General features: G+C 67.7%; 430 protein-coding genes, 2 tRNA genes, 4 pseudogenes and 1 riboswitch (2 of these 437 cut by a window edge). Of the genes and pseudogenes, 189 read left to right on the forward strand and 247 right to left on the reverse strand.

The features are described from left to right. Positions 1 to 37, forward strand: partial view of a heavy metal translocating P-type ATPase gene (locus LX13_RS01890; RefSeq protein WP_301300458.1) — the final stretch only. Its footprint begins 2102 nt before the window's first position; only the last 37 of its 2139 coding nucleotides appear in the window; its start codon lies beyond the left edge, outside the window; the stop codon is at positions 35 to 37. A 9-nt stretch (positions 38 to 46) separates the two neighbouring features. Here the strand turns inward: LX13_RS01890 and LX13_RS01895 are convergent, their stop codons facing one another. The 6 genes from LX13_RS01895 to LX13_RS01920 form a co-directional block, all read right to left on the reverse strand. Beyond that, complete coding sequence (locus LX13_RS01895) at positions 47 to 505, reverse strand: NUDIX hydrolase (RefSeq protein WP_253659617.1); 459 nt, start codon at positions 503 to 505, stop codon at positions 47 to 49. Positions 506 to 550: 45 nt separating this feature from the next. Beyond that, the gene (locus LX13_RS01900; RefSeq protein WP_253659618.1) at positions 551 to 751 is read right to left on the reverse strand and encodes a hypothetical protein; all 201 of its coding nucleotides are present in this window, start codon (positions 749 to 751) and stop codon (positions 551 to 553) included. Between the two features lie 114 nt (positions 752 to 865). Further along, on the reverse strand, positions 866 to 1810 hold the full coding sequence (locus LX13_RS01905; RefSeq protein WP_253659619.1) for a ribokinase: 945 nt from the start codon (positions 1808 to 1810) through the stop codon (positions 866 to 868). Positions 1811 to 1858: 48 nt separating this feature from the next. Next, positions 1859 to 3592 carry a DUF3556 domain-containing protein gene (locus LX13_RS01910; RefSeq protein ID WP_253659620.1) on the reverse strand — a complete coding sequence of 578 codons (1734 nt, stop codon included), beginning with the start codon at positions 3590 to 3592 and terminating at the stop codon, positions 1859 to 1861. Between the two features lie 78 nt (positions 3593 to 3670). Beyond that, complete coding sequence (locus LX13_RS01915; protein WP_253659621.1) at positions 3671 to 4234, reverse strand: LemA family protein; 564 nt, start codon at positions 4232 to 4234, stop codon at positions 3671 to 3673. 40 nt (positions 4235 to 4274) lie between these two features. Continuing rightward, on the reverse strand, positions 4275 to 6029 hold the full coding sequence (locus tag LX13_RS01920) for a DUF2207 domain-containing protein (protein ID WP_253659622.1): 1755 nt from the start codon (positions 6027 to 6029) through the stop codon (positions 4275 to 4277). 127 nt (positions 6030 to 6156) lie between these two features. On the opposite strand from LX13_RS01920, the gene LX13_RS01925 reads away from it, so the two are divergent. Next, a tRNA-Ala gene (locus LX13_RS01925) sits at positions 6157 to 6232 on the forward strand. Between the two features lie 107 nt (positions 6233 to 6339). On the opposite strand, the gene LX13_RS01930 is transcribed toward LX13_RS01925, so the two are convergent. The 5 genes from LX13_RS01930 to LX13_RS01950 form a co-directional block, all read right to left on the reverse strand. Further along, positions 6340 to 6672 carry a hypothetical protein gene (locus tag LX13_RS01930; RefSeq protein WP_253659623.1) on the reverse strand — a complete coding sequence of 111 codons (333 nt, stop codon included), beginning with the start codon at positions 6670 to 6672 and terminating at the stop codon, positions 6340 to 6342. Positions 6673 to 6680: 8 nt separating this feature from the next. Then, positions 6681 to 7673: a divisome protein SepX/GlpR gene (sepX, locus tag LX13_RS01935; protein ID WP_253659624.1), complete on the reverse strand. Its 993-nt coding sequence runs from the start codon at positions 7671 to 7673 to the stop codon at positions 6681 to 6683. 158 nt (positions 7674 to 7831) lie between these two features. After that, positions 7832 to 8494, reverse strand: a complete 663-nt coding sequence (locus tag LX13_RS01940) for a GNAT family N-acetyltransferase (RefSeq protein WP_253659625.1) — start codon at positions 8492 to 8494, stop codon at positions 7832 to 7834. A 37-nt stretch (positions 8495 to 8531) separates the two neighbouring features. Then, positions 8532 to 9800 (reverse strand): molybdotransferase-like divisome protein Glp, encoded by a 1269-nt coding sequence (gene glp, locus LX13_RS01945; protein WP_253659626.1) that lies wholly within the window; start codon positions 9798 to 9800, stop codon positions 8532 to 8534. Positions 9801 to 9899: 99 nt separating this feature from the next. After that, positions 9900 to 10865, reverse strand: coding sequence for a UTP--glucose-1-phosphate uridylyltransferase (locus tag LX13_RS01950; protein ID WP_188490945.1), 966 nt, complete (start codon positions 10863 to 10865; stop codon positions 9900 to 9902). Between the two features lie 152 nt (positions 10866 to 11017). On the opposite strand from LX13_RS01950, the gene LX13_RS01955 reads away from it, so the two are divergent. From LX13_RS01955 to mscL, 4 genes are all read left to right on the forward strand, one after another. Continuing rightward, complete coding sequence (locus tag LX13_RS01955) at positions 11018 to 11623, forward strand: 5-formyltetrahydrofolate cyclo-ligase (protein ID WP_301300459.1); 606 nt, start codon at positions 11018 to 11020, stop codon at positions 11621 to 11623. Between the two features lie 147 nt (positions 11624 to 11770). Beyond that, the gene (locus LX13_RS01960; RefSeq protein WP_253659627.1) at positions 11771 to 12148 is read left to right on the forward strand and encodes an FmdB family zinc ribbon protein; all 378 of its coding nucleotides are present in this window, start codon (positions 11771 to 11773) and stop codon (positions 12146 to 12148) included. A gap of 119 nt (positions 12149 to 12267) precedes the next feature. Beyond that, a complete protein-coding gene (locus LX13_RS01965; RefSeq protein WP_253659628.1) occupies positions 12268 to 13002 on the forward strand; it encodes an SAF domain-containing protein in 735 nt (244 codons plus the stop codon). A gap of 176 nt (positions 13003 to 13178) precedes the next feature. After that, positions 13179 to 14006: a large conductance mechanosensitive channel protein MscL gene (gene mscL / locus LX13_RS01970; RefSeq protein ID WP_253659629.1), complete on the forward strand. Its 828-nt coding sequence runs from the start codon at positions 13179 to 13181 to the stop codon at positions 14004 to 14006. A gap of 144 nt (positions 14007 to 14150) precedes the next feature. Here mscL and LX13_RS01975 read toward each other — a convergent pair whose 3' ends face one another. The 9 genes from LX13_RS01975 to LX13_RS02015 form a co-directional block, all read right to left on the reverse strand. Beyond that, on the reverse strand, positions 14151 to 15392 hold the full coding sequence (locus LX13_RS01975) for an MFS transporter (protein WP_253659630.1): 1242 nt from the start codon (positions 15390 to 15392) through the stop codon (positions 14151 to 14153). After that, entirely contained in the window at positions 15385 to 16878 is a 1494-nt protein-coding gene (locus tag LX13_RS01980) for an FAD/NAD(P)-binding protein (protein WP_253659631.1), read from the reverse strand. Before LX13_RS01980 ends, LX13_RS01975 begins: the two co-directional genes overlap by 8 nt. Before the next feature lie 215 nt (positions 16879 to 17093). After that, entirely contained in the window at positions 17094 to 18701 is a 1608-nt protein-coding gene (locus LX13_RS01985) for a monocarboxylic acid transporter (RefSeq protein WP_253659632.1), read from the reverse strand. Further along, positions 18698 to 19054 carry a DUF485 domain-containing protein gene (locus tag LX13_RS01990; protein ID WP_253659633.1) on the reverse strand — a complete coding sequence of 119 codons (357 nt, stop codon included), beginning with the start codon at positions 19052 to 19054 and terminating at the stop codon, positions 18698 to 18700. The genes LX13_RS01985 and LX13_RS01990 overlap by 4 nt, the downstream gene beginning before the upstream one ends. Positions 19055 to 19216: 162 nt before the next feature. Further along, on the reverse strand, positions 19217 to 20971 hold the full coding sequence (locus LX13_RS01995; protein ID WP_253660530.1) for a sodium/solute symporter: 1755 nt from the start codon (positions 20969 to 20971) through the stop codon (positions 19217 to 19219). Positions 20972 to 21002: 31 nt separating this feature from the next. After that, entirely contained in the window at positions 21003 to 21377 is a 375-nt protein-coding gene (locus LX13_RS02000) for a DUF485 domain-containing protein (RefSeq protein ID WP_253659634.1), read from the reverse strand. After that, complete coding sequence (locus LX13_RS02005) at positions 21374 to 22213, reverse strand: LytR/AlgR family response regulator transcription factor (RefSeq protein ID WP_253660531.1); 840 nt, start codon at positions 22211 to 22213, stop codon at positions 21374 to 21376. The genes LX13_RS02000 and LX13_RS02005 overlap by 4 nt, the downstream gene beginning before the upstream one ends. Before the next feature lie 41 nt (positions 22214 to 22254). After that, entirely contained in the window at positions 22255 to 23457 is a 1203-nt protein-coding gene (locus tag LX13_RS02010; RefSeq protein WP_253659635.1) for a GAF domain-containing sensor histidine kinase, read from the reverse strand. A gap of 39 nt (positions 23458 to 23496) precedes the next feature. Continuing rightward, positions 23497 to 23793, reverse strand: coding sequence for a hypothetical protein (locus LX13_RS02015; protein ID WP_253659636.1), 297 nt, complete (start codon positions 23791 to 23793; stop codon positions 23497 to 23499). Between the two features lie 230 nt (positions 23794 to 24023). Between LX13_RS02015 and LX13_RS23370 the strand changes: the two genes are divergently transcribed. Together LX13_RS23370 and LX13_RS02030 are read left to right on the forward strand one after the other, a co-directional pair. Then, positions 24024 to 24962, forward strand: a complete 939-nt coding sequence (locus LX13_RS23370) for a mycothiol transferase (RefSeq protein WP_308214696.1) — start codon at positions 24024 to 24026, stop codon at positions 24960 to 24962. A gap of 141 nt (positions 24963 to 25103) precedes the next feature. Continuing rightward, positions 25104 to 25562: a flavodoxin family protein gene (locus LX13_RS02030; protein WP_253659637.1), complete on the forward strand. Its 459-nt coding sequence runs from the start codon at positions 25104 to 25106 to the stop codon at positions 25560 to 25562. Positions 25563 to 25564: 2 nt separating this feature from the next. On the opposite strand, the gene LX13_RS02035 is transcribed toward LX13_RS02030, so the two are convergent. Next, positions 25565 to 25906, reverse strand: a complete 342-nt coding sequence (locus LX13_RS02035; RefSeq protein ID WP_253659638.1) for a DUF3291 domain-containing protein — start codon at positions 25904 to 25906, stop codon at positions 25565 to 25567. Positions 25907 to 26198: 292 nt separating this feature from the next. Between LX13_RS02035 and LX13_RS02040 the strand changes: the two genes are divergently transcribed. The 9 genes and pseudogenes from LX13_RS02040 (at position 26199) to LX13_RS02075 (ending at position 37471) form a co-directional block, all read left to right on the forward strand. After that, on the forward strand, positions 26199 to 27926 hold the full coding sequence (locus LX13_RS02040) for an HNH endonuclease (RefSeq protein WP_253659639.1): 1728 nt from the start codon (positions 26199 to 26201) through the stop codon (positions 27924 to 27926). Positions 27927 to 27946: 20 nt separating this feature from the next. Continuing rightward, entirely contained in the window at positions 27947 to 28546 is a 600-nt protein-coding gene (locus LX13_RS02045; RefSeq protein WP_253659640.1) for an AAA family ATPase, read from the forward strand. Between the two features lie 337 nt (positions 28547 to 28883). After that, the gene (locus LX13_RS02050; RefSeq protein ID WP_253659641.1) at positions 28884 to 30512 is read left to right on the forward strand and encodes a DUF6777 domain-containing protein; all 1629 of its coding nucleotides are present in this window, start codon (positions 28884 to 28886) and stop codon (positions 30510 to 30512) included. After that, positions 30502 to 31221, forward strand: a complete 720-nt coding sequence (locus LX13_RS02055; RefSeq protein WP_253659642.1) for an RDD family protein — start codon at positions 30502 to 30504, stop codon at positions 31219 to 31221. Before LX13_RS02050 ends, LX13_RS02055 begins: the two co-directional genes overlap by 11 nt. A 322-nt stretch (positions 31222 to 31543) precedes the next feature. Further along, positions 31544 to 31807, forward strand: a pseudogene (locus LX13_RS23575) (FHA domain-containing protein); the annotation flags it as partial. 594 nt (positions 31808 to 32401) lie between these two features. Beyond that, a complete protein-coding gene (locus LX13_RS02060) occupies positions 32402 to 35692 on the forward strand; it encodes an FtsK/SpoIIIE domain-containing protein (protein WP_372499850.1) in 3291 nt (1096 codons plus the stop codon). A gap of 48 nt (positions 35693 to 35740) precedes the next feature. Beyond that, a complete protein-coding gene (locus LX13_RS02065) occupies positions 35741 to 36004 on the forward strand; it encodes a WXG100 family type VII secretion target (RefSeq protein WP_253659644.1) in 264 nt (87 codons plus the stop codon). Between the two features lie 37 nt (positions 36005 to 36041). Further along, positions 36042 to 36815 carry a WXG100 family type VII secretion target gene (locus LX13_RS02070; protein ID WP_253659645.1) on the forward strand — a complete coding sequence of 258 codons (774 nt, stop codon included), beginning with the start codon at positions 36042 to 36044 and terminating at the stop codon, positions 36813 to 36815. Then, the gene (locus tag LX13_RS02075; protein WP_253659646.1) at positions 36812 to 37471 is read left to right on the forward strand and encodes a hypothetical protein; all 660 of its coding nucleotides are present in this window, start codon (positions 36812 to 36814) and stop codon (positions 37469 to 37471) included. The genes LX13_RS02070 and LX13_RS02075 overlap by 4 nt, the downstream gene beginning before the upstream one ends. Before the next feature lie 18 nt (positions 37472 to 37489). Here LX13_RS02075 and LX13_RS02080 read toward each other — a convergent pair whose 3' ends face one another. The 14 genes from LX13_RS02080 to mrf all read right to left on the reverse strand — a co-directional run bounded on the left by LX13_RS02080 (position 37490) and on the right by mrf (position 49752). Further along, positions 37490 to 37915: a PRC-barrel domain-containing protein gene (locus tag LX13_RS02080; RefSeq protein ID WP_253659647.1), complete on the reverse strand. Its 426-nt coding sequence runs from the start codon at positions 37913 to 37915 to the stop codon at positions 37490 to 37492. Then, positions 37915 to 38511 carry a PRC-barrel domain-containing protein gene (locus tag LX13_RS02085; protein ID WP_253659648.1) on the reverse strand — a complete coding sequence of 199 codons (597 nt, stop codon included), beginning with the start codon at positions 38509 to 38511 and terminating at the stop codon, positions 37915 to 37917. Before LX13_RS02085 ends, LX13_RS02080 begins: the two co-directional genes overlap by 1 nt. Continuing rightward, positions 38508 to 38657, reverse strand: coding sequence for a hypothetical protein (locus LX13_RS02090; RefSeq protein ID WP_253659649.1), 150 nt, complete (start codon positions 38655 to 38657; stop codon positions 38508 to 38510). Before LX13_RS02090 ends, LX13_RS02085 begins: the two co-directional genes overlap by 4 nt. 459 nt (positions 38658 to 39116) lie before the next feature. Further along, positions 39117 to 39377 carry a hypothetical protein gene (locus LX13_RS02095; RefSeq protein ID WP_253659650.1) on the reverse strand — a complete coding sequence of 87 codons (261 nt, stop codon included), beginning with the start codon at positions 39375 to 39377 and terminating at the stop codon, positions 39117 to 39119. Between the two features lie 359 nt (positions 39378 to 39736). Further along, positions 39737 to 40411, reverse strand: coding sequence for an MspA family porin (locus LX13_RS02100; RefSeq protein WP_253659651.1), 675 nt, complete (start codon positions 40409 to 40411; stop codon positions 39737 to 39739). A gap of 73 nt (positions 40412 to 40484) precedes the next feature. Continuing rightward, a complete protein-coding gene (locus LX13_RS02105; protein WP_253659652.1) occupies positions 40485 to 41093 on the reverse strand; it encodes an MspA family porin in 609 nt (202 codons plus the stop codon). Between the two features lie 654 nt (positions 41094 to 41747). Then, complete coding sequence (locus tag LX13_RS02110; protein ID WP_253659653.1) at positions 41748 to 42425, reverse strand: MogA/MoaB family molybdenum cofactor biosynthesis protein; 678 nt, start codon at positions 42423 to 42425, stop codon at positions 41748 to 41750. After that, positions 42425 to 44092, reverse strand: a complete 1668-nt coding sequence (locus LX13_RS02115; protein WP_253659654.1) for a trypsin-like peptidase domain-containing protein — start codon at positions 44090 to 44092, stop codon at positions 42425 to 42427. Before LX13_RS02115 ends, LX13_RS02110 begins: the two co-directional genes overlap by 1 nt. A 190-nt stretch (positions 44093 to 44282) precedes the next feature. Further along, a complete protein-coding gene (locus tag LX13_RS02120; RefSeq protein ID WP_372499851.1) occupies positions 44283 to 45737 on the reverse strand; it encodes a sensor histidine kinase in 1455 nt (484 codons plus the stop codon). A gap of 137 nt (positions 45738 to 45874) precedes the next feature. Continuing rightward, complete coding sequence (locus tag LX13_RS02125) at positions 45875 to 46558, reverse strand: response regulator transcription factor (RefSeq protein WP_253659655.1); 684 nt, start codon at positions 46556 to 46558, stop codon at positions 45875 to 45877. A 192-nt stretch (positions 46559 to 46750) separates the two neighbouring features. Beyond that, on the reverse strand, positions 46751 to 47686 hold the full coding sequence (locus tag LX13_RS02130) for a hypothetical protein (RefSeq protein ID WP_253659656.1): 936 nt from the start codon (positions 47684 to 47686) through the stop codon (positions 46751 to 46753). Between the two features lie 284 nt (positions 47687 to 47970). Next, positions 47971 to 48144 (reverse strand): 50S ribosomal protein L32, encoded by a 174-nt coding sequence (gene rpmF, locus LX13_RS02135; RefSeq protein ID WP_188490980.1) that lies wholly within the window; start codon positions 48142 to 48144, stop codon positions 47971 to 47973. Positions 48145 to 48167: 23 nt separating this feature from the next. Beyond that, a complete protein-coding gene (locus LX13_RS02140; RefSeq protein ID WP_188490981.1) occupies positions 48168 to 48431 on the reverse strand; it encodes a type B 50S ribosomal protein L31 in 264 nt (87 codons plus the stop codon). A gap of 25 nt (positions 48432 to 48456) precedes the next feature. Then, positions 48457 to 49752, reverse strand: a complete 1296-nt coding sequence (mrf, locus tag LX13_RS02145; protein WP_253659657.1) for a ribosome hibernation factor-recruiting GTPase MRF — start codon at positions 49750 to 49752, stop codon at positions 48457 to 48459. Between the two features lie 88 nt (positions 49753 to 49840). On the opposite strand from mrf, the gene rpmB reads away from it, so the two are divergent. From rpmB to LX13_RS02170, 5 genes are all read left to right on the forward strand, one after another. Then, complete coding sequence (gene rpmB / locus LX13_RS02150; RefSeq protein WP_253659658.1) at positions 49841 to 50077, forward strand: 50S ribosomal protein L28; 237 nt, start codon at positions 49841 to 49843, stop codon at positions 50075 to 50077. Next, positions 50077 to 50247 carry a 50S ribosomal protein L33 gene (gene rpmG / locus LX13_RS02155; RefSeq protein ID WP_253659659.1) on the forward strand — a complete coding sequence of 57 codons (171 nt, stop codon included), beginning with the start codon at positions 50077 to 50079 and terminating at the stop codon, positions 50245 to 50247. Before rpmB ends, rpmG begins: the two co-directional genes overlap by 1 nt. A gap of 3 nt (positions 50248 to 50250) precedes the next feature. Continuing rightward, a complete protein-coding gene (rpsN, locus tag LX13_RS02160) occupies positions 50251 to 50556 on the forward strand; it encodes a 30S ribosomal protein S14 (RefSeq protein WP_253659660.1) in 306 nt (101 codons plus the stop codon). A gap of 112 nt (positions 50557 to 50668) precedes the next feature. Next, positions 50669 to 50926 (forward strand): 30S ribosomal protein S18, encoded by a 258-nt coding sequence (rpsR, locus tag LX13_RS02165; protein WP_188490986.1) that lies wholly within the window; start codon positions 50669 to 50671, stop codon positions 50924 to 50926. Between the two features lie 95 nt (positions 50927 to 51021). Next, positions 51022 to 51795, forward strand: a complete 774-nt coding sequence (locus tag LX13_RS02170; protein ID WP_253659661.1) for an acyl-CoA thioesterase — start codon at positions 51022 to 51024, stop codon at positions 51793 to 51795. Between the two features lies 1 nt (position 51796). On the opposite strand, the gene LX13_RS02175 is transcribed toward LX13_RS02170, so the two are convergent. After that, the gene (locus tag LX13_RS02175) at positions 51797 to 52816 is read right to left on the reverse strand and encodes an acyl-CoA dehydrogenase family protein (protein ID WP_253659662.1); all 1020 of its coding nucleotides are present in this window, start codon (positions 52814 to 52816) and stop codon (positions 51797 to 51799) included. Then, a complete protein-coding gene (locus LX13_RS02180; RefSeq protein ID WP_253659663.1) occupies positions 52813 to 54066 on the reverse strand; it encodes an acyl-CoA dehydrogenase family protein in 1254 nt (417 codons plus the stop codon). Before LX13_RS02180 ends, LX13_RS02175 begins: the two co-directional genes overlap by 4 nt. Before the next feature lie 127 nt (positions 54067 to 54193). On the opposite strand from LX13_RS02180, the gene LX13_RS02185 reads away from it, so the two are divergent. Together LX13_RS02185 and LX13_RS02190 are read left to right on the forward strand one after the other, a co-directional pair. Continuing rightward, the gene (locus tag LX13_RS02185; protein ID WP_253659664.1) at positions 54194 to 55129 is read left to right on the forward strand and encodes an AEC family transporter; all 936 of its coding nucleotides are present in this window, start codon (positions 54194 to 54196) and stop codon (positions 55127 to 55129) included. Between the two features lie 66 nt (positions 55130 to 55195). After that, positions 55196 to 55888: a DUF1707 SHOCT-like domain-containing protein gene (locus LX13_RS02190; protein WP_372499785.1), complete on the forward strand. Its 693-nt coding sequence runs from the start codon at positions 55196 to 55198 to the stop codon at positions 55886 to 55888. A 1-nt stretch (position 55889) separates the two neighbouring features. Here LX13_RS02190 and LX13_RS02195 read toward each other — a convergent pair whose 3' ends face one another. The 13 genes from LX13_RS02195 to LX13_RS02255 all read right to left on the reverse strand — a co-directional run bounded on the left by LX13_RS02195 (position 55890) and on the right by LX13_RS02255 (position 69925). After that, entirely contained in the window at positions 55890 to 56705 is an 816-nt protein-coding gene (locus LX13_RS02195) for a DUF72 domain-containing protein (protein ID WP_253659665.1), read from the reverse strand. Next, the gene (locus LX13_RS02200) at positions 56705 to 58705 is read right to left on the reverse strand and encodes a vWA domain-containing protein (protein WP_253659666.1); all 2001 of its coding nucleotides are present in this window, start codon (positions 58703 to 58705) and stop codon (positions 56705 to 56707) included. The genes LX13_RS02195 and LX13_RS02200 overlap by 1 nt, the downstream gene beginning before the upstream one ends. A 51-nt stretch (positions 58706 to 58756) precedes the next feature. Continuing rightward, complete coding sequence (locus LX13_RS02205; RefSeq protein WP_372499786.1) at positions 58757 to 60172, reverse strand: sigma 54-interacting transcriptional regulator; 1416 nt, start codon at positions 60170 to 60172, stop codon at positions 58757 to 58759. Positions 60173 to 60393: 221 nt separating this feature from the next. Further along, positions 60394 to 61110, reverse strand: a complete 717-nt coding sequence (locus LX13_RS02210) for a sulfite exporter TauE/SafE family protein (RefSeq protein WP_253660535.1) — start codon at positions 61108 to 61110, stop codon at positions 60394 to 60396. 64 nt (positions 61111 to 61174) lie between these two features. Then, positions 61175 to 61903, reverse strand: a complete 729-nt coding sequence (locus LX13_RS02215) for a hypothetical protein (RefSeq protein WP_253659668.1) — start codon at positions 61901 to 61903, stop codon at positions 61175 to 61177. Positions 61904 to 61968: 65 nt separating this feature from the next. Continuing rightward, positions 61969 to 62904: an MlaD family protein gene (locus LX13_RS02220; protein WP_253659669.1), complete on the reverse strand. Its 936-nt coding sequence runs from the start codon at positions 62902 to 62904 to the stop codon at positions 61969 to 61971. A gap of 8 nt (positions 62905 to 62912) precedes the next feature. After that, positions 62913 to 63962: an MlaD family protein gene (locus tag LX13_RS02225; RefSeq protein ID WP_253659670.1), complete on the reverse strand. Its 1050-nt coding sequence runs from the start codon at positions 63960 to 63962 to the stop codon at positions 62913 to 62915. 17 nt (positions 63963 to 63979) lie between these two features. Then, a complete protein-coding gene (locus LX13_RS02230) occupies positions 63980 to 65116 on the reverse strand; it encodes an MlaD family protein (RefSeq protein ID WP_253659671.1) in 1137 nt (378 codons plus the stop codon). Position 65117: 1 nt separating this feature from the next. Continuing rightward, positions 65118 to 66137 (reverse strand): MlaD family protein, encoded by a 1020-nt coding sequence (locus LX13_RS02235; RefSeq protein WP_253659672.1) that lies wholly within the window; start codon positions 66135 to 66137, stop codon positions 65118 to 65120. Continuing rightward, positions 66134 to 67123, reverse strand: coding sequence for an MlaD family protein (locus LX13_RS02240; RefSeq protein WP_253659673.1), 990 nt, complete (start codon positions 67121 to 67123; stop codon positions 66134 to 66136). The genes LX13_RS02235 and LX13_RS02240 overlap by 4 nt, the downstream gene beginning before the upstream one ends. An 11-nt stretch (positions 67124 to 67134) precedes the next feature. Then, positions 67135 to 68226, reverse strand: a complete 1092-nt coding sequence (locus LX13_RS02245; protein WP_253659674.1) for an MlaD family protein — start codon at positions 68224 to 68226, stop codon at positions 67135 to 67137. Next, complete coding sequence (locus tag LX13_RS02250; protein ID WP_253659675.1) at positions 68226 to 69092, reverse strand: ABC transporter permease; 867 nt, start codon at positions 69090 to 69092, stop codon at positions 68226 to 68228. Before LX13_RS02250 ends, LX13_RS02245 begins: the two co-directional genes overlap by 1 nt. Then, positions 69092 to 69925: an MlaE family ABC transporter permease gene (locus tag LX13_RS02255; RefSeq protein WP_372499787.1), complete on the reverse strand. Its 834-nt coding sequence runs from the start codon at positions 69923 to 69925 to the stop codon at positions 69092 to 69094. The genes LX13_RS02250 and LX13_RS02255 overlap by 1 nt, the downstream gene beginning before the upstream one ends. Before the next feature lie 204 nt (positions 69926 to 70129). On the opposite strand from LX13_RS02255, the gene LX13_RS02260 reads away from it, so the two are divergent. From LX13_RS02260 to LX13_RS02285, 6 genes are all read left to right on the forward strand, one after another. Next, the gene (locus LX13_RS02260) at positions 70130 to 71371 is read left to right on the forward strand and encodes a CaiB/BaiF CoA transferase family protein (RefSeq protein ID WP_253659676.1); all 1242 of its coding nucleotides are present in this window, start codon (positions 70130 to 70132) and stop codon (positions 71369 to 71371) included. Positions 71372 to 71449: 78 nt separating this feature from the next. Then, the gene (locus LX13_RS02265) at positions 71450 to 72133 is read left to right on the forward strand and encodes a TetR/AcrR family transcriptional regulator (protein WP_372499788.1); all 684 of its coding nucleotides are present in this window, start codon (positions 71450 to 71452) and stop codon (positions 72131 to 72133) included. A 198-nt stretch (positions 72134 to 72331) separates the two neighbouring features. Next, positions 72332 to 75913, forward strand: coding sequence for a WD40 repeat domain-containing protein (locus LX13_RS02270; RefSeq protein ID WP_253659677.1), 3582 nt, complete (start codon positions 72332 to 72334; stop codon positions 75911 to 75913). A gap of 128 nt (positions 75914 to 76041) precedes the next feature. Beyond that, positions 76042 to 77046 carry a methionine ABC transporter ATP-binding protein gene (locus tag LX13_RS02275; protein WP_253659678.1) on the forward strand — a complete coding sequence of 335 codons (1005 nt, stop codon included), beginning with the start codon at positions 76042 to 76044 and terminating at the stop codon, positions 77044 to 77046. Next, positions 77043 to 77768 (forward strand): methionine ABC transporter permease, encoded by a 726-nt coding sequence (locus LX13_RS02280; RefSeq protein WP_253659679.1) that lies wholly within the window; start codon positions 77043 to 77045, stop codon positions 77766 to 77768. The genes LX13_RS02275 and LX13_RS02280 overlap by 4 nt, the downstream gene beginning before the upstream one ends. 88 nt (positions 77769 to 77856) lie before the next feature. After that, complete coding sequence (locus LX13_RS02285; protein ID WP_253659680.1) at positions 77857 to 78771, forward strand: MetQ/NlpA family ABC transporter substrate-binding protein; 915 nt, start codon at positions 77857 to 77859, stop codon at positions 78769 to 78771. A 309-nt stretch (positions 78772 to 79080) separates the two neighbouring features. Here the strand turns inward: LX13_RS02285 and LX13_RS02290 are convergent, their stop codons facing one another. From LX13_RS02290 to LX13_RS02300, 3 genes are all read right to left on the reverse strand, one after another. Next, the gene (locus LX13_RS02290) at positions 79081 to 79296 is read right to left on the reverse strand and encodes a hypothetical protein (protein WP_253659681.1); all 216 of its coding nucleotides are present in this window, start codon (positions 79294 to 79296) and stop codon (positions 79081 to 79083) included. A gap of 172 nt (positions 79297 to 79468) precedes the next feature. Beyond that, positions 79469 to 80986, reverse strand: coding sequence for a glycerol kinase GlpK (gene glpK, locus LX13_RS02295; RefSeq protein ID WP_253659682.1), 1518 nt, complete (start codon positions 80984 to 80986; stop codon positions 79469 to 79471). Between the two features lie 28 nt (positions 80987 to 81014). Then, positions 81015 to 81785, reverse strand: coding sequence for an IclR family transcriptional regulator (locus tag LX13_RS02300; RefSeq protein ID WP_253659683.1), 771 nt, complete (start codon positions 81783 to 81785; stop codon positions 81015 to 81017). Positions 81786 to 81927: 142 nt separating this feature from the next. Here LX13_RS02300 and glpK (LX13_RS02305) point away from each other — a divergent pair, with 142 nt between their 5' ends. The 6 genes from glpK (LX13_RS02305) (at position 81928) to LX13_RS02330 (ending at position 89773) form a co-directional block, all read left to right on the forward strand. Next, positions 81928 to 83442 carry a glycerol kinase GlpK gene (gene glpK / locus LX13_RS02305; protein ID WP_253659684.1) on the forward strand — a complete coding sequence of 505 codons (1515 nt, stop codon included), beginning with the start codon at positions 81928 to 81930 and terminating at the stop codon, positions 83440 to 83442. A gap of 70 nt (positions 83443 to 83512) precedes the next feature. Further along, a complete protein-coding gene (locus tag LX13_RS02310; RefSeq protein WP_253659685.1) occupies positions 83513 to 85249 on the forward strand; it encodes a glycerol-3-phosphate dehydrogenase/oxidase in 1737 nt (578 codons plus the stop codon). A gap of 5 nt (positions 85250 to 85254) precedes the next feature. Further along, positions 85255 to 85995 carry an MIP/aquaporin family protein gene (locus tag LX13_RS02315; RefSeq protein ID WP_372499852.1) on the forward strand — a complete coding sequence of 247 codons (741 nt, stop codon included), beginning with the start codon at positions 85255 to 85257 and terminating at the stop codon, positions 85993 to 85995. A gap of 26 nt (positions 85996 to 86021) precedes the next feature. After that, the gene (locus LX13_RS02320; protein ID WP_253659687.1) at positions 86022 to 87164 is read left to right on the forward strand and encodes an NAD(P)/FAD-dependent oxidoreductase; all 1143 of its coding nucleotides are present in this window, start codon (positions 86022 to 86024) and stop codon (positions 87162 to 87164) included. 107 nt (positions 87165 to 87271) lie between these two features. Continuing rightward, positions 87272 to 87604, forward strand: a complete 333-nt coding sequence (locus LX13_RS02325) for a hypothetical protein (protein ID WP_253659688.1) — start codon at positions 87272 to 87274, stop codon at positions 87602 to 87604. A gap of 63 nt (positions 87605 to 87667) precedes the next feature. After that, on the forward strand, positions 87668 to 89773 hold the full coding sequence (locus LX13_RS02330; RefSeq protein ID WP_253659689.1) for an ArnT family glycosyltransferase: 2106 nt from the start codon (positions 87668 to 87670) through the stop codon (positions 89771 to 89773). Between the two features lie 108 nt (positions 89774 to 89881). Here the strand turns inward: LX13_RS02330 and purH are convergent, their stop codons facing one another. From purH to LX13_RS02365, 7 genes are all read right to left on the reverse strand, one after another. Next, positions 89882 to 91435 (reverse strand): bifunctional phosphoribosylaminoimidazolecarboxamide formyltransferase/IMP cyclohydrolase, encoded by a 1554-nt coding sequence (gene purH / locus LX13_RS02335; RefSeq protein ID WP_253659690.1) that lies wholly within the window; start codon positions 91433 to 91435, stop codon positions 89882 to 89884. After that, complete coding sequence (purN, locus tag LX13_RS02340) at positions 91432 to 92055, reverse strand: phosphoribosylglycinamide formyltransferase (RefSeq protein ID WP_253660538.1); 624 nt, start codon at positions 92053 to 92055, stop codon at positions 91432 to 91434. The genes purH and purN overlap by 4 nt, the downstream gene beginning before the upstream one ends. Before the next feature lie 80 nt (positions 92056 to 92135). Continuing rightward, positions 92136 to 93656 carry a cell division protein PerM gene (locus LX13_RS02345; RefSeq protein WP_253659691.1) on the reverse strand — a complete coding sequence of 507 codons (1521 nt, stop codon included), beginning with the start codon at positions 93654 to 93656 and terminating at the stop codon, positions 92136 to 92138. A 133-nt stretch (positions 93657 to 93789) separates the two neighbouring features. Next, positions 93790 to 95187, reverse strand: coding sequence for a DUF5336 domain-containing protein (locus LX13_RS02350; RefSeq protein ID WP_253659692.1), 1398 nt, complete (start codon positions 95185 to 95187; stop codon positions 93790 to 93792). A gap of 148 nt (positions 95188 to 95335) precedes the next feature. Beyond that, on the reverse strand, positions 95336 to 96568 hold the full coding sequence (locus tag LX13_RS02355; RefSeq protein ID WP_253659693.1) for an acyl-CoA dehydrogenase family protein: 1233 nt from the start codon (positions 96566 to 96568) through the stop codon (positions 95336 to 95338). A 77-nt stretch (positions 96569 to 96645) separates the two neighbouring features. Continuing rightward, positions 96646 to 98652, reverse strand: a complete 2007-nt coding sequence (locus LX13_RS02360) for an acetoacetate--CoA ligase (protein ID WP_301300463.1) — start codon at positions 98650 to 98652, stop codon at positions 96646 to 96648. Beyond that, the gene (locus LX13_RS02365; protein ID WP_253659694.1) at positions 98653 to 100284 is read right to left on the reverse strand and encodes an AMP-binding protein; all 1632 of its coding nucleotides are present in this window, start codon (positions 100282 to 100284) and stop codon (positions 98653 to 98655) included. A gap of 225 nt (positions 100285 to 100509) precedes the next feature. Here LX13_RS02365 and LX13_RS02370 point away from each other — a divergent pair, with 225 nt between their 5' ends. The 4 genes from LX13_RS02370 (at position 100510) to LX13_RS02385 (ending at position 107925) form a co-directional block, all read left to right on the forward strand. Beyond that, complete coding sequence (locus tag LX13_RS02370) at positions 100510 to 104085, forward strand: indolepyruvate ferredoxin oxidoreductase family protein (protein ID WP_253659695.1); 3576 nt, start codon at positions 100510 to 100512, stop codon at positions 104083 to 104085. Between the two features lie 99 nt (positions 104086 to 104184). Next, positions 104185 to 104793 (forward strand): TetR/AcrR family transcriptional regulator, encoded by a 609-nt coding sequence (locus LX13_RS02375; protein ID WP_253659696.1) that lies wholly within the window; start codon positions 104185 to 104187, stop codon positions 104791 to 104793. Positions 104794 to 104795: 2 nt separating this feature from the next. Then, positions 104796 to 106397, forward strand: coding sequence for a carboxylesterase/lipase family protein (locus LX13_RS02380; protein ID WP_253659697.1), 1602 nt, complete (start codon positions 104796 to 104798; stop codon positions 106395 to 106397). Between the two features lie 106 nt (positions 106398 to 106503). After that, positions 106504 to 107925 (forward strand): ABC transporter permease, encoded by a 1422-nt coding sequence (locus LX13_RS02385; protein ID WP_253659698.1) that lies wholly within the window; start codon positions 106504 to 106506, stop codon positions 107923 to 107925. A gap of 194 nt (positions 107926 to 108119) precedes the next feature. Here LX13_RS02385 and sucD read toward each other — a convergent pair whose 3' ends face one another. Then, the gene (gene sucD / locus LX13_RS02390; protein WP_253659699.1) at positions 108120 to 109010 is read right to left on the reverse strand and encodes a succinate--CoA ligase subunit alpha; all 891 of its coding nucleotides are present in this window, start codon (positions 109008 to 109010) and stop codon (positions 108120 to 108122) included. A gap of 11 nt (positions 109011 to 109021) precedes the next feature. Further along, positions 109022 to 110185 (reverse strand): ADP-forming succinate--CoA ligase subunit beta, encoded by a 1164-nt coding sequence (gene sucC, locus LX13_RS02395; RefSeq protein ID WP_253659700.1) that lies wholly within the window; start codon positions 110183 to 110185, stop codon positions 109022 to 109024. A 406-nt stretch (positions 110186 to 110591) separates the two neighbouring features. Between sucC and LX13_RS02400 the strand changes: the two genes are divergently transcribed. After that, on the forward strand, positions 110592 to 111635 hold the full coding sequence (locus tag LX13_RS02400) for a M23 family metallopeptidase (RefSeq protein WP_253659701.1): 1044 nt from the start codon (positions 110592 to 110594) through the stop codon (positions 111633 to 111635). 11 nt (positions 111636 to 111646) lie between these two features. Here LX13_RS02400 and LX13_RS02405 read toward each other — a convergent pair whose 3' ends face one another. Continuing rightward, entirely contained in the window at positions 111647 to 114130 is a 2484-nt protein-coding gene (locus LX13_RS02405) for a UvrD-helicase domain-containing protein (protein WP_253659702.1), read from the reverse strand. Between the two features lie 128 nt (positions 114131 to 114258). Between LX13_RS02405 and LX13_RS02410 the strand changes: the two genes are divergently transcribed. Then, positions 114259 to 115797: a Tox-REase-5 domain-containing protein gene (locus tag LX13_RS02410; protein ID WP_253659703.1), complete on the forward strand. Its 1539-nt coding sequence runs from the start codon at positions 114259 to 114261 to the stop codon at positions 115795 to 115797. Positions 115798 to 115828: 31 nt separating this feature from the next. Here the strand turns inward: LX13_RS02410 and LX13_RS02415 are convergent, their stop codons facing one another. After that, positions 115829 to 117730: a hypothetical protein gene (locus LX13_RS02415; protein ID WP_253659704.1), complete on the reverse strand. Its 1902-nt coding sequence runs from the start codon at positions 117728 to 117730 to the stop codon at positions 115829 to 115831. Positions 117731 to 117808: 78 nt separating this feature from the next. Here LX13_RS02415 and LX13_RS02420 point away from each other — a divergent pair, with 78 nt between their 5' ends. Both LX13_RS02420 and LX13_RS02425 read left to right on the forward strand, forming a co-directional pair. Further along, a complete protein-coding gene (locus tag LX13_RS02420; protein ID WP_253659705.1) occupies positions 117809 to 118123 on the forward strand; it encodes a chorismate mutase in 315 nt (104 codons plus the stop codon). Beyond that, positions 118120 to 119526, forward strand: a pseudogene (locus LX13_RS02425) (sulfatase family protein). Before LX13_RS02420 ends, LX13_RS02425 begins: the two are co-directional and overlap by 4 nt. A gap of 554 nt (positions 119527 to 120080) precedes the next feature. Here the strand turns inward: LX13_RS02425 and LX13_RS02430 are convergent. Both LX13_RS02430 and LX13_RS02435 read right to left on the reverse strand, forming a co-directional pair. Then, positions 120081 to 121046 carry a formylglycine-generating enzyme family protein gene (locus LX13_RS02430; RefSeq protein ID WP_301300464.1) on the reverse strand — a complete coding sequence of 322 codons (966 nt, stop codon included), beginning with the start codon at positions 121044 to 121046 and terminating at the stop codon, positions 120081 to 120083. A gap of 7 nt (positions 121047 to 121053) precedes the next feature. Continuing rightward, a complete protein-coding gene (locus LX13_RS02435; RefSeq protein WP_253659706.1) occupies positions 121054 to 121896 on the reverse strand; it encodes a Stf0 family sulfotransferase in 843 nt (280 codons plus the stop codon). A 152-nt stretch (positions 121897 to 122048) separates the two neighbouring features. Between LX13_RS02435 and pgi the strand changes: the two genes are divergently transcribed. The 4 genes from pgi to LX13_RS02455 all read left to right on the forward strand — a co-directional run bounded on the left by pgi (position 122049) and on the right by LX13_RS02455 (position 126849). Next, a complete protein-coding gene (gene pgi, locus LX13_RS02440; RefSeq protein WP_253659707.1) occupies positions 122049 to 123758 on the forward strand; it encodes a glucose-6-phosphate isomerase in 1710 nt (569 codons plus the stop codon). A gap of 8 nt (positions 123759 to 123766) precedes the next feature. Next, on the forward strand, positions 123767 to 125095 hold the full coding sequence (locus LX13_RS02445) for a hypothetical protein (protein WP_253659708.1): 1329 nt from the start codon (positions 123767 to 123769) through the stop codon (positions 125093 to 125095). Between the two features lie 75 nt (positions 125096 to 125170). After that, positions 125171 to 126115: a mechanosensitive ion channel family protein gene (locus tag LX13_RS02450; RefSeq protein WP_253659709.1), complete on the forward strand. Its 945-nt coding sequence runs from the start codon at positions 125171 to 125173 to the stop codon at positions 126113 to 126115. Positions 126116 to 126150: 35 nt separating this feature from the next. Continuing rightward, the gene (locus tag LX13_RS02455) at positions 126151 to 126849 is read left to right on the forward strand and encodes a hypothetical protein (protein ID WP_253659710.1); all 699 of its coding nucleotides are present in this window, start codon (positions 126151 to 126153) and stop codon (positions 126847 to 126849) included. Position 126850: 1 nt separating this feature from the next. Here the strand turns inward: LX13_RS02455 and LX13_RS23375 are convergent, their stop codons facing one another. The 4 genes from LX13_RS23375 to LX13_RS02475 all read right to left on the reverse strand — a co-directional run bounded on the left by LX13_RS23375 (position 126851) and on the right by LX13_RS02475 (position 131034). Next, positions 126851 to 127972, reverse strand: a complete 1122-nt coding sequence (locus LX13_RS23375) for a GGDEF domain-containing protein (protein WP_253659711.1) — start codon at positions 127970 to 127972, stop codon at positions 126851 to 126853. A gap of 125 nt (positions 127973 to 128097) precedes the next feature. Continuing rightward, positions 128098 to 128838 (reverse strand): SDR family oxidoreductase, encoded by a 741-nt coding sequence (locus LX13_RS02465; RefSeq protein WP_308214698.1) that lies wholly within the window; start codon positions 128836 to 128838, stop codon positions 128098 to 128100. Positions 128839 to 128872: 34 nt separating this feature from the next. Next, entirely contained in the window at positions 128873 to 130018 is a 1146-nt protein-coding gene (locus tag LX13_RS02470; protein WP_253659712.1) for a Ca2+-dependent phosphoinositide-specific phospholipase C, read from the reverse strand. Between the two features lie 119 nt (positions 130019 to 130137). Further along, positions 130138 to 131034 (reverse strand): DNA-formamidopyrimidine glycosylase family protein, encoded by an 897-nt coding sequence (locus LX13_RS02475; RefSeq protein ID WP_253659713.1) that lies wholly within the window; start codon positions 131032 to 131034, stop codon positions 130138 to 130140. Between the two features lie 47 nt (positions 131035 to 131081). Here LX13_RS02475 and LX13_RS02480 point away from each other — a divergent pair, with 47 nt between their 5' ends. Continuing rightward, entirely contained in the window at positions 131082 to 131858 is a 777-nt protein-coding gene (locus LX13_RS02480; protein ID WP_253659714.1) for a 3'(2'),5'-bisphosphate nucleotidase CysQ, read from the forward strand. 95 nt (positions 131859 to 131953) lie between these two features. On the opposite strand, the gene LX13_RS02485 is transcribed toward LX13_RS02480, so the two are convergent. Together LX13_RS02485 and LX13_RS02490 are read right to left on the reverse strand one after the other, a co-directional pair. Continuing rightward, positions 131954 to 133174: a DUF222 domain-containing protein gene (locus LX13_RS02485; protein ID WP_253659715.1), complete on the reverse strand. Its 1221-nt coding sequence runs from the start codon at positions 133172 to 133174 to the stop codon at positions 131954 to 131956. 157 nt (positions 133175 to 133331) lie between these two features. Continuing rightward, on the reverse strand, positions 133332 to 133706 hold the full coding sequence (locus LX13_RS02490; protein ID WP_253659716.1) for a MerR family transcriptional regulator: 375 nt from the start codon (positions 133704 to 133706) through the stop codon (positions 133332 to 133334). A gap of 74 nt (positions 133707 to 133780) precedes the next feature. Between LX13_RS02490 and LX13_RS02495 the strand changes: the two genes are divergently transcribed. Beyond that, on the forward strand, positions 133781 to 134500 hold the full coding sequence (locus LX13_RS02495; RefSeq protein ID WP_253659717.1) for an SDR family oxidoreductase: 720 nt from the start codon (positions 133781 to 133783) through the stop codon (positions 134498 to 134500). 31 nt (positions 134501 to 134531) lie between these two features. On the opposite strand, the gene cobF is transcribed toward LX13_RS02495, so the two are convergent. Both cobF and LX13_RS02505 read right to left on the reverse strand, forming a co-directional pair. After that, the gene (gene cobF, locus LX13_RS02500; RefSeq protein ID WP_253659718.1) at positions 134532 to 135314 is read right to left on the reverse strand and encodes a precorrin-6A synthase (deacetylating); all 783 of its coding nucleotides are present in this window, start codon (positions 135312 to 135314) and stop codon (positions 134532 to 134534) included. After that, positions 135311 to 136162 carry an SDR family oxidoreductase gene (locus LX13_RS02505; RefSeq protein ID WP_253659719.1) on the reverse strand — a complete coding sequence of 284 codons (852 nt, stop codon included), beginning with the start codon at positions 136160 to 136162 and terminating at the stop codon, positions 135311 to 135313. The genes cobF and LX13_RS02505 overlap by 4 nt, the downstream gene beginning before the upstream one ends. A 128-nt stretch (positions 136163 to 136290) precedes the next feature. On the opposite strand from LX13_RS02505, the gene LX13_RS02510 reads away from it, so the two are divergent. Genes LX13_RS02510 through LX13_RS02520 form a run of 3 tightly spaced genes read left to right on the forward strand, consistent with a single transcriptional unit; the run spans position 136291 to position 138124 of the window. Next, positions 136291 to 137256, forward strand: coding sequence for a DMT family transporter (locus LX13_RS02510; protein ID WP_253659720.1), 966 nt, complete (start codon positions 136291 to 136293; stop codon positions 137254 to 137256). 55 nt (positions 137257 to 137311) lie between these two features. Beyond that, complete coding sequence (locus tag LX13_RS02515) at positions 137312 to 137788, forward strand: glutathione peroxidase (RefSeq protein ID WP_253659721.1); 477 nt, start codon at positions 137312 to 137314, stop codon at positions 137786 to 137788. 42 nt (positions 137789 to 137830) lie between these two features. Further along, positions 137831 to 138124, forward strand: coding sequence for a hypothetical protein (locus LX13_RS02520; RefSeq protein WP_253659722.1), 294 nt, complete (start codon positions 137831 to 137833; stop codon positions 138122 to 138124). Positions 138125 to 138154: 30 nt separating this feature from the next. Here LX13_RS02520 and LX13_RS02525 read toward each other — a convergent pair whose 3' ends face one another. The 3 genes from LX13_RS02525 to LX13_RS02535 form a co-directional block, all read right to left on the reverse strand. Further along, positions 138155 to 139768: a cellulase family glycosylhydrolase gene (locus LX13_RS02525; protein ID WP_253659723.1), complete on the reverse strand. Its 1614-nt coding sequence runs from the start codon at positions 139766 to 139768 to the stop codon at positions 138155 to 138157. A 208-nt stretch (positions 139769 to 139976) separates the two neighbouring features. Beyond that, a tRNA-Arg gene (locus LX13_RS02530) sits at positions 139977 to 140049 on the reverse strand. 50 nt (positions 140050 to 140099) lie between these two features. Then, entirely contained in the window at positions 140100 to 141275 is a 1176-nt protein-coding gene (locus LX13_RS02535) for a YbfB/YjiJ family MFS transporter (protein ID WP_253659724.1), read from the reverse strand. Positions 141276 to 141344: 69 nt separating this feature from the next. On the opposite strand from LX13_RS02535, the gene LX13_RS02540 reads away from it, so the two are divergent. Together LX13_RS02540 and LX13_RS02545 are read left to right on the forward strand one after the other, a co-directional pair. Beyond that, positions 141345 to 142193 carry a LysR family transcriptional regulator gene (locus LX13_RS02540; protein ID WP_253659725.1) on the forward strand — a complete coding sequence of 283 codons (849 nt, stop codon included), beginning with the start codon at positions 141345 to 141347 and terminating at the stop codon, positions 142191 to 142193. A gap of 227 nt (positions 142194 to 142420) precedes the next feature. Continuing rightward, positions 142421 to 144595 carry a glutamine synthetase III family protein gene (locus tag LX13_RS02545; RefSeq protein ID WP_253659726.1) on the forward strand — a complete coding sequence of 725 codons (2175 nt, stop codon included), beginning with the start codon at positions 142421 to 142423 and terminating at the stop codon, positions 144593 to 144595. A 102-nt stretch (positions 144596 to 144697) separates the two neighbouring features. On the opposite strand, the gene LX13_RS02550 is transcribed toward LX13_RS02545, so the two are convergent. The 8 genes from LX13_RS02550 to LX13_RS02585 all read right to left on the reverse strand — a co-directional run bounded on the left by LX13_RS02550 (position 144698) and on the right by LX13_RS02585 (position 156127). Then, positions 144698 to 148231: an AMP-binding protein gene (locus LX13_RS02550; protein ID WP_253659727.1), complete on the reverse strand. Its 3534-nt coding sequence runs from the start codon at positions 148229 to 148231 to the stop codon at positions 144698 to 144700. Between the two features lie 124 nt (positions 148232 to 148355). After that, positions 148356 to 150044, reverse strand: a complete 1689-nt coding sequence (locus LX13_RS02555; RefSeq protein ID WP_253659728.1) for a substrate-binding domain-containing protein — start codon at positions 150042 to 150044, stop codon at positions 148356 to 148358. A gap of 65 nt (positions 150045 to 150109) precedes the next feature. Continuing rightward, on the reverse strand, positions 150110 to 150550 hold the full coding sequence (locus tag LX13_RS02560) for a type II toxin-antitoxin system Rv0910 family toxin (protein ID WP_253659729.1): 441 nt from the start codon (positions 150548 to 150550) through the stop codon (positions 150110 to 150112). A 46-nt stretch (positions 150551 to 150596) separates the two neighbouring features. Further along, positions 150597 to 151526 (reverse strand): 3-hydroxyacyl-CoA dehydrogenase NAD-binding domain-containing protein, encoded by a 930-nt coding sequence (locus LX13_RS02565; protein ID WP_253659730.1) that lies wholly within the window; start codon positions 151524 to 151526, stop codon positions 150597 to 150599. Continuing rightward, positions 151523 to 152434 carry a hypothetical protein gene (locus LX13_RS02570; RefSeq protein WP_253659731.1) on the reverse strand — a complete coding sequence of 304 codons (912 nt, stop codon included), beginning with the start codon at positions 152432 to 152434 and terminating at the stop codon, positions 151523 to 151525. The genes LX13_RS02565 and LX13_RS02570 overlap by 4 nt, the downstream gene beginning before the upstream one ends. Positions 152435 to 152446: 12 nt before the next feature. After that, a complete protein-coding gene (locus LX13_RS02575; protein ID WP_253659732.1) occupies positions 152447 to 153634 on the reverse strand; it encodes an acyl-CoA dehydrogenase family protein in 1188 nt (395 codons plus the stop codon). 67 nt (positions 153635 to 153701) lie between these two features. After that, the gene (locus LX13_RS02580) at positions 153702 to 154874 is read right to left on the reverse strand and encodes an acyl-CoA dehydrogenase family protein (RefSeq protein WP_253659733.1); all 1173 of its coding nucleotides are present in this window, start codon (positions 154872 to 154874) and stop codon (positions 153702 to 153704) included. Between the two features lie 44 nt (positions 154875 to 154918). Further along, on the reverse strand, positions 154919 to 156127 hold the full coding sequence (locus LX13_RS02585) for a CaiB/BaiF CoA transferase family protein (RefSeq protein WP_253659734.1): 1209 nt from the start codon (positions 156125 to 156127) through the stop codon (positions 154919 to 154921). 103 nt (positions 156128 to 156230) lie between these two features. On the opposite strand from LX13_RS02585, the gene LX13_RS02590 reads away from it, so the two are divergent. Beyond that, on the forward strand, positions 156231 to 157121 hold the full coding sequence (locus LX13_RS02590; RefSeq protein WP_253660542.1) for a LysR family transcriptional regulator: 891 nt from the start codon (positions 156231 to 156233) through the stop codon (positions 157119 to 157121). A 142-nt stretch (positions 157122 to 157263) separates the two neighbouring features. On the opposite strand, the gene LX13_RS02595 is transcribed toward LX13_RS02590, so the two are convergent. The 3 genes from LX13_RS02595 to LX13_RS02605 form a co-directional block, all read right to left on the reverse strand. After that, positions 157264 to 158499, reverse strand: coding sequence for a lipase family protein (locus LX13_RS02595; RefSeq protein ID WP_253659735.1), 1236 nt, complete (start codon positions 158497 to 158499; stop codon positions 157264 to 157266). A 56-nt stretch (positions 158500 to 158555) separates the two neighbouring features. Further along, positions 158556 to 158735, reverse strand: a complete 180-nt coding sequence (locus LX13_RS02600; RefSeq protein WP_253659736.1) for an antitoxin — start codon at positions 158733 to 158735, stop codon at positions 158556 to 158558. 91 nt (positions 158736 to 158826) lie between these two features. Further along, complete coding sequence (locus tag LX13_RS02605) at positions 158827 to 159957, reverse strand: MBL fold metallo-hydrolase (RefSeq protein WP_253659737.1); 1131 nt, start codon at positions 159955 to 159957, stop codon at positions 158827 to 158829. A gap of 122 nt (positions 159958 to 160079) precedes the next feature. On the opposite strand from LX13_RS02605, the gene LX13_RS02610 reads away from it, so the two are divergent. Next, the gene (locus LX13_RS02610) at positions 160080 to 161264 is read left to right on the forward strand and encodes a thiolase family protein (protein WP_253659738.1); all 1185 of its coding nucleotides are present in this window, start codon (positions 160080 to 160082) and stop codon (positions 161262 to 161264) included. Here the strand turns inward: LX13_RS02610 and LX13_RS02615 are convergent. Beyond that, positions 161261 to 161914, reverse strand: a complete 654-nt coding sequence (locus LX13_RS02615; protein WP_253659739.1) for an SDR family oxidoreductase — start codon at positions 161912 to 161914, stop codon at positions 161261 to 161263. The two genes, LX13_RS02610 and LX13_RS02615, sit on opposite strands and share 4 nt — an antisense overlap. A 189-nt stretch (positions 161915 to 162103) precedes the next feature. Here LX13_RS02615 and LX13_RS02620 point away from each other — a divergent pair, with 189 nt between their 5' ends. The 4 genes from LX13_RS02620 (at position 162104) to LX13_RS02635 (ending at position 165569) form a co-directional block, all read left to right on the forward strand. Further along, positions 162104 to 162994, forward strand: coding sequence for an SGNH/GDSL hydrolase family protein (locus tag LX13_RS02620; RefSeq protein WP_253659740.1), 891 nt, complete (start codon positions 162104 to 162106; stop codon positions 162992 to 162994). A 122-nt stretch (positions 162995 to 163116) separates the two neighbouring features. Then, positions 163117 to 164313 carry a cytochrome P450 gene (locus tag LX13_RS02625; protein WP_253659741.1) on the forward strand — a complete coding sequence of 399 codons (1197 nt, stop codon included), beginning with the start codon at positions 163117 to 163119 and terminating at the stop codon, positions 164311 to 164313. Next, entirely contained in the window at positions 164307 to 164564 is a 258-nt protein-coding gene (locus tag LX13_RS02630; RefSeq protein ID WP_253659742.1) for a ferredoxin, read from the forward strand. Before LX13_RS02625 ends, LX13_RS02630 begins: the two co-directional genes overlap by 7 nt. 108 nt (positions 164565 to 164672) lie before the next feature. Beyond that, complete coding sequence (locus LX13_RS02635) at positions 164673 to 165569, forward strand: SGNH/GDSL hydrolase family protein (RefSeq protein ID WP_253659743.1); 897 nt, start codon at positions 164673 to 164675, stop codon at positions 165567 to 165569. A gap of 35 nt (positions 165570 to 165604) precedes the next feature. Here LX13_RS02635 and LX13_RS02640 read toward each other — a convergent pair whose 3' ends face one another. From LX13_RS02640 to lysX, 6 genes are all read right to left on the reverse strand, one after another. Then, positions 165605 to 167812 carry an FUSC family protein gene (locus LX13_RS02640; protein WP_253659744.1) on the reverse strand — a complete coding sequence of 736 codons (2208 nt, stop codon included), beginning with the start codon at positions 167810 to 167812 and terminating at the stop codon, positions 165605 to 165607. 40 nt (positions 167813 to 167852) lie between these two features. Continuing rightward, entirely contained in the window at positions 167853 to 169568 is a 1716-nt protein-coding gene (locus LX13_RS02645) for a metallophosphoesterase (protein WP_253659745.1), read from the reverse strand. Positions 169569 to 169707: 139 nt separating this feature from the next. Then, complete coding sequence (locus LX13_RS02650) at positions 169708 to 170502, reverse strand: DUF1295 domain-containing protein (RefSeq protein ID WP_253659746.1); 795 nt, start codon at positions 170500 to 170502, stop codon at positions 169708 to 169710. Next, on the reverse strand, positions 170499 to 171806 hold the full coding sequence (locus LX13_RS02655) for an SAM-dependent methyltransferase (protein WP_253659747.1): 1308 nt from the start codon (positions 171804 to 171806) through the stop codon (positions 170499 to 170501). The genes LX13_RS02650 and LX13_RS02655 overlap by 4 nt, the downstream gene beginning before the upstream one ends. Then, positions 171803 to 172489, reverse strand: a complete 687-nt coding sequence (locus LX13_RS02660; protein ID WP_253659748.1) for an alpha/beta hydrolase — start codon at positions 172487 to 172489, stop codon at positions 171803 to 171805. Before LX13_RS02660 ends, LX13_RS02655 begins: the two co-directional genes overlap by 4 nt. A 336-nt stretch (positions 172490 to 172825) precedes the next feature. Beyond that, positions 172826 to 176155: a bifunctional lysylphosphatidylglycerol synthetase/lysine--tRNA ligase LysX gene (lysX, locus tag LX13_RS02665; protein ID WP_253659749.1), complete on the reverse strand. Its 3330-nt coding sequence runs from the start codon at positions 176153 to 176155 to the stop codon at positions 172826 to 172828. 457 nt (positions 176156 to 176612) lie between these two features. On the opposite strand from lysX, the gene LX13_RS02670 reads away from it, so the two are divergent. Further along, entirely contained in the window at positions 176613 to 178937 is a 2325-nt protein-coding gene (locus tag LX13_RS02670; protein ID WP_253660543.1) for an APC family permease, read from the forward strand. Between the two features lie 246 nt (positions 178938 to 179183). On the opposite strand, the gene LX13_RS02675 is transcribed toward LX13_RS02670, so the two are convergent. From LX13_RS02675 to LX13_RS02685, 3 genes are read right to left on the reverse strand one after another with little or no spacing between them, the layout of a single operon-like run. After that, entirely contained in the window at positions 179184 to 180494 is a 1311-nt protein-coding gene (locus tag LX13_RS02675; protein ID WP_253659750.1) for an NAD(P)/FAD-dependent oxidoreductase, read from the reverse strand. A 41-nt stretch (positions 180495 to 180535) separates the two neighbouring features. Then, a complete protein-coding gene (locus LX13_RS02680; RefSeq protein WP_253659751.1) occupies positions 180536 to 181045 on the reverse strand; it encodes an O-acetyl-ADP-ribose deacetylase in 510 nt (169 codons plus the stop codon). 16 nt (positions 181046 to 181061) lie between these two features. Further along, positions 181062 to 181970, reverse strand: coding sequence for an ADP-ribosylglycohydrolase family protein (locus tag LX13_RS02685; RefSeq protein WP_253659752.1), 909 nt, complete (start codon positions 181968 to 181970; stop codon positions 181062 to 181064). 85 nt (positions 181971 to 182055) lie between these two features. On the opposite strand from LX13_RS02685, the gene LX13_RS02690 reads away from it, so the two are divergent. The 3 genes from LX13_RS02690 to LX13_RS02700 all read left to right on the forward strand — a co-directional run bounded on the left by LX13_RS02690 (position 182056) and on the right by LX13_RS02700 (position 186273). Next, on the forward strand, positions 182056 to 182697 hold the full coding sequence (locus LX13_RS02690; RefSeq protein WP_253659753.1) for an NUDIX hydrolase: 642 nt from the start codon (positions 182056 to 182058) through the stop codon (positions 182695 to 182697). 131 nt (positions 182698 to 182828) lie between these two features. Further along, on the forward strand, positions 182829 to 184760 hold the full coding sequence (locus LX13_RS02695; protein WP_253659754.1) for an MFS transporter: 1932 nt from the start codon (positions 182829 to 182831) through the stop codon (positions 184758 to 184760). A gap of 10 nt (positions 184761 to 184770) precedes the next feature. Beyond that, the gene (locus tag LX13_RS02700; RefSeq protein ID WP_253659755.1) at positions 184771 to 186273 is read left to right on the forward strand and encodes an amino acid permease; all 1503 of its coding nucleotides are present in this window, start codon (positions 184771 to 184773) and stop codon (positions 186271 to 186273) included. A 9-nt stretch (positions 186274 to 186282) separates the two neighbouring features. Here the strand turns inward: LX13_RS02700 and LX13_RS02705 are convergent, their stop codons facing one another. After that, entirely contained in the window at positions 186283 to 187758 is a 1476-nt protein-coding gene (locus tag LX13_RS02705) for a glycoside hydrolase family 183 protein (protein WP_253659756.1), read from the reverse strand. Positions 187759 to 187946: 188 nt separating this feature from the next. Here LX13_RS02705 and LX13_RS02710 point away from each other — a divergent pair, with 188 nt between their 5' ends. Next, on the forward strand, positions 187947 to 188156 hold the full coding sequence (locus LX13_RS02710; RefSeq protein WP_253659757.1) for a DUF2510 domain-containing protein: 210 nt from the start codon (positions 187947 to 187949) through the stop codon (positions 188154 to 188156). Between the two features lie 9 nt (positions 188157 to 188165). Here the strand turns inward: LX13_RS02710 and LX13_RS02715 are convergent, their stop codons facing one another. Next, on the reverse strand, positions 188166 to 189449 hold the full coding sequence (locus tag LX13_RS02715) for a lipase family alpha/beta hydrolase (protein WP_253659758.1): 1284 nt from the start codon (positions 189447 to 189449) through the stop codon (positions 188166 to 188168). Positions 189450 to 189518: 69 nt separating this feature from the next. On the opposite strand from LX13_RS02715, the gene LX13_RS02720 reads away from it, so the two are divergent. Then, positions 189519 to 189929 (forward strand): DoxX family protein, encoded by a 411-nt coding sequence (locus tag LX13_RS02720; protein WP_253659759.1) that lies wholly within the window; start codon positions 189519 to 189521, stop codon positions 189927 to 189929. A gap of 131 nt (positions 189930 to 190060) precedes the next feature. On the opposite strand, the gene LX13_RS02725 is transcribed toward LX13_RS02720, so the two are convergent. Then, entirely contained in the window at positions 190061 to 190999 is a 939-nt protein-coding gene (locus tag LX13_RS02725; RefSeq protein WP_253659760.1) for a dienelactone hydrolase family protein, read from the reverse strand. A 259-nt stretch (positions 191000 to 191258) separates the two neighbouring features. On the opposite strand from LX13_RS02725, the gene LX13_RS02730 reads away from it, so the two are divergent. Continuing rightward, entirely contained in the window at positions 191259 to 191537 is a 279-nt protein-coding gene (locus LX13_RS02730) for a GlsB/YeaQ/YmgE family stress response membrane protein (protein WP_253659761.1), read from the forward strand. 61 nt (positions 191538 to 191598) lie between these two features. Here the strand turns inward: LX13_RS02730 and LX13_RS02735 are convergent, their stop codons facing one another. Then, positions 191599 to 192078: a VOC family protein gene (locus LX13_RS02735; protein ID WP_253659762.1), complete on the reverse strand. Its 480-nt coding sequence runs from the start codon at positions 192076 to 192078 to the stop codon at positions 191599 to 191601. Beyond that, complete coding sequence (locus LX13_RS02740; RefSeq protein WP_253659763.1) at positions 192078 to 193376, reverse strand: glycosyltransferase 87 family protein; 1299 nt, start codon at positions 193374 to 193376, stop codon at positions 192078 to 192080. The genes LX13_RS02735 and LX13_RS02740 overlap by 1 nt, the downstream gene beginning before the upstream one ends. 222 nt (positions 193377 to 193598) lie before the next feature. Between LX13_RS02740 and LX13_RS02745 the strand changes: the two genes are divergently transcribed. Further along, positions 193599 to 194885 (forward strand): bifunctional glycosyltransferase family 2/GtrA family protein, encoded by a 1287-nt coding sequence (locus LX13_RS02745; RefSeq protein ID WP_253659764.1) that lies wholly within the window; start codon positions 193599 to 193601, stop codon positions 194883 to 194885. Further along, entirely contained in the window at positions 194882 to 196903 is a 2022-nt protein-coding gene (locus LX13_RS02750) for an ArnT family glycosyltransferase (protein ID WP_253659765.1), read from the forward strand. The genes LX13_RS02745 and LX13_RS02750 overlap by 4 nt, the downstream gene beginning before the upstream one ends. 24 nt (positions 196904 to 196927) lie before the next feature. Here the strand turns inward: LX13_RS02750 and LX13_RS02755 are convergent, their stop codons facing one another. Then, positions 196928 to 197395, reverse strand: a complete 468-nt coding sequence (locus LX13_RS02755; protein WP_253659766.1) for a MarR family winged helix-turn-helix transcriptional regulator — start codon at positions 197393 to 197395, stop codon at positions 196928 to 196930. A gap of 144 nt (positions 197396 to 197539) precedes the next feature. On the opposite strand from LX13_RS02755, the gene LX13_RS02760 reads away from it, so the two are divergent. Continuing rightward, a complete protein-coding gene (locus LX13_RS02760) occupies positions 197540 to 198838 on the forward strand; it encodes an MFS transporter (RefSeq protein WP_253660544.1) in 1299 nt (432 codons plus the stop codon). Between the two features lie 15 nt (positions 198839 to 198853). Further along, on the forward strand, positions 198854 to 199279 hold the full coding sequence (locus tag LX13_RS02765) for a universal stress protein (RefSeq protein WP_253659767.1): 426 nt from the start codon (positions 198854 to 198856) through the stop codon (positions 199277 to 199279). A gap of 27 nt (positions 199280 to 199306) precedes the next feature. On the opposite strand, the gene LX13_RS02770 is transcribed toward LX13_RS02765, so the two are convergent. Beyond that, entirely contained in the window at positions 199307 to 199780 is a 474-nt protein-coding gene (locus LX13_RS02770; RefSeq protein ID WP_253659768.1) for a MarR family winged helix-turn-helix transcriptional regulator, read from the reverse strand. A 131-nt stretch (positions 199781 to 199911) separates the two neighbouring features. Here LX13_RS02770 and LX13_RS02775 point away from each other — a divergent pair, with 131 nt between their 5' ends. Beyond that, positions 199912 to 201102, forward strand: coding sequence for an FAD-dependent monooxygenase (locus LX13_RS02775; protein ID WP_253659769.1), 1191 nt, complete (start codon positions 199912 to 199914; stop codon positions 201100 to 201102). Positions 201103 to 201179: 77 nt separating this feature from the next. On the opposite strand, the gene LX13_RS02780 is transcribed toward LX13_RS02775, so the two are convergent. Next, the gene (locus LX13_RS02780; protein ID WP_253659770.1) at positions 201180 to 202547 is read right to left on the reverse strand and encodes a uracil-xanthine permease family protein; all 1368 of its coding nucleotides are present in this window, start codon (positions 202545 to 202547) and stop codon (positions 201180 to 201182) included. Between the two features lie 251 nt (positions 202548 to 202798). Here LX13_RS02780 and LX13_RS02785 point away from each other — a divergent pair, with 251 nt between their 5' ends. From LX13_RS02785 to katG, 5 genes are all read left to right on the forward strand, one after another. Further along, on the forward strand, positions 202799 to 203002 hold the full coding sequence (locus tag LX13_RS02785; RefSeq protein WP_253659771.1) for a hypothetical protein: 204 nt from the start codon (positions 202799 to 202801) through the stop codon (positions 203000 to 203002). Positions 203003 to 203100: 98 nt separating this feature from the next. Further along, positions 203101 to 204390, forward strand: a complete 1290-nt coding sequence (locus LX13_RS02790; protein ID WP_253659772.1) for a hypothetical protein — start codon at positions 203101 to 203103, stop codon at positions 204388 to 204390. 106 nt (positions 204391 to 204496) lie between these two features. Then, on the forward strand, positions 204497 to 205228 hold the full coding sequence (locus LX13_RS02795) for a hypothetical protein (RefSeq protein WP_253659773.1): 732 nt from the start codon (positions 204497 to 204499) through the stop codon (positions 205226 to 205228). A gap of 61 nt (positions 205229 to 205289) precedes the next feature. Further along, complete coding sequence (locus tag LX13_RS02800) at positions 205290 to 205733, forward strand: Fur family transcriptional regulator (protein ID WP_372499796.1); 444 nt, start codon at positions 205290 to 205292, stop codon at positions 205731 to 205733. 70 nt (positions 205734 to 205803) lie between these two features. Further along, entirely contained in the window at positions 205804 to 208011 is a 2208-nt protein-coding gene (gene katG, locus LX13_RS02805) for a catalase/peroxidase HPI (RefSeq protein WP_253660546.1), read from the forward strand. 164 nt (positions 208012 to 208175) lie between these two features. Here katG and LX13_RS02810 read toward each other — a convergent pair whose 3' ends face one another. The 4 genes from LX13_RS02810 to LX13_RS02825 form a co-directional block, all read right to left on the reverse strand. Continuing rightward, positions 208176 to 208913: a hypothetical protein gene (locus tag LX13_RS02810; RefSeq protein ID WP_253659774.1), complete on the reverse strand. Its 738-nt coding sequence runs from the start codon at positions 208911 to 208913 to the stop codon at positions 208176 to 208178. Between the two features lie 103 nt (positions 208914 to 209016). After that, on the reverse strand, positions 209017 to 209508 hold the full coding sequence (locus tag LX13_RS02815) for a hypothetical protein (protein ID WP_253659775.1): 492 nt from the start codon (positions 209506 to 209508) through the stop codon (positions 209017 to 209019). 127 nt (positions 209509 to 209635) lie between these two features. Beyond that, positions 209636 to 210328, reverse strand: coding sequence for an HAD family hydrolase (locus LX13_RS23380; protein WP_253659776.1), 693 nt, complete (start codon positions 210326 to 210328; stop codon positions 209636 to 209638). Next, positions 210325 to 211107: an acyl-CoA thioesterase domain-containing protein gene (locus LX13_RS02825; RefSeq protein WP_253659777.1), complete on the reverse strand. Its 783-nt coding sequence runs from the start codon at positions 211105 to 211107 to the stop codon at positions 210325 to 210327. Before LX13_RS02825 ends, LX13_RS23380 begins: the two co-directional genes overlap by 4 nt. 99 nt (positions 211108 to 211206) lie before the next feature. On the opposite strand from LX13_RS02825, the gene LX13_RS02830 reads away from it, so the two are divergent. Next, positions 211207 to 211755 (forward strand): hypothetical protein, encoded by a 549-nt coding sequence (locus LX13_RS02830; RefSeq protein ID WP_253659778.1) that lies wholly within the window; start codon positions 211207 to 211209, stop codon positions 211753 to 211755. 16 nt (positions 211756 to 211771) lie between these two features. Here the strand turns inward: LX13_RS02830 and LX13_RS02835 are convergent, their stop codons facing one another. The 3 genes from LX13_RS02835 to LX13_RS02845 all read right to left on the reverse strand — a co-directional run bounded on the left by LX13_RS02835 (position 211772) and on the right by LX13_RS02845 (position 213997). Then, positions 211772 to 212248 (reverse strand): hypothetical protein, encoded by a 477-nt coding sequence (locus tag LX13_RS02835; protein WP_253659779.1) that lies wholly within the window; start codon positions 212246 to 212248, stop codon positions 211772 to 211774. A 44-nt stretch (positions 212249 to 212292) separates the two neighbouring features. Further along, positions 212293 to 212991, reverse strand: coding sequence for a hypothetical protein (locus LX13_RS02840; RefSeq protein WP_253659780.1), 699 nt, complete (start codon positions 212989 to 212991; stop codon positions 212293 to 212295). Positions 212992 to 213058: 67 nt separating this feature from the next. After that, complete coding sequence (locus LX13_RS02845) at positions 213059 to 213997, reverse strand: Rv0964c family protein (protein WP_253659781.1); 939 nt, start codon at positions 213995 to 213997, stop codon at positions 213059 to 213061. 96 nt (positions 213998 to 214093) lie between these two features. Between LX13_RS02845 and LX13_RS02850 the strand changes: the two genes are divergently transcribed. After that, the gene (locus tag LX13_RS02850) at positions 214094 to 214432 is read left to right on the forward strand and encodes a WXG100 family type VII secretion target (RefSeq protein ID WP_253659782.1); all 339 of its coding nucleotides are present in this window, start codon (positions 214094 to 214096) and stop codon (positions 214430 to 214432) included. Here LX13_RS02850 and LX13_RS02855 read toward each other — a convergent pair whose 3' ends face one another. Then, positions 214433 to 214966, reverse strand: a complete 534-nt coding sequence (locus tag LX13_RS02855; RefSeq protein ID WP_253659783.1) for an NADPH-dependent FMN reductase — start codon at positions 214964 to 214966, stop codon at positions 214433 to 214435. It lies immediately after the preceding gene. A gap of 6 nt (positions 214967 to 214972) precedes the next feature. Further along, on the reverse strand, positions 214973 to 216259 hold the full coding sequence (locus LX13_RS02860) for a hypothetical protein (RefSeq protein ID WP_253659784.1): 1287 nt from the start codon (positions 216257 to 216259) through the stop codon (positions 214973 to 214975). A gap of 171 nt (positions 216260 to 216430) precedes the next feature. Between LX13_RS02860 and LX13_RS02865 the strand changes: the two genes are divergently transcribed. After that, positions 216431 to 217525 (forward strand): alkene reductase, encoded by a 1095-nt coding sequence (locus LX13_RS02865; RefSeq protein WP_253659785.1) that lies wholly within the window; start codon positions 216431 to 216433, stop codon positions 217523 to 217525. A 329-nt stretch (positions 217526 to 217854) separates the two neighbouring features. Here LX13_RS02865 and LX13_RS02870 read toward each other — a convergent pair whose 3' ends face one another. The 9 genes from LX13_RS02870 to LX13_RS02910 all read right to left on the reverse strand — a co-directional run bounded on the left by LX13_RS02870 (position 217855) and on the right by LX13_RS02910 (position 223286). Then, entirely contained in the window at positions 217855 to 218256 is a 402-nt protein-coding gene (locus LX13_RS02870; RefSeq protein WP_253659786.1) for a hypothetical protein, read from the reverse strand. Between the two features lie 233 nt (positions 218257 to 218489). Continuing rightward, entirely contained in the window at positions 218490 to 218966 is a 477-nt protein-coding gene (locus LX13_RS02875) for a hypothetical protein (RefSeq protein WP_253659787.1), read from the reverse strand. An 83-nt stretch (positions 218967 to 219049) separates the two neighbouring features. Then, positions 219050 to 220375: a hypothetical protein gene (locus tag LX13_RS02880; protein WP_253659788.1), complete on the reverse strand. Its 1326-nt coding sequence runs from the start codon at positions 220373 to 220375 to the stop codon at positions 219050 to 219052. After that, on the reverse strand, positions 220372 to 220677 hold the full coding sequence (locus LX13_RS02885) for a DUF6317 family protein (protein ID WP_253659789.1): 306 nt from the start codon (positions 220675 to 220677) through the stop codon (positions 220372 to 220374). The genes LX13_RS02880 and LX13_RS02885 overlap by 4 nt, the downstream gene beginning before the upstream one ends. Further along, entirely contained in the window at positions 220670 to 221140 is a 471-nt protein-coding gene (locus LX13_RS02890; RefSeq protein WP_253659790.1) for an SAV_915 family protein, read from the reverse strand. The genes LX13_RS02885 and LX13_RS02890 overlap by 8 nt, the downstream gene beginning before the upstream one ends. A 190-nt stretch (positions 221141 to 221330) precedes the next feature. Continuing rightward, positions 221331 to 221879 (reverse strand): peptide-methionine (S)-S-oxide reductase MsrA, encoded by a 549-nt coding sequence (gene msrA, locus LX13_RS02895; protein WP_253659791.1) that lies wholly within the window; start codon positions 221877 to 221879, stop codon positions 221331 to 221333. Then, complete coding sequence (gene msrB, locus LX13_RS02900) at positions 221876 to 222367, reverse strand: peptide-methionine (R)-S-oxide reductase MsrB (protein WP_253659792.1); 492 nt, start codon at positions 222365 to 222367, stop codon at positions 221876 to 221878. The genes msrA and msrB overlap by 4 nt, the downstream gene beginning before the upstream one ends. 80 nt (positions 222368 to 222447) lie before the next feature. Continuing rightward, on the reverse strand, positions 222448 to 222786 hold the full coding sequence (locus LX13_RS02905; RefSeq protein ID WP_253659793.1) for a DUF1801 domain-containing protein: 339 nt from the start codon (positions 222784 to 222786) through the stop codon (positions 222448 to 222450). Between the two features lie 53 nt (positions 222787 to 222839). Continuing rightward, entirely contained in the window at positions 222840 to 223286 is a 447-nt protein-coding gene (locus LX13_RS02910) for a helix-turn-helix domain-containing protein (protein WP_253659794.1), read from the reverse strand. A 205-nt stretch (positions 223287 to 223491) separates the two neighbouring features. On the opposite strand from LX13_RS02910, the gene LX13_RS02915 reads away from it, so the two are divergent. The 3 genes from LX13_RS02915 to LX13_RS02925 all read left to right on the forward strand — a co-directional run bounded on the left by LX13_RS02915 (position 223492) and on the right by LX13_RS02925 (position 226038). After that, positions 223492 to 223956 carry a hypothetical protein gene (locus LX13_RS02915; RefSeq protein WP_253659795.1) on the forward strand — a complete coding sequence of 155 codons (465 nt, stop codon included), beginning with the start codon at positions 223492 to 223494 and terminating at the stop codon, positions 223954 to 223956. Positions 223957 to 224054: 98 nt separating this feature from the next. Further along, positions 224055 to 225272, forward strand: coding sequence for a TY-Chap domain-containing protein (locus LX13_RS02920; protein ID WP_253659796.1), 1218 nt, complete (start codon positions 224055 to 224057; stop codon positions 225270 to 225272). Next, a complete protein-coding gene (locus LX13_RS02925) occupies positions 225262 to 226038 on the forward strand; it encodes a hypothetical protein (RefSeq protein WP_253659797.1) in 777 nt (258 codons plus the stop codon). Before LX13_RS02920 ends, LX13_RS02925 begins: the two co-directional genes overlap by 11 nt. A gap of 4 nt (positions 226039 to 226042) precedes the next feature. Here the strand turns inward: LX13_RS02925 and LX13_RS02930 are convergent, their stop codons facing one another. Continuing rightward, positions 226043 to 226678 (reverse strand): GNAT family N-acetyltransferase, encoded by a 636-nt coding sequence (locus LX13_RS02930; protein WP_253660547.1) that lies wholly within the window; start codon positions 226676 to 226678, stop codon positions 226043 to 226045. Between the two features lie 78 nt (positions 226679 to 226756). Here LX13_RS02930 and LX13_RS02935 point away from each other — a divergent pair, with 78 nt between their 5' ends. The 6 genes from LX13_RS02935 to LX13_RS02960 all read left to right on the forward strand — a co-directional run bounded on the left by LX13_RS02935 (position 226757) and on the right by LX13_RS02960 (position 231223). Next, positions 226757 to 227779 carry a GAF domain-containing protein gene (locus LX13_RS02935; protein ID WP_253659798.1) on the forward strand — a complete coding sequence of 341 codons (1023 nt, stop codon included), beginning with the start codon at positions 226757 to 226759 and terminating at the stop codon, positions 227777 to 227779. Between the two features lie 153 nt (positions 227780 to 227932). Continuing rightward, the gene (locus tag LX13_RS02940) at positions 227933 to 228085 is read left to right on the forward strand and encodes a hypothetical protein (protein ID WP_253659799.1); all 153 of its coding nucleotides are present in this window, start codon (positions 227933 to 227935) and stop codon (positions 228083 to 228085) included. Between the two features lie 180 nt (positions 228086 to 228265). Then, a complete protein-coding gene (locus tag LX13_RS02945; protein ID WP_253659800.1) occupies positions 228266 to 228586 on the forward strand; it encodes a WXG100 family type VII secretion target in 321 nt (106 codons plus the stop codon). Between the two features lie 3 nt (positions 228587 to 228589). Next, positions 228590 to 228880: a WXG100 family type VII secretion target gene (locus tag LX13_RS02950; RefSeq protein WP_253659801.1), complete on the forward strand. Its 291-nt coding sequence runs from the start codon at positions 228590 to 228592 to the stop codon at positions 228878 to 228880. Next, a complete protein-coding gene (locus tag LX13_RS02955; RefSeq protein WP_253659802.1) occupies positions 228881 to 230416 on the forward strand; it encodes a WXG100-like domain-containing protein in 1536 nt (511 codons plus the stop codon). Between the two features lie 57 nt (positions 230417 to 230473). Beyond that, complete coding sequence (locus LX13_RS02960) at positions 230474 to 231223, forward strand: hypothetical protein (RefSeq protein WP_253659803.1); 750 nt, start codon at positions 230474 to 230476, stop codon at positions 231221 to 231223. A gap of 93 nt (positions 231224 to 231316) precedes the next feature. Here the strand turns inward: LX13_RS02960 and LX13_RS02965 are convergent, their stop codons facing one another. Then, positions 231317 to 232816: a DEAD/DEAH box helicase gene (locus LX13_RS02965; protein ID WP_253659804.1), complete on the reverse strand. Its 1500-nt coding sequence runs from the start codon at positions 232814 to 232816 to the stop codon at positions 231317 to 231319. A gap of 270 nt (positions 232817 to 233086) precedes the next feature. On the opposite strand from LX13_RS02965, the gene LX13_RS02970 reads away from it, so the two are divergent. From LX13_RS02970 to LX13_RS02985, 4 genes are read left to right on the forward strand one after another with little or no spacing between them, the layout of a single operon-like run. Continuing rightward, positions 233087 to 233566 carry a hypothetical protein gene (locus tag LX13_RS02970; RefSeq protein ID WP_253659805.1) on the forward strand — a complete coding sequence of 160 codons (480 nt, stop codon included), beginning with the start codon at positions 233087 to 233089 and terminating at the stop codon, positions 233564 to 233566. Then, positions 233559 to 233864, forward strand: a complete 306-nt coding sequence (locus LX13_RS02975; RefSeq protein WP_253659806.1) for a DUF6317 family protein — start codon at positions 233559 to 233561, stop codon at positions 233862 to 233864. Before LX13_RS02970 ends, LX13_RS02975 begins: the two co-directional genes overlap by 8 nt. Next, positions 233861 to 235162 (forward strand): hypothetical protein, encoded by a 1302-nt coding sequence (locus tag LX13_RS02980; protein WP_253659807.1) that lies wholly within the window; start codon positions 233861 to 233863, stop codon positions 235160 to 235162. The genes LX13_RS02975 and LX13_RS02980 overlap by 4 nt, the downstream gene beginning before the upstream one ends. Beyond that, a complete protein-coding gene (locus LX13_RS02985; protein WP_253659808.1) occupies positions 235159 to 235707 on the forward strand; it encodes a hypothetical protein in 549 nt (182 codons plus the stop codon). Before LX13_RS02980 ends, LX13_RS02985 begins: the two co-directional genes overlap by 4 nt. Before the next feature lie 119 nt (positions 235708 to 235826). Here LX13_RS02985 and LX13_RS02990 read toward each other — a convergent pair whose 3' ends face one another. From LX13_RS02990 to LX13_RS03025, 8 genes are all read right to left on the reverse strand, one after another. After that, positions 235827 to 236099, reverse strand: coding sequence for a hypothetical protein (locus tag LX13_RS02990; protein WP_253659809.1), 273 nt, complete (start codon positions 236097 to 236099; stop codon positions 235827 to 235829). 78 nt (positions 236100 to 236177) lie between these two features. Then, entirely contained in the window at positions 236178 to 237476 is a 1299-nt protein-coding gene (locus LX13_RS02995; protein WP_253659810.1) for a Shedu immune nuclease family protein, read from the reverse strand. Then, positions 237476 to 239608: a BREX system Lon protease-like protein BrxL gene (brxL, locus tag LX13_RS03000; protein WP_253659811.1), complete on the reverse strand. Its 2133-nt coding sequence runs from the start codon at positions 239606 to 239608 to the stop codon at positions 237476 to 237478. The genes LX13_RS02995 and brxL overlap by 1 nt, the downstream gene beginning before the upstream one ends. Positions 239609 to 239620: 12 nt before the next feature. Next, a complete protein-coding gene (pglZ, locus tag LX13_RS03005) occupies positions 239621 to 242113 on the reverse strand; it encodes a BREX-1 system phosphatase PglZ type A (protein ID WP_253659812.1) in 2493 nt (830 codons plus the stop codon). Beyond that, positions 242106 to 245540 carry a BREX-1 system adenine-specific DNA-methyltransferase PglX gene (pglX, locus tag LX13_RS03010; protein WP_253659813.1) on the reverse strand — a complete coding sequence of 1145 codons (3435 nt, stop codon included), beginning with the start codon at positions 245538 to 245540 and terminating at the stop codon, positions 242106 to 242108. Before pglX ends, pglZ begins: the two co-directional genes overlap by 8 nt. After that, positions 245540 to 249010 (reverse strand): BREX system P-loop protein BrxC, encoded by a 3471-nt coding sequence (brxC, locus tag LX13_RS03015; protein ID WP_253659814.1) that lies wholly within the window; start codon positions 249008 to 249010, stop codon positions 245540 to 245542. The genes pglX and brxC overlap by 1 nt, the downstream gene beginning before the upstream one ends. 4 nt (positions 249011 to 249014) lie before the next feature. Next, positions 249015 to 249626, reverse strand: coding sequence for a DUF1788 domain-containing protein (locus tag LX13_RS03020; protein WP_253659815.1), 612 nt, complete (start codon positions 249624 to 249626; stop codon positions 249015 to 249017). Further along, a complete protein-coding gene (locus LX13_RS03025) occupies positions 249626 to 250255 on the reverse strand; it encodes a DUF1819 family protein (protein ID WP_253660548.1) in 630 nt (209 codons plus the stop codon). Before LX13_RS03025 ends, LX13_RS03020 begins: the two co-directional genes overlap by 1 nt. 401 nt (positions 250256 to 250656) lie before the next feature. On the opposite strand from LX13_RS03025, the gene LX13_RS03030 reads away from it, so the two are divergent. The 3 genes from LX13_RS03030 (at position 250657) to LX13_RS03040 (ending at position 253161) form a co-directional block, all read left to right on the forward strand. Then, positions 250657 to 251115, forward strand: a complete 459-nt coding sequence (locus LX13_RS03030; RefSeq protein ID WP_253659816.1) for a DUF8548 family protein — start codon at positions 250657 to 250659, stop codon at positions 251113 to 251115. Between the two features lie 91 nt (positions 251116 to 251206). Then, complete coding sequence (locus LX13_RS03035; protein WP_253659817.1) at positions 251207 to 251374, forward strand: hypothetical protein; 168 nt, start codon at positions 251207 to 251209, stop codon at positions 251372 to 251374. A 938-nt stretch (positions 251375 to 252312) separates the two neighbouring features. Then, entirely contained in the window at positions 252313 to 253161 is an 849-nt protein-coding gene (locus tag LX13_RS03040) for a protein NO VEIN domain-containing protein (RefSeq protein ID WP_253659818.1), read from the forward strand. Positions 253162 to 254446: 1285 nt separating this feature from the next. Here LX13_RS03040 and LX13_RS03045 read toward each other — a convergent pair. The 3 genes from LX13_RS03045 to LX13_RS03055 form a co-directional block, all read right to left on the reverse strand. Next, a complete protein-coding gene (locus tag LX13_RS03045) occupies positions 254447 to 260521 on the reverse strand; it encodes a putative T7SS-secreted protein (RefSeq protein WP_253659819.1) in 6075 nt (2024 codons plus the stop codon). Positions 260522 to 260530: 9 nt separating this feature from the next. Next, entirely contained in the window at positions 260531 to 261040 is a 510-nt protein-coding gene (locus LX13_RS03050) for a hypothetical protein (RefSeq protein WP_253659820.1), read from the reverse strand. Positions 261041 to 261120: 80 nt separating this feature from the next. After that, the gene (locus LX13_RS03055) at positions 261121 to 261483 is read right to left on the reverse strand and encodes an SseB family protein (RefSeq protein WP_253659821.1); all 363 of its coding nucleotides are present in this window, start codon (positions 261481 to 261483) and stop codon (positions 261121 to 261123) included. Positions 261484 to 261657: 174 nt separating this feature from the next. On the opposite strand from LX13_RS03055, the gene LX13_RS03060 reads away from it, so the two are divergent. Together LX13_RS03060 and LX13_RS03065 are read left to right on the forward strand one after the other, a co-directional pair. Next, complete coding sequence (locus tag LX13_RS03060) at positions 261658 to 261915, forward strand: type II toxin-antitoxin system Phd/YefM family antitoxin (RefSeq protein ID WP_253659822.1); 258 nt, start codon at positions 261658 to 261660, stop codon at positions 261913 to 261915. Further along, entirely contained in the window at positions 261912 to 262316 is a 405-nt protein-coding gene (locus LX13_RS03065; protein WP_253659823.1) for a PIN domain-containing protein, read from the forward strand. The genes LX13_RS03060 and LX13_RS03065 overlap by 4 nt, the downstream gene beginning before the upstream one ends. A gap of 8 nt (positions 262317 to 262324) precedes the next feature. On the opposite strand, the gene LX13_RS03070 is transcribed toward LX13_RS03065, so the two are convergent. Further along, positions 262325 to 263083, reverse strand: a complete 759-nt coding sequence (locus tag LX13_RS03070; RefSeq protein ID WP_301300481.1) for an SIR2 family NAD-dependent protein deacylase — start codon at positions 263081 to 263083, stop codon at positions 262325 to 262327. Positions 263084 to 263170: 87 nt separating this feature from the next. Here LX13_RS03070 and LX13_RS03075 point away from each other — a divergent pair, with 87 nt between their 5' ends. Then, positions 263171 to 263509 carry a hypothetical protein gene (locus LX13_RS03075; RefSeq protein ID WP_253659824.1) on the forward strand — a complete coding sequence of 113 codons (339 nt, stop codon included), beginning with the start codon at positions 263171 to 263173 and terminating at the stop codon, positions 263507 to 263509. Positions 263510 to 263573: 64 nt separating this feature from the next. Here LX13_RS03075 and LX13_RS03080 read toward each other — a convergent pair whose 3' ends face one another. Further along, positions 263574 to 263810, reverse strand: coding sequence for a hypothetical protein (locus LX13_RS03080; protein ID WP_253659825.1), 237 nt, complete (start codon positions 263808 to 263810; stop codon positions 263574 to 263576). A gap of 7 nt (positions 263811 to 263817) precedes the next feature. Here LX13_RS03080 and LX13_RS23385 point away from each other — a divergent pair, with 7 nt between their 5' ends. Next, the gene (locus LX13_RS23385) at positions 263818 to 264378 is read left to right on the forward strand and encodes an RsiV family protein (protein ID WP_253659826.1); all 561 of its coding nucleotides are present in this window, start codon (positions 263818 to 263820) and stop codon (positions 264376 to 264378) included. A gap of 48 nt (positions 264379 to 264426) precedes the next feature. Then, positions 264427 to 264753: a hypothetical protein gene (locus LX13_RS03090; protein WP_253659827.1), complete on the forward strand. Its 327-nt coding sequence runs from the start codon at positions 264427 to 264429 to the stop codon at positions 264751 to 264753. A gap of 20 nt (positions 264754 to 264773) precedes the next feature. Here the strand turns inward: LX13_RS03090 and LX13_RS03095 are convergent, their stop codons facing one another. Both LX13_RS03095 and LX13_RS03100 read right to left on the reverse strand, forming a co-directional pair. Then, on the reverse strand, positions 264774 to 265223 hold the full coding sequence (locus LX13_RS03095) for an HD domain-containing protein (RefSeq protein ID WP_253659828.1): 450 nt from the start codon (positions 265221 to 265223) through the stop codon (positions 264774 to 264776). A gap of 13 nt (positions 265224 to 265236) precedes the next feature. Then, a complete protein-coding gene (locus tag LX13_RS03100) occupies positions 265237 to 265710 on the reverse strand; it encodes a hypothetical protein (RefSeq protein ID WP_253659829.1) in 474 nt (157 codons plus the stop codon). A 122-nt stretch (positions 265711 to 265832) separates the two neighbouring features. On the opposite strand from LX13_RS03100, the gene pnuC reads away from it, so the two are divergent. The 3 genes from pnuC to LX13_RS03115 are packed head-to-tail and all read left to right on the forward strand — an operon-like array spanning position 265833 to position 268254. Further along, positions 265833 to 266471 (forward strand): nicotinamide riboside transporter PnuC, encoded by a 639-nt coding sequence (pnuC, locus tag LX13_RS03105; RefSeq protein ID WP_253659830.1) that lies wholly within the window; start codon positions 265833 to 265835, stop codon positions 266469 to 266471. A gap of 2 nt (positions 266472 to 266473) precedes the next feature. After that, positions 266474 to 267562 (forward strand): AAA family ATPase, encoded by a 1089-nt coding sequence (locus tag LX13_RS03110; RefSeq protein ID WP_253659831.1) that lies wholly within the window; start codon positions 266474 to 266476, stop codon positions 267560 to 267562. Beyond that, positions 267559 to 268254, forward strand: a complete 696-nt coding sequence (locus tag LX13_RS03115; RefSeq protein WP_253659832.1) for an NUDIX hydrolase — start codon at positions 267559 to 267561, stop codon at positions 268252 to 268254. The genes LX13_RS03110 and LX13_RS03115 overlap by 4 nt, the downstream gene beginning before the upstream one ends. 12 nt (positions 268255 to 268266) lie before the next feature. Here LX13_RS03115 and LX13_RS03120 read toward each other — a convergent pair whose 3' ends face one another. Continuing rightward, positions 268267 to 268548, reverse strand: a complete 282-nt coding sequence (locus LX13_RS03120) for a hypothetical protein (RefSeq protein WP_253659833.1) — start codon at positions 268546 to 268548, stop codon at positions 268267 to 268269. Between the two features lie 172 nt (positions 268549 to 268720). Between LX13_RS03120 and LX13_RS03125 the strand changes: the two genes are divergently transcribed. Beyond that, positions 268721 to 269140, forward strand: a complete 420-nt coding sequence (locus LX13_RS03125) for a nitroreductase/quinone reductase family protein (protein ID WP_253659834.1) — start codon at positions 268721 to 268723, stop codon at positions 269138 to 269140. 9 nt (positions 269141 to 269149) lie between these two features. On the opposite strand, the gene LX13_RS03130 is transcribed toward LX13_RS03125, so the two are convergent. The 6 genes from LX13_RS03130 to LX13_RS03155 form a co-directional block, all read right to left on the reverse strand. Further along, the gene (locus LX13_RS03130; protein WP_253659835.1) at positions 269150 to 270616 is read right to left on the reverse strand and encodes a signal peptidase I; all 1467 of its coding nucleotides are present in this window, start codon (positions 270614 to 270616) and stop codon (positions 269150 to 269152) included. 1 nt (position 270617) lies between these two features. Beyond that, positions 270618 to 271190, reverse strand: a complete 573-nt coding sequence (locus tag LX13_RS03135) for a hypothetical protein (RefSeq protein WP_253659836.1) — start codon at positions 271188 to 271190, stop codon at positions 270618 to 270620. Next, complete coding sequence (locus LX13_RS03140) at positions 271187 to 271783, reverse strand: signal peptidase I (protein ID WP_253659837.1); 597 nt, start codon at positions 271781 to 271783, stop codon at positions 271187 to 271189. The genes LX13_RS03135 and LX13_RS03140 overlap by 4 nt, the downstream gene beginning before the upstream one ends. Further along, the gene (locus tag LX13_RS03145) at positions 271780 to 272346 is read right to left on the reverse strand and encodes a hypothetical protein (protein ID WP_253659838.1); all 567 of its coding nucleotides are present in this window, start codon (positions 272344 to 272346) and stop codon (positions 271780 to 271782) included. The genes LX13_RS03140 and LX13_RS03145 overlap by 4 nt, the downstream gene beginning before the upstream one ends. 2 nt (positions 272347 to 272348) lie before the next feature. Beyond that, positions 272349 to 272885, reverse strand: a complete 537-nt coding sequence (locus tag LX13_RS03150; protein ID WP_253659839.1) for an alternate-type signal peptide domain-containing protein — start codon at positions 272883 to 272885, stop codon at positions 272349 to 272351. Positions 272886 to 273290: 405 nt separating this feature from the next. Continuing rightward, positions 273291 to 274274 (reverse strand): NAD-dependent epimerase/dehydratase family protein, encoded by a 984-nt coding sequence (locus tag LX13_RS03155; protein WP_253659840.1) that lies wholly within the window; start codon positions 274272 to 274274, stop codon positions 273291 to 273293. Positions 274275 to 274339: 65 nt separating this feature from the next. Between LX13_RS03155 and LX13_RS03160 the strand changes: the two genes are divergently transcribed. Then, positions 274340 to 275089, forward strand: a complete 750-nt coding sequence (locus LX13_RS03160) for an alpha/beta hydrolase (protein WP_253659841.1) — start codon at positions 274340 to 274342, stop codon at positions 275087 to 275089. Here LX13_RS03160 and LX13_RS03165 read toward each other — a convergent pair. The 5 genes from LX13_RS03165 to LX13_RS03185 all read right to left on the reverse strand — a co-directional run bounded on the left by LX13_RS03165 (position 275069) and on the right by LX13_RS03185 (position 280103). Beyond that, a complete protein-coding gene (locus LX13_RS03165; protein ID WP_253659842.1) occupies positions 275069 to 276289 on the reverse strand; it encodes a kynureninase in 1221 nt (406 codons plus the stop codon). The genes LX13_RS03160 and LX13_RS03165 overlap by 21 nt on opposite strands. 95 nt (positions 276290 to 276384) lie before the next feature. Further along, on the reverse strand, positions 276385 to 277260 hold the full coding sequence (locus LX13_RS03170; protein WP_253659843.1) for a ParA family protein: 876 nt from the start codon (positions 277258 to 277260) through the stop codon (positions 276385 to 276387). A 63-nt stretch (positions 277261 to 277323) separates the two neighbouring features. Then, the gene (locus tag LX13_RS03175) at positions 277324 to 278577 is read right to left on the reverse strand and encodes an FAD-binding domain-containing protein (protein ID WP_253659844.1); all 1254 of its coding nucleotides are present in this window, start codon (positions 278575 to 278577) and stop codon (positions 277324 to 277326) included. Positions 278578 to 278579: 2 nt separating this feature from the next. Then, positions 278580 to 279095: a GNAT family N-acetyltransferase gene (locus LX13_RS03180; RefSeq protein WP_253659845.1), complete on the reverse strand. Its 516-nt coding sequence runs from the start codon at positions 279093 to 279095 to the stop codon at positions 278580 to 278582. 3 nt (positions 279096 to 279098) lie between these two features. Beyond that, positions 279099 to 280103, reverse strand: coding sequence for an aldo/keto reductase family protein (locus LX13_RS03185; RefSeq protein WP_253659846.1), 1005 nt, complete (start codon positions 280101 to 280103; stop codon positions 279099 to 279101). Positions 280104 to 280469: 366 nt separating this feature from the next. On the opposite strand from LX13_RS03185, the gene LX13_RS03190 reads away from it, so the two are divergent. Further along, positions 280470 to 280724: a WhiB family transcriptional regulator gene (locus tag LX13_RS03190; protein ID WP_253659847.1), complete on the forward strand. Its 255-nt coding sequence runs from the start codon at positions 280470 to 280472 to the stop codon at positions 280722 to 280724. Between the two features lie 9 nt (positions 280725 to 280733). Here the strand turns inward: LX13_RS03190 and LX13_RS03195 are convergent, their stop codons facing one another. From LX13_RS03195 to LX13_RS03215, 5 genes are all read right to left on the reverse strand, one after another. Beyond that, positions 280734 to 284129 carry a DEAD/DEAH box helicase gene (locus LX13_RS03195; RefSeq protein ID WP_308214703.1) on the reverse strand — a complete coding sequence of 1132 codons (3396 nt, stop codon included), beginning with the start codon at positions 284127 to 284129 and terminating at the stop codon, positions 280734 to 280736. Between the two features lie 207 nt (positions 284130 to 284336). Next, the gene (locus LX13_RS03200; protein WP_301300484.1) at positions 284337 to 286310 is read right to left on the reverse strand and encodes an ABC transporter ATP-binding protein; all 1974 of its coding nucleotides are present in this window, start codon (positions 286308 to 286310) and stop codon (positions 284337 to 284339) included. Next, complete coding sequence (locus LX13_RS03205) at positions 286307 to 288040, reverse strand: ABC transporter ATP-binding protein (protein WP_253659848.1); 1734 nt, start codon at positions 288038 to 288040, stop codon at positions 286307 to 286309. Before LX13_RS03205 ends, LX13_RS03200 begins: the two co-directional genes overlap by 4 nt. 110 nt (positions 288041 to 288150) lie before the next feature. Further along, complete coding sequence (locus LX13_RS03210) at positions 288151 to 288345, reverse strand: ferredoxin (protein ID WP_253659849.1); 195 nt, start codon at positions 288343 to 288345, stop codon at positions 288151 to 288153. Beyond that, a complete protein-coding gene (locus LX13_RS03215; protein WP_253659850.1) occupies positions 288342 to 289541 on the reverse strand; it encodes a cytochrome P450 in 1200 nt (399 codons plus the stop codon). The genes LX13_RS03210 and LX13_RS03215 overlap by 4 nt, the downstream gene beginning before the upstream one ends. 195 nt (positions 289542 to 289736) lie before the next feature. On the opposite strand from LX13_RS03215, the gene LX13_RS03220 reads away from it, so the two are divergent. Then, positions 289737 to 290300, forward strand: coding sequence for an LGFP repeat-containing protein (locus LX13_RS03220; protein ID WP_253659851.1), 564 nt, complete (start codon positions 289737 to 289739; stop codon positions 290298 to 290300). A gap of 106 nt (positions 290301 to 290406) precedes the next feature. Next, entirely contained in the window at positions 290407 to 290991 is a 585-nt protein-coding gene (locus LX13_RS03225) for an LGFP repeat-containing protein (RefSeq protein ID WP_253659852.1), read from the forward strand. 28 nt (positions 290992 to 291019) lie between these two features. Here the strand turns inward: LX13_RS03225 and LX13_RS03230 are convergent, their stop codons facing one another. Further along, the gene (locus tag LX13_RS03230) at positions 291020 to 292513 is read right to left on the reverse strand and encodes a carboxyl transferase domain-containing protein (protein ID WP_253659853.1); all 1494 of its coding nucleotides are present in this window, start codon (positions 292511 to 292513) and stop codon (positions 291020 to 291022) included. A gap of 81 nt (positions 292514 to 292594) precedes the next feature. Further along, complete coding sequence (locus tag LX13_RS03235; protein ID WP_253659854.1) at positions 292595 to 294289, reverse strand: purine-cytosine permease family protein; 1695 nt, start codon at positions 294287 to 294289, stop codon at positions 292595 to 292597. A gap of 151 nt (positions 294290 to 294440) precedes the next feature. On the opposite strand from LX13_RS03235, the gene LX13_RS03240 reads away from it, so the two are divergent. Next, positions 294441 to 294911 (forward strand): hypothetical protein, encoded by a 471-nt coding sequence (locus LX13_RS03240; protein WP_253659855.1) that lies wholly within the window; start codon positions 294441 to 294443, stop codon positions 294909 to 294911. Positions 294912 to 294920: 9 nt separating this feature from the next. Here LX13_RS03240 and LX13_RS03245 read toward each other — a convergent pair whose 3' ends face one another. Next, a complete protein-coding gene (locus LX13_RS03245) occupies positions 294921 to 295652 on the reverse strand; it encodes an enoyl-CoA hydratase (protein ID WP_253659856.1) in 732 nt (243 codons plus the stop codon). 41 nt (positions 295653 to 295693) lie between these two features. Between LX13_RS03245 and LX13_RS03250 the strand changes: the two genes are divergently transcribed. Continuing rightward, positions 295694 to 296836, forward strand: coding sequence for an NAD(P)-binding domain-containing protein (locus tag LX13_RS03250; protein ID WP_253659857.1), 1143 nt, complete (start codon positions 295694 to 295696; stop codon positions 296834 to 296836). A 4-nt stretch (positions 296837 to 296840) separates the two neighbouring features. On the opposite strand, the gene LX13_RS03255 is transcribed toward LX13_RS03250, so the two are convergent. Then, a complete protein-coding gene (locus LX13_RS03255; protein WP_253660552.1) occupies positions 296841 to 298223 on the reverse strand; it encodes a lipase family protein in 1383 nt (460 codons plus the stop codon). Between the two features lie 233 nt (positions 298224 to 298456). Between LX13_RS03255 and LX13_RS03260 the strand changes: the two genes are divergently transcribed. From LX13_RS03260 to LX13_RS03300, 9 genes are all read left to right on the forward strand, one after another. After that, entirely contained in the window at positions 298457 to 299083 is a 627-nt protein-coding gene (locus LX13_RS03260) for a TetR/AcrR family transcriptional regulator (RefSeq protein ID WP_253659858.1), read from the forward strand. A gap of 58 nt (positions 299084 to 299141) precedes the next feature. Then, positions 299142 to 299420: a helix-turn-helix transcriptional regulator gene (locus tag LX13_RS03265; protein ID WP_253659859.1), complete on the forward strand. Its 279-nt coding sequence runs from the start codon at positions 299142 to 299144 to the stop codon at positions 299418 to 299420. Next, a complete protein-coding gene (locus LX13_RS03270) occupies positions 299417 to 300103 on the forward strand; it encodes a hypothetical protein (protein WP_253659860.1) in 687 nt (228 codons plus the stop codon). The genes LX13_RS03265 and LX13_RS03270 overlap by 4 nt, the downstream gene beginning before the upstream one ends. 37 nt (positions 300104 to 300140) lie before the next feature. Further along, a complete protein-coding gene (locus LX13_RS03275) occupies positions 300141 to 301037 on the forward strand; it encodes an ABC transporter ATP-binding protein (RefSeq protein ID WP_253659861.1) in 897 nt (298 codons plus the stop codon). Continuing rightward, positions 301034 to 302299 carry an ABC transporter permease gene (locus LX13_RS03280; protein WP_253659862.1) on the forward strand — a complete coding sequence of 422 codons (1266 nt, stop codon included), beginning with the start codon at positions 301034 to 301036 and terminating at the stop codon, positions 302297 to 302299. Before LX13_RS03275 ends, LX13_RS03280 begins: the two co-directional genes overlap by 4 nt. Positions 302300 to 302364: 65 nt before the next feature. Beyond that, positions 302365 to 303201 carry an ABC transporter ATP-binding protein gene (locus LX13_RS03285; protein ID WP_253659863.1) on the forward strand — a complete coding sequence of 279 codons (837 nt, stop codon included), beginning with the start codon at positions 302365 to 302367 and terminating at the stop codon, positions 303199 to 303201. After that, complete coding sequence (locus LX13_RS03290) at positions 303198 to 303977, forward strand: ABC transporter permease (RefSeq protein ID WP_253659864.1); 780 nt, start codon at positions 303198 to 303200, stop codon at positions 303975 to 303977. Before LX13_RS03285 ends, LX13_RS03290 begins: the two co-directional genes overlap by 4 nt. Further along, positions 303974 to 304777, forward strand: a complete 804-nt coding sequence (locus LX13_RS03295; RefSeq protein ID WP_253659865.1) for an ABC transporter permease — start codon at positions 303974 to 303976, stop codon at positions 304775 to 304777. The genes LX13_RS03290 and LX13_RS03295 overlap by 4 nt, the downstream gene beginning before the upstream one ends. A 10-nt stretch (positions 304778 to 304787) precedes the next feature. Beyond that, positions 304788 to 305846: an ABC transporter substrate-binding protein gene (locus LX13_RS03300; RefSeq protein WP_253659866.1), complete on the forward strand. Its 1059-nt coding sequence runs from the start codon at positions 304788 to 304790 to the stop codon at positions 305844 to 305846. A 59-nt stretch (positions 305847 to 305905) separates the two neighbouring features. Here the strand turns inward: LX13_RS03300 and LX13_RS03305 are convergent, their stop codons facing one another. After that, positions 305906 to 307036, reverse strand: coding sequence for a hypothetical protein (locus LX13_RS03305; protein ID WP_253659867.1), 1131 nt, complete (start codon positions 307034 to 307036; stop codon positions 305906 to 305908). A gap of 183 nt (positions 307037 to 307219) precedes the next feature. Between LX13_RS03305 and LX13_RS03310 the strand changes: the two genes are divergently transcribed. Next, a complete protein-coding gene (locus tag LX13_RS03310) occupies positions 307220 to 308575 on the forward strand; it encodes an HNH endonuclease signature motif containing protein (RefSeq protein WP_253659868.1) in 1356 nt (451 codons plus the stop codon). Positions 308576 to 308589: 14 nt separating this feature from the next. Here LX13_RS03310 and LX13_RS03315 read toward each other — a convergent pair whose 3' ends face one another. The 3 genes from LX13_RS03315 to LX13_RS03325 all read right to left on the reverse strand — a co-directional run bounded on the left by LX13_RS03315 (position 308590) and on the right by LX13_RS03325 (position 312715). Continuing rightward, positions 308590 to 309840, reverse strand: a complete 1251-nt coding sequence (locus LX13_RS03315; protein WP_253659869.1) for an alpha-hydroxy acid oxidase — start codon at positions 309838 to 309840, stop codon at positions 308590 to 308592. Between the two features lie 115 nt (positions 309841 to 309955). Further along, entirely contained in the window at positions 309956 to 311221 is a 1266-nt protein-coding gene (locus tag LX13_RS03320) for an Nramp family divalent metal transporter (RefSeq protein WP_253659870.1), read from the reverse strand. Between the two features lie 81 nt (positions 311222 to 311302). After that, complete coding sequence (locus LX13_RS03325) at positions 311303 to 312715, reverse strand: cryptochrome/photolyase family protein (RefSeq protein WP_253659871.1); 1413 nt, start codon at positions 312713 to 312715, stop codon at positions 311303 to 311305. Between the two features lie 78 nt (positions 312716 to 312793). On the opposite strand from LX13_RS03325, the gene LX13_RS03330 reads away from it, so the two are divergent. The 3 genes from LX13_RS03330 to LX13_RS03340 all read left to right on the forward strand — a co-directional run bounded on the left by LX13_RS03330 (position 312794) and on the right by LX13_RS03340 (position 315362). Beyond that, positions 312794 to 313534 carry a response regulator transcription factor gene (locus LX13_RS03330; RefSeq protein WP_253659872.1) on the forward strand — a complete coding sequence of 247 codons (741 nt, stop codon included), beginning with the start codon at positions 312794 to 312796 and terminating at the stop codon, positions 313532 to 313534. A 13-nt stretch (positions 313535 to 313547) separates the two neighbouring features. Beyond that, positions 313548 to 314906 (forward strand): sensor histidine kinase, encoded by a 1359-nt coding sequence (locus LX13_RS23390; protein WP_253659873.1) that lies wholly within the window; start codon positions 313548 to 313550, stop codon positions 314904 to 314906. A gap of 102 nt (positions 314907 to 315008) precedes the next feature. Then, positions 315009 to 315362, forward strand: a complete 354-nt coding sequence (locus LX13_RS03340; protein WP_253659874.1) for a hemophore-related protein — start codon at positions 315009 to 315011, stop codon at positions 315360 to 315362. A gap of 9 nt (positions 315363 to 315371) precedes the next feature. Here the strand turns inward: LX13_RS03340 and LX13_RS03345 are convergent, their stop codons facing one another. From LX13_RS03345 to LX13_RS03365, 5 genes are all read right to left on the reverse strand, one after another. After that, entirely contained in the window at positions 315372 to 316316 is a 945-nt protein-coding gene (locus LX13_RS03345) for an ROK family protein (RefSeq protein WP_253659875.1), read from the reverse strand. Further along, on the reverse strand, positions 316306 to 316680 hold the full coding sequence (locus LX13_RS03350) for an FKBP-type peptidyl-prolyl cis-trans isomerase (RefSeq protein WP_253659876.1): 375 nt from the start codon (positions 316678 to 316680) through the stop codon (positions 316306 to 316308). The genes LX13_RS03345 and LX13_RS03350 overlap by 11 nt, the downstream gene beginning before the upstream one ends. A 1-nt stretch (position 316681) precedes the next feature. Continuing rightward, positions 316682 to 318001, reverse strand: coding sequence for a citrate synthase (locus LX13_RS03355; RefSeq protein WP_253659877.1), 1320 nt, complete (start codon positions 317999 to 318001; stop codon positions 316682 to 316684). Positions 318002 to 318075: 74 nt separating this feature from the next. Beyond that, positions 318076 to 319017, reverse strand: coding sequence for a carbohydrate kinase family protein (locus LX13_RS03360; protein ID WP_253659878.1), 942 nt, complete (start codon positions 319015 to 319017; stop codon positions 318076 to 318078). Beyond that, the gene (locus LX13_RS03365) at positions 319014 to 319958 is read right to left on the reverse strand and encodes an aldose 1-epimerase family protein (RefSeq protein ID WP_253659879.1); all 945 of its coding nucleotides are present in this window, start codon (positions 319956 to 319958) and stop codon (positions 319014 to 319016) included. The genes LX13_RS03360 and LX13_RS03365 overlap by 4 nt, the downstream gene beginning before the upstream one ends. A 52-nt stretch (positions 319959 to 320010) precedes the next feature. Here LX13_RS03365 and LX13_RS03370 point away from each other — a divergent pair, with 52 nt between their 5' ends. From LX13_RS03370 to LX13_RS03385, 4 genes are all read left to right on the forward strand, one after another. After that, positions 320011 to 320679, forward strand: a complete 669-nt coding sequence (locus LX13_RS03370; RefSeq protein WP_253659880.1) for a 5-oxoprolinase subunit B family protein — start codon at positions 320011 to 320013, stop codon at positions 320677 to 320679. Then, complete coding sequence (locus LX13_RS03375) at positions 320676 to 321584, forward strand: 5-oxoprolinase subunit C family protein (RefSeq protein ID WP_253659881.1); 909 nt, start codon at positions 320676 to 320678, stop codon at positions 321582 to 321584. Before LX13_RS03370 ends, LX13_RS03375 begins: the two co-directional genes overlap by 4 nt. A 47-nt stretch (positions 321585 to 321631) precedes the next feature. Continuing rightward, positions 321632 to 322573, forward strand: coding sequence for an oxygenase MpaB family protein (locus LX13_RS03380; RefSeq protein ID WP_253659882.1), 942 nt, complete (start codon positions 321632 to 321634; stop codon positions 322571 to 322573). A gap of 87 nt (positions 322574 to 322660) precedes the next feature. After that, entirely contained in the window at positions 322661 to 323245 is a 585-nt protein-coding gene (locus LX13_RS03385; RefSeq protein ID WP_253659883.1) for a TetR/AcrR family transcriptional regulator, read from the forward strand. Between the two features lie 9 nt (positions 323246 to 323254). Here the strand turns inward: LX13_RS03385 and LX13_RS03390 are convergent, their stop codons facing one another. The 4 genes from LX13_RS03390 to pdxH form a co-directional block, all read right to left on the reverse strand. Beyond that, positions 323255 to 326299 carry an MMPL family transporter gene (locus LX13_RS03390; protein WP_253659884.1) on the reverse strand — a complete coding sequence of 1015 codons (3045 nt, stop codon included), beginning with the start codon at positions 326297 to 326299 and terminating at the stop codon, positions 323255 to 323257. A gap of 328 nt (positions 326300 to 326627) precedes the next feature. Next, positions 326628 to 327413 (reverse strand): phosphatase PAP2 family protein, encoded by a 786-nt coding sequence (locus LX13_RS03395; protein WP_253660553.1) that lies wholly within the window; start codon positions 327411 to 327413, stop codon positions 326628 to 326630. Positions 327414 to 327476: 63 nt separating this feature from the next. Continuing rightward, complete coding sequence (locus tag LX13_RS03400; RefSeq protein ID WP_253659885.1) at positions 327477 to 328742, reverse strand: MFS transporter; 1266 nt, start codon at positions 328740 to 328742, stop codon at positions 327477 to 327479. Beyond that, positions 328742 to 329389 (reverse strand): pyridoxamine 5'-phosphate oxidase, encoded by a 648-nt coding sequence (gene pdxH, locus LX13_RS03405; protein WP_253660554.1) that lies wholly within the window; start codon positions 329387 to 329389, stop codon positions 328742 to 328744. The genes LX13_RS03400 and pdxH overlap by 1 nt, the downstream gene beginning before the upstream one ends. Positions 329390 to 329539: 150 nt before the next feature. Between pdxH and LX13_RS03410 the strand changes: the two genes are divergently transcribed. Beyond that, positions 329540 to 330676 carry a citrate synthase 2 gene (locus LX13_RS03410; RefSeq protein WP_253659886.1) on the forward strand — a complete coding sequence of 379 codons (1137 nt, stop codon included), beginning with the start codon at positions 329540 to 329542 and terminating at the stop codon, positions 330674 to 330676. 7 nt (positions 330677 to 330683) lie between these two features. On the opposite strand, the gene LX13_RS03415 is transcribed toward LX13_RS03410, so the two are convergent. Genes LX13_RS03415 through LX13_RS03430 form a run of 4 tightly spaced genes read right to left on the reverse strand, consistent with a single transcriptional unit; the run spans position 330684 to position 335084 of the window. After that, the gene (locus LX13_RS03415; RefSeq protein WP_253659887.1) at positions 330684 to 331865 is read right to left on the reverse strand and encodes a class I SAM-dependent methyltransferase; all 1182 of its coding nucleotides are present in this window, start codon (positions 331863 to 331865) and stop codon (positions 330684 to 330686) included. Between the two features lie 44 nt (positions 331866 to 331909). Then, the gene (locus tag LX13_RS03420; protein ID WP_253659888.1) at positions 331910 to 333517 is read right to left on the reverse strand and encodes an ABC transporter permease; all 1608 of its coding nucleotides are present in this window, start codon (positions 333515 to 333517) and stop codon (positions 331910 to 331912) included. After that, a complete protein-coding gene (locus tag LX13_RS03425) occupies positions 333514 to 334443 on the reverse strand; it encodes an ABC transporter ATP-binding protein (protein WP_253659889.1) in 930 nt (309 codons plus the stop codon). The genes LX13_RS03420 and LX13_RS03425 overlap by 4 nt, the downstream gene beginning before the upstream one ends. Continuing rightward, a complete protein-coding gene (locus tag LX13_RS03430) occupies positions 334440 to 335084 on the reverse strand; it encodes a TetR/AcrR family transcriptional regulator (RefSeq protein ID WP_253659890.1) in 645 nt (214 codons plus the stop codon). Before LX13_RS03430 ends, LX13_RS03425 begins: the two co-directional genes overlap by 4 nt. A 143-nt stretch (positions 335085 to 335227) precedes the next feature. On the opposite strand from LX13_RS03430, the gene serC reads away from it, so the two are divergent. The 3 genes from serC to LX13_RS03445 all read left to right on the forward strand — a co-directional run bounded on the left by serC (position 335228) and on the right by LX13_RS03445 (position 338368). Beyond that, positions 335228 to 336358, forward strand: coding sequence for a phosphoserine transaminase (serC, locus tag LX13_RS03435; RefSeq protein WP_253659891.1), 1131 nt, complete (start codon positions 335228 to 335230; stop codon positions 336356 to 336358). Positions 336359 to 336527: 169 nt separating this feature from the next. Continuing rightward, positions 336528 to 337556: a septation protein SepH gene (gene sepH / locus LX13_RS03440; protein ID WP_253659892.1), complete on the forward strand. Its 1029-nt coding sequence runs from the start codon at positions 336528 to 336530 to the stop codon at positions 337554 to 337556. 23 nt (positions 337557 to 337579) lie between these two features. Then, positions 337580 to 338368, forward strand: a complete 789-nt coding sequence (locus LX13_RS03445; RefSeq protein WP_253659893.1) for a DUF6928 family protein — start codon at positions 337580 to 337582, stop codon at positions 338366 to 338368. Between the two features lie 30 nt (positions 338369 to 338398). Here the strand turns inward: LX13_RS03445 and LX13_RS03450 are convergent, their stop codons facing one another. Continuing rightward, positions 338399 to 338701 carry a DUF2537 domain-containing protein gene (locus tag LX13_RS03450; protein ID WP_253660555.1) on the reverse strand — a complete coding sequence of 101 codons (303 nt, stop codon included), beginning with the start codon at positions 338699 to 338701 and terminating at the stop codon, positions 338399 to 338401. A 90-nt stretch (positions 338702 to 338791) separates the two neighbouring features. On the opposite strand from LX13_RS03450, the gene LX13_RS03455 reads away from it, so the two are divergent. After that, positions 338792 to 340210: a phytoene desaturase family protein gene (locus tag LX13_RS03455; protein ID WP_253659894.1), complete on the forward strand. Its 1419-nt coding sequence runs from the start codon at positions 338792 to 338794 to the stop codon at positions 340208 to 340210. On the opposite strand, the gene LX13_RS03460 is transcribed toward LX13_RS03455, so the two are convergent. Next, on the reverse strand, positions 340211 to 341080 hold the full coding sequence (locus tag LX13_RS03460) for a TrmH family RNA methyltransferase (RefSeq protein WP_253659895.1): 870 nt from the start codon (positions 341078 to 341080) through the stop codon (positions 340211 to 340213). Between the two features lie 4 nt (positions 341081 to 341084). Continuing rightward, positions 341085 to 342320, reverse strand: a complete 1236-nt coding sequence (locus LX13_RS03465) for an MFS transporter (RefSeq protein ID WP_253659896.1) — start codon at positions 342318 to 342320, stop codon at positions 341085 to 341087. 103 nt (positions 342321 to 342423) lie between these two features. On the opposite strand from LX13_RS03465, the gene LX13_RS03470 reads away from it, so the two are divergent. Next, a complete protein-coding gene (locus LX13_RS03470; protein ID WP_253660556.1) occupies positions 342424 to 343626 on the forward strand; it encodes a GNAT family N-acetyltransferase in 1203 nt (400 codons plus the stop codon). Here LX13_RS03470 and LX13_RS03475 read toward each other — a convergent pair. The 3 genes from LX13_RS03475 to LX13_RS03485 all read right to left on the reverse strand — a co-directional run bounded on the left by LX13_RS03475 (position 343623) and on the right by LX13_RS03485 (position 346946). After that, positions 343623 to 344882, reverse strand: coding sequence for an MFS transporter (locus tag LX13_RS03475; protein WP_253660557.1), 1260 nt, complete (start codon positions 344880 to 344882; stop codon positions 343623 to 343625). The two genes, LX13_RS03470 and LX13_RS03475, sit on opposite strands and share 4 nt — an antisense overlap. A 108-nt stretch (positions 344883 to 344990) precedes the next feature. Beyond that, the gene (locus LX13_RS03480) at positions 344991 to 345422 is read right to left on the reverse strand and encodes an Rv0880 family HTH-type transcriptional regulator (protein ID WP_253659897.1); all 432 of its coding nucleotides are present in this window, start codon (positions 345420 to 345422) and stop codon (positions 344991 to 344993) included. Positions 345423 to 345506: 84 nt separating this feature from the next. Beyond that, the gene (locus tag LX13_RS03485; RefSeq protein WP_253660558.1) at positions 345507 to 346946 is read right to left on the reverse strand and encodes an NCS2 family permease; all 1440 of its coding nucleotides are present in this window, start codon (positions 346944 to 346946) and stop codon (positions 345507 to 345509) included. A 208-nt stretch (positions 346947 to 347154) separates the two neighbouring features. Between LX13_RS03485 and LX13_RS23395 the strand changes: the two genes are divergently transcribed. Further along, positions 347155 to 347331, forward strand: coding sequence for a DUF2530 domain-containing protein (locus LX13_RS23395; RefSeq protein ID WP_308214714.1), 177 nt, complete (start codon positions 347155 to 347157; stop codon positions 347329 to 347331). An 18-nt stretch (positions 347332 to 347349) separates the two neighbouring features. Here LX13_RS23395 and LX13_RS23140 read toward each other — a convergent pair. The 3 genes and pseudogenes from LX13_RS23140 to LX13_RS03505 all read right to left on the reverse strand — a co-directional run. Next, positions 347350 to 347865: pseudogene (locus LX13_RS23140) on the reverse strand (phosphatase PAP2 family protein); the annotation flags it as partial. 11 nt (positions 347866 to 347876) lie between these two features. Continuing rightward, positions 347877 to 350645, reverse strand: a complete 2769-nt coding sequence (locus LX13_RS03500; protein ID WP_253659899.1) for a sacsin N-terminal ATP-binding-like domain-containing protein — start codon at positions 350643 to 350645, stop codon at positions 347877 to 347879. A gap of 11 nt (positions 350646 to 350656) precedes the next feature. After that, entirely contained in the window at positions 350657 to 351424 is a 768-nt protein-coding gene (locus LX13_RS03505) for a DUF3027 domain-containing protein (RefSeq protein WP_253660559.1), read from the reverse strand. A 226-nt stretch (positions 351425 to 351650) separates the two neighbouring features. On the opposite strand from LX13_RS03505, the gene LX13_RS03510 reads away from it, so the two are divergent. Next, entirely contained in the window at positions 351651 to 353378 is a 1728-nt protein-coding gene (locus tag LX13_RS03510; RefSeq protein WP_253659900.1) for an MFS transporter, read from the forward strand. A 7-nt stretch (positions 353379 to 353385) separates the two neighbouring features. Further along, the gene (locus tag LX13_RS03515) at positions 353386 to 353925 is read left to right on the forward strand and encodes a DUF2771 family protein (protein WP_253659901.1); all 540 of its coding nucleotides are present in this window, start codon (positions 353386 to 353388) and stop codon (positions 353923 to 353925) included. A 553-nt stretch (positions 353926 to 354478) separates the two neighbouring features. On the opposite strand, the gene LX13_RS23145 is transcribed toward LX13_RS03515, so the two are convergent. Next, positions 354479 to 354901, reverse strand: coding sequence for a cold-shock protein (locus tag LX13_RS23145; RefSeq protein ID WP_188491201.1), 423 nt, complete (start codon positions 354899 to 354901; stop codon positions 354479 to 354481). Positions 354902 to 355130: 229 nt separating this feature from the next. Between LX13_RS23145 and LX13_RS03525 the strand changes: the two genes are divergently transcribed. From LX13_RS03525 to LX13_RS03545, 5 genes are all read left to right on the forward strand, one after another. Next, positions 355131 to 355340 (forward strand): hypothetical protein, encoded by a 210-nt coding sequence (locus LX13_RS03525; protein WP_253659902.1) that lies wholly within the window; start codon positions 355131 to 355133, stop codon positions 355338 to 355340. Continuing rightward, positions 355337 to 355846 (forward strand): flavin reductase family protein, encoded by a 510-nt coding sequence (locus LX13_RS03530; RefSeq protein WP_253659903.1) that lies wholly within the window; start codon positions 355337 to 355339, stop codon positions 355844 to 355846. The genes LX13_RS03525 and LX13_RS03530 overlap by 4 nt, the downstream gene beginning before the upstream one ends. Positions 355847 to 355956: 110 nt before the next feature. Continuing rightward, positions 355957 to 356988: a GTP 3',8-cyclase MoaA gene (gene moaA, locus LX13_RS03535; protein WP_253660560.1), complete on the forward strand. Its 1032-nt coding sequence runs from the start codon at positions 355957 to 355959 to the stop codon at positions 356986 to 356988. A gap of 1 nt (position 356989) precedes the next feature. Then, complete coding sequence (locus LX13_RS03540) at positions 356990 to 357268, forward strand: MoaD/ThiS family protein (RefSeq protein ID WP_253659904.1); 279 nt, start codon at positions 356990 to 356992, stop codon at positions 357266 to 357268. Positions 357269 to 357577: 309 nt separating this feature from the next. Then, a riboswitch (cyclic di-AMP (ydaO/yuaA leader) is annotated at positions 357578 to 357759 on the forward strand. A gap of 6 nt (positions 357760 to 357765) precedes the next feature. Beyond that, on the forward strand, positions 357766 to 358377 hold the full coding sequence (locus tag LX13_RS03545; protein WP_253659905.1) for a transglycosylase family protein: 612 nt from the start codon (positions 357766 to 357768) through the stop codon (positions 358375 to 358377). 136 nt (positions 358378 to 358513) lie between these two features. Here LX13_RS03545 and LX13_RS03550 read toward each other — a convergent pair whose 3' ends face one another. From LX13_RS03550 to LX13_RS03565, 4 genes are read right to left on the reverse strand one after another with little or no spacing between them, the layout of a single operon-like run. Further along, on the reverse strand, positions 358514 to 358951 hold the full coding sequence (locus LX13_RS03550) for a molybdenum cofactor biosynthesis protein MoaE (protein ID WP_253659906.1): 438 nt from the start codon (positions 358949 to 358951) through the stop codon (positions 358514 to 358516). Continuing rightward, on the reverse strand, positions 358951 to 359430 hold the full coding sequence (locus tag LX13_RS03555) for a MogA/MoaB family molybdenum cofactor biosynthesis protein (RefSeq protein ID WP_253659907.1): 480 nt from the start codon (positions 359428 to 359430) through the stop codon (positions 358951 to 358953). Before LX13_RS03555 ends, LX13_RS03550 begins: the two co-directional genes overlap by 1 nt. After that, positions 359423 to 359932 carry a cyclic pyranopterin monophosphate synthase MoaC gene (gene moaC, locus LX13_RS03560; protein ID WP_308214704.1) on the reverse strand — a complete coding sequence of 170 codons (510 nt, stop codon included), beginning with the start codon at positions 359930 to 359932 and terminating at the stop codon, positions 359423 to 359425. The genes LX13_RS03555 and moaC overlap by 8 nt, the downstream gene beginning before the upstream one ends. A gap of 3 nt (positions 359933 to 359935) precedes the next feature. Next, positions 359936 to 360130: a hypothetical protein gene (locus LX13_RS03565; RefSeq protein ID WP_253659908.1), complete on the reverse strand. Its 195-nt coding sequence runs from the start codon at positions 360128 to 360130 to the stop codon at positions 359936 to 359938. Between the two features lie 51 nt (positions 360131 to 360181). Between LX13_RS03565 and LX13_RS03570 the strand changes: the two genes are divergently transcribed. Both LX13_RS03570 and LX13_RS03575 read left to right on the forward strand, forming a co-directional pair. Continuing rightward, the gene (locus LX13_RS03570; RefSeq protein ID WP_253659909.1) at positions 360182 to 362539 is read left to right on the forward strand and encodes a helicase-associated domain-containing protein; all 2358 of its coding nucleotides are present in this window, start codon (positions 360182 to 360184) and stop codon (positions 362537 to 362539) included. A gap of 49 nt (positions 362540 to 362588) precedes the next feature. After that, complete coding sequence (locus tag LX13_RS03575) at positions 362589 to 364241, forward strand: DNA repair helicase XPB (protein WP_253659910.1); 1653 nt, start codon at positions 362589 to 362591, stop codon at positions 364239 to 364241. 10 nt (positions 364242 to 364251) lie between these two features. On the opposite strand, the gene LX13_RS03580 is transcribed toward LX13_RS03575, so the two are convergent. The 3 genes from LX13_RS03580 to LX13_RS03590 form a co-directional block, all read right to left on the reverse strand. Further along, positions 364252 to 364737: a hypothetical protein gene (locus tag LX13_RS03580; protein ID WP_253659911.1), complete on the reverse strand. Its 486-nt coding sequence runs from the start codon at positions 364735 to 364737 to the stop codon at positions 364252 to 364254. Positions 364738 to 365141: 404 nt separating this feature from the next. Further along, the gene (locus LX13_RS03585) at positions 365142 to 365987 is read right to left on the reverse strand and encodes an LppU/SCO3897 family protein (protein WP_253659912.1); all 846 of its coding nucleotides are present in this window, start codon (positions 365985 to 365987) and stop codon (positions 365142 to 365144) included. Between the two features lie 100 nt (positions 365988 to 366087). Continuing rightward, a complete protein-coding gene (locus LX13_RS03590; protein ID WP_253659913.1) occupies positions 366088 to 366696 on the reverse strand; it encodes an LppU/SCO3897 family protein in 609 nt (202 codons plus the stop codon). Between the two features lie 71 nt (positions 366697 to 366767). Here LX13_RS03590 and LX13_RS03595 point away from each other — a divergent pair, with 71 nt between their 5' ends. Further along, positions 366768 to 367928 (forward strand): pyridoxal phosphate-dependent aminotransferase, encoded by a 1161-nt coding sequence (locus tag LX13_RS03595; RefSeq protein WP_253659914.1) that lies wholly within the window; start codon positions 366768 to 366770, stop codon positions 367926 to 367928. A gap of 93 nt (positions 367929 to 368021) precedes the next feature. Next, positions 368022 to 368654 carry an alpha-ketoglutarate-dependent dioxygenase AlkB gene (locus tag LX13_RS03600; RefSeq protein ID WP_253659915.1) on the forward strand — a complete coding sequence of 211 codons (633 nt, stop codon included), beginning with the start codon at positions 368022 to 368024 and terminating at the stop codon, positions 368652 to 368654. Positions 368655 to 368664: 10 nt separating this feature from the next. Here the strand turns inward: LX13_RS03600 and LX13_RS03605 are convergent, their stop codons facing one another. Next, positions 368665 to 369666, reverse strand: coding sequence for a type 2 periplasmic-binding domain-containing protein (locus tag LX13_RS03605; RefSeq protein WP_253659916.1), 1002 nt, complete (start codon positions 369664 to 369666; stop codon positions 368665 to 368667). Between the two features lie 113 nt (positions 369667 to 369779). Here LX13_RS03605 and LX13_RS03610 point away from each other — a divergent pair, with 113 nt between their 5' ends. Continuing rightward, entirely contained in the window at positions 369780 to 370628 is an 849-nt protein-coding gene (locus tag LX13_RS03610; protein ID WP_253659917.1) for a LysR family transcriptional regulator, read from the forward strand. 5 nt (positions 370629 to 370633) lie between these two features. On the opposite strand, the gene LX13_RS03615 is transcribed toward LX13_RS03610, so the two are convergent. Further along, complete coding sequence (locus LX13_RS03615; protein ID WP_253659918.1) at positions 370634 to 371506, reverse strand: oxidoreductase; 873 nt, start codon at positions 371504 to 371506, stop codon at positions 370634 to 370636. Between the two features lie 48 nt (positions 371507 to 371554). Between LX13_RS03615 and LX13_RS03620 the strand changes: the two genes are divergently transcribed. Both LX13_RS03620 and LX13_RS03625 read left to right on the forward strand, forming a co-directional pair. Further along, positions 371555 to 372514 (forward strand): threo-3-hydroxy-L-aspartate ammonia-lyase, encoded by a 960-nt coding sequence (locus tag LX13_RS03620; RefSeq protein ID WP_253659919.1) that lies wholly within the window; start codon positions 371555 to 371557, stop codon positions 372512 to 372514. 48 nt (positions 372515 to 372562) lie between these two features. Next, entirely contained in the window at positions 372563 to 373876 is a 1314-nt protein-coding gene (locus LX13_RS03625) for a DoxX family protein (RefSeq protein ID WP_253660562.1), read from the forward strand. Between the two features lie 13 nt (positions 373877 to 373889). On the opposite strand, the gene LX13_RS03630 is transcribed toward LX13_RS03625, so the two are convergent. Next, positions 373890 to 375722: an adenylate/guanylate cyclase domain-containing protein gene (locus LX13_RS03630; protein ID WP_253660563.1), complete on the reverse strand. Its 1833-nt coding sequence runs from the start codon at positions 375720 to 375722 to the stop codon at positions 373890 to 373892. Positions 375723 to 375862: 140 nt separating this feature from the next. Between LX13_RS03630 and LX13_RS03635 the strand changes: the two genes are divergently transcribed. Then, positions 375863 to 376441, forward strand: coding sequence for a TetR/AcrR family transcriptional regulator (locus LX13_RS03635; RefSeq protein WP_253659920.1), 579 nt, complete (start codon positions 375863 to 375865; stop codon positions 376439 to 376441). Between the two features lie 9 nt (positions 376442 to 376450). On the opposite strand, the gene LX13_RS03640 is transcribed toward LX13_RS03635, so the two are convergent. The 3 genes from LX13_RS03640 to LX13_RS03650 all read right to left on the reverse strand — a co-directional run bounded on the left by LX13_RS03640 (position 376451) and on the right by LX13_RS03650 (position 378102). After that, positions 376451 to 376642 carry a hypothetical protein gene (locus LX13_RS03640; protein WP_253659921.1) on the reverse strand — a complete coding sequence of 64 codons (192 nt, stop codon included), beginning with the start codon at positions 376640 to 376642 and terminating at the stop codon, positions 376451 to 376453. Positions 376643 to 376802: 160 nt separating this feature from the next. Further along, the gene (locus tag LX13_RS03645) at positions 376803 to 377351 is read right to left on the reverse strand and encodes a YceI family protein (protein ID WP_253659922.1); all 549 of its coding nucleotides are present in this window, start codon (positions 377349 to 377351) and stop codon (positions 376803 to 376805) included. 130 nt (positions 377352 to 377481) lie between these two features. Beyond that, positions 377482 to 378102, reverse strand: coding sequence for an NUDIX hydrolase (locus tag LX13_RS03650; protein WP_253659923.1), 621 nt, complete (start codon positions 378100 to 378102; stop codon positions 377482 to 377484). A 178-nt stretch (positions 378103 to 378280) separates the two neighbouring features. On the opposite strand from LX13_RS03650, the gene LX13_RS03655 reads away from it, so the two are divergent. The 4 genes from LX13_RS03655 to LX13_RS03670 all read left to right on the forward strand — a co-directional run bounded on the left by LX13_RS03655 (position 378281) and on the right by LX13_RS03670 (position 381817). After that, on the forward strand, positions 378281 to 379492 hold the full coding sequence (locus LX13_RS03655) for an acyl-CoA dehydrogenase family protein (protein ID WP_253659924.1): 1212 nt from the start codon (positions 378281 to 378283) through the stop codon (positions 379490 to 379492). Between the two features lie 70 nt (positions 379493 to 379562). Continuing rightward, positions 379563 to 380363: an SDR family NAD(P)-dependent oxidoreductase gene (locus tag LX13_RS03660; protein WP_253659925.1), complete on the forward strand. Its 801-nt coding sequence runs from the start codon at positions 379563 to 379565 to the stop codon at positions 380361 to 380363. A 30-nt stretch (positions 380364 to 380393) separates the two neighbouring features. Continuing rightward, a complete protein-coding gene (locus LX13_RS03665) occupies positions 380394 to 381059 on the forward strand; it encodes a 4a-hydroxytetrahydrobiopterin dehydratase (RefSeq protein ID WP_253659926.1) in 666 nt (221 codons plus the stop codon). Continuing rightward, a complete protein-coding gene (locus tag LX13_RS03670; RefSeq protein WP_253659927.1) occupies positions 381056 to 381817 on the forward strand; it encodes a crotonase/enoyl-CoA hydratase family protein in 762 nt (253 codons plus the stop codon). The genes LX13_RS03665 and LX13_RS03670 overlap by 4 nt, the downstream gene beginning before the upstream one ends. A gap of 72 nt (positions 381818 to 381889) precedes the next feature. On the opposite strand, the gene LX13_RS03675 is transcribed toward LX13_RS03670, so the two are convergent. Together LX13_RS03675 and LX13_RS03680 are read right to left on the reverse strand one after the other, a co-directional pair. After that, complete coding sequence (locus tag LX13_RS03675) at positions 381890 to 383026, reverse strand: esterase/lipase family protein (protein ID WP_253659928.1); 1137 nt, start codon at positions 383024 to 383026, stop codon at positions 381890 to 381892. A gap of 177 nt (positions 383027 to 383203) precedes the next feature. After that, entirely contained in the window at positions 383204 to 383725 is a 522-nt protein-coding gene (locus LX13_RS03680; RefSeq protein ID WP_253659929.1) for an Lrp/AsnC family transcriptional regulator, read from the reverse strand. Between the two features lie 123 nt (positions 383726 to 383848). Between LX13_RS03680 and LX13_RS03685 the strand changes: the two genes are divergently transcribed. Next, a complete protein-coding gene (locus tag LX13_RS03685) occupies positions 383849 to 386179 on the forward strand; it encodes a thiamine pyrophosphate-binding protein (protein WP_253659930.1) in 2331 nt (776 codons plus the stop codon). Positions 386180 to 386189: 10 nt separating this feature from the next. Here LX13_RS03685 and LX13_RS03690 read toward each other — a convergent pair whose 3' ends face one another. Continuing rightward, entirely contained in the window at positions 386190 to 386552 is a 363-nt protein-coding gene (locus tag LX13_RS03690; RefSeq protein ID WP_253659931.1) for a TraR/DksA family transcriptional regulator, read from the reverse strand. 119 nt (positions 386553 to 386671) lie between these two features. Here LX13_RS03690 and LX13_RS03695 point away from each other — a divergent pair, with 119 nt between their 5' ends. Continuing rightward, the gene (locus LX13_RS03695) at positions 386672 to 386875 is read left to right on the forward strand and encodes a hypothetical protein (protein ID WP_253659932.1); all 204 of its coding nucleotides are present in this window, start codon (positions 386672 to 386674) and stop codon (positions 386873 to 386875) included. Here the strand turns inward: LX13_RS03695 and LX13_RS03700 are convergent. Beyond that, a complete protein-coding gene (locus tag LX13_RS03700) occupies positions 386832 to 387725 on the reverse strand; it encodes a dioxygenase family protein (RefSeq protein WP_253659933.1) in 894 nt (297 codons plus the stop codon). The genes LX13_RS03695 and LX13_RS03700 overlap by 44 nt on opposite strands. A 71-nt stretch (positions 387726 to 387796) precedes the next feature. Between LX13_RS03700 and LX13_RS03705 the strand changes: the two genes are divergently transcribed. Next, positions 387797 to 388312, forward strand: coding sequence for a MarR family winged helix-turn-helix transcriptional regulator (locus tag LX13_RS03705; protein ID WP_253659934.1), 516 nt, complete (start codon positions 387797 to 387799; stop codon positions 388310 to 388312). A gap of 10 nt (positions 388313 to 388322) precedes the next feature. Here LX13_RS03705 and LX13_RS03710 read toward each other — a convergent pair whose 3' ends face one another. Then, entirely contained in the window at positions 388323 to 388784 is a 462-nt protein-coding gene (locus LX13_RS03710; RefSeq protein ID WP_253659935.1) for a DoxX family protein, read from the reverse strand. 128 nt (positions 388785 to 388912) lie between these two features. Continuing rightward, on the reverse strand, positions 388913 to 389158 hold the full coding sequence (locus LX13_RS03715; protein WP_253659936.1) for a DUF3263 domain-containing protein: 246 nt from the start codon (positions 389156 to 389158) through the stop codon (positions 388913 to 388915). 117 nt (positions 389159 to 389275) lie between these two features. On the opposite strand from LX13_RS03715, the gene LX13_RS03720 reads away from it, so the two are divergent. Continuing rightward, on the forward strand, positions 389276 to 389752 hold the full coding sequence (locus LX13_RS03720; RefSeq protein WP_253659937.1) for a DUF309 domain-containing protein: 477 nt from the start codon (positions 389276 to 389278) through the stop codon (positions 389750 to 389752). Between the two features lie 30 nt (positions 389753 to 389782). Here LX13_RS03720 and LX13_RS03725 read toward each other — a convergent pair whose 3' ends face one another. Further along, entirely contained in the window at positions 389783 to 390796 is a 1014-nt protein-coding gene (locus tag LX13_RS03725; RefSeq protein ID WP_253659938.1) for a ferritin-like domain-containing protein, read from the reverse strand. A gap of 218 nt (positions 390797 to 391014) precedes the next feature. On the opposite strand from LX13_RS03725, the pseudogene LX13_RS03730 reads away from it, so the two are divergent. Next, positions 391015 to 391894 (forward strand): annotated as a pseudogene (locus tag LX13_RS03730) (aldo/keto reductase). A gap of 70 nt (positions 391895 to 391964) precedes the next feature. Here the strand turns inward: LX13_RS03730 and LX13_RS03735 are convergent. Next, complete coding sequence (locus LX13_RS03735) at positions 391965 to 392618, reverse strand: GPR1/FUN34/YaaH family transporter (protein ID WP_253659939.1); 654 nt, start codon at positions 392616 to 392618, stop codon at positions 391965 to 391967. 139 nt (positions 392619 to 392757) lie between these two features. Between LX13_RS03735 and LX13_RS03740 the strand changes: the two genes are divergently transcribed. After that, the gene (locus LX13_RS03740; protein WP_253659940.1) at positions 392758 to 393243 is read left to right on the forward strand and encodes a MarR family winged helix-turn-helix transcriptional regulator; all 486 of its coding nucleotides are present in this window, start codon (positions 392758 to 392760) and stop codon (positions 393241 to 393243) included. Continuing rightward, positions 393240 to 393674 carry a DUF5313 family protein gene (locus LX13_RS03745; protein ID WP_253659941.1) on the forward strand — a complete coding sequence of 145 codons (435 nt, stop codon included), beginning with the start codon at positions 393240 to 393242 and terminating at the stop codon, positions 393672 to 393674. The genes LX13_RS03740 and LX13_RS03745 overlap by 4 nt, the downstream gene beginning before the upstream one ends. Positions 393675 to 393683: 9 nt before the next feature. On the opposite strand, the gene LX13_RS03750 is transcribed toward LX13_RS03745, so the two are convergent. The 5 genes from LX13_RS03750 to LX13_RS03770 all read right to left on the reverse strand — a co-directional run bounded on the left by LX13_RS03750 (position 393684) and on the right by LX13_RS03770 (position 398623). Next, the gene (locus tag LX13_RS03750; RefSeq protein WP_253659942.1) at positions 393684 to 395060 is read right to left on the reverse strand and encodes a CitMHS family transporter; all 1377 of its coding nucleotides are present in this window, start codon (positions 395058 to 395060) and stop codon (positions 393684 to 393686) included. 3 nt (positions 395061 to 395063) lie between these two features. Continuing rightward, entirely contained in the window at positions 395064 to 396215 is a 1152-nt protein-coding gene (locus LX13_RS03755; protein WP_253659943.1) for an isocitrate/isopropylmalate dehydrogenase family protein, read from the reverse strand. A gap of 126 nt (positions 396216 to 396341) precedes the next feature. After that, positions 396342 to 397247: a LysR family transcriptional regulator gene (locus LX13_RS03760; RefSeq protein ID WP_253659944.1), complete on the reverse strand. Its 906-nt coding sequence runs from the start codon at positions 397245 to 397247 to the stop codon at positions 396342 to 396344. An 84-nt stretch (positions 397248 to 397331) separates the two neighbouring features. Continuing rightward, complete coding sequence (locus LX13_RS03765; RefSeq protein WP_253659945.1) at positions 397332 to 398456, reverse strand: LLM class flavin-dependent oxidoreductase; 1125 nt, start codon at positions 398454 to 398456, stop codon at positions 397332 to 397334. Further along, positions 398453 to 398623 (reverse strand): hypothetical protein, encoded by a 171-nt coding sequence (locus LX13_RS03770; RefSeq protein WP_253659946.1) that lies wholly within the window; start codon positions 398621 to 398623, stop codon positions 398453 to 398455. The genes LX13_RS03765 and LX13_RS03770 overlap by 4 nt, the downstream gene beginning before the upstream one ends. Positions 398624 to 398770: 147 nt before the next feature. Here LX13_RS03770 and stf0 point away from each other — a divergent pair, with 147 nt between their 5' ends. The 3 genes from stf0 to cysC are packed head-to-tail and all read left to right on the forward strand — an operon-like array spanning position 398771 to position 402410. Beyond that, entirely contained in the window at positions 398771 to 399574 is an 804-nt protein-coding gene (gene stf0 / locus LX13_RS03775; protein WP_253659947.1) for a trehalose 2-sulfotransferase, read from the forward strand. Beyond that, positions 399571 to 400500 (forward strand): sulfate adenylyltransferase subunit CysD, encoded by a 930-nt coding sequence (cysD, locus tag LX13_RS03780; RefSeq protein ID WP_253659948.1) that lies wholly within the window; start codon positions 399571 to 399573, stop codon positions 400498 to 400500. Before stf0 ends, cysD begins: the two co-directional genes overlap by 4 nt. Next, positions 400500 to 402410 carry an adenylyl-sulfate kinase gene (gene cysC, locus LX13_RS03785; RefSeq protein ID WP_253659949.1) on the forward strand — a complete coding sequence of 637 codons (1911 nt, stop codon included), beginning with the start codon at positions 400500 to 400502 and terminating at the stop codon, positions 402408 to 402410. The genes cysD and cysC overlap by 1 nt, the downstream gene beginning before the upstream one ends. A gap of 6 nt (positions 402411 to 402416) precedes the next feature. Here the strand turns inward: cysC and LX13_RS03790 are convergent, their stop codons facing one another. Continuing rightward, entirely contained in the window at positions 402417 to 403205 is a 789-nt protein-coding gene (locus tag LX13_RS03790) for a crotonase/enoyl-CoA hydratase family protein (protein ID WP_253659950.1), read from the reverse strand. A 77-nt stretch (positions 403206 to 403282) separates the two neighbouring features. Between LX13_RS03790 and LX13_RS03795 the strand changes: the two genes are divergently transcribed. Further along, positions 403283 to 405025, forward strand: coding sequence for a nitroreductase family deazaflavin-dependent oxidoreductase (locus LX13_RS03795; RefSeq protein WP_253659951.1), 1743 nt, complete (start codon positions 403283 to 403285; stop codon positions 405023 to 405025). A 9-nt stretch (positions 405026 to 405034) separates the two neighbouring features. Here LX13_RS03795 and LX13_RS03800 read toward each other — a convergent pair whose 3' ends face one another. The 4 genes from LX13_RS03800 to LX13_RS03815 all read right to left on the reverse strand — a co-directional run bounded on the left by LX13_RS03800 (position 405035) and on the right by LX13_RS03815 (position 408022). Next, positions 405035 to 405820, reverse strand: a complete 786-nt coding sequence (locus tag LX13_RS03800; RefSeq protein ID WP_253659952.1) for an HpcH/HpaI aldolase family protein — start codon at positions 405818 to 405820, stop codon at positions 405035 to 405037. A 155-nt stretch (positions 405821 to 405975) separates the two neighbouring features. Continuing rightward, positions 405976 to 406719, reverse strand: a complete 744-nt coding sequence (locus tag LX13_RS03805) for an alpha/beta fold hydrolase (protein ID WP_253659953.1) — start codon at positions 406717 to 406719, stop codon at positions 405976 to 405978. A gap of 77 nt (positions 406720 to 406796) precedes the next feature. Beyond that, positions 406797 to 407009 carry a dodecin gene (locus LX13_RS03810; protein ID WP_253659954.1) on the reverse strand — a complete coding sequence of 71 codons (213 nt, stop codon included), beginning with the start codon at positions 407007 to 407009 and terminating at the stop codon, positions 406797 to 406799. Positions 407010 to 407182: 173 nt separating this feature from the next. Beyond that, a complete protein-coding gene (locus tag LX13_RS03815) occupies positions 407183 to 408022 on the reverse strand; it encodes a sulfurtransferase (protein ID WP_253659955.1) in 840 nt (279 codons plus the stop codon). 126 nt (positions 408023 to 408148) lie between these two features. Between LX13_RS03815 and LX13_RS03820 the strand changes: the two genes are divergently transcribed. From LX13_RS03820 to LX13_RS03840, 6 genes are all read left to right on the forward strand, one after another. After that, a complete protein-coding gene (locus LX13_RS03820; protein WP_253659956.1) occupies positions 408149 to 408916 on the forward strand; it encodes a DUF1684 domain-containing protein in 768 nt (255 codons plus the stop codon). A gap of 9 nt (positions 408917 to 408925) precedes the next feature. Beyond that, complete coding sequence (locus tag LX13_RS23155) at positions 408926 to 409057, forward strand: hypothetical protein (protein ID WP_301300489.1); 132 nt, start codon at positions 408926 to 408928, stop codon at positions 409055 to 409057. A gap of 96 nt (positions 409058 to 409153) precedes the next feature. Next, positions 409154 to 409342: a ferredoxin gene (locus LX13_RS03825; RefSeq protein ID WP_253659957.1), complete on the forward strand. Its 189-nt coding sequence runs from the start codon at positions 409154 to 409156 to the stop codon at positions 409340 to 409342. 84 nt (positions 409343 to 409426) lie between these two features. After that, complete coding sequence (locus LX13_RS03830) at positions 409427 to 410353, forward strand: TIGR03564 family F420-dependent LLM class oxidoreductase (protein WP_253659958.1); 927 nt, start codon at positions 409427 to 409429, stop codon at positions 410351 to 410353. Between the two features lie 166 nt (positions 410354 to 410519). After that, positions 410520 to 411821: an HNH endonuclease gene (locus LX13_RS03835; RefSeq protein ID WP_253659959.1), complete on the forward strand. Its 1302-nt coding sequence runs from the start codon at positions 410520 to 410522 to the stop codon at positions 411819 to 411821. A 119-nt stretch (positions 411822 to 411940) separates the two neighbouring features. Beyond that, entirely contained in the window at positions 411941 to 412516 is a 576-nt protein-coding gene (locus LX13_RS03840; protein WP_253659960.1) for a GNAT family N-acetyltransferase, read from the forward strand. Positions 412517 to 412548: 32 nt separating this feature from the next. Here the strand turns inward: LX13_RS03840 and LX13_RS03845 are convergent, their stop codons facing one another. From LX13_RS03845 to LX13_RS03875, 7 genes are all read right to left on the reverse strand, one after another. Then, positions 412549 to 414153, reverse strand: coding sequence for a dipeptide ABC transporter ATP-binding protein (locus tag LX13_RS03845; protein ID WP_253659961.1), 1605 nt, complete (start codon positions 414151 to 414153; stop codon positions 412549 to 412551). Then, complete coding sequence (locus LX13_RS03850) at positions 414150 to 415037, reverse strand: ABC transporter permease (protein WP_253659962.1); 888 nt, start codon at positions 415035 to 415037, stop codon at positions 414150 to 414152. The genes LX13_RS03845 and LX13_RS03850 overlap by 4 nt, the downstream gene beginning before the upstream one ends. Continuing rightward, complete coding sequence (locus LX13_RS03855) at positions 415030 to 416028, reverse strand: ABC transporter permease (RefSeq protein WP_253659963.1); 999 nt, start codon at positions 416026 to 416028, stop codon at positions 415030 to 415032. Before LX13_RS03855 ends, LX13_RS03850 begins: the two co-directional genes overlap by 8 nt. A gap of 4 nt (positions 416029 to 416032) precedes the next feature. Continuing rightward, positions 416033 to 417652 carry an ABC transporter substrate-binding protein gene (locus LX13_RS03860; protein ID WP_372499853.1) on the reverse strand — a complete coding sequence of 540 codons (1620 nt, stop codon included), beginning with the start codon at positions 417650 to 417652 and terminating at the stop codon, positions 416033 to 416035. Next, a complete protein-coding gene (locus LX13_RS03865) occupies positions 417652 to 418713 on the reverse strand; it encodes an LLM class flavin-dependent oxidoreductase (RefSeq protein WP_253659964.1) in 1062 nt (353 codons plus the stop codon). Before LX13_RS03865 ends, LX13_RS03860 begins: the two co-directional genes overlap by 1 nt. 137 nt (positions 418714 to 418850) lie before the next feature. Beyond that, positions 418851 to 419297, reverse strand: coding sequence for a TIGR03618 family F420-dependent PPOX class oxidoreductase (locus LX13_RS03870; protein ID WP_253659965.1), 447 nt, complete (start codon positions 419295 to 419297; stop codon positions 418851 to 418853). Beyond that, entirely contained in the window at positions 419294 to 420703 is a 1410-nt protein-coding gene (locus tag LX13_RS03875; protein ID WP_253659966.1) for an MFS transporter, read from the reverse strand. The genes LX13_RS03870 and LX13_RS03875 overlap by 4 nt, the downstream gene beginning before the upstream one ends. 129 nt (positions 420704 to 420832) lie before the next feature. Here LX13_RS03875 and LX13_RS03880 point away from each other — a divergent pair, with 129 nt between their 5' ends. Continuing rightward, positions 420833 to 421345, forward strand: coding sequence for a winged helix-turn-helix transcriptional regulator (locus LX13_RS03880; protein WP_253659967.1), 513 nt, complete (start codon positions 420833 to 420835; stop codon positions 421343 to 421345). Here LX13_RS03880 and LX13_RS03885 read toward each other — a convergent pair. The 5 genes from LX13_RS03885 to LX13_RS03905 form a co-directional block, all read right to left on the reverse strand. Then, positions 421338 to 422324: a glycine betaine ABC transporter substrate-binding protein gene (locus tag LX13_RS03885; protein ID WP_253659968.1), complete on the reverse strand. Its 987-nt coding sequence runs from the start codon at positions 422322 to 422324 to the stop codon at positions 421338 to 421340. The two genes, LX13_RS03880 and LX13_RS03885, sit on opposite strands and share 8 nt — an antisense overlap. After that, the gene (locus LX13_RS03890; RefSeq protein ID WP_253659969.1) at positions 422321 to 423058 is read right to left on the reverse strand and encodes an ABC transporter permease; all 738 of its coding nucleotides are present in this window, start codon (positions 423056 to 423058) and stop codon (positions 422321 to 422323) included. The genes LX13_RS03885 and LX13_RS03890 overlap by 4 nt, the downstream gene beginning before the upstream one ends. Next, entirely contained in the window at positions 423055 to 424317 is a 1263-nt protein-coding gene (locus tag LX13_RS03895) for an ABC transporter ATP-binding protein (RefSeq protein ID WP_253659970.1), read from the reverse strand. The genes LX13_RS03890 and LX13_RS03895 overlap by 4 nt, the downstream gene beginning before the upstream one ends. Beyond that, positions 424314 to 424958: an ABC transporter permease gene (locus tag LX13_RS03900; RefSeq protein WP_253659971.1), complete on the reverse strand. Its 645-nt coding sequence runs from the start codon at positions 424956 to 424958 to the stop codon at positions 424314 to 424316. Before LX13_RS03900 ends, LX13_RS03895 begins: the two co-directional genes overlap by 4 nt. A gap of 289 nt (positions 424959 to 425247) precedes the next feature. Continuing rightward, complete coding sequence (locus LX13_RS03905; protein WP_253659972.1) at positions 425248 to 426111, reverse strand: alpha/beta fold hydrolase; 864 nt, start codon at positions 426109 to 426111, stop codon at positions 425248 to 425250. A gap of 100 nt (positions 426112 to 426211) precedes the next feature. Between LX13_RS03905 and LX13_RS03910 the strand changes: the two genes are divergently transcribed. Next, positions 426212 to 426589, forward strand: coding sequence for a winged helix-turn-helix transcriptional regulator (locus LX13_RS03910; protein ID WP_253659973.1), 378 nt, complete (start codon positions 426212 to 426214; stop codon positions 426587 to 426589). A 7-nt stretch (positions 426590 to 426596) separates the two neighbouring features. On the opposite strand, the gene LX13_RS03915 is transcribed toward LX13_RS03910, so the two are convergent. Next, positions 426597 to 428417, reverse strand: coding sequence for a cellulase family glycosylhydrolase (locus tag LX13_RS03915; protein WP_253659974.1), 1821 nt, complete (start codon positions 428415 to 428417; stop codon positions 426597 to 426599). A gap of 348 nt (positions 428418 to 428765) precedes the next feature. Further along, the gene (locus LX13_RS03920; RefSeq protein WP_253659975.1) at positions 428766 to 429596 is read right to left on the reverse strand and encodes a UbiA family prenyltransferase; all 831 of its coding nucleotides are present in this window, start codon (positions 429594 to 429596) and stop codon (positions 428766 to 428768) included. A 117-nt stretch (positions 429597 to 429713) separates the two neighbouring features. On the opposite strand from LX13_RS03920, the gene LX13_RS03925 reads away from it, so the two are divergent. Both LX13_RS03925 and LX13_RS03930 read left to right on the forward strand, forming a co-directional pair. Continuing rightward, positions 429714 to 431231 carry a phytoene desaturase family protein gene (locus LX13_RS03925; RefSeq protein ID WP_253659976.1) on the forward strand — a complete coding sequence of 506 codons (1518 nt, stop codon included), beginning with the start codon at positions 429714 to 429716 and terminating at the stop codon, positions 431229 to 431231. A gap of 539 nt (positions 431232 to 431770) precedes the next feature. Further along, complete coding sequence (locus tag LX13_RS03930; protein ID WP_253659977.1) at positions 431771 to 432016, forward strand: DUF3072 domain-containing protein; 246 nt, start codon at positions 431771 to 431773, stop codon at positions 432014 to 432016. Between the two features lies 1 nt (position 432017). Here LX13_RS03930 and LX13_RS03935 read toward each other — a convergent pair whose 3' ends face one another. Together LX13_RS03935 and LX13_RS03940 are read right to left on the reverse strand one after the other, a co-directional pair. Further along, positions 432018 to 433106: an NAD(P)H-dependent amine dehydrogenase family protein gene (locus LX13_RS03935; protein WP_253659978.1), complete on the reverse strand. Its 1089-nt coding sequence runs from the start codon at positions 433104 to 433106 to the stop codon at positions 432018 to 432020. A gap of 11 nt (positions 433107 to 433117) precedes the next feature. After that, positions 433118 to 434131, reverse strand: a complete 1014-nt coding sequence (locus LX13_RS03940; RefSeq protein WP_253659979.1) for a Rieske 2Fe-2S domain-containing protein — start codon at positions 434129 to 434131, stop codon at positions 433118 to 433120. A 113-nt stretch (positions 434132 to 434244) separates the two neighbouring features. On the opposite strand from LX13_RS03940, the gene LX13_RS03945 reads away from it, so the two are divergent. Then, entirely contained in the window at positions 434245 to 434868 is a 624-nt protein-coding gene (locus tag LX13_RS03945; protein ID WP_253659980.1) for a TetR/AcrR family transcriptional regulator, read from the forward strand. A 72-nt stretch (positions 434869 to 434940) separates the two neighbouring features. Here the strand turns inward: LX13_RS03945 and car are convergent, their stop codons facing one another. Further along, entirely contained in the window at positions 434941 to 438468 is a 3528-nt protein-coding gene (gene car, locus LX13_RS03950) for a carboxylic acid reductase (protein WP_253659981.1), read from the reverse strand. Positions 438469 to 438887: 419 nt separating this feature from the next. Here car and LX13_RS03955 point away from each other — a divergent pair, with 419 nt between their 5' ends. From LX13_RS03955 to LX13_RS03990, 8 genes are all read left to right on the forward strand, one after another. Continuing rightward, positions 438888 to 440123, forward strand: a complete 1236-nt coding sequence (locus LX13_RS03955) for an SDR family oxidoreductase (RefSeq protein ID WP_253659982.1) — start codon at positions 438888 to 438890, stop codon at positions 440121 to 440123. Then, positions 440120 to 440323, forward strand: coding sequence for a hypothetical protein (locus LX13_RS03960; RefSeq protein ID WP_253659983.1), 204 nt, complete (start codon positions 440120 to 440122; stop codon positions 440321 to 440323). The genes LX13_RS03955 and LX13_RS03960 overlap by 4 nt, the downstream gene beginning before the upstream one ends. Further along, positions 440320 to 441102, forward strand: a complete 783-nt coding sequence (locus tag LX13_RS03965) for a phosphatidylserine decarboxylase (protein ID WP_253659984.1) — start codon at positions 440320 to 440322, stop codon at positions 441100 to 441102. Before LX13_RS03960 ends, LX13_RS03965 begins: the two co-directional genes overlap by 4 nt. After that, the gene (locus LX13_RS03970) at positions 441099 to 442259 is read left to right on the forward strand and encodes a hypothetical protein (protein WP_253659985.1); all 1161 of its coding nucleotides are present in this window, start codon (positions 441099 to 441101) and stop codon (positions 442257 to 442259) included. The genes LX13_RS03965 and LX13_RS03970 overlap by 4 nt, the downstream gene beginning before the upstream one ends. 5 nt (positions 442260 to 442264) lie before the next feature. Next, on the forward strand, positions 442265 to 444463 hold the full coding sequence (locus LX13_RS03975) for an MMPL family transporter (RefSeq protein WP_253659986.1): 2199 nt from the start codon (positions 442265 to 442267) through the stop codon (positions 444461 to 444463). Between the two features lie 66 nt (positions 444464 to 444529). After that, positions 444530 to 445753: an acyl-CoA dehydrogenase family protein gene (locus LX13_RS03980; protein ID WP_253659987.1), complete on the forward strand. Its 1224-nt coding sequence runs from the start codon at positions 444530 to 444532 to the stop codon at positions 445751 to 445753. Between the two features lie 439 nt (positions 445754 to 446192). Further along, a complete protein-coding gene (locus LX13_RS03985; RefSeq protein WP_253659988.1) occupies positions 446193 to 447143 on the forward strand; it encodes an SGNH/GDSL hydrolase family protein in 951 nt (316 codons plus the stop codon). A gap of 48 nt (positions 447144 to 447191) precedes the next feature. Beyond that, the gene (locus LX13_RS03990; protein WP_253659989.1) at positions 447192 to 448403 is read left to right on the forward strand and encodes an NAD(P)/FAD-dependent oxidoreductase; all 1212 of its coding nucleotides are present in this window, start codon (positions 447192 to 447194) and stop codon (positions 448401 to 448403) included. Here the strand turns inward: LX13_RS03990 and idi are convergent. Then, positions 448396 to 449007 (reverse strand): isopentenyl-diphosphate Delta-isomerase, encoded by a 612-nt coding sequence (gene idi / locus LX13_RS03995; RefSeq protein ID WP_253659990.1) that lies wholly within the window; start codon positions 449005 to 449007, stop codon positions 448396 to 448398. The two genes, LX13_RS03990 and idi, sit on opposite strands and share 8 nt — an antisense overlap. 106 nt (positions 449008 to 449113) lie before the next feature. Here idi and LX13_RS04000 point away from each other — a divergent pair, with 106 nt between their 5' ends. From LX13_RS04000 to LX13_RS04010, 3 genes are all read left to right on the forward strand, one after another. Continuing rightward, complete coding sequence (locus tag LX13_RS04000; RefSeq protein ID WP_253659991.1) at positions 449114 to 449716, forward strand: hypothetical protein; 603 nt, start codon at positions 449114 to 449116, stop codon at positions 449714 to 449716. A 119-nt stretch (positions 449717 to 449835) separates the two neighbouring features. Beyond that, positions 449836 to 450195 (forward strand): PLD nuclease N-terminal domain-containing protein, encoded by a 360-nt coding sequence (locus LX13_RS04005; RefSeq protein WP_253659992.1) that lies wholly within the window; start codon positions 449836 to 449838, stop codon positions 450193 to 450195. A gap of 203 nt (positions 450196 to 450398) precedes the next feature. Beyond that, positions 450399 to 452636 (forward strand): NADP-dependent isocitrate dehydrogenase, encoded by a 2238-nt coding sequence (locus LX13_RS04010; protein WP_253659993.1) that lies wholly within the window; start codon positions 450399 to 450401, stop codon positions 452634 to 452636. On the opposite strand, the gene LX13_RS04015 is transcribed toward LX13_RS04010, so the two are convergent. After that, positions 452605 to 454113: an aminotransferase class I/II-fold pyridoxal phosphate-dependent enzyme gene (locus tag LX13_RS04015; protein WP_253659994.1), complete on the reverse strand. Its 1509-nt coding sequence runs from the start codon at positions 454111 to 454113 to the stop codon at positions 452605 to 452607. The two genes, LX13_RS04010 and LX13_RS04015, sit on opposite strands and share 32 nt — an antisense overlap. A 181-nt stretch (positions 454114 to 454294) precedes the next feature. On the opposite strand from LX13_RS04015, the gene LX13_RS04020 reads away from it, so the two are divergent. Further along, entirely contained in the window at positions 454295 to 455785 is a 1491-nt protein-coding gene (locus LX13_RS04020) for an MFS transporter (RefSeq protein WP_253659995.1), read from the forward strand. A 20-nt stretch (positions 455786 to 455805) separates the two neighbouring features. On the opposite strand, the gene LX13_RS04025 is transcribed toward LX13_RS04020, so the two are convergent. The 8 genes from LX13_RS04025 to LX13_RS04060 all read right to left on the reverse strand — a co-directional run. Then, positions 455806 to 457473, reverse strand: coding sequence for a cation:proton antiporter (locus tag LX13_RS04025; RefSeq protein ID WP_253659996.1), 1668 nt, complete (start codon positions 457471 to 457473; stop codon positions 455806 to 455808). A gap of 75 nt (positions 457474 to 457548) precedes the next feature. Next, positions 457549 to 457839, reverse strand: coding sequence for a hypothetical protein (locus tag LX13_RS04030; RefSeq protein ID WP_253659997.1), 291 nt, complete (start codon positions 457837 to 457839; stop codon positions 457549 to 457551). 48 nt (positions 457840 to 457887) lie between these two features. Continuing rightward, positions 457888 to 458115, reverse strand: coding sequence for a hypothetical protein (locus LX13_RS04035; RefSeq protein WP_253659998.1), 228 nt, complete (start codon positions 458113 to 458115; stop codon positions 457888 to 457890). A 60-nt stretch (positions 458116 to 458175) separates the two neighbouring features. Further along, positions 458176 to 459474, reverse strand: coding sequence for a sensor domain-containing phosphodiesterase (locus LX13_RS04040; protein ID WP_253659999.1), 1299 nt, complete (start codon positions 459472 to 459474; stop codon positions 458176 to 458178). Between the two features lie 67 nt (positions 459475 to 459541). Next, positions 459542 to 459700 (reverse strand): hypothetical protein, encoded by a 159-nt coding sequence (locus LX13_RS04045; protein ID WP_253660000.1) that lies wholly within the window; start codon positions 459698 to 459700, stop codon positions 459542 to 459544. 263 nt (positions 459701 to 459963) lie between these two features. Further along, positions 459964 to 460248 (reverse strand): muconolactone Delta-isomerase, encoded by a 285-nt coding sequence (gene catC / locus LX13_RS04050; RefSeq protein ID WP_253660001.1) that lies wholly within the window; start codon positions 460246 to 460248, stop codon positions 459964 to 459966. A gap of 16 nt (positions 460249 to 460264) precedes the next feature. Next, entirely contained in the window at positions 460265 to 461125 is an 861-nt protein-coding gene (gene catA, locus LX13_RS04055) for a catechol 1,2-dioxygenase (RefSeq protein WP_253660002.1), read from the reverse strand. Between the two features lie 54 nt (positions 461126 to 461179). Next, positions 461180 to 461373: the final stretch of a mandelate racemase/muconate lactonizing enzyme family protein gene (locus LX13_RS04060; RefSeq protein WP_253660003.1), read on the reverse strand. Its footprint extends 910 nt past the window's final position; the window shows 194 of its 1104 coding nt (coding positions 911-1104); the start codon falls outside the window, past its right edge — the gene reads right to left on this strand; the stop codon is at positions 461180 to 461182.

The raw sequence follows: 461373 nt of genomic DNA on the forward strand, positions 1-461373 counted from the left end.
CAACAGCTCTCGCCTGATCCGGCACCGACTCGACTGAGCTGGGCGCTCACCCCTGGTCGGGCAACCGATCCAGGAACGGCTGCTGCGCGGCGAGGATCTTCTCCCGTGCGACGTCGAGGGGAAACCACTCGACACGGTCGACCTCGGGGAACGACTTCATGACCCCGGAGCGCGGTGGCCAGACCATCTCGAAGGTGTTGCTCACCGTGTCGGAGACGTCGAGGTCGGCCTCGATCGCGAACGCGGTGACGACCTTGCCGCCCTTCTGGGTGATCTCGCCCAGGTCGATCACGGTGCCGTCGGGAACCGGCATCCCGAGTTCCTCGGTGAACTCGCGCCGGGCCGCGTCGAGCGCAAGCTCGTCGGACTCGTACTCCCCCTTGGGGATCGACCAGGCGCCGGCGTCCTTCTTGGCCCAGAACGGTCCGCCCGGATGCGCGAGCACGACGTCCACGGATCCGGACACGCGACGGTAGATCAGCAGTCCGGCGCTACGTCTGGGCACGTGACAACACAGGTGGGCGCGTCGGACGGATGAGGGTCAGGCGGATCAGAACTGTGCGGGGATGAGCGACGGGGCTGACGGCATCTCCCTGACCGGGGCCTCGGGATGCGGCGCGCGGACGTCGATGCCATCCCCGCAACCGAGGTCGGCGTCGCGTCGCTCGACGGCAGCACCGATCAACAACGCAGCAGCGATCGACACCAGGCACCACCCTGCGCAAATGGTGAGCACGATCACAGTGAACATTGCTCCATCGTGTCTGTTCGCGCTCGGATACACAACTCCGGGGTCGGCGTTTCGCGAATCGGAAACGCGGTTAACCAGGGCTAATGATCGCAAATGGGACGAATCGGGCGTTTCTCACCCCGCCGATGGGCCGGGGAGGCCGGCGACCACGCCCGCGATGGAATCGGCATCTGGGTACGACGCCAGTGTGCCGATCCCCTGCACGGAGATCGACGCCGCGGCGGTGGCCCAGCGGACCGCGGCCGCGAGCTCGTCCCCCGTCGCCAGGCGGGCGGCCAGGGCGCCGACGAACTGATCGCCTGCGCCGGTGGAGTCGAGCACCTCGACCCGGGGCGAGGGTTGACGGCCGTGACCGTCGGCGTCCACCCAGATCGACCCGGCCGCGCCGAGCGTCGCGACGACACTGATCGCTCCCCTGGTCCGGAGTTCCCTGGCGGCGGCGAGCGCGGAATCCGGATCGTCGACCGAGAGGCCGGTGAGGTCGGCCAGTTCGTTCTCGTTGACGACCACCGGGTCGCAGCGACCGAGCACCGACTCCGGCACCGGACGCGCGGGAGCGGCGTTGAGGACGAACCGCCCGGTGGAACGCTCCGACGCGGCGGCGATCACGGCGTCGGGGATCTCGAGCTGGCAGACCACCACCGGCGCGGCCTCGATCGCCGAGCGCTCGTCGTCGGAGAACGCGCCCCACACGCTGTTCGCACCGGCCGCGACGACGATCGTGTTCTGCCCGTCGGCGACCGCGATGTAGGCCGCGCCGCTCGGCTCGTCGGTGACCACGGCGACGAGGTCGGTGGCGACACCTCTGCGGTCGAGCTCGGCGACGAGTGTGCGCCCGTCCGCGTCGTCGCCCACCCGTCCGATGAACGACACCGCGCCACAGGAGATCTGGGCCGCGACGGCCTGATTGGCCCCCTTGCCACCGACATTGCGCCGCACGGACCGCGCGATGAGGGTCTGACCCGCCCGTGGCAGATGGTCGAGTTCGGTGACGACGTCGAGGTTCACCGATCCGACGACGACCACGAGTGGCGCCCCGGTCGGAGTCGTGGAAGTCATCGTGTCAGTGTCGCGCAGCACCGGATCGCGCCTGCTCGCGACCGGGCCTCACCGTGTCGGGGAGGTCCCCGACTGCACCTGCACCGGGAGGTCGTCGGCCCACGGTTGGGCGTCGACCATGTCCGCGACGCGGATCGACCCGCGCTCGAACTCGCCGGTCGCGGGGTCGACCAGTCGGTACTGCTGCGTGCGCCGGTGAATCGGCTGGGCGTCGAGCAGGATGACCCGGACCTCGCCGGGATCGAAGGCGCAGCGTTCCTGCAGCGCCGCGATCAGGGTCTCGTTGTGCAGGTGGCCGTCGCCGAAGTTCCACCCGATGGCGGTGCTGCAGATCCGCTCGCCGTCGACGATGACGTACTCCGACTCGTCGGCGTCGGCGAGCGCGCGGTGCACGAGGGTGAACAGGGCGCGGCCGTGGGTGTTCATGGCGCGGAACGCATATCCGAGGTGTTGCTGGATGACCGCCTGCTCGGGACCGAACATCTTCTCCAGCTGGGCCTGCGGCATGATCGCGATCGTCTTGACCCCACCGGTGAGTTTCGCCGACGCCGACGGCTTCATGCACCACATTGTGGTGTCCCAGTTGCCCGCGTAGTAGCGCATGCCCGGCAGGAACGAGACCTTGTCCGGGAACAGGTTGCCGAGGACGACCACGGCCACCACGACCGCGAACAGACCGAACACCGGGATCGGTTGGGAGACATCGCCGAGGCCGGTCTCGGCGTGGCCGACGAACAGGATCCCGATCCCGATGATCATGAAGACGTTCCACTCCAGCGGTGCGCCCATCGGGATCGACGACAGGATGCCGAGGTGGAACGCGATCATCACGCCGGCGGCCGCGGTGGTGACGATCCCGCCGCCGGAGAAGAACAGGACCAGCGGTACCGCCATCTCGACCGCCGTGGCGGCGTGGGCGATCGACGCCGACAGACGCGACGGCCGCAGGTCGTCGGGATAGCTGCGGAAGAAACGCTTCTTGATCGCCGTCGGACGGATCGTGGGGCTGTTCGAGAGCATCGTCGACATCACGAACGGCAGGTGCGGGTTGACCTTCGAGGTGGCGGCGGCGACCCAGATGACCAGGAAGATCAGCTTGGCCGCGACGATCATGTCGACCGCGCCGAACAGGAACGTCACCGACAACGTCGCGTAGACCTCGCCGCGACAGGCCAGGAAGATCACCTTGTCGCGGAGACCGAGCACGAAAAGAACGCCGAGCATGACGGCGACGGGCGTGACCGGCAGGACGCCGACCGTCGTGTCGAGGGCGGTGACCGGGCCGGTCCCGTCGGAGAACAGCGCCCATACCGCGGCTCCGAGCAGCGCGGCGTAGAGGAGCACGTCGAACGGGGTGCGTGCTGTGCCCGCGGTCAGCGGGATCCGCGGCCACGGCGGCAGCCGGATGGTGCCCGGCCGCAGCCAGTACAGCGGCGACCCCATCGGCGGGAAGTACCGGTTGTTGAGCGGACCGAAGCCGCAGCCGAGTCCGAGGACCTCGAACAGCAGCGAGAACACGACGATCTTCTGGAAGACGATCGGCTCCGACCACCACGAGCCGATGGCGGTGAACCCGTCGACGCCGGTGGACGCGAGCGCGACACCGATCCCACCGAGCACGTACAGGACGATCTTGGTGACGTAGAAGACGTACAGGGCGTCCGGCACGCCGAATCCGCGACGCGCCAGATGCGCCGCGGCGGGGCGGATGCGCTCACTCCTGCTGCCCGCCGACCACTGCGACATGTCCCAGACGGGCAGGTCGGGGCGAAGGAATCCCATGGGAGAACAACCTAGCCCAAACGAGCGCTTGGTCGGGAGGGTTTCGGTACCGGCGGCCCCGGAATACCGACCGTGCGGTCAGAAGGTGACGGTCGGCGGCGCCTGCTGTCCCTCGGGCGCCTTGTAGAACTCCCGGGTCGAGACCTTTGCGAAGCCGGAGAAGAACATCCACGGGATGGTCTGCACCAGGGTGTTCAGGGTGGTGACGGCGTCGTTGTAGTACTGGCGGGCGAACGAGATCTGGTTCTCGGTGTCGGTCAGCTGCCGCTGCAGGTCGAGGAACTGCGTGTCGGCCTTCAGGTCGGGGTAGGCCTCCGCGACTGCCATGACGTTGACGAGCGCGTTGCTCAGTTCCGCGTCTGCCGCAGCCTTCTCCGGGACCGCGTCGCCCTCGGCGGCCTTGGCCACGCGCGACCGGGCCGCGGTGACGGCCTCGAACACGCCGGACTCGTGAGCGGCGTACCCCTTCACGGTGTTCACCAGGTTGGGGATCAGGTCGGCCCGTCGGGTCAGCTGGACGTCGATGCCGCCGAGTGCTTCCTGCGCGCCGATGTCGGCCTTGCGCAGCTTGTTGAACCCGACGACGCCGAAGCCCACCAGGGCGACGATGACCACCACGATCACGATCAGTGCGATCAGCATGCGGTATTCCCTTTCACGACACATTCATTGGTTTGCGATGTCACCACGAGCCGCCTCCGCCGCCGCCCCCGCCACCACCGCCGGAGAAGCCGCCCCCGCCACCGGACGACGACGACGTCGTCTGCGTGGCCTGATACGCCGAGATCGCGGACGAGACCGAGGAATTGAAGTCGGCGGAGAAGTTGCTCATCGACGCCAGTCCGTAGCCGGCAGCGTAGCCGTGGCCAACCCCGAAGTACGACGGGGTCGGCGGCTCCTCGCCCACCTCGATCCGGTACTTCGCGGCCCACACCTCGGCGACCCCGAACGCGACCGCCCACGGGATGTACTGCGTGTACAGCTCTCTGCGGCCGCTGAAGTCGAATCGCGCCTCACTCGAGGCGGTTCCCAGAACCCGTCGGAACCCGCCGATGTGCGACCACGCCTCGCGACCCTTCTTGGTGCGGAACGTCTTGGCCTCGGGCGCCGCCAACGGCAACGCGAACACCGCGAAGATCGCCAGCGGCAGCCCGATCAGCGACATGTGGAACGGGCTGAAGAAGAACAGGTAGCCGGCCCCGAGTGCGGCGCCGATGACGAGGAACGCGCCGATCGAGCCGATTCCTTTGACCTGCATCAGTCCCGTCGCCTGCGACCACGACGTGACCGACGAGTCGAATCGGGCCCGCGCGGCCTTGAGTGCCTTGCCGCCGTCGACGTCGCCCGGCTGCGCCGAGAAGCTCTGCCCGGGTGCGACCCCGAGCGTGGTCGCGGTCTGCGCGGTGACCGCGTCGAGGCGGGAGGCGTCGCCGTCCTTGCCGGTGATGGTCCACACGCCGTCGACGTTGGCGATGTCGGCGACGCCCTTCTCGCCGAGTTCGAGCATCGTCGCGGCGTACATGTCGTCGCTGATCTTCTCGGTCAGCACGTAGGCCCCCTGCGCCGGACCCATGCCCTCGGGCGGGCCGTACATCAATGGGTAGGCGGGCGGCGGTTCCCGGACGCTGCGCGCCAGCAGCCAACTCACCACGCCCGCGACCACGGCGAGGAGCGCGAAGACCATCGCCAGGGGAACCGACCGGCCGAACACGGGGTCGAAGGGAAGTGACCACGGGAGCGACTTCTGGCCGGGCGCCGCGGTGCTCAGCGCGGTCTGCACCGTGACCGGGGTGTTGGGTTCGAGCGATCCGGTGGTGACGGTCAGGGTGTTGCCCGACGCGCTCGCCTGACAGCCGGCGTCCGACCCGGCCCCGACCGCGCACCGGGTGTCCTGTGGCGGCGTCGGGGCGGTCGCACGCAGAGTGGCCTTGGTGATCGGCATCCGCCATCCGCCGGGGATGAGGTTCCAGTAGAACTGCGATCCGCGCGCCCCGTTGATCGGATCCGACAGCACGCCGTCGACGTCGTAGGTGATGACGTAGCGATGGTTCCCGCTAATCGAGACGTCCGCCTTGCCGATCTTGGCGACCACGTAGCGGCCACCACGCTCGGTACTCAGGTCGACGCCGTCCGACGATCCGTCCCGGGTCACCCGGATGTTCTTCGGCACATACCGGATGTGGGAGTCCGCGGGGTCGGCGATGTCGAAGAACCGGAAGATCCCGTGCTTGGAGAGGGGAAAGTCGACGTCGAGGGTCTCGGTGGCACTCAAGGTGCCGTCCGCGTCGACCTCGAAGTCGGCGGTGTAGTTCGTGATGACCGCGGTCTCGGCGGCGGCATCGGACTCGCTGTCGTCGAAGCTGCCGAACAGCGCAGGCAGGAGCATCGCCCCGATGACGATCAGGACCGCGAACACGCTGACGACCGCACGCCTCATGGCGCGGAGCCTACTGTGCGGATGCCCGAATCGGCGACCAACTGTGACCGACCGGGGCGCCGGGGACGACGACCTGCCCGAATATGGGATCAGGGCGAGGCTTTGCTACCGTTGTCGAGCAGTACCAGGGGCTATAGCGCAGTTGGTAGCGCGTCTCGTTCGCATCGAGAAGGTCAGGGGTTCGATTCCCCTTAGCTCCACCATCGGGACCCGTCTGACACGACGCCGCGTCTCACCTTCCCGCGACATCTCTCGACTGCCGCGACAGGGATTGCCGTCGCGGAAGTCGAGTCGTGTCGCGGGAAGCCTGTCAGCGGGCGTCGAGATCGCGGATCATGGTCTTCGTCGCACGGCGTCGCCACGCATCGGTGATCATCTCCGCGACGACGTCAGCGTCCGCGGCGGCCAGCGACACCGCGACCGCAGACAGCTTCGCACCCCAGTACACCTCGGTGCACCAGTCGAATTCGGCGACGGCCTCACGGATCTGCTCGTCGGACACCATGACTCGCAGGGTCTCGCCGTCGGGCATCGTGGCCAGGATGTTCTTGCGGAAGCGCAGCGCGGCCATGCCGTGATGGTCCGCGACCACCACCTCGGGCAACGTCAGAGCACGCGTGCTGACCTCGTCCCAGGTGGTCACGAGACGATCTACTCGCCTGCCGCCCTGCGGAACTCGGGCTCTTCGCGCATCACGCGACGCCGCTGGAACGGCGGCAGGTGGTCGAACACGGGGTGCTCGTCGTCGATCTCGAGCACGACCGCGCCCGGTCGGATGAGGTGCTCGGGGATCTCGTCGGCCAGCGGGCCCTCGTCCTCGATGCGGCGACGCTGCTGGGTCATACGGGCGGCACGCGCGGCGCGGACACTGCGCTGCCGTCGGATCCGCTCCTCGATGCGGACGGTGCGCCGCAGGTACGCCATGTAGGCGACGAGGAGGAACACCCCGACACCGGTGGCGGCCCAGCCGATCCCGCCCAGCAGCACACCGACACCGACCGATGCGATCGCGAGGATCGCGAACACGAGCAGGAGTCGCTGGCGACCGCGGTACCGGGTCTCGCTGCGACGTGTGTCGGCGGTGGGGTCGTATCCCCCGCGACCGCGTCGGGTCGGGCCCTCGGCGGTCAGCGGCTCGGAGACCACCTCGTAGTCGGAATCCTCGTCCTCGTCGAATTCTTCGTCGAACTCATCGTCCGCATCGAGTTCGTCGTCGGCGTCGAGATCGGCATCATCGGACTCGAGGAGTTCGGCGTCGTCTGCGTCGTCGTCGATCTCGGCGGATCCGGTTTCGTCGGTGTCGCGATCGTGATCGCCCGCGCCGGCGACGATCTCGTCGGACTCGTCGATGTCCTCCGGCTCGTCGGCGACCAGCACGTCCGAGTGGTCGTCGAGTTCGTTGATCAGCTCACCGGGCTTGCGGTACTCGCGTACCGGTGCGACCCAGTCGGCGTCGTGCGGATGACGTCCGCGCGCGACCTTGCTGCTCGCCTTCGACATCGCGCGACCGCCGCGGTTGATGACGCGGGTCGCGAGCGTGGCCTCGGTGCGCTTGCGCACCTCGGGACGACCCTTGATCACCATCGGCACCAGCACGAACAGCCAGATCGCCACCAGACACACCCACAACACAGAATTCGGCATGACCGCGGCTCTCCTCTCCGTCTCCGACCGACCCTGGTGATCACCCGAGCCTCATGAGTCACAAATGACTTCCCTCAGGCTAGGGGTGGGGGCGCCCCGGCCAGCGCAGACGCGCCGAGACGACGACGAAAGTTCTGATGACCGTCGACGGGGACCGATCAGCCGAGATACGACGCCCGGCCGCTGCGCACGAGGGCCTCGGCGGCGCTGCCGGCGACCTCCTCGGCGGTGAGGGCGAACAGGATGTGGTCGCGCCACCCGCGGTCGACGTCCATGTAGCGCTCGAGCAGGCCTTCCTTGCGGAACCCGACCTTGGTCAGCACCGCCTTGGACGCCTCGTTGCCGGGTTGGACGGTCGCCTCGAGTCGGTGGAGTCCGACCGCGCCGAAGCAGTGGTCGACGCCGAGCGCGACCGCGGCGGTCGCGACCCCCTGATTGGTCACCGCGCTGTCCAGCCAGTAGCCGATCCACGCGTTGCGCAGCGCACCGCGCTGGATGTTGCCGATCGTCAGCTGCCCGACGAACTCGCCGTCGACCTCGATGACCAGCGGCAGCATCGACCCGTTCTTGGCCTCACGCTTGAGCACCGAGTGCAGCGTGGGCCACGAGGTCATGTGATGACGGTCCACCCAGTTGCCCTGACCGGTCGGTTCCCACGGCATCAGGGTGTTCTGGTTGGCGATGCGCAACGAGCTCCACGCGCGGGCGTCGCGCAGGCGGACGCCGCGCAGCGTCACCGTTCCCGCTCTCGTCTGCAGCGGCCCCAACACCGTCGGCCAGCCGGGATGCCCGGCGCCGCTGCTCGCCCATCGTCCAAACACGATCGAAGACTATTACCCGTGTCCGACCGCGGTGGCGCTAACCACGCTGAGCCAGGAACGCGACGTCGACCTCTTCGCCGATGCGGAGCTCCTCCACCTCGGGCTCGACCATCACCAGGCAGTTCGCCTCGGCCAGTCCCGCGAGCAGATGCGACGATCCGCTCTCGGACGTGCCGATGACCTGCACGAGATATTCACCGGTCTGTTCGTCGCGCATCAGCTGGCCACGCAGGTAGCCCTTGCGACCGCGCACCGACGCGATCGGTCCGACGGTGCGTGCCCGGATGACACGGCGCATCGGCTTGCGCTTGCCCAGCGCGATGCGGATGAGGGGTCGGACCATCACCTCGAACGCGACGAGCGCGCTCACCGGGTTCGACGGCAGCAGGAAGGTCGGGACCTCGTCGCGCCCGAGCTGGCCGAATCCCTGGACCGAGGCGGGATGCATGGCGATGCGTTCGACGTCGATCTCGCCCAGCGGCGCCAAGGCGTCGCGGATGTTCTCCGAGGCGGTGCCGCCGAGTGGCGCGCAGATCACCACGATCTCCGACCGGATGAGCTGCCCTTCCACCACGTCCCGCAGTTGTGAGGCCTCACGGTCGGCGATGCCCACGCGGTTGACGTCGGCACCGGCGTCTCGCGCGGCGGCGGCCAACGAGTAGCTGTTGACGTCGAAAACCTGTCCCGCACCGGGGGTTCGGTCGATGTCGACCAGTTCCCCACCCACCGAGATGACCGACAGTCGGGGTCGTGGGTGGACGAGAACCCGGGTACGGCCCACCGCGGCAAGCAATCCCACCTGGGCGGCACCGATGATGGTCCCGGCGCGGACGGCGACATCGCCGGGCTGGACGTCGTCGCCCACGCGGCGGACGTAGTCGCCGGTCTCCACGGCGTGACCGATCTTGACCTTTGACACCCCGCCGTCGGTCCACCGCAGCGGCAGTACCGCGTCGGCGAGAGTCGGCAGCGGCGCACCGGTTTCGACCCGCACGGCCTGTCGGGGCTGGAGTCGGGTCGGGGTGCGCGATCCCGCTTCCACCTCGCCGACCACCGGCAACACCACCACGACGTGTTCGCCGGGGGCCTCGGAGTCGTCGGACGCGACGATGCCCGCCTCGGCGACGTCGACGCTGCGGACCGCGTAGCCGTCGATGGCGGCCTGGTCGAACCCGGGCAGCGGGTTCTCGGTCGTCACCTCCTCGGCACAGAGCAGACCCTGCGCCTCGGAGATGGCCACCCGCACCGGGCGTGGCGCGACCGCGGCCGCGGTCACCCGCGTCAATTGGTCCTCGACCGACCGCATCTCGCCTCCCGCCCAACAATTCGCACGTCAGTTCGCGCAGAATCCGACGTTAGCCGGTCGGCGGGCCGAACCGGTGACGCAACGCGGTGCGCGCGGCGATCAGGCCTGCTTGAGCCGCTCTTCGAGGAACTCGCGGAGATCAGGGCCGTAGTCGTCGCGGTCCAGGGCGAAGTCGACGCACGCCTTGAGGTAGCCGCCCGGGTTGCCGAGGTCGTGTCGGGTGCCGCGGTGGACCACCACGTGCACCGGGTGGCCCTCCTCGATGAGCAGGGCGATGGCGTCGGTGAGCTGCAGCTCGCCGCCGGCACCGGGCTTGATCCGACGCAGGGCGTCGAAGATGGCGCGGTCGAGGATGTAGCGACCGGCCGCGGCGTAGTTCGACGGGGCGTCGGCGGCGTCGGGCTTCTCGACCATCCCCTTGAGCCGCATGACGTTCGGGTTGTGCGCGTCCGGGAGCGGCTCGACGTCGAACACGCCGTACGCGGAGATCTTCTCGGTGGGCACCTCGATGGCGCAGAGCACGGTGCCGCCGCGACGCTGCCGGGTGCGGGCCATCACCTCGAGGACTCCGCCGGGCAACACGAGGTCGTCGGGCAGCAGGACCGCGATCGCGTCCTCGTCGTCGTCGAGCTGGGACTCCACGCAGCCGACCGCGTGGCCGAGTCCGAGGGGCTTCTCCTGGATGACCGACGAGACGTGCATCAGCGACGGCGCGTTGCGCACCTTCGCGAGCATCGCGTTCTTGCCCCGCTTCTCCAGCGTGTTCTCGAGCACCAGATCCTCGACGAAGTGGGCGACGACGCCGTCCTTGCCGGGCGAGGTGATGATCAGCAGTCGTTCGGCGCCCGCCGATTTCGCCTCCTCGGCGACCAGTTCGATGCCGGGGGTGTCGACGACCGGCAGCAACTCCTTGGGCACGGTCTTCGTCGCGGGAAGAAAGCGCGTGCCCAGTCCGGCTGCGGGGACGATCGCCGTCTTCGGGATCGGTGGTGTGTTGGGTACGAATTCGTACTCGGCTCCCGGCGACCCGTCGCCCTGATTTCCGACCGTCTGCGTTTCCGTCATGTTCCTCACCCTAGGACTCGACCCTGGACACCGACTGTGCGTTGCAGTGGATCGACGCCGGCTTGTGGCAACGTCGACCGCACACGCAATCTATCGGGTGGGCGCCGATCGCGAAGGGTGGAGACCATGGAGCCGACACAGTGGCCGATCCGATGAACGAGTCATCGGAGGATTCCGTCGCCGGGGAGAAGGCCGCGTTGCGCCACCGACTGATCGCCGCCCGCGCCGCCATGGACGCGACCGAGCGCGCGACGGCCGCCGAGGACCTCGCGGGCTGGATGTCGGTCGACGTCCCCTTTCGGCTCGAGGCCGATGTGACCGTGTGCTGCTACGCGAGCGTCGGGACCGAGCCGGGGACGGCGCAGATGCTCGACGCGCTGGTCGACCGCGGCGTGACCGTACTGCTCCCCATCACCCCCGACGGTCCTCCCACGGCCTTGGAGTGGGCGCGCTACACCGGGCGCCACGGGTTGCGCACCGGACGGTTCAGCCTGTCCGAGCCGACCGGCCGGCGGTTGTCGAACGCGGCCCTCGACACCGCCGATGTCGCACTGATCCCGGCGCTGGCGGTCGACCGTCGCGGTGTGCGTCTGGGCCGCGGGGCCGGGTACTACGACCGGTCCCTGGTCGCGACCGGCGCGGAACTGGTCGCCGTGGTGTACGACGACGAGGTGCTCGACGACATCCCCGCCGACGAGTACGACATCGCCGTGAGCTGGGCACTGACCCCCGGCGACGGGTTCACCCGACTGGGGTGACCACCTCACGGATCCTCCCATTGGCACTCGCGTGTCGTGAGTGCCAGAAACGGCGGTAGACTCGACGACGGTCCGTGATGCGGACCCCTGATCTCACCGCGCGACGACGTGACGACGCGCGGCCACTCACTCCCTCGGAGGTGCCCGGTGCCGACTTACTCGTACGCCTGCACGCAGTGCGACAACCGGTTCGACATCGTCCAGTCGTTCACCGACGATTCGCTCACCGAGTGCCCGAAATGCGGCGGCAAGCTGCGCAAACTGTTCAACTCGGTGGGCATCGTGTTCAAGGGCAGCGGCTTCTACCGCACCGACAGCCGCGCGGGGTCGACCGCGTCGGAGAGCGCGAGCAGCGACTCGTCCTCGTCGTCGGACTCCAAGTCGTCGTCCTCGTCCGACTCGGGTTCGTCGAGCAAGGACTCGTCCTCGTCCGACAAGTCCTCGAAGTCGTCGGACAAGTCGTCCGGGTCCTCGGGCTCCGGGTCCTCGGGATCGGGGTCCTCGACCCCCGCCGCCGCGTCCTGACCTCCTCGCCCGGGTCACCGCCCCGGCTCGTGTCGTTCCGCGATCCACAGTTCCGATCTGTCCACAGGGCGATCGGCTGATTTCTCGCGTTCCTCGGCGTCCGTTCCTACCGTGGCCACATGCCTGCCGACCGGTTCCGTCTCCAGCCGACGATCGTCGATCGGCTACGCGCCACCGCGCGCCCGGGATGGACGCGCGCCCTGGCGGTCCGCCGCACCCTCGCGGTCGCGTTGCTGGTGGCGTCGATCGTCGCGGCCGTCGTGGCGCATCGCGGAGAGCAGCAGGTCACGGTGATGATCGCCGCGCATGACCTGTCCCCCGGCACCGAGTTGTCGGCGACCGATCTGGCCGAACTGCGCATCGGCCCGGGCCTGCTCCCGCAGGGCGCGCTGCGGATGACCCGTGACGGCGTGGGGCGGACGGTCACCGGGCCCGTGCATCGGGGCGAGGTGCTCACCGACTGGCGTCTGCTCTCCCCTCGCCTTCCCACCCAGCTCATGGACGACCCGGACGCCCGACTCGTGCCGGTCCGGCTCGCCGACGACGCGGTGGTGCGTCTGTTGCGCTCCGGTGATGTCGTGGACGTGCTCACCGAGGCCCCGGATCCGGAGCGGTCGGCCTCCGGTGTGGATGGTGTTGCCGACGAACGGGATTCGCGAGCCGCGGCGACCTCGCCGACCGCGTCGGGACGAGTTCTGGTGCGCGGGGCGGTCGTCGCGGTGGTCGCGGCTCCGGAGTCCCGTGCCGCACGGGGATCGGCGGCGCCGGTCATCATGCTGGCCATGGGTGAACGCGAGGCGCACACCGTCGCCGGCGCCACCCTGGCCGCTCCGCTGACGGTTGTCTTTCACTGATCCGACAATGCATTTGGTTGACCCCGGCGGCATCGGTGCGGTTCAGGCCCGGTCGGCCAGGAATCGGGGCGCGCCGAGCGTGCCGAGAGTCCCTGCATGCCACACCGGGTCTGGTTACGATCGCTTCACCGGACGTGGCGGAACATCGCCGCGCCTCGATCGAACAGGACAGGCACATGCTCAAAGGATTCAAGGAATTCCTGCTCCGCGGCAATGTGATCGACCTCGCTGTCGCTGTCGTCGTCGGCGCTGCGTTCAGCGCCATCGTCACCGCGTTCACGGGCAGCATCATCCAGCCGCTGATCAACTCGCTCGGCGGCACGGACGCGGCCCAAGGGCTGGGTTTCACCATCCGTGACGGCAATCCCAGTACCTTCGTGGACTTCGGGACGCTGATCACCGCGGCGTTGAACTTCCTCATCATCGCCTCGGTCGTCTACTTCGTCATCGTGATGCCGTTCGAGAAGCTCAAGGCGTTGCGCGCCAAGGCCGGTGACGATGCCGCGGCGCTCACCGAGGCCGAGCTGCTCACCGAGATCCGCGATCTGTTGGCGGGCAAGGACCCGAAGGAGGCCAAGCAGAAGGCCGCCGACGAGTCGATGACCACGGCGTTCCCCGGCAGCCCCGCCGCAGGATCGTCGCAGGGTGAGAGCCCGCTGGATCGCAGCCCGAACATCTCCGGACAGTTCAGCGGCCAGGGTCCCGCCCCGCAGGCACAGCGGCCCCCGAACCCTGGTCCCCAGAGCCAGGGCCCGCAGAACGCCGGTCCGCAGAATCAGCCTCCCCAGCAGCCGTATCCGGGACAGAACCAGCCCGGCGGTCCGCCGCCGCAGTACGGCCAGCCCGAGTACGGCCAGCCCGGCCCGGGCGGATACCCCGGCCCGGACAACCGCGGTCAGTACGGACAGCAGTACGGACAGCCGGGTGGGCCCGGCGAATACCGCCAGGGTGACTACCCGCCTCCGGGATACCGTCCCGACGGACCGGGACGCCACGAGCAGTAGCGCGACCCACCACCGCCCAGCCGCCAGTTGGGCACGTAACACCGCCAGTTGGGCACCTAGACCCGCCAGTTGGGCACGTAGACCCGCCAGTTGGGCACGTAAACCCGCCAGTTGGGCACGTAGACCCGCCAGTTGGGCATCGGGTCAGCGGGCGGGCTGGGGTTCGCGGTGCACCGCGGCGTCCGGGACAGACGACGCAGTCCGTCGCCGATCCAGTCCCAGCCTGGTCAGGGTCACCGCGAGCAATGCCAGTGCGGGAGTGCCGATGGCGATCGCGATGGGGGCGATCGTCCGCAGGTGCAGTGCCTCGATGATCGAGCTGTAGAGCGCACCGCTTGCCATCTGCACGAAGAAGAACAGGCCCGCGCCGACTCCCTGCGCCGGGAGGTTCAGCGAGATCAGTCCGCTCTGCGCGTGCGGGATCGCCGCACCGACGCCGACGTAGGTCACGGCCAGCGGGATGACGAGCGCGAAGACCGAGTCGACCCCGGCGACGGCGAGTGCGATGACCACGGTCGCGCCGACCCCACCGACCGACGTCCCGAGCAGATACGCGCGGGCGTGCGAGCTCATCCGGCGGATCAGGACGCTGCCGCTGATGTAGCCGATCGCCGGGATCATCAGCAGCAGTCCGTACTCGATCCGCGACACCCGGTGGATCCCCTGCAGCAGGTAGGCCGACTGCTCGATGAACAGGAAGTAGCTCATCCAGGCCAGCGAGATCACCGCCGCGTGCCAGTAGAAACCGCTGCGTCGCAACGCCGCTCCGATACCGGCCGCAACCGAGGAGAACCGGACCGGGACCGGCGTGGTCGGGCGGGCCGACGGAACCAGGCGGGAGAACGCGAACGCCAGGACCAGGCCCACCGCGGCCAGCACCCCGAACAGCGAACGCCACGTGGTGATCTCGATGAGCGACGCCCCCACGAACGGCGACAGCGCCGGCGTGGCCGCGATGACGATCGACAGCGAGGTGAGGATCTGCATCCGTTCGGACTCGGGGTAGCGCCGTTGGATCACCAGTCGGCAGAGCACGGTCGCCGACGTACCGCCGATCGCCTGGACCACCCGGGCGGCCGCGAGCACTCCGACGTTCGGCGCTGTGGCGGCGAGCACCCCGCCGATCGCGAACAACACCAGTCCCCACACCTGCAGGGTGCGGGCGTCGAAACGATCGGCCAGCACCCCGGCGGCGAACATCGAGATCGCGTAGCCGGCCATGTATCCCGACAACGTCAGCTGAATCGCCGAGACCGACGTGCCGAGGTCGGCGGCCATGTCCGGGATCGACGGGTTGAGCAGACTCAGTCCCAGCTGCGGCACCATGACCGCGACGAGCAGCATCACGGTCGCATGCCGGCGGGGCAGCGAGATCAGTTCAGACATAGGTGGCCTCCGACCGGTTCGATGTCACCGATTCGTCGGCGATGTGGCGTGCCACCGACCGCGCGCGGCGACGGATCTTGCCCATGCTGCTGATGTAGTAGAGGTCGCCCGAGGCGATCTCGCCGATCACGTACATTCCGGGTACGGCGCCACCCGCGGCGTCGAGCAACGCGTTGGTGCCGACGTCCACGCGCAGTCCCCCGTAGGGATTGCGCTGTGCCAGTCCGCGATACAGCAGCGACGACACCAGGCTCGCGGCCGCCGGCGACGGCGCTCCGGCCGGGGTCCGCGTCGCGTTGACCGCGTGTTCGACCGAGCTTCGGGTGCCGTCGGCGAAGCGCATGCCGAAACCGGTTCGTCCCGGATCCACCTCGCGTACACCGGAGGCGATGCTGAGCTGCCCGTCGCTGAGCATCAGCCCGAGCCGCCGCGCGCTCTTGGCGGGCAACGGGTTCGACAGCGCCTGGAACGCGGCGTGCGTCGTGGTCAGGAACGTCGCCCGCGCCGAACGGGTCATGGCCGCCCAGATCTCGTTGACGTAGTGCTGGGCGATGCCGATGACCAGGCGTTGCACCGCGACGTCGACCGAGCCGGTGGCGACGGCCATCTCGGCCAGACGGTCGCCGGCCGGCTGCGAGATCGCACGGAACGCGGCCCGGACCTCCGACCGCCGGATCCCCTCGCCCAGGGCGAGGTAGTCGACGATGTGCAGCACGTCCTCCCACTCGAGACCGCCGCGTTTACGGGTGACCCGCAGGATGAGCGCGGAGATGTCGGGGTCGAAGTCCAGTGGCGAGACGATCGCCCGGGCGTCGGGCAGGATCCCGTGCCGCGACACCATCGTCAGGTGCCCGCGCCACCCACGCTGACGCACCGCGAGCGCGACGTCGACGGCACTCAGACCGGTGCCGATCACGGCGGCCGCCCGTGTGGCCGCCACGTCGTCGATCCAGCCACTCGTGGGGTACGGATCCGGGGTGTACGACGCCACCCCGTGCAGGTGGTAGGGGTCGGCGGGCGGGCTCGACCCGAGCGCCAGCACCACCACGTCGTGGGTGGCCTCCACGGGCAGGCCGTTCCCGGAGTCCACGGTCAGGCGCCACCGCCGCTCATGCGGGGCGACGTCGATGACGCGGCCGGAGACAAAGGTGAGTCGATCACCGAAGTGCGACGCCGCGGTGTCGGCGGAGTCGGTGAGATAGCGGCCGTAGAGGCTGCGGGGCACGAAGCTGTGTTCGTCCTCGTCGAGCCATTCCGGCGCGTGGGCCCGGACCCAGTCGTGGAACTCGTCGGGCCACGAGTCCGACACCGACATGGCGAACACCTGGCGGTTGAGGATCGCCGAATCGGCGTTCTCGCAGTACGCACGGCCCGGTCCGAGGGGCCGATCGGCGTACACGCAGACCTCGTGGGACTCCCCATAGGGCAGTTGCCGCAGCAGACTGACCGCCGCGGCGCCGCCACCCACGATTCCTATCGATGTCATGCAGCGCTCCACTTCCCTGGACAGTTAGTTAGCCAGGGTAGTTAAACACCGCGCGTCCGAATCGCACCAGATGGTCGGAAAGAGACGTTCGTTACGTTCACCGCCAAATGCATTAGCCTGCATGCATTTACGATCACCGTGACCGCACCGGGGAGTTTGCCGCACCGACACCCACCGGAAACCCCCACCCCGCTCGGGGTGGGGGCTCGGGGGAATCAGTGCGAGACGGCCTTCTCGACGCCGACACCGGTGAGCGAACGGACCTCCATCTCGGCCTGCTTGGCGGCGCTCTCCTGCTTGCGCCGTCCGATCCAGGTGCCGATCACCGCGAGCAGGAAGCCGGCGGGGATGGAGACGATGCCGGGGTTGGACATCGGGAAGATGTCGAAGTTCGCGTCCGGGAACATCGAGGTCGGCTTGCCCGACACCGCAGGCGAGATCACGATCAGTCCGATGCAGACGATCAGACCGCCGTAGATGCTGAACAGCGCGCCGGTGGTGTTGAACTTGCGCCAGAACAGCGAGAACAGCAGCGTCGGCAGGTTGGCCGAAGCGGCGACCGCGAAGGCCAGCGCCACGAGGAACGCGATGTTCTGGCCCATCGCGAGGATGCCCAGCACGATCGAGACGACACCGATCACGACCACGGTGATCCGTGAGACGCGCACCTGCTGCTCCTCGGATGCGTTGCCGCGCTTGATGACACTGGCGTACACGTCGTGGGCGAACGACGCCGACGCCGTGATGGCGAGGCCCGCGACGACGGCCAGGATGGTCGCGAAGGCGACCGCCGAGATCACCGCGAGGAAGATCGTGCCGCCGAGCTCGAACGCGAGCAGCGGCGCCGCGGCGTTCTCCTTGCCGGGTGCGGCGAGGATCTTCTCCGGGCCGACCATGCGGGCCGCGCCGTAGCCGAGCACCAGCGTGAACAGGTAGAACGCGCCGATCAGTCCGATGGCCCAGGTGACCGATCGACGGGCCTCCTTGGCGGTGGGCACGGTGTAGAAGCGCATCAGCACATGCGGCAGGCCGGCGGTGCCGAGGACGAGAGCGATGCCCAGCGAGATGAAGTCCAGCCGCGACATCGCGCTGATGCCGTACTTGGCGCCCGGCGCGAGGATGTCCTTGCTGGAGTTGGCCTGTGCGTCGGCGAGCAGCGTCGAGAAGTTGCCCTTCACGGCCAGCAGCACGAGGACGAACATGATGCCTGCGCCGAGGATCAGCAGCACGGCCTTCACCATCTGGACGTAGGTGGTGCCCTTCATCCCGCCGACGAGGACGTAGACGATCATCAGGACACCGACGACGGCGACCACGACGCCCTGGCCGAACTTGCCGTCGATGTTGAGCAGCAGCGCGACGAGTCCACCGGCACCGGCCATCTGGGCCAACAGGTAGAACAGCGACACCGTCAGCGTGGAGAGCGCCGCGGCCATGCGGACCGGGCGTTCCTTGAGCCGGAAGCTGAGCACGTCGGCCATCGTGAACCGGCCGGTGTTGCGCAGCAGTTCGGCGACGAGGAGCAGCGCGACCAACCACGCGACGAGGAAGCCGACGCTGTAGAGGAAGCCGTCGTAGCCGTAGACCGCGATGGCACCCGCGATGCCGAGGAAGGACGCGGCCGACAGGTAGTCGCCTGCGATCGCGAATCCGTTCTGCGGCCCGGAGAACTGGCCGCCGCCGGTGTAGAAGTCGGACGCCTTCTTGGTGGTGCGGCTGGCGCGGATGACGATCGTCATGGTGATGACGACGAACGCCACGAAGATGGCGATGTTGAGGATCGGGCTACCGACCGCCGTCGAGTCTGCGGCGAGAGTGGTCATGAGAGCGGGCCTTCCAGCTCGTCGCGGATGGCGGCGGCGCGCGGGTCGAGATCACGGTTGGCGAAGCGCACGTAGATCGCCGTGATCACGAACGTCGACACGAACTGACCGAGTCCGAGGATGATGCCGAGGTTGACGTTGCCGAAGACCTTGGTGGCCATGAAGTCCGTCGCGTAGGTCGCGAGCAGGACGTACAGGGCGTACCAGGCGAGGAAGAACCCGGTGAGCGGGAAGACGAAGCGACGCAGCCGACTGCGGAGTTCCTGGAACTCCGGCGACGCCTGCATGTCGATGAAGGCCTGCTCGTCCGGAGCCCTCCGCGCGGGAGACCGTTCCGGGCTCGATGTGGTCATGACAACTCCTGATGTGAGCGGGATTGCGAGTTGCCTGCAGACAGTAATGAGAGCCAGGTCACAAAAGGGTGTGGTGGCGCCGGTCACACGCCGAGCTGCGTGACTGTGCGACGAACGGTCGCTGTGGTGCGACGAGCGGCACGGCAGAACGAGGCGTTCGGTCTAGAGGTTGGCCTCGCGGTCGCGTCCGACACCGAGTCGTTCGGGCGCGTGGAGTCGGGTGAGCACCCGCGCGACGTCGGCCGGGATCCGATCCGAGGTCCACAGCGACACACCCACCATGACCGCGAAGGCCAACGGCACGCTGATCGCGGCGGGGTACCCGACCAGCACCGACGGCCATCCGCCCCAGAGGTCGTCGGAGAAGCCCCCGACCGCGGTGGTCAGGGCCGCTCCCCCGGCCACGACACCACCGACGATCAGTCCCGCGGCCGCACCGACCGCGGTCAGTCCGCGCCACCAGATGCCCAGCACCAGCAGCGGGCACAGCGTGGACGCGGCGACCGCGAAGACCAGACCGACGGTGCGCGACAGGTCGATCGAGGTGACGGCGACGGCCAACAGCACCGGGATCACCCCGGCGAGCAGCGATGCGAGGCGGAAGTCGCGTACCCGTCCCCGCAGGACGTCGGTGCTCAGGACCCCGGCCACGCTGACGAGCAATCCCGACGACGTCGCCAGGAACGCCGCGATGGCCCCGGCCGCGACGAGCGCGGCGAGAAGTTGTCCGCCGATGCCGGAGACCACCGAGCTCGGCAGCAGCAGCACCGCGGCGTCGGAGCCACCGGTGATCAGCAGCTGCGGCACCCACAGCCGGGCGAAGGCGCCGAGCAGCGTCGGGAACAGGTAGAACACCGACAGCAGTCCGACCACGGCGAGCGACGTCCGGCGCGCGGCCCGTCCGTCGGGGTTGGTGTAGAAGCGGACCAGCACGTGCGGTAATCCCATGGTGCCCAGAAAGATCCCGATGATCAGCGAATAGACCTGGTACATCGGGTGGTCGCCGCCGAACCCCCAGCCCGGTGTCGCCCACTGCTGGTGGGTGGCGGGCGCTCCGGCCACCACCGGCACCGACGACCCCGCCGCGAGCACCACCGACGTCCCCGACGTCAGCTCGTGGTCACCGGCGGTGAGTCGGATCGGACCCGAGACCGCCTGCCCGTCGATGGTCCCTCTCGCGGTGACCTCCAGCGGCGCGGCGACCTGGACGACGACGTCGGTGGTGACGTCGACGGTGGTCTGTTCGGTGACCGTCGGCGGCGCGCTCGACCCGAGATCGTGGTCGCCGCCGTAGAAGTGCAGCGCCAGGACGACGGCGGGTACGGCGATCGCGGTCAGCTTGAGCCAGTATTGGAACGCCTGCACGAACGTGATCGACCGCATGCCTCCGCCGATCACGTTGGCGATCACGATGAGCCCGACCACCACCGCTCCGACCCACGGCGGGATCCCCAGCAGGATGTTGAGCGTGAGACCGGCGCCCTGCAGCTGTGGGACCAGGTAGAGGATGCAGATGAGGACCACCACCGCGGTGGCGAGCTTGCGCAGTCGGGTCGATCCGAGGCGGAACTCGGCGAAGTCGGGGACGGTGTACGCCCCGGAGCGACGCAGTGGGGCCGCGACGAACAGCAGCAGGCCGACGTAGCCGGCGGTGAAGCCGATCGGGTACCAGAGCGCGTCGGCGCCATACTTCGCGATCAGACCGGCGACGCCGAGAAACGACGCGGCCGAGAGGTATTCGCCGGAGATGGCCGCGGCGTTCCAGTTCGACCCGACGCTGCGCGAGGCGACGAGGAAGTCCGAGGTGGTGCGGGCGAGGCGTACGCCGTAGGCGCCGATCGCCACCGTCGCGACGGCCGCGGCGACCAGCGCGATGACCGTCGGCACCGGCACCGAGGATCCGGTCAACCCGTTCATCATCGTCTGCTCATCGCGTGTTCGTGGGCCATCAGTCGTCGACGAGGTCGCCGAACTCCTGCTCGTTGCGGTCGGCGGAGCGGTTGTAGATCCAGCACACCGCGAGCAGCAGCGGGTACACCGCGAACCCGAGGACGATCCAGGACAGGCGGATACCCAGGACGGTCACCGCGCCGACGTCGGGGAACAGGGCCAGCAGGACCGGGATCGCGCACAGGACACCGAGGGTGATGCCGGCCAGCCTGAGCGCGAGTCCGAGCTGGGCGCGCATCAGTCCGCGGATCAACGCGTCGCCGACCTCGGTCTGCTCCTGCACCTCCACGCGGGTGCGGACCGTGCGCGCACCGCGTCGGGTGGCGAGGACGACCCGTTCGCGCCGGGGCGGGCCGTCCGACGGCGTGCTCATCGCGAGCCCCGGGTCGGGCGGGGGCTGGGCACGAGACGGTCCTTGAGTTCCCGGGTGTGTCGACGGCTGACCGGCAGCTCGACCGGTGCGCCGTCGCGCTGGGTCCGCAGCACCACGACCGTTCCCGAGCCGGCGGTCCGGATCCCGGTCACCAGCGGCAACGACACCAGGTAGGACCGATGGACACGCACGAAACCCGCCTGCGCCCAGCGGGTCTCGAGGGTCGAGATCGGGATACGGACCAGGTGCGAGTCGGTGGCGGTGTGCAGCCGGGCGTAGTCGCCGTCGGCCTCCACCCACTCCACCGAGGATCGGTGCACCAGTGTCGTCGCCCCACCCATCTCCACGCCGATGACCTCGTCGGCCGCGTCGTCGGCCGGTGGGGTCGACGCCGCGTCGGCCATGTCCCGACTCCCCCGCATGTCGACGACGCGGCGCACCGACTCGGCGAGTCGTTGCGCGCGAACGGGTTTGAGCAGGTAGTCGACGGCGCCGAGGTCGAAGGCACGCACCGCGCGGTCGTCGTGGGCGGTCACGAACACCACCGCGGGCGGGTTCGCGAACGCGGTCAACACGCCGGCGAGCTCGAGCCCGTCGAGTCCGGGCATGTTGATGTCGAGGAACACGGCGTCGATGGCGGATGGTCGCGCGTCGTTGATCAGGCGCAGAGCGGTGGTGGCGTCGGCGGCGGTGAGCACCTCGCCGACCTGGTCCTGGGCCCGCAGGAGGTAGGTGAGTTCGTCGAGGGCCGGCCACTCGTCGTCGACCGCGAGCACCGTCAGGGCGGCGCTCGGTGCGGCGGCGGTCGCGGGGGTGTCGGTCCCAGAAGTGTCGATCACAGTGGATCCATCGTGCCACCGGTCGGTGCGGTCGGTGCTCACACGGCGATACCGGGACGGAATTTCGGTACCCGCATGCTGACCTTCGTTCCCGCCCCCGGTGCGGTCTCGACGACCAGTCCGTAGTCGTTGCCGAAGGCGGCGCGGAGACGGTCGTCGACGTTGGCCAGACCGACGTGGGCGTTCTCCGACGCGCTCGGTCCCGAGGCACCGGAGGTGATGGCGTCGAGATCGCCCGAGCGCAACAGTTCGGGATCCATGCCGATGCCGTCGTCCTCGACACTGATGACGCAGTCGGTGCCCTCGTCGGCGGCGATGATCGTCACCGTGCCGCCGTTAGGTTTGCTGGAGATGCCATGGCGCACCGCGTTTTCCACCAGCGGTTGCAACGCGAGGAACGGGAGTACGACGTTGAGGACCTCCGGGGCGACCTGCAGACGCACCTCCAGCGCGCTGCCGAACCGGGCGCGTTCGAGCGTCAGGTAGCGGTCGATGTTGCGGAGTTCGTCGGCCAGCACGGTGTACTCACCTGCCGACCGGAACGAGTAACGGGTGAAGTCGGCGAACTCGAGGATCAGCTCGCGGGCCTGGTCGGGGTCGGTGCGGACAAAGGACGCGACGGTGCCGAGCGCGTTGTAGATGAAGTGCGGGCTGATCTGGGCCCGCAGTGCGCGGACCTCGGCGCGGTCGAGGCGGGCGCGGGACGCGTCGAGTTCGGCGAGCTCGATCTGGTTGCCTGCGTACCGGGCGACCTCGGTGATGGCCGAGAGCATGCCGGGGCCGGGTTGGACGCGGGTGACCACGCCCATGACGCCGACGGCCCGCGACTCGTCGAGCAGCGGCTGGACGATGAGGGCGCGCACCCCGGGCTCGTCGAGGTCGGCGCCGGTGATCAGGATGCGACGTCCCTCGTCCACGGCGCGGGCAGCGGCGTCGGCGAAGACCGGCGCCAGGCATTCGTAGGGACCGGTCCACGCGAGGACGGAGCCGTCCGCGTCGGCGAGCCCGAGTGCGTCAGCCGAGGTCAGGCCCCGCAGGTGCGGGGCGGCTTCGGCGGCCGAGGCCGCGTCGAGTCCCCGGCGCAGCGGGCGGGCGGCTAGTGATGCGGTGTGCAGCGTGGCGTGCACCGCGCGTTCGGCCGGGGTCGTCAGGGTGGGGCGGGTGCGCACACGGAGTGCGACGACAGCGACGGCGACGGCCACCACCGCGATCACGGCGATGACGATCGTGGCGCCGGACATCAGCTGCTCGTCACGGCGCTGTGCTCATCACAACTCGGGTCAGCGATCCGCGACCGCATAGGTGACGCCGGCGACCGCCGCGGTCACCGACAGCACCGACGGCCAGGCCCCGATCTTCTTGGCCAGTGGATGCGATCCGCCGAATGCGCCGAGGTAGCCGACCAGCAGCGCACCCGCAACGACCGGGCCCTGCGATCGAGACCATTCCCGGGTGGACCAGGCCCCGGCCGCACCGAGCACGACCCCGCCCAGCGGGCGGATGCCGCTGTAGCGAGCGGTGGCGAATCCGCCGATGAGACCGGCGGCGACAACGGGTGCGGTGGGTGTGGTGGTCACCGGGCGACTGTACCGTTGGTGTGACCGGCCGGTCCTTCACACGGGCCGACCGTGCGGCGCTCCTCGCCGCAGATCGATCTCCGCGCTGTTCACCGCGTACCTCAACCGCGGCAGTCATCAGCCCGAATCTCTCCACGTCCGACCGTGGTTCGCAGTACCAACTCACCCTGTATTCCCCGCTCGGCGTCTGCCGCTCGGGTCATCACTCGTCTACCAAAGGAGTTGATCGCATGCACACCCACCCATCATCGAACGACAACGAACGCGAGGTCATCGAGAACCGGCTCGACGTCAACCGGCGCGCTCTCATCGACACCGCACGCGGTCTGTCCGATGAAGATGCACGTCGACGAATGGTGTCCTCTCTGACCACGCCGATCTCTCTCATCAAACATGCTGCTGCGGCAGAACGGATCTGGTTTCAACGGTTCTGGGGCCGACGGGCCGAAGACGACTGCGATGGCTACTCCCGCCGCGATGAGGGAACCTTCACCGTCGACGACTCCGCCACGCTCCACGACGTCATCTCCGAGTACGAGCGGGCGATCGAGGTGTCGCGGGACATCGCCGCCGGGTTCGATCTGGATGCCGTACAGGTCGAACCACACGAGGGGCCCGTCAGCATGCGGTGGACCCTGCTGATGATGATCGCCGAGACAGCCAGGCACGCTGGGCACGGTGACATCCTGCGCGAGCAGATCACCGCTCCTCGTCCGCAGTCCGAAGTGCCATTCCTCGCAACGGGTCCCGACGAGGTCGAGCAGGAAATCATCGCCGCCTTCGAGAAAATGCGAACCACCATCCTCACCCGCAACCGGCACGAGCTGGTCGAACTGCACGACCCCGAATTCCTGGGCACGGAGCTCCCCGGGAACGTGATAACCGCCGACGAGCACATTGCCACGACCATGAATTCACGCGATCTCGAGATGGAGTTCTTCGACATACGAGTCAAGGCTTTTGGCGACATCGCGTTGTCCTGGGCACGGCAGACTCTCGCCGGTCATCTCGAACCCGATGACCCGGGAACGTCCCCGGAGGTGGCAGCTCGTGTCGAGAGCGAAGGGGTCCACTGGTCGATGCTTGTCGTGTGGCGCCACACGCGAGGCCGGTGGCGGATGCTGTCGTACCAGGTCACGCCCATCGCGGACGACCGATGGGAAGCGTGAATGGGCCCGCCGCCGACAGTCAGCGTCGAGCAGCACACCGGACACGGAGCCTTTGACCGATGGCCGACCACAGACCGTGTCACATATGGACGCGCAGCGGTGTCTTGAGGACGTGGTCATCATTCAACGAAAGGGACCGTCATGAAAACGCTCGTAGTCTGCGCATCGCGGTCATCGCATCAGAACACCCGCCGCATCGCCGACGCCCTGGGCGGCGCGCTCGATGCCGACGTCGTCACGCCTGATGAGGTGACGCCGGCCATGCTCGCCGAGGCCGACCGCATCGGCGTCGGTTCGGGTATCTACTGGATGAGCTTCGACCCACGCCTGATGGAGTGGGTTCGCGGCCTTACCGACATGTCCGGCCGCGACGCATTCATCTTCTCCACGAGCGGCCTACCGGAGACAGCCCTTCGTCGGTACACCAATACATTCGAACAACTTCTGCGACAACGAGGGTTTCGCTACCTCGGCGCCTTCGGCTGTCGCGGCCTGGACACCTGGGGACCGTTCGGGCTGATCGGCGGGGTGAGCCGAGGCCGACCCGACGCAGACGACCTCGCTGCCGCCCAGAGCTTTGCGGCGGGTCTGCGCCGTTGAGCTCAGCGGCTGCCCCTCCCCCGGGCGACCTCCAGACGCCGGTGGGCGTCGGTCCAGGTGGGTCGTTCGAACGACGGGATCGTCCAGAAGGTGAACGACGCATCGGCGGTGTGGTCGCGGAAGCCCGTCATCACCGACCTGTGCGGTTCGATGGTGATCATGGCGTCGATCGCGGCGCGATCACGCCAGGCGCTCAGCGTGTAGAACTCCCGGCGCAGCGGGTGGGCCACCAGCGCAACACCTATCGCACCATCCGCTCGTCGGACCTGACCGCGCACTCGAAGTGCCGCCACGAAGAACGGGAGAACCTGACGGAAGGTCCTGAGCTCGAATCGAGATGCCATCACGACGATTTCGTCATCGGTCGGGCTTGTCGCGGTGGGCCCTGCGGACCACGGCAGAGTCGGCATTGCTCTTCCTCTCTGTGTTGGCAGCGCCCGGTTGGTAGAACGCCGTTCTATAGAACAGTGTTCTACATGCATCGGGGTTCCGCAAGGCCCTCACGGCGCACGACCCTGACGCGTTGTCCACAACCCCGCGTGGCGCCTGTCCACCGATGATGCCCATGTGACGAACTTCGTTGCGCCTGTGCACAACTGATAGAAACTGTCGGACCCCCTCACTACAATCGGTCACATGTTCGAGGGGTGGAATCAGGTCGGGGACGCAGCCATGGGGTTGCTGCCCGACCGTGTCGGTGCGCCGGTCAACGACGTTCTCGGCGAGATGCGCTACGCCGCTGCCGGCCTCGGCTACCTCGAGTGGGTCACCTTTCGCGACGCTGCCGAACTGCACACCCAGCTCGTCGAGCCCGAGATGGTCACCGACGTCCGCATGCTCGACGCACTGACACGGTGCGCGACCCGGATCGCCACCCAGCTCAGCATCTCGCAGATATCCGGCGAGGGGTTGCTGCACCGCGCGATCGCTTTGCGCGACCGACTCCCCCAGGTCCTCGAGTGCCTGAAACTGGGACTGGTCGCTCCCCGCCACATCCGCACGATCGTCTCGCGCACCGAACTGGTCGACGGCGAGGAGTACGCCCCCGAGGTCGACGCCGCGATCGCAGAGTCGTTGCGCCGCAGAGGTTCCTGGTCAGACCACCGGATGCGCGACATGGTCGACCGAATCGTCTACCGCCACGACCCTGACGCCGTGCGCGAACGTCGTCGGCGCGCCCTCGACGACCGTGGCTGCTGGATCGAGCGCGGCGAGGACGGCATGGCCGAGATCGGTGCATCGATGTCGGCCGAGAACGCCCTCCTCGCCTACAAGAACGTGTGCGACCTGGCCGACAAGGTATGCGCCGATGACGGCCGCACGAAAGCGCAGCGACGCAGCGATGCCTCGTTCACGCTGCAGAGCGGTGCCGCCTGGGAATGCCTGTGCCCCAACGCCGACTGCAGCGTCGCGACCGCAGCCGGGCCTGATCCAGAACCCGAGCCGGACGACACCGAGGGGTTCGACCAGGCCGCGGGCGAGGAGCCGACGTCTGACGGTCCGCGAGTCGATGCCCCCTACGTGCCGAGGCCTACTCCGGCATCAACCCCGACACAGGCCGACCGTCGACACTGCAACGCGCCAACAGCGCCCAACCGTAAGCAGCGTCGAGCCGCGGGGACCCACGCGCAACTGCATGCGTACACCGATCCCGCGACCGCGAACGGCACCGCCGACCACCCCGGTTTCCTCGATGGGTACGGCGTCATCTCCGCCGACCACGTCCGCGATCTGCTCACCGATCCCGGTGTCCGGATGCACGTTCTGGGCAATCGGTACGACGCAGACGGGACGGTTCGGCCCCAGCCGTGCACGCAACCCGCAAATCCCTACCGTCCGTCGACCGCGCTGCGCACCTACGTCCGTGCGCGGGATCAGTACTGCATGTGGCCAGGCTGCAACCGAGCCGCATGCGACACCGACCTCGACCACACCGACGAATACGACCACCGCAACCCCGAACGCGGCGGACAGACCTCGCCCACCGGCCTGGTCGCGCTCTGTAGGTTCCATCACCTGATCAAGACGTTCACCACGTGGCTCACCGAACAGTTCATCGGTGCCGACGGCAGGATGCGGTTCACGGTCACCACACCGGAAGGTCTTACGCACGACGGACCGGCCCACACCGGCGAGGACGTCATCCCCGGGCTCACCGACATCGAGTTCGAGCACCCACCGGACGCACCGCCACCGCGCGGCCCCGACGCCGAAGCCACCGGCGAGCCCACCAGACGCCGCACACGCCTGGAGGACAAGCTCGCCCGCAGACGCACCGAACGCGAGCGCAACCGGGCGCGCCGCGAGGACGACGCGACCGAGCGACGACGAGCCGCCGACGATGACCCGCCGCCGCCGTTCTAGTCGGCCACTAGGCTGGCCGGATGCTGCTGTGGATCAACGGACCGTTCGGTGTCGGCAAGACGCAGACCGCCTTCGAGATCCACCGCCGTGCGCCGGGCAGCATCATCTGCGACCCCGAGCAGGTCGGATTCGGTCTGCACCGCATGATGCCGCGATCACTGCGCGGCGACTTCCAGGAACTGCGCGCCTGGCGACAGGGCGTCTACGAGGTCCTCGACCTCACCCTGGCCGAGCACGACGGCCCGGTCATCGCGCCGATGACACTGGTCAACTCCTACTACTTCGACCAGATCATCGGCCGACTCCGCGACCGCGGCCGCGAGGTCTGCCACGTCACGCTGATGGCCGAGCCGGACACCGTCCGCGGGCGCATCGGTCGCCGCGGTCTCGGACTGAAGGCGGATCCGTTCGCGGTGTCGAAGGTCGACTCATCCCTTGATGAACTCCGGCGCGACGAGTTCGCCACCCACATCGACACCGAAGACCTCAGCATCCCGCTGACCGCCGACCGGATCGGCGAGATCGCGGGGCTCACCCTCGAACCGAACACCGACGGGCCCGTCCGCAACGCGATCAACCAGGGACTGACCACCGCGCGTCACATCCGACTCGGCCTGTAGCGCACAGACCTGTCGGCGGGGAATCCACAAGCAAGAAAACGGGATTTGCTGACTGCACCTCGTCGGACCGCATCACGAACCGGCGGCTGTCAGTCGAACATACGAACTCCGAGCCCGCCGACCCATCGGCACGTCGGTGCATCCGACCGGAGGCGCCACTTTTGCGCCTCCAAAACCATTGGCGCACTGTGCGATAGGGAACCGTTGATCCGTTCGGCGGACACGTTTCTCGACAGCCGAACCGTTCGCTAGCTCACCTAACCGCTGTACTCCCAACGCAATCCGAGTGTTTAAGTGGCCTTCAGCAATTCACTCTGGAGGGGTTTTCACGATGTCGATGAGCACTGGTCCTATCGCGGCCGGTTGGCCGGATGAGTCGGCAGAGGCCGGCGCGGTCCGCCGCCGCCGCACGATCATCCTGGGAGTGATCGCGGCAGTGCTCGCGATCATCGTGGCGGTGGCGACCGTAATCGTCGTCGCCACACATGACTCCGGCCGTTCTGCTGATCTGTCACTGGTGGCCGAAACCTCGACGGGCGACGACCCGTTCAGCCCGTCGGTGAGTCTGACCAACAAGCCGTTGCGCAACGACGTCCGACTGGCCGGCACCACGGGCACCTATACCGGTCGCGGCGTGCGCGCGGTCGCCGGGAACACCACCGGCCTCTACGGCGGCACGGAGAACTCGACGTGCGATGTGGCCAAGCTGGCCAATTTCCTGTCCGAGAACCCCGACAAGGGACGCGCCTGGGCCGGGGTGTTCGGGATCAGCCGCTCGGAGATCCCCTACTACCTCGACAGTCTCACGCCGGTGGTCCTCACCTCCGACACGTGGGTGACCAACCACAGTTACGCCGGCGGCGAGGCCACCCCGTTCCAGGCCATCCTGCAGACCGGAACCGCGGTCCTCGTCGACGACGCAGGCGTGCCCCGCGTGCGTTGCTCTTGCGGCAACCCGCTCGCCCCGTCGGCGAGCGCACCGCTGTCGCGCTACAACGTGACCGGCAACCGATGGAAGGGGTACCAGCCCACCAACGTCGTCTACGTCAGCTACAACACGACCAACAACACCACCAACGTCGCGGCTCCTGCGGGCGTGGCCCCGACACCGGCCGCGCTGAGCCTGGTCAACACCGATACCGCCGGGACGTTGATGCGCACTGTCGGTGGGCTTCTCGACCTGGCCGGCCTCCCACCACTGGCCGCTCCGCTGCCCACCGCCGCGTCACTGAACGTGCCGTTCCGCTCCGACGACGCCGCGGTGCAGTCCGCGAACGGCGTCGGCTCCCGGGCCGTCGCCCTCGCCGAGTCGGCATCGCTCGAGGCCCCCGCTCCGGCGCCGGCGCAGGCTCGCTCGGAGGGAAGCGCCTCGAGTGAGGTCGCGCCGCCTGTCGCCGACCCGAACCTGGCCGCCCCTGTGCCCACCACGGCCGCGTCCTCCGGGGTTCCGGCACCGTCGAGCCCCGCCGCACCCGCACCGATCGCGCCGTCCGCCGGACCGCCTGTGCCGGAGACGATCCCGCCGACTCCGGCGGCCGCGCCCCCGTCACCGACCGGATTCACCGGTTCCGGCGCCTCGGTGGTCGCGTTGACCTTCGCCGCCGCCGACGGTGTCCCGGTCAGCTGCACCGTTCCCGAGCCGGTGGCCGAGACGACCGCGGTGGAGACCACCTCGCCGACCGAGGTACCGACCACCACCACGGAGACCTCGACCGAAGCACCCGTCGAGACGACGACCGCCGAGCCGACCGTCACCGAGGCGCCGACCGCGATCGTGGTCCCGTCGTCCATCGTCGAGGTGACGCTGAGCTGCAACTCGCCGGTGGTCTACACAGCGGACATCAGCGACCTGACGTCCGCGGCGGTAACCACCGCCACGGGCACCGACGGGATCTGGACCGCACCCCTGGAAGCCGACGGCGTTCGCGCAGCCACTCCGATAATGACCGCGACCTATGGCCGGTGACGCGGTGGTGGTCGACACCGACGAGACAACGCTCTGCTCCAACTGCTCCAGCGAACTGACCCCCGGGGCCGCGTTCTGCACCCGCTGCGGGTCGGGGGTCGCCGACCGTGCGGTGGCCCCGCCCTCGGACGCACCCGAAGCCGTCGTGACCGTCGCGGAACCGGCGGCTCCGTCGGTCGACGTGGACACGAGATGGGCCGGTCTTCGCCCGGTGGGCGTCGGCATCCGAGTGCTGAGCTTCCTGCTCGACCTGTCGGCGCTGCTGGTCGTGGGCTCGGCGACTGCAGCCCTGTCGATCGTCGTCGGGGTTCCTGCGATCGCGACCGTGATCGCCCCCCTCGCGGTGGTCGCGGTCTGGATCTGGAATCTGTCGTGGTTGATCGTGTCCGGCAACAGTTTCGGCAAGGCTGCGGTCGGTGTCCGTGCTGTCGGAGCCACCACGCTGGACACGCCGGCCGCCCTCCCCGCGGTGCTGCGCAGCGTGCTGTTCGGCGCCACGGCAGGGATCGTCTCGGTCACCGTGCTGGTCGATCGCACGCCGTGGAAACGCGGCTGGCACGACATCGCCTCGGGGATCATCCTGGTCGACGCCCTGAACGGCCGGAACCCGTTGGGCCCCCGCCCGGTGGCGTCCGTGCTGCGTCGGCCGGAGCGAGGACTGCAAACGGTGGCCGCTCCGATCCCGTTCTCGCCGACCACGCCGAACTGACCGCGCACCCATGAAGCTCAAACTGGCGGTCACCGAACCCGATGGGCCACCGCGGGCGGTGCTGATGACGGCAGATGCCAGCGTCACCGTCGGCGAAGTCGCTGTCGCGCTTCGTGATCGTGCGGTGGGAGCCGAGGACGGGTCGGCGGTGACCCTGGCCATCGACAGCCCGGCGTCGGAACCCGATCGCCAGGCTCGACCCCTCGACCCTGCCGAGACCGTGATCGAGTCCGGGGTTCGCTCCGGCACCGCGGTACGTGTCACACCTGTCGATTCCGCACCGTCGGGGGGAAACAGTCACAAGCGTGGCCGTTCGGTGGCCATGGTCCGGGTGCTCGGCGGACCCGACGCCGGCCGCGAGTTCCATCTACCCGAGGGGACCAGCACGATCGGTCGGTCCGAGACCGACCACGTGACCCTGGCGGATCCGACCGTGGGCGCCGCCCAGGCCGCCGTCGTGGTCGCCGACACGATCACGGTCGTCGATCACGGTGCATCGGGTGGCGTGCGCATCGGCACCACCTCCGTCCGGCGGGCGCTGGTCAACGCATCCGACGTCATCTCGCTGGGACAGACCGCGCTGGCGATCGTCCACACACAGCGTGCGGGCAGCACCGCCCGGGACAGTCCCGGCTTCGAGTTCAACCGCTCGCCACGGGTGATCGCGCGTTTCGAAGGCGACGTGGTCGAAGCCCCGGAGCCACCCGGTGCGCCCGAACCCACTCGGCTGCCCATCATCTCGATGCTCTCGCCGCTGGTGATGGGGGTCGTGCTCTTCGCGATCACCAGGAACATCCTGACCATCGCGTTCATCGCCCTGAGTCCGCTGTTGATGGTCGGCATGTACGCGGACGCGACGATGCAGTCGAAGAAGAAGGCGCGCATCGCGGCCGAGCGCTTCCACGCCGCACTGCGGGCGACCGCCGCCGAACTCGACACACTCGCCAATGTCGAGCGGGCCGTCCGACTCTCCGAGACCCCGTCGGCGACCGACGCCATCGATGCGATCCACCGACTCAGTGGGTTGCTCTGGACCCATCGCCCCGAACACTCGGGCTTCCTCACGCTCCGTCTCGGAGTCGGTGACGTCGCCTCCCGCACAACGGTGACGATGCCGACATCCGCCGACGCGAGCGCTGCCCACCGCGCTCGGTTGGTGGCCCTGCGGGATCAGTTCGCCATGGTGGCCGACGTCCCGGTGGTCGCCGACCTGCGCTCGGCAGGGTCGCTCGGTGTGTGCGGCCCCGGGCAGTTGGCGCACGGCGTGGCACGGGGACTCGTCGTCCAGTTGGCGGGACTCCACTCGCCCGCCGACGTCGCGCTGACCGCCATCGTCTCGACCGCCAGCCGTCCGTCCTGGGAATGGTTGAGGTGGCTACCCCACGTGGGCTCGGTGTACAGCCCACTCGTCGGCGACCATCTCGCGGACGACTCCGCAGGCGGATCTGTCCTGCTCGCTGCACTCGACGGGCTGGTACGCGAGCGCCGTGCCACCGAGACCGAGGCCGAACCACGCCTCGCGACCACCGGGATCAGCGACGGTCGACCCACGTTGGTCAAGTCGATCCCACGGTTGCCCGCGGTGGTGGTCATCGTCGAAGACGATGCGCCGGTTGACCGTTCCCGCATCACACGACTCGCCGAGATGGGCGCCGACGTCGGCGTGTACGTCATCTGGGTCGCCTCGTCGTTGGCCAACCTACCGGCGGTGTGCCGATCGTTCGTCCTGGTCGAGACCGAGTCGACCGGGTCGACCGCCGGTGAGGTGCGGTTGGGGCAACACACCTATCCGATCGCATGCGAGGCCGTCGCCGTTCCGGTGGCCGATCAAGTCGCGCGTCTGCTCTCCCCGATCGTCGACGTCGGCGTCTCGGTGGCGGACGAGACCGACCTGCCTACGTCGCTGCCGTTCCTCTCCCTCACCGGCGACGGGGTCGCGGTGCGGTCCGACAGCGTACTGGCCCGATGGCAGGCAACCGATTCCATCATCGACCGCGCCGCCGGCCGGACGGTGCGACGCCGGGTGGACGGAACTCTGCGCGCCCCGGTCGGCTCGACCGGCCCGGACACCTTCTGGCTCGATCTGCGCGAACACGGGCCGCACGCGCTCGTCGGTGGGACGACCGGCGCCGGCAAGAGCGAGTTCCTGCAGACCTGGATCCTGGGCATGGCCACCGAACACAGCCCGGATCGGGTGAACTTCCTGTTCGTCGACTACAAGGGTGGAACCGCGTTCGCCGACTGTGTCCGGTTGCCGCACAGCGTCGGTCTCGTCACCGACCTCTCCCCGCACCTCGTGACACGCGCCCTCACCTCGCTGCGCGCGGAGGTCCGTCGGCGTGAGGAGTTGTTGAACGCCAAGCACGCCAAGGATCTCGTGTCACTGGAGCGCAGCGGCGATCTCGACACCCCACCGAGCCTCGTGATCATCGTCGACGAGTTCGCCGCACTGGCCAAGGAGGTACCCGAGTTCGTCGACGGGGTCATCGACATCGCGCAGCGTGGACGGTCACTCGGTCTCCATCTGATCCTCGCGACGCAGCGACCCGCAGGCGTCATCAAGGAGAGCCTGCGGGCCAACACCAACCTGCGCATCGCCCTGCGCATGGCCGATGCGGACGACTCCACCGACATCCTGGGCTCACCGGACGCCGCGTTCTTTCCCCCGCAGGTGCCCGGTCGCGCTGCGGCGAAGATCGGTAACGCACGGACACAGGCGTTTCAGAGCGGGTACACCGGCGGGTGGACCGTCGGCCGTGAGGTGGTGACCTCGGTCGAGGTCGCCGACTTGGCGTTCGGCACGGGCACGGTGTGGGAGTCGTCCGAGGCCACCGCCGCACCCGACACCGAGCTCGGTGACCCCGACATCGTCCATGTCGTGTCGACGGTGTGCCGTGCGGCGGCCGACGCCGTCATCGCGACACCGCGTCGTCCATGGCTCCCCGAACTGCAGACTCACTACGACCTCGCGGAGCTGGTCACCGGCGAGGACCGACCGGCTGCCGGGGGCCACGTCTCCTACGTCCTGGGAGTCGCCGACGACCCGGAACGTCAGTCACAACCGGCAACTCACTTCTCACCCGACATCGACGGGAACCTGGTGGTCCTGGGCACCGGCGGGGCAGGCAAGTCCGCGTTGTTGCGCAGCATCGCCGCGGTTGCGTCGATGTCGGAGCCCGACACCGCCGTCGAGATCTTCGGAATCGACTGCGGGACGGGCGGCCTACGGATGCTCGAGGCTCTGCCGACCGTCGGTTCGATCGTCGCCGGCGACGACGACGAACGGGTGGGCCGGTTGCTGCGCCGGCTCGTCGCCGAGATCGGGGACCGCAGCGACTCGTTCGGACCGGCTGCATCCACACTGCCGCAGTACCGGGTCGCCGCCGACGCTCCCGGGACGTCGCGCATCATCCTGTTGCTCGACGGTCTCGCGGCCTTTCGCGAGATGTACGAGACCTCCGCCCTGTCGCCCTATCTCGAGATGGTGACCCGGATCGCCGGCGACGGACGCGCGGTGGGCGTCCACGTCTTGGTGAGCGCTGATCGACACACCGCCGTGCCCTCATCGCTCGGTGCACTGATCCAGAAGCGTCTGGTATTGCGACTCGCCGACGACACCGACTACCTCCTCGCCGGGGTTCCGACGGATGCGCTCTTCGGCTCGCCTCCCGGCCGCGGACACCTGGACGGTCGGGTGGTCCACGTCGGAACGCTCGGCGGTTCGCCCGACACCGCGGTGCAGGCAGCGGCGATGTCGGCCCTCGGTGACCGGTTGCGCGAGAGCGGCGTCGAGCAGGCAGCTCCCGTCGCCGCGCTGCCCGAGCAGATCTCGCTCGCGGACATGCCCGATCGCGTCCGCACCCTGCCCGTCATCGGGCTGCGTGACGTCGATCTGGGTCCGTGCACGGTGGTCCCACGCGGGACGCTGATGGTGACCGGCCCACCGGGCAGCGGGCGCAGCGGCGCCCTGGCGACGCTGGTGACCGCGGTGAAGCGAGCGCAACCGGACATCCGGACGCTGTTGCTCACACCCCGGCGCTCGACACTCGCCGACCTGCCGACCTGGGACGCGCTCGCGGTCGGGACAGACGATGTGCAGACCCGCATCGCGGACGTCTCGGGATTCGTCGAGACCGCCGAGCCGGGATCCCTGATGGTGGTGATCGAATCGGTGACCTCGTTCACCGGCATGATCGAATCGGAACTGTTGGGTCTCGTGAAGGCCTGCACCCAGGCCGACCAGATGGTGGTGGCAGAAGCCGAGATCTCGACCTGGAGTGGCGCTTTCACCATCGCGCAGGCGTTCAAGGCTGCGCGTCGGGGAATCCTCCTCCATCCCGGCGATCTCGACACCGAGACCTATTTCCAGACGCCCACCGAGCGCCGACGCAGATCGCCGCTCATCCCGGGCCGCGGGTACTTCATCGAGCGCGGGACGGCGGTGAGAGTCCAACTGGCGCAAACACACTGACCCATCCGACCGACTCGATCCACACCCGAACACAGACAGCAGGAGATCATGGCATTCACCGGACTCGATTCCGACCAGGTACGACAGCTCGCCGCACAGCTCAACAACAAGGCCGGTGAGATCGAGAACATCCTCACCCAGTTGACCTCGCAGCTCAACGGGGTGAATTGGATCGGCGGTGACGCCGAACGGTTCAAAGGTGAGTGGTCCGGAACCCACACCGCCCAGCTCAAGCAGGTCATCAGCGCGCTGCACCAGGCATCTCAGACGGCCACGCAGAACGCTCAGGAGCAGGAGACGGCCAGCCGCTGAGCGGTCGGTCGGACACGAGCGAAGGGCAGGACTCGTCATGACAACGATCCTCGGCGCGGACGCAGATCAACTCCGGACACTGTCGACAGCCATGACCACCGCGGCCGGCCGGCTCGAGCAGTCGGTGACGACGGTCGGCACACGGGCCGCCGACGCGTCGGTGTGGCGGGGAGCCGATGCGGAGCGGTTTCGTTCGGAGTGGTCGTCGTCGATCGTCCCTGCCCTTCGCTCGGTGGCGGCGGGTCTACGTGAGGCATCGGGTCGGCTCACCCGGGAGGCGGCCGAACAGGACGCTGCGAGTTCAGCCGCCGGCCCCGGCGCCACCGGGTCACCCGCGCATCATCCGCCGGGCGCCTCCACTCCCACCGCCGGCTCACCCGGTTCGGGCTTCTCGATGTCGCCGGAAGCGATGCGTGACCTCGCTCTGTTCGCGGCCGGAAAACTCGATCCCGACATCGCGACCGCCTCGATGATCGCCGACTACGGCGGGCGACTCGACGAACTGGTCACAAACATCAACTCCGGCGACGGCCTGAACACCGCGAACTCGCTCATCGGGCTGGCCGGTGGCGTGCTGCGCGACGTGCCGCTGGGACCCGTCGGGGAACTGTCCGGTTCGGCCATCGGTCTGGCTCAATTCATCGGCGAACACGCGGCAGAGGCCGACTTCTCGGCCGAGGGCATCAACACGGTGACCTCGTTCATCGCCGACGACCCGATGGGTGCCCTCCAGGGTGCCGGCGAGGGCATCGCCGACAACGCCGCCGAGATTCTGGGTCTCGTCCCCTGGATCCCCGGGGTACACCGATGATCGGCACCGGCCCGCTCCCCTCGGCCGCCACCGACGGCCTGCGTCTGACCGAGGACGAGGTGATGGCGGTGATCGGTGTTCGGCGTCGTTCGTGGCCGACGACGTTCCTCACCGTGGCCGAGCAATCCGGGCACCGGGTCGACGACACGCAGGGACGCCGAATGGTGGAACGCGGCGGTTACTCGCTCGTCGCCCGAGGACTGGCACGGGTCATCGACGGGCGTTTCGTCCTGTCCGGTGCGGTGACCCGCCTGCTGGATCCGCTGGACTCCCCCGCCCACACAGTGGTCTTCGGCGGCGCGACGGGGTCACCGTCCGATCCGCTCGCCCCCGTGATCCGATTCTGCCGCCACGGAACGAGCACCTTCGTCGATTCGGCGTCCGCATCAGGGATACGCACGCTGCGAATCGCCTCCGACGACGAGTGCACCCGCGAACTGGAGGCTTCGGTGGCCGCAGTTTTCGACGGTCTGGTCCAGGATTCGACTGCCGCCGTCCACGTCCTCCACCCTGAGATCGACAGTGCTGTGGTGACGACGGTGACCAGGGGCCGTGTCACGGTCGGCCAGATGACGAGTGACGGCCACTGGTCGCAGCGGACCCAATCGCCGTTCCTCGCCGTGTCCGACCTGCTGGCCGGGTTCGTCCGGGACTGACCTAGTCGGTCAGTTGCTTCAGTCGATGACGACGGCGTAGGACCCGACACCGATGAGCCGGTTGCCCGGCGCGGTCTCGGAGTCGAGCACGATGCCGGTGATCGTGCCGGACGCCTCGTCGAACTCGACGTCCTTGACCGACCCGAGTTCCGCACCGGCGGTGCTCAGCACCCGCTTGCCGAGCACGGTGTGGTGCTTGTCGGCGAGCACGGCGACGTCACCGACGGCCTCGGTGATCTTCTCGTCGGACTCGACCGTGACCGCGTCATCGCCGAAGCCCTTGACGTCACCCCACAGGACCACGTCGCCGTCCTTGGTCTTCTTGACCTCGACGGCCACGACCGACCGCGACGCGGGGTCGACGACGAAGCCGGCCACCTTCGCGATGGTCTCGGCGGTGGTGGTGCTGACGACCTTGCGGCCCTTGGCATCTGAGAACAGCATCAGTGGGAGCCCTTCAGGTGAGCGCGGAAGTCGTCGACGGCGGCACCGAATCCGGCGAGGTCGTCACGAACGAAGTCGACGGTGCCGGCGGGCACCATCAGGTGCTCGGCCGACGCGGCGAGGGTGTCGGGCAGCGGGATGAGGACCTTGGTGCTGTTGGTCTTCAGCGCCTCCGACGCCTCGATCTCGTAACCGACGACGTCGCACTGACCGCCGTTGGCGCCGCTGACCTCGATGATGACGTCGATGACCTTGCCCAGGTCGGTGCCCGAGTCGGTCAGGACCCGCGACCCGAGGACATCGCCGTGCCCGGAACCCGAGCCCGACCCGGAGACCCCGGCGAACGCCTCGTCCGGTGAGACCAGGACGTCCTCGCGCAGGATCATGACCGCGTCCGGCCCCAGTGCGGCAACCGACTTCCACGCCAGGACCTCTTTGCGCGGACCGGAGAACAGGCCGCGACCGGCGAGCGTGAAGCCGGCGACCTCGCCGCCGCCCGGCGCGTAGACGATGTCCTTGATCTGTGCGACGTCCTCGCCCTGCATCGTGACGACGGGACGCTTGGCGACCTCACCGGCGCGCATCAACATGCTCATGCGGACTTGTCCCGGGGTGTCGTGTCACCGAACGAGTCGCTGATGATGACCCCGCCCGACCGGCGCCGGGCCTGGATGGCGAGAACCGCCCCCACGATGACGGCGATCACCACCACGATGATGATCAACCAGGTCCACCACTGCATAACAACTCCCGAGTCTCGCAGACCGGCACGCGACGGGGCGTCGATGACGACAAGGGTCTGAGGACACCAACATACCCGGGACCGTTGAACGCGAACCCGCGCCGCGCGACCGTGGCGGAGCCGAAGCGACCACCGGCCCGCGATCCCGGCATCCGTTGCCCGACAGTCGGCACCGCGACGACCGGGTCGTGCTGGGCCGCCCGCGTCAGCGAGGCGAACGCCACGGTGGAGAGGATCGTGGGCGACCGGAGACCGTCGGAGTGCGGCCGACCGTAGCCGGCGCTACGTCCATCGATCCGTTCGTCAGTCCGTCGACCTGCGGACCGGTGCGCTTCTCGCGCAGTGAGACAACGACTTTCGGGTGCCGCTCATTGATCCTGATCAGGGTCGCCGGCAGCACATGCTGGTCGAACACCCGGGTGCCCTCATCGTGTCGAGATGGGGCAGGCGAGAAAGGGATCAGCTCGCGCGGGCCAACCACAGACGCTTGCGGCACACCGCCTTCATCTGTTCCACGACGTGGACGGGCATCGAGCCGTCGGCCGACTCGTCGAGGCGCGACCGGAGCCGGGTGAAGAACTCGACGTCGCCGAGGCCGAACTGCTCGCGGATCTTCTCGGCGGGGCCGCCGCCGTGCTGGAACCATCCGAGCTCGAAGCCGATGAGATCATCGTCGATCATCCGATGGCCGCCTTGCCCCAGTCCGCTGTCCACGCTCATCTGCCTCACCTCATCCGATTCGTCCCGTGCCGCTCGCCGCCGCTTGACGACGTCACCATTGTGCACTCGGTCACGTAACCACGCCACCATTTTCGTCTGCATGGAGATTACGTTATCGAGGCTAAATTACGGCGAGAAAAACGTTCCGTACCAGTCGGTTACGGACATTTCGGTGAGTTCCCACGTCGGCGACGGTTCCCGTCAGTGAGAGGTCCCAAGGGCTCGGGCGATGCGGCACCAGGTGTTCACGCGAGCATCGTGTCGGATATGTGCGGTGCGCGGAGAAAGATGCTCCGGACACGCAAATGGGGAGCGACCCGAAGGTCGCTCCCCATCTGGAGAACTGTCAGTTCACACGATCAGCCGAGGCTGAACGGCTTGCCGTACAGGGTGACGTAGCCGTCGACCGCGTCGGTCGAGACCTTCACCGTGATGGCGGCCTTGGCCGAGGCGTAGCCCGCGCAGCCGTTGACCTGGAAGGTCTCCTGGCTGTAGGCGATGCCGCCGCGCTTGCCCGCGAACGAGAAGCTGCTGTCGGCGGTCTCGGAGTCGTTGTACTTGCCGACGCCGCTGTCGAGGACCGGCACGAACTTGGCAACACCCGGGGCGATGGTCACCGAGCCGTTGATACCGGCATCCGTGTCACCCGCAGCGGTGGCCGGGTCGTTGGCCACCGAGAAGTTGCCGCTGCCGCCGCCACTGCCGCCGGCGCTGAAGTCGACCTGGCAACCGACGAGGTAGCCGGCGTTGACGCCGCCACCGGTCGCGCCCGAGCCGCCGACGGTGACGAGCACCTTGCCGGAGACCCACACATTGCGGGTGGTGGCGTTGGCCGCACCCGAACGGGCGCGGGTGACGAACTCGTCCTTGAGCTGGACCGACACCGAGGTGCCGTCGGCCAGCTTCTGGGTGATGAAGCCGCCGGGCAGCTTGCCCGCGGCGGCGTTACCGGCACCCAGGCTGGCCAGAGCCACGGCCGAGACGCTGGCGATGGCCGCGGCTGCTGCCACGGAACGCATCTTGTTGTTCTTCATGATTCCCCTTACGGAATTCAGTCTGCTTGCGGCAGATAAAGTTTCGAGAGTATGGAGTGTTTTATCTGCTGCGTCAGTTCAGGCTGAACGGAGCGCCGTACAGGGTCGACTTGATGTAGTAGTCGCCCTTGACGACGACCTGCGAGTACGCGCGCGCCGTGGCGTAGCCACCGCACTGCTGGGTGTCGATCTGCAGGCGCTTGTACTGGATGATCGCCTGCCCACCCTTGATCGTCTTCGCGTCAGCGACTGGGAAGAACGACGCCTTACCGGGAGACAGCGGCAGCGAGAAGGTGCCGCCGAGGATTCCCTCGGGCGCCAAGTTGAAGGTGCCCGAAAGGCCCAGCGAGAGGCCGCCGACGTTGATCTGGCAGCCGACGATGTAGCCGGAGACCAGGGTGGCCTCGCTGCCCTTGGGGGCGGTCGCGACGATGGTGCCGCTGACCTCGGCCGCGCGGCCGAAGGTGTTGTTGGCCTGCGAGGGAACCGGGTACGCGCTCTCACCGGCGCGCTTGATGGTGACCTTGGCGCCATCGACACCGATGGTGGTCTTGGAGCCATTCGGAAGAGGGCCCGCGGCGGCAGTGCCTGCGCCCAAGGAGGCCATACCGACCGCGGCAGCCGCGGCGATGGCGGCCGCGCCGGCCAGGCGGCGAAGGCCGGAGTTGCTCATCTTGCTCATTCGTTCCCTCTCACGGAAGTGCGTTATCCAGACGACATCGGAATGTTAGCCCGGAGTGACCTGACGGTTCTGCGAAATACTGACCTGGGTGATTGACGAGCACATTGCGCGCTGTTACCGCGAAGTTAATTCCCGGCCACTGCTCTGGTGCCCCCAACGCCGGGAGTGTTCTGCAGGACTCGGCACCACCGCGGTGTGTGGTGCGTCATCACGGCGAACGTTAGCGGTATGCAACCGCCTGAACAACACAAAGACGTGCCGTGTCGCAAAAGCCCAGCACATTGATCGCAAATCGCGCATTCACTGGTGCGCAATACGTGCGACTTAGATCGCCGAGGTGATATGTCCGATGTGACCGTTGTGACGTGGGGTTACTCGTGATGCGGTGGTCGGTTGGTGAGAAGCCACTCGTCGGCACTCGAACCCCGATCCGCGTGATCCTTGTCACTGTTGGTGAGGCTAGCCTCATCTGACGTCACGGCGGGCATGTCGTCGCCGAAGATCTCCGCCAGACGCCGCCGTTCGTCCCAACTCGTGCGATCGGTCATCACCCCATTGTCCACCCGCCGGGACTGTCTCGAGAAAACCGAGAACCCGGACCTCCGCTGGGCGGTGATCCGGGTTCGTCGGTGTGGTTCGTGAGTCGGCGCGGGGTCAGAACTCGCTGATCGACTCGATGACGTGCTTGGCCAGCGGCGTCACCGTGGCCATGCCATCACGCACCGCGGCGCGTGAGCTGGCGAGATTGACCACCAGGGTCTGTCCGGACATGCCGGCGACACCACGGGAGAGACCGGCGTCGGCCGCACCCGCGGCCAGACCCGAACTCCGCACGGCCTCCTCGATCCCGCGCAGGTTGCGGTCGAGCAGTCCGGTGGTCGCCTCCGGGGTGACGTCGCGGGGCCGGACCCCGACACCGCCGACCGAGATGACCAGGTCGACACCGCCGATGACCGCGGTGTTGAGAGCGTTGCGGATCTCCACCTCGTCGGCCGCGACGGCGACCATGGCGTCGACGTGGAACCCGGCCTCGGTGAGCAACTCCCCCACCAGCGGTCCGATCAGGGTCTGGTCCTCGCCGTGGGCGGCGCGGTCGTCGACCACCACCACCAGGGCGCGACCGAGATCCTGCGATTCGAGACTGACCGACATCTTCTGTCCCTCTCCGGTGCCCGCGGCCAGACGCTCGGCCGCGATCTCCGCCGCGACGAGGTCGTGCTGGGTGACGCCAGTGTCGTGAGCGAACTCCTGTTCGCTGTCCGCGATCACACTATCGGTGGTGATCGGGGGCAGGATCCGCAGGATTCCGGTGCGGTCGTCGGTGGTGGACATCAATTTCCCCCGGTGTTCAGAGTGTCGAGCGTGACCTGGACGGTTCGGGTCGAACCGTTGGCCGAGAAGGTGATCGAGACGGTGTCGCCGGGCGCGTTCGATCGGATCGCGGCGACGAGTGCGTCACCCGAGCTGATGACGCGGTCGTTGACCTTGGTGATGAGCGCGCCCGCGGGGATGCCCGCGCGTGCCGCCGCGCCACCCGCGGTGACGTCGGAGATCTGTGCGCCGGGGGTGGTGGCCGCGGTGCCGGCCGAGCGCACCGAGACACCGAGTCCGGCCTGGGTGGCCTTGCCGGTCTGCTGCAGCTCCTTGGCCACGCGCATCGCCTGGTCGATCGGGATCGCGAAACCGAGGCCGATGCTGCCGCTCTGGCCGCCGCCCTCGCTGCTCGACCCGCTCGACAGGCTGGCGATGGCGGTGTTGATGCCGATCAGCGCGCCGTTGGCGTTGACGAGCGCGCCGCCGGAGTTACCCGGGTTGATCGCCGCGTCGGTCTGGATCGCGTCGATCACCGAGGCGGTGCTGTTGTCCTCGCCGGCCGTCGACACCGGGCGGTTCAGCGAGGAGATGATGCCGGTGGTGACGGTGCCCGCGAGACCCAGGGGCGAGCCGACCGCGATGACGTTCTGGCCCACCGCGAGGTTGCCGGACGTGCCGACGGTGATCGGGGTGAGACCGGTCTTGTCGGCCTTGATGACGGCGATGTCGGAGATGGGGTCGGTGCCGAGGACGCGTGCGCCCGACGTGCTGCCGTCGCTGTAGTTGACGGTGAGCTGGCCCGTGCCGCCGGTCTCGGCGGTGACCACGTGGTTGTTGGTGAGGATGACGCCGTCCGCGCTGAGCACCACGCCGGAGCCCTCGCCCTCACGGTTGCCCACCCGCACGTCGATGGAGACCACCGACGGCAGGACCTTGGCCGCCACGGCCTGCGTCGAACCGGCCGGGGCCGCGACGGGCTGGGCGGTGTCGCGGTCGCCGGCGATGGTGGAGCCGGTGAGCGACGAGGAGTTGCTGTCGTTGTCGACGCTCGCGCCGACGACCCCGCCGATACCGCCCGCGAGCGCACACGCGGCGATCACGGCGACGGCGAGACCCGCCTTGGAACCGCCGGAACGCTTCGCGGTCTGCGTCGACCCGGGGCCGCCCGCCGATCCGCCGGGGAAGTACGCCGGGCCCGCGCCGTACGGCGACTGACCGAACGACGATGTCGGGCCGGTCGGTGCCGACTGGCCGTACTGGGCGCTCTGGCCGTACGGGGAGGTCTGGCCGTAGGCGCCGGATTGTCCGTACCCGCCCTGGCCGTAGTTGCCCGCCGGCGGGAACTGGCTGGTCTCGGCGGACTCGTGCGCGCCGCCCTGCGTCGCGCCGAACTGGCCGGTCCCGTACTGACCCGAGCCGTACTGGGACGACCCGTACTGGCCGGAGCCGTACTGGCCCGCGGTGCCCTGGTCGGAGCCGTACTGACCCGGCTGCGCGCCGTAGCCGTACTGGTTCGCGCTGTAGGGGTTGGTGGTCGACGACTGGTCCGACTGATCACCGGACGGTTGGCCGTGAGCCCCGGAAGCGGACGACGGGGTCGCACCGGTCTCGCCGGTCGACTCGCCGTGCTCGGATCCCGACTCACGCTGGTTGTCAGAACCCGGCCCGTATTGGCTGTCGGTCATGGAGAAGTGCCCTTCGACGTGGCGGTGACCCTCGCGGTCACGCATGGAGGTGATCAATGAGGTTAACCGTGCTCTATCGCCCTGAGAGGGGACTGAGATCAGCCCGCGTTTTTTCATGAGCGTTCGAGATGCCGGGCCCCGGCGCGGTCGATGTCCGGTTCTGTCGGGGGCAGAGCGGCGTTGTCGCTGCTCAGCCGTCGATCATGGGGGGCTGTGGCTCCATCGGCGTGGGCCGGCCGGGTAGTTCGATGCGGATCAGCGCGCCGCCGAGATCCGACTCGCCCGCGGAGACGAGACCGCCGTGTTTGACCACGACCTGCCGCACGATCGCCAGGCCGAGCCCGGAGCCGGGCATCGATCGGGCCGCCGTCGAGCGGTAGAAGCGGTCGAAGACCAGGGCGCGGTCCTCGAACGGGATGCCCGGCCCGGCGTCGCCGACGGTGAGCTCGGCCCGCTCGGTCGAGATCTGACGGAGCGCCACCGCGACCGGTTGGCCCGGTGGACTCCACTTGGCGGCATTGTCGAGGACGTTGAGCACCGCACGCGAGAGCCCGTTGGACTCACCGAAGACGAACCACGGCGCCATCTGCACCGCGAACTCGACGTCGCTGCGACGGCGTCGGACACGCTCGAGCGCGCGGTCGACCACCTCCGAGAGGTCGACCTCCTCGTGCACCACCTGCGGCGCGTCGTCGCGGGCGAGGTCGACGAGGTCGCCGACGAGGGTCGAGAGCTCCTCGATCTGCGCCATCACGTCGTGTCGCAGATCGGCCATGTCGGACTCCGGGATGGGCGGTGCCCCGGGCGCGCTGGTCGCGATGAGCAGCTCGAGGTTCGTGCGCATCGACGTCAGCGGCGTGCGGAGCTCGTGACCGGCGTCGGCCACGAGCCGCGATTGTCGGTCGCGCGACTCGGCCAGCGCGCGCAGCATCAGGTTGAAGCTCTGGGTCAGACGGGCGAGTTCGTCGTTGCCGGTCACCGGGATCGGGTTGAGGTCGTCGGTGCGGGCGATGCGTTCGGACGCCTGGGTGAGTCGGGCCACGGGTCTCAGACCGGCCCGGGCCACCGTCGTACCCGCGACGGCGGCCAGGATCACCCCGCAGCCGCCGACGATCGCGAGCACCCAGGCGAGTCGGCCGAGGACCTTGTCGGTGGGGTCGAGGCTCTGGGCCATGATCAAGGTGTTGCCGTCCACCAGTTTTCGCGCCAGGACGCGCTGGTTGTCGACGGTGCGCAGGCTCGACGCGGACGCCGTGGTCGCGCCCCCGGCCATCACGACCGACCGCTCGGCGGCGCCGTAGGGCACGTCGCCGATCTGGAAGGCGCGACCGCTCGGCATCACCAGCGCGACGGAGATGTCGGTGGAGAAGACGGTTCCGGCGACGAGGTTCTCGGGAGCGTCGTCGAGGACGCCGTAGCGCGCTAGCTGCGTCATGCCCTCGGCGCGGTTCTCGAGTTGGGCGTCGACGTCGGCGTACATGGCGCGGTAGACCACGGCGTAGGCGCTGACGGCCATCACGGCCACCGCGATGCCCACCACCGTCGCCGCGAGCAGGGTGACGCGCAGTCGCAACGAGATCGAGCGCGTCAGCAGGGAGGCGTCGCGCATCTTGCCGTGCGACCGGGTGTCGGTGGGCGCGGTCAGTGGGGGCTGGGCGGCGGGGTCGGCGAAGGGGTCGTGCGACACCGGCGTCCAGCCCGGAGGTGCCTGGGAAGGATCTGGCTCCATCTGTCCGGGATCGGCCTGCCCTGCGATGTCCCTGGGTGTCGGGCCCGGTGCGGTCACGGCGGCGTTTCGCGCAGTACGTACCCGATGCCGCGGACGGTGTGGATCAGCCGGATCTCGCCCTCGGCCTCGGTCTTGCGGCGCAGGTAGCCGACGTAGACCTCGAGAGCGTTGCCCGACGTCGGGAAGTCGTAGCCCCAGACCTCCTCGAGGATGCGACTGCGGGTGAGCACGCGACGCGGGTTGGCCATCAGCATCTCCAACAGCGCGAACTCGGTGCGGGTCAGGCTGATGGGGCGCTCGCCGCGGCTGACGTCGCGGGTGACGGGATCCATCGTCAGGTCGGCGAAGGTCATCGTCTCGGAGTCGGCGGCGACGTCGGTGGCGCGACGCATCAGCGCGCGCAGGCGGGCGAGGAGTTCCTCGAGGGCGAACGGTTTGGGCAGGTAGTCGTCGGCGCCGGCGTCGAGACCGGAGACCCGCTCGGAGACGCTGTCGCGCGCGGTGAGGACCAGGATCGGCAGGTCATCGCCGGTGCTGCGGAGTCGGCGACAGACCTCGAGGCCGTCCAGGCGCGGCATCATGACGTCGAGCACGACGGCGTCGGGACGCGAGGAGACGATCTGTTCGAGGGCCTCCACACCGTCCGACGCCGTCTCGACGGTGTAACCGTTGAACGACAGGGACCGTCGGAGCGACTCTCGAACCGCACGGTCGTCGTCTACAACCAGGATGCGCATGCGGTCCAGTGTGACGCGAACGTCTGAGAGCCGACTAAGACATGCCGGGCATCGCGCCGTTCACCCGCTCGATCCGCTCCACTTTCAACAATCCGCTCCGGGTGCAGGACCAGCGCTCCACTTTCCGTCAGCCGCTCCCGTGTCCGGCGGTGAGTCGCGGCAAAACCGGAGCGTGTTCCTCCGAACCGTTCGTCAGAGGAGTCCGGCGCGGCGCAGACCGCGGATCAGAATCGCGCGAAACCGCTCGGGATGGCGCAAGTCGTCCCAGATCCACCGGATCACGATGAGACCGAGGTCCCGAAGCTGATCTTCGCGAACCTTCTCGCGCCAGACTGCGTCGGCCGCGTCACCGTGCGCTGTGTACTTCTTCCGGCCATCGAACTCACCCACCAGCCTACCGACCCAGTCGAAGTCGACGCGCGCGATTTTCTCCCCTGACGGGGTCGAGTACTCCCGCTGCAGTTCGGGCAGAGGGATATCGGTGAAACCGAGCATGAGCGCCCGACTGAACGACTCTCCGACGCTCTCCGAGTCACCGTCGGCACGTGCCAGAGCCCGTCGCGCCGTTGTCGCACCGTGGCGTCGGCCGCCTCGCAGCACGATCTCGGTCAGCTCCTCGGAGGAGACGCCGCGGCGCAGTGTGGCGTCGAAGACAGCCAAGGCCTGGGCGAACGAACCCGACCGCGCAACATCCACAGCCGTCCTTGCCAGTGACGTCGTCAACACGCCCGCGAGTTCGACCGTCTCGTCGGCCTCCCACGTCGCAGCGTGTAGAACGCATGCGCGGTCCTGACGACGTCCACCCGATGGCCGGTTCGCGGTGAAGTGCACGTCGTCGAGGTCGGCATCGAGTAGCGGGATCCCGTGTAGCGCAGCGGCGGATTGATGACTCACCGCCTTGGTGCCCTCGCCCTTCCCTGCCGCGGCGAGGACCTTCCGGCGATAGTGCAGTTCCCGTTGGGCCATCGACGACAGCGAGCCAGGCGGTGGCACGTATACGCCGCTGTAGATGCGGTCGAGCGCGCCATCGCGAACAGCTGTGCGGAGGAGGTGGTCGTCAGCGACACCGGCCTCCACCACCTTCTGTCTGCGGATGAGCCCGTCGGCGTCGAAGATGTGATCGTCCATGCCGCCCAGTGGACGTCACCGGGTTGCGGTCACCGGCGGACAACTCGCTTGCCGCCGGCCGTTCTGTGGAGTGCAAGAAATCTGTGGATCGGGGTTCTCGTCGAGATCCCGCGCTCCGCTTTCTTCGCGACACACCGCCGGACATGGGTGCGTCTACCCGAAAGCGGAGCGACGAACTCTCCGATCGGAGCGGGCCGCGGAAACGGAACGATCAGCTGCAGACACAACAACGGGCCGGTCGTCGCGGTGTGCGACAACCAGCCCGTTGCGAAAGTGCTTAGTGCCTAGCGGCGGTCGAGATCGACCAGGCCGAGCTTGACGGCCTTGACGAGACGACGAGGGATGCGCTGGCTGACGCCACCGACCTTCACCTCTTGCAAGGCCGGGTTGTCGGCCTTCCACTGCGAACGACGACTGCGGGTGTTGGACCGCGACATCCTGCGCTTCGGTACAGCCATGATTGAGCCCTTCTATCTATTGCTTAAGCCTGTGATGGACGTGCTCGGCGCCCATACCGGCGCTCGAACTTCTCCACTCGTCCTGCCGTGTCCATCACGCGGGTCGCACCTGTCCAGAACGGGTGCGAGTCGGACGTGACATCGACAACCACAAGAGGGTACCGGTTCCCGTCCTCCCACTCCAAAAGCACGTCGGAGGTGACGGTCGAGCGGGTGAGGAACGTCTTACCCGTGGACGAGTCCTGGAACAGGACGTGATGGTAGTCGGGGTGCATGCCTGGCTTCATGGTCGGAGGCCTCTCGGGTTGATGGTCATTGCAGGTCAGGGTGTGTCGACGACGCGCCGGCGTCGGCGTCGTCGGCAACGACCTCGCCGTCGACGCAGGGGTCGCGGTGGAAGCTGCCGAACGGGTCGTCGAACATCGCCCACCCGGCCGGCCCGGCTGCCATCTCCGCGTCGGTGAGGCACGCGCCGCGCAGGGTGTCCTGGATGAACGACGCGTCGGCCCGCAGGCTGAGCACGACGATGCTGGTGTCGCGATCACCGAATTCGGGATGCCACCGCAGCGCCGCCATCGACACCCGCTCGGGGTCGCACGCGTCGACCTCGTCGTCCGACATCGCCGCCAACCACGGTCCGCCGGTCGCGACGCGCAGTCCGCCGCCCGCGCTCTCGATCCACAACGCCTCGTCGGGCTGGGTCGCGAGCCAGAGCCGTCCGCGCGAGCACACGACGCCTTCGAGCAGGCAGTCGATGGCCTCGTGCAGTCGGCCGGGATGCAGCGGCCGGTCGGAATGGAACTCGACCAGGCGCACACCGCAGTCGGCGTCGAGGGGCGGCTGACCGGGGAGCAGCGGATCGTGGGCGCCGGTCATGGCGCCGCGCCGCGCGGTGTCGGGGACGGCGGCGAGCAGCGTCCCCACGACCGCCTCGGTGATGGGCCGCTCCGGCAACGCGAGCAGCACGGGCGCGATCGGGGCGAGTCGGGCGAGGACCGCCATCAGCAACGCCGCCTGCCACCCGTCCTCGGCGACACCGTGTACGACGAGGGCATCGGCGTGTCCGACGTGCCCGACCGCGAGCTGCGCGACGGTCCGTTCGTCGGTGTAGTCCGGCACGAGACCCACCTCCGACAACGTCGTGTCACCGGTGGCGTCGGTGAGCCAGGTCCCGGCGTCGACGCAGCCCACGACGGCCTCGATGCGCACATCACGGCCCGCGGGCCCGTCGATCGCACCCGGCACGTCGGCGACGACCACCTCGTCGATCGCCCAGCACAGCGGTTCCGGCTCGATGAGCGGATCGAGCTGCAGGACGATCCGTGCGACCCCCTCGCGACGATGCAGTGCCCGCAACAGCGGGAGCAGATCCTCGCGCAGCGCGCACGAGACACAGCCGTGGTCGAGATCGATGCGGGTGACCCGCGCCCCGACCACGCCGTCGGCATCGAGGCTGCGGACCGTGCGCGTGATGATGCCCAGCGACAGTTCGACCAGGTCGTGATGCACGACGACCGTGCCCGGCGTCTGCGCCGAGCGGGCCACCGAATCGACGGCGACCGCATCGAAGCCGGTGACGACGACCACGGGGGTGCGACGCGAACTCACAAAGACGTCCTCTCAGTTGAAAACGATTGTCGTTTGCGTGTTAGCGTAACGCACTATCGACAATCGTTTCCAACTAGGAGGAGGGCACATGTCGGCCCACTGCCAGGTGACCGGACGCAAACCCGGCTTCGGCAAGCAGGTGTCGCACTCACACGTGCGCACCAATCGACGCTGGGACCCCAACATCCAGCGCCGCCGCTACTGGGTGCCCAGCGAGGGGCGGACGGTCACGCTGACCCTGTCCACCAAGGGCATCAAGACCATCGACCGCGACGGCATCGACGCCGTGGTCGCCCGCATCAAGGCCCGAGAAGAGAAGCTCTGATGGCGTCGAAGAGCACCGATGTCCGACCGATCGTCAAGCTCAAGTCCACGGCCGGCACGGGGTACACGTACGTCACCCGCAAGAACCGTCGCAACGACCCGGACCGCCTGGTGCTGAAGAAGTACGACCCCAAGATCCGCAAGCACGTCGATTTCCGCGAGGAGCGCTGAACCGTGGCGAAGAAGTCCAAGATCAACCGCAACGACCATCGGCGAGTCGTCGTGGAGCGCTGGGCCGACCGACGTGCGGAGCTCAAGGAGATCGTCCGCAAGCCCTCGTCGAGCGACGACGAACGCGCCGCGGCCCAGCTCGCGCTGCAGCGACTCCCCCGCGACGCGAGCCCCACGCGGCTGCGCAACCGCGATGCGGTCGACGGCAGGCCCCGTGGTTTCGTGGGCAAGGCGGGCATCTCCCGCATCCGCTTCCGCGAGATGGCGCACAACGGCGAACTGCCCGGGATCACCAAATCCAGCTGGTGAAACGGGCTGGTTTTGGGTTCGAGCCCTTCCATGCCGCACAATGTTGGTTTGCGCCCCGTGTGAACGGCGGCTCAACGCAACGTTGCAGACGATTACCACGAAGGAACTGATGATGGCCTCCAAGCCCACCCGGCGCCGCTCCGAGAAGCCGACCAAGGTCGCCGCGAAGCGCAACATCCTGCGCGAACGGAAGATCTCGCACATCGACTACAAGGATGTCGCCCTGCTGCGCACCTTCCTGTCGGACCGCGGCAAGATCCGCAGCCGTCGCGTCACCGGCCTGAACCCGCAGCAGCAGCGACAGGTCGCCACCGCCATCCGCAACGCGCGTGAGATGGCCCTGCTGCCCTTCACCACCTCCGGACGGTAATTCGCGTCTCCGCGCACACCGAGCTGACCGAACTCGTCGGTCTGCTCGACCTGGCCGACGCCGGACACGATCGCTTCACCGCACGCCACTCGAAGTTGGCCGTCGCGAGCGAGCACGTGTTCGGCGGCCTCGTGCTCGCCCAGGCGGTCGTGGCCGCCGGGCGTTCGGTCGACTCCGATCGCTCGATCAACTCCCTGCACGCGTACTTCCTGCGTGCGGGTGATCCGTCGATCCCGCTGACCATCGTCGTCGAGCGGATCCGGGACGGGCGATCGTTCAGTCACCGCAAGGTCGAGGTGCTCCAGGGCGACCGGTGCATCGCCGAGATGCTGTGTTCGTTCGCCGTCTCCCGACCCGGCGTGTCCCACCAGACCGCGATGCCGACTGTGCCGGCCGCCGACGACCTCCTCGACGACGCCATCACGCTCGGGGATCTCGACGACCCGCGGCTGTCCGTCACGCGCATGGGGCCGTTCGAGTTCCGCGCCGCCGAGACGCACTCCCGCATCGCCCGCGACCGCGGCGAGAAGACCGATCGTTCTCGGATGTGGTTGCGGGCGAAGGGATCAGCCCCCGCCGACGCACTCCTACAGACCGCGCTGCTGGTCTACGCCAGCGACATGACGGTCCTGGACCCGACGGCCCGCCCGCACGCGCTGGCGCTGTCGGCCGGCGATCTCTGGCCCACCAGCCTCGACCACGCCGTGTGGTTCCACCAGCCGGTGGCCGTCGACTCGTGGTTCCTGCTCGACCTCGACTCGCCCTGGGCGGGCGACGGCCGCGGCCTGGCCCGTGGGCGGGTGTTCACCGCCGACGGGATCCTGGTGGCCGAGATCGCGCAGGAAGGCCTGCTGCGCGCGGGTTCGTGACCTACGAGGCCGCACCCGCCATCGCCAACCGCGCCACCTCGTCGAATGCGGCGACGTCGTCACCGAGCAGGAACCGGTCGACCTTCGCGCGACGCCAGTACAGATGCGCGTCGTGTTCCCAGGTGAACCCGATGCCGCCGTGGACCTGGATCAATGTCTCGGCGGCCAGCTGTGACGCCATCGCCGCGACACCCTTGGCCGACGCGGACGCCATCGGCAGCTCGTCGGGGGCGTTGTCGGCCGCCCACGCACTCCACCACACCAGCGACCGCAGTTCCTCGACCGCTACGTAGGCGTCGACGAGCGCGTGCTTGACGGCCTGATACGACCCGATGGCACGACCGAACGCCTGACGCTCCTTCGCGTACGCCACCCCGATCTCCACCGAGCGGGCGGCCGCACCGAGACTCTCGGCTGCGAGGATGACGCGACCGATCTGCAGCGCACGGTCCCAGCGGGCCTGGGCGTCGGTACCGTCACCGCTACCGTCGACGACCTCGACGTCCCCGAGGGTGACCCGTCCGAGTCCGCGGGTGGGGTCGATGGGATCAGGCAGATCCACTGTTCCCCCATCACTTTCGACACTGCCGATCACGATGCGACCGTCGCGCAGGGCCAGGAACTGCTCGGCGCCGAGCGCGTCGAGCACCGGACCGTCGCCATCGATGACCGCGACCTTCAGTTCACCGGAGGCGAGCGCCCGCAGACGGTCGGTGTCGCCGGCGAGCAGCACCGCCGCGCGCGCGTAGGTGATCAGCGACGGCCCCGCGAGCACCCGACCGGCCTGCTCGGCGACCACGGCGAGGTCGAGGACCGTCCCGCCGCCGCCGTCGACCTCCTCGGGCAGGGTGATCGTCGCGAATCCACTGCTGAGCAACTGATCTCGGCCCGGCCGCACGGCGATGTCGGTGGCGGCTGCGTCCAACGCGGCGCGCACATCCGACAACGAGGTGGACGAGGCGAGGAAATCGCCTGCGGCGGAGGCCAGGTCGCGCTGCTGGTCGTCGAGGTCGAAGTTCATGCCGTGGCCTCCTTGGCTGCGGATTCCGAGCCGCCCGTGGCGACCGCGATGGTCTCCCGGAACGGGACGTTCTTGTCGGCGCGCGGTTCGGCGGGCAGGCCCAGGACCCGTTCGCCGATGACGTTGCGCAGCACCTCGTTGGTGCCGCCGGCGATCGCCAACCCCGGCAGCGACGCCTGCGAGTCCTGCCAGGTGCTGTCACCGCCCGAGTCGCGGGCGAACACCGCGTCGGAGTCGAGCAGGCGCACCGACAGGTCGGCGAGATCGCGGGCGACGCGGGTGCCGGCCAACTTGCCCGCCGACGCCTCCGGGCCGGGCATCTCGCCGCGACTGATGGCCGAGAGTTGTCGGTAGCCGGTGTAGCGGATGGCCAACGATTCGGCGTAGGCCCGTCCGAACTGTTGTCGGGTGACGGCCGCGCGGTCGTCGGGCAGGTCGGCGATGCGTGCGGCGACGTGATCGGCGACCGCGCCCACGCCCACGCCGATGTCGGTGCCACCGCCGCCGAGCGACATTCGTTCGCTCATCAGGGTGGTGAGCGCCACGCCCCAGCCGTTGCCGACCTCGCCGAGGCGCTCGTCGTCGCTGATCTCGACGTCGTCGAAGAACACCTCGTTGAAGTCCGACCCGCCGCTCATCTGCCGCAACGACCGGACGCTGACGCCGGGCGCCTTCATGTCGACCACGAACATCGTCAACCCGCGGTGCTTGGCGACGTCGGGGTCGGTGCGGGTGAGCAGGATGCCGTAGTCGGAGACGTGGGCCAGGGTGGTCCACACCTTCTGGCCGCTGATCCGCCACGTGCCGTCGTCGGTGCGAACGGCCTTGGTGCGCAACGCGGCGAGGTCGCTACCCGACCCCGGCTCGCTGAACAGCTGACACCACAGGTCGTCGGCGCGCAGCAGGCGCTTGAGGTAGCGCTCCTTCTGCGATTCCGACCCGTGCGCGATGACCGTCGGCCCGCACATGCCGATACCGATCAGGTTGACCAGACCCGGCACCTCGGCGCGCGAGAGTTCCTGGTCGACGATGGCCTGCTGCATCGGTGTGCCGCCCTGCCCGCCGGCCTCCTTCGACCACGTGACCCCGACCAGACCGTTGTCGTAGAGCAACGCCTGACGGTCCCGCGCCGCCGGGTCGTCGTACCCGCGACCCGCACCTCGACGCCCGAGCGCCTCACGGTTGTCGGCGATGATCGAACGCACCGTGGACCGCCACGATGCCTCCTCCGGGGTGTCGTCGAAGTCCATTCCAGTCCTTTCGCCGAGCGAGTGTTCGGTCTCTCCTTTGCACCCTACTGTTACCGCCGTCACGGTGTTCTCGGCGGTCGTCGCGCGCTGGTCAGGCGGCCCGACGACGGGCCTCTAGACTCCACGGGTGTCCGGAGTCGTCCAGGGATTCACCGTCATCTTCATCGTGATCGCGGTGGGGTATGCGTTGGGACGCACCGGTGTCCTCGGACCCGAAGCCCAGCAGGTGCTCTCGCGGCTGGTGTTCTTCGTCCTCACCCCGGCGCTGCTGTTCAACTCGTTGGCCACCACCGACCTGTCGGTGATCTTCTCGCCGACGCTCGTCATCGCCGGCGGCTCCGCGCTGCTGGTGGGGTTGATCTATTTCGTGCTGGCGCGCACCGTCCTGCACCGCGAGATCCCGGAGGCGACGATCGGGGCGCTGTCGTCGTCCTACGTCAACAGCGCCAATCTCGGGATCCCGATCGCGATCTTCGTCCTCGACGACGCGTCGTTCGTCGCGCCCCTGCTGCTGTTCCAGATCATGATCTACTCGCCGCTGGCGCTGACCGCGCTCGATCTCACCGCGCTCCGCGGCGGGAAGGGGCGGATCACGCTGCGCGACACGGTCGTCGCACCGTCGACCAATCCGATCGTGCTCGGTGGGGTGGCCGGGCTGATCCTGTCGGTGACCGGCGTGACGCTCCCGCATGCGGTGCTCGAGCCGATCTCGATGCTCGGCGACGCGTCGGTCCCGGGTGCGCTGCTCGCGTTCGGGTTGTCGCTGACCGGGGTGACCGTGCTGCGCAAGGGCGAGAGTCCGCGGCGCGACGTCGCGCTGGCGTCGGTGTTGAAGATGGTGGTGCAGCCACTGCTCGTCTTCGCGCTCGCCTACTTCGTGTTCGACGAGCGGGGGCACAGCCTGTTCGCGCAGGTCGTCATCGCCGCACTCCCCACCGCCCAGAACGTGCTGGTCTACGCGTCGCGGTACCAACGCGGCGTGGTGCTCGCCCGCGACACCGCGCTGGTGACCACCGTCGCGTCGATCCCCGCGATCGCGCTCATCGCCCTGCTGCTGGCCTGATCGCTCACCACGACTCATGACATTTGTCGTGGCGGTGCGGTGTCGAAGTTCGTTACCGTCGGTCACATGAGCGATTCGCCCGCACCCATGTCCGACGACGGCTCCCATCTGCCCGCCGAGCCCGTGAACGTCGACAAGCGTTCACGGCTGCGCGCCTCGGACGCGGATCGCTCGCTGGTGCACGACATCCTCGCCGCCGCGATGTCGCAGGGGCACCTCTCCCCCACCGAGTACGAGACCCGGGCATCGAGTGCCGTGGCCGCGTCGACCTTCGGCGAACTCGATGCCCTCACCGACGATCTGCCGGTGACCGACATCGCCCGCGCGGGCGGACCGTCGCCGGATCAGGTGGTGCCGGGGGTCGCGACGCCGGGATACTCGGTGTCGACGGGTAGCGGTCGGACCCCGGTGACCACCCGGGTCGCGGTGATGAGCGGCACCGAACTGACCGGAACCGTCCCCGTCGGCGACGGGTTGCAGGTCGTCGCCGTGATGGGTGGCGCCGAGATCGATCTGCGCAGAGTCGAGTTCACCGCGCCGACCCTCACCGTGCGCGCCTACGCGGTGATGGGCGGCGTCGAGATCGTGGTCCCCGAGGACGCGACGGTGCAGATCAACGGGATCGGTGTGATGGGCGGGTTCTCGCACGACGCCGCGGGTCGCGGGCGTCCCGGTGCGCCGACGATCATCGTGAGCGGGGTGGCGTTGATGGGCGGTGTCGAGGTGGCGCGTAAGCCGCTGTCGTTCCAGAAGAAGTAGGTCAGCTCACGCGGTCGAGAAGCCCACGGGCGTCGACCGGCGCACGGACCTTGGCGTCGTTGTCGAAGTACACATAGACGTCGCCGGTCTTCGCGCGCTCTCGGAAGCGCGCTGCCCAGGTGTCCAGTGCGTCGTCGGTGTAACCGCTGACGTAGAGCTCGGCGTCACCGTGGAGTCGGGCGTAGGCGAAGTCGGTGGTCACCTCGTCGATGACCGGGAACTTGCCGGCCGAATCGGCCAGCACCAGTGCGACATCCGCGTCACGCAACACGTCGGCGACGCCGGAGTCGACGAAGCTCGGATGGCGTACCTCCAGAGCGTGTCGCAGCGGGCGGTCGGTGTCGGTGGCGGTCAGCGACCGGCCGTCGAGACGGGCGTCGTGGTGAGTCGCCATCGTCGCCGCGTCGGTGGTGCTGCGCGGTAACTGCGCCAGGAACCGTTGCAGCACATCGGGATCGAACGGCATGGTCGGTGGGAGCTGCCACAGCACCGGGCCGAGCTTGTGTTCCAGCGCGAGGATGCCCGAGGCGAAGAAGTTGGCCAACGGTGTCTCGACGTCGACCAACTTCTTCATGTGCGTGATGAAGCGCGGCCCCTTGACCGAGAACTCGAAGTCGTCCGGCGTCTGACCGAACCATTTTCGGAACGAGTCCGGCTTCTGCAACGCGTAGAACGACCCGTTGATCTCCACCGAGTTCAACGTCGACGACAGGTGTTCGAGTTCGCGACGCTGCGGCAGCTTCGGCGGATAGAACGTTCCGCGCCAGGGCGGGTAGACCCACCCCGAGGTGCCGACCCGGATCCTCCTGCCGGTCACTACCGCCGACGACCCCGTCGCGAGCTGAGGTAGTCGCCGACCACGGCCGCGCCGAGTCCGTCGAGGTCCGGTGCGACGACCCGCCCGCCGATCCGGCGTGCGATCTGGTCGACGAACCGCTCCAGGCTCGGGTCGTCGCCGAGCCGGAAGATGGTCACCTGAGCGCCCATTCGCGCGACGTTGTCGAGCTCGCGCACCGTCATCGCCAGCGTCGCCGGGTGCGGCGGGTAGTAGAAGAACGCCTCACCGTCGGGCTCGAGGTGCGCGGTCGGCTCGCCGTCGGTGACGATGAGGACGACCGGCTGCGCATTGGGGTGTTTGCGCAGATGCTTGCCCGCCAACAGCAGCGCGTGGTGCAGGTTGGTGCCCTGTTCCATACGCGGCTCGAGGCCGGTCAGCTCGGCGATGTCGATGCTGCGGGCATGCCGACCGAAGGCGATGAGCTTGAGTTCGTCGCTGCGGAAGCGCGTGCTGATCAGATGGTTCAGCGCGACGGCCGTGCGCTTCATCGGCGTCCACCGACCCTCCATCTCCATCGAGAAGGAGGTGTCGACGAGCAGGACCACGGCGGCCTGTGTCCGCGCCTCGGTCTCGGAGACCTCGACGTCGCGAACGTCGATCCGGACGCCGTTGCGTGCGAGATCGCCGGTGGCGGTGGCCGTGTCGGGGCTCTCGGTGATCGTGCGGCGCACGGCGTTGCCGACGGTCGCGGTGACGTCCCACGGCTCGGTGTCGCCGAACTCCCACTCGCGGGTCGATCCGGTGGCCTCGCCGGTGGCGCCGTTGCGACGGGTCTGTCGGTCGCCGCCGCGACCGGACAACTGATCGGCGATGTCGCGGAAGATCGACTGGCCGAGTTGGCGCATCGCCTTGGGCGACAGGCGCAGTGCGCCGTCGGAGTCGCGGTTGAACAGGCCCTGTTCGTTGAGCGCCTTCTCCAGTTCGGCGAGCGTGCGCGCGTCGACGGCGGCCTCGTTGCCGAGCTGACGGGCCAATGCCTCGAGGTCGATGTCCTCCATCTGCGAGCCGTTGTACTGCTGGGACAGCTGCTCGGACAACGACTCCAGTTCGGCGAGATCCTGCAGGGCGCCGACACCCTCGCCCATACCCATGCCCTCTTGACCCTCGAACTGTTGGGATTCACCCCAGCCGAGATCGGGACGGGCCTCGCGCAGTTGGGAATCCATCTGCCCGAGCTGGTTCATCAGATCCGGGGAACCGAACGCCTGCTGCGAGAGCTGGTCGAGTTCGGCCCGTTGCTCCGGCGAGAGCGAGTTGTAGAACGCCTGCGCGGCCGCCGCCCGCTTCGCCAGCGAGTCGATCAGTTCCTCGGTGGACTGCGGGTTGTCGGGGAAGTGCTGACCGTGCTTGCCCATGAACTCGTCGAACTTCTCGGTGGTGTCCTCACCCCGATTGTGCGCGGCGAGTAGCTCGTTGAGGTCGGCGAGCATGTCGGTGATGGCCTGCCGGTCCTCGTCGGTGGCGCCTTCGAGGGCCTGCTTCATCCCCTCGAACCGCTGGTCGAGCATCTCGCGACCGAGCAGATCCTTGATCTTGTCGTAGTCGGCCTTGGCCTCGGGGCTGCGGAACTCGTAGTTCGCGAGTTCCTGCACGGCCTGTGCGGTCGACGGCGACAGGTTCTCGATCTGCATCTCGGCGAAACGGGCGTCGTCGTCGAGGTCGCGTGCGAGCTGTTTGCGTTCGGCGAGAACGGCTTTGTCGAGCAACTCCTTCACCTCGGCGAACGTGCCGTCGAGGTTGCGCTTCTTCAGCAGTTCCTGACGTTTGCGGTTGATCTCCTCGCGCAACTTGTCGAGGCCACGCATGTCCTTGGTGCCGCGCCGCAGGTATTCACGCATGGCGCGCTGCGGCGAGACCCCGGCCATCACGTCGGCGCCGATCTCGTCGAGCGCCTCCCGGAGGTCTACCGGGGGCGCCAACGGGTCAGGACCGCCGGTGTACCGGCGATACCGCGAGCGGTGGAACTTGTTGCGGGCCATCAGACCCCCCGTCCGTCGAGATTCACTGCGATGATTGTGTGCCGGACACGGTCAGCCGTAGATGGTCTGACCGGAGTCATCGGCCTCCTTGCCGATGCGGCGGGCCAGGAACAGCCCCTCCAACGCGAGTTCCAGTGCGCTGGCCCGTTCTCCGTCGTCGGTGGCCTCGAGGCGCTCGGCGATGGCGTCGACCACCGGTCCGGTGACATCCGGCGACGGGATCGAGGTGAGCAGTTCCTTGGCGGTGACGCGGTCACCGGTGACGATGGGCTCGCCGGACTCGAGAGCGGAGACCAACGCGGCCATGTCGATGCCCGCGAGGTGCGCGCGGACGGTGTCGGCGGTGGCCTTGCGCAGCAGGTGCTCGAGGATTTCCATCTCGCGCCCCTCCTCGCCGGACTCGAACTCGACCTTGCCGCGGAGGACCTCGATCACCGACTCGAGGTCGACGACGCGGGCGACGGCCGACTCCTCACCGACGATGGCGGCCCGGTGCAGCGCGGCCGCGGCGACGGTCTCGGCGCCGGCGATCGCGAAACGTGCCGAGACACCGGAGCGTTGGTCGATCGACGGGTGGTCGCGGACGTAGCGGGTGAACCGCGCCAGGATCTCGACGATGAAGGTGGGCACGGTCGCCACCAGGTCGGCCTCCTGCTCGATGACGGCGGTCTCGTCGTCGAGTTCGAGCGGGTAGTGCGTGCGGATCTCGGCGCCGAAGCGGTCCTTGAGCGGGGTGATGATGCGGCCGCGGTTGGTGTAGTCCTCGGGGTTGGCGCTGGCCATCAGCATCACGTCGAGCGGGAGTCGCAGCGAGTAGCCACGGACCTGGATGTCGCGCTCCTCCATCACGTTGAGCATCGACACCTGGATGCGCTCGGCGAGGTCGGGGAGCTCGTTGATGGCGACGATGCCGCGGTGGGCGCGCGGGATGAGTCCGAAGTGGATGGTCTCCGGATCGCCCAGGCTGCGGCCCTCGGCCACCTTCATGGGGTCGACGTCGCCGACGAGGTCGCCGACGGAGGTGTCGGGGGTGGCCAGCTTCTCGGCGTAGCGCTCCGAGCGGTGCTTCCACTCGATCGGCAGGTCGTCGAGCGAGGCCGCGGCCCGGCGGATCGAGGCCGGGGTGATGGGCTCGTACGGGTGCTCGTTGAGCTCGGCGCCCTCGATCACCGGCGTCCACTCGTCGAGCAGGCCGACGAGCGTGCGCAGCAGGCGGGTCTTGCCCTGTCCGCGCTCACCGAGCATGACCACGTCGTGGCCGGCCAGCAGAGCGCGTTCGAGCTGGGGGATCACCGTCGTCTCGAAGCCGACGATGCCCGGCCAGGGGTTGGTGCCCGACCGCAGTGCGGTGAGCAGGTTGTTACGGATCTCGTCCTTGATGGAGCGTTGAACGTGGCCCGATGCGCGCAGTTCACCAAGGGTGCGGGCTGCGGGATGGGCGGTCTGAGGAGACGTCACGTACTCCACGCTACGAGGGTTTGCGATGGTGCGCACTCAAGGGTGCTCGAGACCCCCTGATCTCCTGCCCGTTCCCGCCCGCCAGTTGGGCACGTAAGACCATCGGTTGGGCACACGCGTCATCAGGCGACCAGGTGTGTTGTCCGCGGCCGCCCAGTCGACGGGTGTGGGTGCCCAACTGATGGCTTTAGATGCCCAACTGGCGGTCCTAGATGCCCAACTGGCGGGGGTCAGCGAATGGCCAACCACACGGCCAGGCCCAGGCCTGCGATGCCGATGACGATGCGCAGCGGCGTGGGCGGGAGACGCCGGACGATCGGCGGACCGAACCAGCCACCGGCCAGACACCCGATGCCCATGGCGAGCGCGGCGGTCCAGTGCACCGGCCCCGACACCGCGAAGATCAGCGCCGCGACCAGGTTGCTGATCCCGAGCAGCGCGGACTTGAGCAGGGATGCCCGCCAGAGCGGGTTGGCCGTCAACACCAACGACAACGCCAGGAAGATCACGCCGGCGCCCGCGCCGAAGTAGCCGCCGTAGATCGACACCGCGAAGATCCCGACCTCGAAGCTCCGGGGCATCTCGCGGTGACCGGCGAGACGCCGCAGGAACGGCTGGGCCAGGACCGCGACGGAGGCGAACGCGACCAGGTACGGGACGACCACCTCGAACGACTCGGCCGGCGACACCAGCAGGATCGCCGCCCCGACCACCCCGCCGAGTGCCGAGAGGATGCCGAGCCGGACGAGGCTGCGCTTGTCGGTGAGCAGCGCCTTGCCCGACTGCGCGCTGCTGCCGATCCCCACGGGGACCAGCGCGACGGTGTTGGTGACGTTGGCCTGCAGCGGGCTCAACCCGGCGAACAGCAGCGCGGGATAGCTGACGATCGACGCCAGACCGGTCACGTACCCGACCAGTCCCGAGGCGAACCCCGCGACGATGAGCATCACGAAGGCTGCGGCGGTCACCGCGTCATTGTGCCCGGCCCCCGCGCACGTCCCGACGGCGCGATCACTTGGTCGCCAGTGGCGCGACCCCTCCGCTGATGTCGGTGATGGCCCAGTTCTTGTTCTTGTCGACGGTGATCGGGTACAGGGCAGTGGTTTTGACACCACCGGGCGACTGGACGTTCGTCACCTGGACGTCGACGAAGACCTGCACCACGTACTTGCCGTCGTTCTGCGACTTGATGTCGCTGCCCACGAGAGTCCCCTTCGACACCCACTGCAACTGACCCAACAGCTGGCGCAACACCGGTTCGGTGTCGGTGAACTGCTTGACCATGGCGTCGTCGACACCGGTCTTCAACGCCGTGAACCACGGGTCGAAGTTCCGGTGGTCGATCTCGGCCGCCTTGACCGCGTAATCGCTCGCAACGTCTTTCGCCCGCTGCGCCGACGCGTTCTGCGACTGCAGGTCCCGGTAGTCGTCGCGGTAACCCAGGGCCGAGAACACCGCCACACCCGTCGCGACCGCGAGGACGACCACGAGCACCGCGGCCGTGATCAGCCACCCCCGTCGCGACGTCGACCCGGCCGTGTCGGCCGATGCGGGCGGGGTCGCGGTCGCCGCAGGCTTTACGGTCGGGGCCGGCTTCTCGGCCGGCTCGGGCGTCTGAGCGGGCTCGGACTTCGCGGCCGGCTCGGGTGTCGCCACCGGCTCGGACTCGTCGGCCGGTGTGCTGCGCGGTCGGCCGTCGAGTCCGGAGAACTCCGTGCCCGCGCTGTCCTCATCCGACATCGGTCGTCATCTCCTCGAACTCATCTCTCGAACACGATCGCACTCCGCCGATCCGCGGAGTGACCCTACTTGGTGGCCACACGGAATCGGACGACTCCGTTCTCGTCGACGACCTGTAGGCCGCGCTGGACGAACGACGCGATGTCGATCTGGGTGACCGGGGCGATCTGGCGGATCAGGGGCAGCAGCACGGCCAGCGGTGGCGTCACCTTCGGCAGGATCCGCTGCAGGTAGTCGCTGAGCTTGGTGACGAACGGGTTGATCACCTGACTCCACGCGACCGCACCGTTCGTCGCCCGCGCCAGCCCCGGGAAGAGCGCGAACAGCTCGGTGAACGATTTCTGTCCCGCGGCCAGCTCCCTCGATCCGGCCGACAGCTTCGGTCCGATGCCGTCGGCCTTGCGCACGAACTCCTGTGCGGTGTCGAACAGATCGGAGAACTCGGTGCGCTGCGTGGTGACGGTGCGCGAGAACCGGTTCGAGAACTCGCCGAGCTTCGTGATGTCGTCGTCGCGACCCAGCCACCCGGCGTTGACCGTGTTGGCGATGCTGGTGAGTCGCTGCGGATCGATCTGCCCCACCAGCCGCTGCAGGTTGGTCAGCGTCTCCCCGACGGTCGCCTGCGTCACCACGTTGCGGCTCAACACCGCACCGTCACGGATGTACGGCCCACCTGCCTGCGTCGAACTGAAGTCGAGGTACTGCTCGCCGACGAGTGAGAGGTTCGCCACGGTCACCTGCGCGGTGGCCGGGATGTCGTACTCCGACTCGATCGACAGCGTCGCCCGTAGCCCCTCCGGCCGCACCGCGATGTCGGTGACGTGACCGACCTCGATCCCGTTGTACAACACTCGCGACCGCGGCAGCAGCCCACCCGAGGACGCCAGTTCGACGGTCACGGTGTCGGTGGCCGCGAACGGTTTCAGCTTCAGGATGCCGACGCCGAGGTAGGCGGCCAACGCCACCGACACCACCACGAGCAACACCAGCGAGGTGCGCACTCCGATCCTCATCGCATGGCCCCGATCATCCGCAGGGTTGATGCGACGGTGCGGATCTGATCGTTCGACGCCGCCGGCGTCGACAACCCGCGCGGTGAGGTGATGTCGACGATGTTCACCGACGGGCTCGCCAGCAGCGGCAGGATCTTGTTGCTCACCAGGTCGTCGAGCCGGGCGATGTCCGACGGCGCCGACGCGTCCAGCGAGACGGCGAGATCGACCAACGGGTTCGCCGTGGTGATCAATCCGACCAGCTGCTTGTACCGCGGGCCGAACAGGTCCGACACCTTGGTCAGCTGAAATCCCAACGACGTCAACACCTGAGCGAAACCGACGAACGACACCAGTGCCCCGCCGATGCGTTCGGGGCCCACGTCGAGCGCGAAACCGAGATCCTTGCCCTGTGTCTGTACCGAGCGCCCCAGGATCCCGAGCGAGTCGATGACCTGACCGACCGACGACGAGTTCTCGGCGATCCGGGCGATCAGCTCGCGCGAGGTCTCGATGCCCTTGTCACGATCGGCCCGGTTCTGCGGGAAGGCGGTGTTGGCCTTGTCGACGGTCCGCTGGATCTTCTCCAGGGTCCCGCCGTTGGCCAGGGCCGCGATACCACCGAGCAGATCCTCGACGGCCGGTGTCACCGTGGTCTGTGCCAACGGGATGGTGGCGCCGTCACCCAGGCGCCCGCCACCACCGGTACCGGACGGGGTCAGCGAGATGTAGATGTCGCCGAGCAGGGTCGACTGTTCGAGCGCGGCCCGGGTGCCCTGCGGCACCACGACATCGCTCTCGAGGTCGACGGTCGCCACCGCCACCGGGGACGCCGCCGACCCGCCGATACCCACCGACCGCAGCACCCCGACCTTCGTGCCGTTCAACAGCACCTTGCTGCGGGCGGGCAGGTTCAACACGTTGCTGAACTCGATTCTCAGCGAACGACTCTCGCCCGACACGCGCGTGCCGGGCAGCGGCAGGTCGGTGACCTGGATCCCGCACGCCGCCGACAACCAGGCGACCAACAACATCGCGAGCACCACCACCGCGCGACGTACGCGCACTCCACGTCCACCCGCGATCATCGGATACCTCCCGATCCCAGGATCATCTGCAGCAGCTTCGTGTCCACGGATCCGGCCGCACCCGGTGTGGGCCTGCACGATCCGGACAGCACGCGGTTGAGGACGGCGCAGGTGGCGCCGGCCGACGCCACGGGCACGCGCACCCGCGGCGGGGCGACCTTGATCGCGAGGCCGGCCTGCTTGTCCTGCGCCATCGCCTGCAACCCGGACATCACCGGCGGCAACGACTCGAGCAGGGCGACGATCTGATCGGTCGGCAGCAGCTCCACCAGCGGGGTGATGAGGCCGAGGAGGGTGAACAGGATGGGGTCGAACCGCTGCAGGTTCGCCGCGAGCTTCGGCACCACCGAGGTCAGTCGGACCAGAGCCGGGTTCAGCTCGGTGGTCAGCTGGCCGAGCGCCTGGGCGAACTTGCCCAGGTTGTCCACCGCGAGTTGCACATCCGGCCACCGCTGGACGAAGAAGTCGGCGAGCTGTTGACCGTTGGAGATCAGTGACCGCAGCTGGGTGTCGCGCAGTTGCGGGTCCCCCAGCGCCGCACCGAGGCCGCGGACGGCGCGGTTGAAGTCCTCGGCGGTGCCCTTGAGGCTGTCGTCGACCGAGGCCAGTGCCGTGCGCACGGCCTGCTGCTGTTCGGGTGAGCGGCCGCCGACATCGGTCAGCTGCCCGGAGAGCTTGTCGAAGGCGGAGAACGCCTCGCTCAGGCTCTTGGGTGTGCGGGTGCGCTCCAACGGGATGCAGTTCGCGGTGTCGAAGGTGGCGCCACCGACGTAACTGGTCGGGATCTCCAGACGTCGATCGGTGACGATGGAGTCCGACGTGGTCACCGCCGACACGTTCGCCGGGAGCGTCACGTCGGAGTCCATCGAGAAGTTGACGCGGACATGCCCATCCGAGGGGGCCACGCCGGTCACCGTGCCGATGGTGACGCCGAGCAACGTGAGGTTGCTGCCCGCGTACAGGCCGATGGAGTCGGACATGATGGCGCACCCGGAACGGCTCGACGAGTCGTCGGAGGCACGGACCGCGGCCACGGTCGCGACGATGACCGCGATGACGGCGGCGATGATCACGGTGCGCGTGGCCCAACGGCGCCATCCGGAACTCGCAGGCGCGGTCGACGGGGTAGTCATGTCAGCACCGCCGATCCGGCGTCGGGATGCACAGGGCGGGTGCGTCGACGACCGTCTTCGACAGATCGAGGGTCGGTGTGGATCCCGACACCCCCAGCGCCGAACCCAGCTGGTTCGCGATCTGGGTCAGTTTGTCCAGGACGGGGCCGGAACCGGTCAGCGTCGTCCGCAGCCGGTCGACGATGGCCTGCACCTTGTCGATCTGCGGGTCGATGGTGCCCGAGAGCGCCTCCACCGGCGGCTGCAGGAACGCGAAGAGTGCGTCGACACCGCGCACGGTGTCGAGGCCCTGCTCACGGAACTCGTAGAAGCGATAGCCGATCACGCCCACCAACCGCAGCAGGTTCAGCAGCTTCGCGCGACCGTCGTTCAGTGCGCCGACGTATTCCTCGGTGACGGCGATCGCGCGATCGAGGTCGTCGTCACGGTCACCGAGCGTGGTGGTCACCTGGGCGACCTGGGAGATGATGTCGCGCACCGAGTCCGAACGTCCCCGCAGCGCGAGGTTCACCTGCGCGAAGGTCTCGCGAGCGGTCTGGGCATCGACCTTGTCGACCACGTCGCCCGAGTCGGTGATGACGTCGGTCAGTTCATAGGGGGTGGAGGTACGGTCGCGCGGGATGGGCCCGTCGAGTGCTCGCGTGCCCTGCGGGGTGACGGCCAGGTAGTGACCACCGATCGCGGTGGACAGCCGGATGTCGGCGCTGGTCTGATCGCGCAGGTTCACCGAGTCGTCGACGTCGAAGGTGATCTCCACGTGGTCGCCGACGACCTCCACCGACTGCACCGACCCGACTGCGATGCCCGCCACCCGAACCTCGTCACCGGATCGGATCTGGCCGCTGGAGGTGAATTCCGCGGTCACGTCGGTGGATCCGAACGGCACGACGTAGAGCAGACCGGCCACCACGGCGACGACCACGATGACCACCACACCGCCGAGACCGAACAGCACCTGGCGCCGGCGCACTGCGACCGCGTCGCGTCGGACCGCCACACGTCGGGCGAACACGGTTCTCATCGGCAGATCACCACCGGTGCGCCGGCGAGCAGCACGGAGGTGATCGGTCCTGGCACCGACTGCCCGCGACCGCAGCTGTAGGAGGCCTTCGTGGCCGAGTTCACCGACGCCAGCAGGGAATCGAGTACGCCCGGGATGCGCGCAAGGAGCTCGGACCCGTCGTTCGTCGCCGGGATGTACTTGCGCAGCAGCCGGTCGATGTCGGCGTAGTTGCCGTAGTAGACGTCGTTGAGGCTCGACAGCACCAGCCGTAGCGGCGTGAGCGCCTTGGCCGCGATGGTCAGCGACTGTTCGGTCTTGTCGAGATCGGTGGCCAACGCGCCCAACGCATCCCCGGTTCGACTGATCAGTTCGTTGAGGCGCGGTGACTTGTACTCGATCTCCTTGGCCACCGAGCCCAATCCGGTGACGAAGGCCGCGACCATCTCCGAACGGTCGGCGACCAGTGCGGTGGCCTGGTTCAGTTTGTCGAGGATGGAACCGAGATCGGGGCCGCGGCCCTGCACGACGGCGAGGATGTTCTCGGTGAACTCGTTGATCTCGGCCGGATCGAGCACCTTGAACACCGGTCGGAGTCCATTGAACAGTGCGGTGATGTCGAACGACGGGATGGTCCGAGACCGTGGGATGACCGCCGAGGTGTCCTCACGTCCGCTGCCCGGGCCGTCGGTGAACACGTCGAGGTAGCGCTCCCCCACCAGGTTCAGGTATCGGATCGCGATGTCGGTGTTGTCGAACATCGGCACCGAGCGCTGCATCCGGAAGGTCACCCGGGCGACGTCGTCGTGGAGTTCCACCGACGACACCCGGCCCACGCGCACGCCCATCTGTCGCACGTCGTTGCCCGGCGACAGCCCCGACGCGTCCGAGAAATCTGCGGTCACGGTCCGTTGATCGCCGGAGACCGACGGCGCCAAGGCCTGCACGATGACCCACGTCGCGCCGATCATCACCACGACGAACAGCGCCAACCACACGATCGACATGCGACGCAGCCTCATCGTCCACCCGCCTTCGGGGCGCCTGCTCGTGGTGCGCGCGGCGCCGGCGGAGCCAACGACTGCAGGAACGGCGCCAACTGGGGCATCTGCGCGATCGCGACACCCACCTGCAGGGTGACCTTCCCGTTCTGGGTCGGCATCGACTTCTCCAACCGGCCCAACAGCTCCCGTGCGTCGGTGACCGCGGGCGGGATGGACCGGAGGGTCTGTCCGAGCGGCGATCCGGTGACGGTGAGGAAGTCGAGGAGGGTGGCCAGCCCGTCGTAGTTGTCGCCCACCAGTCCGCCGAGACCGCCGACCGTGTCGATCAGCCCCGACAACGAGTCCTTGACGCCGGTGACCACCCGCGGATCGGTGTACTCGGCGGTCGAGCGGGTGAGGTTGATGAGCACCGAGTCGAACGGGCCCTCGAGGTCGGCCACGCCACGGCTGGCCGGGCCGAGGATGCGGAAGAACTCGGCCAGTGGCATCTGCTGCCGCGACGCGGCGAGGGTCAACAGGTCGAGTCCGGAACGTACGAGCGGTTGCACCGCGTCGACCACCTTGTCGGCGATGTCGATGGTGCGGGTGAACTCGTCGCCGGTGATGGTCGTCGAGATCTCGCCCACCTGGCGGAGCAGGTCGGCCACCGACACGTTCGTCGAATCCGACCCGATGGTGATCTTCTCGCCGTCGCGCAGTCCGTCGCCGGGTGTGCCCGAACCCGACGTCGAGCCGGCCGCCTGCAGTTCGATCCCGGTCACGCCCAACAGGTTCGACGGCGCATACGCCGCCGACACCTGATCGGGGATGGCCGCGGCCTGATCGGCGTCGATCGACATGGTGATCTCCTGGCGGCCGTCATCGGCCACCGTCACCCCGTCGACCCGTCCCACGATCAGCCCCCGGTACTTCACATCGCCACCCGCGGCCAGCCCGTCCCCGACCGAATCGGCAACCGCGGACACGGTGACGGTGGTGTCGAAGTCGCCACGGGCGTAGAGGGTGAGCGGGATGGCCAGCACCAGCGCGACGACGACGGTCGCCGCACCGAGGCCGAGGAGCGCCACACGCGAGGGTCCGCGTCCGGACGGGTCGTGATACGCCATCAGCCGGAGAACCTGAAGCCGACGTCGGAACCCCAGAAGATCAGCGTGAGAAGCATGTCGAGCACCACGATGATGACGAAGCTGTTCTTGATCGCACGCCCCGAGGCGACCCCGACCCCCTCGGGACCACCGCTGGCGTAGAAGCCCTGATAGCAGTGGATGAGAATGACCGCGACCACGAAGATCACGGCCTTGATCATCGAGAACAGCATGTCGACCGGGGCGAGGAACGCGTTGAAGTAGTGGTAGTAGGTGCCCGACGACTGACCGTTGACGGTGTTGACGACGAACGCGCACGACAGGTAGCTGAGGATCAGCGTGATCAGGAAGAGCGGGATGATCGTGACGATCCCCGCGATCACCCGGGTGCTGACGACGAACGGGATGGGCCGGATCGCCTGCGCCTCCAACGCGTCGATCTCCTCGGAGATCCGCATCGACCCGATCTCGGCGGTCATGCGACACCCGGCCTGCGCGGCGAATCCGATGGCCACCACGATCGGTCCCAGCTCACGGGTGTTGACGTAGGCCGACAGGAACCCGGTCAACGGACCGATGCCGAACAGCTTCAACGTCGCGAACGACTCGATGCCGATGGATCCGCCCACCGACAGCCCCAGCACCACCAGTACGACGACCGATCCGCCGCCCACGATCAGCCCACCCGATCCCCACATGAGATCGGAGAGCACCGCGCCGGTCTGCCTGCGGTAGACGCGCAGCGCGTGCGGGATCGATCGCAGGACGTCGAAGACGAAGTGCACCTGATGGCCGATGCGTTCGACGGCCGACACCGGCACCTCGGCGGCGCGACCGAGACTCGTCGTCCACCGGCGGGACCGGGCGTAGGTCTGCAGACCGACCATCAGCCCGCCCTGCCGACGAACATGGTGACGAGCTGGGTGACGACGAGGTTGAGCAGGAACGAGGCCACGACACCCAGGACCACAGCGGCGTTGACGGCGTCCGCGACACCGCGGGGTCCGCCGCGGGCCTCGAGCCCGCGCTGGCAGGCGATGGCGACGACCACGACACCGAACAGAATCGACTTGCCGACCGCGATGACCAGGTCGCCGACCCCGGCGAACTGGCCGAAGCCGCCCAGGTAGCTGCCGGGCGCACCGCCCTGGAACGACACGTTGATGAAGTAGCCGGCGGTCACGCCGACGAAGATGATCTCGATGCACACCAGCGGTGCGACGAGGACGACCGCGAGCAGCCGGGGTGCCACCACCCGACGGGCCGGGTCGATGCCCATCGTGCGCATCGCGTCGATCTCGTCGCGCACGGTGCGGGCGCCGAGGTCGGCGGCGATCGCCGAACCGACCGCGCCACCGATGAGCAACGCCGAGGCGATGGGTGCGCCCTGCTGCAGGATGCCGAGCGCGCCGGCCGCGCCCGCCAACGACGAGGCGCCGAGCTGCTGGGTGAGGCTGCCGACCTGGACCGAGAGGATGACACCGAACGGGATCGCGACCAGCACCGCCGGAATGCCCGCGACACCTGAGAAGAAGATGGTCTGGGACAGGGTCTCGCGCCAGGGATGTCGCAGCGTGACGATGTCGCGGACCAGGTGGACCAGGGACGTGACGGTCAGCTCGATGAGTCGGCCCAGCGTCGCGATCGACGACACCACCGCGTCGAGCGTCCGAGCGAGCGTCGACGATCCGCGTGTGGAGACACCCACCGATCCCGCCATCACACCGCTTTCTTGATGCTGCCCGCGCCTGCTCGCGACACCTCTGTCGCCATGATCGAGGTCACTGTAATGGCTCAGATGTGACCTGTGACGCTTTTGGCCGGGAACACTGGACGTCTGACCGTCTGCATCGGATTCGATGGTGACGACACCCCAACGGCGCGTGCGAGGAGACCTCGGGCACGGCGGTGGCACCCTTGCACCATGACCGATGCCGCACCCCACGACCCGACGTCGACACCCGCACCGACCGGAGCTCTCGACGGCATCCGGGTGCTGGAACTGGGCAGTCTGATCGCCGGCCCGTTCGGAGCCCGACTGCTCGGCGACATGGGCGCCGACGTCATCAAGATCGAGGCGCCGGGCCGGCCCGACCCGCTGCGGACCTGGGGACAGGCCGAGCGGGACGGCCACCGGTTCCTGTGGACGGTCTACGCGCGCAACAAGCGTGCGGTGACGTTGAACCTGCGCGACCCGCGGGGTCGGGAGCTGTTCCTCGAACTCGTCGACACCGCCGACATCATCGTCGAGAACTTCCGGCCGGGCACCCTCGAGAAGCTGGACCTCGGGTACGAGACGCTGCGCGATCGGAACCGCGGGATCATCCTGGTCCGGGTCTCGGGATACGGCCAGACCGGACCCGACGCGACCAAGGCCGGTTACGCGTCGGTCGCCGAGGCGGTCAGCGGACTCCGCCACCTCAACGGATATCCCGACCAACCGCCACCGCGGTTGGCGCTCTCGCTCGGCGACACCCTGGCGGGCATGTTCGCCGCCCAGGGCGCCCTGGCCGCGTTGTACCGACGCAGCGTCACCGGCGAGGGGCAGGTCGTCGACACCGCTCTCAACGAGGCGTGCGTCGCCATCCAGGAGTCGACCATCCCCGACTACGACATGGGCGGCGTCGTGCGGGGGCCGTCGGGCACCCGGTTGGCGGGCATCGCACCGTCCAACATCTACCCGACCGTCGACGGATCGATGGTCGTGATCGGCGCCAATCAGGACACCGTGTTCGGCCGACTCTGCGCCGTGATGGGTCGCCCCGAGCTCGCGACCGATCCCCGCTACGCCACTCACGGCGCACGCGGGGACAACCAGGACGAGCTCGACGACCTCATCGCCGACTGGACCCGAACCCGCGACCGTGACGAACTGATCGCGGACCTGTCCGCGGCGGGTGTGGTGGTCGGGCCGATCAACACCGTCGCCGAGATGATCACCGATCCCCAGCTCATCGCCCGCGGCATGATCGTCGACCACCACGACGAGCGCATCGGCGGACCGGTCAAGGGGCCCGGCATCGTGCCCCTGATGTGCGGCACCCCGGGCTCGGTCCGCAGCGCGGGACCCGCCGTACCCGGTCAGCACAACCACGAGATCTACACCGATCTCCTCGGCCACGACGCCGGGTCGACGGAGCAGCTCCGTCGCGACGGAGTGGTCTGAGCCGCGCCGCGGCTCGCGCATGTGCAAAGCTGATACGCGCGTCAGTGATCAGTCGGAGCAGGGTCGGGAGGTGCGGTGGTGGGAGCGGAGAACACATCGGCGGACACCCCGGCAGGTACGGCCGCGTCCGTCGTCACCACCCCGTCGACCATCGCGACCCCGAAGGGCCGGCGAACGGAGAAGGCGTTCCTGGAGGCGGCCCGTACGGTGTTCGCGGACAAGGGATTCCTCAACGCCAAGATCTCCGACATCGCCGAGACGGCCGGGCGGTCGACGGGATCGTTCTACAACTACTACGACAACAAACAGCAGCTGCTCGAGGCACTGCTCGACGATTTCACCGCGCAGATCCTGGAACGGACCCGCCGCAACCTGACCCCGGACCCGGGCAGCAACATCGAGCAGGCCGTGCGTGCGTACTGGGCCACCTACCGGGACTACCTGCCGGAGATGATCGGCGCGTTCCAGCTGTCGATGACCGACCGACAGTTCGCCCAGTGGTGGCGCAACCGGCGGCAGGACGGCATCCGCGCGGTCAACGACGTGTTCCGATCGGTCGAACGCAGCGGCGTCGACATCGGCCTGGACAAGAACCTGTTCGCGTCGGCGATCGTGTCGATGCTCGAATCGTTCTGCTGGACATGGTTCGTCGCGGGCAAGGACGAGAACGTCGTCGGCCGCGACGACGAGGCGGCGATCATCACGCTCACCGAGATCTGGCGGCGCGGACTGTCCACGTCCGCCCCGTCCATCACGCGCTGACCAATTCTCGATCGACAATTCGCAGTTCAATTATCGAAATCAGTTCCGCACAAGCCTGTTTCGTGAGCTACGCGTAGCAAATGACCCATTGGACAAACGCAATCGCGTTTTGCACAATGCACGCAGGGGAAGATCGTCAGCCGTCCGGCTGACCGATACAGGGGGCGGTTCATGTCGCCCCCGAGGGGGAATTCGTGCATGCACGACACCGTGGTCTCGCGTGCCGCATCGCGGTCACACCGTCCGATCGCTGAGCTGCCTCCGCAGCAGCTCGGCACCGACGAAACATACACGCCCACAGACGATTCTGACAGCGAGACCGTTGTCGGGACGCGTGCGACGGCGTCCGGTGGTCCGTACCGACCACTGACACCGTACCTGCGCAGCGACGCCGAGCTGTTCTCCGGCCGCACCGAGCTCTGGCGGCGTCTGCACGTGCGTGCGATCCCCGGCAACGGGCCGGTCACGGTGCTGGGCCCGTGCGGCTCGGGCAAGACCTCGCTGCTGCACGCGGGTCTGATCCCCGCGGTGGAGCGGATGGGATTGCGCCTCAACGACACCCGCGTCCCGGCCGTCGTCGCCACGATGACCCCCGGACCGACTCCACTGGCTGCCCTGGCCGACACGTTCGGCGCCGACCCGGAACTGCTCGACGCCGAACCGGACGCGTGGGTCGACGCCGTCGCCGGACGGGCCGACGCGGCCGGCCACGCATCGCTGTTGGTGATCGACCAGGCCGAGGAACTGTTCACCCTGTGTGACCGCGCCACCCGGACGTCGTTCCTGCGCGTCGTCGACGCCCTCGCCGCCGACAGCCGAATCGCCGTCGTACTGGGCCTGCAGGCCGAGTTCTACCCCGACGCCGCGGCCGATCCGGTGCTCGTCCGCACCCTCGAGGACCGCGCCGTCGTCGTGCGAATGATGATCGAGGACGAGATCGTCGACGCGATCGAACTCCCTGCCCGCATCCGCGGTGCCACAGTCGAATCCGGTCTCGCCGCCGAGATCGCCCACGACCTGTCGAGGGTCGAGTCGACCACACCGCCGCTGATAGCGCTGGGTGTCCTCATGGACCACCTGTGGCGCACGCGGGGCGACTCCGGGGTCACCCGCCAGGCCTACCGCGCCTCGGATCCGGTCGCCGACATCGTCGGGGTCGCGGCCGACCGTGCCATCAGCCGGCTCTCGGCCACCGACCGCGTCACCGCGCGTCTCGTCCTGCTCGCGACCGTGCGGTTCACCGAGGCGGGCCACCTCGTCGGCACCGGCGTCACCGCGGCAGGTCTGGAATCGGTGCTGTCGGCGAGACCGCGGACCGGTCGGGTCCTGGCCCATCTCGTCGACGCCGGCGTCCTCACCGTGGACACGAACGGTGGGGTGCGGCTCGCCCACGAATCCCTGGTCGGGGCTTGGCCGCGGCTCGCCGGCTGGATCGACGAGCGACGCACCGACGCGCCGGTTCTCGCGGCACTGCAGACCGACGCCGCGGGGTGGGAGGCCGACCACCGTCCGGATTCGTCGCTCTACGGCGGCGACCGCCTCCGTGCGGCGACCCGCGCGGTGCAGGAGATCGACTCGCTCTCCCCCGACGCCGCGTACTTCCTGTCCCGATCGCGGGAACGCGCCGCGCTGCGCACATCACGTCGTCGCGTCCTGCTCGGTCTGCTCGTCATCGTCGCGGTCGTCGCCTCGGTGCTGGCGATCACGCAGTTCGTGCGGGGCGGCGACGCCTCCACCGGGCGCGACGCCGCCCGACTCGACGCGACCCTGGCTCGGGTCGCCGCGACGACGGTCACCGACCCCTCCGCGGCCGCCACCCTGGCCCTCGCGGCCTACCGCGAGGCACCACAGGATCCGCGGACCCGGTCCGCCCTCCTGGCCACGCAGTCCTCCCCCGTCGCACGGACCATCGGCACCCCGGACCCGTCGGTCGCGGTCGCCGCATCCGGCGACGGCCGTCGCGTCGCACTCACCGGCGCCGACGGCGTCGTACGCATCCTGTCCACCGCGACTCCGACCGGGCAGGATCCCACCCCGGCGGCGGTCACCGTGCCTGCACCGTCCACCCCGGTCGTGGGTGCATCGGCCGCGCTCAACGCCGACGGCTCCGTGCTCGCGCGACGTGGTGAGACCGGGTCGCTCGAGTTGTGGCGTATCGCCGGCAACACGCCCACCCGCGTCTCGACCATCGCTCAGACGGCCACCGATCGCGCGTCCGGACCGCAGACGGTGTCGTTCTCCGCCGTGCGCCCGTGGCTGGCCGCGACCGACGCCACCGGAACGGTGCGCATCTGGGACGTCTCCGACGCCGCCGCGCCCGCCGTCGTCGGTACCGTCGCCGGAGCACCGACCACCGTCCTGGCCTGGAACCCGCGACGTCCGCAACTGCTCGCCGGGTCCGCGCAGGGCGCCACCCTCTGGGACCTCACCGACCCGAGCGCACCTCGATCGGTGTCGAGCGTCGACACCGCAGGACGCGTCGACTCCATCGCCCTCGACGCCGACGGACGGCGCGTCGCCGTCGGCGACACCAGCGGCAGCGCAGCGTTGTTCGACCTCGGCGCCAACGGTCTTCTCGCCCGCGGACCGGGCGTGGCGGCCTCATCCGGCGGCGTCGAGTCCCTGTCGTTCGCGCCCGGCGGCACCCGGCTGGCGCTCACATCGGCCGACGGCACCGCGCAGGTCTGGGACGTCACCCACCCCGATGCGCCCCGCCGCGCGCTGCCCGCGCTGCGCTCGCAGACCTCGGCGCTCGCGTCGACGGTGTTCACCGACGAATCGACCCTCATCAGCGCGGGAACGTCCGCGCCGATTGCGTGGTCACTACCGACCGGCCTGCTCGACGGCGGCTTCGGTGGGGCGCTGCCGCCGGCGTGCTCGGTGACGCGCAACGCCTGCGTGACCTCGTTCGCCCGCGGGCCGGTGCAGGTGTGGGACGCGTCCGATCCCACGGCACCGCGCGCCATCGCCGCCATCGACGGTCCCGGACACTTCAACGGCGCCACCATGAGCCCCGACGGGCTGTGGATGATGACCTCGGACAGCAGGCATCTCGCCCAGCTGTGGGATGTGCGCGACATCCGGAAGCCGGTCGCCGTGGGGGCACCGCTCGCGCTCGGACGCGAGGACGTCGACCACATGGTCTTCAGCCCGTCGTCATCACAGCTGGCCACCAGCACCGCAGGCGGGACCCAGGTGCAGATCTGGGACGTCAGCCTCCGCGGACTCGCACCCCTGGCCACCGTCGGACTCGGCGGTGTCGATGTCGATGCCGTTGCGTTCGGGGCGGATTCGGGCTCGATCGCACTCGGCGGTGCCGACGGCGCGGTGCGTCGCTGGGCGGTGTCGCAGACCGGTGCCTCGCCGGTGTCCGGGGTGTTCGCCACCCGCGGGCCGGTCACGGCGATCACCGCCGCCGGGACCACGTTCCTCGCCGGCGACGCCACCGGGAGCCTCACCCGGTGGGATGAGCGGTCCGGCAGGCAGATCGGCGCGGGGGTCGTCGTCGGTTCGAGCGCGATCACCTCGATCGCGACCACGGGCGCGAGCACAGTCGTGGCCGGTGCCGACGGGCGACTGCACCGCCTCGACGCCGACGGCACGGTCCTCGACGCGGGCAGCCTCTTCGGTCCGAACGACAAGGGCGACAGTGCGATCACCACGATCACACCGACCACCGTCGTCGCATCGGGTGCCACCGGGCGTCAACAGTTCTGGACGATCGACCCGACAACGGTCGCGCGGCAGATCTGTGCGCGCACGGCCGCCGGTAACTGCTGATAGCACCCCGGTGAGCGATCACCGCATCCCAGAATCACGCTGACCCCAACAGTGGTCGACATCGGGGGAGATCCGGTTCGATGAGCTGCGCGCCAGAATCGCTGGCACGCTGGGGAAACGGACAACCGGTGATCGAAGTTCTTGAGCTAGGCAAAACATACACGTCGGGTGGGGTGACCACAACAGTCCTGTCCGACGTCGACTTCCGGGTCGAGGCAGGCGAGATATTCGCCATCGTCGGTCCGTCGGGTGCGGGCAAGAGCACCCTCGCCCAGTGCATCAACCTGCTCGAGCGTCCGACCTCGGGGAACGTGATCGTCAACGGCAAGAACCTCACTCAGCTCGGTTCCCGGGACCTGCGCGCCGCGCGGCGCTCGATCGGCACCGTCTTCCAGTCGTCGAGCCTGCTCTCGCGCCGGACCGCCGCGCAGAACGTCGCGCTGCCGTTGAACTACCTCGGCGTCACCTCCACCGCCACCCGTGAGCGGGTCGCCGAGCTGCTCGACCGTGTGGGGCTCACCGACCTGGCCGACCGGTATCCCCATCAGCTCTCCGGCGGACAGCGTCAGCGGGTCGGGATCGCCCGTGCGCTCGCGCTACGACCATCGGTGTTGCTCTCCGACGAGGCCACCTCCGGACTCGACCCCGAGGCGACCGACTCGTTCCTGCGCCTGCTGACCGAACTGCGCGACGAGCTGTCGCTCGCCGTCGTGTTCATCACCCACGAGATGGACACCATCGTCAAGGTCGCCGACAGCGTCGCCCGACTCGACAACGGTCGTATCGACGAGAAGGGCTCCCTCGTCGACCTCCTCCTCGACGACACGTCCCGGCTCGGCCGGTCGCTGCGCCCGCGCGGTGCCAGCGCCGCCGCCGCGGTCGGTCAGGCCACGTTCGAGGTGGTCTACCGCTCCGCGTCGGTCCCGTCGGACTGGATCTCTCGCATCGGCACCGACATCGGTGCTCCCCTGGCCGTGCTCAGCGCGAACGTGCAGGCCGTCGACGGCATCTCGGTCGGCGAGGTCGTGATCTCCGTGGACTCGGCGCACGCGAACGCGTTCACCGCGGCGGCGGCGACGCTGGGCCTGACCACCCGCGCGAACTCCGCCTCGGGTCAGGAGGTCGCGGCATGAGCAGCACCGCCACCCTGGCCGCGATCACCGTCCCGGTCGACGAGATCCCCGGGCTGCTGATCCCGGCGTTCCGTGACACCGTGACCATGGTCGGCATCGTGATGGTGATCGTCGCGGTGGTCGGCGTCCCGCTCGGCGGGGTCATCCACAACCTCGCCCCCGGTGGGCTGTTCGAGAACCGCGCGCTGCACACCCCGCTGTCGTGGATCATCAGCATCGGGCGGTCGCTGCCGTTCCTGGTGCTGATGACGTCGATCATCCCGTTCACCCGATTGATCACCGGGACCAACATCGGCATCCCGGCCGCGGTGGTCCCGATGTCGATCGCGGGCATCGCGTTCTTCACCCGCATCGTGGAGAACTCGCTGCGGTCGGTGCCGGCGTCGGTGATCGACGTCGCCCGCGCGTCCGGCGGATCGACCACCCAGATCGTGATCACCGCCCAACTGCGCGAAGCACTTCCGAGTCTCATCGGCGGGCTGACCATCAACACCATTGCGATGATCGAGTACTCCGCCATCGCCGGGACCATCGGCGCCGGCGGACTCGGCTACATCGCCGTCACCTACGGATACCAGCGCTTCGACCACCAGGTGATGATCGCGACGATCATCACCCTCGTGATCACCGTCGCGTTGATCCAGATCGTCGGTGACGCCCTCGTCCGCTACCTCACACCGGAGCAGTCCGTGCGCTCGACGCGCACCAAAGCGCGCGCCTGACTCCACCCGCCCCACCCGATCCGCTCGTCCCACATCGACGCGCGCGGCACATCCGTGCCCGGCGCACACCCGAGAAAGCTGAGAACCCATGACGCAGAACACCTCCCCGACCACCGAGGGCGGTTCGCCCGGCGGCTTCGAGGTCACCACCCGCAAGCGGTGGCCGCTGTTCGCGGCCATCGCCGTCGTGATCATCGTGGTCGCCGCCTTCATCGGGTGGCGCTTCGCCGGCTCGGATGACAAGTCGCCCAACGACACCGCCGGCGCCACGCTGACCGTCGTCACCGCGGAAGGCAACGCCGCCGAGCAGGCACTGGTGAACTACATCTCCACGAACGTCGCCCCCAAGCACGGGATCAAGATCGCGTTCAAGGGCCTCGCCGACAGCACGACCCTCAACCGCGCGGTCAGCGAGGGTGAGGTCGCAGGCACCATCTACCAGCACAAGCTGTGGCTCGGACAGGTGTTGGCCGCCAACCCCGACTTCAAGGAGGAGGCCGCGACCCCGGTGTTCCGTTGGGGATTCGGCATCTGGTCGGACAAGTACAAGTCGGTCGCCGACTTGCCCAACGGCGCGACGGTGTCGCTGTACTCCGACCCCGCCAACGAGGCCCAGGGCCTGTGGCTGCTCGAGCGCGCCGGACTGATCACCCTCAAGCCGGGCGTCAGCAAGTGGACCGCCACGCAGGACGACATCGCGTCGAACCCGAAGAACATCACGTTCAAGCTCCTCGACTTCGCCGCCCAGTCGCGCGCGCTGCCCGACATCGACGCCGCCGTCGGTTACACCGAGTACTACCTGGCCGCGAACATCGACATCGCCAAGCAGATCTACGCGCCGCCGGCCCCGGACGAGTTCGCTGGTCAGCTCACCATCGGCAGCAAGTGGAAGGACACCGACAACATCAAGAAGCTGGTCGCCACCTTCCAGGATCCCGCGGTCCAGACCTACCTGGCCTCGGATCCTCAGGTGAAGAACATCCTGCTGCCGTACCAGAGCTGAGCGGCCCGACAAGCCGCTGACGGTGCGAAAAGCACTCATCGAGTGTGCGTCGTTTGCTGCACATCTCACGAAACGCGGTCAGCACACTCGATGGCGCTTTCCACACAGTCAGCCCGCGGCTGCGCTTTCCGCACAACCGCCCCATGGTGCTGACTGTGTAGAAGATGCCGTCGAGTGTGCTCACCACACGACGCCCGCCGACAACCAAACAACGCACACTCGACGCGCATCTTCTGCACCGTCAGCGGCCCTGAAAACCGCTGACGGTGCGGAAAGCACGCATCGAGTGCGCCTCGTTTACTGCACATCTCACGAAACGCGGTCAGCACACTCGATGGCGCTTTCCACACCGTCAGCCCGCGGTCCACGCTTTCCGCACAACCGCCCCATGGTGCTGACTGTGTAGAAGATGCCGTCGAGTGTGCTCACCACACGACGCCCGCCGACACGAAACAACGCACACTCGACGCGCATCTTCTGCACTGTCAGCGGCTTTTTAACAACCGCCGACAGTGCGGAAAGCACGCATCGAGTGTGCGTCGTTTTGTTCTTCGTCTCGCGTGCCGCCGTCAGCACACTCGATGGCGCTTTCCACACAGTCAGCCCGTGGCTGCGTTTTCCGCACAGTCAGCCCGTGGTTGCGCTTTCCGCACAGTCAGCCCGTGGTTGCGCTTTCCACACAGTCAGCCGGTGGTTGCTACACCGGGCTCCATTGGCTCGCCAGGCGCACTGCTGCCGACCAGTTCGCCAGGCGCCGCTCGCGATCGGCGGGGTCGACATCGGGTTTCCATACCGCCGCCGCTCGCCAATTACGGCGCAGCTGTTGCTCATCGGTCCACAACCCCACCGTCAGCCCGGCGGCATACGCCGCGCCGAGCGCAACGGCCTCGGCCATCTGCGGACGCGTGACCGGGACATCGCACATGTCGGCGATCATCTGCATCATCGTGTTGTTCGCGGTCATCCCGCCGTCGACGACCAACTCCGTCAACGACGTCTCGACACCGGCGGCGGCGAGGTCGTCGTTGACCGCGGTGACCATCGCCGCGGCGGCGAAGGCGTTGGTCTCCAACGCCGCCCGGGCCAGATGCCCGCGGGTGATGTACGACGTCAACCCGACGATCAGCCCGCGACTCCCCGACACCCAGTGCGGCGCATGGAGTCCGGAGAACGCAGGCACGATGTAACAGCCGCCGTTGTCGGTGACCGTCGAGGCCAGCGTCTCGATCTCCGCAGGCGTCGCGATGATGCCCAGGTTCTGCCGGATCCACTCCACCAGCGCACCGGCCGTCGGATTCGACCCCTCCAACGCGTAGCGGATGGGTTGCCCGTCGGACTGGAAGGCAACCGTGGTAATCAGTCCACTGCGTGAACGGACCAGTGTCGTGCCGGTGTTGAACAATAGGAACCCGCCGGTGCCCAGCGTGTATTTCGACTCCCCCGCCCGCAGCGCCGTCTGTCCGACCAACGCGGCCTGCTGGTCACCGATCATCGCGGTGATCGGGATGCCCGCGACCGGCGTGGCGGTCGTCCCCACGCGGCTCATCGACGGCCGGATCTCCGGCAGGATCGCGGCGGGGATGTCGAACACCTCGAGCAGCGTCGGATCCCATTGCGCGGTCTCGATGTTCATCAGCATGGTGCGGCTGGCGTTGGTGGGGTCGGTGACGTGCAACCCGCCGTCGACACCACCGGTCAGGTTCCACACCAGCCAGGTGTCCATGGTCCCGAACAGCACCCTCCCCTGTTCGGCCGCGGCCCGGGACCCGGCGCACGCGTCGAGCATCCAGCTCAGTCGCGGTGCACTGAAGTAGTTCGACAGCGGCGCCCCGGTGCGGTGTTCGGCGTCGGCCGCCACTCCCTGGGCACGCAGCTCCTCGACCTTGTCGGTGGTCCGGGTGTCCTGCCACACGATGGCGCGGTGCAGCGGGATCCCGGTGGTCGGATCCCAGATCACGGTGGTCTCACGTTGGTTGGTGATCCCGAGTCCGACGAGCTGGTCGGCCTCGATCCCACCGTTGCGCAGCGCCTCGGGGATCAACCGCTGCACCAGTTTCCAGATCTCGAGGGCGTCGTGCTCGACCCACCCCGGCTGCGGGAAGTGCTGGGTGTGTTTGCGTTGGGCGACCGAGACCATGACCCCGCCACGGTCGTAGATGATGCAGCGCGTCGAGCTCGTGCCCTGGTCGATCGCGGCGACGTACCGTGCCGTCACTGTCGGTGTCCCCTCGTCGTCGAGCGCGTCACTGCAGCTGTCCGTGTCCCATGGACCGGGAGATCGACCGGGCGGCAGAGATCAGGTTCTCCAGCAGCGCCGGTCGCGGGGCCCCGGATCGGGTACACACCTCGTCGATCTCCCCCGACAACCCCACCGCGGCCATCACCGACCCGCCCTGATCACGGATGGGTGCGGCCAACGTCGCCACATCGGCCTCGAGATCGCCCCGACCGCAGGCCCATCCGCTGTCCCGGACGGTCGCGAGTTCGCGGGCGAGGTCGGCGCCGTCGGTGATGGTGCGGTGGGTGACGGCGGGCAGCCCGGCCGCGACGAGCTCCCGCGCGAGGTGCACGTCGAAGGCCAGATGGATCCGTCCGTGCGCGGTGGCGTGGGCGGGAACGGACTTCCCGGTCCGCAGGACCAACCCGCCCCCGTGCGCGGCGAGGACATCGTGGACGATCCGCACCTCACGACCCCGCAACACGCTGATCTGGGTCGCCATCCCGGTCCGCGCGGCCAACGCGTCGGTCCAGTTCATCGCCCGCGACCGGATCTCGTTGACGTCCCAGCGGTCCTTGCGGGCGCCCAACGGGTCGTCGGCGAGGTAGTAGCCGGCGGTGTCTGCGGTCTGCTCGACGGCCCCGACCGCGACCAGTGTCCGGACCAGACCGTGCGTGGTGGTCTTGGCCAGACCGAGGGCCGAGGCGATCTCCGACAGCGCGACCGGCTCGGGCCGGGTGGCGAGCAGATGCAGGACAGCCGTCGCGCGCTCCACGGATTGGATCAGACCCGGCATGGTTCCGGACGCTACGCCTGTCGGCGGGTTTGTTCGACATTGTCGAACGACGACCCTCGTCAGGGTGTGGCGCCGTGATTAGCGTGGTGGGTGGATGAGATCCACATCACTTCCGATCCACCCTCCGACGAAGCAGGGACACATGACGCAATACATCGGTGCCATCGACCAGGGAACCACGAGTACCCGGTTCATGATCTTCGACCAGGCCGGAGCCGAAGTGGCCCGCCATCAGCTCGAACACGAGCAGATCATGCCGAAGGCGGGGTGGGTCGAGCACGATCCGATCGAGATCTGGGAGCGCACCTCCTCGGTGCTGCAGAACGGTCTGCGCAAGAAGAACCTCAAGGCGGGCGACCTCGCGGCGCTGGGCATCACCAACCAGCGCGAGACCACCGTCGTCTGGAACAAGAACACCGGCCGCCCGTACTACAACGCCATCGTGTGGCAGGACACCCGCACGGATCGCATCGCGTCGGCTCTGGAGCGCTCCGGCGCGGGCGACACGATCCGCGAGAAGGCCGGTATCCCGCCCGCCACCTACTTCGCCGCGGGCAAGGCCCAGTGGATCCTGGAGAACGTCGACGGCGTGCGCGCCGACGCCGAGAACGGTGACGCACTGTTCGGCACCATCGACACCTGGGTGATCTGGAACCTCACCGGCGGCGTCGACGGCGGCGTGCACGTCACCGACGTCACCAACGCCAGCCGCACCATGCTGATGAACCTCGAGACCCTGGACTGGGACGACGAGCTCATCGCCCTGTTCGACATCCCGAAGCAGATGCTGCCGAAGATCGTCCCGTCGTCGCCGACCGAGCCCTACGGCCACACCACCCGCACCGGCCCGCTGGCCGGCGAGGTCCCGATCGCCAGCGCGCTCGGCGACCAGCAGGCCGCGATGGTCGGTCAGGTCTGCTTCTCCCCCGGGCAGGCCAAGAACACCTACGGCACCGGCAACTTCCTTCTCCTCAACACCGGCGAGAAGCTGGTGCGGTCGAAGAACGGTCTGCTCACCACCGTCTGCTACCAGTTCGGCGACAAGCCGCCGGTGTACGCACTCGAGGGATCGATCGCGGTCACCGGATCGGCCGTGCAGTGGCTGCGTGACCAGCTGGGCATCATCTCCGGTGCGGCACAGAGCGAATCGCTGGCCCGCGAGGTCCCCGACAACGGCGGCGTCTACTTCGTGCCCGCGTTCTCCGGTCTGTTCGCGCCCTACTGGCGTTCCGACGCCCGCGGCGCGATCGTCGGACTGTCCCGCTTCAACAACAACGCCCACATCGCACGCGCGACGCTGGAGGCGATCTGCTACCAGAGCCGCGACGTCGCCGACGCCATGGAAAAGGACTCCGGCGTCAAGCTGGAGGTGCTGCGCGTCGACGGTGGTGTCACAGCGAACTCGCTGTGCATGCAGATCCAGTCCGACGTGCTCGGCATCCCGGTGAGCCGACCGGTCGTCGCCGAGACCACCGCGCTGGGCGCCGCCTACGCGGCGGGTCTGTCCACCGGGTTCTGGAAGAACACCGAAGAGCTCGAAACCCACTGGAAAGAAGAATCCCGGTGGGAGCCGCACTGGACCCAAGAAGAACGGGCCGACTACTACGGGCGCTGGCAGAAGGCCGTGACCCGCACCCTCGACTGGGTGGACGTGTGATCGTCGCCGCGCGCACCGAGCTCGAGATTCTTTTCAGCACAACTTCTCTGATCTCCGGAAGGAGAACGTCATGACCATGCAACCCATAGCGCTCGACCCCGCATCGCGGCGGCGCGCACTGGCCTCGATGGCCCAGACCGAACTCGACGTGCTCGTGATCGGCGGCGGTGTCGTCGGTGGCGGCGCCGCGATCGATGCCGCCACCCGCGGACTGCGCGTCGGCCTCGTCGAGGCCATCGACTACGGAGCCGGCACCTCGAGCCGGTCGTCGAAGCTGTTCCACGGTGGCCTGCGCTACCTCAAGCAGCTCAACTTCTCGCTGGTGTTCGAGGCCCTGCGCGAGCGCAAACTGATGCTCAACACCGTCGCGCCGCACCTGGTGCGTCCGGTCGAGTTCATCTTCCCGCTCGTCACCCCGGTCTACGACCGCGCCTACGCCGGCGCGGGCATCGGTTTCTACGACATCCTCGGCGCGGGACGCGGTGTGCCCCATCACCTCCGCCACATCGGCAAGAAGAGCACCTTCGAGATCTTCCCGGGCGCCAAGCGCGGCAAGATCCGCGGTGGCGTGCTGTTCTACGAGGGACAGGTCGACGACGCCCGGCACACGATGATGCTGACGCGTACCGCGGCCAGCTACGGCGCGCTGTGCGCGTCGAGTGCACGGGTGACGAGCTACCTGCGCGACGGTGACCGCGTCATCGGTGCCCGGGTCGAGGACCTCGAGTCCGGCGAGCAGGTCGACGTCCGCGCCAAGCACGTGGTCAACGCCGCGGGCGTGTGGACCGACGAGCTGCAGGAGATGGTCGGCACCACCAGCGGACTGCGGGTGAAGGCGTCCAAGGGCGTTCACATCGTGGTGCCCCGTGACCGCATCGACTCCGCCGTCGGCCTCATCACCGAGACCGAGAAGAGTCTGCTGTTCGTCATCCCGTGCCCCTGGAGCGACGACTTCTGGATCATCGGCACCACCGACACCGAGTGGAACCTCGACCTGGCCCACCCGGCCGCGAGCAGCGCCGACCTCGACTACATCCTCGCCGAGGTCAACGTGATGCTGGAGAAGCCGTTGGTGCGCGACGACATCGTCGGCGTCTACGCCGGTCTGCGTCCGCTGCTGGCCGGCGAGTCCGACCAGACCAGCAAGCTGTCGCGTGAGCACGCCGTGGTCCCGGCCGCGCCCGGTCTCACCGTCATCGCGGGCGGCAAGTACACCACCTACCGGGTGATGGCGGCCGACGCGATCGACGCCGCCGTCGCCGGACAGCGCAGTGTGGAACCCTCACGCACGGCGAGCATCCCGCTCGTCGGCGCCGACGGGTTCGACGATCTGTGGGAGGCGCGCGTGCGCCTGGCCAACGAGCACGGCCTGCCCGTGAAGACCATCGAGCACCTGCTGCGTCGCTACGGCAGCGCGATCTCGGAGATCTTCGAGCTGATCGCGGCCGAGCCCGAACTCGGCACCCCGGTGGCCTCGACCGACAACCGCTACCTCGGCGCGGAGATCCGCTACGCGGTGACCCACGAGGGCGCGCTGCACCTCGTCGACATCCTCGCGCGGCGGACCCGCGTGTCGATCGAGACCAGGGACCGCGGCAAGAGCGCCGCGTCCGACGTGGCCGACATCGTCGCCGGCGTGCTCGGGTGGAACGACGAACAGCGCACCCGTGAGATCGAGAACTACAGCGCGCGTGTCGATGCCGAGATCGAGTCGCAACGCCAGCCCGACGACCGGACCGCCGACGCGGCCCGGATGGGCGCACGAGGAGTCCGTGGATCGGCGGCGGTCGCGGACGTGTCGGCATGAGCGCCATCTCGGACGGCCAGATCTGGCTGTGGGAGATCATCGGGACCGCGGTCCTGATCCTGCTCGGCGCGGGCGTCGTGGCGGGTAACAACCTGGTGAAGTCGGGCTTCCACAACAGTGGTGGTCTGTTCATCAACTTCGGTTGGGGCCTGGCGGTTTTCGCCGGTGCGTCCATCGCGTGGCAGTCGGGTGCGCATCTCAACCCGGCGGTGACCCTGGGCCTCGCGATCGCGGACAAGACACCGTGGTCGCAGGTGCCGATCTACATCTGCGCGCAGATGATCGGCGCGTTCATCGGCGCGATGCTCTGTTATGCGGCATACAAGAAGAACTTCGACGCCGATCCACACCCGGAGGACACCCGTGGCATCTTCTGCACGGGTCCGCAGGTCAAGAACTACTTCTGGAACACCGTCACCGAGGTCATCGGCACGTTCGTGCTGGTGTTCTGGATCCTGCGCTCCCCGGCGATCTCGCAGAACGGCGGCACCCTCGACCTGGGCAACTCCGGGCTCGGGTACGCCGGCGTGGCGTTCGTCGTCCTCGTCATCGGCAACAGCCTGGGTGGCCCGACCGGGTACGCCATCAACCCGGCGCGCGACCTGGCCCCGCGCATCGCGTACGCGCTGATGCCGATCAAGGGCAAGGGCAGTCTCGAGTGGAACTACGCCTGGGTTCCGGTGGTCGGACCGATCATCGGCGGCGCGCTCGCCGGTGGGCTGTTCCTGCTCACCCAGAACGTGTGACCCGACCGGAGTAGATTCGGCTCTCGATGAGCCACGACATCGATGCCACCGCCGACGTGATCGTCATCGGCGGTGGCATCGCCGGTGTGTCGGTCGCCTACGAACTCTCCGACGACCGACACGTCGTCCTGCTCGAGCGGGAACCGGCCTTGGCGTTCCACACCACCGGCCGTTCGGCGGCGCTGTTCCTGGAGAGCTACGGCAACCGGGTGATCCGTGGTCTCACCACGGCCAGTCGCGATTTCCTCACCGACCCGCCCGACTGCTTCGACCGCCCGCTGCTCACCGGACGTCCGCTGCTGCAGTTCGCGCGCGTCGGACGCGGCGACGCGTTGCGGTCGATGTTCACCGAGGTACGCACGCTCACCCCCGACGTCGAGCTGCTCACCCCCACCGAGGCGGCCGCGCTGTTCGGCGCGCTGCGTCCGCAGACCATCGACGCCGCCCTGCACGAACCCGGTTCGATGGAGATCGACGTCCACGCCCTGCACCAGGGCTACCTGCGAGGCTTGCGTGCGCGCGGCGGTGCGGTGGCGGTCTCCGCCGGTGTCGCGTCCCTGCGGTTCGCCGACGGGCTCTGGGAGGTCGTCACCACCGACGGCCGCGTCACCCGCGCGCGGATCGTCGTCGACGCCGCCGGGGCGTGGGCCGACGAACTGGGCCAGTCGGTGGGTGCCGCCCCGATCGGTCTGACCCCGCGCCGTCGGACGGTCTTCATGCTCGCGATGCCCGACGGTCTCGCCCGCGACGGTCTGCCCACGATCAGCGACATCGACGAGTCGTTCTACCTCAAACCCGATGGTGCACAGCTGCTGTGCTCCCCCGCCGACGAGACACCGACCTCACCGTCGGACGCGCGACCCGACGAGCTGGAGATCGCCCGCGCGCTCGACGAGATCGCCGAGGTCACGACCGTCGGTTCCCGACACGTCCGCTCGTCATGGGCCGGTCTGCGGTCGTTCGTGCCCGACCGCACGCCGGTGGTCGGGCCGGACCCGGATCTACCCGGCTTCACCTGGTGCGCCGGGCAGGGCGGCTACGGGATCCAGACGTGCGCCGCGCTGGCCCGGGTCACCGCCGCCCTGATCCGCGGCGACGAGATCCCCGCCGACGTGGGGTCGCGCGGGGTGTCGGCCGCCGACCTCCTGCCGTCGCGGACCCGCGGGTAATTCGTTTACCCTCGGCAACGAAAATTAGTGTGTTCCAACGACAGACAGCTCTCACACCACGTTCTACAGTCGGCGGAGAGGTCGAGATGAACAGGGAGTGACACCGCGTGGACAAAGAAGAACTGATCACCTTCGCGGGAGACGCGGGGTGGGCGGTGACCGGACACCGATGGCTCCGGTTCACGAAGGGCGACACCCGGGTCGAGGTCTGGTACGCGGGCGACAAGCCCCGCATGGTCAGCGCGGCGTTGCACTCCCCGACCAGCGGTACCCGCCGCATCAACATCGTGCGCGATCGCGCGACGTCGATCGCCGACACCGTGCGTTCGTGGCTGTCGCCGTCGATATCGGCGGTGGATCGGTTGTGGCTGCGGCCCATCGGCGCACCGGAGACCGGGGACAACGGGCAGGTTGTCGGGAACGTCGCACTCTTCGCGTGATTCGCAGCGTTCTCACAGGTGATCGCCACATGACGCTCAGGTGGGCGCACGACTGTCGGCACGGTGACCATCGACGCGATCAGACCATCTGCCCCTCCCGCGCAGACCGCCCCACCCTCTGACCTGCCCCCGGCGCGTCCGATCGACCGGATCGCCGTCGCCGTCCTGCTCATCGGTACCGGCGTGTTCTACCTGTGGAACATCACCGTCAACGGCAGCGGCAACGTCTTCTACGCGGGCGCGGCGTGGGCCGGTTCGCGCAACTGGGAGGCGCTGCTGTTCGGGTCGGTGGATCCGTCGAACTTCATCACCGTCGACAAGCCCCCCGTCTCCCAGTGGGTGATGGGGTTGTCGGGGCAGATCTTCGGCTATTCCAGCGCCAGCATGCTGATCCCCGAGGCACTGATGGGCGTCGCGACCGTGGCTCTGATGTACGCAGCCGGGACGCGCGTCGCCGGACGCGGTGCCGGGCTCATCGCCGGTGCGGCCCTCGCGCTGACCCCCGTGGCGGCCATGATGTTCCGCTTCAACAACCCCGACGCCGCGATGGTGCTGCTCATGACCGCCGCCGCGTACTGCGCGATCCGCGCCACGGCCACCGCGTCGGGTCGGTGGCTCGCCCTGGCCGGTGTCGCGGTCGGTTTCGCGTTCCTGGCGAAGATGCTCGAGGGCCTCATGGTCTTGCCCGCCCTCGGGTTGATCTACCTCGTGGCCGCACCCACCGGCATCGGTAGGCGCATCGTGCATCTGGTGATCGCCACGGCCGCGATGGCGGTCTCGGCCGGCTGGTATGTCCTGCTCACCCTGTGGTGGCCGGCGTCGTCGCGTCCCTACCTGGCGGGCTCGACCGACAACAACTTCATGAACCTGGTGCTCGGGTACAACGGGCTCGCCCGCATCGAGGGCAAGCAGCAGGGCGGGGGTGCCGCTCGCAACGTGATCTCGTCTCCGCAGGCGCAGGAGTTCATCGATCGGATCCGTCAGTCAGGCGGCGGCGGTGGTGGTGGCGGTGGCGGGCGCGGCGGCGCCGGCGGGATGTTCGCCGACGGGCCGGGAATCACGCGATTGTTCTCCGGAGAGTTCGGCATCGAGATCTCCTGGCTGCTGCCCGCTGCGCTGGTGGCGCTCGTGGTCGCGCTCGTCCTGCGTGGACGCGCACCGCGTACCGACCTCATGCGGGCCGGGGTGTTGATCTTCGGGCTGTGGATGGTCATCGACGGCCTCGTGCTCTCGTACATGAAATCGAATCCGCACCCGTACTACTCGCTGGCCATCGCGCCGCCGATCGCGGGCGTGGTCGGGCTGGGCGTCGTCGAGTGTTGGAAGCAACGCGACCGCATCGTGGCGATCGTGGGTCTGGCCGCGGTCGTCGCGGCGGCCGGAGTGTGGGGATTCGTGTTGATGCAGCGTCAGTCGAGCTGGCTGCCCGCGGTCGCCTGGGCGACCCTCGTCGTCACCGTGATCGCGACGGTCGCGGTGCTGGTCGTCGGGTTCATGGGTCGGTCGCGGTCTTCGGCCCACGCCGGGTCGGTGTCGGGACGCTCGTCGCGTCGGCGGTTCGTCCTGGGCGGTGTCGCGGTCGCGGCGGTGGTCGGTGCGCTCCTCGCGCCGGCTGCGTACGCGACCGAGGTCGTCGCGACGCCGCACACCGGTGGCGGACCGTCGGTCAGCCCCGCGTCGGAGGACCGACCGTCCAAGGGCGGCGGCGGTTTCGGCGCGTTCTTCGGCGGTACCTCCGACAAGTCGCCCGAGCTGAAGGCACTGCTGGGGTCGACCACCAGCCGATGGGCTGCCGCGGTGAGCCGTTCGTCGGCGGCGGCACAGATCGAACTCGACACCGAGAAGCCGGTGATGGCGATCGGCGGGTTCAACAACGACCCCGTACCGACGCTCGCCGAGTTCCAGCAGTACATCCGCAACGGTGACGTCACCTACTACCTGGCCTCGGCAGGCGGATCACGCGGCGGCGGTGGATCGGGCGGGCGTCGCTCGGCCGTGTCGGTGGTCCCCGGTCTCGACCCGGCGATGTCGGAACAGGCGACGAAGCTGTTCTCGCAGTACAACTCGACGTCGGTGACCGGCCAGATCCAGGCGTGGGTCGAGGCCCACTACACGGCGAAAACGGTCGGCAGCTACCAGGTCTACGACCTGCGTCACCCGACAAAGTAGCCGTCGCGCTCGCCTCGAACGCGCGGCCATCGTTCGAACGCGCCCCAAGCTGGGCGCGCGTTCGAACGGCGGGTGCGCGTTAGCGTCAGGACGCGCGAGCGGCGGAGATCAGTGCGCGAAGTGGCGGGACCCGGTGAGGTACAGCGCGATGCCGGCCTCGGCGGCGGCGTCGATGACCTCGTTGTCGCGGATCGAGCCGCCCGGCTGGACGATGGCGCGCACACCGGCGGCGGTCAGCACCTGCAGGCCGTCCGGGAACGGGAAGAACGCATCGGAGGCGCCGACGCTGCCCGCGGCGCGGTCGCCCGCACGCTGGACGGCGAGGTGTGCGGAGTCGACACGGTTGACCTGTCCCATCCCGACACCGACCGACGCACCGTCGGCGGCGAGCAGGATCGCGTTCGACTTCACCGAACGGCAGGCCCGCCAGGCGAATTCGAGGTCGGCGAGGGTCTTCTCGTCGACGGGCTCGCCGGTGGCGAGCTGCCAGTTGGTCGGATCGTCGCCGTCGGCGTCGAGGATGTCGCGCTGCTGGACGAGCAGTCCACCCGAGATCGGGCGCAACTCGGATCCCGCGCGCTGCGGCGGGGTCGCCAGCAGCACGCGGATGTTCTTCTTGCGGGTCAGGACACCCAGTGCGCCGTCGTCGAACCCGGGAGCGACGATGACCTCGGTGAAGATCTCGGCGACCTGCTCGGCCATCGCGACACTCACCGGGACGTTGGTGGCGATGACGCCGCCGTAGGCACTCACCGGGTCGCATTCGTGCGCCTTGCGATGCGCCTGCGCGACGTCGTCACCGACGGCGATGCCACACGGGTTGGCGTGCTTGATGATCGCGACCGCGGGGCGGTCGAAGTCGTGTGCGGCACGCCAGGCGGCGTCGGAGTCGGTGTAGTTGTTGTAACTCATCTCCTTGCCGTGCAGCTGCTCGGCGCGGGCCAGGCCGCCGCCGTCGGAGCCGTCGACGTACAACGCGGCCGACTGGTGCGGGTTCTCCCCGTACCGCAGCGACGACGACAGGGTCCACGTGCGCCCCAGCCATTCCGACTTGTCCTCGCCGGCGATCTCGCCGCTGAGCCAACCGGCCACGGCGACGTCGTACTCGGCGGTGTGCCGGAACGCCTTGGCGGCGAGACGGGTTCGCTCGGCGAGGGTGAAACCACCCGCGGTGATGGCGTCGGTGACCGACACGTAGTCGGCGGCGTCGACGACGACCGCGACCGACGGGTGGTTCTTGGCCGCGCCGCGCACCATGGACGGTCCGCCGATGTCGATCTGTTCGACACATTCGTCGAATCCGGCGCCGGAGGCGACGGTGGCCGCGAACGGATAGAGATTGCCGATCACCAGGTCGAACGGTGCGATCTCCAGCTCCGCCAACTGATCCCGATGCGACTGCTTACGCGAGTCGGCGAGGATGCCGGCGTGTACACGCGGGTGCAGCGTCTTGACGCGACCGTCGAGGCACTCGGGGAAGCCGGTGAGGTCCGAGACCTCGATGACCGGGACACCCTGCTCGGCGATGGTCTTAGCGGTCGACCCGGTCGAGACGATCTCGACACCGGCGGCGGCCAGAGAGGTCGCCAGCTCACCGAGCCCGGTCTTGTCGTAGACGCTGATCAACGCGCGGCGGATGGGGATGCGTGGGTCTTCACTCACGAGAAACGGGCCTTTCGTCCATCGGACACAACACCTTTGGTGACAAATTTGGCGACGACCTGCACCAGCAGGACGCGCTCGACGGATTTGATGCGCTCGTGCAGCGACACCTCGTCGTCGGAATCGGAGATCATCACCGGCGCCTGCGTCAGGATCGGGCCGGTGTCGACACCGTCGTCGACGAGATGCACCGTCGCACCGGTGACGGTGACACCGTGGGCCAGGGCATCGGTGACCGCGTGCGCGCCGGGGAACGACGGCAGCAGGGCGGGATGGGAGTTGACGATCGCGCCGCCGAAGCGTTCGAGGAACGCCGGTCCGAGGATCTTCATGAACCCGGCGGTGACGACGAGGGCAGGCTCGTGGGCGGCGACCGCGTCGGTCAGCGCGCGATCCCATGCGGTGCGATCGGGGTGATCGGCCAGCGCGACGACGGTGGTGGGCAGGTCAGCGAGGTCGGCGACCTGTTTGGCGCGGCAGTCCCGATCGACGACCACCGCGGCGATGCGGGCCGGGTAATTCGAGTCGGCGGCGGCCTCGATGAGTGCGCCGAGCAGGGTCCCCGTCCCGGAGGCCAGCACGACGACGGCCGCACGAGGGTCCGATGACGTGGCGTTCAGGGTCGACTCCTGCCAGAGCTGGGCATGCGTGTGCGTCCGACCACACCGCTCACGACGGCGCTGGAAGAACACGTGTGAGCCTAGTGGTCGTCGTCCGAATCGGTTCTGTGGGTACCGAAAACCACGTCCGCGCGAGCGCGACGCGGCATCTGGGTGACGTTGTCGGCCACGTCGGACGCCGGTTCGTCGTCATCGTCGACGACATTCACGACGCGGTCGTCCGCGCTGTCACGATCGGCATCCGCACGATCACCGTCCCTGGGACCGGCGTCCTCGGGATCGCGGTCCGTCACGACGTCGAGCTCGTCGTCGTCGTGCGCAGCGACCTCGCGGTCGTCGTCGTACTCATCCTCGAGGCGGTCCTCGTCGTCCGCGACATCTGCGAGCAGGTCACCGCGGTAGTAGGCCGCACGTGCGGCACGGGTGCCGGGCAGGACGCCGTGGATCAGGACCATCACCATGCCCACGACCGCGAACCAGCCGAACGTGAACATCCCTGCGGCCGGGACGGTGGCTCCCGCCGAACCGAGTTCGCCGAGCTCGCCGCCGCCCAACCAGGTCAGCACGACCATCGCGATCGCGGCGAGTCCCGCGGTGGCGGCAACCGTGCGGGTGGCCCGCATCGGGTCGACGTGCAGTGCGCAGCGCCCTGCGAGCAGGGCCACGACTGCGGTCAGGACCAGCAGCACGGCGCCGAACGGCCCGCCACCTCCGCTGGGCAGCACCGCGAGCACCGGCAACGGCGGCAGGGATCCGCCGTGCGCGGCGAACAGGTCGCCACCGGCGGTACCCACGTGCGCGTCGGCGCCGACCAGCATCGCGGCCGCGCCGATGATCAGATTGGGCAGATACAGGATCGAGAGCACCGTCAGACCCAGTCCGCCGGCGAATCCGTGGCCCGCGTCGATCAGTTCACCGACGGTGCCGTGCGCGACGACCAGGCGCACCGCGATCACGAGGGTGGCCACCGAGAACAGGCCGACCAGAGCGACCCCGGCCGCGCGGAACGCGGCGGGCGCCCAAGGGGCGACACCGAGATGCGCACCGACCTCACGCCAGCGACCGCGGGCCAACCCGAGTCCGGCGCCGAGCGCGTGCAGTCCGATGGTCCAGGCGAACGCGACCAGTGCGTTCGGTGAGGCGACGGTCAGAACGGTCGAGCCGTCCATCACCAGCGCGAGACTCAGCACGGTGATCAGCAGCGGGCCGGCGACCGCGGCGAGGAACACCGACGTCAGCTCCGAGCGCGGTCGATGATTGCCCGCCGCACCCGCGGTCATCGCCGCGACCCCGGCGACCAGGGCGATCGTCGGCGCCAGCGGCAACACCCCGATGGTGACCTCGCTGATCGTCAACGGCACCTGGTGCGAGGAGAGCCACATCGCGCCGATGGCGGCGGTGAGACCGGTCAGTCCACTTCCCGCCGACAGCAACGTGGCCAGCGCGATCACCGCGATGACCAGCAGCGCGATGGCGCTGGGCCCGAAGGCGATGACGACGAGTTCGCGCGCCGAACCGGCGCTGTGCGCGGCCGATCGGCGTTGCGCACGACGCAGTTCGCGGAGGCGTGTGGAGAGCGATTCCCCGGTGGAGGTGACCATCCCTACGAGGGTGACATCGACGGGCCTTCCGGGTGGTCAGGCGCGCCGCAGGCACCGGAGAAGCGCACAGCACGACACCCCGCCGGCGAGTGCCGACGGGGTGTCGTGGTGGTGACTCTTCGCGTGCCGAGGGTCAGCGGCCGGTGGTGTCCCCGGGCTCCGAGCTCGGGAACGCCGTGGTGCGCTCACCGTAGGGCGACGGACCGGCCTGCTCGCCCGCCGCGGGTGCACCCGTGGCCGACGATCCCGGTGTGGCCGACGAGGTGGACTCGCCCGCCGCCGACGATCCGGCCGCGGGGGTCCCGTAGCCGGGGGTCTGCGCGCCGGGGTCGCCCGCGGTGGTCGAACCCGTGCTCGCCGAACCGGTCGACGAGCTCTCCTCCGGCTTGCTCAGGCTGGTGGTCTGCGCCGAGGTGCCCTGTCCGTAGCCGTACCCGTAGGCCGACGACTGCGACTGGCCCTCCGCCGGGGCGCCATAGGTGCTCGACGCGGTGGTCGAGGGTGCCTGCGACGCGGTCGACGCGCCGATGTCGTGGGTGCGTGCCGCCGACTCGGGAGCGGTCTTGAGGACACCACCCTGCACGAGCAGCCACACGACGGCCACGACCGCCTCGATGATGCCGAACACCAGCAGCAGGACGAACCCGATGCCCGCGCCGACGCCGTCGGACAGCGTGATGACCTGGAACAACGCGACCAGCGCGCCGGTGACCGACAGTCCGGCCACGGTCGGGCTGAGGCGGGTGTCGATCTTCGGGAGCAGGGTCGCCAGCGCGATCAGACCGGCGGCGGCCAGCGGGATCAACGGGATGCCGCCGATCGACTGGAACAGCGTGCTCGAGTTGCTGACACCGTCGCTGTAGTTGTAGTCCAGCGCGTTGGCGAAACCGATGAACAGGTTGATCAGACCGAGGGCACCGAGGATGTAGACGAGGTAGGTGCCGATGGCGGCGGGCAGACCCTGACCGGCCGGCTTGGCCGCGGGCTCCTGTCCGTAGCCGGACTGGCCGTACCCCTGCTGGCCCCATCCCTGCTGACCCGAGCCCTGCTGGCCCCATCCCTGCTGGGATCCGGGCTGGCCGTAGCCCTGCTGCCCGGCGGGCTGCTGGCCGTACCCCGAGGGCTGCTGGCCGTAGCTCTGCTGTCCTGTCGGCTGGCCGTAGCCGCCGTAGCCCTGCTGACCCGCACCGTAGCCGCCCTGGCCGTAGCCCTGCTGCGTCGAACCCTGCCCGGACGTGCCGGGCTGGCCGTAACCACCCTGACCGTAGCCCTGACCTGTGGCTCCGGACTGGCCGTAGCCCTGTTGCCCGGTGGGCTGCTGGCCGTAGCTCTGGCCGCCGTAGCCCTGGCCGTACCCCTGCTGGGACGAGCCCTGCTGGCCGTAGCCCTGGGTCGCGCCGGGCTGTGCTCCGTAGCCCTGCTGCGCCCCGGGCTGTGCTCCGTAGCCCTGCTGGCCGGCCTGTCGTCCCCAGCCCGCCTGACCCGGATCGCCCTGCTCAGAGCCGGAGCCCCCGCCAGGTTGATACGTCATTCGTGTCTCCTCACCGAAGTTGCCCCGCACGTCATCGACGTTGTCACGTCGTGTCCGCGTCACGGTCTGTGCCCGCGACACGTCCTTGGTCGCAGCCCACGCTAACGTACCGACCCGGCCTGGCAACCCTTCTCGACGCGGTATTCGCTCAGCTGTACCAGGTGGGCTCGGGCAGCTCACCGATCAGCAGGTTGCGGCCGACCTCGCGACGCTTGTAGGCGACCGGGTCGTGCAGCGAGTGGGTACGCACGTTGCGGAAGAAGAGGTCGAGTCCCACCTTCGCCGCGGTCGACCGCGCGCCGGTGACCTCGAAGATGCGGGTGGTGATCTCGAGCGCGACGTCGGTGGCCTGCGCCTTCGCCGCCGCGACACGGACCTCGTGGTTGCCGCGCTGTTCGGCGGTGACGTCCCACGCGTTCTCGTGGATCGCCTGCTGCTCGACGGCGACGGCGTCGGCCAGCGCCTCGGCGGCCCACAGCTTGGTCAGCAGATCGCCGTAGGTGTCGATCACGTAGGGCTCGTCGACGGCGCGGTCGAAACCACCGTGCAGCCACGGCCGGGTGGACGAACGGGTGTAGTCGACCGCGGTCTCCAGGGCGCCCCGGGCGATGCCGAGATAGAAGTTGACGAAGACGAGCTGGATGATCGGCACGTTGAGCGAGTTGTAGACGCGGGGTTGGAAGGCCTTGTCGACGAAGCCTGCGGCCGACGCCCAGTCGGTGGTGACGTTGTCGATGGTGACGCTGCCGCTCTCGGTGAGCCGCTGACCGATGTTGTCCCAGTCGTCGTGGAAGGTGAAGCCCTCGCTGGTGCTGGGGACGATCGCGAACACGTGCTCGCCGGTGGTGCTCAGGACGCCCTCGAGGACGGTGACGTCGGAGACGTTCGAGCCGGTGGAGAAGGACTTGCGTCCGGAGAAGCTGATGGTGTCGCCGTTGTCGGTGACGACGACGTCGCTGTCGCGGGGGTTGACCGCGCCGCCGAAGAACCACTTGTCCTGCGTCGCGGCGGTCTCCACGGCGGTGATCTGCTCGCGTGTGCCGACCAGACGGGCCGCCCAGAACCACAGCAGGTGGTAACCGAGGAGCTGGCCGATGGAGCCGTCGCCGGCGGCGACCGCGCGGATCACGGCGTACGCGGTGATCCAGTTCTGTCCGCCACCACCGTGTTCGGTGGGACCGAGCAGGGTGACGAGTCCGGCCTCCTTGAGCAGGGCCACCTCGGCGACGGGCGTGGCGCCGGCGCGGTCACGTTCGACCGCGTCGGTCGCGAGGATCGCCGCCACCTCGTGGGCGCGGGCGATCCATCCGGCCGAATCGGCGGGCGGCGTCGCCCAATCGGAGCGGTTGACGGTCAGTTCTGTGGTCAGTGTCGAAGTCATGGCGGTCATCAGACCAGCCGGGACCGCTCCTGTGACCCCTTGGAAGCACCGTGGTTTGAAGGGCCCGATCCGGCCTGTCACCAGCGGTGCGCGACGCCCTGCTCCCGATACCAGTCGATCAGCGCCGGGTCGTCGACCGACCGGGGATCGAGCGCGACATCCGTGCGGCCGGCGAGGATCCCGGTCACCGGCACCTCGAGCTTTTTACCGGTGCGGGTGTGCGGGATACCGGGTGCGAGCAGGACCTCGTCGGGGACGTGCCGCGGCGACAGGCGCCGTCGGACGTCGGAGGCGATCCGTGCGCGCAGCTCGTCGTCGAGCGACGCCCCGGGGATCAGGGTGACGAACAGCGGCATCCAGTACGCGCCGTCCGGACCGTCGACGCCGACGACGAAGCCCTCGGCGATCTCACCGATTGCCTCGACGACCTCGTAGATGTCGGCCGAGCCCATCCGGATGCCGTGCCGGTTCAGTGTCGCGTCGCTCCGACCGTGGATGACCATCGAGCCTCGGTCGGTGATCGTGACCCAGTCCCCGTGCCGCCAGGTCCCGGGCGTGAGTCCCTGGGTCCACTCGTGTTCGAAGTACGCGGCGCGGTACCGACTGCCGTCGTCGTCGCGCCAGAACCCGACGGGCATCGACGGCATCGGGGCGGTGATGACCATCTCCCCCACCTCGTCGATCAGCTCTCGGCGATCCGGCGACCAACTGTGCAGGGACACACCGAGATAGCGCACCGACAGCTCCCCGGGGACGACCGGGATGCCGATCGAGCCGCCGGCGAACGCCGTCACGACGTCGGTGCCACCGCTGACCGACGACACCGGCACCTGCGCGCCGACGTGCTCGTCGACCCAGACGAAGAGGTCGGCGGCCAGGGTGGAGCCGGTGCTGCCCAGGGTTCGTAGCCGCGAGAGGTCGTGGTCGGAGCCCGGACTCAGGTCGGCCTTGCGCGAGGCCTGCAGCTGGCCGGGACTCGTGCCGAAGTACGTCACGCCCTCCCGCTCGAGCAACTCCCACAACCGGTCGGCGTCGGGGAACAGGGGGCTGCCGGTGTAGCAGATCGTCGTTGCGCCGCAGAGCAATCCGGCCAACCGGTAGTTCCACATCATCCAGCTCAACGCGGTCTGCCAGAAGAAGACGTCGTCGACGCCGAGGTCGGAGTGCAGTCCGGCGACCTTGAGGTGTTCGAGCACGACCCCGCCGTGCCCGTGCACGATGCCCTTCGGCCGGCCCGTGGTACCGGAGCTGAACAACACCCACAGGGGGTGGTCGAAGGGCACCGCCTCGACAGCGGGGTCCCGCGGCGCGGCGACGAGTTCGTGGTGCGCGAGCAGCGTGGGGCCGGTGTGGGCGTCGCGGTCGAACTCGGGCCCGTCGGGTGAGTCGACGACGAAAACTGCGGCGAGGTCGGGAAGGGCGGCGATCAGCTCGACGCCGTGCGCGCGTTTGTCGATCCACTTGCCGTTGTACTGATAGCCGTTGCTCAGGTACAGGACTCGCGGATCGAGCTGGCCGAGACGGGCGGCGGCACCGTCGGGCGCGTAATCGGCGCCACACCCCGACCACACGGCCCCGATCGAGGCGGTGGCGAGGAACGCGATCATGGCCTCGGCGACGTCGGGGAGGTAGGCCGCCACCACGTCGCCGCGTCCGACCCCGGCGTCACGCAACGCCTGTGCGACGGCTCCGATCTGCCCGGGGAGCTGTGCCCAGGTGATCTCGGTTCGCCCACCGAGTTCGCCGATGCCGACGATCGCGGCGCGGGCGGGATCGGTGTGCGTCCGTGCGTGCCGCAGGATCTGGTCGACGTAGTTCAGCTCGACGCCCGGGAACCACTGTGCGCCCGGCATCGTCGCGTCGGCGAGAACTGCGGCGTCACCGTCGGCGAGCGGCGTAGCGGTGACGCCGTCGAGGTCGAAGAAGTCCCACAGCGCGCGCCAGAATCGGGCGGGATGGTCGACCGACCACCGCCACAGGGCGTCGTAGTCGGCGGTGGGGTCGTCGGTCGGGGCAGCGCCCACCTCGGACGGCAACCCGGCGACGAAGCGCTCCATCGCGGTGCCGGTGATCGAACTGTTCATCTAGAGGCCGAGGATCTCGGTCGCATCCGCACGCATCTGCACCTTGCGGACCTTACCGGTCACGGTCATCGGGAACTCGTCGGTGACGTGCACGTATCGCGGGATCTTGTGTTTCGCGATGACCCCGGCGGCGAACGCCCGCACCGATTCCGGGTCGAAATCGGTGACACCCTCGCGCAATCGGACCCACGCCATCAGCTCCTCGCCGTACCTGTCGTCCGGCACGCCGATCACCTGGGCATCGAGGATGTCGGGGTGCGTGTAGAGGAACTCTTCGATCTCGCGGGGATAGATGTTCTCCCCGCCCCGGATCACCATGTCCTTGATGCGGCCGGTGATCTGCACGTATCCGTCGGCGTCCATCATGGCGAGGTCGCCGGTGTGCATCCAGCCGTCGTCGCCGAGCACCTCGGCGGTCTTGTCCGGCTCGTCCCAGTAGCCGCTCATCACGCTGTATCCCCGCGTGCACAACTCGCCGGTGACCCCGCGCTCGACGGTTGCGTCGTCCCCGTCGACGACCTTGATCTCGAGGTGCGGGCCCACCCGACCGACGGTGCCGACCCGGCGTTCGAGGGTGTCGTCGACACGGGTCTGCGTCGACACCGGGGAGGTCTCGGTCATGCCGTAACAGATCGACACCTCGGTCATGTGCATGCGATCGACGACCTGGCGCATCACCTCGGCCGGACACGGCGAGCCGGCCATGATGCCCGTCCGCAGGCTCGACAAGTCGAACTCACCGAAGTTCGACAGTGCGAGTTCGGCGATGAACATGGTCGGGACGCCGTAGAGGCTGGTGCACCGGTGTTCGGTGACGGCGCGCAACGTGGCGACCGGGTCGAACGCGGGTGCCGGGATGACGATGGTCGCGCCGTGGCAGGTGGCCGCGAGGTTGCCCATCACCATGCCGAAGCAGTGATAGAACGGCACCGGGATGCAGATCCGGTCGGTGTCGGTGATCGAACACAGCGCGCCGACGAAGTACCCGTTGTTGCAGATGTTTCGGTGCGACAGGGTCGCGCCCTTGGGGAATCCGGTTGTGCCCGAGGTGTACTGGATGTTGACCGGGTCGTCGGGCGACAACCCGGCGGCCACGTCGGCCACGGCCGCCAACTCGTCCTCGGTCGGGTCGCCGGTCAGCTCCGCCCACGCGGGGTCGCCGAAGACGATGACGTCGTGCAGCGTCGCGCAGTTCTGCTGCGCCACAGCCAGCATCGCCGGGTAGTCGGAATCGCGGAACTCGGGCGAGGCCACCACCATCGACACCCGACCGTGGTCGAGGGCGAACTCCAGCTCGCGCTGACGGTAGGACGGGTTCAGGTTGACCAGGATCGCGCCGATCTCCGCGGTCGCGTACTGCGTGACCACCCATTCCCACCGGTTCGGCGACCACAGTCCGACGCGATCACCGGGTCGCACACCGCGTCGCAACAGACCCGCCGCGACAGCGAGGACCACGGCCCGCAACTCGCGGTAGGTCCACTGCCGACCCGACGCGCAGTCGATCAACGCGTCGTTGTCGGGGACGCGCGCCGCGGTCTGCGCCAACGAGCGTCCGATCGTGGTCTCGAGCAACGGCGGGGCGCTCTCGCCGCGGTCGTAGGAGAGCTGTCGTGCAGTGGTGTCGTCCATCGGTGGAGTTCATCCCGTCCGGCGGTGCGCCGCGTCGCTTTGGTTAAGGACCGTTAACCGACGCCAGGGTAGGCCCGGAAATCGGACGTTGTCCAGACCACACTTGCAGGGTCGAGTGATCGGCGTCACGCGGTTGGTACGGTTGGGTCACCGACACAACCCTCCGGCCCTCCCACCACCCCCGGGAACCGACCGGATACATACCGAAGGCCCAGGTGACCCCCTATGACCCTCACATCCGACCGTCGCAACGACGACCTCAGCCACACCGGCTCCACCGCCGCGTCCGACCCGCAGACGTTCTCCCTCGAGGACCGCTACACCCGTGACGACGGCACCATCTACCTCAGCGGCATCCAGGCGCTGGTCCGCATGGTCCGCGACCGCGCCCGACTCGACCGCCGCACCGGACTCCGCACCGCCTCGTTCATCTCCGGCTACGAGGGTTCACCCCTCGCCGGCTACGACCTCGAGATCGCCCGGCGGAAGAACCACCTTTCACCGTTCGACATCACCCATCGGCCCGCGCTCAACGAGGAACTCGCCGCCACATCGGTGATGGGCTCGCAGGTCGCCGCGCGCGTCGGCCACCTCGCCGCCGACGCCGACGGGCAGATGCGTGACGGCGTCGTCGGCTACTGGTACGGCAAAGCGCCCGGCCTCGACCGTGCGTCGGACGCCCTGCGCCACGCCAATCTCATCGGCACCCACCACCGTGGTGGCGCGGTCGCGTTGGTCGGCGACGATCCCGGCGCGAAGAGCTCCACCGTCCCCTGCGCGTCGGAGATGGCACTCGCCGATCTCTACATGCCGATCCTGTACCCGGCCGACTCACAGGACATCCTCGACATGGGCATCCACGCGGCGATGATGTCGCGGGTGTCCGGCCTGTGGACCTCGATGAAGATCTCGGCACACGTGGCCGACGGCGCGTCGACCGCGATCGTGTCGCCCGACCGGATCGTGCCCGTCTACGGCGACCTCGGCGACAGTCCGCACATCCCGAGCGGAAAACTGTTGGGGGCCAACCTGATGGAGCTCGAACAGAATCAGCTCACCATCCGCAAACCACGCGCCGAGGAGTACGCCCGCCTCAACCGGTTGAACCGGATCGTCGCGCGGACCGGCGACGACCGCATCGGCATCGTCGCCGCGGGCAAGACCTACCTCGACGTCCGGGAGGCGTTGCGGCTCATCGGGATCGGCGACGACGAGCTCGGCGCCCTCGGCATCCGGATCCTCAAGCTGGGCATGGTCTACCCGTTCGAGCGCCAGATCCTCGACACCTTCATCGAAGGTCTGGACGAGGTCATCGTCGTCGAGGAGAAGCGCGACTTCATCGAGACGATGATGCGCGACATCCTCTTCCGACGAGCGGATGCGCCCGCCATTGTCGGCAAGACGAACGAGGACGGCTCGACGCTCTTCTCGCGGTTCGGTGAACTCGACATCGACGCGGTGACCCGTGGCCTCGCGGGTCGTCTCGCCCGTCACCACGCCGTGCCCGCCGCCACCGACTGGCTGGACCGGATGAGCCGCCGCCGCACCCGCATCGAACTCCCCCTGGCGGTGCGCAGTCCGTACTTCTGCTCCGGGTGTCCGCACAACAGCTCCACCAAGGTCGCCGACGACACCCTCGTCGGTGCCGGGATTGGTTGTCACGCCATGGTGTTGCTGATGGATCCCGCGCAGGTCGGCGACGTGACCGGTGTGACGCAGATGGGCGGCGAGGGTGCGCAGTGGCTCGGGATGGCACCCTTCCTCACCGAGAAGCACTTCGTGCAGAACGTCGGCGACGGCACCTTCATGCACTCGGCCTCGCTCGCACTGCGGTACGCCGTGGCCTCCGGCGAGAACCTCACCTACAAGCTGCTGTTCAACGGCACGGTCGCGATGACGGGCGGACAGGACGCGGTCGGCGGACGCGGACTCGTCGACCTCACGAAGCTCCTGCTCGCCGAGGGCGTCTCACGCGTCGTGGTCACCACCGACGATCCGGGCCGCACCAAGGGCCTCGGTCTGCCCGGCGGGGTGTCGGTGCGCCACCGCGACGACACCCTCGACGTGCAGACCGAACTCGCGGCCGTCCCCGGCGTCACCGTCCTGGTGCACGACCAGTTCTGCGCGGCCGAGAAGCGACGCAAACGCAAGCGCGGTGCGTATCCCGTCCCGACACAACGGGTGATGATCAACGAGCGCATCTGCGAGGGATGCGGCGACTGCGGCGAGAAGTCCAACTGCCTGTCGGTGCACCCGGTGGACACCGAGTTCGGCCGCAAGACGCGCATCGACCAGAGTTCGTGCAACCTCGACTTCTCCTGCCTGAAGGGCGATTGCCCGTCGTTCGTGACGGTCACCCCGGGGACGGGCACGAAGGTCCGACGCGTGGTCGCCGACATCGACGCCGACGCACTCGCCGAACCGGCACACCGTCGCGACGCGGCAAACGGGTTCAGCCTGCGCGTCACCGGCATCGGCGGTACCGGCGTGGTGACGGTCTCGCAGGTGATCGCCACCGCAGCAGTACTCGACGGCAACGACGCGCGCACCGTCGACATGACCGGTATGGCCCAGAAGGGCGGGGCCGTGGTCAGCGACGTCAAGGTGGCGTCGGCGCGGACCGGATCCGGCGGCGTCGAGCAGGCGGCCAAGGTCGCGGCCGGCGACTGCGACCTGTACCTGTCGTGTGATCCGTTGGTGGGTGCCGATCCGGTGAACCTGAAGGTGGCCAGTCCGGAGAAGACCACGGCGGTCGTGTCCACCAGCGCCATCCCCACCGGGGCCATGGTGGTCGACACCTCGGTCGGCTTCCCGTCCCAGGAGCAGATCCACGACGCCGTCGACCACGCGACCCAACGGACGATCTACCTGGATCCGGCGGCGTTGTCGACGCGCCTGTTCGGCGACGAACAGTACGCGAACATGCTGATGGTCGGTGCCGCGTATCAGACCGGAGCACTGGCGATCTCGGCCGAATCCCTCGAACGCGCCATCGACCTCAACGGCGTCGCCGTACAGGCGAATCTGCAGGCGCTCCGTCGTGGACGTCAGGTGATCGCCGACGCCGACGCGGTCGACCAGGCGATCGGAGAGGTGCATGCTCCGGTGGTGTCCGCCGAGCCGTCGGCGATCGCCCAGTCGATGATCGCGCCCCTCGGAAAGCTCGACGACGACCTGCGCGCGGTGTTGCTGCGTCGTGTCGACGAGCTCATCGCGTATCAGGACCAGCGGTACGCCTCGCGGTACCTCGACGACGTCGCCGCCGTGCACGTGGCCGAGAAGCGGCTCGGGTCGACGAGTCTGACCACGGCCGCCGCGCAGTACCTGTTCAAGCTGATGGCCTACAAGGACGAGTACGAGGTGGCGCGACTGTCCGGTGATGAGCGGTTCGCCGCGGAGGTCGCCGATCAGTTCGGTGCCGACGCGTCGGTCGCGATCCGGCTGCACCCGCCGGCGCTGCGGTCGATGGGGATGACGAACAAGATCTCCCTGGGCGAGTGGGTCCGACCCGGAATGGCCGGTCTGGCGCGGATGAAGCGTCTGCGCGGAACACGTCTCGACCCGTTCGGTCGGGCGGAGGTCCGCCGGACCGAACGGGCACTGATCGTCGAGTACCGCGCGGTGCTGTCCGCGCTGGTCAACGCCCTGCGCTCCGGTGCGCTGGGTGCCGACCGATTGGATGCCGCGGTGGCGGTGGCCGAGCTGCCCGACATGGTGCGCGGCTACGAGGGCATCAAGATGGCCAACGTCGAGCGCTACCGGCGGGAATTGGCGAGCAGACGAGTCGGCCTCGGCATCTGACCAGGCGTCGACTGGGCGGTTACGGCCACCACCCGGCCGCCCGGTCGATGTTTCTGACACCACTGACATATTTCTGACACTGGTGCTAAATTAACTGGCATGCCTACGCCATCGGCCTCCGAGCAGGCTGACACCTTCATCCGGGAGAAGCGTCGACAGCAACTGATCGACGCGACCATCGCCGTCATCGCCGACGACGGCGTCGCGCGCGCCACGTTCGTCGCGATCGCGGCGCGTGCCGGGGTGAGTCGTGGGGTGATCAACTATCACTTCGCCGACCGGTCCGCCCTTCTCGACGCCGTGGTCGCACACATCTACGCGCTCGGTCGCGGCATGGTCGAGCACCCGGTCGAGGCGTCGACCACCGCGACCGATGCGATCAGCGCGATGATCGTCGGCAGCATCGACTTCTACGCCGTCCACATCCGCGAGATGACGGCGCTGTCGTCGATCTTTCGCTCCGGTGACGCCGACGCGTCCACACGCGATGCGCGCGCCGAGCACACCACCGAACTGGCGAAGCTGACCGCGGTCTTCCGGCGCGGTCAGGAGTCCGGTGAGTTCCGCGCCTTCGACCCCGACGTCATGGCGACCGCGATCCGCGCCACCCTCGACGCGACGATCGTCCAGATTGCCGCGGGAACCGACCCCGACCTCCTCGCCCGCGAGATCGACGACCTGTTCCGCGCCGCAACACAATCGGAGTAACGATGAAGAAGACCCTCTGCACTGTTGCCGTCCTGGCCCTGCTCGCCGGTGCTGCGTGCACCGACTCACGGGACGACTCCACCCCGGTGGACGCGCCGCTGACCGTCTCCACCACCAGCGGCGTGCTGCACGGTAAGGCCGTCGGCAGCACGCGGCGGTTCACCGCGATCCGGTACGCGCAACCGCCGGTCGGGTCCCGGCGATGGACTCTCCCGCAGGCGATCTCGGCTCGCGGGACGCAGGTCGACGCGACCGGCCTGGGACACCCGTGTGAGCAGAACAGCGGACCGGCGTCCGGGACGACCGCGGCACCGAGCGAGAACTGCCTGTACCTGAACGTGACGACGCCGCGTCGACAATCCGCCGACGACCGGCTGCCGATGATGGTGTGGTGGCACGGCGGCGGTTACACCACCGGGTCGGGCATCGGCTACGACGCCCAGCGACTGGCCGACACCGGGAACGTCATCGTCGTCACGGTGAACTACCGCCTCGGCATGTTCGGGTATCTCGCGCTCCCCGGGCTCGAGGGCGGCGGAGATTTCGGTTTCGCCGATCAGCTCGAGTCGCTGCGCTGGGTGCAGCGCAATGCCGCGGCCTTCGGCGGCGATCCCGACAACGTCACGGTGTTCGGCGAGTCGGCGGGCGGGATGTCGACGTGCGCGGCGCTCACCTCGCCCGCGGCACGGGGCCTGATCGACAAGGCGATCGTGTCTTCGGGTTCGTGCGCCCTGGTGTTCCCGACCAATGCGCTCTATCCGGGCGTACCTGCGCAACGCCCCTATGCGTCCGTGGCACAGGCGATGTCAACCGGCACCGACGCCGCACGCGCGCTGCGATGCGGCGGAAACCTCGCGCTGGAGTGCCTGCGCAGATTGCCGTCGTCGGCCCTTCTCACGCAGAACGAGAACTTCAGCAACACTCTCGCGTACGGGACTCCCCTGCTGCCACGAGATCCGCGTGACGCGGTCGCCACCGGCGCGACGCTGCGCATCCCGATGATCTCCGGCGGTAACCGGGAGGAGAACTCCGCCTTCGTGGCGGGAGCGCTGGCGGTGAACCCGAGCGCGTTCACCGCGCAGGGGTACGACGGCGATCTCCGGGCCGCCTACGGGGATCGCGCAGGTGACGTGGCGCAACGGTATCCCCCGTCGCGCTTCGCCTCGGCCGGTGCTGCGCTGGCCAGAACGTTCACCGATGCCGGATGGGCATGTCCGACGGTGCGATCAGCTCGCCAATACGCCGAGCACGCCAAGGTCTACAGCTACGAGTTCTCCGACGACACGGGGCCGAACGTGAGCGGCGGGTCGTCACCTCAGGTCCCGAAGGCGGCGTTTCACGCGAACGACCTCCCCTACGTCTTCGACCTGCAGGGCCGGGACCTCGTGCCGAGCGGGCCACAGGCGGAGCTGTCGAAGCAGATGATCGGGTACTGGTCGTCATTCGCCCACACCGGGACACCGTCGGCCGCGAACGCCCCGGTCTGGCCGGCAACGACACCCGACAGTGCTCCCGTACTCGGGTTCACGTCGTCGGGGATCCGCATGGTCGACCACTCCACCGACCACCAGTGCGCGTTCTGGGACACCGTCACACTGCCCTGACCAGCGACTCGTGACCGATTTCGGCCGACCGGGAATCAGACACCACCTGATGATAGTTGTGCTATACATCTAATTGGTCTGAAACGATTTCTCGAGGGGACGTGTGATGAAGACATTCACGGGATGGTGGCGCAAGAAATACAGCTCGATGCCACCGGCACTGCAGATGATCGGACTACAGCTCTGGCTGCCGGTCTTCTTCCTGTTCGCTTTCTGCTTCTGCTATCTCTGGGCGTTCCACTCGCCGCAGATCCACGACGCCCCGGTGGCCGTGGTCAACTCCCCCGCGGCGTCGACGTTCACCGATCAGTTCTCCAAGGCGCAGCCCGGGATGTTCGACTTCCGGCTCTACCAGACCGCCGACGAGGCGACCGAGGCCGTGCGTGACGGCAGCGCCGCCGCATCGCTGACCCTGCCCGCACAGGCCGGCGGACAGCCGACGGTGACGATCGCGAGCGCGCACCAGTTCCAGGCGGCGACGCTGATGAAGACGACCTTCACCCAGACGTTCGCACAGAGCGGTACGGCCGTGCAGGTCAACGACATCGCCCCGCTGCCCAAGGGCGATTCCTACGGTCTCGGCGCGATGTACCTGATGCTGTCGTGGTGCATCGGCGGTTACATGGTCGCGATGTTCATCGGCATGATGGGCGCTCCGCTGAGCCACCGCACCCGCGTCGGCATCCTGGCCGGCGGCGCGTTGGTCGCGTCGGTCCTCACCAACGTCCTCGCGGGCCCCGTGATCGGCGTCTACGACGGACACCTGCTGCCGATGATCGGGATCTCGTTCCTGTGGATACTCGCGGTCGGCCTCGCGGTGAACGGGCTGTCGTACTTCTTCGGGCGGTTCATCACCGCCGTGGCGTTGCTGATGTTCGTCTTCCTGTCGATCCCGTCCTCGGGTGCGGCGTACCCGACGTGGATGGTCCCGCGCATCTTCGGCGACCTCAATCCCCTTGTGGTGGGCCACGGCATCACCGAGATGATCAAGCGCGTCCTCTACGGCGTCGGCGAACCGTACTGGCAGCCGTTCCTGCTGATGGGTGGTTACGCACTGCTGGGCATCGTCACGATGATCGTGGGCAAGCGGTGGCGTGAGAGCAAGGAGTTCGACCGCATCCTCGCCGGCAAGACGACGATGATGGCCGCCGCCCAGGGCGCGATGATGCAGAAGGGAATGGCCGACCGCGAGCGCATCCTCACCGCACACGGTCTCGACTCGAACGCCAACCCGGTCGACGACGGTGCCGACGACATCGATTCCGATGGTCAGCAGACCGACGCGGTCGATGAGACCCCTTCGGAGACCGAGGATCAACGCCAGTTGGTCGGGAGCGGCGCACCAACATCGACGTCCGCGTCGGGCAACCGGCCCGACTACCACTACACCGTCGAGGACATGGAGACGTCGTTCCCCGGCGACCCACTGTTCAACGGCAACGGACTCGGTGGGGGCTTCGCCGACGAGGAGCGTGAGTACGAGATCCGCGAGTCGATGCACCACCCGCGCCACCAGGCGCCGCGGTAGACCGATCCGTGACGGACATCGTCCGGCAGGAGCGTCATCAAGGGCATAGTGCCCTCGAAGGCCCTCCAGTCGGACGATGTCCGTGCGCGGGCGGAAACCCCACCCACTGTGGACGACGTATCTCCACCTGCTGCGTGAGCTCAAACGACAACGGCCCCGCCATGAGGCGGGGCCGTCGAGGAACAGCTGTGGACTCAGAGGCCCTTGTAGATCTCGCGTGCGAGGTCGGCGGTCTCGGACGGCGTCTTGCCGACCTTGACGCCTGCGGCCTCGAGCGCGTCCTTCTTGGCCTGGGCGGTGCCCGAGCTGCCGGACACGATCGCGCCGGCGTGGCCCATGGTCTTGCCCTCGGGGGCGGTGAAGCCCGCGACGTAGCCGACGACGGGCTTGGTGACGTTGGCCTTGATGTAGTCGGCCGCACGCTCCTCGGCGTCGCCGCCGATCTCACCGATCATCACGATGACCTTGGTGTCGGGATCCTTCTCGAACGCCTCGATGGCATCGATGTGGGTGGTCCCGATGACCGGGTCGCCGCCGATGCCGATGGCGGTCGAGAAACCGATGTCACGCAGCTCGTACATCATCTGGTAGGTCAGGGTGCCCGACTTCGACACCAGACCGATCTCACCCTTGCCCGCGATGTTGGCAGGCGTGATCCCGACCAGCGACTCGCCGGGGGTGATGATGCCGGGACAGTTCGGCCCGATGATCCGGGTCTTCTCGCCCTTGGACTTGTTGTAGGCCCAGGCATACGCGCTGTCCTGCACCGGGATGCCCTCGGTGATGACGACCAACAGCGGAATCTCCGCGTCGATCGCCTCGATGATGGCGTCCTTGGCGAACTTCGGCGGCACGAACGCGATGGAGACGTCCGCGCCGGTCTTCTCGATGGCCTCGGAGACGGTCCCGAAGACCGGCAGCTCGACGCCGCCGTCATGGCTGACCGTGGTGCCGGCCTTGCGGGCGTTCACGCCGCCGACGACCTGGGTACCGGCCTTGAGCATCAGCGCGGTGTGCTTGGTGCCCTCGCCGCCGGTGATGCCCTGGACGATGACCTTGGAGTCCTTGTTCAGAAAAATCGACATGTGTTCAGCTCCTACTTGCTCGCCAGTTCGGCGGCCTTGTCGGCGCCGGAGTCCATGGTCTCGGCGAGCGTCACCAGCGGGTGGTTGGCGTCGGCGAGGATCGCGCGGCCTTCGTCGACCTTGTTGCCGTCGAGTCGCACCACGAGCGGCTTGTTCGCATCGTCGCCCAGCTTCTTCAGCGCGCCGACGATGCCGTTGGCCACCGCGTCACACGAGGTGATGCCACCGAAGACGTTGACGAAGACGCTCTTGACCTGATCGTCGCCGAGGATGACGTCGAGACCGGCGGCCATGACCTCGGCCGAGGCGCCGCCTCCGATGTCGAGGAAGTTGGCGGGCTTGACGCCACCGTGCGCCTCACCGGCGTACGCGACGACGTCGAGGGTCGACATGACCAGACCGGCACCGTTTCCGATGATCCCGACCTGTCCGTCGAGCTTGACGTAGTTGAGGTCGTTCTCCTTGGCCTTCTGCTCCAGAGGATCGGTCGCGTCCTTGTCCTCGAACTCGGCGTGATCGGGCTGACGGAAGTCGGCGTTCGCGTCGAGCGTGACCTTGCCGTCGAGCGCCAGGATCTGATCGTCGGGCGTGCGAACCAGCGGGTTCACCTCGACCAGGAGAGCGTCTTCGTTGATGAAGACCTCCCACAGCTTCTGGATGGTGTTGGCCGCGGCGTCGAGGACCTCGGCGGGCAGCTTGCCTGCCTCGGCGATCTCGCGCGCGAAGGCGAGGTCGACACCCTTGACGGCGTCGACGGGGATGCGGGCGAGCGCGTCCGGGTTCTCCTCGGCGGTCACCTCGATCTCGACGCCACCCTCGACCGAGCACATGGCGAGGTAGGTGCGGTTGGTGCGGTCGAGCAGGAAGGAGATGTAGTACTCCTCCGCGATGTCGCTGGCCTCGGCGACGAGAAGCTTCTTGACGACATGGCCCTTGATGTCGAGTCCGAGGATCGCCTCGGCGTTGGCGGTGGCCTCCGCGACGTCCTTGGAGTACTTGACGCCGCCGGCCTTGCCGCGGCCGCCGACCTTGACCTGAGCCTTGACCATCACCGGCTTGCCGATTTCCTCGGCGATCTGCGTTGCCCCGGCAACCGTGTCGGTAACACGGCCGGCCGATGTGGGAACTTCGTGCTTGGCGAAGAGTTCCTTCGCCTGGTATTCGAAGAGATCCATTCAGCTCACCATCTCGTAGGTTTGCCCGCGGTATCGTCTGTTTCTCGCACGGGCCACATCGGACTTTAACGCTGGTCACAACGGCCACCGAAAGCACACCCGGTGCTTGTGCCCCAGATCACTGACGACCGGCACGGACGAACCGCCCGAGTGATCGTTCTGGGATGGGCACCACTGACCGTTTTGTCTGTGATCCAGCTCACAATGCCACATAGATGTTCGCGCGCGGTTGCACACGCTGCAATCATTTCGTTACCGTCGCCAGGGCAGTCGGTCACGGCTACATCACACGCGGCGGATCCTTCATCTGGTCCCCGACGTGCGAGCCGGGCTCGATTTCCACCACCAGCCCACGTCAGGCGCGTGAACACGGCCGTGACGTGAGTCGAATCGGAAGGTGCATCTCTTGGCAGTACGCGGGAATTCGAGCGCGGCCCCGGCCGCGTTCGACGCAGCGGAGATCACCTCGATCATTCCCATCGACTGGGATTTCGCCGAGTGGAACGACGCGCCCGTCGACGCACCGCACGATCCGACCCCCACGCGCAGCACTCCTCGCCGCGCCCCGTTGCCTGCCGAGGTCACGCAGGACATCCTCATCGCCGAGTACGAATTCGACGAGACCGCGCACGAACACCCCTTCGCAGTCCGCGGCGCCGAGTTCGACGACTTCGATTTCGTCCCCGGGCCGACACCCGCTCCCCGCAAGTCCGGCGGTCGCCACCGCATCGCCGCGCCGCCGCACGCCCTCAAGGGCCGCGCCGCGTTGCTGGCCGTCGCCGCGGGCGCCGCTGTGGTCGCCGCCACCGGCCAGTTGCAGTCCGGGTCCGCCACCGAGACCAACCAGTCCGCCGAGCCCGCCACCGACGCCGTCAGCCCCGCTGCCGCGGTCGGTCCGGTCGCACCCTCCGCCGGTGACGCCGGGGTGGTCGAGTCCGCTCCCCCGTCGGACATGCGCAACTTCACCGACCAGCTGCAGGCCGGCGACAAACTCGCCCGCGATGCCGCGGCCGCCGATGCCGCCTCGCGCAAGCCGCTGTTCGCCTCGCCGGTCAACATGGGCGCCTACCAGTTCACGTCCTGCTTCTGCGGTCGCTGGGGCACGTTCCACGGTGGCATCGACTTCGCCGCCCCCCTGGGCACCCCGATCCACGCCGCCACCGACGGCGAGATCGTCGAAGCCGGTCCTGCGTCGGGCTTCGGCAACTGGATCCAGGTCAAGTCCGCCGACGGCACCATCACGATGTACGGCCACATGGCCTCGAGCGGCGTGCTCGTCAGCAAGGGCCAGAAGGTCACCGCGGGCGACATCATCGGGCTGGTGGGGAACGAGGGGTTCTCCACCGGACCGCACGTGCATGTCGAGGTCTGGAAGAACGGGACGACCAAGATCGACCCGATGCCGTGGTTCGCCGAGCACGGCGTGCGGCTCTCCGCCTACACCGGCTGAGTACTCCCCCGCTAGAGCTTCTCGATCGGCAGGCCGCCCAGCGACATCAGGGTGATCCGTCCGCCGCTGCCGAAGTCGAACGTCACGCGCTCGGTCGCGCCGGACCCCTCCTTCGCGACGACCTTGCCCATCCCGTATTTGGCGTGGTTGACCCGATCGCCCACCGCCACCGACACCTGACTGTTGCGCCCACGGGTGGGGCTGGCCGAGTACGAGCTACGCCCGCGCTGCGACTCTCCGCCGCCGTCGTCCGACCGGTACGACCCGGCACCGAAGAACCCACCCGAACTGCCGAACGACCGCTCACGACGACGCGGCTCGGTGCGCCGCCAGTCGATGAGGTGCTGCGGGATCTCCTGCAAGAAGCGCGATTCCGGGTTCGACACCGGCTGACCCCACGCCGAGCGGACCATCGACCGGGTGAGGTAGAGCCGCTTGCGCGCGCGGGTGATCCCCACGTAGGCCAACCGTCGTTCCTCGCTGAGCTCCTGCGGGTCACCCAGTGAGCGCAGATGCGGGAACTGGCCGTCCTCCCAGCCGGTGACGAACACGACCGGGAACTCGAGTCCCTTCGCGGTGTGCAGCGTCATCATGGTCACCAGACCGGCCGTGCTGTCGGGGACCTGGTCGGCGTCGGCGACGAGGGACACCCGCTCGAGGAACGCCGCGAGCGACCCCGGCTCGGGCAGACCGTCCTCCGGGTCGGGACGGTCCTCTTCGGGAATGCCGGCCGCGTCGGCGCTGAATTCCCTTGCCACCGAGATCAACTCGTTGACGTTGTCCAGGCGTGCGCCGTCCTGAGGGTCGCTCGACGCCTCGAGCTCGTCGCGGTAGCCCGAACGGTGCGCGATGGCCTCGACGAGCTCACCGATGTCGGCCGCCTCGTTGCCCGCGTCGACCGAGGCGACGTCGGAGTCAGGACCGTCCGAGGCACCGAAGACGGTGAGGAAGTCCGCGCGCAGGTTCTCGATGAGGTCGATGAACCCGGCGATCTGTTTGTTGGCCCGTGTCTGCAGCAGCGGCACCTTGCCCGCGGCGGCGTCGAGGAGCGACTCGTAGAAACTGAGGCCGGAGTTCTCCGAATGCACTGCGACACAGGCCTGTGCGCGATCCCCGATCCCCCGTCGCGGGGTGTTCAGGATGCGTCGCAGGCTCACCGTGTCGTCCGGGTTGGCGACCACGCGCAGGTAGGCGACGATGTCGCGGACCTCCTTGCGCTCGTAGAAGCGCACGCCGCCGACGACCTTGTAGGCGATGCCGAGCCGGATGAAGATCTCCTCGAGCGATCGCGATCCGGTGTTGGTCCGATAGAACACGGCGACGTCGGAATAGTTGAACTCGCCGGTGTCGCTGAGGGAATCGATCTCCCCGGCGATGAACGACGCCTCCTCGTGCTCGTTGTCGGCGACGTATCCGACGATGAGCTCGCCGTCGCCGGCGTCGGTCCACAGTTTCTTCTCGCGCCGGTTGGTGTTGCGGGCGATGACCGCGTTCGCCGCCGACAGGATGGTCTGGGTGGAGCGGTAATTCTGCTCCAGCAGCACGGTTTCGGTGTTCGGGAAGTCGCGCTCGAACTCCTCGATGTTGCGGATGGTCGCACCGCGGAACGCATAGATCGACTGGTCGGCGTCACCGACCACACACAGCTCCGACGGGCTCACGCCGCCCTCGCCGGTGCCCACCAGTTCGCGCACGAGGACGTACTGGGCGTGGTTGGTGTCCTGGTACTCGTCGACGAGGACGTGCCGGAACCGGCGGCGGTAGTACTCGGCGATCTCCGGGTGGGCCTGCAGCAGCGCCACGGTCTCACCGATGAGGTCATCGAAGTCGAACGCGTTCGCCGAACTCAGCCGACGTTGGTACTGGGTGTAGATGTCGGCGAGCGTGGTCGAGGTGTCGTCGTCGGCCTCGGACGCCTGGGCCATCGCCGTCTCCGGCGTGATGAGCTCGTTCTTCAGGTTCGAGATGTGGATGCCCGCACCGCGGGGGCTGAACTTCTTCGGGTCGAGGTCGAGATCACGGACGATCATGGCCAGCAGGCGTTTCGAGTCGTCGGCGTCGTAGATGGAGAAGTTCGAGTTGCGGCTGGCGATGAGTCCGGCCTGAGCCCGCAGGATGCGCACACAGGTCGAGTGGAACGTCGAGACCCACATCCGGTTCGCGCGTGGCCCCACCAGGTCGATGACGCGTTCGCGCATCTCGGCGGCGGCCTTGTTGGTGAAGGTGATCGCGAGGACCTCACCGGGCGAGACGTCGCGCTGCGCCAACAGGTAGGCGATCCGACGTGTCAGCACGGCCGTCTTGCCGGAACCGGCGCCGGCGACGATCAGCAACGGCCCACCGGTGTGCATCACGGCACGACGCTGCGGCGGGTTCAGGCCGTCGAGCAGTTCCTGGGCGCGGGCGCTGATCTGCTCGCTCCCGGCGTCACCGGACGAGCCCGGGCGGTGGGCGATCGGCAGCGCGGTCTGGTCCGCGGAGGTGGGGGTTTTCATCGGTGTTCGACGTTACTCCGGTTGTCGGACACCGACCTGTGCGCTCTGTGTGTCGTCGGTCCCGGGTACGATTTGCCGCGATCTGCCGGTCGGGGTTGCCGGTGGACTCGTCGCCGGGGGCAGGAGCCATGAGGACCATCGACCGCAGGTACGCCAGGCCGGTCGCGTTCACCGCGGCCGCCGTCGTCGCGCTGGTCGCCCTCGTCGTCGTGATCGCGCTGCCCGACCACACGTCGGGGTCGGCCGAGTCGAGTTCCGCCTTCGCCGCCACCCGTGCGCTGGACCGGTCGACCGGGCCGTTCGCAGTCGCCAACGCCGCCGGTTACAACGGGACCGTGACCGCCGGGGACCTGCGGATCGGTCTGGACGGCCTCGTCGTCTCGGCCGCCGGCGACGCCGCGGGCACGATCAGCGTCGCCGACACCACTGCCGACTACCGCCAGGTGGGGTCGAGCGCCATCGCCCGCGGCGGGGAGAAGTTCTGGCGTGGGGTGCTCGGCGACGCGGCCACGACGGTCCCGAGGTCCACGGACTGGGCGCATCTGGACCTCACCCGCTTCCCCGACCTCGCCGGCCTGCTGACCCCCGCGCGGCTCGCCGCGACGCTGAGCGGTGAGCAGCGTGGCGCGCCGAACGGCTCCGACGCCACCCCGGACGCCCGCTCGCCTGCCATCACCGATCCGGTGGTGCGCCGGACCGCGGACGCCACCCTTGTCAGCGGGGACACCACCGTCAGCACCGACGACGCCGGTACCGGGCTCGTGGGTGTGCGGGGTCGAATCGGCGCCGTCACCGCCGGGACGACGCAGACACCGGTCGTCGCCGATGTCCGTGTCGTCGCCCGCGACGCGTCGGCCGCGGATGCGCTCTACCGCGACCTGTCGGCGCAGTCGGGTGAGCTCGCTCGGTCGATCGCGCCGGGAACCGCGTTGTCGTTGTCGCGCAGCACCGCGCGTCCGGCCCCCGGAGCCTGCACGCCCCCCACCTGCGACGCCGACGTCTCGATCGTGGCGACCGCCACGGACCCGATCGGCTCACTGAGCATCGTCGCCACCGCGACGGTCGGCTTCGAGTCACGGGGCCGGGCGGTCGGTCGCCCGTGCGTCCGGACCGTCACCCTCGGACGCTCCGGGACCGCACGGTTCCGCTGCTCGGTGACCGCGTTGCCCCGGCCCAACGGCCCGTTCGCGGTCCGCGGCAAGTTCTCGGCCGCCGTGTTCGCCGAGACCCCGCCCGCGACGATCACCGACCGCGTGACGGCCGGGCGCGCGATGTCGACCGCCACGGCCACCGGGAGGTTCCGACGCGCCGGGGTCAAGACCAACGCCGCCGCGGCCCGGTACGGGACCCAGATCACCGGACTGCCCTCGACCGTCGTCTACGAGGTCGGCGACCAGTCGTTCGACGGCCGCGCCGACGACGGGGTGCTGCTGGTGACGCGGGGCCCCGGGTATTCGGAACACCTCGACTCCGGTGGAGCGCTCGAGTCGACGTGGCCCGGCTATCAGCAGCTGCTGACCCAGGCGCGCGCACAGAAGTCCGCAGCCGGATCGACTCCGGTGCGGTGGGTGTTCGCCGAGAAGGACGCCGCGGCGGCGACCACCGCCGCACTGGGCGCCAACGAGATCACCGGCATCGAGGTCGTGACCGTCCCGGCGGCCGGCTGACATCCGACCGCCGGGGTCAGAACAAGGCGGGTCAGAACAAGGCGGGGTCGAACACCTGGCCCACCTGGCCGGCCGCGACGTGCAGCGCGAGTCCGGCGGTGAGTGGTCGGACGACGATGTCGGTGCCGGTGCCGGACGCCTGGACCCAGAGCGGATGCAGACCGGAGCGCACGGGGGCGGTCACCGGCGCCCCGTTGCCGACGCTGACCTCGACGGTGCCGTCCGATGTCGCGCAGTACGGGATCTGCACCGTCCACCGCCATCCGATGAGCGGGCCGTCGAGCGGCAGGGCGGTACGTGCGGTGATCTCGGGGCGGTCGCACGCGCCGGATCCACCCGCGAACGATCGCGTGCGGGTCACTGCTCCGGGCGTCATCGTGCCCGTCGGGCTGAGGACCTGCAGCCGGTCGGTCCAGTCGCCGAACCGCGGTCGTTGCGGCAGCCGCGCGAAGACCTGGCTGATCAGGTTGTTCGGATAGGCGACGGGGAGCAGCACCTCGAGCGGCACCGCCTGGTCGAACATCGGGGTGTCGGCGTTGGCCGCCAGCGCGGAGCGCGCGTTGGCCAGGTACGACGCCGTCGGACCCTCGTGCCAGCGGTCGGTGAACACGACCGTGGACACCACCGCACTGGCCGTCACCGCGACCATCCCGGCGGCGACCCCGATCCGTACCGGGCGCCGGGCGAACACGCGTCGGAACCGCTCGCGGTCCCGAGACGGCGCCGACATGACGAGGGCGGCCGCGAGAGCGAGCACGACTGCGGCGTCGGGGAGGTAGCGCAGCGTCTGCGAGAGCTCGAGGGCGGTGTCGGTGCTGCTGCGATTCCAGCTGACCAGGGCCTGCGCGAGCACCACGTATCCGATCGCGACCACGACGATCGCGCCCGCACCACGTCGCGACCACAGTGCGGTTCCGACGAGTCCGACGACCACGATCCAACCGAGGACGATCCAGCCGGGCGCGGGAACCGCGAACGGCGGACTGGGGATCCAGCGATCCCACGTCCACGGCCCGCCCACGATGCCGGGGACGACGCCGCTGTCGATGGCCCGCCACGTCAGCCGGGCTGCCTGACCGAGGGAGTGTTCGCCGGCGCCCGGTCGGGCGACGACACCGAAGATCACCGCCCACACCGCCGTCACCCCCAGCAGCGACAACCACAGCGCCTTCCCGCGGCGCAGCACCTCGGGTAGGGCGCGCGTGGGTTCGTCGGGCCGCCGCGCGAGCTGGGTGAGGCGGACGCAGAGGATCGCCGCGGCGAACGCGATCGGCAGGATCAGTGCCGACTTCTCGAAGAAGGCCAACGCGACAGCGCAGACGATCGCAGAACGGATGACGATCGTGCGGGGACGGGTGGTCGGCCGGTCGGGGTCGAGCGGTCCGCGCACCAGCAGGATCGCGTCGGCCACGACCCACGCCATCGCCGCCTGCAGCGGCAGCGTGTTCAGCCCCGACGCCCACCACGCGAACGACGGCACGGTCAGCGGGGTGAAGAGATAGAAGGCCAGGGCCGCGAGCGTCGCGACCCGCGCTCCGGTGACGACCAGCAGCATCCGCGCGACCGCCACCGAGGCGATGAGTTGGCCGACGAGCAATGTCGCCGCGGCCACCGGCCAGCTCAGCGGCGCGAGGACGGTCGCGATGCCGGCGACCGCGAACGCCGCGGGCATGAAGTGACCGTCGTGGTTGTGACCCAGGAACGCCCACGAGCCGATGGGGTCGGAACCGGCCCGTCCGATGAGGACGAGGTCGTCCCAGTAGAAGTCGCCGCGGGCGGCCACCCAGGTCCGGAGCGCCAGCTGGGCGACGATCAGGACCGCCACCGCGACACCGATCCTGCGACGTCGCGACCACCCCGCCGGACCGGCGGCGTCGGTGTCGGGGACGTCGGTGCCGGGAGCCGACCGCAGGAGTGCGGTGGAAAGCGCCATGGCCCAGTAGTACCAGTTCGCGCGCGGTGTTCGACATGGTGACCGGCACGTAGCCCCGGTCATGGCAAGATCGGCCGGGTGGAGCACCCCGACGCCGATCAGCCGATCGACCTGAGCCAGTACAACCTGTCGTCCGAGGTCGACGACCTCCCGGACGAGATCGACGATCTCCGCAGCGAGATCGATCGGCTCGACGCGATCATCCTCGGCGCCATCAAACGGCGCACCGCAGTGTCGAAGAAGGTGGGGCGCACGCGGATGGCCTCTGGCGGACCGCGCCTGGTCCACAGCCGCGAGATGAAGGTCCTGCAGCGCTTCTCCGAACTCGGCCAGGAGGGCCACACCCTCGCGATGCTCCTGCTCCGACTGGGCCGCGGACCACTCGGTCGATGACCTCGTCGGACGATGCCCGGGCACCCCGACGCGAGAACGTCGTGTTAGTCCACTGGCACGACCTCGGCAGGCACCTGGCCTGTTACGGCGCGCAGGGTGTCACGAGCCCGCACCTCGACGCGCTCGCCGCGCAGGGCATCCGACTCACCGACGCCCACGCCGCCGCCCCGCTGTGCTCACCGGCGCGCGGTGCGTTGTTCAGTGGCCGCTACCCGCATTCGAACGGTCTGGTCGGCCTGGCCCACCACGGTTTCGAGTACCACGACGACGTGCGCACACTGCCGCAGCTCCTGACCGAATCCGGTTGGCAGACCGCGCTGTTCGGGATGCAGCACGAGAGCAGTGACCCGTACCGTCTCGGGTTCGAGGAGTTCGACGTCTCGGACTCGTTGTGCGACCACGTCGTCGAGCAGTCGCAGCGCTGGCTACGGGATCGCACCGATGACCGCCCGTTTTTGCTGACCGCGGGCTTCTTCGAGACCCACCGGCCCTACCCTGCCTCGGACTACCAGCCGGACGATCCGGAGTCGGTGACCGTCCCCGGGTTCCTGCCGGACGCGTGGCCGGTGCGCGAGGACATCGCCGGCCTCCAGGGGTCGATCACCAAGGCCGACGCCGCGGTTGGACGTCTGCTCGCGACCGTGCACGAACTGGGACTCGACGACTCGACGTGGATCGTGTTCATCACCGACCACGGGGTGGCCTTCCCGCGTGCGAAATCCACGCTGTACCAGGAGGGCACGGGCGTCGCGTGCATCATCCGGCCACCCGCCGGACGTGGTGTCGCGCCCCGTGAGTACGACGATCTGTTCAGCGGCGTCGACGTCACCCCGACGCTCCTCGACCTGCTCGGTGTCGACGTTCCCGAGGCGATGGAGGGGTTCTCCCACGCCGACGAGCTCATCGCCGCCGACGCCGCGCCGGTACGCGCGGAGTTGTTCACCGAGAAGACCTATCACGACAATTTCGACCCGATCCGGGCCGTGCGGACCACTCGCTACAGCTACATCGAGAACTACGCCCGCCGGCCCGCGCTGAGCCTGCCGCTCGACATCCTGGACAGCCCCTCTGCGCGCGCGCTGGACGGTTCGCAGGACTTCCCGCGGGCCGAGCGCGAACTCTACGATCTCGACACCGACCCCTACGAGCGGACGAACCTCGCCGAGGATGCCGCGTACGCCGAGATCGTGGCCGATCTGTCGGATCGGTTGCACCGGTGGCGCACCGACACCGGTGACGATCTGCCCGCCGAGGAGGTCGGCAACCGGATCGCCCACGAGTTCATGGCGCGTCATCACCAGCAGTTGTGAACCGATCCGGCGCGCCAGGACCAGAGGTCACTGCCCTCACGCCGCCCTCGAGGCGAACAACGCGAGCTCCGAGAGCACAGCACCGACAACTGACGGTGCCGACTGCGTCGACAACACCCACTGGCGCCATGGGTTGCGCGTAACCACATGCCGACTGTGTGGAAACGGGTTATCGAGTGTGCTCACCACCCGAGGTGACCTCACCCCAAAAACAACGCACACTCGATGACACGGTTCCGCACCGTCGGCGTCCTCAAGTCCACCACCACGCACGTCGAAAGCCGCCGACAGTGCGGAAAGCACGCATCGAGTGTGCGCTCTGTTCACAACACAACTCACGCCGCGCCGCCAGCACACTCGATGGCGCTTTCCACCCAGTCAGCCCGAGGGTGCCGACTGTGTGGAAACGGGGCATCGAGTGTGCTCACCACCTGACGCACGGCTCACCCACAAACAACGCACACTCGATGACACGGTTCCGCACCGTCGGCGGCTTTAGGACCGCCACCACACCAGACGAAAGCCGCCGACAGTGCGGAAAGCACGCATCGAGTGTGCGTTGTTTGCAACAGAACTCACGCCACGCTTCAAGCACACTCGATGGCGCTTTCCACACAGTCAGCGCGTGGGTTGCGCTGTTGAAGGGGTCAGCGTGACCGGGCGACTGTGCGAAAACCTGTGTTGCCTGAGGATGATTCGACCGTGTTGTGGGAGCGTGCCGCCACTCGGTATCTCGAGCAGTACGAGTCGTCGCACAGGTACGACCCTCCCCGCAGCACGCGGGACGCCCCGCGGTCGGGGCCGGTCGGATCCTGGCGCGGTGAGTGGCGGTAGTACCGCGGATCGTAGCGATCGGCACACCACTCCCACACGTTGCCGACCGTCTGCCACAACCCGAAACCGTTGGGCGCGAACGATCGGACCGGCATGGTCGGGATGACCCCGACACCGATCCCCTGTTCGGCCGGGAACGGTGCGCCCCAGAGGTCGGGAGCGTAGATGGCACACCGCCGGACGCCGGACGCATCGACGAGCTCGTCGCCCCACGGGAACCGTGCCCCGTGCAGACCGCCGCGCGCGGCGTACTCCCACTGCGCCTCGGTCGGCAGCGACCGCCCCGCCCAGTCGCAGTAGGCCTGCGCGTCGACGAACGACACGTGCACCACCGGATGATCGGCACGCGTGGCGATGTCGGAACCGGGGCCCTCCGGGTGCGCCCAGTCCGCGCCGCGCACCTCGACCCACCACGGGGCGGTGGGCGCACGTCCGACCACGGTCGAGTCATCGGCCACCAGGGCACCGAACACCGCGGAGGTCCCTGCCCGTTCGGCCGACGTGCGATACCCGGTGGCATCAACGAACGCGGCGAAGTCCGTGGTGGTCACCGCGGTCTCGTCGATGACGAAACCGCTCAATTCAACGACGTGCAAGGGCAACTCGCCGTCGGCGCGCAGGCCATCGCCGTGTGCGTCGCCCATGACGAACGTGCCGGCGGCGACAGGACGTTGGTCGACCTTGTGGAGACGACCCGTGTCGACCCCGCGACCGGTCGCCGCGCCGACATCGTCCGGCGGCAGCGACCCGCGTCCGGGCATGCAACACGCGTCGCTCATCGCGGGGTCAGTTCCGGGTCAGGGGGTAGCCGTAGGCCTCGGCATCGGCCCGGTACCGCCGCACCCATTCCGCCGACCGCCCGTCGCCCTGACGTTTGAGCGGCGGAGGCGGCGCCAGATCCGGATCGAGACCCAACGCGGTGAGCACCGAGGCGGTCGTCGCCTGCGGCGCCCGTACCAGCTCGGCGAACTCGACACGGATCGGATCGATGGCCTCGTCGCGGAACCAGCGGTCCCAGGCCTGTTGCTGCGCAGCCAGTTCCGCGGCGAGATGGGCGATCGCGCCGGCGTGATACCGCGCGGCGTCGTCCCGATCGGCGCCGGCGGTCACCGTCGGACTGCCACCGGACGGGTCGTCGACCCACGTCTGGGTCTGGACCGCACGCCACATCGACACCGCCTGTTCGGCCACGTCATCGCGATTGACCAGAATGTAGGTCGGTTCGACGCCGAGCAGGGCCCGGATGGCGGTGCGCAGGCCACCGTTGGCGTCGAGTCCGCTCGCGTGCTCGATCAACAGCGGGGTCTGGTTCCACATCAGCTTGCCGCCCCACACACCGTTGGGTGTCGTACCCGCGTCCAGTATGTCGTCGCGCCACCGCTGCGCCGACCGCTCGTCGGGACGGCCCGCGACCGCCGGGTGCAGCAGTGCGCGCACACCATCGGGATCGGGGCCGGCGTAGTCGGAGAACCAGTCCTGCGACTGGGGCGGCAGACCGGTGTCGGGCAGGTCCTCGAAATACTCGGCCGGACGACCCGCGACCCCGGTCGCGGCCAGCGACGCCACCAGCAGGGTGCTGCCGCTGCGTTGGCTCGCGCACACCAGATAGGCCTGGTTCACAGCGGTCATGCGCCCAATATATGGACTCTGCGTCGGTGTGTTCGTCTCGGCAGGCGGTACTGCGCAGCGTGGTTCGAACTCGCCGCCCTCGCGCCGGGACCGGCCCACTAGTGTTGAAAGCGACAGCCACGAGCCGCACGCGCTTCACGAAGGGTCCATCCATGACCAGCGACACCGAGCACGGCCACGACAACCACGCCGCGACCGACATCACCGGCACCCATGCCTGGCAGGAACTGTCGGCTCACCAGGGTCACGTCTACGCGATGCACCTGCGCGAGGTCTTCGCCGTCGACCCCAAGCGCGGCCGCGACCTCGTCATCGACGTCGGCGACCTGCACATCGACTACTCCAAGCACCGCGTGCTGCGCGAGACCATCGACCTGCTGCTCTCGCTGGCCCGCGAGGTCGACCTCGAGGGCAAGCGCGACGCGATGTTCTGGGGCGAGCACATCAACACCTCCGAGGACCGCGCCGTCCTGCACACCGCGCTGCGCCTGCCCGCCGAGGCGACGCTGAAGGTCGACGGCCAGGACGTCGCCGCCGACGTGCACGGCGTGCTCGACGCGATGGGCACCTTCACCGACTCGCTGCGCAGCGGCGAGTGGAAGGGGCACACCGGCAAGGCGATCCGCACCGTCGTCAACATCGGTATCGGTGGCTCGGATCTGGGCCCGGCGATGGTCTACCAGGCGCTGCGCCATTACGTCGACACCGACATCCACTGTCGCTTCGTGTCCAACGTCGATCCGGCCGATCTCGTCGGCACCCTCGCTGACCTCGACGCCGAGACCACGCTGTTCATCATCGCGTCGAAGACGTTCTCCACCCTGGAGACCCTCACCAACGCGACCGCGGCCCGTAGCTGGCTGCTCCGCGAACTCGGCATCGACGCCACCGACTCGAACAACCCCGCGGTGGCCAAGCACTTCGTCGCAGTGAGCACCAACGCCGAGAAGGTCTCCGCCTTCGGCATCGACACCGACAACATGTTCGGCTTCTGGGACTGGGTCGGCGGACGCTACTCGGTCGACTCCGCCATCGGGCTGTCGGTGATGGCGGCGATCGGCAAGGAGGCGTTCGGCGAGTTCCTGCACGGGTTCAACGTGATGGACAAGCACTTCCGCTCGGCGCCGCTGCATCAGAACGCACCGGTCATCCTCGGTCTGATCGGGCTCTGGTACAACAACTTCTGGGGCGCCCAGTCGCGCGTCGTGCTGCCGTACTCCAACGACATGGCCCGCTTCGCCGCCTACCTGCAGCAACTGACCATGGAGTCCAACGGCAAGTCGGTGGACTCGGCCGGTCACCACGTCACCACCGACACCGGCGCCATCTACTGGGGCGAGCCGGGCACCAACGGCCAGCACGCCTTCTATCAGCTGCTGCACCAGGGCACGCGCCTCGTGCCCGCCGACTTCATCGGGTTCGGATCGCCCACCGACGACCTGCCGGTGGACGCCGACGGTTCGGGGTCGATGCACGACCTGCTGATGAGCAACTTCTTCGCACAGACCAAGGTGCTCGCGTTCGGCAAGACCGCCGACGAGATCGCCGACGAGGGCGTCGACCCGCATGTGGTGGCGCACAAGGTGATGCCCGGCAACCGTCCGTCGACGTCGATCCTCGCCCCGGAGCTGACCCCGTCCGTGCTCGGCCAGCTGATCGCGCTATACGAACACCAGGTGTTCGTCGAGGGTGCCATCTGGGGCATCAACTCCTTCGACCAGTGGGGCGTCGAGCTGGGCAAGACCCAAGCCAAGGAACTGCTCGCCGTCATCGTCGACGCGGCCGCACCCGCCCCGCAGGACGACTCGTCGACCGACGCGCTGGTCCGCTGGTACCGGGAGCAGCGCGGACGCGACGCGTAACACCCCTCATGACGCCTGCCCGGTTGTCGGTGGTCGACGACATGTTCTACCGCGGCCATCACGGTCGCGGGGTCGAGGTGGTCATGCAGGGCATGTGGCGGTTCGACGACCGCCTCGAGCCCGCTGAACTGGTCGATTTCCACACGATGCTTGCCGCGAGTCCCCTCACCCGTCGGGTCATCTCCCCCCGGGTGCCGTGGGCACGTCGGTACTTCGTCGACGGCGCGGTGGTCGCCCCCCTGCGATTCGACCCCACCCCGATCGCCGCGGACGGGATCGTGGCGTGGTCCGACGAGCACGCCGAGGCACGCCTCGACGTCGACACCGGTCCGGCCTGGGACCTCGCGCTGACGCACGTCGAGGGCGGCGGGTCGGTGGTGAGTCTGACCTGTTCGCACCTGGTCTCCGATGGGCTGGGGTTGGTGTCGGAGGCCGACACCGCCTCCGGCGGGCCCGCACGCCCGGCGCCGAGACGGCAGCGTCCCGTCACGACCAGAGCGCCGCGTCTGTCCGACGACATCGCCGACGCCGTGTGGCTGTGGGTCCACGTGATCACCGGCATCCTGCGCGCGCTCCTGCGCGGGTGCGTCGATCCGCGGGTGCGCGCCGAGCTGATCGGCGCGCTCCGACCCGACCCGGCGCGTCCCGCCACCCCGTCCAGCACCACCCCGTCGGCCACCACGGCGATGCGGACCGGTCGGCAGGCGACCGCCGTGGTCGATGTCGACGCGGCCGAGTGGGATCGCTACCTCACCGACACCGGGGCGACCTCGACGGCCGTGGTCGCGGCACTCGCCGCGGACATCGTCGGGGAACTGCGCGGGCCGGGACGTGTCGACACCGTCGTACCGATGGCCGACGGATCCGGTCAAGGCCTGACCGTGGCCGAGGTCGCCGTCGACGTGGGCGCCGACCCGGCGACCTGTGCCGCCGACCTGCGGGCCGCCTACGCCCGTGCCGGATCGGGTCGCGGGCTCGGCCCGCCCGGCGGCATGCCCGCCGAACTCCTGCAGCTGCTCGGTGACCGTCTCGCGCACGCGCTGGTGCCCGATCCCGGAGGTCGCGACGCGCTGGTGTCGCCGTTGGGTGACCTCGGTACCGGCTTCGACGAACTCGCCGGTCATCGGTCGCGCGGACTGGCCGTGCGCTCGGCCTATCCACGATCCGACGACGCGGGGGCGGCGCAGTCGTCGACGCTGCTCGGCATCTGGTCGGCCCGCAACTGCGGACGTGTCGTGCTGTCGCTGGTCGCCAGGACCGACCCCTCCGGACGGTCCCCCGCTGACCTGGCGCGCAGCGCTCTGGCTCACCGGGGACTGACCGCCACCATCTGGTGAGACACGCCACGCATCGCGGGCGGTGGGCCTCGGTCTCGGCTCGACATCACAGACGAAATCCGTATCGTCGGGCAGATGACCTCGACCGCACTCGCCTTCGAATGGACCGAAACAAACCGAATGTGGCTGATAGAGAACCCGATCCGCATCGTCGCCTATGTCGTCGCGGGCCTGGTGGTCCGCTTCTTCCTGCACCGGGTGATCGACCGGGCGACCCGCCGACCGGTCAGCGCCGGGACCGACGACCCGGGCGCGTCACCGGCGTTGATCCGTCACCTACGCGACCGCACGCCCAAGGCGCTGCGCGACCCGAAGGTCATCGAACGACGGCAGCAACGCGCCGAGACCATCGGATCGGTCCTGAAGTCCTGCGTGTCGATCGTCCTGCTGCTGTGGGTCGTGCTCTCGATCCTGAGCGTGTTGGGCGTCAACATCGCGCCGTTCATCGCCTCGGCCGGACTCGTCGGCCTCGCGATCGGTTTCGGCGCCCAGAACCTCGTCAAGGATTTCGTGTCCGGGGTGTTCATGCTGCTCGAGGACCAGTACGGCGTCGGTGACATGGTCGACCTCGGTGAGGCGTCCGGTGAGGTCGAAAGCGTCGGGCTGCGGGTCACCACGATCCGCGACGTCGACGGGACCGTCTGGTACGTCCGCAACGGCGAGATCATCCGGGTCGGCAACATGAGCCAGGACTACGCCGTCGCGCGGGTCGAGATCCCGGTCGCGCCCAACACCGACATCGACCAGGCCCAGCGCGTCGCGCTCACCGCGGCCCAGGATGCGGTCTCGACCGCCCCGACCTCGACGTCGGTGCTCGGAGAACCCGAGATGCTCGGCGTGCAGGAGGTGTCCGCGTCGATGATCACGCTGCGGATGCTGATCAAGACCCAGCCGAACGCCCAGTGGGCGGTCGCGCGAGTGGTCCGCAAGAAGGTCCTCGAGGCCTACGACTCCAACGGGATCGTCATGCCCGCATTGGCCGGGGCGGTCGGCGTGGGCGGACCCGGCGGGGCCGAATAACCCGACACCGGGCGGTGACCGCTTACGCTGCTCCCATGACGATGACGGTGAGAGCGGCCACCTCCCGGACCGCGCTGGTCGCGACGGTGCTCGCGGTGACCGCACTGGCGGCGGCGTGCACATCAGGTTCGGGGTCCTCGGACCCGACGACCTCGGCCCGGCCGAGCACGTCGGTGCCGGTGTCGGCGGCGGTGGTCGCACCCACCGGACCGGCCCAGCGGACCGCGGCCGCCACCGCGCTGAAGTTCGGCGAGAGCGCATTCCTGCCCGCCGACGCGTTCCGCCCCAACGGCCAGCTCGCGATGTTCACCGTCACCGGGATCGAGCCGGGCGTGGCCGGGGAGCTACCGGAGTCGGTGACCCACGGTGGCGTCCCGTTCTACGTCCACGTCACGGTCACCCAGCTGGGGACGCGGCAGCTCGACGTCCCGTCGACCGTCGGGTTGGCAGGCAGCGCGGACGGTCGCACCGCGACGTTGACCGAGACACCGCCGGACGGCTTCGGCAAGTGCGTCGCCGCCACCGCACCGAAGGACCTGGGCCGCGGCAACTCGTATGCGACGTGTTTCGTCGCGGTCGCCGACCCGGACACCGACCTCACCCGCGTCGTCTACTGGGCGCAGACCACCACCGATCCCGAGTTCGACTACAAGGCCGCCCCGGTGGTCTGGTCGGACGGGTCACCCGCACCGGTCGCGTCGTCCTCGGCGCCGGCGCCCGCACCCACCAGCTGAGTCAGCTGTAGTGGTGTGAGCGGGTCCGGACGGTGTTGCCGCCCGAGCGTTTCGCCTCGTACATCGCGGCGTCGGCGAGGTCGGTGAACAACACCGTCGACATCACCGACTGACGGCCGGGGATCCGGCCGGAGAAGTGCACCACCCCGACGCTGGCGGTGACCGGTGGGTCGCTGACCGCGGAGATGGTGTGCAGTACATGGTTGGCCAGCCGGGTCGGTTCGGTCCAGCGCAAACTGTCGGCCACCACGAACTCGTCGCCGCCGATGCGTGCGACGACCCCGCTCGCCCCGACCGCGACGCGGAGCCTGGCGGCGATCTCGGCCAGCACACGGTCGCCGTAACGGTGCCCGTACTGGTCGTTGATCTCCTTGAAGTTGTCGAGGTCGGCCACCAACACCGCGAGCCCGTGGGAGTTCTGCCGGTCCATCGTGCTGATGCGCTCGAGTGCCCGCTCCAGGCCGCGGCGGTTGAGGACGCCGGTCAGCGTGTCGACCTCCGACGCCGCGGCGTCCGAGGCGAGCACCTCGAGCATGAACTGCGTCGCGATCGGGATGGCGATGCCGACGAGGACGGCCTGGATCACCGCGATGGCCACGCTCGACACGGTCCCCTGGTCGTCGCCGAGCATCAAACCCGACAACGTCCCGGCGACGACCAAGGTGAACGCGATGTGTGCGGTGAGCATCCTCGCCCCGTGGAAGAAGGCGATGTACCCGCCGACGAGTCCGAACAGCGCGCAACCGTTGAGTCCGCCGATCCGTTCCTCCTGCGCCAGACACCCGAGCGCGATGGCGACGTCGGAGACGACCACCCACCAGCGCGAACGGCTCACCGACGGCCACGGCAGGAACAGCCACATCATCGACAACGCGATACCCAGGATCGAGGCGACGACCGCGGCGACGACGTAGCCGGTCTCGGGCCGGGTGGTGGCGTCGATGAGGGTGACGACCGGGACGAGCGTGACCGTCCCGGCGGAGATCGCGAGCAGGACCCGGGTCGGCTCGACCAATTGCCGGTCGGCGAGATAGCTGCCGAACCAGTCGAACTGGTCCTGACGGTTCCACCAGTGCGAGAGGGCCCACCCCAGCTGGGCCAGTCCCACCCCGAAACGGATCACGCCCGGCTCCGAACGGCTGATCGCGAGTCACTCCCCCTCTGTCCCGGCGGAGGCCCCACCCCCCACAGGCTGCACGAACTGCAGTGATGTGCCACAAAAATACACTGTCGCCCCGCTGACCGGGCTCAGACCAGACGACGCGCCAGCGATGCGGGCAGATGACGCAGCGCCGCGTCGATACCGATCCACGGCCAGGTGGGGACGACGGCACGCGCGGGTTCGCGTTCGATGGCCGACACCAGGGCTGCGACGCCCTTGGCCTGACTCGTCATCAGGGCGGTCTTCACACCGGCGTTGATGTCGGTCTGGATGTAGCCGGGCAGGATGACGCTGACCGTGATCGGTGACGAGGCCAGTTCTGCCTGCAGCCCCTCGCCGAGCGCCGAGAGCCCTGCCTTCGACGCCGAGTACGCCGCCTGGGCCTTCGGGAGTCCGCGGACCGCGCTCATCGAGCTGATCAGCACCAGATGCCCGTGCTCCTGCGCCCGGAAGATCTCCATGGCCGCCTCGATCTGGGCGAGCGCCCCGATGAGGTTGGTGGTGATGGTCTCGATGTTCGCGTCGGCGCGGCCGGTGCCCAGCGGGGCACCCTTGCCGAGGCCGGCGTTGACGACGACCCGGTCGAGCCCGCCGAGTTCGTCGTGCAACGCGCGGAAGACGGTGGGCACCGCGGCGGTGTCGGTGACGTCGAGCGCGGCGGTCGCCACCTGGGCGGCCGTCGGGCGTAGCTCGTCGGCGAGCGCGTCGAGCCGGTCGGCCCGTCGGGCACAGAGCGCGAGTGACCGTCCCTTGTCCGCGAAGGCCCGGGCCATCCCCTCGCCCAGTCCGGAGCTCGCACCGCTGATCAGGATTCTCGATCTCGTCACGTCGGTGAATCTACCGGGGCCATCCGACGTGGGTTCACCGCGCGCTGATCGGGTTCGACCGCACGACGCCGGTACCGGGGAGTTGCGCGACGAAGGTGCCGTCGCCCCACCGCGACGCCACGCCGGGGACCGGGAAGTCGGTGGTGACGTCCTGGGCACCCGAGGCCAGTGCCACCGCGACCCGACTGTGCTCGTCGTTCTTCACCGTCGACATCGGCTCGTCGGCACGTGTCCGCACCAGATACCCCGCCGCCACCAACCGGCGGATCTCGTCGAGGTGTGGCCCGCGCGGGTCGTTGACCATGGTGACGGCCGCGTCCGGCTGACCGACCGCGCCGCGGGTGAACACCGGCGCCGTCCGCAGTCCCGGGTGCAGGCGCAGGTACTCCGCCCGTAACCGCGACGGGGCTCCCGGCTCGCTCGACGCGTTGTCGAAGAAGAACATGACCCGCCCGCGCGCGCTGCCCAGCGTCGGCCACCCACCGGCCCGGACCGACTGTTCGACCGTTCGGCCCGGCTGCCGGATCGAGTCGGGGGTGATCAGGTCCTGGGGTCGAAACGTCTCGGCGATCTCCCGGTCGAGTTCGGTGAGCTGCGTGCGGTCCCATGCGGGGACGTCGACCCCGCCGAGGCGTCGGGCGGTCGCGTCGGTCGACTTGAGCTCGAGCTGGATCAGGATCGGGGTGTGTCGGGGGTGCGAGTCGGAGAACGCACGGATCTCACCCAGGCAGCGGCGCAGGCTGATGCAGCTGGTCCGGTAGTCGACGTCGGCGCTGTGCAGCACCTTGATCCCCGGGCGGCCGTACTCGGGGTCGGTGAGCGGGCCGTGCCCGGCGAGTCTGCGTACCAGCGGGTATCGGTAGCGGCCGCCGGTCGGATCGGGATCGAGGTCGAGCTCCACGGCGCGGATCCGCTGGTCGCCGAGCTGGTCGGTGAGGCTCGCGTGCTGGTAGCGGAACCCGTCGGCGGACGACCCCGCCAGCGACGTCGGGAGCTCATCGGTGGCGGGCATCTGGTGATAGCTGTTGTGCGTGCCGATGAACTGGATCTGGTTCAGCCGCAGGGCGTCGGTGACCGGCGGGAGATCACGCGCGACGGCCGGACCGGTGGTCGCGGCGAGGCCGGTACCGAGCAGGGCGGAGACCAGGAGCAGGACGGCACGACGTCTGATGGCAGGCACCCGTCCATCTCGACGCCCGCACATGAGGTGACGGGATCATCGACGCGGCGCGCGCCTGACAAGTTAGTGACCTTTGCGAACCTTGTTGGTCGTACGGCGACCTCCGGGTCGGACGGTGTTCACTTCAACAGCTTCGACATCCGACGGTCGGCGAGGATCTTGCCGCCGGTCTGGCACGTCGGGCAGTACTGGAAGGACCGGTCGGTGAACGAGACCTCGCGGACGGTGTCGCCGCACACCGGGCACGGCATGCCGGTGCGCGCGTGCACCCGTAGACCCGATCGCTTCTCCCCCTTCATCGTCGCCACCTCCTGCCCCTCGAGGCGGACGGTGGCGTCGGTCAGGACGCCGTGCATGGAGACGAACAGCAGGTCGACCTGCTCGTCGGTCAATGCCTTCGCCGACGCGAACGGCGACAGTTTGGCGGTGTGCAGGATCTCGTCGCTGTAGGCGTTGCCGATCCCACTGATGGTCCGCTGGTCGGTGAGGACGGTCTTGATGCGCGCCGAGGTCCCCTTCAGCACCCCGCCGAATTCGTCGCGCGTCAACGTCATCACGTCGGGTCCGAGCGTCGCGATGCGTTCGACCTCCATCGTGTCGCGCACGATCCAGACGGCGAGCCGTTTCTGGGTGCCCGCCTCGGTGACGTCGAAGCCCTCGCCAGGCAGACCGCAGTGCACCCGCAGCGCGATGGGCCCCTTGCCGCCAGGCCGCGGCGGCGTCGGCGACAGGTTCGACGACCAGCGCAACCAGCCCGCGCGTGAGAGATGGATGACCAGGTGGATCACGTCGACCGTGCCGTCGGTCGGTGGCCCGTCGGCGGGATCGGTGCTGATCACCAGGTACTTGCCGATGCGGGTGACCCCGACGACGACCCGCCCGGCCAGCGCCGAGTACGGCGGGTCGGCGGTCTTGAGCACCGCCAGCGACGCGACGTCCACGCGACGGATCGGCAACCCCGCCGCACGTCCGTCGACGTAGTCGGCGATGGCCTGTACCTCGGGCAACTCCGGCATGGGCTCTAGTCTGCTCTAGTACCTCGCACGCGGAAAGGGATTGATCAATGGGTCCTGCGCGTCGTGAGCCGATCGAGGGTGCCTCGTCGCCGGGCGGTCTCTCCGATGCCGAGCTCGCCGCCCAGATCGCCGAGGGGGCCGGCCGCATCCTGGTGGCGGCGCGTCACGAGTCGCTGCTGCACGGTCGCCTGCTCGGCGACGTCGGCGACGGCGTCGCGCAGGCCTGGATCGCGTCGGTGCTGCGGACGCACCGACCCGCCGACGCGGTGCTGTCGGAGGAGGCGCCCGACTCCCGCGACCGGCTGGGGTCCTCGCGCGTCTGGATCATCGACCCGCTCGACGGGACCCGCGAATACGCCGCCGGCCGCGACGACTGGGCGGTGCACGTGGCGCTGACGGTCGACGGCGAGCCCGCCGACTGCGCGGTGTCGTTGCCGGCGACCGGGGAGGTGTTCCGCACCGACACCGTCGTCGCACCGGCGACACCGTCGGGCCGGCTGGTGACGTCGCGGTACGGCGGCTCGTACGAGGCGGCGTTGGTGGCGAATCGCCTGTCGCTCAGCGCGTACTCGGTCGGTTCCGCCGGCGCGAAGGCCATGGAGGTGGTCCGTGGCGACGCCGACGTATACGTGCACGCGACCGGGCAGTACGAGTGGGACAACTGCGCGCCGGTCGGTGTCGCACTGGCCGCCGGTCTGCACTGCAGTCGTATCGATGGTTCACCCCTGATCTACAACCAGCGCAGCTCGTACATGTCGGACTTCCTGATCTGCCGCCCCGAACTCGCCGCCGACATCATCGAGATGCTCGCCTTCGTGTTCTGAGGTGGCGACTCACACTGTGAAGTTGTCAAGGTGCTGATGCGGTCCCGCCGGGGCGGGTGCACGTATTCGGGTGGTCTGGGTTGCGGCTCTGGGGTTCAGGCGGCGATGGGGTCGTCGAGTCGCATGGTTCGTCGGTTGTAGCTCGGCAGCGGTCGTCGTTGTGGGTCGACGGTGGCGGGTGGGATGAGCCAGGGGTGTCGGTCGGCGCCCATGACGATCTCCCAGCCGGCGTGGTGGACGTCGCACCAGGAGGCGGGTGCTCCGCATTTGATGCAGCCGCGGTCCCGCAGGAGGACGACTTTGCGGGCGGCCCCGGTGAACAGGCGTGGTTCGGGCGCGGCAACGGAGACCGGTGCTCCGTTGAGGTCGAGGCCGACGCCGGCCAGCCGTGCGTCGCACGAGAGGAGTTTCGCGGACAGTTGCGTGATCGGCCCCATCCACGTCAGCGACGCAGTGCCGGCGGTGAGGGTGGTGGTGTCGACCTCGACGGGGATGGTCACCAGGATCTCGGTGCGCGGCGGCCCCGACAGCGCATCGGGAGCCAGTCCGCGAGAGCCGACTTCCAGTAGCTGCGCGAATGCGTCCGCGCGGCGGCGAGTGGCGGGCCGAAGGTCGTCGGAGCCGTCGGGCTCAGGTCGTGGGCGCGATGCGGTGTCGAGTGCGGTGATCAGGCGTTCGCCGGTCAGTGCGTCGAGCTCGAAGGTCCCCCGGAGTCGTCCGTCATCACCGGCCCGCCAGTCCAATTCGTTGAGTGTCGAGTCCTCAGCCGGGGGTACGCGGTCCGCATCGCCACCGTCGCCGGGGTTGTCCACGGTCACGTCGATCGCGACTGCGCGTGCCCGCTCGACGATCTCCGCGGGCGCGGTCCCGGCGACCGCGTGGCCGATCAAACTGCCCTCCAGCGCGGCGATCGCCTCAGAGTCGACAGACTCTCCGGTCCGCCGCACGACATGGTCCACACCGCGAGCTACAGCATCGAGGTGCTCAGCCGACACCGACCCGTTGCGACTGTGGCGCGCCAACCGCGGTAACACCTGGATCGCCCGCCCGAGCCGGATCAACCTGGACGCGACAGCGGGAGCCAGACCGTTGGCACACAACAACTCCCGCAACGACATGCCCGACCGCTTCGCGGTACCGACGCGCTCGGCCTGCGCCGTCAACCGCGCCAACACATCATCAGCCACCGCCCGCAACGCAACAGCACCTCGGATCGCCTCGACGATCTTCTCATCGACATCGTCGACAACTGTGTTCCTGCAACTGTATTGATCGACCAACTCGTTGGCGATCTCGATCAGCGTCCCCCGACTCATGACTCCATCGTACACATGTTCGAACGAAGCGCAACGGTTGAATACGGTGAATGTTGTTGAACTACAGCGGATTCAGATTATCCACAGATCATGGAACGTCCACAGGTGCGTCCGTCGCGGACGCCCGAGCCACGCGCCGATTTCCTCCGCACTCGGGTCAGCCGGCCAACTGCTGATCACCGTTCGCCTCGATGTTCGCGCGCACGTCGTCCATGACGGCCTCGAGGTGGCTGCGCGTCACGAGCAGCTCGTCGATCTGTTGCGTCAGTCGCCGGTGTGCGTCGGACAACCGGTCCATCGTCGTGGGCGTGGTGACACCGGTGTGCACGCACGGCAGCATCTCCTCGATGTCGCGTGTCGGGACACCGGCGTCGAGGAGACAGCGAATGGTCTCCACCCGCTGCTGCGCCACGGTGTCGAACTCGCGATGCCCGCCACCGGTCCGACGTGAGGCGATCAGGCCGCGCTCCTCGTAGTACCGCAGTGACCGCACCGACGATCCGGTGCGCGTGGACAATTCACCGATCCGCATTCCGACTCCCTGTTATCTAGATCACAGCCTGAGGACTTGAACCTCACATCGATGTCAGATCCTACGCTCGAGCCATGAACCTACAGAACTCGACAATCCTGATCACCGGAGCCAACCGCGGAATCGGCGCCGCACTCGTCCACGCCGCACTCGACGCCGGAGCCCGACGGGTCTACGCCACCTCCCGATCCGGCCGCCCGCCCGTGGACGACGACCGCGTCGTGGGCCTGGCCCTCGACGTCACCGACCCCGCATCCGTCGCCGCGGCGTCCGAGAAGGCCACCGACGTGTCCGTGATCGTGAACAACGCGGGTGTCGCTGCGCGGCAGCAGTTGCTGACCGGCGACCTCGAGAAGATGCGGCTGGAGATGGAGACCAACTTCTGGGGCCCGCTTCTCGTGACCCGCGCTTTCGCCCCGGCGCTCGCGCGTGCCGGCGGCGGCGCGGTGGTCACCGTCGCCTCCGTGTTGGCGATGACCGCGTTCGAGGGGGCCGGCTCGTACGCCGCGTCCAAGGCCGCCGCGTGGTCGGCGAACGACGGCATCCGGCTGGAACTGGCGGGGCAGGGGACCCAGGTGCTCACCGCGTTCCTCGCCTCCACCGACACCGACATGATGTCGGGATGGGACGTGTTCAAGAACGATCCCGCCGACGTGGCCGCGGCGATCCTCACCGCCGTTGCCGAGGGCGCCGACGAGGTGTTCGTCGACGACGACTCCCGGACGACCAAGGAGAACCTGGCGTCCCCGGTCGCGATCCGCTATCCCGACCTGGCGGCCGCGCGAGCCCGGTGAGGCCCGGACCCGGCGCGGTGAGCGGCGACGATCAGGGCTTACGGACCAGGTAGATGTCCATGATCCAGCCGTGCCGCGCACGGGCCTGTGCCCGCGTCGTCGCGATCTGCTCCCCCACCTCACCGACCGTGCCGCTGAGCAGGATCTCGTCGGGTGTGCCGAGATAGGCGCCCCACCAGATGAAGTCGCCCGGGTCTGCGGTGTGGCGGAAGGTGCAGTCGGCGTCGAGCATGACGATCTGGTTGCTGTCCACGCCCGACGGTGTCTCGCCGAGGCGACGGCCGGTGGTGATGAGGATCGGTTCGCCGATGCGGTTCATCAGGATCCGGTGTGCGGCGGTCAGCGCCGACGCACTCGTGACCCCGGCGACCACCTCGACGGCCAGCGGCAGCCGACCGCGGTCGACGATCGCGTCGGCGATGCGCAGGGTGCTGTCGTAGAGGCCCGGGTCGCCCCACACCAGGATCCCCCCGACACCGTCGTCGGACAGTTCATCGGTGAGGGCCGCCTCGATGCGGGTGGCGCGGGTGTCGTGCCAGCGCCGCACCTCGGCGTCGTAGTCGGTGGGATTCCGGTCGCGCGGCGGGTCCTCGATCTCGACGAACCGGTAGTTCCCCGCACCCAGGTGTCGGTCGCAGATCTGTTCGCGGACGGCGACCAACGACTCCTTGGTCGCGCCCTTGTCGAGGACGAAGAAGGTGTCGACACCGCGCATCGCGTCGATGGCCTCGATGGTGACCTGACGCGGATCGCCCGGCCCGATGCCGATTATGCGCAGGGTGCGGGTGGTCGCACGGTCGGGCGTGGTCGTCATGGGCGGGCGCGACGCAGTCCGTGGAACCGGGCGGTGACGTCGAGCATCACCGCTCGCGGCAGGACGCGTCGCAGCGCGAACACCACGGGCGCGCGGTTGCCCAACGCGTACAGCGGCTTCGGGTTCGACGACAGCGCCGCGGTGACGATCAGCTCGGCGATCGGGCCGACGTCGAGACCACGCTGCTCGTTGCGACGCGTGGCCGCGGCGACCTTGGCGTAGTCCTCGCGGTAGGGCGAGTCGTCGGCCAGGTGGTAGCTGCGGCGGTCCCCGATGCCGGTGGCGATGGTCCCCGGTTCGACGGTGAGCATCGCGATGCCGAACGGCGCGAGCTCGCGACGCGACGCGTCCGCGAAACCCTTCATCGCGCTCTTGGCCGCGGAGTAGGTGGAACGGAACGCGATCGGGAAGCTCGACAGCATCGACCCCACCATCACCACCACGCCGTACTGCCGTGACCGCATGCCGGGCAGTAGGGCCTTGGTCAGCGCGATGGGCCCGAAGACGTTCGTGGCGAACAACTCCTCGATCGCCGACATCGGCGTGTCCTCGAGCGAGCCCATCAGGCTCGCGCCCGCGTTGTTGATCAGGATGTCGACGTCGCCGGCCTCGCGAGCGCACCGCTCGATGCCGGCGGCGTCGGTCTGCTCGAGCGCGATGTAGCGCACGCCGGTGATGCGGTCCTCCGCAGCGATGCGATCGGGGTGACGGCTCGTCCCGATGACCGTGTGCCCGCGGGCCACGAACTTCTCCGCGACCGCGGCACCGATGCCGCTGGAGGCCCCGGTCACCAGGACCGTCCTCGATCGATCCGTCCGACGGTTGGGCGATGCTCCCGATGCGCTCACGCCGATCACTGTAGGGGCCCGCTGATCCCCACCCGAAAAGAAGTGGCGATCACAGGAATTATCAGGAGATCCTCAGGGTTGGACATGCTCGGTGCGGTTGTTCGTTTCGGTGGGGAAGAAGGTGCGCGATGCTGATCGGGATCGGTCTCGCCGTCCTCGCCGCACTCGGTTACGGACTGTCGTCGGTGATGCAGGCCCTGGGCGCGCGCCAGGCCGCCGCACAGTCCACCGGTGACGGATGGACCACCGAATCGGGCGGTCCCACACTCAAGTCGACGATGGCCGCGGCGCTCACCGGGGTGTTCATCGTCGGCGCGGTCATGGACGTCCTCGGTTTCGCCGCCGGTGCGGGCGCGGCCCGCATGCTGCCGCTGTTCCTCTCGCAGACCATCGTCGCCGGCAACCTGGTGATCACCGCCATCCTGGGGATGTTCGCCCTCGGCATCCGGCTACACCCCCGCGACTGGGCCGCCATGGCGCTCGTCATCGTGTCCCTGTGCCTGTTGGGTACGGCCTCGCACAGTCACGGCGCGACGCAAGCGAGTTTCACCTTCCGGTCCGGTCTCCTCGCCGCGACCCTCGCCATCATCGTCATCTCGCTTCTGGCCGTGCGTCGGATGGGTCGCGCGGGGTCGATCGCGGCGGGCATGGCCGCCGGTCTGCTGTTCGGTGCCATCGCCATGGCCGTCCGGGTGCTCGGTGGCCTGCACCCGTTCTCGGTCGGCACCATCGCGACCGACCCGGCCGCATGGACGATCGCCATCGCCGGTGCGTTCGGCTTCTACCTGCACACCGTCGCGCTGCAGCTGGGCGCGGTCAACGGGTCAACCGCCGCCATGGTGGTCGGCGAGACCGCGGTGCCCGGCATCCTCGGCGTGTGGCTGCTCGGCGACACCACCGTGTCCGGACTCGAATGGCTCGCCGTGGCCGGGTTCGTGCTCGCCATCGTCGGCGCCGTCCTGGTGGCGCTGTTCGGATCGGGCGAGGCGCAACGTTCGGCGGAAGAGAACGAGATCAATGCCGTCGGCGAGGTCATCGCCGCGCCGATCGCACATCGTCACTACAGTTCGTCCGGACGTGGAGCCGACGGTTGACGCCGACGCCGGGCCCGACCGCCATCCATCCACCACCCCGCTACGAAGGACACCCATGACCACCGCGTACGACTTCACCGCCACGAACATCGATGGCGAAGAGATCGATCTCAGCCAGTACCGAGGCAAGCCGCTGCTGATCGTCAACACCGCGTCGCAGTGCGGGTTCACGCCGCAGTACACCGGCCTCGAGGAGCTCAGCAAGACCTATGGCGAGAAGGGCCTCGTCGTTCTCGGGTTCCCGTGCAACCAGTTCGGTCACCAGGAGCCCGGCGACGCCGAGGAGATCAAGAACTTCTGCAACCTGACCTACGACGTCAGCTTCCCGATGTTCAGCAAGGTGGACGTCAACGGCAAGGACGCGCATCCGCTGTTCGCATGGTTGCGGTCGGAGAAATCCACCGTGCTGGGCAGCCGCATCAAGTGGAACTTCACCAAGTTCCTGGTCAACAAAGAGGGTCAGGTCGTCGACCGGTTCCCGCCGACCGCCAAGCCCGCGTCGCTGTCGGGAAAGATCGAAAAGCTCCTCTGACGGACCATTCTCGCTGTCTGCCCTCCTCGATACGGTGAGCGCATGAGCGACCGGTTCCCTGACGACTGCCCCACCCTCACCCGGGACGGCCAGACCGCCGGGTTCAGTCCGTCACCGGACGGGATGGCGTTGTTCGCCTGGTGGCGTGACACCACCGGTGATCACACCGACAGCGAGATGATCGGCGTCTACCCGAGCTACGAAGCCGGGGTCATCGGCGTCCTGCGGGCCATCGCGGCCGACGGGATGGATCCCGATCCCGACGAGGTCACCGTCGAGGCAAAAGCCCTCGAACGCGACTTCACCGCCACGGACTGGATGGGCCTCGGGTTCTGAGTGGATCCGGCCGCGGCCTGTTCTATCAGGTCAGCTGACCGCTCCGGCGGTCGCGACCGGTCGAGCCTCGTCGGCCGTCGACGGGGTGTCCGCGATCGACTGCGGTGATGTCGGGGCCGGCCCGGTCGATGTGCTCGCGGTGGTCGTGGGTGTCGTGGTTGTCGAGGTCGGTGTCGTGCTGGACGGCGTCGATGTGGTCGACCGAGTGCTCGTCGTCGAGCTCGGGGCGGCGGTCGACGTCTGCTCGGTCGACGCGGCGGCATCGGATCGCGGTGTCGACGATGCCGGCGCCTCGGCGGTCGTCGTCTCGGTCGCGGCGACCTGAGAGCTGGTCGGGGCGGGCGACGTGGTCGGCACCGACCGCGCCGCCGCGAGAGCGATCGTGGTCACCGTCCGCGGTGCCGGCGGCGCGAACACCGCGGTGATGGCGGCGACGAGAGAACGCACGAACTGCTGCACCGTCACGGCGAAGGACTGCATCAGGCGTGTCATGGAACGGATGACCAGTTCGACGAGGTTCGGTGTCGGCGACGGGGCGATCTGCGGGTGCGCGGCGATGAAGTCCTTGATGACCTGCGCCGCCGGCTTCGCGGTCCAATCCTCGCGGAACACACCGAAGTTCAGGGTCGACTCGAACTCTCCGCTCGCGTCGCGGGTGGTGTAGACGAACATCGGCCCGGCGTATCCCTGCGCGCTCCACCCGGCGAGGAAATCCTTGATGTAGGCCGCCTGCTGCGCCTCGCTGACGACCGAGGTGGGCAGCCCGTACTCCGACGCCCAGATCAGCTTGGCCGCGTCACCCTGCGACACCATCAGCGCACGCATCTCGCGGACCTCGTTGATCGGCGATCCGGTGAGCGACGGGCCCTGTGAATACGGCGTCGAGTACTGGTACGGGTGGAACGAGATGGCGTCGAAGTAGTCCTTCGCACCCGCCTCGTACATCGCCTCGAGGAAACTCGGCGAGTCGACCGTGCCCTCCTCCGGCCTGGTGGGGACGGCACCGAGCACTCCGGCGATCACGGTCACCGACGGGTCGACGGCCTTGATCTTCGTGTACGCGTCCTTCAGCAGCGCGGTGTAGCGCACCGGATCCGGGGCCGGATAGAACGACGACGCACCGTTGGGCTCGTTCCAGATCTCGTACGCCGAGATCCGACCGGAGTACCGCTGCGCGACCAGCGCGGTGAAGTCACCGAAGTCGGCCTCGCGCGCCGGCGGGCTGATGACCGGGGTGTCGCCGGGGGTGACCGCCCAGTCGGGCGAGTGTGTGATGACGGCGAGGACGCCCATGTTCCGGGCCTGAGCGGCGGCGATGACCCGGTCGATCTTGCTCCAGTCGTACACGCCGGGATCGGGATTGACGTCGTACCAGGGGATCAGCACCCGCACGTTCGTCACCCCGAGGGACTGCATGGCGTCGAGCGTCCGCTGGACCTGCTCGGGTGAGGCGAAGTAGAGATCGCTGTCGGCGATACCAACCGTGTCCGGCGCCACCGTGATCGCGGCGGCGTTGACGATGTCGTACACCGGGCGGACGTGCGGGACGAGAGCCTGCCCGGCCACGGTGGCGAACACGGTCACCGCCGTGAGCGAGACGACGGTCTTGGCGAACGGGAACGGGCGGGACGGTCGATTCGACACGATGGATCTCCATGGCTCACACGGGTCCGCACGGGGAGAAGTCCTCGGCGTATGGAGCATCTTTACCATCAGAAACGCCCGATTCCGGATCGAAACGGACAACGGGCCGTGGATGCGTCCGAACGGACTACACCATCGAAGTTACTGTCGCTCAACAACATTTGACGTTCTCGGCCGGATGGCGGGCGGTGACGACACGCCCCCGATGTGCCCTCGGCAGGATTCGAACCTGCGACCTACCCTTTAGGAGAGGGTTGCTCTATCCCCTGAGCTACGAAGGCATCTGCGTCGATCACCCGATCGCCACGCGTGGCGAGTCTAACCGACCCCGTCAGGCCCCAACCAGCTCCCGCCGTCGCGGCATGGTGCGTGCCACACCGAACGCGGCGAGCGCCGCGAGCAGCAGGACGACCGTCGCGATGACGAAGGCCAGCGTGTACGACGACCCCAGCACCGGCGTGACGACCAGCGGACCGAGCACCTGACCCACCCCGTAGACCGCGGTCAGGATGGCCGCGGTCCGCGCCACCGGCAGCGCGGCACCCACGGACATGGTCACGGCCGTGATCCCGATGAACGTGCCGCCGAAGAGCACCGCGGCGACCACGGCGGCAGCGGTCGACGAGGCGACCGCGGGCAGCAGGGCCGCGCACGCCTGCACCAGCAGCGCGATGCCCAACGCCCGGTGCCCGCCGATCCGACGGGCGATCGCCGTCCACACCACCACCGACGGGACGACGGCCAGTCCGACCACGATCCACACGATCGGACCGACCGTCGAGGCAGCGGACCCGGAATGTCCGCCCACCGCGGCCACCAGGAACGTGCCGATGACGATGTACCCCAGGCCCTCGAGGAAGTAGGCGCCGAGCAGGAACCGCCACGCGATGTGATGGGGCCGATCCGTCTCGGTCGCGGCCGACGTGACCGTCCCCGCCTCGGGATGGATACGCATCGACGCAATCGGCACCAGCAGCAACCCGGTGACCACCGCCGAGATCAACCAGAGCTGCTGCCAACTCAGGTGCGGTCCGGCGAGCAGCGTGACCAGGCCGCTGACGGCGATGCCCGTGCCGACTCCCGCGAACGCCAGGCTCGTCGACGCACCGGCGTGCCGCGCGCGGGCGACGGTACTGACGCATCCGACGAATATGACCGCGCTGGCCGCGCCGGCCACGAAACGAAGGATCGACAACCACACGACGCCTGCGCCCACCGCCATCAGGGCCTCGCTGGCGACCAGCGCCACCGCCCAGATCCGCAGGTGGGCGGCAGTGTTGATCCGTGGGCGGACCGACAAGGCGACCGCGCCGGCAAGGTATCCCGCGTAGTTCGCGGTCGCGATTGCCGCACCGGAGGTCGTGCTGATCGCGTGGTCGCTGATCATCAGTGGCAACAGCGGCGTGAACACGAACCGGCCGACCCCCATCGAGGCCGCCAGTCCGGCCGCACCGGCCAACGCCACACCCTGCCCGGCCGCCCACCGACCCCGCACCACATCAGTCATGAGCGCCACGGTATTGGTCGCCGTGGTCGATCGGAAATGCCTGGTGAACATCGCCGATAACCTGGACGCATGGATCTCGAGATGCGTCACATGCGGGCATTCGTCGCGCTAGCCGACGAGATGAACTACACCCGCGCCGCCGCCGGACTCCACGTCAGCCAACCCGCCCTGACGCGGACCATCCAACAACTCGAACGCATCCTGGAGTGCGAGCTGCTCACCCGCACGTCACGCACGTTGACCATCACCGACGCCGGCCGCACGTTCGCCGATCACGCCCGTCGCATCGTGACCGACGTCGACGCGGTGCACGACGAGATGCGGATGTCGGCGACGGTGCGGGTCGGCTTCGCGTGGCTGCTGCCGGAGTGGTTCGGCGAGACCACCAAGGGTGTCGAGGCACGCGGCGGACGAATCAGCCTGCACCGCACCGACGATCCGATCCGCGCGCTCACGCGCGGTGACGTGGACGTGGCGATCACCCGCCGCCCGCCCGCTGACCACTCAGGCGCCGACGCATCCATTCGGTATCGGGCCGCGGGGTCCGAGCACCGCCTGCTCGCCGTGGCCACCGCGTCGGAGCTGGCCACCCGGGAAGATCTGCACTGGGACGACCTCGCTTCAGAACCGCTCATCATCAACGTGCTGTCGGGGACCACCACCGAGGACTCATGGGTGCACTCCGACCCCAACCGCGTGATCGTCCGGTGCAACAACTTCGACGAGTGGATCGAGCTGACGGCAGCGGGCCGCGGCATCAGCGCGGTACCCGATGTGGTGCGCGCCCGTGCCCAGCACCCGGCCGTCACCTTCCGCGACATCCCCGGCATCCCCGCCTCGACGGTCCACGTCGCGTGGCGGGATCGGACTCCCCCGCTGCGGTCGGTGGAGCTGTTCCTCGACGTCGCCGTCGGGTGACGCCGCGACACTTCGTCCGCTAGGCTCACGAACTACTTCCGAACCCGAACTCGGCGAACTGGGCTCAGATCGCCCTCCCGAGGCCTTCGCACACCCCTCGTACTGCTGTGTTTCATGGGCGTCACATACCGGAAACGCACTGGCGATCTGTCGCCCCTACCGTCACCAGAGATTTCACTTGACGAGAATCTCGCCCATCCGGGGGGATCGGAATCCAGGAGTTACGCATGAGTGGCAGCATTTCCCGCCGTGAGGCGATCAAGGCCGTGACGGCCCACAGCACGCCGGAGTGCGCCACGGCGCAGGCGCCGCTCGCCGACCTCTTCGGAGTCAACGTCTTCAGCAAGTCGGCCATGAAGGACCGACTGCCCAAGAGTGTGTTCAAGAAGGTCTCGGCCACGATCGACGAGGGCATCGCCCTCGACCCGACCATCGCCGACGTCGTCGCCAACGCGATGAAGGACTGGGCCATCGAGAAGGGCGCGTCGCACTACGCGCACGTCTTCTACCCGCTGACCGGTTTCACCGCCGAGAAGCACGACTCGTTCCTCGAGCCCGACGCGTCCGGCGCATCGCTCGCCGAGTTCCAGGGCAAGACCCTGCTGCAGGGCGAGCCCGACGCGTCGAGCTTCCCCAACGGTGGTCTGCGCGGCACGTTCGAGGCCCGCGGATACACCGGCTGGGACGTCACCAGCCCCGCGTACATCCTGGAGAACCCGGCGGGCAACACACTGTGCATCCCGACGGTGTTCATCTCGTGGACCGGTGAGGCCCTCGACAAGAAGACCCCGTTGCTGCGCAGCCAGCAGGCGATGAGCAAGCAGGCCATGCGTCTGCTGAAGCTGTTCGGCCACAACGACGTCGACACCGTCGTGTCCTACGCGGGTGCCGAGCAGGAGTATTTCCTGATCGACGAGCATTTCTACTACGCGCGCCCCGACATCATGACCACCTCGCGAACCCTGTTCGGCGCCAAGCCGTCCAAGGGCCAGGAGTTCGACGACCACTACTTCGGAGCGATCCCCGACCGGGTGCTGGGCTTCATGATCGACCTGGACCGTGAGCTGTTCAAGCACGGCATCCCGTCGAAGACCCGCCACAACGAGGTCGCCCCCGGCCAGTTCGAGTTGGCCCCGGTCTTCGAACGTTCGGTGCTCGCCCACGACCACCAGCAGCTGATGATGACCATCATGAAGAAGGTCGCCGAGAACCACGGCATGACCTGTCTGCTGCACGAGAAGCCGTTCGCCGGCGTCAACGGCTCGGGTAAGCACGTCAACTTCTCGCTGGGCAACAGCAACCAGGGCAACCTGCTCAACCCGGGTGACACCCCGCACGAGAACGTCCAGTTCCTGGTGTTCTGCGCGGCCATCATCCGCGGCGTGCACAAGTACGGTGGCCTGCTGCGTGCCTCGGTCGCCTCGGCGAGCAACGATCACCGCCTCGGCGCCAACGAGGCTCCCCCCGCGATCATCTCGATCTTCCTGGGCGAGCAGCTGATGGACGTGTTCGACCAGATCGCCAAGGGCGGCGCCACCGAGTCGAAGGAATCGGGCGTGCTCGAGCTCGGCGTCGACAGCCTGCCGCCGCTCAAGGCCGATCCCGGCGACCGCAACCGCACCAGCCCGTTCGCGTTCACCGGCAACCGGTTCGAGTTCCGCGCGCCCGGTTCCAACCAGTCGATCTCCGACCCCATGGTCGCGATCAACACGATCCTGGCCGACTCGATCGACTTCCTGGCCACCGAGCTGGAGACGCTGACCGCCGACGGCACCGAGTTCAACGCCGCCGTGCAGACCGTCCTGCAGAAGGTCATCACCGATCACGGCGCGGTCATCTTCAACGGCGACGGTTACGCCGACGCGTGGCAGGAGGAGGCGGCCTCCCGCGGTCTGAAGAACCTGCGGACCACCGTCGACGCCGTCCCGTTCATGGCCGAGAAGGAGAACGAGGACCTCTTCGAGAAGTACGGCGTCCTCTCCGCCCGTGAGCTCGAGGCCCGCAAGGACGTCATCCTCGAGCAGTACGCGCTGACGATCCTGGTCGAGGCCAAGGAGACCGCCGAGATCGCCAAGACCATGATCCTGCCGACCGCCCTGCGTTACCAGGGTGAGCTGGCGGGTATCGCGGTCAACGTGAAGGCGGCCGGACTCGACGCCACCAACCCGCTGCTGACCGATCTCAGCACCGCGGTCACCGCTCTGGGCACCTCACTGGCGAGCCTGGAGAAGGGCATCGAGGCGTTCCACGGGGACTCCGAGCTCGAGGAGTCGACCTATGCGCTGGAGACGTTGATCCCGGCCATGGCCGAGGTCCGCGTCGCGGCCGACACGTTGGAGTCGCTGGTCGCCGACGATCTGTGGCCGCTGCCGACCTACAACGAGATGCTCACCATCCTCTGATCGACGCGACATCGCCGACGGCGGTGGTCGGACGCAGCCCAACTGCGTACGGCCGCCGCCGTTGTCGTCGGTCGGGAAGGTCACCGGGGTGAGAAGGGTGTTTCAGGCGAAGCTGTCGCTGCGACCGAGATAGGTCAGGTGACCGTCCGGCGACATCGTGACGATGTCACCGGTCCGGTAGAGGATCGACCCGGCGCGGTCGGTCCCGAGATGTGCGGGGTTGGCCACGAAGCGTGTGGCGGTCAGCGCGGCGCTGCCCAGAAAGCCCCGCGCGAGAGCGGGTCCGGTGACGTACAGCTCGCCGGGCGTGCCCGCGGTGACCTCGCGCAGGTCGCGGTCGAGGACGACGAGTCCGGTCGACGCGTCGGAGTCGCCCAGTGCGCCGAGCACCCGTCGATCCGGGGCGGTCCACCGATCGATCAGCTCAGGGGTGCTCCGCCCCTGCCCGGCCACCAGCACCCGCAGATCCGGTAACCCGTTCGGCGACAGCGACTCCGCCATCGCGACGTCGAGGAACGCGTGGGTGACGGCATCGCCGCGCAGCACACGGACGAGGTCGTCGGCGCGGTCGCGGGCTGCGTCGGTCGCGATGATCATCCGCGCGCCGGTCGAGATGGCCAGCAGCACCTCGAGAACCGGGATCGGTCCGTCGCCCGAGGTCGCGTGCAGCATGCGTGAACACTGGTCGACACCGCAGCGCTTTCGTTGCTCGTCGGCGACCATCGACAGCACACGGTTCGACACCGCGACGGCGCGTACGGGTGCGCCGTCGGCGGCGCTGTAGGCGACGTACGCGAGGTGGTCGAGGTCGAGTCGGGCGTGCCTGGCGGTGTCGCGGATCGGCCGGACGCTGAGGCACGCGACGACGGTGCGGTATCCCGTGCCGTCGATCGACATCCATCGGACTGCGCCCGGAGCACCCGGCATGTCCTGTGTGGTCGCCGCGGTGACGAATCCGAATCGGACCCGCGAGTCGGTGAGCACCTGGTGCACGACCGGGTCGGCGGCCCCGTGATCGGCCACCGTGCGGGGATCGACCGTCACGAAGGCGGCACCACTCTTCACGACGGCCCAGATGGCGATCAGTGCGTCGAGGCCACGCGGCAACGCCACGGCAACAACGTCTTCGGGGCCGACATCGCAGGCCATGAGCAACCGGGCCCACTGGTTCGACCGCTGGTCGAGCTCCCGGAACGTGATGGACATCCGGTCCGCGCCGTCGTCGACGGTCGCGGCCACGGCATCGGGATCGGCGCTCGCCACGACGGCGACCATCTCGGCCAGCGTGCGCGGGGTCGTGGGCACCGAGGCCTCGACGACCACCTGCGACGAGACACGGTCGGTGACGACGTGTTCGATGCTGCCGTCCGGTCGCCGGAACGCCGCGACACCGGTGCGGACCATGCGGGTGCCGGGACGGAACGGGTTGGCCACGAAGCGATCCGACGTCGCGGCGGGGTCGGAGGCATATCCGCGGGCGACCTGGTCGCCGGCGACGTAGACCTCGCCGACCGCGCCGACCGGAAGCGGACGCAGGAACGCGTCGAGAACGTAGACAGCGGAGTTCCACACCGGCCGTCCGGCGGTGGGATCCGACGCGCCGTCGCCGGTGTGGCCGGGCAGTACCCCGAACGCGGCCTCGGCCGGTCCGGACAACACGGACTCGGCGACCGGTGCGCAGGTGAGATCGATGGTCGCGCCGACGATCAACGGCAGCAACGAGTTCCACAGCCGGTCGTCGAAGCGGCCATCGCCGACACACATCTGCTCGGTGGCCGTCGGCGAGCGGTGCGCCTGCAGCCACTGGAGACGGTTGGCGACCGCGCGGTGGGTGAGCACGACCCCGTCGCCGTCGGCGTCGTCGCCGAAGGCGATCCAGACGGGGTTGCCGAGGTGGCCGGGTGAGTGGAGTTCGCTCGGAGAGATCGGGTCGTCGGGTACCTCGTCGAGCTCGGCGGCGTCGAACGGGATCGCCTCGACCCACGGCGGGATCGCGTCGTAGCCGGTGGCCGAGGTGGGTTCGGCGGGCCGCGCGGCATCGTCGGGATCGAGCGCGACGTCGTCGAGGACGCGGTCGGTCACCACGCAGGTGGGCCGCGCGCGGGCGATCCGGTGCGCGATGGTGGTCGCGGGGTCCGTGGGGTCGAGGGGCAGGACCGCGCCACCGGCACGCAGGACCGCGAGCATCGCGGTGATCCCGGCGACGTGGTCGGCGGTCATCACACCGACGACGCTCTCCGGTCCCACGCCGGCGGCGAGCAGGACACGCGTCAGTTGGTTTGCACGACAGTCGAGTTCACCGTGGCTGAGGGCATCGACGGGTGCGCCGTCGCCGGTGACGGCCGCATGATCGTGGTCGCGGGCCATCCCCATCTCGATGAGTTCGGTGACCGTCGCCGGTGGCATCAGGACGTCGGTCGCGTTGGGTTCGTCGACGACCTCGATGTGCTCGGCCACGCTGATGACGTCGAGCGTGGCGAGTCGGGTCGTGGCCGATGCCGCGACGAACCGGGAGAGGTAGTCGAGGAAACGGGCGTGGTGCGCGCGCAGTTCGGTGCGGAGGTAGCGGTCGGGATGGGCCTCGAGGTCGACCCGGATCCGGCGCTCGCGCGCGTCGTAGACGTTGACGCGCAGGTCGTCGACCGGTCCGCCGCACAGGACGAACACGTCGCCGTCGACGTCGGCGAAACGCACCGGACCGAGGAACGGGATCACGTTGACGACCGGTCCCTGACCGGCGGGGGCGGAGGCGAGATGATCGCGCAGCGGGTGGGCAGGCCATCCGGCGCTGTGTGCGAGGACGGCGGCGATGCGCGCGTCGGTCGCGGCGACGGCGTCGGCGACGGTGGTGTGCGAGGTGGTGGTCAGACGCAGCGGCAGCGTCGTGGCCGTGGGCACGTGATCGGACTCCGGCGCGACGATGGCCGGTAGCCCGATAAGCACCTCGTCCGAGCGGCACAGTCCGGCGATGTAGCCGGCAACCGCGGCGACGACGACGGTCTCGACCCGGGTGCCCGCGACCGCGGCAGCCGATCGCAGGGCGTCGGAGGCCGACACCGACATGGTGCGCGACTCGGTCAGGACGGACGGCGATCCTGCGGTCGACGCTGCGGGATGCGGCCGATGCGACAGACTCGTCGCCGCCGGGACGGGGTCGAGGTCTGTGTCCCAGAAGCCGATGTCGGCAGCGGCGACGTCGCGGCCGGTGCGGTGACGGGGAGGGGCCACGCGACGCGGCGTCTCGACCCGGCCGTGCACCCGCGCGCTGTAGGCGACGGCGAGGTGGTGCAGGAGCGTCGCGCCTGCGGATCCGTCGGCGGCGGTGGGTCGGCCGCTCAGGTGCAGGATCTGGACGCCGGCGCCGATGTCGATCAGGTGACCGGCGATGGCCGGGGCGCCCGCGACGACGTGGTCGAACGACTCCATCCACCGGAGGGCGGCGGCGCGCGGACGGTCCTGACCGCTCAGGTCGAGGGTGTCGAGGGTGATGGTCGGCGCGGTGTCGCCGGACACGGGGGTCGCACCGAACCGTGCGACCACGTCGTTCAGGGCCGCGGTGAGCGTGTCCCGGTCGAGCGCGCCGTCGAGTTCGACGTAGACGGCGACGGGAGCGGTGTCTGCAGCCAGGGTGGGCACGCGTTTCCCTCCTCGTCGGCACTCGATCGGTATCGGTTGTTCGCTCGATTGCGAGAACCTGTTACCGGTGAGTGCTTCGTAGTGGGACGACGCGTGGATTGGTCGGTTCGGTGAGGCGGGCCGGTCACCGCCCCGCCGCGGCGACGCGGGCTTGGACGGCGTCGATCAGCACGGTCGGGATGTCACGCGGATCCTGTGCGACGTAGCTGGTCCCGCCGGGTGTGGCGTCGGCGATCTGCTTGAGTGCGGCGGTGTCGGCGTCGTCGGAGATGCCGATGGTCAGGATCAGCACCGGGCGGGCCGGGTCCTGCAGTTCCTGGATGCGACCGAGCAGGGTCTGCAGGCTGATGCTGTCCGGGTCCTCGTTGCGTCCGTCGGTGAGGATGATGACGCTGTTCGAGTAGTTCGGGTCATAGCTCTCCTGCACCTTCTGGAACGCGGCCAGGGTGGTGTCGTAGAGCCCGGTGCCGCCGCCGACGTACTGGCGGTAGTCGTCGGCACGCTGGTTGAGGAAGGCGCGCTGCGTCGTGCCGTCCGGCCGGACGGAGTCCTCGCGGGCGATCGGGGCGATCTCCACCCAGTCCTGGCCGGGGCCGCCCTTGTCGATGGAGAAGTACCACATCCCTATCTCGGTGTTGTTCGGGAACAGCTTGTTGCCGGTGAGCGCAGCCTGCACCAGCAGGTCGGCGCGCGTGGTGTCGCCGACCGCCTCGTCCATCGACCCCGACACGTCCATCGCGACGAGCGTGCGGATCGGCACGGCGAGCACCGACCACTGCCGCAGCGTCTTCTCCTCCTGCGACGGATCCTTGAGCGCGATCCTGCTCACCTGGCCCACCCCGACACCGGTCAGCGGGGTGGCCGCAGGGTCGCGGTAGCCGGCGGCGTTGAGCGCGGTGGTCCCGGCCTGCGAGCGCAGCGCCCGGGCGAACTCCTCCCCCGCGGTGCGGGCGACGTCGCGACGGGCGGCGGGTGCGGTGACGAGCATCGGGTAGTCGAGCATCGTCGTCCCCGCGCTCGGGATGGAGGCCTTGAGCTTCGTCGTCGGGTTCGCCCGCGTGAACGCCACGAACTCCTGCTCGGTGGTGACCACCGGGGTGGCCGAGGCGTTGGCCAGTGCGAGCCGGTTGGCCTCGCTGTCGTCGTCGGCGCGCAGGTTGCCCTGCTGGATCGCGAGGATCGTCATCGCGTCGCTCATCTCCTTGTCGGTGAGCGTGCCCTTCTCCACCGCCGCCAGTGCGCCGACGATCGGGGCGTCACCGGTACTGGAGTCCAGGGGGCTGCCGATGCGCAGGTCGGGCAGCTTCATCACCTCGACCCAGTTCGCGAGTGCGGGTACGGCGGTCCCGGCGACCACGGCCGGCGACGCCGCGACCGACGGGACGACGATGTCGGTGGGCACACCGACCTGCTTGGTGACGGTGGTGGCGCGACCGGTCGAATCGGCCACCCACAGGTCCGGCGCCTGATCCCCGCGGGTCAGCTCGCCGGGGATGCGCGCGCCCGAGGCGGCCGCGATGGCGAAGTCGTAGCAGGAGTCCGCCGACGCCTGGGGCGCAACGGCTTTGAGCGCCGAGGTCATGGACGGGTCGGCGGCGATGGAGATGTCGGTGCGCGTGGGGCAGTCCGGTCCGGAGTCCCGCAGGACCGTCGCCCACACGACTCCGCCTGCGACGAGCGCCGCGACCACCACCAGCGTGAGCAGCACCCAGCCGCGGCGGCGTGGACGTCGTGTGTCGGCCCGGGCGGTGTCGTGGCGAGCGCCCGACGGGGCTCCGTCGGCGGACGATCCGTCGGCGGTGTGGCGTCCCATGTCTCCCCTGTCGTCGTCGCACCGGAATTCTGTGCGGTATCGACCGGGATCCTAATGCAGGGAGGTCACTCGGCGAAGACCTGAGTGAACTTCGCCAGCGACGCATGCAGGTCCGAATGGACCAGTTTCGCGGCGGCCTTGCCCGCGGGGCCGATCATCGGCAGACCGCCGAGGTCGAGGTCGAACTTGACCGTCGACCCGTCGCCCGACGCGGTGACCGCCAGGGTCAGGTCGACCTTGACCCCGCCCTTCCCCTTGCCCTTCAGGCTCACCTTCTTCGGCGGATCGAACTTGTCGACGGTCCACTCGAAGCGGACACGGGTCCCCTTGACCGCCACGACCGACGAGATCTTGAGGCCCTTCTTCAGGTCCTCGGACTTCGGGACGTCGCTGCGCCATCCGTCGTGGATGGTCAGCCACTCGTCGAAGCGGGAGAGGTCGGACACGTACTTCCACGCGACGTCGGGGGTAAGGGGGACGTCGACACTGTCGCTCACTGAGGCCATGGGAGCCACCATATTGGGTTGACTGCCATCGGTCGGTGGCGGGATCTCAGCGCGTCGTCGAATCCTCGTCGGTGTCGGCGAGCGCGGCCAGCACCGCGCGGGTCCGGCGGTCGCGACGGGCGCTGAGTGCGTCGTACACCTCCGCGCCGGTCCCGTAGGTCGACTCGACCGCGTCGATGAGTCGTTCCATGGAATCCGGGTCGGTGGACGGGACGCCCGGTTCGATGCCGCCGGTCTGCGCCCCGACGCCCGCGAGCAGGTGTCGGATGCCGCCCGGCCCGCCACCGAGGACGTTGCCCTCGAACAGGCCGATGGTCGCCCACCGCAGACCGAGCGAGTTGCGCAGGATCGTGTCGAGATCCGCCGGTGAGACCACCCCGGCCTGAACCAGGTAGCGCGCCTCGCGGGAGATGGACGCCTGCAGTCGGTTCGCGACGAATCCGGGCAGCTCGGTGCCGATGACGACGGGCTCCCGGTCGAGCGCGCGATAGAGCGCGACGGCGGTGTCGGTGGTCGTCGACGCCGTCCGGCTCCCGGGCAGCACCTCCACCAGCGGCATCAGCTCGGGCGGGTTGAAGGGATGTCCGACGAGCACCCGCGCCGCGACGTCGGTGTCGAGGTCCACGGCGATCTCCGAGGCGGTGATCGACGAACTCGAGGTCGCCAGCACGGCGTCGGCACGTGCGGCCGCGCCGATGTCGGCGAACAGCTGCTGCTTCATCGGCAGCCGTTCGGGACCGTTCTCCTGCACCAGATCGGCGTCCGCGACGGCGTCGGCGAGATCGCTCGCAGCGCGCACGGTCGTCGAATCGGGGAAGGCGGTGGCCACGATCTCGGCCAGGTCGGGGCGGGGGTCGGTGATCGCCACGGTCCAGCCGTGCGCGTCGGCCAGACGGGCCCAGGACAACCCGATGACGCCGGCCCCGACGATGGCAAGGGTCGGTGTGCGGTCCCTGTCGGTGGTGCTGCTGCTCATGATCCGATCCCCACGATCCCGGTGAAGGCGCTGCCGGGCACCGATGCGACGACACGCTCTGTCGGCGCGTCGGAGCGGGTGGGCACGGCGCGAACGGTCCCGTCGAGGGCGGTCACGTAGCCGATCCCGGCGTCGGTGTCGACGGCGAGTCCGATGGCCTCGGCGAAACCGTCGGCCAGGATCGTCGGTGTGCGCGTGGCGGTCCCGGACGCGGGGACCTGTGCGGAGTTGAGGGTGTTGCCGCGCGGGGCGGCGCCACGGTCGGTCCAGAAAAGGGTGTCCGACGCGGCGTCGATCCAGAGATCGATCGGCTCGGGCAACCCCGACCACAACGTCTCGATGTCGGTGCGGGACTCGGCGGTCTCGCCGTCGGGGATGTCGATGCCCGCACGGAAGATCCGCCCGGCGTCGCCCTTCGACGGCCCCTTCTGCGTCCAGTAGAGCAGACCGGCGGCGGAGTCGACCGCGATGCCGACGCACTGGTCGTCGATCGCCACGAGCCCGGTCGCCGGATCACGCTTGGTGACGATCAGATCGGTGAGATCGGTTCCGTCGAAACGTGATCGGCTGACGCGTCCGCCCTCGCGGTCACACCAGTAGAGGAATCCGTCGGCGATCGCGAGTTGCTTGCCGGTCGTGATGTCGCCGTCGGCGACGACGGTGGTGACGTCGGCGCCGTCGACGCGGGCCGATCGCAGACCGCCGTTGCGCTCGGTGAAATCCGCTTCCGATTCGCCGCGACGGGGACGACCCATCAGGGTCCAGTAGATGCGGTCACCCGCGGGGTCGTGCACGATGCCGTCGGGGGCCGAACCGGTCTCGGCGACAACGGTGCTCACCGTGCCGTCGAGATCGATGCGACGGACCGCGCCGCCCGCGATGTCGAGAACCAACAGATGGTTGAACATGATCGACCTCTCTCAGGCGTGGACTGCATCGGCGTTGTTGAGCAGGGCGCTCGGTGCCCGCAGGACCGCTTCGGAGGCGATGGCGCGTCGGCGTGCGGCCGACACCCCGCCGTAGCTGGCGGTGAGGCCGATGAGACGCGCCGCGTGGTGGCCGGCCTCGGACTCGTAGGTCATGCCGATGCCGCCGTGCAGCTGGATGATCTCCTCGGCGACCGTGGTGGCCGCGTCGCAGACGTAGACGAATGCGTCGTCGGCGGTCTCACGGAGATCGACTCCGTCGGGATTCGATTCCGTGACCGCCTCGGCGACGGCGGTGGCCCGCAGCGCCATCGACCGGGCGAGTTCGACCTGTGCGTACAGATCGGCGGCACGGTGCACGAGCGCCTGGAACGACGAGAGCGGGACGCCGAACTGCTTGCGGCTCTTGAGATAGTCGACCGTCTGGGTCAGCCCGGCCTCCATCAGTCCGATCGCCTCACCGGTGACGGCGATCCGGGCCTGCGCGAACGCGGAGTGCAGGGCGCCCACCACATCGGACTGCTCCGGGGTGTCGCCGAGCAGGACCGCGGGGGTCGAGTCGAAGGCGACCTGCGAGGCGTGGGTCCAGTCGCTCGTGCGTCCGTCGGTACGGGTGATGCCCGCGGCATCGGCGTCGACGATCACCACGTGGCCGCGGCCGTCGGTGTCGACGACGGTCACCAGCAGCTTCTGGGCCTGATCACCGTGCAGCACCGGCGATTTCACGCCGGTCACGGTGGCCGTCCCGTCGTCGTGCACGGCGAGGGAGGCCTCGGGGAGGGCGTCCCACGCACGACCTGGTTCTGCGTGCGCGACGGCGATGGTGAACTCACCCGCGGCGAGCGCACCGAGGAGTTCCTTGGCCTGCGTGGGGGTTCCGAGTGCGGCGATGAGCCAGGCGGGCAACACGACACCGTCGAGCAGTGGCTCGGTGGCCGCGTGGCGTCCGATCGCCTCGAGGGTGGCGTAGAGCTCCACCGCGCCGGCTCCGGAGCCGCCGTGTTCGTCGGCGATGGTCAGGCCGATGAGGCCCATCTCTGCGAGGGTGTCCCAGACACGCTGGTTCCAGCCGAGTTCGGTCGACGTCGCCGCCGCGCGGCCGCCGGTGCCGTAGTCACGACCGACCGCGGCGTGCACGGTGTCGAAGAGGAGTTGTTGGTCGTCGTTCAGATCGAGGTTCATGAGGATGACCCCTTCCGTGGAGTGGGTGGAGTGGTCGTGGGCCGTGTGTTCTACGGGCCGGGGTGGTCTACAGGCCGAGGATGGTCTTGGCGATGACGCCGCGTTGGATCTCGTTGGAACCACCGAAGATCGACAGCTTGCGCAGGTTCATGTACTGGGTGGCCGATGCGGTCGCGGCCTCGTCGGCCTGCAGTGGACCGTCGGTGTGCACCAGTGCCGCATCGGTTCCGGCCGCGGTCATCCGCAGACGGGTCAGCTCCTGCAGCGTGCGCGTGCCCTCGAGCTTGAGCAACGACGACACCGGGCTGGCGGCACCGTTCTCCGAGGCGCCGGTCACCCGCAACTGGGTGGCCTCCAGGGCGAGCAGCGTGGTCTTTATCGCGTGCATGGAACCACGGAACGTCGCGTCCTGCGCGAGCGATCCGGTTCCGGTCGGGGTCGTCTGTGCGCTCGCCGCGAGGTCGGCGAAGATCCGCTGGGCGGTACCGACCTGCGCGATGCTGTTGCGCTCGTTGCCGAGCAGGAACTTGGCGTAGGTCCAGCCCATGTTCTCCTCGCCGACGAGGTTCTCGGCGGGGATGACGACGTTGTCGAAGAAGAATTCGTTGACCTCCGCGCTGCCGTCGACCAGGGTGATCGGTCGGCGCTCGATTCCGGGTGTGGTCAGGTCGAGGAGAAGAAACGAGATGCCCTGCTGTTTGCGGGCGGCCTCGGGGTTCGTCCGGGCGAGGACGAACATCCAGTCCCCATACTGCCCGAGAGTGGTCCAGGTCTTCTGTCCGTTGAGCACGTAGACGTCGCCGTCGCGACGCGCGGTGGTCTTGAGCGAGGCGAGGTCGGAGCCGGCCTCGGGCTCGGAAAAGCCCTGTGACCACCAGATGTCGAGGTTCGCGGTCGCGGGCAGGAACCTCTGCTTCTGTTCCTCGCTGCCGAACTCGGCGATGATCGGGCCGACCATCGAGACGTTGAACGCGAGCGGCTGCGGCACGGCCGCGCGCTGCAGTTCCGAACCGTAGATGTGCGACTGCGTGGCGCTCCAGTCCTTGCCGCCCCACTGCGCGGGCCAGTGCGGCGTCGCGAGACCGTGGCGGTTGAGGATGCGCTGGCTGGTGACGATGTCGTCGTGGGTGGTCTGGTTCAGCGCGCTGCGGCGACGGATGTCGGCGGGTACCTCGCCGAGGAACACCTCGCGCAGGTGATCGCGGAATTCGATGTCGGCACTCGAGAGTTCGAGGTCCATGGCGGTTCTCCTTCGTGGATGAGTGATCGGGTCGACGGCGGAGCTCAGGCGGTCGCGGGGGTACGGACTGCGTCGAGCACCTCGTCGGTGCTGGCGCCCGCCCGCTCTGCGTGCCGGTAGAAGCCGGTCGGGGTCTGCGAGAGGTGCAGCGGGTTGGCCACCACGCGGATGGTGCCCTCGGTGGGGTGTTCCATCTCGGTGATGAGTCCGACCTCGCGGACGTACGGGTCCTGCGGCAGGTCGGCGATGTCGACCACCAGGCCGTAGGGCATGTCGTTGGCGGTGAGGTACTCCTCCCACTCCGCGGTGGTCTTGGCGGTGGAGTGTGCGAGGACCTTCTCGATGCCCGCGGTGAACATCGGGCGGTCGATGGTCGGCGACTCCCATGCGGGGTTGGCGGCGTCCTCGGTGAGTCCGGCACCGATGAGCAGCTTGCGGACGGCGTCGTTGGTGTACGGGACCGCGGCGATGGCGCCACCGTCGGCGGTGCGCATGGCGGCGTGGGCGCCGGTGAGGCTCAGCGGGTTGCCGACCTCGCCCGCGGCGGGGACGAAAACGTCGCCGGCCATGTGCTCGACCATGTTGACCGCGATCATCGCGTCGGCCATGGCGAGCTGTACGTGCTGGCCCTCGCCGGTGCGCAGCTGGTGGTACAGCGCGGCGAGCACACCGTTGAGCAGGTAGAGGCCCGCGGTCTTGTCGGCGATGAAGGTCGGCATGAACTGCAGCGAGCCGCCGGCGCGATCCTGCAGGCTGACCAACCCGGACACGGCCTGGATGACCTCGTCGTACGCGGGACGGTTGCCCTGCGACGAGGTGGGTGCGAAGCCCTGGGCGTGCGCGTAGATCAGGTGCGGGAAGCGCTCGTGCAGAGCGTCGTAGCCGAGGCCGAGGCGGCCGAGGGCGCCGGCGCGCATGTTGGTCAGCAGGACGTCGGCGTCGGCGAGCAGCGCGAACAGGTCCTCGAGGCCCTGCGGGTCCTTGAGGTTGATCGCGACGCTGCGCTTGTTGCGGTTGACCTGCATGTACAGGGGCGCCATGCCGGGGTTGCGACCGGTGTTCGCCGGCGACTGCCGGGCGGTGTCGAAGGGCGGCTCGATACGGATCACGTCGGCGCCGAAGTCGCCGAGGATCTGGGTCGCGTACGGGCCCATCACGACCGTGGAGATGTCGATGACGGTGACGCCCGCGAGGGGGCCGGTGTTCTGCGCGGTCGTGGTGGCCGTGGTGGCGGTGTCTGCTGTGTTGCTCATGTCTACGACGGTAGGTCGTTACCAGAGGTAAGGGAATTACCGTCTGACTCAGATCGGTGTGTCCACAGCGATAACACCAGGGCTACGCTCCTCAGCTGTGGAGATGCATCACCTGCGGTACTTCCTGGCCGTCGCCCGCGAACTGAACTTCACGCGTGCGGCGCGGTCGCTGAACATGTCGGTGCCACCGCTCAGCCAGCGCATCCGGACGCTCGAGCACGAACTCGGAACTCCCCTGTTCGAGCGGTCGACCCACCACACCAAGCTGACCCCCGCGGGCGAGGCACTGCTGCCGCTCGCGTGGTCGGTGGTGGCCGACTTCGACGCCATACCCACCCTCATCGGTCCGGACGTCGGGCGCGCCGACGTCCGTCTCGCCGTCCCCGACGTCCTCAACCCCCGACACCGTCGTGCGCTGACCGAGGCGATCCGCGGCCTCGACGCGTCGTTCTCGTTCACCATCCGACAGATGCCGTCGCTGCAGATGGAGTCGGCGCTGCTCAGCAGTTCCATCGACATCGCCATCGCGCACGTGGGCACCACGAACGAGCGGTTGTCGACCCGGGTGCTCTACAGCGAGCCGCTCGGCGCCGTCGTCGACGTAACCCGGTTCCCCGACCGGACGTCGCTGTCGATGGGCGACCTGCGCGGGCTGCGCTACATCCAGGGCCCGCGTCACTGGGATCTGGGCGCCGGACGCACCGATCGACTGGCCGCCGCGGGCGCGGTCGTCGATGCCGACGCGAGCTTCACCGACATCAGCGGGTTGCTCTTGTTCCTGCGCAGCACAGCGGCGTTCACGATCGTGCCGTTGGAGTCGGAGGCGGTGCTGTCGGTGGACCGCACGGAGTACGCGGTGCTGCCGGTCGACGACATGGACGAGTCGTTGACGACGTATCTGGTGCGCCGTGTCGCCGACACCTGGCTCGATCCGGTCGTCACCGTCCTCGGTCGTACCCACCAAGACCCCGACCCCCACCAGTTGGGCACGTAAACACCCCCAGTTGGGCACGTAGACACGCCAGTTGGGCACGTAAGTCCGTTGGTTGGGCAGTTGATGCCCAATCAGCGCACTTACGTGCCCAACTGATGGAAGTACGTGCCCAACTGACGGATGTACGTGCCCAACTGGGGTATCAGCGCGAGCAGGTGGAGGGCGCGGGTTCGCCGGCGAAGCGGTCGCCGATCCAGGAGATCGCGCTCGGTGTCAGCCCGGTGTTGGTGTGGCCCTTGCCCTGCGCCACCGACACCGACAGCGTGTCGCCCATCGCGCAGGCCCGTCGGACGGCCGCGGCGGTCCACGCCGGGGTGATGATCTGGTCGGCGTCGCCGTACCCGACGAACAGGGGTCCGGCCGAACGCCGTTGCGGCAGTGAGTCGACGAGCAGCATGTCGTGGAGTCGTCGCAGCGCGCCGGCCGACGCGATGGTCGCGTCACCCGGCTGGACCTTGGTGATGGCGGAGAACTTGCGGAACGAGCTCCCCGGTCCGCAGGACGTCAGGTCGGATGCCCCGGCCGCCAGCGCCCCGCGCATGTAGTCGCTCACCGGGAAGTCCGGGTAGACCGCGCGCAGGCCGTCGACGATGAGCGGGATGAACGCCATCTGGATCTGCGTGAACCGCGGTGCGACATAGGGTTGCGCGTCGGCACCGTCGGCGATGGGGGCGACATCGGCGGCCGGTGCGAGGGCCGCGGCACCGACGAAATCGAGCCCGGTTCCGTAATCCGCGGCGTGTTCGGCGGACGCCCAGGCGGCCTGGCCGCCCTGCGAGCTGCCGATCGCGGCCCAGCGGGTTCCCGCCTGCGGCACCATCTCTCGCGCAGCGCGCACCATGTCGATCATGTTGTAGGCGATGGTCCGCGAGTTCAGGTAGGGATGCGGGACGTCGGACTCACCGAGACCCTGATAGTCCGATGCGGCGACGACGTACCCGTCGGCGAGCAACGCTGCGACGGTGGACGTCTCACCCAGCAGATCGGCATATCCGGACGGGCCGCAGTTCGACGCGGTGCCGGTGGTCCCGTGACCGAACGCGACGATCGGCCAGCCACCCGACGGAGGGGTTCCCGAGGGCACCGCCACGTATCCCGACACCCGCGTTCCGAAGCTGCCGGTCGGATCGTCCGGCGCGTACCCGGCCGTCGAGCGGTACACGACGCGGGTGACGTTCTCGCCGGCCAGACGGCCGTCGGGATCGACCGTCAGCGGGGACCGTTCGAGGATCTCGCCGCGCTCATCGCCGACCGGGGCCGCCGGTGACGACGACGTCTGGGCAGAAGACGATGGGCCGGCGGACGACTCGGCGTCCGACGAGACCGGCGAACCGGTCGGCGCGGATGTCGAGCATCCGACCGCCAGGGTCGCGATCATCGCGACGATGATCGCCGACCCGAAGCGCGCCGACCGGTTGCCGATGATGGCTGCGCCTACTTCGGCTGGTCGCCCAGCTTCTTGGCGGCGTCCTTGGCGGCGTCACGGCCCTTGTTCACCTGGCTGGTGTACTTGCCCTTGGTCGCCTTGTCGACGGCCTGGGCGCCCTTGTCGATGTACTGCGAGTTCTTGCTGATGGCGGTCTTGGCCTTGTTGGCGAGCTGCTTGAAATCCATGTCGACCCCTGTTCGTTCGTGGTGGTGTTCGATTACGGGCCAGTCTAGCCGCGCGGGCGACATGTCCGATTCCCGCGAAGATCGAGCATTCTCAGCCGACGCTCTCCCACCACGTCTGGTCGGCGATCCCGGCCCCCGTGCGGGCGACGACGTCGATCCGCGCTCCCGGCGCCGGCGTGGCGACCTCCGCGGATGCGGCGTCGGCGGCGGTGAGCATGCGGGTCACCGGCTCGTCCCACGGGTGCATCGCGAGGTTGAACGTCGCCCAGTGGATCGGCACCATCAGCGACTCCGACAACGACGACCCGGCGAGATACCGGTGCAGCTCCACACCCTCCTCGGGGTTGACGTGGATGTCGGGCCACAACTCGCCGTACGCCCCGATGGGGACCAGAGTCAGCTCGTAGGGACCGGTGGTCCGGGCGGAGTCGGCGTAGGCCTCGGTGAACCCGGTGTCGCCGGTGAAGAACGCGTTGTGGGTCGGCCCGTGGATGCCCCAGCTGGCCCACAGGGTGAGGTTGCGGACGACGCCTCGACCCGAGAAGTGCCGCGCCGGAAGGCAATCGAAGGTCAGATCGCCGTGCGTGACCTGGCCACCCCAGTCGCTCTCGGAGATCCGGTCGGCCGCGATCCCCCAGTACTCGAGGTGCGCACCGACACCGATCGGGGTGATGAAGTGCGCGTCGGGCTGACGTCGCGCGATCTCGACGACCGTCGTCATGTCGAGGTGGTCGTAGTGGTCGTGACTGAGCAGCACGACGTCGATGGCGGGCAGGTCGGCGGCGGTGCACGGCGCGCGGTGCAGGCGTGCCGGCCCGACCACCTGCGACGGCGAACACCGCTTGGAGAACACCGGATCGGTGAGCACCCGCCTGCCGTCGATCTCGATGAGCGAACTGGCGTGGCCCAGCCAGGTCACCGCGAGCGCGCCGACGGTGGTCTCGAAGTGCGGGGTTCGTACCGGCACGATGCCCCCGGGCTGGCCCCGACGGCGTTCACGCAGCATGTCGCGGGTGTTGCCTGCACTCGGCGTGATCGGCGACGCCGGCTCGCGGTTGGCGAAGAACCCGTCGGTCTGGTTCGGCGAGGACGCGATGTGCGGTGCGATCGCCTCCGGCGAGGCCCCGAACGCCCGGCCCGCCGGTACCCCTGTCGCGGCCAGACCCGAGGTGAAGGCTCCGACGGTGCTGGTGGCTGCACTCGCAGCGAGTTTGCGGATCACTCTCGTCACAGTACCGACGTCGGGTCGCCGACCCGACCACGTTTCCGGTCCGCCCGGCGGGAATCAGCGGGCCGCGACCACGGTTGACTATGTGTAGCAATAGTCAGATACCGGAGGTTCTCATGAGACGCTCATCGATCACCGACGCCGTCATCGTCGGCGCCGTCCGCACCCCCATCGGCAAGGGCAAGGCGAACGGAGCGCTGCACGGCGTGCATCCGGTCGACATGCTCGCGCACAGCCTGCGCACCCTCGTCGAACGCACCGGCATCGATCCGGCCCTCATCGACGACGTCATCACCGGCACCGTCACGCAGGCCGACGAACAGGGCCAGAACATCGCACGCAACGCCGTACTCGCCGCCGGATTCCCCGAATCCGTCCCCGCGACGACAGTCAACCGGCAGTGCGGATCGAGTCAGCAGGCCATCTCGTTCGCCGCCCAGGGAGTGATGTCCGGGGCCTACGACGTGGTCGTGGCCGCAGGCGTGGAGTCGATGGGCCGCGTGCCGATGATGTCCGACGTCCGCCCCGGCGCCGACCCGTTCGGCGTCGACCTCGCGGCGCGCTATCCGGACGGGTTCATCCCGCAGGGGTACAGCGCCGAACTGATCGCCGCTCGCTGGGGTCTGAGCCGGACCCGGCTCGACGAGTTCGCGCTGTCCAGCCACGAGAAGGCGGTGGCCGCCACCAAGGACGGTCGGTTCGCGACCGAACTGGCACCGCTCGCCGGTCTCGACCACGACGAGATGATCCGCCCCGGTGGATCCCTCGAGTCCCTGGCCGCCCTGCGATCGGCGTTCTACGACGAGACCATGGCGCAGCGCTTCCCGGAGATCGGCTGGGACATCACGGCGGCGAACTCGAGTCCGCTCTCCGACGGCAGCGCCGCGGTGCTGATCACCTCGTCGGAGACCGCGCGGCGACTCGGTCTGACCCCGCTGGCGCGGATCCACACGACCACCGTGGTCGGATCCGACCCGATCCTGATGCTCACCGGGGTCATCCCGGCCACCGAGAAGGTGCTGGCGAAGGCCGGGCTGACGATCGCCGACATCGACCTGTTCGAGGTGAACGAGGCGTTCAGCCCGGTCGTGCTGGCCTGGGCGCACGACACCGGCGCCGACCTGGCCCGCACGAACGTCAACGGCGGGGCCATCGCGCTCGGGCACCCGCTCGGCGCCAGCGGCGCGAGAATCATGACGACGCTCGTCAACGCGCTGCACCAGACCGGTGGACGGTACGGGCTGCAGACGATGTGCGAGGCGGGCGGTCAGGCCAACGCCACGATCATCGAACGGATCTAGCCCGCGAGGGCCTGCGCGATGGGGGTGTCGCCGTCGGTGAACTCGATCATCTGAGAGATGGTCGCGGGCGTGGCGAGGGACGCGACGATGACGGCGGCGACATTCGCACGGCTGGTCGTGGTCTCACGGTCGGCGCCCTGCGCCTTGGTGACGATCGACCCGGAACCGGCCTCGTCGGAGAGCGAGCTGGGGCCCACGATGGTCCAGTCGAGGTCGCTGGCACGCAGGTACTGGTCGGCCTCACCCTTGGCCTCGGCGTACGCGTAGAACGAATCATCGGTCGACACACCGTGATCCACCGAGGCGCCGTAGTACGACACCAGGACGAACCGCTTGATCGAGTTGGCCGACGCGGCGTCGATGCACCGGATGGCGGCGTCGCGGTCGACGGCGAAGGTGCGATCGGCGTCCCCGCCACCGGCGCCGGCGGCGAAGATGACGGCGTCGTGGCCGGCGAGGGTCTCGATGATCTCCTCGGTCGACTGGTGCTCGACGTCGGCGATCACGGGAACGGCGCCCGTGCCGGTGATGTCGTCGGACTGATCGGGATTGCGGATCAGCGAACTCACCTGGTGTCCGTCGTCGACCAGCAGGCGCGCGGCCTGCAGTGCGATCTTCCCGTGGCCTCCGACGATGGCGATGCTTGACATGTCCACTCCTCACTCCGCGGCGTACCGGCGATGTGGTCTGCGTTCCGGCCGTTCATTCACCGGGTGTGTTCCAACGCTAGCAAGCAGCCGCCCCGTGCCGATCGAGCAGCCACTGGCGCTTTGGCCAACGATGGTTCATCATCATCCGGTGCTCGACTGTCGATCACAAATTCGTGAGTTGAGGCACCGATGCGTGTGTGGACCCTGGTCGGCGCGTGCGCCGGTCGTCTCCTCGTCCTGATCGTCACCACCGTCGCAGCGATGGGACTCGCCGTCGCCGTACCCGCGCACGCCGCCGAGCGCGGCGGTGTCCGCTATGTCGCACTGGGTGATTCGCGCGCCTCCGGTCCCAGCATCACCTCGTCGTTCAACGCCGACGGGTGCAGTCGCTCCGGCGGCGGCTACCCCGAGCGTGTCGCCCGCGCCCTGCGCCCTTCATCGTTCACCGACGTCGCGTGCGGAGGTGCCACCAGCGCCGAGATCGTCGATCGGCCGCAGACCACCTCGTTGCCCGTGATCCGGACCGTCCCGGTGCAGGCCCGCGCGCTGCGTCGCGACACCGATCTGGTGACCCTGTCGATCGGCGGCAACGACGTGAAGTGGGGCTCGCTCATCAGCCCGTGCTTCGGTCTCTCGCCGCAGACCGACGTGCACTGCCGCTCCGATGCCGCTCTGCGCGCACAGATCACGGCTCGCTTCGCCGCGCTGAGCGTCTCCGTCGACCGCGTGTTGCGCGTCATCTCCGCACGATCCCCGAACGCGCGGGTCTTCGTCGTCGGACACGGCGGTTACTACGGACTGCGTGGATGCTTCCCCGACGCGAACCTGAGCACCGCCGACGCCCCGTTCGTCCGGGACTTCTTCCGTCGCTTCGACGCGGTCCTCTCCGGTTCCGCGCGGCGACACGGCGCCACCTTTGTCGACGTCGCCGGGCCTGCCGTGGGTCACGACGCCTGCGCACCGGACTCGCGACGGTGGTTCAACGGTCAGCTGCCCCGGGGCAACGGACTCAACAACCACGCGACCCAGCTCGGCAACGCCGCGGTCGCTCGTCTCGTCCTCGCCGCCATCGCACGCTGACGCGTGTGTCCTGGCGCACAGGACGAGCATCCGCTACATTCGTTTGTGGTGCTAAGCAACCCCTGAACATCGGTCAATGAAGCCGCGTGCAAAGCAGCAGCCGAAAGAATGCGAGGAACGCGATGACACTGTCCCTGGATCCGACACCCGAGGTTGTCGACTACCCGTTCAACCGGCCCGACAATCTGGAACTCGCCGACGAGTACGCCGCGATCCGACAGGGCCCGGGCCTGGCCCGCGTCCGTCTCCCCTTCGGTGAGATCGGTTGGCTGGCAACGCGGTACGCCGACGCCCGCACGGTGTTGGCCGACCCGCGGTTCAGCCGAGCGGAGTCGGTGACCCACGACGAGCCGCGGATGCGCGAGGGCAGGCAGACCGGCGGCATCCTGTCGGTCGACCCGCCCGATCACACCCGGCTGCGAGTGCTGGTGGCCAAGGCGTTCACCGTCAAGCGCATCGAGGCGTTGCGGGCCACGGTGAAAGCGCTGTGCCAGGACCTCATCGACGACGCGATGGCCGACGGCGCCCCGACCGACATCGTCGACCGCTTCGCGCTCCCCCTGCCCGTACAGGTCATCTGCGAACTCCTCGGGGTCCCGACGTCGGATCGCCCACGATTCCGGGCGTGGAGTGACGCCGCCCTGTCGACCACGTCGATGACCGCCGACGAGTACCAGGCGAGCCGGGAGGAGTTCCGCGACTACATGCGTGGACTGTTGGCCATCAAGCGCGAGACCCCGACCGACGACCTGATGACCGCGCTGGTCGCCGCCCGCGACGAGGGCGACAAGCTGACCGAACTCGAACTCATCGACCTGTGCAACGGGATCCTGGTGGCCGGGCACGAGACCACCGCATCGCAGATCCCCAACTTCGTGCTCTATCTGCTTGCCCAGCAGGGTAGCTGGAAGCGTCTGCACGATGAGCCCGAACTCATACCGGCGGCCGTGGAGGAGCTGATGCGTCTCGTGCCACTCGGCCTCGGTGGCGGTCAGGCGCGCTACGCGACCGAAGACGTCGTCCTGGGCGACGTCACCGTACGCGCGGGTGAGCCGGTCCTGGTCGCGATCGCCGCGGCCAACCGCGACCCCGAGGTGTTCGACGACCCGGAGACGTTCGATCTCGAGCGGGGACGCACCCCGCACATCGGTTTCGGTCACGGCGCCCATCACTGCCTCGGTGCCGCGCTCGCCCGCCTGGAACTGCAGGAGGCCCTGGCGGCCCTGACCCGCAACTTCCCGGATCTCGCGGTCACCGAGGTGGACTGGAAGACCGAGATGGTCGTCCGGGGTCCGAAGAAGATGATGATCACATGGTGAGCGCGCAGTCGACCGGCACCACCGACGCGACCGACGGCGGTCGGTGGTCGGTTCAGGTCGGCGAGCACTGCATCGGCTCGGGCATGTGCGTCGCACTCGACCCGGAGCACTTCTCACTGGAGAACGGCAAGGCCCGCACCGAGGGTGCGCAGGTGGCGCCCGATCAGCGCTACATCGACGCCGCCGACACCTGCCCGGCCGCGGCGATCACCGTGACCGACGCCGACGGGACCGAGCTGGCCCCGACCTGACCGGTGGCGATGTCCCATCCCGGCGCGCCGAGGGCACCTCGCGTGTCGGGATGGGTCATCATGGGCACGAATCTTTCTGCCGAGCACCGAGGGAAACGAGGGCGTCCGATGCGTTGGTGGCGCTCCCGCGCTCGCACACCCCTGCCCCGCATCGCAGCGGTCGTCGTGGCCGCTGCGAGCGTGATCGCCCTCGGCGCGGCGGGTCCGGCGGCGGCCGTCGACGGCGCTCCCGCGATCCACTACGTCGCGCTCGGCGACTCGCGCGCCGCGGGCCCCACCGTCGGTTCGCAGCTAGCCGACGAGGGATGCGGGCGGACGTCGAACGGTTACCCCAACCTCATCGCCGCCGCATTGTCACCGGCAACGTTCACCGACGTCGCGTGCGGCGGTGCGACGACGGCCGACGTCGTCGACCGCGATCAGATCACCAATCCCCCGGTACGCAAACAGGTCCCGGTGCAGTCGTCGGTGTTGCGTCCCGACACCACCCTCGTCACGCTGTCGATCGGCGGCAACGACCTACGCTGGCGCGGCCTGTTGACCCCGTGCTTCGGCACACCCACCTCCGGCGACCGGTTCTGCCGGGACGACCCGGGCATCCGTTCGACGATGGAGGCGAGGTTCGTCACCCTCGCATCGGCGACCGACCGTGTCCTGCAGGTGATCCGACAGCGGTCACCGATCGCGCGGATCGTCGTGCTCGGCCACGGCGGGTATTTCGGGTCGCAGGGCTGCTGGCCCGACGCCCAATTGAGCGCCGGTGACGCCACGTTCGTCCGCTCGTTCTTCGACCGTTTCGACAACGTGCTCGCCGGATCGGCGCTGCGCAACAACGCGACCTACGTCGATGTGGCCGCGGCCGCCGAGAGCCATGACGCATGCGCGACCGCCGGTGAGCGGTGGTTCACCGGTTCGGTCCGGCGCGGGCAGACTCCCCCCAACCACCCGACCCCGGCAGGCAGCGCGGCTATGGCGCGGTTGGTCCTGGCCGCTCTCGGCACCTGACGAACCCGCCGGCGCCGCCCCGGATCTCCACCGGTTCAGACCGGCACGCGGGTGAGGGCGGCCGCGTGGTCCAGTCGGTCGAGTGCGCGCACCGCGACCCGCGTGGCGGTCGAGAGTTGCTCGGGGTCACGGTTCATCAGTTCCACGACGGGTGAGTCGTCGGCCAGTACACCGTCGTAGACGTCGGTGTCGCCGCGCACGACCGATCGCAGTGAGTCCACCGCGGCGCGCACCTCCTGCGCCCCGCGACGCAGCCCCTCCGCGAGATCGCCGGTCGGGCCGCTGTCGTGTTCGGCGTTGGCCGCCAACATCCCTGCCCGGGCGAGCGCGTGGGCGGCGCGGTCGCACGCCTCGAGGACACGGACCAGGCGTGCGGTACCCCGCCGCGCCCGGCTCGTCGGTCCCATCCCCAGCGGCTTGGCCGAGGTCTGCAGTTCCTGCAGCGCGGTGTCGAGGCGCCGCGACACCGGCACCAGGTCGACGCCGGAGCCGGGTTCGAGCACCGAGTCGATCGACTCGGAGATGACCTCGTCGAGGGTGTCGAGGTAGCTGTCCACCTTCTCGCGCACGGTTTCCCGGGTGCGGATGGGCAGGATGAAGTACGCCGCACCGATGCCGACGGCCGCGCCCACGCAGGTCTCGGCGATGCGCAGTTCGAGCACCGCGACGCTGAAGGTGCCGAGCAGTCCGTACAGCATCGCCAGCAGGACGGTGACGAAGAAGACGAGCAGTCCGTTGGCGATGGTCACGAGGTAGAACGCGCAGAAGACACAGACCACGATCAGCGCCAGCTGTACCGGTGGTCGGTGTCCGACGAGCGCGGCGAGGACCACCCCGGCGAACACCCCCGCGACGGTGCCGACGATCCGGTGTCCGGCGCGGGTGAGGATCTCACCGCGCGTGGAGGTCCCGGTGAACACCACGAACGCCGAGAGCACCGCCCAGTACCACCGGTTGGGCGAGACCAACTCTCCCAGGACCGTCGCCACCGACGTCGCGATGGCCACCTGGATGGCCGCACGGGTGCTCGGGCGCAGCCGGGCGAGCGCGTCGATCACCCATGACCAGCGCCCCCGCCGGTCGGTGTCGGGCGGCGGCGCGTCGGCGCGGTCGGTGTCGGGTGCGTCGCCGACCGGTGTCTCGGGGGTGGGCTCGCGTGTCCATCCGAGGGCGGGCAGCTTGCCGATCCGATGCGTCGTCGGCTCCGGCGGGGTCAGCGCATGCGCGGTGACCCGGTGCACGGCGATGTGCGCGCGGACCACCCGTGCGGCCGAGCGGATCGCGATGGTCGTCTGGTCGCTGCCGCTGGTGGAGGCGTCGGCGGCCATCGCGGTGCGCCGTAGCGCCCGCAGCTCGTCCTCGGTGGGGTGATTGCGCAGGGCTCCCCGGACCGCGGCCATGACCTCGCCCACGGTGGGGGTCCAGTTGGCGGGGTCGAACGCGCGCAGGGCGAACGCGAGTTGCTCGGTGGCCTGCTGAGCGTCGAAGACACGGCGCGAGAGGTCGTTGCCGGTCACCGACAGGTGCGCCGAGGCCACGTTGCGGTCGAGCCAGTCCTCGATCATCAGAGCCGTGTTGGCCAGGCGCTCCAACACGTGCCGCATCCCCTCGGGGTCGGGGACGGTGCCGGCCGGGTTCGGTGTCACCGCCTCGACCACCGCCAGCGACGACGCCCGCAGCGACTTGGTGAGCCGACTCAGCTCGGCGCCCGCCCACTCGTGCTGGAACGCGAATCGCACCACCAGCGACGAGGCGACACCGAGCGCGATCGCCAGCGCCAGGACGGGGATCTGCGACGGGGTGGCCCGCAGGAACAGCGAGAAGAAGTAGGCGATGAACGACGCCATCCCGAGCGCGAACCCGCGTGGACCGAAGCGCCGCACGTAGACCGCGGTGAACAGCACCGCGACGAAGCCGACGTCGGCGATCACCCCGTACTGGGTCAGCACCGCGGCCAGGGTCACCGCGGCGATCGCGGGCAGCGTGATCATCGCCGTCGTGAGCAGACGTGCGTGCGCGGTGCGGTCCTTGACGACGAACGAGGAGAACATCGCGACCACCGACCCCAGCATCGCGACGGTGATCGGTTGGCCCAGTGCTCGCGTGGTGACCGTGAGGACGAGCAGCGCCAACACGAGGGTCAGCGTGGTCTGGCTCGCGCTGCGCAACCGGAGGGCACCCGGGTCGGACACGACCAGAAACCGTGCGGCGCGATTGGCCGACGCGCGCAGGGATACCTCCATGGGCCAAGCCTACGGCGGTGACACCCGTGGGATCGGGAGGTCAGGAACCGAAAGGGACGCCGCCGATCTCGATGGCGCGGGTGAAGGTGAGCTTGTCGAACTCGCGTCCGTGTTCGTCGATGGCGGAGATGTCCATGCGGCTGCGCGTCAGACCCGGGATGCCCGGTGTGACGTCGATGCTGATGAACGAGTAGTTGCGGAAACGCACCCGCGACCACTCGACGCTCTCGGCCTTCTTCTGACCGTCCGGGGTCCACACATAGCTGTTGGGCACCGAGTTGTCCTTGACCACGTTGCCGCGGTAGCTCTCGGACTCGCCGGGCTGGAAGCCGTAGCGCGGGCGTCCGCCGCCGCCGACGGTGTAGTAGACCGTGCCGTCGGTCTTCGCCGACACCGTCGACCGGTCCGGAGCGGCCTTGCGCGGCTGGTTGTTCCGGATCGGGTCGGTGCGCTCGAAGATGTGGTTGTGCGCCTGGAAGACCGCGTCGACCTGGTACTGGTCGAACAGCTTCGACCACGCCGCCCGCACGCCACCGTCACTCGCGTGCGAGTCGGTGGTCGAGTACGCGCAGTGGTGGAAGAAGCAGACGATGAAGTCGATGTTGGGGTCGGCACGGAACTTCGCCAGCGAGCTCGCGACCCAGCTGTTCTGGCGTCCACCGCTGTAGCCGGTGTTCGCGGTGATCTCGTAGGAGACGTCGTTGGCGTCGAGCGAGAGGACGGCGACGTTGCCGTAGACCACCGAGTACACCGACGGGCATCCCGCGGGACCGTTGGACGGCTGGTCGAGTCGCTTGGCGTGTCCGCCGTACCCGTTGGGCGAGTACAGCGCCTCCATGTCGTGGTTGCCGGTGGCGAACATCCACGGGGTGCGCGACGCCGACTTCTCGATGGCGGCGAAGTAGCCGTCCCAGACGTACGGGTTGAACTTGTCGAAGCCGGACGGCGCGCTGCCGCTGGGGACGAAGTTCGCCGGCTTGCCCGCACCCGAGGGGTCGGCGTAGGCGATGTCGCCGGCCAGGATGTGGAAGGCGCCGTTGCGGGCCGCGATCTGGTTGACGATGTTCGCGGCGTGCTTGACCGACGGCTGGTTGTCGGCCTTGTAGTACAGATCGTCGTAGTCACCAGCCTTGAGCCCGGCGGGCTTCGAGGGGGTCTCGTCGACGCCCTGATCGCCCATCATCGTGAACCGGAACGGAGCGCTGCGCCCGCGACCGAGAGCCGGTGCGGCGCTCCGGACGTCGGTGACGTGGCCGTCGGAGGTGCGCCACCGGTAGAAGTGCGGCAGCCGCGACGGTAGACCGTCGACCGGGGCGTGGACGTAGAACTGCTCGGCGCCGAGGATGCCGTCCGAGCTGATGGGCACCTGGCTGATCAGGTTGCGAACCTCGGCGACGGTGGTGGCACCCAGCGCGGGCGTCGGTCCGTGGTCGAGGAACACCTTGGCGCTGCCCGGATTGCGCGAGAGCTGGGCCGAGAACCGCAGCTGGCTCGCGGCGTCGGAGCCGAATGAGACGTGGCGTCCGCCGACGGCCAGCGGTGCGTCGGCGGCGTAGGCGATACCGGAGAACGCCAGGTTGCCGACACCGGCGGCGGCCGCCGCGGCCGCGCTGCCCGCGAGGAAGTTACGGCGCGACACCGCGTGACGCCTCAGGTTGGCGACATGCCAGTCATGCTGCTCGGCGGTGGTCATCTGCGCGGCCACCGAGCGGGGAATTCCGGTGTCGACGGTCTCGCCTAAAGGATTCACGGGCATGCATCAAAGATCACGGCATCAGCCCGGCAGCCGGGTGATCAGCACATGTCCGGTCGGTGAACGGCGCCTGAATGCTGCTGCCGATACGGGCATCCCGCCCATCCACCCGCGTCCATCGGGCCTCTGCAGTCGACGCGGGTCAGCTCTTCTTGGGCGGCAGGGGGATGAAGTAACTGGTGCGCTGTTGGTATTCCTTGTATCCCGGTCGCTGCTCCATGTGCCGTTCGAGCAGCCGGGCACCGGTCGCGAACACCAGGAAGTAGGTCATCGCGATCGGCGACAGGAACGTCACGACGGTGGGCCAGAACGTCATGCACACGAGGAACGTGCCCCACCAGACGCAGGCGTCGCCGAAGTAGTTGGGGTGGCGGGTGTATCGCCACAGCCCCTTGTCCATCACGGTGCCCTTGTTCGACGAGTCGGCCTTGAACCGATCCATCTGCAGGTCGCCCACGGTCTCGAACGTGACGCCGACGATCCAGACGACGACGCCGATCACCGCGAGGTACCAGAGCGTGCCGTGCGCGACCGACGACACCTGCAGCGGCAGCGACACGAACCACAGCGCGGGCCCCTGCGTCGCATAGATCTTGGTGATCGCGGTCAGTGCGCGGTTACCGCCGGCATCGTCGAGGAGCTTCTCGTAGCGCGGGTCCTCACCCTTGCCGCGGGAGCGTCGGAACATCGAGGACGCCAGGCGCAGTCCCCACGCACCGATCAGCACGAGGACCAGCAGTCGGCGCCAGAGGTCGCCGTTGCCGAGTACCGCGGTGATCGCCGCGATCACGACGAACCCGAGACCCCACGTCACGTCGACGACGTTGTGCCTACCGATCGAGAAACCGATGGCGGCGGTGATGGCGAGGAGGATGACGACACCGGCGAGGCTGGCCCCGGTGACGATGCCGAACTGGCTCCAGTCGAAGGTCATCACAAGTTCCGCACCGGCGGCATCGACGAACGGCCGCGCGCATCGTTGCGGACGGAGAGGATCTGGTCGACCCCCATCCGGCCATCACGGAAGGCCATGCCACCGCCGACGAGGTAGAGCCGCCACACCCGCGCGGTCTCCTCGCCGACCATGGCGACGACGTCGTCCCATCGCTTCTCGAAGGTGTCGTACCAGACGTCGACGGTGCGGACGTAGTGCTCGCGCATCGCATGGACGTCACGGACCTCGAGTCCGGACTCCTCGATCATCGCGACGGTCTCGCCGACCGGACGCATGAACATGTCCGGGGCGATGAACTGCTCGATGAACGGTCCGCCGCCGGGGTTGTCGCCGTGCTTGCGTGACATCTGCTGGATCAGGACGCGGCCACCCTCGATGACGTTGTCGTGCAGGGCTTTCGTGTAGGTCGGGTAGTTCTCTTGTCCGACGTGCTCGCCCATCTCGATCGACGCAACGGCGTCGAACGGGCCGTCGGGGATCTCGCGGTAGTCCTGGATGCGGATCTCGACGCGGTCACCCAACCCGCGCTCGGCGATCCGCGCGTCGATGAACGCCTTCTGCTCTTTCGAGATCGTGACGCCGGTGACCTGCGCGCCGTACTCGCTCGCCGCGAACAGGCTCAGCGAACCCCAACCGCAGCCGACGTCGAGGAACCGCATGCCCGGCCGGGCGTCGAGTCCGATCTTGCGGCACACCATGTCGAGCTTGTCGCGCTGCGCCTGCTCGAGCGTGTAATCCGGTGCGTCGGAGGTGAAGTAGGCACTCGAGTACGCCATGTTCGGGTCGAGAACCATCGAGTAGAAGTCGTTCGACAGGTCGTAGTGGTGGCTGATGGCGGCGCGATCGCGGGCCAGCGTGTGCAGCTTTCCCTTGACCACGGCCTGTGACGCGGGTGCCGGCAACGGACGGCCGAGCACTCCGAGCTTGGCGACAGCGCGGACGAGCTGCGCGACGCGTGCCGGGGTGATCTTGATGCGTGACAGGTTGCGCTCGGCAATGACCGTCCAGATGTGGGTCAACGCCTCGTTGAGATCGCCCTCGACGTCGATCTCGCCGGTGACGTACGCCTGCGCGGCACCGAGTTCGCCTGGGCTCCACAGCAATCGGCGCAGCGCGTCGGGGCTGCGCAGGGTCACGTGCGGCGCGTCGGCGGGACCTGCGGTGCTGCCGTCCCAGGCGGTCAGGTGCACGGGGATCTCGCCACCGACGTACGGCGCCAGCAGGTTCGCGACGGTGCCGGCCGCACCGGTCGTGGCCTGTGTTGGGGTGGTCTCGGTGATGCTCATCGTCGGTTCTCCTGTCGGGCCCGGTGCTCGGGGTGATCGTCTCGGCAGCGCTGTGCCATGGCGGTGATCGTGGTGACCACCTTGCGGGTCCACACCCAGGGCCGCATCAGCATGAAGTGCCCGGCGAAGGTCATCGACGTCCAGGTGGCGTCGACGCCGCGGTCGGCGGCCCGCTCGGTGGCCGCGCGCGAGATCCGCGGGCTGGTCCAGCGGTCCATCGTCCCGTGCAGCACCACGAGCTGCTGTCCGGGCCGGAACGTGTCGGTCGCGCTCGGGTCCATCCACCATGGCGCCAACGCCATGACCGCGCACACCGACGCGTCGTCGGCGACCGCAGCGGCGGTCCGTCCGCCCATCGAGTGCCCGAGCAGGATCACCGGGGTGTCGCCGAAGCGGGTACGGATCTCGTCGAGCGCCCAGCGCGCGTCGGCGACCGGGCTCTGATCGGTTCCGTTCCACCCGCGCATCCGGTACTGCAGCATGACCACCGCGGTGTCCGGCACCGACTTGGCGACGGCCCGCGCGAACGGACGCATGCGGGCGGCGGAGAGGTGGTTGGTCTGCGCGGGCGCGGTGCTGCGGACCTTGCCGCCGTGCAGCACCAGGACCACCGCCGACGGGTCGGCCGGTGTAGCCACCCAGTGCAGGACAGGCGTGAGCGGCCCCGTGGTGTCAGAACTCATGAAAGGCATTCGACGCCACGACCGCCGCGGATCTCTCCGCCGGGCGTGGGGGTGGTCACCGCACTGCTCATGTGTCCGACGCTACCGGGTCACGTCTGCCTGCTGTCGCGTCGTTTGCCTGCCCCCGGCATCGTGCAAACGGCACTCGACCATGCAAACTTCCTCCGGACGGGTCGATTCGCATGGTGCCGCGGATTCGCACCCTTCGATGCTGTTCGCACCGCGCACGCAGGGTGCGAACGACGCGAGACGATGCGAACAGCAGCCCGGGGTGCGAACGAGCGCCGTCCCCGACTCCCCCGTCCAGGCGTCTTTTGCTTGTCAGCGTCAGCCGACCTACTGCTGCGGCCGCACGAACGGGAACGTGAGGGTGGGCCGGATCGCGACACCGGAGAGCATCATGACCAGCCGGTCGACGCCGAGTCCGAGTCCGCCGGTCGGTGGCATGGCGTATCCGAGGGCGTGCAGGAAGTCCTCGTCCAACGACATCGCCTCTGGGTCACCACCGGCGGCCTGCATCGACTGCCGGGTGAGCCGGTCGCGTTGGTCGACCGGATCGGTCAGCTCGGAGTACGCGGTGCCCAGTTCGGCGCCGAACCCGACCAGGTCCCACTGCTCGGTGAGGCGCGGGTCGGATCGGTGTTTGCGCGCCAGGGGTGACACCTCGATCGGGAAGTCGTAGTAGAACGTCGGGAACCGGGTCTGCTTCTCGACGAGGGCCTCGTAGAGCTCCATGACCATCTTGCCCGCGGACATCTCGGCGGTGGTGTCGATGCCGTGGCGCGCGCAGATCTCGGCGACGTCGGCGGCCGTGGACGACGAGCTGACCGCCGACCCGCACGCCCGCGACACCGCCTCGTGCACGGTGATGATCGGCCAGGTGCCGTCGAGTTGCACCGTCTCGATCTCGCCGGACTCCCCCGGCTGCAGCGCGATGGCCTCACCGTTGACCGCGACGGCCATCGCCAGGATCAGCTCCCGCGTCAGTTCCCGCATCGAGTTGTAGTCGCCGTAGGCCTGATACGCCTCCAGCGAGGTGAACTCGGGGTTGTGGGTGGCGTCGGCGCCCTCGTTGCGGAAGTTGCGGTTCAGCTCGAAGATCGCGCCCATCCCGCTGACGCACAGCCGCTTGAGATACAGCTCCGGCGCGATCCGGAGATAGAGCTGCTGATCGTAGGCGTTGATGTGGGTCTTGAAGGGTCGCGCCGACGCGCCGCCGTGCACGGTCTGCAGCATCGGCGTCTCGACCTCGAGGAACTGATGCGCGTGGAGGGTGTCGCGGAGTGCGCGGACCCCGCGGGAACGCTTCTGCAGCAGGTCGACCGCCGATCGACTGGTGATGAGATCCAACGGCCGGTCCCGGACGCGGACGTCGTCGCTCAGTTCTGCGGTCAGTTGCGGCAGCGGGTTCAGGCACTTGCCCGCCATCTCCCAGCTCGCAACCGACACCGACAGCTCACCGCTGCGCGACCCGACCACCTCGCCGGTGACGCTGATGAGGTCACCGACATCGACGATCTGACGGAACCGTTCGTGCTCGCCGGGCCGCGCGGAGTCGGCATCGGAGAGGACCTGGATCCGCGCGCCGTCGTCCTCGACGAGGGCGAAGACCACGCCACCGAGGTCGCGCACCGCCCGCACCCGACCCGCGATCGACACCGTCGTCGACGTCCGGGCCTCCGCCGCGAGACCCTCGTGGGCGGCGACGACGTCGGCCACGCGATCCGTGCGCGGCACCGCGACCGGGTACGGCTCGTGCCCGGCGGCCCGGATGCCGTCGAGCTTGGTGCGCCGTGTGCGTTGCTGGTCGTTGAGCCGCGGCGGCGGGACCCGAGTGACCAGGAGGTCGCGCTCGAGTGCGTTGACGGCGTCGACGAAGCCGGTGTCGGTGCGCCGCGGCTGGGTGTCCGGGGTCTTGGAACCGACCAGGAACTTCGGGCCCATGTGCGGCAGGAATCCCTCCGCGACACCGACCGCGACCGCGGCCCGCATGACGGTGAGCGAGGGGTGGTAGCAGAGCATCCGGGGCAACCACTCCGGGTGGTACTTCTGGTTCGACTTGTACAGCGTCTCCAGCTGGTAGAACTTCGACGCGAACCCGAGAACGGAGTCCACCGTGCGGGTCACCGGACCCGCGCCCTCACGTTCGGCGTCGGAGAACACCGACCGGAACACCGCAAAGTTCAGCGAGATCCGCCGGATGCCGATGTCGCCCGCGGACTCGATGAGACGGGCGACGAGGTACTCGTTGACGCCGTTCTCCGCGGCGCGGTCGCGACGCATCAGGTCCAGCGACACCCCGCGCAGGCCCCACGGGACGAACGACAGGAAGGCACGGATCTCCCCGGACTGGTCGTGTGCGGTGATGATCAGGCACCGACCGTCGGCCGGATCGCCGACGCGGTTGAGCGCCATGGAGAACCCCCGTTCGGTGTCCTCCCCACGCCACTTGTCGGCGAGGTGCTCGATGTTCGCCAGCTCGTCCGGGCTCAGTTCGCCGTGCCGCTTGATGGTCGTCGTGTAGCCGGCCGCGGTGACGCGGTTGACGGCCTGACGCACCGGCTTCATCGACGCTCCGCGCAGGCTGAAGTCGTCGACGTCGATGATGGCCTCGTCGCCGATCGCGAGGACCTTGAGTCCGGCCGCCCGGTAGACCTTCGCGCCGGCCTCGCTCGCCGCGAGCACCGCCGCGTGCAGGCTGTGGGTGCGGCAGTTGGCGAGCCATGCCTGCACCGCGGGCAGCCACGACTCGGGCGCACCGATGGGGTCGGCGCTGGCCACGCTCACACTGCCGACGGCCCGGAAGGTCACCGCGGCCCTGCCGTCCGGCGAGAAGACCACCGACTTGTCGCGGCGGGTGGCGAAGTAGCCGAGCGAGTCGTCCTCGCCGTTGCACAGCAGCAGTTCGCGGACGCGCAACTCCTGCTCGGCGTCGGCGAACTCGTTGTCGCGGTTGGCCCGGTAGAGCACCATCAGCGCGAGGATGAGCGCCAGCGCCGACATCCATCCGGCCAGTACGTAGATCGGGTGGTGGCCCTGGTGTCCCTGCAGCAGCGCGTCGCTCATCCCGGCGCGGTCACCGAAGGTCGACCGCAGCGCCCACTGCGCCTTCTCGTCCCAGCCCTGCAGCGTGTGGGGGAAGGCGACGGTCAGCACGAACGTGATGACGAACGACGTCGCCAGACCGCCGACGAGGACGCCGAGCGCGGCGCGGACCGAGCGATGGGCCAGCTCCGCGGTGAACGCCCGACGTGAGTAGACGAACGCGACGAGGACGACGATGCCGATCGCGAGCACCACCGACGCGGTCACCGGCGACGTGGCGAAGGCGTCGTAGTCGTTGTCGGTGTCGATGTTCTCGATGAAGGTGCTGAGCAGGACGAAGACGTCGTCGATGACGGCGAGCACCATCACCGCCAGCAACGCGGTGTGCGCGGCCTTGAAGCGGCGGCGCACGGCACCGGCCAACGCCAGCACGAGCAGGATCACGAAGATGCTGGGGTCGGCGGGCACGTTGAACGCGCCGACGAGGTCGGTCAGGGCGTCGACGAACCGGAAATGGCGGAACGGGATCGCGATCAGCGACACCACCGCGGCGATGGTCAGCAGGCGACCGGACCAGAGGGCGATCCGCTCGGCCGCGACCTGTCCGCGTTGCCCGTTCACGATCCTTCGCGACGGCGGGCGGGCATCGTCAGTCGAGTTGGCACGCTTGGGTTTTGCAACCACCGGGGCAGCGGACATAAACGCCGAGCGTAGCAGTACGAACGGGCCGCCGTGACGACATCGTCGGCGACACCCCCGGGGCCTCGCGAGCCCGCCACAGAGCACGCCTGACGTGGTGGTGCGCGCGTCGGACCCGACCGCGGAGCCCCACGCGGTGCGGTCCCCGGCACCCGACCGGGGCCGGTCCGGGCATTGTCCGATTTATCCTGTTGGCCAGCATCTTTCGGGCCGCGCCCGCCGCGACCGGCCGCATTCGTCCGTATGCTCGGATCCGGTCGGAGACGACCGCCCACGTCCATCGGCGCGGGCCGGCGGGGAGAGGGCGGCTGCGGTGTCCAAGGTGTCGTCGAACCACCCCGCGGGGTCGGAGGCGCACCGCGCGGCCACCGACGTCGAGTTGTCGCGCAACGTCCCGGAGTCGATCGGCTACGCGGCCAAGCGTCTCGTCCTTGGCCGACCGATGATCACCGATCAGCTCAAGAACGAGCGCCTGTCGAACCCGGTCGCCCTCGGGGTCCTCGCGCCCGACGCCATCTCGTCGACCGCGTACGGCAGCGAGCTCATCCTCGTCGAGCTGCTCCCCTACGCCGGGCTCGCCGCCTTCTCCCTGCTGTTGCCGCTGACCGGGGTGATCCTGTGCATCCTGATCCTGGTCGCCGCGTCGTATCGCCAGGTGGTGATGGCCTACACCCGCGCCGGCGGGTCCTACGTCGTCGCGCGGGAGAACTTCGGGCCCCGGGTGGCGCAGGTCGCGGCTGCGGCCCTGCTCATCGACTACGTGGTCACCGTGGCCGTGCAGGCGTCGGCGGGAACCGTCGCCGTGGTGTCGGCGGTCAAGGTGCTCGGTCCGTACAGCCTCGAGATCACCATCGGTGTCGTCGTCATCATGTGCTGGGTCAACCTGCGCGGACTCAAGGAGGCAGGCAGGCCGTTCGCGATGCCCACCTACTTCTTCACCGGGATGCTGCTGCTGATGATCGTGGTCGGCATCGTGCGCGAGGCCACCACGGGGCTCGCGAAGTACGTGCCGTCGGAGTTGCCGGGGACCGTCGCGGTGCACCAGGGCAACGGCCTGATCGCCGGGGCGACCCTGCTGATCTTGCTCCGCGCGTTCGCCAACGGCGGGTCGTCTCTGACCGGGGTCGAGGCCATCTCCAACACGGTCGGCTCGTTCCGCAAGCCCGAGGGAACCAACGCGCGGCTCGTGCTGACGGTGATGGCCTGCATCCTCGGCATCCTGCTGACCGGCGTCGCGTGGCTGGCGTACGAGACACACGCGACCCCTTACGTCGACGGGTATCCGTCGGTGCTGTCGGAGATCGCGCGACGGGTCTTCGGTGGCGGTGCCCTTGGCTCGACCCTCTACGTGATGCTGCAGATCGCCACCGCGGCCATCCTGTTCACCGGGGCCAACACCAGCTTCAACGGCTTCCCGGCCCTGGCCAATTTCGTTGCCGCTGATCGTTTCCTACCCCGGCAGCTGTCCAAACGCGGGCACCGACTGGTGTTCTCCAACGGCATCCTGGTCCTGGCCGTCTTCGCCATCGTGCTGCTCATCACCACCGGCGGCTCGGTCAACGCGCTGATCCCCTTCTACGCCATCGGCGTGTTCACCGGTTTCGCGATGGCCGGCTACGGGATGACGAAACACCACCTGACACACAAGGAATCGGGGTGGCGTCACAAGTTGTCGATCAACCTCGCCGCCGGTGTCGTCTCGACCGTCGTCGTCGCGATCTTCGCCATCGCCAAGTTCACCGAGGGCGCGTGGTTGGTGGTCGTCGTGTTCCCGCTGCTGGTCTTCGGCCTGATCCGTCTCAATCGCGAATATCGCGCCGAGGCAGCGATTCTCGAGGAGTTCCGCACCAACCGACCCGAACGGGTGAACTACGCCCGCCACACCGCGTTCGTCCTCGTCAGCTCGGTCGACCTCGCGGTCCTCGAGGCGTTGCGCTACGGCCACGGACTGCGCGCGGATGAGCTGACCGCCGTGCACCTCATGGTCGACGCCGCCCAGGCCGAGAAGCTGCGGGCGCGCTGGGAGCACTACGACCTGCGTACCCCGCTGACGATCATCGACTGCCCCGACCGACGACTGACGCGCGGCGTGCAACGCCTCGTCGTCGACGCATTGGCGCAGGCCCCGCGGTCACACGTGACGGTGCTGCTGCCGCGGCGCACCTACGCGCCCCTGCTCGGTCGGTTGCTGCACGATCGCAGCGCCGACAAGATCTCCCGTGCGGTGAGCGAGATCCCGCACGCCGCGGCGACGATCATCCCGTTCGATGTCCAGGCCGAGATCCGCAAGGCCTTCCCCGATGTCGTCGAGGAACGGCTCACCCGCAAGGTCGAGCAACTGCAGGCACGGATCGCCCGGGACGACGACGCCGAGCTGCGCGACTACGCCGAGCCGGAGAGCCCGGCCGCGACGTTGGCCATCGGCGGGCTCATGGTCGGTCACCGTGGCACCGTCGAGGGCCGCGTCCGCGACACCTTCGACAAGGTGATCGACGAGACGCCGGTGCACATCGTCGAGGTCGAGGACGACAGCGGCCTGCTCCGGCTGCGCTTCGCCGACGACGCCGGTTCCGACATCGTCGCGGGGCAACTACTGCGTGCCAGCGGCAAGGCACGCCAGGGGCGCAAGGGGGTCGTGATGGTCAACCCGACCTACGAGATCGTCACCGACGACGACGTCGATTCGGCGCCCGGCACCGACTGATCCGACCGACCGGCCCCTCCGCCGAGCGTGCCCAAACAACGCGCCCAGCGTGCCCAAACAACCCGCCGAGCGTGCCGCAACGACCCGCCGACCGTGCCGATCGGCTCGCGCCCCATACGAGGAACTGTCGAGCGCCGCGCCTGGTGCGAACCGGCCCAGCGTGACGGCACATTGGAAGCGCGATTTCGGCACGTTCGACGGGTTGGTTCGGCACGTTCGGTGCGCGGTTTCGGCACGCTCGGCGGATCAGGGGTAGGGACGCCGCGCGGTGGCCGGATCGCCGAAGGTGATGGCCCGCTCGCCGCGACCACCCGTGCCGAGGGTGGCCGCCCAACTCGCAACGGTCCACACCCGGTTGCGTCCACCGGCGAGGAACGCGATGTGGATGAAGCCCCAGCCGATCCAGCCGAGATACCCCGACAGCCGGATCGGACCGGACTGCAGCAGCGCGTGGTGCCGCGAGATGTAGGCGGCGGTACCGAGATCGCGGTACTTGAACGGTGCGGCCGCATCACCCTTCTTGGCGACATCCCGTTTGATCAGCGTGGCCGCGTGATGACCCGACTGCATCGCCACCTCGGCGACGCCGGGCAGCTTGTCCAGACTCATCACATCCCCGACGGCGAAGATCTCGGGGTGGCCGGCGACGCGCAGGTCAGGCCCGACGGGAATGGTTCCGCCACGGGCGGGTTCGACCCCGGCGGCGGTGTTCACCGCTCTGGCGAACGGCACCGCCTCGACGCCCGCGGTCCACAGCACGGTGTGCGTGTCGATCTGCACCGTCGCCTTCGTCTTCTTGTCGGTGGTGACCGCATAGTCGGTCCCGACATCGGTGACGTGCAGACCCAGCCGGGTCTCGACACCGAGCTTGTCCAGCGTCCGTTGGGCTTTCGCCGACAGCCCCGGATGGAACGACTCCAAGACCCGCTCACCGCCGTGGACCAGGACGACGGTGGCCTCGGTGGGGTCGATCGTGTCGAACTCACGCGCCAGCGCACGGACGGCCATCTCGCGGATCTGACCGGCCAGCTCCACCCCGGTGGGTCCGCCACCGCTGACCACGAACGTCAACCACGGTCGACGCAGATCCGCGGTCGGCAGGGTCTCGGCGATCTCGAAGGAGGAGATGATCTTGCGGCGGATCGCGAGCGCGTCGTCGACGGACTTCATCCCCGGCGCGAACTCCTCGAAGGCCTCGTTGCCGTGATAGGACTGCCGCGCCCCACCGGCCATGATCAGGTAGTCGTAGCTCAGATCGAACGAGGATCCGTCGAACCGGCGGGCGCGGACCGTCTTCGCCTCGGCGTCGATGTCGGTGGCCTCGCCGAGCAGGACCGAGATGTTGCGCTGCTTGCGCAGGAGATGTCGGAGCGGGCTGGAGATGTCGCCCTCGGAGAGCAGCCCGGTCGCGCACTGGTAGAGCAGCGGCTGGAAGACGTGGCTGGTGCCGCGGTCGATGAGCGTCACCGACACCGCGGCCTTCCGCAGCTTGCGCGCGGCGAACAATCCGGCGAACCCGCCGCCGATGATCAGAACGTGGGGGCGTTGGTCAGGCATGGATCAATAGTGCCTCACCCGACCCCACCCCCATCAACGCCTCAGCCGACGGCGGCTCTCGTGAGACGCGCGATGTCGGCCGAGTAGGCCACCAGCGTCACGAGGTCGACCGAGACCTCGGCCTCCTTGATGGCGCGAACCTGTTGGGCGACAGCGTCGTCGACCGGCCATCCGTAGGCACCACCGGAGACGAGTGGGAACGCGATCGATTCCGCACCCATCGACCGCGCCAGCAGCAGACAGCGCGAATAGGCCAGGCGCAGGATCTGCGACCGGTCCTCGTGCCGGGACCAGCGTGGTCCGACGGTGTGGATGACCCACCGCGCGGGCAACCGTCCGGCGGTGGTGGCGACCGCAGCACCCACGTCGAGCCCGTCCGGCAGGGTGACGGCGCGGATCAGTTCGCATTCGCGAAGGATGTCCGGTCCGCCGGCACGGTGGATGGCGCCGTCGACGCCGCCCCCACCGAGCAGCGTGCGGTTGGCGGCGTTGACGATGACGTCGCTGCGCACGGCGGTGATGTCGTCCTGCGTCACATCGATGATGGTCATGGTGGCTCCTCTTCGGTCAGTTACCGGTGATGCGGCCGGCGAGGGCCACGAGGTCGGATGCGGTACGCCCGGGGTACCCGTGCAGCACGTCCCGCCACCGGTCGGGGACGGCCGAAGCACCGGCGCACGCGCCCAGCAGTCCACCGGCGATGGCCGCGGTGGTGTCGGTGTCGTTGCCGGCGCGGACACACAGTTCCAGCGACCTCGGCAGGTCGCCGTCGCCCGCGCAGATCGCCCACCAGGCGGTCTGCAGGGCATGCACGACCCAGCCGTTGTTCGGGAAGTCCGCGGGCGAGCTGTACTGCGCCATGTCCAGCAGGGGTTCCCAGTACGTCCGCGTCTCCGCGGGCGCATCGGTGATCCAGTGCCGGAGGCCGTCGCGGGAGCCGGTGCGGACGCCGTGCGCGATCGCCACCGACCACATCTGACATGCCTCGCGGGCACGGTCGTCGGCGTGGGTGAGGTCGCTGATCGCGGCGGCCGCAGCCGCGCAGGCGGTGTCGTCGTCGAGGAACGCCAGGGCGACGGGCGCCGTCCGCATCAGCGATCCGTTGCCGCCGGTCCGGCCGGCGATCGACGCGGCGCGCGCCGCCATCGGTACCGCCGTGCGATCCCGCCCCGACAGCACGCTGCGCGTCTGGTTGCCGATGTCGGGTGGGCGGGTGTCGTACCAATCGGCGAAGGCCGCGGCGACGGCGTCGAGATCCACCCGTCCCGGCGACAACCCGGCGGCGACGCCCATGGCCATCGAGGTGTCGTCGGTCCACTCCCCCGGCGCCCAGTCGAACGGTCCGCCGCCGATCATGTCGATCACGACATCGTCAGCGGGATAGGTGAACTCGTAACCGGCTCCGAGGGCGTCGCCCGCGGCCGATCCGAGCAGCGCTCCGGCAGCGCGGTCACGCTGTGCGGCATCCAGGATCATGATGATCTCCCCTCGTCCGGCCGAATCCGACCATTAGCTCACTTCCGCGCTAAAGGTTAGCGCACGTCTGCGCTAAAGTGCAACCGTGGTGTGGACCGACGCGCAGGGACGAGCCCTGACCGATCATCCGCGGCCCTCGGTCGCGGTCGACGTGGCCGTGCTGACGGTGCTCGACGGCGGGCTGCGGGTGCTCGTCGTCGACGGACCTGTCGGCCGGGCGCTGCCCGGCACCTTCCTGCATCCCGGCGAGCGGCTCGCCGACGCCGCGACCCGGGCGCTGCGCGACAAGGCAGGCGTCGGCGACCTCGCCTTCCACCAACTCGGCCTCTACGACGACCCCGCTCGCGACGACCGCGGATGGGTGCTGTCGATGGCCCATGGATCGGCGTCGGCAGCGCACACCCTGCCCACGGACGCCGAATTGGTCGAGGTGGTCGACGGGCGGCCCGTGCACCCCCTGGCCTTCGACCACGACGACATGGTCGTCGCGGCCGTGCTCGACCTGCGTGCGCGTTACGCCGACGACGCCGACCCCGACGACCTGCTCGGTGACCGGTTCACGCTGCTCGAGCTGCGCCGCGTCCACGAGGCCATCGCCGGTCGACCGCTGCCCAAGGACACGTTCCGCCGACGGATGCTCAGCCATGTCGAGGGCACCGGAGAGCTCGTCACCGCCGACGCGGGCAGGCCGGCCGAGCTGTTCCGACGCATGTCCGATACCAGATAGCGGTCCACATCACAAAACGGCCAATGTGAGACATAGCTCACTAAAACTGCAAGCGGGGCTGTAGGTTTCGGAACGGAACCGCAGCGAAGCACTCCTGCCCGGGAGACCTCTGCGCACACCGGGGAGCGAGCATGGCCACAGCGACGAGAACACCCACCCAGGACCCACCCGTGCACGGTGGTGTGATCGGCAGGCAGCTCGGCCGCTACCCCGACAACGGTCTGCGAACGATGTACCTCGGCATCGTCGTGTTGGCGACGGTGATCCTCTATTACCAGCTGTACGTGCAGGGTTCGGTGGCGACGCAGCTCGTCTCCGACCTCGACATGAGCCTGGCGTACTTCATCACGATCTCGGTCGTCGGCAACGCCGTCGGCGCGCTCGCCTCGATCCTGGCGGGACTGGCCGACCGGTGGGGTCGCGCGAACCTGGTGGTCTACGGGTTGCTCGTCACCAGCCTGCTGGTGTTGTTCGGGTTGCCCAACGCGAGCAGCAAGCTCGAGTACCTGATCTTCTTCACCCTCGTCAGCGTCGTCGAGGGCGTCATCCTGGTGGCCACCCCGGCACTGATCCGTGACTTCTCCCCGCAGCTCGGACGCGCGTCGGCGATGGGTTTCTGGACGCTGGGTCCGGTGCTCGGCAGCCTCGTGGTGACCTCGATCGCCAGCAACACCCTTGACTCCCACCCCGATTGGCAGTTCCAGTTCCGGGTCTGCGGCATCGTCAGCCTGGTCGTGTTCGTGATCGCGTTCATCGGGCTGCGTGAGCTCGCCCCGCAACTCCGCGACCAGCTGATGGTCAGCCTGCGCGAGCGAGAACTGATCGAGGCACGCGCCCGCGACATCGACGTCGACGCGGCGGTCAAGGGCCACTGGCGGCAGATGGTCCGCGTCGACATCGTCGGGCCGGCGTTCGCGATCGCCGTGTTCCTGCTCTTCTACTACATCGCCGTCGGGTTCTTCGTCGTGTTCTTCGCGACAACGTTCGGCTACTCGGAATCGCGGGCCAACGCGTTGGCCAACTGGTACTGGATCGGCAACGCCATCACGCTGGTGGTCACCGGCCTCGCGTCGGACCGGCTCAAGGTCCGCAAGCCGTTCATGGTCGCCGGCGCGGTCATCAGCGGTGTGGGGGTGGCGTTGTTCGCCCTGGCGACAACCGAATCCACCACCTCCTACTACCACTTCGCCGGGATCATCCTGCTGATCGCGATCGGCGGCGGCATGGCCTTCGCGGCGTGGATGGCCGCGTTCACCGAGACCGTCGAGAAGCACAACCCGGCCGCGACTGCGACCGGTCTCGCCGTGTGGGGTTCGGTACTGCGGGTCGTGGTGACCTGCGCCCTCGTCGGACTGATCTTCGCGATCCCCGCGGCGGGCACCCTGGTCGACAAGGGCACACCGCTGCAGGCGCTGGCCGACAAGTACGCAGCACCGCTCGCGACGCTGCAGAAACTCGATCCCGCGACCCAGAAGGCACTCGGGGCCAACCCGAACGACCAGCTGACGCAGGCGTCGGCGGTCGGCCAGATCGCCGGCGTCCCCACAACCGACGTGGTCAAGACGGTGACGCTGAGTACGCAGTACGCCCAGCAACTGGCGACTGCGCAGGCCGTCGACCCGGTCACCCTGGCCACGCTGTCGGGGAACCCGACCAACGCATCGGCCGGTGCTCGAGCGGTGGCACAGATCGCACAGAAGCTCGCCATCTCTCCCACGCAGGCCATCACGCGACTGCAGGCACTCGCCACGGTCCCCAAGGCCGACCTCGCGTTCCTGCAGAGCACCGGCACGAAGGTGCAGACCGCCGGTGATCAACTCAAGGCAGCCGCACTGATCCCGGCCGGGGATCTGAGCTACATCCAGGCCAACGCCGCCGAGGTGCAGAAAGCACAGCAGGACGTCCCCGGACAGTGGCAGCGCTGGTGGTGGTTGTGCTTCCTCGGGCAACTCGTCTTCCTGCCGTTCATCTGGCTGCTGACCGGTAGATGGAGCCCGGCCGCGGCACGCCGCGACGCCGCTGAGCACGAGGCCGCAGTGCAACGCGAGCTCACCCGGGTCTAGCGTCGATCCGATGAGCGTGTTGCGTACCAAAACAGTCGAGGCGATCAAGTCCGACGCCGCAGGTGGCGACGGCGACGGGGAGGGCAGCGGACTCCGCAAGACCCTGCGCACCCGCGACCTCGTGGGATTCGGCGTCGGAATCGTCATCGGCACCGGCATTTTCACCCTGACCGGCATCCAGGCGAAGGAGAACGCCGGGCCCGCGGTGGTCGTATCGTTCCTCATCGCCGGGCTCGTCAGCATGCTCGCCGCGCTCTGTTACGCCGAGTTGGCCTCCGCCGTCCCCACCGCGGGCAGCGCGTACACCTACGCCTACGCGACGCTGGGTGAGGTCTTCGCGTGGATCATCGGGTGGGACCTCGTCCTGGAGTTCGCCCTCGGTGCCGCAGTGGTCGCCCGCAGCTGGTCGGGATACCTCGCCGACCTCTTCGGGTTGCCGCCGTCGCTGTTCACCGAGGAGTCGACGGTGAACATAGGGGCCGTCGCGATCGTCCTGGTGCTCGGTGTCATCGCCGCGGTCGGGGTGAAGGAGTCGGCGCGCGTCACCAACACCCTCGTGCTCGTCAAGGTCGCGATCTCGGTCTTCATCATCATCGTGGGCGCCTTCTTCATGAAGAAGGCGAACCTGCTGCCGTTCATCCCGTCGGCGGAGGCCACCACGACCAAGGTCAACACCATCGACCAGCCGCTGCTGCAGTGGCTCGGCGGCTTCGAACCCGCCACGTTCGGCGTCTCGGGACTGTTCACCGCCGCCGCGGTGGTGTTCTTCGCTTACACCGGGTTCGAGGCGGTGGCCAACCTCAGCGAGGAGACCCGCAACCCTGCCCGCGACATCCCCCGGGCGCTGCTGATCGTGCTCGGTCTCTGCACCACGCTCTACGTTATGGTCGCGTTCGTCGTCACCGGCATGCAGAAGTACACTGACCTCGACTCCAGCGCCCCGATCGCGAAGGCCTTCGACGCCAACAACGCCAGTTGGGCGGGCACGTTCGTCGCGATAGCCGCGGTCGCCGGCCTCACCTCGGTGATCCTGGTCGACATCATCGCCATGAGCCGTATCGGTTTCGCCCTCGGTCGCGACGGACTGCTGCCGCAGTCGGTGGCCAAGTCGTCACCGCGGTTCGGCACGCCGTTCCGGTTCACGGTGGGCACCACGATCTTCGTCGCGATCCTCGCCGGCCTGGTCCCGCTGACCGATCTGTCCGAGATGGTCAGCATCGGAACGCTGTTCGCGTTCCTGATCGTCTCGATCGCGGTGCCGATCCTGCGGCGCACCAAGCCCGACCTCAAGCGGCCGTTCCGGGTGCCGCTGTCGCCGATCGTCCCGATCCTCTCGGCGCTGGCCTGCATCTACCTGATGCTCAACCTCGTCGTGGGCACCTGGCTGCGGTTCCTGGTGTGGCTGGTCCTGGGCATGGTCATCTACCTCGGCTACGGACGTCGGCACGCCCGGTTGGCCGCGAAGATCGTCGATTTGCCGACGTCGGCGGAGGCCACCAAGTCCACTGAGTGAGAGGCGTTCTCAGTTCGTGCGGATGTGCATCAGGTCGACGTTGTAGCTGGTGTATGTCGTGGTGGTGATGTACAGGTCCTTGTCGGTCGACCACGGGTGCATGAACCCGCCGTAGAGCTGCGGGTACTTGAAGCTGGAGACCAGATTCGACGGCTCCGACCACAGTCCCTGCGGGGATCGTGACTGCCGCAACACGATCGCGCTGCGGAGTACGTCGAGGTAGGTGGCCTGCCAGAGCTTGGACTTCTCGTCGTAGCGCACCGACAGCTCGCCGTTGGGGCCGCCGAAGATCGGGGTGGCCTGATCGCCGTTGCGGGTCGGTATCCAGCTGCCCCGCACCCAGTACTGGTACGCGGTCTTGTTGAGGATCTGGGTCTTCGGGACCCGAGCCAACGCGGTGGAACCGAGTCGGCCGTTGGGGGTTCCGAACATGTAGACCCAGTCACCCTGCGGAACCATCGCTGAGACCTGAAAGTTGGCGTTGCCACCGAAGATGTTGTCCCAGCGCGCGTACTGGTCCTTGACCCAGGTCGACCCGCCGTCATCGGAGTAGGCGAGCCCGCCGTAGTTGGTGATCCACTGACCCGGCAGCGTGAACGAGTTGATGGACATGTAGCTCATGTACTGACGGTTGCCCAAAGCGAAGCCGGACGTCGGGATGACGGTCTGCTCGGCGTTGTTGATCTTGCGACTCGCCAACAGCTCGGCCGCGTGGCAGCGACTGTCCTGCACCATCGTGCGGATCTTCAGTCCGTCGGAGAGCTTCGTGTCGTCGCTGAACCCGAGAACGTTGGACCGCCAGTCACCACCGTTGGCGCCGGGCGGGCGGAAGCCCTTGCCGAAACTGTCGCCGAACGCGATCGCGACCTGACCGGGCTTGGACTGCCACATGATGCCCAGGTCGGTGCCGTTGAGCTGGAAGCGCTTGTCGGTACGGCCCGTCGATCCCTTGCCGGTCACCTGCGCCACGTAGTTCGAGGCACCGACGCGCGGGTTGCCCATCTTGGGGGTGACGGTCCCGGGCGTCGAACCCGGTGTCGCACGCGGAGGTCGGGCCTGGAACGGCGGCGGCGTGCCGCCGGGCACCGGCACCGGGATGGTGAGGAACGGGCGCGGGACGAACGACAGCTTGGGGATCGGGATGTTCGCCGAACCCGTCCCGACCGCGTTGGGTGGCGGCGGCGGATCGGTGATGTCCGGGCACGGATCCTTGCAGAAGTCCTTGAGGGGCTGCGCGGACGGGATCCGCTTGTTGTTCTGCAACGGCCCGTACCGCGGGACGGGCTGCAGCTTCAGATACGGGATGGGGATACGGATGTCCGGGGCCGACGGTGCCGAGGGCTTGGCAGGCTGCGGGAGGTCGTTGGCGCACCCCGAACTCGGCAGGGCAACCGACCGTGCGGGTGCTGCCACCGCGGGCGCACCACCGAGAGCGGGCAACAGCGCGCACCCCGCGATGGTGATCGCCACCAGCCGTCGAAGCATGCTCGATCCCCGTTTCACCTAGTCCGTCACAGCGTGGCTGAACCTAGCATGTGATCGGTCACATGGCGGCGGGGCGAAAAATGGAACAGAAGCCGAGACGATCCCGAGACCGTCCCGAAATCCGGCGGCAGCACGGCACGCGGCGTGATCTCCCCAGTCGGGTCGGCGCCGGACGACATACTGGTGCGATGCCAACCTGGATCGTCGTCGTGCTCGTCATCGCCGTGATCATCGCGATCGGGGTGATCTTCGCGCTCGTCCGCTACTACCGCGAGAAGCCGCCGCCGATTCCGGCCGGCTGGTACCCCGACCTGCACGATCCGTCCATCGAACGGCGCCACGACGGGTCGGGATGGACCGAGGACACTCGCCCGAACGAGGACGAACGCGAGCGCTGAGCGGAGGTCTCAGCAGCGTCCGAGGTCCGAGGTCGGCGGCCGGACGGCGTCGGGTTCCGTCGCGCCGGGCGGGGTCGAGAGCCGCGCCAGCAACCACTCGTAGACCTCGGCGTGATTGAGCAGGGTGAAGTGGTTGGCCGAGGCGATGGCGAAGCCGTCCTCGTCACGGAACCCGATGTGCCGGGTCTTGTTCCGGCCCGATGCGCTCGGGGCCAGCACCAGGCCGTCACCGATGATCCGCCCCACCGGATGCCGTGCGTTGCGGGTGACCGTCGCGGAGACGAAGCAGTGTGTCGCGTTCTCCAGCAGTGGGACCTCTTGCACCGCAGCCACTTTCAAGGCGTCGATGTCGCGACCGGTCCAGTCCTCATCGACCAGTGATCCGTGGAAGAGATCGCGTACACCCGAGCTGCGTCGGCGTAGCAGCCGCGCGAACGGCCGCGATTCGGGCAGTTTGTCCAGCGCCGCGCTGAGGTAGTGGACCGACCGCTCCAGCGGCGCGCCGAGATGCGGCGTCCCGAGGCACACCACGTGTCGGACGCGCTTGACCCACAGGCGCTCGGCGGTGGCCGCCTGGAAGCAGGCGCTGCGCACGACCAGGCCGCCCATGGAGTGTCCGACGAACGCGATCTCGTGGACGGGGACCGGCCAGGAGACGACCAGTTCGGCCATCAGCTTCTCGAGCTCGCGTCCGTTCTCCGAGACATGCTTGCCGGTGTTGTAACGGACCTGGATCTCGGTCGCGGCGAGGTCGTCGCCGAGCCGGGCGCCGTAGGTGGGCGCTCCGGTCAGGGTCCACGCCGCCTCGGTCTCCATCAGTCCGTGCAGGAAGACCACGACCCGACCGGTGGCCGCGGGGAATGCCGCCGCGAGTGCACCCACGGTGGGCGCGACGGGCACGCCGTCGACGCGGATGGCCATGGGCTGGGCCAGCGGGCTCTGCTGATTGTCGAGGTGATCGCCGATCAGGCCGTTGACGGCAGCGATGACCATCGCGCCCTTGGTCGTCTCCGACGGAGGGCGTCCCCACCCGTTGGCCGTCTCGCCGGCGATCTCCGACGCGGTGTCGCAGACCGCGGTGATCACCGAGTACGTGCCGCCCGCGATCGCGTCGTGCACCGTCTTCGCCGGGGTCACGAAGTCGCCGAGCCCGAGGCGCAGACCGGTGAAGACGTGGTCGGAGATGGCGGAGTGGACCTTGGCGATCCCGATCGTCGCGTCGCCGAGCTCGGCCAACGCGAGACGGGTCAGCTCGCGGACCTCGGTCCGGCGCTGTTCAACCACGTTGCTCATGCGTTTGAGAGTACAGTTGTTCACTCATCGAGTCACGCAGATCAGCCGCCCTCGGGCAGGATGTGACCCATGTCCTGGATCCGCAACGCCGCCCGTGGGGTCCTGGGCGGGTTCCTCATCTTCGCCGGAACGGCCCACCTGACCTTCGCCCGCGACACCTTTCACGCGCAGGTCCCCGACTGGGTCCCGCTGAACGTCGACTTCGTCGTCATCGCATCCGGGGTCGTCGAGATCGTCCTCGGCGTCAGCCTGCTCCTGCTCTACCGGCATCAGGTGGCGATGGGGTGGATCGTCGCCGCGTTCTTCGTGGCCGTGTTCCCGGGCAACATCTCGCAGTACGTCACCCACACCGACGCGTTCGGTCTCGACACCGACACCGGCCGACTCATCCGGCTGTTCTTCCAGCCCGTACTGATCGCGTGGGCTCTCTGGTGCACCGGAGCCTTCTCAGCCCTTCGGAGCAAAACCACCACACGCTGACTGTATGGAAAGCGCAACCCCACTGCTGACTGTGTGGAAAGCGCCATCGAGTGTGCTGACAGCGTCACGCGAGTTCGCAGCGAAACAACGCACACTCGATGCGCGCTTTCCGCACCGTCAGCGGCTTTTCATCACCCCAGATAAGTACTGAACCATTCGAGCACCTGTCCGTACACGGTGGTGGCTGCACCTTCGTTGTACCGGGCGCCGGTGTCGTTGAAGAAGGCGTGGTCGACACCGGGCACCGTCTGCACGCGATAGCGCATACCGGCCGCCTTCAACGCGGTCTCGGCCTCGGGCATGGATGCGTTGACGCGTTTGTCGAGGCCGGCGTAGACCGCGAGCACGGCGGCGTTCTTCGATCCGTCGAAGTTCGCGTTGTCCGGCAGGGGTCCGTAGAAGGGGACGGCCGCCGAGAGCTGCGGTTCGCCTGACGCCAGCAGCGACCACACCAGTCCACCGCCGAAGCAGAAGCCGATGGCACCGACCTTCGCGCCGGGCGCGCGTTTCTGCAGTTCGACGACGCCGGCCTTCATGTCGGCGACGAACTGCTCGGCAGGGATGTCGGCGAGTGCCGCGGTGGCCTGTGCCGGGTCGGAGAACGTGGCGGTGCCGCCCTTCTCGGAGAGCAGATCGACCGCCAGTGACGAGTAGCCGGCGCCCGCGAGGCGTCCGGCGATGGTGCGGATGTGATCGGTCAGGCCCTTGTTCTCGTGCAGGACGAGAACCGCACCCTTGGGCGACGGCGCGGCGGCCCACGCACCCTGCAGGGTCCCGTTGGGGCCTGCGAACGTGATGGCCTCGGTGGGCAGCGCGGTGGACATGCCCGGGGCGGTCGCCGATCCCGATGCCGCCGCCGACGCGGGCGCCCCTGATCCCGGCGACGTCGCTGCGGAACTCTGGCCGGCGGCGGTGTCGGAGTCGCTGCCGCAGGCGGCCAGCAGGGCCGACGCGGAGGCCGCGGTGAGCCCCAACAGACCGAGTCTGCGGAGCGCCTCGCGACGTCCGAACAGTCCGTCGGCGTGGTCGATGGCGATCTCTTCGGCGATGTACTGCTTGAACGGGGTCATGGGTCCTCGCGGATCGAAGTGGTGGGCCGTGCCCCCACTATGCCCGAGCACGCCGCCCTCTGACGTCGGTTTATCAACCAGTTGCGGCCGACAATGCGGATCGCAAACCGCCGCAGAACATTTCGCTTTCGTGGCGTTTGTTGTGTGCGACACGTTTGTAGGACACAGTCAGAGGTGCACCAACTCACCGGGGATTCAAAAGCGAGACCCGAGAATTTGCCGCGACCGACGCTCGGCGCGGCGAACGAAGGAGATCCTCGTGATCGGAACAATCATCAGTGCCATCGTCGTCGGCCTCATCATCGGCGCCCTCGCACGACTCGTGCTGCCGGGTAAGCAGAACATCGGCATCATCGTGACCATCATCCTGGGCATCCTCGGATCGCTCATCGGATCGTTCATCACCTACAAGGTCGGTTACAACAACGCCAACGGCGGCTGGGAGATCATCCCGTTCGTCGTCGGCATCGTCGTCGCCGCGATCCTGATCGCCGGCTACGTCGCCGTCACCGGGCGTCGCCACAAGGTAGCGCGCTGACCTGAGCGGACCTCGTCACGAAGCCGATCACCCGCGCGCTGCGCACGGTGGTCGGCTTCGGTCATTGTGGCGCAGGCTCTTTCGCGGGTTCGATGAATTCCAGGGTCAGTCCGTCGCTGTCGTGCAGGTAGAGGAACTTCGTACCGGCGCGCGGCCCTTCGGTCATGGTCTGCACGGATCCGCGGGTGAACCATCCGTGGTCGGCGAGACGCTCGCGCACCGCGACGATGTCGTCGACCGTGAACGCCAGATGCTTTGTTCCCGGCGCCGCGGGGCTGCGCAGTTCATCCGGCGTCATACCGGGCGAGCTGTACTGCAGCAGTTCGATGGTGTGGCCGGGCGCGGCGATGATCGCGGTGGCGATGTCGGCGTCGTCGACACCGGTCACCTGCGTGGCGAACTCGCCTGCGAGATGACCGCGGCGTCGCAATTCGAAACCCATCACCTCGGTCCAGAATCGGATCGAGCGGTCGATGTCGCTGACGGTGAGGCCGGTGTGGTCGACTGCGGTGACGGTGAACGACGGTGTCGGAACGGTCATCACTTCACCGAAGGCACCGGTTCGCGGTGACGCAGCACCCAGGCGGTGACGCCGAGCTGAGCGAGCACGGCGGCGGTCATCATCCACGCGTATGTCTGCAGGAGACCGTTGCCGCGCCCGGACTCGTAGTGCTCGGACTTCCCGAACCCGCGTGGACCGAAACCACCACCGCCGGGCCGTCCCCCGTGCCCGCCCGGACGATCACCGAGCCGTATCCCGCGGTGATGGGTCAGGAAGTCGGTGATCTCGCGGACCATCGGTCCGTCGAGGGTCTCGCGGTAGACCCCGACACCGGCCAGCTGGACCACTATCGGCACCGCCACGTAGGCCAGCGGTAGGAAGAACGCCGCGGCCACGGTCAGGACCTCGGCCGGATAGAAGTACCGGTCGTGCATGGCGGGCAGCAGGTAGGGGACGAGCAGCACCGACGCGGTCGCGATCGCCATGATCGAGCGCGGCGTGACGTCGGGACGCGCGCGCAGGGTCCACCCCAGAAAGGCCACACCGATGACCGCCGTGAGCCCGATTCCGGCGTAGGCCAGCCAGTCGAGATCACCGGTGAACGGCAACAATTGGTAGATGTTCGCCGCCCCGAGAGTCGTACTCTTGTACGACCCGACCTGGTTCGTGTACACCGACACCACCGCACCGATGGGTGCACCCACCAGCAACGCGGGGATGTCGAGGATCACCATCGCCGCGGGGATCGCGAGCAGCGAGCGCCAGGGGATCCACCGCCGCAGGACGAGCCACGCGACGAGCGGCAGGATGAACACGGTCTGCAGCTTGAAGGCGAAGGCGATCCCGATGAACGCACACGCCCACCACGGCCGACGTCGGAGCAGGAAGTACACGCCGCCGACGACGAACGCGGAGTAGATGCTGTCGGCCTGCCCCCACCATCCGGAGTTCAGCACCACCGTGGGCAGGAACAGGACGATCGCGAATGCGAGCGTGGGGGCGCCGAACCCAGGGTGCCGCTGGGCGACGATGCGATGAACGAATGCGGCGAGGACGATGTCGAAGACCACCGAGACGGCCTTGATGCCGATCAGCGGTGGGATGTGCAGATACGTCAGCGCCGCCAGGAGATAGAGGTACGGGTAGTTGTAGTCGGCGAACCGGTCCTTGAGCGCGAAGATGCCGTCGTGGCTGTCGATGTGGTCGTACCAGGGACGGAGGAACGCGAGGTAGTCGAGCGACTCCCGATCGGCGAACACCGCCCGTACCCCGACCGCGACGAGCACTATCGCCACCAGCGCGGCCCCGCGCATCAACGAACTGCGATTGATCGTCATGACACCGATTCTCCTCGGGTACGAACCTGTGAACTTCCTGAAAGCCTCTGCGATATCAGACATTTCAGTCCAACGGCCGTGGCGTTGGTCACGATGACCTCTTCTGGCGGCAGTACACTCGACCTCGGGGCATCGTCGCCGTAGAGTCAAGATGTTAGCTCGGCTTACTATTCCGGAGCGTACGTGACCGACGCCCGGTCCTCTCACAGCGAGGCTGCAACGATGACCACACGTGACCCGGTGACCCTGCCGGAACTGGCCGTGACCGTTGATCGGACGGCACCCTCCCCCACGCTCGACGTGGTGATCCCCGTCTACAACGAGGAGACCGATCTCGAACGGTGTGTTCGTCGCCTTCACGAGCATCTCGCCGGCTCCACGCCGTACACCTTCCGCATCACCATCGCCGACAACGCCAGCACCGACACCACGCTGGCCGTCGCCCGACGGCTCGCCGAGACCATCGACACCGTCCGGGCGGTGCACCTCGACCAGAAGGGACGCGGTCGGGCGCTCAACGCGGTCTGGCGGGAGAGTGACGCCGAGGTCGTCTGCTACATGGACGTCGACCTGTCGACGAACCTCAACGCACTCATGCCCCTGGTGGCGCCCCTGCTGTCCGGGCATTCCGACGTGGCCATCGGGTCGCGGCTGACGCGGTCGGCCCGGGTGGTCCGTGGCGCGAAGCGAGAGTTCATCTCGCGCAGTTACAACCTCATCCTCCGTACGGCGATGCACGCGAAGTTCAGCGACGCCCAGTGCGGTTTCAAGGCCATCCGCACCGACGTCGCCCGCCGGTTGCTGCCGCTCGTCGAGGACACGGGCTGGTTCTTCGACACCGAGATGCTGGTGCTGGCCGAGCGGGTTGGCCTGCGGATCGCCGAGATCCCGGTCGACTGGGTGGACGACCCCAACAGCAAGGTCGACATCGTCAAGACCGCGACCGCCGACCTCAAGGGCTGCTGGCGCGTGGCGCGCGCCCTGGGCAGCGGCGACCTGCCGATCACCGAACTGCGCCAGTCCATCGGCCGCGACCCCCTCGAGGGACCCGACGTCACCGGCGTCCCCCGCGGGATGGTCGGACACCTGGTCCGGTTCGCGATCATCGGCATCGCGTCGACGGTCGCGTTCGCGTTGCTCTTCCTCGCCCTGCACCCACTGGTGGGTGCGCAGGTCGCGAACTTCCTGGCGCTGCTCGTCACCGCCGTGCTCAACACCTGGGCCAACCGCGCGTTCACCTTCGGGGTCCGCGGTAGCGAGGGGGCGGCCAAGCACCAGATCCAGGGCGTCGCGATCTTCCTGTTCGGGTGGGCCATCTCCGCGGTGGCGCTCTACGTCCTGCACACCGGATATCCCCACGCAGACAAGCACATCGACGTCGTTGTGCTCGTGGTCGCCAACCTCGTGGCCACGATCGTGCGGTTCGTGTCGTTGCGCTGGGTGTTCCGCAAGCATCTCGCCGCCGAGACCGTCACCACCGAGACCACCGCAAGCGAGACGAGCCGATGACCGCCGTAGCCCCCGCCCCGCCCGCGGAGAGTGAACCCACCACCGACACCGCACCGGCCGAGAACGGCCTCGCACACCGGGTTGCGTTCGTCGCCCTGCTCGTCGGCACGGCGGTGCTGTACCTGTGGAATCTGGGAATCAACCGCTACGCAAACGACTTCTATGCCGCGGCCGAGCAGGCCGGGTCGCAGTCGTGGAAAGCGTGGTTCTTCGGAGCGTCCGACGCCGGCAACTCGATCACGGTGGACAAACCGCCGGTGTCGCTGTGGATCTCGGGCATCGCGGTCCGCGTCTTCGGGCTCAACTCCTGGTCGATCCTGGTGCCGCAGGCTCTGATGGGCGTCGCGTCGGTCGCGCTGGTCTACCTGATCGCCCGACGCATCGCGGGACCGAACGCAGGTCTGCTCGCCGGGGTCGTGCTCGCGCTCACCCCGGTCGCGGCGCTGATGTTCCGGTTCAACAACCCCGACGCGCTGCTGGTGTTGCTGCTGCTGGCTGCCGCGTGGGCCACCATCAACATCCTCGACGACGGCCGGGTGCGGTGGGCGGTGCTCGCGGGCGGTCTCATCGGGATCGCGTTCCTCACCAAACAGTTGCAGGCGTTGCTGATCGTCCCGGCCATCGGCGTCGCGTACCTGGCGTTCGGTCCGCCCGCATGGAAGACGCGGATCGTGCACCTGCTCGCCGCGGCCGCCGCGATGGTCGTCGGCGCCGGCTGGTGGGTGCTGGCCGTCAGCCTGTGGCCCAAGGGCTCACGCCCGTACATCGGTGGCACCGAGCACAACTCGATCATCGAGCTCACCATCGGCTACAACGGTTTCGGCCGCCTGACCGGCAACGAGGCCAGCGGTCTCGGTGGCGGTGGTGGGGGCGGACCACGTCCCGGCGGCGACGGACCCGCGGGCGCGTTGTTCGGCGGTCAGACCGGGATCCTGCGCATGTTCTCGAACCTCGTCGGTGGACAGGTCGGGTGGTTGATCCCGGCCGCGCTGATCCTCGGCGTCGTCGCGATCGCACTGCGTGGCCGCGCCCCGCGCACCGATCTCGAGCGGTCGACGGTGGTCTTCGCGTGGTTGTGGCTGCTGTCCAACGGCGTGCTGATGAGCTACATGGCCGGGATCTTCCACCCGTACTACACGCTGGCCCTGGTGCCGCCTATAGCGCTTCTGGTCGGCATCGGCGGTGTACGGAGCTGGCGGGCACGCGAGACCCTGTGGGTGCGTGCCGCACTCATCGTCTCGGCGGCGATCACCGGCTACCTGGCCTGGGTGATCCTCGATCGCACCAGCGACTTCCAGAGCTGGCTGCGCTGGGTCGTGGTCGTCGCGACCGCCGTACTCGTTCTCGCCCTGGTCGTGGAGAAGTTCACCAACGGCACGTCCGCCACCGGCCGTGCCACGAACCGCGCCATCGTCGCGGTCGCCGTGATCGTCGGTCTGGCGGGCCCGACGGCGTACACGATCAACACGATCGCCACCTCGCGTACCGGCGGGCTGGCTTCGGCCGGTCCGCAGCGCTCGCCGCTCGACGCCTTCGGCAGCGGCCGCGGTGGGCCGGGCAGAATGCCCGGCGGCGCCACCCCGCCCGGGGCGAACGGGTCGCCGGGACAGACCATGAACCCCGCCGAGATGGCCGCGGCCGCAACCGCGTTGCGACGGTCGTTCACCGGGGAGGCTCCCCCGCGGGCGGTCACCGATCTGATCGGACGGGACGCGCAGAACCACCGATGGGCCGCGGCCGCGGTCAGCGCCCTGTCCGCCTCGGGCTATCAGCTCGCGCTCGAGCGGCCGGTGATGCCGGTCGGCGGCTTCTCCGGCGGCGACCCCTCACCCACATTGGCCCAGTTCCAGCGCTACGTGGCCCAGGGCGACATCGGCTGGTTCATCGGCGGTGGCGGGTTCATGATGCGCGGCAACGGAACCGCTGCACAGATCGCCGCATGGGTGGAGAAGAACTACCGCGCGCAGACGATCGACGGCGTGACGGTCTACAACCTGCAGGACTCGTCGACCCGATAGGTCAACCGAACACGGTCGGTCAGGTCACGTCTCGCGCTGCTGCGCCTTGAGGTCCCGCAGCCGGCGCATCGCCGGAACCGCTGAGGCGAGCGCCTCGCGCTCGGACGGACTGAGGTCGTCGAGCACGGAGGCGACACTGTCGGCGCCGGTCGCGCGCCGGTGCAGGACGTACTCGCGACCCCGGTCGGTCAGCGTCACCAGCGACGCGCGCCGGTCGTTGGGGTCGCTGCCGCGGCGGACGTGTCCGGATCGTTCGAGCGTGCTGACCAACGCGGTCATCGACGGTTGGGCCACGCCCTCCGACACGGCGAGGTCGGTGATGCGGCGGGGGCCGGTCCGGTTCAGCGTCGCGAGCGTCGCCACCGACGTCAGACTCATGTCCCGCGGCATCTGCCGCACCAACTCCGTCATCAGCGCGTAGACAGCCTCGGCTACGTCACTGTCCTCGTGCGCGGTCGCCGGGTCGTCGATGGCCGCTGCTGACTCACTCATGACCGACAGCATAGAGCGTCGGAAACGATTGCATAGGGGATTTATATAGAGTACCTATGGATAGGTAAGGGATGCCCGCCTTGGGGCGTTCGGCCAGATTCACCAGGAGGAACAGTGGCGCACTCCGACAGTTCCACATCGTTGATGGACTCGTTCCGCCAGCCCAAAGCGGTCTGGGCCGTGGCGTTCGCCTGCGTGATCTCGTTCATGGGCATCGGTCTCGTCGATCCCATCCTCCCGTCGCTGCAAACCCAGCTCGACGCGACGCCGTCGCAGGTCACGCTGCTGTTCACCAGCTACCTGGTGGTCACGGCGATCGCCATGTTGGTCACCGGTTGGGTCTCGAGCCGCGTCGGCGCCAAGCGCACACTGATCATCGGCCTGGTCCTGATCGTCGCGTTCGCCGCGCTCGCGGGCGCCAGCGGCAGCATCAACGAGATCGTCGGGTTCCGCGCCGGCTGGGGTCTGGGCAACGCACTGTTCATCGCGACCTCGCTGGCCGTCATCGTCGGATCGGCCAGCGGCGGGTTCAGCGGCGCCATCATCCTCTACGAGGCCGCGCTCGGTGTCGGCATCGCGACCGGCCCCCTGTTGGGCGGTGTCCTCGGCAACATCAGCTGGCGTGGGCCGTTCTTCGGCGTCGCGGTGTTGATGCTCATCGCACTGGTGGCGACGATCGTGCTGGTGCCGGCCACCCCGACACCGACCGAGAAATCCTCGATCATCGAGCCGATCACCGCACTGCGCCATCGCAGCCTCGCGACGACCAGCGTCACCGGCCTGCTCTACAACTGGGGCTTCTTCTCGATCCTCGGGTACGCCCCGTTCCTGATGGGGTTGTCAGCGCTGAAACTCGGCGCGGTCTTCTTCTGCTGGGGCATCCTGGTGGCGATCTTCGCGGTCTTCGGTGCCCCGATGCTCAAGTCCCGCTTCGGCACTCCCCGCACGCTGTACGCGGCGCTGTTCGGGATGGCGGTCGTCTGCCTCGTGATCGGGATCTTCTCCGGTGACCGCTGGGCCGTCATCGGCGCGACCATCGTCTCCGGCATCTTCGTCGGGTTGAACAACACCCTGGTGACCACGGCCGTCATGAGCATCGCACCGGTCCAGCGCTCAGTCGCCTCCGCCACATACGGTTTCGTGCGGTTCATCGGTGGCGGCCTGGCGCCGTTCGCGGCAGGCAAGCTCGTCGAGCACTACAACGCGCACGTGCCGTTCATCATCGCGGCGGTGGCCGTCGCGCTCGCCGCGGTGGTGTTGTCGACCGTTCACGGAGCGTTGGTCGCCGCGGACGCCGAGGAGGAGTCGGCACACTCGCACGAGCGGGCCGACGCCGAGGAAGCCGTGCGCGAGATCCCCGCCATCGAGGACGAGGCCGTCCTCGCCGAGTCCGCCTACCGAGACGACCAGAAGTTCGGCCGTCCGGTCGAGACCCGACGCTGACGTCCGGGTCCGACGATGACCGAGGTGAACGCGCGCGGTGACGGACCCCACCGACTGTTGGTGGGCGTCGACGGTTCCGACACCTCCTGGCGTGCGGTGTATTACGCCCTCGGTCGAGCCCGCCGCGAGAACAGCACGGTCATCGCGGTCAACGTGATGCCGGTGGCCGTCGCCGGTGTCGGGGCCGGGTGTGCCGCCCTGGTCGACGCGGGCAGCGAGATGGGTTCGCAGATCGAGTCACTGGCCCGCGAGTACGAGGTCGACGCGCGGTTCGAGTCCGTGATCGGTGATCCCGCGGGAGCCCTGCTCCGGCTCGCCACCGAGTACCAGGCCGACGGGATCGTCGTCGGCGCGAGCAAAGCGCTGGTGCACAAGATCTTCGGCTCGATCGCCAGCCGCGCGGTTCGCCGCAGTCCGTGCCCGGTGACGGTCGTCCCCTAGCCCCTGGTTCGTGTAATAGGTGGTCGTTCAGACCTCGCCCAGCCGTGTCTGCATCGTCGCGTGCAGATCACCCATGAACTTCTCGAACTGCACCAGCATCTCTGGCGGGTACCCCGACATCACCGCGTCGATGCTCACGCCGAGCGGGTCGAAGAACTCGTCGGCACGGTCGTGCACGCTCTGCTCACTGCGCAGGGTGACGATGCGTCGATCGGAGTGCTCCCGGGTGCGGGAGACGAAGCCCGCCGACTCGAGTCGGTTGAGCAGCGACGTGGTCGCGCCGGAGGTGAGATGGATGCGCTCGGCGAGACGCGCAGGCGACAGCGGCGCCCCGCCCTGTTCGGCGTAGATGATCTGCAGCAACGCCTCTGCGTCGGTGGAGTGCAGACCCAGCCAGCCGGCGAAGCGGCGTCCGAACTCGGAGAAGTCGGCGCCGTAGGTCTGCAGACTCTCCATGAGCCGCTCCCGTTGCGCGGCACGAGCCGCTGACGTGTTGCTCATCGTCGCGCTCACCTCCTCCGGCGCCGGGCTTTGACAACTCTCCGGCCCGCAGATAACTTGATGATCAAGCTACTTGATTGAGAAGCATCATTCTCGCATACAACCCGACGTCGGGGCGGACAGGACACAACATGACCACGGTATTGATCTCGGGAGCGAGCATCGCCGGACCGGCGCTGGCCTACTGGCTCAACCGACAGGGCGTCACCACGACCATCGTCGAACGCGCCCCGGAACTGCGCACCGGCGGACAGGCCATCGACCTGCGCGGAGCCGGCCGAGAGGTGGCGCGACGCATGGGCATCGAGGATGCCGTACGTGCGGCCGGGACGGGCGAGAAGGGCATCGAGTTCGTCGATGCGTCGGGAACGGTCAAGGGCGCGTTCGCCGCCGACGATTTCGAGGACGGCAACGGCCCGACCGCCGAACTCGAGATCCTGCGCGGCGATCTGGCCCGCATCCTGGTCGACACCGTCGCCGACGACACCGAGTTCCTCTTCGGGGACAGCATCGCCGAGCTCGACGACGACGGCGATCAGGTGCACGTCGTCTTCGCGAGCGGGACACAGCGGTCGTTCGACTACGTCGTGGTCTCCGAGGGAATGCGGTCGCGCACCAGACGACTCGTGTTCGACGACGCCGACGCGATCCGCCCGCTCGGGATGTACACGTCGTACTTCACGATCCCGCGTACCGACACCGACACCGACTGGGCCGCATGGAGTTCGCTCCCCGGGAGCCGGTCGCTGTTCCTGCGGCCCGACAGTCACGGGACCAGGCGGGCGGCGTTCTCGTTCATGACCGACGAGCAGGGCTTCGACGACCTCGACGTCCCGGGACAGAAGAAACTGCTGCGCGAGCGGTTCTCCGACGCCGACTGGGCGTTCCCGCGTGTGCTCGACGGCATGGACGACTCCGACGACTTCTACTTCGAGGGCCTCGGCCAGGTGAAGCTGCCGACGTGGTCGAAGGGGCGTGTCGTGCTGGTCGGTGACTCCGCCTACTGCGCCTCCCCCATCAGCGGCATGGGTACGAGTCTGTCGTTGGTGGGCGCGTACGTGCTGGCCGGCGAGTTGACCGGTGGCGACGGCAGATTCGAGCGATACGAGGCCACGATGCGGCCGTACGTGGACGAGGCGCAGAAGCTCCCGCCGGGCGCCCCGCGGGTGGCGAACCCGAAAACCCGGCTGGGCGTTGCGTTGTTCCACGTCGTGATCGGCATCGCGTCGAGCGGTGTGGTGCGCAAACTGGCCTCGCGGTTCACGTCCCCACCCGCCGACAAGTTCACCCTCCCCGACCACCCGTACAACGTGCCCGCCTGACCCGCCAGTTGGGCACCTAAGCCCGCCAGTTGGGCACTCGCACCCCGTGTTGGGCCCTAGTTTGCGCGCGTTGGGCCCTAGTTTGCGCGCGTTGGGCCGTCGTTGCCCCGCGTTGGGCCGTCATTCGCCGCTGCCGGCGTCGCATCGACCGGCGTCGCGACATCCGGCACGACGGTCCCGCGGATGCCTCCGACGATTTTCATCACGTGATAGATCACCAAGGCGGCAACCGCACCCAGCGCGATGCCGGCGAAGCTCAAATCGCCGATCTTCCAGGTGAAATCGGCGATGCCGATGACCAATGGGATGGCGGCCGTGAACTGGTTGATGGGCTTGGAGAAGTCGACGCGGTTGGTGACCCAGATGTTGACGCCGAGGATTCCGACGAGGCCGTAGAGCGCCGTGGTGACGCCGCCGAGGACGCCGGGCGGGATGGATGCGATGACGGCGCCGACCTTGGGCGACAACCCGAGCAAGACCGCCGCGACACCGGCCACCCAGTAGGCGGCCGTCGAGTAGATCTTCGTCGCCGCCATGACGCCGATGTTCTCGGCGTAGGTGGTTGTCGCCGAACCGCCACCGCTGCCGGCGAGGATGGTCGCGAGACCGTCGGCGCCCAGCGCACGGCCGATCTGCTTGTCGTAGTTGATGCCGGTCATCGTGTTGATGGACTTCACGTGGCCGATGTTCTCGACCACCAGCACCAACACGACCGGGATGAACAGCGGCAGAACCGAGAAATGCAGTGTGGGCGTCTGGAAGTCGGGGAAGCCGACCCAGCTGGCGGCGCCGATGGCGTCGGTCTCCACCTTGCCCCGAGCCAACGCCAGCAGATATCCGAGGATGACGCAGACGAAGATCGCGAGGCGCCCGAGCAGTCCCTTGAACAGGATCAGCACTGCAATGAGGAGCACGAGCACGACGGTCGCGGTGATCGCGTCCTTCTCGTAGTTGGTCTTGGCGGTCGGGGCGAGGTTGAGCCCGATGACCGCGACGATGGTGCCGGTGATGATCGGCGGCATCAGCGCCTCGATCCACCGGATGCCCGCGAAGTGCACCACCGCGCCGATGATCACCAGCAGGATGCCGACCATCACCAGACCGCCGAGCGCCGAGCCCTGTCCGTCCGACGCCGTCGCCGCAGTGACCGGGGCGATGATCGCGAAACTCGACCCGAGGTAGCTGGGCAGTCGGTTGCGGGTGATCAGCAGGAACAGGATCGTGCCGATGCCGGAGAACAACAGCGTCGTCGCGGGCGGGAAGCCCGTCAGCACCGGCACCAGGAACGTGGCGCCGAACATGGCCACGACATGCTGCAGACCGATACTCACCGTGCGCGGCCACGTCAGTCGTTCGTGCGGGGCAACGACATCTCCGCTGTCGACCTGCTTCCAACTGAACAACGACGTCTTCGTGTCTGGCTGTGACACGTCTGGCTTGGACATGCCGATCAGTCTGCGGCATCGGGTCACGCTTCGCGCGGAATGCGCGACGAGACGCAGTCGCTGTCGGATTCATCCGAATCGGTGGAACCGAGTACGTTACCGTTGCGTCCAACTTTGGGAGCGCGGCCAGCGTTGTCATCGTCGAGTCGTCGGGGGTTCGTATGGAGCTTGATCCATCTGTTGTGCAGGCATTCTCGGGGCAGGTCCACGATGCTTCGACGGCCATTGGTGATACTCATCTGGGCGCCGGAGTGTCCGCGTCGTGCGATTCGCTGTCGGGTTCGACATCGCAGTACGCCGCCCGCCTCGTCGGTCAGTTCATGTCCACGCTCGTCGATGACCACGCCGCGAACGTCGCCCGCATGGGTACATCGGTGACGTCGGCGGCGGAGACCCTGGTCGTGCAGGACAGCGCGGTGAAAGCCGATCTCGACAAGGCGTGGTCCGGACACTGATGCTGCCGAACCGAGCGCGGCTACAGGGGTGGAATCCAGGTGGCCTCGCGGCCACATCCGCACCGATCACCGCCGGCGGCGCCGCGGTCGAGTCGGCGGTGGCCACGATCGCTGCCAATTGCCGCAACCTCCCGGCATTGCACGGATGGAGCGGTGAGTCGCATGACGCCGCGACCGCGGCTTTCGACCGTTCCAAACGCCCCGCCGCCACGATCGCAGACGCGGCTGAGGCAATTGCCCAGACACTCGTCGTCGGGTCACACGCGGTGGGCACGGCTCGAACTCAACTGCTGGACAAAGCCACCGCGATCGAGGCGGGCCGTCTGCTGGTCACCGACGGCTGGGTCGTCCTGCTGAAGCCGCTGGCAATGACGCGCGCCGAAGCGGTCGAACTCCAGGCGCTGCAGGCGAGCGAGCAGGCTGAGATCAACCAACTCCTCATCGCCGTGGACGACGCCGACAACGCAACCGCGCGCGACCTCTCCGCCGCGGCGCAGCGTTTCGGGTTCACGCCGCCCGGCAGCGCCGACTGGTTCGACGCCTTGGTCACAGCGGGCTCGACGCGCCCCAATGACGACGTCGCCGATCCTCGTCTACCGATGACGATGTTCGCCCAGGAGCAGGCACAAGCCGCCGACGCCGCGACCACCGTTGCCGCGAGGACCGACGACAAAGAAGCCGACGGAACCAAACACACCGTCATCACCATGCAGGACGGGAGCAGACGTGAGATCCGCGAGTGGAAAGACCACGTGCCCGAGAAGGGCCAGATGCCACTCTTCTTCAGTGGTCGTTCCCGCACCACCGGATCGTCTGAGACCACCTATGACCCCGAGGGAAACCGGGTGCTGACGATCGGCTCGAGTACGAGCAGAGAGGGCACCAGCCGCACGATCAAGAAAGCAGACAGAAGCGGCGTCGTTGCCTTCATCGGCGCGCAGGGCCAAAAGTCCGGCTGGACCTTCGGGACAGACGGGAACTACACCGAGGACCTCCCCACCGACGCGCCCTTCTTCACGCATCCGGAACTGACGGTGACCGGCGGCGGTATCTCGACGCTCCAGAATTTCGCCGAATCGCCGAAGGGAGCACTTGCGCTCGGAGAAGCGACCGCGTCGAAAGTTGCTGTCGGAGCCAAGTACGGCGGTCCAGCGCTTGGAATCGCGACCACTGTCTACGACATGGCTGTTGCCGACGGGCAGTACGAATCGTGTCGGGCGCTCTACGCAGGTGTGGCCGGCACAATCGGCGGTGTCGCAGGCGGCGCTGCCGGCGGCGTCATCGGCGGGCCGGGCGCTCCGCTCACTGCAGGAGGCGGAGCCATCCTGGGCACCTGGGTGTTCGGCAAACTGGGCGACGAGCTCGGACAGATGGTGTGCGCGAAGTGAGCGTTCAGCGAATCGACAAACTCGAGCAAAACAGTTGAGCAGCATCGAATTTCCGATACCGAACCGTTGGTCATCGCGGCCCAGGTGGCTGCGGTGGCTCGTCACGGTGTTCTTGCTTGTGGTCACCGTCTGGCTGATTCTGCTCGCCGGCCTGAGCTCTTCAGGCAATTGGCTCGACACGACGTTCTACCTCGTCACTGCGGTCGCCTGCATTGCCACCATCGGCATCATGGCCCAGCCGGTACAGATGTATCGACGACGGGAACTCGACGATCCCGACATCGCCATCCGTGACGGCGGCCTGTGGATCGAGCAGCGCGGACGGGACCTCGTGGTGCAGCTCATCCTGATTGCTTCCAGCGCGAGCGCAGGGCTGATCTTCGCGATCGGTCAGTGGACGGGCACCCTCGGTGTGCCGGTATCGCGCGGCTTCGCCATCGCCGCACCGCTGCTCGCTGTCCTTGTCGCGGTCTACGGATCGATCCAGCTGGTCCTGTTGCTCGCTCGAGAGTTCGCGATGAGCACTGTGGTGTTGTCTCCAGATCGAGTACGCGTCATCTACGGGATCAGCGACCGGACGCTGCCCTGGGCAGAGATCTCGCATCTGTCGATCAACACACCCGCGATCGGTCGCCGACATGCCATCGACTGTCTCGTCCATCTCCGAGTCTCCGAGGGCCGGAGTCTCGACATCAACACGAATTGGCTGTCCACCGGGTGCGCTCCCACCTACTGGCTGTTGAAGTTCTACTTCGAGCATCCCGAGCACCGTGACGAGCTGGGCGACCAGCGTGCTGTCGATCGTCTGATGAGCGGTCGAGTGGTCACCAGACGGTGAACAACCTGCGAACTTCCGCCAACTCTTGACTCATTCCAGAAAAGTGCGGGATAGTGCATGCGTGCCCTCGACGACTGATCTCACGGAGATGCTGCGCGGTGCAGATCTGCGTGTGACACGTCCCCGGGTGGCCGTTCTCGATGCGGTGTTCGCCCATCCGCACGCCGACACCGACTCGATCTTCACCACGGTGCGCACCGAACTCCCCGAGGTCTCCAAGCAGGCCGTCTACGACGTGCTCGGCGCGCTCACCGTCGCCGGACTCGTCCGACGGATCCAGCCATCCGGTTCGGTCGCTCGATACGAGTCGCGCGTCGGCGACAACCACCACCACGTCGTGTGCCGCTCCTGCGGGACCATCGCCGACGTCGACTGCGCCGTCGGCGACGCACCGTGTCTCACCGCGTCGAGCCCCGCCGGATTCTCGATCGACGAGGCCGAGGTCATCTACTGGGGCCTCTGCGACGCCTGTACCCCAGCCCATAATTCGCGATCACTCCCGTGATCGCCAGCCTGAGTTGTCCACCATTGGAAGGAATGTCGTGACTGAAGCCCACGAAACCCGCGAAAAAGAGATGAACGAGAACCAGCCCGAGGACAACGCGGCCGGTTGCCCCGTCGTCGGCGGGCACCGCAAGTTCCCGGTGGAGGGTTCGAGCAGCCGTGACTGGTGGCCCGAGGCCCTGAACCTGCGCATCCTGCAGAAGAACCCGGCTGTCGCGAACCCGCTCGGCGAGGACTTCGACTACGCCGCCGCGTTCAGCAGCATCGACCTCGCCGAGGTCAAGTCCGACATCACCGGAGTCCTCACCGACTCCAAGGACTGGTGGCCCGCGGACTGGGGCAACTACGGCCCGTTCTTCATCCGCATGGCGTGGCACTCCGCAGGCACCTACCGCGTGCACGACGGACGTGGTGGCGCGGGCGCAGGCATGCAGCGCTTCGCTCCCCTGAACAGCTGGCCGGACAACGCCAGCCTCGACAAGGCGCGTCGCCTGCTGTGGCCCGTGAAGCAGAAGTACGGCAAGAGCCTGTCGTGGGCCGACCTGATCGTCCTCACCGGCAACGTGGCACTGGAGTCGATGGGTCTGGAGACCTTCGGGTTCGCCGGCGGTCGCGAGGATCGTTGGGAGCCCGAGGAGGACGTCTACTGGGGTCCCGAGCACACCTGGCTGGGCGATGAGCGCTACACCGGTGACCGCGAGCTGGAGGCACCGCTGGGCGCCGTCCAGATGGGTCTCATCTACGTCAACCCCGAAGGCCCCAACGGCAACCCGGACCCGCAGTTGTCGGCCAACGACATCCGCGAGACCTTCGGCCGCATGGCGATGAACGACCGCGAGACCGCAGCACTGATCGTCGGTGGCCACACCTTCGGCAAGGTGCACGGCGCAGGCGACCCCGAGAAGTACATCGGACCCGAGCCCGAGGGCGCGCCCCTCGAGCAGATGGGCCTGGGCTGGAAGAACAGCTTCGGTACCGGAAACGCCGAGTACACGATCACCAGCGGCATCGAGGGTGCTTGGACCGCGACCCCGACCGTGTGGGACAACACCTACCTCGAGACCCTCTACGGGTACGAGTGGGAGGTCCACAAGGGACCCGGTGGCGCCAACCAGTGGCGTCCGAAGGACGGTGCCGCAACCGATCTCGTGCCCGACGCACACGTCGAGGGCAAGAAGAACCCGCCCATGATGCTCACCAGCGACGTCGCTCTGCGCGTCGACCCGATCTACGAAGAGATCACCCGTGGCTGGCTGGCCGACCCGTCGTCGCTGGCCGACGAGTTCGGTCGCGCCTGGTTCAAGCTGCTGCACCGCGACATGGGCCCCGTCGTCCGCTACCTCGGACCCGAGGTCCCCAGCGAGGAACTGCTCTGGCAGGACCCGGTTCCCGCGGTCTCCGGTGAGCTCATCGACGGCGAGGACATCGCTAACCTCAAGGCGAAGATCCTCGAGTCGGGCCTGACCGTGTCGCAGCTGGTCAAGACCGCATGGGCGGCGTCGTCGTCGTTCCGTGGCAGCGACAAGCGCGGTGGCGCCAACGGTGGCCGCATCCGCCTGCAGCCGCAGGCCGGTTGGGAGGTCAACGAGCCCGATGAGTTGGCCCAGGTCATCAAGGGCCTCGAGTCGATCCAGGAGTCGTTCAACTCCGCTGGGGGCAAGCAGGTCTCGTTCGCCGACCTCGTCGTCCTCGGTGGCGCCGCGGCGGTCGAGAAGGCCGCGTCCAACGCCGGCGTCGACATCACCGTGCCGTTCGCGCCGGGTCGCACCGACGCGACGCAGGAGCAGACCGACGTCGAGTCGTTCTCCTACCTCGAGCCCAAGCGCGACGGGTTCCGCAACTTCCTCGGCAAGGGCGACCGCCTGCCGTCGGAGTACCAGCTGGTGGACCGGGCGAACCTGCTCACCCTCAGCGCGCCGGAGCTCACCGTGCTCATCGGTGGTCTGCGTGTGCTCGGAGCGAACTACAAGAACTCCGATCTCGGCGTGTTCACCGACAAGACGGAGACGCTGAGCAACGACTTCTTCGTCAACCTCCTCGACATGGAGACCGAGTGGGAGCCCGTCGGTGACGAGCAGGGCACCTACATCGGCAAGGACCGCAGCACCGGCGAGCAGAAGTACACCGGTAGCCGGAACGACCTGGTGTTCGGGTCGAACTCGCAGCTGCGCGCGATCGCTGAGGTCTACGCGGAGAGCGACTCCAAGGAGAAGTTCGTCCGTGACTTCGTCGCCGCATGGGACAAGGTCGCGACCGCCGATCGGTTCGATCTGAGCTGATCAGCACCTGATCACCAGAACACCCCGTCGACCATCGGTCGGCGGGGTGTTCTGCTGTGGTGGTGTTTCACTCCGGCAATCCGCTCCGGTTGTGTTGATCCGCTCCGGTTGCAACCGGAGCGGATCGCCGAAAGTGGAGCGGATCGGCACGCAGTACGACGAACTCAGCCGTTCGCAGCACGCTTTGCCGCGGCCGCGACCACGGTGGCGAACTCGGTCTGCGACGGCACCTTCGTACCGAGAATGCTCTTCTGCGACACCAGCACTGTCGTACCCTTCACAGGCAGCAACGCGATCAAGGAGCTCTGCGCAGGCGACTCGGGACCACCCGCGAGCTTGGACGCCACGTCCTGCTGGATCACCAGCGCGCCCGAGATACCCGGCGTCGGAACATCGAGCTGTTTGGCGGTGATCGAACCGGTGAACGCCTGCCCGTTGATCTCGCCGGCAACCTGGTGTTTCGCGCACGATCCCAGATTGAACGTGCGGTAGTTGTCGACATATTTCGTGTCGGGAACGGCCACGCTGACGATCAGATCTCCCGCCGACTGATTGGAGAAGATCGCGGTCGCCGACTTCGCGAGGGAATCTGCCGATGCACCCGACAGGTCGGGTTGGCAGCTTGTGGGAGTGACCTTGGAGTCCTTGGAACTGGAAAGAATCGACTGCGCCGCCGCGGCGGCCTGCGCGGGTGGAACGCTCATCTGCGTATAGCCCACCGGGACGTCCGAGGCCGTCAGCAAGAAGTCGGACAACGGTCCATCCGCCTGCTGCGACGCAGCGGCACCGGACTGCGCCGTCGCCGTGGAGGCAGAATCATCGCCCGACGACCCCGACGAACATCCGGCCACCAGCCCAAGGGCCACCACAGCAACCGCCACCAACGAACTGCTCGACCGCATCCCTGCTCCTCAACTCCGACGTCAACTGACGGGACCTTATCCGGTCGGTTGTGCGACAGAGCGCGCGAGTCAGGTCAGCAGTTAGCGACGGAACCGATCGGACTCAGCCGATGCTGCTCCACGGCGCGTAGGCCCAGCCGACCAACTTCCACGACCCCAGGTTCGCCGACGGCAGGATCTGGTTGTCGGTGCCGTCGCCCCAGCCAGGCGCGAAGCCCTGGATGCCGCCGCTCTCGTACTGGCCGTTGCCCACAGAGATGTCGACGTGTCCGCCGTCCTCGCCCTGGGAGAACACCAAGGCCCCCGGTGGAGCCGGGAGCGACGCGTGGCCCTGCCCCTTAGCGGCGAGTTGCCGATAGAAGGCGATCGCTCCGTCGTGCGGGATCCCGTTCGCAGTGGTTCGACCGTAGGCGGCGTCGACGAAGTCCTCGCAGCCGTACTCTCCGAACTTGTTGGTGTGCAACAACGTTGCACCCCGTGCAAGGGCCACGCCTCCGTTCGCGACTCCGGCGATCACCGTTCCGGGGCTGTCCGCCTGGGCCGGCGCCGCAAGCGCACAGCCGAGCACGATCGACGACCCAACAGCGGCCGCCATCAGACCAGTTCTCTTCTTCAGCAAAGTAAGCACCACACCGTGCACGTTGCCACGGAATCGTCGTCGGCGAGCATTCACCGGCCACATCTACAGCAAACTGACAACAAGATCGGCGATGCGGATCAGGTCAGTCGGCCGTTTGCCCGATTTCGAGTGCGAGCGCGGTGAACGACTCGGCCTCGACGTCCGGTGGAGCGAACAGGCTCGGCCAGCGCGCACCCGACCGGTTGATCCACGCGGTCCGAAGCCCGACGCGTCGTGCTCCCTCGAGATCCCACGGGTGCACGGCGACCATCAGGGCATCCGCCGCAGCGACACCTGACTCCATCAGACCGTGGCGATACGACGCAGGCGCGGGCTTCCACGCTCCCGCGTCGATCACCGACAGGTACTTCTCGACGGCAGCGTCGGCGGGTGTCGACCCGAGCAGCTTCTTGGCCACATCGGCGGACCCGTTGCTCAGTGTCATCACCCGAACACCGGTGTTCGCGAGCGCAACCAGGCCGGGCACGACGTCGGAGTGTGGTTGTGCCGCAACCATTGCCGTCATGATCGCCGCTGCGCCGTCGTCCACCGCGTCGTCGTCGCGTGCCGGATCGACCTCGCGGATCAGGAACTTGGCGATCTCCTGCCCGATGGCGGCGTAGCCCGGGTTGTCACCGAGCACGGTGGACGCGAAGCCGTCACGCAGCACCGACAGGTACCAGGTGCGGACGTGTTCGGCGCTCAGGCCCTGCGCTTCGAAGGCGCCGACCACGGACCGCAGATCCGACAACGTCTCGTTGACGTCGAGGAACGCGACCTTCGGACGGCGGTTCACTTAAACGCCTGAATGTTGTTGAGCGCGGTGATCATTCCCGAGCCGATCGGTCCGCTGCGGTCGTAGATGGTGGTGGTTCCCACGGCGATTCCGGCGGAGTCGAGGTGTGAGGCCTCCTGCACGCCGACCCACTCCCCCTCCGGCAGTCGGGACAGCGCGACGGTCAGGTCGCCGTTGATGTAGCCGACCCACTCGGTGCCGAGGTTGGTGACCAGGCTGGTCCACTCCGTCGTCGTCACCGCGCGCACATACGGGCTCGGCGGCCGGTCCGCGGTCATCGGTAGGACGTTCCACCAGGCGGTGGAGCGGTCGGCGTTCAGGTGGGGTTCGAGTTCGTGGGTCCAGCCGGCGGTGTCGGAGTGGTACCAGGTCGTGGCGTCCGGATCGGAATCGACGTCGGGCGGGAACGGCACCGAGTCATCGGCACGCCATCGCTCGCCAGGCGCGTTCTCCGAGATGCGGTACTGCACGAACACTGCACTCGCGACCAGCTTCTCGTCCTGGATGGCCTCGGCGCGGGCGACCTTGATCCGCCGTCCCGCGCGGACCAGTTCGGTGCGAATGATCGTCGGCTTCTGCACGAACGGGCGCAGCAGCTCGAAGGTGGTGCGGGCGGGGAGGAACTCGGGCTCACCCTGCTCCGCTTCGAGCACCTGCGCCAGCAGTCCGACGATGGCGGGGCCGGCCACCTGCCCCGGACCCCACGCGCCGACGGCGTGCTCGTTCGCCAGGTAGGCGACGGAGCCCTGATGATCGATGACCTCGAAAAACGGTTTCACGATCTCAGGTTCTCACGTGGCCCGCCGACGTCAGTTCGCGCAGTCACGGTCGTGGTCGGATGCGTCTGCTCAGACCGACGCGGCCGCTAGCGTGGACGCGTGGGATTTCACCCGGGGTACTTCAGTCGAGCCGGCGCATTCACGCTCAAGTTCGACCGGGATGCGTCGCTGTACAGCCTCGGCATCCCCGTCAGCACCGGACACGTCGACTACACCGAGCACTACTGCATCTCCGCCGAGCAGTACGCCACCTTGGCAAACGACCCGCGCCTGGCCAAATCGTTCGCCGACGAATGCCGCCGACGAGAGCACGACGAGTTATTTGTTCTCGAGCCCGAGTGGAATCGCGGGTCACCCCGGATGCCGGACGAGTCCGACGAGGTCCAGGCCGCCATCACCTACCTCGATACATTCACGTCGTTTCCGCGCGGAGTCGCACTCGGGATCGACGTCGAGTCGGGACGGCCGTACCTCTCGATACCTGCGGGCTCCGGCCACAGCTCCGAGGAATGGCGGTACTTTCGCATCTCGTATGACGAACTGCACGCGTTCGATACAGACATCGAGGCAGCGGTCTTGTTTGCCGACGCCTGCCGAGGGGGTGGGCACGACGACCGATTGGTCTCGCTGCCCCCGACGGAACGCTGACGCTCGACCGGAGAGCTCAGGGCACCAATCGTAGGGCGTCGAGGTTGATGTCGCGATCCGGACGGGCCGTGACCGCCAGCTGGGCGAGCACGTACTGATCGTCGCCGACGGGGAGGACCACCGAGTGTGCGTTCGACACCAGTGGGCCGAACGGTGACGCAAGCGTGCCGAGCAACACCACGCCATGGTCGTTACGGGTGTCGGCGACCCTCTCCCGCAACTCCCAACCAGGCACTCCGAGAGTCATCGCTTCGGCGAACTGCAACAGGTGGTCCGCGGGAACCGGTAGGTCGGAGAGACGCCACGCGGTGGCCATCGCGTTCGAGACAAACCGTTCCGACGGCGTCAGCGACTCCTGGAGTTCCGCTTCGCTCTCCGACAGCCAGAGGTCGGAGACGGTGAGCAGGTCCGCATCTCGGCGCACCTTGCGCCAGCCGTCCGGCAGTCCGGCCACTGCGAGACCCGTCTCGTCGAAATGCTCGACCAGAGTCACCAGCGCTTGGGGGTGACCCAACGCGGACGTGTCGAACGCACCTGTCACGGTGTCGTGGCTCGCGGTTGGGCGACCACACGAACTTCGATACTGTCGCCCACTGCAACTTCGCGATCCGGCTTGAACAGCAACATCTCCCGGATCAGTTCCGGGCTGTACGACGACCTGCTGGCGGGGTCGGTCTCCGATAGATGGAGCACCGTCGAAGTGAGCGAATTGGCTTCGAGCCCGTAGCACATCGTCGGAAATATCAGCTGGGGCTTTGATTCGGACGCGTCATTGGTCAACTCGAGGTAGGGGAACGCCAGTTTGCGCTGTTGCACCAGGTTGGCGTGGATTCCATCAACGGTGAGTTCGAAGCGACCAGGGACAGAAACGCTGTTGGGTTCGACCACGAGTTTCCCGCGGTACGCCACAGCATTCCGAAGCGTCAGAGCGACCAAGACCCAAGCGGCGACTGCGATGAAGGGCAAACGTGCGTTCCCCCCGGTCGGCGAACCTACGACGGCTTGAATCGTCACACCAACTGCACCAATGGTCATCGCCACCGGAAACAACACGTGCGAGTTGAGGAGCGGTTTCCGCTGCTCGATCTCGACGCCTGCCTTGGTCAGTGTCACCCGCGGCGCAGGGGCCAACAGTGGCGGAACCGCTGTTGCGGCGAAGGCAAGAGCCAACAACAGGATCCAATAATCCTGGAATGCGATCGCCAGAATCCCGATGACTACGACAATCAGTGCCATGATCGCCGGGCCGCCAAAACTCCTGGTTCTGTAGGCCGCGGTTCGCCGCCAAGTGAACGCTGTGTGGTCAATCATCGCTGAGTAGCGCCCCTATCCCTTTTGATGTGTACGTGGCGACGAGGCCCCCAATGACCACGCCGGCCACGGTGCCCACCAGATTGCCAGGGCCGGGCAACACGGACCCTGCGGCCATACCGACTGCAGCGCCCGTGGCAATGCCCGCTGCGACACCGCCACCTTCTTTCGCTACAGCCACCGGCACTGAGTCGCCGCCTCCGACATCGCTGATGATCGCTGGGATCATCATGGCCACGTTCCCAGCCACTCCGAGGCGGGTCACCTTGAGAACATCGATCTCCTTGAGCCACGGCTTCAGGCTGCTGTCGACGTTCTCCAGGGCCTTTAGCCCGTACTTTCCGATGAGGTCTGTCTTTGCCGCCACCAGCTCGCCGACCACAAACGAGTTGACGTCATTCGCGCTGAGGTCCCAGACGGAGTCCTTCTTCTTGTCATCCAAGTTCTTCAACGCCTTGGCGAGATCGTCGTCGACGCGGTTGGCTTCTTCGACCAACTTGTTGACGCGATCCTGCAGCTTGGTCAGCGCGTCGTTGAGCTCTTTGATCTCGTCGTCGTCCCAGCCCGCGGTCGACACGGCCACCGCGACGGTGGACGACGAGTCGATGATCCGCAGCCCGTGTTGCCCTGCATCCGAGCGCAGCACGTCAAGACTTCGACGAAGACCCTCGACGGGACCCTGCGCGATCGTTGCCGCACCGCCCAAGATTTTCGCGGCCGCGATGTACTGATCGGCTTTGAGCTTGGCGTGCCGTAGCTGGGTCTTGGATGCTCCGGCGCCGAGCCCTTCCCACGTCTCGAACACGGGCATCCGCTCGAGCTGGCCGGTGGCATCGCTGCACGCGACAGCGAGCTTCTGGCAATCCGTGGCCACGTCGGCCAACGAATGCGGATCCCAGCGCGCTATGTCAGCCACCTGCAGGTCTGCCACCGTCGACGTCCCCTTCGCTTCTCACCGAAATGCCCTGATTCGGTCAGGAGGTTACTGTACCGATGTACGCAGACAGCCTGGAGGGACGTCGAAGTCATGCCACCCGAAGAAGACCTGAAGGTCACCTCGTCGGATTTGCGACACGCTGCACAGCAACTCAGCGGTTGGGAAACCGACGTGTCGGTTGCCGCGTCGAAGGCCGAGACCGATCTGCAGTCACGATCCGGCGGCTGGGTCGGCGACTCGAAGAAAGCTCTGGAGAAGGCGATCGGCGAACTACGCGAACACAAGGGCAGCGTGACATCCCGGCTGGCGAGGGAGTCGAAGAACATCAACAACGCCGCGGACCGGTACGCCAAAACCGAGAAGAAGAATGCAGAGAAGATCGCCAAGGCCGACCACGGGAACAAGCCCAAGCTGAACATGGACCACTGATCAGCGCAAAGACCCCGCCACCCGCGTCAACGACGCGAACACAGCCGAGTAGTCCACGGCCGCTTTGGCGATGAAGTCGTCGAGGTCGGGCAGGTTGTCGATGACGAAATACAGTCCGCGACCGGGGATCGCGGCACCCAGCTCCAACAGCAGCGGAGCGAGCGTGGTCTGCGGTGCGAGTGAGTGGGTGAGGTCGCCACCGGTGAACAGCGGGATAGCGACGACTCCCTTGAGTCCATCGGTGCTGTACTGGTCGAGGAACGCCTTGAGCAGCCCGGTGTAGGACGCCTTGTAGGTGGGCGTCGCGAAGATGACCAGGTCGCTCACCGCCACCGACTCCTTTGCGGCGGTGACCTTCTCCGATCCCCAATGGAACAACTCACCGGCGATGTCGGCGAGTTCGAGGACCTCGACGTCGTACGACCCCTCCGCCAGCAGCGCCGGCGGGAGCGCTTCGGCCACGGTGCGTGTCCGCGACTGCGGCTTGGGGTTACCGACGACAACGGTCACCTTCAGTGGGTTGCGGTCAGACACAGGGTTTCAGCTCCAGACGTCGTCGTGGCGGGCGTGGGTGGGGAGATAGGCTGCGGGGCCGAACTTCTGGTCGTAGAACCCGCGGTCGAGGTTCTGCGCCTGCAGGTACATGAGGACGTGCACGGTCGGCACGGTCCCCGGCAGCTTGCCGAAGCGGGAGTAGATGTACTCGGCCTGCAGGGTCACGAGCTCCTGCAGCCCATCGGCCGGGAGGTAGTCGGCCCGCACCTTGGGGGTGTCCGACCACGGGCCGGGTGTAGCGGGGTTGCCCGGTCCCCCGGGGCCGAACTTGCGCTCGTAATACCGATCCACCCCCGCGGCAACCGAATCCACGAACGGCGGCACCAGCGTCTCGAAGACGCCCTCGAGCCCGGTTGCGTTCGGGAACGGCCACCGATCGTCGGTGTCGTAGGAGAAGCCGAGTCCCGGTCCGCGCGGATCGCCACTGGCGCCGAGCACGCTGAGACGGTCGAGGCCGTCGAAGGTCCAGCCGCCCAGCCCCAGTGCCTGCAGCAGCAGGACGCCGGTGTTGGTGGCGGTTGCGAGCTCTGCGCTGGCTTCGGCGAGGGTGTACTGCTCGACGAACGACAGCGGGATCGGGTCGTCGAAGTTCCGCAGACCGCTGAACTTCTCGATCCCGGGAACTGCCGTGTTGTGCACGTCGTCGTAGATGACGTAACCGTTGGCGGCGAAGAAGTTCAGATTCGCGACGAGGTGTTCGGAGAGGTCGGCCACCGGGAACGCCAGGAGGCTGCCGGGCCAGTTCGCGATCCAGGTGTTGTGGCCCTCCATGTAGGGCTCCTCGCGCGGCAGGACGAGGCGGGTGTCGGACAGCTGCCGGTACCCGTCGGCCGTGGAGGTGATCCACGATGCGAGGTCGGCGGGCTCGTCCTGACGTTCGATCTGCGGGGCCGCGTCCCGGGAGCCGAAGAAGTAGGTGCCCGAGTCGTCGGTGAAGAACAGCTGACTCGTGTGAAAGGCCGCCGCCGACGGGAACGTCCGACCGCCCGCCGAGCCCGGATAGTTGGGCACGTTCGGGGCATACCCGCGATGTCGGGTGATGCCGTAATTCCAGCCCGTCACGCCGGCGAGCACACTGATGATGAGCGCACGTTCGACCTCGGTGATCGCGCGAGGTTCCTCGGTCGACTCGTAGGCCAATGGCCCGTCGGGGATGCTGCCTCCGACCGGGAAGCGACGCGAACGTCGGCCGACGATGGCGTCGAGCAGCGGATACTGGCCCAGTTCGGCCAATGCCTTCCGGTGCTTGTCAGAGATCTCCAGGCGGCTCATCGCGTTCTTTTCGACACGAATTGGACGATATCGGGTGGGGTCACCGAGTGGTCGACATCGCCGAGTTCGGCTTCCGCGGCGTCGAAACAGCCGTGATCGTTTTGCCCGACCCGAGGGTGACGTGCGTCGCATACGGGACTGCGCCCGCCCCCCACCGTGTTGGCCACGTACATGGCCTTCACACTGAATTCCGATTCACCGCTGCTTCAGCCGTTCGACTCCGGCGTCATCCACACCTCGCACCGCGTGTTCATGGCGCCGCTGACCCGCCTGCGCGCGGAGTCCGACGGCACCCCCACCGATCTGCAGACCGAGTACTACCGCCAGCGCGCGGGCGCCGGCCTGGTGATCGCCGAGGCCACCCAGTCCAGCGCCACCTCGGGCGGCGCCTACGCCAACACCCCCGGCATTCACAACGATGCCCAGCAGGCCAAGTGGGCCGAGATCGCCGAGGCCGTGCACGGTGAGGGCGGCCAGATCTTCGTCCAGACCTGGCACGTCGGCCGCGTCGCGCACCCCGACCTCCCCGGTGGCGACCCCGTCGCCCCGTCGGCCATCGCCGCCGAGGGCAAGGCCCACACCCCCAAGGGCAGCCAGCCGCTGGTCACCCCGCGCGCACTCGAGACCAACGAGATCGCCGGCGTCGTCGACGGCTTCCGCAAATCGGCTCGCCACGCAATCGATGCCGGACTCGACGGTGTCGAGATCCACGGCGCGAACGGCTACCTCCTGCACCAGTTCCTCGGTGACGACAGCAACCAGCGCACCGACGAGTACGGCGGTTCGCCGGCAAATCGTGCGCGCATCGTGATCGAGGTCGTCAAGGCCGTGGTCGACGAGATCGGTGCCGACCGCGTCGGCATCCGGTTGAGCCCCGGCCACAAGGCCAACGGCATGGACGAGGCCGACACCGTGCCCGTGCACCAGGAACTGTTGCGCGCCATCGCCGACATCCCGTTGGCGTACGTGCACTTCCTCATCGAGCCGACCGACCCCGTGCTGGCGCAGCTGCGCCCCGAGATCACGGTGCCGTTCCTGCTCAACACCGGCTTCGCCATCGAGTCCGACTTCGCGCAGCTCGAGAAGATCGTCGCCGACGGAACCGCCGACGCCGTCGTGGTCGGCCGTTGGTACATCTCCAACCCCGACCTCGTCGAGCGCCTCAAGCAGGGCGCGGACCTCACCGAGCCGAACCAGGCCACCTTCTACGCCAACGGCGCCGAGGGCTACATCGACTACCCGTCGCTGCAGACCCAGAACGCCTGACGCACAGGTCAACACCGAAACACCCATCGCCCGTCATGGTCGGTGGGTGTTTCGTACGTTCAGGCGCGAACATTCACGACGTCTCCCGCGTCTGACGTTGAGACCGGTGATCGACACCGGTGTCACACCGCAGGGGCACACCATCTCCAGGGACGACAACACGTACCTGGGATCGATCCCTGCGGTGCCGGCACTCTCTCGTTACGACTCGACCTACGAGATCCCCGACACCTGGGAGACCTACGCCGCGCTCAGTGTGTTGCTCGACGAACTGTTCGCCTACGTGAAGTCCGGGCCGCGAGTTCTACCCTCGACAGCACGCCATGACGCTACTTTCCCAGAGGCTTCGACCAGAGCTTCGGCTTGGCTCTTCGGCGCGGCGCCTTCTTACCGGTGACGGCCTCGAACTCCTCGATCGAGATGTATTTTTGCAAAAGTGAAATCACCAGGGCTGCAGCGGCTCCAACAACGAAGATTTGTGCGAAGAGAACTACTGGGGCTGCCACGATCCCCGCGGTCACGCCCGCCCAGCCACCACGATCTCGTGCCTCGGGCGTCGTCCCGGAGCGAATGATCATGGGTACACCCAGCTCTTTTTCTTCGTCCGTCCGCTTCAGTAACCCGAACCCCCAGTAGAAACTCCACAGCACGCCGGTTGCGGCGAGAACCAAAATGAACGCCCGAGCACTACCTGACGCCGACGTCGCGATGACGTAAATGACGATGCCCACGCCCCAACACGACAGGGCGAACACTGCGGTCCACAGGACCACCAATCCCGCACGCCGCACCCAATACCGTGGGCCGCGGTCCACCCACGTCGTACCGAGGAGTCGAATCTCTGTGGCGTTCGGCGGGCGTACTTCACTCACGCCGATCTCGCGTCCACCTCAGAGGGCATGGTGGAAAACGGATCTAATCGACCAGAAGTCGCGTCTCCTGCTCTGACCAAACATCGTGACCATCATCCACCCCGATGGTTGGAGCGACCACGACGTCGAACAATAGCCAGGCTCGCATAGTCGTCGTCTTTTCGGCGTGGCACCCGTTTTCCCGTTGCGGCCTCGAATTCCTCGATCGAGATGTAGCGCTGAAGTGAGGTGAAAACCAAAGCAGCAAACGTGCCGACGACGAGGATCTGCGCCACCACAACCAGGGGTCCCGCCACTATTCCTGCGCCCACCCCAGCCCATCCCGCGCGTTCTCGAGACTCACTGCTCGAACGCGAGCGCATGATCGGCGGCACACCCAAGGCCTTCTCGACCGGCGTCCGACGAGTCAGCGAAAAGCCATAAGCAACACTCCATGCAATCGCCATCATCAAGATCGCGAACAACACAACCCGACCGACTCCGTGCATCTTGGTCAGAACCAGGGACAAAAGGATGGATACGGCCCAGCCAGACATCGCCAACAGGAAAAGGCAGAAGGCTGTCGCCATCGCCCGCAAACGCCAATAGCGAAATCCTCGCTTCTCCCAGCTGGTTCCGAAGTACTTGATCGATCGTGTCGAGCCCGTAGTCGTCACCCAAAAACCGACTTCCACACAGACTTCGCTGCGTGCCCCACGCTGACGCCCATGTCGCCGATGTCGCTGCCCGTGTTGGCGAAAGTGTTTCCGGTGCCGTGCAGAATCCCAGCCACCACACCGTGATCGTGCACGTCTTCAGACCAGTGTTCATGAAACGCGTTGTATCCCAGACCTCCAATGCCGACCACAACTGCCCCACCTACGAGCGCTACGCCAGCAGCAGGAACCTCGAACGGGAGCGCGGCGACCCCTGCAACGGTTGCCGCTCCTGCCGCGAGCCCACCTGCGGCGGCTGCGTAATCGTTGGCGTGCGCGGTGGTTTCGCTCCAGCCCTTCTGATGGTCCTCAACCGCCTGAATCTCGGCGACCAGACCAGACGCCGCCACATCGATGACCGGAATCTCCTTGAGGAAGTTCAGCGATTTGGGCAGCGCCTTCGTGGCCCCCGGCACGGCCTTTTCGATGTCACCGATCTTGGTGTTCAGAATCTGCGACATCGGAAACTCGCCTTTACCGACCTGGGCGTCCGCGAGTTTCCCGCTCATCTCCTTCAGTTCCCGCGAGGCCGACAGGTGGTCGAGACGGGCGAGGTTGTCCTTGGGAATCGACAGGCCCTTGTCCGCGTAGGCGGCCTTCTCGGTCTTGAGCTGCTTGCGCAGATCACGGAACTCGTTGCGTGAGTTCTTAATCTGGTCCGGCAGCTTTTTCGACACCGAGGCGTTGCGGTCGTTCGGCACAACGTAGAACGCCTTCAGATAGTCGCCGATCGTGGTGGCCTTTTCGAGGTCTAGTCCTTCACCGCTTTCGCCGCTTTCATCGTCGGCTATCGGTTCCATCAGCGCCGCCAGATCGCTCGCGGCGTCGAGTCGAAACCCCTGAGCGAGTTGCATGGTCTCGTCGAAGGCAGCCTGGTAGTCGCCCTGCGCCTGCATGGCAGCGACTGCCGCCGGCGTGGTCGCGTCTCCGGTGATGACGAGCGGGAGCGGACGGCCGTCGGCGCCGATCTGCGCACCGCGCGACGCCGCCTCGTGTGCTGCGTTGTACAACGCGGCGTCAAGCGCGGCGAGCTGATCGCCGAGGCCCGCAATTGTGTCACCGGCTTGGCCGGCAACTACGCCGATCCCGCCAGCGCGCAACGCATCCGACGACCACAACTTGCGGAACGTGCCTGCCGCATCGCCCGACCACGACGCATCGTTTCCTAACTTGTCGACGTCGGTCGTCAGGTCTGTGACGATCGGTTCGATCAGTCCGGGCGCCCCCTGCAACGTCCGACCCATGGCTTGTAGTCCTGGGATGTCACCGCCGACCCAGCTCACTTGAAGTCCTCGTTGAGGTTGTCCCACAGGAAACGGTTCTTGTTGATGTCCTCGGTTCGGTCGTACTCGTCGCGTGCGTCCTTCAGCTTGGCAGCGTGATCGTCGATCGATGCGGTCATCGAGGAGTTCAGGATCGTGAGCATGTCCATGACCGCGTGGATCGCCGAATCGCAGCCGGCGTCACCCGATGCGGCGGCGGGTGGGTTGAGCTTGCTCGCCGCAGTCTCGTAAGAACGGGCCGAGTTGGAGAAACGGGTCGACAACGAGGCGAGATCATTCAGCACCACAGAGAAGTCAGCCATCAGTGAGAACCTTTCGTAGAGCGGCGAGGCGTTCGTCGGACCAGTTGACATGCACTATTCCCGGGGCGGGGTCGACCACGATGGGGCGTGTGGCATGTGTGGCGGCAATGTCGGATGCTGTCATGGCCACCCACGGTTGCGACGATCCGAGCTGAGCGACGAGTTTGTCCACGCTGGTGTACCCGACGACCACCTGTGTTCCGTCTATCTCGATGAGCTCGACACCGAATCCAGCGGAGCCGTCGACATGCGGGTGAGCGGGTACGACGAGCGCGTCCGGCAACCCGACGCCGATCTCGGTCGAAACATCTGCGGGTGCCGGTGGGGCGACAACGCCATCGTTGGCAGAGTGAGCCGTCTCGGCTGCGGCAGTCGCACGCCACTGCGCGACCACGTCGGTGGGAGGGGTGGCCGCCCACCCATGCACTTCAAACCATTCGTCCTGCATCTGCGCGGACGTCATCTGCCCCGGTTCCCACACGCTACGGCCTCCCCCACGCTTGTCGAGCTGAATGGTTAACGAAGCATACAACTGTCCGATTCGGCTCCCTGCGTGCAAGAACCGGACCCGTGGGCGCCACAACGAAAGCGCCCACCGATCCCGAAGGAACGGTGGGCGCTTGTCACGCGTGGTCAGTCACATATGCCGAGAGCTACTGCGAGGCAGCCTCACTGCGCTTGGGCAGAACCCAACCCGGCCGCACGAAGTGGCAGGTGTAGCCGCCCGGGAAGTTGAGCAGGTAGTCCTGGTGCTCCGGCTCGGCCTGCCAGAACGGGCCCGCGGGCTCGATCGTGGTGACGGCCTTGGCGGGCCACAGTCCCGACGCGTCGACATCGGCGATGGTGTCGCGGGCGACGCGCTCCTGCTCGTCGGTCACCGGGAAGATCGCCGACCGGTAGCTCGACCCCACATCGTTGCCCTGACGGTCCTTCGTCGACGGGTCGTGGATCTGGAAGAAGAACGCGAGGATGTCGCGGTAGGTGGTCTTCGACGGGTCGAAGACGATCTCCACGGCCTCGGCGTGACCGCGGTGGTTGCGGTACGTCGCGTGATCGTTGCTGCCGCCGGTGTAGCCAACACGGGTGTCGAGCACGCCGGGCTGCTTGCGGATGAGGTCTTCGACGCCCCAGAAGCACCCGCCGGCCAGAACGGCGGTCTCGGTGCCCGGGCGCGAGGTGATCTGTCCTGTGTCAGTGGTCATCGTGAGTGCTCCTCCGTGGTGGTCGAACCTGGGGTGGTGGAATCGGTCGCGAACAGCGAGACGTAGTCGCCGTAGCCCTGGGCCTCGAGCTGGTCGACCGGGACGAAACGCAGCGCCGCGGAGTTCATGCAGAACCGCTGTCCGCCGGCGTCGCGGGGACCGTCGTTGAAGATGTGCCCGAGGTGGCTGTCGGCACCTGCCGAGCGCGCCTCGGTGCGCTTGATCAGCAACTTCCGGTCGCTCTTGGTGGTCACCGCGTCGTCCTCGATGGGCCGGGTGAAGCTCGGCCAGCCGGTGCCGCTGTCGTACTTGTCGAGCGAGGAGAACAGCGGTTCGCCCGAGACGACGTCGACGTAGATGCCGGACTCGTGGTTGTCCCAGTACTCGTTGGAGAAGGCGGGTTCGGTCCCGTCCTTCTGGGTGACGCGGTACTGGACGGGGGTCAGCCCGTTCACGGCGTCGGCGGTTTTCTGGTACTTCGTGGTCATCGATACCTCCCTTGACGCCGCTGGCTGCGACATCAACTACTCCAACGCACGAGCGCCGCGATTTGGTCCCGAGACGGGGCTCAGCTGCGGTTGGCGGCTACGGCGGCGCTGATCAGGGCGGTGAACGCGTCAGAATCGAGCGAATCCGATTCCTTGATGTCGATGGCCCGGCGCGTGCCGGCGGTGAGGCTGGCGTTGAACAGCGACTGCGGGTCGGGCAGCGACGCCCCCTTCGCGAACGTGAGCTTCACCTTGTCCTTGTAGGTCTCGAGCGTGCAGATGAGACCGTCGAGGGAGAAGGTCGGCACTCCGTCGGGGTTCGACGGTTTGCGCCACTTGATCTCCTCGACGATGCCGTCCTCGGCACCCAGGATCAGGCGCCGCAGTTTCTCGACGGTGTCTTCGCGCCAGTCAGCCATGTCGGGTCACGATACTCGGGTGGTCGTCGGCACCGCGGCGTCTGCTGGTGACCTCACGTGGTCTTCTTACTCCGTGTCTTCGGCGCGGGCGGCATGGCTGCGATCTTTGCCGCGATCTCGTCTGCCCTGGCGGCGTTCTGTTGGGCGGCTTTGTTCGATGTAGCGAAGGCACGGATGATCATGTCGACCGAGGCCCGCTGCTCATTGGTCAACAGTGCTGACACAGCCGGCGGGTTGTAAGGCTCCAGTTCGGCCCACGCCGCGTCGATCCACTTTCCCAGTTCGCGGGGCGGCTTCCCCAATGCCGCAGCCAACTTTGTGATGACGTCGTACGTGGGCCCCTTCAGGTTTCGGCCCTTGATGATTCGCGAGATGGTCGAGACGTGGATGCCAGTCGCCTCGGACAGCCGGTTCATGCTCGGTGTGTCCCACGGGCTGATGAAGCCGGCTTCGGTCAGCGCGGTGGCCCAGGGTTCAGGGATTCCGTGTTTCAAGTTCACCAGCCGAGCTTCTCTCATGAGACATGCAAAATCAAGGGTCGGGTCGTTTGTCAGACCCTCCCGCTACCGTCACCGGTGAAGGGTCAAGATCAACGGCGGACGACTCGCCCGCTCTCGCTCACAGAGCCGAAACCCTTTCCATCACACGCTCCGACCCTCGTTTGGGTGCGCGCGAGCGTGCCCGCTCAGCGAATCAGGAGGAGCCATGAACGGACCCCAGACAATAGGCCTCGACGAGCTCGTCGCCGGCTACGTCAAGACCCGGGACGTCACCAGCGATGAGCACGACTACTGGTGCGAGTTCGTCGACGCCGTCGCCGGCGAACTGACCGGAGTCGACGGTTCACTCGAGCTGGACCTTCCGCCGATGTCGGAAGAACGCATGCTCGACGAGGCCATCCGGGGCTCACTGGCGGCGCTCCCCGACCGCCCGTCCCCGTGGGCCGGATTCGCCGAGGCGCCCGAGTGGGTGATCCGCCATTCGCAGACGCACGGACGCGAGATCGCTGCCGCGCAGACGGTCCTCGAAGCGATCGTCGGCAAGTACCTGAGGACTCTGCTGATCATGCGCTGGCCGGGCATCGAGTCGCGACGTGTCAGCTGGTCTGAACTGCGACGACTCGGGATCGAGAACGAGCCACCACCGCCGCGCGAATGGGACGAATGGTGACCGGCTCGCCTCCCCAAATCTGTCACACCCCAGCCGTACTCTTCCCTCTCTACCGGTCGTCCGAGCTGCTCGCCGACCGCCCTGCGAAAGGAGCCGCCATGCTCACCGATTTCGATTTCGACGTGTCCGTCGAGGACGCCTGGCGCGCCTTCCGCATCAGTCTGGCCGACCAGCTGTCGCAGCTCGACCAGGGCGACGAGTACACCGTGGTGCAGTCCACCGACGAGTTCCCTGGCGGTCCGCACGGGAAGCTGACGTTCACCGTCAACGGCTCACGCCGGGTCCGCTGTTCTGTGGCCGTCTCGGATCTGCACACCACCGAAATTTGCCGGCTCGACCAGATGGGTCAGCTGTTCGGTATGGGGTTTCGTCCGCTACAGGCCCGCGACCGGCCGATCATCATCGAGTGCGGTCGACGTCGCATCGACGAACTGTCGGCCACCGCGGTGCGCGCGCTGCGCGAGATCTGGGAGGTCGTCCACCCGACGTTCCTCGTGGGTGGTGAGCGGGCGGGTGGCCGCGAGCCGTCGATGCCGGTCGGCGTCACCCCGCACGATCCTGATGACCTGCGACGTCTGGTGCTCGAATCGCTTGCACGACAGGTCAGTCACCCCATCAGCATCGACGACGACGGTGACATCCGGGTCCCCACCGGCGACATCTCGTCCTGGATGCGCATGTGTACCGACGAGCCGGCCATCGAGTTCTTCGCGTGCATCGTCTCGTCGGTTCCGGACGCATTCGAGGCCGCGCACTTCATCGCGACGCGGGCCGCGCGCTGGCCCAGCATCACGCTGCGTCTGATCGAGAGCAATGTGTACGCGTCGCTGCGCCTGGAGTGCTCGGTGTTCTACGACGCCAACCTCACCTCGGCCGCGAAGAAGTGGATCGCCTTCGTCATCGAGGACGTTCCACAGATCCGCGAGGAGTTGGCCACTCCCCGACTGGCGTGGAAGCCCGAACCCGAAGCTGAGGAGGAAGACTCGCCGGCTCTGCCCGACCAGTTGGTGGTCGTGCTCCACTTGATCGACGACGGTCCGACCAGTGCGTACGAGGTCGCGCAGGTGTGCGACCTCAACCGTCGCACCCTCATGGACTGCATCAAGGTCTGCAACCGCGAACGCGGGAAGTGGAGCCGCTACGGCGAGGAGGCCGACGATCCCGACGAGGTCGAGGCGTGTTCCCGCGAGACCGACAAATGGTTGTCGACGATGAAGCTGTTGCTGGCCGCACTGCGTCTGGTATTGAAATTCGACCGTCGGCGCCGCTACTACGCCGAACTGCAGGCCAGAAAGGCGGCGACCAATGACCATTGATCCCCACAGGCCCGTCCACGTCGTGTTCGCCACACCGTGGGAGGCGGTGTCGCGAAACCGCGATACCGGGGAAGAAGATCGCACGTGGTGGTCGTTCCCCGACCACGTCGCCGACGGCGACACCGTGATCACGGTGGTCGATGCGCGTGAACCGGCAATCATCGACGTGTCCGTCCTGCGAATGGATTCCGACGACGATTGGGATCTCGCGCCTGCGGGGCCACATCTGTTCGAAGCGATCGCCGTTGCCGCGATCGAGAAGCGCGTCGGGTTCCCGTTCTCGATTGATCCGCGCACACTGCATCGGACCGAAGGCGCCGCGGTGTTGAAAGCCGTTGACACTGAGTCGAAAAGTCCGACGCCCTGGTACGACGTAGCGAATGCGTGCTCCGGCGCCGACCGCATGGACACGACTCGGGAAGGCCGTCTCTGGGGATGTACCGCCTGCGGAAAGGACTGGGAGGGCGGCTTCGGACCGCGGTACCAGCAGCACGTGAGCGCGGGCTGGCCGTTCGACGCCGAGGACGAGCCGGTGGTGGTGTGCCCGAGTTGCCACGACATCCTGCATCAACCGCTCGGCCCAACGTTTGACGAGTTGATGTTCAGTCACCGCCCGGCCTGCCCGAGGTGCAACGCTCGCCGGACCTACAAGAGGTTGATGGGGATGCCGCCTGGCCCGCCGCCATACGGCACCATCTCCGGCGGCTGTGTCGTCACCGGCGAGGATGATCGGTTCCTTTGTGGGATATGCGATCACGGGTGGTGAGCCGTTACCGCGGGTTCGACTGACGGTCCATCGACCACAGAGGGGAACCCGAGGCGAGGGCGAACTCGTCGGACACCTCGAATCCGAAACGGCGGTATAGCGCAACGTTTTCCGCCCGAGTACACACGAGGTGCGCGGGGAGCGAATCGACGTCGATGTGAGCCAACCGGTGCTTGAGCAGCGCGCGTGCGTGGCCCTGCTTCTGCGCAACCGTGGCGACACCGATGTTGACCAGTGTCCAATGCGGATCCGTCGGCTCGTGGGCGTCGAGCCGTTGTCGGACGCTGATCCCGGCCGGGAGTCGGTCACGCAGTGCGCTGAGCATGCCGGGTGCGGCGCGCACTGTCCGACCGAGACCGGCCATCGTGCTGCCACGATTCGGACCGTCCCACGCGGCGACGGCGATCGGGTGCCCGGCATCGTCGGTCAGGTAGTCGACCACGCCGACACGGCTGTGTTCGTGACGCATCGTCGCCGTGAAGTACCCGACGAGCGCGATGCGGCGGCGCTGGTCGTCGGGCCAGATCGACGCCATCAGCGGGTCCTGCGCGAACGCCTCGGCCAGGATGCGCGCACAGGCGTCGAGTTCGGAACGGTCAGTGGCGGTGCGCACCTGCGGATGGGGTCCGGGCGCGCGCATCGTCACGGTGCAGATTGTGCCGCAGCCCGCCGTGCCTGCGGAAGCCCACTCCACGTCGCGATGCCGTAACTTTTAGCCATGGTAAGTAGCGCCGGGTGGACGTTGGTGGACCTGCGGGAACCCGGGTCGCCGACGGTCCTGTTCCGAGGAGGTCGCGTCCGGCAGCGGACGTCGTTGAGCCGGGCGCTTGTCGATGCGGTGGGCACCCGACGGGCCCGAGAGATCGCCGGCGCAGTCGACCGTTGGGCCGACGCAACAGCCGACCCGACTCCAGGCGATCTCGAGGTTGACGGCGTTCGGTGCCGCCCCGTCGCCGGGCCGACCGGACGTTTGCGGGCGGCGTGGTTGTCGACCGGGGGTGCCGATGACTCCAATCCGCCTGCCGCCGTCGCGTTCGACTGGGACACCGACGAGCGCGTCTTCCGAACGCCGGCCGGCGCGGGGGCTCTGGTCGGGCGGCCGCTGGTCGAAGTGCGCGAGTCGGGGGTCACCAGCGCCGACGCGCTTCGATTCGTCGAGGTCGACGACACCCTGGGCCTGGTCCAGGCGATGCTCGCCAATGAACCGACGGAATGGTCGGGCCCGGCGACACTGCGTCGTCCCGACGGCCCGGTTGCCGCCGTCGCGAACCTCATCCCGGCAACGGCGCACCGGGGTCTCTCGGGAGTGGTGTTCGAGGTGCCCGGCGCGCCGGCGGCGGCACCAGTCGAATCGATGGCGATGTCGACGGTGGCGCGGATGTCGAACGTGCACGTCGTGGTCATGGACGTGTCGAAGATGCGGGTGCTTCGGTGGCTGACAGATCCGCCGGCGGGTGTTGCGTGGAAAGGTCAGCGCGACAACCGGGATACCCCGCATCCCGACGATGTCGCACGGATCTTCGTCGTGGCCGCAGCCGTGCTCGACGGCTCCAGTCGACGCGGCGAACTCAACACCATCCGGTTGCGACGGCAGCAGGGCGGGTGGCTGGTGGTCGACGCTGTCGGAGAGCTCGTCGAAGGATCAGACCCGCCGTTGCTGATCATCTCGATGATCGAGCGCGGGACATCGGACGAGCCCGACCCGGTGCCCGTCGACGATGACGGACATCCGGGGCTGTGACACTCGCAATATCCTTTGCGATGCCGCAGCCTGCCGCCTTACGGTTGGACTCCTTCCCGGCGCCAGTCCCCGACGGCTCGGACGACACGATCTGATCGACCACGCCACTGACACATATCCGGCGGCGTCCGACATGCGATTCGAGGTCCACCGATGTTCACCGCACTGGAAACCCGCACGGATGACAATAGCGACGACACCGAGGCCACAGCCGAGTACGTTCGACGACTCCGGCTCGCGCTGGCCGCACTGCACGACGACCCGTTGTCGATCGATGCGGCGCGACACGTGTCCGCGCTGCTGTAGTGACTGGCATTGAAACCGTTATCCCAGCGGCAGTCTCGCGATTGGTTGGCTTATGAGCCCGGCACTCGAGACACCGCGTCCGAAATGTCTGCTTTTACCCTAGGTAATGATTCTCGGCAAGAAATCCCGTAAGGTCTGCTATCGACCTGCACGGATGACCAGTTGTCGCGGAGGGGCCAGATGACGCAGTTGAGCGTGACACCAGAGGAGTTGACCCACGCGTCAGCGGGGGTGCGGGCATCGGCGGATTCTCTCGACAAACGGATCGCGTCATTGACGTCGCGCGTGGACTCGCTGCTCAACGGCGGCTGGAAGGGCCAAGCGGCTGACGCATTTCGGCGTGATTGGGAGCAGTGGTTGCAGGGCGCGAAGGACGTTGTCGGAGGTCTCGACAGCACGGCCGGCCTGTTGGCGTCGAGCGCCACGAGCTACCGCAACCAGGAATCCGCCAACACCTCGTCGATCGGTCAGACCGGCAGCCAACTGAACATGGAGCTGTGAGCCGTGGGTACCCCGTTCACGATCAACACCGACGAGCTGGCCGACATCGTCTCAGACATGGCGCGTTTCGACACCGACGCCGAGTCCACCTGCTCCGACGTCGACGCCCTCGTCCAGAACCTGCACGTGTCCTGGTCCGGTGATGCGGCCGCCGCCCAGCGCGCGGCACACGACCGGTGGACGAAAGGCGCACAGCAGATGCGCAGCGCCATCGGTGATCTGAAGCAGTCCGGCGACACCGCGCACGCCAACTACACCGGTGCAGTCGCGGCCAACCAGGCGATGTGGTCGTAGATGACCACTCTGACAGTCGATCCCGCCCAGTACGCGGCGGCAGCCTCCGACCTGAACACTGTTGCCCAGAAGACACAGTCCGCGATCGGCGCGCTCACCGGAGGCCTCGGCGGATCCGACGGTATGGGCGGGTCCGACAACGCCGGCGTCGAGTGGGCCACGAGCTACGACGAGGGCGCTCGCGCCGTACTCGATGCCGCGTCCTCCGCCGTCGGGGCCGCGGGAAACGTCGCGCAACGACTGCACGCGACCGGCGAGAACCACGCCCAGGCCGACGCGTCCTCGACCATCGGCGGTGGCAAGGCAACGGTCCCCGCGGCGCCCGCTCCCCCACTCGCGAGCTGCCCGTCGATACCGTCCGCGTCCGGCGGCGATGGTGGAGATGAGCCCCCCGGCTGGGGACTCGTGTCGGGAATGGTGGGGTACCTATGGCCAAACGGTCACCAGGACCGGCTCCACGCCGCCGACGCCGCCTGGCAGGCAGCAGCCGCGTCGTTGCAGGCCGCGGCCGCGCCAACCGCCACCGCGGCGTCGAAAGTGTCTGCCCAGCAAAGCCCAGAAGCCTCCGCAGCAGCCAAGGCCTGCACCGACACCGGCACCAACCTGCGTGAGTTGTCCAGCGTGTGCACACAACTCGGCAGCTCATGCTCTGACTACGCGGCCCACCTTGATCAGGCGCACCACGAGATCATCTCCACCCTGAAAGAACTCTTGATCGAGACGGCGGCCATCGAAGCTGCGGGCGCCGCATTCGCCATCTTCACCGCCGGCCTCGACGAGATCGCCGCCCAGGCTGCTGTTGCCGCACGCATCGCCACGGCTGTGGCGAAGATCCGCCGAGTCATCGAAGTGCTCATCGACGCGGCACGGACCGTCGCCGCCGCGGTCAAGGGCTACGCCGCACGCGCGGCCGAGCTGCTCGCCAAACTGGAGCCGCTGGCAACCGGCGCGGTGAAGACCGCGGCCACCACGGCGGTGAGAGCAACCCGCGCCAGCGCTTCGGCGGTGGCGCGGAATGCCGGCCCGGCGGCAACTGCGGTCCGCAAAGGGGCCGTTCAGAACTTCGCGGGGGGCGCCGGAATGGAAGCCACCAAGGAAGGAATTACGACGCTCGCCACTGGGGAGAACCAGTTCGACCCGACAAAGATCGTGGCGCAGGGCGGAATCGGGACGTTGACAGGTCCAGCCGCACAGAAAATCCTGAGCAAGATCCCGAAGTCAGAAGGGCTCAGCAAGGTTCCGCTCGGGACGTTCGGCGCAAAGTCCGTGATCAATAGTCAACTCAATCGAGCTCAGCAAGAGGCTCACGAGGCGATCAGTCCTGAATCGGCCGACGCAGTCAAGGGCACCGGCCTCGTTGACGCTGGCAAGGATCTGCCGGCTGCAGCGCGCGCCGCTCATGAGAAGCTCCAAAGCGAAGCGGTCCAATCCATCAACGGCACTGCCGAACCGACCGTGCAGACGTCAGTCCGCTCCGAACCGGCGGAACCAGCGGGCGATCAGCATGGCTCCGCAGATCACCGCCCTCACCACTGACGAGCATCGAAACAAGCACGCGTCTGCGGGACACGACATGAAAGTAGAATCTCTCCTATGAGAGCTCGATCAGGTGCAGATACGCAGCGCGCGCAGATCCTCTCAACCATTGACGAAGCCCGATTCGAACGCAAAAGGGGTGGTTCGCGCCCCCTCGACGAGACCCAGCCCCCTGCTTATCAAGTCATTTCCGACGCTCGGACTCCCGCGACGCGCGTGCCCGTGTTGACCTTCGCGGGAACAGATCCAGCAAACGACTTGATCTGGATAGAACTTCCTGACGACCCGAAGAAGGCGCCGGTCATAGCCTTTCGCGACGCGGCCGCCGATGACGCGCTTTTCACACTGACGCCGGCATCTGGGTCGGCGGTCTCATCGAAGGACGTCATTGATGAGCGCGGCAAGGTGGTCTGCCGCGTACAGGTCAAACGTAGGCCCGCGCTTCTGCGGACCCGCTGGCAAGTGACTCGCCCGGACGGCGAACTGCTCCTGACGTTCACGGAACGCATCAGTGACGCCTTCTGGCGCCGGACGATGCGATTGGGCGCGACGTTCTACGACGGAGGCGCCATGGATCTTTTCGGCCTCATTGTCGGGGTCATCCTCTATCCGTTCTTTGCGGTCAAACCGCGATGTCAGCTGATGATCGAAGATGCCGACGGCCGCAACCACGGCAGAATCTTCTTCGTCGCCACGATGAAGCGCCCGCGAGAAGACTTCTCCGTATACCTGCCCGACGGCCGGAGTCCGGAGTCCGACACCGTTCTGTTCCCAGCAGCCCTAGCAGCGATTCAGTCGATGAGATGAATTCGCGATCACCCTGAGTCGGGCGCTGTTCGCGAATGCAAAGGGGATTTCTCCACTCAACAGTTGCATGACCAGCACCTGCGTGTCATTCGGTCAGAGTCCTAATCGCGACGCGAGCTCGGGTCCGCCGACCTCACGCACGAACTCCGGGTCGCCGCAGATCACCAACTGGTCGCGGGCACGCGAAAGCCCGACGTACAGCCGTTCTTTCGATCGGTCGCGCGGCGTGAACTCGTTCAGCGCAAGGATGATGACCCGCCGCTCGAGTCCCTTGAACCCCAGGACGTGTCCGTAGAAGATGTCGTCGTTGTCCCAGAACGCCTTCCAATACGAATCGTTACCCTCTGCCTGACGTTCGACCTGCATCGGGTGTCGGCTTCCTGTCGACAGCAAGGCGATGTCCTCGTACCCCCAACCGGCGTCGAACATCCCCTGGACCTGATCGTCGGCAACTCCGAGCGCATCGTCGGCGGAGCAGGCGACGAACCGAACGTCGGGTCCGTCCCCGCCACGCAGCTGCATCCGTTGCCCGACCAGCGGGCCGAACGCCCTCGCGATCTGCCGGGTGTTGCGGAGATTGTGGTCGAGGATGAGTGGCACCAGGTCGACCGGCGGTGAACCCTCGCGATCGAAAACCCGCTGCGCCTCGTCGCTGAAGACGTAGATCCGGCTGGTGTCGGGGTCGGTGAGGCAGGCGAGCATCGGCTTCCACCACTCATCGGCGAAGTCCTGCGCCTCATCGATGATGATGGCGTCGAATCGCTTGCCTGGAGGTAGCTCTTCGGCGAGCTGGGTCATCTGGAGCGGCAGGTCGTGCTCCCAGAACTGTGCGGTCTCGGTGTTCCTGATGCTCTCGTCGGGGCCGGCGGCCGCACCCCATCGCTTGCCGAGATCGTGGAACTCCCCGACGTAGGCAGGTTTCTCCTTGTGGCCCCACTTTCCGGTGAGACGCTCCAGGTACGACGCCAACCCATGCGAATAGCAGATCAAGGCAACACGTTTGCCGGACTTGGTCAGCCGTCTCGCCTGCTCGACAGCGAGGTACGTCTTACCGCTGCCGGCACCGCCGCGGATCTCGACCCGGTCGAGTACGTCGATGGCCCGCAGGATGACCGCCTGCTCCTGACTCAACAAGTCCGCGGTCATCTCGTTCTCAGATGCGCGCGCGACGACGTCGAGTTGCGGCAGCCCACGACCCCGCATGCACAGTTGCAGCTGCGCGATCCCCTCCGAGCCGATGTGCGGTCGGTCGAGTTCCTGCTTCAGCAGGACGATCCGCATGAGCGGCAACAACTCTGCAAGTTGCGTCCTGTCGATCACCTTCCAGCGTGGACAGTCGGGAACAGCGAAGTCGGAGGGCAGCTCCGTGTTCGGCAACACGACCATGTGGTCCCACCTGACGCGCTTCTGTGTCCAGCGCGGGTCGGACTCGATGAACTCCCGCAGGGCGTAGCAGGCATCCCGAGCCTGCCGAGCCGGCTCGATCGTGTGGTGCGCGCCGCCGCGGTTCTGGCGCCACGAGGTGCCGTCGTGCCAGACCGACTGTTCTGCTGTGTTCGCAAATCGTGGCGACTCTGGCTGCTGCATTGGCATTCTCGGATCCTCCGCCCGTGTCGAGAACACCGCTGAACGTATTTAAACTCTCACGCCGTCGATGTCCGTTTTATCCGATCTTCCCGATACCAAGCACTTCTGCCCAGATCAACGGTCGGCACCGGACTTGAGGTTGCGCTCTATCGAGGTTCGACGAAGGTTTTCTTGGCCTAAGCCTCACCCACCGGTCGCAGTTCATGCCGAACTTTGTACCTTAGGCTAAATTGTCTTCGTACAGAACCGACGTACGGCGCGGGGGGACGGTGAGAGATGAGTTGGCAACCGGGTGATCTGACCGCTGCTCAGATGCAGGACGAGTGGGTCGAGGAGAACGGTTGGGCCGCCCAGCCTCCTGCTGCCATAATCGCGTTGTGGCGTCAGATTGCCGATGCGGAAGTGGCCTACGGTCGCGAACAGACAGTTCAGGTTGCAGACACGACTCCGACGGTGGGGGCTGAACTCCCTGACCTGGTCGTCGTTCCCGCCCACCCCCGGTTGGACGGCACGCAAGGATTCGACATCGAACTGGCCGTATCAGGCGGAAATCCAATGGTCGTCGCTTTCAGCACCGTTGACGCGCTGGCGGCAATGCTCGGCGAATTTCAACCGTGGGTGGGGTTGACGCCGCGCGACATTGCCAGTGTCCATGCCGGACTTCCCATCTTGCTGGACCCGACGCCGGGTGTTCTCGATGCCGAGTGGACTGCGGACCGGCTGACAGCCTTGAAGGAGGCAATTGCCAATGACTGATTTCTCGGTGGTGTTGGGGGACTTGGACGCGTTGTCCGGTCGGTTCTCGAGCGCGGCACGCGATTATGACGCCGCCGCGGCGAAGCTGAACCCGCCCACTGTCGACTCTGGTGACGGCGGTTGCAACAGCGCCATGAACGCTCTGATGGAGATGCTGGGAGTCCTGAATCGATCGATGTCAGCGTCGATCGAAGACCATTCGGCCAAGTTGCACGATGCGCGCGATGAGTACGACCGAACCGAGGAGGTCAACAAGAACCGCTTCCTCTGGGACAACCTCAACAAGGACTTCCAATGAGCTGGATCGGGGGTGACATCGCGGGGTTGCAGACGATGGGACACACCCTGCAGAAGGCACCGGCACTCATCGATCCCATCGTGACGGCACTCACGAACGGTGTGGACAAGCTCGGTAACGACGCGAGCTGGTCGGGCGACGCTGCCGGGATGTTCCGCAAACTGTGGTCCTCGGATGCGGTTCGCGCAGGGGGCATCGGAGCGATCGCCGGCAAGGCCGGCGATGTCATTGCCGGGCTGGGCGATCATCTGTCTGCGCTCGATTCGACGCTGTACAACAGTGCGCATGAGGCTCAAGCGCGTGGCGCGCAGATCGGTCCCGACGGCCAACCGCTTCCACTGGTCATCACCGGAGACCCCACTGCACCGAACGCTGTCGCCGCAGTGGAAGCTCAGAAGGACTACCAGGCGGCCTACGCCGAAGCGAAGCAACTCGCGCAGGGGTTCCGGCTGGACGCGGCTTCCGATCTCGCCGCCCTTGCCGAGCCCGTGGTCTCCGACGACAACAAACATCTCACACTTGATGCAGCAACCACCATCGGCGACTACTTGAAGGCGTTCTATGTCGTTCCCAATGATCGCAACGACAAAGTTAAAGCCCACCTGCCCGACGACATCGCCAAGTCGCGTGAGAGCTTTCGCGAATTGAGGTGGAAATTGAAAGCCGAGCAGGCGTCGTACAAGCAGAAGGGCATGCAGGTCCCGGCAGGAACGGAAGCCCGGCTCAATCACCTCGCTGCATCGCACGAACTCGACGCGATGAAGACGCAGCTGGCGGAGGCGCAAGCCGGCAAGGGCGAGTTGCCGTTGTCACAGGTGCTGAACACCAAGATCTCCGACCTGAAGGGGATTGGCGGACTGTCCGAGAAGCTGCCCGGCAAGCTCAAGTTCCTCAAAGACATCCCCGTTATCGACGTCGCGGCTACGGGATTGGTCGCCGAGCTGCAGGCGATCGACGATCACCAAAAGGGGTGGAGCGAGACCACCGCGCACGCAAACGATTACGCCGCAGGCGCAGCCGGCCTGGCCGCAGGAGCGTTGATTGTCGCCGCGGCGCCGGTGGAGGCACCAGTACTTGCTGTCGGTGCCACAGCCGGTTTGGTCGGTGTCGCGATTGGCGGAGTCGGTTACAACGCGTTCCACGAACACTGGTCGGAGGATATCCACGATCACGGGGTCGTTGCCGGCATTCTGCATGGCACCGGTAGCACTCTCTCCAACACGGGTGGCGACATCGCAGACATGGGCGAGGGCGCCTGGAATTCGACGAAGTCGGTCTGGAAATCGGTCTTCGGATGACCCGTACGGAAGCGGATACCGTCAAGTCCATCAGGCTGCTCGGAACCACGTGGCAACGCCGCGGTTTCCGCTATTGGTCACGGCGCACGGGACTCCTCCTACTCTGGCTCGCCGTTTTCGCATTGTCGATGTGGGTCGTCGGACTGTTGTTCAAAGTCGTGATCACCGACCGCGATGCTGACACATCCCTGCGCGGAGTCGCTCTCGGCGTCATGTCGGTTGCGGTGCTCTCCAGCTTCGCGTGGGGCTTCTCGCTGATGCGACGCTCGGACGCCGAGAAGAAGCTAGGCGTGCCGATGATCGTAAGATCCGGGACGGCTGTCGACGACCAGAGACGCGCAGCGTGGCAGGGATACGGCATCGGACTGGTGGCTGCCCCGCTCATCCTGCTCGGACAGTTGTTCTTTGTCGGCGTCCTTGCTGCGCTCGTCCTGTCTTTGATGCAGCGGCACATCTCCGTCGAGGAGTTCGAAGCGGCCACCGGCCGCAAGGCCCCACCGAGGGTGAAGAAACAAAGACGATTAGGCCAGCGCCGACAACGTTGACAGACGATCGCGGGGGTTGGGCATCCTTGGCTGCGCGACTTCTCGCATCAGCGGAGCAACGCTGGCGTGCACCGGGCGATGTTATGCATGCCCAGGACCGGTCGGTGTCAAAGTCGCTGCTAGGTCGTCTCGATCAGCGCAACCGGACAATTGAACCGCCAACGTGGCCGCGTGCGAAGTAGGTCCTCGATCTCGACGTCGTGGTTGCGTTTAAAGCGATCGGACCATGCGCTCAGCGACAGGATCCGATCCTTCTTCTTCCAGCCGAAGTCCTCAGATCGCCGTGCTGCGGTCTTGCCGATCTCGTCGTGGTCTGCAAGGGCAACCATGGGAACAGACGTCGCCGATGCCGTCAGCGCTGCTCGGAACTCCGGCGGATACTGACGTGGCATAGCTCCATCCTCCTACAGGAAGCGGAACTGTTCCTGGGGTACTTCAAGCCGATGCCCCGGAACGGAATTCGGACGGCCTTATCGGATCCCGCGATCCAAATTGGGGTCGTTCGTCTGAGGCGCAGAATTGTCGCTCGGCAGCTCAGCGTGGACCCGATCGACCTCGGCCGCAGCCGCTGCGGCATCCACATGCCACTCGGCCCGAGCGACAAGCTCGTCGAACGTGATGACCTCCGGTTCGTGGAGGTTTCGCCTGAAGAGCTCGAAGCTCCGCACCTTGCCGGGGATCGGCCCATTGCTGTCGCCAGTAAGCTGGCCTAGAGAACCGATGATCACGTATGAACGCGGCCGGAGGACAAACGTCCCTGTGCCGAGCAACTCACCGCTGTCCGCTTGGTCCTGGATGTAGTCGCCGAGATCCCGGCTCGCAAGGTGAACGGTCTGCTGAACTTGGACAACGGCACCACTGACCTCTTTGGATGGGCTCCAAGCGCCTGAGCGGTACTCCTCACCGAGAAGCGACGTCTGGTGATGCTTGATCTCGGCGAACGCGAGCGACCGCACGATGCCCGCCGTCCGAAGCAGAGCATCAACGCGCTTACCGACGCCCTTGATGCTCCTCCCGACGACCGTCTGTTCCAGCTGCCCTTCCTCCCAAGAGGTGAAGAGCTGACCGCCCAGGCCGATTCCGAGCACCCACGGGTTCTCTTCGAGCAGCTTCTGCCAAACCTTCTCCGGGCCTCCTGCTGCGGCGCGTGCTTCAGCAAAGGCATTGTCGTCCTCCAGCCAGAGTCGCATGGTGGCAGCGACCTCGCGCCGATGTTGCAGCGCAACAACATCTCTGGCGTCGGCATCGCTCTCGATCAGGGCGCGGAAACGCGTGGGATCTTTGGCGTAGACGCCAGCGATCGCATAGGGATCAGCGAACACGTCGCGGAGCAGCTGGTCATCCACCACGACTGTGCTTTCGCCTTCAATCGGGATCGAGTCCAGGGCCCGCAGCATGTCGATGAGGCGCTTCGCTTGGTCGCGGTCGAGTTCAAGGACGTGTTCCAACTTGGTCATGTCGCCCGACGTTGGAACCTTCTGGATGCGGAGCTTCCGTACCGCGCCCGCTTCTCGCGCGACTTGCAACTGGAGCTGCTTGCGCCCTGCGGGGGTTGTGAACACCACGTCGTTCGTCCATTCCCAGTCGTTGTCGTCCTCAGTCATGACCTCATCGAAGACCCGATAGATATACCTCGCCGGCTCGCCCAGATCCCGTCCGAATTGCGTGGGAAAACTACGGCTTGCGTAGGTCCGAGTCGTGTAACGGCCTTCGGCATAGGTCACCTCCGTCGGTTCAGGCAGGTCACCAAATAGATCGAAGACACTCATCAGGCGCTCTTGTTCTCCTTGATGTACGTGACACCGAATGCAACAACGTGCCGAAACTCCTGCCGACGCGAGCCCATGTCGAATTGGCTTCGCGAGCCTCTCTGGAAGATATCGAGCCCACGCCCGAGCAGGATTTTCCAACCGTTATCGGTGGTGATCGAGCGGTCGTGGATGGTCTCGTCCCATTCCACATTGAACTTAATGCCCACTGAAGCCACACCGTCCTGGATCTCCTTGAGCATCAGAAGGTGCTGCTGCTGGAAGTCACCCGTGTTCTCCTTGGTGACGAGCTTGACTGCGATCTCTTCGGCCGGATCCTTGCCCAACGCGACCAGCGCGAGTAGGTCAGCGAGGTTGCGTCCTTGGTGCGGCAGTCGAATGTATGGGTCGACGATCCGGATGTCCGTAGCTCCGCGTACGTACGGCAACAGCAGGCTCTCATAAGAAACTCCGCGCTGGTTCTCCTGAAAGTCGCGATGACCCTCGAATAGCGGCGCCGGCTCGGGCGGGGCCTCGACCGCAGTAGCCGCAGTCGAGGCGCCGCTGGATGTCGCCTCGCCACTGACCTCACCACCCCTCTGGTGGTAGTAAGCCGGGTACTCGTCCTCCTCGAGAGTAGTAACCGCGCGCCACTCGCCAGCCTTGTCCGTGAAGCCGAACTTCACCTCAGCCATCGTGGCGTCAATTCTCAGGATCTGGTCCTTGACGCGTTTGCGGCCCTCGACGGCGAATCGGAGGATCTCCTCGATCTGCTCCCTCGTGGCCTCACCGTGCGGGTAGATGATCTTCATCAGACCCGAGAACGTTTTGTGGATGCCGTCGCGGTCGCGTGTGGAGATGTCCGAGCCGAGCGTAAAGTGCCGCTGGTAGCGGTCGGAGTAGTCGGCGTCGCGCATCGCCTTCAGCACCTCGGCGATGTAGTCGACGACGAATCCGTAGCCGTCGGAGAACATTTCGCTGCGGATCGTGTCGACTTCCCAGCCCGGGATGTAGCAGTGCAGGCGGTCGAGGTAGGCCGAGTCGTGGTAGCCCTCGGGAAGTTCGTCGAACAGGTCGGAGTGCTTCAGCATGTACGGCACGTTGTGCGATGTGTTGCCGACAAAGACCATCGATGCCTCGGCACCCAGGGTCTCGACACCTCGAGAGAAAGATTTATTCGCCATGTAGTTCTTCATGATGTCGACAAGCGCCTTGTCCGTGCGCTTCTTCTTGCCTGCGAACTCATCGAAGGCGACGACGTCCCAGTAGCCAACGAGACCGAGCCGGCCATTTGAGTTGTTGACGAAAAGCTTGGGCACCGTCACCTCCCCACCAGAGATCAGCATGCCGTGGGGCGAGAACTCCGAGAAGATGTGTGACTTGCCAGTTCCCTTGGGGCCGAGCTCGACGAGGTTGTAGTTGCGCTCGACAAACGGGATCAGGCGCACGAGCTGGATGAGCTTGGCGCGCCGACCGAACAGCTCCGGGTTGAAACCGATCGACTGAATCAGTAGGTCAATCCATTCGTCAGCGCTGAACTCGCGGCGCGAGCTGACGTACCCATCGAAGTCGAAATTGGAGAGCTGGATCGGTTTGATCGAACCGAGAATCCAGGGGACGACGCGGGCGTTCTCGCTGTGCTGATACTCGATGTCGCAGATGCACCACACGCCGCCTACAAGCAGCTTCGGGTGCGCCTTAATGGTCGCCGGCGAGACGAGGACCTGCTTGATACCAAGGTTTGCGAATTCGGCCTCGTATGTGTCGTCCTTCTCGTTGAGTTGGACCTGCACCTTGTCGATGACGCGGTAGCGGCCCTTTTCGCGGATGTTCGACTTGATGAGCTCGGCCTGGTTCCGGTGGACGTAGTGGTCGGCGAGGATCTTACGAACACTCTCAATGCCGGATTGGATGGTCGCCTCGTCGTCTGAGGCGGCGTACTGGCCCAGGAGGTACTCCAGGACGAACGAGGGCACGATGGCGTTGCCCTTGACGGCTTTGACCAAGTCCTTACGTACGACAGCACCGCCAAAGACGTCGTTGATTTTCTGATCGAGAGCGGACTTCACAGGCGGACCCGTAGGGGCCGGCGCGTCATCGCCGCCGTCGGGTAAATCATCGACGGCCTTGGCAAGGTCGGACTGTTCGGTCATCGCACGAACCTCCTAGAAGTCGAAGTCCGTCGTGAACGAACGCTTGATGGTGTAGTTGCCCTTCGAGAACGACTTCCACTGTGTCGTATTCGAGATGGGCTCTTCGAGACGCAACTCGACCGGACGATTGTTGAAGTCATCGGCGTCCTGGGTCAAATACAGGGTCGTCGACTGGTACCGCTGGCGCTGGTCATCCGATGGGCTGTCGAAGGTGAGGATCGGCTGGTCGGAGATCAGCGTGTCACCGACATACAGGCCGAGGCGGACTTGGCGCGGCTGGATCTTGTCCACCACAGGCTCCCGCTGGAGCAGCTTGACCGCAAGCTGGCCCGTCGTGATCTTGTCGGTCTCAGGCATGAGATCGACGTTGACGCGTCGGACGTCGCTCTTGCGCTTCTTGTTGACCGTCACCACCGGGACCACGATCTCCTGGAGAGATGCTCCACCGTGGACGTAGCGAGTGCCGGCGCCCGGCAGCGGGATGCGGTGGATCGACTTGGGAATCTGGATGTCGATGTCACCAGCGAGACCAGCCTGTGCCGACGTGAACGTCATGAACGAAGGAGAAGGCTTCAGCGCCCGACCCAGCGCGTAGCGACGGTTGACCTTCGTAACTGCATCGCCCTGAGGCGACTCCGAGACGTAGTACGACGCCTCCAGCGGGATATCCTGATAAAGGAACCCGTGATCGGCCACGAGCAGGATGTTCGTGGCGTTGGCGTTCGTCCACTTCTTCACAAGAAGCAGCAACTCCCGGAGGGTCTCCTCCGCAGCTTCGAAGACGGTCCGCTCGGTCGCCGCTTTGTCTCCGGCCGCATCGATGCGATCGTGGTAGACGTAGAAGATCTGGTGCTGCTTATAGAGCTCGCGCAGCTCGTCGCCAGACATCGCGAGGACAACGGCGGCGGCGATTGCGTGGCCCTTGACCGCTTGTAGAATCTTGTCGCGATTTGCGGTGCCGTTCGTCGGTTTCCCGTCCGCGAGCACCGGTAGTGCGTTCGGATCAAGCTCCAGACTCGACTGCGGAAGCAGCGACGCCATGCCGAGCTGGGTGTAGCTCGGCAGTGAGCCGAGCACCGCCGAAAGCGATGCGTCGAAGCGATCTTCGCTGCGAATCATGGACGTAAGCTCGTCAGCGACCTCGTACCGCATGCCGTCAGAGATGATGACGACCGCTTTGGTGCGTCCATCTTTTACGACAGGCGCGACGTGACGCTCGAAAAATTTGGCCTGCGGTGCGAGTGCCGCAGACTTCCAATCGCTGATGGGCTCAAGCGCCTGCTGCCAACACCCGCCGAAGTCGTAGAGGTACTTGTTGGCGTACTGCTGGTCGACCTCGGCCTTGAGCGATTCGAGGGGCTTCTGAAAGTCGGCGGTCTGGTAGGCGTGGGTGAACCAGCGGTATTGCTGGTCGATGCGGAACCATTCGGACTGGTACTTCTCAAGTCCTCGATCTGCTGACGCAATCGCGGTCGGCAGACCGGCGATTGCAGCGAGCAGCTCCGATGCGCTCTGGATGGCCGCGTACAACTTGGCGTACTTGGCTTTCCACAGGCTTTCCTGACGCTGACGCACCACCTCGGACACCTCACGCGGCGTCACTGTCTGAGCAGCGACGGCAGCAGCGAGGTCAACAATCACCCTGCGGTCGACTTCCTCGAAGATCGTGACTTTGGCCAGGTCGCGATAGTCGCGGTGCTCGATCTTGGATTTAACGTCCAGCGCGTCGGCGGCCCGCGACGCAAGCGCCGTCATCATCTGATGGCTGCGGACGTCGTAGCGAAGGTTGTTGAAGTCACTGCGGACGTTGCGGAACTCGTCTGAAGTGGCGGACGCGAAGTCTTCGATCGCGCGGCTGAACATCCACAGGATGAAGTCGTCCATCGAAGGTTTGTTGCTCGGGTACTTGTAGATGCTGGCGAGCCCTTCCCAGAAGAACTCGTCGAGGCCAAAGGCGACCAGGTCGTCAAACTTGGTTGTCTTGCCTGCGGCATTCTCGGCCAGAAGTTCTCGAGTGATGTCGGTCAGCTTGTTGCCTGATCCCTTGACCAGCACCTGGCACATCTTGGCGCGGAGCCGAGTTGCGTCGTCGTCCTGGGTCAGGAGTTTCTCGAGCGCCTGTTTTCGGCTGTTCGCGGCGTAGAACTTCTGGTGCCGCTCAAGGACCGGAGCGAACACCGGGTCGTTAAGTCCGAGTTCCTGCTGCAGCATCGAGATCTTGTCCGCAGTGAACACCCCGTAGGCGAGCTCTAGATCCAGTAGCCAATTGCCTGTGTCTCGCGGCGTGTCCCCCCCGCGGTAAACGAGGTGTGGGGTGACGTGGTCCGCAAGGATCCTGCTCTTCGCGCCGAACTCGTCGTCCTGCACGCGGATGACATTCACACCGCCGAGATCCAGCGAGTCAAGGTCCCCGGCATACTCGCCAGCCGGATCGTGCCAGAAGACGACACGACTGGTGGCGAAGCGGCCACGGAGGGCATCGCGGACGGAGGTCGGGTCAGTCACTGGTCGACTCCAAGCCTGTAATCCTCTTCAACGCGGCGCCGAACTTCGGGTAGTTCGTCTTAACTCCGTCATCGAGGTCAATGACGAGGTTCTCGGAAGCCTTCGGGTAAAGCGTGTCGTGCTCATACTCGTTGAGCTCGACAAGGATCTTGCGAAGTCGGTCCGCTTCCTTCGCGTTACCAGCGCGGTCTGCCTGTTGGAGGCTGGACTCGAGCTTGGTCACGTACGCACGCAGGTATGTCAGCACCGCCGAGACAGTGGACGGCGTGTAGCGGTGCATGTAGATCAGACCGTTGAACGACCCCTTCGGGCTGGAGAAGAGCCAGTAGATCGGACGCTTCCTATAGCGCTGGACATGGTCGTCGTAGAACTTCGACTTTCCGGACCTAGTGACGAAGTAGTCCCGGAGATTCTTCACGCCGAGCGACTCAGTCACGAACTTGAGGTTCTCCTCAAAATACTCGTCACCGAACGTGGTCCGGAGGAACCGTCGGAAGAGCCCCACAATATCGTCCTCGAACCAATCACCGTCCACAATCGGGATGACATTATCGGCGTCGGGCACGAACGCTGGGGTTGGCACCTTCGCGAGGTAGTCCTGCAATGTGGCACCCTGGTCTGCAAGCACGAGACCCGGCTCGTCGAGGCTGTACCGGCCGAACATGCAGCCGACGGCGTAAGACACGAGGTCGGCGATAATGCTTTCCGGGGCTAGCGTGGACAATTGGTCATCGGCCCCGGCGGTGGTTTCGACGGAAAAGCCCAGAAGCGAGGAGACTCTCGCCTCGTTCTCCGCTTCGAGGGCACGCAGCCGGGCTCTACTCGTCTCGGTCCGCTGAATGACTCCAGCCAGGCGCTGACGCAACGAACCGTTGTGCTCGTCGACGAGCAAGGCAGGCGCATCGAACGCCCACGAGAGCTCCCGCGAATTCCACTCGTGCTCCTGAATCGCGACGAGTTTGGCGACCACACCGTCATCGATCGATCCGAGATCGGGAAGAGGCAGCGCGCCCACCTGACCGGACTCGACGTTGAGCGTTGGCGAGAGCCCTGAAAGAAGCTTTACAGCCACCGAAGAATTGAGGTACCCAAGAAGGCGCCTGAAGTCCGCTTCAGTCACAGCGTGGTTTGAAAACAATCCCATGCCTGCGACGTCGAATAAGAACCCCGCCGGGATGTAGCGAAACCCAGGCCGCCCAGTATTGATTTTCGACCAAGTAATCATCGGCTTGAAATAGTTTCGCCTCCCGCGAAGGAATGCATGGCCGTAGTCCGAAATACGCCGGCCTGAGTCTTCCCAGTCGAGGACAAACTCCATGTTGCCGTACCAGCGACGGGCACCGCCGCCACCCTTGTTGTAAGGAAACCAGCGAGCACCAGTCGCGGCTGCCGACTTCTCACTATCTGCGTTCAAGCAGGTTCGGGACCTGGCAACCTCGAACCAGTACCTAACGAACGTGCCGTTGCTGCCCGTCGTCATTCCATTCATCGGCGAGTATGACGAGGTGATTGAGGGATGCGTGAGGAACATGGCGCCGAGTTCGTCGCTGAACCAGTAGATAATTGACGCCCCGGGAATATTTTCAAAGTAGTTCGAGTCACGCACGAACGAGACGTCCGCACGGCTACTTGGATCAGCAAGAACCGAACTCTTCGAGGCCGAGTTTCCAGCATCAACGAGCCGTACATAGTGCCCGGAACCGCGAGCGGCCTTATCGATTACGAAGGCAGTGGTTGAGACCACCTCGCCGGCCAAGGTGTCGAATGCGCCAGTACCCAAGTGCGCCATAGATGCCAAGCGGTTATTGTGAATAAGCCCACGCCTGAACTTTTCGAAGCCGCTCAGAAACATCCAGGATTGCATTGTCACCATCGCGACGAGGCCACGATTAGAAACTAGGTCGACACTCCGCTCAATGAACATTGCAAACAGGTCGGACTTCGACGCGGGATAGCACGTCTTCGCGAACTCGGAGAGCCGAACACCCATGCTCCCACTGCCCATGTACGGAGGATTCGCCACCACCAGCGAGTACCGGAGCGTTAGAAATTTAGCTTGACGGATTGTCTTCTGGGCCCACTCCATGGCATCAGACTTGAAGATGTCTCCACCGTCGTCGAGCGAATCCAAGTGGTTGGCAAGGCGAGCGACCAAAGCGGGATCGGGCCTGACGAGCGAACCGAACGTCTCAGCCTCGGCGAACTGATTCCAGAACGCCTCTTCTGCGTAGCGATCGCCATCCTTGGTCACCAGATAGCTGAGCTCGTCCGCACTGAACGAGATCGGATCAAGAACGCAGATTTTTGGCCTGACCGAGTTCTTGAGGAAAAGTTTGCGCTTGGCCACTGCCTTCATCGTCAGGGCAAATGCCGCGAGGGCTCCCGCGCGTGGGTCGATCTCGGTGCCGTAGAGATTGTTAGTGAGGATGAGACCCGGGATCTCCGATGGGGCGTACCCTTCTTCCTCATAAATCGCGTAAAGGAGATCGAAGGCGTAGGTAAGCATATGGCCCGAGCCGCAGGCCGGGTCTATGACCGTGACCTCCTCAGGCTTGCTCACTTTGAGGAAGCCCGTCTCTTCGTCGACCGGGGCGATGTAGTAGTCCATCTGACTCGCCAGACCCGACGTCGGGCGGTTGAGCATCCAAAGACGCCCGAGGGAGTTCTCGACGAGGTAGCGGACGATCCAGTGCGGGGTAAATAGCTGTGTGGCTGCCGGGATCTCGTCGGCGCCGGCCTTCTTGTTCTTCTTGAACCCGGCGAAGACTTCGTCCTTCCGCTCCGAAATGTAGAACTGATAAAGCCAGCCAATCACCTCGACGTCCTTGCAAACGTCCTCGGTCAGCACCATCACAGACCGGCTGAGGACCGAGTCATCGGCGAGCAAGTTCGCCGGGATGAGCAGCTCTGTGTAGTCGCCCTCTCGCTCGAACATGAAGGGCATAGCCGCGTTCCAGAATCGGCAATAGTCCGCGAGGAGCAGTGCGTACGCCTCGGCCTGCGCGTCGACGCCTCGGCGCGGTTGACGGCTGCCGTTTAGCAACCCTGTGACCGTCGCGACGTTAGCCCCCTTGACCACATCGGTGTCGAGCTGGCCACGCTTTGCCGCCGCAAGCACCTCAGGCTGACCGACCTGATCAGCTGCTGGCGAGACAATGCCGATCCCGGTGTAGCCGTTGGCGTCCATGAACCGCAGCGCGATGATGCGGTTGAACCAGGTGTAGGCGACCTTGTCGGCGACGTGCGCCTTTCCCTTGTCACCCCCACCAGCGCCGGCGATAGCTCGCTCCAGCGCCGTCACCGCCCTCGGCTGCTCCACGCGCTCAGGCGAGCCCTGGGCAGACACAGCAGCGATCCGCGCGCCCACCTCGCGGATGAGCTCGGAGCGGGCCGCGGTGGCGAACGACTTCAGCGGTGCGGTTTCCATCAGAGCGTGATGCGCTTTCCGTCGTTGAGGGTCTCGACGAGTGCCCCCCGCAGAGCTTCGAGATAGAGGTCTATGTCGGCCTCGTCTTCAATGAACGCTGGTCCAGTAGGCACTTTGATTTTGCTGAGCGCTACTGATGGCTTTACGGGCCCCGATGGGCTCGCCGACTGTGCGAGCTCGTCGACAAGAGCGGGATAGATCGTCGCGACAAAGTGCGCGCCGGCCTGCTCCATCACCGCGATGAGGCGTTCATCGTCCAGACTCGCGAACACCATGTCTACGCGGTTAGTGACCGACTCCCGCGCATGCGAGGTCGCTTCGGTGGAGATCGGTTCTTCCAGCAGGCTCGCCAGCTTGTCCTCAATAGCGCTCCGAATCGCGGCTCGGCTCGCGCTGACCTCGCTATCGATGAGGCCACGGAGCGAGTCCGTCGCCACCTTCAGCTGGTTCATCTTGTTACCCCTAAAGGCATTCGGGTCCGCAAGCAGCGCCTTCACCGCGTCGGTGCTGCCGGCGGGGAGGTAGCTGAAGTTGCCAGTGTTGGCGCCGAGGAGTGCAGCGGCCTCGTCGAAGATCTTGGCCTGTTGGCCGTTGAGGAAGGACTTGATCGGAACGACCAGATCCTCTTTGACATCGATCAGCTCGTCGGCCTTGTCGAATTCGCTGAGGTACCAATCGATGGGCTTGCCGACGACCTGGTCGAGCAAATTAACGACGTCCGAGAGCTGGCCGACGAACGGGTAGCGGCTACTGCTCACGAGGGCGTTGAGCTCATCGCGTGTGGCCGCAAGCTTGTCCCGTCCGAAGCGGGCCAGCTCGGTCGAGTCGCTTGGGACGGTGCCCTCATCGAAAAATTCGGTGCAGAACGCCTTGAACTTGACGACCTTCGTCGTGTCGTAGGCCTTCTGCAGCGCGACGATGGTGTGCTGCTGTTTAGCGGTGTTACGGATAATGGATGCGGCTTCAGTCCGCCCGACCGGGTTCGCATCGATCGCGAGCGCGACCTTTTCGTTACCGACCAACCAGCCGAGCACGACCTCGATGGACCCGAGGTCCCACCCGTAGGGCTTGGACTCGAACCGGTTCACAATCTTCTTGACGGTGACCTGCTCCCCGAGCTTAGTCTGCGAGATAATCCACGACTCCATCTCGGTGCCAGGCGAACTGAGCGCGCTCAACGATCCCGCGCTGAACAGGCCCTGGTCATTTTGGACCGCTGCTGAGACCTGTTGCTCCGGGTAGACCTTCGCGCCAAGCAGGCCCAGATTCGTGTAAGTCCTGTTGACGAGCTCTTGGAACCCGTCGCTCAACCGCGTGACCGGATCCTGAGAACCGGAGGTGATCTCCGCGGCGTTGATGATCAGTTGCGCCTTCCCGACAGCCTGGCGTAGGCGCTCGATGAGCTCCTTCTCGCGCTCGGCGTTGAGCACCTGCTTGGATTGAAGGATCGCCCGTGTCGAAGGCAAGGCACCTGCGTTGGTGCGCTGCTTGGTGTACTTCTCCGTCTTGAGCAGAAGGCGCAAGTCCGCGAGTAACCGCTTGTCGCGGCCAAGGAATACGCGCAGTTCATCCTTGCCCATACCCTGAGTGACGATCTCGGTGTCGGTGTAGTTCGTCTCGGGCGTGATGAAGTGGATGGTCAACTCGCGCTGGTTGCCCTGGACGATGTCGTCGAGCTTGTAGCCGAACGGGAAGTCCTGACCGTTCCTAGCGTACTTGAGCTTGTTCGTCTTGAGGATGTCGGAGGAGAGATACTTGAATAGCTTGCTCGATACCTCGGACGAGTCGACGTCGACCGACTTGATCTCCTTCTCGATCTCCTGTTCCTCATTGGTGAGGTACTCGTACAGGTTGCCGTTGCGCTGGACGTACGACTGCGCCTCCAACAGGTTGAGTGCGTCCTGCACCTGCTTGCCAAGCGCATTGAGGTCGAGACCAAAACGGTCATAGACGACGACGGTGAGGTTGCGGGGGGTGGCCTTGAACGTATCTACATACTTGACCAGGAACAGCGCCTTCAGCAGGCGGTTGGCTAGGATCGTAACGTCGGACCCTGGCTCGGGAAGATGCTGCTCGGCCTGCAGGATTGCGCGCTGGCCGGACGCCTTCAAAGCCGCGCTGATCCCGGCGAACATCTGGTCGAATGTGGCCAGGTAGCCGACCTGCTCCGCGCCGATACGTTTAGCGACTTCCTGAACCACGCCAAGCATGGACCGCTCGCCGACTGAGCTGTTCTTGCCTTCAAACATGTTGTGGTCCGACAAGCCCTCGATAGCAGCTTGAAACATCGGGATCTGATACGTGACGAACGGGTAAGCGCTGATGAAGCGCGCGCCATCAACATAATTTCGGTATGTCTTCGCACCGTCGACAAAGTCGAAGATCGTCTTGAAGTTCGCTCCCTCATTGACGTGAATGGCCATGAGCTCAGCTGCACCCATGTCGTTCTTCTCCAGGAGGCGCTTGCTTATGACCTCCTCCACATCCTGGCTGGTGAGCTTTACCTTTACGGCGAACCGTGCCTGAATCTTTGAAAAGTCGTTCCCCTGCTGCCTGGTCCGGTCACCGATGACCTTGTCCATGTCCTCCTGCGAGGTAACAAAGACCCACGACTGACCCTTGCACTTCGTGTTGAGGGACTCGGCGATCGTCTGAAGGTTAAGCATTAGCTTCACGTCGTCTGCGATGAATTGGCCGATCTCGTCGACAAAGAAGTTGAGCCGGAAGCCCGGCTCCTGAATATCGATCCAACCCTTCACAGCCGCCGCGAAGTCTTCAATGGAGACGGCGTAAGACCTCTGGTACTGCTCGATAATGCCTGAATTGGCTCCCCCATTAACGTCGGCAAACGCCTTGTCGATGTTGTGAGCTTCAAGCGCCGTCTGCTCCCGTCCCTGCGCCCAATCAATCCCGGCGTGCTTCACGAACGCGACCTTGAACGCGTCGTACTGACCGCGCTTGTCGAGATCCTCCTCGAACCGTGCGACGGCTCCGTCGTTACCGAAGTAGCCGCGGCTCTCGTCGAAGACCTTAACGAAGACCTTGAGGAGCGCGTCCGTCTGATCCTTCGCGATCAGCGTCGCCTTCTGGTCCACGTTGAAGAGCAGGCTCTTGGCCGGGATAGCAGCGGCCTTCTTGAGCGATGCGATAAGCATGGCGTCATCGGTCTTATCCAGGAAGCTGTCACTCACGTCCGCGCGCGGGAACGCCTGACCCTGAACGTCTCCGAGGAGGTGGGCGAGCATCTTCAAGAGGTGCGACTTGCCAGAGCCGAAGAATCCCGAGATCCACACGCCATTGGCGTTCGTGTAGTTGGTGTACTCCTCCAGTAACGGGGCCACACCTTTGGCCGAGTCGTTCGTGAATACGTACTCCTCGACCTCGACGCTGAGGTGGTCCACGTCGTCAGCCTTGACGACACCCTCGATCGATCGAGTGACGTCCTTGAGGAAGATCTCTTTGATTTTCATCGGGTCATGCCTCCTGGTCGAGGATGCGCTTGGCGCGGTAGAAGGAGTCGTCCTTGAGCTGCCCGAACAAAACCAGGGCAGATCCCTGGGTCGCCGACACTTCGTAACGTCCTGGGAAGAACAGAAGCATCGGCTTGTCGGAGACGACGGTTTGGAGATTGTTGAGAACCGTGTGCGAGCGAACAAACGGAAACACCTCGCCGATGCCTGTGAGGAACAGGATCTGGAACGACTCCGCCTCGATGCGTGCCTTGATGGCCGGCGCCAGGTGATCCTGAGGGTCCAGCATGTTCTGGAGCATCTTGAGGAAGTCGACCTTGTCCATCGTCGGCTCGGCCGCCAACACGCGATCCCAAACGTTGCGTTCCTTCAGGAGATCGACGCACAGCTCGTACAAGTTGATCTCGAAGACCCTGATACCTAGATCGGTTTCGAGCTTGGTCTTGATGCGCTTCCTGGCCTGTGCAACGTCGAGCGCCCACGTCGGGTCGTAGTCGTAGATGAAGTGGGCGACCTCGTTGCCCAGGCCCTCCATCTTCAGGAAGCGCTCACTGCTAAGCACCTTGAACAGGTGCTCCTCCTGTTGAGCCAATGTTTGTTTGGGGTGTGCGGGCACTACGCCTCCCTGGTTGGGAAGAAGCGGATGTCGCCCGGAGTGCGCTGGGTTATAAGCGCGGCGACGCGGGCGGAAAGAAGAGCTGGCTCGATCTCGCCCGTGCTGGTCAGCAAACCCGCCTCGACCATCATCCTGAAGAGCACCTGCCGAAGCTTCTTGTATGACTGGTCCGTGACCGTGGTGAGCTCCTCGTGCCACATAGCTTTGGCGCGGTAAAAGGAATCGTAGTCCTCGTAGGAAACGGTGCCCGCCAAGGTGAGGAAGCGCTCACGAAGGATTTCCTCGGCGAACTCGCCTATGAGGTCGTAGCGACGGCAAGCGGCTGCCCACATGAGGTGACTGCGCTCGGAGGCAGTTATCTCAGCGAGCGTCTCAACCTCACGATCGGAGAGTACCGATAGCCGTTTGACGGTTTCTCGCACGCGCCGTACGCCAGTGCTGACAGTTCGCGCCTGTAGAAGATTTTCGTCGACGGCGAGGTCGCGCACCTTCACCCAGTCACGAACTTTGGCGTACACGGGAGCCAAGACTGCGGCCTCGTGCGCTAGAAGGCCTCCGGTCGTGAAGGACAACGCGTAGCGCCCTTCGGCGGCGGTCTGATCGCTGTTTACGGAACACCTCCCTCGCACCCGACAAGGGACAAGGGTACGGCGCCCCCTGGCGGTAGGCGGCGCGAGGCCCCGACCCGTGTGGGCCATCCATCTTCCGAGTCGCGTGCCACTCCCTACCACCCCAGAGCCTGCCGATGCCGCCAGACAAATCTGGGCGGCGAGGCTGTCGCAAACTTGACCGATGCCCATGTCATTACAAGTTGCGTTGTCGGAGAACATCTTCACGGACTCACGCATCCGGCCATCTTCGCCCAGGGACGCGTCCAGCCAAGCAATATCCGACAAGCTGTGGGTCCTCACTCAAGGTTTAGCTGGCCTAGCGATCCTGCCAGACATTCGTACGCGAAGTCGTAACGATCGCTATATTCGGTTCATCCGTCGTTGCCGGGTATGTCCGACCCACATGCAACGCTATGCGCATGATCGAAGGGGGCGATGTGCCGGATCAGGACATCGATGCACTGGTGGAGCTATGCCGCAGAGACTTGGGGCCGGCGGGCTACCCCGACAGCCTCGCCCTGTGCATCATCGACTCGATTCAATCAACCGGCTCGCACTTCACATGCGTCGTAAATGTGGTGAACCGGTACCGCGATCTCCGCGCCCGAAACGCCGAGACCGACGGAACATTGAAGCTGGCCTCGTTTACGCAGTTCGATGGACCGCGCGGCTGGGCGGCCGAGGTCAGCAACTGCAAGCCTGGCGCCAGCTTCTGGCCGCGCCGTCGACTGACGAAAGAGACTGACATGCCCATTCCACTCATCGCTGCGGCGATCATTATTGCCGGCGGCGCAAGCGGCGGCGGCGGGCTTGCGCTCGGCGGGAAAGGCGCACTGGATATGAAGAAAGCCCGCAGCGATCTCGAGTGCATCACGTGACACTGAGATCGCGCGGATAAAGGCCGAGGAGAACGTCCTTCGTGATTACTTCGCGCTCGTCTTTGCCGATCGCAAAAACACGATCGACCAGATGTTCACGCGACTGGACACTGCACTGGAATCTGGCGACGCCGCAGTCATCAAGACCGTCGTGGACAGCGTCGTCGACATCGCGAAATCATCCCCGATCGCGGACATGGGCGATCTCAGCCAAGTTCGCGCCGCTCTCGACGATCCCGATCACGTTTGGGAGCTCTAGCTCGCTTAATCCATCCGCGAACCGGAAGAGTTGATTCGCATTTCTCGTTCCAAATCGAAACGGTCCAAGCCGCCAGCACCGAAGCCACCGGCACCTAGACCTCCACGCCCTAAACCACCAGAGACGGCGGAAAGCCACCGGATTTCTCGCGAGCTGAAAGCTGTGCGCCTAGCCTTGGAGACTCAGCGATGGGAATGCCGACGCGAAGCAACTCGGCAGCGGGTGCAGCACCTGCAAAACTTATCGATGCGCGAGCGGAAACTTGCCGAACAGTGGAAGTCCCTACTCGAGCCGACGTCAATTGCGAAGCCAAAAAAGTATGTGCACTATCAGCCAATTCCAACATCGCGACGGAAAACCAGCCAAGTCGAGATAATCACAATTCACCGTCCAACCGCACACCATTAGTGCCCACGACTAACAACGACTCGTAGCGCTTCGCGGCCCTTCCCCTTCCAAGGAAGTCCACCCAAATCCAGAAGAACGTGAGAATGCTCTGCACACCCATGGAGCACTTTGATGTGGAAATGAGATATTCGCGATCGAGACTACGACCTCGATGCGGCGGAACAGGATTATGGTCTACGGCGGGTGGCAGAGCCATCCGACCGACCAGCCGTCTCGCTGCCGATCCTTAACAGTGCGTCGGGACGCTGTTGTGTCTTCGCCGCTCCCGCAACGTTGGAAATTCGCCAACCCTGTCGCCTGCATATGCACACGAGCTTCGAGCCGAAGCTCTTGAGCTTTGGGACACAAAAGCAGGTGAGCACGCGGCGCCCCCATGGCGTTGTCACACGCGCGAGTTGAGACCCCCATGCCGCGGGTATCTCCAAGAACCGGGGACAAAGTGGCGCTAGGTGCTAAGTCGACGAACTACGTTCATGCGCCACGCCTCCACCAAAGATCCGACTGACCGCCTGATCTCGTATGCTGGGTGCGTGGCAGAGGGAAGTGTGTGGGCGCGCTGGGAAGTCGATGTCTGCGTAGACGAATATTTCACGATTCTCACGCTCCAGATGAATGGCCAATCCTTTAACAAGAGTCACCGCGCAAAGACCTTGGCCCATAAACTGGATGGTCGAAGCGAAAAATCGGTGAAGAATAAGTACAGCAACATCAGTGCAGTCATGACCATGCTGGGTTACCCAACCGTGGACGGATACAGCCCCAGGTTCAACTACCAGAGAATTCTTGCGGATGCGATTCGGACACGTCTGATGTTGGATTCCGCGCTGCATGAAAGTGTCTTGGCAGCCGTCCAACGCCCCACGGTCAGGGCCGATATTGTCTACAACGCGGACCTATGGATCGAGGCCCCTACATTACACGCCCCGAGAGATTCGCGCGCAGAAGTTCAGGCGGATTTCGCTCCAGTGCGCCGCGACTACCTCGCACTTGAGGCACAGAATCAGCTGCTCGGCAAGGCTGGCGAGGAGTACGTTGTCGAACTCGAAATGAATCGACTCCGAGGCGAGGGAAGAATCGATCTGTCGGAGTGCGTCGAGCACGTCGCAACCACCCAGGGCGATGGCCTCGGGTACGACGTGCTGTCTTTCGACCGGGCGGGACGCGAGAAATTAATCGAGGTAAAGACAACCGCGTTCAATAAATACACGCCATTTTACGTGACGAAGAACGAAGTGAAACGATCCGAACGGGACGCTGCCAACTACCATATTTATCGGTTATTCGATTTCCGAACGCAGCCGCGTATCTATAGCGTGCGCGGCGCGATATCCGAGAACTTCGAGCTCAACGCCACCACATTCTTAGCGCGGATTTCCTAAATTCATCCGACATAATCCAGCTCGCAAATGAGTGCAAACGCTAAGGCGGCCGCGACATCAACCGACACGGTCCGCAACAACAGACGCCAACCGGCAGAATTCATCAGGCATTGGCGCCTCCGGCCGGTCGCGCGAGGCGGTGAGCACGCCAACCGCATTGCTGCCCTGTACGTAGGCGCCCACCGAGGTCGAATCCGATTGTTATGCTGCGGCACTCAGCCGGGTCGCCGCTGCGCGAACCACCACTACATCGCAGGGACGCAGGGACATCCGGCCGGCGTGGGCAGGATCGAGGAGTTCGATTCGAGAGACTCGGTATCCGTCTGCTGCCGGTACGGCGCCCACACTGTCGGAGACCGATTCACCACCGGTGATGACCGACTGGGCCAACGTGGGCGCGCGCCGTCCTTCGTGGCAAGGACACCCACCGTGGCCGAACGCAGCTGCCGTCCCGCCTGCTCGCCGACGATCGGCCCGCAGTCGGCAGGTGTCGTCGTCCCACCGATCCCCAACGGCGCCGTGTTCGGTAACCGCGTCACCTCATACCCAGACAAGAAGTCGTCGGCCGTGAGAAAGAGGCCTGAATGCCGGAGGTGGACTCGAACCCAGACCACGGTGGCGGCAACGGCGATCGTGACGCCTGCTGAAGCGATCAACGCGAACTCTGCCCGAAGCCGCGTCGACAAAAATCCCCTCTGCAGACCCGCATTGCCAGATGGTCCTCGGCTCGTCGACGTTCGCCGACAGCTTTACAATCGACGTTACCGACTCGACGGATAGACGCTCCCTCGTTCCGGACGACCTGCCGGGGTCCGCGACCCCTGCGAATCGAAGAGCGATCAGACCGAGGATGGTGCCGGTCTCGGCCGCACGGCCAGAGGCGCGATGAAGTACTCCGACGAGGTATCGGTCATCGCGAAGCTAACCGCTCGACCGGCGTTCGTGCGGCAATTGGGCGCCCGCACCGCATGTCCGCAGTTAACGGGCGACATGCGATCCGCTCGCGGGACTCGACGATTTCGTGTTCTAGTTGTTAGGCCGGCTTTTGATACGTCCGAGTCTGGCTATTGCTGAAAGACCGTCGCTTGGCGTCCTGGGATCGCTCCATTTCGCGCCGTTAGCGAGCCACTGATCTCGGTAGTTAGATGCCGCAGCCTCCGTGTAGTCCTCGTTGCCGTACTCGACCCCGCAACACGGACAGATCTCATAAGTCGGCGACAATCCGTCTAAACCCCACGGTGGATCGGCCGGCTCGAAACCGCACACCCGGCAATAGCGCGTTCCGTCATTGCGCATTAAAGTACTCCAACCCGTCCTTGGGTTTGAAGTACGTTCTCGGCGCTCCACCTAAATTCATTACCGCAAACCTATTCGTCGCCGGGTCGTACACAAGCACGTCACCGTTCGGGCGGGTCTTCAACAACGCCTCCGCAGGCGGGTTCCTCAGAAATTCCTGTGCGTCAGCGACGTATTCCAATGCGTTGCGAACCTCCGGGAACTCACTCCCGTGTTTTTGGAAGTGCTGGAAGGCGTTCTCTACCGGTGAGCGCGAGCCGGTCTCGGTCCACAGAGGCTGCTGTATCCGCGCGGATGTCGGGATTCGATCGCCTGAACACCCGGCTGGCATCAAACCCAGCGGATCGCACGAGGTGTTCGGATTGGGTGGGTACGCATAGGGGTTGGGCGCCGGTGACAAGCCCAGCGGATCCGGCGTGAGATATCGCCCGGTGTCTGGGCTGTAGTACCGCATGAGGTTGTAGAACAGGCCTGACTCGTCGTCCGCGTACTGCCCTGGAAAGCGCAGGGGTGTCGACTCGCCCGTCCAGGCGGACTGGCCCCACAACGTCGTCGTGGCGCGACCGGCGAAAGCGCCCGTGTCGGGGTCAAGCAAACCGACCGGCATACCGATCTGATCGGACACGATTGCGTAGAACCGTTGATCCACATCGCTTTGCGGCATCGTCGACGTGGACAGGTCGGTCTCGAGGCCCGCCATGTTGAGCAGACCGCCCGACGACAGCGCGGGTCCCGCCTGCCGTGAGACGGTCAGCTGCGCCAGCGGAGTGAGCCCACCCGGCGCGTAGACCCATGCAAGGCCGTCACCCGACGTGTCGTCGATCTGCTCGACAAGCTGCGTTCCCGACCACACGAACGACGTCCGCGTCCCGTCGTCGGCGACCTTGGCGACGCGCCGACCTATCGGGTCGTACTCGTACCCCCAACGCCGACCACTCGGATCGACCACCTCCCGCAACCGATCCCAGGCATCCCAGCCATAGCGCCACACATCAGGCTTGCGGCTCAACCTCCGCCGAACCACCTGAACCACACGCCCGGCACCGTCGTACCCGTACGACGCCCGCCCGTCGTCCATCAACCGGCCGTCGCGGTACTCCCACCCTGCTCGCTCTCCCCCGTCGCCCGCTCCCCCGGCGACGATGTTGCTGCTGGCGTCGTAGGCGAACGATTCCACCAACGTCCCCGCAGCGTCGGTCACCGACCGGACGCGGCCAATCGGGTCCAGGTCGAAGCGGGCGTTCCGAGCGACTGCTTCGCCGGCGGGGCCTTCCCCCGTCACCGACACCAGTGCTCCGTCGGCCCGGTAGGCGAATCCGCTCGACGCCGCAACGCGTTCCGGCTCAGGATCGGTGAGTCCGAAGTTGATGCGACCGGGATCGGTCAGCCCGGCTACAACCGACCGACGCGTCAACCGGCCCGCTGCATCCCACTGGGAGTCGATCGCCGACGTGCCGAACGACCGCCTGGTCTCGCGACCGACGGCATCGGTGGCGACATCGATGATTCGGTCGCCGACCGTCATGCCTGCGAGGACGCCTCGCGCGTCGTAGCCGTATCCCGCCGCGACACCGGCTGGCGTGATCCGCTCGGTCAGGTTGCCGCCGGCGCTCCACCGCGACAACACCGCCGCCGCGTTCCACGACTCCGACACGGTGCGGCCCACCGCGTCGTACCCGAGGTCGAGCTGCCCGAAACCATTGCTCGCCGACACCATTCGTCCCGCGGCGTCGTAGCCGTACTCGACCACCTCGTCACCGGAACGTTCCGCGACCAGCCTGCCCACCGCATCGTACGAGTAGCTGATGCGCTCCCCCGCGCCGTTCATCTTCGACGCGAGACGCCCGGCGTCGTCGTAGGCGAACGTCGTTTCCGCACCGGCGAAGTCGACCTCACGCGCCACCCGACCATCGGGGAAGTACTCATAGGTCCAGCGCCGACCGAGCGGGTTGACGACCCCGATCAGGCGCCGTGCGCGGTCATATTCGAACGTGGTGCGTGACCCGTCGTTGTCGATGCGGGCGACGGGCAGATCGTAGAACCCGTACTCCCACCGGGTGACCGCGCCGACCGCGTCGGCGTGCGATAGCCGATTGCCCTCACCGTCATAGGTCCACGTCTGCGAACCACCGTCCGGCGCGATCTCCGCGAGCAATCGACCCTCGAGGTCGTAGCGTCGCTGCGTCACCGCACCGTCGGCGGCGACGACCCGCACCGGTCGTCCGAAGTCGTCGTACTCGACGCTGGCCGTGTTACCCTGCGGGTCAACGACACTGGTGGGCAACCCGGCCGCATTCGCGGCGAACACCGTCCGGCGGCCGTCGGCGTCGGTGGACTCGGTCGGCACGCCGGAGGCGGAGTACCCGACGGTCCGTACCGCGCCGGCCGGATCGGTCACCGACACCGGGTTGAGGTCGACGTCGTACCCGATGGCCTGGACCGCGCCGTCGGCGGCGACAACCCGCGACGGCCGACCGGGCGCTGCGTATCCGATGGTCGTCGCGGCTCCGGACGGGTCGGCGATGCGGACGAGATCGCCCTCGTCGTTGTAGTCGTAGGTGGTGACGGCCCCGGTGGGGTCGGTGGAGCTGATCGGGTTGCGGCGGACGTCCCAGCGCGTGAAGGTGGTGCGGCCCATCGGATCGGCCATGCGCTGCGGCCGTCCGTCGACGTCCATCCCGTAGAACGTGGTGGCTCCGACCGCGTCGGTGTACGCGGTGACACTGCCGGTGCCGTCGCCCAGATCGCGGTAGTCGAACCGACCGGCCCACACTCCGCCGACGCCGGACTGGTACACGATCCGTCCCTGGTCGTCGTAGACGTTCTTGTAGGTCTGACCGATCGAGTCGCTCCACGACACCATCCGGTGATCGTCGTCGTACGCGAATCGGGTGGTGGCGCCCTCGGCATCGGTGACGGCGACGAGATTGCCCTCGTCGTAGCCGAATTCGCGGAGTGTCGTGGAGGTGACACCGGCGTCGGACATGCTGATCGCTCGGTATCGGATGACCCGGCCGCCGGCGGAATCGATGGCGAGCCGGTACCCGCCGGAGTGTTCAACCGACACCGGCACACCCATCGTGCTGTATCCGATGATGATGCGGTTGCGATGACGGTCGGTGATCGCGGACAGCGAGAACGCCTGCGCAGCAATGTCGGCACCACCGAGTTGCGGCTTGGGGTCGAACCACAGCGAGCGGTCACCGGTGCGGTCGGTGAGGACGTAACCGCCCCGAGGGGTACGGCCTAGACGCCACACCCGGCCGACGACCGGATGCACTTCGTCGTCGCCGTCGACGGGCGGGAAGCGCAGCACGACCCCGTCGGGGTCGATGGTGGTGACACCGTCGTCGTCGGCGACCACCCGCGCGTCCAGGGTGCTCGACCAGCTCGGACCGAACCAGTGGCCACTGCGGTACCCGGAGCGGTGGCACCGGACCATCGTCAGCGGGAGGACGCCGGGCAGCGCGACATCGGTTGCCGGCAAGAAATATTCACCCGTCGCGACATCGACCGGCTCACCGGTGGACGTACAGTCCTTCGGCTCGGTGGACGCCTTTGCCGGATCACCATCGGGCGTAGAGGCGTCGATATTGGGCGTCTCGACTGGGTCCGCCTGCCCGTCCGGCGAATCCGCGCTTTCGGGCTTCCCGCCGCCGACGTCACGACCGGTCGCGGTTTCCGCGGACCGGCCGCCGGCCGGCGCCACCGTCTCACCCTGACGGGTGGCCACCGCGGCCGCGCCACCCGGATCATCTGGCTTGTTATGCCCTGCGTGCGACGGCCCGCGGGGGTCAGCCACCGTCGATGGCTTGACCGGCTGACCAGGCGCATCGGCGCCCGGACCATGCCGCGGGGAAAGACCGGGGTCGCGCGGCACCGACGGCGGATCAGCTCGACCACCCACGCCATCTGACTTCGGTTGTACGGGATCCACCCGGCCCTGGGGCTCCACACGGTTGGGCGGTTCGATGCGCTGCGGCGTGGCGTCATGGGTGGGCCGCACGTCGTGCGTCGGGGACGGCGCATGCGGCACGGGGGCAGGCGGATCCACCGATGCAGATCGGGTGTGAGCCGGTGGCGGCGGGGTTTGGTCGGTTGCCTCACCGCCGTTGTGAGGCGACGACGATCCGGGATCACGCGCCGGGACATCGTCGGCGTGCGACGGAACCGGATCGGGTTCCTTCGTCGGGAGGTCATCGTGCAGCCGCGGCGGCGGGTCGGCGTTCGGGGCGGTCGGCTCCTCAACCTTCGACACCGGCGCGACGTCGTGGTCCCGCGGCGTCCCGGACGGCTCGTCGGCCTTCGGTGGGGCGACATCGTGGTCTTGCGGCGTCAGGGACGGCTCGTCGGCCTTGGGCGGAAGATCGTTGTGGATTGGTTCGGGATCTTTGGCCGCCGGCGCATCGGAGCCGTCGGGACGGTTGACCAGGTCGGGGTCATCCGGCGCGGGCTTGTCCGGGGCGACGGGATCCGCGGGCTTGTCTGCCGGGGTGGTGTCGGCGGTCGGGCGGTCCGCTGCGGGCGAGTCAGCTCCGTCGTGAGGGGCAGACGAACCGTCGGCAGGCTGGTCGTGGGGCGCTGCGGTGTCGCCACCCGGCCGTTCTGGTGTCGTCGCACCGGCGTCGCTGTCCGGGTCCTTCGCGGCCGGGGCTGCCGAATCGCGCTCGGCCGCAACCGGTCCGTCGTTGCGTCCCGCATCGGCGCCGCGGCTCTCACCGGCGCCGGCGGACTCGGACGCGCGAGGCGCCTCGGAGGGGTGCGATATCGGCGGCCGCGCACTCGATGCCGCGTCGCGCGCACCGGCACCGACATCCCGCGACACCGACTCCACCCCGCGTGCACTGCTCGTTGCCACGGTGCGTGACGCGGTGGCAGCCTCGCGGGTGGCCGCGCTCGCCGCCGTCGCGGCTTCACGGGCTCCGGCGGCACCGGTGCGGGTGACCCCCGACAGCGCTCCGGCCCCCTTCGGACCGGGTGCGGCGAGCGACATGATGTTCGCGGTCAGCGAGCCCGCGGCCTGGGCAGGGTCCTTGTCCCACCCGTTGCCGAGGAACGCCTTGCCGAACTCCTCCGGATGGGCGGCCATCGACGTCAGTCCGGCTCCAAGAGCCGTTGCGTTGCGGGCGTACTCGGCCGGGTGGGCCATGTTGTACGGATCGGACGGGTTGACGGTGCGGACCATCTTGACGGTGTCGGTGACCACGCTCGCCGCGCCGACCGCGAAGTGGTCTTTCATGATGTTGAACGTGGTCGACGCATCGTCGAGAGTGTCGGCCAATCGTGATGCGGCACCTGCCAGTTCCGGTGCTTTGTCGGCTGCGCCCTTGAGCGCGCCGGCAGCACTGTCGGCCGCCGAGTTGCGATGCTCGCGCGCAGCGCGCAGCACCCGGTTGGCCTCGTCCTTGAGAGCCGGGCCGGGGTCGGGACCGAACGTCGGCATCGTCGGCTTCACATCGGTGGCGCCGCTGTTGTAGCTGTCGGCGGCAGAGTTGTAGGCGTCGGTGCGCCGGTTCTTGTCGTCGGCCCACGCATCGTGTTGGCGCTTGGCCTCTTTCCAGAGTCGGACCGCTTCGGCGGCCTGCGTCTGCGACCAGGTGACAGCGTCGGCGAGACCGTTCAGCGCGGTGCCCGCAGCCTCGCAGGCATCGGCGGCGGTGAACCACTTGGGGAACTCCGCGGCCGTCTTCGCGTCGTACCCCTCGGACGCCTCACCGCCCCAGTCTCCGACCGAGATGCCGCGCAGCCCTTGCCCGCCGGTGTCCAGCGACCCCGACATCGTCGACAACTTGCCGGCCCGGTCATGCATCGCCCCGGGATCGCCGTGGACCAGTTCCTTGGGATCCTCGGTCTCGTCGAGCGACTTCTCATCCGGGGTGGCGCCGAGCTGATCGGCGAGGGTGTCGCCGAAGTCCTCCACCGCATCGGCGGCACCGTCGAGTCCGACGGCGCGCATCCCGTCGGCGAGGACGTCGGTGCCGGCGTCGACGACGTTGCCGACGGCCTTCTCGCCGGCATCGAGTGCTTTCTCGCCGAACGAGACGACATCGTCGAGAATGCCCACAGGCGCGGCCTAGCGTCCGAGGATCGGGCCGGCGCCGCTCGCCACGCCGCCGAGGTTGTTCGCGGCCTGCGGCAAATCGTTCTTCATCGAATCGAGATTGGTGTTGATCTCCTCGCGGACCGCGTCGAACGACTCCTGTGACAGGTCCGGGTTGGCGAGGCGGTCCTTGTTGTAGTCGACGAGGTCGCCTGCCGACATGTCGTCGGTGCCGCGGGTGATGATGTTGCCGTCGGCGTCTTTGACGCTTTCCTTCTGCAGGCTGGGGTCGCCGACGAGGTCGTTGGCGAAGTCCTTCAGCGCGTTGGCGGTGTACTGCTCTTGCTTCTCGTACATGCCGGCGCCGAGGTGGAGTTTGTGGGCGATGTCGTTGGCGGTCTGGACCAGGGCGCGCATGCCCCATTCCCAGCGTTCGCAGAAGGTGTCCATGGCCGACTTCGCCGACTCGCGGCTCATCTGTCGCCCGGAGAGCTCGAGGTCGTTGAAGCCGCGACCGGTCTGCCCGGCGTACGACCCGATCACCGGGGCACCCGACAGCCCGTCGATGACCCCGTTGATTCCGGTTGCGGCCTGCTGCAGCGCCTTCGGATCTGCGCGAACGTCTATGACGACCCCCGAGAGTCGAGTGCTTCCGGCGGAAACACCATCACGTCGGCCTGGTGCGCATCGATGACGAGCCCCGTCGGCACCGGCCCTTGAGTGACGACCCTATCGATCAATGCCGCGCCGGTCACCTCGGACGCCTGAACGGATGCGAGGTCACGCTCGGCCGCGACCGCGAACTCCTGCGCCCGTACCCAGGTGGTGAAGGCGAGCATCCAGGGCACTTCCCCATACATCAGGGTGAAGTACCGATCATTGTGGTCGAGCGGTACATAGAGCACCTGGTCACGAAGGGCCTCGAGCAACGCGGGCGGCTGGCCGTATCCACCGAAGAACGCGGCACGTTCCTGTTCGAAGTCCATGCGTCCCCCGTTCTCATCGCGGGCGGCCCCTCGCCTGCCGCCCCGGCATCGCAACGATATCCATCGCCCCACTCGAGCGTCGTCGGGAAGCGACCTTCCCTATGGAAACCGAACCGGACCGCGCAGCTACAGCGGATGTAGATGAATGTCTACTTTTTGCCTACACTCGTGACCATGACAGACGTCGTTCCCATCGCCACGCTTCGGCAGAATCCGGCACCCGCTCTGAAGGCGGTCAGCGAGGGGCAGAGCCTGGTCGTCACCAGCCACAACCGTCCGATCGCCGATCTGGTTCCGCACCGGCGACGACACGGCGTGTCGCCCGCGGCGCTCGCAGAAGCGCTGTTGCGCACGCGGGTCGACGCCGGTTGGGGTGCCGAGCTTGCCGACGGACGGGCAGAGGACACCGACGATCCGTGGGCTGGGCGATGACCAATGCCCTCCTCGACACGTCGATCCTGGTGTCGCTCAATCAGGCCGGCGAGACTCCCCCGGATCTCTCAGCGTTCGATGAGCTCTACGTGTCGTCGCTGTGTTACTCCGAGATGCGGATGGGACTGTCGACGGCGACCGGCGATGTTCGCCAGATGCGTCAAGATCGCCTCGACGAGATCGTCAGTCTCTTCGGCGCCGGGATTCCCTACGACGACCGCGCAGCATTGGAATACGGACGAATTGTCCGAGCAGCGGTCGCGGCGGGCAAGAGCGCCCGCAGCCACGCGATGGATCAGATGATCGCCGGCGTTGCACGGGCCAACGGCCTTGCGCTGGCAACCAGAAATTCGGCGGACCTCAGTGGTCTCTCCGCGCTCGTCGAGGTGGTGGAGGTCTGATCCGCAGATCAGGTGTCGTGAGATGACGCGAGCGCGTCGACCATCGCCGGGAGCGCGACCGCGGCCGTCGACCGGAGGGTGATGTCGCAGGCGTCGGACAGATCTGTCTCGTCTGGGTTGATCTCGATGATCGTCGCGCCGGCGCCGCGAGCGATGTGCGGCAGTCCCGCGGCGGGATAGACGACGCCAGAAGTCCCGACCAGGATGAACACATCGCACGCCTCGGAGCGGGCCGTCGCTTCTGCGAATGCGTTCTGCGGCAGCATCTCCCCGAACCACACGACTCCCGGTCGTACGAGACCGCCACATTCACACTCCGGCGGCAGCACTCGATCGCCTTCTGGATCTGACACCTCGGCGTCGTGTTCTCGACCGCACGTGTCGCACCGGCACGCGAACAGGCTGCCGTGGACATGGACGACGTCGGAACTGCCTGCCCGCTCGTGCAGGTCGTCGACATTCTGGGTGACCAGTCGTACGTCAGCGGTCCGCGCCCAGGTGGCGAGCGCCTGATGCCCGGCGTTGGGTTCGACGGCCGCAAGCATCGCTCGGCGTCGCTGGTACCAGGCCCACACGAGCGCGGGGTCGTCCTCCCATGCCTCCGGGGTCGCAAGAGTCATCGGGTTGTACTTCGCCCACAAACCTGTCTGCACGTCACGAAACGTCGGCACGCCACTCTCCGCCGACATACCTGCGCCGGTGAGGACAGTGATGGTGTTCGCAGTGCGAAGCGCATCGATGGCGGCACTGATCGGTTCGGAACTCATGAGTTCATTGCCTTTCTCGATGCGCGTCGTGCTCGTGAGTAATTGTCCTCATGGTCCTGCAGGCTCGCAGCCGGTGCAATGAACAGCATGAAAGACGAGCGGTCTCAGCTCCCCGACGTACGCACCCGGATAGGGATGGTGGCCTGCCTGATCTCGGGTCTCTGCCTGATGGTGGCGTTGATTCAAGTGGTGACACTCGTCGGCAGCCCCGAGTTCGCCGGCGACTTCGACGGTGGAACCCATGACGCCGACTACAGCGGGATGACCATCGCCGGTTACCTGGCGATCGCCGCGCTCGCGTCCGCGTCTGTCGGGGCGCTGTTCGGCCGCGGAGGTGCTCGCGCGGTGTGCGCCATCACCGCGGGTGTGCCGCTGTTCGTGGTGGCGGCCTCGCTTGTCGCCAGGCTCCTGGAGTTCTTGGGGTGACGTGCACTCAAGCGGTGATCCGTCGCTCGACTGCGTGGACTCTCGACGCGGGGTCGTCGGCCTGCTAGGCATAGACGATGAAGCGCTCGGGCCTGGTGTCGACGTCAGCTGTGGTGGCCGTCGTCGTCCTGTCGGGTTGCTCGTCCACAGACGGCAGCCCTTCGTCCCAGCCGACCACGGTCGTGACCGTCACCGAGTCGTCGACGGCAACCGCCGCCCCCACGTCGACGACGACAACAACAGCCGCGAGCCCATACACACAGAGCAGCACCAGGGTCTCGGGAGCGTCGGGCCGCGCCACCTACGACGTGACCATCCCGCAACTCAGTGGCGGCAACCCCGCGGTCACCGCCGAGTTCAACCAGTCGATGCGGTCTGCGCTGCAGGATCAGATCGACGACGACGGCACTCCGTATGACGGCTTCAAGCTCAGTGACGGCTACTCGAAGGGACCCTTCCACATCGGACAGCGAGTCATCAGCGCCGAGCAGATCACGAGCTGGATCGCTCAACCGCCCGGGGCACATGGCGATTCGCTACTCGCGACGGTGACCATCAACGCCGACACCGCAAAGCCGATCACGCTGCAGGACGCGTTCGGCAACCTCGACACTGGTCTCGCACGACTGTCACAGGAATCGGCGCGCATGCTGCCGACGACGAACGTCGGCGACCGATACGTCCGCGAGGGCATGGCACCCAAGCTGGAGAACTTCGCCAACTGGACCGCATCGCCCGCCGGCATGCTCATCCACTTCGGTGACTACCAGGTGGGCGCCTACGCCGACGGGCTCGTCACGATCACCATCCCGTGGTCATCGTTGTCCGACGTCCTCGCACCGGGCATGCAGGACGTCCTGAGCAGCTGAGTAGAAGTACGGATTCGTTCCGGATGCTCGAGCGATGGAATGGTCCGTATGACCGAGACACTTTCTACACCCGACTCTCTCGACCGGTCACGGTCGACCAGGTCCACAATCGCGGTGTTCTCCGCCATGCTCGGCTGGGCGCTGTTCTTCGTCGTGCCGGCACTGTTGTTCGCGGCTATCGATCAAGGCCTGAGGGGCGGACCTGACGACCATTCGGCGTCCATCGTGGCGATCATGCTCGCGTTTGCAGCCATCTCCGTCATGTCGGCCGTGGTCGGAATGATTCTCGGCGGGACCAAAACCCGGGTCGCATGCCTTGTTCTCCTCTGCTGCCAGGCCTACCCCCTGATCGCGCGGAATAACTTCCTCTTCTGACATCGCGACCGGTAGGTGGACTACCGGCTCAACAAAGCCTCGGCGAGGTCATCGCGATCCAATGCGCGGTATGCCTTCGTGTACTTCCGGGTCAGCTTCTGCTGCAACTCTTCGGGCAGTTGACGAAACCGCTCGAGGTCGGTGTTGTCCGCAAGGTCAGCCAACTTCACGACACGTGCGCAGTCGTGTCTCCGGATCGCCGCGTAGTAGTCCTCGTCCGGAACGTCCTTGTCCCGCGTCAGCAGCGTCACCACCTCGACGACGTCAGCGGGCACGCCGCGCTCGAGGAGATTCTCCGCGGTGATGCCCGAGTCCTCGACCACGTCGTGTAGGAGGCCGGCCGCGACAGCGATCTCGTCCCCTTGGTCGATACGTCGCGACACCGAGCGCGGGTGCTCGATGTAGTCGACGCCCAGCTTGTCGGTCTGGCCACGGTGCGCCTCGACGGCGATGGCGTCTGCCAGCGCCACCAAGCCCTCACATTCAGATGAATTCACTGTCATCGTTTTCTTCCTCCTCGTCATCTGGCATCAATGTGTCCGGAACGCTGTACTCGCAACCCAGCTCGTCCGGGGACGCGATACCGCAGGTGTCCCGGAACCAGGCGACCACGGCACCCGCAAGGAGCTCGCGATCGCGACTGAAGATGTATCCATCGGTGCAGTCCTCGAAGTGGCCGTTCATCAGCCAACGGTCGATGGGCAGGGCGCGTGTTCCGAAGTCGACCACGTTGAGCTGTCGCAACATCTCTCGTGAACGTCGCAGCATCACGACACCGTGTTGGAGAACCACCGCCTGGACGCAGGCCACGTCCTGATCACGTTCCGCGTGGTAGATGAAGTCTGACGGCCCGATCTCGAAGATCATGCCGACCGGCTTGTCCGTCAGCGAGGTGGCGATCCACTCCGCCATCTCGTGCCACTCACGTGTGCCTGGCGAATTGTTCGTGTGTCCCATATCGGTAACCTCCTGCGACTTTCACTTCGAGGATATCGCCGGGGTCTGACATTGCGACGACTCACGAATCTCGTGCTACGTTCTTTGTAGTCACTTCGACCACTAAAGTAAAGGAGTCGGCCATGACGATCGTCGACTGGCTCGGATCCACTGCGTTCAGCGCGTTCGGCGCACCCACATCGTGGGCGGAACTTCTGGGCTTTGTCACCGGCGCGCTCTGCGTGTACCTCGTTGCACAGCAGAACATCTGGAACTGGCCGATCGGCATCGCGAACAACGTCGTCTTCATTCTGTTGTTCCTGACCGCGGGCCTGTACGCCGACTCCGCCCTCCAGGTCGTCTACATCGCGTTGGCAGTCTGGGGTTGGTATCTGTGGGTCGCCGGCCGGGAGGCCGCGTCGCGCGCCGTCACCGGGACCAGCAGAGCGGAGTGGGTCGCGATCGTCATTACCGGAGTTCTGGCCACTGCTGTCCTCACCGCAGTCTTGGCTCTGGCCACCGAGTCGGTCGTTCCGTTCTGGGACGCCCTCACGACCACGCTGTCTCTTCTCGCCACCTGGGGCCAGGCCAAGAAGCGTTGGGAGTCATGGCTTCTCTGGATCACGGCCGACCTCATCTACGTACCGCTCTACTTCTACAAAGACCTCGTTCTGACCGCGGTGCTCTACGTCGGGTTCCTCGCCCTGTGCGTCATGGGCCTGCGGGCATGGCGTCGGGACATGGCCGCGCCGCCTGTCGCCGTCCCCGTTCTGCAGAGCTGATCATGTATCGGCACGCGCTGGTCATCGGCAAGTTCTATCCCCCACACGCGGGGCATCACGCATTGATCCGGTACGCGGCGACCGTGTCCGAGAAGGTCACGGTGGTGGCGATGTCATCGGCTGCTGAGTCCATCCCGTTGGATGATCGTGTCGGGTGGCTGCGGGAATCGCACAGCGATGATCCGTCTGTGCAGATCACCGGGATCGTCTGCGATGCCCCCGTCGATCTCGGATCGCGCGCGGTGTGGGCCGCACAGGTGGCGTGCATGCGCGCAGCCGTTGCACAGGTGTCGCCTGATTTCGTGGACGCGGTGGTGAGCAGCGAAAGTTACGGCCCCCACCTGGCCACGTGGTTCGACGCCGCGCACGTGTCCTTCGACCCGGAACGACAGCGAGTACCGATCTCGGGCACACGGTGTCGCGCCCGCCTCGCCGATTCGTGGACCTACCTGGACGCGCCGGCCCGCGTCGGTCTGACGACTCGACTGGTCGCGTTGGGATCGGAGTCCACCGGCACGACAACTGTCAGCCTGGCTGTGGCTCAGCACTTTCGCGACCGTGGCGGCATCTGGGAGTCGACGCAGTGGGTGCCCGAGTACGGCCGGGATGCGACCGCCTCCAAGCTGTCGCGGTTACAGACCACGTCACCCGACGCCGACATGAACGACGTGACCTGGACCGGCGACGACTTTGCGCACATCGCACGCACGCAGCAGGTTCGGGAGGACGCGGCGGCACGCGATGGATCGCCACTGCTCGTCTGCGACACCGACGCGTTCGCCACGACCGTCTGGGAGCGACGATATTTGGGCCCGCACAGTCACCGCGCGACATCCGAGGCACGCGACACCGGCAGCATCTATCTCATTACCGACCACGAGGACGTCCCGTTCGTGCAGGACGGCATCCGCGACGGTGAGCACATCCGCGCAGAGATGACAGGGTGGTTCATCGACGCCCTGACGCGCAGCGGTCGTTCCTGGGTGTGGCTGACCGGTAGCCTCGACGAGCGGATCGCCCTGGCAGTCCGAGTGGCCGACCAGTCGCTGGCCACGCGGTCCACCTTCGCCGACCCCCTGGGAATGTCATGACCTACGACGCGTCCGAGTTCCCGCCGTTCGCGGTCACCGTGGATCTGGCGGTGCTCACCCTCCGCGAGGGAAAGCTGTGCGCGCTGTTGATCACCCGCGGTGCAGAACCCTTCCAAGGACAGCCGGCGCTGCCGGGTGGATTCGTGCACATCAGGGAGTCGACCGACGCGGCGGCGATTCGCGAACTGGCCGAGGAGACCGGGGTGCGAGCCTTCCCCGGGCACGTCGAACAGCTCGCCACTTACAGCGCACCCGATCGCGATCCACGGATGCGGGTGGTGTCGGTGGCCTACGTGGCGTTCGCGCCGAACATGCCCGAACCGGTCGCCGGAACCGACGCAGCAGACGCGGCGTGGATCGCGATCGAGGACCTACCGGACGATCTGGCGTTCGACCATCGGACCATCCTCGACGACGCGATCGAACGGGTGCGGTCGAAACTCGAGTACACAACGCTCGCAACTCAGTTCGTCGGCACCACCTTCACCCTGCGCGAACTGCAGACGGTGTACGAGACGGTCTGGGACGTCACCTGGGACCGCGCCAATTTCCGACGAAAGGTGCTCGGTACCCCCGATTTCGTTCGCGCGGTGGACGGTGAGACGGTCGCCACCGGTACACGGGGTCGACACGCGCAGCTCTATCGGGCCGGCGAGGCCACGACGCTGTACCCGCCGATTCTGCGCGGATAGCTGCTGATCAGGTCAGCAACCACCACCCGAATCGCCACCGCCCCCGGAGTCGCCGCCGCCAAAGTCACACGAGCCACCACCGCTGTCACCTCCCGACCAGCCGCCCCCATCCGACACACCGCCCCAGGCGAAGAATCCGGCCGAGCCTCCGGCGTCCATCGTGGACGAGCGCTTGTAGATCGGGGTGATGCCTTTGCGTTTCCCGCGTTCGGCTTCCCGGTCGGCCTCGGACTGACTGTGCGCCTTGAGCAGAGCGGCGCCACCGATCACGAAGGCCCCGAGAACAATCACCATCAACAACACTCTCACCACCGCCTCTACTGGCCACCTCAGCTTTCAGGGTGGTTCATCATCGCTGGCGGATGCACCCCGCGCAAGAGGTCGTTCGCGTGATGGTGTGCAGGTGTTTGCGTGATCGTGGGACCAATTCCTTCCCCATCGATCCCATGCGCGGCATCATCGAGCCATGACTGATTTCAACGACACCATCATCAACGAGTTCCGCAGCAACGGCGGACATGTGGAGACCGCCGGTTTCGGCGACAAGCTCGTCGTCCTGCATTCCATCGGCGCCAAGAGTGGCGACGTGCGCCTGAACCCGCTCCTCGGCCTGCCCGAGGGCAACTCGTGGCTGATCGTGGGCTCGGCCGCCGGCTCGCCCAAGGACCCGGCCTGGGTACACAACCTGCGCGCCACCCCCGACATCGACGTCGAGGTGCCCGGCGACGGCGAGGTAAAGACCATCAAGGTCCACGTGTCCGAGGTCCCCGACTCCGAATGGGCCGAGAACTGGAAGAAGTTCACCGACTTCTCCGACGGCTTCAAGGAGTACGAGAAGACCGCCGAGGGTCGCACGTTCCCGATCTTCCGCCTGAACCCGGCCTAGCCAGTCGCGTCAGCCGGCCGGTGCGGTCGCCGGGGTCGAGCCCGATGCGGTCCAGGCACCGTCGGCCCGACTGACCGTCGTCGTCGATCCGTCGGCGCCGGTCACTCGCAACGTCGAGTCATCGACCCACTCGAGCTTCGTCGCACGCAGATCCGCACGGTACTGCTCGGCGCCCGCGGCCTTGTCGCGGATGACGACGGTCCCATCGCTCGACGACGCGACGTAGGTCCCCCCGGGCGAGCTGGTGTCGGACACCGACGACGCTGCCGGTGCCGGCGTCGCGGTGGTCGTCTCGGTGGGAGCGGTCGACGACGGGGCGCTGGTCGTCGGTGATGACGTGGTCGGAGCGGGGGTGCTCGACGACGGTGCCGCTGAGGTCGATGGTGTGGATGTCGTCGTCTGCGCCGGCGCAGATCGGGCGTTGGCCTGCGCCGACTGTGACGCGGCCCCTGAAGCGGCGCCGCAGGTGACACTGCCGAGCAGCACGTTGAGGCTGATCGTGAGCTTGCCGGTCGAGAGGAAGTTGCCGACCTTGCTGCGCAGCTCGACGCTGTAGGTCCCCAGCAGCGCCAAACCCAGGACGCCGGTGACATACGAGCGGTTGACGGTCAGTGTCGCCGGATCCGCCGTGGTCGCCGGAACGACAGTTGTCGACCCCGTGCCGCCGGTCGGGGTGAACACCAACTGGTAGTCGTAGGCACGGTGGTTCGCCGGATTGGGCCACGACAGAAGCGCATTGGTCACCAACACACCACCACTGACGTTGTTGCACGTCAACGCCGTCGGCACCTCGGGTCGACCCGCCGACACCGAGCCGGTGGCCGTGGCCGAATCGGTGAGCGCAGCCAAAGTGCCATGGGTGCGGGCGAAGCCGGCGACCGCGGTCGCGACGACCATCACGACCACCGCTACCTGTACGCCGACCGCCGCGTACCGGGACCGATCCGACGGAGCGGGCGCAGCGTGACGCCCACGGTGGGTGCGCCGAAAACGCTTGTCGGGCCGGAAGGCTGCCCACAGCAGCCCGAGTGTTAGCAGGGTGGCGACGGCCCACGAGAACGGGTTGGCGAACCAGCTCAGCACGTAACCGAGCTTGGGGATGTCGAACACGACGCGGTCGACGGAGGTCACTGTGTACGGCGCGGAGTCGACGACGTTGTTCGCGTCGCCCTGCAGAGTCATCGTGGTGGAGTTGCCGACGCGCGAGTCGATCGAGACCACCCGGTGGGTGATGCGGGTGCCGTCCTCGCGCGAGACGCTGACGATGTCGCCGACCGAGACGTCCGACGCCGGTACCGACCGCGCGATCGCGACGTCGCCCACATTGATCGCCGGCGACATCGACTCCGACCGGAACACCAGTGGCGACAACCCGAATGACACCCCGACGATCGCGAAGACGACGCACAGCACACCCGCGATCGCGCCCACGGTGAGGGCGATCTCGGTCCCGATGTTCTTCGTACGTTCGGACACGTCAAACACCCGCCGTCGCGGTGAAGGTGAACAGCACCGAGCCCGACGTGCCGGCCAGCCCGGCGGCGGCAGCGATCGGGAGGTTGAGCTGAAGGCACAGGTTCTCGACGCCGTTGGTCGCGGCGAGCGGACCGCGATTCGACGCGAATGTCGTTGCGCCCGCGGCGATGGCCGTTCCGGTGGTCACCGACGTTCCCGTTCCGCACACTCCGTTCGTCGCGGTGGCCCCGGCGACGACCGTCAGCGTCATCCCCTGCCCGAGCGCGGTGGAACTCTGCACCGCGGCCGAGTAGCTGAACGCCGCGGTGCCGGTGTTGGTGACGGCGACGACCTTGGCGGCCGACTGGCCCGGCAGCAGGGCGGTGGGTGAGAACGCGAACGACGCAGCCTTGGACGCGTCGGCCTGGATGTTGATTGTGGCGGTGGTGAACACGCCGGACTGGGTGTTGACGGTGGTCGACCACAGCGCCAACGTGCCGACGACGCTGATGCCGATGACCATGCCGATCGACAACAGCGCACGGAACCGTCGACTGATCACCGCCAGACCCGCGGCTCGCAACCAGGCGGTCACGGCGCGCGTTTCGCGGTGCGGCGCTCGCGGACCGAGCCCGCGAACTGCAGGACGGCGTAGAGGATCAGTCCGCCGGCGATCACATAGACAAAAATGAGCCGCGTTGAACCGGTGATCCAGTTGTTGACGTACCCGAGGTACGGGATGGAGTACCAGAGCTTGCCGCGTACCTGCGCGGCCTGCACGGGCCGTTCGTCGGGGACGGGGACGGCGTCACCCTGCGTGGTGAGCAGCCGGTTGCCCTGCTGGTCGAAGGTGAAGCCGACGATGCGGTGGGTGATGACGCCGGGTTCACCCGACCGGATCTGGTAGGTGACGACGTCGCCGATAGACAGCGTGGACGCGTCGACCTTGCGCACGACGATCAACGTGCCCGGCGGGTACTTCTGCTTCATTGACGAGGTCAGGACCGTATAGGGCTGGGCGCCGCCGACTTTCGGCACGACAATGGCTGCAAGCAGGATGGCCACCAAGAACAGCAGGAGCAGCCACGTCACGACCTGGAACACCCACCACAGTGGCCCCGTGCGCCGAATGGTGTCAGCGGCCGCGTCCGGCGTCGGAGCCGGCGCTGCGTGGCGTCCTGCGGTCATGATCTGGTCTGCTCTGTTCCGAAGGTGAAGAGGATGGAGTACGTGGACGAACCGGTGCCGGACACCGCCTTCAGCGCGCTGCGGATGCACCAGGTCTCCGACGCGTTCTTGGCCAGCGATCGCCAGCCGCCGACGACCGCGGTGCCCGACGCCGACGCGTCGACGGTGGTGAACGCGGACGTACCGGTGAGCGGGCCGGTTCCACAGGTGCCGCCGACGGCGCCCGAGAGGGTCACCGTGACAGCGGATCCCGAGGTGATCTGTGGGCCCGCGGCGGTGAGCCGGTACCGGAGTGGCGTGGTGCCGCCGTTGGTGATGACCAGCGGCGCCTGACTCTGTTGGCCCGGCAGCTGACCGGTTCCCGCGAGACCCGGGAACTGGTAGGTCGACCCGGTGCCGCTGCCCGCCACGAGCTTGAGTTGACCGGTGGTCGCCGTGGTGGAGGTGGCCGTCGCGCGATCAGACCACAGGGCATCGGTGGATCGCACTGCCGCGAGCGACAGTGCGACCACCAGACCTGCGATCCCGACGATCAGGAGCCGGGTGAGACCCGACCGTGTCATCGTCAGGGACGAACCTGGTTCAGGTTCACCGACATGTTCGACACGTTGACCGGGGTGTTCTGGCTGGTCTGGCCCGTGACGTCGGCGAATGCGACCGTGACCTTGACGACCACGACGTGCGGCGCGTTCGGGGTGATGGTGACGGTGCTGCCGCCGGTGGCCGCGGCGCCGTCGACCGTGGCCGACGGCGTGATGGTCACGCCGGTCGGCAGGGCGCCCGCGGTGCCCGGGTTGACGGTGACCTGGGCCTTCATGTTCTTGCCGGTGGCCGTCGCGTTGTAGGTCGAGGTGTACTCCCAGGTGTCGCGGGGGACGAGGAAGTCGGTGAGCGGGTTGACCGCGGTGCCGCCCACGATGCCGTCGGCGGAGACGTCTTTCCAGGCCGGGGTGCCCGAGGCGGTCAGCTTCAGCTCGCCGGTGGTGACGTTGCCGGGGGTGTTCGTGGCGGAATCACTCCACAGTGCGTAGGAACCCGCACCTCCCAGGAGGACGACGACAGCGGCACCGGCAGCGATTGCGCCCTTGGCATTACGGTTCATTTCTTCAACCTCGACATGTGTGCAGGCAGCCGTTCGGACCGCCGAATGGGATTTCGGTGGAGAGGTCATGGGCTCGTGAAATCGGACCTCTGCCGCGATGTTGCACCAGACGAACGTTCGTGTCCTGAGTTTGCCGTACTCAATGCAAACTGGACTCACATGAATCTCGTTGTGTACTTCGTCGTGGCCGGTTCAGGCGTTACACACCAATTCGAGATGTCACGTCCAAGCCTGTGAGCAGGGAGTCAGCGGCGTGATGGGTCAGGTTCGGTCGACTCCTCGATCGGGTCGCGACCTGTGTCCCCGACCGTGCGCGCGGCGACGGGGTCGGACGTTCCCGGGGTCTGCTGCGCCGTGCGCCTTCGGATGCGGACGACTCGGGTCAGGCTGGTTCCATCCCCACGATTAGTGCAGCGAGTAGGCCAACGCTCCGAGGGTGTCCTGGGCGGAAAATTGTGGTCGCCAACCCAAGACGTCGTGCGCCTTGGTGGTGTCCATGACGACCGAGGTGCGTCCGATGTGGATCCACTCGGCGGCCGAGGGCATGAACGGCAACCGTTTGACGGCCTCCGCCGCGACCTTCACACCGATCTTGGGGAACGGCACCGGCCGGGCACCGAGTGCCTCACCGATCTCCGACAGGCTCACCGTGCCCTCGCCGGCGATGTTGTAGGCGCCGGCGGGCGCATCGGTCGTCGCGCACAGGGCAATCGCCTGCGCGACGTCGTCGTGGTGCACCAACTGCACGGGAACACCGTGGTCGGGCATGGGCATCTTCAGGATCGGCACCGCACCCATCACCGACTGCGCCACCCCGGGCAGCGCCCGCCACGGCATGGCGTCGGCCAGTGCGGGCGCCTTGGGTCCGGCGACGATGCAGGGGCGCAGCATGTACAGCTCGAGGTCGGTGCCGTCGACGATCTCGGCGATCGCGTTCTCGCAGTCGGCCTTCTGCGCGGAGTAGTAGTGCTCCTGGCTGCCGCGGATCGGGGTGTCCTCGGTGAGCGGCAGCGGGTTGTCGGAGTGGTAGCCGTACGCGACGACCGACGACGTGTAGACCATCCGCGTCGCCCGCTTAGCGTCGACGGTTGCCTGGAACACCGTCTTGGTGCCGGCCAGGTTGATCCGCGCCGCCTCGTCGCGCGAGCCGATCACGATGAACGCCAGATGGATGACGACGTCGGCGTCGGCGACCAGCGCATCGACGGCCTCGCGGTCGAGGATGTCGCCCTGCCGATACTCCGTCTTGGTCCAGCCGTGTTCGCTCGGGTCGAACGGTCGTCGTGCCATCCCGATGATCCGGTCGACCGCGGGGTCAGCCTCCAATGCCGTCACCGCCGAGATACCGATCTCGCCTGTCGGACCTGTCACCGCCACCGTCAATCCCATTGCATCACTGTGGCACGAAGGCCGGGGACCTCGTCGGCTTATCGAACGGCGTGCACACTCGACGGGTGACCTCGACGCAGAAATCCGCCGGCCCCGACCGGATCGTCCGCTACGGCGACCACCCCGATCAGCACATCGCCGTGCGCACACCCAGCGCGACGCCGCGGTGGACTGCGGTGCTCGTACACGGCGGCTACTGGCGCTCCCCCTACAAGCTCGACCTGATGGATCCGATGGCGAACTCGCTGTCGTCGCACAGCGTGGCCACCTGGAACGTCGAATACCGGCGCCCCGACGAGCACGGCTGGGCGGCGACGACGGCTGACCTCGCAGCGGCGTTGCGGGCGGTCGAGGTGAGCACCCCGATCGTGGTGATCGGCCACTCTGCGGGCGGCCAGCTCGCGCTGCGCGGGGTCGCCGACATGCCCGACGGGTCGCGGCCTGCGCTGGCGGTGTCGTTGGCCGGGGTCATCGACCTCGAGCGAGCCGACGAGTTCGACATGGGCGACGGTGCCGTCGCCAACGCCCTCGGCCGCCACTGGAGCGGCGACTCCCCCGACGACGTCGCGTCGTCGCCCCGACACAGACTGCCGCTCGGCATCCCGCAGATCATCGCCTGCGGCCTCGACGACGACCCACACCTGCTCGACTTCAGCCGCGACTACTCCGCGGCGGCTCTGGCGGCCGGGGATGCGGTGACCGAGATCCACTCCGCAGGTGATCATTTCGACATCATCGACCCGGTCGCACCGTTGTGGGCCGAGGTCTTGGCCGGCATCGAGCTCGCGCTCGGCTCAGGACGGGTGGACGGCTAATTCCTCGCGGATCGCCTCGATTCCAAGCCGGACTTCGTCGAACGTGGTGCTCAGCGGGCTGAGCCCGAGTCGGATTCCGGTGGGGCCGCGGAAGTCGGGGATGATGCCGTCGCGCCAGAGTCGCGGGGTGATCTCGCGGAACGCGGGATGGTCGACGGTGAGGTGGCCGCCGCGTTCGGCCGGGTCCCGCGGTGTCGACAACTCGACGTCGAACGGGGCGAGCAGCTCGTCGACCAGCTTCAGCGCGAAAGACGTGAGCGCCACCGACTTCACCCGAATGGCCTCGACCCCGACCTCCTCGATCAGGTCGAGCATGTCGGCCATCGGCAGCATGCCCAGGACCGCCGGGGTACCGCTCAGGATGCGTCGGATGCCCTGTGCAGGAACGTAACCCTGCGCCATCCCGAACGAGTCGGCCGCACCCATCCAGCCCCAGATCGGTTGCACGATGTTGTCGAGATGGCGCTGCGCGACGTAGGCGAACGCGGGCGCACCAGGACCGCCGTTGAGATACTTGTAGGTGCAGCCGACGGCGAGGTCGACGTCCCAGCCGTCGAGGTCCAGCACCACCGATCCGGCCGAGTGGCAGACGTCGAGAAGCACGAGCGCGCCGTGCGTGTGGGCCAGCCCGGTGATCGCCGGGGCGTCGAGCAGATGCCCCGACCGGTAGGCGACATGGCTGATGAGCACCAGCGCCGTGCGGTCCGAGATCACCTCCGCCACAGCGTCGGCCGTGACACCACCGTCGAACGGCGGGTCGATCCATCGGAGTACCGCGCCGGTCTCCTCGGCGATGCCCTCGGCGAGGTAGCGGTCGGTGGGGAAGTTGCCGCGGTCGAGGATGATCTCAGTGCGGTCGGGACGCAGCGCGAGAGCCGCGCGGATGAGTTTGTAGAGCAACACCGTCGTGGAGTCGCCGACAACGGTCTGGCCGGGCGCGGCACCGAGGGTGACGGCGCCGATGCGGTCGCCGAGCGTCAGCGGGAGGTCGAACCACCGCTCGTCCCACCCGCGGATCAGGCGCCCACCCCATTCGTCGTCGACGAATGTGCGCATCCGTTCCGCGGTCACCCGCGTGGGCCGACCGAGGGAGTTGCCGTCGAGGTAGGCCTGCACTCCCCCGCCGGTGACGAAGCGATCGACGACGTGGCCCAATGGGTCCGCGGTGTCGAGGGCGGCGGCTCGATCCTCGGTGGTCATCGTCGGCTCCTCATCGCTGTGTGATCTTCAACCTACGTGCCCAACTGGCGAACCTAGGTGCCCAACTGTCGGGCTTACGTGCCCAACTGGTGGGTTTACGTGCCCAACTGGCGGGGTGCGAGCTTGTCGTCGGCCTCGACAATTATTGTGCGGGTGAGTTCGCGGAACTGGTCGAATTGGCCACGCGACCCGTACTTCGCCCGGAGCGACGGATGCGATGCGAATTCGGCTGCGGCAGCGACGGAATTGGCCTCGGCGAGGTATCCGGGCAGCACGTTCTGGATGCTCGGGTCGCGCCGGAGTCGGGTGACGGTCTCCTTGTGTACCGACGAGTTGGCCTTGAACTTGGTGATCACCACACCGAGTTCGACGATGCGCCTGCCGATCTCCTCGCCGAAGCGCCCGATGTAGGTCTGCACCTGTGGGATCCCATAGGTGGACAGCACATCCGGGATGGTCGGGATGATGTACCCGTCGGCCATGGCCAGGCCGTTCAGCGTGATCGGGCCCATGTTGGGCGGGCAGTCGATGAGGACGAAGTCGTAATTGTCGACGACGGACGCCAGCGCGTCGCGCAGCGCGGAGACCCCGGCGAGGGTGTCGTCACGCCGGACACGCAACGCGCTGAGTTCCTCGGTCACCTCGATGAGGTCGAGCGACGAGGGGATGAGGTCGACGCCCACGACCCCGGACACCGTCGACACGTCGCGCTGCAATGTCTCCGACAGCGAGAACTCCGAGGTGCCGTCGACCGCGTCGGCGAACACGGTTGCGAGCGTGTGTCCGGCGGCGTTGAGTTTCACCCAGCGTTCGTCGCCCAGGAACATCGTCGTCAGGTTGATCTGTGAGTCGAGGTCGACGACGAGGACACGGCGACCGAACTCGCCGGCCATGAACTCGGCGACGCCGGCGGTGACCGTCGTCTTCCCGACGCCGCCCTTGAGGCTGATCGTCGCGATCACCGAGGTCATAGCAGCGATCGTAAAGATGCGGGGACGCCTCCGCGCGGCGTTCACCCAGGTCTCCGAGGTCGCTCAGCCCACCCGACCGGGCGCCCCCACCGACTTCCGCCACGCGCTGAACGATCGGACCGGCGCCCGGCCCGGTCGCACCAGCCACGGCCACGGGTGCACCTCGACCGGTTCGACGCGTCGGGCGATGGACTGCCACCCCGGTACCGGGGCCCACGTCGCGGCCACCGAGCGGTCGGCCAGTTCGTCGGCGACGACGCCGCGTCGGACCTCGACGTCGCGGCGTTGCGCCAGGTCACCGAGGCATTCGGCCAGGAAGACCAACCGCTTGCCGGACAGTCGCAACCGCCGCAGCAGGGGTTCGTCGAACACGAAGACCGCGGGCAGCATCGGGTTGGTGTCGAGGGCGGGGTCGGTGTCACCGAGCGACTCCGCGGTCAGCCACACCGCGTCGGCGTGACCCGGGCCCTCGACCTCGTCGGGTCCGGCGGGGATGTCGGCCGCGCCGAGGTACGGGCCGTCGATCGAGGGCCCAGTCGCGTCCGACGGCCAGCCCTCGATGGGGCAGTTGTCCGACAGCGAACACTCCCGGCAGAGCGCGGGCGCCCGCTTGTTCACCTGCCAGCGGCTGAACCCGTACGGCTTGCCTGAGCCGGTCCCGACCGTCCACTGCCAGCCGAGCCGATTGGCCGCGCGCGACCCGTCGAGCAGGTGCGCGAACATCTCGTCCTCACCGTCGCGCCAGGTGGCCCCGGCCCGCACGGCCCACTGCGACGACAGCCACATCCGCGTCTGGTTCACCAGCCACCCCTCGGTGTGCAGCTCACCGACGACGGACTCCATGCACTTCATGTCGTCGGGCCACGGGTCGTCGGTCCACCGCGATCCGACCACGGCGCGGGGTTGCTCGTGTCGCAGTGAGGCACCGAGATCGCGGCCCACCCGCGCGTAGAGATGACGGGCGTACTCCTGCCACATCAGCTCGTCGCGGTAACGACCCTTGTCGCGGCTCGGAGCGTCGGACACCGCGTCCCACACCGTCCGCAGCGGCAGCAGGCCGTGGCGGATGTAGGGCGACATCCGGCTCGCACCGCGTCGATCGACTGGTAACACGGTGCTGCGATCACGCGCGTAGCCGGTGATGTCGAGACCGGCCAGCGCGGTGTCGGCCGCGACCTGTCCGCCGGTGAAACCGCCTGCGGCAATGTCAGTGGGGTCTTCACGGGCAAGGTCGCCGAGGTGTTCGGCGACCCACGCGATCGATTCGCCGTGATCGGATCCGGGTACGGGCGCGGGCGGTGTCGGCAATTGGGGCATGTCTATCCCGTGGTCAGTGGCAGGTGCATCACGTGCAGGCCCACCCGACCGTGCCGGGCGCTGTCGAAGGCGCCCGGCACGGTTCCGATGATGTCGAAACCGAGGCTCTGCCACAGCGCGACGGCTGCGGTGTTGGTCTCGACCACGGCATTGAACTGTATGGCCGCGAACGCTTCTCGCCGATGCCAGTCGATCATGTACTCGCCGAGCAACCGCCCGACACCGAGGCCACGCGCCTCGGGCGACACCATGAAACTCGCCGTCCCGACGTGCGAGCCGCGCGCGGGCCGATTCGGCCCCATCGTCGCCGTGCCGAGCACGCGCTCACCGTCGACCGCGACGACGACATGCGACCGCGGGCCACCGAGCCACACCGCGCGGGACTCGTCGCTCGACCACTCGGGGTCGAAGGCGTAGGTCTCGCCGTCGGCGACGATGTCGGCAAAGAACGGCCAGATCAGCGGCCAGTCGGTGTCGGCGAACGGGCGGATCGTCACCGACGTGCGCGCTCCGGTCACGATCTAGACGATGCGCTTCTCAGGGCTCTTGGTGAGCGATGCGTCGCGAATGATGCTGCTGCCCAACGCCTCGTCGATCTGCTTGAGCACGTCGGCGTCGAGGGTGACCTCCGAGGCCTTGACGTTCTCGGTGATCTGCTCGGGGCGGGACGCACCGACGAGTGCGGCGGCGATATTGTCGTTGGCCAACACCCACGCGATGGCGAGCTGCGACATCTTGATGCCAAGGCCGTCGGCGATGGGCTGCAACTTCGCCACGTTGGTGAGGACCTCGTCGTCGAGGTAGCGCTTGATCATCTCGTCGCCGCCCTTGTCGTCGGTGGCGCGCGACCCGGCCGGCGGCGCCTCCCCCGGCTTGTACTTGCCGGTGAGCACGCCCTGGGCGATCGGCGACCACACGATCTGCGAGATACCGAGCTCCTTCGAGGTCGGGACGACCTTCTCCTCGATGACGCGCCAGAGCGCGGAGTACTGCGGCTGGTTGGAGATGATCGAGAAGCCTGCGTCGCGGGCGAGGATCTGGCCCTCCTGCAGCTGCTCGGCGGTCCACTCCGACACCCCGATGTAGAGCGCCTTGCCCGAACGGACGACGTCGGCGAACGCCTGGATCGTCTCCTCCAACGGGGTCTCGTGGTCGTAGCGATGCGCCTGGTAGAGGTCGACGTAGTCGGTACCGAGACGCTTCAGCGAGGCGTTGATGCCCTCGCTGATGTGCTTGCGCGACAGGCCGGTGTCGTTGGGGCCGAGCTTGCCGACCGGGAAGTAGACCTTCGTGAAGATCTCCAGACCCTCGCGGCGCTCGCTCGCAAGAGCCTTGCCCAACACGGTCTCGGCGGCGCCGTTGGCGTAGACGTCGGCGGTGTCGAAGGTGGTGATGCCGGCCTCGAGGGCAGCGTGCACGCACTTCTCGGCGATGTCGTTCTCCACCTGCGAGCCGTGGGTCAGCCAGTTGCCGTACGTGATCTCCGAGATCTTGAGACCGCTGTTGCCGAGGTACCTGTAAGCCATGGGGTGCGTGCCTTCCGTTCGCGTCACTTCGTGCGGGAGCGCTCGAGCGCATCCCCTCCCTCGACTGTAGGCCCGCGGCCGACGGGGTCGCCGAAACGCGGGATGACCGCCACCCAGGACGTGGGCACAACGACGACTTCGGTAACGACTTCGGTGGCGGCGACACGGGCGGGTTCTTCTGACGGCACGTTCGGCGGGTGGTTAGGGCACGTTCGGCGGGTCGTTTCGGCACGTTCGGCGGGCGGTTACGGCACGTTCGGGGGTAGTACGTTCGGCCGACACGGACTCGTACCTTTGACCGATATTTGCACCTCATGTGGCGGAAACCCTTGACCTCGAGTGCGGTTCACATTGGACTATGGCGTCATGAACCCGACACTCCACGCGACGACGAACCGTCTCCCCTGTCTGTCGGCGAACGCAGATTGGTGGTTCGACGAGAGCCCGCGTGCCCTCCAGCGTGCGCAATCGCTGTGCCGGACGTGCCCGGTCATGGACCAGTGTCTGGCCGGGGCACGCGAGCGCCGCGAACCCCACGGGGTGTGGGGTGGCGAGATCTTCTCCAACGGCCGGGTGGTGGGTCACAAGCGCGCACGCGGGCGACCTCCGGGCAACGCCTGAGTTTCGCGCCTACTCGAGGAGTGCACGGATGTCCGCTGCCGCGATCGCGGTACCGAACTCGTCGCCCTCGTCGATGACGGCGCTGAACAGCTCACGCTTGCGGTCCTGCAGGGCAACGACTTTCTCCTCGATGGTGTCCGCCGACACCAGGCGGTAGACGGTCACCGGGCGGGTCTGGCCGATGCGGTGCGCGCGGTCGACGGCCTGGGCCTCGGCTGCGGGGTTCCACCACGGGTCGCAGATGAAGCAGTAGTCGGCCTCGGTGAGGTTGAGTCCGAAGCCACCCGCCTTGAGGCTGATCAGGAACACCTGGGTCGCGCCCGCCCCGAAACTCGCGACCTCGGCGGCGCGGGCCTGCGCCGTCATCGATCCGTCGAGATAGCTGTAGGCGATGCCGGCGGCGTCCAGTTCGGCACGGATCATGGCCAGGAACCCGGTGAACTGGCTGAACACCAGCGAGCTGTGCCCCTCGGCGATGAGTTCGGGCAACTGCTCGAGCAGGAAGTCCACCTTCGCCGACGCGATGTCGCGCATCGACTCGTCGACGAGACCGGCGTGCAGACTCATCTGCCGCAGCATGGTCAGCGACCGGAAGATGGCGAACCGGTTCTTCTCCCAGTCGCCGAGCAGGCCGAGGACCTTCTGTCGTTCGCGGGCGAGACGGGTGTCGTAGGCCCGCCGGTGTTTCGGCGACAACTGCACCGCGAGCACCTGCTCCTGCTTACCGGGAAGATCCGCGGCGACCTGCTCCTTCTTGCGTCGCAGCATCATCGGCTTGATCCGACGACGCAGCACGGCAAGCCGCTCGGGGTGGTGTCCGCTCTCGATGGGCTTACGGAAGTAGTCGGTGAACGGCTGCGGCCGGGGGAACAGGCCCGGCGCCGTGATCGACAGCAGCGACCACAGTTCCATGAGGTTGTTCTCCATGGGTGTACCGGTGATCGCGAGCTTGAACGGCGCACGGAGACGGCGTGCGCACTGGTGGCCCTTGGAGTTGTGGTTCTTGACGAACTGCGCCTCGTCGAAGATGACGCCGGCCCAGTCGATCTCGTCGTACGCCTCGATGTCGATGCGCATCAGCGCGTAGGACGTGACCACGATGTCGGCCTGCGCGACCGAGTGCGCCAGCGGAATGCGGCTACGCGACTGAGTCGCGGTGATGGCCACGGCGGTGAGTTCCGGGACAAACTTGAGACACTCGGTGACCCAGTTGCCGACGACGCTGGTCGGTGCGACGACCAGGAATTTTCCCTCGGAGCCACTCTCGACGATCCGGGCGATGACGGCGAGGGTCTGGACGGTCTTGCCGAGCCCCATGTCGTCGGCCAGGATGCCGCCGAGTCCGTTGTCCCACAGGAAACTGAGCCAATCGAGCCCCTCCTGCTGGTAGCCGCGCAGTGTTGCCTGCAGCATGTCCGGCGGGGTGACGCGGTGTTGTGGGCGTGCCGAACTCAGTCGCGCCATCCGCTCGCGCCAGGCCTGCGTCTGCTCGTCCACCACACCGAGCGAGAGCAGTTCCTCCCACAGGGTGACGTTCCCGGACGCGGCACGGACCCGACCGGACTCGATCTCGCCCAGCGAGCGTCCCTCGGCCATCAACTCACCGATACGACTGAACTCCGGGGAGTCGAGCGGGAAGTACACCCCGGACGGGAGCAGCATGTGCGTCGCACCGTCGGCGAGCTCGGTGAACACATCGGCGATCGGCACGCGGTGGTCGTCGACGTTGACGGTGACGTGCAGATCGAACCAGTCGTTCGGCGATCCCCCGGCCTCGAGGTCGGTCGCGTCGTCCTCGGACAGCGAGAAGCCCACGAGCGGATCACTTTGCGCAGCAGCGAAATCCGATGCGCGGGCGTCGACCGCCACGATCAGCTCCGGATGTGCGGCGACGAGTTCGGGTAGCAGCTCGACACAGAGGCGGGCGGTCTCCAACGCGGTGAGGCGCACTCCGGCCAGCAACGTCGGCGGCGAGCTGACGACCGCTGCGTCGGCGACGGACCTCGCGGCCAGGATCCGACCGACCTCGTCGGCGAGCGAGATGTCGAACCCGTGCCGCATCCGCGTGCGGACGTGATCGCAGGCCTGATTCTTCCAGGTGCCCGCCGACGCGGCGACCGACCGCAGCACCGGGGCGAGAGCATCCCACAGCGTGATCTCGGCCGCGGCTCGTCGGAACCCGGCCGTGAGCATCGGCACGGCCGGGTCGAAATCGTGGCCCTGGTCGTTGACGAGATAGCGAACGCTCCACCACGCGTGCCCGACGCCGGTGTCGTCGATGTCGATGCTGAGCACGGCGCGCGGACCGTCGATGTCGGGCGGGGTGAACGAGCCCTCCGCGACGCGCACCGGGATCGCCGAGGTCAGGCGCGGGAGGAATTCGTCGGCGAACCGCCCGACGGCGTGTGCCGGGACGGCGAGTCCGCCGACGGCGCCGAACAACTGGGCGAGCGAGCGCCCGGGCCGGGGATCGAGCGGCGCCAACGTCAGGACGCGACCATCGGTGCGATGGGCGCCATGGGGATTCGGCGATCCGACGAGGTGCGTGTCGTCGGCGTCCCAGTGTCGGTCGTCGACCTCGAGCGTGACCGTGAGGTGGGCGTCGCCATCGGCACCGTCCTGGCCGACGTCGAGTCGGAGGGTCGCGGTTCGGGCGATCGCGATCTCGTCGGCAGACGTCGACGGGTGGGCGATCAACGCGACACCGGCCGTCCGAGCGTCGGAGAGCAGACGCCAGATGCCGGCCGGCGCCGTCGACAGCGCGAGCTCGTCGGACTGGGCGTAGGGGTGCGCGCGGCGGAACTCGAGTGAGATCTCGCGGAGCGCGGCGTACTGGTCGGCGTCGTATTCGGCGGACTGCGCGTTGAACTCGAGGTGCCGCCATGTCAGGCCCGATCGGATCCACGTCCCGCGCTTGCCGAGCGTCAGTGGGCGCAGGGTCATCCACTCGCCGGACTGGTGGCGCGACGGCGCCCGGGTGAGGGCGAACTGCACGGCGATCGGCAGGCCCGCGGTCGGTGAGGGCGCCGATTCGGCGATGACGTCGGAGAGGATCGACTCCCAGGGTTCGACCGTCACCCAGGGGTCGGTCGGGACGACGTGCAATCGGGGTGGCGCCGCGATCAGGACCAGCGCCGCCGCGTGTTTGCAGAACTCGCCCACCGGGCACGTGCAAGAAGTCCAGTCGATCTCCCATCCAGCCGCGCCGTCGGTGAACTCCACCCGCACCGCGTACGGACGCGTGCCGTTGCCTCGGCAGGTCCCGGTGAGCACCCGACCGCTCGTGTCGAGATCAGAGCGCACCACCATGCCGCGGTTGGCGTAGACCCGGGCGCGCGACAGGGTGCCACTGTCGAAGAATCGGCCCAGGTCGTCCGGGCGGATCTCGGGTGTCGGTGTCAGCACGGGGTGAGCCTAACGGCGCAGACCGACTGTCGGTCGGCGGCGATTCCGGTCAGTCTGCGCTGTCCACAGATGCGGTCGCATCCCCCGGCGGAGCGCGGCTCAGGCACGATCGGCGGGTGATTTTGGCACGGTCGGCGAGCAGTTTCGGCACGATCGGCGGGTCGTTTCGGCACGCTCGGCGCGTCGGTTCGGCACGCTCGGCGGCGGTCAGCGGACGGGCGACATCTCCTCGTCGTCGATCGGTCCCACGAACTGACTGTTGTAGAGCCGGTAGTACGCCCCGCGGGCGGTGAGCAGCTCGTCGTGCGACCCCTGCTCGACGATCTTGCCGCTCTCCATCACCAGGATGGTGTCGGCGTCGCGGACGGTCGACAACCGGTGGGCGATGACGAAACTCGTGCGGTCGGCGCGCAACGCCTGCATCGCCTTCTGGATCAACAGTTCGGTGCGGGTGTCGACCGAACTGGTCGCCTCGTCCAGGATCAAAACGGTCGGCTGTGCGAGGAACGCGCGCGCGATCGTGATGAGCTGCTTCTCGCCCGCGCTCACGCCGCCGCCCTCCTCGTCGATGACGGTGTCGTAGCCGTCGGGGAGGATCGACACGAAGTGGTCGACGTGACTGACGCGGGCGGCCTCGAGGATGGCCTCCTCGCTCGCGGACGGATCGCCGTAGGCGATGTTGTCGCGGATGGTCCCGCCGAACAGCCACGAGTCCTGCAGCACCATGCCGGTCCGGCTCCGCAGGTCGGCGCGCGTCATCGACCGTGTGTCGACACCGTCGACGGTGATCGCGCCCGAGTCGACGTCGTAGAACCGCATCAGCAGGTTGACGACGGTGGTCTTGCCCGCGCCGGTGGGTCCGACGATCGCCACCATGTGTCCGGGCTCGGCGGCCAGTGTCAGCTGATCGATGAGCGGCTGATCGTCGCGGTAGCGGAACGAGATGTCGTCGAAGACAACTGCGCCCGACGGCCCACCGCCGACGACCTCGGGTGAGACCGGCGTCTTCGGATCGGGGGTCTCGTCGTCCTCGTCGAGGATGTCGAAGATGCGCTCGGCCGACGCGACACCGCTCTGCATCAGGTTGAACATCGACCCGATCTGGGTGAGCGGCTGGGTGAACTGCCGTGAGTACTGCACGAACGCCTGCACCTCGCCGAGGCTCAGCTGACCCGACGCCACCCGCAGCCCGCCGACGACGGCGATCGCGACGTAGTTCAGGTTCCCGAGGAACATGATGGCGGGCATGATGATCCCGGAGATGAACTGGGCACGCCAACTCGACTGGTAGAGCGCCTCGTTGCGGTTGTCGAAGCGTTCCTCGACCTCCTCCTGACGCCCGAACACCTTGATGAGCTCGTGGCCGGTGAAGGCCTCCTCGACCTGCGCGTTGAGGGCGCCGGTGCTCTTCCACTGCGCCATGAAGTGCGGCTTGGACCGTTTGGCCACCATCGTCGTCGCGAGGATCGCCAGCGGCACGGTGACCAGTGCGATCAACGCCAGCAGCGGCGAGATGACGAGCATCATCACCAAAATCGCGACCACCATGAGCAGCGAGTTGAGCAGCTGGGAGATGGTCTGCTGCAACGACTGCGACACGTTGTCGATGTCGTTGGTGACGCGGCTCAGCAGCTCGCCGCGCGGCGTGGTGTCGAAGTAGCGCAACGGGAGTCGGTGGATCTTGTCCTCGACCTCGCTGCGCAGCTCCCGCACGGTTCCCTGCACGGTGATGTTGAGCAGCTGGCTCATCAACCAGATGAGCACCGCGGCGCCGAGGTAGAGGATCAGGACCACGGTCAGGGTCTGGCCGACGGCGCCGAAATCGACCCCGCGCCCGGGCACGACGTCCATCGACGAGACCAGGTCGGCGAACGTGCCGTTGCCGTTCTCGCGAAGACGGTTCACCGCCTGTGCCTTGGTGAGGCCGTCGGGCAGCTGCGCCCCGATGACGCCGGAGAAGATGAGGTCGGTGGCGTGGCCGAGGATCCGCGGCGACAGCGCGGTGAGCACCACCGAACCCATCGCCGAGACGACCACCACCGACAGTGAGAGCCGACGCGCGGCAAGCAGTCTGAGCAGCCGCTTGACCGACGGTTTGAACGACCGCGCCTTCTCGCCGGGGACACCGCCCATCATCGGTCCGCCGCGAGGGCCGCCGACGCCGGCACCGGGCCGGGTCATCGGGCCTGCTCCACCGACAGTTGGGATTCGACGATCTCGGCGTAGGTGGAGCAGCTGTCGAGCAGCTCGTCGTGTGTGCCGGTACCGACCACGCGCCCGTGCTCCAGCACGACGATCGAGTCGGCGTCGATGATGGTCGAGATGCGTTGGGCGACGATGATGACGCACGCGTCGCGGGTGACCGGCTTGAGCGCGGCCCGCAACCGGGCGTCGGTGGTCAGGTCGAGTGCGGAGAACGAGTCGTCGAACAGGTAGATGTCGGGACGACGGATCACCGCGCGGGCGATCGCGAGGCGTTGGCGTTGCCCGCCGGAGACGGTCGTGCCGCCCTGGGCCACCGCGGTGTCGAGACCGTCGGGCATGTCGCGGACGAAATCGGCGGCCTGCGCGATGGTCAGCGCCTCCCAGATCTCGTCGTCGGTGGCGTCGGCCTTGCCGTAGCGCATGTTGGTCGCGATGGTGCCGGAGAACAGGTACGGCTTCTGCGGGACCAGGCCGATCGCGCTGCGCAACACGTCCGGATCGAGGGACCGCACATCGGTTCCGCCGACGACCACCGAGCCGTCGGTGACGTCGATGAGGCGCGGGATGAGTCCGAGCAGCGTGGTCTTGCCCGCACCGGTCGAGCCGACGACCGCGGTGGTGGTCCCGGCTCGGGCGGACAGCGAGATGTCGCACAGCACCGGCTGTTCGGCGCCCGGGTAGTGGAACTGGGCGGATCGGAACTCGACCGACCCGGGGTCCCCGGCGAAGGTCTTCGTCTCGGTTGCGGGCACGACCGAGGTCTCGGTCTCGAGGACGTCGGTGATGCGCTCGGCGCAGACCGCCGCGCGGGGCGCCATCATGGCGAGGAACGACGCCATCATCACCGCCATCATGATCTGCATGACGTAGCTGATCATCGCGGTCAGTGCGCCGATCTCGACCGCGCCCGCAGAGATCCGATAACCGCCGTACCAGACGATGGCGACCATCGTGAGGTTCGTGATGACCGTGACCACCGGCAGCATCAGCGCCATCAGCCGCCCGACCCGCAGGGCGGCGGCGGTGAGGTCGTCGTTGGCGGCGGCGAAACGCTTGCGCTCGTAGGGTTCCCGGACGAACGCCCGCACGACTCGGATCCCGGTGATCTGTTCGCGCAGCACGCGGTTCACGGCGTCGATGCGCTCCTGCATGGCGCGGAAGCCCGGGATCATCTTCGCGATGATGACGGCCATCGACCCGCCCAGCACCGGCACCGCGATGATGAGGACGATGGCCAGACTGCTGCCCACGTGCAGACCCATGACGATGCCGCCGATGCACATGATGGGCGCGGTGACCAGGATCGTGCAGGCCATGACGCCGAGCATTTGCACCTGCTGGACGTCGTTGGTGGTGCGGGTGATCAGCGACGGGGCGCCGAACTTTCCCACCTCGCGGGCGGAGAACGTGCCGACGCGGTGCATCAGGTCGCGGCGGATGTCGCGGCCGGCACCCAGCGATGCCCGCGCACCGAAGTAGCTCGACGCGATGCTGCACAGGACCTGAACCAGCGAGATGCCCAGCATCCACATGCCGATGTCGACGATGTAGTCGGTGTCGCCGCGGGCGATGCCCTTGTCGATGATGTCGGCGTTGAGGGTCGGGAGGTAGAGCATCGCCAGGGTGGCCACGAACTGCAGGGCGACGACCGCGGTCAGCTCACGGCTGTAGGCACGCAGGTATGTGCGCAACAGGCGGATCAGCATCGGGCGCGCGGCCCGGAACAGTGCGGTCGGTCAGGATTCACCCGGACGACGCTACCAACGCCGAGGATGCCGTGGCGCGTCGTTTTCCGCTGGGCGGAGCGATGTCCGATTCACCCCTCGACCAGTGCGATCGCGCGGGCCGGGCAGCGGTCGACGGCATTGGCGATCTCGGCGCTTCGGCCCTCCGGCGCATCGGGTCGCACGAACGAGATGCCCTCGTCCTCGGTCTGGTCGAAGACATCCGGCGCGGCCAGCACGCACTGCCCGGCGCCCACACAGGTGTCGCGATCGATCTCGATGCTCATCGCTCGTCCCCGACGGTCCAGGTGATCGGCAGCGCCCGTACGCCGTAGACGAACATGTCGTCCTTGAAGTCGATCTCGTCGAGGGACGCGTCCACGGCGAGCGTCGGCACCCGACGGAACAGGCTGGTGTAGGCGATGTCGAGTTCGAGTCGGGCCAGCGCCTGGCCGAGGCACTGGTGGATGCCGAACCCGAAGGCGACGTGATGGCGGGCCGAGCGGTGGATGTCGAGCTCGTCGGGATCGCCGTCGAACGCATCGGGGGCGCGGTTACCGGCGTCGGCGGAGATGATGACCCCATCGCCCGCGGCCACCTGGGCTCCCCCGATCTCGATGTCCTCGACGGCCACACGACGCAGCCCCTGATGGACGATCGTCAGGTATCGCAGCAGTTCCTCGACCGCCGACGCCATCAGCGCCGGGTCGTCGGACTCGCGCAGTTCGGCCAGCTGATCGGGATGGCGCAGCAGCGCCAGGGTGCCGAGGGCGATCATGTTCGCGGTGGTCTCGTGACCGGCGATCAGCAGCAGGCTGCACATGTCCGCCACCTCTGCGGCGGTCAGGTGACCGGGCCGCACCTGGTTGGTGACGAGGTCGCCGATGAGATCGTCGCCGGGGTTGTCGACCGCGGACTCGACCAGGTTCAGCAGGTACCCGTTGAGCGCGTCGCGGGCAGCCTCGCGATCGGCCATCGGTGCCGACATCGTCAGCTGCACACTGCTGCACCGCTGGAAGAAGTCGTGGTCGGCGTAGGGCACGCCGAGGAGGTCGCAGATCACCAGCGACGGCAACGGCAGCGCGAACTGCGACACCAGATCGGCCGATCCCGGCCCGGCCAGCATCTCGTCGAGGAGACCGTCGACGACCTTCTGGATGGCCGGACGCATGGACTCGATGCGCTTGACCGTGAAGTACTTGATGAGCATCCGTCGCTGTCGCTGGTGCTCCGGGTTGTCCATGGAGATGAACGACCGCGTCCTGGCCTTGGTGGTGATGCGCGAGGGGTAGCCCTCGCGGCGGAAGTCCGAGCTCAGCCGCGGATCCACGAGCGCTTCACGCTGCTCCTGATACCCCGTGACCAGCCAGGCTGTCGCCCCGGTCTCGATTCGCACCCTCGACACCGGACCGTCTTCGGTCTGCTGTGCCGGCGGGTCGAACGGACACGTGCGGGCCATCGGATACTCGCGAACCTCGGACATGTAGCCTCCCTAATTAATTGCGCTCACCAACTATATCTACTCGGCAGCCGTCGGTTGTGCAACGAACACATTGCATTTCCTACATTCGCCTCCTCGTACGATTGTGCAAACAGTTGCTATCGCGAACAATCGATCTCGGGTCGGTGGCCCGACTACGAGGAAAGTGACGTGATTTCAATGCGCATCAAACAACGCGTGACAGCAGCTGCGGTGGCCGCAATGGCCTTCACCGTGCTCGCATCGACGCAGGTGACGAGCATCGCGAGTGCCGATGAGCCGTCCGGCGAATTCACCATCGGCGGACGCATCCTGGAGGCCTACAAGGCCACCGGCGGCGAACCGACGTGGGGCGAGGCCACCGGCGACGAGCGACCCGCCCTGGGTGGACGCTTCCAGACCTTTGAGAAGGACAACACCCACTTCTACTGGAAGGCGTCCGTGTCCGCCGGCGTCGCACACCCGGTCAGCGGCGCGATCTTCACCAAGTACGGAACGCTCCAGTGGGAGCGTGGGGTTCTGAAGTACCCCACCTCCAACCCGATCGCCATCCCGGAGAAGGGCGTCAAGCAGTTCTTCCAGGGCGGCAACGTCTATAGCGGCACCACCACCAAGACCTTCACGGTGTGGGGCGGGATCCTCAACAAGTATGCCGCCGCCAAGGGCCCGCTCGGGAAGCTCGGCATGCCCGTGAGCAACGAGTACCGAGTCGGTAGGAACTTCGCCCAGAACTTCCAGGGTGGCGTTCTCGTCTTCCCCTGACCCTGACCCGCACTGACGTATCGAACGCTTCGGCCACCCATCGCAGGTGGCCGAAGTTTTCGTTTCGTACCCTCATACGGACTCGACGACATGAAGGTGACTACATATGCGCATCAAAGAACGCATGACAGCGGTCGCGGTGGCCGCGATGGCCGTGGCGATGCTCGGTTCCACCCAGGTGGGCGTGGCCAGCGCCGACAAGGATTTCGGTGAGTTCAGCGTCGGCGGCCGCATCCTGGAGGCCTTCGAGGCCACCGGTGGCGTCGACACGTGGGGCAACCCGACGATGAACGAAGCCGCCGCTGCGTACGGCGGCCGGTTCCAGCGGTTCGACAACACGTCGTTCTACTGGAAGGCCGATGTCTCCGGCGGTGTCGCCCATCAGATCGGTGGGGCCATCCGTGCGCTGTGGTCGAACACGAAGACCAACGGTCAGGGCTACGAGCGCGGCCCGTTGAAGTACCCGGTCAGCGACGAACTCGCGGCGGGGACAGGCCGTAAGCAGTTCCTGCAGGGCGGCAACGTGTACTACGGCGCCAACACCGGAACGCACATCGTGTGGGGCCAGATCCTGAACAAGTACGCAGCGGCGGGTGGCCCGGACAAGCTCGGTCTCCCGGTCGGTGACGAGTACAAGGTGGGCAACCAGTTCCGTCAGGACTTCCAGAAGGGCAGGGTCGTCTGGCCCTGATCACCCCATGATCGGACGCTTCGGTCGTCTACGGGCGGCCGAAGCGTTCGGTTCGTGACCTGATCACCTCCGCCGCGTCGCGTCGTTCGATCTCCCCGAGCGCGGCGACGACCGCCGCACCCACGCGAACACAGAACGACTCGGGTTCGTCTGCGGCATCGGGCTTCTCGTCGACGACGACATCGACGAACCCGCGCTCGAACAGCGCCGCCGCACCGATCCCCTGCCCCTGCGCCATCTCCGGCGCATGGTCTGTGTCGCGGTGGACGATGAGGCTCGCCCCCTCGGGCGGCAACGGCGACAGCCATGCGTTCGCCGCGGCGACCACCCGGTCGGCCGGCATCAACGCCAGCGCCGCCCCGCCGGCACCCTCCCCGAGCAGCACCGACACCGTCGGCACGGGCAGAGCGATGAGATCGGCCAGGCACCGGGCGATCTCGCCCGCCAGACCGCCCTCCTCGGCGTCCTTCGAGAGTTCGCCACCGGGGGTGTCGATGACCGTGACGAGAGGGATGTCGAGATCGGCCGCGAGTTGCATGCCACGTCGCGCGACGCGTAGGGCCGACGGACCCAGCAACGACCCGGGCTTCTGCAGTCGGCGATCCTGACCGATGACGACCACTCCCCGGCCACCGAGTCGGACCATCGCGACCAGCAGGCCGCGATCGCTCTCGCCTTCGCCGGTGCCGCTGAGGTTCACCACGTCGTCGGCCACCGCCCGGACGAGATCACGCACCCCGGGACGGTCCTCGCGGCGGGAGGCGATCACCGCGTCCCAGGTCGTCGCGGCTGTCGTCGGGGTTTCGGAGGCCGATGTGATTGTCGCCGTGTCGATCTCGGCGGGTTCGATGCCGGCGCGATGCACCCGCAGGATCGCATCGACGAACTCCGCGAGGTTGTCCACCGGCGTCACGATGTCGACCAGCCCCTGCACCCGCAGGTTCTCGGCCTGCTGGACCCCCTCGGGGAACGCCTCGCCGTAGAGCCCCTCGTAGACGCGGGGTCCGAGGAAGCCGATGAGGGCGCCGGGTTCGGCGAGCGTCACGTGCCCGAGCGATCCCCAGGACGCGAACACGCCACCGGTGGTGGGGTGTCGGAGGTAGACCAGATACGGCAGGTGCGCGGCCTTGTGTTCGACGACCGCGGCGGTGATGCCGACCATCTGCAGGAACGCCGCCGTCCCCTCCTGCATCCGGGTGCCCCCGGACGCCGGGAGCGCGACCAGCGCTCGGCCCTCGGCGGTGGCCCGCCTGATGGCGGCGGTCATCCGGGTGCCGGCGTCTGCGCCGATCGATCCCGCGAGGAAGCCGAACTCGCTGACCACCAGGGCAACCCGATGTCCGCGGACGGTGGCCGCGCCGGTCATCAACGACTCGTCGAGACCGGTCTTCTCGCGGGCAGCGCGGAGGTCATCGGCGTAGCCGGCGTCGGATGGGCGCGCCGTGATCGGCTCGTCCCAGCTCACCCAGCTGCCGGGATCGACGATGAGATCGCGTACCTCGACCGCGCTGCGTCGTGTCATCGGATCATCATCGCAAACGCGGACCGCCCCGCCACCGACCTGCGGGTCGATGGCGGGGCGGTGTGACCGACGGTGTCGGATCTACTGCGTGAGAGCGGTCTCCGTCTTCTGTTCGGGTAGGACGTGCTCACCGGTCTTGTCGCACGACAGGGCCAGCGAGGAGATGTACTGCTTCTCTCCGTTCGGACCCGGCTTGGCCGACGCGATCATGTCGGGGCGCTCGAACTCGATACCGGTGACGCAGCACATGAGCTTGACGTCCGACGGGTTGCCGTCCTCGTCGAGCATCGGCAGGTCGATGCCGTCGTCGGTGCGCCGCAGGTAGTACTTCCCCTTGGTGGCGTAGGCGAAGATCGGCGGGAGGACAACAGCGAGAACGAGTGCCACGATCGGCGAGTACGGCTGGATGGCGTCGCCGAAGACGTGGAAGTACGTCATGATCGACAGTCCGCCGGCGATGATGACGCTGCCGAAGCCCACCGGGTTGACGTTGTAGAGCATGCCGCGACGGAACTCGGGCTGCTTGGGTGACAGCTTCAGCAAGAACTTGTTGATGGCGATGTCGGAGGCGACGGTCGCGATCCACGCGATGCCACAGTTGGCGTAGAAGTTCAGCAGGTTGTTGAGGAAGCTGAACATGTTGGCTTCCATCAGGACGATGGCGATCGCGACGTTGAACACCAGGAACACGAGGCGACCCGGGTAGGTCTTGGTGACGCGGGTGAAGCTGTTGGTCCACGCCAGCGAGCCGGAGTAGGCGTTGGTGACGTTGATCTTGATCTGGCTGATGACCACCAGGATGACCGCGAGGGTCAGCGCCAGCCAGTGCGGCATGAAGTCCTCGTAGATGGCGAGGAACTGCTCGACCGGCTGGTTGGCGACGCCGGCCTGGTCGGCGAAGTTCAGGATCAGGTAGACGGCGAGGAACAGGCCCACGACCTGCTTGATGGCTCCGAAGAAGACCCAGCCCGGGCCGGCCGCGATGACGGCGGTCCACCAGCGCCGGCTGTTCTCGGCGGTCTTCGGGGGCATGAAGCGCAGGTAGTCGATCTGCTCGGCGATCTGGGCGATCAACGACAGACAGACACCGGCGGCCAGCATGGTGCCTGCGAAGGACACGCCCTGTCCGCCCTGCGCGTCGAGACCACCACTGTAGGAGAGGAAGTCGCCGACCGCGTCGGGGTGGGTGATCAGGAGATAGAGGAACGGCAGCACCATCATGACCAGCCACAGCGGCGTGGTCCACACCTGCAGCTTGGCCAGGGTGTTCATCCCGTAGATGACCAGCGGGATCACCAGCACCGAGGACACCAGATACCCCAGCCACAGTGGGATGCCGAGACCCAGTTTGAGGCCCTGCGCCATGATCGAGCCCTCGAGGGCGAAGAAGATGAAGGTGAAGGACGCGAAGATGACGTTGGTCAGGACCGACCCGTAGTAACCGAAACCGCTTCCGCGCGTGATGAGGTCGAGGTCGATGTTGTACCGCGCCGCGTAGTAGGCCAGCGGGTAGCCGGTCAGCACGATGACGACGGCGAAGAACAGGATGCCCCACAACGCATTACCGGTGCCGTTGGCGATACCGATGTTGGCACCGATGGCGAAGTCGGCGAGATAGGCGATGCCACCGAGGGCGGAGATCGAGACGACGCCCGGCCCCCACTTGCGATAGCTCCGCGGAGCGAACCGGAGGGTGTAGTCCTCCAGCGTCTCTCGGGTGGCCGCGGCCTGCGGTCCTGTGAGAGCCGGATTCGGCTCCACTACTTCCTGGGTCATGCGCACTCCTCGATCAGCAATCGCAGATGATGTCCGCCCCCTGACGGGCAATATCGCGACGCTAGGCGCGCCGTGTATCCCGAACAGTTCGAGCATGTTTCGGGTACGAAAACTAAGACCCTTAGCCTTGCGCACCAACGCCGGGTCGCGTATGGCCAGTCATCGCGGGTGTCGTAGGCTCGTCGGTGGTCTCGACCACGCCGGACCCCACCAGCCGGCTCGAACATCGGAGTACGTGCTGTCGTCGAAGAAATCGGGTACGTCGATCCCGACGGCGACCGTGTGTCGTGGCTGTTGCTGCGGGACCGCGCGCAAACACCCCGGCATCGACCACGACAGCCAGCTCGATGTGCTCCGCGACGCGGTCGACGACGCCGCACGGGTGCGGACCAGCGATTGTCTCGACGACTGCAAGCGGTCGAACGTCATCGTGGTGTCGCCGTCGCGGGCGGGTCGGGCCAACGGCGGTCGGCCGGTCTGGCTGCAACGCGTCCTGAGCGACTCGGCGATGACCGAGGTGGGCGAATGGATGCGAGCGGGTGGGCCCGGGATCGCCGACCCGCCGCCGGAGGTCAAACGCCTCGTCTACCGACCGGGTAAGTCGGTCAAACGCCTGAAGTAGCGGTCTCGGTCAGCGACCGGTGAACCGTGGTGGCCGCTTCTCGGCGCGAGCGGTGCGTCCCTCGACGAGATCGTCACTGTCCCAGGCGCGCATCATCGCACCGACACGGTCGGCCGGGACCTCGTCGCGCGCCCCGTCACCGGCGAACACCAGCTTGTAATGCGCGAGGGTGAGCGGTGCGAGCTCGGCGATCGACGCCGCCCACGCCTGTGCCTCGGCCAGATCGCCTATGCGGTTGGCGAATCCGATGGCGTGAGCGCGGTCGGCGGTGAGCGGGTCACAACCGATGAGCATGCCGCGCGCGGTGCCGCCGCCGACCAGCGAGACGAGTCGGCGGATGGTCCATTCGTCGACGGCCACACCGATCTTGGCCGCGGGGATGCCCACCGTCGCACCGGGCGCCATCACACGGAGGTCGGCGACCATCGCCAGCTGCAGGCCCGCGCCCAGCGCGCTGCCGTTGAGCGCGGCGATGACCGGCACCGGCGATGACTCGATCTGCTGCAACGTCGCCACCAGCTTGGTGAGGAAGTTCGGGTCGTAGACCGGGCCGGACAGATCTGCGCCCGCACAGAAGGTGGCGCCCTGTCCGGTGAGCACGATGGCGCGGGTGCCTGCGTCGACCGCCTCGGCGACCGCGGCGGCCAGTCCGTCGAGAACATCGTGGTCGAGGGCGTTGCGCTTGTCCTCGCGTTGGATCTCGATGGTGGTCACGAGACCGTTTCTGCTGCTCCCGATCATGGTGGTCAGCCTAATACCCGGCGCGACGTACAGTTCGGGGCGTGACCGACGAGCGGCTCGACTGTGTGGTGATCGGCGGCGGGCAGGCAGGACTGTCGGCCGGGTATTTCCTCCGACGACGGGGACTGACCGGGCGGTTCGCCATCCTCGACCACGCCCCGAAACCCGGTGGCGCGTGGCAGTTCCGCTGGCCGACGCTCACCCTGGCCGGCGCGAACCACGTCCACGATCTCCCCGGATACGGACTCACCGAGGCCCTCGGGGTCGAATGCGACGAATGGCCCGCCGCGAGTGCCGTGCCGGACTACTTCGAGCGGTACGAGAAGAAGTTCGAACTCGACGTACGGCGGCCGGTGCACGTCAACGCGGTGCGACGTCGCCGAGGGACGGCCGACGAGTACGAGGTGCTGCTGACCGGCCCCGGGCCGGGTGGCACCCGGGTCGACTCCACCATCATCACCCGGACCATCGTCAACGCGACCGGGACGTGGGACCGGCCGTTCATCCCCTACATCCCCGGGACCGAACGGTTCGCCGGCCGCCAGCTCCACACCCACGACTACTCGGGACCGCATGACTTCGACGGACAGCGGGTGCTGGTGGTCGGAGCAGGCATCTCGGCGGTGCAGCTGCTGATGGAGATCGCCCGCACCGCGACCGACGTGACGACGTACTGGTGCAGCCGGACCCGGCCGGTGTTCACCGACGCGCCGTTCTCTCCTGAGGAGGGCCGCGAGGCCGTCGCCCGGGTGGAACGCCGGGTGCGCGCCGGACTGCCACCGACGTCGGTGGTGTCGGTGACCGGCCTGCGCACGACGCCGGCCATCGCCGCGGCGCAGGCCGACGGCATCCTCGAGTGGCTGCCGATGTTCACGCGGATAGTGGAGAAGGGCGTCCGCTTCGACGGCGTACGTCAGGACGCGCCGGCACAACTCGACGTCGACGTCATCTTCTGGTGCACCGGGTTTCGCAGCGCGCTCGACCATCTCGCGCCGTTGCACCTGCGCGCCGCGGGCGGTGGCATCACCATGACCGGGACGCTGGCGACGGTCGTCGCCGACGAGCCCGGAGTCCAGCTTCTCGGTTACGGCCCGTCCGCGTCGACGATCGGCGCGAACCGGGCAGGCCGTGAGGCGGCGCGACATGTGCGCGCCGTCCTCGACGGGGAGTCCGTCCGGACGTAGCCCGTCACCGGGTCGGGGTGCGACCGATCGCCTGACCGAACAGCGCGGCCACGTTTGCGCCGAGCTGGTCGGACAACGTCGACCACGACCGGGAATCCAGGGCCATCGAGCCCACGTCGGTCGTCGAGCACCCGGCCCTGACGGGCTTCCCGGCGAACCGCTCCCCCAGCCACAGCAGGGCGGCGGGCGCCGCTACCGGGTCGAGTGAGATGTGTTCGCTGAAGTGGTCGCGGGTGTACTGCACCCGTGCCCGGGGGTCGCGGCAGTAGGTCTTCACGAGGGTGTCCACCGGCCCGACCGGGACCAGCCAGTCGGGATGGGACTGATAGACGAACATCGGTGAGCGGGGAACCGTCTGCCCCATCCGGACCTTCGCGAGCACAGACTTCACCGTTGGGTCGCGCAGCGGGTCGCCGCCGAGGAACACACCCTTGATGTTCAGGAACGGGACGAGGACCGACTGATAGGCCAGGCATAGCGGGTTCTTGGCCGCGACTAGCGCCTTGCCGAGCGGGTTGACCCGTCGCTGCAGGATCCCGGCCAGCTCGGGGTACTCCCGACTGACGCCGATGACGCCGGCCATCACCAACCCGGCGCCGAGGTTGCCGCTGCCGAGATTCACCAGCGCCCCCAGGTCCGCGGGCACGCCGCCCTCGGCGACCCCGACGACGTTCAGTTCCGGGGCGTAGCTCTGTTGGAGCTCGGCGGCCCATCCGGTGGCGATCGCGCCGCCCGAGTAGCCCCACATGCCGACCTTCGTCGCGGTGCCGTCGACCTGCAACGGCGCGAACTGCTCCGCGGATCGGATGCCGTCCAGGACGATCCGCCCGGCCAGGGGTCCTGCGGCGAACGCGGAGTCCGGCCCCTGGTGATCGGGCACGACGACGGCCCACCCCTTGGCGACCGCGGCGACCACGTCGATGAAGTTGAGCGGGACCGTGATCGGTCCGGTCAGCGGGGACGGGATCGAGCCGGCACGCATCGCATAGGAGGGTGCGCAGTAGCTCGCCGTCGAGTCCTCGGCCATCTGGTACGACAGCAACTTCCGCGAGCCGCCCGGTGCGGCACCGCGCGGCTTGAGCACCGTCGACACCGCCGGGATCGCCTGGCCGCGGGTGTTGGTGGACCGGTAGGAGATCTGCCACGCGTCGACGTTGACCGGCAGCACCGAGACGTTGGCGAGGTTCACCCGACGCGCCGCGAGGATCTCGCCGGGCGCGGCGGCGTCGACCACGCTCTGGGGCGGGAGATAGAACCCGCGGTCGGCGTCCGGCAGCGGCGGGAACATCGGGACCGGTGCAGTCGACGGTGCGACCGGTGGGCGGGGTGCCGCGGCGGCGTCGGTGGCGACCACACCCTGTCCGACGAGCGCGATGACGCCGACCATCAACGCCACCAATCGTTTTCGACCACGAACCGTTCCCTCGCCCGACAGCAGAAACACAGATTCTCCTTTGAATCGTCATTTGGACGAGCCACAGAGCTCATCGCTCATGTGACTCACCTCACCAAGATAGAAAGAGAGTACATGGTTTCTAAGTGACGACAACCTCATCTGAGCAGGACACAGATGCCGCCGTGACCGGCCGCGGATCGGCCAGACGCTTTTATAGTTGGCGGGTGAGTTCCCCACGAGTCGCGCCCCGGCGGACACAGGCGCAACGTCGCGCGACGACCATCGGGGCCCTTCTCGACGCCGCGATCACATCGATCGCCGAGATCGGATACGCCAAGACCACCGTTGTCGAGATCGTGACGCGGGCCGGCCTGTCGCAGGGCGCGCTGTTCCGCCACTTCCCCACCCGCCTCGATCTCATGATCGCGGTGGCCCAGGAGGTCGGCGAACGTCAGATCAGCAGCTTCACCGCGGAGTTCGGCACCTCGAGCGCCGAGGCCGGCCCCAGGGACATGCGCGAGGCCGTGCTGTTGGTCCGCGACCTCGCGACCTCTGACATCAACATCGTGTTGCGCGAGTTGGCTTTCCACGCGCGGATCGACGAGGCACTGCGCACCCGCCTGAGTCCCATCCTGGAGAACTACTACGCCTCGATGACCCGGCTGGCCGACGGCATGCCCGAGCTCCGGGAGCTCAGCGCCGCGCGTCGCCGCACGTTGGTCATGGTTCTCATCGCCGCGTTCGACGGCGAGGCGCTGCGCAAGCCGCTGGCGCCCGATCCCGACGCCGACACCGCCCGCATCGACATGCTCATGCTGCTTGCCGAAAGTTACGGCGTAACGCTCTCCTGAACAAACGGTTCGTTGTCTTCTATTGACACCGTGTTGTGTTTTCCTAATACTTAGTTGCGTGAGCCCAGTACGACGTGGAGTTGCACTCCCCATCTTCAACCGCATCGGTGTCCTTCGCGCCGAGCGGCGTATGTCGCGCGCCGAGCTCGCCGAACGGGTCGAGATCAACGTCCAGTCGGTGGGGGCGTTGGAGCGCGGCGACAACTACCCCAGCCTCGACCTCGCCTTCCGGATCTGCGCGGTCTTCGACCTCCCCGTGGAGGCAGTGTTCAGCCGTCACGAGTTCGGCGCCATGTCGGCCGAGCTGTACGCGAAACGAAACGGAGCGTCATCATGAGTGATCCCAACTCGGCGATCCCCGAGCACGCACAGCCACAGGTCTGGCGCCGATACGAGAACTGGCGCGCCGTTCGGTACGAGCGCAGTATCGGTAAATACGCCGGCCGGTACCCGAACATGCGTAACCGTCGGGCCTTCCGGCGGTTGACACTGACGCTGGGGGCGTTCCTCGTGACCCTCGTCGTTGCCGGCGTGTACGCCATGTTCACCCAGCTGTGGTTCTGGATCCCGTTCGTCATCGGCCTGATCGGCACGGTCAGCACCCTGACGATATTGCGGATCGTGACCGGGTCGGTTGCCGATGCGCCCGTCTCCGCACTCGACGAGATCCAACTGGCACAGCGGAACTCGGCGCGGTCGATCGGCTACATCGTGCTGTTCAGCCTGATGTTCATCCCGTATCTGCTGTTGATCTTCCTCGGTTCGGCCATGGATCTGGTGTCCGGACAGAACGTCTACGGGATCGGGGTGCTGCTCATCAGCCTCGTTCTCGTCGGATCCTCCACCCCCACGATCCTCGTCTCCTGGTGGCAGGCCGATCCCGATCCAGACGACTTCGCCGTCGACGAGACGGTCGAGGACGACCCTGAAGAGCCTGCGGCAAAGAGCCAACCGGCGCCCGACCCGGCACCGCGAGCACCGGCCCGCGATCTCGACCCGCCGGCGCCCGCGCCCTGGTGAACCACCCATCCCCCGTTCCACCCGAGAAAGGCAGATCGTGAACGATCCACTGATCATCGACCACCTGTCGAAGCGGTACGGCAACCTGACCGCGTTGTCGGACATGACCTTCACGGTCAACGCCGGCGAGATCTTCGGCTTCGTCGGCAGCAACGGTGCCGGCAAGTCCACGACCATGCGCATCGTGCTCGGCGTGCTGTCCGCCGATTCCGGGCGAGTGCTGCTCGGCGATCGGCCAATCGACCTCGAGATGCGCCGCCAGATCGGGTACATGCCCGAGGAACGCGGCCTGTACCCGAAGATGAAGGTGGGCGAACAGCTCCGGTTCCTGGCCGAGCTGCACGGCCTGTCCTCGGCCGACGCCCGCGACAACGTCGTCCGCTGGGTCACCCGACTCGGGCTCGGCGAGCGCATCGACGACAACGTCGGCGACCTGAGCCTGGGTAACCAGCAACGCGCCCAGCTGGCGGCGGCGCTCGTGCACGAGCCGACCGTGCTGGTTCTCGACGAACCGTTCTCCGGCCTGGACCCGGTGGCCGTCGACGTGATGAGCGACGTGTTGAAAGAGAAAGCCGCCGAGGGTGTCCCGGTGCTGTTCTCCAGCCACCAGCTCGATCTCGTCCAGCGGCTGTGCGACCGCGTCGGCATCATCACCAAGGGCAGCATGCGCGCGCAGGGCAGTGTCGACGAGCTGCGTGCCGGCGGCGGGAAGACGTTGCACGTCACCGGTCCCGACACGTCCACGAGGTGGGCCGACGGACTGCCCGGCGTCATCGAGGCCGACTACCGCGGCGCCGACACGCATCTGCGCATCGACGACACCGCCGACGACCAGAGACTCCTCGCGACGGCGTTGACCCACGGACCCGTCCACCGGTTCGCCACGAGCCATCCCCATCTGACCGATCTGTTCCGAGAGGTTGTTTCAGCATGAGCACACCGAAGACCACCGGCGGGGCCACCCTCGGCCCCACCCGCGCGATCTCCCTGATCGCACGCCGAGAGATCACGACCCGCGTGCGGACCCGATCGTTCCTCATCACCAACGCACTGATGCTGGTGCTGATCATCGGCGGCCTCATCGTCGCCTCGATCTTCACCGGTGGTGACGACAAGCCCGAGAAGATCGGCATCGTCGGCACGAACGCTGCACTGTCGCAGTCGATCACCCAGGCGGGCACCCTGAGTGGCACCTCGGTGGAGATCGTCCCACTCGCCGACGCCGCGGCCGCACGCACGCAGGTGGACGCCGGCGACGTCTCGGTCGCACTGGGCACCGGAGCCGTCGGCGGACCCGCGTACACGGCGATCACGAAGGACGGCCTGTCGGGCACGTCGGAGACGATCGTGCGCACCGCGCTCGCCCAGCTCGCACAGCGCGAGGCATTGGCGCGCAACAACATCGATCCGGGTGCCTTTGGCGAAGCCCAGCAGACGGCGTCATCGCTCGATGTGACACAGACCAAGCCGGACAAGCCCGACGAGGGCCAGCGACTGGCGATCGCCTACGTCGGCGTCATCCTGCTGCTGTTCGCGATCATGACCGGTGGCGCCATGGTCTCCGCGGGGGTGGTCGAGGAGAAGACCTCGCGGGTGGTCGAGCTGCTGCTCGCCACGATCCGTCCCCTTCACCTGCTGTGGGGCAAGATCCTCGGCATCGGCGCGATCACGTTCGGACAGTTGGTGCTCCTCGGTGGCGCGGGGTTGATCACCGCATCGGTGACCGGGGTCCTCACGGTCCCCAGCGCGGCGATCTCCATGCTCGCCGCCGTGGTGGTGTGGTTCCTGCTCGGCTTCCTCTTCTTCGCCACCCTCTACGCCGCCACGGGAGCGATGGTGTCCCGTCAGGAGGAACTCGGGTCGACCACGGCGCCGCTGACCATCCTGTCGATCGGCGTGCTGTACGCCGGGATCTTCGGCATCAACTCGCTCGACTCCTCCTTCATCAAGGCACTCAGCTGGATCCCGCCGTTCTCGGCCTCGCTGATGCCGATGCGCATCGCCGCCGGCGAGACCAGCACCCTCCAGGTGGTGGGGACCATCGTCATCATGATCGCCGCGTGCCTGGCCGCCGTCTGGGTCGCGTCCCGCGTCTACCAGCGGTCGATCCTGCGGACCGGGTCGAAGGTGAGCTGGTCGGAGGCCCTGCGCGGGTCGCGCGCCACCGAGAAGTCGACACCGACCCCGGTCGGCTGAGCGGATGAGATCGGCGTAACCGTCGGGTAACACCGCAGCAACGCGCGCGGCCTAGCGTCGCGCTCATGGTTGACCTCGCCCCGCAGTCCGGTGCCCGTCCCCCAGGGACGGGCATCGACATCAGCGGCCTCACCAAGGTGTTCGGCAGTCGCTCGAAGACGGTCACCGCGCTCGACGACGTCACCCTGAAGACCTCCGAGGGATCGTTCCTCGCGCTCCTCGGGCCGTCCGGATGTGGCAAATCCACCGTGCTGCGTGTTCTCGCCGGTCTCGAGGCGGCCACCTCGGGGACCGCCCTGATGAACGGGCGCTCGCCCAAGGAGCTGCAGGGCGATCACGGCCTGGGCATCGCGTTCCAGGACTCGGCGCTGTTGCCGTGGCGCAGTGTGGAGGCCAACATCAAGCTTCCGCTGCAGGTGGCCGGACTCCCTGCCGACGACGCGCTGATCGCCGAGCTGATCGAGCTCGTGGGTCTGAACGGGTTCGAGAAGGCCAAACCCGCCACGTTGTCCGGCGGTATGCGTCAACGGGTCTCGATCGCACGGGCGCTCGTCATGCGGCCCACGGCGTTGCTGCTCGACGAACCGTTCGGGGCCCTCGACGACATGACGCGGCAGCGCCTGAACATCGAACTGCTGCGGATCTGGACCGAGAAGCCGGCCACCACCCTGATGGTCACCCACGGCATCGCCGAGGCGGTGTTCCTGTCCGACGAGGTCGCGGTGATGAGCCCACGTCCCGGTCGGATCATCGAGATCCTGCCCATCGACCTCCCCCGCCCCCGGGTGCCGGAGATGATGCGCACACCGGAGTTCCACGGGCTGCACGATCACCTCAGCGGCCTGTTGTTCGGCCGCTCGCAGGCGCCCGCCGATCTCGCACACGCGGACGGCGCCGGATGACCGGACTCCGAACGTTCGGGTCACGCTGGGGTGCAGGCGCTCTGGGACTCGTGTCGGTCGTCGCGTTGTGGTGGATCGCCGGTGTGTTCGCGTGGTTCAAGGGCACCATCCCGACTCCGTTCGCCGTGTTCCGCGCCATCGGCGAGCAGGGATCGGAGTTCTACTCCACTAACTTCACCCCGACCATCGAGCTCGCCCTGCGCGGCTTCCTGTGGGGCAATCTGTTGGCGATCGTGCTGGCCCTGTTGGTCGTCATCATCCCGTTGATCGAGGGCCTGGCAACACAGTTGGCCATCATCAGCTACTGCACACCGCTGATCGCCGTCGCACCCATCGTGCAGGTCGCGTTCGCCGAGGTGCAGACCATGATCGTGTTCCTCGCCGCCATCTCGGTCTTCTTCACGACGATGATCGGCACCCTCACCGGCCTGCGCTCGCCACAGCAGGCCAGCCTCGACCTGGTCCGGGTGTACGGCGGCGGCGCCGTGTCCCAACTCGTCCGCGTCCGACTCATCGCCGCGGTACCGAACATCCTGGGAGCCCTGAAGATCGCGGCCCCCGCCGCGGTGCTCGGTGCGGTGCTGGGCGAGTTCCTGTCGATGCCGGAACAGGGCATCGGCCCGGCGCTGATCCTCGCCCAGCAGCAGGCGGCCATCCCCCAGGTGTGGGCGATCGCGCTGCTCACCGGGGTCATCGCCGGTATCGGCTACGGCGTCGTGGCTGCGGTCTCGGTGTTCGCGACGCGGTGGTCCACCGGGAACGCGGTGCTCGCATGACCACCCGGCACCCCGTCCTCACCGCGACCGCGAAGTTCCTCGGCGCGCTGCTGGGTTCACTCGTCCTGATCCTGGTGATCTGGTCGCTGTTCCTGCTCGCGTTCCCCGACATCGGTCCGATCATCGGCCGCACCCCGATCGACGTGTTCAGCTATCTGTTCACCGGAGCCGACGCGTCGACCCAGCGCTCCGACATCCTCGGCGACCTGTGGATCACCCTCGCTGACACCGCGATCGGATTCGTCACCGGGATGATGGCCGCGGTCGTCGTCGCCGCGGTGTTCGTGATGTTCCGACCGGCCGCGCAGACGTTCATGCCGATGGCGATGCTGTTGCGGTCGGTGCCGCTGGTCGCGATGACGCCGTTGATCACGATGATCGTCGGGCGCGGTCCCGCGTGCATCGCGGTGATGGGCGGGATCATCGTGTTCTTCCCGGCCCTGGTGATGATCATGACCGGGCTGAACAACGCGCCTCGGCAGATCAGCGACGTGATCACCGCCTACGGCGGGACGCGACTGACCACGATGCGGATGGCCGCCCTGCCGTCCGCGGTGCCCGCGCTGTTCGCCGCGGCGAAGATCTCGGTGCCCGGCGCCATCATCGGCGCGACCGTCGCCGAATGGTTGGGCACCAACAAGGGTCTGGGCGCGAGCCTGCAGCAGGCTCTCCCCGCCGCCGCCTACGACGAACTGTGGGCCTCGGTCGTCGTCATCACCGTCAGCTCGATCGTCCTGTACGCGATCGTCGGCGTCATCGAGAAGATCGTCCTCGCCCGGATGGGCACCGAACCGACATGAGGAGCCACCCATGACCCACACCTTCGACCGCCGCTCGTTCCTGCGGTACTCCCTCATTGCCGGCGGCGCCGTCGGAACCGTGGGCGGGGCAGGTGTTCTCGCCGCCTGCAGCTCGGGTTCGTCGTCGTCGAGTTCGGACGGGGTGAAGGTCCAGCTGTCCTGGATCAAGAACATCGAGTTCGCCGGCGAGTACCACGCGCTGTCCAACGGCTACTACAAGGCGGCCGGACTGAGCGATCCCGAACTCATCACCGGGGGCGGTGCGGGAACCGGTGTGGAGACCGGGCTGACGTCGAACAAGGTGTGGATCGGCATGACCGCGCCGCAGCTCACCGCCCCGGTGATCCTCAAGGGCGCCAAGCTCAAGACCGTCGCCGCGACGTACCAGAAGAACCCGTTCTGCATCATGTCCGACGCCAAGCGGCCCATCAACACGCCGGCCGACATGAAGGGCAAGAAGATCGGCGTCCAGGCCTCGAACGAAAACGTCTTCCGTGCGCTGCTGACCGCGAACAACCTCTCCGAGAGCGACGTCGAGAAGATCACCGTGCAGTACGACCCGACGCCGCTGACCAAGGGCGAGGTGGACGGCTGGGTCGCCTACAGTACGAACGAACCGATCACTCTGGCCACCAGCGGTTTCCCCACCGCCACCCTGCTCTTCGCCGACCACAACCTGCCGTTGGTCGCCGAGACGCTGGTCGTGCGACAGGAGACCATCGACAACGAGCGCGACAAACTCAAGAAGTTCCTCAAGGCCGAGGTCCAGGGCTGGAACGACGCGGTTGCCGATCCGCAGAAGTCGGCGGAGCTCGCGGCCACCGTCTACGGCAAGTCGCTGAAGCTCGACATCACCGATCAGACCAAGGAGGCCACCGCGCAGAACGAACTGGTGGTCTCCGCCGACACCAGGGCGAACGGCCTGCTGACCATGACCGACGCCCTGATCGCCCAGAACATCGAGGCGTTGGCCAAGGCCGGCTACACCATCGCCGCGGCCGACATCTTCGACATGTCGGTCCTCAGCGAGGTCTACGCCGAGAATCCGGACCTGAAGAAGACGGTCTGACGGATCCGAGGACCGGACACGACCGACCCACCGGATCCCGGTGGGTCGGTCGCCGCGCTCTACTTCAGGCCGGGCAGCGGTACCCCGCGCTTGACGAGCTGATCGACGCGGTCGGGTGAGGCGTCCTCCCACTTCCCGACGTAGTTGAACAGCGCGCCGCCACCCAGGCTCGGGGTGACCCACCGTCGCGACTGGTACTGGTAGCGGTACTTGACCGCGGTCTCGGGACCGTAGGGGGTCGCGACCGTTCGGGTGCCGTCCGGCACCGCGCCGACCACACGCAGCTGGTAGCGGTCGCCGACCCCGACCTCGAGGCTGCCGCCCTTGCCCGGCTTGGTGATCGACCCACCGCGGTAGGTCGATTCGGTTTCCCGCTCCTCGGGTACGGGACCCTGCACCCCACCCTTGGTGATCGGGTTGGGGGTGATGAGGTCACCCGAGAGCTTGCCGGTGGCAGCGTCATTGGCATCCGGGTCGATCGTGCGCGGGGTGGACCGCGGGTCACCGCCGGAGAACGGACCGTTCTGCCCGGGCGCGATGTCGAAGACCCGCTCGGTTCCCGTCCGGTTCGGCACGGACATCGACGGTGTCGTTCCCGGCATCACCACCGAACCGGGTAGGTCCGGCGTGCCACCGACACTGCGTACATCCACCGTCGGCGGCGTCGGTCGCTGCGGCGCGACTGGTGCGGTCGGTTGCACCGCGGCCTGCTCCGGCTGCGGTGCCTGCTGCTCCGGTGCTGTCGGCTGGGGTGCCGCCTGCTGCGGCGGCGGTGGCGTAGCCGGCTGTTGCGGTGCCGCCGCACGCGCCTGCGGCCGACCGCTCGACTCCCCCGAGCCGGTTCGTGCCGAGCCCTGGCCGGGCGTCCGCGACGGTGTCAGGCTGTTGTTCTGCACCGACGTCTGCGGTTTCCGGGTGAAGTCGGCACGTCCCCGGTTGGTCTGTGCCTGAGGGGCAGTCGAGACGTGACCGGGCACGCTCTTGTGCGGACTCCGATCGGGTTCGGCGCCCCGGCGGACGTGGTTGTCGTTGTTCGTGCCGCCGGGCGTGCTCTTGTGCGGTCCGCGATCGGGGGCCGCCGTGGCGGCTCCCACCGGCAGGCCGATGGCCAGCGTCAGCGCGACGCCGCAGGCTGCGGTCGCGCGAGCGACGTGGCGTCCCCGATGTGTTCGTGATCGTGTGGTCGACAATGTGTACTCCTTGTCATCGAGATGCGAATGAAGGTCGTGCGAGGGATTGGATGCGGCCAGGGCGTGTCGATGTTCCCGAGATGTCGCACCGAACTCCTGTGGACCCACTGCGACCTGTGGACAACCTCGGTGAAGTCACTGTGCAACAGCTGAACTGTCCGATTCGCTCGATATTCTGGGATCATGTTCGCGGGGGTGGATGTCAGCATGGTCGACGACCAGTTGGCGTCGTCGCATGCCGCTGACACGGTCGCTCTGCTCCGCCAGACCCGTCGGGCCGAGAACCGCTGCGCCGCAGCCAAGGTGTTCACCGCGCGTCGACTGTTCGACCTGCGCCGCACCGAGATTGCCCAACAAAGGCACCGCGCGGTGTTCGGACACATGGGCGACAAGGGCGCCACCATCGAGGTCGCCACCACCTTGAAGGTGTCCACCGGGGTGGCCTGGACGTGGATCGAACTGGCCGCCCAACTCGACGATCTGCCCGACCTGCGCGACACCTTCTACCGCGGCGACATCGACCTCGCCCGCGTACGGACCATCGCCGACGCTGCTGCCCACCTCGACGAGATGGTCCGCAAGATCATGGAGTCCGCGGCGCTGGAGATGGCCGACCAGGCGATGTCGACCCGCGAGATGCGCGACCGCCTCGACACGTTGTTGATCGAGATCGACCCCGACCAGGCCGCCGCCGAACGCACCGACTTCGAACGCAACCAGAAGGTCTCCATCCGTCCCGACCGGCACGGACATTCCACCCTCGACGCCTGCATACCGGCCGACCTCGGCGCGGAACTCGAAGCCGCCATCACCGGTCTGATCGCCGGTATCTGCGACGCCGACCCACGCACCATCGGTCAGCGCCGCGTCGCCGCGGTCCGCGCGATCACCCGGCACCAGACCGCACTGGACTGCCAGTGCGGCAGCGACGACTGCTTGTCGGCCACCACGAAGCCCGGCGAACCCGGCACAGACATCGCGCCCGAACACCCGCACGTGATGGTCCATGTCGACGCCGCCACCCTCGCCGGGATGACCGGTGCGATGGTCCCTTACATCGAGGGCCAGGGCCCGATCGACCCCGACTACGCACGCCTGCTCGCCACCGACGCGACCTGGCAGGGACTGTTCGACGACGCAACCACAAAGCCCTCGACCACCGATGCATCGGCGACCGGGTTTCGGCATGGGAAGCGCCGAACCGCGGGAGTCATGCGCGGCGGACCACCCGACGCCGCTCTCCGGTACACGCCCTCACAGTCGCTGCGTGACTGGATCATCTGGGCCGATCAGACCTGCCGATTCCCCGGCTGCGACCACCCGGCCCCCACCTGCGACATCGACCACACGATCCCGTTCGACCACACCAACCCGTCCGCGGGTGGCTGGACTGTGCGCATCAACCTCGCCGCGCTATGCCGACTCCACCACCACGCCAAGACCGTCGGACTCTGGCAGGCCACGATGCACCCCGACCGTACGATCACCTGGACCAACCCCCAGACCGGCGAACAGATCGTCAGCTATCCGCGGCACTGAAATGTGCAAACGGGCTAGGAGAACTGACGGACCCCTGCCGGTCGGGGCGCGAGCCGCACGAGCTGTGTGACGTGCTCGGGTGACAACTCATCCAGGCTCGTCACGCCGAGCAACCGCATCGTGCGGGTGATCTGTTCGCTCAGGATCTCGATGGCCCGGTCGACCCCCGCCTCACCACCGGCCATCAAGCCGTAGAGATAGGCCCGCCCGACGAGGGTGAAGTCGGCGCCGAGTGCGATGGCCGCGACGATGTCGGCGCCCGACATGATGCCGGTGTCGAGGATGATCTCGGTGCGCCCACCGAGCTCGGTGGCGACCTCCGGGAGCAGGTGGAACGGGATCGGCGCCCGATCCAGCTGTCGACCGCCGTGATTCGACAGGATGATGCCGTCCACCCCCAAGTCGACGACGGCCCGTGCGTCGGCGATCGTCTGAATCCCCTTGACCACCAACTCTCCGGGCCACTGCGATTTGATCCAGGCGAGGTCGTCGAAGGTCACGGTCGGGTCGAACATGGTGTCCAACAGCTCGGCGACGGTCCCCGACCATCGATCCAGCGAGGCGAACGCCAACGGCTCGGTGGTGAGGAAATCGATCCACCACTGCGGGCGCGGCAGCGCGTTGAGGACGGTCGCGGGCGTGAGTGCGGGCGGTATCGACATCCCGTTGCGCTTGTCCCGCAGACGCGCGCCGGCCACCGGGACATCGACGGTCACCAGCAACGTGTCGTATCCGGCAGCCGCGGCGCGCTCGACCAGCGCCATCGACTTGTCGCGGTCCTTCCACATGTAGAGCTGAAACCAGTTACGCCCATGCGGGTTGGCGTCGCGCACGTCTTCGATGGACGCGGTGCCCATGGTCGACAGCGAGAACGGGATACCCGCACGCGCGGCGGCCCGTGACCCGGCGTACTCGCCCTCGGTCTGCATCATCCGCGTGAAGCCCGTGGGCGCGATCCCGAACGGCATGCTCGAACTGCCGCCGAGGATCTGGCAGCTGGTATCCACGGTGGAGACATCGCGCAGGATCGCCGGGTGGAACTCGATGTCGCGAAACGACTGTCGCGCCCGCTCGATGGACAGCTCGGCCTCGGCGGAGCCGTCGGTGTAGTCGAACGCGGCCTTCGGCGTGCGCCGCTTGGCGATCCTGCGCAGATCCTCGATCGTCAACGCAGCGTCCAGGCGGCGACGCTTGGCGTTGAACTCCGGCTTCTTGAACTGCATCAGCGGGGCGAGGTCGGCGACCTTGGGTACCCGACGTTTCATTCCACACACCTTCCGGTCGCCCCGAGGACTCCAACGTATCGAAGGCACACGCCTGTCGGGGCTGCCCGATCAGACGGTTTCGAGATCGCACCGCCCCGAGGCGGCACGCTGCTGGTCAGCCGACGCCGGTGACGGTGAGGAAGATCAGCGCGATGTTGAGCAGCACCACGACGACCGAGATCGCTATGGCGATGAGTCGCAGCGGCGCGGCGTCGGTGAACTCCCCCATGATCTCGCGGTCGCGGGTGAGCCGGCCCAGCGGGATGATCGCGAACGGGATGCCGAAGCTCAGCACCACCTGACTGATGACCAGCGCCCAGGTGGGGTCCACCCCGCTACCGAGCACGACGAGCGCCGGGATCAGCGTGATGAGGCGACGGACGAACATCGGGACCCGAATCTCGAGCAACCCCTGCATGATCGACGCACCGGCGTAACAACCGACCGACGTCGACGCGAGTCCCGAGGCGAGCAGGCCGACGGCGAAGACCGTCGCCATCACCGGCCCCATCGCGTCGCCGACCGCACGCTGGGCCCCCTCGATGGTGTCGGTGCCGTCCTTGCCCTGCAGGTTTTGCGCCGCGAGCAACAGCAGCGCGATGTTGACCGCACCGGCGATCACCAACGCCACCAGCACATCCCACCGGGTGGCCTTGACCAGTCGGCGGCGACGGGCGATGCTCGGGCTGAACCCGTGACGGTCGACCACCAGCGCGGAGTGGAGATAGATGGCGTGGGGCATCACCGTGGCGCCGAGCATGCTGGTCGCCAGCAGCACGGTGTCGGTGCCCTGCAGACGGGGCACGAGGCCGCCCAGGACGTTGCCCGCCGACGGCGGGTTGACCACGAGCCCGGCGAGGAATCCGACGACGATGATCAGCAGCAGTCCGGCGATGATCGACTCGAAGGTCCGCTGGCGGTTTCGGGACTGAAAAGTCAACAGCCCCATCGAGATCACACCGACGATCACCCCGCCGAGCAGCAGCGGGAGGTCGAACAGCAGGTGCAGCGCGATGGCGCCACCGATGACCTCGGCGATGTCGGTTGCGGCGGCGACGATCTCGGCCTGCGCCCAGAACGCGAGCCGGTGCTTGCGCTTGAGGCGCGACCCGATCAGGGACGGCAGCGTCTTGCCCGTGACGATCCCGAGCTTCGCCGACTGGTACTGGATGACCACCGCCATCGCGCAGGCCATCACCAGCACCCAGACGAGGAGGAACCCGTACCGGGCGCCCGCGGTGATGTTGGCCGCGACGTTGCCCGGGTCGACGTAGGCGATGGCGGCGACGAACGCGGGCCCCAGGAGCGCTACACCGGCGAGCCGTCGCGCCGGTCGACCGGGCTTCTCGCCGGTCTCGGGTGCCACGGGGGGAGCTGCCATTCGAACAATCTCGCACACCGGCCGAGTTTCTTCAACTCGAACGAATATTATTCTTCGGGCACCCGAACTCTGCTGCTCAGCTCACTTGCCGGAGACCTGCCCGTAGCGCCGCAGGGCCTCCTCGCGCTCAGCCTTGTGGTCCACCAGGGGCTCGGGGTAATCCGACGGCCGACCGTCCTTCAGTTCGTGGACCGCCTTGCCCTCGACGTCGGCGAGCTCGGGCACCCAGCGCCGGACGTAGTCGCCACTCGGGTCGAACTTGAGTCCCTGGGTGGTCGGGTTGAACACCCGGAAATACGGCGACGCGTCGGTCCCGCAGCCGGCGGTCCACTGCCACCCGTGCTGGTTGCTGGCGAGGTCGCCGTCGATGAGCTGGTCGAGGAACCAGCGGGCGCCCCACTGCCAGGGCACGTGCAGGTCCTTGACGAGGAACGACGCGACGATCATCCGGACGCGGTTGTGCATGAAGCCCGACCCCGACAGCTGCCGCATCCCGGCATCGACGATCGGGAAGCCGGTCTTGCCCGCCTTCCAGGCGTCGAACGCCTCGTGGGCCGCTTTGTCCTCGTCGACCTCGATCGCGTCGAAGCTCCGGTTCCAGTTGTGCCACGCGCTGTGCGGCCACTCCCGCAGCACCGAGGCGTAGAAGTCGCGGAACCCGAGTTCGCGCAGGTACGCCGTTGCACCCTCCTTGTGGTCGGTGTCCTTCTCGAGTTCGGTGAGGTCGGCGAGCATCGTGCGCGGGTGGATGTTGCCGAACTTCAGGTATGCCGACATCCGGCTGCTGGCATCGAGATCGGGCCGGTTGCGGGCGTCGTCGTAGTCCTCCACCGAGTGCTGGGAGTAGTCCCCGGCGCCCTGGCGAAACTGCTTCCAGCGCTTCTTCGCCGCGTCCTCCCCCGCCGGGATGGAGAGCTCGACGTCGACGTCGGGGATGTCGACGGCGTGCACGTCCGACGATCCGGTTCCGACGACCTCCTTCGGGTCGATCCAGTCCGCCGACTTCGCGCTCGATCGCGCCGGGGAGTGCCATCCGTGCTCGCGCCACGCGCGGAAGTACGGGGTGAACACCTTGTACGGCTCACCGTCGTTCTTGGTGACCCGCCCCGGGGTGACCGCGAACGACGACCCGGTCGCGTGCAGCTCGATGTCACCCAGTTCCTCCTCGACCCGTGCGTCGCGGGCGACGCCGTAGGGGGCGTGGTCGGCCGAGATGTGCACCGAGTTCGCGCCGATGGCCTTGGCGATCTTGGGTATCTGGTTCTCCGGCTTACCCCGAACCACCAGTAGTCGCCCGTCGAGCTTCTCGTCGAGTTCCCGAAGCGAGTCGTAGAGGAACTTCAGCCGTCGGTCACCTGCGGTCTTGACCAGCCACGGGTCGAGGACGAAACACGCCAGCACACGGTCGGCGGAATCGGCGGCGGCGAGCAACGACGGGAGGTCGGACAGACGCAGGTCGCGGCGGAACCAGAGCAGAGAAGTGGAGGAACTCATGCATCCATCCTGCCTGGTGCCTCGCCGCAGGCTGTCACCATCGGCCGATCGACGGCCGGCCCCAGGCACAATGGGGCCATGACCGAACAGATCGCAACGTCCGACAGCGGGAACGACGTCAGCGTCCTCGTGGTCGACGACGATCCCGACGTCCTGAACTCGCTGGAGCGCGGCCTGCGCCTGGCCGGGTTCGACGTCAGCACCGCGACCGGCGGCGCGGAGGCCCTGCGGTCGATGACGCTGCGCCGCCCCGCCCTGCTGATCCTCGACATGAACATGCCCGGCCTCGACGGCGTCGGCGTCGTCACCGCGTTGCGCGCCCTCGGCGACGACATCCCGGTCTGTGTGCTCTCGGCCCGGACCTCGGTCGACGACCGCATCGCCGGACTCGAGGCCGGCGCCGACGACTACCTGACCAAACCGTTCGACCTCGGCGAGCTCATCGCCCGCATCAAGGCCCTGCTCCGCCGCCGACCGTCGTTGGTGCCCGAGACCGACCGGGCCGACAGTGCCGACGACCACCTCGCCTTCGATCACCTGCGGGTCGACATCCCGGCCCGGCTGGTCTACAGCGGCGACCACGCCGTCGACCTCACGCGCCGCGAGTTCGAACTGCTCGTCGTGCTCGCCGAGCACCCCGGGATGGTGCTGAGCCGGACCCAGTTGCTCAGCCAGGTCTGGGGATACGACTTCGCCGCCGACACCAACGTCGTCGACGTCTTCATCGGCTACCTACGCCGCAAGCTGGAGGCGAACGATCAACCCCGCATCATCCAGACGGTGCGGGGGGTCGGGTTCGTCCTCCGGAGATCGGCGTGAGCGCGTGATCGGCGTGCGCAGGCGGCGACGCTCTCCCTCGCTGCGCACCCGCGTCACGGTGGCCGCCGCCCTGGTCACCGTCATCATCGTCGGACTGGTCGGTGCGGTCGCCTGGACCCAGGTCCGGACCAGCGGTTACCGCGAACTCGACGCCCGCGTCGACACCCTCTCGGCGGCAATGCAACCCAGCATCTCCAACCCCAACTCGACGACCATCGCCGACAACGTCGCGTCCGGCTCGCTCGCGACCACGCGGGTCGGTGCGCTCGCCCTGTTCAGCACGCCCACGCAGATCCCACAACAGAGCGTCGGCATCCGCGACACCTCGATCAACAACACGAAGTACCGCGTCAAAACCGTCTCGGTACTGGACAATTCGATCCTCAACGGCGGCGCCAACATCTCGGTGGCCGTACCGCTCAAACCCACCCTCGACCGCATCGACGGACTCCGCCGCGGTCTGCTGCTCATCGGGTTGGCCGCTGTGGTCGCCTCGGCCGTACTCGCCTGGCTACTCGGAGGATTGGCCATCCGTCCGCTGCGCCGCCTGGCCAAACACACCGAGGCGTTGCCGGTCGACGCAGGCCCCGAGGACCCCGAACGTGCTGCGCTGCACACCGTTCGCGGCGCCCGCGAGGCCGAGGAGATCGCCGCGGCGATGAACTCGCTGCTCGGTCGCGTCGACGACGAACGGGCGCGGACCCAGGAGGCGTTGACCACCGCGCGCGACTTCGCGTCGGTGTCGGCGCATGAGCTGCGGACCCCGCTGACCGCCATGCGTACCGACCTCGAGGTCCTCGACACCTTCTCCCCCGACGCCGCGTCCCGCGCCGAGATCATCACCGACCTCCGACGGTCACACGGACGGATCCTGGAAACGCTTGCGTCGCTGGAAAACCTGGCCCAGGGCGAGCTCGGCGGCCGCGACCGGGTGCGGATGGACGTCGTCGACATCCTCGACCGGGTCGCGACCGAGTCGGCCGCCCGCCTGCACGGCGTGAGTCTCTCGCTCGACGGTGACCAGTCGGTGCCGGCCATGGTGGTGGAGACCGGTATCGCGATGGCGGTGCAGAACGCGGTGATCAACGCGGTCCGGCACGGACAGGCCACCGAGGTCCGGCTCTCCGCGCACCCGTTCGGCGACCGTGGCGGTGCGGTGATCTGGGTCGACGACAACGGTCGCGGTATCCCTCCGACCGATCGGGCGCGCCTGTTCGGGCGCTTCGAGCGCGGCACCACGACCGCCTCCGGGTCCGGTCTCGGACTCGCTCTCATCGCACAGCAGGCGACGCTGCACCGCGGCACCGCCGAGCTGTCCGACAGCCCCCTCGGCGGCACCCGACTGGCCATCACCATCGACGCATGGACCTGACATGTCCGATTTTCCTCGCTACGGTGGATCTCGGGCCCGAGGTGCCGCTGCAGCTACGCCGGTGTCGCACTCGATGAGCCCGTACCCCGCGAGGAGGCACACATGAGTTCGCGATTCACACGTATCAAGTTGGGCGCCATCACCCTGGGGATCGGCGCAGCCGCGCTGGCCGTACCCGCGACCGCATCCGCAGCGCCGGTCACCACCCCCGTACCGGGCACCAATTGCACTCTCGGGCAGGTCGAGCGGTCGATCGACGCCAACGCCCCCGAGGTCTCGCGATACCTGGACAACCCGCGCATCCGGTCCGAGTTCGAGCGGATCGTGACCCTGCCCGACGGTGCCCGCCGCGCCGAGGCCGAGCGGTACCTCGATCGCTACCCGCAGCTGCGGCAGTACCGACCGGCGATCGAGAAGCGCATCGGGGTCATCGAGCGGACCTGCAGCCGCTTCTGAGAGACCGGGTCAGAGCAGGTCGCGGCCGAGTGAGGCCGCCCCGACGATGCCCGCGTCGTCACCCAGCGCCGAGACCGCGAACCGACGGTCTGGGTTGGGTTGCAGAACCCATGGTGCAGTGGCGGTCTCGATGCGATCGGCCAGATCCTGGCCGAGCTTTTCGGCGAGGCCGCCACCGACCACGACCAGGTCGAGATCGAGGATGTTGAGTGTCGATCCGATCGCGACGCCGAGTGCGTCGATCGCGGTGTCGAACAACGACACCGCGAGTTCGTCGCCGGAGTCGAGCGCTTTCTTCCACACCTTCGAGGTGATCTTGGTCTTGCCGAGTTCGTCGCGGATGTCGAACAGGCTCGTCGTCCGGCCCGCCTCCACCATGTCTGCGGCAGCGGTCTCCATCGACCGACGGCCCGCGTAGGCCTCGACGCACCCGCGCCGACCGCAGCCGCACAGAGCGCCGCGTTCCTGCACGACCACGTGGCCGATCTCGCCTGCGGCACCGCGGGATCCGTTGAACGGACGGCCGTCGACGATCAGTGCACCGCCGATGCCGGTGCCCATCCAGAGTCCGAGCACGTTGTCCGCGCCCTCGGCCGCGCCGGCCAGCCACTCTCCGAGCAGACCGACGTTGGCGTCGTTGCCCAGGGCGACCGGGATGCCGAGCGCTTTGCCGAGTTCGTCACCGATCTCGACCTTTTCGTGCCAGTTGGAGAGATTGGGGACCGTGAGGACGTCGCCTTTGTGGACGACGCCGGGGATCCCGACACCCACGGAGACCGGGTCGGCGTCGAACGACGACACCAGGTCAGCGATGGTGGAGAGCACCGCGTCCGGTCCCTCGGTGGGGGTGTTCGCCTTCGCGCGGTCGACGACCTTGTGATCGGCGTCGACCAGTCCGACCTCGATGTTGGTTCCCCCGACATCGACGCCGGCAACGAGCTTTTTAGCCGACACCGAGCAGATCGATCACGAACACCAGGGTCTTGCCGGACAGGCGGTGTCCGGCGCCCGCGGGGCCGTAGGCGAGCTCCGGCGGCACGGTGAGCTGACGACGACCGCCCACCTTCATGCCGGGGATGCCCTCCTGCCAGCCCGGGATCAACCGGTCGAGCGGGAAGTTCGCGGACTGGCCGCGGTCCCACGACGAGTCGAACTCCTCGCCGGTGTCGAACTCGACGCCGACGTAGTGCACGTCGACCAGTCCGTGGGCGATCGCCTCGTCGCCGTCACCGACGACGATGTCGGTGGCCACCAGGTCGGTCGGAGCGGGGCCCTCCTGGAAATCGACGGTGGGCTTTTCTTCTTGGGGCTTACTCAACTCAACGGTCTCCCATAGCTGTGAAGTCGCGCTCGGTGTATCCGGTGTAGATCTGCCGCGGACGGCCGATCTTGGTACCGGGGTCGGCATTCATCTCCTGCCAGTGCGCGATCCAGCCCGGCAGGCGGCCGAGAGCGAAGAGCACGGTGAACATGCGCGTGGGGAATCCCATGGCGCGGTAGATGAGTCCGGTGTAGAAATCCACGTTCGGGTAGAGCTTGCGCTCGATGAAGTAGTCGTCGTGCAGGGCGACGTCCTCGAGACCCTTGGCGATGTCGAGCAGATCGTCTGTGACACCGAGGGTTTGCAGGATCTTGTCCGCGGTCTCCTTGACGATGGCCGCGCGCGGGTCGTAGTTCTTGTAGACCCGGTGGCCGAAGCCCATGAGCTTGACCCCGGCCTCCTTGTTCTTCACCCGGTTCATGAAGTCCTTGGTGTCGCCACCGTTCGCCTTGATGTCGTCGAGCATCTCGAGCACGGCCTGGTTGGCACCGCCGTGCAGCGGGCCCCAGAGTGCGTTGATGCCACCGGAGATCGACGTGAACAGGTTGGCCTGCGACGAACCGACCAGCCGCACCGTCGACGTCGAGCAGTTCTGCTCATGATCGGCGTGCAGGATGAACAGCATGTCGAGGGCCTTGACGACCTCGGGATCGACCTCGTAGGGCTCGGCTGGGAAACCGAACGTCATCCGCAGGAAGTTCTCCACGAGGCTCAGCGAGTTGTCCGGGTACAGGAACGGCTGTCCGGCCGACTTCTTGTACGCGTACGCCGCGATGGTCGGGAGCTTGGCCAGCAGACGGATCGTCGACAGCTCGACCTGCTCGGGATCCTTCGGATCGAGCGAATCCTGGTAGTAGGCGCTCAGCGCGTTGACGGCGCTGGAGAGCACCGGCATCGGGTGGGCGTTGCGCGGGAATCCGTCGAAGAACCGCTTGAGGTCCTCGTGCAGCAGGGTGTGGCGCTGGATCCGGTTGGTGAAGTCGTCGAGCTCACTCGGGGTCGGCAGCTCGCCGTAGATCAGCAGGTAGCTGACCTCGATGAACGTCGACTGCTTGGCGAGCTGGTCGATCGGGTACCCGCGGTAGCGCAGGATGCCCGCGTCACCGTCGATGTAGGTGATCGCCGACTTGGTGGAGGCGGTGTTGACGAAACCACCGTCGAAGGTCGTGAGCCCGGTCTCGGAGAGGAACTTGCCGAGGGCGACGCCGGAGCTGCCCTCTGTCGCCTCGACGATGGGGAGATCGAGCTCGCCACCCGGGTAGGTGAAACGTGCGGACTGGGCTGTCGAATCGTTGGACGACACTGCTTCGGCGGACACTCGGGCCCCTTTTCGAATGGCTGGAACGGTCTTGTGAACCGGTTGACAAGGGTGTACTTAAGCCTGAGAACAACCTAGTCGCTCGTGAGCTCGCCCGCCCACGGAGGGTCGGCGCCGGCCCTGGAGACGGTGATCGCCGCGGCCCGCGCCGCGTAGGTGAGGGCGTCGCGCCAGGCGCCGTCGTCCATCGACCGCACCTCGTCCTGACCGAGGGCCCCGTGGCCACCGAGCCAGTGCAGCAGGGCGCCCACGACGGTGTCGCCCGCGCCGATCGTGTCGACGGGGGTGACGGTGGGCGCGGCGACGTCGACGGTTCCGGTCGCGGTGGTCACCGAGATGCCCTTTCCGCCCCGGGTGACCACGACCGCACCGACACCCGCGGCGAGCCAGTCACCGGGGTGGGATCCGTTGGGGCCCTGCCCGAGCCACTCGGCGTCGTCGTCGGAGACCTTCACGATGTCGATCGACGGCAGCCACGACCGGAAGCGTGCCCGGTAGGCGTCCGGGGCGTCGATGGCGACGGTGCGGATGTTGGGATCGACCATGATCAACCGGCCCTGCGCGTGGTGGGTGTGCATCATCTGCTCGTACACCGACGCACCGGGTTCGAGCACCAGCGACAGCGTGCCGAAGCAGAGCGCGGCCACCGATCGTGGCAGGGCGCCGGGGTCGGTCACGAGCCGATCCGCGGTGCCCTCGACGTAGAAGGTGTAGCTCGCGGCGTTGTCCTCGCCGATCGCGGCCAACGCGAGGGAGGTGGGGGCGTCGTCACGCTGGACCAGTGACAGGTCCACCCCCGCCGCGCGCAGCGAGGCGACGAGTTCGTCGCCGAAGTGGTCGGTGGAGACCCGCGAACAGAACGACACCGCCGAACCGAGCCGGCCGAGCGCGATGGCCGCGTTGAACGGCCCACCGCCCAGCGCGGGCTGCAGCGGGGGCTGACCCGGCCCGTCGAACCCACGGGCGTCGAGGACGAGGTCGACGAGCGACTCACCGCAGACGACGATCTCTTTCATGATGCCGGGGTGCTCACCGGGTGGGCGGCGATGGTGCGCAGCCCCCATGTCCCCGACCACTGTTGGCCCGGTTCGAGGACGATGAGGTCGGTGCCGCTGGCCAGGGCGTTGGGCGGGGCGGTCATCGGTTCGACGGCGAGGGCACGGCCGCGGCCAGGGAAGGCCTGACCGTGGTCGGGGTCGGCGGTGAAGACCTGCGCCCACCCGAAGTTGCGGTCGGTCCACAGTTCGGTGGAGTCGCCGTCGGGCGCGGTGAGTCGGCTGCGGTGCCGACCGTCTGTCACGACCAGGTCGGTGAACGGGTTGTCCATCCACACCCCGGCCAGGCGGCGCTCGGCCCGGAAGTCGAGGTCGGTGCCGGCGACCTCGACCGGGTCGCCCTGCGGGAGTTGGCGTTCGGGATCGAGGGGGAGCGTCGAGTCCGCCGCCAGGGTCAGGGTGCAGTCGTCGATCTCGGCGTCGCCGGCGCGGATGAAGGTGTGCTGGCCGAGCGCGAACGGGGCCCGGACGTCGCCGGTGTTGGCCGCGGTGTGGGTGACGGTCAGGCCCCCGTCGGCGTCGAGGGCATATTCGACGGTCAGCGTGATGTCGAAGGGCCACCCCGGGTGCTGACCGACCGGCACACCGAGCGTGACCGACCGCTCGGTGGCGTCGTGCAGATTCCACTCCACGGTGCGGACGAACCCGTGGTTGGCGTTGTTGCGCTCGGTCTCGGTGATGTCGAGTTGATGAGCGACACCGTCGAAGGTGAACTTCCCGTCCGCGGTGCGGTTGGGCCAGGGTGCGAGCACCAAACCGGCCGACAACGGCGGCTTCTCCCCCTCGGGCACGTCCCACGTCTCGGTCAGCAGTCGGTCGCCGTGTCGCACCTCGCGCAGCGCCGCACCGCGGGCCACGATCAGCGCGCTGTACTCGCCTGCGGCAATTCTGTACTCACCCACATTGCGAGTCTGGCACACGGATCGGGTGCCGTTCTGCGATAGCTTTGGACCCATGCGCGAGCTACCCGCGGGACGCGACGCGCTGCTGCTGGACTTCTCCGACGAGGACACGCCCTGGCGCAGCGCACTCGAGGTCGCGGGCCGGCTGGGCGCGGCGATGGCGAGCGGCGACCTGCCCACCGTGATCGACGTGGTGCCCGCCGAGACGACCGTGCTCGTGCAGGCCCGGCCGGGTCGGGGACTCGACCATCTCGGCCTGCGGAGGGCGCTGCGCGGTCCGTCGTCCGAAGACGGCACCGCCCCGACGGACGAGTCGCTCGATGACCCGGTCGTCATCGGCGTCCGGTACGACGGCCCTGATCTCGCCGCGGTCGCCGACCTCGCGGGCCTCGACGTCGACGGCGTCATCACCGCCCACCGCGAGACGATCTGGCGGGTCGCGTTCATGGGTTTCGCGCCGGGTTTCGGATACCTGGTGCCCGACGAGCCGGGGGCGGCTCCACTGGACGCGCTGCGGTCGGTGTCCCGGCGCGCGAAGTCGAGGACGTCGGTGCCCGCGGGCGCGGTGGCCGTGGCCGCCGGGTACAGCGCGGTCTACCCCCGATCGAGTCCCGGGGGGTGGCACCTGCTGGGCCACAGCGAGATCGCGCTGTGGGACCTCGACGCCCAGCCACCGGCGATCCTCATGCCCGGCCGACTCGTGCGATTCGAGTCCACGTGACCCCCGCACCGAGGCCCGCCGCGGCGCACCTCGAGGTGGTCACCACCGGCGCCCTGGCGACGGTGCAGGACCTCGGTCGCCCGGGCTACGCGCACCTCGGGGTCCCCCTGTCGGGGGCCGCCGATCGCGGTGCGTTGCGCCTCGCGAACCGTCTCGTCGGCAACCCCGAGGGCGCCGCGGCCATCGAGGTCACCCTGGGCGGGTTGTCGGTCACCGTCGCCGGGGATCTGCTGATGGTCGTCACCGGCGCGCCGTGCGCGGTGATCGTCGACGGTCGACCCACCGGATCCGGCGCTGCGTTCGTCGTCCGCGACGGTCAGACGGTGTCGCTGGGCACTCCCCCGTCGCAGCTGCGGACCTACCTGGCGGTGCGCGGCGGTGTGGACGTCCCCGCGGTCCTGGGGTCGCGATCGACCGACACCCTGTCGGATCTGGGACCCGCCCCGCTCGCCGTCGGCGACCGGATCGCCGTGGGCTCCGAGCGCGACGCGTGGCCGAGCACGACCGAGGCACCCGGCACCATGACGTCGATGACCGAGGACGTCGTGGCGCTGCACGCCGAACCGGGACCGCGGGCACAGGCGCTGGTCGACCCGGGCGTGCTGTACGCAGGCCTCTGGGTCGTCAACCCGTCGAGCAACCGGGTGGGCGTGCGTCTCGACCGCAGCGCCGACACCGACGACGGCGCCAACTCACTGCCCGAGACCCGTTCGGACGGTGGGACCGTCGCTTCGGAGGGGGTGGCGCTGGGTTCGGTGCAGATACCGCCGAGCGGACAGCCGGTCATCTTTCTCGTCGACCATCCGGTCACCGGCGGCTACCCGGTCGTCGCGGTCCTGACCGCCGACTCCGTCGACCGCGCCGCACAACTGGTCCCCGGCCAACGGGTCCGGCTGCATCGTTGACAGGCCACCGTTGACAGGCCGGTGAGACGAATATAGCGTTTCGTCTCATGACGGCACTGGGACCCGATTCGGTCACGTGGCGGTTCTTCGGCGGATGGCGCGGGATGCTGATGGGCCTCTGGTCGGGGTCGATGCAGAACATGCACCCGAAACTCGGTGCGGCGGTGTGGGAACACTCCGACTTCTTCGACGAGCGCTGGGAACGCCTGATGCGTTCGCTCTACCCGATCATCGGCGTCGTGTTCGACCAGACCACCGACACCGGCGCCGAGGTGCGTGACTACCACCGAACCATCAAGGGCGACATGCCCGATGGCGGGCGCTACCACGCCCTCGACCCCGACGTCTTCTACTGGGCGCACGCCACGTTCTGGTACGGCAACATCCGATGCGCAGAGATCTTCGGACCCCCGATCAGCGAGGCGGACAAACGCGACCTGTTCGCCGAATCACGCACCTGGTACGCCGCCTACGGCGTCAGCATGCGCCCCTGTCCGGACACCTACGAAGACTTCCTCGTCTACTGGGATCGCATGTGCCGCAACGTCCTCCAAGACCACCCGGCGGTACGGACCGTCCTCGACATCACCGAACTGCCACCTCCGCCGTGGATCTCGTGGATGCCGATTCCCGTGTGGCGCACGCTCGCTTCGCCCGTCGCCCGCGGTTTCATGTGGATCACCACCGGGCTCTACGACCAGCCCGTCCGCGAGATGCTGGACCTGCAGTGGACCGAGCGCGACGAACGTCGCCTGCGCAGGCTCGGCCGTATCGTCGACGGCGCGTTCCGACTCGTACCGCCGCGGTATCGCCTGCACCCGCGGGCACGCGATGGGTGGGACCGGATGTCGGGACGGGTCGGCGCCACCGAGGCGTTCGTCGAGACGCCCGTGCGCAACCTCCCACCACCCGATCAACAGGACTCACCGGTGCACTACTGCCCGGTCAACGCCTCTCGTCGGGCCGATCTGCCCTGGCAGCGGAGCTGACCCCCGCACCGCGGAACGCGATTCCGCCGTCGCACCACCACGACGCGACTATGCTGAACGGCATACTTCGACTCGAACGGTGGACAGATGGCTCGGCGGACCGACACACGCGCACGGATGCTGCACAGCGCGATCGCACTGATGCAACGCAACGGCGCGGCGGCGGTGACGGTCGACGCGGTGCTCGCCGACAGCGGCGCACCCCGCGGTTCGGTCTATCACCACTTCTCCGGCGGCCGCGACCAGATCGTCTCCGAGGCCCTGCGCAACGCCGGTGACCTGATGACCGCGATGGTGGTCAACGGCGCGCAGACCTCTCCGCTGGAGGCCATCGAGACCTTCGTCGTGTTCTGGACCGACATGCTGGTCTCCAGCGACTACGCACACGGATGCCCGGTGGTCGCCGCCGCGGTCAGCGGGGCCGAGAGCAGCCCGGACCTGCAGTCCACCGTCGAGCAGATCTTCACCGACTGGCACGTCGCCCTCACCGAGAGCCTCGTCGCGTGGGGTGTCGACCCGGCGCGGTCGGAGCCGCTGGCGTCGATGGTCGTCGCCTCCTTCGAGGGCGCGCTGGTACTCGCCCGCTCGCGCCGGTCGCTGACCCCGTTGACCGACGTGGCCGGCGAGCTCCGACGCATCGTCGCCGACGCCCTCCCGGACACGACCGCCTGAGGAGTCGCGTCACACCTTTGCCGGCCACCAGATCCGGTTGCCGATCAACGCCATCGCGGCGGGCACCAGGATCGACCGGACGATCACCACGTCGAGGATCAGTCCGACACCCACGGTGAACCCGAACTGCAGCAGGTTGATGACGGTCGCGCTCATCAGCGCGAACATGGTCACCGCGAACACGATCCCGGCAGTGGTGATGACACCGCCGGTCGTGCCGAACCCGCGGATGATGCCGCCCACCATGCCCGTCGCCGAGTGTTCTCGGATCCGGGACGCGAACAGCATGCTGTAGTCGGCACCGACCGCGACGAGCGCCATGAACGCCAGCGGGATCACCGACCAGTCGAGGTCGATACCCAGGCCGTGCTGCCAGAACAGGATCGCGAGTCCGACCGTCGCTGCGAACGACAGCAGTACCGCGAGCACCAGCAGGAGGGGCGCGAGCAGGCTCCGCAACAGGACCGACAGGATCAGGAACACCGCGGTGATGGCGACGATCGCGTACAGCGCGAAGTCGCGGTTGACCTGTTTGCTCATGTCCGCCGACAGTGACGTCAGCCCGGTCGACGAGACGCTCGCCCCCTCCAGCACGGTGCCGGCGGTGGCGGTCTTCGCGGCCGCGGCGATGTCACCGACATCGCGCATCGCGGCGTCGCTGTAGGGGTTGATGCTGCGTATCACCAGCATTCGCGCGGTTTTACCGGTCGGCGACAGCAGCAGCTTGGTCCCGGCGACGAACCGTGGGTCGGACAGCGCCTGGGCCGGGAGATAGAACCCGGCCCCCGGACCCGCCGTTGTGGCGCCGGCCATCGTGGTCAGATACCCGCTCGCGGTGTCGAGACCGGCGGTGAGCTGCCCGGTCAGCGACACCGTCTTGTCGGTGCCGTCCTTGACCTGTCGCAGGCCGGTCGCGAGTTGCGACATCCCCGTCGACAGCTGCGCCATCCCCGAGGTCAGCTGACCGAGGTCGGCGCGCAGTTGCTCGGGCGTCCTGCCCCCGAGACCGTCCAGGAGACCGCGCATCTGGGACAGTCCGGTCCGGATGTCGGGCAACAGTGCTCGCGCCGTCGCCACCACGTCGGCCGGAACGCCGGCCAGGCCGATGACCTGGCGCAACGATCGCGAGGCGGCGCCGGCCGTGGCGCGGTCGACGACACCGAACGCGGCCCGCGCCGTCATGCAGGCCGGGTCGGCCAGACATCTCGAGTCCGGCGCGGCGGTCAGCATGGGCCCGAACACGTCGTCGAGTCGACCGGCCACCGCCAACGTCCGGCCGTTGCTCGTCGAGATCGCGTCCACCAGTGATCCGAGAACGTCTGCGAGCGATGACAACTGGCCGATCCCCTGCGGGAGATTGAGCCGACCGTTCGACGCGGTGGTCACGATGCGTGTCGCGGTGTCGACCGCGTCGAGCACCCCGTCGGCGAGCCCGACGACCTGATCGGTCCCGTCCACCAGCCGCGGGAGCTGTGCCGCGGCGTCGACGGCGCCGTCGCGCAGCGCCGTGACCCCCGATGCGAGCTGCTGCAACTGCGGTGACGCGGCGACGAGTTGGCGGTGGGCGTCGTCGAGACGGTTGCCCACCTGCCCGACCTGGAATCCGGTGGACGCCTCGGGGATCGGTGTGCCGTCCGGTCGGGTGATCGAGCGGACGTAGGCGATGTCGGGCAGTTTCGACACCGACATCGCCATCATCTCCAGCGCGGCGAGGTCGTTGGTGTTGCGCATGTCGTGATCGGCGCGGACGATCAGGTACTCCGGCAGGATCTCGTTGACGCCATAGTGTTTCAGCACTGCGTCGTAGCCCCGGGTGGAGTCGTTGGCGTAGAGCTGCACCGACTCCTCGTCGAAGCTCACCCGGAACGTCGGGATCACCAGCGCGAGCAGGATCAACACGACCATCGACACCGCGGTCAACGGACCGGCGTGCCGGATGATCGTCACGCCCCGTCGCCGCCACCGACGCTCGGTCGACGCCTTCGGTTGCAGGCGCCCGGCCCGTCCGGCCACCGCCATCAGAGCGGGGGTCAGTGTCGCCGAGATGACCATCACGATCAGGACACCGATGGCGGTGGGCGGACCGGCGGTCTTGAACATGCCGACCTTCGTGAACGCCATCGCGCCCGCGGCGGCGGCAATGGTCAGGGCGGAGGCCAACAGGATCGGCGACACCTTCGCACTCGCGATGGCCACCGCCGCATCGGGATCGGCCCCGGCCCGTCGCGCATCGTGATATCCGGCGATCTGGAAGATCGCGTAATCGGTTCCGGCGCCGAGGATCAGCGCGGTCATGATGGCGATGGTGAAGTTCGAGATCGAGAGCACCTCATGCGCGCCGAGCGCAGAGATGATCGGCCGCACCACACCCAACCCGATCCCGATCGTCAGCAGCGGGATGAGCGCGCCGACGATCGATCGGTAGGCGATGAGCAGCATCAGCGTGATGAGCACGACCGACACCACGGTGATGATCAGCAGCGACACGTCGATCGACGAGAACAGATCGGCCAGCGTCGGCGAGGCTCCGGTGTAGTACACCGACAACCCGTCCGGTTTCGGGATCGAGTTGATCGCCGAACGGATCTCGACGGTGCTGTGGTGGGCGCGGGTGCTGCCCACATCGCCCTGCGCGGCCACCATCACGGTGACGGCCTTGCCGTCCGGGCTCCGGGCGGCGTCCCGGGTGGCCGGGTTGCCGTACATGTCCAGGACGTAGGCGACGTTGTCACGGTCGGCCGTCAGCCGCGACACCAATCGGGCGTAGTACCGGCCATCGGCGTCGTCGATACCGCGGTCGGCGGCGAGGACCACATTGCCCACGGCGGTCGAGGCCGGCGACCCGAAGTCGGTGGACATGTCGCGCAGGGCGTTGACCGAGGGCATGTCGTCGGGGAGGAACGCGGCCGATCGCTCCGACACCGTCTTCTCGATCTGGGGAACGGCGAGGTTCAGCCCGACGATCACCGCGAACCAGAACCCGATGATCCACCAGCGATGCCGGACGCAGAACGCGCCCACCGACTCGAAGAACCTGCTCCGGCCATGTGCCATGTGGTGCCCAACCCCTCATCCAGCGCGATGCCCGCACTATGGTGTTACGCATAGTAACGTATAAAAGGGGACGCGCAACCCTGACGATCAGATGCCCACAGAGCGCACACGTCGAGGCCCGAAGGGCAGCCTGACCTTGCTGGTGCAAACGATTGTCGAATCGTATCGTCGCCCGTACCAGGCGATCTCAGCCCGCGGATCGCACATGACGTTCTCTCTCATGGAGGCTTTCGCGAGCGGACTGCTCGCACAACGACAACCTCGAGTGCACCGCGGCCTCGGTTCAGATCGGTGCCGCCAACGCGGGCGACACCGCCAACTGCCTCACCTACGCGACGGCCTGAGCGCTCTCTCGTGAGGTCGGGGTGACCGGGCTCGCCCGGCCCACCCCGACCGTGAGCATCCCGGAGACCGCGGCCGCCACGATGCCGATCGCGGCCAGGACCGGGTGCCCGGTGTAGACCGACCACACCACCGGCCCGATCGCCGCAAGGCCCGCGACCAGTAGAGCCGTCGTGGGTCGCACACCGACATCGCGCCGGGAACCCGGAACGGCGAACAGCAGGGCCCCGACCATGAACAGTGACCCGATGACGTCGCTCGGTCGGTGGGCACCGACCTCCATGAGCCCCTGACCCACCACCGTCACCCACATGGCGCCGACGACGGCGATCACCGGCGAGAGCTGTCGTGGCGCTGCCCGGACGGCGGCGGCCACACAGCCGAACGCCGCCGCGGTGTGGCCGCTGGGGAACGTGTTGAACGCTGCACGGACGATGTCGATGAGCTCGGGGCGCGGCAAGATCACCGTGCGCAGCGCCCGCGCGATCACCACCCCGGCCGCCGGCAGGATCAGCAGGGCCACGATGCTCCAGCGTCGACGTGCGGCGAGCCCGAGGACGATGACCGCCACCGCGGTGACCAGCCACAGACGGGGATCGGTGACCTGCTCGAAACCGAGGTGGTGCAACAGGTCCCGCCAGGTGTCGGCGCCGTACATCTCGAGGTAGATGCGCTGATCGACGGTCTGACCGCGCGTGGTCCAGACCGACAGCAGATAGACCGCCGCCATGGCGACCAGCAGCACGGCGCTACCCGACAGACGCAGGGTCATCTCCTTCACCGGGCCAGCGTACCTGCGCGCTCGGTCGGCCGATCCCGGACGTAAAGGCGCACGTCAGCGGGTGATTCGGTAACGCACGAACGCGGGGATGGCCAGCGCGGCCACCACCGTGAACACGATCACCCCGATGCCGCCGCCCGCCGTGGTCACCGCGACACCGGCGGTCCCGGCGACGCCTCCGTGCGCGACGTCGGCGATACGGGGGCCACCCGCGACCACCACCGTGAACACACCCTGCAACCGGCCCCTGACGTCGTCGTTGGCCGCGGACTGCAACATCGACTGGCGGAACGCCGCCGACGCCATGTCGGCTGCGCCGCCGATCATCAACAGCGCCACCGCGATCGGGAGCATCGGTAGCGCCGACCCGCCCGCGAACGCGACCACGATCCCCAGGCCGGTGATCGAGGCGCCCCAGATGAGGATGCAGACGATCACCGCCAAGCCCTGGCGCTCGACCCGCGACACCCAACCGGAGAACACACCGCCGACCACCGCACCGGCACCGATCGCCGCGAACAGCAACGCGAAGGCGATGCCACCGCCGTCGGGGCCGCCGAAGCTCTCGTGGGCCATCTCCGGGAACAGCGCGCGCGGCATACCGAAGATCATCGCGATCAGGTCGACGACGAACGACGCCATCAGCACCTTGTGGCCACGCAGGTAGACGAAACCGTCGACGACCGAACGGAATCCGGCCACGCGCGGGGCATCCGCGCTGCGTTCGGGCTTCAGCGACGGCAGACGGATCACCGCCCACAGCGTGGCGAACAGGAAGATCGTGTCGACCAGATAGAGCGTCGAGTACCCCAGCGGTTTGATCAACGCACCACCGAGCACCGGACCGGCGATCGCGCCCGCCTGCATCACCGTCATGTTCAGCGAGTTGGCCGCAGGCAGGTCCTTGATCTCGACGATCTTGGGCAGGATGGCCGATTTCGTCGGCTGGTTCACCGCGAAGAAGGCCTGTTGCACCGCGAACAGCGTCAGGATCACCCACACGTTGTCGACACCACTCGCGGCCTGCAGCCAGAACAGCGCACTGCAGCCGATCAGCCCGAGTGTCGTCGCGATGAGCAGGATGCGGCGGTCGATGATGTCGGCCAGGGCGCCGCCCCAGAGTCCGAAGACGACCAGCGGCACCAGTCCGAACAACCCGGCGAGACCGACGTACGCCGAACTGCCCGTGATGAAGTAGATCTGCGCTGGGACCACGACGACGGTGAGCTGTGCACCGATGACCGTGATGATGTTGGCCGACCAGAGCCGCCGGAAGTGGGGACTTCTCAGCGGTGTGGTGTCGGCGAGGATCCCCGCCATCAGGGTTGGAGCCTGGACACATCCCAGCGGCCGTCGACCAGCGAGGCACGCACCCGGTCGTGGAGCCGGTTCGCACCGCCCTGCCAGAACTCGACCACCGTCGGGGCGATCAGATACCCACCCCAGTTGTCCGGCACGTCGATCGGTGCGTCACCGTCGACGCCACCAGCGCGGCGCGCGACGTCGGCGGCCTGCTCCTCGAGCGCGGCACGCGAGGCGATCGGGCGGGACTGCTGCGAGGCGATCGCGCCCAGCTGAGACCCCCGCGGTCGCGTTGTCCAGTACGCCCGGGTCTCCTCCCTCGACACCTGCGTGACCGGCCCCCGGAAGTGCACCTGACGTTCCATCGCGATCCATGGGAACGTCGCCGACGCGACCGGATGCGTGGCGATGTCGCGGCCTTTGTCCGAATCGTGATTGGTGTAGAACACGATTCCTCGCGCGTCGACGCCCTTGCAGAGCACGGTGCGCGTCGCGGGCACACCCTCGGCGTCGACGGTCGCGACGACCATCGCGTTCGGTTCGGGGATCTGCGCCGACACCCCCTCGGCCAGCCACCGCTCGAACAGCTCGAGCCAGACCGGTTCGCCGGACAACGAATCGGGCGTCAGCCCGCCCGTACCGGATCCCCCGTAGCTGACCCGCATCCCGGACACGTCCACTGCGTCGGCACTCACCGGCCAGACGCTACTCCCGCATCGGGACACCCCGTACTCGCCGGTAACCCGGGCGATGCCGCCCACTAGAGTCGCGATGAGAACAGTCACGGCAGCGGTGGCCGACGAAGGAGTCGAGAAGTGACACAGGCAACGGGAACAGAGCAGCCGGACATTCCGGAGGGTTTCGTGGAGGGACTCGAAGGCGTCACCGCGTTCACCACGCAGATCGCCGAGCCCGACAAGGCCGGCGGCAACCTGCGCTACCGCGGCGTCGACATCGAGGACCTGGTGGAGAACCAGGTCACCTTCGCCGACGTGTGGGCGCTGCTGGTCGACGGCCGCTTCGGTGACGGTCTGCCGCCCGCCGAGCCGTTCCCGCTGCCCATCCACACCGGCGACGTCCGCGTCGACGTACAGGCCGGTCTCGCGATGTTGGCCCCGATCTGGGGCTACCAGCCGCTTCTCGACATCGACGATCCCACGGCCCGCGACAACCTCGCCCGCGCCTCGGTGATGGCACTGTCCTACGTCGCGCAGTCGGCGCGCGGGATACATCAGCCCGCCGTCCCGCAGGCCAAGATCGACCAGTGCGACACCGTCACCGCCCGGTTCATGACGCGGTGGAAGGGTGAGCCCGATCCGGCCCACACCCGTGCGATCGACGCCTACTGGGTCAGCGCGGCCGAGCACGGCATGAACGCGTCGACCTTCACCGCCCGCGTCATCGCGTCGACCGGTGCCGATGTGGCCGCGTCGCTGTCGGGTGCCATCGGCGCGATGTCGGGACCGCTGCACGGCGGCGCCCCGGCCCGTGTGTTGCCGATGATCGACGAGGTCGAACGCACCGACGATGCCCGTGGCCTGGTCAAGGGCATCCTCGACCGCAAAGAGAAGCTCATGGGCTTCGGCCATCGCGTCTACCGCGCCGAGGACCCCCGTGCCCGGGTGCTGCGACGGACCGCCAAGGAACTCAACGCACCGCGCTACGAGGTGGCCGCGGCGCTGGAGCAGGCCGCACTCACCGAACTGCGGGAACGTCGCCCCGACCGCGCCATCGAGACCAACGTCGAGTTCTGGGCCGCGGTCATCCTCGACTTCGCCGAGGTGCCGCCGCACATGATGCCCGCGATGTTCACCTGCGGCCGGACCGCGGGCTGGTGCGCGCACATCATGGAGCAGAAGCGTCTGGGCAAGCTGGTGCGTCCGGCCGCGATCTACCTGGGCCCCGGCCCGCGTCGTCCCGAGGACGTCGACGGCTGGAGCGAGATCGCCTGAGCGCACCTCATCGGTGAGGCGTCTCCTCGACCAGGAACGCCCGGCCCTCGCCCGCCACGCGGGTGAGCACGACCGTCGCCGCGTCCGGGCCGTCGAGTCGCAGCTTGGCGATGAGGGCGTCCGGCACGATCGGCAGGCCGCGGGACTTCACCGTCAACGTCCCGATCCCACGGTCGTGCAACGCGATTCGTAGCTTCGGTGTGCGGAACGGCAGCTCGCGCAGCACGGTGTAGACGCGGGCGAAGGGCGTGTCGACCGGATCGTCGGTGCTGATCCAGTGCAGCTGCGGGTCGGGTGACCACCCACCCAGCTCTGTCGCCAACCGCGCGGTCAGGCCGGCTCGGATCACCACCTCGTGCGGCTCGATCAGATGTCGGCCCACGTCGCCGACGGGGACGTCGTCCTCGTCACCACCCACGATCGACTCCCCTCCGGGCAGCAGGGTGGCGCGTCGGTAGGGCCCACCGTCCGTCAGCCCCCGGCCCCACAGGGTGGTGTCGACGACCTCGCCGCCGGCGCTGATCCACTCGGCCTCGACACCGTCGGGCAGCTCACCGTGCGCCACCCCGGGGAATACGGTGGCCACCGCCCGACCCGTCAGCATCGAACCGATGAGATCCCACGTGGGTGACAGGGCGTCGAGCCCGGCGAGTCGTCCGCGCGGCGTCCGATGATCCGGATCGCAGAAGACGAGCTCGTCCGCCGCGGCCACGACGCCGCGCGCGTCGCCGACCTCGACCGTTCCGGGCAGTCCCAGCGCGTCGAGGTTGGCGCGGGCGATCTCCACCGACACCGGGTCGATGTCGATGCCGCGGACCTCCAGCCCGGCGCGAGCGAACGCGAGGAGATCGCCACCCAGGCCGCACCCGACATCGACGACGCGTCGCACCCCGAGGTCGCGCATCCGCCGCGCGCGGTGGTCGGCGACCAGGGCCCCGGTGGCGTGGCGCAGCGCGTCGTGGGTGAAGTACATCCGGCCGGCGTCGGTCCCGAACCGGTCGACCGCCACGCCGCGCAGATGGTTCTGCGTGACCGCGGCCGCCACGAGGTCGACGTCGTGGGACTCCCTCAGTCGCGCGCCGAGCGCGTGGTCGGATTCGACGCCCGCGCATCGGTGCACCTCGGCCAGCAACGCCTGACCCGCCGGGGTCAGCAGGGTACGAAAGGTGTCGACGTCCACTCCGGCCATGGTGTCATCCGGCCGGGGTCCGTCACCGTCTGCGGCCCGGTGGTTCAGCCGGGGATGTCCCGACGGCGGAACCCCCACCATCCGAACGCGATCAGAACCGCCGCGCCCGCGAGGGTCAGCAGCGTCGTCGAGATGCTCACAGCCTCCGGCGCGGTCGCCACCACGTGCGCGTGCGGCGCGATGTCGCGGACCCACGTCGGCAGACCGAGCAGGCTGCCGAACTGGGCGAGCACGGCGTCGCCCAGCACCGCCACCCACCCCAGCGGCACCCACCGCGATCCCCACCCGTAGGCGGCCACCACCACCGCGGCCAGGGCAACCGACCCCGGGATCTGCACGGCACCTGCGGCCATCACCTCGCCCGCGGTCGGCGAGGTGGAGACGCCCGAACTGATCGAGTGGCCTGCCACGATCGCGAGAGCGGCTCCCGCGACGACGACCACCGCAGTGCCGAGCGAGGCCACTGCCACCGAGGCGAACCAGCGTGTCCGAGATACAGCGCCGGCGAGCACCTGCTCGGTGCGGCCTGCGGCCTCGTCACCGCGGGCACGGACGACCACGGCCACCGCCGCCAGACCCGCGATCACCCCGACGAACCCGAGAACCGCGGTCATCACCGACCTCGCGAGTGCGCCACCCCCACCGAGATCACGGACCACGTCGGCGACCCCTCCACCGTCGGGTACGAGATCACCCACCGACGAGACGAGGAACCCGAGCAGCAGGCAATAGACCGCGACGGCCGACACCCAGGGCACGATGGCCGGGCCCGACACCCGCGCGGTGAGCGCACCGACAGAGCCCAGCCGTGTCGAACCCGCGGGCCCCTCGCGCCGGGACCGAATGCCCGCACCGAGGTCGCGCCGCATCGCGATCATGGCCGCACCGACCACGCCGACCACGAACAGGGCGACACACAACACCACGGGCACCGGATCCCGTCGACCGAACGGGTCGATCAGTTCCCCCCAACCCAGCGGCGAGACCCACCGCAGCCACCCGGCGCCGTCGACGACGTCGGCGACGCCGCGGAGGATGTATCCACCGACGAGCACCGACACCGCCACCGCCGTCGCCGTCCGCGCCGTCGCGGCGAGCTGGTTGGCCACTGCCGCGATGCCGATCACCGCGAGCGAGACGACGCAGTACTGGACACCCACGGCCGCCGCGGCCTCCCCCGGAGCGCCGATGGCTGCGGTCGCGGTCGCCATCACGCAGCCGGTGGCGACGCCCGCCACCGTCGCGATCGCGACGGCGACCAGCATCGGTGCCGCCGGTCCGACGGCACCGGACCGGATGATCTCGAGTTGCCCGGACTCCTCCTGCGCGCGGGTGTTGCGCGTGATGAGCACGGAGGCGAGGACTCCGGCGACGAGCAGCAGGAACAACCCGACGCGCCATGTGGTGATGGACGCGATGGTCGTGTCGGACCCCAACGGTCCCAACAACAATCGGAACGCGACGTTCGACGCGGCACCGGACCGCACCTCGGCGCGCGCACCCGGCGAGGCGTACAACGCTGCCATCGACGCGCCGGTGACGATGACCAGCACCGGCAGCGCGACCACCCCGAGCGGCGCGGTGAACCGCTCGCGACGGACCGCGAGTCTGGTCAACAACGCCCCGCCTGCGACCAGATCGGTACCGCTCATCGCTCGGTGGTCGGGTGGTCGTGATCGCCGTAGTAGCGCCGGAACATCTCCTCGAGAGACGGTGGCGACACCTCGAGCGACCGGACGTCGAGGCGTCCGAGGGCAGCGATCAGCCGAGACAGCCCGGGCTGCTCCACCGTCAACGACACCGTCGTCGTGCCTGCGATGTTGGAACGCGAGGTGATCTCCACGTCGTCGACGTCTGCCAGCTCGGCCAGTCCGTCGGGCTGCTCCGCCACCTCGGCCGTGACCCGCGTGCGCGTCAGATGGCGCATCTGGGCCAGCGACCCGGCCGCGACCGTGCGACCCGATCGGACGATGGTGACCGTGTCGCAGAGTTTCTCGACCTCGCCGAGGATGTGGCTGGACAGCAGAACCGACGAGCCCGCGGCGGTGGCCTCGCGGACGCAATCGGTGAAGACGTCCTCCATCAGCGGGTCGAGACCGGAGGTCGGCTCGTCGAGGATGAGCAGATCCGCGGGTGCGGCGAAGGCGGCGACCAGCGCGACCTTCTGGCGGTTGCCCTTCGAGTACTCGGACATGCGGCGGGTGGAATCCAGCTCGAAGCGATCGATCGTCTCCGCACGGGCCTGCCGGGTCGGCGCCGCCCCCCGCAGTCCCAACAGCGCGTCGATGCACTCACCGCCGGTCAACTGCGGCCACAGGTCGACGTCGCCGGGGACATAGGCGATACGCCGGTGCACCGCGACCGCGTCTCGGACCGGATCGGCACCGAGGACACGTACTGTGCCCGCGTCGCGACGGTAGGTGCCCAGCAGGACGCGGATCGTGGTCGACTTACCGGCCCCGTTGGGTCCCAGGAACCCGGCCACCGTGCCCCGCTCGACCGTCAGGTCGAGGCCGTCGAGGGCGGTGATCCGTCCGAAGCGCTTTCGAAGGCCCTGCACCTCGATCACGGCCGTCATCGCTGCCGTCCTCGGTGCTCCAGGACCGCGTCGAGCATCGACGAATCGGTGAGGACGCCGTGGGTGGCGTACTCCGCGGCGGGCACCATCGTCCGTTCGGCGTAGGACCGCATGATCGTGCCGCTGTCGGCGTGGTCGGCGGGTGGGTTCATCACCAGGTCCACCAGCATCGCCCCGAGTGATTGCGCCACCAGGTATCTGGCCCGGGCGGCCTCGTCGACCGACGGGCGGAGAACACCGTTGGCGACACCCACCGACATCGACTCCTCGGTGTCGGCGACCAGGCGATCGATGAACGCGCGCGCCAGATCCCCACCCTGCTGAATGCTGCGCAGCAAATACATCAACGAGGGGCCGGACTGCTCGAGCCCCGCCAGTTGCTCGCCGAACGCCGGCGGCGGGCCCGACGAGCCGTCCTCCCGCGCCGCGAGCACCGCGGTGTTGCGCTGCCGCGTCAGCTCGAACACGTGGGCATCACAGACCACCCGCAACGCATTCTTCGTGCCGAAATGGTGGATCACGAGCGCTGCGCTCACATCCGCCTCGTCCGCGATGGTGCGGATGGTCGCGGTGAACCCGTCTCGCCCGAACACCACGATCGCCGCGTCGCGCACCCGCGCACGGGTCGTCAGATCGTCCATCGCTCACCTTCTCGTCGATTGAACAAGTGTTCAAGATGCTAAACAAGTGTTCAGCCAACAGCAAGACCCGTCGCCCCGTCGCCCGCGCCGAGCGTCGCGATCCGCCGTCCGACGCGCCGCGAGCGGCCACTACTATCGACGTCATGAGTTCACCGATCACGATCCCCGCCGACCTGCTGCCCTCCGACGGTCGTTTCGGTTGCGGCCCTTCCAAGGTGCGCCCTGAGCAGCTGCAATCGCTGGTGGAGACGGGCGCGTCGGTGTTCGGCACCAGCCATCGTCAGGCTCCGGTGAAGAACGTCGTCGGCGCCATCCGCGACGGTCTGGGTTCGCTGTTCTCGCTGCCCGAGGGTTACGAGGTCGTGCTGTCCAACGGTGGGTCCACCGCGTTCTGGGACGCCGCCTCGTTCGGTCTGATCGAGAAGAAGTCGCTGCACCTGACCTACGGCGAGTTCTCGTCGAAGTTCGCCAGTGTCGCCAAGAAGGCCCCGTTCATCGACAACCCGACGGTGATCTCCACCGACCCGGGCACCGCACCGAACCCGGCCGACATCACCGCCGAGCAGGCCGGCGACGTCGACCTCATCGGTTGGGCGCACAACGAGACCTCGACCGGTGTGTCGGTGCCCGTCTCGCGTCCGTCGGCGGCCGGTGACGCGCTGATCGTCATCGACGCGACCTCGGGCGCAGGCGGTCTGCCGGTCAACGCGGCCGACGCCGACGTCTACTACTTCGCCCCGCAGAAGAGCTTTGCCTCCGACGGCGGCATCTGGCTGGCCCTGATGAGCCCGGCCGCCCTCGAGCGCATCGCGAAGATCGAGGCCTCGGGCCGCTGGTGCCCCGACTTCCTGTCGCTGCCCACCGCGGTCGACAACAGCTCGAAGAACCAGACCTACAACACCCCCGCGGTCGCGTCGCTGCTCCTGCTGGCCAACCAGCTCGAGTGGATGAACGGCAACGGCGGTCTGGACTGGTGCACGAGCCGGACCGCGGACAGCTCCAGCCGGCTCTACGAGTGGGCCGACAAGAGCGAGTTCGCGACTCCGTTCGCCGCGCCCGAGCACCGCAGCCAGGTCGTGGGCACCATCGACTTCGACGACTCGGTCGACGCCGCCGCGGTGGCCAAGACGCTGCGCGCCAACGGCGTCGTCGACACCGAGCCGTACCGCAAGCTGGGCCGCAACCAGCTGCGCGTCGGCATGTTCCCGGCCGTCGAGCCCGAGGACATCTCCGCGCTGACCGCCTGCATCGATCACGTGGTCGCCGCGCTCTAGTCCGTTCTCCCCGTGACGGATGGGACGCGTGAGGTCGGCGGTACGACCTTTCTGAGCTGGCCTTTTCTCGGTGTGTCACCCGCGTCGGCGGCGTGCCCTGAACTAGGGTTGTCAGAATCTACATTCGCGAGATGTGAAACTCCCGCACTCACTCGAGGAGGAGGGGCAGATGCGTGAACTCCGCGTGATCGGCTTGGAAGCCGACGGCAGTTCGGTGGTCTGCCAGGATCCCGAGTCGGGCGAGAAGTTCTCCGTCGCCGCCGACGATCGTCTGCGCGCGGCCGCTCGCGGCGACCTCTCCCGACTCGGTCAGATCGAGATCGAGATGGAGAGTTCGCTGCGCCCCCGCGAGATCCAGTCGCGCATCCGGGCCGGCGCCAGCGTCGCCCAGGTGGCCGCCGCGGCCGGGGTCACCACCGACAAGGTCGCGCGGTTCGCCCACCCGGTGCTGTTGGAACGCTCCCGCGCCGCCGAGCTCGCGTCGTCGGCACACCCCATCCGGGTCGACGGCCCGGCGCTGTCGACGCTGAGCGAGGTGGTCGCCGCCGCGCTCGGTGCCCGCGGCCACAACCCCGACGACACCACCTGGGACGCCTGGAAGGGCGAGGACAACCGCTGGGTGGTCCAGGTCAGCTGGCGCGTGGGTCGGTCCGAGAACCACGCGCACTGGCGGTACCTCCCGGGTTCCAGCGGCGGCGCCGTCGAGCCACTCGACGAGACCGCCGACGAGATCACCGATCCCGACATGAGCCGTCCCCTACGGGGTCTCACCTCGGTCGTGACGCTGGCGTCGTCGTCGACCGCCGAGTTCACCGTGGAGGCCGACGAGGTCATCGGTGCGCAGCGCGCACGGCACGAGGAGCCCGACCCGTTCGACTCCGCACCTCGTGAACCGGCGCCCCGAGAACCCGCGGTGCGCACGCCCGAGCCGTTCGAACCCAAGCGCCATGAGTCCGCCGACGTCGAGGAGGCGCCTGCCGCCCGCGTCGACGTACGCCCGACGTCCGCCCCGGTGCTCGACACCGAGGACGACGACGACATCGACGTCCCCGCGAGCTCCGCGCAGGACGGATCGTCCACCGCCGGTGAACCATCGGAACCCCCCGCTCCCCCGCGTCGTCGCAAGGCGGCACGCAAGCCGTCGGTCCCGGCATGGGAAGATGTACTCCTCGGCGTCCGTAGCAACGGAAACCAGTAATCGATCCGACAGGGGGCGAGAACTTGGCCGCGACCGCATCGATGCTCTGGCTGATCGACAGCGATGACTTCATCGCTGATCTGCGCCTGGGTCTCGTCAACGACCGCGAGTCGGCAACGGCGATGGCGCACAGGCTCTTCGCCGACAACGTGCTCCTGCCGATCGGCGACACGACGCTCGACCGTGCCGCTTCCTGCGCCGACGACGAGGTGTTCGTCGGTGTCTTCGGACGGTTCGCCGTCATCGCCGGGGCGACGCTGGACACCACCGCGCCCTCTCAACTCCCCGACGTCGTCCTCGCGGCCCACCCGGCCGAGACGGCGTACCTGATCCACACCGATCCCGAGGCCTCGGTGGGGGTGTTCGCGCAGTGGGACAACGGAACCCTGCGTCGGTCGTTCTCCGCCGATCCGGTGGACATCGCCGAGAACCTCGGTCTGCCGTTCCCGTTCGAACGCTCCTTCTGGGCCGGCGAGCACCCACTGGTCTACGCCGAGGGTGTACCCCGCGATCCGCAGGCACTGCCGTTCCACCCGATCGAGTTCGCCGACCACGCCGCACGTGAGTGGCTCGGGATGCGACTGACCCGACCGTGGGATGACGGCGACATCGTCCCCGACCGGATCCCGTTGAGCGGCTTCGCGATCCGGCCGCCCGGATATCAGCCGACCGACGACGAGCTCGCCGGCCGACGGGCACCGTCATCGACCGACACGAGCACTCCCGAGTCGTCGCCGCCGGCGCCTGCCGACGAGCCGCCCACCCCCACCGCACGGGTGGCCCGGTGGTTCGGATTCGGAAAACGCGACTGACAACCGCACGACACCCGAGGCGTGAGTCGCTCAGCCGATCCCCGCAGCAGCCAGGAACACGACCACCGGCAGCCCGACGGCCAGTCCGATGAGAGCACCCCAACTCGGCCAGCGCAGAACCGATCTGCGCCGCCAGATCCACGCCGTCGGCGCGACCCCGCTGCAGACCACCAGAACCGCGGCCACCCCCAGCAGGACGTGGGTCTGCGCGACCACGTCGTAGACCCCGATCGACACACACGTCGTGAACACGCCACTCAGCGACGCCAGGAGCACACCCAGCGTCCAGGGTGTGGGTTCGTCGGGATCGGGTAGATCCTCGGGGTCGTACATCACCGCGCCATTGTCGCAGCCCTACCCGCGTCGCCGACCCCACACACCTGAGTCCCGAGGGGCCGGGACGGTTTCGGATACGTTCGAGGTATGACAACAGCGGTGGTCGTCGGTGCGGGACCCAACGGTCTCGCCGCGGCGGTGCGTCTGGCGACGCAGGGGGTCGAGGTCACGGTCATCGAGGCCGCGGAGACCATCGGCGGCGGCACCCGGTCGGGCGAGTTGACGCTGCCCGGCCTCATCCACGACCACTGCTCGGGCTTTCACCCGATGGGTGCGGGATCGCCGTATCTGCAGACCCTGGACCTCGCCGAACACGGCCTGCACTGGGAATGGGCCGACATCGACTGCGCCCATCCGCTCGACGGCGGCGACGCCGGGCTCATGTACCGGTCGCTCGACGCGACCGCCGAAGGACTCGGCATCGACGGCGAGCGGTGGCGGTCGGTGTTCGGTTCGGCGGCCGAGCATTTCGACGATCTCGCCAACGACCTGATGCGTCCCGTCGCGAACATCCCGCGCCATCCGTTGGCCCTGGCGTCGTTCGGTCCGCGGGCGTTGTCGCCGGCGACCCTGACATCGCGCGTGTTCCGGACCCCACGCGCCAAGGCGCTGTTCACCGGACTGTCCGCGCACCTCTACGCCCGTCTCGACCGCCCGTTCGCGGGAGCGGTCGCACTGTTGCTGACCGCCGCGGGCCACAACTACGGGTGGCCGGTCGCACGTGGCGGATCCGCATCCATCACCGACGCCCTGGCCGCAAAACTCACCGCGCACGGCGGCACCATCGTCACCGGGACCCCGGTCCGCACGGCGGCCGACATCCCCGCCGCCGACGTGGTCCTTCTCGACGTGTCACCCGCGGTGGCCCTGGGCATCTACGGCGACTCCATGCCGAAACACATATCGGGGTCCTACCGCCGCTTCCGCCGGGCGCCGGGTGCCTACAAGGTCGACTTCGCCGTCGAATCCGGTGTGCCGTGGGCCGACCCGGACACCGGGCGGGCCGGGACGGTCCACGTCGGGGGCAGCGCGGAGGAGGTCGCCGATGCCGAACGGAAGGTCTTCGGTGGCTCGATGCCCGAGCGCCCGTTCGTCCTCGTCGGCCAGCAGTACGTCGCCGATCCGAGTCGGTCCCGCGGCGACGTGCACCCGCTCTATGCGTACGCGCACGTGCCCAACGGCTACACCGGGGACGCGACGGAGGCAGTCATCGCCCAGATCGAGCGATTCGCACCGGGGTTCCGCGATCGGGTCCTCGCGACCACGGTCACGACACCGGCGCAATTGGAGACCTCGAACGCCAACTACGGCGGCGGCGACATCGTCGGCGGGTCCAATTCCGGTCTGCAGGTGCTGTTCCGGCCGCGCGCCGGGATCGACCCGTACAGCATGGGCATCCCGGGCACCTACCTGTGTTCGGCGTCGACACCTCCGGGCGCGGGTGCACACGGGATGTGCGGTTACAACGCGGCCGAGTCCGCCCTGAAGTACCTGCGCAAACGCTAGTCAGCGTTCGGCGCGAGATGCTCGCTCGTAGAACGCGATCGCGGCGGCGGTGGCCACGTTGAGCGAGTCGGTGCCACGCGCCATCGGGATCCGGGCGCGGATGTCACCGGCCCGCATCGCGGTCTCGGTCAGGCCGGGCCCCTCCGCACCGACCATGAACGCGACCTTGGCGCCGGTGACCGCCTGCGACAGCGGCACCGCGGACTCGTCCGGGGTGAGCGACACGATCTCGAACCCGTTGTCGCGCAGCATGGTCAGGTCATGCGGCCAGTTCGTCGCGGCGGCGAACGGAACCAGCAGCGCGTGCCCCATCGAGACGCGCACGCATCGCCGGTAGAGCGGGTCGGCGCATCCCGCGCCGAACAGGACGGCGTCGACACCCAGGCCGGCGGCGTTGCGGAACACGCTGCCGATGTTCTCGTGGTCGTTGACGCCCTCGAGGACCGCGATGGTCGAGGTGGTGGCCGCGAGGTCGGCGGCCGCCAAGGTCTCCGGGCGTCGTGCGACACCGAGCACGCCCCGGTTGAGGTGGAAGCCGACGATGTCGGCCATCACCTCGGCCGACGCACGGTAGAACGGTAGGCCGGTCACCGACGGGTCACTCAGGTCCGCGCGCAACTCGTTCAGGCGTTTGTCGACGCCGAGGAACGCGTGCGGGGTGAACCGGGACGCGATCATGCGGGCCACCACGAGAACTCCCTCCGCGATGACCAGCCCCTTCCCGGGCCGGCCGCCGGGCAGGACGGGCAGATCCGGGCGTCGGTCGACCGAGTTCAGGTCGCGGAAGTCGTCGACGCGCGGGTCGTCGCGGTCGGTGATGTCGATGACGTCGACGGCGAGGTCGGTCGGCTCGATGGGGGAAGGTGGCACGCGATCAGTGTGCCGCAGGCTCCGGATCGGACTCCACGGCAGCCGAACGGCGTTGCTCGAGTGCGGTGAGCGCGCCCGCGACCAACGCCAGCACGATGATGACGCTCGCGAAGACGATCCCGGCGGTCTCGACCCCCACCGCCCGCGACAACAGTCCCTCGGCGACGACCGGGACGCTGATGCCGATGTAGGCGATGACGAAGTACGCCGAGGTGATCCCCGCCTTGTCGTCGGCGGGAGCGGCCGCGGTGACCCCGGCCAGCCCCTTGGAGAAGGCGATGCCCTGGCCCAGACCACCCACGACGCCCGCGACGGCGAGCAACGGCCACTGCCCCTCGATCAGGGTCACGATCAGCAGGATCATGCCGAGGACGAACAACGCGATCGCGAGCGGGTCGGCGACCTTCGACGACAGGCTGCGGGCCGCGACCTGTCCGATGATCGAGCCGCCGAAGGTGGTGGCCACGAGGAACGCCGTCCCGATCAACGAGTCGACCCCGGCGATCTGGGTGGCGATGGTCGGTGCGACGGCGGTGAACAGACCGAGCACCGCGAATCCGGCGAAGCCGAGCAGCGACGCACGGATGAAGTAGGTGCGGATGTCGGCGGGCACCGACAACGGCATCGGACGCAGCGGTTCGTCGCGATGTCGGGACCGGGTCTCGGGAACCACCACCACGATGAGCGCCGCGACCACCATCAGGCCCAGGTGCACCCAGTAGCTCGTTCGGGTGGGTGCCGGGGCCACGGTGACGACGACGGCCGCGAGGATCGGTCCCAGGCCGAGACCGCCGATGTTCGACATCGACGCGAACAGCGGGGCGCGCGCCGACAACCGGCCGCGCGCCATCTCGATGATGGCCACCGACGCGGTCCCGACGAAGATGCCCGCCGACATCCCGGAGATCAGACGTCCCACCAGGAGCAGGGCGGTGTTGTCAGCCAGCAGGAACACCACGTCGCTCAGTGCGGCGAACCCGATACCGGCGAACAACAGCGGACGCCGACCCAGCGCGTCGGACCACTTGCCGAACGCCAGCAGCGTCGCGAGGACACCGACCGCGTAGGTCGCATAGATCACGGTGACGGTGAGCAGGGAGAAGTGCAGCTCACGCTCATAGGTGGCGTAGATCGAGGTGGGCATCGTCGTACCGACCATCACCAGAGCCAGCACGAGCATGAGCCCGGCGGTCTGCGGAGCCCGCGTGCGGTCGGCTGGGGTCGATGTCGCGTCGGTCATGGTGTCTTCAAGGATGTCGGACCCCGGGATATTTCGCGAGGCGAGCAACCGGCGGCCGACGCGATATGAAAACGTAAAGATCGTGACCGATTCCGATCTGACCATGCGCCGCGCGACCGACGAGGACTGGCCTGCCATCATCGCCGCAGATGCGCGCGCTTTCGCGTTCATCCATCCGCTCGACGACGAGGCCCAGGCCGACATCCGCAGCAAGCTGCGCGACTCCGACGTGGTGGTGGTCTACGACGAGTCCGGATCAGCCGGTCCGGTGCTCGCCGGTGTGGCGATGTTCTATCGGATGACGCTCACCCTGCCCGGCGGCGTACGGACCGAACTCCCCGGACTGTCCTGGGTGTCGGTGGCGGCCACACATCGGCGACGCGGGATCCTGCGCCTGATGATCACCGAGCTCTTCGAGCAGTGGGAGCGCGAACAGAGCGCGTTCTCCATCCTCACCGCCAGCGAGGCGACCATCTACGAACGCTTCGGTTACGGTCCCGCCTGCTTCGAGGAGCAGGTGAGCATCGACCTCGCCAAGGCCGAACTGCGCGAACCCACCCCCGCCTACTCCCCGGTGCACTTCGCCGACGAGCAGCAGATCCGCGACATGGTCCCCGACCTGCACGACCGCTGGGCGTCGATGAGTCCCGGAGCGATCGTCCGCTCCCGGGTGTGGTGGAACATGATCTTCGCCGACCGCGAGATGCTGCGCGAGGGCCGCAGCGCGTTGCACTATCTGATCCATCCCGACGGCTACGCCAGCTACCGCATCCACCGCGACGAGCGGTCCGCGGTCGCCGAGGTCTCGGAGTTCATCGCGGTCACCGATCAGGCGCACACCGACCTGTGGCGCGTCCTGCTCGGACTCGACCTCATCCCCCGCATCACCGCGTCGATGCCCGTCGACGATCCGCTGCCGATGAAGCTGACCAACCTGCGCGCGCCGACGGTGACCGCGATCTCGGACTCGATGTGGTTGCGCATCCTCGACGTCCCCGCGGCGCTCGAGGCCCGCACGTACTCCGAGGACGTCGACGCGGTCCTCGAGATCACCGACACGTTCCGCGACAGCGGCGGTCGGTTCGCGTTCACCGTGCGCGACGGCGCGGCGACGGTGTCGGAGACCGAGGAACCGGCGACGGTCCGGATGGACATCTCGGTGTTGAGCAGCATCTACCTCGGCGGGTACCGCGCCACCGAGTTCGCCGCGGCCGACCGCCTCTGGGCGTCCGACCACACCACCCTGTGCGAGCTGGACCAGGCCTTCCTCACCGACCGGAAGCCGTTCTCCGGCACGTTCTTCTAGACGCGCACGTCCTGGTGGACGCCCACCTTGTGCAGCCCGATCCGACCGTGGTCGATCGTCGGGCGCAGGTGGTGCGCGCGCATCAACAGCGCGACACAGACCACCCCGGCGACCGCGGACACCGCCCCGCCGATCAACAGCGACGAGCGGGGTCCGTAGACGCCGGCCAGCCAGCCGAGCAGTGGGCTGCCCAGCGGGGTGCCGCCGAGGAAGCACAGCATGTAGATGCCCATCACCCGTCCGCGCATCGACGAGTCGACCGACAGCTGCACGATGTTCATCGCGGTGGTGCTGAAGGTGATCACCGCCGCGCCGGCCGGGATGAGCATGACCGCCACCAACCAGAACGTGGGCATCAATCCCACGACCACCTCGAGTACACCGAATGCGGTTGCCGCCGCGAGGAAGTGACGTAGACGGGCGGGCGACCGGCGCCGCGCCGCGAGCGTCGCACCGGCGAGGGTGCCCACGGCGAGCATCGTCGAGAGCAGGCCGTAGCCGCCCGCCGATCCGGCGAAGGTGTTGCGGGTGATCAGCGCGAGGGACAGCGGGAAGTTCATCCCGAACGTCGCGACCACGAACACCGTGGAGAGCACCACCACCAGATGCGGATGTCCACGGACATAGGCGATCCCGCTGCGCACCGACCCACGGCCTGCGGGTTTGTCCGAGCGGATCAGGTCGCCGGGCCGCATCATCAGCAGGCCGATGATGACCGCGACGAAGCTGACGACGTTGACCAGGAACACCGGTCCGGTGCCGATCAGGTTGATGAGAACACCGGCGATCGCGGGACCGATGATGCGGGCGAGGTTGAACGTCATCGAGTTCAGGGCAACGGCGTTCGGCAAATGTTCGGGGCCGACCATCTCGACGGCGAAGGACTGCCGGACCGGTGCGTCGATCGCCGAGATGGCCCCGAGCGCGAACGACAGGACGTACACCTGGCCCAGGGTGGCCAGGCCGAGGGTGTCCGACACCCCCAGGACGAGTGCACACACCGCCATGCCCACCTGGGTGCCCAGCAGGATGGTGCGTTTGTCGTACCGGTCGGCCAGTGCGCCCGCGGGCATCGACAGCACCGCCGTGGGACCGAACTGCAACGCCATGACGATGCCGACGGCGAGACCGTTGCCGCCGGAGAGATGCAGCACCAACCAGTCCTGGGCGATCCGCTGCATCCACGTGCCAACAAGTGAGACGACCTGGCCACTGGCCCAGAGTCGATAGTTGCGCACCCCGAGCGAGGAGAACATCAGGGGCAACGGCACACAGCAATGTTACCGCTGCTAAAAAGCGGATATTCCGGACGAGAGCCCCACGAGCCGGATCAGACGCCGGTCACCGCGGGGTGCGGGAGTCGGTCAGTCGCTGCTGGAGACGAGCGTGGACATGATCTCCACGGCCTTGCGCAGCGTGGTCAGATCGGCGCCGTCGAGCTTGCCGAGTTCGCCGCGCAGCCATTCCTCACGGGCATTGGCCTCGTCGGTGATGACCTCGTTGCCCAGATCCGACAGCGTGACGATGACCTGACGACCGTCGGTCGGGTGCGGATCTCGCTTGACCATCCCCAGGTCGGCCAGCGACGCGATGACACGGGTCATCGACGGCGGTTGGACGCGCTCCTGGGCCGCCATGGCACCCGGCGTCATCGGTCCCTCGCGCTGCAGCGTCGAGAGTGCGGACAGCTGGGTCAGCGACACCGTCGACGATGCGCGTCGGCCACGGAGGTGCCGGGCCAGCCGTACCACGGCCAAAGCCAGGTCACTGGCCAGTTTGTCGTCTTTGGCGTTCACGTCGTCAACAATAGGTCACGCAATGTGTATTGCACGCCGAACTAGCGATGTGGCGCGCTCACCGTCATGGTCACTCGCACTTGATCAACCGTCCAGTAGCGACTCGATCGGCCCCTTCGCGAAATACAGGACGAACAGGACGGCGACCACCCACAACAGCGGGTGGACCGATCGGATCCGGCCGCGCGCGGTCGCCAGGACCACCCAGGTGATGAAGCCGACGCCGATCCCGTTGGCGATCGAGTAGGTGAACGGCATGACGACGATGGTGAGGAAACACGGCAGCGCCACCTCGAAACGCGTCAGATCGATCGACCGGATCTGCGCGATCATCATGGCGCCCACCACGACCAGCGCCGGTGCGGCCGCCTCGAGGGGCACGACCGAGTACAGCGGCGTGAAGAACATCGCGACCAGGAACAGCAGGCCGGTGACGACGTTGGCGAGTCCGGTCCGGGCGCCCTCGGCGATACCCGAGGCCGATTCGACGAAGACGGTGTTCGACGACGAGGACGCGGCACCGCCGACGATCGCTCCCGCGCCCTCGACCACCAGCGCACGACCGACGTTGGGGAGATTGTCGTCCGGGTCGGTGAGACCGGCCTCCTTGCCGAGTCCGGTCATCGTGCCCATGGCGTCGAAGAAGTTCGACAGCACCAGCGCGAACACCAGTACCGACGCCGACAGGACGCCGATGCGGACGAACGCGCCGAAGATGCTGACGTCGCCGACCAGGCTGAGGTCGGGCAGACCGCCGACGCTGCCCGGCCACTGCGGGATGTTGAGGCTCCAGCCGGAACGGTCGGTGGTCGACGGTCCGAGGTCGGCGAACGACTGCACGATCATCGCGATCGCGGTGGTGACGACGATGCCGATCAGCAGCCCGCCACGGACCTTGCGCACGACCAGGATTCCCATCAGCAGCACACCGATGACGAAGATCAGGGCGGGCAGGGTGGTGATCGAGTTGCCGACGCCGAGGCCCACCGGGACGGTCGTGTCGGCGGCGTCCGGGACCCGGGTGACGAAACCGGAGTCGACCAGGCCGATGAACGCGATGAAGCAGCCGATGCCCGCGGCGATGGCCGCCTTGAGTTCCGGGGGAATGGCCGTGAAGACCCGTGTACGTAGGCCGGTGACAGCGAGCAGCACGATGATGATGCCGTCGATCACGACCAGACCCATCGCCTCCGGCCAGGTGACGTCGGGGACGATCGTCACCGCCAGCAGGCTGTTGATGCCCAGGCCGGTCGCGATCGCGAACGGGTAGTTGGCCACCACACCGAACAGGATCGACATCACTCCGGCCACCAGCGCCGTCACCGCGGCCACGGCGGCGATCGGCAGGATGTTGCCCAGCACGTCGGCGTTGCGATTGCTGCCCGCGACGCCGCCGATGATGATCGGGTTGAGCACCACGATGTAGGCCATCGTGAAGAACGTGACCAGTCCGCCGCGCATCTCGCGGCCGAACGTCGACTCCCGTTCGGTGATCTTGAAATATCGGTCGATGCGTCCCGTCACGGCGGTGGGGACGGCGACGGTGCGATCACTCAGCGACACGGGCGCAAACCTCTCTCGATGGGCTCGATCATTGTCCGGTGTGCGCCGGTGACCTTACCCTGGGCGCATGACCACTCCCCCGGATCCGGCCTCCAGTGGGCCTGCGCCCGCGGCCCTGCCCGCGTTACCGGCGTGGCTCGGTTCACCTCAGGTGGTGATCTACATCGGGATGCCGCTCTGGCTGGTCGCCACGATCGTCGTCGGGATCACCGGCGTCGGCACCACCACCACGTTCGTAAGCTGCCTGATCGGGCTCGGTGTCGGACTGTTCGGCACGTCGATCTTTCTCGTCCAGCGACGCGCCAGTCGACGCGGCGACCGGTCGGCGCAGCAGGGCCTGGGCTGAGCGCCTCTGCACCATGACCGCGACCCCGATCCAGACGAGGGCGAACAACCAGCCACCGACGACGTCGGACGCCCAGTGCACTCCCAGGTACACACGCGACGCCCCGATGAGCAGTGACGCCGCGGGCGCGATCCACAGGATCGCGCGATGGCGGCGGACCCATGGTGCGCTCTGCCAGAGGGACACCACGATCAGGCCCAGCACGATGCCCGACATCATCGCGTGGCCGGACGGGAACGCGTAGGTGTCGATGTCGACGAGGCGGTCGGCCTGCGGCGGCCGGTCCCGGGCGAACAGGTGCTTCAGGCCGACCATGACGAGATAGCCGGTCGCGGAGCCGATCACGATGAGCCACGCCTGCGAGCGTCGATGCGCTCGGGCGAACAGCAGGCCCGCGACGATCGCGATGATCGTCATGGCGAGGGTGTTTCCGACCGTGGTGATGACGTGGAACGGGGTGTCGAGCCAGTCGAGGCGGTGGTCGACCACCCAGTCGGTGATGTCGTGGTCGATCTCCAGTGCGGGGAACTGCATTCTGCTGGTGCCTAGGCCTTCGGTGTCGTCGGGGCGGGGGCGGGTGCGACGAGATGGTGGATCCCGGTGTCGTCGACCCACCAGTCGACGTCCACGACGTCACGTCGCTCACCGCGGCGCACCTCGATCCGCAGCCGGTCGTGGATCATCACCGCGCCCGAGGCGGCGGGCACACCCCGGGTGATCGCGTCGGCGAGCGCGGTGGGCGAATCGCGCCACGTGCTCGATCGCGCGTCGTGGTCGACGATCTCGGTGTGCAGTTCCTCGCTCGCGGTGGGGATGTCGAGGACCGTCGCCAGGCCGGCGGCGATGTCGGAGTCGATCGGCGGGGCGCAGATGACGGTCTCGGCCGGGTCGAGCACCTGCATCAGCCACGGGCGGTCGAGGACGAGCGCGGTGTCGGAGGTCGTGCCGGCCAGGGTGCGGACCGCGGTCGGTGCGTCGAGCCGGTCGAGGTCGATGATCCGCCGTCGGTGCGCGAGCACCAGCGCCGAATGCGCCTGGGCGGCAATGCCGGGCGCGATGACACGATCGGGGTCACCGAGGTGGCGCAACACGATCGCGGCGTGGTCGTCGGACTCGATCGTCGGTCCGGCCAGTGCGCCGGCGAATTTGTCGGCGTCGGGATGGTCGATCGGGTCGAGCAACCCGGACAGGTCGACATCGTCGGGAGCCCGGAGATGTCCGAGTGGTCGGCCGTCGATCTCGGCGAACGTCCGCAGCCACCAGGCGGTGTAGCCGGTGCGATCGGCCAGCGTGGCGGCGATCGCCGGGTCGTCGACCAGCAGACTCAGCGCGCGACGCCAGCGGTCCGGGTCGACGAGGTCGAGGTCACGGACGGCGGCCATCTGCTGCGGCTCGGTGTCGAGTGAGTCCCACCACCGGCTCTCGTCGGGCAGGTCGTGGTCGGGGCCGGCCGGGAGCTCGTCGGTGATCAGCGTGAAACCCCATCCGATCCCGATGCGGCGCAACACCTCCGGTCCGTGACGGTGGACCGTGGCCGCGTCGACGATGCCGAACGGCGAGTCGGTCGCGAGTACCGACGCGACCGGACTGTCCGGGAGCAGCAGCTCGTCCGCGGGCCGCAGCTCGTCGTCGGTGTCGGGGACGAGGAGCCCGCCGAGCCAGTCCGGTACCGGTGCGTGCGGGTCGGTCGCGAGCAGCGCCAGCACCTCCTCGGTCACCGCATCGTCGTCGGCGGTGTCGATGGCGGCGCGCAGAGCCGGGTCGTCGACGATCTCGCCGACGGTCATCCGCCGGGCGCCGAGCCGTTCCAGCAACGGATGCGCGGCGTCGGGGTGCACGGTCGGCAGCCACGAGATCGCCACGCCCGGTACGTCGTCCGAGGTCCACTCGTGGCGGTCGGCGATCACCAGACCGCGGGCGCCGATGGACACCCGCCCGTCCGAGCGGGGGACCGGGATCGCGCCGATCTCCCCGGCGGTTCGGTCGTCGACGATGAGCGGGGTGAGCGCGTCGTAGAGCGAACTCCACCACGACGGTTCGCGCGTCATCCCGGTGAGGCGCTCGACGACATCGGCCAGGGTGATCTGCTCCACGTGCAGCGATCGCAGTGCCGGCAATGATGCGTTGTCGGACAACGCCGGGTGCACCAATCCGTCGAGTACGTCGGCGAGCAACGTGCCCAGGCCCTCGGTGAGACCGGCCAGGACCACGGCCCGGTCGGGTTGTGCCAGAGCATCATCCGCGGTGGGCAACCACCGGGACCCGATGAGGTCGTCCAGCACGGCAGTGCGCAACGCGTCGTCGACCCGGCCCGCTGCGAAACCCGGTGTCGGCACGACGGCAAGACGCTCGACGGGGTCCAGGGCCAGGGCCAGATGATGGTATCCCGTTGCGACACGGCCGATGTCGGCCTCGGGGTGCAGACCGCGTCGGTCGGGGGTGAGCGCTACGTCGGCGATGCACAGTGCCGGCAGGGTCAGCTCGACGTCGGTGCGGGTAGGGGCGTGCAGCACCTCGCCGCGCACCGGGCGGGGGCGGTTCGGGCTTCCGGGCATCAGCCATCGCGCGTGGGGTGCGGAGACCTGGACCCACGACCGGTCTCCGACGGAGACGGTGTCGACACCGTCTGTGGTGGTGATCGTCCGCTCGAGGCGTCGGCCACCGCAGGTGATCGTCCGCAGCGCGGTCAGTTCGAGCAGCAGGGTCTCGATCTGTGCGTCCATGTCGGCGACGAGGTCGGCCGCGTCGAGACCGGGCCGGAGTCCGATGACGACCTCGGTGTCGAAACCTGCTGCGGGAGGGATCGGATCGGGCCAGGGAAGGCGGAGCATCGGTACGCGGTCGTCGGCCGGGATGCCGGTGTCGGCGAGCGCCTCGGCGGTCCGTCGCGTCCCGAACACCACCCCGCCGTAGGCGGAGCGGATGGCGACCTCGACACCGACCGCGGCGACCGCGCTGAACCCGACCCCGAATCGACCCACCGACGCGTGCGCAGACGGGTCCGGGCCGGGCGTTTTCGCCGACACCCGCAGCGCGGCGAGCGCAGAAACGCCCGACGCATTCAGCGGCGCACCGGTGTTCGCGATGTGCAGGAGGTTGTCGGGCGTGGCCCAGATGGAGAGCTCGCCGTCATCGTCGACGGCCGCGTCGGCGGCGTTGGCCGCGAGCTCGGTGAGGAGTCGGTCGCGGTAACCGATCTCGACGAGATCGGACTCGGAGGCCGCGTCCTCGGCGAGACGGGTGGCCGAGAGGCGCCAGGACTCGAGAACCCCGTATCGGATCGTGGCGGTGTCGAACGGATCGAGCTCGGCCACGTCGGAGGTGGTCAGTCGCTCGCGGCGACGATCTCGATGGCGCCGTCGTCGTAGGCATCGTACGCGGGTGAGCCCTCACCGGACGGCGCCTCGGCGTCGGAGTGTGCCCCGCAACCGAATTCGGCCGACACGACCTGGCCGTCGGAGGCGTACTCGTTGGCGCAGACACCGAAGGCGACGCGCAGCGACCCGGCCACCGGCATGTAGAAACCGCAGGTGCCGCAGTGCAGTCGGCTGGCCGTCGCCATGTCGGAGTCGGGTCCGTGCGGGCCGTCGTACCAGCGCTGAGCGGCCTCGTCGCGACCCTCCCGGCTGAGCACGCGGTTGCGTCCGAGTCCGAGTTCGAGGGCCACGTCGGACACCTCGTCGAGGTCGCCGGTCGCGGTCAGCTCGGCGGTGTCGATGTGGTTGGGCACCAGACGCACATCGTCGGCAGGCGCGGCGAGCACGTCGCCTGGGCCGAGATCGCCCGGCGCGATGCGCTCGATCCAGGGGACCCAGGAAGGAGCGGTCAGTGCGTCGCCGCCGGGCAGGAGCGCGATCTCGCTGACCGTGATCTCGCCGGGGCCGGACTCGGTGTCGGGGTAGGACGCCAGCACGGCGCACCACACCCATCCGCGGTACCCGGTGATGTCGGCCTCGAAGTAGTGCGTGACGGTGCAGTCGCCCTCGGTCACCGCGCGGATGTGCGCGCCGACCGCGCCCTCGTCGGATGCCTCCACCGCCGACCGGGCCACATCGACGGCAGCGGTCAACCGGGCCTCGAGGTCAGCAGGCATGTCGCTGCCCGCCGAATCGATGGCAGCCGGGCTTGTCACAGTATCCACTCCCCTATTCTGCCGTATACCGGCCGACACAGGGTGTTGCGGGTTGGTGGCTGTCTGGGGATAGGGAACAATCGACACGGTGAACCGACCCCACCAGCGTCGCGTACCGCGACCCACGCCCCGCAGCGGCCGTGCTCCCGGTGGAACACCGACGGGTCGGCCCGCCGAAACACATCGGATGCCGACGGGCGAACACCCCGGAGCGGCCAACTATCCCGCCGACTCCCCTCACCGCGCGTCGGCCTACCGTCCGCCGCCGACCCACAACCCGCATCTCGATCCACTGGATCCCGCCGACGGCCATCCCGGGGCGGGCGACCGCCGTCCCCCGGTCGGCACCGGTCCCGGCGATGCCCCCGCACCCGATGCGTCGCGGGCGATGCCCCGCAAGCTGACCGTCACACGGGTCGCGGCGTTCCGCGGGCGTGAGCTGACGTCGAAGGGCATCGGCAGGATCCACCGCGCCGCCACCGCCGACGGCGCCGACCGCTCGGGTCTGACCGCACTGACCTATCCGACGATCGTGAACTTCGCCGTCGACGCCGCGATGACCGTGGCGCTGGCCAACACCCTGTTCTTCGCCGCCGCCAGCGCGGAGTCGAAGGGCAAGGTCGCGTTGTATCTGATGTTGACGATCGCGCCGTTCGCACTGATCGCACCGCTGATCGGTCCGGCCCTCGACCGCTTCCAGAAGGGACGACGCATCGCGATGGCGTCGACCTTCGGTGTCCGTGTGGTGTTGGCGCTGCTGATCATGGCCAACTGCGGGTGGGACTCCGCATCCAACCAACTCGTCTACGACCCCTGGGTGCTCTATCCCTGCGCGCTCGGACTCCTGGTGCTGTCCAAGTCGTTCGGCGTACTGAAGTCCGCGGTCACCCCGCGGGTGCTGCCACCGACGATCGACCTCGTCCGGGTCAACTCACGACTGACGACGTTCGGTCTCGTCGGCGGGACGATCGTGGGCGGCGGGCTCGCCGCACTGTTCGAGACCCTGCTGGGCCGGTTCCTGCCCCTGCACCTGCCGGGAGCGATGGTGTTCCTCGCGATCATCGCCACCGCCGGAGCGGTGCTGTGCATGCGCATCCCGTCCTGGGTGGAGGTCACCGAGGGCGAGATCCCGGCGACGTTCACCTATCACGGCGAGCCCGAGGCGCAGCCGGGCAAGCAGAAGACCTTCACGCCGGCCGCACTGGCCGCCAAGATGCGACAGCCGTTGGGCCGCAACGTCCTCACCGGACTATGGGGCAACGCGACCATCCGCATCCTCACGGGATTTTTGGTGCTGTACATCGCGTTCTACGCGAAATCGAACCAGGGCACCCATTCCGGGTGGATGCAGTTCGCGCTCCTCGGCGCGGTCGGTGCCGCCGCGGGCGTCGGCAACTTCGTCGGCAATGCCACCGGCACCCGACTCGAACTCAAGAACCCGCAACGGATCGTCGTGCTGGTGACCGCCGCGAGTCTCGTGGTGGCCGTACTCGCCGCCGTCTTCGGGTCGATCCTCTTCGCCGCGCTCGCCGCGTTGGTCGCCTCGGGGACCAGCGCGATCGGCAAGGTGTGCCTGGACTCGTCGATCCAGGACGACCTGCCCGAGGAGTCCCGCGCCTCGGCGTTCGGGCGGTCGGAGTCGGTGCTCCAGCTGTCGTGGGTGCTCGGTGCCGCGCTCGGGGTGTTGCTGCCGCCGACACTGTGGATCGGGTTCACCGTCGTCTCGGTGCTGCTCGCCCTCGGGTTCGCACAGACCGCCATCACCAACCGCGGTTCGACGCTCGTCCCCGGCTTCGGCGGCAAACGACCCGACCAGGCGATGCCGACCGGCAGCATTCGCGTGGACCCGCACATGACCCGACCCCGACCGTCGCACCCCGACACCCGGGTCGACACCCACGAGAACGGATTCTGACCGCACCGTGTTCACCCTCAAGGCAGGCGAGAAGAAGTTCCTCGCCATCGCCACCATCGTCGCCCTCGTCTTCGTCGCCGTGGTCGGCTCCGCGGTCGCCCTGCTCGTCATCAACAACGACCATGACGAGGTGCCCTACCTGCAGGCGACGACCGGCACGACCCTCGTGCACGTCGAACCGACCATCCTGTGCGAGATCGATCTGTCGAACTGCAAGAAGGGCGCCGAGGACACGTTCGCGCCGCGCGTCCCGGTACCCGCCGGCGAGTCGATCATCGTGTCGTTGTCCAGCGGCATCTTCGACGCACCGTGGGCCCTGACGCTGGAGTTCTTGACGCCCAAGGGTTTCGAGCAGCAGCCCCCGGAGTTCTTCGCGCCGGACGAGAAGTACTCGTTCACGGTGCGCTCGACCAAAGAACGCCTGCTCACCAACATCGAGGTCCGTCTACCGTCGGGACGTACCGACACCGCAGGGGCTCCGATCACCAGAGGCTTCTGGTCGATCAACACCCTGCCCGAGGGCACGCAGGTCCCGGCACAGAGCTAGTCGCCTGAGCCGACTGTGGGGAAACCGTCAGCAGAGCCGATGCCCAGGCGCCGTCATCGACTACACGGAAACTCGCCACACGCGCTGACTGTGTGGAAACGGTCGTCGAGTGTGCTCGCAGCGGCAGGTGACATCACCTCAAGACAGCGCACACTCGACGATCGGCTTCCGCACCGTCGGCGGCTCTCGGCCGACCACCATACGAGTGTCAGACGCTGGCGGTGCGGAAGCCCCGCATCGAGTGTGCGCAGTTCACGAGACGGACTCACCCCACGCCGACAGCACACTCGATGCGCGTTTCCACACAGTCAGCAAAGCCAATGCCCAGGCGCCGTCAACGACTAACCGGAAACTTTCCACACGCGCTGACTGTGTGGAAACGGTCGTCGAGTGTGCTCACAGCGGCACCTGACATGACCTCGAGACAGCGCACACTCGACGACCGGCTTCCGCACCGTCGGCGGCTCTCCGCCGACCACCACACGAGTTTCAGACGCTGACGGTGCACATCGACGCAACAGCTCCGTGACCGATCGCTACACAGTCAGCCGATTCAGTGCTCGAGCTCCTTGGCAACCGCTCGGACGACCTCGGAGATGCGTTGCGCGGTCTTGCGGTCCGGGTACTTGCCGTGGCGCAGATCGGGCTGGATCTTGTTCTCGAGCAGGGTGATCAGATCGGCGACCATGCCGTGCAGCTCGTCGGGTGAGTGCCGCTTGACCGGCTCGCGGGCCGCCGCGGCCGCCTCGCGCGCGTTCTTCGCGACGCTGGGCGCGGGCTCGAGCACCGTCACCGACAAAGCCTGCGGACCACGCCGGCCCGCGGCCATGCCGAACTCGACACGCTGTCCGGGCTTGAGCGCCTCGACACCGCCCGCGAGAGCGCTCGAACGCACGTAGACGTCCTCGCCGTCCTCCTGCGACAGGAAGCCGAAGCCCTTCTCCGCGTCGTACCACTTCACCTTGCCGGTTGGCACCGAACTCACCCTCAACTTTTGTCTGTGTCGGATCGTGCCGGGATGCGTCGACGACGAACCACGGCACGAATAAAGCGCCCGACGTGGCGACCTGGGTCCCACACGTCGGAGCGCTACGCCACCATTCTACGCAAGGAATGTCCAGGTTTTTACGCGACCGAGCTCCCAGGTGCCCGCCGCGCGGAGTTCGGTTGGCAGGTGGTGCGTGCCCTGCTCTACCGTCATCGGTATGCCTGGACAACCTGGGGATCGTCTGCTGTACGCAGCTCTGGTCCTGTTCGCGGTCGGCGTCGTGGCCATCATCACGATGTTCGCCTACCCGGCCCTCGCCGACGGCGACCGTGCCCCCATCGGGGTCTATCTCCTCACGCTGGGAACACCGATTGGCTTCGTGCTGGCCATCGTGTTCGCCCTGCGATCGGGTCGGAGGCAGCGATGAGCGTCGAACCGATCGATCTGGCCCCCGCCACGGACGGCGATGCCCTGCGCGCCGCCTACAGCTGTTTCCCGTCCGGGGTGGTCGCGGTCTGTGCGCAGATCGACTCGACGCCGGTGGGCATGGCCGCGAGCTCGTTCGCGACCGTCTCCCTCGACCCGCCGTTGGTGTCGTTGTGCGTCCAGCACACCTCGAGCACCTGGCCGAAGCTGCGAGATGCGCCGCGGATCGGGGTCAGCGTCTTCGCGGCCAGCCAGGATCTGCTGTGTCGGCAACTCGCCGGTTCCGCCGACCGCAGGTTCGACGGCATCGACCCGCAGGTCAGCGACAACGGCGCACTGTTCATCCCGGGAGCGGCCGCGGTGCTGTCGTGCAGCCTCTACAACGAGTTCCCCGCGGGCGACCACAACCTGGTGCTGCTCGAGATCGAGGCCCTGAGCGCCGACCCGACGATCGAACCGCTGGTGTTCCACGCAAGCACCTTCCGAGCCCTCGAGGCGCGCGCCTGATCGGCACCCGTCAGTAGGCTGGGAACATGACAGCCATCGCCCTGGGTATGCCCTCGGGCATACGACGTGGGACCGACGCGGACGACACCGACGTGCCGGGCACGTCCGGTATGCCGACGTCGGGACCGATGCTGGACACGTTCGGTCGCACGACCCGCGATCTGCGGGTCTCGCTCACCGATCGCTGCAATCTGCGTTGCACCTACTGCATGCCCGCCGAGGGCCTCGACTGGCTGCCGCGCTCGGAGGTGCTCGACACCGCCGAGCTGGTCCGTCTGATCGGCATCGCCGTGGGCGACCTGGGTGTGACCGCGATCCGTTTCACCGGCGGCGAACCCCTGCTTCGCAAGGACCTCCCCGAGATCATCGAGGCCGTCGCGCGTCTCGACCCCCGCCCCGAGATGGCGGTCACGACGAACGGACTCGGACTGCGCCGCCACGCGTCCCGGCTGGCCGCCGCCGGACTCGACCGGGTCAACGTCTCGCTCGACACCCTCGACCGCGACCGCTTCGCCGCCATCACCCGCCGCGACCGTCTCGACGATGTCCTCGACGGGTTGGCGGCCGCACGTGAGGCCGGACTGTCCCCGGTGAAGATCAACGCCGTCCTGAGCCCGGACGGCGGACTCGACGACGCCCCCGAACTGCTGCGGATGTGCCTGGACAACGGCTACGCCCTGCGCATCATCGAGCAGATGCCCCTCGACGCCGGACACACGTGGTCACGGTCGGAGATGATCACCGCCGACATGGTCTACGACCGGCTCGCCGACGAGTTCGACCTCGTCGCCGACCCGCGGCCCCGTGGCTCGGCACCCGCGGAGACCTGGGTCGTACGCGGCCACCAGATGCCCGGACGCGACGGCGGGATGGTCGACGCCCGGGTGGGCATCATCGCATCGGTGACCCGACCGTTCTGCGGCGACTGCGACCGGACCCGACTCACCGCGGACGGCGCGCTGCGCACGTGCTTGTTCTCGACCACCGAGACCGATCTACGCGGCCTGCTGCGCGGAGGTGCCGACGACGCCGAGATCGCGTTGGCCTGGCGCCGCGCCACGTGGGGCAAGCTGCCCGGCCACGCGATCAACGACCCGTCGTTCCTGCAGCCGACGCGGCCGATGTCGGCCATCGGCGGCTGAGGTGACCATCGATGCCACCGACAGTCCGGTGCAGCGCATCGAGGTCCGGTTCTTCGCCGCCGCCAAGGCTGCGGCCGGTCGCGCGCACGACGTCGTCGAACTCCCTCACGACGCCACCGTCGGTGATCTGGAGGCCGCGCTCGGGACGGGCAATGCCGACCTCGCGCGCGTTCTGCTCCGCTGCTCGTATCTGCGCGACTCGGTCGCCGTCCGTGACCGCGGCAGGGCCCTTGCGCCGTGCTCGGTGATCGAGGTTCTGCCGCCGTTCGCCGGTGGCTGAACCGTCGTCCCCGCGGACCGAGTTGCGCTCTGCGAAACTCGTATTCCCGCTCCCGGACATCATCCGATCGGATGACGTGTGGCGTTGGTCACATCACAGAACGGTCACAGGTAGGACACGAACCAGCTGTCAGCCCCGTGGCCTGCAGGGACTCCGGGGTACTCGGCGAGACCAGACCGCGACACTTCGAATCCTTTGCGCGACGAACGTATGACACCTGCGCACGGACCACGTAGCGTCTGCGACGGCTGCACCTGCTGCCACACCCGAAACACAAACTCCCCGTCCTCCGCGCCAAACCTCGTTCCGTGGACAGGGTCACCGATCACGAATTCAGGAACGAGGGCGGGGGACCCACATCTCCTCCAGAGAACCGGGATCCCGGCGAGTCATCGCCGAGATTCCTTGGGGTGAAGCTCCACTTGTGGAGCCGGGCAACCTCTCAGCCCGAACCCGACAGCTCACTTCGTCGGCGCGTGGAGAGAGGAATACCTTTTATGTCCGGACGTCATCGCAAACCGACCTCCACCACCCGTACCGTTGCTCGCGTAGCGGTCACCTCCGCTGTTCTCGGCGGCGGCGCCAGCATGCTTCTGGGGGTCGGCAACGCAGCTGCAGCCACCGATTCCGAGTGGAGCCAGGTCGCACAGTGTGAGTCGGGCGGCAACTGGGGGATCAACACCGGCAACGGTTACCAGGGCGGGCTGCAGTTCAGCCCCAGCACCTGGGCCGGCCACGGTGGTACCCAGTTCGCGCCCTCGGCCAACCAGGCCACCAAGGAACAGCAGATCGCAGTCGCCGAGAAGGTCCTCGCGGGCCAGGGCAAGGGCGCATGGCCGGTGTGTGGCACCGGTCTCGGCGCGCCGACCCCCCGCAGCACCACCCCGGTCGACCTGCCGAAGCTGCCGAGCGTGAAGGCGCCGGAGCTCAAGACCCCGGAGGCACCGGCCGCTCAGTCCGAGGCCAACAAGAAGGTCGACGAGGCACTCGCCGAGCAGAAGGTCGACCCCGCGGTCACCGCGCTCTGGGAGCAGGCCAAGAAGAGCGGCGTTCAGCTCGACGACGGCCAGCTCGCGCTGTTCAACCAGTTCAAGGGACTGCTGCCCTGATCTGACGCACCGCGTCGATCACACAGACGAAGGGCCCCGCACGAGGACATCGATCCCGTGCGGGGTCCTTTTCCAATTCTCCGGCCGCCGACCGCACGCTCGGCGGGTGGTTACGGCACGCTCGGCGGGGCGGGCGTCAGGCCGAGCCGACCCATTCGTCGCTGCCGTCGGCGAAGATCTGGTGTTTCCAGACAGGTAGCGCGTCCTTGACCTCGTCGACCATCCGCGCACACGTCGCGAACGCCGCACCGCGGTGATCGGCCGCGACCGCGACCACCAGGGCCGCGTCACCGATCTCCAGGTCGCCGACCCGATGCGACACCGCGACGGCTCGCACGCCCTCCGCAGACGCGGCGACCTCGGCGACGACCCGGGCGATGACCTCGTCCGCGCTCGGATGCGCGGTGTAGTGCAGCGCGCCCACGTCGCGACCACCGTCGTGGTTGCGTACGGCGCCCACGAAGTCGACGACGGCTCCCGCGGCGCCCTCGGATGCCGTCTCCACCGCGACCCGGTGCTCATCGACATCGAGCGGCGCCTCGGTGACCACGGCGCGCACCACGACCGCAGCCATCAGTGGTCGCCGCCGGCGATCTGGTCGAGCGCGTGGGCGAGCACGGGTTCGAGTACGGCGAGTCCGTCGCGGACACCACCGGTCGACCCGGGCAGGTTCACGATCAGGGTTCGCCCCGCGACTCCGGCGACACCGCGCGACAGGATGGCCGTGGGCACCGCATCGGAGCCGGCGGCCCGGACCGCGTCGGCGAGTCCGGGGATCTCCATCTCGATGACAGCGCGGGTCTGTTCCGGCGTCACGTCGGTGGGACTGAGCCCCGTGCCGCCCGTGGTGATGATGAGCGACACCCGCGCGGCGACACCTTCGCGCAGCAGATGACCGACATCGTCGCCGTCCGGGACCACCGACACCGCGTCCACCGCGATGTCGTGCGCGGTCAGCCAGTCGGCGATCACAGGACCGGTCCGGTCGGGATAGGTGCCCGCCGCGGCGCGCGTCGAGGCCACGACAACCCGGGCGGTACGACGATCAGCCACGGGTCCAGTGTCCGTGCTTGCCGCCGAGCTTCTCGACCAGGCGCACGTCGTCCATGCGGGCACGCGGATCGAGGGCCTTGACCATGTCGTGCAGGGTGAGCCCGGCGACGGCGACGGCGGTGAGCGCTTCCATCTCGACCCCGGTGCGGTCGGTGGTCTGCGCGGTGGCCTGTACGTCGATGCTGTCGGCGGCGATGTCGAACTCGACGGTGACCGACGAGAGAGCCACCTGGTGGCACAGCGGGATCAGGTCGGGTGTGTGTTTGGCGCCCATGATCGCGGCGACGCGGGCGGTGGCCAGCGCATCGCCCTTGGCGAGGGTGCCGTCGGAGAGGTGGCCGATGACCTCGGCGGTCGTGCGGAACGTTCCCGCGGCGACGGCGGTCCGGTGGGTCACCGACTTGCCGCCGACATCGACCATCCGGGCCGCGCCCGAGGAATCGATGTGCGTCAGACCGCCCGTCGAGTCGCCCTCAGGACTCGTCGACTCGGAGTCGGGCACCGATCAGCGATTGACGTGGGTCTCGGGGTGCACGTACGAGAGGTGCTCGACGGGCAGGGGGAACTCGACGTCACCGAACGGGGAGAGCGCACCGGAGATGCTGGCCGCGAACTCCGACACCGCGTGCTCGTGATCACCGTCATCCGACTGGGGCCAGCCGTTGTCGACATACCGCTTCTTTTCAGCCACGTCGGTCATTCTGCCATGACCCCCATCTGGTCGGTGTCACAGCCAGATAAGATCACCCCGATGAGTTCTGACGATCGTCCCGGCACGGGCGCCGGCCCCGAGCGTCACGTGGGTCTGGCCCAGGACCTGGCCGGTCGCACGGACGAGCAACTCGTCGAACTGCTCCTCGCCCGCCCCGACCTCGCCACTCCCCCGCCGACGAGCACCGCGGTGCTCGCGCAGCGGGCGCTGGCCGGTCCGTCGATCAGTCTGGCCGCCGAGGACCTCGACCTGCTCGCCGCCGCGGTCATCGAGCAGGCGATCACCGCGACCACCGACGCCGCACACCGCACCATCCTCGCCCCGACGTCGGCGAAGGCCATCGTCTCCGCGCTCGACGGTCGGGCCGACAAGGACGAGATCCGTGAACGCATCGCACTGCTCCGCGGTCGCGCCCTGCTGTGGGGCCCCGATTCGGCCCTCGAGACCGGCTCGCACACACCGAGCGCGCTGTCGACGAGGGCGATGCACCTGGGCGGCCCGCTGTCGACGATGACCCTGTCCGAGATCGCCGACATCCTGGCCGGACTCAGCGAGCGCGAACGGGAACTGATCGAGACGCTGGCCACCGGTTCCGCATTGGGGCGCACCCGCGACGCCGCACCGGACGCCGACCCGGCCCGCCCTGTCCCGCACCTGATCTCACTCGGTTTGCTCGCCCGGGTGGACGACCAGACCGTCGAACTGCCACCGGTCCTCGGCCAGTTGCTGCGCGGCGAGAAGCCTGCCGAACCCCGCGACCTCCGTGCGCCGGCCCTCGTCCCGGCCGACACGACCCGCAAGTTCAAGGCCGCCGACGTCGAGGCCGCGGCCGGTGGTGAAGCGCTCGAACTACTGCGTCATCTCACCGACACCGTCGAGGTCCTCGGACGGTCCCCCGCGCTCGTGCTGCGCGCCGGCGGGCTCGGTGTCCGCGAGATGCGCCGACTGGCCAAGGCCACCGGGATCGACATCGTCCGACAGGGTTTCGTCATCGAACTGCTCGCGGGAGCCCGTCTGATCGACAACGGGTTCCCCGACCCGCCGATCGACAGCGGCGAGACCGCCTGGACACCGACCGTCACCGCCGACCAATGGCTGCACCAGCCACCCGAGCGCCGGTGGTACGCCATCGCCGACGCGTGGATGACGTTGCCGCGCAGGCCGTGGCAGATCGGTGAGGACAGCGCCGAGGGGTCGGCGATCCCGTCGTTGGCGGGCGACCTCTACGACGTCCAGGCCCCGGTCGAGCGCCGGATGCTGCTGAACGCGTTGGCCACCGGCACCCCCGGCGTGTCGGTCGACGTCGACTCCCTGGCCCGTCTGATCGGGTGGCGACACCCGCGGTGGCAGCGGCGGATGTCGCGTCGTCTCATCGACGCCACCCTCGACGAGGCACAGTCATTGGGACTCGTCGCGCACGGCGCCCTCACCGCGGCGGGACGGGCCATACTGGCCGACCCGGCCACGCAGAACGGCGATCCCGAGAAGGCGGTGTCGACGATCATGGGGCGCGCGCTGCCCGACCCGATCGACTTCTTCCTCACCCAGGCCGACCTCACCGTGACCGCACCCGGGCCGTTGACCCCCGAGCTGTCCGCCGAGCTGGCCCTGGTCGCCGACCTGGAATCCGGTGGCGCGGCGTCGGTCTACCGGGTCACCGACTCCACGGTGCGTCGCGCACTGGACACCGGCCGCACCGGCACCGAACTCACCGGGTTCTTCACCGCGCACTCGAAAACCCCGGTGCCCCAGTCACTCGAGTACCTCATCGACGACGTCGCCCGCAGGCACGGGCAGCTCCGCGTCGGCGTCGCGTCGGCGTTCATCCGATGCGAGGACCCGACGACGCTCGCCGCCGTGCTCGCCTCGCCGGTCTCGGAGACCCTTGCGCTGCGTGCGCTGGCCCCCACCGTGGCGATCTCCCAGGCATCGCTGAAGACGGTCCTCGACGAACTCCGCGCGGCCGGGTTCGCGCCGGCCGGCGAGGACAGCTCCGGCGATCTGGTCGATCTGCGCGAGCGCGGTGCCCGGGTCCCGGCCCTGCGCGCGGTGCGTCGCTCGCCGCGCCGACCGGTCGCGAGCCCCGAGCAGATGACGACCGTCGTGGCCCGGATGCGTACCCAGGACGCCGCCGTCTCCGCCGTGCCGTCGGGATCGGCGGGCAACTCCGTCCGCGCCGGCGGTGGCGAACCGGCGACCGCGCTGCTCCAGCTCGCCATGCGCGTGGGCCGCAAGGTCCGCATCGGCTACGTCGACGCACATGGTTCGGCCAGCCGCCACATCGTCGTCCCCCGGCTCGTCGGCGCAGGTCAGCTCGTCGTGACCGAGGACGACGGCCTCTCCGATCAGCACTACGCCCTGCATCGGATCACGTCGGTGGAGCTGATCGAGGACTAGCCCGCGGGCGCTCGCGACACCTTCTGCGAAAACCGTGGACAATGGATCGGTGACCGAAGGCCCATTGATCGTCCAGTCCGACAAGACCCTGCTCCTCGAGGTCGACCACCCGCGCGCCGCCGAGGCGCGTGCGGCCATCGCCCCGTTCGCCGAACTCGAACGCGCCCCCGAACACGTGCACACCTACCGGGTGACGCCACTCGCGCTGTGGAACGCCCGCGCCGCAGGACACGACGCCGAGCAGGTCGTGGACGCGCTGGTCAGCTTCTCCCGGTACGCGGTGCCTCAGCCCCTGCTCATGGACATCGTCGACACCATGGGCCGGTTCGGTCGACTCCAGCTGGTGAAGAGCCCGGTCCACGGACTCATCCTGGTCAGTTACGACCGGGCGGTGCTCGAGGAGGTGATGCGCCACAAGAAGATCGCTCCGATGCTCGGCGCCCGCATCGATGACGACACGATCATCGTCCACTCCTCCGAGCGTGGTCACATCAAGCAGATCCTGCTCAAGATCGGCTGGCCCGCCGAAGACCTCGCGGGCTACGTCGACGGTGAGGCCCACCCGATCGAGTTGGCCGAGACCGACTGGGAGCTGCGCGATTACCAGCAGATGGCTGCCGACTCGTTCTGGGCCGGCGGCTCGGGTGTCGTCGTACTCCCCTGCGGTGCGGGCAAGACGATGGTCGGCGCCGCGGCGATGGCCAAAGCCGGTGCCACCACCCTGATCCTGGTCACCAACACCGTCGCAGGCCGGCAGTGGAAACGCGAGTTGGTCGCGCGCACCTCGCTGACCGAGGAGGAGATCGGCGAGTACTCCGGTGAGCGCAAGGAGATCCGTCCGGTCACCATCGCCACCTATCAGGTGATGACGCGCCGGTCCAAGGGCGAGTACCGCAACCTCGAGCTGTTCGACTCCCGCGACTGGGGGCTGATCATCTACGACGAGGTCCACCTGCTGCCCGCTCCCGTGTTCCGGATGACCGCCGACCTGCAGTCGCGTCGCCGCCTCGGCCTCACCGCCACGCTCGTGCGCGAGGACGGGCGCGAGGGCGACGTGTTCAGCCTCATCGGGCCGAAACGCTATGACGCACCGTGGAAGGACATCGAGGCGCAGGGCTGGATCGCGCCCGCCGACTGCATCGAGGTGCGGGTGACCCTGACCGACGAGGAGCGGCTGCAGTACGCCGTCGCCGAGCCGGAGGAGAAGTACAAGCTCTGCTCGACCGCACACACCAAGGTCAACGTGGTGAAGTCCATCCTCGCGCGCCACGAGGGGTCCCCGACGCTGGTGATCGGCGCCTACATCGACCAGCTCGAGGAACTCGGGGAGGCGTTGGGCGCCCCGGTGATCCAGGGGTCGACGAAGAACAAGGACCGCGAGATCCTCTTCGAGCAGTTCCGACGCGGCGAGGTCTCGACGCTGGTGGTCTCGAAGGTGGCGAACTTCTCCATCGACCTCCCCGAGGCGTCGGTCGCCGTGCAGGTGTCTGGAACGTTCGGCTCACGCCAGGAGGAGGCCCAGCGACTGGGTCGTCTGCTGCGCCCGAAGAAGGACGGCGGACAGGCACACTTCTACTCGGTGGTCTCCCGCGACACCCTCGACGCCGACTACGCCGCGCACCGACAGCGCTTCCTCGCCGAGCAGGGCTACGCCTACCGGATCACCGACGCCGACGACCTGCTCGGACCGGCGATCGGCTGATCCGCCAGGGTCACTGCGCGGCTGCCTGCAGGCAGTAGTCGACCCGGTCGGGTGTGTCGAACTCGAAGATCTTCCCGGTCGGGCAATCAGCGGGTGCCAGTGACGGCGCCTTCGTGACGACCTTGATGATCACCGACGTCGAGGTCGACGTCGGTGGCGTGGCCGTCGCACAGTCGGCATCCTTGACCGACGACACCGGCGCGTCATTCCCGGCCGGGAACACATAGCACTGGCCGACACGGAGATTCGGTGCGATGCACAGTTTCCCGAAGTCCTCCGAGGTCACCTCGGCGGAGTTGGCCACGGTGCACGGCAGTGACTCGATCGCGAGCTTCTGGGCCACGACGAACGTGAACGACTTGTCACTGCAGCTCGCCTTTTTCGGGGTCAGGTCGGCGTTGTCACCCGAGACCGTGATGCAGTCGCCCACCGACACGTCCCTGCCGCTGGTGACCACGTCGCCCTTGAGCACCTCGCGGGCTCCGGCGAGGAGCACCGCGAGAACGATGACCGCACCGACGATGATCCAGACGATCCGCTTGCTCGACCGCCGCGGCGCAGGCGGCGGCGGCCCACCGAAGGCCGGGTAGGGATTCGGTCCGAAACCACCCGGGCCGGGTGCCGGATAGCCCGCAGGTGGCGGACCGTAACCAGGAGGCGGCGGTCCGTACCCGGGCGGCGGGCCATATCCCGGAGGTGGTCCATACCCCGGTGGCGGCGGGCCATATCCGGGAGGCGGTCCATACCCCGGTGGTGGCGGGCCATATCCGGGAGGCGGTCCGTATCCCGGCGGCGGGTACTGCGGCCCGTTCTGATCTGGACGGTTCTCGGGCCCCACCATGGTCGCACTCCGCTCTCGTCGGCCGTTCGGCGTCGGATCACGGTAGCGGACACCGTCGGTCACTGCGTGGGGACCACCTCGGCGCAGTAGCTCAGCGGCTTCGGCAGGTCGAACGCCAATGTCTGCCCGGAGCACGATGACACATCGGTCGAGTCGGTGCGGTCGGTCACCCGCACCACCTCGGCACCGGCGGACGGATCGGGCGATGAACAGTCGACGATCTTGAAGTCGGAGAACGAGCCGTTTGACGACGGGAACTGATAGCACTTGCCGACCGTGAGATTCGGTACGAGGCAGAGCTTTCCCTTGTCTGTCTGTGTCAACGACGAGTACTTCCGGTCCTGGCACGAATCGGTGGTGTTCTCGAGTTTCTGGGCGACGATGAAGGTGAAGGCACTCGAGTCACACGGCGTCGACTTCGGTTGCGCATCCCCCCTTTCCTCGGTGACAGAGATGCAGTCCCCGACGGACGCGTCGTCGATGTCGTTGATGTTGTCCTTGGTGGCGATGACCGCGACGACGACGATCGCGATGATCAGGACGACGATCACCCCGAGCGCGATGAACAGCAGCTTCTTGCGGGAGCGTTTCGGCGGCGCACCATAGGCGCCCGGAACCCCGGTGGCGTAGGCAGGTATCCCGCCGGGTCCACCCGGCGGCGGGAACTGTTGTCCACCCGGCGGCGGGTAAGACGGCTGACCACCCTGCGGGGGATACGACGGAGGTTGTCCGCCGGGCGGCGGGTACGCGGGCTGTCCACCGGGCGGTGGGTACTGCGGAGGTTGTCCACCGGGCGGCGGATACGACGGAGGTTGTCCACCCGGCGGTGGGTACTGCGGAGGCTGGCCACCCGGCGGCGGATACTGCGGGCCATCCTGCTGTGCGGGATCGTCGGGGGATGTCATCGGTGTTCTCCGCTCGATAGGAACCGATACAACGCGCGAAGATTACCGCGCAAATCGCCCGGCGGCGACAGTTATCGCAGGTTGAGGGCGCGCAAGTTTCTCAGGCGGGGATGTCGGAGGCGGGTGCGTAGCAGTAGCCGACGGGCCGGGGTAGCGCGAACGACACCGAGGCCTCGGACGCGGCGCACTCCGGATCCGCGGTGCCGTCGAGCCGTTTGGTGATCTCCAGGATCGGGTGGTCGCTGTCCGAAGACGGCGTGGCACAGCCTCGTTCACGGTAGGTGGCGTCCGGGTCCGACGCCCGTGGCACCTCGTAACAGTGGCCCGCACGCCAATTCGGAGCGAGGCAGAGGACGCCGCCGCCCTCGAACGAGATGCGCGAGTAGTCGTTGGTCGCGCAGCGGACTCCGGACTGAGACGACCTCGACGCGACGTAGAACGTGAACTCGTCGGAGTCGCAGTCGGCCGTCCTCGCCTTCACGGTCGCCTCGCCTGTCGTGGTGACGCGAACGCAGTCACCGGCCGAGACGTCGGTCGCGTCGGTCACGATGGTGCGTGCGGTGAACGCGAAGACGACGGCGATGGCCACGGCCAGCGCAACGATGACGGCCAGCGCGACGAGCGGAGCGCGGAACGGGTGGCTCCGCCGTGCGGGCAGAGAACCGCCCGGCGGCGGTCCGGGCGGGTACGGATTCGGCGGATAGGTCATCGGTTTCGACAGTATCGAAAGAGCCGAGGTGACGCCCCGGGTGGTCCCGCCGGTGTGACAGCCTGGAACCCATGCGCACCGTCACGCGACTGGCTCCGTTCGCCACCACGATCTTCGCCGAGATGTCCCAGCTGGCCGCCACGCACGACGCCATCAACCTCGGTCAGGGGTTCCCCGACACCGACGGGCCGCAGGCGATGCTCGACGCGGCACGTGCCGCCATCGCCGAGGGCAACAACCAGTACCCACCCGGACCCGGCATCCCCGCGCTACGGCAGGCCGTCGCCGATCACCAACTCCGTTGCTATGGAATCGAATACGATCCCGCCTCCGAGATCCTCATCACCGTCGGCGCGACCGAGGCGATCGCCGGGTCACTCGTGGGACTCGTCGAGACCGGCGACGAGGTGGTGATGATCGAGCCGTACTACGACGCCTACGCCGCCGCGACCGCGATGGCCGGCGGTGTCCGACGCACCGTCCCGCTCGTCGCCGACGGCGACGGGTTCTCCCTCGACCGTGACGCGCTGGCGAGCACGATCACCGACGCCACGCGCGTCCTCATCGTCAACAGCCCACACAACCCGACCGGCACGGTGCTCGGCGACGAGGACCTGCGTGCCATCGCCCAGACCTGCATCGAGCACGACGTCATCGTGATCAGCGACGAGGTCTATGAGCACCTCGTCTTCGACGGTCGCACCCACACCACGATCGCCGCACTCCCAGGGATGCGTGAGCGCACCCTGCGGATCTCCAGTGCAGCAAAGACGTTCAACGTGACCGGCTGGAAGGTCGGGTGGGTCAGCGGGCCCGCCGACCTCGTCGCGGCCGCCCGCACCGCCAAACAGTTCATGTCCTACGTCGGCAGTGGGCCGTTCCAGCCTGCCATCGCCGTTGCCCTGAACACCGAGATGGACTGGGTGCGCGACTCCTGCGCCGCGCTGTCGGCCAAGCGAGACCTGATCTCCGGGGCCCTGCGCGACGTGGGCTTCGGGGTACACCGCACCGAGGGCACGTTCTTCGTCTGCGCTGACCCGCGGCCGCTCGGGTACACCGACGGCGAGGAGTTCTGCCGCGACCTGCCCGCGCGGGTCGGTGTGGCCGCGGTCCCGGTCAGCGCCTTCGTCGATCACCCCGAGCCGTGGGCACATCTCGTCCGGTTCGCCTTCGCCAAGCGCGACGAGGTCCTGCTCGAGGGGGCCGAACGACTGCGACGCCTGCAGGCCTGACCCGACGACGGCCCAACCGGGAGACACGACGGCGCAACTGCGGGTGACGCACAACTGCTCGCACAGGTGTTCGATCGCCGCTACAGTGAAGTGATGAACGCGGTCGGCCTGCAGGGATCTCTGTTCGACGAGGGTGTCGAGGCACCCGACCTCGGCGAGCTGGGTCCACGGGTCCGGCGCCGCGTCCTGACCATGGGCGCCTGGGTCGACGTCCGGCCCGGCTGGATCGCCGGCACCGACCCACTGTTCTCCCACCTGCGCGACGAGGTGCCCTGGCGCTCGGAACGCCGACAGATGTACGACCGCGTGGTCGACGTCCCCCGCCTGGTCCGCAACTATCAAGCCGACGCGGCGTTCCCCCACCCGATCCTGACCGAGGCCCGCGACGCTCTCAGCGACCACTATCGCCCCGAGCTGCCGGAGGGTTTCGCCACGGCAGGCCTGTGCTTCTACCGGGACGGTTCCGACAGCGTCGCGTGGCACGGCGACAACATCGGCCGTGGCAGCACCGAGGACACCATGGTGGCCATAATCTCGCTCGGCGCGCCACGTGCGTTGATGCTGCGTCCACGTGGCGGCGGAGCATCACTCAAGTTCGTGCTCGCGCAGGGCGACCTGCTCGTCATGGGCGGGAGTTGCCAGCGCACGTGGGAACACGCGGTGCCGAAAGCCGCCGGCGTCGGACCGCGGATGAGCGTGCAGTTCCGACCCCACGGGGTCTGGTGACGACACCTGCTCAGGTGCCCGAGAACGCGGGCGCGAAGATCTCCTCGATCGTCCACCGGCGCGACGAGAGCCCCTGTTCGTGGTGGTACCTCAGGTAGGTGTCGATGGCGTGCCGGTTGTCGGCGATGCCGTACGGCCACCAGTCGTCGTCGAAGCAGGACAGGTTGCGCTCGATGAGGGCGTTCATCCACGGGACCATGGTCGTGACCTCATACAGCAGTCGATCGTGCCGATACTGTTGCATCCGAGCGTCTTTGGCCTCGACGAACGCACGGTAGACAGAGCGCACAGCTTCGGGGTGGGCGTCGAGAAAATCCCGCTCCACCACCACCGCGTGCATGATCGGGAAGATCCCGGTGCGTCGGTGGTAGTCGCGCTCGGCGGTCTCGTGGTCGACGAACAGCCGCCGGACGTTCGGCGATCCGTCGAGAACACACCTCGGGACGTTGGCGGTGAACAGTGCATCGATCTCTCCGGACTCGATCATCTGGTTCAACGTGGTGCCGTCCGGCGCCGGCGTCACGCGGACGCCGGACGGATGCGGGTGTGGGATGAAGTCGAACGGTGCCATCGGATGGTCGAGACCGCCGATGACCCATTCGTTGCGCTCCGGCGCGAACCCGTGGTCGTCGGACAGGATGCCCTTGGCCCACACCCCGGAATCCTGTCCGTAGGTTCCGAATTCGCCGATTCGCCTGCCGACGAGATCCTCCGGTCGCTCGATGCCGCTGTGCACGTTGACGAACACGCATGAGTGCCGGAAGACGCGGTTCGGGAAGACGGGCAGTGCGATGAACGGGCAGTCACCGGTGTCGAGCATGCGCAGGTAGAACGTCAGTCCGAGCTCGGCGACGGTGAACTCGCGGCGGCGCATCATCCGCTCGAAGATCTCGGGAAGAGTCGCGCCGGTGTGCATCGTCGCATCCACGCCGTCGACTGCGACGGATCCGTCGAACAGGGCGCGGGTGGTGTCGTAGCGGTAGCCGGCGATGTCGATCGCGGGTTCGGTCATCATGTCTCCTTCGTTGCTGCGGTGGACCTTTCACCCACCGATGGTTCCGTCATCCACACCTTGGGTCCACGACCTGATCGGCACTCGCGATACCGGATCGGTATCGTCGCTGCATGGAGCTGCGACTGCTGAGCTACTTCGTCGCGGTCGCCGACGAGGGGAACGTCGGACGGGCCGCAGCGCGACTGAACATGACGCAGCCACCACTGAGCCGGGCGATCCGTGCGTTGGAGACCGAACTCGGTGTCGTTCTGCTCGAGCGCACCAGCATCGGTGTCTCGCTCACCGCGGCCGGCGTGGCCCTGCGGGACGAGGCCCGAGCGCTGCTGGAGCAGTCGGAGCGACTCCGCGTCCGGGTGGCGGCCGCCGGCGGGGCCGCGGTGATCACCGTCGGCACGTTGGCCGACACCGCCGACCAGATCGGGAACCGGCTGGTGGGCACGTTTCGCGACCGACAACCGCACGTCGACGTCGTCGTCCACGAGACCGACCTGTCCGATCCGACGGCGGGACTACGCACCGGATCGGTCGATGTCGCCTTGACCCGGACCCCCTTCGATCGATCAGGGATCCGGGTACACGTCCTGCGGAGCGATCCCATCGGGGTCGTCATGCGGACCGACGACCACCTGGCACGTCGGGACTCCGTATCGCTGCCCGAGCTCGCCGACCGACGGTGGGTCCGCCTACCCGATGGGACGGACCCACTCTGGAGCGCGTATTGGTCGGGCATCGACACCCCCGACGGACCCGAGCTGCGGACGATCTCCGAGTGCGTCCAGTCGGTTCTGTGGAACGCGACGTCGGCGCTCGCCCCGATCCGACAGCGATTACCGCCCGGCTTACGGGTGGTACCGCTCACCGACCGCGAACCCAGCCATCTCGTCGTGGCGTGGCGTGCGACAGATCCGAACCCGCTGGTGCGAGCGTTCGTCCGGGTCGCCGCCGACAGCGACCGATGACGACCCTAGATGCCGTAGGTGACGCCGGTGAGTTTCTCCGAGGCGATCCAGAGCGCCTGCGCGACCCCCTCGTCGCGGGCCTTCGGCATCGCCTTGGTGAGAGTGGGGGCTCCGCGCATGCCGCCGAATCCGCTCGGACCGTAGAACGCACCCGACGCCGCGTCCGGCGAGGCGGCCGCGTACAGCTCCGGCAGCGCGCCGTCGGCCGCCGACTGCCCGACGAGGTTGGTGACCTTCATGATCCGGTCGTAGATCGACTGGGTGTGGGACTGCAGCCCGGTGGTCGCGTATCCGGGGTGGGCGACCATGGACGAGACAGCCGAGCCGGACCGCCCCAGCTTGCGGGCCAGCTCGAACCCGAACAGCAGGTTCGCGAGCTTGGACTGACCGTAGGCCGACCAGCGTTCGTATCGACGGTGGTCGTAGTTGAGGTCGTCGAGATCGATTTTGCCCAGGATGTGGGCGAACGACGACACGGTGACCACCCGGTCGGTGATCTTCGGCAGCAGCAGACCCGTGAGCGCGAAGTGTCCCAGGTGATTCGTCCCGAACTGCATCTCGAAACCGTCGGCGGTCCGCTTCTTCGGCACCGCCATCACGCCCGCGTTGTTGATGAGGACGTCGACGGTGTCGATGCCGTCGGCGAACCGGCGCACCGACGCGAGGTCGGCCAGGTCCAGTTCGGCGACCGAGGCGTTGGGGCCAATCGCGGAGGCCACCGGCTTCGCCTTGTCGACGGTGCGGCACGCGAGGATCACCGTCGCGCCCGCGGCCCCGAGGGCCTTCGCCGCCTGCTCACCGAGACCGCTGTTGGCGCCGGTGATGACCACCGTGCGGCCCTGCTGATCCGGGATGTCTTTACTCGACCAATTCGTCACCGCAACGATGCTACGCGGGGCACGTGAAGGCCCAGGTACCGTTTGCCCATGCCCGCCAGCCCGACGTTCGACGATGTCGCCGCGGCCGCCGACACCCTCGACGGTGTCGCCCACCGCACCCCGATCCACACCTCGCGGATCGTCGACGAGCAGGCCGGCATGTCGCTGTTCTTCAAGTGCGAGAACTTCCAACGCGTGGGCGCGTTCAAGTTTCGCGGCGCGTACAACGCGGTGAGCAGGCTGACCGCGGAGCAACGCCGGGCCGGCGTGGTGACCTTCTCGTCCGGCAACCACGCACAGGCACTGTCGTTGGCGGCTCGCCTGCACGACACCACGGCGACCATCGTCATGCCGCACGACGCTCCGGTTCCCAAGGTCGAGGCAACCCTGGGATACGGCGCGACGGTGGTCCGCTACGACCGCTACACCGAGGACCGCGAGGCCATCGCCACCGACATCGCGACCTCGCAGGGCCGTTCGGTGATCCCGCCCTACGACCATCCCCACGTGCTGGCCGGGCAGGGCACCGCGGCGGCCGAGTTGTTCACCGACGTGGCCGGTCTCGACGCACTGCTGGTCCCGCTCGGCGGTGGCGGGCTGCTCAGCGGTTCACTGCTCGCCGGCGTCGGACTCTCCCCCGACACCCAGGTCTTCGGTGTGGAACCCGCCACCGGCGACGACGGGGCGCAGTCGCTGCGGGCGGGCCAGATCATCCACATCGATCCGCCACGGACCATTGCCGACGGCGCCCAGACCACTCATCTGGGACGGCACACGTTCCCGATCATCGCCGAGCACGTCGCCGACATCCTCACCGCCACCGACGAGCAGCTGATCGCGGCGATGCACCTGGTGGCCACGCGCATGAAGCTCTTGATCGAACCGACGGCGGCCCTCGGGCTCGCCGCGGTGCTGGCGAACCGGGATCGCTTCGCCGGTCAGCGGGTCGGGCTGCTCATCTCGGGCGGCAACGTCGACCTCACGCGGTTCGTCTCTCCGACGCCGTAGATAATTCGCTTGACAAACGAAATAGAGGCTCGCTAGACAAAGGCCGTGATGAACAGCGATCACTCGTCGGTGTCGAGTGACGAACAGCAGGTCCCCGCGCGGTGGCCCTTGCCCGTGCGCATCGCGTTCCGGTTCTGCGTGCTGTACCTTGGCGCCTTCTGCCTCGTCATATCGCAGATCCTGCTCGCCTACACCGGCGTTCTCGCGCAGGTGATACCGGCGAACTGGCTGCAGTGGCAACTGATGGCGATCCAACCGCTGACCCGATGGTTCGGCCGCACCGTGTTCGACGTCGACGCCCGCTTCAACGCGATGTCCGGCAGCGGCGACCAGGCGGCGTTCTGGGTGCTGATCGGCTTCCTGCTGATCGCTGCCGTGGTGGGGACCGTCGTGTGGTCGGTCCTGGATCGCCGACGACCGGCATACCCTCGCGTGGCGGTGTGGTTCTCACTGTTCCTTCGACTCTGCCTGGGCGGGCAGATGCTCACCTACGGCTTCGCCAAACTCATTCCGACGCAGATGCCGTCGCCGTCGCTGGACTCCCTGGTGAGCCCCTTCGGCACCCTCACCCCCATGGCTGTGCTCTGGCTGCAGACGGGATCCTCGCATCCCTACGAGATGATCCTGGGCTCCGTGGAAGTCCTTGCCGGCGTTCTTCTCTTCATTCCGAGGACCGCCACCGCCGGCGCACTGCTCAGTCTGTTCAGCATGACGCAGGTCTTCCTGCTCAACATGACGTTCGACGTGCCGGTGAAGATTCTCTCGGCACACCTGCTGATGATCAGTGCATTTCTGCTCGCACCGCAGGCTCGTCGACTCGTCGGTGTCCTCCTGCTGGGACGGGCAAGCGCCCGGGAGTCCCGGCCCGGCCTGTTCGCCTCACGTCGCGCCGAACGCATCGCGCACGGGCTGCAGCTCGCACTGGGCGTCTGGGTCGTCATCGGCTGTGTCGTGATCGGTCTGGACACGTGGAACACCTACGGCGACGGCCGGGAGAAGCCACCGCACTACGGGATCTGGAACGTGGCGGAGTTCTCGATCGACGGCACGGCGCGTCCGCCCCTGACCACCGATCCCGTCCGCTGGCAACGGCTCATCGTCGATCATCCTGGTGTCGTGACCATCCAACGGATGGACGGCTCGCTGGTGGGCGCACCGGCCGACGTGCAACCCGATCACGTTGTGCTCGAGCAACCGACGACGAACTTCACCGTCGAGCCGCAGGGGCCCGACGCCATCCGACTGGACGGGACGTCGAACGGACGACGCATCACCATGACGCTGCGCCGTCAGGATCTCGACGCTCTCCCGTTACGCAGCACCGGGTTCCACTGGGTACAGGAGTCCCCCAACTTCGGTTGACGCGCCGACGCGATCAGCTCCGACGGCCCTTGAGCATGGCCAGCGGTAGGCGGATCAACCCGTCGACGATGTCGGACAGACTCGACGCGTCGACCTTCTCGTCGTCCTCGACCGGTGCGAACAGCTCGGTCTGTGCCGCGCGGCCCCGCAGGGCGACGGTGCCCAGCGACACCCAGTTCCACACCTCGGCGGTGTCGTCGGGCAGGCCCTCGAGGTCGGTGTCGTCGCCGTCGAGGTCGGTGTCGTGGCCCCACGCCGACTGCTCGTAGCTGTCGGATTCGTCGTCGCCCGTCGTGCTGGCCGCGATGGCGGCTCCGCTGGCGAGGACGTTCGAACGTGCGGTCTTGGCGATCTCGGCCAGGCGTGCGCACTCGTTCACCGGGTCGCCGATGACCGTGTACTCGTATCGGGTCTCGGCACCGATGTTGCCCGCGAAGACCGGTCCGGCCGAGGTGCCGATGCCGCAGCGCAGCGGGTGCAGCGCCTCGAGCTCGGGCCCCAGTTCGCGGGCGGCCCGCAGTGCCGCGCCCGCGGGGTCGGCGAGCGGGGTGGGGGCGCCGAACACGGCCAGCGCGGCGTCGCCCTCGAACTTGTTGATGAAGCCGCCGTGGCGCGCCACGACCTCGGCGACGATCGTGAAGAAGCGGTTGAGCATCTTCGCGACGGTCTCGGGATCGGTCGACTCGGCGAACCGGGTGGAGCCCTCGATGTCGACGAAGAGGACACCGACGTCGGTGTTCACGCCGTGCATCCCGGACTCGCGACGCATCGCCTGATCGGCGACCTCGCTGCCGACGTGCCGGGCGAAGAGGTCCCGCATCCGCTCACGCTCGCCGAGACCGTCGACCATCTCGTTGAAGCCGTGTTGCAGGATGCCGAGCTCCGAGGAGTCGTAGACGTCGACCTTGGCGCCGTACTCACCGACACTGAGCTTCTCGACCGCGCGACGCATCCCGCGCAGCGGGTCGGTGATGGACTTGGAGATCAGCGCAATGGCGCGGGCGCCGCTGAGCAGGCAGACCGATGCGAGCACGACCGTCGGGACGTCCAGGGCGGTGCTGCTGGTGGGCAGCCAGCCGACGGCGCGGCCGATGTTCATCATCAGCATGCCGATCAGGGGCACGCCGCTGCAGACGATCCAGAGGACGATCATCCGCTCGCGGACACCGAGCATCGGCCGTCGCGGCGGGGCGTCGCGCATCGCGGCGGCGACCACGGGGCGCCCGGCCCGCTCGAGGACCATGTAGGTGACGCAGCCCGACGAGGCACCCGCAAGGGTGAAGGCGCTGGCGACGACGATCAGCTTGATCAGGCCGACGTCGTAACCGATCGCGATGTAGACGAGAACGCCCGCGGCCCAGCCGAAGGCGGTGGCGAGGACACCGAGCATCGGCAGCTTCTGCACGGATCGTCGGCGGTCGGCGTCGGCGGGCTTCCCGCTGACGAACCAGCGGATCTGCGGCATGAGGAGGAAGAGGCCGGCGATCAGATCGACGACCACCCCGACGAGCAGCGCGGCGATGATCGCCGCGATGTTCTGGCCGCCGGTGCCGGGCTGGGCGGTGAGGTCGCCACCGGTGGTCACCAGCGCGACGAGGAAGACGGTCTCGATGCCGACGATCACGTTGGTCACGATGATGCCGACGGTGGCCACCGTGATCAGACGTCGCGCGGCGGATCGACGCTCGGTCACGTCGATGGTCGACCAGTCACGGCCGGCGTACTGATAGTCACCCGCGACCGACTGGAGAAGGTCGAAGCCGGGCAGGCGGGAGGGGCGGAGCAGGCGCTCACGCGGGGTCCGGCCCCCGAACTTCCGCACGTTTGCGGTTGCCCGTCGATTCATCTCGGTCACCCACAATCCCCTGCTCGACGGCGTCGCGTTCGCCCTGATGGCGCTTTCGATGACACCCCGTGGGCTGCTAACGCAATACCTGTTGCGCAAATCCTACATAACGCAACACCACTTGCGTTAGGCTCAGCCGCGTGTCCACCCCCTCCGCATCCCACAAACGCGGGAAGGCAGTTCGTGACGGGGTTCTCGCCGCAGCGGTGAATGAGCTGCTCAACACTGGTTTCGACGGTGTGACGATCGCCTCGGTGGCCGAGGCCGCCGGAGTGCATGTGACATCCGTCTACCGACGGTGGCGGACCAAGGAACAGCTCATCACCGACGCCCTGCTGAACCACATCGACCCCGCGATCGAGATCCCGGACACCGGAGACCTGCGACGCGACCTCGTCGAGCTGACGAGCAACCTGCACGAGTCGCTGTCGTCTCCGCAGAGCAAGGCGATGCTGCGGCTGGCGAGCATGCCGCTGGAGATCGACCGCCTCGAGGAGGCCCGCAGACGGGTTCTCGACGCCCGCATGGACGCGATGGGCGTCGTTCTCGACCGGGCCGTGGAGCGTGGCGAGATAGACGCCGCGGTCGACCGACGTCTGGCCCTGGAATTCCTGCACGCGCCGATCTACACGCGCGTGCTGTTGACGCGCGATCAGGTCGACGAGGCCTATATCGGTGGCCTCGTCGACCTGTTGCTCGACGGTGTACGCGCGCACTGACCCATCAGATCAGCGTCGCGCCCAGAACTGCGCGAGCGCAAGGCGATACGCCTCTTCCTGCACGCATCGGCGGTTCTCGCGACGGAGCCGTACCTGCTCTCGCCGGGCCGCCTGCGACTCGACCGGAGTGTCGCGCCTCCGTCGCAACCGCGTCAGCGAGGCTCCCGCACCCAGGGTCCAGGCGATGGTCGAGGTGGTCATGGCTTTCCTCCAATCAGTGAGTGTGCGAACTGCTTTCACCGATGAAGGTAGAGAACCTACCCCTGCCCTGTCGCCTGATTTATTGCCCTGGAAAACAATTGGCGCGGCCACCCTCGCGAGTGCGAGGATGGCCGCGCCAGAGTGCGCCTGCGGGTGCGGATCAGGCCTTGTTCGCCTCGATCTCGAGGACGATCTTGATCTTGTCGCCGACGACGGTTCCGCCGGTCTCCAGCGGCATGTCGATGTCGATGCCGAAGTCCTTGCGGTTCAGCTCGATCGAGGCCTCGAAGCCGGCGACCTCGCCCTGGCCCATGCCCGGGTTGACGCCGTTGAACTCGAGGTCCAGATCAACGGTCTTGGTGACGCCCTTGAGGGTGAAGTCACCGGTGAGGATGTAGTCGCCGCCCTTCTTCGCGACCGACTTCGAGGTGAAGGTGGCGGTGGGGTGCTTCTCGGCGTCGAAGAAGTCGCCCGACTTGATGTGGCCGTCACGCTGCTCGTTGTTGGTGTTGATCGACGTGACGTCGATCTCGGCGGTCACCGAGGGGGTGCCGTCCTCGGCGATGGTGATCGCGCCGGAGAAGGTGTCGAAGGTGCCGCGGACCTTGCTCACCATGAGGTGGCGGACCGAGAACGAGATCGCGGAGTGCACCGGATCGATGGTCCAGGTGCCTGCGGACAGTTCGGTGGTGGTGATGGTGTCGGCCATGGGGGTTCTCCTACGGGTTTGGCGGGCGAACCGGGACGGTTCGTGGTGCTTCCACCCACATCTAACCGGACCGCGGTCCGATTGTATTCCGGGCCCCGGGAAATTCTTCGAGAATTTTTTACGACGCAGGTCAACGCCACGCGAAGACGGGCTGCTCGAGCTCGTCGACCCGCGTGTGCCGGTCCCGGAGAACCACCTCGGCGAACTGGTAGATGACCGCCGCGGTCGGTGCGTGCACGAGGGAATCGACGATCGGGAGCTGAATCACCGGACGCGGGGACTCGGGGATGGAGATGAACCGCGGCGTGACCGCGACCTCCTGCATCGGGACGAAGAACAGGTGCTCGACCTCGTCGCGACTGGGTGTGGTCTCACGATCGGCGCCGGCCCAGCAGACGATCGGGGTGATCACGTACCCCGATCGGGTCGGGTAGTCGTCGAGGCGGCCGAGAACCTCCGAGCGGTCGACCGCGACCCCGATCTCCTCGTGCAGTTCGCGCAGGGCGGCGGTCTGGACGTCCTCGCCCGGGTCGAGCCGTCCACCGGGCAGCGCGAACTGGCCGGGGTGCTCGCGCATCTTCGACGGGCGCTTGGTGAGCCAGATGCCGTGGGTCCCCTCGACCGACGTCACCGCGACCGCGACCGCTGCCCGCCGGGAGTCGCCCAGAGCGGCGTCGGTGGGCGTGAACGCGTCGAGTCGTGCGGTGATCTGTGCGCGGATGCCGGCGTCGTCGGCGGTCAGATCGATCATCGCTCCACTGTGCAACGCAGGTCGGTGGTCGCGCTCGGCAGGGTGCGTCGCCACAACGGTCGACGGCCCGGTCGGGAAATCGTCCCACCATCGGGCGAGACGTTCCCGAGCGATCTGGAACACGTTATTGTCGGATGACCGCGTGCCGCGCGGATCCCGCCCGCGTGAAAGAGGTCCGATGACGTTCTCCCTTGCCCTCACCGACGATCAGATCCAGTTGCGAGACTGGGCACACGAGTTCGCCGAGAAGGTCATCCGACCGGCCGCCCCGGAGTACGACGAGAGCGAGTCGACGCCGTGGCCGGTGCTGCAGGAGGCCGCGAAGGCTGGCCTGTACAGCTACGAGATCATGGCGTCGCTGCGTGAGGACGAGACCGGACAGAGCTTCCCGATCCTGGTCGAGGAGCTGTTCTGGGGTGACGGCGGCATCGGGCTGTCGATCATGGGCACCGGCCTCGCCGCGGCCGGCATCGCCGCCGCGGGAACCCTCGAGCAGGTCATCGAGTGGGTCCCGCGCTGCTACGGCACCGAGTCCGAGGTGAAGGTGGCCGGGTTCTGCTCGTCGGAGCCCGAGGCCGGCTCCGACGTCGCGAACATGCGCACCACCGCCAAGTACGACGAGGCCGCCGACGAGTGGGTCATCTCCGGCCAGAAGGCCTGGGTCACCAACGGCGGCATCGCCGAGGTCCTCGTCGTGCAGGCCGTCGTCGAGCCCGGGCTGGGCTCACGCGGACAGGCGGCCTTCGTCCTCACCTCCGACACCGCCGGCATCGCGGCACCGTCCAAGCTGCGCAAGCACGGGCTGCGCGCGTCGAACACCGCCGACATCTTCTTCGACGACGTCCGCGTCCCCGGCAGCGCGCTGCTGGGCGGCAAGGAGAAGCTGGACGAGAAGATCGCGCGCGCCAAGGAGGGCAAGAAGACCGGCGGCCAGGCCGCCATGGCGACCTTCGAGCGCACCCGGCCCACCGTGGGCGCGATGGCCGTCGGTATCGCGCGGGCCGCATACGAGTTCGCGTTGGACTACGCCAAGGACCGGGTCGTGTTCGGCAAGCCGATCATCGAGAACCAGGCCATCTCCTTCATGCTGGCCGACATCGCCACGGAGATCGACGCCGCGCGCCTGTTGGTGCGACGCGCGGCGTGGATGGGCGCCTCGGGCCAGCCCTTCGCCGCGGCCGAGGGGTCGATGAGCAAGTTGAAGGCGGGTCGGGTCGCGGTCTGGTCCACCGAGCGTGCGATCCAGATCCTCGGCGGCGTGGGCTACACCCGTGAGTACCCGGTCGAGCGGATGCACCGCGACGCGAAGATCTTCGACATCTTCGAGGGCACCGAGCAGATCCAGCAGCTCGTCATCGCGCGGTCGATCTCGGGTGTGCGCCTGTCGTAGCCGAGTTGTGGCCCGTCGCAGTTCGCCGACATCCCTGCGACCGGAGACGAGGCCGGTGCACGATGGCCGGATGACCGCCGCGCACAGCACGACAGACACACACACGCCCACCCGACGAGCGGTGGTGATCGGTGGGGCGTCGGGTCTGGGACGGGCCATCGCGATCGCCCTCGCGGCCGACGGATGTCGGATCACGGTGGCCGACCGGGATCTCGAGGCCGCGACAGCAGTTGCCGATGCCCTCGGCGACGACGGGCACGATGCGCAGCCGGTGGACGTGACCGACGAGGCGTCGGTGGCGGCACTGTTCGACGATCACGAGGCACCCGACGTCGTCGTCAACAGCGCAGGCATCAGCACCTTCGGACTCATCACCGAGCTCGACGCGGAGCAGTTCCGATCCGTGGTCGACGTCAACCTGACCGGCGGGTTCCTGGTGGTGAAACACGCGGGTCGACGACTCGCCGACGGCGGCGCGCTGGTGTCGATCACGTCGCTCAACGCACGCCAACCCGCCGTCGGGATGAGCGCGTACTGCTCGGCCAAGGCCGGGTTGGTGATGCTGACGCAGGTCGGGGCGATGGAACTGGGCGCCCGCGGTATCCGGGTCAACGCGGTGTCCCCCGGTTTCGTACCGACCCCGCTGACCGACCCGGCCACCGCGGTCCCCGGGGTCGTCGACGACTACCTGGCGAACACGCCACTGGGACGCGTCGGCACACCCGAGGACGTGGCGAACGCGGTGGTCTTCCTCTGCTCGGCGAACGCGTCGTGGATGACCGGCGAGGTCATCGACCTCAATGGCGGAGCGCATCTGATGCGCTACCCAGACCTCCACGGGCACATCATGGCGTTGATGGAGCCGCAGTAGGAAAGACGGTGCGGCGATAGGTTGGTCCCCATGACCGACCCCCACCTCGTACTGTCCTACCCCGAGGTCCGCGACTCCGACCTCGACGACTGGCGCTGGCTGGTCGGTGTCCTCCACGCCCGGTTCCGTACCGGCGATCTTGCGACCGGGCTCGAGTTCGCGAGCCTGATCGGCGAGGCCGCCGAGAAGGCCGATCACCATCCCGATCTCGACCTGTCCTACCCGACGGTGCAGGTGCGGTTGGTCAGCCACGACGTCGGCGGGGTCACCAGCCGTGACGTCGACCTCGCCCGCGAGATCAGCGCGATCGCCTCCCGACTCGGGATCGCTGCGGCACCGTCGGAGATCGTCGTGCTCGAGATGGCGCTCGACGTACCGAAAGCCGCCGACGTCCGCGACTTCTGGGCGGCGCTCCTCGATTACCCGGCACCAGACGACGATGACCAGATCGACGATCCGGAGGGTCGACGCACGGCGCTGTGGTTCCAGGACTCGCCGGCCGCGTCCGGCGACGTGCAGCAGCGTTTCCACTACGACGTCATCGTGCCGCCCGAGTCTGCTGCCGACCGGATCGGTGCGGCTCTGGCCGCGGGCGGCACCCTGGTCACCGACCAGTACGCCCCCGCGTTCTGGGTCCTGGCCGACCGCCACGGCAACAAGGCCTGCGTCTGCACATCGGAAGGGCGCGACGAATGACCGTGCACAGCACCACCGCCGACCGCGTGACCACGATCAGCATCGACCGTCCGGAGGTGCGCAACGCCGTCGACCGGTCGACCGCGCAGGCGCTCGCCGAGGCGTTCCGAGCCTTCGACGCCGACCCCGGTGCCGACGTCGCCGTCCTGCACGGTGAGGGTGGGACTTTTTGTGCCGGAGCAGATCTCAAGGCGGTCGGCGCCGGGGACGGTAACCGGGTGGCCGTCGACGGTGACGGTCCGATGGGGATCTCGCGGTTGCGGCAGTCGAAGCCGGTCATCGCCGCGATCACCGGCCACGCCGTGGCCGGCGGTCTCGAACTGGCGCTGTGGGCCGACCTCCGCGTGGCCGAGGAGGGCGCGGTGCTCGGCGTGTTCTGCCGACGCTGGGGCGTCCCCCTGATCGACGGCGGGACCGTCCGCCTGCCGCGGTTGATCGGCGAGAGCCGCGCCATGGACCTGATCCTCACGGGCCGCCCGGTGCAGGCGCAGGAGGCCTTCGACATCGGACTGGTCAACCGTCTCGCCCCTGCGGGAGAAGCGATCTCGGCTGCGCAGCAACTCGCGAGGGAGCTCACCGCGTTCCCGCAGCTGTGCATGCGCGGTGACCGCATGTCGATGCTCGAGCAGCACGGTCTCACCGAGGAGCAGGCCATGCTCAACGAGCTTCGCCACGGCGCGACATCGCTGACCCACGAGACCATCGAAGGGGCAACGCGTTTCGCCGACGGTGCCGGGCGGCACGGTCGGTTCGCCTGATCGAGAAGCGCAACGACGAACGCCGGGAGTGCGGCAAGCACTCCCGGCGTCCGTGTCATACTGCGGGGCGGATCAGCCGATGATGAACCCGTTGGGTCGGCAGACCAGCGGCGTCTTGCCACCGTCGAGGGCGCGCTTGATCAGCGACACCGCACGCGGTGAGTAGGACATCGACACGTGATCGGACTGGTCGAGCGGGCACAGGTCCTGCAGCGTGATGTTCTTGACCGTCGCGCCCGGGCCGGCCGTCAGGAAGGTCGACTGGGACGGGGTGGTCACCTCGTCACGCAGGGTGCGGATGACCGTGTAGTCGACCCCGGGCACCGTGTCGCCACCGGCGTTGACCGCGTTGATGACGTCGGATCCGACGACCTGCTGGATGCCGGACACACCGACGGGCAGCTGCGCGAGGCTGAGGACGTCGATCCCCAGGTTGTTGATCGCACGCCCCAGGTTGCCGATGCCGTCAAGGGTGGTGCCGTGGTGCGTGGCGCCGAGCGTGATCAGCTTCTGGACCTTGGTGGCCCCACCGTTGAACTTCATGTACTGCCGGGCCAACAGGCCGCCCTGCGAGTGTCCGACGATGTCGACCTTCGAGGCCCCGGTCTTCGACAGGACGCTGTCGATGAAGGCCTGCAGCTGGCCACCCGAGCGGGGGATGTCACCGGTGCCGTTGGCGCCGGGGATCAGCGAGATGATGCCGCCACCGCTCTGGATGTTGGTGATGCCGTAGTTGAACGTGTACGTGCAGTATCCGGCGTTGGTCAGCTCGGGCGAGATCATCGCGAAGTTGTCGTAGGCACTCTCCCAGGTGCCGTGGACCATCACGATGGGGCGATCGCCCTGACGCACCTTGCAGTTGTAGTTGTTGGCGCCGGGAGGGGCGACGTCGGGATGCGTGGCCGAGTACGCGAACGCCGGGATGAACCGGGTCTGCGCCGGTCCGACTCCGGAGGTCTCCCTCGACGTGCTGTTGGTTCCAGCGGGCAGCGAGACCGGGCCGGATGCGGCGGCCGCGTTGGGCGTGACCGAACGCTGGTTCGCGGTCGCGCCGGCGGCGGGCGCCTTGACACCGGCCTTGATGTTGGCGGTGAGCTGATCAACCGACGGCGCAGCGGTGGCGGGTCCGGCGAGAGCGAGTGCCAGCCCGGCCGCGGCCAGGACCGACGCGCAACTCACCGACGCGCGGCGAAGCGAAGACGACTTCATGGGTATGCCTTTCACAGGTCATGTGTTCAACGGCGTCACGCAGCCATTCCGCGGTCCGCTGCCCGCAAACTAACTTCGCCTCGCTCATGACCGGTAGACCTTCGGCCACATTCGTGTGATCTCACCCACAAAAACCGGCAAACTTGTCGCGCAGCACAGTCGTTCCGGCGGAAATCCTCAACGCCTGTTGTCAACGCGGAGCAACTGGTTCACCCGATAATCGAGCAGTTCTCGCATGACCAACGAGGTGCTGGTGCGCTTGACCCCTTTGATGTCGAGGATCCGGCCGGCGATCCGATACAGGTCGTCGCCGTCCCGGGCGACCACCTGGATCAACAGATCCGCGCCGCCGCTGAGCCCGACGACCTCGGTGACCTCGTCGATGTCGGCGAGCGCCGCGGCCACGGCACCCAGACGACGCTGCTTGACGTTGGTCATGACGAACGCCCGCAGCGGATAACCCAACGCCCCCGGGTCGATCCGTCGCTCGAAGGGCAGCACCGCACCCGAGCGGTCCAGCTTGTTGAGGTGCGCCTGGGCGGTGTTGCGCGAGACCCCGACCTTCTCGGCGAGGGCGATGGTCGTGCCCCGCGGGTCCTCGGACAACGCGAGCAGCAGCCGCACGTCGACCCCGTCGACGGACGATCCGACGGGCACAGTGCGCACTTCTGCTGCATCATCCGGGCCAGAAGTTGTCATACTGCGCAACTCTACGTCGGTTGATTGCGCACACTTGTCGAGCGTGCTGCACTCGATGGGACAGTGTGCCCAACGAATCGGCCGACAGCGCGACATGTCCGGGCCGCAGGCAGGAGTCGTGACATGAGCACCACCGCGTCCGAATCCGTGGCCGCCCCCCTCGGCGACGACGGCGACCCGCTCGACGAGATCGCCCGGCACGTGCTGTGGCTCTCGACCGCGATCATCCACCACGCGAACGTGATCCGGCCGAATCCGACCGGTCTGAAGGTGGGCGGTCACCAGGCGTCCTGCGCGTCGATGGTCACGATCATGACCTCGCTGTGGTTCGAGCAGCTGACGAACGGTGACCGGGTGTCGGTGAAGCCGCACGCGTCGCCGGTGCTGCACGCCATCAACTACCTGCTCGGCAGTCTCGACGAGAAGCACCTGACCACCCTGCGCGAGTTCGGAGGTCTGCAGAGCTATCCCAGCCGCGCCAAGGACCCCGATCCGGTCGACTACTCGACGGGGTCGGTGGGCATCGGTGCCACCGCACCGATCTGGGGTGCCTTCGCCCGCCGCTACGTCGACACCGCCCTGGGCACCACCGGACGCGGCCGGCAGTACTCGCTGGTCGGCGACGCCGAGTTGGACGAGGGCGCGGTGTGGGAGGCCATTCTGGACACGTCGGTGTCCGAACTCGGCGAGATCGTCTGGATCGTCGATCTCAACCGACAGTCGCTCGACCGGGTCGTGCCGAACATCGCACCCGGACGTCTGTCGGCGATGTTCTCCGCCGCCGGTTGGCAGGTCATCACCGTCACTTTCGGCAAGCACCTCGAGGCGCTGTTCGAACGTCCCGGCGGACCGGCGCTGCGGACGCGAATCCTCGACATGCCGAACGCCGAATATCAACGGCTGCTGCGCTGTTCGCCCGACGAGATCCGACTGCGTCTGCCCGGCGACGGTCCCGGGGCGTCCGACGTGGCGCGTGTGATCGCCGACCTGGACGACGCCGAACTCGTCCGCGCCATCTCCAACCTCGGCGGCCACGACCTCGACGCCCTCCGGGCCGCCTACGCGCAGATCGACGACACCCGCCCGACGGTGATCATCGCCTACACGATCAAGGGCCGGGGACTGCCGACCCAGGGACATCCGCAGAACCACTCGTCGCTGCTGACCGTCGAGCAGTTCGACCAGCTGGCCACCGACCTCGGCATGGACGCGACGTCGCCCTGGCACCGGTTCGACGACGAGACACCGTCGGGACAGCTGTGTGCGGCGACGGCCCGGCGACTGCACCGCGAGCCGATCGATCACGTCGCCCCACCGACCGTTCCCACCGACATCGGCCGCAAACCGCCTGCGACCTCGACGACGCAGGCGGCCCTCGGACGAACCCTGCTCGACCTCACCCGCGACGCACCGGAGGTCGCCGCGCGCGTCGTCACCTGCAGCCCGGACGTCAGTTCGACGACCAACCTCGCCGGATGGCTCAACAAGGTCGGGGTGTGGTCCACCGGCGAGCGTCGCAACTGGTTCGACGACGACGGCGAGACGATCATGCACTGGCGGGAGCGGCCGTCGGGACAGCACATGGAACTCGGCATCGCCGAGACCAACCTGGTCGGGTTGATCGGTGAGCTCGGCGCCACCTGGAGTCGATGGGGTCAGCCCCTGTTCCCGATCGGCGTCCTCTACGACCCGTTCGTCGAGCGGGCCTTGGAGCCGTGGTCCTACGGCATCTACGCGGGCGGACAGTCGATCCTCGTCGGCACCCCCGCCGGCGTCACCCTGGCCGCCGAGGGCGGTGCACACCAGTCGATCAAGACCCCGTCGATCGGGCTCGAGCAGCCCGGATGCACCAGCTACGAGCCCGCTTTCGCCGTCGAGGTGGAGTGGACGCTGCTGGCGTCGATGGCCCGCCTCGGGCGGCCCGACGGCCGCTCGGCCTATCTGCGACTGTCGACGCGCCCGGTGCAGCAGTCGCTTGCCGACGTGCCCACCGATCCCGCCGCGCGTGAACGCCGTCGCCGTCAGGTGGTCGCGGGTGCGTACACCCTGCGATCGTGCGCCGAACCCGACGTCACGATCGTCGCGATGGGTGCGATGGTCACCGAGGCGCTCGAGGCTGCTGACCGGCTCACCGATCTCGACATCGCCGCCGAGGTCGTCTGCGTCACCAGCGCGGGGCTGCTGTTCGAGGCGCTGCAGGCGCGCAGCGGTCACGGTGACGCCGAGTCGTGGATCCTCGACCAGGTCTTCCCGGCCCACCGGGCTGCCCCGATGGTCACCGTCCTCGACGGTCACCCACACACGTTGACGTTCCTCTCGACGATCAACCGGGTGCACACCGCGGCCCTGGGCGTCAGCACCTTCGGACAGGTCGGCGCCCTGCCCGACGTGTACCGGCTGCACGGGATCGACACCGATTCCATCGTCCGTTCCGCGCTCGACCTGACCAGCTGACGCCGAGGGGTCACCAGCGTCGGTTCGACCGCTTGGACGCGCACGAGATACAGAGGCGGGCCGCGGGCAGTGCTTCGAGACGCGCCTCGGCGATGTCGCCACCGCAGTTCTCGCACCGCCCGTAGGTCTGCGCGTCGACGCGTAGCAGGGCGGCGTCGACCTCGGCGATCCGGACCCTCGACCGCTCGATCTGAGCGACCAACTGTCCGCGCTCGAAGGCCAGGGTGGAGCCTTCCGGGTCGTGTTCGTCGTCCGAACTGGCGTCGGCGCCGGCATCGACAACGCTGCTCAGACGGGCCGTCATCGTGGTCAGCAGCGCCTGCGTCTCCGCGCGTTCGTCGGCGAGGGCGGCACGTGCCCGGTCGCGGTCCATCCGACGATGCTACGCAAACATGCTGGTCACAGGTCATGCCCAGCGGGCTCTTGAGGTTTTCTCAAGATTCGACGGCATCATGTGGGTGTACCGAACGAACGTCCAGGACAGCGAGGCCCATGCACACCATCATCGTGATCTGCGCCGTCGTGATCGCCGTCTGGTGCGTCGCAGCCTGCGTCGTCGCCGTGGTGGTCGCGCGGTCCATCCGGATCGCCGATCAACGGATGCTCGACGAGTCCCACCACTCCGAGGAGATCAGCGAGCACACCGGCGAGATCAGGCGACGTGGAACGACCTCTTCGACAACCCGCCGAAGATGAACCCGTCGATCGCCGTGGTGACCGGCGTGGTCGGGTCGGTGGCCGCTCCGAGCGTGACGAACAGCGGTGTGAAGTGTTCGACGGTGGGATGGGCGAAGCGCAGTCCCGGGGCTCGGGTGGAGAACCGGGCGAGTTCGTCGACGTCGCCGCGGTCGAGTGCATCGGCGGCCCAGGTGTCGAAATCCGATGACCATGCCGGGACGACGTCGGGACGCCGCCAATCGATGTACGGCAGCCCGTGGGTCATGAAGCCGGACCCCATCACCAGCACGCCCTGCTCGCGCAGCCCACGCAGACGGGCGCCCAGCGCCAGCAGTCGCGTCGGGTCCGACGTCGGCAGGCTGAGTTGCAGCACGGGGATGTCGGCGTCGGGGTACATGACCTTCAGTGGCAGCCAGGCGCCGTGGTCGAGACCGCGGTCGCGGTGCTCGTGGACGTGCACGGTGTCGGGCAGCGCGTCGAGCACCAACTGCGCCAGCGGTCCGGAATCCGGTGTGTCGTAGCGCATCCGGTAGTACATGGGATCGAAACCGCCGAAGTCGTAGACCAATTCGGTGGGGACCGTGCTGGTGATCCCGATGCTGTCGGACTCCCAGTGGGCGCTGACGATCAGGATGGCCCGTGGCGTCGGCATCGTGGAGGCCCAGTCGTGCATCTGACGCATCCACGCGGCATCGGTGAAGGTCGGCGGGGCACCGTGGCTGATGTAGAGGGCGGGCAGGACGCCGTCGTCGGTGGTCCACGTCCGCCGCGGTGAACGCGCCTGTGAACGCGCGTGGTGCTCGAGGTGCCGGGCGAACGGGTGGGACGCCGAGACGAGTGCGTCGGCGGCCGCGGTCGAGGTGGTCATGGTCGTTCCAATCACTTCACGATGCAAGTTATTCCGGCGGGTGCCGGGTAGCCCTGACGTAGGCTGCCGACATGGCCGCTTCCCGCCCCAGCCGCTCCTCGGACCGCTCCGAGCCCCTCGCCGACGACACCCGTTGGCTCGACGAGGACGAGTTGGCGACGTGGATGGCGGTCACCGGGATGATGGTCCGACTCCCCGCGCTGCTCGATCGACAACTGCAACGCGATTCCGGGTTGACGCACTTCGAGTACCAGGTGTTGGCCGGGTTGTCCCAGGCGCCCGACCGGACGATGCGCATGAGCACACTCGCGGAGTTCACCGAGGGCCAGCTTCCCCGGTTGTCTCAGGTGGCGGCTCGAATGGAGAAGCGCGAGTGGCTCACTCGTCGCCCGGACCCGACCGACGGCCGGTACACCCTCGCCGAGTTGACGGCCACCGGTATGGAGGTGTTGGTCGACAGCGCGCCCGGACACGTCGCCATCGTCCGCCGGCTCATCTTCGACTCGCTGACGCAGGCGCAGATCCGCCAACTCCGCGAGATCGGTCACCGCATCGGGGCCGCGATGAGCACCGACCCCGATGCGTGAGTCGTAGCGGTCAGGACACCGACACAGGCGATGTCGCCGCGTTGCGGTCGGAGGCGACCCACGGAAGGCGCGAGCCCAGGACACCGTCGACGCTGAACTTCCCGGCCCCGACGGCTGCGATCAGCAGCGATCCCGCACCGAGTGCGAGCACGAACTCGTATCCGCCGTCGGCGACCCAGATGCCGTTGCCGGCGTGGGCGATGAAGTACGCACCGACCATGTCCAAGAACAGGAGGAGCCCCACGATCGGGGTGAGAACGCCTGCGATGAGGGCGATTCCGCCGAGGATCTCGATCCAGGTCGCGAGGAACGCCGAGACACCGGGCACCGGGGCCCCCATGCCGTCGAAGGCGGCCTTCGTCCCCGAGTAGCCCCACACGTTCAGCTTCTGCAGACCGTGTGCGAGGAACACGACGCCGAGGCCGACGCGTGCGAGCAGGGAGGCGATGTCGCGGGGAAGGGTGGAGTTCATCGTGGAGCCTTTCGTCAGGACACGCGAGGCCGGCGCGGCACGATGCCACGAGTCGCCGGGTATTGCTTCAAGCGTGAACTGAAACCTACAGTCGATGACTTCACGACGCAAGTGATGCGCGGGCTGAGCTACTGCCCCATCCAGATCCGACGCCGACACACCTCGATCATCGACGCGACCACGGGGGCGGGCAGATCCCCGGGCGGGTGGGTGCTGAGAAGCTGTAGGAGTTCGGTGAAGAACCGGTCGGAGGTCCATCCGAACTCGACCATGATGTCCTCGGCGGGTCCTCCGCCGTAGGCCGACCATCGCCGACCGAACGCGAGCACCGCTGCTGCGGACACCACCGGGGCGGACGTGTCCGACGTCGCCATCACTGCACTCGATCTGCCACGGCTCATGGAAGAAGTACACGCCATCCGCGTCTACAGCTGATGTCTCGCAGGTGAACACTGTGTCGCACGCCGTGGCCGGCGATTACCCTCGGGCACATGGACCGCGACCGCGACACCGACGGTCGACCGCGGAACGCACGTCCCCGCGACGGGCTGGGTCGGCCACTCCCCTACGGCGACGAGGGCGAACCGAGACAACCCGAGGGTGTGGTCCGCACTCCGGACGAGACGATCACCCAGGCGCAGGACCTGTTGGATCGCGGCCGGCCGTTCCACGCCCACGAGGTGTTCGAGGACGCGTGGAAGTCGGCGCGTGATCGGGGTGAGCCCGACGAAGAGCTGTGGAAGAGCCTGGCGCAGTTGGCTGTCGGGTGTACCCACCGACTGCGCGGACGGCCCGTCGGGGCCGACCGACTGCTGGCACGAGCCGTGCTGGGACTCACCCCGTACGCCGCGACCGCCCCACACGGCATCGACATCGACGCTCTGCTCCGGTGGGCGGACACCCCGGACGACGGCCCGATGCCCCCGCTGCGGCGGGAGACACAGAAAAGCTCGCCGCCACCGAGGTGACGACGAGCTGTCCTGCGACGGTGTGTCGGGTCAGTTGACCCCGACGATGTCCTTGGCGATGGACGCGAGCTGCGTCTGCGCTGCGGAGACGATCCCGGTGCGGTTCTTGTGCGCCTCTTCGTAGCTCACGACGAGACGGATGTCGGAAGGCTGGTCGAGCTCCTTGACGGCCGCGACCGCACTTGACACGTTGAGCGCGTCATAGTCGGCAATCGGCAGATCCTCGGACGCAACCGTTCCGGTGGACTCACGGATCTCGTGCAGCGAGTCGGCCAGTCCGGGGGCACCACTGTCGCGAGCGGCGGTCTCGGCGGCCTCGAGGGCCGCGTCACGACCGGCAACCAGGGTCTTGGCAGCGGTGTCACCCGCGTCCTCGGCCTGCTTGCGCCATTCGGTGAGGGTCTGGGCCGCGGTGTCGCCGGCGTCCTCAGCCTGCTTGCGCCATCCGGTGAGGAGACTCGGCACCTGGCGGGCGGTGTCGATGACCCGATCGGCTCCGTGGGCGACGACGACGGTCGGCGCTGTGGCCGCACGTGCCGCAACGCCGCTGATCCACTGCACCGGCGTGCGACGCAGCGCGACGGGGCCACCGAGTCCCTCCTCGGCCAAGACGATGGTCAGCCACTCGACCGTCGCGGTGTGCGCGGTGATGAGACGGTCCGCCAGCGCGACGACACCGTTCTCGTTGACGGCGGTGGCCAATGCCTTGATGTAGCGCGACCGGTCGAGCAGCTGGTGCTCGAGGGCGAGGTCGCCGAGCAGCGCCTCGTCGAGCGGTTGCGCCTGCTCGAAGAAGGTCTTCCCGAGGGCAGCGGTACGGCCGACCAGCGGGCTGATGAGGGCGGGCAATCCGCCCAGGCCGCGCAGTGTCTCGTCGATCGCGACGGCACGGATACGCCCGTTCTCGGCGTTCTTGGTGAGTTCTTCGCGGACGGCCTCGGTACGGGCCTGTGCGACGCGGGTCTGTGCGACCTGGATCTCGGTGTTGGTCAGCGTGAGCACGGTGCGCAGTTGCTGACGGAGTCCTGAGGTTGATGCAGTCATGTGAAACCTTTCGGTCGATGTTCTCTCGGCGATGGCTTCGCTTTCTCTTCCATCGTGACGACCGGAGTTCGATCTGGGAACCACCTAGCGGTATTACCAGCAGTTCTGATCGAAAAGGCGCTCTCCACCAGCGCTTTACATGCGCGGTGCGATACATCACTAGCCAGGCGAATCAGGCTGCGGCGGAATAGTGCGGACCCGTCAGACGTCGTAGGGGTATGACCTCGAGCACAGACGCGAACACATCCACAGACTCCGCACGGACCTTCCTCCTCGGTGGTGACCTGGAGATCAACCGTCTCGGTTTCGGGACGATGCAACTGCCCGGCGAGGGCGTCTGGGGTGACCCCGACGACCGTCCGGCCGCACTGAAGGTGATCAGCCGCGCCGCCGAACTGGGCGTCAACTTCTTCGACACGGCCGACAGCTACGGCCCCGACGTGGCCGAGAACCTGCTGTTCGAGGCCCTGCACCCGTACGCAGACGACATCGTCATCGCGACCAAAGCCGGCCTCACCCGTCAGGGCCCCGGCGAGTGGACACCGGTCGGACGGCCCGCCTACCTGCGTCAGCAGGCCGAACTGAGCCTGCGAAAGCTCGGAGTGGACCGCATCGACCTGTTCCAGCTGCACCGCATCGATCCCGATGTCGCTCTCGAGGACCAGGTCGGTGAGCTGAAGAAGCTGCAGGGACGAGGGCAAGATCCGGCACATCGGACTGAGCCAGGTATCGGTCGACGAGGCTAAGGCCGCACAGAAGGTCGCGACGATCGCCTCGGTACAGAACCTCTACAACCTCACCGATCGGTCGTCGGAGGACCTGCTCGACTGGGCCACCGAGAACAATGTCGGGTTCATCCCGTGGTTCCCGCTGGCCACTGGCAAGCTGACCGGCGACGGCAGCCCACTGACGGAACTGGCGAAGCAGCACAAGGTGTCACCGTCGCAGCTCGCGCTGGCGTGGCTGCTCAAGCGGTCGCCGGTGGTGCTGCCGATCCCCGGTACGTCGAGCGTGGAGCACCTCGAGGACAACCTCGCCGGCGCCACCGTCGAGCTCAGTGACGACGAGTTCGACGAGCTGTCGAAGGTCGGCGCCTGAGTTCTGGCCCACCCACATCGCAACGCCCCGTCCGATCCGGACGGGGCGTTGTGTGTCTGGGGCTCAGGCGTTACGAGACAAGCGGTTTGCCGAGTGGAAGTGGCCGTCCGCCGGTTTCCTCCCACAACGCCGCGGCGTAGTAGTAGACGACGAATGCGACGAACCCGAAGACGAAGACTCCGCCGGCCTGCGTCGCGAGCCGACTGTCGGCCACCGTGCCGATCAGCAGCAGCGCCAACGCGACGTCGACGACCGCCAGGAGCGCGGGATAGGTCCACGGCAGACGCACCAGCAGCACGGTCAGCAACGTGATGGTCACCAGCCAACTGCCCAGCCACAGCGCCGTCGTCTCCTGCGCACCGGAGGACGGGATGCCAAACCAGTTGTGTGTCTGACCGATCGAGAGCACCGCATAGCTGCCGTAGAAACCGAAGAACACCGCGTAGACGGTGGCGTTGACGTTCTGTCGTAGCGCCGCCGCCCAGATCGTCGCCAGCAGCAGGCCGACCGCCGTGGCGGACAACAGGATCGGTACCGCGGCAGCACCGCTGTCGACGATCCCGGTGTTGGTGAAACCGAGTCCGAGTGCGCCCGCGATGATCAGCGGTAGCGCGATGAGACCTGGATTGCCCTCCGGGGTCGCCGCTGCGGCGACCGGGGTCGCGTCGGTCGCGGCCAGAGGGGTCGCCGACACATCGGTGTGTCGGTCAGAGATGGCGGTCATGGGCACCTTTCGAGGGACGTCTGGCCATCATGTCGACCCACGGGCCGCTCACCCAGGTTTGCGATCACTCAGGTGCGAATGATCGATCAACGACCTGGAAAATAGATCGTGCACGATTCAATCGTGTACTATTGATTTCGTGTCCTCCCCACCTCTCGTCTCCGCGTCCGACGACCTGCTGCAACTCGATCGGCAGGTCTGTTTCGCGCTGGCAGTGACCAACCGGACCGTGCTGACGATCTATCGGCCGCTGCTCGAGCCGCTGGGTCTCACCCATCCGCAATACCTGGTGATGCTGGCGCTGTGGGAACAGTCCCCGCGATCGGTGCGGTCCATCGGCGATGTCCTGATGCTCGATTCGGCGACGCTGTCGCCGCTGCTGAAACGACTGGAGAAGGCCGATCTGGTCACCCGCGAGCGGTCGGCCACCGACGAGCGACAGCTCGACATCGAACTGACGTCGGCCGGACGGGCCATGCGGGAGCGCGCACTCGACATCCCGCCGTCGGTCGTGTCGGCCCTCGGGGTGTCGCTCGCGGACCTCGAGGAACTGCGCGCCGTGCTGTGGCGCATCAACGCCGCGGCGCGCGACTCGGCCATCGCATCGACGAAGGACAGCGAATGACCAAGCGCCCGAACGTCGGCCAGTGGATCGCCTACGCCTTCGGCCGACGCCTGCCCGACGACCTGCGCGAGTGGGTTCGCAACGACCTCACCGGGCGACACGCGTTCAGTCGACACCTCGTGCGGGGAATGGTGCCTTTTGTGCCGATCTTCGTGGTGTTCATGCTTTTTCCCGGACCGTGGTGGCTGCGCGCCCAGATGGTTGCGCTCGGCCTGAGTCTCGCGCTGATCTACTCGGCGGCGTACATGGGACAGAACCGGCGACATCGCCTGGAGAAACACGGTCTGGACCCCGAACTCCGGCCGGTGCGTCAGCAGCAGGAGAAGGACGACGACCAGAAGCGCTACGAGGCGATCTATGGAACCGTCCGTCGCACCTCCCCCGGACAGCTGCCCTCCCGTGGCCGGGTCGAGCGCAGACTCGACCGCTGAGATCTCGTCTCACAGCCCCACCGATATTGCTCCGGTGACGACGGCGAAGACCACGTAGAGCAGCGACGCCCCGAGAACCCAGCCGAACGCGAACCGCTGGAACTCCCCGAGATTCGCTTTCACCAGACCGAGGAGGACCCACAGCGGCGCGGACGCCGGTCCGATCGAGTGAGCCATCTGCCCTATCACCGCGGCCCGCGCCATCTCCTCCGGCGGGATGCCGTAGTGCGCGGCCGACTCGGCCAGCACCGGGACGATGCCGAAGAAGTACGCGTCGTTGGCCATGAAGAAACTCATCGGGATCCCGATCACCGCACCGACCACCGGGATCAGCCCGTTCGCACCATCGGGGACCAACGACAGCAGAGCAGTGGCCATGGACTTGGTCATCCCCGATTCCGTGAGGATCCCGGTGAAGACACCGGCGCCCAGGACCAGGATGACCACCGGCACCGCGTTCGCGGCGTGCTTGCGAATGACCTCGCCCTGCTCGGCGGGACGGGGATGGTTGACGACCAACGCGACGACGAAGCCGAGCAGGAACAGCACCGCGAGATCGGCGACGCCGAGGACCAACAACACCAGCAGCGACACGGTGGTGACAGCGTTCATCCACAGCCGCCAATCCCGACCGAGCCGCAGCGCGGTCCGACGCGCTCTCGACACGGTGGCCGTCGCCGCGCCGGGTCCGGGTCTCCCCGTCAGCACGGGTGCACCGGGGCCACGACGGTCGGCGATGATCTCCGCGGCCACCTCCGCGATCCGTGCCGCATCGACACCGCGCCTCGCGATACGGCCGAGAACGTAGGCCAAGACGACGATCGCGCCCGACATCAACAGCATCGCGGGCAGCATGTGCACGAAATAGTCGGTCGCGTCGACACCCAGGACCGATACCGCGCGCGTCGCCGCACCACCCCAGGGGGTCGAGCCGGAGATCGTCCCGAGGGCCATGGTCGAGATCGTCGCGATGACAAGGGGATTGATGCCCAACCTGCGGTAGATGGGGAGGAAGGCCGAGCAGATGATCATGTAGGACGTGGTGCCGTCACCGTCGAGGGCGACCAGCAGCGCCAGTACCGCCGTGCCGACGCAGATCTTGACCGGGTCGCCACCCGAGAGACGGATGATCGCCCTCGACACCGGATCGAACAGACGCGCATCCATCATGATCCCGAAGTACAAGACGGCGAACAGCAGCAGGATTGCGGTCGGGGCCACCGTCGTGATGCCGCTCTCGACCATGGTTGCGAGCTGCGCGCCCTGACCGCTGATCAGCAGCGCGACGATCGGGATGACGATGACGGCGACCAGCGCGGTCGCCCACCCACGGATGACCACGAGCATGAAAGCAGCCAGCGACGCGAACCCCAACACCGCGAGCATGACTCAGACCCGTTCGTCGGCGACGACGTGTGCGACGACAGCGTCGGTGAAGCCGGCGGTGGTCGCGTCTCCGCCGAGGTCGCGAGTGCGAGTGTCCGCACACGCCACCGCGGCATCGACGGCCCCGCGTATCCGGCCCCCCGCGTCGACGAGTCGGGCATCGTCGCGCCTGCCACCCAGCCACTCCAGGAGCATTGCCGCCGAACCGATCAGCGAAGCAGGGTTGGCGATTCCCATTCCGGCGATGTCGGGGGCGGATCCGTGTTGAGCCTGCGCAACGGCGTGATCGTGACCGACGTTGAGCGACGCGGCCAGACCGATGCTGCCGGACAGTTCGGTCGCCTCGTCGGAGAGGATGTCGCCGAACATGTTGGTGGTGACCACGACATCGAACTGCTCGGGACGTCGGATCAGCAGCGCGGCGACGGCATCGACGAGCAGCTCCTCGTACTCGACGTCCGGGAAGTCCGCTCGCACCGCTCGCGCCGCCTCCAAGAAGAGTCCGTCGCTGAGCCGCAGGACGTTCGCCTTGTGCACCGCCGTGACCTTGGACCGTCGGGTACGCGCGAGTTCGAAAGCCCGCCGGACGATGCGCTCGGACCCCTGTCGCGTGACCTTCCGAACGGCCAACGCCAGGTCCTCGGTGGGCATGAACTCGCCGGATCCGGCGAACATGGTGCGATCGGCGTAGAAGCCCTCGGTGTTCTCGCGGACGATGACCAGGTCGAACTCTTTGCCGATGGGCGAGTGCAGAGCCGCGACGGTTCGAGCCGGTCGGATGTTGGCGTAGAGATCCAACGACTTCCGAAGCAGGCCCGACGGATTCACGCCACCCTGTGCCGTCGGCGGGTAGTCGAGATGCGACACCGGTCCGAGCAGTACTCCGTCCGTGCGACGCGCGGCGTCCATGACATCGGCGGGCATGGTGGATCCGGAGGCGTTCAGTGCTTCGAACCCGATGGTGTGTGTCACCGGGTGCCACGCCACCCCGACAGCGCTCAGCGCTGCGTCGACGACCTCGGTCGTGGCCGCGGTGATCTCGGGACCGATCCCGTCGCCCGCGAGAACGACCAGTTCCAGGGCATCCACCCGCGTCGTGTCCGATGTCGGGACGCTGCCGGGCGCCACGGAACGAGGAACTGATTCGAGATGCATTGCCACTCCCTGAACTCACGCTGGACATCGACTGCCGTTGCGATCGATGTGACTCACGACATACACAGTGCCGATCGTCGAGCGTTCAGACCAGAGTTGATCTCTTACATCAGGGTGAAGCAGCATTCACAGGTCTCGTCGATTCGACCATGGGAGCGTCTGCAGCGTCGCCCGCATCGCTTCGCCCGCCGGCGACACTCTCCCGGCCACCGCCCCCAGCAGCACACGGCGATCGGGGAGTTGCCCATTCGTGTCGATTGCATCGACGTCGTCGCGAAGGAACCAGGTGGTCATGACCGGGGCGACGGACAGGCCGAGGCCGGCGGCCACCATGGCCTGCGATTCCATGTAGTCGTTCGCCTCGATCAACACCTGTGGATCAAAACCTGCTGTGCGGCAGGCAGACCGGAAGACCTCGGTGATCGGGTGCCCGTCCGCGCGAACGATCCAGGACTCGTCGGCGAGGTCGGCGAGGTCAACCTGCGCGTCTCCGAACCTGCCCGCCGGCGCCAGCACGACCGTCGGGTCTCGGCCCAGTTCAGCGAACTCGAGACCGTCCTCGACGAGCGCCGCCTCCGGGTAGTCCCACGCCAACGCCAGGTCCACGTCACGCGCGTGCAGCATCTGCCGTAGTCGACGGAGCCTCGACGACCGGATGTGCAGCTCGACGCCCGGATGGTCGGAGCGGAACGTCTCGATGACGCGCGGCAGGAACGACGCCGCGAATGTCGGGAACACCCCGAGGGTGAGCTGTCCCGAGCGCGCTCCGGCCAGGTCGTCGAGTTCCGAACTCAGCGCGCGCAGATTGGTCTCGATGGCGCTCGCGCGAGCGAGGACGATCCGCCCTGCGTCGGTCAACCGGACGCCGCGTGCGTGGCGCTCGAACAGCGTCGTTCCCACCGCGCTCTCGAGTCGCCGAACCTGTTGCGACACCGCCGACGGGGTGTACTGCAGACTCCGAGCGGCGCCGGTCATCGACCCCGTCCTGTCGATCTCGACCAGCAATCGGAGAAGCGCGAGTTCGACGTCCACGTCCTCACACTAGGACGCGTCGAGTCCACATCCGCTTCGTTCGCCCCGGTCGTGCCGCGGCGGTGACGCGTCGATCGGGATCGCTCAGGCTGCGGCGAGCCCCCACTCGCGGGCGATGAGCTCGTGCGAGTGCTTCCTGGACTCGAAATCATGTGTGACGCTGGTGATCACCAGCTCATCGGCACCGGTTACCCGGGCCAACGTCCGCAGACCGTCGACGACCGTGGTGGGCGCGCCCACGAACTGGGTGCGGATCCGATCATCGACCACGGCGCGCTCGGTGTCGCTGAGCGCCGGGGTGGACGCCGGGTCCGGGTACGGCGGAGCACCTGCACCGGAGCGGATCCCGCACACCCAGTGGCCGTACGTCGACGCCAGTTCCTGCGCGGTCGCGTCGTCGTCGGCCGCGACCACGTCGGCCGAGACAACGACGTAGGGCTCGGACAGATCACGCGACGGCACGAACGCCTCGCGGTACGCCTCGACGGCCTCGAGCGTGGTCGCGGGACTGACGTGGTAGTTCGCGACGAACGGCAACCCCCGAGCGCCGGCCACCTGAGCGCTCTGGCCCTTGCTGCTGCCGAACACCCACACCTCGACGTCGGCCTTCTCACCCGGGACCGCCGACAGCGCGACCCCGTCGGCCGAGTACGTCCCCTCCAGCAGCGCCAGGATGTCGTCGACGGCCTCGGTGAAGTCCGGCGGCTCGGCGCCGGTGATCTGCAGTGCGGTCGCGGTCGCCGCGAGCTTGGGCGATCCCAACAGTCCCTCCAACGAGAACGGCTCGGGGATCAACAGTCCGTCCACCTCGTGCTCCGGACTGGGTTCGGGTCGCGGCGGTTTCGGTCCCGACCCGGTCGCCTCCTTGCGTCGCTGCCCCGACCGCCCCAGTCCCAGGTCGAGACGACCGGGGTGCAGGGCGTCGATCGTCCCGAAGGCCTCGACGACCGACACCGGCGTGTGGTGTCCGAGCTGGACCGCGGCCGACCCGACCCGGATCGACGACGTCGCCGCGGCGACCAGACCGATCAACGTGACGGTCGACGAGCTCGCGACCGCGGCGAAGTGGTGCTCGGCCAGCCAGAAACGCCGGTAGCCGAGCGACTCACTCAGCTGGGCCAGCTCGACCGAGCGGCGCAGGGCGGTCGGGGCATCCGAGCCGGCGGTCACCGGCGACAGGTCGAGAACGGAGAGCGGGATCGAACTCATCGACGAAACTCCTCAGACAGTGCACGGCTCGCGTCGGCATCGGCCGGCCGGCCGGTGGGCGACGACGTCGGGGCCGGCCAGACGAACGACGCATCCGGGTTGAGCGCGGCCGCCGCCGACATCAGATCGGTGGGTCGCGGCGCGGAGAACCAAAGGGGTGTGTTCACTGTTCCAGTGAGCACCGGAGCGCTCAGAAAATCGAGAGTTGCGGTCACGCTGATTCTCACTTGTCCGCCCGGGTGACAACCCATTGGCCCAGCGTGAGCCAAAGGTGCTGGTGCGCACCGCAAGTACTCCGTCGTTATCATTCCCCCATGACGTCCACCCCGCGTGCCTACCTGGTGCTCGCGACCCAGCGGAGCGGCAGCACCCTGCTCGTGGAGTCGTTGCGCGCCACCGGGGTCGCCGGCGAACCCCAGGAGTTCTTTCAGTACCTGCCGCACAGCGGCCTCGCCCCGCAGCCGCGGGAGTGGTTCGCCGATGTGACCGACGAATCCATCCTCTCCCTGCTCGACCCACTCGATCCGGGTACGCCCCAGACCGCGACCGGCGACGAATGGGCCGAGCGCATCCGACGCGAGGGATCCACCGCGAACGGCGTGTGGGGCGGCAAGCTGATGTGGAACCAGACACCGCTACTGCTGGCCAACGCGTCCTCGCTGCGCAACCGGTCCAGCGATGACCTGCGCAGCGCCATCGACGACCTCCTGGGTCCCGACGTCGTCTACGTGCACGTCTACCGCACCGACATCGCCGCGCAGGCGGTCTCGATGTGGCGGGCGGTGCAGACGCGGGTGTGGCGCGGCGCCGCGCCTGCGGAGATCGACGAGCGCGCGCAGTATCACGCGGGTGGCATCGCCCATCTGCACGCGATCCTGTCCGAGCAGGAGCGGAGCTGGCGCGCCTGGTTCGACACCGCCGGTGTCGAACCCATCGAGATCGACTACCGGCACCTCGCCGAGGACACCACCGGCGAGGTCGGACGTGTCCTGAACGCACTGGGACTCGACCCCGGGTTGGCCCCGCCCCCGGCACTGACCCGGCAGGGCAACGCACGCTCGATCGACTGGATCGACCGATACCGCCGCGACGCGGCACGAGAAGGAGTGACGGTATGACGATCGACAGCGCGGTGGGCGACACCACCCATGTCGACGAACTCCGGGTGCTGGAGGCCGAGTCGGTCCACATCATCCGCGAGGTCGTCGCCGAACTGGAGCGGCCGGTCCTGCTGTTCTCCGCGGGCAAGGACTCCATCGTCCTGCTCCGGCTGGCCGAGAAGGCCTTTCGGCCCTCGCCGCTCCCCTTCCCGGTGCTGCACGTGGACACCGGGCACAATTTTCCGGAGGTCATCGACTTCCGTGATCGTCGCCTCGCCGACGCCGGCCACACCCTGGTGGTCGCGTCGGTGCAGGAGTCCATCGATTCCGGACGGGCACAGGAGATCGGCGGCCCCAACGCTTCTCGCAATCGTCTGCAGACCCGGACGCTGCTCGACGCCCTCGAGGCCGGTCGGTACGACGCCGCGTTCGGCGGCGCCCGGCGCGACGAGGAACGTGCTCGCGCCAAGGAACGTGTCCTCAGTTTCCGCGACGAGTTCGGGCAGTGGGATCCGCGCGCCCAGCGCCCCGAACCGTGGTCGCTGTACAACGGCCGCATCCGACGCGGGGAGCAGGTGCGGGTGTTCCCGTTGAGCAACTGGACCGAGCTCGACATCTGGCGCTACATCGAGCAGGAGGGACTCGAACTACCGCCGATCTACTTCGCGCACGAGCGCGAAGTGTTCGAACGGGACGGGATCCTGCTCGCGACATCGGAGTTCACCAGTCCCGCCGAGTCGGAGAGCGCCGCCACCGAGTGGGTGCGGTACCGCACCGTCGGCGATCTGACGATCACCGGCGCGGTTCGATCCCATGCCACCGACATCGCCGGGGTGATCGGGGAGATCTCCGCGGCGACGGTGTCCGAACGAGGAGAGACGCGAGCCGACGACCGGACCTCGGTGGCCGCGATGGAAGACCGCAAGCGCGAAGGATACTTCTGATGAGTACTTCCACCACGGACACCGCGACACCCACCACGACCCCGACGCGTCAGCTCCTGCGACTCGCCACCGCCGGCTCGGTGGACGACGGCAAGTCGACGCTGATCGGGCGGCTGATGTACGACACCGACAGCCTGCCGCTCGACCACCTCGAGGCCGTCATCAAGGACGGTGTCCCCGACCTCGCGGCGCTGTCCGACGGTCTGCGCGCCGAGCAGGAGCAGGGCATCACCATCGATGTCGCGTACCGCTTCTTCTCCACCGAGCACCGCAACTACATCCTCGCCGACACCCCCGGACACGAGCGCTACACCCGCAACATGTTCACCGGGGCGTCCACCGCGCACGTGGCGATCCTCCTGGTCGACGCGAGCGCCGGCGTACTGCGGCAGACCCGTCGGCACGCCCGCATCGCGACCCTGCTCAACGTCAAACACCTCGTTGCCGCGGTCAACAAGATCGATCTGATCGACTTCGACGAGGCGCGGTTCCTCGAACTCGAGACCGAACTGCGCGCGCTCGCCGACCGTCTCGGCGCCGACGAGCTGACGGTGATCCCGTTGGCGGCCAAGGCCGGGGACAACGTGGTGCATCGCTCCGCGAACACCCCCTGGTACACCGGCCCCACCCTGCTCGAGCACCTCGAGTCCATCGAGTTGGTCGCACCGAACCCGGTGGCGACCGAGTTGCGGTTGCCGGTGCAGTGGGTGTCGCGGCCGGTGGACGGGGAACGTCGTCGTTACACCGGGCGTGTCTCGGCGGGTACGTTGCGCGTCGGCGACCCGGTGATCGCCCTGCCGTCGGGTTCACGCAGCACCGTCACCGCACTCGACACCCTCGACGACGAGCGCGACGTCGCGGTGGCCCCACTGTCGGTGGCGGTCTCGCTGGCCGACGACATCGACGTGGGCCGTGGCGACGTGATCGTCAGCGGCGCCGACGACGCGCACGCGCCGGTACTGGCCCGCGAACTCGAGGCCACCGTCTGCTGGTTCGGCGACACCCCGTTGCGTGCCGGCGACCGTCTCGCCCTCAAGCACACCGCGACCACCGTGCGCGCGACCGTGCAGGCGCTGTCGTCGCGGCTCGATCCGGAGACCCTCGACGAGCAGGACTCACCGGTCGAGTTGTCGCTCAACGACATCGGCGTGGTCACGCTGCGCACGAGCTCGGTGGTCGTCGCCGACCCGTACGCCGGGAACCGGGACGCGGGCGCGTTCATCCTCATCGACGAGACGTCGAACGACACCGTCGGCGCTGGGACCATCACCACCGCGCGCGAGGTCAAGCCGGGCGCCCAGACCCGCAACGACGTGAAATGGCATCCGTCGGCGTTGAATCGGGCGCATCGCTGGTCCAAGATCGGGCAGTCCGGTGCCACCGTCTGGCTCACCGGACTCCCGGCCTCGGGCAAGTCCACAGTGGCGGTCGCACTGGAGCGCGCCCTGGTCGAATCGGGCCGTACGGCTTACCTTCTCGACGGCGACAACGTGCGCCACGGGTTGTCCGACGATCTGGGGTTCACCCCGGGTGACCGGGCAGAGAACATCCGGCGCGTCGGTCACCTCACCCGTCTGCTCGCCGACGCAGGCGTGGTGGCCATCGCCTCGTTGGTGTCGCCGTTGGAGTCCGACCGCGAGATCGCACGGGCGCTGAACGACGCCGCAGGGTTGCCCTTCATCGAGGTGGCGGTGACCACGCCGTTGGCCGAGTGCGAACGGCGCGACCCCAAGGGTCTCTACGCCCGCGCCCGGGCCGGCGAACTGAAGGGGCTCACCGGGATCGACGCCCCCTACGAGACGCCGCTGAACCCGGACCTGTCGATCGACACGACCGACGCCGACATCGACGACCTGGTCCGTCAGGTGCTCGCGGTGCTCGACGCGCACGAGTCCGACGGAGGTCGTTGAGTCCGTTCAGCGGCCGGTGAAATCGGCGTCACGACGTTCGATGAACGACTGCACCCCCTCGGCGCCGTCCGCGGTGGCGAACAGGCGGGCCACCTCGGGCTGCAGGTGCGCGATCGCCGCGTCGTCACCCTCGCGCCGCGCGCGGTGGGCACCGGCCAGGACCGCGCCGACGCCGAGCGGCGCGGCCTTGTCGGCGATCGTGTGGGCGATCTGGCGGGCACGGTCGATCGGGTGGTCGGCGAGCTCCTGGACCAACCCGATCCGGTGGGCTTCGGTCCCGTCGAACTCGTCGCCGGTGAGCATCCACCGCATCGCGTTGCCCCAGCCGGTCTCGCGCGAGAACCTCAGGGTGGCGCCCCCGAACGGGTAGATCCCGCGCCGTACCTCGAGCTGACTGAAGCGTGCGTCTGGCGTCACCACGCGGATGTCCGCGGCGAGCAGCAGTTCGATCCCCAGCGTCAGCACGCGCCCCTGGGCCGCGGCGACGATGGGCGTCGTCCAGTCGCCGTCCAGGCGCCACGGATCCCGCCCGTCCGACGGGTAGGTGGCAGCGCCGGAGGCGATCGCGGGCCCGACATCGACGAGGTCGAGGCCCGCGGTGAAGTGGTCGCCGTGCGCGAACAGCACGCCGCATCGCAGGTCGGCGTCGGATTCGAGAAGGGCGTAGGCGCGGGAGAGGTCGGCGAGCATCGCGAGGTCGAACGCATTGCGCTTCTCGGGCCGGTTCAGCCCGATCAGCAGGACGTGTCCATCGCGCTCGGTCGTGATCGTCTCGGTGGACGAGGTCTCGGTCATTGGTGGTCCTGTCGCGTCGGTATTTATTATGGCATCATGCATACAACCACAGCATCCCCCACGACGGACGGCCGACGATGCCCGCAGACACGACCACCGACAGCCGCGCGGACACCGCGGCGACGCTGAACGACCCACTGACGCTGCGCTGCGGCCAGGTACTGCCCAACCGGGTGATGAAGGCGGCGCTCAGCGAGGGGTTGGCCACCTCCGAACACGGTCCCGACACCCGTCTCGAGCGTCTCTACTCCCAGTGGGGTGCGGGCGGTTACGGGCTGGTGATCACCGGCAACGTGATGGTGGATCGGCTGCACCTGGGTGAGCCCGGCAACGTCGTGATCGAGGACGATCGCCACCTCGACGGTCTGACCCGGTGGGCGAAGACCACGCAGGACGGCGGTTCCCCGATCTGGATGCAGCTCAATCACCCCGGCCGACAGGCGAACCCGCTGGCGACACGGTCTCGGCCAGTCGCCCCGTCGGCGATCGCGGTGAACATCCCCGGTATCCCCGCGCCGCGCGCGCTCACCGACTCCGAGATCCGCGACATCATCGACCGGTTCGCCGAGGCCGCGGCGGTGGCCGAGAACGCCGGCTTCAACGGGGTGCAGATCCACGGCGCCCACGGGTACCTGATCTCGCAGTTCCTCTCGCCGCTGGCCAATCACCGCACCGACCGGTGGGGCGGCAGCCCGGACGCGCGGATGCGTTTCGTCCTCGAGGTCGTCCGCGCCATCCGGGGGGCGGTCTCCCCCGGATTCGCGGTGGGGATCAAGCTCAACTCCGCCGATTTCCAGAAGGGCGGGTTCGACGAAACCGAATCGCGTTCGGTCATAGAACATCTGGTGGGCGAGAAGATCGACCTCATCGAGATCAGCGGCGGCAGTTACGAGTCACCCGCCATGATGGGGCGCAGCGACGCGGCGACCTCGGAGAGCACCCGCCGCCGAGAGGCGTACTTCCTCTCCTACGCCCACACCGTCCGCAGCGCCGCGGCGGACGTCCCTCTCGCGGTCACCGGTGGTTTCCGCACCGTCACCGCGATGAGTGCGGCCGTGAGCTCGGGTGACTGCGACGTCGTCGGCCTGGGCCGACCGACCGCGATCTCCCCGACGGCGGCACGGTCGGTGATCGACGGTCACTCCGAGCGGCTCGAAGCACCCGCGATCTCGCTGGGGTTGCCGTCGAAGCTGGCGGCGACCAGCGCGGTGCGGTCGTTGGACGGGGCGCTGGACCTGCAATGGCACACCGATCAACTCCACCTGATCGGGTCCGGTGGGACACCCGACCCGGATCGGTCCGCCTGGCGCACCGCGGCGACCATTCTGCGGCGCAACGGCTTCGACGCATTCCGCAGCCGACGCGGCGGCGGTTCGGCCGTCCCCGACCAGGCGGCGCTGACTCGGAAGTTCCGGCGGGAGCGGGCCATCGGGCGCTACGTGGCCAACCCTGCGATGCGCGGGCTGACCGCCGCGGGGATCCGGACGTCGTTGATGACCGACATCGAGACCACCGGACGCAGCACCGGTCTGCTGCGGCGTGTTCCCGTGTCGGCCACTTTCGACGAGGCCGGCGCATGGATCATCTCCCAGCACGGCACCCGCTCCGGCTGGGGCGCCAACATCACCGACAACCCCACGGTGCGGGTCCGCCAGGGCACGCGGTGGCGTTCGGCCATCGCCACGTTCGTCCCCGAGGACGATGTCATCGCCCGCGCACGCAGTTTCTCCGACAACCCCGTCCTCGGACGACTGATCGGCTCGACCTTCCGGGCGCTGCAGACCACCCCGGTCTCGGTACGCGTCACCTTCACCGACTGAGCCGGTCCCTCAGCGCAGTTGGTCCACCGACTGCCTGGCCTGGGCGGCGTGGAGGTGGGTGGCGGCGCTGATCTCGAGGTGGGTGAGGTCGTTGGCGATGCAGGCGAAGGTGTAGCCCCGGCTCATGCGGTGCGCCGCGGTGAGACCGTCGGGAGCGTGGATACCGGCGGCGACGCCTGCGGTACGGGCGGCGTCGGCCACCGACCGCAGTGCCTGCTCGTACTCGTCGTCGACCGACGGGTCGTAGGGGAACGCGCCGCCGAGCGCGATGGACAGATCCGACGGTCCGACGTACACACCGTCGAGACCGTCGACGGCACAGATCGATTCGATGTTCCGCACCGCCTCGAGCGTTTCGATCATTGCGATGACGAGGGTGGAATCGTTGGCGTCGGCCGGTCGCGGTCCGATGCGCAGGGCCGAGCGGGCGGGCCCGTAGGACCGGACTCCCTGGGGCGCATAGCGGGTCGCGGCGACGGCGTGCGCTGCCTGTTCCGGGGTGTTGATCATCGGGACGATGACGCCGACAGCGCCCGCGTCGAGGGCGCGCTCGATCAGTCGTTCGGAGTTCTCCCCCACCCGCACCATGCCGACGGCGGAGCGCCCCGCGTCGATGGCGAGTATTCCGTTGAGGATTCCCGCATAGCCCATCATCCCGTGCTGCTCGTCGAGACAGACGAAGTCGTAGCCGAGTCGTGCGATCCGTTCGGTCGCCGGCGGCGCGTCGAGCGTCACCCAGTAGCCGATGGAGTCCTCGCGATTGCGAATGCGTCGAGCGAATGTGATGGCGTCCACGATTGAGACCTCTCTATTGCGTAGGTCTCACTGTGGCGTCATCGAGGCGCCGCGTCAACGAGTTGCCACTGAACATAATGAACTCAATGACGACGAGTGCGGTGGCGGCGCAGTAGGTTTGGGCTGTGCGCCTTGTGCGCACGTTCAGCGGTGTGTCACAACGAATCCCAGAACGCGGTCAGCGCTGCCGCGCCGCGGTGCGGATCCTGCACCATCCACCAGTGGCCGAGTCCGTCGAGCACCTCCGTCCGCGCTCCGGCGCGATCGGCTGCGCGCCGACGTATGTCTTCGGTGCCGACGTAGTGATCGTCGGTGGCGAGCAGACACAGTCCTGGACGAGCGGCCGCGCGTTCGAGATGTCGACCGGCCTCAGACAACACGGGGTGCCGGGCCGACCGGTAGAGCAGCAGCAGAGCCCGACCCATCTCTGGCCCCTGGTCGGCCGCGACCTTCGCCGCGACCGGCGGTGTCATGCCCAGCGTGATCATGTTCTCGGTGCGCTCGTCGAGCGTGCCGCCCATCATCGCGTCGACGAGACGTTCACCGTCTCCGGGCGTCTGCCAGACACGGGCGACGTCGTGCCAGACGTACTCCGGGTCGAAGACGCCGATGATGTCGGTGGCCCAGCTGCGCACGAGCTCCGGTCGATGCATCATCAGGGTGACGACGTGGTTGCCGCCCCAGTCGTGTCCGACGAGGTCGATCGGACCGTCGATGCGGGTCAGCTCTGTCTCCAGCCAATCGCGGTGGTCGAGGAAGCCGCCCGGCCAACCGTCGGGCAGGGGCGCACCGAACCCCGGCGGCGACAATCGGATCACGTCATCGCGGTCGAGCGCCTCCGCCAGCGGATCCCAGACCGCATCGGTCTCCGGGTTTCCGTGCACGAGAACGACGGTCATGACCGCATGGTGGCACAGACGGTTCGTCGGCGTGTGTCACTCCGACGATCCACCTGCGCGTTCCGCGACCGATGAGGTCAGGACTCCTCGAGCTTGAACCCGACCTTCAGCGTCACCTGGAAGTGGGCGACCTGACCGTTCTCGATGTGTCCCCGGGTCTCGACGACCTCGAACCACTCGAGATTGCGGACGGTGCTGCTGGCGCGGGTGACGGCACCCTTGATGGCGTCATCGATGCTCGACGTCGACGATCCGACGATCTCGGTGATGCGGTAAACGCTGTCGCTCATGATGATTCTCCCTGTGTGGCGGGTGGCTACGGTCGTGCGCGACCTCCGGCCGCGCCCGCGTCTGGACATCGGCAACAGGTCGTACCTGGCGCTCTTTCACCCTAGGTCGGCCCGACGAACAGCCGCAGCGTTCTGGTCGGGCTGATCCGATCGCTGACAGACCTAGGAGTCGATCAGCCCGGTTCGTCACCGGTGGCGGCCGGGCGACGGGGATCGGCCGACCACTGCGACCACGATCCGGGATAGAGCGTGGCGTCGATGCCGGCGATGGCCAGAGCGGCGATCTGATGTGCGGCGGTCACGCCGGACCCGCAGTAGACCGTGGTCGGGGTGCCCGGCTCGACCCCCAGCGCGGCGAAGCGAGTACGTAGCTCCTCCGGTGAACGAAACCGGCCCTCGCCGTTCAGATTGTCCGACGTGGGCGCGCTGAGGGCGCCCGGGATGTGACCTGCGCGTGGATCGACGGGCTCGTTCTCGCCGCGGTAGCGTTCGCCGGCGCGGGCATCGAGCAGGATCCCGTCGGTGGTCGCGACCTCGTCCACGTCGACGGTCGGGGCATGCCCGGCCGCGAGTATCACGCCGCCCTGCGAGGACGCCGTCTCGTCACCGGACGCGAGGTCGAATCCTGCGTGTCGCCAGGACCGCAGGCCACCGTCGAGTAGGACCACATCGGTCAGACCCGCCCACCTCAGCAGCCACCAGGCACGAGCCGCCGCCTGGTTGCCGTTGTCGTCATAGGCGACGACGGTGGAGTCGGCGTCGATGCCCCATCGACGCGCCGTGTCCTGCAACGCAGCGATACCCGGTAGGGGGTGCCGTCCGTCCTGCGGTCCGGCCGGCGAGGCGAGGTCGCTGTTCAGATCGACGTAGATCGCGCCGGGGATGTGGGCGTCGCGATAGTGCTCGTCGCCGCGGTCATCGCCGAGTTGCCACCGCACGTCGAGCAGAACCGGCGGGTCGGTTCCCGCGAGACGGGTGCGGAGTTCGTCGGCGGTGATTGTCACATCGGTCATTGCGTGATGATGCCAGTGCGCCGACGAGCGGACCAGGGCGCGCAGTCGGTCGGTGCGGGCGGAAGGATCTGTCGACGCACGACGTTGGATGCGGCTGAGCAGTTCTACGCCCACGAGAGGATGACCGTGACGATCACCCAGGACACCGACACCTTCACCACCGACTGGCAGCGCTGGCATGCCCAGCGGGTCGGTGCCGCGAAGGCCGCCTACGGCCTTGCTGCGGTCACAGGGACGCATTGGCTCGGTGCCGAACCCGCCGAATACCCCGGCGTCCCGGGCCGGTGGTCGGTGCGCGACGGTCGAGTCGTAGGAACCGATGTCGTCGGCGCGCCCCTCGACCTCGAGGTCGGTACGGCGTGGCGTCTCGGCGAGACGGACCTCGAGGTACGGGTGTTGTCCCGGGGTGATGACGTGGCCATCCGCGTCGTCGACCCCGCCGCCGAGACGCGGTCCGCGCTCGTCGACATCGACGCCTACGAACCCGATCCGGCCTGGGTGGTGCAGGGTCGGTTCGCCCCTGCCGACGCCGGCGCGACCATCACCATCGACCACGCCGACGGCGCGGTCCTTGACGATCCGCTCGCAGGCCGCATCGAGGTGGAGCTCGACGGCGAGACGCATTCCCTCGCGGCGTTCCCGCAGGCGGACGGCGGCCTGCAGGTCTCGTTCAGCGACACGACGAGCGGGTCGGAGACCGCCCGGTTCCGGTTCGTGACCACGACGGCGCCCGATGACCAGGGCAGGGTCTCGATCGACTTCAACCGTGCCTACCTGCCGCCGAGCACGTTCACGGCCCACTACCTGTGCCCGCTGCCCCCTGCGGGGAACCGGCTCGCGACCGCGATCCGGGCCGGCGAAAAGCTCCCTCGGACCAGCGCCGACGACGCGTAACATCACGCGATGACCGACAATCGCTCCGACCACCCGTCCGATCCCGACGACGTCGAGAAGAACCCGCCGGGCCCGGCCGACCACGGCGGTCATGGTGGCATGGCCACCCGCGAGAACAGCACCACCGACGACGAGGACTGAGTCGGCGTCCGACTTACGACCTCACTCGTCGTAACCCTTCTCCGCACGCCTGATCTCGGTTGCAATCGACCTCCACCCATGTGAGAGGCCGAGGACTTGGACGTCACGATCGTTTCTGGCGCGTGCATCGGCAGCGGGCAGTGCACGCTGCTGGCGCCGCGCGTGTTCACCCGACGCGACGACGGGACGGCCGACGTGGCGCAGGCCCGTCCCTCGAAGGGGCAGCAGCGCCGAGCGGTGAAGGCCGCCGAGCACTGCCCGGAACGGGCGATCACCATCGCCTGACGGCGTGGGTCCGCATCTGAAACCACCGTGATCGGAACGCCGCGGAGCCGGAATCCCCCGTCGCCACGCGTGGTTGGACCCCGCATGACCCTGGGCGTGGCTCTCAATCCGTCAGGTACCGCCAACGCGGTCGACTCCACCGTGGCGCTGGCCCGTGAAGCAGCCGAGGCCGGCTTCGGCTCGGCGTGGTTCGGTCAGCGCCTCGACTACGACGCCATCACCCTTGCCGGCGTCGTCGGTCGCGAGGTCCCGTCGCTGACCGTCGGCACGTCGGCGGTGCCCATCTTCGGCCGGCATCCGCTGCTGGTCGTGTCGCAGGCGCAGACGGTGCAGGCCGCGACGGGCGGACGGTTCCAGCTCGGGTTGGCGCTCGGGGCACCGCATCTGGTCGAGGCCGCCTTCGGCATCCCCTACGAGCGACCGGTCGACCGTGTTCGCGAGTTCCTGACCGTTGCACGCTCGCTCGTGCAGACCGGGACCGCCGACCACCACGGCGAACTGATCACCGCCGCCCCGCCGCTGTCGACGACGGTCGGCGGCGCGGGAACGGACCTGCCGCTGTTGGTCGCGGCCATGGGTCCCAGGGCATTACGCGCCAGTGGCGAGCTCGCGGACGGGATCCTGCCGTTCCTCGCCGGTCCGCGCACCCTCGACGAACAGATCATCCCCACGGTTGATCATGCCGCCCAGGACGCCGGTCGGCCGTCGGTCCGCGTGATCGCGTTCGTCGCCGCGGTAGTCACCGACGACATCGAGGCCGGGCGATCCGCGGCCGCGACGTCGATGTCGTTCTACGACGCCATCCCGTCGTACCAGAAAGTGGTGGCCGCCGAGGGTCTCGAGAGCGCGGCCGACCTCGTCCTGGTCGGATCGGCCGAGCATGTCCGGGCCGGTATCCGGCGCTACTTCGATGCCGGCGCAACCGAAGTGGTGGTGACCCAGACCGATCTGCTGGGCAAGAACGTACAGCGAGAGACCATCGCCGGCCTGGGCGGCCACGCCGGCACCTGAAGCTGCGCAAGCCCCTGTGGACAACCCCTGCTTGTCTGCCTGCGTTGTCGGGGCTTGGGTGTAGCCTGTTGCGCGTTTCGGGCTCATCACCGAAATTCACTCACGTTCAACAACATTCACTGAAATCAACCCTTGCACTCCGTTCGAACATGTGTACGATGGAGTCATGAGTCGGGGGACGCTGATCGAGATCGCCAACGATCTGGTCGATCAATACGGTTGCAGGGAAACAGTTGTCGACGACGTAGACGATCTGATCGTGGATTCGCTCAGGGGTGCGGTCGCGTTACGTGCGGTCGCTGACGACCTCATGGCGAGGTTGACCGCCCAGGCCGAGCGGGTCGGGCTGTCGAAACGGGCGGGGATGTCGCTACGGGAGTGGTTGTGTACCAATGGTGTCGCGCCCGCGGTCGCAGCCCGGTTGATCCGACTCGGTCGGGCGATCCAGGTACTGCAACGGCTGGCGCGGCACAGTCGTGACGGGAGCCTGTCCGCGGAACATCTCGATGCCGTCGCACGGGGAGTCGAGCACGTGGCCCACCGAACCGGAGAACCCGTCGACTCCGCTGCGATCGATCAACTCGAGGGCAGTCTGATCGGACGCGCCATCGCCGGGATGGCACCCGCGGAGATCGTCGAGCACGCACGTGCGATTGCCATCGAGAGAACTGCGCAGCGGGACGATCCGGGGAATGACGAGGCCCCCGACCGACTGCCGTCCGCGGAGGACTCGACGATGAACGAGCTGGGGTGGAATCAGACCGGTGACGGCCGTTTGCACGGCATGTTCGATCTGGACGCACTGACCGGGGAACGATTGATAACCGCGCTCGACACCGCATCTCGCCCGCGCCCCGAGCCCAACGGGTCCGACGACCTTCGTCCGATCGGTCGTCGTCGCGCGGACGCCTTCGCCCAGCTGCTCGAGTGCGGAGTCCGCGGTCTGGCGCCGGATGCGTTGTCCGCCCCGCCACGTACCGAGGTGATCGTGACCCTTCCGCTGGGCGCGGAGGGTACCGGCGGCGACGCCGCCCGCCTGCAGTGGATGGGGCCGATCACCGACCGCACCGCGCGATTGGCCGCCTGCGACGCGGGCGTGACGTCAGTCGGCCTCGACATCAACGGGGTGCCACTGGACATCTCGATCACGAAGCGGTTGTTCACCGGCGCGGTTCGTAAGGCCGTCCACGTCCGCGACCAATGCTGCGTGAAATGTGGCGGGCCCGCGTCGTGGACCGATGTGCACCACATCAAGCGCCACGCCGACGGTGGAGCCACAACACTCGACAACGGCTGCCTGCTGTGCCGTACATGCCATACCGCGGTTCACCACGCGGGATGGGACATCATCATGGGCCCCGACCGCCATCCCTGGCTCATCCCACCTGCGAGCGTCGACCCGAGACGCCGAAGACTTCCTGCCTACAACCGACGAACGATGCGACTCGACGATCCCGTCGCCGCCTGACCCAGACCATCCGAATACATGCGCCCGCCCAGGCGGGACCGCATCAGCACCTTGACAACTCCACAGAGTGAACCGGCCGAATGGTTGCGGAGCCGGGGGTGATCGACCACTGTGTTCCCATGACCTGGGAGACGCATCCGGTCACCCCCGACCGCTTCGATGACTTCGCCGACGTGATCAACCCGAATCGCCGCGCGACGCACTGCTGGTGCCTGTCGCACCGGATCCAGCCCGCGGAGATCGAGGAACTGGGCGACGGGAGTCGTGAGCAGGCGATGCGTCGTCTCACCGAACGTGAGCACCCGCCCGGGGTCGTCGCCTATCGCGACGGCGTCCCTGTTGGCTGGTGCAACATCGGGCCCCGATCGGAGATACCGCGACTGGTCAAGAGTCGGCTCATCCGTCCCATCGACGACGTGCCGGTCTGGAGCATCATCTGCGTCGTCGTGCGCAGCGGGCATCGCAAGCAGGACGTGACCAGCAGACTGATCGAGGGCGCGGTCGAGTTCGCGGCATCGCACGGCGCACCCGCGGTGGAGACGTATCCGGTCGACCCGCCGGGCCGGATGGATCTGACGATGGCGTTCGTGGGTACGCGATCGATGTTCGAGAACGTCGGCTTCGAGGTCGTCGGTCAGACCGACGCCGTCGCCTCGAAGATGCCGCGGCTGATCATGCGGCGACAGCTCGTCTGACCGCTGACCGCTGACCGCTGACCGCCGACGCCTCAGCCGGTGGTGGTCCGCGCCTGTCCGGGGACGGCACTGCGCAGCTCGCGGGTGTACGGGTGCGTGGGCGTATCGAACACCGACGACACCTCACCGTGCTCGACGATCTGCCCGCCCCGCATGACCGCGACCTCGTCGCTGATCTGCCGGACCACGGCCAGATCGTGCGAGATGAACAGGTACGTCAGCCCGAGGTCGCGTTGCAGCTCGTCCAGCAGCTCGAGGATCGTCGCCTGCACCGACACGTCGAGCGCGGACACGGGCTCATCGAGGATCACCAGATCGGGCTCCAACGCGAGTGCCCGCGCGATCGCAACGCGCTGACGCTGCCCCCCGGAGAGGCGGGCGGGCCGACGGTCGGCGACGTCGCCCGAGAGTGACACGCTTGCGAGGAGTTCGGCGACCCGCGTCCGGCGACCGGCCCGGTCGCCGATACCGAAGGCTCGCAACGGCTCCGCGACGATGTCGCCGACGGAGAGGCTCGGGTCGAGCGACAGATACGGGTTCTGGTGCACGAACTGGACCCGACGACGGAAGTCCCGCAACTGCTTGCCGCGCGCGGAGCTGATGTCGGTGTCATCGAACCGAACCGATCCCGTGGTCGGTGTCTCGAGCCGCGCGGCGATGCGCGCGGTGGTCGATTTACCCGACCCGCTCTCCCCCACCAGCGACACCGTCTGCCCGCGCCGGATCTCCAGTGACACACTGTCGACCGCGACGAGCTTCTCGCCACCGGCCCGGAACGTCTTGCCCACGTCCTGTAGCGAGAGCAGGGGCGATCCGTCCACCCGCGGCGCCGTCCGACGGGTCCGCGGCTGAGAGAGACTCGGAGCCGCGGCCAACAGGTGCGCGGTGTACTCGTGCGCCGGCGAGGTCAGGATCTGTGCCGTCGGACCGTCCTCGACGATGACGCCGTCACGCAGCACGACGATGCGGTCGGCCCGATCGGCCGCGACCCCGAGGTCGTGGGTGATGAACAGGACTGCAGCGCCGGTGGAGTCGACACGCTCGTCGAGGTGATCGAGAATCCGCTTCTGCACGGTGACATCGAGTGCGCTGGTGGGCTCGTCTGCGATCACCAACTCGGGCGAGCACGCCAGCGCGATACCGATGAGGACGCGCTGCCGCTGTCCACCGGACAGCTCCGACGGGTGCTGCCGGGCGCGGATCTCCGGGCGGTCGATACCCGCCTCGTCCAGGATGCGGATCGCGTCGAGGGCCGCGGTACGACGGTTGGCCCGACCATGGATCCGCAGGATCTCGGCCACCTGGTCGCCGATGCGCCGCACCGGGTTGAGTGCCGACGTCGGATCCTGCGGGACGACACCGATGTGCGAGCCGCGTAGTTTCTCCAGTCGGCGCACGGGCGCGGAGTCGATGCGCTCGCCGTCGAACCGGATCTCTCCGCCGACGACCTCGCCGCCCGCCGGGAGGAGTCCCACCACCGCGTGCGCCAGAGTTGTCTTACCCGAACCGGATTCACCGACCAGCGCAACGACCTCACCCCGCTCGACGGTGAGGTCGACACCATGCACGACCTCGGTCTCACCGTAGGCGACCCGCAGCCCGTTGATCACCAGCAGCGGCTCGCGCTCGCGGGTCACGATCGACGCTCCTGGACGGCGCGACCGAGGCGATGGGCGCTGAGCACGACGGCGATGATGACCAGACCGGGCACGGTGGTCAACCACCACGCGGTCGCGAGATAGTTCCGGCCCTCCGACACCAGTGATCCCCATTCCGGTGTCGGCGGTTTGGCGCCGTAGCCCAGGAAGCTCAGGGCCGACACGGCGAGAACCGCCATCCCGAACTGGACCGCGGCGAGACCGATGACGGGCGCATACGAGTTGCGCAGGATGTGGTGGATCAGGACGTGGGGCCACCGCGAACCGACCGCGAACGCCGCCTCGACGTAGGGAGCCCGTCGCACCCGCAGCACCTCCGAACGCATGACCCGGGCGAAACTCGCGACCATGGTCACGCCGACGGCGATCGCGACGTTGATGGTGCCGAACCCGAGAGCGGTGACCAGGGCCAGCGACAGCAGCAGCAGCGGGATCGACAGCAGCACGTCGACGACGCGCATCAGCAATGCATCGACCGCTCCACCGATCGCGCCGGCCAGCAGCCCGATCAGCGACCCGACGACGAGTGCGATGCCGACGGCGAGCAGCGTCGCGGTCAGCGACAACTGCGACCCGTGGACGACGCGGGTGTAGACGTCGCGCCCGATGTTGTCGGTCCCGAACCAGTGCGACGCACTCGGCGGTTGCAACTTGTCACGTGGGGTGCCGGTGAGCGGATCGCCGCTCGCGAACAGCGACGGCAGCAACGCCCACCCGATGACGAGGAGCACCACGAGACCTGACAGGGCCACCGACACGCGCCCACCCCACTGCGACAACGACGGTCTCCGGACGCGGCGCGTCGGTTGCGCCGGTGTCGGCTCGTCGAGCCGGGGCGGATCGATCACCAGATGGTCAGACATGAGCCTCCTCCGACGTCTCCTCGGTCTTCGTGGTGGCGGACTCGCGGCGACTCCGCTTGCCCTCGATGATCCGCGGATCGATGAACGGGTAGACGATGTCAACAGCCAGGGTCACGACCACGTACACCAGCGACGTCAGCACGACGACGCCCTGGACGACCGGGATGTCCTGCGACAGAACCGATGTCTGCGTCAACCGCCCCACCCCGGCCCGCGCGAACACGGTCTCGACCACCACCGACCCGGCCAGCAGTTCGCCGACGAGGACGCCGGCGATGGTCAGCGTCGGCACGGTGGCGAGGCGGAACACGTGCCGGGTGTGGATGTACCAGCGCGACGCGCCCTTGGTCGCCGCGACCTCGACGAACGGTTCACGCCAGGTCGAGATCAACGAGTTGGCCAGTACCTGCGCGATCACTGCCCCGGTCGGAATGGCCAGGGTGATCGCGGGCAGCACCACCGCCGCCGGCGTGCGATCGCCGAATGCCGGGAACACCGGGAGCCCGAACGAGAAGCACTGCAGCAGGATCAGTCCGACCCAGAAGGTCGGGACGGCCACGCCGAGGGGTGGCAGAGACAGCAGCAGGGTGCGCAGCCAGCGGACGCGGGTGTAGACACCGAGGAATGCGAGCAGACCGCCGCCGACGACGGCGAGGGCCAAGGCCGTCGTCGCGAGCGCGAGGGTGCTCGGGATCGCGGCCGCGATGGCGCCGGTCACCGTCTGTCCGGTCGAGATGGAGAACCCGAGGTCGCCGCGGACGGCGTGCGTGAGTGCCATCCAGTACTGCTCCCACACGGGCTGGTCGAGGCCGTAGCGGGCCTGCAGCTCGGCGATCGCCGCCTTGTCGACCGGCGTGCCTGCGCCACCGCCCTCGGCGGCCAAGCTGACCGGGTCCGACGGCAGCAGGAACAGCACGATGAACGACACCGTGAACGCCGCCCACAGCACGCCGATCGCCTGCAGCACACGCAGAATCAGATATCGGGCCATGTCGTCAGCCTCCGTTCACCCAGGTGTCGTAGAACTGCAGCCGGGCCGACGCGTCGAAGGTGACGGCGTGCGCTCGCGGCCCAACACCGATCGCCTGGGACAACTCGATCGTGGGGATCCACAGGCCGTCGTCGAGGATCTGCTGCTGCGCCTGCGCGAAGAAGCGATTGCGCGCGGCGACGTCGGTGGTCGACAGCTCCCCCACGAATGCCTGCTCCAGCGCCGGGATCGGCGCGGGCTGCTGGTTCAGGTTTCTCTGATCCACCGAGAACGACGTCCGCAGGATGTCACCGTCGCCACGGGTCGAGTTGTAGTACGTGGCGTCGAAGTCGCCGCTGTTCTGCCGCGATGTCGACTCGGGTAGCGACACCAGGTCGAGCTGCGCGTCCACCCCGACCTTGCGCAGCTGCTGCTGCACGAGTTCGAGGATCGTCTGGTTGCCTGCGAACACCGCGCTGAACAGGATGGAGAAGCTCAGACGCGTGCCGTTCTTCTCCCGGACCCCGTCCGATCCCGGCGTCCAGCCGGCCTGCTGCAGTATCGATTTCGCGCGCTCGGGGTCGAAGGTCACGTCGGCAGAGCGCTGGTAGCCCGGGGTCTTGACCGACAGCACACCCGTCGCGGGAAGGAAGTCCTTGCCGAGGACGGTGTCGACGAGTTCCTGGCGGTCGATGGCCGGGATCAGCGCGCGTCGCACGGCCGGATCGGCGAGGACCCCGCGCGAGACGTTGGGTTGGATCCCGAACGTCACACCGGGATTCGGCGTCGTCCGGATGGAACCGCCGGTGTTCTCGATCAACGGCGCGTCCTGCGGCAGCGCGTCGCTCACGGCGTCGAGCTGACCCGAGGACACACTGCCGGTGCGCACACCGGACTCCGGGACCACGGTGAACTGGATGGCGTCGAGATACGGCTCCCCGGTGTGTCCGAACGCGGCCGAGCCCCAGGCATATCCGGCCCGGCGGACCAGCTTGGCCGAGCGGTCCTGCTGGTAGTCGGCGTAGGTGAAGGGCCCGGACCCGACGATCCCGGATTGGCACCGGGTCTCGGCCGACTCCGCGTTCGTCGACGCCGCGAGGATGCCGAGCTGTGGTGTCGACGACGCCTGCAGGAACTGCGCATTGGGGGTGGCGAACGTGACCCGCACGGTGAGGGGGTCGACGACGGTGGTCCCGGTGTACCCGGCGAGGTAGCTCGCAGGCAACGGCGCCTTCACCCCGCCCAGCTTCTTCACGATCGCGTCGAAGGTGCGCTGCACCGCGGTGGCGTCGACCGGGGTGCCGTCGCTGAAGGTGACTCCGGGGCGCAGGCGGAAGGTGAACTCGCGCGAGGTGGGATCGACCTGCCAGCTCTGCGCGAGCCACGGGACGATCTCGCCGGTCTTCGGGTTCTGATCGGTCAGGGAGTCGACGACCTGCCGGGTCACGTAGATGGTCTGATTGCTCGACGACTGCGCGGGATCGGCACAGGTCGGCGCCAGCGAGAGACCGTACTTCAGGGTGCCCCCGCGCTGGGGCGGACCGCTGTCGTCACCGGAGACACCGGTGCCCGCGCACGCCGTCGCGACGGCGGTGATCAGACCGAGCGCACCGACAGCGACCAGTCGCGTCCGGCGCGTGCCGATCACATCCCCACCAACGACGCCGAGCCGATGGGGCGGCTCGAGATCTGCGACCGCAGGACGGGGGCGACGTCGGACTGGAACAGTTCGACACTGCGCCGGTGGTCCTGCGCGGTCAGTCCGTCGCCGTCGGCGGACAGGTGCGTGATCTCGTGCCCGAGACGGTCGTGGTAGCGGCCCACCTTGTCGATGACCTGCTCCGGGCTGCCGATCAGGGCGGAACTGCGCTCGACGAAATCGGCGAGGTCGCCGAACACGACCGGCAGTCCGGTGCGCTGCGCGAAGGCGTGCCGCGCGGCGAAGATCGGCTCGTAGGCGGCCAGCGCCTCCTGCGAGGTGGGGGCGACGAAGAACCCGGCGGTGCCCGCGCCGACGAGGGCGTCGGCCGGGTCGTGCCCGTTGTCCGCCCAGGAGCGGCGGTAGTGGTCGATCAGCTCCGCATAGGGCTCGATCGGGTAGGTGACGTTGGCCGAGAACACCGGGTCCCCGTGCCGCGCCGCCACTTCCACCGAGGCGGTGCTCGTCGCGCTGCCGTGCCAGATCCGGATGTCGGACTGCAGCGGCCTGGGCAGGACCTTCGCGTCGGACAGGGACGGTCGGAACTGCCCGCTCCACGTGACACTGTCACTCCGCCACAGCGCGCGGAAGAGGTCATATCCCTCGCGGTTGCGGTCCCACTGGTCGTCCGGGGTGACGTGGAACAGCTCGGCCTGCGCCGCACCGTTCCCCTTGCCGATGATCAGCTCGAGCCGACCACCGGACAGGTTGTCGAGCGTCGAGTAGTCCTCGACGGCGCGTACCGGGTCGAGCAGGCTCAGCGTCGTCACCGCGGTGAACAACGCGATCCGGTCGGTGAGCGCGGCGATGTGGCTCAACACCACCGGTGGCACCGAGGAGATGAACGGATCCTCGTGCCGCTCACCGACGGCGAAGCCGTCGTAGCCGAGTTCCTCACCGAGACGCGCGGTGTCGATCACCCGGCGAAGCCGCTCGGCGGGCGATTCCCGGACACCGGTGATCGGATCGGGCTGGTGGGTGATCAGGGTCATCAGCAGAAACTTCACCCGAGCACCGCGCCATCACATCGTGAGTTCATCGCTTCCCATTCATCCACCACGCGGACGGGGCGAACAGGGTTTGATTCACGATGACGACATCCCGGTCGTCGATTTGACCGCGGCGCGGGGCCGATGTCGCGCCGTCAGTTGCTGTAGACGCGCCCCACCCGCACGAGAACGATCGCGCGACGCTGTTCGGCCATCACCTGGTCGTAGGCGTCCCAGTCGTCGTGAGTGCCGCCCGCCGCGGTGAACACCTCGCGCCGCAGGATGCGCAGTCGTTCGTCGTCCAGCCAGGGCTGCGGATCGTCGGGGCCCGCGATCTCAGCGGTCCCCTCGACGGTCGCCCACTTCCACCCCTGACGGAACGTCGTGGTGATCTGCGGGCGGGCGCGGAGGTTGGTCAACTTCACGGTCCCGTACGTGACGAACCCGAGCACCGGCTCGGACGTCTCGGGGTGGGCGAGCAGACCGAGGTTGACCACCGAGGACTGGATCGTGCCGTCGGCACGCAGCGTGGCGACCACCGCGAGACCGCTGTCGTCACGGGCGAGTGCGACCGCATCGTCGAGTGATGGCGAGTTCGTCATGCCGTGATCCTCGCATCTCCGTGCCTGCGCGGAGGGCTCATCGCCGGCGCCACGATCGCGGCCAGCACGGCCACGGTGGCCAGCGCCCACCACGCGTGCTGGAACGCCGGATGCGCCTCGTCGAATCCGCGCGGTGTCCCCAACACCGCAACCAGCAGGGCGACACCGAGCGCCGTGCCGATCTGCCTGCTCATGTTGACCACCGCGCTACCGGTCGCGGTCTGCGCCGGCGGCAGATCGGAGGTGGCCGACGACAGGATGGTGGGGAGGGCGAGACCGATACCGGCACCACCGATCAGCAGGCTGGGCAGGAGGTCGGTCAGGTAGTCGGGCTGTGCGCCGACCTGTAGCGAGACCAACACCGCGCTGCACGCCATGAGAGAGCACCCCGCGGCGACGATCACCCCGACCGGGACCCGTGCCGCCAGTTTGTGTCCCACGATCGTGAACAGCGGGACCATCAGCGGTCCGGGGACCACCGCGAACCCCGTCTTGATCGCCGAGTAGTCCCACACCTGTTGCATCCAGAGGATGTTCGTCAGGAGCGATGCGGCGAACGGTACCGAGAACAGCACCGCGGTGATGTTGGCGAACGAGAACGCCCGCACCCGCATCAGCGCCGGGTCGATGACCGGCGAGGGGTGCCGACCGGATCGGAGGACGAACCCGATCAGCGCGGCGGCCGCGATGACCCACGACGTGGTGATCCTGGGGTCGGTCCACCCCCAGGTGGTGCCCTCGACCAACGCCAAAGTCAACGCCGCGATCGCGATCGCCAGCAACACCGCGCCCAGCACGTCGGGGATGCGCGTGACCTTCTCGTCGCGGGAACGGGGAACCACCACGGCGGCCGCGACCAGTGCGGCGACACCGATCGGCACGTTCACCAGGAACACCCAGCGCCACGACGCCTCGACGAGGACCCCACCCACCGCGGGCCCCAGGGCCGCGGCGAGCGCGCCGGTGGCCGCCCAGATCCGTACCGACCTCGCCCGCAGCTCCGGCGGGGCCGCAGCCACGACCAGCCCGAGGCTCGCGGGGGTGAGGATGGCCGCGCCGATGGCCTGCACCGCACGGAACGCGACCAGCCACCAGATCCCGCCACTGGCCGCACACGCTGCACTCGCGACCACGAACAGGGCCAGGCCGAACAGGAAGCTCCCCTTGCGGCCGTAACGATCGGCAAGTCGACCCGCTGGCACCAGCAGCGCGGCGTAGATGATGGTGTACGCGTTGAGGATCCAGGACAGCTCGGACAGGCCGACCCCGTCGAAGTCACGCCCGATGTCGTCGAACGCGACGTTGACGATGAAGACGTCGAGGCTGGCCATGAACGCCGCCAACGAGAGAACACCGAGGATCACACCGGGCCGCCGTGTCCGCACGGGGTCCGCGACCACGGTCACCGGTCGCGCATCGCTTCGCTCATGCGAGGACGCTATCCATACCGATCCTCTTTCGCAACTGGTTGCGCTACGGGTACGGGGTACGTAGTGTGGCGTCGCCATCGCACCCGACCGGTTGGGAGATGAGGTATGGCCACCACTGCGCGCTCGGCGTGCCCGTTGAACATGTCACTCGAACTGGTCGGGGACCGCTGGACGCTGCTGATTCTGCGCGACATGATCTTTCGCGACCGTCGACAGTTCCGTGAGCTGCTCGCGAACTCCACCGAGGGCATCGCGTCCAACGTCCTCGCGACCCGACTCGAGTCCCTTGTCGACGCCGACATCCTCACCAAGGCACCGCACCTCGGACACAAGCAGAAGATCGTCTACAGCCTCACCGACCGTGGGGTGGACCTGCTGCCGGCGATGATCCAGCTCGGGGCGTGGGGCGCGACGCACACCTCGTCACCGGCGCCCATCGCGCTGTGGTTCCGGATCGCCGCGGCAGCAGGGCCCGAGGTCTGGCACCAGCTCACCGACGAACTGCGTGCCCGGCATCGCGATCAACAGCCGGCCGACCCGAGCGTGGAACCGACGTTCTCTCGCCTGGCGGCCGAGTTCCGCAGGGCGACGACAGCCGGAACCTCCTCGGCTACCTGACCAGCTTCTCGCTCTTCAGCCAGTCCCAGGCGACCGTTGCCGGGTCCTCACCATCGATGTCGACCTTGCCGTTGAGGTCCTGCATCAGCGAGTCGTTCAACCGCGTGGAGATCTTGGCGATCAGTGGTGCGATCTCCGGGTACTTCTCGTTGATCGAGGACCGCAGGACGGCAGTCCCGCTGTAGGGCAGGAAGTACTTCTTGTCGTCGTCGAGCACCGTGAGGCTGAGGTTCTTCACCCGGCCGTCGGTGGTGTAGACCTCGCCGAAGTTGCAGGGCGCGCTCCTGGCCACCGACGTGTAGATGACGCCGGCGTCCATCCGGGTCACGTTGCCTGCAGGCACCCCGTCGGGTGAGTTGTACGGGATCCCGTACTTCTCGAGCATCGGCAGGAATCCGTCCGAGCGACTGAAGAACTCGTCGTCGACGCAGAACGTGCGGTCGCGGACCGGCAGCTTCGCGACATCGGACAACGACTTCACCTTGCGACGCCCAGCCGTGGGCCCCGACGCCGCGAAGGCGTACGTGTCGTTGAAGTTCGCCGGCGGCAACCAGTCGAGGTCGTGGGTCTTCTTCTCGATGTCGCGGACCTTCTGCCACAGTTCGGTCGGATCCGCGATCGTCTCGGTCTGCCCCTGATAGGTGACCCAGCCGGTACCGGTGTACTCCCACAGGATGTCGGCGTCACCGTTGAGCTGCGCCTGACGCGAGGACGCCGAGCCGGGTGCACCGGTCAGGTCGGTGACCTCCGCGCCTGCAGAGGCGAGGTAGGAGGCGGTGATCTTGCCCAGCAGGACGCCCTCGGTGAAGCTCTTCGAGGTGACGACGATCTTCGCGCCGTCCAGCGGCTTCTGGCCGTCGGCCAACGAGCCCTTGGTGAACGTGCCCGAGGAGCTGACGAGTCCACATCCGGCGACGAGCATCAACGACGCGGCGAGCACCGCGATCGCTGCGGTGGTCCTTGTACGACGCGAGGTCATGCCACTCCTCGTGGGGTTGCGACGAGTTCGAACAGTCGTCCGAGCCAGTCGATCGTCATCGCCAGCAGGCCCACCAGGATGGCGCCGGAGATGAGCAGTTTCGGTAGGAACAACGTCACACCGGTCGTGATCAGGGTGCCGAGGCTCGTCGCGCCGATGAAGGTGCTGAGCGTGGCGGTACCGACGAGGATCACCAGCGCGGTACGGACGCCGTTGAGGATGACCGGGACGGCCAGCGGCAGTTCGACCTGGATCAGGGTGCGGAACGACGAGTAGCCGATACCGCGGGAGGCCTCGATGGTGCGTTGGTCGACCTGACGCAGCCCGATGATCGTGTTCTGCAGGATCGGCAGGATCGCGTAGACCACCAGACCCAGTACCGCGGTGCGGAATCCGGTGCCCAGCCAGAACGTGAACAGCACGATGAGGCCGACGGCGGGAGCCGCCTGACCGATGTTGGCGATGTTGACCACGATCGGGCTGAGCCACTTGGCCGCCTCCCGCGTGAGCAGGATCCCGAGCGGGATGGCGATCACGACCACGATGACCGTGGAGACCAGGGTCAGCTTGATGTGGTCGACGATGGTCGACTCCAGGGTCGACCAGGCCAGCGAGGCGTTCTCGGTCGTGGTGAACGTCGTCGAGTTGTACCAGATCGCGTATCCGACACCGATGACGATGATGATCAGCGGCTCGAACCAGACGTCGACCGGAATGCGGCGCAACCGGTTCATGACGCCGAGGTCGGATCGGCCGGTTCGCCGGATCCGTCCTGGTAGTTCGCGTAGGAGGTCTGCGCCTCGTCGGACCGTGCGTCCGCGAGCTGACCGCGGATCACGTCCATCACGACGGCGATCGTCAGGGCGCCCTTGACCGCGCCGCGCCCGTCGGTGACCAGCACGCCGCCCTGACTGGCGGCGAGCATCGAGTCCAACGCGTCGTTGAGCGTGGCGGACTGGGCCACCGTCGGCAGGCGACGGTCGACGTAGTCGGAGACGGCGTCTTTGGTCTTCAGTTCGTCGAGCGACGGCCACGCGCGCGGGGTCCCGTCCTCGTTGACGACGACGACCCAGGTGTGGCCCTCGGCGCGGGCCTGGTTGATCACCTCGGTCGAGGACTGCCCGACGCGGGCGGTCAGCACCGGGTTGTGGTTCACGTCCTTGACCCTCGACAGCGTGAGGTGCGCGAGCGTCGCGCCGGAGCCGACGAACTCCTCGACGAACGGCGTCGCCGGGTTGGCGAGGATCTCCTCGGGGGCTGCGAACTGCTCGACGTGGCCACCCTCGGAGAAGATGCAGACCTTGTCGCCGAGCTTCGTCGCCTCCTCGAAGTCGTGGGTCACGATGGCGATGGTCTTGCCCAGCTCGTGCTGGATCGCGATGAGGCTGTCCTGCAACCGAACCCGGGTGATCGGGTCGACGGCGCCGAACGGCTCGTCCATCAGCAACACGGGCGGGTCGGCGGCGAGTGCCCGCGCCACGCCGACACGCTGCTGCTGGCCGCCGGACATGTCCTTCGGCAGGCGGTCGGCGAAGGTCGCGGCGTCGAGTCCGACCAGGTCGAGCAGGTACTCGGTGCGGTCGGCGATCTTCTTCTTGTCCCAGCCCAGCACGCGGGGCAGCGCTCCGATGTTCTTCGACACCGACCAGTGCGGGAAGAGGCCGCCCGACTGGATGACGTAGCCGATGGACTGCCGCAGCTTGTCGGGGTTCTCCCCCGTCACGTCCCGGTCGCCGATGTAGATGCGACCCTGCGTGGGCTCGATGAGCCGGTTGATCATCTTCAGCGTCGTGGTCTTGCCACACCCCGACGGTCCGACGAAAGCGACGATGTCGCCGGCGTCGAGCTGCAGGTCGAGCTTCTCCACGGCCGGTGCGTCGGTTCCCTTGTACTGCTTGACGACACCGTCGAGTCGGATCGTGGCGCCGGTGACCGTACGCTCTGTCTTCCCGGCCCCCGCGGGGGTGTTCGGCGAGGTGCTCGCTGCGGTCATGACAGTCCCTTTGCAATCGTGAGGCGTCCGAGGAGCACCAGCAGTGCGTCGAACACCAAGGCGATGATGACGATGAGAATCGTTCCGGTGAGGGCCATCGCGAGAGCGTTGGCGCCACCGAGTCGTGAGAGTCCGTTGAAGATCAGGGAGCCGAGTCCGGGTCCGAGCACGTAGGCGACGATCGCGGCCACGCCGACGATCATCTGCGTCGACACGCGGATGCCGGTGAGGATGATCGGCCACGCGATGGGCAGCTCGACGGTGAGCAGGATCCGCCAGCGCGACAACCCGATCCCCTGGGCCGACTCCACCACGGTCGCGGGCACCGACCGCAGGCCGACGATCGCGTTGCCGATCACGGGGAGCGCCGCGAAGAACGCCAGCATGATGAACGACGGGACGACGCCGAGGCCGAACGGCACGATCAGCAGCGCGAGCAGCGCCAGCGACGGGATCGTCAGTGCGACGCGGCTCGTCGTCAGCGTCAGCGCGGAGGCCAACGGCAGTCGGTAGACGGCGGCGGCGATGACCACCGCGATCACCGAACCCACCACCAGGGTCTGTAGTGCGAGCGACGCGTGTTGGTAGGTCAGGAAGGCGAGGAACCCCACCCGCCCGTGTATGTAGCCCCAGAGATCCACTGGCTTCCCGTCATTGGTGCATCATCGAGCGCCGCGGCCGCGGAGACGTCTGACTCCGGACGTGGGGCGTTGAGTGAAGAGAACGTATCCAACGGCCGCATGATCGGGCACTATTTACCGAGGGTCACGATTGGGTCGACGGGGCAAGGCCCCCAGCACCTCCCGCAGCTACCTGCGGCGATGTTGGCGCCCGCAATTGGTCAATATTTTCGATCAGACTGATCGCAATGTGGGCTGTCGCGCACGGTGATTCACTCCCGACGGTGCGGGGACCGAGTGCCCGCCGAGGTCAGGCGGCGATGGCCACGAAGCGGGTGAGGGCGGCGGCCAGTTCATCCGGTTGCTCCAACGGGATGATGTGACCGCAGTCGGGTATCGACGCCCTGGACAGGTTGTCGGCTACGCACACCAGTTGGTCGCCGATCGCCTCTCCGACGACACCGCCCGCCACAGCAAGTGTGGGCGCGGTCAGCCGGCGCGTCTGCAGTGCCGAGGACAGCAGTTCGGCGTTGCGCTCTGCCACACGGTAGGTCTCGAATCCAGCCCGTAGCGACGCCGCTCCGGAGTGGGCACGGATGAAGGCGGACCGCGCCTGCGCACCGATGTCGTGTCGCACGCTCGGACCCTGCAGAAACCAGCTGAGGTACTCGGCCTCGTGCCCTTCCACCACGGCCTCGGCGAGTCCCGGCACCGCATGGAATCCGAACCACCACGGCGGGCCTGCGGACAGGAACGCCTCGGCCCCCGGCAGTCCCGGCAGGAGTCCTTCCATCACCACGAGTCGATGGACCCGGTCGGGAGCTGTCAGACCGACGTGGACCGCCGGTGCGACACCGGCATCGATCCCGACCACGCTCGCGGTGGTGACGTCGAGGGCGTCGAGGAGACCGGTGACGTCAGCGGCGAGTGTCGCCATGTCGTAGCCGAAGCGTGGACGGTCGCCGCCACCGATGCCGCGTCGGTTCGGCGCGATCACCCGGAATCCGTTCCGGGCGAGGACTCGACCCACCGGTCGCCACACTTCCCAGGTGTGTGGCCATCCGTGCAGCAGCACAACGTGTGCGCCGTCGACCGGTCCGGCGAGGGCCACCTCCACCGTCACACCGTTCGTTCCGATCATCTGCGTGGTGAAATCGTCGTCCGGTTGAGACATATCGGTAACTCGCCTTCATCAGGTATCCATTGGTTACCCTCATGGTTCGCGACCGTTGCGGTCGTCACAAGAAGGCACTTCGGAGGAAGGTGGTGAGCCCGTGGTCACCGCCTCGTGTGCCGTCGGAGATTTGTTCGATCCCGCCTGCCCGACCCGTCAACTCCTCGATCGCATCGGGGACAAGTGGACATCGATGATCGTCAAGCAGCTGTCCGAACGCCACCCTGATGGCGCCCGGTTCGCCGAACTCCGTCGGGCCACTCCCGGCATCAGTCAGAAGATGCTCTCGCAGACCCTGCAGCGCCTCGTGGCCGATGGCCTGGTGGACCGCGAGGTCACCCCGTCGACGCCGCCGGCTGTTCGGTATCGCCTGACATCGCTCGGCCTGTCCCTCGACGGCCCACTGTCGGTCGTTCGAGCCTGGGCCGAAGAACACATGCGCGAGATCGACGACCATCGGCGTTCGACGGCGGACTGAGGTCCCGTCAGCCGGTGGCGGCCGCCCTGGCCGCCGCATCTCCGGTCGACGCCGCGTTCCCGGTCGACGCCGCTTCGGCGGTGGCGGTGGCACTCTGCGTTGCGTTCACGCTCGGTGCGGGCATTGCGGTCGCGGGCGCTGTCGCCGTGGGGGCCGCGGTCGCGGGGTCGACGGAATCCGTTGTGGGCGTCGTCGCCTCGGCCGATGAAGAGGTCTCCCCGCTCGGTGCGGTGGCCGTCTCGGCCGGAGTCTGCGTTGTCGGTACCGCCGTGGTCCCGGGAGTCTCCGTCGTTCCCGGATCGGTCGGCGCAGCGGGGGTCGCGCTCGTCGACGGTGTCGGGTCGGCAGTCGAGGTGGCCGTCCGAGCCGCGTCGGTCGTGGCGGTCGCGGTGGCGGTCGGCGCCGTGGCCGTCGTCGGTGCGGTGGTGGCTGCGGTGGTATCGGTTGTCGAGGTCGTTGCTGCCGGGCTGGTCGCGGAAGGATCGGTGGTCGCCGACTCCGTGCGCGCCGCATCGGTCGTCGGCGCCTGCGTGGCCGCCGTCTGATCCGTCGCGACGGTGTCCGACTGTGCCGCAGCCTGATCGGCCGCATCCGCGGCAGCGGACGCTATGGCGTCGGAGATGGCCTGCACGTAGTTCTGCATGGCCGTGCCGACGGTCTCGGCGACCGTCTGCGCGGCGGCGTCCATGGCGAGCGCGGGGCTCGCGGTGGTCGGGAGCGCCGACTGGTCGGCGACCGCGGTGGCCGCCGCGAGCTTCATCGCCGACGGGGTGCCGTGCTGCGCGATGAAGTCGCTGATGACCTGCGCGGCGGGTTTCGGTGTCCACGTGTCGGTGTAGACGCCGAACGTGGCCTCCGGATCGGTGGTGTCGGCGGAGTTGGTGTCCTGCAACGTGTACAGGAACGCGGGGCCCGCGTACGACAGCGTGCTCCAGTTGTCCAGGAAGTCGCTGATGTAGTCGGCCTGCTGCTGGTCGCCAACGATCCCGGTCGGGAGTCCGTACTCCGACGACCAGATCTGCTTCGTCCCGTCACCGTTGGCCACCATCAACTGGTGGATGTCGGTGACCTGGTTGAGCGGCGAGTTGGCGAGGTTCGCGCCCTGCGAGAACTCGGTCGTGTTCTGGTACGGGTGGAACGAGAGCGCGTCGAAGTATCCGGCCGCGCCGTCGGCGTACATCTGCTGCACGAAATCGACCGGGTTCAGCGTGTAGTTGCCCCACGTGACCGTGGACCCGAGCACGCCGCCGATGACGGTGGCCGACGGGTTCGCCGCCTTGATGGCCGGGTACGCGGCCTTGAGCAGCGCGGTGTAGCCGGACGGATCGGGTGCGGGCGAGTAGCCGATGAAGGCGTTGGGCTCGTTCCACACCTCGAAGTCCGACATCTTCCCGGCGTAGCGGGAGGCGAGGGCGCCCATGAAGTCGCCATAGTCGGCGGCGTTCGTCGGCGGCGTGTAGTAGCCGGTGCCTGCGGCACGCGCCCAGTCCGGCGTCGTGTTGACGACGCCGAGGATGCCCATACCGCGGGCGTCGGCGGCGTTGACCATGTTGTCGATGGCCGTCCAGTTGTATTGGCCGTTCGCAGGCTCGGTCGTCGCCCAGGGGACCGCGATCCGGATGTCCTGGATACCGAGCGCCTGCATCTCGTCGAGATGCTTCGCGATGACGGCGGGGTCGGTCGCGGAGAACAGCAGGTTGTTGTCGGAGATGCCGACGGTGTCGGAGTTCGGATCGACCGCTGCCGCGTTGACGATGGCGTAGTGCGGAGCCGAAGGCGCGATGAGAGTCGCCGTACCGAACGTCGCGAACATCGACAGCGCGGTCACGGCGACGATGGAACGTCCGGCGTGAGCTCGCAGGAAAGAAGCTGATGAAGGGGGCACAATGGTCTCCGTTTCGCCCCCCAAGGGTTTCCCGACCGTGTTCAACGGTAAACACAGCCGGGGGGATATCCACAAGTAAGGCGCGGTTAACTCAACTGAATTTGCCGAAATTCAGAGAGCCAAACATGTTGTGAAGTAACATCATTCGAAATCGGATTTACTGATGTTAAATCGAAACAAATTTATCAATCTGTCGGTTTGGGCGGAATTGTCGACGAAACACATCGCCGTGAGGATGACTATCGAATTTCCTTCACAATGCGAATGACAACGTGTTCATTCGGAGGAACTTCAGCTGACGATGACGAGGACCGCGTCGACACCGGCCACGACGATCGCGCCGTAGAACGGCGTCCGCCCCCGACCACGCACGGTCGCCGCGATGATGGCGATCACGGCGGCCAGCGCCACCCAGTGCATCCACGAAGGACTCGTCGCGGCGACGCAGACCGCGGTGGCCGCGAGCAGCAGTACGGCGGCCACACCCGGGATACGTCGACGACCCAGCCGATGCGGCAGTCCGCGTACGCCGGTGGCCTCGTCGTCGTCGAGGTCGGGGAAGACGTTGAGCAGATGTGCGCCGACCCCGAGCAGTCCGGCCACGACCACCATCCACACCGGCGGCAGCCGACCGGGGTCGGCTGCCAGCATGACCACGACGGGCAGTGACCCGAACGCGACGAGATAGGGCACCGCGGAGAAGACGGTCGACTTCACGCCGGCGTTGTAGAGCAGGCCCGCGCCGACACCGAGCACCAGATGCACCGAGCCCGCCGCGACCCCGCACGCCATGGACGCCACGACGCACACGACCCCGAACACCGCGGCGGTCCCGGCGACGGCACGTGGTGTCAGTTCTCCCGCGGCCAACGGCTTGTCGGGTCGGCCCACCTGGACGTCGCGACCGCGGTCGAACAGATCGTTCGTCCAGCCGACCACGAGCTGTCCGGCGAAGACCGCCACCGCCAGGGCGACCGAGACGAGTGCCGACACACCGTTCGTCAGTGCGAGCGCCACGGTCAGCAGGGTCACGGCGGTACCGGGGACCGGGTGCGACGCGCGCGCCAGAGCCAGCGTCGTGCGGATCGCGCGCTGGGGTTGGCCCACCCCGACCGGCCTCATCCACCGACCGTATCCGCATTCTCGGGCCCACCCCCGGGACACGACGGCCCCGACCGGTGGTGGCCGAGGACATCGGGCTCGACCACACTGGTCTGCAACGGTAGGAGCAACGCGTACATGAGTCATGTGATCGTCATCGGCGCCGGTGTCGGCGGCCTCGCCGCGACCACCCGCCTTGCCGCGATGGGCCATCGCGTCACCCTTGTCGAGCAGGCCGCACAGGTGGGCGGCAAGCTCGGTCGGGACGACATCGACGGGTTTCTGTTCGACACCGGCCCGTCGCTGCTGACGCTGCCGCAGGTACTCGCAGAACTGTTCGGCGCCACCGGCGCGCCCCTGGCCGAGTCCGGTATCGACCTGCAACGCCTCGACATCGCGTGTCGCTATCGATTCCCCGACGGCGCCACCGTCGACCTGCCCGGCGACATGGACGCGATCCCCGGCGCGCTCGACGCCGCTCTGGGTGCGGGCCGCGGCGCGCAGTGGTCGGCCTTCCTCACGCGGGCCGCACGCATCTGGGACGTCACCGAGCAGCCCTTCCTGCGCTCCCCCATCGACGTGGGCACGATGGTGCGACTCGCGCGCAGCCTCGCCGATGTGGTGACCGTCGCGCCGTGGCGATCGCTGCGCGGCATCGGCGCGCGGCACCTGTCGGATCCGCGTCTGCGCATGCTCCTCGATCGGTACGCCACGTACACGGGCTCGGACCCGCGGCGCGCACCCGCCGCGCTGGCCACCGTCCCGTACGCCGAACAGGCCTTCGGGTCCTGGTACATCCCCGGCGGCCTCTACCGGCTCGCCGAAGAGCTCGTGGCCCGCGCGGAAGCCCTCGGGGTCGAGGTCCGCCTCGGGACCGAGGTGGCCGAGGTGCTCACGTCGTCGACCGGGGTGCGAGGCGTGCGACTGACCGACGACACCGTGATCGACGCCGATGTCGTCGTCGCCAACGCCGATGCGCGTGTGGTCTATGAGCAGCTGTTGCCCGCGCCCGACAGGGCGACGCGCGCGGTGGCCCGCCGAGTGCGGCGCTCGACGCGATCGTTCTCGGGGTTCGTGTTGCTGCTGGCCCTCGACGACGCCCCGTCCGATCAGCCCCACCACACTGTGCTCTTCGCCGACGATTACGACGCCGAATTCGACGCGGTCTTCGGTCGAGGCGGTCCACCGCGTCCCGTGCACCGACCGACGGTCTACATCAGCGCACCCAGCGATCCTGCCGTCGCACCAGAATCGGGTAGCGGCGCATGGTTCGTCCTGGTGAATGCCCCACCCCACGACCCGGACGGTGGCACCGACTGGGATGCGCCCGGTCGGCGCGAGAGCTACGCCGACCACATCCTGGATGTGATGGCCGATCGCGGCGTCGACATCGCCGACCGCATCCGACACCGACGCATCATCACCCCGGCCGATCTCGAGCGCCGGACCCACACACCGGGCGGGTCGATCTACGGCACCGCGTCCAACAGCGCGTCGGCCGCGTTCCTCCGTCCGGCGAACCGCTCGCCGGTGCCGGGCCTGTACCTGGTCGGTGGGTCGTCGCACCCCGGTGGCGGGCTACCCCTGGTGATGATGTCGGCCGAGATCGTGGCCGCCATGATCGGCCCGGCCACATCCCCGCCGAAAGTGCCCTAACCATCCGCCGAACGTGCCCTAACCAACCGCCGAACGTGCCGAAATGACCCGTCGAACGTGCCGCTCCTGGCGCCTGACGGCGAAAAGATGCTGTGGACGGAGTCGGGTGACGCGCAAGTTCCGGTCCCGGCTCGCGTTCGCACACTCCTGTGTCGTTCGCACGGTTGTGTGCTGTTCGCATCGCGCCGGGAGCGTGCGAACAGCACGTGACGATGCGAACGGCACGACAGGGTGCGAACGATTACCCGGCACGCGAACGCACGCCGCACCGGACTTCGTCCTCAGCATCTTGTCGCCGTCAGGCGTCAGGAGCGGCACGGTTGGAGGATGGTTGTCGGCGGCCTGCTCGGCGGGCGGTTTCGGCACGGTCGGCGGGCGGTTACGGCACGGTCGGCGGGCGGTTACGGCACGGTCGACGGGTGATTTCGGCACGTTCGACGGGCGGTTACGGCACGGTCGGCGGGTTGTTTCGGCACGTTCGGCGGGTGGTTAGGGCACGGTCGGTGGATGGCGCGGGCGCGGCGGCGTATGGTCGAGACATGACTACTTCGAACAACAGTTCGACCCCCGATGAAAGCGGCGAGGTTCTCGGAGCCGACGCCGGAAACACCACCGAGAAGGATCCGTCGAACTGGGTGACCGGTGACGAGCCGATGACCGGTGCGCAGCGCAGTTACCTCGACACCCTCGCCCGCGACGCAGGCGAGACCATCTCGGCCGATCTCAACAAGGCGGAGGCATCCGAGGAGATCGATCGACTGCAGGGCAAGACCGACCGCGGCTGATTCACCGCTTGAAGCGACCGGCGAAGCCGCGCAACGGCAGGTCTGCGCTGGTGAGTATCCCGGGCGGTGCATCGACGACCGCGCGGATCGAGTTCAGTGCCGGCAGGCCGGTGACGGTCATGCCGATCGACGCGAAATCCTCCGGGTTGTCGAGTCGAACACCGGGTTTCGGGAAGATCATGTGCTTGTTGTAGATGCACGGGTCACCCTGGATCTGAGTGATGTAGCAGCCCTTGATGTCCCAGCTCGGCTCGGTGTGCGGCGTCATCTGCCATTCGAGGTGCGTCTCGATGCGCGGCACGCCGTCGACCATGCCCTGGTACTTGATGTAGTTGCCGCCCAATGAGCCCTTGGGCATCTGGTACCAGCCCAGGTCGACGTCCTCGGTGCACGCGCCGAGTGCGTAGCTGAACGTCACCTCGTCGAGTTCGAGGCCGAAGCAGTCGGCCATCAGCAGCACGCTGTCGGCGAAGACCCGCGTGTACTTCTCGAGTTTCCCCGGGATGGTCGGGTCGTCGACGGGTAGTCCGTAGCCGACCTCGATCCAGGTGTCGCGCGAGTGGTGGCAGGAAACGTCCACCGATTCCAGCGTGATGATGTTCTCGATGTCGGCGACATCGGCCGAACAGACCACTCCCAGAATCTGATTGACCCCAGGGTTCATGCCGGTCCCGTAGAACGTCGACCCTCCGCGCTCGCACGCCGCCTGCAACACCTCGGTGACCTTTCGGCCCGAGGGATGCGGATGGTTCTCGTCGCGATGGTGCCCGGTGATGAAGTCGGCGGTGGTGACGATGTCGATGCCGGCCTCGAGCACCTTCTCGTAGAGTTCCTCGTCGGGGAACACGCCGTGGAAGGTCAGGACGTCCGGCTCAGCGGCGATGATCTCGTCAACCGTTTCCGTCGCGACCACCCCGACGGGCTCGATCCCGACGATCTCGCCGGCGTCGCGACCGATCTTGTCGGCCGAATAGCAGTGCAGGCCCACCAGTTCGAGATCGCGGTGTGCTCTGATCCGCTTGATCATCTCCGACCCGACGTTGCCGGTCGCGACCTGGAAGACCCGGATGGGTGGGGTGGATGTCGACATGGGAGAGCCTCTCAGCGGGCGGCCGCGACAGCCGCGGTCTGATCGAAATCGGCGGGATAGAACTGCGTGGCCCACGCGCGGATCGCGGTGAAACCCGCGAACTCCGCGGGCGAGAGTGCGGGCGGGTCGGAGTACCGCTGGTGTTTCCAGATGTGGATGTCGTTGCCGAACTGCTCGATCACCCCGGCCGCGTGCGCCAACGCCCTGCTCGTGGGTTGATCGCTCGTGTCGCCGGGCTTGCGTCCGATCCACACGGTGAACCGGACGTCGGAGGTCGTCTCGTCGATCGGGGTGACACAGGTCTGCGTCCGGTTGTCGATCATCCCCCAACTCTTGGTGCTGGCGACGCCGATCCCACTGTTGATGGCCTGCACGCCGCTGTTGATCTCGTCGGCGGGGACATCGTCGAAGGCGATGGTGAAGTCCACGTAGGACACGGGTTGATCGAAGTCGTGGCGGGTGAACTCGGGCACCAGCGGGGTGTTGTGGACGTACTTGAAGTGCGCGAAGTCGACGCCGTTCTCCATGACGTACTGCGGATGGATCTCGACAGACTGCTCGAACAGTGTGCTGTGCCCGTGGGCCGGGTAGTAGTCGGCGGCGCTGCGCCCGTCGTCGAAGCCCGAGAGCGCCTCGGCCACCGGAAAATACGGTTCGCGACGGTCGGCGTCGTACCAGATGAAGATCGACTCACTGTGCTCGGTGACGGGATAGGTCCGGATGCGCCGACCCCGGTTCGGGTTCTTCTCGTACGGGATACACACGTTGCGCCCCTGCCGATTCCACTCCCATCCGTGGAACGGACACCGCAGGATCTCACCGTCGACGGTGCCGCCGAACCCGAGGTGCGCGCCGAGGTGCTCGCAGTAGGCATCCATCACGGTGACCTTCCCCGAGGCCGACCGCCACGCGATCATGTCGGTCCCGAAGTACGTCATCCGGTGGACGTCGTTCACGCCGATCTCGGCGGACCACGCCACCTGGAACCAGCCGGTGGGTCTCATCGGCAACGGCGTCCTCGCCATCTTCGGCCTCCTCCGCGACACCGCTCCTGCGGTGGTGAGGAGAACGGTAACCGCGCGCCGATCAGAATGAAAGAGGGTTCTACGAATTAGTGGGGCTCCGCTAGCATCGGCGAATGACCGATGCGGGCGTCACCGGCCGACGCACCAACCGACGCGGCACCGCCACGCGCGAGAGCATGCTCGACGCCGCCGTGAGCTCACTCGCCTCGGGAGACCCGGGATCGGTCTCGGGCAACCGGATCGCCAAGGACATCGGCGCCACCTGGGGGACGATCAAGTATCAGTTCGGCGACATCGACGGGTTCTGGGCGGCGGTGTTGCGGCACACCGCGCTTCGGCGCGGCGATCTGCCTGCGAGCGCCCCGGACAAAGCCCCGCTGCAGGCACGGGTGTCGGCCATCATCGACAACCTCTACGCGGGGCTGGCCGGCACCGACTCCCGCGCCATCGAGACGCTACGGGCCGCGATGCCGCGCGATCGTGACGAGTTCGAGCGTCGATTCCCCGCCACCGCAGGCGAGTTCGCCTCCTGGCGGCAGGCTTGGCTCGACACCTGCATGCGGGCCTTCGCCGGGTTGGACGTCGACCCCGACCGCGTCGCGGAGGTCGCCGCCTTCATCCCCGGCGCGATGCGGGGCATCACCTCGGAGAAGCAGCTCGGTACCTACACCGACCTCGACCTCGCCCGGCGTGGCATCACCAACGCGATCGTCGCCTACCTCCAACCGAGTCCGTGACGTCCTGACACACGCCAGCACCCGACGCCGCGGGTGCGGTCGTCGGGTGCCGGGGTCCGAACGTGGATCGTCTCAGAGCAGTCCGAGCACCTCGAGGTTGGTGGCGTACTTGACGATGATCTGCGGCGTGATGTGCGGGATGTCCTTGTCGGGACCGATCTTCGCGTCCTGGACCGCCGCGCGGAACCGATCGGTCGGCGCCATCGCCCCGTTGAGCGGCGGCACGGGCTGCTGGTAGTTGTGCAGCAACGGCAGCAGCGACGCGGACCGCTGCTTGGCGGGCAGCGCGCGGACCGCGGTCTCGAACCGCTGGAGCCAGGTGTCGTAGGAGTCGACACGCTGGATCGAGTACCCGGCGTCGACCAGCCAGTCGACGAACTCGTCCTGACCGATCCCGTCGTCGTACGGGTTCATCACGTGGTACGTCTCGAACCCGTCGAGCAGCTGGACCGACAGGGTGGAGATCGCCTCGGAGATGAAGTCGACCGGCAGCCCGTCATAGTGTGCGCGTTGACGATTGCCGTCGGCGTCGAGGTCGTAGAACGACTTCGGCGCGACGCCGGTGGCCACCAGGCTCAGCATCAACCGGGTGAACATGTCCGGCACGTTGAGCTGACCGACGAACTGGGTGTCGGCCAGGATCATGTCGCAACGGAACACCGCGACCGGCAGGCCACACAGGTCGTGGGCCTCCCGCAGCAGCACCTCGCCCGCCCACTTGCTCGTGCCGTATCCGTTGGCGTAGGTCTCGTCGACCGCGCGGGTGGCGCTGATCTCGCGGATGTCGGCGTCCTCGACGAACGCCGAGGCCGGCTCGATCCCGCCCCCGACACCGATGGTCGAGACGTAGGCGAACTGCTTGAGCTTGCTGGTCAGCGCGATGCGGATCAGCTCGGCCGTGCCCAGGGCGTTGGGGCCGAACAGCTGGGCGTACGGCAGGACGTGGTTGACCAGTGCGGCCGGGTCGACGATGAGATCGACGGTGTCGGCGATGCGCTGCCACGTCTGCGTGTCGAGGCCGAGGTCGGCCTCGCTCTTGTCGCCGGCCACGACCTGGAGGTGCTCGGCGGCGAGCTTCTGGTAGCGCGCCAGCAGTTGCGGGTCGCCGCTGTCGAAGGTGGCGTCGAGTCGAGCCCGGGCGGCCGCGTCGTCCTTGGCGCGCACGATGCAGATCAGCGTGCCGTCGACGAGATCCATCCGCTCGAGCCATTCGAGTGCGAGGAACCGCCCGAGGAAGCCGGTCGCACCGGTGAGCAGGACGGTGCGGACCTGCTCGCTGGGCCGCGGCAGGTTCGGCGCCGCGGCGATGGTCGCGTCGTCGAGGAACTTGTCCAGGGTGAGGTCTCGTGCGTGCACCTCGGTCGCGTCGGCTCCGTGCACCGTCGCGAACGTGGGTCGGGTCGCGCCCGAGGTCCGCTCGTTCTCGATGTACTCGGCGATGGCCGCGAGATCGGCGGCCGGGTTGACGATGACGCCGACGGGGACCTCGATGTCGAAGATCTCGCGCAGGAGGTTGGCGAAGGTCACCGCCGACAGCGAGTCACCACCGAGATCGGTGAAGTGCGCGTCCGCCTGCACATCCGAGGCCGATGCACTGAGCAGTGCTGCGGCTGCTCGGCTCACGGACTCGAGAACCGGTGCGCTGTCGCCGTCGCGGCGCAGCGCCTGCAACTCGTTGGTCTGACCGTCGGCGAGATCGGCGTACCGCTGTTCGAGCGCCTCGCCGTACTGCTCCTTCAACCGCGGACGCGCCAGCTTGCGGATACCGGTCAGCAGACCGTTCTCCAGCGTGAACGGCGTTGTCTCGACGATGAAGTCGCGCGGGATCTCGTAGGACTGCAGGCCGGCGGCCTTTGCGGCCCGCTGCACGGACTCGCCGAGGATCGGCTTGACCGCGTCGACGTCGCCGTCGACCTGGGCCAGGGCGTCGTCGGTCGGCACGATCACGGCCAGCAGGAACGCGCGGGCGGAGTTGCCGTAGATGTAGATCTGCCCGATGACCGGGCTGTCGGCGAAGACGGCCTCCACTTTCGACACCGTGACGAACTCACCCTGGGAGAGCTTGAGGACGTTGTTGCGACGGTCGAGGTAGACCAACTGGTCGGGTCCGGTCTCGGCGACCACGTCACCGGTGCGGTAGTAGCCGTCCTCGTCGAAGACGTCGGCCGTGGCGTCGGGACGGTTGAAGTAGCCCGGGAACATGGTGTCGGACTTGACGAGCAGCTCGCCACGCGGGTTCGGGCGATCGGTACGGAAGTACCCGAGATCGGGCACGTCGACGAGCTTGTAGTCGACCACCGGCGGACGACGCACGGCTCCGTCGATGAACACCATTCCGGCCTCGGTGGATCCGTATCCCTCGACCAGGTGCAGTCCGAGCAGCGATTCGACGAACGCAGTCATCTCGGCGGAGATCGGCGCCGAACCCGTCAGTGCGGCAACGTATCGGCCGCCGAGCAGGTTGTCGCGCAGGTCCGCCGAGACCGCCTCGCTCGCGGTGGCCTCGTCCCCACCCGCGTTCACGCGACGGCTCAGGGCGCTCTGGTGCTCGGTGAAGATCATCTCCCAGATGCGGGGGACGAAGCTGAGCAACGTCGGCCGCACCAGCGCCATGTCCTCGAGGAAGGTCGACAGGTCGCTGGTCGCGGCGAAGTAGGTCGTACCGCCCGACGCGAGCGTCTCGAACAGGATGTGTCGCCCCATGACGTGGCTCATGGGCATGAAGCTCAACGTGATCGACGGACCGGTGGTGCCCTGCGCACCGACCATGTTCGTCGACCGCCGCCATGCGTTGGTGACCAGGCTCTCCGGGTACATCGCGCCCTTGGGACGGCCGGTGCTGCCCGAGGTGTAGATCAGCAGCGACAGCGGATCGCCTTCGCCCACAACGGGAACCGGTCCGGTCACGGCAGACTCGCCGCGTGCGATCACGTCGGCCAGGGTCTCGACGGTCACCGCGTTCTTGCCCTCGGCGAGGCGTCGCTGCGCACCGGCGACCGCGTCACGGTGGTCGTCGACCTCGGAACGCAGATCGAACACGACCAGCCGGGCGAGTGCTCCGCTGTTCGCGCTGAGCTCGACCGCGTCGTCGAGGCGGTCGACGCTCGCGGCGATCAGGGTGGGTTCGGTCTCGTCGACGATGGGTTGCAGCTGGGTCAGCGGCGCGCTGGTCTGCAGCGGGACACACACCGCACCCAGGAGCACGGTCGCCATGTCGATGACCGTGTAGTCGACACTGGTGAAGCCCAGGACCCCGACGCGGTCGCCGGGCGACACCGCGCCGCCGGCGAGCGCCGCGGCGACCGAACGCACTCGGGCCCACAACTCGCGGTAGGTGATGGTCTCGAAGCGCGGCAGCAACGTGGTGGTGGTCCGACCCGATGCCGGGTCGGTCACGAGGTCCACGGCGCGCGCACCGAGGGCGGGCCGATCGGCGTAACCGTCGGCGAGGGTCTCCATGATCTGGGCGAGTCGCAGCGACGGCTCGTTGACCGCTTCGGTCACGGCATCGTCGGGAAGAGCGGCGGCGAACTGCGGGTCGTCACGGACCAGATCGGCAATGCGTCGGGCGAGTTCGTCGTCCTGGGTATCGATCGACATGAGTGGTACTCCTTCGAACTATGGCCGGACGGTGATGATGAGGAAAGACCTCGGAACACCTGTACAGGCGCTTGCATAGCCTAACGATGTAAACGTTAGCAGCGCTTCACACCCACCGGCCACCACAGTGTGGCGAACCCGACAGGTAGCGCAGGCCGTCGCGACCGCTTCGTCGCATTCGCGCGATCCGCAACGGCATCATCCGCGACCGCAACGCTTTTCAGGACTCGCGGATGGACGGCGAATTCTGATTCTCGACCACCATTCGTCACTTCCGTTGGGAGATGTCATCGAACTCAACATGTGTTGCGAACGTCGGTTGTGGGCGGTCACAGCGGATGCGGCAACTCCTTCGGTGACGTCGGCCACTCGCTTACGGTCTGTCTCGGACATCAACAGGAAGAGGCGGGGAATTGAGCGTGGGCAAGCTGTCATCCGAAGAATCACTGCGGCCGCTGTGGCCTCACGCCGACGCGATCATGTCGTCGGAGTGTCGCGGACTCAGGTTCAACGGTAAGTACGCCGATGTCGTGGCCCTGAGCACCGGTGACCCGACCGCGCTGCGGCCGGCCGTCGACCCGGACACCCGGCGACGCGTCGCCCTGATGCCCGAGGCGCGTCGCGACACGGCTCTGATCCTCGGCGCCAACGGCTTTCTCGGCGCCCACCTCATCGGTCAGCTGACCCGCGACCCGTCGATCACCCGCGTGTACGCGATGATCCGGCCCACCGCGGATCGAACCGCGGAGCAGCGCCTGCAGGAGACGTTGGACGCGTACGAGATCTCGGCCAACTCCTCCAAGATCACGTTCGTCGAGGGCAACCCGACCGAGCGTCACTTCGGCCTGTCAAAGGACGTCTTCTTCGATCTCGCCGAGAACGTCGGCCTCATCTTCAACTGCGCCAGCTCGACCGACTACACGTCGACCTACCTCGACCTGCGCAGCGACTGGTTCCTGAGCCTGCTGCGGGCACTCGAGTTCTCCATCACCACGACCCGCAAGCACCTCACCTACGTCGGCAGCATCGGCGCACATCTCTACCAGCGGCCGGAGGACTTCCGTCGTCACGACGGTTGGTGGTATTCGGGCTACGCGCAGATGAAGTGGGTCAACGCAGCACTTCTGGGCTGGCTGGCCGACTCCGACACCTACTCGGTCACGCTGTGCGAGGCCCCGTACATCCTCGGCAGCACGCAGCGGGGACTCGATCCCGGTCGGGCGTACAGCTTCTGGCGCATCGTCGAGGTCGCGAAGGCCGTCGGCGCGATCTGGGACGGACCCGGGATGAACTACGTCCCGGTCGACGTGATCTGTGAGGTGATGGCGCACAACGCGACATCGACCGATCCACTGTCCCGACTGCTGCCCAGCAACCCCGAGGACTACGACCACAGCCTGTACGCCGAACTCCTCGGCCTGGATCTGGTGTCGTGGGACGAGTTCTACGTGCGGGTCTCGGAGATGGCCGGCGAGAAGTTCGCCCAGACGGTCCTCGGCGACAACATCGACATCCTCATGCGCAAGGTGCACAAGCCCGAGGCCATCCTGCCCGCCGGGCACGACGCCTCGTGGTGCGATCACCGTCGGCTGTTCGAGCTCTACTTCAGCAACGTGGCGCTGAAGGACATGGCTCCCGCCGTCGCATCGGCATGACCGCCGGTTCTCGCGTCGAACCGTCGACCGCCTCGCGACGCGACGTCCGGTTCCTGCCGGAGTTCGTCGACTTCGTCTACGCGCTGGGTTTCTATCTGGCCTGTGGATTCCTCGGGTTGCTGCCGAGCACCATCGGACGACCGCTGCTGCTGCGGTACGTGACGTGGGCGGCCGCGATGGACGAGGAGCGAGCACGGTGATCGTCTCCGTCCGCCGACTGCTCGTGGTCGTCGCGGCGATCGTCGGCGCACTGTTCGCAACGTTCGCCTACTGGCGGCTGCGGTTCTTCTTCCGGGATCCCGAACGCACTCCCCCGGCCGACCCGCGCGTCGTCGTGGCGCCCGCCGACGGTTTCATCACCTACGTCAAACGGGTCGACCGCGGTCAGATCCCGTTCGCGGTGAAGAAGGCCAGGACCATCCCCCTCGAAGAGTTCGGGGTGGCCGCCTCGGCAGCCGGTGACGGTGCGAGCGGCTTCCTGATCGGCGTCTACATGTCGGAGTACTCGGTGCACCGCAACCGGATCCCGGTCGCGGGGACCATCTGCTTCCGTGAGCACCGGTCGGCCGCGCCGTTCAATCGGTCGATGGCACGGATGGGCGCCAACCTGCTCGCGCGTCAGACGCCCTACGACGAGGGGTGCGACTACCTGCTCAGCAACGAGCGACTGACGATCGGCATCGAGCACGAGAGCGGGGCCATCGCGACGGTGACCCAGATCGCCGACCTGTGGGTCAACCGCATTGTGGCGCACGTCGGGATCGGAGACGAGGTGGGCCGCGGCGATCAGTACGGCATGATCCGTTTCGGTTCGCAGTGCGACGTGTTCCTGCCCGACGAGTTGGTGTCGGCGATCACCGTCACCCCGGGCCAATACGTGTTCGCGGGCAAGACCCCGATCTGTGTCTCCCCGGTGTCGGTGGAACGCGGGCCCGGTGTCGGAACCGTTGCGGTCGCCGCCGCCACGGGGGCGCCGTGATCACGGTCGTACCGGTCCAATCGTCCTCGGACTGGGACGATTTCGAGTCGGTGTACTCCCACGTCTACGCGAACGACCCCAACGGTCTGCCGGACGAGATCATCGACGTGGGAACGACGTTGCGGTCGCCCGCGGACGCGCTGGCGGCCACGCGTCGGGTGCAGGCGTTCGTCGCCCTCGACGACCATCGCCCGGTCGGCCGGGTGGCGGCCATCCACGATCTGGCGTTCACCGAGTACACCGGTGAATCGCTGGGGTTCTTCGGTTTCTACGAGGCCGTCGACGACCACCGGGTCGCCGAGGTGTTGCTCGACGCGGCGTCGACCTGGCTCACCGAGCAGGGACTCGCGCAGATGGCGGGGCCGTTCAGTCCATCGATGTTCTACAGCGCGGGCATCGTCGTCGACCCGGAGCCCAAACTCCCGCTGATCGGCATGCCACACAACCCACCTCACTACGCGGCGCAATTCGAGAAGTGGGGACTCACCGGGATCAAGGATTTCTACAGCTACCGTTTCGACGAGCCGTACCAGATGTTCTGCAGCGAGAAGTTCGCACGTCACAAGCAGCTCTACGAACGCGTCAGCACACGCTCGGAGGTCACCTTCCGGACGATGAAGTACCGCACCCTGCGCAAGGATTCGGAGATAGTGCGCGAGCTGTACAACACCACGTTCAAGGACTTCTGGGGGTTCTCACCGCTGTCGTCGGAGGAGATGCTCTCGCTGCAGAAGATGATGTTGCCCGTCCTCGACCGGCGGCTGACCATCCTCGCCGAGTACCGGGGCAAGCCGGTCGGCTTCTTCATGGGCTTCCCCGACGCCAACCAGGCGATCGCACGCGCGGCACGGTTTCGCCGACGATGGGTTCGCGACGTCGCCACGCTCTGGTACGTCAAGGGCCCCCGACGCAAGCACCTGATCGACGGTGCGCGCGTGGACATGATGCTCGTCGACTCGTCCTGCCCCGATCGCTCGGTGGCGTCACAGATGATCGTCGAGATGTGGCGGCGAATCGAGGAACGCGGGTACACCCGCATGGAGGGTGCGCCCATCCTCGACGACAGCGAGTGGATGAAGGGATCGGTGCTCGCCCGCGTCGAGATGAGTCCGTACCGGACGTACCGCATCTACCGCTGCGAGTTGGCGATTCGGTGATCGGCGTGCGTTGGGGCGAGTTCGTCGCCCGACACCGGTACGGCGTCATCGCGATCGGTGTCCTCCTCGCGATCGGTGCCGCGGTGCTCTACCCCACCCTGCAGTCAAAGCTCGTCGGCGTCGATTTCTCGGTGTCGCAGACGGATTCGAGTCGGTCCGACGATCTCGTCGCCCGACACTTCACCGACTTCGGATCCGAACAACTCGCGGTGACCTTCTCGTCGGACACCGCGCGGACCGACCAGCCGGGCTTCCGGGCCCGGGTGACCGACGTCGTCGCGGAGCTTCGCGCCTCCCCCGATGTCGTCACGGTCATCGACCCCTATGAGGCGCAGGGGTTCTCGCCGCAGATCTCCGCCGACAAGACCGCCGCACTGGCCCTGGTCGGGGTCCGGGGCAACGCCAGCGAACGGATCGGGGTCGCCGAACGACTGCAGGACATGCTCTCCGACGCGTCACGCGCGGGCGTCACGGTGTCGATGACCGGGTACTCGCCGATGACGGTGGACCTCACCACGGTCGAGTCCCGCGACGCGACCCGCGCCGAGAGCGTCGGCATCCCGATCGCACTGCTGGTCCTGGTTCTGGCGCTCGGCGGTCTCATCGCCGGCGTGATCCCGCTGATCTCCACCGGCATCGGACTTCTCATCGCCTTCGGTGTCATCACCCTGCTGACCCACGTCATGACCTTCGACATCCTCGTCACCACGGTGGCGTCGATGATCGGACTCGGCCTGGGTATCGACTACTCGCTGTTCATCGTCAGCCGCTTCCGTGAGGAGCTCGCCCGCGGATCGGTGCGCAGCCGCGCCGACCGCTCGGGGATCGAACGGGCCACCGGCGTGGCGATGGGCACCGCGGGGCACACCATCGCGATCTCCGGCCTGGTGGTGATGATCGCGCTGGGGGCACTGACGATCGTCGACGTCCCGGCGGTACGCACCATCTCGTTGGTCGTGGCGCTCACGGTCATCTGCGTCCTGCTGGTTGCGTGGACCATGCTGCCGGCCGCGTTGGCGGTGCTCGGCCCGGACATCGACCGGTGGGGACTGCCGGCGCGGTTCCGCCCGCGGGACACGCAGATCGATGCGAGCGGGCCCAGTCGATGGCATCGATGGGCGCACCATGTGATGCGGCGGCCGTGGGTCTACGCCATCGCCGGCACACTGCTGTTGGCGATCTGCATAATTCCCATCGGGTCGATCCGCTACGGCGTCGACATCGGCACCGCCGCGCTGCGGGATCAGCCGAGCGGCACCGCGAACACCGTCCTCACCGAGAAGTTCGCCGCCGGCACCATCTCACCGATCACCACGGTGTTGACCGGTCCGAGCGGCGGCGAGATGTCCGATGCACAGGCCGAGCGCGCGGTCGAGTTCGAGTACGGGCTGCGCGCCGACAAGCGGGTCGCGTTCACGTCGTCGCAGACCAACGACGGCCGATCCATGCTCGTGGTCATACCGGCGGTGCCGATCGACTCCACCGACGCCATCGACCTGGTCGAGTCCATCCGGGACAAGGCGTCGGTGATGACCGCCGACGGTGGGCCCCGCGCCTACGTCGGCGGCACCACCGCACTGGTCGTCGACGCGTCCGACGAGATCTCGTCGAAGCTGCCCTGGGTGGTCGGGCTGATCCTGGGCTTCTCGTTCCTCTACCTCGCGGTGGTGTTCCGCAGCGTGGTCATCCCGATCAAGGCCGTCATCATGAACCTACTGGTGACCGGCGCCTCGCTGGGTCTGACCGTCGCAGTCTTCCAATGGGGTTGGGGGGCCGGGCCACTCGGGTTCACCAGTGCCGGCTACATCCAGTCGTATCTGCCGGTGACGGTGTTCGCAGTCGTGTTCGGGTTGTCGATGGACTACGAGGTGTTCCTCATCGGACGGATGCGGGAGGTGTTCGCGAAAACCGGCGACAACGTGTCCGCGGTGGCCGACGGTATCGAACACACCGCGCGTCCCATCACCGCCGCGGCCGCGATCATGGTGGCGGTGTTCGCGAGCTTCATGTCGGCTGATGTGTTGGAGCTCAAGCAGTTCGGGTTCGCGTTGGCGGTCGCGGTGATCTTCGACGCCGTCCTGGTCCGGATGATGCTGGTACCTGCGATGATGAAGCTCTTCGGCACCCGCAACTGGTGGCCGGGCGGGCGGAACCGGGTCGGGGAGAGCGTCGAGGACCGGCTCGAACCGGCCGGTTCCCGATAGGTCCTGTTACGTTCGGGCTGAGCCCAACCGGTGCGCGGTCGAGGTCGCCGTCGGTATACACGTCGCATGACGACGACCCACGCCCCCGCCGCGACCACCCCACGACTGCTACCCGGCACCCCCGAGTTCACCGACCTGCTCGCCCGGATCGCCGAGGGCGCGCGGGACCGAGACCGCGACGACGAGAACCCTTTCGACCAGGTCCGCGCACTGAAGGAGGCCGGGTTCGGCACGCTGCGCCTGCCCGAGGAGTTGGGTGGGGCGGGGTTCACCGTGCGTCAGCTGTTCTCGACCGTGATCGACGTCGCGCATGCCGATCCGATTGTCGCGCACATCTTCCGCACCCATTTCTGGTTCACCGAGGAGCGTCTGCGCACCTCCGCCGACCCCAATTCACAGAGGTGGCTCGACGAGATCGCGGCGGGCAAGATCGTCGGCAACGCGTTCAGCGAGAAGGGATCCACGGCGGTCGGCAGTCCCGTCTTCGCCACGACGCTGACCGGGTCCGACGGCGACCGCCGACTGAACGGCGAGAAGTTCTACAGCACCGGAACGCTGTTCGCGGACCACCTCACCGTCGCCACGTCCACCGACCGCGAGTCCGTCGCCACCGTGGTGGTGCCGACCGACCGCGACGGTGTGCAGATCATCGACGACTGGGACGGTTTCGGCCAACGCCGCACCGGCACGGGAACGACGATCTTCACCGACGTCGCCGTTCACCCTGAGGAGATCCTGTCCGACGCGACCGCCGACGACGAGGCGATCCCCACCGTGCAGTTCGCGTCCCTACAGCTCTACATCCACGCCGTCGTGGCCGGGATCCTCGCGGCCGTCGTCGACGACGGGGTCGAGCTGTTGCGTTCACGCACACGGAGCTTCGCGCACGCGAGCGCCGAGAACCCGACCGACGACCCGCTGCTGCAGCGGGCGTTGGGTGAGCTCGCGGCCACCGCGAACGCCGTGCGGGCGGTTGTCCTCGACGCGGCCGATGCACTGGACGCGGCCACCGCCTCGGAGGTCGACGGGGTCCCTGACGCCGCCCTGGCCGCGCAGGCACAGCTGAAGGCGACGAAGGTCAAGGTGTTCGTGGACGCGATCGCCCCGAAGGCGGCGACTGACCTGCTGGAGCTCGGTGGCGCGAGCGCGTCGAGCAGGCAGCGCAACCTCGATCGGCACTGGCGCAACATCCGCACCATCACGCTGCACAACCCGGTGGCCTACAAGGCGCGGGTGATCGGCGAGAACCTGTTGCACGGGACGCCGGTGCCGGCGAACCCCTACTTCTGACCACGGGTCTTGTTCTGAAACACCAGCACTCGCCCCGCACCCCTGCCGCGGTGTTGTGGACATGAATCGACCGGCCTGCCCAGAGGAGGCCGGTCGATTCTTGCGTCTGGTCTGGTTCTGCGCTCGATCTAGCTCGAACCGAACAATCCTCCGACCAGCCCCAACAGCAGGTTGTCGACACCGAGACCGCCCAGCAGACCACCGAGCAGAGTTCCCACAGCTCCGAGCAACATTGTGATTCCTTTCGCAACACACATCGCACGGCCCCGACGACCGCACGTCGAAATGTCAGATACTGAAGTGAAGCATCGATATATTAACTTCGAGCGGGTCGGGATCGGCGGCTTTTTCGCAACCCGCGGTCGCATGAGGACCATCGCCGGTTCATCACGCACAATGTGCGCATGCGCGTCGGCACCCACCTCTCCAGGTCGCTCCGGTGAGGCGGCCTTTTCTGGCCGCCCTCGCGACGATGGTGGCGATCGTGGTGGTGGCGCTGATCGCGACCCTTGTGCCGTGGTCTGATCTCGCCGGCAGCACGTCTGAGAAGGCCGCGGTACCAAGCACTCCGACAGAGAGCGGAACTCCGGCAATCGGGGCACCGCGGTACGTCGCACTCGGTAGTTCCTACGCATCCGGGCCCGATTCCAGCGGTGTGATCGACACCCGCTGTCTACGCACCGGTGACGACTACCCCCACCAGGTCGCCGCGGCGCTACGCCTCACCCTGACCGACGTGTCGTGCTCGGGATCGATCATCCCCGACATCCTGCACCGGGCTCAGCCGCACCGCGCCGATGCGCCCCAGATCGATGCGGTGACCGCCGACACCGACCTCGTCACCATCACCACCGGCGGCAACGACGTCCAGTACATCGGCCGTCTGACCGCGATCAGCTGCGCGAACCAGCTCGCCCGCGCGGCGACAAAGGGCGTCGGCGGACACTGCCGCAACGAGCCACCCCGCAACCCGCCGACCGCTCCGGACTTCGCGCGCCTCGAACGCGAGATGATCGACGTCGTCGACGCCGTTCATCTGCGCGCCCCGAACGCGGTGGTCGTCATCGTCAACTACCCCCCGGTGCTCGACTCCCGGGCGACCACCTGTGCGTCGGTGCCGTTGACCCCCGCCGAGGCCGCGACCACCGTGGCGACCTTCGACGGTCTGCGCCAGGCCACCGATACGGCGGCGCGGGCAACGGACGCGATCCTCGTCGACACCGCGTCGTCCGGCGCCGACCACACCGCGTGTTCGGCGTCGCCATGGGTGTACGGATACCGCCCACCTGCGCCGTATCACCCCAACGCCGACGGTCGCCAGGCCATGGCTCGCCTGACGACCGCGGCTATCGAGGCGTCCGGCTTCACTGCGCCCTCGATTCCGCGCTGAGTTCACAGCCCCCTGACGACATCGGGCCGCGGCGCGTAGCGTGAAACGATGAATCCCGAAATTGACAGCGCGCGGTCACATTTCGACGTGATCGTGGTGGGTGGGGGTAACGCGGGTATCGGTGCGGCGGCGCATCTGCGGCGTCAGGGCGTCACCGACGTGGCCGTCATCGAACCTCAGCTGGTGCACACCTACCGTCCCATGCTGTCCTATGTCGGTTCCGGTCAGGCACCCCTGGCGCACGCGGAACGCACGCAACGCTCGGTCACACCGAAAGGCATCTCCTGGCTGCGTGACTCGGTGGTCGCCGTCGACCCCGACGCCAAGCAGGTGCACTGCGCCTCGGGCCGTGTGCACGGTTACAACGACCTGATCCTGGCGACCGGCCTCGTACCCGACCACGACGACCTGCCCGGGATCGACGACGCCCTCGCCACTCCCGCCGTGGCGAGCAACTACCTCGACGCAGCGGAGAAGACCTGGCAGCTGGTGCAGGACATCCCGCGGGGCGGCCACGCGGTGTTCACCGTCCCCAGACCGCCGGTGAGCTGTACCGGTACGACCATCAAGCCCCTGTTCCTCGCGGCCGGACAGTGGAAACGGGAGCGTCGACTCCCGGGCATCACGATGACCCTGGTCGTCGACCGCACCGACCTCACCGGGATCCCGAAGCTCGACGACGCGCTGCGCGCGCAACTGAAGGACCTGAATGTGCGGGTGCTGCACGGGACCGCGGTGACGGGCATCGACACCGCGAAGCAGGCGATCGACGTCTCGGGGCCGGACGGAGCACGCGAGTCCATCGCCTACGACATGCTCCACCTGGTGCCGCCGTTCCGTGGACCGGAATGGCTGACCACGTCCGGGCTGGCGGGCGCGTCTCCGCACGGTCTCGCCGACATCGACTACACCACGTTTCGTCACCGCACCCGTCGGACCGTCTGGGCGATCGGCGACGGCGCCGCGGTCGACACCGACCCCTCGGGCGGCGCACTCCGCATGCAGGCGAAGATCGTCGCGAAGAACCTCGTCGCGCAACGCTCCGGCGGATCGATGACCTCGTACGACGGGTACACCGTGTCCCCGATCGCCACCGACGCACACCAGCTGATCGCGGCCGAGTTCGATCGCACGAAGAAGGTGTCGTCGTCACTGCCGACGTTCTTCGACCCGGTCCGTCCGCGTCGCCGAGCCTGGGTCTTCGACCGCTACGGCCTACCCGTCCTCTACTGGAATCTGATCCTCAAGGGCCTCATCTGACGCTCGGCGCGGCCGCGGGTTCGAGGCCGTTGCGAGCAGCGGGCGGGAGACTGTCGTCCGGTGCCGTCGCCCACGCGAGCGGGTCCGGTCCGAGCCGGTCGAGCTGCTCGATCTGGTCGCGACACCAGGGCGAGATCGGTCGTACGCCGGCGAGCACCTCCCGGACGAACTCCGTCCACGCGACCCATTCGAGGTCGACGACCTCGGCCGGGTCGGGAGCCGGCGCGGGACCGTCGTAGCGGACCGCGTAGACCGGGCAGATCTCGTTCTCGACCAGTCCGTTGTCCATCACCGCGCGGTAGCGGAACAGCGGCAGGACCAGCTGCACCGACCCGCCATCGATCCCCAGTTCGGTGGAGAGCCGACGCAGGATCGCCTCGTCCATCGGCTCACCGGGCGCGGGGTGGCCGCAGCAACTGTTGGTCCAGGCCCCTGGCCAGGTCACCTTCTCGTACGCGCGCTGCGTGACAAGCACGCGCGCCTCGGAATCGAACACGTAACTCGAGAACGCGAGGTGCAGGGGCGTCTCGCGGGTGTGGACCTCGTATTTCGGGTGGACGCCGATCGGATTACCGGCGTCGTCGAGGAGCACTACGTTTTCCATCAGCATCCCAACAACGATCGACTGCAATGTGCGGGCGCCTTCTGCACCACGTCCGACGCTAGTCGTTCGAGGTCGACGGGGCCGCCCATCGTGCTTGACTGACCGCGTGATCAACCGGCGCGGAGCAGCCCGCGGTCGCACGGTTGGACTCGTACTGATCGTGCTCACCACGATGATGCTGGCCGGACCGGTCGCCGTCCTCACGGCGGGACCCGCGAGTGCCTGTTCGTGCGCGACCATCGGAACACCGACCGAAGCCGTCTCGCGGGCCTCGGGAGTGTTCGTCGCGCGCGCCACCGACAAGCTCTCCGACGGGACGAGCGACATCTACGAGTTCTCGGTGTCGACCGTCTACAAGGGTGATGTCGGGACTAGGACGACGGTGCGCACATCGTCACAGGGGGCGAGCTGCGGCGCCGAGTACCGCGTCGGTGACGAGTACCTGCTGTTCGTCGGCCGCACCCGCGGGATCCACCCCACGTGGGAGGCATCGCTGTGCAGTCCGGGAGCGGGCGGCGCGTTCGACGTGCGAGCGGTCACCGAGCAGGTCTATGGCCCTGGACATCCTCCGGACGGGCCGAGTCGCGAGATCGGCCGGTGGACCAGGATGACGGCGGGGATCCCCGACTTCGTCCTGCTGTTCGTCGGCGTCATCGTCCTGGGTGTCGGGTGGGCCGGGGTCGTCCACCTCCGACGCCGTCGCAGCTAACCCGTCGCCGGCGGACCGGTAGTCCGATCGGTGGACAGCGCCGGAGCCGTTAGCTGTGGTCACATATCTCGTCGATGCACCCGCCCGGGGCCTCGAGACGACATGAGAGGGATCGCGACGTGCCGTATCTGGGTCTGATCATCCTGGTGCTGATGATCGCTGCGCTGGTGGACATCATCAGCAGCGACGAGGTGTCGGTGCGCGGACTGCCGCGGTGGGGTTGGCTCCTTCTGGTCGTCATCCTGCCGCTGGCTGGATCGGTCGTGTGGTTCTTCGCCGGGCGCCCGCTCGCAGGCGGGTCGGCACATCGGCCCGGACAGGCATCGGCACTCGGCTACCCCGAGTACGACCAGCCGGGGCGGTTCATCCCACAGGATCCTGAAGCCGACGCCGCATTCCTGAAGCAGGTCCGCGAGCGCGCCGAACAGCAACGCCGCATGGGCGAGGTCGAGCGCCGTCGGCGCGAACAGGAACAGTGAACCGCCGCCTCACCCTCGCCGTGTGACGGGATCGACCCGTACCCGCGCGCCTCGCACCGCCTCCTCTCCCACCGTTCATCCCGCCTGATGAACAACCGTGCGACCATCGCTCCGAGCGACGTCGTGTCCGACGTGATTAAGGTTGAAGCGGACGCAGGCAGACGACGACGTCGAGACAACGGAAATTGAGGCGAAGGCGAAACATGAACGCGAAGCAGCCGACCATCATCTACACCCTGACCGACGAGGCGCCGATGCTGGCGACACACGCGTTCTTGCCCGTCGTCCGCGCTTTCGCCGACGCGGCCGACATCAAGGTCGAGTCCAGTGACATCTCGGTTGCCAACCGCATCCTCTCCGAGTTCCCCGATTACCTGCCCGAGGACAAGCGCGTCGGGGACAACCTGGCCGAGTTGGGCAAGCTGACGCAGCTGCCCGAGACGAACATCATCAAGCTCCCGAACATCAGCGCGTCGGTCCCCCAGCTCCTCGCGGCCATCAAGGAGCTGCAGGAGAAGGGCTACGAGATCCCCGACTTCCCGGGCAACCCGAAGACCGACGAGGAGAAGGAGATCCGCGACCGGTACACGAAGTGCCTCGGCAGCGCCGTCAACCCCGTTCTCCGCGAGGGCAACTCGGATCGTCGCGCACCGAAGGCGGTCAAGGAGTACGCCCGCAAGCATCCGCACAGCATGGGCAAGTGGTCGATGGCCTCGCGCACACACGTCGCGCACATGACCACGGGCGATTTCTATCACGGCGAGAAGTCGATGACCGTGGACGGCGACCGCGAGGTACGCATGGAGCTCGTCACCGCCGACGGTGAGACCCACGTCCTCAAGCCGAAGGTGTCGCTGGGTGACGGCGACGTCATCGACAGCATGTTCATGTCGAAGAAGGCGCTCATCGAGTTCTACGAAGAGCAGATGCAGGACGCCTACGAGACGGGCGTGATGTTCTCGCTGCACGTGAAGGCCACGATGATGCGGGTCTCGCATCCCATCGTGTTCGGCCACGCGGTGCGCGTGTTCTACAAGGAGGCGTTCGCCAAGCACGGCGAGCTGTTCGACGAGCTCGGCGTCAACGTGAACAACGGCCTATCGGATCTCTACAGCAAGATCGACTCGCTTCCCGCGACCAAGCGCGAGGAGATCATCGACGACCTGCACAAGTGTCACGAGCACCGTCCCGAGCTGGCCATGGTCGATTCGGCGCGCGGCATCACCAACTTCCACTCCCCCAGCGACGTCATCGTCGACGCGTCGATGCCGGCGATGATCCGCTCCGGCGGCAAGATGTACGGCGCCGACGGCCGCCAGAAGGACACCAAGGCGGTCAACCCGGAGTCGACCTTCTCCCGCATCTATCAGGAGATGGTCAACTTCTGTAAGACCAACGGCGCCTTCGACCCGACGACGATGGGTACCGTCCCCAACGTCGGTCTGATGGCGCAGAAGGCCGAGGAGTACGGCTCGCACGACAAGACCTTCGAGGTACCGCAGGCCGGCGTGGCCAACATCGTCGACAACGCGACCGACGAGGTCCTGCTGACCCAGGACGTCGAAGAGGGCGACATCTGGCGTCTGTGCATCGTCAAGGACGCCCCCATCCGCGACTGGGTCGCACTTGCCGTCCGCCGCACGCGCGAGTCGGGGATGCCGGTGGTCTTCTGGCTCGACCCGTACCGCCCGCACGAGAACGAGCTGATCGCCAAGGTGCGCAAGTACCTCGCCGACCACGACACCGATGGTCTCGACATCCAGATCATGTCCCAGGTCAGGGCCATTCGGTACACGATGGAACGCCTGATCCGCGGCCTGGACACCATCTCCGCGACGGGCAACATCCTGCGCGACTACCTCACCGACCTGTTCCCGATCCTCGAGCTGGGCACCAGCGCGAAGATGCTGTCGATCGTGCCCTTGATGGCCGGCGGCGGTCTGTACGAGACCGGTGCGGGAGGGTCGGCACCGAAGCACGTCAAGCAGCTGCTCGAGGAGAACCACCTGCGTTGGGACTCGCTCGGCGAATACCTGGCCCTCGCGGTCAGCCTGGAGGATCTGGGCACCAAGACCGGCGACGCCAAGGCGACCATCCTGGCCAAGGCGCTGGACTCGGCGACCGGCACGCTGCTCGAGAACAGCAAGGGCCCGTCACGCTCCACCGGCGAGCTCGACAACCGCGGCAGCCAGTACTACCTGGCCCTCTACTGGGCGCGCGAGCTCGCCGAGCAGACCGAGGACAAGGGCCTGGCCGAGCACTTCGCCGCGCTGGCGGAGAAACTGGGCGAGAGCGAAGACGTCATCGTCAAGGAGTTCAACGACGCCCAGGGTCAGGCCGTCGACATCGGTGGGTACTACTACCCCGACCAGGAGAAGGCCACCTCGGTCATGCGGCCCAGCCAGACCTTCAACGAGGCGCTGCTGTCCGCTCGGAAGTAGGGCTCGTCGGGCGGAGCACGACCACGGTCGCGAAGCTGGGATCGCTCGCGCCGTGCAGGCGTGCTCCCCCGTCGACGACCTGCTGCAGGTAACTCACGGCGTCCGCGGTGATCTCCTCGCCGGGCAGCAGCGTCGGCACACCCGGTGGGTACGCCGCGACGGCCTCGCAGGAGATCCGGCCGACGGCGTCGGATATCGACACACGCTCCGACGCCCCGAGGAACGCGGTTCGCGGTGACACCGACACCCCGTGCCCGAAGATCCCCGTTCCCGCGGACAACGGTTCGGTGGTGACGCCCGGACGGGCCAGACGGCTGACCGCCTCCTCGATGTCGCCCGCCAGTCGGCGCAGCGCAGGCGCCGACTCGCCGAGACCGACCACGAGAACGATGGTCGCCCGCATCGGCAGTTCGACGTGGACGTCGTAGCTGCGTCGTAGTTCGTCGGCGATCTCATAACCGGTACAACCGGTTCCGCGGACATCGAGCACGATGCGCAGCGGATCGTATGCGTGCACGCCCATGCGCCCGACGAGTCGCTGGTCCACGAGATCCACTCCGGGGATGGTGCGGAGCTTCACGTGGGCGAGTTCGATGGCCTCGAGTGTCTCGTGCAGGAGCTGCTCACCGTGCATCGACAACTGTCGACGGGCGCTGTCGAGCGATGCGATCAGCAACGACGACGGACTGGTGCTGCGCAGGAGCCTCAGCACGCGGGCCAGAGCGTCGGCGTCGACCCGCCCGGTGGACCCGACGTGCAGCATCGCGCTCTGGGTGAGCGACCCGGCGATCTTGTGGGTGCTGGTGAGCATGGCGTCGGCGCCGGCGGCGAGCGCGGTGGCCGGCAGCGCGGGATGGAAGCCGAAATGCGGGCCCCACGACTGATCGACCACGAGCGGGATGTCGCGGGCGTGCGCGATCTCGGCCAGGGCGGCGATGTCGGCGGTCATCCCGTAGTAGGTCGGCGACACCACGAACACCGCTCGTGCCTCCGGGTCCGCGATCAGCGCCGCCTCCAACGACTCGGGCGTCACGCAGTGGGCGATGCCGAGATCCTCGTCGTACTCGGGTGCCACGAACGTCGGGACACCACCCGAGAGCACCAGACCGTCGACGACGGAGCCGTGCGAATTGCGTTGCGCGACAATATGTACGTCCGGACCTGCGAGCGCGAGGCACAGAGCGTGGTTGCCCTGGGTGGCTCCGTTGGTGAGGAAGAACGACCGGTCCGCGCCGAATGCATCGGCGGCGAGCGTTTCCGCCCGCTCGTACGCCGAGGGCGACTGCCCGATGTCGATGCCGTGGATGTCCTGGGGGACATCGGCCGCCAGAGCGTCGACCCCGATCGCCTTGCGCAGAGCGGGATCTGCTCCGGGACCGCCCTTGTGGCCGGGGACGTGATACCGCGCCGGCCCGCGGAAGGCGTAGGCGACCACGGCGTCGAGATAGGGCGAACTGTGCTGCGGCTCGGGAAGCATGGCGGGATGGTATCCGTGCGACCGGCAACACCGCGTGAGAGCACACGAGACACGCCTTCGCAACCCGGTGACCAGCGCAGACTCGGTGGCGCCGCCAGTTTGTCCTCGGCGCCGGAGTCGATCTACCGTTGCGAGCGAGGCGGTCCGCTTCGAGTGATCCGACACCACGATGGGGGAACGCGTGAGTGACGCGACCGAGGCACACCAGCACACATCCGACGCGGCGTCGAGCCCGTCGAACTACGCGCGTCGATGGCTGGTCCTGTCGATCATTGCCATCACGCAGCTGATGATCGTGTTGGACGCGACCATCGTGAACATCGCACTGCCGCAGGCTCAGGCAGACCTGCAGATCAGCGACGGCGCCCGCACCTGGGTGGTCACCGCCTACGCGCTGGCGTTCGGCGCCCTGCTGCTCCTCGGTGGCCGCATCTCCGACTACTGGGGCCGTAAGCGTTCGTTCGTCGTCGGCATGGCCGGCTTCGCGATCGCGTCCGCGATCGGTGGACTGGCCCAGGCGCCGTGGCAGCTGTTCCTCGCCCGCGGCGGCCAGGGTGTCTTCGCCGCGTTGCTCGCACCCGCTGCGCTGGCGATCCTGACGGTGACGTTCACCGATCCCAAGGAGCGTTCCACCGCGTTCGGTGTCTTCGGCGCGATCGCCGGTGGTGGCGCCGCGGTCGGCCTGCTGCTCGGAGGCGTGCTGACCGAATACGCCAACTGGCGCTGGTGCCTGCTGGTCAACGTCCCGGTGGTCGCGGTGGCGATCATCGCGGCCCTGCTGGTCGTGAAGGAGAGCAAGGCACACGGAGACACCCGATACGACCTGCCGGGAGCGATTCTCGTGGCGCTCGGACTGGGTTCGCTCGTCTACGGATTCACCAAGGCCGAGGACGGATGGGGACAGGCGTCGACGGTGTCGTTCATCGTCGCCGGCGTCGTCCTGCTGATCGTGTTCGGGTTCGTCGAGTCGCGTTCGGCCAATCCGCTGCTGCCGCTGAGGATCCTGTTCCACCGCGATCGCGGCCCGGCCTTCTTCGGTTCCGCCGTGGCCGGCACGGTTCTCGTGGGTGCGACGTTGTTCCTGACCTTCTACTTCCAGATCGTGCTGGAGATGAGCCCGGTCATCTCCGGTGTCGCGTCGCTGCCCATCACGGGCGGCATCCTCATCACCGCCGGCGTCGCCTCGGCGCTCGCGCCGCGGATCGGGCCGAAACCGCTGATGACCGTCGGTCCGATCATCTCGGTCATCGGCCTCGTGCTGCTCACCCAGATCGGCGTGGACACGTCCTACTGGTCGCACGTCCTGCCCGGACTGGTCCTCCTCGGCCTCGGCCTCGGTCTGCTGATCATCCCGCAGCAGAACGTGGCGCTGATCGGCGTGCCCGACCACGACGCCGGCGCGGCCAGCGCGCTGATCAACGCGTCGCTGCAGATCGGCGGGGCACTCGGTGCAGCCGTCTTCACCACGGTGTACGCCTCGGGGAAGTCGTCGTACCTGGAGGACAACCCGGCACGGTCGATGTTCAACGCCTTCTCGGCCGAGGTCTCCGGGTACACCAATGTCTTCGCCCTCGCCGCGATCTTCGTCGCCCTGGTCACGCCCGTGGTGTTCTTCCTGGTGCGAGCAAAGAAGGACGACCTGCCCACCGACGCCGCGGTGCCGGTCGGCTGACCGCGCCGCGCCGCGGCGCCTCAGCCGCGGGTCTCGGTCCGCATGGTGATCGCGATCTCGTCGGCGTCGAGGTTGGCGAGCATGCGGGCGAGGACCTCGGCATCGAACGTGCCGTCGTCGCGTGCGTCGAGCAACGCCGACCTCTGCGCAGCGAGCACCGCCAGTCGGTAGTCGCGCTGCTCGGCGAACTGTTGTGGCCGCGGGGTGTCGGACGATGCAGTCGGTGACGGTACGTCGCCCGTGACCGCGCGCAGCAACTCGTTGAGCCGAGTGCGTTCCGCGGCCTCCGTCTCGTCGGGCGCATCGGGTCCGGGCGACGGCGTGATGGACCGCAGGAGCGGACCGATGGTGCCGCCCTGAACCAGCAGCGACATCGTTGCGACGGCGAAGGCGATCAAGACCAGCACCGACCGCTGCGGGGTGTCCTCGGGCAGGGTCTGCGCCGCGGCCACGGTGACCGCACCGCGCATCCCCGCCCACACGACGGCCGTCCCCTCGCGCCAGCCCAACGGTTCTCGCAGGAAGTAGTCGATGTCGGCCAGTCCCCGGGTGACCCGGACGGCGATACGGTCCAACCTGCGATCGGAAACCTTCCGGCCGCGGCTCACCTCGGCGAACGCCTCACGTTTGTCGTCGCTCGAGTTGAACTTCTCCTGCATGCCCTGCAGGCGTTCTCGCATGTTCTGACCGTGCCGCGACCGGGCTTGCAGGATGCGTAGCAGCGGCGCGATGTAGGCCGCCCGCACGAGGATGGTGAGCAGCAGAGCGCCGGCGGCGATCAGCACCGCCGTCCCCACGCCACCGTGGTCGTTCTCGACATTGGTGACGATCGCCTTGATCTGCAGGCCCATGGTGAGGAACACGGCGCCCTCGAGGACGAGTTCGACGGTGCGCCAGTTCTGCCCGTCGGACAGACGGTGCTGCGGCGAGAGTTCGCGCGGCGCGCGGAACCCGGTCACCAGGCCCGCCACCACCGCAGCGACCAACCCGGACGCCTCCAACAGTTCCGCGGGTACCGCGGCCGCGAACGGAACCGCGAACGAGATCACCGTGTTGGCGGTCGGATCGGTGATCCGGGAACGCACCGCGAGATTGAGCCATCCGATCACCGCGCCCAGGACGACCGCGATGACCACCGAGTACGCGAACTGCCCGAGCGCACCCCAGAAGGAGAACGACGCGGCGGTCGCGACGATCGCGGTCCGCAGGATGACCAGGGCGGTCGCGTCGTTGAGAAGGCTCTCGCCGTCGAGCATCGCGACGACCCGTTTCGACACCGACGTCTGCTTGATGATCGACGTCGCCACCGCGTCGGTGGGACTGACGATCGCCCCGATGGCAACACCCCACGCGAAGCCGAGATCGGGCAGCACGAGCATGAAGAACAGCCCCAGTACGAGCGCGCTGGCGATGACCAGCAGCACCGACAGGCCGCTGATCGCTCCGAACTCGCGGCGGAAGTTCATCGACGGCATCGACACGGCCGTGGAGTACAGCAGCGGAGGCAGGATGCCCGCCAGGATCCACTCGGGATCGATCTCGACCGACCCGAAGGTGGGCAGAAAACTGGCCGCGACACCGATGGCGACGAGCAACAGCGGCGCCGCGATCCCCAGACGCGGACCGACGACGGTGGCGGCGGCGATGGTCACGAGTCCGATCACGATGATGATGAGCGGTTCGGTCATGTCCTCACAGTGGCAGGGCCGGCACCGGTTCTCGAATCGGGAGCGCCATCGGAACGGTTCGGTTCCGGGCGCAGATCAGAAGCGGAAGCGGTTCACCTTGTCCGGGTGGATCACGAGTCGCAGCTGTTCCTGGGACAGGATCGCCGCCAACTCGTCGGCGCGGGTCGGATCGGTGCGGAGCCGCCGAACCTTGACCGCGTCCGGTTCGGTGAACAGCTCGACGGCGCCGCTCTCGGTGACCTCGAACCACACCGGTCGTGGCTGCGCTGGGATCGGACCTGCGGCGACCGACAAGAACCCGTGCAGGGGTCGGCGGAGGAGCTCGAGGTCTTCGGCGGTCACCGACGTGGCGGTGTCATCGTTCATGGGCTCCAGTGAACGCGGTCGATTCGGGCGAATCCACCCCCGAATTGCTCAGGCGGAACAGACCGCGATGAACGTGAGGATCGCGTACATGTCCTCGCTGCGATCGTCGAGGTGGTTGTGGCGCACCGTCTCCGCGCCCGGCGGGAGTTCGATCTGACAGACCTCGAACGTGGTCAGCCCGAGTGACTCGCTGATCCGTTTGTCGTATGGACTCGCCGCGGGATGCGGACCGTTCCCGGTCGGCACCGCCGCGGCGTCGATGATGCAGTGGGACATGGCCCGACACCAAGGTCTCGCCCTGACACCCACAACGGTCCCGCCCTGGTCGGCTGGTGGTCAGTCGGACGTCGGCAGCAGCGAGTCGCGCGCCAACAGGTGGGGCATGTCGGCGGCGGGGACGGCCGCGGACCAGTAGAAGCCCTGCCCGCGACGCGCCCCGATCTCGTACGCGCGGCGTGCCTGCTCGGCGGTCTCGATGCCCTCGACGATGAGATAGATGCCGAGTCGTTCGGCGATGGTCGCCAGAGCGGAACCCAACGCGTGACCGATCGGGGTCTGCAGTGCCCCACCGATACTGCGGTCGGCCTTGATCCCGTCGAACGCCAGACTCAGCAGATGTTTGGCGGGGAGCCAGTCACCCCCGATGTCGTCGAGGATCACCGTGTAACCGCGGGCACGGAGTTCGTCGATAACGTGCGCGTCGATGAGCGCCCGGGTGGGGACGGTGGATGTCTCGGTGACCTCCAGGATGACCGAAGTCGGCTCGCCGCCGGTCTCCTGCACGACAGCGTCGATACGTTCGACGCACCCTCGGCGGTAGAAGTGATGGGCCGAGAAGTTCACTGTCACCATCAGATCCGCAGCTGCCGAACCGATCTCGATCCACCGGTGGAGGTCGGTCAGCGAATGCCGCAACATCGCCAGATCGAAATCGATGATGAGCTCGGTGTTCTCGATGCGCGGCAGGAAGGCGTCGGGAGGAGTGATCTCGCCACCCGGACGCATCCAGCGCGCCAATGCCTCGACGGCATACAGCTGGTTGGTGCCGAGGTCGACGATGGGCATGTACCACGGCGCGATCTCGCCGGAGTCGACGGCGTCGGTGATGTCGGTGACGGTCAGCGACGAGTCGCGGATGTCGCGCGCGGCCAACACCTCGCGTCCGGAACGTTCCACCTCGAGCGCCTGCTCGGCGAGCTTCGCGTATTGACGTAGCGCGGCGAGGTCGACATCGTCGACGGTCAGTGGGATCAGCCCGAGGACGCACAGGGTGCCGACCGGAAGTCCTTCCCGACCCAGGATCGGCATGCCCACGTAGGAGCGAAACCCTGCGTGCTCGATGAGTTTGGCGATGTCGCGACGAGAGGTCTCGGCGAGCACATCTCCGATGACGACGGGCGCCGCATCGTCGACGACGGCAGCGCACACCGACTCCGAGAGAGGAACACTCGTCCCCGCGAGTTCCATTCCGTGGGCCACGATCGTGTATTGCGTCGAGGCGCCGATGACATTGACCATCGCCAGCGGGACGCGCACGGTCTGCGCGGTCAGATCGACGACCGCTTGCAGCGCATCGCTTGCTGCCAGCCCCTCGTAATTGGCCGCAGATCGTTCGCGGCGGGCTTCTTCTACCACTGCCGCATCCCCTCGTTGTCGTCTCAGGCTACCGCTGATCAGACACCGCGTACGGGCCTCGGAGATCTCAGGTCTCGGCGCGCGAATCCTCCGACATCCGTGGATCGTTCTCCGGGTCGGTCGTGCGCTCGGCACTGCTGTGGCGCCGCAGTCCGGCGAGGTCGATCGACAACCCGCTCTGGGGGTCGTAGACAAGGCGGCTCGAGTTGCGTCGTTGCTCACTCATCTCTCGATCTTCTCGCAAGCACCGCCAGAGCGTCTACCACCTCGAATCATCGCAAATCGCGGCAATGCCACACGTACGACGTCCGAGGCGTTACCTTTGCTAAGAACCTCCCGGCGCCACGAATGCCCCACGCTTTCGCAGGCGCCATCGGTTCAGGCGGTAGCGCGGCGGCATCGGTTCGTTCCCTCTGTCGCCGCGCTACCCGCCCCGGTGGCCGACCGGCGAGCACAACGGCCACACCCCTCAGACCGACCTCGCCTCGATCACCCCGCGGCGATGTCGGAGGGGTGTTGCGCGAGTGGGGTGACCTGAATGGTCATGAACGGGAACAACGGGAGATTCCAGAGGATCTCGTGCAGCCGTTCGTTGTCCCGGACATCGAAGATGCTCAGGTTGGAGTACTGCCCGACGCATCGCCAGATGCTCACCCACTCCCCCGCGCGCTGCAGGTCCTGCGAGTACGCCTTCTCCCGCGCGAGGGTGTCGGCACGGAGGTCGGACTCCATGTCCTGCGGGAGCGCCACGTCCATGGTCACCGCGAAAAGCATTGCTCTGCAACTCCCTTCAGGACTTGTCGTCGACTTCGGGGTCGAGCACGAAGTCGTAGGTCACCTGTTGTCCACCGTCGACCTCGGTGGGCGCGAGGATCAGCTCGGGCTTCACCGCGTTGGCGACGTCGTCATCGTTGTGCGAGTCACCGGGGAAATAGAGCTGTGTGGTGATCTGCTGATGTCCGGCAGCGGCAACCTTGAGGTGCAGGTGCGCCGGACGCCACGGATGCCAGCCCGCAGCCGAGATCAGCTTGCCGCAGGCCCCGTCGGTCGGGATCTGGTAGGGCGCCGGCTTGACGGTGTGGATGTGGAAGCGGCCCTCGGTGTCCGCGGTGACGGTGCCGCGCAGGTTCCACTCCGGGATGCCCGGGGCGAACTGAGAGTAGAAACCGTCGGCGTCGGCGTGCCAGATCTCCAGCACCGCTTCGGGGAGCGGCGTTCCGTCGACCCCGCGGACCTGCCCCTGGAACAGCAGCGGAGTGCCGGCCTCGTCATCGCGGGTGGGAAGTGTTGCCTCGAAGCCGAGTTCGGGTGCATCGGGAACGTAGTACGGCCCCTCGATGGTCCCCTTGCTGCCCTCACGACTTTGCGCTGCGACCTCCTCCACGACGTGCTCGACCCACACGTCGAGGAACAGCGGCCACTCACCGTCCTGACCGACCATGATCAGCCACGACTTCAACGCGTTGTACTCGTCGTAGGTGACGTTGTGATCGCGGATCGTCTTGTGCACAGATGCGAGGACCTCGCGCGCGAGTTCACTGACCCGTTCCGGCGGCGTCTGCGCGCCACCGATCTTGTCGGTGGTGAAACGCTGCGTCGCGTTGGCACCGGACGCGGCGGCGGTGGCGGTGATCGTCTGGTCGACGCTCATGGTGGATCTCCTTGTTCTTCGTGGGCTGTTGGATGGAGAAGTCGTGGGGCGGGGTCAACCGTCGATGCGATACGCGGCCAGCTTGTCGTCGTCGATCTCGACGCCGATGCCGGCACCGGACGGGACCACCAGTTCGCCGTCGGCGATCGTCAGCGACTCGGTGAGCAGGTCGTCGGACATGTCCAGGAAGTTCGACAGTTCGCCCGCGCGACGTGAGGTGAGCGCGAACGCGGCGCCGAACGCCACCG

Source organism: Williamsia maris, from assembly GCF_024171815.1.
GTDB classification, from domain to species: Bacteria; Actinomycetota; Actinomycetes; order Mycobacteriales; family Mycobacteriaceae; genus Williamsia_A; species Williamsia_A maris.

Excerpts from the sequence above, each read along its gene's own strand:
- LX13_RS02675 (WP_253659750.1), bottom strand. The coding sequence starts at position 180,494 with ATGCCTGACCAACGCCCCCACGTTCTGATCATCGGCGGCGGGTTCGCC.
- LX13_RS02230 (WP_253659671.1), bottom strand. The coding sequence starts at position 65,116 with ATGACTACCCCGTCGACCGCGCCTGCGAGTTCCGGATGGCGCCGTTGG.
- stf0 (WP_253659947.1), top strand. The coding sequence starts at position 398,771 with ATGACGTCCACCCCGCGTGCCTACCTGGTGCTCGCGACCCAGCGGAGC.
- LX13_RS02125 (WP_253659655.1), bottom strand. The coding sequence starts at position 46,558 with ATGCGCATCCTGGTTGTAGACGACGACCGTGCGGTTCGAGAGTCGCTC.
- LX13_RS03065 (WP_253659823.1), top strand. The coding sequence starts at position 261,912 with ATGACCAATGCCCTCCTCGACACGTCGATCCTGGTGTCGCTCAATCAG.
- LX13_RS02720 (WP_253659759.1), top strand. The coding sequence starts at position 189,519 with ATGTCCTGGATCCGCAACGCCGCCCGTGGGGTCCTGGGCGGGTTCCTC.
- LX13_RS03920 (WP_253659975.1), bottom strand. The coding sequence starts at position 429,596 with ATGAGGCCGGTCGGGGTGGGCCAACCCCAGCGCGCGATCCGCACGACG.
- LX13_RS02405 (WP_253659702.1), bottom strand. The coding sequence starts at position 114,130 with ATGAAAACCCCCACCTCCGCGGACCAGACCGCGCTGCCGATCGCCCAC.
- LX13_RS02815 (WP_253659775.1), bottom strand. The coding sequence starts at position 209,508 with ATGGCGGCCGCTGTTGGGTCGTCGATCGTGCTCGGCTGTGCGCTTGCG.
- LX13_RS02580 (WP_253659733.1), bottom strand. The coding sequence starts at position 154,874 with ATGGACCTCGAACTCTCGAGTGCCGACATCGAATTCCGCGATCACCTG.
- LX13_RS02775 (WP_253659769.1), top strand. The coding sequence starts at position 199,912 with ATGACCACGGTATTGATCTCGGGAGCGAGCATCGCCGGACCGGCGCTG.
- LX13_RS02085 (WP_253659648.1), bottom strand. The coding sequence starts at position 38,511 with ATGAGCATGTTGATGCGCGCCGGTGAGGTCGCCAAGCGTCCCGTCGTC.
- LX13_RS03235 (WP_253659854.1), bottom strand. The coding sequence starts at position 294,289 with ATGACCCAGGAAGTAGTGGAGCCGAATCCGGCTCTCACAGGACCGCAG.
- LX13_RS03315 (WP_253659869.1), bottom strand. The coding sequence starts at position 309,840 with ATGAAACGTCGGGTACCCAAGGTCGCCGACCTCGCCCCGCTGATGCAG.
- LX13_RS02890 (WP_253659790.1), bottom strand. The coding sequence starts at position 221,140 with ATGACGTCCGCGCAGATGCAGGACGAATGGTTTGAAGTGCATGGGTGG.
- LX13_RS03715 (WP_253659936.1), bottom strand. The coding sequence starts at position 389,158 with ATGGCGACGTCGGACACGTCCGCCCCGGTGGTGTCCGCAGCAGCGGTG.
- LX13_RS02210 (WP_253660535.1), bottom strand. The coding sequence starts at position 61,110 with ATGCTCATCGTCGCGGGGTTCGCCTCGGGACTGGTCGGGTACGTGACC.
- cysC (WP_253659949.1), top strand. The coding sequence starts at position 400,500 with ATGAGTACTTCCACCACGGACACCGCGACACCCACCACGACCCCGACG.
- LX13_RS02055 (WP_253659642.1), top strand. The coding sequence starts at position 30,502 with ATGGCCGGTGACGCGGTGGTGGTCGACACCGACGAGACAACGCTCTGC.
- LX13_RS02635 (WP_253659743.1), top strand. The coding sequence starts at position 164,673 with ATGCGTTGGTGGCGCTCCCGCGCTCGCACACCCCTGCCCCGCATCGCA.
- LX13_RS02345 (WP_253659691.1), bottom strand. The coding sequence starts at position 93,656 with ATGGTCACCTCCACCGGGGAATCGCTCTCCACACGCCTCCGCGAACTG.
- LX13_RS03330 (WP_253659872.1), top strand. The coding sequence starts at position 312,794 with ATGACCGAACAGATCGCAACGTCCGACAGCGGGAACGACGTCAGCGTC.
- LX13_RS02430 (WP_301300464.1), bottom strand. The coding sequence starts at position 121,046 with ATGAGCGACGCGTGTTGCATGCCCGGACGCGGGTCGCTGCCGCCGGAC.
- LX13_RS02965 (WP_253659804.1), bottom strand. The coding sequence starts at position 232,816 with ATGCCAATGCAGCAGCCAGAGTCGCCACGATTTGCGAACACAGCAGAA.
- LX13_RS03455 (WP_253659894.1), top strand. The coding sequence starts at position 338,792 with ATGACAACAGCGGTGGTCGTCGGTGCGGGACCCAACGGTCTCGCCGCG.
- rpsR (WP_188490986.1), top strand. The coding sequence starts at position 50,669 with ATGGCCTCCAAGCCCACCCGGCGCCGCTCCGAGAAGCCGACCAAGGTC.
- LX13_RS03620 (WP_253659919.1), top strand. The coding sequence starts at position 371,555 with ATGCCCGCCAGCCCGACGTTCGACGATGTCGCCGCGGCCGCCGACACC.
- LX13_RS02765 (WP_253659767.1), top strand. The coding sequence starts at position 198,854 with ATGACCGAGGTGAACGCGCGCGGTGACGGACCCCACCGACTGTTGGTG.
- moaA (WP_253660560.1), top strand. The coding sequence starts at position 355,957 with ATGCCGACGTCGGGACCGATGCTGGACACGTTCGGTCGCACGACCCGC.
- LX13_RS03925 (WP_253659976.1), top strand. The coding sequence starts at position 429,714 with ATGAGTCATGTGATCGTCATCGGCGCCGGTGTCGGCGGCCTCGCCGCG.
- LX13_RS02365 (WP_253659694.1), bottom strand. The coding sequence starts at position 100,284 with ATGGACGACACCACTGCACGACAGCTCTCCTACGACCGCGGCGAGAGC.
- LX13_RS03605 (WP_253659916.1), bottom strand. The coding sequence starts at position 369,666 with ATGACCGAACCCGCGATCGACATCGCCGGCTACCGCTACGACACCACC.
- LX13_RS03795 (WP_253659951.1), top strand. The coding sequence starts at position 403,283 with ATGCCCGCAGACACGACCACCGACAGCCGCGCGGACACCGCGGCGACG.
- LX13_RS03765 (WP_253659945.1), bottom strand. The coding sequence starts at position 398,456 with ATGAGTTCGATCCCGCTCTCCGTTCTCGACCTGTCGCCGGTGACCGCC.
- LX13_RS03230 (WP_253659853.1), bottom strand. The coding sequence starts at position 292,513 with ATGACACGACGCAGCGCGGTCGAGGTACGCGATCTCATCGTCGATCCC.
- LX13_RS03895 (WP_253659970.1), bottom strand. The coding sequence starts at position 424,317 with ATGACCGCAGCGAGCACCTCGCCGAACACCCCCGCGGGGGCCGGGAAG.
- LX13_RS02240 (WP_253659673.1), bottom strand. The coding sequence starts at position 67,123 with ATGTCGATCGTGTGGTTGGCGCTGTTCGTCGTGGTGATGATCGGCGCG.
- LX13_RS03590 (WP_253659913.1), bottom strand. The coding sequence starts at position 366,696 with ATGACCTATCCGCCGAATCCGTACCCGCCCGGACCGCCGCCGGGCGGT.
- cobF (WP_253659718.1), bottom strand. The coding sequence starts at position 135,314 with ATGACGACCACGCCCGACCGTGCGACCACCCGCACCCTGCGCATAATC.
- LX13_RS02175 (WP_253659662.1), bottom strand. The coding sequence starts at position 52,816 with ATGAACTTCGACCTCGACGACCAGCAGCGCGACCTGGCCTCCGCCGCA.
- LX13_RS02865 (WP_253659785.1), top strand. The coding sequence starts at position 216,431 with ATGGCCTTCACACTGAATTCCGATTCACCGCTGCTTCAGCCGTTCGAC.
- LX13_RS03120 (WP_253659833.1), bottom strand. The coding sequence starts at position 268,548 with ATGGTGATTGTTCTCGGGGCCTTCGTGATCGGTGGCGCCGCTCTGCTC.
- msrB (WP_253659792.1), bottom strand. The coding sequence starts at position 222,367 with ATGACCACGAAGTACCAGAAAACCGCCGACGCCGTGAACGGGCTGACC.
- LX13_RS02435 (WP_253659706.1), bottom strand. The coding sequence starts at position 121,896 with ATGACCGCTGTGAACCAGGCCTATCTGGTGTGCGCGAGCCAACGCAGC.
- LX13_RS03285 (WP_253659863.1), top strand. The coding sequence starts at position 302,365 with ATGGTTGACCTCGCCCCGCAGTCCGGTGCCCGTCCCCCAGGGACGGGC.
- LX13_RS02215 (WP_253659668.1), bottom strand. The coding sequence starts at position 61,903 with ATGTCGGATGAGGACAGCGCGGGCACGGAGTTCTCCGGACTCGACGGC.
- LX13_RS02600 (WP_253659736.1), bottom strand. The coding sequence starts at position 158,735 with ATGGATTTCAAGCAGCTCGCCAACAAGGCCAAGACCGCCATCAGCAAG.
- LX13_RS02260 (WP_253659676.1), top strand. The coding sequence starts at position 70,130 with ATGACCGATGCCGCACCCCACGACCCGACGTCGACACCCGCACCGACC.
- LX13_RS03670 (WP_253659927.1), top strand. The coding sequence starts at position 381,056 with ATGACCGTGCACAGCACCACCGCCGACCGCGTGACCACGATCAGCATC.
- LX13_RS03165 (WP_253659842.1), bottom strand. The coding sequence starts at position 276,289 with ATGACCACCGAGGATCGAGCCGCCGCCCTCGACACCGCGGACCCATTG.
- LX13_RS03395 (WP_253660553.1), bottom strand. The coding sequence starts at position 327,413 with ATGACCCTGCGTCTGTCGGGTAGCGCCGTGCTGCTGGTCGCCATGGCG.
- LX13_RS02180 (WP_253659663.1), bottom strand. The coding sequence starts at position 54,066 with ATGGACTTCGACGACACCCCGGAGGAGGCATCGTGGCGGTCCACGGTG.
- LX13_RS03545 (WP_253659905.1), top strand. The coding sequence starts at position 357,766 with ATGTCCGGACGTCATCGCAAACCGACCTCCACCACCCGTACCGTTGCT.
- LX13_RS01985 (WP_253659632.1), bottom strand. The coding sequence starts at position 18,701 with ATGACCACTCTCGCCGCAGACTCGACGGCGGTCGGTAGCCCGATCCTC.
- idi (WP_253659990.1), bottom strand. The coding sequence starts at position 449,007 with ATGGAAAACGTAGTGCTCCTCGACGACGCCGGTAATCCGATCGGCGTC.
- LX13_RS02640 (WP_253659744.1), bottom strand. The coding sequence starts at position 167,812 with ATGGAGGTATCCCTGCGCGCGTCGGCCAATCGCGCCGCACGGTTTCTG.
- LX13_RS02310 (WP_253659685.1), top strand. The coding sequence starts at position 83,513 with ATGACCATGCAACCCATAGCGCTCGACCCCGCATCGCGGCGGCGCGCA.
- LX13_RS03175 (WP_253659844.1), bottom strand. The coding sequence starts at position 278,577 with ATGCCCCAATTGCCGACACCGCCCGCGCCCGTACCCGGATCCGATCAC.
- LX13_RS02480 (WP_253659714.1), top strand. The coding sequence starts at position 131,082 with ATGGGTCCTGCGCGTCGTGAGCCGATCGAGGGTGCCTCGTCGCCGGGC.
- LX13_RS02545 (WP_253659726.1), top strand. The coding sequence starts at position 142,421 with ATGAGTGGCAGCATTTCCCGCCGTGAGGCGATCAAGGCCGTGACGGCC.
- LX13_RS03510 (WP_253659900.1), top strand. The coding sequence starts at position 351,651 with ATGCCGACGGGCGAACACCCCGGAGCGGCCAACTATCCCGCCGACTCC.
- LX13_RS02540 (WP_253659725.1), top strand. The coding sequence starts at position 141,345 with ATGGATCTCGAGATGCGTCACATGCGGGCATTCGTCGCGCTAGCCGAC.
- LX13_RS23155 (WP_301300489.1), top strand. The coding sequence starts at position 408,926 with ATGACCGACAATCGCTCCGACCACCCGTCCGATCCCGACGACGTCGAG.
- LX13_RS02585 (WP_253659734.1), bottom strand. The coding sequence starts at position 156,127 with ATGAGCAACACAGCAGACACCGCCACCACGGCCACCACGACCGCGCAG.
- LX13_RS02415 (WP_253659704.1), bottom strand. The coding sequence starts at position 117,730 with ATGGCGCTTTCCACCGCACTCCTGCGGTCGGCTCCCGGCACCGACGTC.
- LX13_RS01905 (WP_253659619.1), bottom strand. The coding sequence starts at position 1,810 with ATGACTTCCACGACTCCGACCGGGGCGCCACTCGTGGTCGTCGTCGGA.
- glp (WP_253659626.1), bottom strand. The coding sequence starts at position 9,800 with ATGCGGTCGGTCGAGGACCAATTGACGCGGGTGACCGCGGCCGCGGTC.
- LX13_RS03390 (WP_253659884.1), bottom strand. The coding sequence starts at position 326,299 with ATGGCACATGGCCGGAGCAGGTTCTTCGAGTCGGTGGGCGCGTTCTGC.
- LX13_RS02280 (WP_253659679.1), top strand. The coding sequence starts at position 77,043 with ATGAGCAGCACCGCCACCCTGGCCGCGATCACCGTCCCGGTCGACGAG.
- cysD (WP_253659948.1), top strand. The coding sequence starts at position 399,571 with ATGACGATCGACAGCGCGGTGGGCGACACCACCCATGTCGACGAACTC.
- LX13_RS03885 (WP_253659968.1), bottom strand. The coding sequence starts at position 422,324 with ATGACCTCGCGTCGTACAAGGACCACCGCAGCGATCGCGGTGCTCGCC.
- LX13_RS02770 (WP_253659768.1), bottom strand. The coding sequence starts at position 199,780 with ATGAGCAACACGTCAGCGGCTCGTGCCGCGCAACGGGAGCGGCTCATG.
- LX13_RS03805 (WP_253659953.1), bottom strand. The coding sequence starts at position 406,719 with ATGACCGTCGTTCTCGTGCACGGAAACCCGGAGACCGATGCGGTCTGG.
- LX13_RS02450 (WP_253659709.1), top strand. The coding sequence starts at position 125,171 with ATGACCTCGACCGCACTCGCCTTCGAATGGACCGAAACAAACCGAATG.
- LX13_RS02320 (WP_253659687.1), top strand. The coding sequence starts at position 86,022 with ATGAGCCACGACATCGATGCCACCGCCGACGTGATCGTCATCGGCGGT.
- LX13_RS02935 (WP_253659798.1), top strand. The coding sequence starts at position 226,757 with ATGGTAAGTAGCGCCGGGTGGACGTTGGTGGACCTGCGGGAACCCGGG.
- LX13_RS02095 (WP_253659650.1), bottom strand. The coding sequence starts at position 39,377 with ATGAGCGTGGACAGCGGACTGGGGCAAGGCGGCCATCGGATGATCGAC.
- LX13_RS02980 (WP_253659807.1), top strand. The coding sequence starts at position 233,861 with ATGAGCTGGATCGGGGGTGACATCGCGGGGTTGCAGACGATGGGACAC.
- LX13_RS02625 (WP_253659741.1), top strand. The coding sequence starts at position 163,117 with ATGACACTGTCCCTGGATCCGACACCCGAGGTTGTCGACTACCCGTTC.
- LX13_RS03060 (WP_253659822.1), top strand. The coding sequence starts at position 261,658 with ATGACAGACGTCGTTCCCATCGCCACGCTTCGGCAGAATCCGGCACCC.
- LX13_RS03750 (WP_253659942.1), bottom strand. The coding sequence starts at position 395,060 with ATGCTCGCGGTGTTGGGGTTCGCGTCGCTGGCTGCTTTCATGCTCGTG.
- LX13_RS02735 (WP_253659762.1), bottom strand. The coding sequence starts at position 192,078 with ATGACCGTTCCGACACCGTCGTTCACCGTCACCGCAGTCGACCACACC.
- glpK (WP_253659684.1), top strand. The coding sequence starts at position 81,928 with ATGACGCAATACATCGGTGCCATCGACCAGGGAACCACGAGTACCCGG.
- LX13_RS02235 (WP_253659672.1), bottom strand. The coding sequence starts at position 66,137 with ATGAGAACCGTGTTCGCCCGACGTGTGGCGGTCCGACGCGACGCGGTC.
- LX13_RS03700 (WP_253659933.1), bottom strand. The coding sequence starts at position 387,725 with ATGACCACCTCGACCGCGGCCGCCGACGCACTCGTCTCGGCGTCCCAC.
- LX13_RS03625 (WP_253660562.1), top strand. The coding sequence starts at position 372,563 with ATGAACAGCGATCACTCGTCGGTGTCGAGTGACGAACAGCAGGTCCCC.
- katG (WP_253660546.1), top strand. The coding sequence starts at position 205,804 with ATGAACGAGAACCAGCCCGAGGACAACGCGGCCGGTTGCCCCGTCGTC.
- LX13_RS03735 (WP_253659939.1), bottom strand. The coding sequence starts at position 392,618 with ATGACCGCCATCTCTGACCGACACACCGATGTGTCGGCGACCCCTCTG.
- LX13_RS02065 (WP_253659644.1), top strand. The coding sequence starts at position 35,741 with ATGGCATTCACCGGACTCGATTCCGACCAGGTACGACAGCTCGCCGCA.
- LX13_RS03140 (WP_253659837.1), bottom strand. The coding sequence starts at position 271,783 with ATGACCGCAGGACGCCACGCAGCGCCGGCTCCGACGCCGGACGCGGCC.
- LX13_RS03565 (WP_253659908.1), bottom strand. The coding sequence starts at position 360,130 with ATGACCGACGTGGCTGAAAAGAAGCGGTATGTCGACAACGGCTGGCCC.
- LX13_RS02370 (WP_253659695.1), top strand. The coding sequence starts at position 100,510 with ATGACCCTCACATCCGACCGTCGCAACGACGACCTCAGCCACACCGGC.
- LX13_RS03675 (WP_253659928.1), bottom strand. The coding sequence starts at position 383,026 with ATGAAGTCGTCTTCGCTTCGCCGCGCGTCGGTGAGTTGCGCGTCGGTC.
- LX13_RS02970 (WP_253659805.1), top strand. The coding sequence starts at position 233,087 with ATGAGTTGGCAACCGGGTGATCTGACCGCTGCTCAGATGCAGGACGAG.
- LX13_RS03960 (WP_253659983.1), top strand. The coding sequence starts at position 440,120 with ATGACCGCCGGTTCTCGCGTCGAACCGTCGACCGCCTCGCGACGCGAC.
- LX13_RS04015 (WP_253659994.1), bottom strand. The coding sequence starts at position 454,113 with ATGCTTCCCGAGCCGCAGCACAGTTCGCCCTATCTCGACGCCGTGGTC.
- LX13_RS02255 (WP_372499787.1), bottom strand. The coding sequence starts at position 69,925 with ATGGCGGGATCGGTGGGTGTCTCCACACGCGGATCGTCGACGCTCGCT.
- LX13_RS03215 (WP_253659850.1), bottom strand. The coding sequence starts at position 289,541 with ATGTCCGAGGTTCGCGAGTATCCGATGGCCCGCACGTGTCCGTTCGAC.
- LX13_RS02385 (WP_253659698.1), top strand. The coding sequence starts at position 106,504 with ATGAAGACATTCACGGGATGGTGGCGCAAGAAATACAGCTCGATGCCA.
- LX13_RS02350 (WP_253659692.1), bottom strand. The coding sequence starts at position 95,187 with ATGACGTATCAACCTGGCGGGGGCTCCGGCTCTGAGCAGGGCGATCCG.
- LX13_RS02380 (WP_253659697.1), top strand. The coding sequence starts at position 104,796 with ATGAAGAAGACCCTCTGCACTGTTGCCGTCCTGGCCCTGCTCGCCGGT.
- LX13_RS03945 (WP_253659980.1), top strand. The coding sequence starts at position 434,245 with ATGACCGATGCGGGCGTCACCGGCCGACGCACCAACCGACGCGGCACC.
- LX13_RS03295 (WP_253659865.1), top strand. The coding sequence starts at position 303,974 with ATGACCACCCGGCACCCCGTCCTCACCGCGACCGCGAAGTTCCTCGGC.
- rpmG (WP_253659659.1), top strand. The coding sequence starts at position 50,077 with ATGGCGTCGAAGAGCACCGATGTCCGACCGATCGTCAAGCTCAAGTCC.
- LX13_RS02985 (WP_253659808.1), top strand. The coding sequence starts at position 235,159 with ATGACCCGTACGGAAGCGGATACCGTCAAGTCCATCAGGCTGCTCGGA.
- catC (WP_253660001.1), bottom strand. The coding sequence starts at position 460,248 with ATGCTTTTCGCGGTGACCATGGACGTGGCGCTCCCGCAGGACATGGAG.
- LX13_RS03240 (WP_253659855.1), top strand. The coding sequence starts at position 294,441 with ATGGCCAGTCATCGCGGGTGTCGTAGGCTCGTCGGTGGTCTCGACCAC.
- LX13_RS03425 (WP_253659889.1), bottom strand. The coding sequence starts at position 334,443 with ATGACGGCCGTGATCGAGGTGCAGGGCCTTCGAAAGCGCTTCGGACGG.
- LX13_RS03690 (WP_253659931.1), bottom strand. The coding sequence starts at position 386,552 with ATGGACCGCGACCGGGCACGTGCCGCCCTCGCCGACGAACGCGCGGAG.
- LX13_RS03990 (WP_253659989.1), top strand. The coding sequence starts at position 447,192 with ATGAATCCCGAAATTGACAGCGCGCGGTCACATTTCGACGTGATCGTG.
- sepH (WP_253659892.1), top strand. The coding sequence starts at position 336,528 with ATGCGTGAACTCCGCGTGATCGGCTTGGAAGCCGACGGCAGTTCGGTG.
- LX13_RS02565 (WP_253659730.1), bottom strand. The coding sequence starts at position 151,526 with ATGAGCAGCAGCACCACCGACAGGGACCGCACACCGACCCTTGCCATC.
- LX13_RS02710 (WP_253659757.1), top strand. The coding sequence starts at position 187,947 with ATGCCAACCTGGATCGTCGTCGTGCTCGTCATCGCCGTGATCATCGCG.
- LX13_RS02630 (WP_253659742.1), top strand. The coding sequence starts at position 164,307 with ATGGTGAGCGCGCAGTCGACCGGCACCACCGACGCGACCGACGGCGGT.
- LX13_RS02590 (WP_253660542.1), top strand. The coding sequence starts at position 156,231 with ATGCATCACCTGCGGTACTTCCTGGCCGTCGCCCGCGAACTGAACTTC.
- LX13_RS02810 (WP_253659774.1), bottom strand. The coding sequence starts at position 208,913 with ATGCGGTCGAGCAGTTCGTTGGTGGCGGTTGCTGTGGTGGCCCTTGGG.
- LX13_RS03830 (WP_253659958.1), top strand. The coding sequence starts at position 409,427 with ATGACCCTGGGCGTGGCTCTCAATCCGTCAGGTACCGCCAACGCGGTC.
- LX13_RS02060 (WP_372499850.1), top strand. The coding sequence starts at position 32,402 with ATGGTGGCCGACGTCCCGGTGGTCGCCGACCTGCGCTCGGCAGGGTCG.
- LX13_RS03940 (WP_253659979.1), bottom strand. The coding sequence starts at position 434,131 with ATGGCGAGGACGCCGTTGCCGATGAGACCCACCGGCTGGTTCCAGGTG.
- pdxH (WP_253660554.1), bottom strand. The coding sequence starts at position 329,389 with ATGCGGGTCAGCTACGGGGGATCCGGTACGGGCGGGCTGACGCCCGAT.
- LX13_RS02070 (WP_253659645.1), top strand. The coding sequence starts at position 36,042 with ATGACAACGATCCTCGGCGCGGACGCAGATCAACTCCGGACACTGTCG.
- sepX (WP_253659624.1), bottom strand. The coding sequence starts at position 7,673 with ATGCCGAATTCTGTGTTGTGGGTGTGTCTGGTGGCGATCTGGCTGTTC.
- LX13_RS03630 (WP_253660563.1), bottom strand. The coding sequence starts at position 375,722 with ATGAATCGACGGGCAACCGCAAACGTGCGGAAGTTCGGGGGCCGGACC.
- LX13_RS02040 (WP_253659639.1), top strand. The coding sequence starts at position 26,199 with ATGTTCGAGGGGTGGAATCAGGTCGGGGACGCAGCCATGGGGTTGCTG.
- LX13_RS04045 (WP_253660000.1), bottom strand. The coding sequence starts at position 459,700 with ATGAGTGAGCAACGACGCAACTCGAGCCGCCTTGTCTACGACCCCCAG.
- car (WP_253659981.1), bottom strand. The coding sequence starts at position 438,468 with ATGTCGATCGATACCCAGGACGACGAACTCGCCCGACGCATTGCCGAT.
- LX13_RS02105 (WP_253659652.1), bottom strand. The coding sequence starts at position 41,093 with ATGAGCAAGATGAGCAACTCCGGCCTTCGCCGCCTGGCCGGCGCGGCC.
- LX13_RS03290 (WP_253659864.1), top strand. The coding sequence starts at position 303,198 with ATGACCGGACTCCGAACGTTCGGGTCACGCTGGGGTGCAGGCGCTCTG.
- LX13_RS02360 (WP_301300463.1), bottom strand. The coding sequence starts at position 98,652 with ATGAACAGTTCGATCACCGGCACCGCGATGGAGCGCTTCGTCGCCGGG.
- LX13_RS03125 (WP_253659834.1), top strand. The coding sequence starts at position 268,721 with ATGACTGATTTCAACGACACCATCATCAACGAGTTCCGCAGCAACGGC.
- LX13_RS03210 (WP_253659849.1), bottom strand. The coding sequence starts at position 288,345 with ATGAGCATCGAGATCGATCGCGACACCTGTGTGGGCGCCGGGCAGTGC.
- LX13_RS02860 (WP_253659784.1), bottom strand. The coding sequence starts at position 216,259 with ATGAGCCGCCTGGAGATCTCTGACAAGCACCGGAAGGCATTGGCCGAA.
- LX13_RS03655 (WP_253659924.1), top strand. The coding sequence starts at position 378,281 with ATGACGTTCTCCCTTGCCCTCACCGACGATCAGATCCAGTTGCGAGAC.
- LX13_RS03600 (WP_253659915.1), top strand. The coding sequence starts at position 368,022 with ATGAACGCGGTCGGCCTGCAGGGATCTCTGTTCGACGAGGGTGTCGAG.
- LX13_RS02925 (WP_253659797.1), top strand. The coding sequence starts at position 225,262 with ATGACCATTGATCCCCACAGGCCCGTCCACGTCGTGTTCGCCACACCG.
- msrA (WP_253659791.1), bottom strand. The coding sequence starts at position 221,879 with ATGACCACTGACACAGGACAGATCACCTCGCGCCCGGGCACCGAGACC.
- LX13_RS01910 (WP_253659620.1), bottom strand. The coding sequence starts at position 3,592 with ATGGGATTCCTTCGCCCCGACCTGCCCGTCTGGGACATGTCGCAGTGG.
- LX13_RS03270 (WP_253659860.1), top strand. The coding sequence starts at position 299,417 with ATGAGTGATCCCAACTCGGCGATCCCCGAGCACGCACAGCCACAGGTC.
- LX13_RS02510 (WP_253659720.1), top strand. The coding sequence starts at position 136,291 with ATGCTGATCGGGATCGGTCTCGCCGTCCTCGCCGCACTCGGTTACGGA.
- pnuC (WP_253659830.1), top strand. The coding sequence starts at position 265,833 with ATGACGATCGTCGACTGGCTCGGATCCACTGCGTTCAGCGCGTTCGGC.
- LX13_RS03570 (WP_253659909.1), top strand. The coding sequence starts at position 360,182 with ATGAGTTCTGACGATCGTCCCGGCACGGGCGCCGGCCCCGAGCGTCAC.
- LX13_RS02560 (WP_253659729.1), bottom strand. The coding sequence starts at position 150,550 with ATGGCCTCAGTGAGCGACAGTGTCGACGTCCCCCTTACCCCCGACGTC.
- LX13_RS03385 (WP_253659883.1), top strand. The coding sequence starts at position 322,661 with ATGGCTCGGCGGACCGACACACGCGCACGGATGCTGCACAGCGCGATC.
- LX13_RS02050 (WP_253659641.1), top strand. The coding sequence starts at position 28,884 with ATGAGCACTGGTCCTATCGCGGCCGGTTGGCCGGATGAGTCGGCAGAG.
- LX13_RS03980 (WP_253659987.1), top strand. The coding sequence starts at position 444,530 with ATGACGACGACCCACGCCCCCGCCGCGACCACCCCACGACTGCTACCC.
- LX13_RS03905 (WP_253659972.1), bottom strand. The coding sequence starts at position 426,111 with ATGTCTCAACCGGACGACGATTTCACCACGCAGATGATCGGAACGAAC.
- LX13_RS03185 (WP_253659846.1), bottom strand. The coding sequence starts at position 280,103 with ATGGCTTACAGGTACCTCGGCAACAGCGGTCTCAAGATCTCGGAGATC.
- LX13_RS02010 (WP_253659635.1), bottom strand. The coding sequence starts at position 23,457 with ATGTCCGGCGCCACGATCGTCATCGCCGTGATCGCGGTGGTGGCCGTC.
- LX13_RS03525 (WP_253659902.1), top strand. The coding sequence starts at position 355,131 with ATGCCTGGACAACCTGGGGATCGTCTGCTGTACGCAGCTCTGGTCCTG.
- LX13_RS02955 (WP_253659802.1), top strand. The coding sequence starts at position 228,881 with ATGACCACTCTGACAGTCGATCCCGCCCAGTACGCGGCGGCAGCCTCC.
- LX13_RS02520 (WP_253659722.1), top strand. The coding sequence starts at position 137,831 with ATGAGCGACCGGTTCCCTGACGACTGCCCCACCCTCACCCGGGACGGC.
- LX13_RS02570 (WP_253659731.1), bottom strand. The coding sequence starts at position 152,434 with ATGTTCAACCATCTGTTGGTTCTCGACATCGCGGGCGGCGCGGTCCGT.
- LX13_RS03650 (WP_253659923.1), bottom strand. The coding sequence starts at position 378,102 with ATGATCGATCTGACCGCCGACGACGCCGGCATCCGCGCACAGATCACC.
- LX13_RS02655 (WP_253659747.1), bottom strand. The coding sequence starts at position 171,806 with ATGAGCATCACCGAGACCACCCCAACACAGGCCACGACCGGTGCGGCC.
- LX13_RS03115 (WP_253659832.1), top strand. The coding sequence starts at position 267,559 with ATGACCTACGACGCGTCCGAGTTCCCGCCGTTCGCGGTCACCGTGGAT.
- LX13_RS03505 (WP_253660559.1), bottom strand. The coding sequence starts at position 351,424 with ATGCCTGCTGACCTCGAGGCCCGGTTGACCGCTGCCGTCGATGTGGCC.
- LX13_RS01950 (WP_188490945.1), bottom strand. The coding sequence starts at position 10,865 with ATGACGGAAACGCAGACGGTCGGAAATCAGGGCGACGGGTCGCCGGGA.
- LX13_RS03145 (WP_253659838.1), bottom strand. The coding sequence starts at position 272,346 with ATGACACGGTCGGGTCTCACCCGGCTCCTGATCGTCGGGATCGCAGGT.
- LX13_RS23370 (WP_308214696.1), top strand. The coding sequence starts at position 24,024 with ATGCACACCCACCCATCATCGAACGACAACGAACGCGAGGTCATCGAG.
- LX13_RS02940 (WP_253659799.1), top strand. The coding sequence starts at position 227,933 with ATGTTCACCGCACTGGAAACCCGCACGGATGACAATAGCGACGACACC.
- LX13_RS03055 (WP_253659821.1), bottom strand. The coding sequence starts at position 261,483 with ATGGACTTCGAACAGGAACGTGCCGCGTTCTTCGGTGGATACGGCCAG.
- LX13_RS02680 (WP_253659751.1), bottom strand. The coding sequence starts at position 181,045 with ATGACCATCATCGATGTGACGCAGGACGACATCACCGCCGTGCGCAGC.
- LX13_RS04030 (WP_253659997.1), bottom strand. The coding sequence starts at position 457,839 with ATGAACGATGACACCGCCACGTCGGTGACCGCCGAAGACCTCGAGCTC.
- LX13_RS02920 (WP_253659796.1), top strand. The coding sequence starts at position 224,055 with ATGCTCACCGATTTCGATTTCGACGTGTCCGTCGAGGACGCCTGGCGC.
- LX13_RS02995 (WP_253659810.1), bottom strand. The coding sequence starts at position 237,476 with ATGAGTGTCTTCGATCTATTTGGTGACCTGCCTGAACCGACGGAGGTG.
- LX13_RS03470 (WP_253660556.1), top strand. The coding sequence starts at position 342,424 with ATGCGCCGCGCGACCGACGAGGACTGGCCTGCCATCATCGCCGCAGAT.
- LX13_RS03550 (WP_253659906.1), bottom strand. The coding sequence starts at position 358,951 with ATGGCTGCGGTCGTGGTGCGCGCCGTGGTCACCGAGGCGCCGCTCGAT.
- LX13_RS03380 (WP_253659882.1), top strand. The coding sequence starts at position 321,632 with ATGACGGCACTGGGACCCGATTCGGTCACGTGGCGGTTCTTCGGCGGA.
- LX13_RS02535 (WP_253659724.1), bottom strand. The coding sequence starts at position 141,275 with ATGACTGATGTGGTGCGGGGTCGGTGGGCGGCCGGGCAGGGTGTGGCG.
- LX13_RS03415 (WP_253659887.1), bottom strand. The coding sequence starts at position 331,865 with ATGGCCGGAGTGGACGTCGACACCTTTCGTACCCTGCTGACCCCGGCG.
- LX13_RS01915 (WP_253659621.1), bottom strand. The coding sequence starts at position 4,234 with ATGCTGATCGCACTGATCGTGATCGTGGTGGTCATCGTCGCCCTGGTG.
- LX13_RS02455 (WP_253659710.1), top strand. The coding sequence starts at position 126,151 with ATGACGATGACGGTGAGAGCGGCCACCTCCCGGACCGCGCTGGTCGCG.
- LX13_RS02885 (WP_253659789.1), bottom strand. The coding sequence starts at position 220,677 with ATGGCTGACTTCTCTGTGGTGCTGAATGATCTCGCCTCGTTGTCGACC.
- LX13_RS03935 (WP_253659978.1), bottom strand. The coding sequence starts at position 433,106 with ATGTCGACATCCACCCCACCCATCCGGGTCTTCCAGGTCGCGACCGGC.
- LX13_RS03720 (WP_253659937.1), top strand. The coding sequence starts at position 389,276 with ATGGACCGCGACCGCGACACCGACGGTCGACCGCGGAACGCACGTCCC.
- LX13_RS02700 (WP_253659755.1), top strand. The coding sequence starts at position 184,771 with ATGAGCGTGTTGCGTACCAAAACAGTCGAGGCGATCAAGTCCGACGCC.
- LX13_RS03645 (WP_253659922.1), bottom strand. The coding sequence starts at position 377,351 with ATGGCCGACACCATCACCACCACCGAACTGTCCGCAGGCACCTGGACC.
- LX13_RS02725 (WP_253659760.1), bottom strand. The coding sequence starts at position 190,999 with ATGACCCCGTTCAAGCAGTACATCGCCGAAGAGATCGCCATCGACCAC.
- LX13_RS03790 (WP_253659950.1), bottom strand. The coding sequence starts at position 403,205 with ATGACCGAGACCTCGTCCACCGAGACGATCACGACCGAGCGCGATGGA.
- LX13_RS03585 (WP_253659912.1), bottom strand. The coding sequence starts at position 365,987 with ATGACATCCCCCGACGATCCCGCACAGCAGGATGGCCCGCAGTATCCG.
- LX13_RS03710 (WP_253659935.1), bottom strand. The coding sequence starts at position 388,784 with ATGAACTCCACCCTTCCCCGCGACATCGCCTCCCTGCTCGCACGCGTC.
- LX13_RS02080 (WP_253659647.1), bottom strand. The coding sequence starts at position 37,915 with ATGCTGTTCTCAGATGCCAAGGGCCGCAAGGTCGTCAGCACCACCACC.
- LX13_RS03685 (WP_253659930.1), top strand. The coding sequence starts at position 383,849 with ATGAGCACCACCGCGTCCGAATCCGTGGCCGCCCCCCTCGGCGACGAC.
- LX13_RS02960 (WP_253659803.1), top strand. The coding sequence starts at position 230,474 with ATGAGAGCTCGATCAGGTGCAGATACGCAGCGCGCGCAGATCCTCTCA.
- LX13_RS02200 (WP_253659666.1), bottom strand. The coding sequence starts at position 58,705 with ATGGCCCGCAACAAGTTCCACCGCTCGCGGTATCGCCGGTACACCGGC.
- LX13_RS04025 (WP_253659996.1), bottom strand. The coding sequence starts at position 457,473 with ATGACCGAACCGCTCATCATCATCGTGATCGGACTCGTGACCATCGCC.
- LX13_RS03255 (WP_253660552.1), bottom strand. The coding sequence starts at position 298,223 with ATGGTCGGCGTCATCGCGCTCGTCGGACAGGGTGTGGTCGCCACCGAC.
- LX13_RS03420 (WP_253659888.1), bottom strand. The coding sequence starts at position 333,517 with ATGAGCGGTACCGATCTGGTCGCAGGCGGGGCGTTGTTGACCAGACTC.
- LX13_RS03370 (WP_253659880.1), top strand. The coding sequence starts at position 320,011 with ATGCGCGAGCTACCCGCGGGACGCGACGCGCTGCTGCTGGACTTCTCC.
- pgi (WP_253659707.1), top strand. The coding sequence starts at position 122,049 with ATGACCAGCGACACCGAGCACGGCCACGACAACCACGCCGCGACCGAC.
- LX13_RS02740 (WP_253659763.1), bottom strand. The coding sequence starts at position 193,376 with ATGACGATCAATCGCAGTTCGTTGATGCGCGGGGCCGCGCTGGTGGCG.
- LX13_RS03705 (WP_253659934.1), top strand. The coding sequence starts at position 387,797 with ATGGCCGCTTCCCGCCCCAGCCGCTCCTCGGACCGCTCCGAGCCCCTC.
- LX13_RS03465 (WP_253659896.1), bottom strand. The coding sequence starts at position 342,320 with ATGACCGACGCGACATCGACCCCAGCCGACCGCACGCGGGCTCCGCAG.
- LX13_RS03850 (WP_253659962.1), bottom strand. The coding sequence starts at position 415,037 with ATGTCTGACCATCTGGTGATCGATCCGCCCCGGCTCGACGAGCCGACA.
- LX13_RS02755 (WP_253659766.1), bottom strand. The coding sequence starts at position 197,395 with ATGAGTGAGTCAGCAGCGGCCATCGACGACCCGGCGACCGCGCACGAG.
- LX13_RS02840 (WP_253659780.1), bottom strand. The coding sequence starts at position 212,991 with ATGGCACTGATTGTCGTAGTCATCGGGATTCTGGCGATCGCATTCCAG.
- LX13_RS02705 (WP_253659756.1), bottom strand. The coding sequence starts at position 187,758 with ATGCTTCGACGGCTGGTGGCGATCACCATCGCGGGGTGCGCGCTGTTG.
- LX13_RS03310 (WP_253659868.1), top strand. The coding sequence starts at position 307,220 with ATGTTCGCGGGGGTGGATGTCAGCATGGTCGACGACCAGTTGGCGTCG.
- LX13_RS02495 (WP_253659717.1), top strand. The coding sequence starts at position 133,781 with ATGAACCTACAGAACTCGACAATCCTGATCACCGGAGCCAACCGCGGA.
- LX13_RS03035 (WP_253659817.1), top strand. The coding sequence starts at position 251,207 with ATGTTCACGCGACTGGACACTGCACTGGAATCTGGCGACGCCGCAGTC.
- LX13_RS02485 (WP_253659715.1), bottom strand. The coding sequence starts at position 133,174 with ATGAGTCGGGGGACGCTGATCGAGATCGCCAACGAGTTGGTCGATCAA.
- LX13_RS02930 (WP_253660547.1), bottom strand. The coding sequence starts at position 226,678 with ATGCGCGCGCCCGGACCCCATCCGCAGGTGCGCACCGCCACTGACCGT.
- LX13_RS03840 (WP_253659960.1), top strand. The coding sequence starts at position 411,941 with ATGACCTGGGAGACGCATCCGGTCACCCCCGACCGCTTCGATGACTTC.
- LX13_RS02715 (WP_253659758.1), bottom strand. The coding sequence starts at position 189,449 with ATGAGCAACGTGGTTGAACAGCGCCGGACCGAGGTCCGCGAGCTGACC.
- LX13_RS03890 (WP_253659969.1), bottom strand. The coding sequence starts at position 423,058 with ATGAACCGGTTGCGCCGCATTCCGGTCGACGTCTGGTTCGAGCCGCTG.
- LX13_RS03835 (WP_253659959.1), top strand. The coding sequence starts at position 410,520 with ATGAGTCGGGGGACGCTGATCGAGATCGCCAACGATCTGGTCGATCAA.
- LX13_RS02190 (WP_372499785.1), top strand. The coding sequence starts at position 55,196 with ATGAGCGATTCGCCCGCACCCATGTCCGACGACGGCTCCCATCTGCCC.
- LX13_RS03320 (WP_253659870.1), bottom strand. The coding sequence starts at position 311,221 with ATGGCAGCTCCCCCCGTGGCACCCGAGACCGGCGAGAAGCCCGGTCGA.
- LX13_RS02475 (WP_253659713.1), bottom strand. The coding sequence starts at position 131,034 with ATGCCGGAGTTGCCCGAGGTACAGGCCATCGCCGACTACGTCGACGGA.
- LX13_RS03640 (WP_253659921.1), bottom strand. The coding sequence starts at position 376,642 with ATGACCACCTCGACCATCGCCTGGACCCTGGGTGCGGGAGCCTCGCTG.
- LX13_RS03855 (WP_253659963.1), bottom strand. The coding sequence starts at position 416,028 with ATGGCCCGATATCTGATTCTGCGTGTGCTGCAGGCGATCGGCGTGCTG.
- LX13_RS03930 (WP_253659977.1), top strand. The coding sequence starts at position 431,771 with ATGACTACTTCGAACAACAGTTCGACCCCCGATGAAAGCGGCGAGGTT.
- LX13_RS01965 (WP_253659628.1), top strand. The coding sequence starts at position 12,268 with ATGCCTGCCGACCGGTTCCGTCTCCAGCCGACGATCGTCGATCGGCTA.
- LX13_RS02975 (WP_253659806.1), top strand. The coding sequence starts at position 233,559 with ATGACTGATTTCTCGGTGGTGTTGGGGGACTTGGACGCGTTGTCCGGT.
- rpmF (WP_188490980.1), bottom strand. The coding sequence starts at position 48,144 with ATGGCTGTACCGAAGCGCAGGATGTCGCGGTCCAACACCCGCAGTCGT.
- LX13_RS02270 (WP_253659677.1), top strand. The coding sequence starts at position 72,332 with ATGCACGACACCGTGGTCTCGCGTGCCGCATCGCGGTCACACCGTCCG.
- LX13_RS02140 (WP_188490981.1), bottom strand. The coding sequence starts at position 48,431 with ATGAAGCCAGGCATGCACCCCGACTACCATCACGTCCTGTTCCAGGAC.
- LX13_RS02575 (WP_253659732.1), bottom strand. The coding sequence starts at position 153,634 with ATGAACCTCGATCTGAACGACGACCAACAACTCCTCTTCGACACCGTG.
- LX13_RS01955 (WP_301300459.1), top strand. The coding sequence starts at position 11,018 with ATGAACGAGTCATCGGAGGATTCCGTCGCCGGGGAGAAGGCCGCGTTG.
- LX13_RS03660 (WP_253659925.1), top strand. The coding sequence starts at position 379,563 with ATGACCGCCGCGCACAGCACGACAGACACACACACGCCCACCCGACGA.
- LX13_RS02075 (WP_253659646.1), top strand. The coding sequence starts at position 36,812 with ATGATCGGCACCGGCCCGCTCCCCTCGGCCGCCACCGACGGCCTGCGT.
- LX13_RS02915 (WP_253659795.1), top strand. The coding sequence starts at position 223,492 with ATGAACGGACCCCAGACAATAGGCCTCGACGAGCTCGTCGCCGGCTAC.
- LX13_RS23395 (WP_308214714.1), top strand. The coding sequence starts at position 347,155 with ATGCCGCTCTGGCTGGTCGCCACGATCGTCGTCGGGATCACCGGCGTC.
- rpmB (WP_253659658.1), top strand. The coding sequence starts at position 49,841 with ATGTCGGCCCACTGCCAGGTGACCGGACGCAAACCCGGCTTCGGCAAG.
- LX13_RS03155 (WP_253659840.1), bottom strand. The coding sequence starts at position 274,274 with ATGGGATTGACGGTGGCGGTGACAGGTCCGACAGGCGAGATCGGTATC.
- LX13_RS03090 (WP_253659827.1), top strand. The coding sequence starts at position 264,427 with ATGACCGAGACACTTTCTACACCCGACTCTCTCGACCGGTCACGGTCG.
- LX13_RS02000 (WP_253659634.1), bottom strand. The coding sequence starts at position 21,377 with ATGAGCACGCCGTCGGACGGCCCGCCCCGGCGCGAACGGGTCGTCCTC.
- brxL (WP_253659811.1), bottom strand. The coding sequence starts at position 239,608 with ATGACCGAACAGTCCGACCTTGCCAAGGCCGTCGATGATTTACCCGAC.
- LX13_RS02445 (WP_253659708.1), top strand. The coding sequence starts at position 123,767 with ATGACGCCTGCCCGGTTGTCGGTGGTCGACGACATGTTCTACCGCGGC.
- LX13_RS01990 (WP_253659633.1), bottom strand. The coding sequence starts at position 19,054 with ATGACCACATCGAGCCCGGAACGGTCTCCCGCGCGGAGGGCTCCGGAC.
- LX13_RS02245 (WP_253659674.1), bottom strand. The coding sequence starts at position 68,226 with ATGGCGTATCACGACCCGTCCGGACGCGGACCCTCGCGTGTGGCGCTC.
- LX13_RS02115 (WP_253659654.1), bottom strand. The coding sequence starts at position 44,092 with ATGACCGACAGCCAATACGGGCCGGGTTCTGACAACCAGCGTGAGTCG.
- LX13_RS03100 (WP_253659829.1), bottom strand. The coding sequence starts at position 265,710 with ATGGGACACACGAACAATTCGCCAGGCACACGTGAGTGGCACGAGATG.
- LX13_RS03755 (WP_253659943.1), bottom strand. The coding sequence starts at position 396,215 with ATGCATCTCGAATCAGTTCCTCGTTCCGTGGCGCCCGGCAGCGTCCCG.
- LX13_RS03475 (WP_253660557.1), bottom strand. The coding sequence starts at position 344,882 with ATGTTCTCCTCGCTCGGGGTGCGCAACTATCGACTCTGGGCCAGTGGC.
- LX13_RS03400 (WP_253659885.1), bottom strand. The coding sequence starts at position 328,742 with ATGGCGGGGATCCTCGCCGACACCACACCGCTGAGAAGTCCCCACTTC.
- LX13_RS02620 (WP_253659740.1), top strand. The coding sequence starts at position 162,104 with ATGCGTGTGTGGACCCTGGTCGGCGCGTGCGCCGGTCGTCTCCTCGTC.
- LX13_RS02685 (WP_253659752.1), bottom strand. The coding sequence starts at position 181,970 with ATGATCCTGGATGCCGCACAGCGTGACCGCGCTGCCGGAGCGCTGCTC.
- LX13_RS02515 (WP_253659721.1), top strand. The coding sequence starts at position 137,312 with ATGACCACCGCGTACGACTTCACCGCCACGAACATCGATGGCGAAGAG.
- LX13_RS03665 (WP_253659926.1), top strand. The coding sequence starts at position 380,394 with ATGACCGACCCCCACCTCGTACTGTCCTACCCCGAGGTCCGCGACTCC.
- LX13_RS03530 (WP_253659903.1), top strand. The coding sequence starts at position 355,337 with ATGAGCGTCGAACCGATCGATCTGGCCCCCGCCACGGACGGCGATGCC.
- LX13_RS02615 (WP_253659739.1), bottom strand. The coding sequence starts at position 161,914 with ATGTCAAGCATCGCCATCGTCGGAGGCCACGGGAAGATCGCACTGCAG.
- LX13_RS02660 (WP_253659748.1), bottom strand. The coding sequence starts at position 172,489 with ATGAGTTCTGACACCACGGGGCCGCTCACGCCTGTCCTGCACTGGGTG.
- LX13_RS02610 (WP_253659738.1), top strand. The coding sequence starts at position 160,080 with ATGAGACGCTCATCGATCACCGACGCCGTCATCGTCGGCGCCGTCCGC.
- LX13_RS01980 (WP_253659631.1), bottom strand. The coding sequence starts at position 16,878 with ATGACATCGATAGGAATCGTGGGTGGCGGCGCCGCGGCGGTCAGTCTG.
- LX13_RS03340 (WP_253659874.1), top strand. The coding sequence starts at position 315,009 with ATGAGTTCGCGATTCACACGTATCAAGTTGGGCGCCATCACCCTGGGG.
- LX13_RS03430 (WP_253659890.1), bottom strand. The coding sequence starts at position 335,084 with ATGGACGATCTGACGACCCGTGCGCGGGTGCGCGACGCGGCGATCGTG.
- LX13_RS02130 (WP_253659656.1), bottom strand. The coding sequence starts at position 47,686 with ATGGACGATCACATCTTCGACGCCGACGGGCTCATCCGCAGACAGAAG.
- LX13_RS02300 (WP_253659683.1), bottom strand. The coding sequence starts at position 81,785 with ATGCCGGGTCTGATCCAATCCGTGGAGCGCGCGACGGCTGTCCTGCAT.
- LX13_RS01975 (WP_253659630.1), bottom strand. The coding sequence starts at position 15,392 with ATGTCTGAACTGATCTCGCTGCCCCGCCGGCATGCGACCGTGATGCTG.
- LX13_RS03450 (WP_253660555.1), bottom strand. The coding sequence starts at position 338,701 with ATGTACGACCCCGAGGATCTACCCGATCCCGACGAACCCACACCCTGG.
- LX13_RS02595 (WP_253659735.1), bottom strand. The coding sequence starts at position 158,499 with ATGATCGCGACCCTGGCGGTCGGATGCTCGACATCCGCGCCGACCGGT.
- LX13_RS02695 (WP_253659754.1), top strand. The coding sequence starts at position 182,829 with ATGGCCACAGCGACGAGAACACCCACCCAGGACCCACCCGTGCACGGT.
- LX13_RS02490 (WP_253659716.1), bottom strand. The coding sequence starts at position 133,706 with ATGCGGATCGGTGAATTGTCCACGCGCACCGGATCGTCGGTGCGGTCA.
- LX13_RS03150 (WP_253659839.1), bottom strand. The coding sequence starts at position 272,885 with ATGAACCGTAATGCCAAGGGCGCAATCGCTGCCGGTGCCGCTGTCGTC.
- LX13_RS03245 (WP_253659856.1), bottom strand. The coding sequence starts at position 295,652 with ATGATCGGGAGCAGCAGAAACGGTCTCGTGACCACCATCGAGATCCAA.
- LX13_RS03190 (WP_253659847.1), top strand. The coding sequence starts at position 280,470 with ATGAACCCGACACTCCACGCGACGACGAACCGTCTCCCCTGTCTGTCG.
- LX13_RS02250 (WP_253659675.1), bottom strand. The coding sequence starts at position 69,092 with ATGGTCGGTCTGCAGACCTACGCCCGGTCCCGCCGGTGGACGACGAGT.
- LX13_RS03070 (WP_301300481.1), bottom strand. The coding sequence starts at position 263,083 with ATGAGTTCCGAACCGATCAGTGCCGCCATCGATGCGCTTCGCACTGCG.
- LX13_RS01920 (WP_253659622.1), bottom strand. The coding sequence starts at position 6,029 with ATGAGGCGTGCGGTCGTCAGCGTGTTCGCGGTCCTGATCGTCATCGGG.
- LX13_RS02990 (WP_253659809.1), bottom strand. The coding sequence starts at position 236,099 with ATGCCACGTCAGTATCCGCCGGAGTTCCGAGCAGCGCTGACGGCATCG.
- LX13_RS02035 (WP_253659638.1), bottom strand. The coding sequence starts at position 25,906 with ATGGCATCTCGATTCGAGCTCAGGACCTTCCGTCAGGTTCTCCCGTTC.
- LX13_RS02285 (WP_253659680.1), top strand. The coding sequence starts at position 77,857 with ATGACGCAGAACACCTCCCCGACCACCGAGGGCGGTTCGCCCGGCGGC.
- LX13_RS03205 (WP_253659848.1), bottom strand. The coding sequence starts at position 288,040 with ATGCTGATCCGCCTGTTGCGCACATACCTGCGTGCCTACAGCCGTGAG.
- LX13_RS02780 (WP_253659770.1), bottom strand. The coding sequence starts at position 202,547 with ATGTCCAAGCCAGACGTGTCACAGCCAGACACGAAGACGTCGTTGTTC.
- LX13_RS03745 (WP_253659941.1), top strand. The coding sequence starts at position 393,240 with ATGACCAAGCGCCCGAACGTCGGCCAGTGGATCGCCTACGCCTTCGGC.
- LX13_RS02875 (WP_253659787.1), bottom strand. The coding sequence starts at position 218,966 with ATGGCGACAGCCTTCTGCCTTTTCCTGTTGGCGATGTCTGGCTGGGCC.
- LX13_RS03595 (WP_253659914.1), top strand. The coding sequence starts at position 366,768 with ATGCGCACCGTCACGCGACTGGCTCCGTTCGCCACCACGATCTTCGCC.
- LX13_RS03200 (WP_301300484.1), bottom strand. The coding sequence starts at position 286,310 with ATGACCCGGCCCGGTGCCGGCGTCGGCGGCCCTCGCGGCGGACCGATG.
- LX13_RS03325 (WP_253659871.1), bottom strand. The coding sequence starts at position 312,715 with ATGAGTTCCTCCACTTCTCTGCTCTGGTTCCGCCGCGACCTGCGTCTG.
- LX13_RS03815 (WP_253659955.1), bottom strand. The coding sequence starts at position 408,022 with ATGACCGATGTGACAATCACCGCCGACGAACTCCGCACCCGTCTCGCG.
- brxC (WP_253659814.1), bottom strand. The coding sequence starts at position 249,010 with ATGAAAATCAAAGAGATCTTCCTCAAGGACGTCACTCGATCGATCGAG.
- LX13_RS03170 (WP_253659843.1), bottom strand. The coding sequence starts at position 277,260 with ATGACCTCGGTGATCGCGACGATCAGCCTCAAGGGCGGCGTCGGGAAG.
- LX13_RS02090 (WP_253659649.1), bottom strand. The coding sequence starts at position 38,657 with ATGCAGTGGTGGACCTGGTTGATCATCATCGTGGTGGTGATCGCCGTC.
- LX13_RS03110 (WP_253659831.1), top strand. The coding sequence starts at position 266,474 with ATGTATCGGCACGCGCTGGTCATCGGCAAGTTCTATCCCCCACACGCG.
- LX13_RS03030 (WP_253659816.1), top strand. The coding sequence starts at position 250,657 with ATGATCGAAGGGGGCGATGTGCCGGATCAGGACATCGATGCACTGGTG.
- catA (WP_253660002.1), bottom strand. The coding sequence starts at position 461,125 with ATGAGCGTCGACCAGACGATCACCGCCACCGCCGCCGCGTCCGGTGCC.
- LX13_RS02555 (WP_253659728.1), bottom strand. The coding sequence starts at position 150,044 with ATGGGACGCCACACCGCCGACGGATCGTCCGCCGACGGAGCCCCGTCG.
- LX13_RS03680 (WP_253659929.1), bottom strand. The coding sequence starts at position 383,725 with ATGACAACTTCTGGCCCGGATGATGCAGCAGAAGTGCGCACTGTGCCC.
- LX13_RS03360 (WP_253659878.1), bottom strand. The coding sequence starts at position 319,017 with ATGAAAGAGATCGTCGTCTGCGGTGAGTCGCTCGTCGACCTCGTCCTC.
- LX13_RS04035 (WP_253659998.1), bottom strand. The coding sequence starts at position 458,115 with ATGTCCCACTGCATCATCGACGCCGCGGCGGTGCCGACCGGGAACGGT.
- LX13_RS01900 (WP_253659618.1), bottom strand. The coding sequence starts at position 751 with ATGTTCACTGTGATCGTGCTCACCATTTGCGCAGGGTGGTGCCTGGTG.
- LX13_RS03880 (WP_253659967.1), top strand. The coding sequence starts at position 420,833 with ATGGCCACCACTGCGCGCTCGGCGTGCCCGTTGAACATGTCACTCGAA.
- LX13_RS03810 (WP_253659954.1), bottom strand. The coding sequence starts at position 407,009 with ATGAGCGACAGCGTTTACCGCATCACCGAGATCGTCGGATCGTCGACG.
- LX13_RS03300 (WP_253659866.1), top strand. The coding sequence starts at position 304,788 with ATGACCCACACCTTCGACCGCCGCTCGTTCCTGCGGTACTCCCTCATT.
- serC (WP_253659891.1), top strand. The coding sequence starts at position 335,228 with ATGAGTTCACCGATCACGATCCCCGCCGACCTGCTGCCCTCCGACGGT.
- sucC (WP_253659700.1), bottom strand. The coding sequence starts at position 110,185 with ATGGATCTCTTCGAATACCAGGCGAAGGAACTCTTCGCCAAGCACGAA.
- LX13_RS02945 (WP_253659800.1), top strand. The coding sequence starts at position 228,266 with ATGACGCAGTTGAGCGTGACACCAGAGGAGTTGACCCACGCGTCAGCG.
- LX13_RS03695 (WP_253659932.1), top strand. The coding sequence starts at position 386,672 with ATGCACACCATCATCGTGATCTGCGCCGTCGTGATCGCCGTCTGGTGC.
- LX13_RS03280 (WP_253659862.1), top strand. The coding sequence starts at position 301,034 with ATGAGCACACCGAAGACCACCGGCGGGGCCACCCTCGGCCCCACCCGC.
- LX13_RS02905 (WP_253659793.1), bottom strand. The coding sequence starts at position 222,786 with ATGGCTGACTGGCGCGAAGACACCGTCGAGAAACTGCGGCGCCTGATC.
- LX13_RS03725 (WP_253659938.1), bottom strand. The coding sequence starts at position 390,796 with ATGACTGCATCAACCTCAGGACTCCGTCAGCAACTGCGCACCGTGCTC.
- sucD (WP_253659699.1), bottom strand. The coding sequence starts at position 109,010 with ATGTCGATTTTTCTGAACAAGGACTCCAAGGTCATCGTCCAGGGCATC.
- mscL (WP_253659629.1), top strand. The coding sequence starts at position 13,179 with ATGCTCAAAGGATTCAAGGAATTCCTGCTCCGCGGCAATGTGATCGAC.
- LX13_RS03870 (WP_253659965.1), bottom strand. The coding sequence starts at position 419,297 with ATGACGAACTCGCCATCACTCGACGATGCGGTCGCACTCGCCCGTGAC.
- LX13_RS02645 (WP_253659745.1), bottom strand. The coding sequence starts at position 169,568 with ATGCCCGTGAATCCTTTAGGCGAGACCGTCGACACCGGAATTCCCCGC.
- LX13_RS02030 (WP_253659637.1), top strand. The coding sequence starts at position 25,104 with ATGAAAACGCTCGTAGTCTGCGCATCGCGGTCATCGCATCAGAACACC.
- LX13_RS02850 (WP_253659782.1), top strand. The coding sequence starts at position 214,094 with ATGCCACCCGAAGAAGACCTGAAGGTCACCTCGTCGGATTTGCGACAC.
- LX13_RS02375 (WP_253659696.1), top strand. The coding sequence starts at position 104,185 with ATGCCTACGCCATCGGCCTCCGAGCAGGCTGACACCTTCATCCGGGAG.
- LX13_RS03225 (WP_253659852.1), top strand. The coding sequence starts at position 290,407 with ATGCGCATCAAAGAACGCATGACAGCGGTCGCGGTGGCCGCGATGGCC.
- LX13_RS02110 (WP_253659653.1), bottom strand. The coding sequence starts at position 42,425 with ATGTCCACCACCGACGACCGCACCGGAATCCTGCGGATCCTGCCCCCG.
- pglX (WP_253659813.1), bottom strand. The coding sequence starts at position 245,540 with ATGGAAACCGCACCGCTGAAGTCGTTCGCCACCGCGGCCCGCTCCGAG.
- LX13_RS02100 (WP_253659651.1), bottom strand. The coding sequence starts at position 40,411 with ATGAAGAACAACAAGATGCGTTCCGTGGCAGCAGCCGCGGCCATCGCC.
- LX13_RS02760 (WP_253660544.1), top strand. The coding sequence starts at position 197,540 with ATGGACTCGTTCCGCCAGCCCAAAGCGGTCTGGGCCGTGGCGTTCGCC.
- LX13_RS04010 (WP_253659993.1), top strand. The coding sequence starts at position 450,399 with ATGAACGCGAAGCAGCCGACCATCATCTACACCCTGACCGACGAGGCG.
- LX13_RS02045 (WP_253659640.1), top strand. The coding sequence starts at position 27,947 with ATGCTGCTGTGGATCAACGGACCGTTCGGTGTCGGCAAGACGCAGACC.
- LX13_RS02355 (WP_253659693.1), bottom strand. The coding sequence starts at position 96,568 with ATGACTTCGACACTGACCACAGAACTGACCGTCAACCGCTCCGATTGG.
- LX13_RS01995 (WP_253660530.1), bottom strand. The coding sequence starts at position 20,971 with ATGAACGGGTTGACCGGATCCTCGGTGCCGGTGCCGACGGTCATCGCG.
- LX13_RS03075 (WP_253659824.1), top strand. The coding sequence starts at position 263,171 with ATGAAAGACGAGCGGTCTCAGCTCCCCGACGTACGCACCCGGATAGGG.
- LX13_RS02410 (WP_253659703.1), top strand. The coding sequence starts at position 114,259 with ATGAGGACCATCGACCGCAGGTACGCCAGGCCGGTCGCGTTCACCGCG.
- LX13_RS02745 (WP_253659764.1), top strand. The coding sequence starts at position 193,599 with ATGACCACACGTGACCCGGTGACCCTGCCGGAACTGGCCGTGACCGTT.
- LX13_RS03610 (WP_253659917.1), top strand. The coding sequence starts at position 369,780 with ATGGAGCTGCGACTGCTGAGCTACTTCGTCGCGGTCGCCGACGAGGGG.
- LX13_RS02750 (WP_253659765.1), top strand. The coding sequence starts at position 194,882 with ATGACCGCCGTAGCCCCCGCCCCGCCCGCGGAGAGTGAACCCACCACC.